General features: G+C 67.6%; 418 protein-coding genes, 4 tRNA genes, 1 other RNA gene and 2 riboswitches (2 of these 425 only partly in view). Of the genes, 217 read left to right on the top strand and 206 right to left on the bottom strand.

Translation table 11 applies throughout. From position 1 onward, the window contains the following. The 13 genes from H3H55_RS14815 to H3H55_RS14755 form a co-directional block, all read left to right on the top strand. Positions 1–506 carry the 3' portion of an SCP2 domain-containing protein gene (locus H3H55_RS14815; RefSeq protein WP_048242745.1) on the top strand. 121 nt of this gene lie to the left of the window's left edge, so the window shows 506 of its 627 coding nt (coding positions 122–627); its start codon lies off the left edge, out of view; it ends in the stop codon at positions 504–506. Between the two features lie 12 nt (positions 507–518). Next, entirely contained in the window at positions 519–2096 is a 1578-nt protein-coding gene (ubiB, locus tag H3H55_RS14810; RefSeq protein WP_129512945.1) for a ubiquinone biosynthesis regulatory protein kinase UbiB, read from the top strand. 17 nt (positions 2097–2113) lie between these two features. After that, on the top strand, positions 2114–2740 hold the full coding sequence (locus H3H55_RS14805; protein WP_193099059.1) for an SAM-dependent methyltransferase: 627 nt from the start codon (positions 2114–2116) through the stop codon (positions 2738–2740). A gap of 95 nt (positions 2741–2835) precedes the next feature. Next, complete coding sequence (locus H3H55_RS14800) at positions 2836–3180, top strand: FmdB family zinc ribbon protein (RefSeq protein ID WP_193099058.1); 345 nt, start codon at positions 2836–2838, stop codon at positions 3178–3180. A gap of 61 nt (positions 3181–3241) precedes the next feature. Further along, positions 3242–3892 (top strand): DUF502 domain-containing protein, encoded by a 651-nt coding sequence (locus tag H3H55_RS14795; protein WP_048242740.1) that lies wholly within the window; start codon positions 3242–3244, stop codon positions 3890–3892. A gap of 67 nt (positions 3893–3959) precedes the next feature. After that, a complete protein-coding gene (gene aspS / locus H3H55_RS14790; protein WP_193099056.1) occupies positions 3960–5762 on the top strand; it encodes an aspartate--tRNA ligase in 1803 nt (600 codons plus the stop codon). 160 nt (positions 5763–5922) lie between these two features. Further along, positions 5923–6417: a dihydroneopterin triphosphate diphosphatase gene (gene nudB, locus H3H55_RS14785; RefSeq protein WP_193099055.1), complete on the top strand. Its 495-nt coding sequence runs from the start codon at positions 5923–5925 to the stop codon at positions 6415–6417. After that, on the top strand, positions 6414–7688 hold the full coding sequence (gene clsB / locus H3H55_RS14780; protein WP_193099053.1) for a cardiolipin synthase ClsB: 1275 nt from the start codon (positions 6414–6416) through the stop codon (positions 7686–7688). The genes nudB and clsB overlap by 4 nt, the downstream gene beginning before the upstream one ends. A gap of 200 nt (positions 7689–7888) precedes the next feature. Beyond that, a complete protein-coding gene (locus H3H55_RS14775) occupies positions 7889–8488 on the top strand; it encodes a TetR/AcrR family transcriptional regulator (protein ID WP_047898994.1) in 600 nt (199 codons plus the stop codon). 58 nt (positions 8489–8546) lie between these two features. Next, positions 8547–10334 carry an acyl-CoA dehydrogenase C-terminal domain-containing protein gene (locus H3H55_RS14770; RefSeq protein ID WP_129512938.1) on the top strand — a complete coding sequence of 596 codons (1788 nt, stop codon included), beginning with the start codon at positions 8547–8549 and terminating at the stop codon, positions 10332–10334. A gap of 113 nt (positions 10335–10447) precedes the next feature. Further along, complete coding sequence (locus H3H55_RS14765; protein WP_193099050.1) at positions 10448–12883, top strand: 3-hydroxyacyl-CoA dehydrogenase/enoyl-CoA hydratase family protein; 2436 nt, start codon at positions 10448–10450, stop codon at positions 12881–12883. A 70-nt stretch (positions 12884–12953) separates the two neighbouring features. Continuing rightward, entirely contained in the window at positions 12954–14153 is a 1200-nt protein-coding gene (locus H3H55_RS14760; protein WP_129512937.1) for an acetyl-CoA C-acyltransferase, read from the top strand. A gap of 91 nt (positions 14154–14244) precedes the next feature. Next, complete coding sequence (locus tag H3H55_RS14755; protein ID WP_193099048.1) at positions 14245–15012, top strand: enoyl-CoA hydratase; 768 nt, start codon at positions 14245–14247, stop codon at positions 15010–15012. A gap of 51 nt (positions 15013–15063) precedes the next feature. Here the strand turns inward: H3H55_RS14755 and fdhD are convergent, their stop codons facing one another. Further along, a complete protein-coding gene (gene fdhD / locus H3H55_RS14750; RefSeq protein ID WP_413463968.1) occupies positions 15064–15918 on the bottom strand; it encodes a formate dehydrogenase accessory sulfurtransferase FdhD in 855 nt (284 codons plus the stop codon). Positions 15919–16033: 115 nt separating this feature from the next. Here fdhD and H3H55_RS14745 point away from each other — a divergent pair, with 115 nt between their 5' ends. After that, positions 16034–16516, top strand: coding sequence for a nitrate reductase associated protein (locus H3H55_RS14745; protein WP_048242731.1), 483 nt, complete (start codon positions 16034–16036; stop codon positions 16514–16516). Positions 16517–16554: 38 nt separating this feature from the next. Here H3H55_RS14745 and H3H55_RS14740 read toward each other — a convergent pair whose 3' ends face one another. Beyond that, positions 16555–16950 carry an acyl-CoA thioesterase gene (locus tag H3H55_RS14740; RefSeq protein WP_048242730.1) on the bottom strand — a complete coding sequence of 132 codons (396 nt, stop codon included), beginning with the start codon at positions 16948–16950 and terminating at the stop codon, positions 16555–16557. 176 nt (positions 16951–17126) lie between these two features. On the opposite strand from H3H55_RS14740, the gene H3H55_RS14735 reads away from it, so the two are divergent. Beyond that, a complete protein-coding gene (locus H3H55_RS14735; RefSeq protein ID WP_193099044.1) occupies positions 17127–18998 on the top strand; it encodes an ABCB family ABC transporter ATP-binding protein/permease in 1872 nt (623 codons plus the stop codon). Between the two features lie 94 nt (positions 18999–19092). Here the strand turns inward: H3H55_RS14735 and murU are convergent, their stop codons facing one another. Continuing rightward, complete coding sequence (murU, locus tag H3H55_RS14730) at positions 19093–19812, bottom strand: N-acetylmuramate alpha-1-phosphate uridylyltransferase MurU (protein WP_193099042.1); 720 nt, start codon at positions 19810–19812, stop codon at positions 19093–19095. Between the two features lie 31 nt (positions 19813–19843). After that, positions 19844–20893, bottom strand: coding sequence for an aminoglycoside phosphotransferase family protein (locus tag H3H55_RS14725; RefSeq protein ID WP_193099040.1), 1050 nt, complete (start codon positions 20891–20893; stop codon positions 19844–19846). Between the two features lie 212 nt (positions 20894–21105). On the opposite strand from H3H55_RS14725, the gene H3H55_RS14720 reads away from it, so the two are divergent. From H3H55_RS14720 to rsmA, 4 genes are read left to right on the top strand one after another with little or no spacing between them, the layout of a single operon-like run. After that, positions 21106–23466: an LPS-assembly protein LptD gene (locus H3H55_RS14720; RefSeq protein ID WP_193099038.1), complete on the top strand. Its 2361-nt coding sequence runs from the start codon at positions 21106–21108 to the stop codon at positions 23464–23466. A gap of 51 nt (positions 23467–23517) precedes the next feature. Beyond that, entirely contained in the window at positions 23518–24876 is a 1359-nt protein-coding gene (locus H3H55_RS14715) for a peptidylprolyl isomerase (protein WP_129512930.1), read from the top strand. Positions 24877–24887: 11 nt separating this feature from the next. After that, positions 24888–25877, top strand: a complete 990-nt coding sequence (gene pdxA / locus H3H55_RS14710) for a 4-hydroxythreonine-4-phosphate dehydrogenase PdxA (RefSeq protein WP_193099036.1) — start codon at positions 24888–24890, stop codon at positions 25875–25877. Positions 25878–25926: 49 nt separating this feature from the next. Continuing rightward, a complete protein-coding gene (gene rsmA, locus H3H55_RS14705) occupies positions 25927–26754 on the top strand; it encodes a 16S rRNA (adenine(1518)-N(6)/adenine(1519)-N(6))-dimethyltransferase RsmA (RefSeq protein ID WP_193099035.1) in 828 nt (275 codons plus the stop codon). A 109-nt stretch (positions 26755–26863) separates the two neighbouring features. Here the strand turns inward: rsmA and H3H55_RS14700 are convergent, their stop codons facing one another. Next, on the bottom strand, positions 26864–27799 hold the full coding sequence (locus H3H55_RS14700) for a DMT family transporter (RefSeq protein WP_193099033.1): 936 nt from the start codon (positions 27797–27799) through the stop codon (positions 26864–26866). Positions 27800–28143: 344 nt separating this feature from the next. Between H3H55_RS14700 and gloA the strand changes: the two genes are divergently transcribed. Continuing rightward, on the top strand, positions 28144–28533 hold the full coding sequence (gloA, locus tag H3H55_RS14695) for a lactoylglutathione lyase (RefSeq protein WP_193099031.1): 390 nt from the start codon (positions 28144–28146) through the stop codon (positions 28531–28533). 107 nt (positions 28534–28640) lie between these two features. Here the strand turns inward: gloA and H3H55_RS14690 are convergent, their stop codons facing one another. Genes H3H55_RS14690 through glyQ form a run of 5 tightly spaced genes read right to left on the bottom strand, consistent with a single transcriptional unit; the run spans position 28641 to position 34083 of the window. Further along, positions 28641–29528: a M48 family metallopeptidase gene (locus H3H55_RS14690; RefSeq protein ID WP_193099029.1), complete on the bottom strand. Its 888-nt coding sequence runs from the start codon at positions 29526–29528 to the stop codon at positions 28641–28643. A 46-nt stretch (positions 29529–29574) separates the two neighbouring features. Then, positions 29575–30339: a lysophospholipid acyltransferase family protein gene (locus H3H55_RS14685; protein WP_129512925.1), complete on the bottom strand. Its 765-nt coding sequence runs from the start codon at positions 30337–30339 to the stop codon at positions 29575–29577. 43 nt (positions 30340–30382) lie between these two features. Beyond that, positions 30383–30946: a D-glycero-beta-D-manno-heptose 1,7-bisphosphate 7-phosphatase gene (gmhB, locus tag H3H55_RS14680; RefSeq protein ID WP_193099028.1), complete on the bottom strand. Its 564-nt coding sequence runs from the start codon at positions 30944–30946 to the stop codon at positions 30383–30385. Positions 30947–30956: 10 nt separating this feature from the next. After that, positions 30957–33056: a glycine--tRNA ligase subunit beta gene (gene glyS / locus H3H55_RS14675; protein ID WP_193099026.1), complete on the bottom strand. Its 2100-nt coding sequence runs from the start codon at positions 33054–33056 to the stop codon at positions 30957–30959. Positions 33057–33078: 22 nt separating this feature from the next. Beyond that, positions 33079–34083, bottom strand: a complete 1005-nt coding sequence (glyQ, locus tag H3H55_RS14670) for a glycine--tRNA ligase subunit alpha (protein ID WP_129512922.1) — start codon at positions 34081–34083, stop codon at positions 33079–33081. 263 nt (positions 34084–34346) lie between these two features. On the opposite strand from glyQ, the gene H3H55_RS14665 reads away from it, so the two are divergent. After that, a complete protein-coding gene (locus tag H3H55_RS14665; RefSeq protein WP_193099024.1) occupies positions 34347–35984 on the top strand; it encodes a hypothetical protein in 1638 nt (545 codons plus the stop codon). Between the two features lie 78 nt (positions 35985–36062). Here H3H55_RS14665 and lnt read toward each other — a convergent pair whose 3' ends face one another. The 8 genes from lnt to H3H55_RS14625 form a co-directional block, all read right to left on the bottom strand. Next, complete coding sequence (lnt, locus tag H3H55_RS14660) at positions 36063–37754, bottom strand: apolipoprotein N-acyltransferase (protein WP_193099022.1); 1692 nt, start codon at positions 37752–37754, stop codon at positions 36063–36065. A 52-nt stretch (positions 37755–37806) separates the two neighbouring features. After that, positions 37807–38694: an HlyC/CorC family transporter gene (locus H3H55_RS14655; protein WP_048242713.1), complete on the bottom strand. Its 888-nt coding sequence runs from the start codon at positions 38692–38694 to the stop codon at positions 37807–37809. Positions 38695–39002: 308 nt separating this feature from the next. Beyond that, positions 39003–39152 carry a hypothetical protein gene (locus tag H3H55_RS14650; protein WP_164991970.1) on the bottom strand — a complete coding sequence of 50 codons (150 nt, stop codon included), beginning with the start codon at positions 39150–39152 and terminating at the stop codon, positions 39003–39005. A gap of 70 nt (positions 39153–39222) precedes the next feature. Further along, positions 39223–39855 carry a gamma-glutamylcyclotransferase gene (locus H3H55_RS14645; RefSeq protein WP_193099020.1) on the bottom strand — a complete coding sequence of 211 codons (633 nt, stop codon included), beginning with the start codon at positions 39853–39855 and terminating at the stop codon, positions 39223–39225. A gap of 12 nt (positions 39856–39867) precedes the next feature. After that, positions 39868–40644 (bottom strand): rRNA maturation RNase YbeY, encoded by a 777-nt coding sequence (ybeY, locus tag H3H55_RS14640; RefSeq protein WP_129512918.1) that lies wholly within the window; start codon positions 40642–40644, stop codon positions 39868–39870. A gap of 143 nt (positions 40645–40787) precedes the next feature. Next, the gene (locus H3H55_RS14635) at positions 40788–41831 is read right to left on the bottom strand and encodes a PhoH family protein (RefSeq protein ID WP_193099019.1); all 1044 of its coding nucleotides are present in this window, start codon (positions 41829–41831) and stop codon (positions 40788–40790) included. Between the two features lie 29 nt (positions 41832–41860). Continuing rightward, positions 41861–43234 carry a tRNA (N6-isopentenyl adenosine(37)-C2)-methylthiotransferase MiaB gene (miaB, locus tag H3H55_RS14630; RefSeq protein WP_193099018.1) on the bottom strand — a complete coding sequence of 458 codons (1374 nt, stop codon included), beginning with the start codon at positions 43232–43234 and terminating at the stop codon, positions 41861–41863. Positions 43235–43448: 214 nt separating this feature from the next. Further along, on the bottom strand, positions 43449–44381 hold the full coding sequence (locus H3H55_RS14625; RefSeq protein WP_129512915.1) for a LysR family transcriptional regulator: 933 nt from the start codon (positions 44379–44381) through the stop codon (positions 43449–43451). 146 nt (positions 44382–44527) lie between these two features. Between H3H55_RS14625 and H3H55_RS14620 the strand changes: the two genes are divergently transcribed. From H3H55_RS14620 to ribB, 3 genes are all read left to right on the top strand, one after another. Then, the gene (locus H3H55_RS14620; RefSeq protein ID WP_193099016.1) at positions 44528–45703 is read left to right on the top strand and encodes an MFS transporter; all 1176 of its coding nucleotides are present in this window, start codon (positions 44528–44530) and stop codon (positions 45701–45703) included. Positions 45704–45898: 195 nt separating this feature from the next. Further along, on the top strand, positions 45899–46582 hold the full coding sequence (locus H3H55_RS14615) for a helix-turn-helix domain-containing protein (RefSeq protein WP_048242705.1): 684 nt from the start codon (positions 45899–45901) through the stop codon (positions 46580–46582). Between the two features lie 186 nt (positions 46583–46768). Continuing rightward, positions 46769–46917: riboswitch (FMN riboswitch) on the top strand. A gap of 118 nt (positions 46918–47035) precedes the next feature. Then, complete coding sequence (gene ribB / locus H3H55_RS14610; protein ID WP_129512913.1) at positions 47036–47746, top strand: 3,4-dihydroxy-2-butanone-4-phosphate synthase; 711 nt, start codon at positions 47036–47038, stop codon at positions 47744–47746. A 91-nt stretch (positions 47747–47837) separates the two neighbouring features. Here the strand turns inward: ribB and H3H55_RS14605 are convergent, their stop codons facing one another. From H3H55_RS14605 to H3H55_RS14585, 5 genes are all read right to left on the bottom strand, one after another. Further along, complete coding sequence (locus tag H3H55_RS14605; protein ID WP_193099014.1) at positions 47838–48524, bottom strand: HAD family hydrolase; 687 nt, start codon at positions 48522–48524, stop codon at positions 47838–47840. A gap of 205 nt (positions 48525–48729) precedes the next feature. Continuing rightward, positions 48730–49716, bottom strand: coding sequence for an inositol 2-dehydrogenase (iolG, locus tag H3H55_RS14600; RefSeq protein ID WP_193099012.1), 987 nt, complete (start codon positions 49714–49716; stop codon positions 48730–48732). A 53-nt stretch (positions 49717–49769) separates the two neighbouring features. Beyond that, positions 49770–50597 (bottom strand): TIM barrel protein, encoded by an 828-nt coding sequence (locus H3H55_RS14595; protein WP_193099010.1) that lies wholly within the window; start codon positions 50595–50597, stop codon positions 49770–49772. Beyond that, the gene (locus H3H55_RS14590; protein ID WP_226800049.1) at positions 50594–51670 is read right to left on the bottom strand and encodes a xylose isomerase; all 1077 of its coding nucleotides are present in this window, start codon (positions 51668–51670) and stop codon (positions 50594–50596) included. The genes H3H55_RS14595 and H3H55_RS14590 overlap by 4 nt, the downstream gene beginning before the upstream one ends. 144 nt (positions 51671–51814) lie before the next feature. Next, complete coding sequence (locus tag H3H55_RS14585) at positions 51815–52879, bottom strand: LacI family DNA-binding transcriptional regulator (RefSeq protein WP_193099008.1); 1065 nt, start codon at positions 52877–52879, stop codon at positions 51815–51817. A 178-nt stretch (positions 52880–53057) separates the two neighbouring features. Between H3H55_RS14585 and H3H55_RS14580 the strand changes: the two genes are divergently transcribed. From H3H55_RS14580 to H3H55_RS14570, 3 genes are read left to right on the top strand one after another with little or no spacing between them, the layout of a single operon-like run. Further along, positions 53058–54140, top strand: a complete 1083-nt coding sequence (locus H3H55_RS14580; protein WP_193099006.1) for a fatty acid desaturase family protein — start codon at positions 53058–53060, stop codon at positions 54138–54140. A 36-nt stretch (positions 54141–54176) separates the two neighbouring features. Then, positions 54177–54485, top strand: a complete 309-nt coding sequence (locus H3H55_RS14575; RefSeq protein ID WP_193099005.1) for a non-heme iron oxygenase ferredoxin subunit — start codon at positions 54177–54179, stop codon at positions 54483–54485. 4 nt (positions 54486–54489) lie between these two features. Next, positions 54490–55740 carry an NAD(P)/FAD-dependent oxidoreductase gene (locus H3H55_RS14570; protein WP_193099003.1) on the top strand — a complete coding sequence of 417 codons (1251 nt, stop codon included), beginning with the start codon at positions 54490–54492 and terminating at the stop codon, positions 55738–55740. Positions 55741–55833: 93 nt separating this feature from the next. Here the strand turns inward: H3H55_RS14570 and H3H55_RS14565 are convergent, their stop codons facing one another. From H3H55_RS14565 to glpD, 3 genes are all read right to left on the bottom strand, one after another. Continuing rightward, complete coding sequence (locus H3H55_RS14565; protein ID WP_048242695.1) at positions 55834–56550, bottom strand: MIP/aquaporin family protein; 717 nt, start codon at positions 56548–56550, stop codon at positions 55834–55836. An 81-nt stretch (positions 56551–56631) separates the two neighbouring features. Continuing rightward, on the bottom strand, positions 56632–58134 hold the full coding sequence (glpK, locus tag H3H55_RS14560) for a glycerol kinase GlpK (RefSeq protein WP_048242694.1): 1503 nt from the start codon (positions 58132–58134) through the stop codon (positions 56632–56634). Positions 58135–58239: 105 nt separating this feature from the next. Next, entirely contained in the window at positions 58240–59763 is a 1524-nt protein-coding gene (glpD, locus tag H3H55_RS14555; protein ID WP_193099001.1) for a glycerol-3-phosphate dehydrogenase, read from the bottom strand. Positions 59764–59925: 162 nt separating this feature from the next. On the opposite strand from glpD, the gene H3H55_RS14550 reads away from it, so the two are divergent. Beyond that, on the top strand, positions 59926–60294 hold the full coding sequence (locus H3H55_RS14550) for a hypothetical protein (RefSeq protein ID WP_193098999.1): 369 nt from the start codon (positions 59926–59928) through the stop codon (positions 60292–60294). Between the two features lie 90 nt (positions 60295–60384). On the opposite strand, the gene H3H55_RS14545 is transcribed toward H3H55_RS14550, so the two are convergent. Both H3H55_RS14545 and H3H55_RS14540 read right to left on the bottom strand, forming a co-directional pair. Next, positions 60385–60582, bottom strand: a complete 198-nt coding sequence (locus H3H55_RS14545; RefSeq protein ID WP_006477892.1) for a hypothetical protein — start codon at positions 60580–60582, stop codon at positions 60385–60387. 302 nt (positions 60583–60884) lie between these two features. Then, positions 60885–61664 carry a DeoR/GlpR family DNA-binding transcription regulator gene (locus H3H55_RS14540; protein WP_006493999.1) on the bottom strand — a complete coding sequence of 260 codons (780 nt, stop codon included), beginning with the start codon at positions 61662–61664 and terminating at the stop codon, positions 60885–60887. A 213-nt stretch (positions 61665–61877) separates the two neighbouring features. Here H3H55_RS14540 and H3H55_RS14535 point away from each other — a divergent pair, with 213 nt between their 5' ends. The 3 genes from H3H55_RS14535 to H3H55_RS14525 all read left to right on the top strand — a co-directional run bounded on the left by H3H55_RS14535 (position 61878) and on the right by H3H55_RS14525 (position 65236). Further along, positions 61878–63518, top strand: coding sequence for a gamma-glutamyltransferase family protein (locus H3H55_RS14535; RefSeq protein WP_193098998.1), 1641 nt, complete (start codon positions 61878–61880; stop codon positions 63516–63518). Positions 63519–63831: 313 nt separating this feature from the next. Next, the gene (locus H3H55_RS14530) at positions 63832–64659 is read left to right on the top strand and encodes a ferritin-like domain-containing protein (protein WP_048242802.1); all 828 of its coding nucleotides are present in this window, start codon (positions 63832–63834) and stop codon (positions 64657–64659) included. A gap of 70 nt (positions 64660–64729) precedes the next feature. After that, positions 64730–65236 (top strand): hypothetical protein, encoded by a 507-nt coding sequence (locus tag H3H55_RS14525; RefSeq protein ID WP_193098996.1) that lies wholly within the window; start codon positions 64730–64732, stop codon positions 65234–65236. On the opposite strand, the gene H3H55_RS14520 is transcribed toward H3H55_RS14525, so the two are convergent. The 3 genes from H3H55_RS14520 to H3H55_RS14510 form a co-directional block, all read right to left on the bottom strand. After that, complete coding sequence (locus tag H3H55_RS14520) at positions 65230–66675, bottom strand: DEAD/DEAH box helicase (RefSeq protein ID WP_048242688.1); 1446 nt, start codon at positions 66673–66675, stop codon at positions 65230–65232. The two genes, H3H55_RS14525 and H3H55_RS14520, sit on opposite strands and share 7 nt — an antisense overlap. Before the next feature lie 127 nt (positions 66676–66802). Beyond that, positions 66803–68101 carry a c-type cytochrome gene (locus tag H3H55_RS14515; protein WP_129512901.1) on the bottom strand — a complete coding sequence of 433 codons (1299 nt, stop codon included), beginning with the start codon at positions 68099–68101 and terminating at the stop codon, positions 66803–66805. Positions 68102–68120: 19 nt separating this feature from the next. Beyond that, entirely contained in the window at positions 68121–68885 is a 765-nt protein-coding gene (locus H3H55_RS14510; RefSeq protein ID WP_069747114.1) for a c-type cytochrome, read from the bottom strand. A gap of 377 nt (positions 68886–69262) precedes the next feature. Between H3H55_RS14510 and H3H55_RS14505 the strand changes: the two genes are divergently transcribed. Further along, on the top strand, positions 69263–70195 hold the full coding sequence (locus H3H55_RS14505) for a CopD family protein (RefSeq protein WP_129512900.1): 933 nt from the start codon (positions 69263–69265) through the stop codon (positions 70193–70195). Positions 70196–70351: 156 nt separating this feature from the next. Here H3H55_RS14505 and dgoD read toward each other — a convergent pair whose 3' ends face one another. After that, positions 70352–71500 (bottom strand): galactonate dehydratase, encoded by a 1149-nt coding sequence (gene dgoD / locus H3H55_RS14500; protein WP_006483258.1) that lies wholly within the window; start codon positions 71498–71500, stop codon positions 70352–70354. A gap of 155 nt (positions 71501–71655) precedes the next feature. On the opposite strand from dgoD, the gene H3H55_RS14495 reads away from it, so the two are divergent. Further along, positions 71656–72339 carry a FadR/GntR family transcriptional regulator gene (locus H3H55_RS14495; protein ID WP_193099500.1) on the top strand — a complete coding sequence of 228 codons (684 nt, stop codon included), beginning with the start codon at positions 71656–71658 and terminating at the stop codon, positions 72337–72339. Positions 72340–72366: 27 nt separating this feature from the next. Here H3H55_RS14495 and H3H55_RS14490 read toward each other — a convergent pair whose 3' ends face one another. Continuing rightward, entirely contained in the window at positions 72367–72612 is a 246-nt protein-coding gene (locus tag H3H55_RS14490) for a DUF1272 domain-containing protein (protein WP_193098994.1), read from the bottom strand. A gap of 147 nt (positions 72613–72759) precedes the next feature. Here H3H55_RS14490 and H3H55_RS14485 point away from each other — a divergent pair, with 147 nt between their 5' ends. Then, complete coding sequence (locus tag H3H55_RS14485; RefSeq protein ID WP_048242801.1) at positions 72760–73107, top strand: GFA family protein; 348 nt, start codon at positions 72760–72762, stop codon at positions 73105–73107. Positions 73108–73141: 34 nt separating this feature from the next. On the opposite strand, the gene H3H55_RS14480 is transcribed toward H3H55_RS14485, so the two are convergent. Then, positions 73142–76249: a transglycosylase domain-containing protein gene (locus H3H55_RS14480; RefSeq protein ID WP_193098992.1), complete on the bottom strand. Its 3108-nt coding sequence runs from the start codon at positions 76247–76249 to the stop codon at positions 73142–73144. Positions 76250–76670: 421 nt separating this feature from the next. On the opposite strand from H3H55_RS14480, the gene H3H55_RS14475 reads away from it, so the two are divergent. After that, positions 76671–77063 carry an MAPEG family protein gene (locus H3H55_RS14475; RefSeq protein WP_193098990.1) on the top strand — a complete coding sequence of 131 codons (393 nt, stop codon included), beginning with the start codon at positions 76671–76673 and terminating at the stop codon, positions 77061–77063. A gap of 85 nt (positions 77064–77148) precedes the next feature. Here the strand turns inward: H3H55_RS14475 and H3H55_RS14470 are convergent, their stop codons facing one another. Next, positions 77149–78102, bottom strand: a complete 954-nt coding sequence (locus H3H55_RS14470; RefSeq protein ID WP_193098988.1) for a LysR family transcriptional regulator — start codon at positions 78100–78102, stop codon at positions 77149–77151. 129 nt (positions 78103–78231) lie between these two features. Between H3H55_RS14470 and H3H55_RS14465 the strand changes: the two genes are divergently transcribed. The 4 genes from H3H55_RS14465 (at position 78232) to H3H55_RS14450 (ending at position 82045) form a co-directional block, all read left to right on the top strand. Then, entirely contained in the window at positions 78232–79410 is a 1179-nt protein-coding gene (locus tag H3H55_RS14465; protein WP_193098986.1) for a M20 aminoacylase family protein, read from the top strand. Between the two features lie 122 nt (positions 79411–79532). Continuing rightward, positions 79533–80312: an ABC transporter substrate-binding protein gene (locus H3H55_RS14460; protein WP_193098984.1), complete on the top strand. Its 780-nt coding sequence runs from the start codon at positions 79533–79535 to the stop codon at positions 80310–80312. Between the two features lie 158 nt (positions 80313–80470). Then, positions 80471–81616, top strand: a complete 1146-nt coding sequence (locus H3H55_RS14455; protein ID WP_193098983.1) for a porin — start codon at positions 80471–80473, stop codon at positions 81614–81616. Between the two features lie 144 nt (positions 81617–81760). Next, entirely contained in the window at positions 81761–82045 is a 285-nt protein-coding gene (locus H3H55_RS14450) for a PAAR domain-containing protein (RefSeq protein ID WP_048242675.1), read from the top strand. Between the two features lie 58 nt (positions 82046–82103). Here the strand turns inward: H3H55_RS14450 and H3H55_RS14445 are convergent, their stop codons facing one another. Continuing rightward, positions 82104–82415: a cupin gene (locus tag H3H55_RS14445; RefSeq protein ID WP_193098982.1), complete on the bottom strand. Its 312-nt coding sequence runs from the start codon at positions 82413–82415 to the stop codon at positions 82104–82106. A 59-nt stretch (positions 82416–82474) separates the two neighbouring features. Beyond that, positions 82475–83158: a DJ-1/PfpI family protein gene (locus tag H3H55_RS14440; protein WP_193098981.1), complete on the bottom strand. Its 684-nt coding sequence runs from the start codon at positions 83156–83158 to the stop codon at positions 82475–82477. A 117-nt stretch (positions 83159–83275) separates the two neighbouring features. On the opposite strand from H3H55_RS14440, the gene H3H55_RS14435 reads away from it, so the two are divergent. Both H3H55_RS14435 and H3H55_RS14430 read left to right on the top strand, forming a co-directional pair. Beyond that, on the top strand, positions 83276–84247 hold the full coding sequence (locus tag H3H55_RS14435) for a GlxA family transcriptional regulator (RefSeq protein WP_193098980.1): 972 nt from the start codon (positions 83276–83278) through the stop codon (positions 84245–84247). A 175-nt stretch (positions 84248–84422) separates the two neighbouring features. Beyond that, complete coding sequence (locus tag H3H55_RS14430; RefSeq protein ID WP_193098979.1) at positions 84423–85397, top strand: LysR family transcriptional regulator; 975 nt, start codon at positions 84423–84425, stop codon at positions 85395–85397. 44 nt (positions 85398–85441) lie between these two features. Here H3H55_RS14430 and H3H55_RS14425 read toward each other — a convergent pair whose 3' ends face one another. From H3H55_RS14425 to H3H55_RS14395, 7 genes are all read right to left on the bottom strand, one after another. After that, positions 85442–85786 (bottom strand): hypothetical protein, encoded by a 345-nt coding sequence (locus tag H3H55_RS14425; protein WP_193098978.1) that lies wholly within the window; start codon positions 85784–85786, stop codon positions 85442–85444. Between the two features lie 303 nt (positions 85787–86089). Continuing rightward, positions 86090–86788 carry an MAE_28990/MAE_18760 family HEPN-like nuclease gene (locus H3H55_RS14420; protein ID WP_193098977.1) on the bottom strand — a complete coding sequence of 233 codons (699 nt, stop codon included), beginning with the start codon at positions 86786–86788 and terminating at the stop codon, positions 86090–86092. A 2-nt stretch (positions 86789–86790) separates the two neighbouring features. Continuing rightward, positions 86791–87846, bottom strand: coding sequence for a DUF262 domain-containing protein (locus tag H3H55_RS14415; protein WP_193098976.1), 1056 nt, complete (start codon positions 87844–87846; stop codon positions 86791–86793). Positions 87847–88112: 266 nt separating this feature from the next. After that, positions 88113–88189, bottom strand: a tRNA-Met gene (locus tag H3H55_RS14410). Positions 88190–88345: 156 nt separating this feature from the next. After that, a complete protein-coding gene (locus H3H55_RS14405) occupies positions 88346–90004 on the bottom strand; it encodes an MFS transporter (protein WP_193098974.1) in 1659 nt (552 codons plus the stop codon). A gap of 226 nt (positions 90005–90230) precedes the next feature. Next, positions 90231–91778, bottom strand: coding sequence for a sensor histidine kinase (locus H3H55_RS14400; protein WP_193098972.1), 1548 nt, complete (start codon positions 91776–91778; stop codon positions 90231–90233). A 17-nt stretch (positions 91779–91795) separates the two neighbouring features. Then, positions 91796–92524, bottom strand: coding sequence for a response regulator transcription factor (locus H3H55_RS14395; protein WP_129512882.1), 729 nt, complete (start codon positions 92522–92524; stop codon positions 91796–91798). Positions 92525–92714: 190 nt separating this feature from the next. Between H3H55_RS14395 and recA the strand changes: the two genes are divergently transcribed. The 9 genes from recA to H3H55_RS14350 all read left to right on the top strand — a co-directional run bounded on the left by recA (position 92715) and on the right by H3H55_RS14350 (position 101848). Continuing rightward, complete coding sequence (recA, locus tag H3H55_RS14390; protein WP_048242666.1) at positions 92715–93785, top strand: recombinase RecA; 1071 nt, start codon at positions 92715–92717, stop codon at positions 93783–93785. Further along, a complete protein-coding gene (gene recX, locus H3H55_RS14385) occupies positions 93785–94642 on the top strand; it encodes a recombination regulator RecX (protein ID WP_193098971.1) in 858 nt (285 codons plus the stop codon). Before recA ends, recX begins: the two co-directional genes overlap by 1 nt. 146 nt (positions 94643–94788) lie before the next feature. Continuing rightward, positions 94789–95397, top strand: a complete 609-nt coding sequence (locus tag H3H55_RS14380) for a DUF2889 domain-containing protein (RefSeq protein WP_193098970.1) — start codon at positions 94789–94791, stop codon at positions 95395–95397. Positions 95398–95465: 68 nt separating this feature from the next. Continuing rightward, complete coding sequence (sucC, locus tag H3H55_RS14375; RefSeq protein ID WP_048242663.1) at positions 95466–96632, top strand: ADP-forming succinate--CoA ligase subunit beta; 1167 nt, start codon at positions 95466–95468, stop codon at positions 96630–96632. Positions 96633–96699: 67 nt separating this feature from the next. Further along, positions 96700–97581: a succinate--CoA ligase subunit alpha gene (gene sucD, locus H3H55_RS14370; protein WP_010090788.1), complete on the top strand. Its 882-nt coding sequence runs from the start codon at positions 96700–96702 to the stop codon at positions 97579–97581. Positions 97582–97738: 157 nt separating this feature from the next. Beyond that, positions 97739–98443: a TerC family protein gene (locus tag H3H55_RS14365; RefSeq protein WP_048242799.1), complete on the top strand. Its 705-nt coding sequence runs from the start codon at positions 97739–97741 to the stop codon at positions 98441–98443. Positions 98444–98540: 97 nt separating this feature from the next. Then, positions 98541–99137 (top strand): pilin, encoded by a 597-nt coding sequence (locus H3H55_RS14360; RefSeq protein WP_193098969.1) that lies wholly within the window; start codon positions 98541–98543, stop codon positions 99135–99137. Positions 99138–99293: 156 nt separating this feature from the next. Further along, positions 99294–101072 carry a PglL family O-oligosaccharyltransferase gene (locus tag H3H55_RS14355; RefSeq protein WP_129512878.1) on the top strand — a complete coding sequence of 593 codons (1779 nt, stop codon included), beginning with the start codon at positions 99294–99296 and terminating at the stop codon, positions 101070–101072. Positions 101073–101497: 425 nt separating this feature from the next. Beyond that, entirely contained in the window at positions 101498–101848 is a 351-nt protein-coding gene (locus tag H3H55_RS14350; RefSeq protein ID WP_193098968.1) for a TonB family protein, read from the top strand. 121 nt (positions 101849–101969) lie between these two features. On the opposite strand, the gene H3H55_RS14345 is transcribed toward H3H55_RS14350, so the two are convergent. The 3 genes from H3H55_RS14345 to moaC all read right to left on the bottom strand — a co-directional run bounded on the left by H3H55_RS14345 (position 101970) and on the right by moaC (position 105385). Further along, on the bottom strand, positions 101970–103172 hold the full coding sequence (locus H3H55_RS14345; RefSeq protein WP_193098967.1) for a hypothetical protein: 1203 nt from the start codon (positions 103170–103172) through the stop codon (positions 101970–101972). 31 nt (positions 103173–103203) lie between these two features. Then, positions 103204–104463 (bottom strand): WD40/YVTN/BNR-like repeat-containing protein, encoded by a 1260-nt coding sequence (locus H3H55_RS14340; protein WP_226800045.1) that lies wholly within the window; start codon positions 104461–104463, stop codon positions 103204–103206. A gap of 433 nt (positions 104464–104896) precedes the next feature. Then, entirely contained in the window at positions 104897–105385 is a 489-nt protein-coding gene (gene moaC, locus H3H55_RS14335) for a cyclic pyranopterin monophosphate synthase MoaC (RefSeq protein ID WP_048242655.1), read from the bottom strand. Positions 105386–105563: 178 nt separating this feature from the next. On the opposite strand from moaC, the gene H3H55_RS14330 reads away from it, so the two are divergent. Then, positions 105564–107258: a M48 family metalloprotease gene (locus H3H55_RS14330; protein ID WP_193098965.1), complete on the top strand. Its 1695-nt coding sequence runs from the start codon at positions 105564–105566 to the stop codon at positions 107256–107258. 39 nt (positions 107259–107297) lie between these two features. On the opposite strand, the gene H3H55_RS14325 is transcribed toward H3H55_RS14330, so the two are convergent. The 6 genes from H3H55_RS14325 to H3H55_RS14300 all read right to left on the bottom strand — a co-directional run bounded on the left by H3H55_RS14325 (position 107298) and on the right by H3H55_RS14300 (position 111858). Further along, complete coding sequence (locus H3H55_RS14325) at positions 107298–107885, bottom strand: DUF2946 family protein (RefSeq protein WP_193098964.1); 588 nt, start codon at positions 107883–107885, stop codon at positions 107298–107300. Next, positions 107878–108915, bottom strand: a complete 1038-nt coding sequence (locus H3H55_RS14320; protein WP_193098963.1) for a hydrolase — start codon at positions 108913–108915, stop codon at positions 107878–107880. Before H3H55_RS14320 ends, H3H55_RS14325 begins: the two co-directional genes overlap by 8 nt. Positions 108916–108949: 34 nt before the next feature. Beyond that, a complete protein-coding gene (locus H3H55_RS14315; protein WP_034178922.1) occupies positions 108950–109396 on the bottom strand; it encodes a nuclear transport factor 2 family protein in 447 nt (148 codons plus the stop codon). A 115-nt stretch (positions 109397–109511) separates the two neighbouring features. Then, positions 109512–110549 carry a lipopolysaccharide heptosyltransferase II gene (gene waaF / locus H3H55_RS14310; protein WP_027785312.1) on the bottom strand — a complete coding sequence of 346 codons (1038 nt, stop codon included), beginning with the start codon at positions 110547–110549 and terminating at the stop codon, positions 109512–109514. 140 nt (positions 110550–110689) lie between these two features. Continuing rightward, positions 110690–110884, bottom strand: coding sequence for a zinc-finger domain-containing protein (locus H3H55_RS14305; RefSeq protein WP_006749970.1), 195 nt, complete (start codon positions 110882–110884; stop codon positions 110690–110692). 50 nt (positions 110885–110934) lie between these two features. Then, complete coding sequence (locus H3H55_RS14300; RefSeq protein ID WP_048242651.1) at positions 110935–111858, bottom strand: branched-chain amino acid transaminase; 924 nt, start codon at positions 111856–111858, stop codon at positions 110935–110937. Between the two features lie 194 nt (positions 111859–112052). Here H3H55_RS14300 and H3H55_RS14295 point away from each other — a divergent pair, with 194 nt between their 5' ends. The 3 genes from H3H55_RS14295 (at position 112053) to H3H55_RS14285 (ending at position 114605) form a co-directional block, all read left to right on the top strand. Next, positions 112053–112808 carry an AzlC family ABC transporter permease gene (locus H3H55_RS14295; protein ID WP_129512870.1) on the top strand — a complete coding sequence of 252 codons (756 nt, stop codon included), beginning with the start codon at positions 112053–112055 and terminating at the stop codon, positions 112806–112808. Next, the gene (locus H3H55_RS14290; RefSeq protein ID WP_059511805.1) at positions 112805–113128 is read left to right on the top strand and encodes an AzlD domain-containing protein; all 324 of its coding nucleotides are present in this window, start codon (positions 112805–112807) and stop codon (positions 113126–113128) included. The genes H3H55_RS14295 and H3H55_RS14290 overlap by 4 nt, the downstream gene beginning before the upstream one ends. 280 nt (positions 113129–113408) lie before the next feature. After that, positions 113409–114605 carry a phosphoglycerate kinase gene (locus H3H55_RS14285; protein WP_193098962.1) on the top strand — a complete coding sequence of 399 codons (1197 nt, stop codon included), beginning with the start codon at positions 113409–113411 and terminating at the stop codon, positions 114603–114605. A gap of 157 nt (positions 114606–114762) precedes the next feature. On the opposite strand, the gene H3H55_RS37560 is transcribed toward H3H55_RS14285, so the two are convergent. Further along, positions 114763–114891 carry a hypothetical protein gene (locus tag H3H55_RS37560; RefSeq protein ID WP_021164118.1) on the bottom strand — a complete coding sequence of 43 codons (129 nt, stop codon included), beginning with the start codon at positions 114889–114891 and terminating at the stop codon, positions 114763–114765. On the opposite strand from H3H55_RS37560, the gene pyk reads away from it, so the two are divergent. From pyk to H3H55_RS14255, 6 genes are all read left to right on the top strand, one after another. After that, positions 114890–116326: a pyruvate kinase gene (gene pyk / locus H3H55_RS14280; protein ID WP_048242793.1), complete on the top strand. Its 1437-nt coding sequence runs from the start codon at positions 114890–114892 to the stop codon at positions 116324–116326. The two genes, H3H55_RS37560 and pyk, sit on opposite strands and share 2 nt — an antisense overlap. Before the next feature lie 328 nt (positions 116327–116654). Further along, positions 116655–117719 carry a class II fructose-bisphosphate aldolase gene (gene fba, locus H3H55_RS14275; protein ID WP_047898922.1) on the top strand — a complete coding sequence of 355 codons (1065 nt, stop codon included), beginning with the start codon at positions 116655–116657 and terminating at the stop codon, positions 117717–117719. 232 nt (positions 117720–117951) lie between these two features. Further along, positions 117952–118842 carry a phosphoribosylaminoimidazolesuccinocarboxamide synthase gene (locus H3H55_RS14270; protein ID WP_048242647.1) on the top strand — a complete coding sequence of 297 codons (891 nt, stop codon included), beginning with the start codon at positions 117952–117954 and terminating at the stop codon, positions 118840–118842. 249 nt (positions 118843–119091) lie between these two features. After that, positions 119092–119613, top strand: coding sequence for a 5-(carboxyamino)imidazole ribonucleotide mutase (gene purE / locus H3H55_RS14265; RefSeq protein WP_031402584.1), 522 nt, complete (start codon positions 119092–119094; stop codon positions 119611–119613). A gap of 79 nt (positions 119614–119692) precedes the next feature. Beyond that, entirely contained in the window at positions 119693–120889 is a 1197-nt protein-coding gene (locus H3H55_RS14260) for a 5-(carboxyamino)imidazole ribonucleotide synthase (RefSeq protein ID WP_193098961.1), read from the top strand. 11 nt (positions 120890–120900) lie between these two features. Continuing rightward, positions 120901–121929 carry an L-threonylcarbamoyladenylate synthase gene (locus tag H3H55_RS14255; protein WP_193098960.1) on the top strand — a complete coding sequence of 343 codons (1029 nt, stop codon included), beginning with the start codon at positions 120901–120903 and terminating at the stop codon, positions 121927–121929. 81 nt (positions 121930–122010) lie between these two features. Here H3H55_RS14255 and H3H55_RS14250 read toward each other — a convergent pair whose 3' ends face one another. The 3 genes from H3H55_RS14250 to dacB all read right to left on the bottom strand — a co-directional run bounded on the left by H3H55_RS14250 (position 122011) and on the right by dacB (position 125975). Continuing rightward, positions 122011–123138 (bottom strand): SGNH/GDSL hydrolase family protein, encoded by a 1128-nt coding sequence (locus tag H3H55_RS14250; RefSeq protein WP_193098959.1) that lies wholly within the window; start codon positions 123136–123138, stop codon positions 122011–122013. A 95-nt stretch (positions 123139–123233) separates the two neighbouring features. Further along, positions 123234–124148 carry a sterol desaturase family protein gene (locus tag H3H55_RS14245; protein ID WP_193098958.1) on the bottom strand — a complete coding sequence of 305 codons (915 nt, stop codon included), beginning with the start codon at positions 124146–124148 and terminating at the stop codon, positions 123234–123236. Between the two features lie 294 nt (positions 124149–124442). After that, positions 124443–125975 (bottom strand): D-alanyl-D-alanine carboxypeptidase/D-alanyl-D-alanine-endopeptidase, encoded by a 1533-nt coding sequence (gene dacB / locus H3H55_RS14240; RefSeq protein WP_129512863.1) that lies wholly within the window; start codon positions 125973–125975, stop codon positions 124443–124445. A 200-nt stretch (positions 125976–126175) separates the two neighbouring features. Here dacB and H3H55_RS14235 point away from each other — a divergent pair, with 200 nt between their 5' ends. The 6 genes from H3H55_RS14235 (at position 126176) to H3H55_RS14210 (ending at position 131558) form a co-directional block, all read left to right on the top strand. Further along, positions 126176–126838 (top strand): response regulator, encoded by a 663-nt coding sequence (locus H3H55_RS14235; RefSeq protein ID WP_041490448.1) that lies wholly within the window; start codon positions 126176–126178, stop codon positions 126836–126838. Positions 126839–126841: 3 nt separating this feature from the next. Next, positions 126842–128188: an ATP-binding protein gene (locus H3H55_RS14230; protein WP_129512862.1), complete on the top strand. Its 1347-nt coding sequence runs from the start codon at positions 126842–126844 to the stop codon at positions 128186–128188. 111 nt (positions 128189–128299) lie between these two features. Further along, entirely contained in the window at positions 128300–129784 is a 1485-nt protein-coding gene (locus H3H55_RS14225) for a DegQ family serine endoprotease (RefSeq protein WP_129512861.1), read from the top strand. Between the two features lie 104 nt (positions 129785–129888). After that, on the top strand, positions 129889–130326 hold the full coding sequence (locus tag H3H55_RS14220) for a carboxypeptidase-like regulatory domain-containing protein (protein ID WP_129512860.1): 438 nt from the start codon (positions 129889–129891) through the stop codon (positions 130324–130326). Between the two features lie 136 nt (positions 130327–130462). Beyond that, a complete protein-coding gene (locus H3H55_RS14215) occupies positions 130463–130822 on the top strand; it encodes a DUF427 domain-containing protein (RefSeq protein ID WP_193098957.1) in 360 nt (119 codons plus the stop codon). A gap of 28 nt (positions 130823–130850) precedes the next feature. After that, positions 130851–131558 (top strand): CoxG family protein, encoded by a 708-nt coding sequence (locus H3H55_RS14210; protein WP_193098956.1) that lies wholly within the window; start codon positions 130851–130853, stop codon positions 131556–131558. Positions 131559–131610: 52 nt separating this feature from the next. Here H3H55_RS14210 and H3H55_RS14205 read toward each other — a convergent pair whose 3' ends face one another. Beyond that, positions 131611–132615 carry a helix-turn-helix domain-containing protein gene (locus tag H3H55_RS14205; RefSeq protein WP_129512858.1) on the bottom strand — a complete coding sequence of 335 codons (1005 nt, stop codon included), beginning with the start codon at positions 132613–132615 and terminating at the stop codon, positions 131611–131613. Between the two features lie 152 nt (positions 132616–132767). Between H3H55_RS14205 and H3H55_RS14200 the strand changes: the two genes are divergently transcribed. Beyond that, entirely contained in the window at positions 132768–133427 is a 660-nt protein-coding gene (locus H3H55_RS14200) for a cysteine hydrolase family protein (protein ID WP_193098955.1), read from the top strand. 67 nt (positions 133428–133494) lie between these two features. Here H3H55_RS14200 and H3H55_RS14195 read toward each other — a convergent pair whose 3' ends face one another. Continuing rightward, positions 133495–134136 (bottom strand): TetR family transcriptional regulator, encoded by a 642-nt coding sequence (locus H3H55_RS14195; protein ID WP_048242628.1) that lies wholly within the window; start codon positions 134134–134136, stop codon positions 133495–133497. 398 nt (positions 134137–134534) lie between these two features. Between H3H55_RS14195 and H3H55_RS14190 the strand changes: the two genes are divergently transcribed. The 4 genes from H3H55_RS14190 to H3H55_RS14175 all read left to right on the top strand — a co-directional run bounded on the left by H3H55_RS14190 (position 134535) and on the right by H3H55_RS14175 (position 141353). Continuing rightward, positions 134535–135812: an efflux RND transporter periplasmic adaptor subunit gene (locus tag H3H55_RS14190; RefSeq protein ID WP_193098954.1), complete on the top strand. Its 1278-nt coding sequence runs from the start codon at positions 134535–134537 to the stop codon at positions 135810–135812. Positions 135813–135827: 15 nt separating this feature from the next. Beyond that, on the top strand, positions 135828–139028 hold the full coding sequence (gene bpeB / locus H3H55_RS14185; protein WP_193098953.1) for an efflux RND transporter permease BpeB: 3201 nt from the start codon (positions 135828–135830) through the stop codon (positions 139026–139028). Next, a complete protein-coding gene (locus tag H3H55_RS14180; RefSeq protein ID WP_193098952.1) occupies positions 139028–140551 on the top strand; it encodes an efflux transporter outer membrane subunit in 1524 nt (507 codons plus the stop codon). The genes bpeB and H3H55_RS14180 overlap by 1 nt, the downstream gene beginning before the upstream one ends. A 238-nt stretch (positions 140552–140789) precedes the next feature. Next, positions 140790–141353 (top strand): chloramphenicol phosphotransferase CPT family protein, encoded by a 564-nt coding sequence (locus tag H3H55_RS14175; protein ID WP_193098951.1) that lies wholly within the window; start codon positions 140790–140792, stop codon positions 141351–141353. Between the two features lie 133 nt (positions 141354–141486). On the opposite strand, the gene H3H55_RS14170 is transcribed toward H3H55_RS14175, so the two are convergent. Then, positions 141487–142863, bottom strand: a complete 1377-nt coding sequence (locus tag H3H55_RS14170) for a nucleobase:cation symporter-2 family protein (RefSeq protein ID WP_193098950.1) — start codon at positions 142861–142863, stop codon at positions 141487–141489. 441 nt (positions 142864–143304) lie between these two features. Between H3H55_RS14170 and H3H55_RS14165 the strand changes: the two genes are divergently transcribed. From H3H55_RS14165 to fghA, 3 genes are all read left to right on the top strand, one after another. Continuing rightward, on the top strand, positions 143305–144741 hold the full coding sequence (locus H3H55_RS14165; protein ID WP_193098949.1) for a xylulokinase: 1437 nt from the start codon (positions 143305–143307) through the stop codon (positions 144739–144741). 272 nt (positions 144742–145013) lie between these two features. Next, a complete protein-coding gene (locus tag H3H55_RS14160) occupies positions 145014–146120 on the top strand; it encodes an S-(hydroxymethyl)glutathione dehydrogenase/class III alcohol dehydrogenase (RefSeq protein ID WP_034178897.1) in 1107 nt (368 codons plus the stop codon). 16 nt (positions 146121–146136) lie between these two features. Then, complete coding sequence (gene fghA / locus H3H55_RS14155) at positions 146137–146985, top strand: S-formylglutathione hydrolase (RefSeq protein ID WP_193098948.1); 849 nt, start codon at positions 146137–146139, stop codon at positions 146983–146985. A 121-nt stretch (positions 146986–147106) separates the two neighbouring features. Here fghA and H3H55_RS14150 read toward each other — a convergent pair whose 3' ends face one another. From H3H55_RS14150 to H3H55_RS14135, 4 genes are read right to left on the bottom strand one after another with little or no spacing between them, the layout of a single operon-like run. Then, positions 147107–147889, bottom strand: a complete 783-nt coding sequence (locus tag H3H55_RS14150) for a metal ABC transporter permease (protein WP_048245231.1) — start codon at positions 147887–147889, stop codon at positions 147107–147109. Further along, the gene (locus tag H3H55_RS14145) at positions 147882–148766 is read right to left on the bottom strand and encodes an ABC transporter ATP-binding protein (RefSeq protein WP_129512850.1); all 885 of its coding nucleotides are present in this window, start codon (positions 148764–148766) and stop codon (positions 147882–147884) included. Before H3H55_RS14145 ends, H3H55_RS14150 begins: the two co-directional genes overlap by 8 nt. A 15-nt stretch (positions 148767–148781) precedes the next feature. Next, positions 148782–149696 carry a metal ABC transporter solute-binding protein gene (locus tag H3H55_RS14140; RefSeq protein ID WP_193098947.1) on the bottom strand — a complete coding sequence of 305 codons (915 nt, stop codon included), beginning with the start codon at positions 149694–149696 and terminating at the stop codon, positions 148782–148784. Between the two features lie 47 nt (positions 149697–149743). Then, positions 149744–150205: a Fur family transcriptional regulator gene (locus tag H3H55_RS14135; protein WP_011546084.1), complete on the bottom strand. Its 462-nt coding sequence runs from the start codon at positions 150203–150205 to the stop codon at positions 149744–149746. A 328-nt stretch (positions 150206–150533) separates the two neighbouring features. Here H3H55_RS14135 and H3H55_RS14130 point away from each other — a divergent pair, with 328 nt between their 5' ends. The 8 genes from H3H55_RS14130 to H3H55_RS14095 all read left to right on the top strand — a co-directional run bounded on the left by H3H55_RS14130 (position 150534) and on the right by H3H55_RS14095 (position 158863). After that, positions 150534–151310 carry an L-iditol 2-dehydrogenase gene (locus H3H55_RS14130; protein WP_193098946.1) on the top strand — a complete coding sequence of 259 codons (777 nt, stop codon included), beginning with the start codon at positions 150534–150536 and terminating at the stop codon, positions 151308–151310. Positions 151311–151404: 94 nt separating this feature from the next. Further along, positions 151405–152361: a sugar kinase gene (locus H3H55_RS14125; protein WP_193098945.1), complete on the top strand. Its 957-nt coding sequence runs from the start codon at positions 151405–151407 to the stop codon at positions 152359–152361. After that, positions 152349–153701, top strand: a complete 1353-nt coding sequence (locus tag H3H55_RS14120) for a D-tagatose-bisphosphate aldolase, class II, non-catalytic subunit (RefSeq protein ID WP_048245226.1) — start codon at positions 152349–152351, stop codon at positions 153699–153701. The genes H3H55_RS14125 and H3H55_RS14120 overlap by 13 nt, the downstream gene beginning before the upstream one ends. Before the next feature lie 61 nt (positions 153702–153762). Further along, positions 153763–155088 carry an ABC transporter substrate-binding protein gene (locus H3H55_RS14115; RefSeq protein ID WP_048245225.1) on the top strand — a complete coding sequence of 442 codons (1326 nt, stop codon included), beginning with the start codon at positions 153763–153765 and terminating at the stop codon, positions 155086–155088. 101 nt (positions 155089–155189) lie between these two features. Further along, a complete protein-coding gene (locus H3H55_RS14110) occupies positions 155190–156137 on the top strand; it encodes a carbohydrate ABC transporter permease (protein WP_048245224.1) in 948 nt (315 codons plus the stop codon). Next, complete coding sequence (locus tag H3H55_RS14105; RefSeq protein ID WP_193098944.1) at positions 156134–156985, top strand: carbohydrate ABC transporter permease; 852 nt, start codon at positions 156134–156136, stop codon at positions 156983–156985. The genes H3H55_RS14110 and H3H55_RS14105 overlap by 4 nt, the downstream gene beginning before the upstream one ends. Continuing rightward, positions 156982–157695, top strand: coding sequence for an HAD family hydrolase (locus H3H55_RS14100; protein WP_193098943.1), 714 nt, complete (start codon positions 156982–156984; stop codon positions 157693–157695). The genes H3H55_RS14105 and H3H55_RS14100 overlap by 4 nt, the downstream gene beginning before the upstream one ends. 58 nt (positions 157696–157753) lie before the next feature. Further along, a complete protein-coding gene (locus tag H3H55_RS14095) occupies positions 157754–158863 on the top strand; it encodes an ABC transporter ATP-binding protein (RefSeq protein ID WP_193098942.1) in 1110 nt (369 codons plus the stop codon). 13 nt (positions 158864–158876) lie between these two features. Here the strand turns inward: H3H55_RS14095 and H3H55_RS14090 are convergent, their stop codons facing one another. Further along, positions 158877–159761 (bottom strand): LysR family transcriptional regulator, encoded by an 885-nt coding sequence (locus H3H55_RS14090; RefSeq protein WP_193098941.1) that lies wholly within the window; start codon positions 159759–159761, stop codon positions 158877–158879. 113 nt (positions 159762–159874) lie between these two features. Between H3H55_RS14090 and H3H55_RS14085 the strand changes: the two genes are divergently transcribed. Beyond that, on the top strand, positions 159875–161098 hold the full coding sequence (locus H3H55_RS14085) for an MFS transporter (RefSeq protein WP_226800043.1): 1224 nt from the start codon (positions 159875–159877) through the stop codon (positions 161096–161098). 15 nt (positions 161099–161113) lie between these two features. On the opposite strand, the gene H3H55_RS14080 is transcribed toward H3H55_RS14085, so the two are convergent. From H3H55_RS14080 to H3H55_RS14065, 4 genes are all read right to left on the bottom strand, one after another. Beyond that, a complete protein-coding gene (locus H3H55_RS14080; protein WP_193098940.1) occupies positions 161114–162127 on the bottom strand; it encodes a sugar-binding transcriptional regulator in 1014 nt (337 codons plus the stop codon). Between the two features lie 64 nt (positions 162128–162191). Beyond that, positions 162192–163673: a xylulokinase gene (gene xylB, locus H3H55_RS14075; RefSeq protein WP_193098939.1), complete on the bottom strand. Its 1482-nt coding sequence runs from the start codon at positions 163671–163673 to the stop codon at positions 162192–162194. Positions 163674–163778: 105 nt separating this feature from the next. Next, positions 163779–165173, bottom strand: a complete 1395-nt coding sequence (gene dalD / locus H3H55_RS14070; RefSeq protein ID WP_193098938.1) for a D-arabinitol 4-dehydrogenase — start codon at positions 165171–165173, stop codon at positions 163779–163781. Between the two features lie 187 nt (positions 165174–165360). Next, entirely contained in the window at positions 165361–166272 is a 912-nt protein-coding gene (locus tag H3H55_RS14065; RefSeq protein WP_048245209.1) for a LysR family transcriptional regulator, read from the bottom strand. A 99-nt stretch (positions 166273–166371) separates the two neighbouring features. On the opposite strand from H3H55_RS14065, the gene mdlC reads away from it, so the two are divergent. The 4 genes from mdlC to H3H55_RS14045 all read left to right on the top strand — a co-directional run bounded on the left by mdlC (position 166372) and on the right by H3H55_RS14045 (position 172005). After that, a complete protein-coding gene (gene mdlC, locus H3H55_RS14060) occupies positions 166372–167979 on the top strand; it encodes a benzoylformate decarboxylase (protein ID WP_193098937.1) in 1608 nt (535 codons plus the stop codon). 30 nt (positions 167980–168009) lie between these two features. Beyond that, positions 168010–169461 carry an aldehyde dehydrogenase gene (locus H3H55_RS14055; protein ID WP_193098936.1) on the top strand — a complete coding sequence of 484 codons (1452 nt, stop codon included), beginning with the start codon at positions 168010–168012 and terminating at the stop codon, positions 169459–169461. A gap of 13 nt (positions 169462–169474) precedes the next feature. After that, positions 169475–170419: a ketopantoate reductase family protein gene (locus H3H55_RS14050; RefSeq protein WP_193098935.1), complete on the top strand. Its 945-nt coding sequence runs from the start codon at positions 169475–169477 to the stop codon at positions 170417–170419. Between the two features lie 179 nt (positions 170420–170598). Then, positions 170599–172005 carry an MFS transporter gene (locus tag H3H55_RS14045; RefSeq protein WP_193098934.1) on the top strand — a complete coding sequence of 469 codons (1407 nt, stop codon included), beginning with the start codon at positions 170599–170601 and terminating at the stop codon, positions 172003–172005. A gap of 21 nt (positions 172006–172026) precedes the next feature. Here H3H55_RS14045 and kynA read toward each other — a convergent pair whose 3' ends face one another. The 3 genes from kynA to kynB all read right to left on the bottom strand — a co-directional run bounded on the left by kynA (position 172027) and on the right by kynB (position 174966). Next, on the bottom strand, positions 172027–172953 hold the full coding sequence (gene kynA, locus H3H55_RS14040) for a tryptophan 2,3-dioxygenase (protein WP_193099498.1): 927 nt from the start codon (positions 172951–172953) through the stop codon (positions 172027–172029). A 92-nt stretch (positions 172954–173045) separates the two neighbouring features. After that, complete coding sequence (kynU, locus tag H3H55_RS14035) at positions 173046–174299, bottom strand: kynureninase (protein ID WP_226800041.1); 1254 nt, start codon at positions 174297–174299, stop codon at positions 173046–173048. Between the two features lie 25 nt (positions 174300–174324). Further along, complete coding sequence (gene kynB, locus H3H55_RS14030) at positions 174325–174966, bottom strand: arylformamidase (RefSeq protein WP_193098933.1); 642 nt, start codon at positions 174964–174966, stop codon at positions 174325–174327. Between the two features lie 130 nt (positions 174967–175096). On the opposite strand from kynB, the gene H3H55_RS14025 reads away from it, so the two are divergent. Then, positions 175097–175597: an Lrp/AsnC family transcriptional regulator gene (locus H3H55_RS14025; RefSeq protein ID WP_006477992.1), complete on the top strand. Its 501-nt coding sequence runs from the start codon at positions 175097–175099 to the stop codon at positions 175595–175597. Here the strand turns inward: H3H55_RS14025 and H3H55_RS14020 are convergent. From H3H55_RS14020 to H3H55_RS14010, 3 genes are all read right to left on the bottom strand, one after another. Next, positions 175584–176093 carry a flavin reductase family protein gene (locus tag H3H55_RS14020; protein WP_129512833.1) on the bottom strand — a complete coding sequence of 170 codons (510 nt, stop codon included), beginning with the start codon at positions 176091–176093 and terminating at the stop codon, positions 175584–175586. The genes H3H55_RS14025 and H3H55_RS14020 overlap by 14 nt on opposite strands. Positions 176094–176415: 322 nt before the next feature. Next, positions 176416–177081 carry a hypothetical protein gene (locus tag H3H55_RS14015; RefSeq protein WP_193098932.1) on the bottom strand — a complete coding sequence of 222 codons (666 nt, stop codon included), beginning with the start codon at positions 177079–177081 and terminating at the stop codon, positions 176416–176418. Continuing rightward, positions 177078–178484 (bottom strand): selenium-binding family protein, encoded by a 1407-nt coding sequence (locus H3H55_RS14010; protein WP_193098931.1) that lies wholly within the window; start codon positions 178482–178484, stop codon positions 177078–177080. Before H3H55_RS14010 ends, H3H55_RS14015 begins: the two co-directional genes overlap by 4 nt. Positions 178485–179064: 580 nt before the next feature. Between H3H55_RS14010 and msrA the strand changes: the two genes are divergently transcribed. Continuing rightward, positions 179065–179625 (top strand): peptide-methionine (S)-S-oxide reductase MsrA, encoded by a 561-nt coding sequence (gene msrA / locus H3H55_RS14005; RefSeq protein WP_041492935.1) that lies wholly within the window; start codon positions 179065–179067, stop codon positions 179623–179625. Between the two features lie 24 nt (positions 179626–179649). Here msrA and H3H55_RS14000 read toward each other — a convergent pair whose 3' ends face one another. From H3H55_RS14000 to pdxH, 3 genes are all read right to left on the bottom strand, one after another. After that, complete coding sequence (locus tag H3H55_RS14000) at positions 179650–180948, bottom strand: DUF72 domain-containing protein (RefSeq protein WP_193098930.1); 1299 nt, start codon at positions 180946–180948, stop codon at positions 179650–179652. Between the two features lie 23 nt (positions 180949–180971). After that, complete coding sequence (locus H3H55_RS13995) at positions 180972–182192, bottom strand: SAM-dependent methyltransferase (RefSeq protein WP_193098929.1); 1221 nt, start codon at positions 182190–182192, stop codon at positions 180972–180974. 121 nt (positions 182193–182313) lie between these two features. After that, on the bottom strand, positions 182314–182958 hold the full coding sequence (pdxH, locus tag H3H55_RS13990) for a pyridoxamine 5'-phosphate oxidase (protein WP_193098928.1): 645 nt from the start codon (positions 182956–182958) through the stop codon (positions 182314–182316). 128 nt (positions 182959–183086) lie between these two features. Between pdxH and tcdA the strand changes: the two genes are divergently transcribed. Next, complete coding sequence (tcdA, locus tag H3H55_RS13985; protein ID WP_193098927.1) at positions 183087–183944, top strand: tRNA cyclic N6-threonylcarbamoyladenosine(37) synthase TcdA; 858 nt, start codon at positions 183087–183089, stop codon at positions 183942–183944. A 101-nt stretch (positions 183945–184045) separates the two neighbouring features. Here tcdA and trxA read toward each other — a convergent pair whose 3' ends face one another. After that, positions 184046–184894 carry a thioredoxin gene (gene trxA / locus H3H55_RS13980; protein WP_193098926.1) on the bottom strand — a complete coding sequence of 283 codons (849 nt, stop codon included), beginning with the start codon at positions 184892–184894 and terminating at the stop codon, positions 184046–184048. A 52-nt stretch (positions 184895–184946) separates the two neighbouring features. Next, positions 184947–185828, bottom strand: coding sequence for a pirin family protein (locus H3H55_RS13975; protein ID WP_193098925.1), 882 nt, complete (start codon positions 185826–185828; stop codon positions 184947–184949). Between the two features lie 157 nt (positions 185829–185985). Between H3H55_RS13975 and H3H55_RS13970 the strand changes: the two genes are divergently transcribed. Continuing rightward, positions 185986–186864: an EamA family transporter gene (locus H3H55_RS13970; protein ID WP_193099496.1), complete on the top strand. Its 879-nt coding sequence runs from the start codon at positions 185986–185988 to the stop codon at positions 186862–186864. 54 nt (positions 186865–186918) lie between these two features. Here H3H55_RS13970 and H3H55_RS13965 read toward each other — a convergent pair whose 3' ends face one another. Further along, positions 186919–188448: an N-acetylmuramoyl-L-alanine amidase gene (locus H3H55_RS13965; RefSeq protein ID WP_129512822.1), complete on the bottom strand. Its 1530-nt coding sequence runs from the start codon at positions 188446–188448 to the stop codon at positions 186919–186921. Further along, positions 188430–188981, bottom strand: a complete 552-nt coding sequence (gene tsaE / locus H3H55_RS13960; protein ID WP_193098924.1) for a tRNA (adenosine(37)-N6)-threonylcarbamoyltransferase complex ATPase subunit type 1 TsaE — start codon at positions 188979–188981, stop codon at positions 188430–188432. Before tsaE ends, H3H55_RS13965 begins: the two co-directional genes overlap by 19 nt. Before the next feature lie 17 nt (positions 188982–188998). Between tsaE and queG the strand changes: the two genes are divergently transcribed. The 3 genes from queG to xerD all read left to right on the top strand — a co-directional run bounded on the left by queG (position 188999) and on the right by xerD (position 191716). Then, on the top strand, positions 188999–190234 hold the full coding sequence (gene queG / locus H3H55_RS13955) for a tRNA epoxyqueuosine(34) reductase QueG (RefSeq protein ID WP_193098923.1): 1236 nt from the start codon (positions 188999–189001) through the stop codon (positions 190232–190234). Positions 190235–190298: 64 nt separating this feature from the next. Further along, the gene (locus H3H55_RS13950) at positions 190299–190766 is read left to right on the top strand and encodes a methylated-DNA--[protein]-cysteine S-methyltransferase (protein ID WP_048245171.1); all 468 of its coding nucleotides are present in this window, start codon (positions 190299–190301) and stop codon (positions 190764–190766) included. Then, on the top strand, positions 190766–191716 hold the full coding sequence (gene xerD / locus H3H55_RS13945) for a site-specific tyrosine recombinase XerD (RefSeq protein WP_193098922.1): 951 nt from the start codon (positions 190766–190768) through the stop codon (positions 191714–191716). Before H3H55_RS13950 ends, xerD begins: the two co-directional genes overlap by 1 nt. A gap of 48 nt (positions 191717–191764) precedes the next feature. Here the strand turns inward: xerD and H3H55_RS13940 are convergent, their stop codons facing one another. After that, entirely contained in the window at positions 191765–193327 is a 1563-nt protein-coding gene (locus H3H55_RS13940; protein ID WP_193098921.1) for a class I adenylate-forming enzyme family protein, read from the bottom strand. A gap of 240 nt (positions 193328–193567) precedes the next feature. Here H3H55_RS13940 and ybaK point away from each other — a divergent pair, with 240 nt between their 5' ends. After that, complete coding sequence (ybaK, locus tag H3H55_RS13935; protein ID WP_048245167.1) at positions 193568–194059, top strand: Cys-tRNA(Pro) deacylase; 492 nt, start codon at positions 193568–193570, stop codon at positions 194057–194059. Between the two features lie 108 nt (positions 194060–194167). Beyond that, entirely contained in the window at positions 194168–194806 is a 639-nt protein-coding gene (gene plsY, locus H3H55_RS13930; protein ID WP_048245165.1) for a glycerol-3-phosphate 1-O-acyltransferase PlsY, read from the top strand. A 72-nt stretch (positions 194807–194878) separates the two neighbouring features. Here plsY and H3H55_RS13925 read toward each other — a convergent pair whose 3' ends face one another. Next, positions 194879–195364: a YajQ family cyclic di-GMP-binding protein gene (locus tag H3H55_RS13925; RefSeq protein ID WP_006762345.1), complete on the bottom strand. Its 486-nt coding sequence runs from the start codon at positions 195362–195364 to the stop codon at positions 194879–194881. Positions 195365–195500: 136 nt separating this feature from the next. Here H3H55_RS13925 and murB point away from each other — a divergent pair, with 136 nt between their 5' ends. The 3 genes from murB (at position 195501) to H3H55_RS13910 (ending at position 198228) form a co-directional block, all read left to right on the top strand. Further along, complete coding sequence (gene murB, locus H3H55_RS13920) at positions 195501–196550, top strand: UDP-N-acetylmuramate dehydrogenase (RefSeq protein ID WP_193098920.1); 1050 nt, start codon at positions 195501–195503, stop codon at positions 196548–196550. Between the two features lie 224 nt (positions 196551–196774). Further along, positions 196775–197149 carry an ArsR/SmtB family transcription factor gene (locus H3H55_RS13915; protein WP_048245161.1) on the top strand — a complete coding sequence of 125 codons (375 nt, stop codon included), beginning with the start codon at positions 196775–196777 and terminating at the stop codon, positions 197147–197149. After that, positions 197146–198228, top strand: a complete 1083-nt coding sequence (locus H3H55_RS13910) for an SRPBCC domain-containing protein (RefSeq protein WP_193098919.1) — start codon at positions 197146–197148, stop codon at positions 198226–198228. Before H3H55_RS13915 ends, H3H55_RS13910 begins: the two co-directional genes overlap by 4 nt. Before the next feature lie 98 nt (positions 198229–198326). Here H3H55_RS13910 and argF read toward each other — a convergent pair whose 3' ends face one another. Beyond that, positions 198327–199256 (bottom strand): ornithine carbamoyltransferase, encoded by a 930-nt coding sequence (argF, locus tag H3H55_RS13905; RefSeq protein WP_193098918.1) that lies wholly within the window; start codon positions 199254–199256, stop codon positions 198327–198329. A 413-nt stretch (positions 199257–199669) separates the two neighbouring features. Here argF and H3H55_RS13900 point away from each other — a divergent pair, with 413 nt between their 5' ends. Beyond that, positions 199670–199990, top strand: coding sequence for a DUF3579 domain-containing protein (locus H3H55_RS13900; protein ID WP_048245154.1), 321 nt, complete (start codon positions 199670–199672; stop codon positions 199988–199990). Between the two features lie 149 nt (positions 199991–200139). Here H3H55_RS13900 and rpsT read toward each other — a convergent pair whose 3' ends face one another. Beyond that, positions 200140–200412, bottom strand: coding sequence for a 30S ribosomal protein S20 (gene rpsT / locus H3H55_RS13895; protein ID WP_047898858.1), 273 nt, complete (start codon positions 200410–200412; stop codon positions 200140–200142). A 246-nt stretch (positions 200413–200658) separates the two neighbouring features. Here rpsT and murJ point away from each other — a divergent pair, with 246 nt between their 5' ends. After that, positions 200659–202266 carry a murein biosynthesis integral membrane protein MurJ gene (murJ, locus tag H3H55_RS13890; RefSeq protein ID WP_319022278.1) on the top strand — a complete coding sequence of 536 codons (1608 nt, stop codon included), beginning with the start codon at positions 200659–200661 and terminating at the stop codon, positions 202264–202266. 8 nt (positions 202267–202274) lie between these two features. Then, positions 202275–203117 carry a SirB1 family protein gene (locus tag H3H55_RS13885; protein ID WP_129512814.1) on the top strand — a complete coding sequence of 281 codons (843 nt, stop codon included), beginning with the start codon at positions 202275–202277 and terminating at the stop codon, positions 203115–203117. Between the two features lie 67 nt (positions 203118–203184). Here H3H55_RS13885 and H3H55_RS13880 read toward each other — a convergent pair whose 3' ends face one another. The 5 genes from H3H55_RS13880 to lpxK all read right to left on the bottom strand — a co-directional run bounded on the left by H3H55_RS13880 (position 203185) and on the right by lpxK (position 207314). Then, the gene (locus H3H55_RS13880) at positions 203185–203943 is read right to left on the bottom strand and encodes an SDR family NAD(P)-dependent oxidoreductase (protein WP_193098917.1); all 759 of its coding nucleotides are present in this window, start codon (positions 203941–203943) and stop codon (positions 203185–203187) included. Positions 203944–204338: 395 nt separating this feature from the next. Continuing rightward, the gene (gene adk, locus H3H55_RS13875) at positions 204339–205001 is read right to left on the bottom strand and encodes an adenylate kinase (RefSeq protein ID WP_193098916.1); all 663 of its coding nucleotides are present in this window, start codon (positions 204999–205001) and stop codon (positions 204339–204341) included. Positions 205002–205209: 208 nt separating this feature from the next. Next, positions 205210–206001 (bottom strand): 3-deoxy-manno-octulosonate cytidylyltransferase, encoded by a 792-nt coding sequence (gene kdsB / locus H3H55_RS13870; protein ID WP_048245146.1) that lies wholly within the window; start codon positions 205999–206001, stop codon positions 205210–205212. Positions 206002–206110: 109 nt separating this feature from the next. Continuing rightward, positions 206111–206305, bottom strand: a complete 195-nt coding sequence (locus H3H55_RS13865) for a Trm112 family protein (protein WP_010090898.1) — start codon at positions 206303–206305, stop codon at positions 206111–206113. After that, the gene (gene lpxK, locus H3H55_RS13860; RefSeq protein WP_193098915.1) at positions 206286–207314 is read right to left on the bottom strand and encodes a tetraacyldisaccharide 4'-kinase; all 1029 of its coding nucleotides are present in this window, start codon (positions 207312–207314) and stop codon (positions 206286–206288) included. Before lpxK ends, H3H55_RS13865 begins: the two co-directional genes overlap by 20 nt. Positions 207315–207598: 284 nt before the next feature. Between lpxK and H3H55_RS13855 the strand changes: the two genes are divergently transcribed. The 3 genes from H3H55_RS13855 (at position 207599) to sodB (ending at position 209952) form a co-directional block, all read left to right on the top strand. Then, a complete protein-coding gene (locus H3H55_RS13855; protein WP_193099509.1) occupies positions 207599–207814 on the top strand; it encodes a hypothetical protein in 216 nt (71 codons plus the stop codon). Then, complete coding sequence (xseA, locus tag H3H55_RS13850) at positions 207765–209147, top strand: exodeoxyribonuclease VII large subunit (RefSeq protein WP_129512809.1); 1383 nt, start codon at positions 207765–207767, stop codon at positions 209145–209147. The genes H3H55_RS13855 and xseA overlap by 50 nt, the downstream gene beginning before the upstream one ends. Before the next feature lie 226 nt (positions 209148–209373). After that, positions 209374–209952: a superoxide dismutase [Fe] gene (sodB, locus tag H3H55_RS13845; protein ID WP_011352986.1), complete on the top strand. Its 579-nt coding sequence runs from the start codon at positions 209374–209376 to the stop codon at positions 209950–209952. A gap of 104 nt (positions 209953–210056) precedes the next feature. Here the strand turns inward: sodB and chrA are convergent, their stop codons facing one another. Together chrA and H3H55_RS13835 are read right to left on the bottom strand one after the other, a co-directional pair. Continuing rightward, a complete protein-coding gene (gene chrA, locus H3H55_RS13840) occupies positions 210057–211268 on the bottom strand; it encodes a chromate efflux transporter (RefSeq protein ID WP_193098914.1) in 1212 nt (403 codons plus the stop codon). An 88-nt stretch (positions 211269–211356) separates the two neighbouring features. Continuing rightward, complete coding sequence (locus H3H55_RS13835; RefSeq protein ID WP_193098913.1) at positions 211357–212064, bottom strand: Crp/Fnr family transcriptional regulator; 708 nt, start codon at positions 212062–212064, stop codon at positions 211357–211359. 81 nt (positions 212065–212145) lie between these two features. On the opposite strand from H3H55_RS13835, the gene H3H55_RS13830 reads away from it, so the two are divergent. The 3 genes from H3H55_RS13830 to H3H55_RS13820 all read left to right on the top strand — a co-directional run bounded on the left by H3H55_RS13830 (position 212146) and on the right by H3H55_RS13820 (position 214424). Further along, positions 212146–212670 carry a DUF962 domain-containing protein gene (locus H3H55_RS13830; protein WP_048245135.1) on the top strand — a complete coding sequence of 175 codons (525 nt, stop codon included), beginning with the start codon at positions 212146–212148 and terminating at the stop codon, positions 212668–212670. Then, positions 212663–213709, top strand: coding sequence for a 2-dehydropantoate 2-reductase (locus H3H55_RS13825; protein ID WP_193098912.1), 1047 nt, complete (start codon positions 212663–212665; stop codon positions 213707–213709). The genes H3H55_RS13830 and H3H55_RS13825 overlap by 8 nt, the downstream gene beginning before the upstream one ends. Positions 213710–213818: 109 nt before the next feature. Beyond that, positions 213819–214424 carry a class I SAM-dependent methyltransferase gene (locus tag H3H55_RS13820; protein ID WP_193098911.1) on the top strand — a complete coding sequence of 202 codons (606 nt, stop codon included), beginning with the start codon at positions 213819–213821 and terminating at the stop codon, positions 214422–214424. A gap of 19 nt (positions 214425–214443) precedes the next feature. Here the strand turns inward: H3H55_RS13820 and H3H55_RS13815 are convergent, their stop codons facing one another. Together H3H55_RS13815 and mdtD are read right to left on the bottom strand one after the other, a co-directional pair. After that, on the bottom strand, positions 214444–215718 hold the full coding sequence (locus H3H55_RS13815) for an EAL domain-containing protein (protein ID WP_129512804.1): 1275 nt from the start codon (positions 215716–215718) through the stop codon (positions 214444–214446). 179 nt (positions 215719–215897) lie between these two features. Beyond that, positions 215898–217334, bottom strand: coding sequence for a multidrug transporter subunit MdtD (gene mdtD / locus H3H55_RS13810; RefSeq protein ID WP_193098910.1), 1437 nt, complete (start codon positions 217332–217334; stop codon positions 215898–215900). A 219-nt stretch (positions 217335–217553) separates the two neighbouring features. Between mdtD and H3H55_RS13805 the strand changes: the two genes are divergently transcribed. Next, positions 217554–217877 carry a DUF2917 domain-containing protein gene (locus H3H55_RS13805; protein WP_193098909.1) on the top strand — a complete coding sequence of 108 codons (324 nt, stop codon included), beginning with the start codon at positions 217554–217556 and terminating at the stop codon, positions 217875–217877. Here H3H55_RS13805 and H3H55_RS13800 read toward each other — a convergent pair. Continuing rightward, complete coding sequence (locus H3H55_RS13800) at positions 217850–219082, bottom strand: citrate/2-methylcitrate synthase (protein ID WP_193098908.1); 1233 nt, start codon at positions 219080–219082, stop codon at positions 217850–217852. The genes H3H55_RS13805 and H3H55_RS13800 overlap by 28 nt on opposite strands. Positions 219083–219222: 140 nt before the next feature. Here H3H55_RS13800 and H3H55_RS13795 point away from each other — a divergent pair, with 140 nt between their 5' ends. Next, a complete protein-coding gene (locus tag H3H55_RS13795; protein WP_193098907.1) occupies positions 219223–220614 on the top strand; it encodes a CoA transferase in 1392 nt (463 codons plus the stop codon). A gap of 21 nt (positions 220615–220635) precedes the next feature. On the opposite strand, the gene H3H55_RS13790 is transcribed toward H3H55_RS13795, so the two are convergent. Beyond that, positions 220636–221382 carry a GntR family transcriptional regulator gene (locus H3H55_RS13790; protein WP_047898842.1) on the bottom strand — a complete coding sequence of 249 codons (747 nt, stop codon included), beginning with the start codon at positions 221380–221382 and terminating at the stop codon, positions 220636–220638. Positions 221383–221548: 166 nt separating this feature from the next. Here H3H55_RS13790 and H3H55_RS13785 point away from each other — a divergent pair, with 166 nt between their 5' ends. Both H3H55_RS13785 and H3H55_RS37745 read left to right on the top strand, forming a co-directional pair. Beyond that, positions 221549–222394, top strand: coding sequence for an aldo/keto reductase (locus tag H3H55_RS13785; RefSeq protein WP_193098906.1), 846 nt, complete (start codon positions 221549–221551; stop codon positions 222392–222394). Positions 222395–222454: 60 nt separating this feature from the next. Continuing rightward, on the top strand, positions 222455–223261 hold the full coding sequence (locus H3H55_RS37745) for a hypothetical protein (RefSeq protein ID WP_193098905.1): 807 nt from the start codon (positions 222455–222457) through the stop codon (positions 223259–223261). Positions 223262–224390: 1129 nt separating this feature from the next. On the opposite strand, the gene H3H55_RS13775 is transcribed toward H3H55_RS37745, so the two are convergent. The 6 genes from H3H55_RS13775 to H3H55_RS13750 form a co-directional block, all read right to left on the bottom strand. After that, positions 224391–225401, bottom strand: coding sequence for a HoxN/HupN/NixA family nickel/cobalt transporter (locus H3H55_RS13775; RefSeq protein ID WP_193098904.1), 1011 nt, complete (start codon positions 225399–225401; stop codon positions 224391–224393). 166 nt (positions 225402–225567) lie between these two features. Next, positions 225568–227679: an elongation factor G gene (gene fusA / locus H3H55_RS13770; RefSeq protein WP_129512797.1), complete on the bottom strand. Its 2112-nt coding sequence runs from the start codon at positions 227677–227679 to the stop codon at positions 225568–225570. Between the two features lie 220 nt (positions 227680–227899). Further along, the gene (locus tag H3H55_RS13765; protein ID WP_129512796.1) at positions 227900–228400 is read right to left on the bottom strand and encodes a DUF192 domain-containing protein; all 501 of its coding nucleotides are present in this window, start codon (positions 228398–228400) and stop codon (positions 227900–227902) included. Positions 228401–228559: 159 nt separating this feature from the next. Beyond that, complete coding sequence (locus tag H3H55_RS13760; RefSeq protein WP_129512795.1) at positions 228560–228778, bottom strand: hypothetical protein; 219 nt, start codon at positions 228776–228778, stop codon at positions 228560–228562. Positions 228779–229058: 280 nt separating this feature from the next. Continuing rightward, entirely contained in the window at positions 229059–229637 is a 579-nt protein-coding gene (locus tag H3H55_RS13755) for a pseudouridine synthase (RefSeq protein WP_193098903.1), read from the bottom strand. A 65-nt stretch (positions 229638–229702) separates the two neighbouring features. Continuing rightward, positions 229703–229915, bottom strand: coding sequence for a hypothetical protein (locus tag H3H55_RS13750; protein WP_034178830.1), 213 nt, complete (start codon positions 229913–229915; stop codon positions 229703–229705). On the opposite strand from H3H55_RS13750, the gene icd reads away from it, so the two are divergent. Together icd and H3H55_RS13740 are read left to right on the top strand one after the other, a co-directional pair. Beyond that, positions 229914–231170, top strand: a complete 1257-nt coding sequence (gene icd, locus H3H55_RS13745; protein ID WP_174390882.1) for an NADP-dependent isocitrate dehydrogenase — start codon at positions 229914–229916, stop codon at positions 231168–231170. The two genes, H3H55_RS13750 and icd, sit on opposite strands and share 2 nt — an antisense overlap. Positions 231171–231449: 279 nt before the next feature. Then, entirely contained in the window at positions 231450–233678 is a 2229-nt protein-coding gene (locus H3H55_RS13740; protein WP_193098902.1) for an NADP-dependent isocitrate dehydrogenase, read from the top strand. Between the two features lie 123 nt (positions 233679–233801). Here the strand turns inward: H3H55_RS13740 and H3H55_RS13735 are convergent, their stop codons facing one another. Beyond that, entirely contained in the window at positions 233802–234026 is a 225-nt protein-coding gene (locus tag H3H55_RS13735; RefSeq protein ID WP_006490888.1) for a hypothetical protein, read from the bottom strand. A gap of 668 nt (positions 234027–234694) precedes the next feature. Here H3H55_RS13735 and H3H55_RS13730 point away from each other — a divergent pair. Continuing rightward, the gene (locus H3H55_RS13730; RefSeq protein WP_193098901.1) at positions 234695–236302 is read left to right on the top strand and encodes a multicopper oxidase family protein; all 1608 of its coding nucleotides are present in this window, start codon (positions 234695–234697) and stop codon (positions 236300–236302) included. A 181-nt stretch (positions 236303–236483) separates the two neighbouring features. Here H3H55_RS13730 and H3H55_RS13725 read toward each other — a convergent pair whose 3' ends face one another. Continuing rightward, positions 236484–236687, bottom strand: a complete 204-nt coding sequence (locus tag H3H55_RS13725; protein WP_006478030.1) for a cold-shock protein — start codon at positions 236685–236687, stop codon at positions 236484–236486. Between the two features lie 87 nt (positions 236688–236774). After that, positions 236775–236942 carry a hypothetical protein gene (locus tag H3H55_RS13720; protein ID WP_164991967.1) on the bottom strand — a complete coding sequence of 56 codons (168 nt, stop codon included), beginning with the start codon at positions 236940–236942 and terminating at the stop codon, positions 236775–236777. 289 nt (positions 236943–237231) lie between these two features. Between H3H55_RS13720 and clpS the strand changes: the two genes are divergently transcribed. From clpS to H3H55_RS13700, 4 genes are all read left to right on the top strand, one after another. Next, on the top strand, positions 237232–237546 hold the full coding sequence (gene clpS / locus H3H55_RS13715; protein WP_006398529.1) for an ATP-dependent Clp protease adapter ClpS: 315 nt from the start codon (positions 237232–237234) through the stop codon (positions 237544–237546). Continuing rightward, the gene (clpA, locus tag H3H55_RS13710; RefSeq protein WP_034178825.1) at positions 237543–239843 is read left to right on the top strand and encodes an ATP-dependent Clp protease ATP-binding subunit ClpA; all 2301 of its coding nucleotides are present in this window, start codon (positions 237543–237545) and stop codon (positions 239841–239843) included. Before clpS ends, clpA begins: the two co-directional genes overlap by 4 nt. A 103-nt stretch (positions 239844–239946) precedes the next feature. Then, positions 239947–241326, top strand: coding sequence for an amino acid permease (locus tag H3H55_RS13705; protein ID WP_193098900.1), 1380 nt, complete (start codon positions 239947–239949; stop codon positions 241324–241326). Between the two features lie 156 nt (positions 241327–241482). Then, positions 241483–242253, top strand: coding sequence for a hypothetical protein (locus H3H55_RS13700; RefSeq protein WP_193098899.1), 771 nt, complete (start codon positions 241483–241485; stop codon positions 242251–242253). Between the two features lie 54 nt (positions 242254–242307). Here H3H55_RS13700 and dut read toward each other — a convergent pair whose 3' ends face one another. The 5 genes from dut to H3H55_RS13675 all read right to left on the bottom strand — a co-directional run bounded on the left by dut (position 242308) and on the right by H3H55_RS13675 (position 248524). Beyond that, positions 242308–242754 (bottom strand): dUTP diphosphatase, encoded by a 447-nt coding sequence (gene dut, locus H3H55_RS13695; protein WP_034178823.1) that lies wholly within the window; start codon positions 242752–242754, stop codon positions 242308–242310. 54 nt (positions 242755–242808) lie between these two features. Next, the gene (gene coaBC / locus H3H55_RS13690; RefSeq protein WP_193098898.1) at positions 242809–244020 is read right to left on the bottom strand and encodes a bifunctional phosphopantothenoylcysteine decarboxylase/phosphopantothenate--cysteine ligase CoaBC; all 1212 of its coding nucleotides are present in this window, start codon (positions 244018–244020) and stop codon (positions 242809–242811) included. Positions 244021–244087: 67 nt separating this feature from the next. Then, positions 244088–244588, bottom strand: a complete 501-nt coding sequence (gene lspA, locus H3H55_RS13685; protein ID WP_193098897.1) for a signal peptidase II — start codon at positions 244586–244588, stop codon at positions 244088–244090. Positions 244589–244590: 2 nt separating this feature from the next. Then, a complete protein-coding gene (gene ileS / locus H3H55_RS13680; RefSeq protein ID WP_129512787.1) occupies positions 244591–247428 on the bottom strand; it encodes an isoleucine--tRNA ligase in 2838 nt (945 codons plus the stop codon). 103 nt (positions 247429–247531) lie between these two features. Further along, on the bottom strand, positions 247532–248524 hold the full coding sequence (locus H3H55_RS13675) for a bifunctional riboflavin kinase/FAD synthetase (protein WP_129512786.1): 993 nt from the start codon (positions 248522–248524) through the stop codon (positions 247532–247534). Between the two features lie 122 nt (positions 248525–248646). On the opposite strand from H3H55_RS13675, the gene purN reads away from it, so the two are divergent. The 6 genes from purN to nadC all read left to right on the top strand — a co-directional run bounded on the left by purN (position 248647) and on the right by nadC (position 255695). Continuing rightward, positions 248647–249309 (top strand): phosphoribosylglycinamide formyltransferase, encoded by a 663-nt coding sequence (purN, locus tag H3H55_RS13670; RefSeq protein WP_193098896.1) that lies wholly within the window; start codon positions 248647–248649, stop codon positions 249307–249309. Beyond that, entirely contained in the window at positions 249306–250568 is a 1263-nt protein-coding gene (locus H3H55_RS13665) for an RsmB/NOP family class I SAM-dependent RNA methyltransferase (protein ID WP_129512784.1), read from the top strand. The genes purN and H3H55_RS13665 overlap by 4 nt, the downstream gene beginning before the upstream one ends. An 18-nt stretch (positions 250569–250586) precedes the next feature. Then, positions 250587–251984: a mechanosensitive ion channel family protein gene (locus H3H55_RS13660; protein WP_193098895.1), complete on the top strand. Its 1398-nt coding sequence runs from the start codon at positions 250587–250589 to the stop codon at positions 251982–251984. 216 nt (positions 251985–252200) lie between these two features. Continuing rightward, positions 252201–253397 (top strand): acyl-CoA desaturase, encoded by a 1197-nt coding sequence (locus H3H55_RS13655; RefSeq protein WP_193098894.1) that lies wholly within the window; start codon positions 252201–252203, stop codon positions 253395–253397. A gap of 211 nt (positions 253398–253608) precedes the next feature. Beyond that, positions 253609–254745, top strand: a complete 1137-nt coding sequence (nadA, locus tag H3H55_RS13650; RefSeq protein WP_193098893.1) for a quinolinate synthase NadA — start codon at positions 253609–253611, stop codon at positions 254743–254745. Further along, entirely contained in the window at positions 254745–255695 is a 951-nt protein-coding gene (gene nadC, locus H3H55_RS13645; protein ID WP_226800037.1) for a carboxylating nicotinate-nucleotide diphosphorylase, read from the top strand. Before nadA ends, nadC begins: the two co-directional genes overlap by 1 nt. A 92-nt stretch (positions 255696–255787) precedes the next feature. Here nadC and nadB read toward each other — a convergent pair whose 3' ends face one another. The 4 genes from nadB to radC all read right to left on the bottom strand — a co-directional run bounded on the left by nadB (position 255788) and on the right by radC (position 258967). Continuing rightward, positions 255788–257374, bottom strand: a complete 1587-nt coding sequence (gene nadB, locus H3H55_RS13640; RefSeq protein WP_129512780.1) for an L-aspartate oxidase — start codon at positions 257372–257374, stop codon at positions 255788–255790. A gap of 160 nt (positions 257375–257534) precedes the next feature. Next, positions 257535–257702, bottom strand: coding sequence for a 50S ribosomal protein L33 (rpmG, locus tag H3H55_RS13635; protein ID WP_006478046.1), 168 nt, complete (start codon positions 257700–257702; stop codon positions 257535–257537). 17 nt (positions 257703–257719) lie between these two features. After that, positions 257720–257953 (bottom strand): 50S ribosomal protein L28, encoded by a 234-nt coding sequence (gene rpmB / locus H3H55_RS13630; protein ID WP_004186391.1) that lies wholly within the window; start codon positions 257951–257953, stop codon positions 257720–257722. A 237-nt stretch (positions 257954–258190) separates the two neighbouring features. Next, positions 258191–258967 carry a RadC family protein gene (gene radC / locus H3H55_RS13625; RefSeq protein WP_193098892.1) on the bottom strand — a complete coding sequence of 259 codons (777 nt, stop codon included), beginning with the start codon at positions 258965–258967 and terminating at the stop codon, positions 258191–258193. Between the two features lie 135 nt (positions 258968–259102). Here radC and H3H55_RS13620 point away from each other — a divergent pair, with 135 nt between their 5' ends. The 8 genes from H3H55_RS13620 (at position 259103) to H3H55_RS13585 (ending at position 266265) form a co-directional block, all read left to right on the top strand. Then, positions 259103–259558 carry an FKBP-type peptidyl-prolyl cis-trans isomerase gene (locus tag H3H55_RS13620; protein ID WP_193098891.1) on the top strand — a complete coding sequence of 152 codons (456 nt, stop codon included), beginning with the start codon at positions 259103–259105 and terminating at the stop codon, positions 259556–259558. A 2-nt stretch (positions 259559–259560) separates the two neighbouring features. Beyond that, the gene (ispH, locus tag H3H55_RS13615; protein ID WP_034178810.1) at positions 259561–260541 is read left to right on the top strand and encodes a 4-hydroxy-3-methylbut-2-enyl diphosphate reductase; all 981 of its coding nucleotides are present in this window, start codon (positions 259561–259563) and stop codon (positions 260539–260541) included. Between the two features lie 203 nt (positions 260542–260744). Further along, the gene (locus tag H3H55_RS13610; RefSeq protein WP_226800035.1) at positions 260745–261437 is read left to right on the top strand and encodes an amino acid-binding protein; all 693 of its coding nucleotides are present in this window, start codon (positions 260745–260747) and stop codon (positions 261435–261437) included. Between the two features lie 211 nt (positions 261438–261648). Next, positions 261649–262599 (top strand): branched-chain amino acid ABC transporter permease, encoded by a 951-nt coding sequence (locus H3H55_RS13605; protein WP_129512779.1) that lies wholly within the window; start codon positions 261649–261651, stop codon positions 262597–262599. 18 nt (positions 262600–262617) lie between these two features. Next, positions 262618–263787: an ABC transporter permease subunit gene (locus H3H55_RS13600; protein ID WP_193098890.1), complete on the top strand. Its 1170-nt coding sequence runs from the start codon at positions 262618–262620 to the stop codon at positions 263785–263787. Between the two features lie 24 nt (positions 263788–263811). Further along, the gene (locus tag H3H55_RS13595) at positions 263812–264588 is read left to right on the top strand and encodes an ABC transporter ATP-binding protein (protein ID WP_048250308.1); all 777 of its coding nucleotides are present in this window, start codon (positions 263812–263814) and stop codon (positions 264586–264588) included. Next, positions 264588–265304: an ABC transporter ATP-binding protein gene (locus tag H3H55_RS13590; RefSeq protein WP_193098889.1), complete on the top strand. Its 717-nt coding sequence runs from the start codon at positions 264588–264590 to the stop codon at positions 265302–265304. The genes H3H55_RS13595 and H3H55_RS13590 overlap by 1 nt, the downstream gene beginning before the upstream one ends. A gap of 289 nt (positions 265305–265593) precedes the next feature. After that, positions 265594–266265 carry a DUF2278 family protein gene (locus tag H3H55_RS13585; protein ID WP_129514692.1) on the top strand — a complete coding sequence of 224 codons (672 nt, stop codon included), beginning with the start codon at positions 265594–265596 and terminating at the stop codon, positions 266263–266265. Between the two features lie 21 nt (positions 266266–266286). Here H3H55_RS13585 and H3H55_RS13580 read toward each other — a convergent pair whose 3' ends face one another. From H3H55_RS13580 to H3H55_RS13570, 3 genes are all read right to left on the bottom strand, one after another. Next, the gene (locus H3H55_RS13580; protein ID WP_193098888.1) at positions 266287–266742 is read right to left on the bottom strand and encodes a GNAT family acetyltransferase; all 456 of its coding nucleotides are present in this window, start codon (positions 266740–266742) and stop codon (positions 266287–266289) included. A gap of 13 nt (positions 266743–266755) precedes the next feature. Then, the gene (locus H3H55_RS13575) at positions 266756–267940 is read right to left on the bottom strand and encodes an acetylornithine transaminase (protein ID WP_193098887.1); all 1185 of its coding nucleotides are present in this window, start codon (positions 267938–267940) and stop codon (positions 266756–266758) included. Between the two features lie 285 nt (positions 267941–268225). Next, a complete protein-coding gene (locus tag H3H55_RS13570; RefSeq protein WP_193098886.1) occupies positions 268226–269257 on the bottom strand; it encodes a CDP-6-deoxy-delta-3,4-glucoseen reductase in 1032 nt (343 codons plus the stop codon). A 107-nt stretch (positions 269258–269364) separates the two neighbouring features. Between H3H55_RS13570 and H3H55_RS13565 the strand changes: the two genes are divergently transcribed. Then, complete coding sequence (locus tag H3H55_RS13565; RefSeq protein ID WP_193098885.1) at positions 269365–270402, top strand: NAD-dependent epimerase/dehydratase family protein; 1038 nt, start codon at positions 269365–269367, stop codon at positions 270400–270402. On the opposite strand, the gene H3H55_RS13560 is transcribed toward H3H55_RS13565, so the two are convergent. Both H3H55_RS13560 and H3H55_RS13555 read right to left on the bottom strand, forming a co-directional pair. Then, the gene (locus tag H3H55_RS13560; protein ID WP_193098884.1) at positions 270385–270573 is read right to left on the bottom strand and encodes a hypothetical protein; all 189 of its coding nucleotides are present in this window, start codon (positions 270571–270573) and stop codon (positions 270385–270387) included. The genes H3H55_RS13565 and H3H55_RS13560 overlap by 18 nt on opposite strands. Before the next feature lie 105 nt (positions 270574–270678). Then, positions 270679–271395 (bottom strand): pseudouridine synthase, encoded by a 717-nt coding sequence (locus H3H55_RS13555; protein ID WP_193098883.1) that lies wholly within the window; start codon positions 271393–271395, stop codon positions 270679–270681. Positions 271396–271506: 111 nt separating this feature from the next. Here H3H55_RS13555 and copC point away from each other — a divergent pair, with 111 nt between their 5' ends. The 4 genes from copC to H3H55_RS13535 all read left to right on the top strand — a co-directional run bounded on the left by copC (position 271507) and on the right by H3H55_RS13535 (position 274512). Beyond that, the gene (gene copC / locus H3H55_RS13550) at positions 271507–271881 is read left to right on the top strand and encodes a copper homeostasis periplasmic binding protein CopC (protein WP_193098882.1); all 375 of its coding nucleotides are present in this window, start codon (positions 271507–271509) and stop codon (positions 271879–271881) included. 65 nt (positions 271882–271946) lie between these two features. Beyond that, complete coding sequence (locus H3H55_RS13545) at positions 271947–272447, top strand: DinB family protein (protein WP_129512771.1); 501 nt, start codon at positions 271947–271949, stop codon at positions 272445–272447. Positions 272448–272627: 180 nt separating this feature from the next. Next, a complete protein-coding gene (locus H3H55_RS13540) occupies positions 272628–273401 on the top strand; it encodes an SDR family oxidoreductase (protein ID WP_129512770.1) in 774 nt (257 codons plus the stop codon). Positions 273402–273576: 175 nt separating this feature from the next. Next, positions 273577–274512: a LysR family transcriptional regulator gene (locus H3H55_RS13535; RefSeq protein ID WP_193098881.1), complete on the top strand. Its 936-nt coding sequence runs from the start codon at positions 273577–273579 to the stop codon at positions 274510–274512. Between the two features lie 39 nt (positions 274513–274551). Here the strand turns inward: H3H55_RS13535 and H3H55_RS13530 are convergent, their stop codons facing one another. Next, the gene (locus tag H3H55_RS13530; RefSeq protein WP_193098880.1) at positions 274552–275448 is read right to left on the bottom strand and encodes a LysR substrate-binding domain-containing protein; all 897 of its coding nucleotides are present in this window, start codon (positions 275446–275448) and stop codon (positions 274552–274554) included. Positions 275449–275553: 105 nt separating this feature from the next. Here H3H55_RS13530 and H3H55_RS13525 point away from each other — a divergent pair, with 105 nt between their 5' ends. Continuing rightward, the gene (locus H3H55_RS13525; RefSeq protein ID WP_193098879.1) at positions 275554–276444 is read left to right on the top strand and encodes an alpha/beta fold hydrolase; all 891 of its coding nucleotides are present in this window, start codon (positions 275554–275556) and stop codon (positions 276442–276444) included. A 16-nt stretch (positions 276445–276460) separates the two neighbouring features. Here H3H55_RS13525 and H3H55_RS13520 read toward each other — a convergent pair whose 3' ends face one another. Together H3H55_RS13520 and H3H55_RS13515 are read right to left on the bottom strand one after the other, a co-directional pair. Then, positions 276461–277360, bottom strand: coding sequence for an SDR family oxidoreductase (locus tag H3H55_RS13520; RefSeq protein WP_193098878.1), 900 nt, complete (start codon positions 277358–277360; stop codon positions 276461–276463). 58 nt (positions 277361–277418) lie between these two features. Further along, the gene (locus tag H3H55_RS13515) at positions 277419–278156 is read right to left on the bottom strand and encodes an SDR family oxidoreductase (RefSeq protein ID WP_193098877.1); all 738 of its coding nucleotides are present in this window, start codon (positions 278154–278156) and stop codon (positions 277419–277421) included. Between the two features lie 117 nt (positions 278157–278273). Between H3H55_RS13515 and H3H55_RS13510 the strand changes: the two genes are divergently transcribed. Further along, positions 278274–279176 (top strand): LysR family transcriptional regulator, encoded by a 903-nt coding sequence (locus H3H55_RS13510; RefSeq protein ID WP_193098876.1) that lies wholly within the window; start codon positions 278274–278276, stop codon positions 279174–279176. Positions 279177–279204: 28 nt separating this feature from the next. Here H3H55_RS13510 and H3H55_RS13505 read toward each other — a convergent pair whose 3' ends face one another. The 4 genes from H3H55_RS13505 to H3H55_RS13490 form a co-directional block, all read right to left on the bottom strand. After that, positions 279205–279372 carry a hypothetical protein gene (locus H3H55_RS13505; RefSeq protein WP_193098875.1) on the bottom strand — a complete coding sequence of 56 codons (168 nt, stop codon included), beginning with the start codon at positions 279370–279372 and terminating at the stop codon, positions 279205–279207. A 144-nt stretch (positions 279373–279516) separates the two neighbouring features. Beyond that, positions 279517–279601: transfer RNA gene (locus H3H55_RS13500), tRNA-Leu, on the bottom strand. Between the two features lie 96 nt (positions 279602–279697). Further along, complete coding sequence (locus tag H3H55_RS13495; protein ID WP_193098874.1) at positions 279698–280855, bottom strand: ABC transporter substrate-binding protein; 1158 nt, start codon at positions 280853–280855, stop codon at positions 279698–279700. A 65-nt stretch (positions 280856–280920) separates the two neighbouring features. Then, positions 280921–281862 (bottom strand): CysB family HTH-type transcriptional regulator, encoded by a 942-nt coding sequence (locus H3H55_RS13490; RefSeq protein WP_034178788.1) that lies wholly within the window; start codon positions 281860–281862, stop codon positions 280921–280923. A gap of 215 nt (positions 281863–282077) precedes the next feature. On the opposite strand from H3H55_RS13490, the gene H3H55_RS13485 reads away from it, so the two are divergent. The 6 genes from H3H55_RS13485 to cobA all read left to right on the top strand — a co-directional run bounded on the left by H3H55_RS13485 (position 282078) and on the right by cobA (position 288283). Then, a complete protein-coding gene (locus H3H55_RS13485; RefSeq protein WP_129512761.1) occupies positions 282078–283757 on the top strand; it encodes a nitrite/sulfite reductase in 1680 nt (559 codons plus the stop codon). A 25-nt stretch (positions 283758–283782) separates the two neighbouring features. Then, positions 283783–284325, top strand: a complete 543-nt coding sequence (locus H3H55_RS13480) for a DUF934 domain-containing protein (protein WP_129512760.1) — start codon at positions 283783–283785, stop codon at positions 284323–284325. After that, positions 284322–285071 carry a phosphoadenylyl-sulfate reductase gene (locus H3H55_RS13475; RefSeq protein ID WP_193098873.1) on the top strand — a complete coding sequence of 250 codons (750 nt, stop codon included), beginning with the start codon at positions 284322–284324 and terminating at the stop codon, positions 285069–285071. Before H3H55_RS13480 ends, H3H55_RS13475 begins: the two co-directional genes overlap by 4 nt. 76 nt (positions 285072–285147) lie before the next feature. Beyond that, positions 285148–286110, top strand: coding sequence for a sulfate adenylyltransferase subunit CysD (gene cysD, locus H3H55_RS13470; RefSeq protein ID WP_048250334.1), 963 nt, complete (start codon positions 285148–285150; stop codon positions 286108–286110). A gap of 22 nt (positions 286111–286132) precedes the next feature. Beyond that, complete coding sequence (locus tag H3H55_RS13465) at positions 286133–287449, top strand: sulfate adenylyltransferase subunit 1 (protein WP_193098872.1); 1317 nt, start codon at positions 286133–286135, stop codon at positions 287447–287449. 84 nt (positions 287450–287533) lie between these two features. Further along, positions 287534–288283 (top strand): uroporphyrinogen-III C-methyltransferase, encoded by a 750-nt coding sequence (gene cobA / locus H3H55_RS13460; RefSeq protein WP_193098871.1) that lies wholly within the window; start codon positions 287534–287536, stop codon positions 288281–288283. Between the two features lie 81 nt (positions 288284–288364). Here the strand turns inward: cobA and H3H55_RS13455 are convergent, their stop codons facing one another. Genes H3H55_RS13455 through lptF form a run of 3 tightly spaced genes read right to left on the bottom strand, consistent with a single transcriptional unit; the run spans position 288365 to position 291019 of the window. Further along, positions 288365–288748 (bottom strand): sirohydrochlorin chelatase, encoded by a 384-nt coding sequence (locus tag H3H55_RS13455; RefSeq protein ID WP_193098870.1) that lies wholly within the window; start codon positions 288746–288748, stop codon positions 288365–288367. Between the two features lie 27 nt (positions 288749–288775). After that, positions 288776–289924 (bottom strand): LPS export ABC transporter permease LptG, encoded by a 1149-nt coding sequence (gene lptG, locus H3H55_RS13450; RefSeq protein ID WP_129512755.1) that lies wholly within the window; start codon positions 289922–289924, stop codon positions 288776–288778. Positions 289925–289927: 3 nt separating this feature from the next. Next, positions 289928–291019: an LPS export ABC transporter permease LptF gene (gene lptF / locus H3H55_RS13445; protein ID WP_193098869.1), complete on the bottom strand. Its 1092-nt coding sequence runs from the start codon at positions 291017–291019 to the stop codon at positions 289928–289930. 122 nt (positions 291020–291141) lie between these two features. Between lptF and H3H55_RS13440 the strand changes: the two genes are divergently transcribed. From H3H55_RS13440 to H3H55_RS13430, 3 genes are read left to right on the top strand one after another with little or no spacing between them, the layout of a single operon-like run. Beyond that, on the top strand, positions 291142–292653 hold the full coding sequence (locus H3H55_RS13440) for a leucyl aminopeptidase (RefSeq protein ID WP_129512753.1): 1512 nt from the start codon (positions 291142–291144) through the stop codon (positions 292651–292653). Positions 292654–292687: 34 nt separating this feature from the next. Continuing rightward, positions 292688–293104 carry a DNA polymerase III subunit chi gene (locus H3H55_RS13435; protein WP_048250341.1) on the top strand — a complete coding sequence of 139 codons (417 nt, stop codon included), beginning with the start codon at positions 292688–292690 and terminating at the stop codon, positions 293102–293104. 25 nt (positions 293105–293129) lie between these two features. Continuing rightward, a complete protein-coding gene (locus H3H55_RS13430) occupies positions 293130–293894 on the top strand; it encodes a DUF2486 family protein (RefSeq protein ID WP_129512751.1) in 765 nt (254 codons plus the stop codon). Between the two features lie 147 nt (positions 293895–294041). On the opposite strand, the gene H3H55_RS13425 is transcribed toward H3H55_RS13430, so the two are convergent. Both H3H55_RS13425 and ilvD read right to left on the bottom strand, forming a co-directional pair. Further along, positions 294042–294368 (bottom strand): c-type cytochrome, encoded by a 327-nt coding sequence (locus H3H55_RS13425; RefSeq protein WP_193098868.1) that lies wholly within the window; start codon positions 294366–294368, stop codon positions 294042–294044. 127 nt (positions 294369–294495) lie between these two features. Continuing rightward, positions 294496–296169, bottom strand: a complete 1674-nt coding sequence (gene ilvD, locus H3H55_RS13420) for a dihydroxy-acid dehydratase (RefSeq protein WP_193098867.1) — start codon at positions 296167–296169, stop codon at positions 294496–294498. 135 nt (positions 296170–296304) lie between these two features. On the opposite strand from ilvD, the gene H3H55_RS13415 reads away from it, so the two are divergent. Next, positions 296305–297219 (top strand): LysR substrate-binding domain-containing protein, encoded by a 915-nt coding sequence (locus H3H55_RS13415; RefSeq protein WP_129512748.1) that lies wholly within the window; start codon positions 296305–296307, stop codon positions 297217–297219. Between the two features lie 89 nt (positions 297220–297308). After that, positions 297309–298199, top strand: coding sequence for a prolipoprotein diacylglyceryl transferase (gene lgt / locus H3H55_RS13410; protein ID WP_048250347.1), 891 nt, complete (start codon positions 297309–297311; stop codon positions 298197–298199). 112 nt (positions 298200–298311) lie between these two features. Here lgt and H3H55_RS13405 read toward each other — a convergent pair whose 3' ends face one another. The 5 genes from H3H55_RS13405 to H3H55_RS13385 all read right to left on the bottom strand — a co-directional run bounded on the left by H3H55_RS13405 (position 298312) and on the right by H3H55_RS13385 (position 300703). Further along, entirely contained in the window at positions 298312–299052 is a 741-nt protein-coding gene (locus H3H55_RS13405; RefSeq protein ID WP_048250348.1) for an SIMPL domain-containing protein, read from the bottom strand. A gap of 194 nt (positions 299053–299246) precedes the next feature. Then, positions 299247–299708, bottom strand: a complete 462-nt coding sequence (locus H3H55_RS13400; RefSeq protein WP_129512745.1) for an EVE domain-containing protein — start codon at positions 299706–299708, stop codon at positions 299247–299249. Between the two features lie 71 nt (positions 299709–299779). Then, positions 299780–299961, bottom strand: a non-coding RNA gene (ssrS, locus tag H3H55_RS13395) — 6S RNA. Between the two features lie 80 nt (positions 299962–300041). After that, positions 300042–300356: a cell division protein ZapA gene (locus tag H3H55_RS13390; protein WP_006478091.1), complete on the bottom strand. Its 315-nt coding sequence runs from the start codon at positions 300354–300356 to the stop codon at positions 300042–300044. Next, positions 300353–300703, bottom strand: a complete 351-nt coding sequence (locus H3H55_RS13385) for an ATPase (protein ID WP_129512744.1) — start codon at positions 300701–300703, stop codon at positions 300353–300355. The genes H3H55_RS13390 and H3H55_RS13385 overlap by 4 nt, the downstream gene beginning before the upstream one ends. 155 nt (positions 300704–300858) lie before the next feature. Further along, positions 300859–301112, top strand: a riboswitch (cobalamin riboswitch). 158 nt (positions 301113–301270) lie between these two features. On the opposite strand from H3H55_RS13385, the gene H3H55_RS13380 reads away from it, so the two are divergent. The 5 genes from H3H55_RS13380 to cobC are packed head-to-tail and all read left to right on the top strand — an operon-like array spanning position 301271 to position 305524. Further along, a complete protein-coding gene (locus H3H55_RS13380) occupies positions 301271–302269 on the top strand; it encodes a FecCD family ABC transporter permease (protein ID WP_193098866.1) in 999 nt (332 codons plus the stop codon). Next, entirely contained in the window at positions 302266–303081 is an 816-nt protein-coding gene (locus tag H3H55_RS13375) for an ABC transporter ATP-binding protein (protein WP_193098865.1), read from the top strand. Before H3H55_RS13380 ends, H3H55_RS13375 begins: the two co-directional genes overlap by 4 nt. Before the next feature lie 52 nt (positions 303082–303133). After that, a complete protein-coding gene (gene cobT, locus H3H55_RS13370; protein ID WP_129512741.1) occupies positions 303134–304189 on the top strand; it encodes a nicotinate-nucleotide--dimethylbenzimidazole phosphoribosyltransferase in 1056 nt (351 codons plus the stop codon). Further along, positions 304179–304955 (top strand): adenosylcobinamide-GDP ribazoletransferase, encoded by a 777-nt coding sequence (locus H3H55_RS13365; RefSeq protein ID WP_193098864.1) that lies wholly within the window; start codon positions 304179–304181, stop codon positions 304953–304955. The genes cobT and H3H55_RS13365 overlap by 11 nt, the downstream gene beginning before the upstream one ends. Continuing rightward, positions 304940–305524: an alpha-ribazole phosphatase gene (cobC, locus tag H3H55_RS13360; RefSeq protein ID WP_193098863.1), complete on the top strand. Its 585-nt coding sequence runs from the start codon at positions 304940–304942 to the stop codon at positions 305522–305524. Before H3H55_RS13365 ends, cobC begins: the two co-directional genes overlap by 16 nt. An 82-nt stretch (positions 305525–305606) precedes the next feature. Here cobC and H3H55_RS13355 read toward each other — a convergent pair whose 3' ends face one another. From H3H55_RS13355 to cobU, 4 genes are read right to left on the bottom strand one after another with little or no spacing between them, the layout of a single operon-like run. After that, the gene (locus H3H55_RS13355; protein WP_193098862.1) at positions 305607–306524 is read right to left on the bottom strand and encodes a cobalamin-binding protein; all 918 of its coding nucleotides are present in this window, start codon (positions 306522–306524) and stop codon (positions 305607–305609) included. Continuing rightward, the gene (gene cobD / locus H3H55_RS13350) at positions 306521–307540 is read right to left on the bottom strand and encodes a threonine-phosphate decarboxylase CobD (RefSeq protein ID WP_193098861.1); all 1020 of its coding nucleotides are present in this window, start codon (positions 307538–307540) and stop codon (positions 306521–306523) included. The genes H3H55_RS13355 and cobD overlap by 4 nt, the downstream gene beginning before the upstream one ends. Then, complete coding sequence (gene cbiB / locus H3H55_RS13345) at positions 307533–308477, bottom strand: adenosylcobinamide-phosphate synthase CbiB (RefSeq protein ID WP_193098860.1); 945 nt, start codon at positions 308475–308477, stop codon at positions 307533–307535. The genes cobD and cbiB overlap by 8 nt, the downstream gene beginning before the upstream one ends. Continuing rightward, on the bottom strand, positions 308471–309025 hold the full coding sequence (gene cobU, locus H3H55_RS13340; RefSeq protein WP_193098859.1) for a bifunctional adenosylcobinamide kinase/adenosylcobinamide-phosphate guanylyltransferase: 555 nt from the start codon (positions 309023–309025) through the stop codon (positions 308471–308473). Before cobU ends, cbiB begins: the two co-directional genes overlap by 7 nt. Positions 309026–309099: 74 nt before the next feature. Here cobU and H3H55_RS13335 point away from each other — a divergent pair, with 74 nt between their 5' ends. The 4 genes from H3H55_RS13335 to H3H55_RS13320 all read left to right on the top strand — a co-directional run bounded on the left by H3H55_RS13335 (position 309100) and on the right by H3H55_RS13320 (position 312191). Further along, a complete protein-coding gene (locus H3H55_RS13335; protein ID WP_193098858.1) occupies positions 309100–310602 on the top strand; it encodes a cobyric acid synthase in 1503 nt (500 codons plus the stop codon). A 94-nt stretch (positions 310603–310696) separates the two neighbouring features. Beyond that, positions 310697–310834, top strand: a complete 138-nt coding sequence (locus H3H55_RS13330; RefSeq protein ID WP_164991965.1) for a hypothetical protein — start codon at positions 310697–310699, stop codon at positions 310832–310834. A 150-nt stretch (positions 310835–310984) separates the two neighbouring features. Then, positions 310985–311398 carry a DoxX family protein gene (locus tag H3H55_RS13325; RefSeq protein WP_193098857.1) on the top strand — a complete coding sequence of 138 codons (414 nt, stop codon included), beginning with the start codon at positions 310985–310987 and terminating at the stop codon, positions 311396–311398. Positions 311399–311522: 124 nt separating this feature from the next. After that, positions 311523–312191 (top strand): ParA family protein, encoded by a 669-nt coding sequence (locus H3H55_RS13320; protein ID WP_129512732.1) that lies wholly within the window; start codon positions 311523–311525, stop codon positions 312189–312191. A gap of 132 nt (positions 312192–312323) precedes the next feature. On the opposite strand, the gene panD is transcribed toward H3H55_RS13320, so the two are convergent. The 4 genes from panD to H3H55_RS13300 all read right to left on the bottom strand — a co-directional run bounded on the left by panD (position 312324) and on the right by H3H55_RS13300 (position 314919). Then, the gene (gene panD / locus H3H55_RS13315; RefSeq protein WP_031398432.1) at positions 312324–312710 is read right to left on the bottom strand and encodes an aspartate 1-decarboxylase; all 387 of its coding nucleotides are present in this window, start codon (positions 312708–312710) and stop codon (positions 312324–312326) included. A 44-nt stretch (positions 312711–312754) separates the two neighbouring features. Beyond that, positions 312755–313594: a pantoate--beta-alanine ligase gene (panC, locus tag H3H55_RS13310; RefSeq protein WP_193098856.1), complete on the bottom strand. Its 840-nt coding sequence runs from the start codon at positions 313592–313594 to the stop codon at positions 312755–312757. Positions 313595–313853: 259 nt separating this feature from the next. After that, complete coding sequence (locus H3H55_RS13305; RefSeq protein ID WP_193098855.1) at positions 313854–314726, bottom strand: segregation and condensation protein A; 873 nt, start codon at positions 314724–314726, stop codon at positions 313854–313856. A gap of 4 nt (positions 314727–314730) precedes the next feature. Then, a complete protein-coding gene (locus tag H3H55_RS13300; protein WP_048250366.1) occupies positions 314731–314919 on the bottom strand; it encodes a DUF3460 family protein in 189 nt (62 codons plus the stop codon). 251 nt (positions 314920–315170) lie between these two features. On the opposite strand from H3H55_RS13300, the gene H3H55_RS13295 reads away from it, so the two are divergent. From H3H55_RS13295 to H3H55_RS13280, 4 genes are all read left to right on the top strand, one after another. Beyond that, positions 315171–316985 (top strand): autotransporter assembly complex protein TamA, encoded by a 1815-nt coding sequence (locus H3H55_RS13295; protein WP_193098854.1) that lies wholly within the window; start codon positions 315171–315173, stop codon positions 316983–316985. A gap of 28 nt (positions 316986–317013) precedes the next feature. Beyond that, the gene (locus tag H3H55_RS13290) at positions 317014–321042 is read left to right on the top strand and encodes a translocation/assembly module TamB domain-containing protein (protein WP_193098853.1); all 4029 of its coding nucleotides are present in this window, start codon (positions 317014–317016) and stop codon (positions 321040–321042) included. Positions 321043–321311: 269 nt separating this feature from the next. Beyond that, positions 321312–322043: a hypothetical protein gene (locus H3H55_RS13285; RefSeq protein WP_226800033.1), complete on the top strand. Its 732-nt coding sequence runs from the start codon at positions 321312–321314 to the stop codon at positions 322041–322043. Beyond that, a complete protein-coding gene (locus H3H55_RS13280; RefSeq protein WP_193098851.1) occupies positions 322040–323056 on the top strand; it encodes a methyltransferase in 1017 nt (338 codons plus the stop codon). Before H3H55_RS13285 ends, H3H55_RS13280 begins: the two co-directional genes overlap by 4 nt. An 80-nt stretch (positions 323057–323136) precedes the next feature. Here H3H55_RS13280 and metG read toward each other — a convergent pair whose 3' ends face one another. The 3 genes from metG to H3H55_RS13265 all read right to left on the bottom strand — a co-directional run bounded on the left by metG (position 323137) and on the right by H3H55_RS13265 (position 326649). Then, positions 323137–325290 carry a methionine--tRNA ligase gene (gene metG, locus H3H55_RS13275; RefSeq protein WP_193098850.1) on the bottom strand — a complete coding sequence of 718 codons (2154 nt, stop codon included), beginning with the start codon at positions 325288–325290 and terminating at the stop codon, positions 323137–323139. Between the two features lie 375 nt (positions 325291–325665). After that, entirely contained in the window at positions 325666–326310 is a 645-nt protein-coding gene (locus H3H55_RS13270) for an OmpA family protein (protein ID WP_129512723.1), read from the bottom strand. 183 nt (positions 326311–326493) lie between these two features. Then, positions 326494–326649 (bottom strand): hypothetical protein, encoded by a 156-nt coding sequence (locus H3H55_RS13265; RefSeq protein WP_164991964.1) that lies wholly within the window; start codon positions 326647–326649, stop codon positions 326494–326496. Between the two features lie 9 nt (positions 326650–326658). On the opposite strand from H3H55_RS13265, the gene apbC reads away from it, so the two are divergent. The 5 genes from apbC (at position 326659) to H3H55_RS13240 (ending at position 332290) form a co-directional block, all read left to right on the top strand. Continuing rightward, the gene (gene apbC, locus H3H55_RS13260; protein ID WP_129512722.1) at positions 326659–327750 is read left to right on the top strand and encodes an iron-sulfur cluster carrier protein ApbC; all 1092 of its coding nucleotides are present in this window, start codon (positions 326659–326661) and stop codon (positions 327748–327750) included. A 133-nt stretch (positions 327751–327883) separates the two neighbouring features. After that, positions 327884–328420, top strand: coding sequence for a superoxide dismutase [Cu-Zn] (gene sodC, locus H3H55_RS13255; RefSeq protein WP_129512721.1), 537 nt, complete (start codon positions 327884–327886; stop codon positions 328418–328420). A 112-nt stretch (positions 328421–328532) separates the two neighbouring features. Further along, a complete protein-coding gene (gene dcd, locus H3H55_RS13250) occupies positions 328533–329102 on the top strand; it encodes a dCTP deaminase (RefSeq protein ID WP_047898759.1) in 570 nt (189 codons plus the stop codon). 81 nt (positions 329103–329183) lie between these two features. Beyond that, complete coding sequence (locus H3H55_RS13245) at positions 329184–331463, top strand: arginine/lysine/ornithine decarboxylase (protein WP_006497175.1); 2280 nt, start codon at positions 329184–329186, stop codon at positions 331461–331463. Beyond that, positions 331463–332290, top strand: coding sequence for a lysozyme inhibitor LprI family protein (locus tag H3H55_RS13240; RefSeq protein WP_193098849.1), 828 nt, complete (start codon positions 331463–331465; stop codon positions 332288–332290). Before H3H55_RS13245 ends, H3H55_RS13240 begins: the two co-directional genes overlap by 1 nt. Positions 332291–332374: 84 nt before the next feature. Here the strand turns inward: H3H55_RS13240 and H3H55_RS13235 are convergent, their stop codons facing one another. The 3 genes from H3H55_RS13235 to H3H55_RS13225 form a co-directional block, all read right to left on the bottom strand. Next, complete coding sequence (locus H3H55_RS13235) at positions 332375–333058, bottom strand: HAD family hydrolase (protein ID WP_193098848.1); 684 nt, start codon at positions 333056–333058, stop codon at positions 332375–332377. 94 nt (positions 333059–333152) lie between these two features. Then, positions 333153–334562: an argininosuccinate lyase gene (gene argH, locus H3H55_RS13230; RefSeq protein ID WP_193098847.1), complete on the bottom strand. Its 1410-nt coding sequence runs from the start codon at positions 334560–334562 to the stop codon at positions 333153–333155. Between the two features lie 139 nt (positions 334563–334701). Beyond that, positions 334702–335511, bottom strand: a complete 810-nt coding sequence (locus tag H3H55_RS13225; RefSeq protein ID WP_129512718.1) for a helix-turn-helix transcriptional regulator — start codon at positions 335509–335511, stop codon at positions 334702–334704. Between the two features lie 206 nt (positions 335512–335717). Here H3H55_RS13225 and H3H55_RS13220 point away from each other — a divergent pair, with 206 nt between their 5' ends. Continuing rightward, on the top strand, positions 335718–336470 hold the full coding sequence (locus tag H3H55_RS13220; RefSeq protein ID WP_193098846.1) for a class I SAM-dependent methyltransferase: 753 nt from the start codon (positions 335718–335720) through the stop codon (positions 336468–336470). Between the two features lie 131 nt (positions 336471–336601). On the opposite strand, the gene ppc is transcribed toward H3H55_RS13220, so the two are convergent. Further along, complete coding sequence (gene ppc, locus H3H55_RS13215; protein ID WP_193098845.1) at positions 336602–339616, bottom strand: phosphoenolpyruvate carboxylase; 3015 nt, start codon at positions 339614–339616, stop codon at positions 336602–336604. Positions 339617–339824: 208 nt separating this feature from the next. Between ppc and hemC the strand changes: the two genes are divergently transcribed. The 3 genes from hemC to H3H55_RS13200 are packed head-to-tail and all read left to right on the top strand — an operon-like array spanning position 339825 to position 343989. Beyond that, positions 339825–340829: a hydroxymethylbilane synthase gene (gene hemC / locus H3H55_RS13210; RefSeq protein ID WP_193098844.1), complete on the top strand. Its 1005-nt coding sequence runs from the start codon at positions 339825–339827 to the stop codon at positions 340827–340829. Next, entirely contained in the window at positions 340829–342799 is a 1971-nt protein-coding gene (hemDX, locus tag H3H55_RS13205; protein ID WP_193098843.1) for a fused uroporphyrinogen-III synthase HemD/membrane protein HemX, read from the top strand. The genes hemC and hemDX overlap by 1 nt, the downstream gene beginning before the upstream one ends. Positions 342800–342801: 2 nt before the next feature. Next, positions 342802–343989, top strand: coding sequence for a heme biosynthesis protein HemY (locus H3H55_RS13200; protein WP_193098842.1), 1188 nt, complete (start codon positions 342802–342804; stop codon positions 343987–343989). A gap of 132 nt (positions 343990–344121) precedes the next feature. Here the strand turns inward: H3H55_RS13200 and H3H55_RS13195 are convergent, their stop codons facing one another. The 4 genes from H3H55_RS13195 to H3H55_RS13180 all read right to left on the bottom strand — a co-directional run bounded on the left by H3H55_RS13195 (position 344122) and on the right by H3H55_RS13180 (position 348246). After that, on the bottom strand, positions 344122–344487 hold the full coding sequence (locus H3H55_RS13195) for a DUF4180 domain-containing protein (protein WP_048249178.1): 366 nt from the start codon (positions 344485–344487) through the stop codon (positions 344122–344124). A gap of 40 nt (positions 344488–344527) precedes the next feature. Then, a complete protein-coding gene (locus tag H3H55_RS13190) occupies positions 344528–345832 on the bottom strand; it encodes an MFS transporter (RefSeq protein ID WP_193098841.1) in 1305 nt (434 codons plus the stop codon). Positions 345833–345962: 130 nt separating this feature from the next. Next, positions 345963–346721, bottom strand: a complete 759-nt coding sequence (locus H3H55_RS13185; RefSeq protein ID WP_129512711.1) for an SDR family oxidoreductase — start codon at positions 346719–346721, stop codon at positions 345963–345965. Between the two features lie 85 nt (positions 346722–346806). Beyond that, positions 346807–348246, bottom strand: a complete 1440-nt coding sequence (locus H3H55_RS13180) for an aldehyde dehydrogenase family protein (RefSeq protein WP_129512710.1) — start codon at positions 348244–348246, stop codon at positions 346807–346809. A 275-nt stretch (positions 348247–348521) separates the two neighbouring features. Here H3H55_RS13180 and ppa point away from each other — a divergent pair, with 275 nt between their 5' ends. Continuing rightward, entirely contained in the window at positions 348522–349049 is a 528-nt protein-coding gene (gene ppa, locus H3H55_RS13175) for an inorganic diphosphatase (RefSeq protein ID WP_193098840.1), read from the top strand. Positions 349050–349104: 55 nt separating this feature from the next. Here the strand turns inward: ppa and H3H55_RS13170 are convergent, their stop codons facing one another. Next, complete coding sequence (locus tag H3H55_RS13170) at positions 349105–349965, bottom strand: GIY-YIG nuclease family protein (protein WP_193098839.1); 861 nt, start codon at positions 349963–349965, stop codon at positions 349105–349107. Between the two features lie 100 nt (positions 349966–350065). Further along, complete coding sequence (locus tag H3H55_RS13165) at positions 350066–351244, bottom strand: GNAT family N-acetyltransferase (RefSeq protein ID WP_193098838.1); 1179 nt, start codon at positions 351242–351244, stop codon at positions 350066–350068. A 108-nt stretch (positions 351245–351352) separates the two neighbouring features. On the opposite strand from H3H55_RS13165, the gene H3H55_RS13160 reads away from it, so the two are divergent. Next, positions 351353–353074 (top strand): NAD+ synthase, encoded by a 1722-nt coding sequence (locus H3H55_RS13160; protein ID WP_193098837.1) that lies wholly within the window; start codon positions 351353–351355, stop codon positions 353072–353074. 83 nt (positions 353075–353157) lie between these two features. Then, a complete protein-coding gene (locus H3H55_RS13155; protein WP_006398637.1) occupies positions 353158–353496 on the top strand; it encodes a P-II family nitrogen regulator in 339 nt (112 codons plus the stop codon). A 143-nt stretch (positions 353497–353639) separates the two neighbouring features. Here H3H55_RS13155 and H3H55_RS13150 read toward each other — a convergent pair whose 3' ends face one another. Beyond that, entirely contained in the window at positions 353640–354716 is a 1077-nt protein-coding gene (locus tag H3H55_RS13150; protein ID WP_193098836.1) for a porin, read from the bottom strand. A 553-nt stretch (positions 354717–355269) separates the two neighbouring features. After that, positions 355270–356196 carry a LysR family transcriptional regulator gene (locus tag H3H55_RS13145; protein WP_193098835.1) on the bottom strand — a complete coding sequence of 309 codons (927 nt, stop codon included), beginning with the start codon at positions 356194–356196 and terminating at the stop codon, positions 355270–355272. Between the two features lie 133 nt (positions 356197–356329). On the opposite strand from H3H55_RS13145, the gene H3H55_RS13140 reads away from it, so the two are divergent. Beyond that, positions 356330–356827 carry a GNAT family N-acetyltransferase gene (locus tag H3H55_RS13140; RefSeq protein WP_193098834.1) on the top strand — a complete coding sequence of 166 codons (498 nt, stop codon included), beginning with the start codon at positions 356330–356332 and terminating at the stop codon, positions 356825–356827. Positions 356828–356879: 52 nt separating this feature from the next. Here the strand turns inward: H3H55_RS13140 and H3H55_RS13135 are convergent, their stop codons facing one another. The 4 genes from H3H55_RS13135 to H3H55_RS13120 all read right to left on the bottom strand — a co-directional run bounded on the left by H3H55_RS13135 (position 356880) and on the right by H3H55_RS13120 (position 360071). Next, entirely contained in the window at positions 356880–357659 is a 780-nt protein-coding gene (locus H3H55_RS13135) for an ABC transporter ATP-binding protein (RefSeq protein WP_129512703.1), read from the bottom strand. An 18-nt stretch (positions 357660–357677) separates the two neighbouring features. Continuing rightward, complete coding sequence (locus H3H55_RS13130; RefSeq protein ID WP_129512702.1) at positions 357678–358391, bottom strand: ABC transporter permease; 714 nt, start codon at positions 358389–358391, stop codon at positions 357678–357680. Beyond that, a complete protein-coding gene (locus H3H55_RS13125) occupies positions 358388–359077 on the bottom strand; it encodes an ABC transporter permease (protein WP_129512701.1) in 690 nt (229 codons plus the stop codon). The genes H3H55_RS13130 and H3H55_RS13125 overlap by 4 nt, the downstream gene beginning before the upstream one ends. Positions 359078–359294: 217 nt before the next feature. Then, positions 359295–360071, bottom strand: coding sequence for an ABC transporter substrate-binding protein (locus H3H55_RS13120; RefSeq protein ID WP_048249409.1), 777 nt, complete (start codon positions 360069–360071; stop codon positions 359295–359297). Positions 360072–360443: 372 nt separating this feature from the next. Here H3H55_RS13120 and H3H55_RS13115 point away from each other — a divergent pair, with 372 nt between their 5' ends. Continuing rightward, complete coding sequence (locus H3H55_RS13115; protein ID WP_193098833.1) at positions 360444–361142, top strand: pirin family protein; 699 nt, start codon at positions 360444–360446, stop codon at positions 361140–361142. Between the two features lie 69 nt (positions 361143–361211). Here H3H55_RS13115 and H3H55_RS13110 read toward each other — a convergent pair whose 3' ends face one another. Next, a complete protein-coding gene (locus H3H55_RS13110; RefSeq protein ID WP_193098832.1) occupies positions 361212–361760 on the bottom strand; it encodes a periplasmic heavy metal sensor in 549 nt (182 codons plus the stop codon). 224 nt (positions 361761–361984) lie between these two features. Between H3H55_RS13110 and H3H55_RS13105 the strand changes: the two genes are divergently transcribed. Together H3H55_RS13105 and H3H55_RS13100 are read left to right on the top strand one after the other, a co-directional pair. Continuing rightward, positions 361985–362710, top strand: coding sequence for a response regulator (locus H3H55_RS13105; protein ID WP_009693256.1), 726 nt, complete (start codon positions 361985–361987; stop codon positions 362708–362710). Next, positions 362694–364010: an ATP-binding protein gene (locus H3H55_RS13100; protein ID WP_193098831.1), complete on the top strand. Its 1317-nt coding sequence runs from the start codon at positions 362694–362696 to the stop codon at positions 364008–364010. The genes H3H55_RS13105 and H3H55_RS13100 overlap by 17 nt, the downstream gene beginning before the upstream one ends. Before the next feature lie 45 nt (positions 364011–364055). Here the strand turns inward: H3H55_RS13100 and H3H55_RS13095 are convergent, their stop codons facing one another. Beyond that, on the bottom strand, positions 364056–364322 hold the full coding sequence (locus H3H55_RS13095; protein ID WP_011545926.1) for a hypothetical protein: 267 nt from the start codon (positions 364320–364322) through the stop codon (positions 364056–364058). 453 nt (positions 364323–364775) lie between these two features. Between H3H55_RS13095 and H3H55_RS13090 the strand changes: the two genes are divergently transcribed. Both H3H55_RS13090 and H3H55_RS13085 read left to right on the top strand, forming a co-directional pair. Continuing rightward, entirely contained in the window at positions 364776–366533 is a 1758-nt protein-coding gene (locus H3H55_RS13090) for an ABC transporter permease (RefSeq protein ID WP_129512698.1), read from the top strand. Between the two features lie 22 nt (positions 366534–366555). Beyond that, complete coding sequence (locus tag H3H55_RS13085) at positions 366556–367893, top strand: AAA-associated domain-containing protein (protein WP_048249194.1); 1338 nt, start codon at positions 366556–366558, stop codon at positions 367891–367893. 58 nt (positions 367894–367951) lie between these two features. Here H3H55_RS13085 and H3H55_RS13080 read toward each other — a convergent pair whose 3' ends face one another. Further along, positions 367952–368446 (bottom strand): hypothetical protein, encoded by a 495-nt coding sequence (locus H3H55_RS13080; protein ID WP_193098830.1) that lies wholly within the window; start codon positions 368444–368446, stop codon positions 367952–367954. Continuing rightward, positions 368443–368994: a hypothetical protein gene (locus H3H55_RS13075; RefSeq protein WP_048249196.1), complete on the bottom strand. Its 552-nt coding sequence runs from the start codon at positions 368992–368994 to the stop codon at positions 368443–368445. The genes H3H55_RS13080 and H3H55_RS13075 overlap by 4 nt, the downstream gene beginning before the upstream one ends. 286 nt (positions 368995–369280) lie before the next feature. On the opposite strand from H3H55_RS13075, the gene H3H55_RS13070 reads away from it, so the two are divergent. The 3 genes from H3H55_RS13070 to H3H55_RS13060 all read left to right on the top strand — a co-directional run bounded on the left by H3H55_RS13070 (position 369281) and on the right by H3H55_RS13060 (position 371624). Further along, the gene (locus H3H55_RS13070) at positions 369281–369478 is read left to right on the top strand and encodes a hypothetical protein (protein WP_193098829.1); all 198 of its coding nucleotides are present in this window, start codon (positions 369281–369283) and stop codon (positions 369476–369478) included. A gap of 138 nt (positions 369479–369616) precedes the next feature. Continuing rightward, positions 369617–371038 carry an alpha,alpha-trehalose-phosphate synthase (UDP-forming) gene (gene otsA, locus H3H55_RS13065; protein WP_193098828.1) on the top strand — a complete coding sequence of 474 codons (1422 nt, stop codon included), beginning with the start codon at positions 369617–369619 and terminating at the stop codon, positions 371036–371038. After that, complete coding sequence (locus H3H55_RS13060; RefSeq protein ID WP_193098827.1) at positions 371031–371624, top strand: AAA family ATPase; 594 nt, start codon at positions 371031–371033, stop codon at positions 371622–371624. The genes otsA and H3H55_RS13060 overlap by 8 nt, the downstream gene beginning before the upstream one ends. Positions 371625–371643: 19 nt before the next feature. Here the strand turns inward: H3H55_RS13060 and H3H55_RS13055 are convergent, their stop codons facing one another. Together H3H55_RS13055 and H3H55_RS13050 are read right to left on the bottom strand one after the other, a co-directional pair. Continuing rightward, positions 371644–373011, bottom strand: coding sequence for an MFS transporter (locus tag H3H55_RS13055; RefSeq protein WP_048249200.1), 1368 nt, complete (start codon positions 373009–373011; stop codon positions 371644–371646). 185 nt (positions 373012–373196) lie between these two features. Beyond that, entirely contained in the window at positions 373197–373577 is a 381-nt protein-coding gene (locus H3H55_RS13050) for a DUF5594 family protein (protein ID WP_193098826.1), read from the bottom strand. Positions 373578–373694: 117 nt separating this feature from the next. Here H3H55_RS13050 and H3H55_RS13045 point away from each other — a divergent pair, with 117 nt between their 5' ends. Continuing rightward, positions 373695–374096: a hypothetical protein gene (locus H3H55_RS13045; RefSeq protein ID WP_129512691.1), complete on the top strand. Its 402-nt coding sequence runs from the start codon at positions 373695–373697 to the stop codon at positions 374094–374096. A 202-nt stretch (positions 374097–374298) separates the two neighbouring features. Here H3H55_RS13045 and H3H55_RS13040 read toward each other — a convergent pair whose 3' ends face one another. Continuing rightward, positions 374299–374616, bottom strand: coding sequence for a hypothetical protein (locus tag H3H55_RS13040; protein WP_193098825.1), 318 nt, complete (start codon positions 374614–374616; stop codon positions 374299–374301). A 143-nt stretch (positions 374617–374759) separates the two neighbouring features. On the opposite strand from H3H55_RS13040, the gene eco reads away from it, so the two are divergent. Continuing rightward, entirely contained in the window at positions 374760–375260 is a 501-nt protein-coding gene (gene eco, locus H3H55_RS13035; protein ID WP_193098824.1) for a serine protease inhibitor ecotin, read from the top strand. A 36-nt stretch (positions 375261–375296) separates the two neighbouring features. Here the strand turns inward: eco and H3H55_RS13030 are convergent, their stop codons facing one another. After that, positions 375297–375911 carry a TetR/AcrR family transcriptional regulator gene (locus tag H3H55_RS13030; RefSeq protein ID WP_048249205.1) on the bottom strand — a complete coding sequence of 205 codons (615 nt, stop codon included), beginning with the start codon at positions 375909–375911 and terminating at the stop codon, positions 375297–375299. 115 nt (positions 375912–376026) lie between these two features. On the opposite strand from H3H55_RS13030, the gene H3H55_RS13025 reads away from it, so the two are divergent. Next, a complete protein-coding gene (locus H3H55_RS13025; protein WP_193098823.1) occupies positions 376027–376767 on the top strand; it encodes an SDR family NAD(P)-dependent oxidoreductase in 741 nt (246 codons plus the stop codon). A gap of 46 nt (positions 376768–376813) precedes the next feature. On the opposite strand, the gene H3H55_RS13020 is transcribed toward H3H55_RS13025, so the two are convergent. Next, positions 376814–377152 (bottom strand): hypothetical protein, encoded by a 339-nt coding sequence (locus H3H55_RS13020; protein WP_193098822.1) that lies wholly within the window; start codon positions 377150–377152, stop codon positions 376814–376816. A 195-nt stretch (positions 377153–377347) separates the two neighbouring features. Beyond that, positions 377348–377424 (bottom strand) — tRNA-Met (locus H3H55_RS13015). 311 nt (positions 377425–377735) lie between these two features. Here H3H55_RS13015 and H3H55_RS13010 point away from each other — a divergent pair. Further along, positions 377736–378986 (top strand): ParA family protein, encoded by a 1251-nt coding sequence (locus H3H55_RS13010; protein ID WP_226800029.1) that lies wholly within the window; start codon positions 377736–377738, stop codon positions 378984–378986. Continuing rightward, positions 378983–379663 (top strand): RelA/SpoT domain-containing protein, encoded by a 681-nt coding sequence (locus tag H3H55_RS13005; RefSeq protein WP_193098821.1) that lies wholly within the window; start codon positions 378983–378985, stop codon positions 379661–379663. Before H3H55_RS13010 ends, H3H55_RS13005 begins: the two co-directional genes overlap by 4 nt. Before the next feature lie 134 nt (positions 379664–379797). Here the strand turns inward: H3H55_RS13005 and H3H55_RS13000 are convergent, their stop codons facing one another. The 3 genes from H3H55_RS13000 to H3H55_RS12990 all read right to left on the bottom strand — a co-directional run bounded on the left by H3H55_RS13000 (position 379798) and on the right by H3H55_RS12990 (position 380868). Beyond that, a complete protein-coding gene (locus H3H55_RS13000) occupies positions 379798–380337 on the bottom strand; it encodes a phage major capsid protein (protein ID WP_226800192.1) in 540 nt (179 codons plus the stop codon). Between the two features lie 140 nt (positions 380338–380477). Continuing rightward, positions 380478–380552 (bottom strand) — tRNA-Arg (locus tag H3H55_RS12995). Positions 380553–380685: 133 nt separating this feature from the next. Beyond that, on the bottom strand, positions 380686–380868 hold the full coding sequence (locus H3H55_RS12990) for a rubredoxin (RefSeq protein WP_034190709.1): 183 nt from the start codon (positions 380866–380868) through the stop codon (positions 380686–380688). Positions 380869–381067: 199 nt separating this feature from the next. Between H3H55_RS12990 and H3H55_RS12985 the strand changes: the two genes are divergently transcribed. From H3H55_RS12985 to H3H55_RS12965, 5 genes are all read left to right on the top strand, one after another. Then, on the top strand, positions 381068–381472 hold the full coding sequence (locus tag H3H55_RS12985) for a DUF4399 domain-containing protein (RefSeq protein ID WP_193098819.1): 405 nt from the start codon (positions 381068–381070) through the stop codon (positions 381470–381472). A gap of 166 nt (positions 381473–381638) precedes the next feature. Continuing rightward, complete coding sequence (locus H3H55_RS12980; protein ID WP_413463962.1) at positions 381639–383624, top strand: ATP-binding cassette domain-containing protein; 1986 nt, start codon at positions 381639–381641, stop codon at positions 383622–383624. Positions 383625–383855: 231 nt separating this feature from the next. After that, entirely contained in the window at positions 383856–385838 is a 1983-nt protein-coding gene (locus H3H55_RS12975) for a DNA topoisomerase IV subunit B (protein WP_129512683.1), read from the top strand. Between the two features lie 81 nt (positions 385839–385919). Then, positions 385920–388241, top strand: a complete 2322-nt coding sequence (gene parC, locus H3H55_RS12970) for a DNA topoisomerase IV subunit A (RefSeq protein ID WP_193098817.1) — start codon at positions 385920–385922, stop codon at positions 388239–388241. 246 nt (positions 388242–388487) lie between these two features. Beyond that, positions 388488–388946, top strand: a complete 459-nt coding sequence (locus H3H55_RS12965; RefSeq protein WP_047898700.1) for a CopD family protein — start codon at positions 388488–388490, stop codon at positions 388944–388946. Positions 388947–388994: 48 nt separating this feature from the next. Here H3H55_RS12965 and H3H55_RS12960 read toward each other — a convergent pair whose 3' ends face one another. Continuing rightward, positions 388995–389879 carry a LysR family transcriptional regulator gene (locus tag H3H55_RS12960; protein ID WP_193098816.1) on the bottom strand — a complete coding sequence of 295 codons (885 nt, stop codon included), beginning with the start codon at positions 389877–389879 and terminating at the stop codon, positions 388995–388997. Positions 389880–389991: 112 nt separating this feature from the next. On the opposite strand from H3H55_RS12960, the gene H3H55_RS12955 reads away from it, so the two are divergent. Then, a complete protein-coding gene (locus tag H3H55_RS12955; protein ID WP_048249421.1) occupies positions 389992–390438 on the top strand; it encodes a multidrug/biocide efflux PACE transporter in 447 nt (148 codons plus the stop codon). Between the two features lie 44 nt (positions 390439–390482). Here the strand turns inward: H3H55_RS12955 and H3H55_RS12950 are convergent, their stop codons facing one another. The 7 genes from H3H55_RS12950 to H3H55_RS12920 form a co-directional block, all read right to left on the bottom strand. Continuing rightward, entirely contained in the window at positions 390483–391691 is a 1209-nt protein-coding gene (locus H3H55_RS12950; RefSeq protein ID WP_129512681.1) for a chromate transporter, read from the bottom strand. A gap of 197 nt (positions 391692–391888) precedes the next feature. Then, positions 391889–394228, bottom strand: a complete 2340-nt coding sequence (locus H3H55_RS12945; protein WP_193098815.1) for an EAL domain-containing protein — start codon at positions 394226–394228, stop codon at positions 391889–391891. A 217-nt stretch (positions 394229–394445) separates the two neighbouring features. Further along, the gene (locus H3H55_RS12940) at positions 394446–395327 is read right to left on the bottom strand and encodes a PhzF family phenazine biosynthesis protein (protein WP_193098814.1); all 882 of its coding nucleotides are present in this window, start codon (positions 395325–395327) and stop codon (positions 394446–394448) included. A gap of 13 nt (positions 395328–395340) precedes the next feature. Beyond that, a complete protein-coding gene (locus H3H55_RS12935; RefSeq protein WP_006478174.1) occupies positions 395341–395799 on the bottom strand; it encodes a RidA family protein in 459 nt (152 codons plus the stop codon). Positions 395800–395841: 42 nt separating this feature from the next. Beyond that, positions 395842–397023 carry a PLP-dependent aminotransferase family protein gene (locus tag H3H55_RS12930; protein ID WP_129512678.1) on the bottom strand — a complete coding sequence of 394 codons (1182 nt, stop codon included), beginning with the start codon at positions 397021–397023 and terminating at the stop codon, positions 395842–395844. A 151-nt stretch (positions 397024–397174) separates the two neighbouring features. Further along, positions 397175–398083, bottom strand: coding sequence for a DMT family transporter (locus tag H3H55_RS12925; RefSeq protein ID WP_193098813.1), 909 nt, complete (start codon positions 398081–398083; stop codon positions 397175–397177). Between the two features lie 51 nt (positions 398084–398134). Next, positions 398135–398827, bottom strand: coding sequence for a VOC family protein (locus H3H55_RS12920; RefSeq protein WP_193098812.1), 693 nt, complete (start codon positions 398825–398827; stop codon positions 398135–398137). A 230-nt stretch (positions 398828–399057) separates the two neighbouring features. Here H3H55_RS12920 and H3H55_RS12915 point away from each other — a divergent pair, with 230 nt between their 5' ends. The 4 genes from H3H55_RS12915 to H3H55_RS12900 all read left to right on the top strand — a co-directional run bounded on the left by H3H55_RS12915 (position 399058) and on the right by H3H55_RS12900 (position 403653). Further along, on the top strand, positions 399058–400515 hold the full coding sequence (locus tag H3H55_RS12915) for a PLP-dependent aminotransferase family protein (RefSeq protein ID WP_193098811.1): 1458 nt from the start codon (positions 399058–399060) through the stop codon (positions 400513–400515). Positions 400516–400673: 158 nt separating this feature from the next. Further along, the gene (gene htpG / locus H3H55_RS12910) at positions 400674–402572 is read left to right on the top strand and encodes a molecular chaperone HtpG (protein ID WP_193098810.1); all 1899 of its coding nucleotides are present in this window, start codon (positions 400674–400676) and stop codon (positions 402570–402572) included. Between the two features lie 8 nt (positions 402573–402580). Further along, positions 402581–403177: a chorismate--pyruvate lyase family protein gene (locus tag H3H55_RS12905; RefSeq protein WP_193099492.1), complete on the top strand. Its 597-nt coding sequence runs from the start codon at positions 402581–402583 to the stop codon at positions 403175–403177. Beyond that, the gene (locus tag H3H55_RS12900) at positions 403177–403653 is read left to right on the top strand and encodes a DNA-deoxyinosine glycosylase (protein WP_193098809.1); all 477 of its coding nucleotides are present in this window, start codon (positions 403177–403179) and stop codon (positions 403651–403653) included. The genes H3H55_RS12905 and H3H55_RS12900 overlap by 1 nt, the downstream gene beginning before the upstream one ends. A 41-nt stretch (positions 403654–403694) precedes the next feature. Here the strand turns inward: H3H55_RS12900 and H3H55_RS12895 are convergent, their stop codons facing one another. From H3H55_RS12895 to H3H55_RS12880, 4 genes are all read right to left on the bottom strand, one after another. Next, positions 403695–403949 carry a hypothetical protein gene (locus tag H3H55_RS12895; RefSeq protein ID WP_193098808.1) on the bottom strand — a complete coding sequence of 85 codons (255 nt, stop codon included), beginning with the start codon at positions 403947–403949 and terminating at the stop codon, positions 403695–403697. Between the two features lie 14 nt (positions 403950–403963). Further along, positions 403964–404272, bottom strand: coding sequence for a type II toxin-antitoxin system RelE/ParE family toxin (locus H3H55_RS12890; protein ID WP_193098807.1), 309 nt, complete (start codon positions 404270–404272; stop codon positions 403964–403966). Beyond that, a complete protein-coding gene (locus tag H3H55_RS12885) occupies positions 404269–404547 on the bottom strand; it encodes a YlcI/YnfO family protein (RefSeq protein ID WP_193098806.1) in 279 nt (92 codons plus the stop codon). The genes H3H55_RS12890 and H3H55_RS12885 overlap by 4 nt, the downstream gene beginning before the upstream one ends. Before the next feature lie 157 nt (positions 404548–404704). Then, positions 404705–405871: a hypothetical protein gene (locus H3H55_RS12880; protein ID WP_319022275.1), complete on the bottom strand. Its 1167-nt coding sequence runs from the start codon at positions 405869–405871 to the stop codon at positions 404705–404707. Positions 405872–406119: 248 nt separating this feature from the next. Between H3H55_RS12880 and H3H55_RS12875 the strand changes: the two genes are divergently transcribed. The 4 genes from H3H55_RS12875 (at position 406120) to H3H55_RS12860 (ending at position 409971) form a co-directional block, all read left to right on the top strand. Next, positions 406120–407037, top strand: a complete 918-nt coding sequence (locus H3H55_RS12875) for a spermidine synthase (protein WP_048249230.1) — start codon at positions 406120–406122, stop codon at positions 407035–407037. 199 nt (positions 407038–407236) lie between these two features. Then, positions 407237–407479: a DUF3311 domain-containing protein gene (locus H3H55_RS12870; RefSeq protein ID WP_129512670.1), complete on the top strand. Its 243-nt coding sequence runs from the start codon at positions 407237–407239 to the stop codon at positions 407477–407479. Then, entirely contained in the window at positions 407476–409026 is a 1551-nt protein-coding gene (mctP, locus tag H3H55_RS12865; protein WP_048249232.1) for a monocarboxylate uptake permease MctP, read from the top strand. The genes H3H55_RS12870 and mctP overlap by 4 nt, the downstream gene beginning before the upstream one ends. Positions 409027–409458: 432 nt before the next feature. Then, positions 409459–409971: a hypothetical protein gene (locus H3H55_RS12860; protein ID WP_193098805.1), complete on the top strand. Its 513-nt coding sequence runs from the start codon at positions 409459–409461 to the stop codon at positions 409969–409971. Positions 409972–410023: 52 nt separating this feature from the next. Here H3H55_RS12860 and H3H55_RS12855 read toward each other — a convergent pair whose 3' ends face one another. From H3H55_RS12855 to H3H55_RS12835, 5 genes are all read right to left on the bottom strand, one after another. After that, on the bottom strand, positions 410024–410476 hold the full coding sequence (locus H3H55_RS12855; protein ID WP_129512668.1) for a VOC family protein: 453 nt from the start codon (positions 410474–410476) through the stop codon (positions 410024–410026). A gap of 241 nt (positions 410477–410717) precedes the next feature. Continuing rightward, the gene (gene tal / locus H3H55_RS12850; protein ID WP_193098804.1) at positions 410718–411671 is read right to left on the bottom strand and encodes a transaldolase; all 954 of its coding nucleotides are present in this window, start codon (positions 411669–411671) and stop codon (positions 410718–410720) included. 168 nt (positions 411672–411839) lie between these two features. Next, positions 411840–413051: a benzoate/H(+) symporter BenE family transporter gene (locus H3H55_RS12845; RefSeq protein WP_193098803.1), complete on the bottom strand. Its 1212-nt coding sequence runs from the start codon at positions 413049–413051 to the stop codon at positions 411840–411842. A 57-nt stretch (positions 413052–413108) separates the two neighbouring features. Beyond that, the gene (locus H3H55_RS12840; protein WP_193098802.1) at positions 413109–414284 is read right to left on the bottom strand and encodes a vWA domain-containing protein; all 1176 of its coding nucleotides are present in this window, start codon (positions 414282–414284) and stop codon (positions 413109–413111) included. 27 nt (positions 414285–414311) lie between these two features. Then, a complete protein-coding gene (locus tag H3H55_RS12835) occupies positions 414312–415154 on the bottom strand; it encodes an AAA family ATPase (protein WP_021158556.1) in 843 nt (280 codons plus the stop codon). A 245-nt stretch (positions 415155–415399) separates the two neighbouring features. Between H3H55_RS12835 and H3H55_RS12830 the strand changes: the two genes are divergently transcribed. Together H3H55_RS12830 and H3H55_RS12825 are read left to right on the top strand one after the other, a co-directional pair. After that, complete coding sequence (locus H3H55_RS12830; RefSeq protein ID WP_048249237.1) at positions 415400–415759, top strand: c-type cytochrome; 360 nt, start codon at positions 415400–415402, stop codon at positions 415757–415759. A 39-nt stretch (positions 415760–415798) separates the two neighbouring features. Next, complete coding sequence (locus tag H3H55_RS12825; protein WP_048249238.1) at positions 415799–416158, top strand: c-type cytochrome; 360 nt, start codon at positions 415799–415801, stop codon at positions 416156–416158. A 72-nt stretch (positions 416159–416230) separates the two neighbouring features. On the opposite strand, the gene H3H55_RS12820 is transcribed toward H3H55_RS12825, so the two are convergent. Beyond that, positions 416231–416698: a DUF1841 family protein gene (locus tag H3H55_RS12820; RefSeq protein WP_319022273.1), complete on the bottom strand. Its 468-nt coding sequence runs from the start codon at positions 416696–416698 to the stop codon at positions 416231–416233. 197 nt (positions 416699–416895) lie between these two features. Between H3H55_RS12820 and H3H55_RS12815 the strand changes: the two genes are divergently transcribed. Continuing rightward, positions 416896–417825, top strand: coding sequence for a DMT family transporter (locus H3H55_RS12815; RefSeq protein WP_193098801.1), 930 nt, complete (start codon positions 416896–416898; stop codon positions 417823–417825). A gap of 75 nt (positions 417826–417900) precedes the next feature. Here the strand turns inward: H3H55_RS12815 and nth are convergent, their stop codons facing one another. Then, a complete protein-coding gene (nth, locus tag H3H55_RS12810; protein WP_193098800.1) occupies positions 417901–418545 on the bottom strand; it encodes an endonuclease III in 645 nt (214 codons plus the stop codon). After that, a complete protein-coding gene (gene rsxB / locus H3H55_RS12805; protein WP_193099490.1) occupies positions 418542–419570 on the bottom strand; it encodes an electron transport complex subunit RsxB in 1029 nt (342 codons plus the stop codon). The genes nth and rsxB overlap by 4 nt, the downstream gene beginning before the upstream one ends. A gap of 155 nt (positions 419571–419725) precedes the next feature. Here rsxB and H3H55_RS12800 point away from each other — a divergent pair, with 155 nt between their 5' ends. Beyond that, positions 419726–420358 (top strand): TetR family transcriptional regulator, encoded by a 633-nt coding sequence (locus H3H55_RS12800; RefSeq protein ID WP_129512661.1) that lies wholly within the window; start codon positions 419726–419728, stop codon positions 420356–420358. A gap of 81 nt (positions 420359–420439) precedes the next feature. Here H3H55_RS12800 and H3H55_RS12795 read toward each other — a convergent pair whose 3' ends face one another. Then, entirely contained in the window at positions 420440–421909 is a 1470-nt protein-coding gene (locus H3H55_RS12795; protein ID WP_193098799.1) for a polyhydroxyalkanoate depolymerase, read from the bottom strand. A 212-nt stretch (positions 421910–422121) separates the two neighbouring features. Continuing rightward, a complete protein-coding gene (locus tag H3H55_RS12790) occupies positions 422122–423951 on the bottom strand; it encodes a glycoside hydrolase family 15 protein (RefSeq protein WP_193098798.1) in 1830 nt (609 codons plus the stop codon). 163 nt (positions 423952–424114) lie between these two features. On the opposite strand from H3H55_RS12790, the gene H3H55_RS12785 reads away from it, so the two are divergent. Beyond that, positions 424115–425359 (top strand): lactonase family protein, encoded by a 1245-nt coding sequence (locus tag H3H55_RS12785; RefSeq protein WP_193098797.1) that lies wholly within the window; start codon positions 424115–424117, stop codon positions 425357–425359. A gap of 82 nt (positions 425360–425441) precedes the next feature. Here the strand turns inward: H3H55_RS12785 and H3H55_RS37670 are convergent, their stop codons facing one another. Both H3H55_RS37670 and H3H55_RS12775 read right to left on the bottom strand, forming a co-directional pair. Beyond that, positions 425442–430007, bottom strand: coding sequence for a DNA translocase FtsK (locus tag H3H55_RS37670; protein WP_193098796.1), 4566 nt, complete (start codon positions 430005–430007; stop codon positions 425442–425444). A 177-nt stretch (positions 430008–430184) separates the two neighbouring features. After that, on the bottom strand, positions 430185–430730 hold the full coding sequence (locus tag H3H55_RS12775) for an META domain-containing protein (protein WP_129512655.1): 546 nt from the start codon (positions 430728–430730) through the stop codon (positions 430185–430187). Between the two features lie 213 nt (positions 430731–430943). Here H3H55_RS12775 and purT point away from each other — a divergent pair, with 213 nt between their 5' ends. From purT to H3H55_RS12755, 4 genes are all read left to right on the top strand, one after another. Beyond that, positions 430944–432158 carry a formate-dependent phosphoribosylglycinamide formyltransferase gene (gene purT, locus H3H55_RS12770; RefSeq protein WP_193098795.1) on the top strand — a complete coding sequence of 405 codons (1215 nt, stop codon included), beginning with the start codon at positions 430944–430946 and terminating at the stop codon, positions 432156–432158. Between the two features lie 18 nt (positions 432159–432176). Further along, entirely contained in the window at positions 432177–432362 is a 186-nt protein-coding gene (locus tag H3H55_RS12765; RefSeq protein WP_193098794.1) for a DUF6726 family protein, read from the top strand. Between the two features lie 80 nt (positions 432363–432442). Then, the gene (locus H3H55_RS12760) at positions 432443–432823 is read left to right on the top strand and encodes an MliC family protein (RefSeq protein ID WP_129512653.1); all 381 of its coding nucleotides are present in this window, start codon (positions 432443–432445) and stop codon (positions 432821–432823) included. Between the two features lie 395 nt (positions 432824–433218). Then, positions 433219–434805 carry a DEAD/DEAH box helicase gene (locus tag H3H55_RS12755; RefSeq protein ID WP_193098793.1) on the top strand — a complete coding sequence of 529 codons (1587 nt, stop codon included), beginning with the start codon at positions 433219–433221 and terminating at the stop codon, positions 434803–434805. A 189-nt stretch (positions 434806–434994) separates the two neighbouring features. Here H3H55_RS12755 and gluQRS read toward each other — a convergent pair whose 3' ends face one another. Both gluQRS and H3H55_RS12745 read right to left on the bottom strand, forming a co-directional pair. Beyond that, entirely contained in the window at positions 434995–435888 is an 894-nt protein-coding gene (gene gluQRS / locus H3H55_RS12750; protein WP_193098792.1) for a tRNA glutamyl-Q(34) synthetase GluQRS, read from the bottom strand. Positions 435889–435910: 22 nt separating this feature from the next. Beyond that, positions 435911–436765 (bottom strand): sulfurtransferase, encoded by an 855-nt coding sequence (locus tag H3H55_RS12745; protein ID WP_193098791.1) that lies wholly within the window; start codon positions 436763–436765, stop codon positions 435911–435913. A gap of 233 nt (positions 436766–436998) precedes the next feature. Here H3H55_RS12745 and dnaE point away from each other — a divergent pair, with 233 nt between their 5' ends. From dnaE to H3H55_RS12730, 3 genes are all read left to right on the top strand, one after another. Further along, entirely contained in the window at positions 436999–440532 is a 3534-nt protein-coding gene (gene dnaE / locus H3H55_RS12740; protein ID WP_193098790.1) for a DNA polymerase III subunit alpha, read from the top strand. Positions 440533–440839: 307 nt separating this feature from the next. Next, positions 440840–441928, top strand: a complete 1089-nt coding sequence (locus H3H55_RS12735; RefSeq protein ID WP_193099489.1) for a glycosyltransferase family 9 protein — start codon at positions 440840–440842, stop codon at positions 441926–441928. A 172-nt stretch (positions 441929–442100) separates the two neighbouring features. Next, positions 442101–443279, top strand: a complete 1179-nt coding sequence (locus H3H55_RS12730) for a glycosyltransferase family 9 protein (RefSeq protein WP_193098789.1) — start codon at positions 442101–442103, stop codon at positions 443277–443279. A 168-nt stretch (positions 443280–443447) separates the two neighbouring features. Here the strand turns inward: H3H55_RS12730 and H3H55_RS12725 are convergent, their stop codons facing one another. From H3H55_RS12725 to H3H55_RS12715, 3 genes are all read right to left on the bottom strand, one after another. Continuing rightward, the gene (locus H3H55_RS12725) at positions 443448–444728 is read right to left on the bottom strand and encodes an O-antigen ligase family protein (protein ID WP_193098788.1); all 1281 of its coding nucleotides are present in this window, start codon (positions 444726–444728) and stop codon (positions 443448–443450) included. Between the two features lie 133 nt (positions 444729–444861). Beyond that, a complete protein-coding gene (locus H3H55_RS12720; protein WP_193098787.1) occupies positions 444862–445704 on the bottom strand; it encodes a glycosyltransferase family 2 protein in 843 nt (280 codons plus the stop codon). A gap of 131 nt (positions 445705–445835) precedes the next feature. Continuing rightward, a complete protein-coding gene (locus H3H55_RS12715) occupies positions 445836–446588 on the bottom strand; it encodes a glycosyltransferase family 2 protein (RefSeq protein WP_193098786.1) in 753 nt (250 codons plus the stop codon). Between the two features lie 225 nt (positions 446589–446813). Between H3H55_RS12715 and msbA the strand changes: the two genes are divergently transcribed. Continuing rightward, positions 446814–448549: the 5' portion of a lipid A export permease/ATP-binding protein MsbA gene (gene msbA / locus H3H55_RS12710; RefSeq protein WP_226800189.1), read on the top strand. Its footprint extends 16 nt past the window's final position; 1736 of the gene's 1752 nt are visible here — the first part of the coding sequence; it begins with the start codon at positions 446814–446816; the stop codon falls past the right edge of the window.

The raw sequence follows: 448549 nt of genomic DNA, 5'->3' as shown, positions 1-448549 counted from the left end.
TCACGCTCACGCTGCTGGTGCAGCCCGACGGTTATCTGTCTGCCGTCGACGCGCAGGATGCGCAACAGGTCGACGTGTCGATCGCGCTCGCGGGCGATACGGTCGCCGCATTCCTGCAGGGCGGCCAGGCGGCCGTGATGAAGCACGTGAAGATCGAGGGCGACGCGGAATTCGCGACGCAGATCGCGAAGCTGGCCGAGCACTTGCGCTGGGAACCTGAAGAAGATCTCGCGAAGCTGGTCGGCGACGCGGCGGCATACCGGATCGCGACGGTCGTGCGCGACGCCGGTGCACGCGCGCGACGCACCGGCCGCAACGTGCTCGATTCCGTCGCCGAATACTGGCTCGACGAGAACCCGCAAGTCGTCCGGCGCGCGTCGCTCGGCGGCTTCGACGCTGAACTGGCGCGCGCACGCGATGCGCTCGCGCGAGTCGAAAAGCGGGTCGAGCGACTCGAACAAAAAATCGGCGCGCGCACGGGTTCCGGCCCGCGCGGCGCGCACTGAGGGCCGCAGGGCATGCGCATTTTCCGTTTCATCAAGATTGTCTACACCGTCATCCGCTTTGGTCTCGACGAAGTGATGCTGTCCCGGATCGACGACCGGCGCGTGAAGCTGCTGCTGCGGATCACGACGATCGGCCGTCGTTATTCCGATCCGCCCGCCGTGCGGCTGCGTCGTGCGCTCGAAAGCCTCGGCCCGATCTTCGTGAAGTTCGGCCAGGTGCTGTCGACGCGCCGCGACCTGCTGTCGGTCGATTTCGCGAACGAACTCGCGAAGCTGCAGGACCAGGTGCCGCCGTTCGATTCGGCGGTCGCGATTGCGATCATCGAGAAGTCGCTTGGCGCGCCGGTCGACGAGCTGTTCGACGAATTCGAGCGCGAGCCGGTCGCGAGCGCGTCGATCGCGCAGGTGCATTTTGCGAAGCTCAAGCAGGGCGTGCACGCGGGCAAGGCCGTCGCCGTCAAGGTGCTGCGCCCGAACATGCTGTCGGTGATCGATTCCGATCTCGCGCTGATGCGCGACATCGCCATCTGGACCGAACGCATGTGGGCCGACGGCCGGCGCCTGAAGCCGCGCGAGGTCGTCGCCGAATTCGACAAGTACCTGCACGACGAGCTCGACCTGATGCGCGAGGCCGCGAACGGCAGCCAGCTGCGCCGCAACTTCGCGGGCCTCGACCTGCTGCTCGTGCCCGAGATGTTCTGGGATTTCTCGACGTCGCAGGTGCTCGTGATGGAGCGCATGACCGGCGTGCCGATCAGCCAGGTCGAGACGCTGCGCACGGCCGGCGTCGACATCAAGAAGCTTGCGCGCGAAGGCGTCGAGATCTTCTTCACGCAGGTGTTCCGCGACGGGTTCTTCCACGCGGACATGCACCCCGGCAACATCCAGGTGAGCCTCGACCCGAACACGTTCGGCCGCTACGTCGCGCTCGATTTCGGGATCGTCGGCGCGCTGTCCGATTTCGACAAGAACTACCTCGCGCAGAACTTCCTCGCGTTCTTCAAGCGTGACTACCACCGCGTCGCGACGCTCCACCTCGAATCGGGCTGGGTGCCGCCCGAGACGCGTGTCGAGGAGCTCGAAAGCGCGATCCGCGCGGTGTGCGAGCCGTATTTCGACCGTGCGTTGAAGGACATCTCGCTCGGCCAGGTGCTGATGCGCCTGTTCTCGACGTCGCGTCGCTTCAACGTCGAGATCCAGCCGCAACTCGTGCTGCTGCAGAAGACGATGCTGAACGTCGAAGGGCTTGGCCGCTCGCTCGACCCCGAGCTCGACCTGTGGAAGACCGCGAAGCCGTACCTCGAACGCTGGATGACCGAGCAGATCGGCCTGCGCGGCTGGTACGAGCGCTTCAAGGTCGAGGCGCCGCAATGGAGCAAGACGCTGCCGCAACTGCCGCGCCTGATCCACCACGCGATGGCGGCGCGCCATGACGCGCCGCGCGCGGCAAGCGAGGACCTGATGCGCCAGATCCTCGTCGAACAGAAGCGGACGAACCGTTTGCTGCAGGCGCTGCTGATTTTCGGCCTCGCCGTCGGCGTCGGCGCCCTCGTCGCGCGCGTGTTGCTCGCGCTCGCGTACGGCTCATGACCGAAAGGAGCAGGGCGATGTCCGATCCGAAGCAACCGAGCGCACCGACGGCCGCCGATTTCGCGACGCGCGACCCCGGCAATGCGTCGTTCTGGGACGAGCGTTTCGAGCGCGGCGTGACGCCGTGGGAATTCGGCGGCGTGCCCGACGGTTTTCGCGTGTTCGCGCACGGGCTCGCGCCGTGCCCGGTGCTGATTCCCGGCTGCGGCAGCGCACAGGAGGCCGGCTGGCTCGCGCAGGCCGGCTGGCCCGTGCGCGCGATCGATTTCGCCGCGCAGGCGGTGGCCACCGCGAAGGCGCAACTCGGCGCGCATGCGGACGTCGTCGAGCAGGCCGATTTCTTCGCGTACCGGCCGCCGTTCGACGTGCAGTGGGTGTACGAGCGCGCGTTCCTGTGTGCGCTGCCGCCGAGCCTGCGCGCCGACTATGCGGCGCGGATGGCCGGGTTGCTGTCCACGGGCGGATTGCTGGCCGGCTATTTCTTCCTGACGGCGAAACCGAAGGGGCCGCCGTTCGGGATCGAGCGTGCCGAACTCGATGCGCTGCTCGCGCCGCACTTCGAGCTGATCGAGGATTTGCCCGTGACCGATTCGCTGGCCGTGTTCGAAGGGCACGAGCGCTGGCTCACGTGGCGCCGCCGCTGATGCGCGGGCGTAGCGGCCGTTGCCGGACCGCGCCGGGGTTTCGGCTATAATTCAAGGTTTTGCAAGCCGTTTCCAGTTTCCGCGGGAAAAATATCATGCCGATCTACGCCTATCGATGCGAAGCGTGTGGTTTCGCGAAGGACGTGCTCCAGAAGATGAGCGACGCGCCGCTGTCGCAGTGCCCGGAATGCGGGAAGGATGCGTTTCGCAAGCAGGTAACTGCCGCGGGCTTCCAGCTGAAGGGCTCGGGTTGGTACGTCACCGATTTCCGTGGCGGTTCGGGTGGCGCCAGCGCGCCGGCGACCGCGTCGGGTGACGCGGCTGCGGCGACGCCCGCCGCGGCGGAACCGGCAGCGGCCGCGCCGGCCACAGCGAGTTCCGAAAGCACGACGACGAGCGCCGCGCCTGCCCCGGCTGCAGCGCCCGCCGCCAGTAGTTGACCGTCGCGGTCCGACCGGGCCGCGACCACCCCGCGCCGCCGGCGCGGTTCATTGACGGCAGATGATGAAAAAGACGACCCTGAAATCGGTGTTTCTGACCGGCCTGCTGGTTCTCGTCCCGCTCGCGATCACGCTGTGGGTGCTCGGTCTCATCATCGGCACGATGGACCAGACGCTGCTCCTGCTGCCCGAATCGTGGCAGCCCGAGCGGATGCTCGGCTTCCACCTGCCGGGGATCGGCGCGGTGCTGACGCTTGCGTTCATCTTCGTCGTCGGTCTGGCCACGCGGAATTTCGTCGGCCAGAAGCTCGTCACGTGGTGGAATGCGGTCGTGCGCCACATCCCGGTCGTGGGGCCGATCTACACGAGCGTCAAGCAGGTATCGGACACGCTGCTGTCGAGCAGCGGCAACGCGTTCCGCAAGGCGCTGCTGATCGAATATCCGCGCCGCGGCTCGTATACGATCGCGTTTCTGACCGGCACGCCCGGCGGCGACGTGCTCAATCATCTGACGGAAGAATACGTGAGCGTGTATATCCCGACGACGCCGAACCCGACGTCGGGCTTCTTCCTGATGCTGCCGAAGAGCGAAGTCATCGAACTCGACATGTCGGTCGATGCCGCGCTGAAGTACATCGTCTCGATGGGCGTCGTGGCGCCCCCGGCGCCGGCTCCGGCGCCCGCCCGCCGCCCCGTCGAGCCGCCGCTGTAAGTAAAGAATCATCGCCCGGGCCGCGCGTTGCGGCGCCCGTTGATCAAACCGAACGAAAGCAAACATCATGTCGATGCGTACTGAATACTGCGGTCTCGTGACCGAACACCTGCTGGGCCAAACCGTGTCGCTGTGCGGCTGGGTGCAGCGCCGCCGCGATCACGGCGGTGTGATCTTCATCGACCTGCGCGATCGTGAAGGCCTCGTGCAGGTGGTGTGCGACCCGGATCGCGCGGAAATGTTCGCGACCGCCGAAGGCGTGCGCAACGAGTTCTGCGTGCAGGTGAAGGGTCTCGTGCGCAACCGTCCGGAAGGCACGGTCAACGCCGGGCTGAAGAGCGGCAAGATCGAAGTGCTGTGCCACGAACTGACCGTGCTGAACGCGTCGGTCACGCCGCCGTTCCAGCTCGACGACGACAACCTGTCGGAAACGACGCGTCTCACGCACCGCGTGCTCGACCTGCGCCGTCCGCAGATGCAGCACAACCTGCGCCTGCGTTACCGCGTTGCCATCGAGGCACGCAAGTACCTCGACGAGCAGGGCTTCATCGACATCGAAACGCCGATGCTGACGAAGAGCACGCCGGAAGGCGCGCGCGACTACCTCGTGCCGTCGCGCGTAAACGCGGGCCAGTTCTTCGCGCTGCCGCAGTCGCCGCAGCTGTTCAAGCAGCTGCTGATGGTCGCGAACTTCGACCGTTACTACCAGATCACCAAGTGCTTCCGCGACGAGGATCTCCGTGCCGACCGTCAGCCGGAATTCACGCAGATCGACTGCGAGACGTCGTTCCTCGGCGAGCAGGAAATCCGTGACCTGTTCGAAGACATGATCCGTCACATCTTCAAGACGACGATCGGCGTCGAACTCGACGCGACGTTCCCGGTCATGCCGTACTCGGAAGCGATGGCGCGTTTCGGTTCGGACAAGCCGGACCTGCGCGTGCAGCTCGAATTCACCGAGCTGACCGACGCGATGAAGGACGTCGACTTCAAGGTGTTCAGCACGCCTGCCAACGCGAAGGACGGCCGTGTCGCGGCGCTGCGCGTGCCGAAGGGCAGCGAGCTGTCGCGTGGCGACATCGACGGCTACACCGAATTCGTGCGTATCTACGGCGCGAAGGGCCTCGCATGGATCAAGGTCAACGAGAAGGCGAAGGGCCGCGACGGCCTGCAGAGCCCGATCGTCAAGAACCTGCATGACGCATCGATCGCGGCCATCCTCGAGCGCACCGGCGCCGAAGACGGCGACATCATCTTCTTCGCGGCCGACCGCGCGAAGGTCGTCAACGACAGCCTCGGCGCGCTGCGCCTGAAGATCGGCCATTCGGAATTCGGCAAGGCGAACGGCCTCGTCCAGGCCGGCTGGAAGCCGCTGTGGGTCATCGACTTCCCGATGTTCGAATACGACGACGAAGATGCACGCTACGTCGCCGCGCATCACCCGTTCACGAGCCCGAAGGACGAGCACCTCGAGTACCTCGAGACCGACCCGGGCCGCTGCCTCGCGAAGGCCTACGACATGGTGCTGAACGGCTGGGAAATCGGCGGTGGCTCGGTGCGTATCTACCAGGAGGAAGTGCAGAGCAAGGTGTTCCGCGCACTGAAGATCGGCGCGGAAGAGGCTCAGCTGAAGTTCGGCTTCCTGCTGGACGCGCTGCAATACGGCGCGCCGCCGCACGGCGGTATCGCATTCGGTCTCGACCGCATCGTCACGATGATGGCCGGCGCCGATTCGATCCGCGACGTGATCGCGTTCCCGAAGACGCAGCGTGCGCAGGATCTGCTCACGCAGGCGCCGAGCCCGGTCGACGAGCGTCAGCTGCGCGAACTGCACATCCGCCTGCGTCAGCCGGAACAGCCGAAGGCGTAACGCGCTTTCGCCACCCCTCGTGTGTGCGGCGACGCGCACACGACGCACATGAAAAAGGCGCTGCGATGCGCCTTTTTCGTTTTTTGCGGTACAGTCGCAGCACTTGCCGCACGTTCGGAGCACATGCCCGGCGCGCGGCCCTGTGCCGCATGAAACAAAGATGACGAAGCCGCCGAAAATCCCCGAATCCGTTCTCGTCGTGATCTACACGCCCGACCTCGATGTGCTGGTGATCAAGCGTGCCGACCAGCCCGATTTCTGGCAATCGGTGACCGGATCGAAGGACACGCTCGACGAGCCGCTCGCGGCCACCGCCGCACGCGAAGTGGCCGAGGAAACCGGCATCTCGATCGGCACGCCGGACGTGCCCGCCACGGCGCTCGCCGACTGGCGTCACCGGATCGAATACACGATCTATCCGCAATACCTGCATCGTTATGCGCCGGGCGTCACGCGCAACACCGAGCACTGGTTCGGGCTGTGCGTGCCGCATCGCGTCGACGTGACGTTGTCGCCGCGCGAGCATGTCGACCATGCATGGCTGCCGTTCCGCGAGGCGGCCGCGCGCTGCTTCTCGCCGTCGAACGCCGAGGCGATCCTGCAATTGCCCGCGCGCGTGGCACTCGCGCGAGCGCCGCACGGCTCGTCCGCATGACTGCGGAGACCCGCAAGCGTTTCGCGCAATTGCGGCAGATGTTCCTGCAGGAACGCGGCTCCGCGTCGCGGCTCGCGTTCACGGCGGGCAACACGGTGCGGCTGTGCGAGGGCGGCGGCGAGTTCTTTGCGGCACTGATCGAACGGATCGATGCCGCCCGCGAGCAGGTGATGCTCGAAACCTACATCTTCTGCGACGACGCGGCCGGCCGCCCGGTGTCGGACGCGCTGATTCGCGCGGCGCAGCGCGGCGTGCGTGTGCGCGTGATCACCGACGGCATCGGCACCGCGCGCCTGCCGCTGTTCGACACGTGGGTCGCGGCCGGCATCGAGCACAGCATCTACAACCGCTTCCTGTTCGGCCGCTTTGGCTTCTCGCGCACGCACCGCAAGCTCGCGGTGATCGATCACGCGGTCGCGTTCTGCGGCGGCATCAACATCGTCGACGACTACGCGCAGGGCAGCGCGACGCTGCCGTTTCCGCGCTGGGATTTCGCGGTCGAGATGGCGGGGCCCGCGGTGTCCGACGTGCGTGCCGCGTTCGAACTGCAGTGGCACCGGATCCGGTTCGGCCACAAGCCGTATGCGCAATACGCGGCCGGGCTGCACGGCGGCGAGGCGTTCCCCGACATGTTCCGGCGCTGGATGCGCAGCCACCGGTGGATCAAGGCCGGCGCGCTGCGGGTCGTGACGGAGCCGAGCGTCGCGTTCGTCGCGCGCGACAACGTCGTGAACCGTCGCGCGATCGAGAAGGCCTATCTCGCGGCGATCGGCCAGGCGCGCCAGCAGATCCTGCTCGCGAATCCGTACTTCATGCCGGGCCGCAAGCTGCGCCGCGCGCTGACGGGCGCGGCGCGGCGCGGCGTCGACGTGCGGATCCTGGTCGGCCGCAAGGAGTTCGCGGCGCTCGATACGGCCGTGCCGTTCCTCTACCATGCGCTGCTGCGCGCGGGCGTGCGCGTGGCCGAATACGACAAGACGATGCTGCACGGCAAGGTGGCCGTGATCGACGACAACTGGGCGACGGTCGGCTCGTCGAATCTGGACGCGCTGAGTCTGATGCTGAACAATGAGGCGAACGTCGTGCTGGTGCGCTACGATGCAGTGACGAACGAACTGCGCGACGCGATCACGGCCGCGTTCACCGACGGCCGGGAGATCGATCCCGCGCGATTTGCCGCGCGCCCGCGCATCGAGCGTCTGCTGAACTGGCTGGCCTATACGACGTATCGTGTCGTGATGAAGGCGCTGACGGTCGGCGGTTACGACTGACGCGGACTAAGCGTTCGCTTCAAAAAATCTGTCCGCACGTTCGTGCGGAAAAGCCGCTCCGGCCTCGCCGGAATCGCGCAAAATAGCGGCTCGGTTAGACACCGGTTTCTAATAATTTCCTTGTTTCGCGAGCGGCCGCACTCAATAATAGTACGGCCGTTCGATTTTATTCGAACCCCCGAACGGTTACAGAAATAGCTATGCGAAAAGGCGAACAGACGCGTGCCGCGATACTTGAAGCTGCTTTGGACCTCGCCAGCCGTGACGGGCTGGAGGGGCTGACGATCGGCCTGCTGGCCGAGCGCATGCAGATGAGCAAGAGCGGTGTGTTCGCGCATTTCGGATCGCGCGAGGACCTGCAGGTCGAGGTTGTCCGCGAGTATCACCATCGTTTCGAAAACGAGGTGTTCTTTCCGAGCCTGCGCGAGTCGCGCGGTCTGCCGCGTCTGCGGGCGATGCTGGCGCGCTGGATCGAGAAGCGCATCCAGGAGGTGACGACTGGGTGCATCTACATCAGCGGCGCAGTGGAGTACGACGACCGGCCGGACAGCCCCGTGCGCGAGCAGTTGATCGCGAGCGTGACAGCCTGGCGTGCCGCGTTGCTGCGCGCCATTTCGCAGGCGATGGAAGAGGGGCATCTGCGCACGGATACCGATCCGGACCTGATGCTCTTCGAGCTGTACAGCTTCACGCTCGGCCTGCATCACGACGCGCGCTTCCTGCATTCGCCGGACGCCGTGCGCCTCACGTGGGCCGCGCTGGAAAAGACGATTGTTTCGTATCAGAGCGAGAGCCGTTAGCGGCGCGTCAACCGCCCGCCAGGAGCTCGAGCCGTTTTGCCCACCTTTGGAGAGAGTCATGGGACAGTACGCCGCGCCGCTGCGCGACATGCAATTCGTGTTGCACGAGCTTCTGAACGTCGAAGCCGAAGTCAAGCAAATGCCCAAGCATGCGGACCTCGACGCCGACACGATCAACCAGGTCCTCGAAGAAGCGGGCAAGTTCTGCTCCGAGGTGCTGTTCCCGCTGAACCAGGTCGGCGACCGCGAAGGCTGCACGTATGAAGGCGACGGCGTCGTGAAGACCCCGACCGGCTTCAAGGAGGCCTACCAGCAATACGTCGAGGCCGGCTGGCCGGCGCTCGGCTGCGATCCGGACTACGGCGGCCAGGGCCTGCCCGCGTTCGTGAACAACGCGCTCTACGAAATGATGAATTCGGCGAACCAGGCATGGACGATGTATCCGGGCCTGTCGCACGGCGCGTACGAATGCCTGCACGCGCACGGCGCGCCGGAACTGCAGAAGGCCTACCTGCCGAAGCTCGTGACGGGCGAATGGACCGGCACGATGTGCCTGACCGAGCCGCATTGCGGCACCGACCTCGGCATCCTGCGCACCAAGGCCGAACCGTACGGCGACGGCTCCTACTCGATCAGCGGCACGAAGATCTTCATCTCGAGCGGCGAACATGACATGGCGGAGAACATCGTCCACCTCGTGCTCGCGCGCCTGCCGGAAGCGCCGCAGGGCACGAAGGGCATTTCGCTGTTCATCGTGCCGAAGTTCATTCCCGACGCAGCGGGCGAGCCGGGCGAGCGCAACGGCATCAAGTGCGGCTCGATCGAGCACAAGATGGGCATCCACGGCAATTCGACCTGCGTGATGAACCTCGACAACGCGAAGGGCTGGATGGTCGGCGAGCCGAACAAGGGCTTGAACGCGATGTTCGTGATGATGAACGCGGCCCGTCTCGGCGTTGGCGCACAAGGCCTCGGCCTCACGGAAGTCGCGTACCAGAACTCGCTCACGTATGCGAAGGAGCGCCTGCAGATGCGCTCGCTGACGGGCCCGAAGGCACCGGACAAGCCGGCCGACCCGATCATCGTGCACCCGGACGTGCGCCGCATGCTGCTCACGCAGAAGGCCTACGCGGAAGGCGCGCGCGCGTTCACGTACTGGTCCGCGCTGCAGATCGACAAGGAGCTGTCGCACGCCGATGAAGCGGTGCGCAAGGAAGCGGCCGACCTCGTCGCGCTGCTCACGCCGATCATCAAGGCGTTCCTGACCGACAACGCGTTCGAGTGCACGAACCACGCGATGCAGATCTACGGCGGCCACGGCTTCATCTCCGAGTGGGGCATGGAGCAGTACGTGCGCGACGCGCGGATCAACATGATCTACGAAGGCACGAACTCGATCCAGTCGCTCGACCTGCTGGGTCGCAAGGTGCTCGGCGACATGGGCGCGAAGCTGAAGAAGTTCGGCAAGCTCGTCACGGAATTCGCGGAAGCCGAAGGCGTGAAGCCGGAAATGGCCGAGTTCATCAACCCGCTCGCCGACATCGGCGACAAGGTGCAGAAGCTGACGATGGAAATCGGCATGAAGGCGATGCAGAACCCCGACGAAGTCGGTGCTGCCGCCGTGCCGTACCTGCGCACCGTCGGCCACCTGGTGTTCTCGTACTTCTGGGCGCGGATGGCACGCCTCGCACTCGACAACGAAGCGTCGGGCGATCCGTTCTACAAGTCGAAGCTCGCGACGGCCCGCTTCTACTTCGCGCGCCTGCTGCCCGAGACGGCATCGACGATCCGCGCCGCGCGCGCCGGTTCGAAGACGCTGATGGAAGTCGACGAATCGCTGTTCTGATGCGAGTCCGGGCGGTGCGCGATGCGCGCCGCCCGAACGCAACGGTTCCTGGTACTCACTTCGCCGTGCAGCCCCCACCCCTCGCGCTGCACGACATAATCCGGAGACATCCCGTGAGCAATTTCCTGATTCGCAAGGTCGCCGTGCTGGGCGCCGGCGTGATGGGCGCGCAGATCGCCGCGCACCTCATCAACGCGCGCGTGCCGGTGCTGCTGTTCGACCTGCCGGCCAAGGAAGGCCCGAAAAACGCGATCGCGCTGAAGGCGATCGAGAACCTGAAGAAGCTGTCGCCCGCGCCGTTCGGCGTGAAGGACGACGCGAAGTACCTCGAGGCAGCCAACTACGAAGACGACATCGCGAAGCTCGCCGAGTGCGACGTGGTGATCGAGGCGATCGCCGAGCGGATGGACTGGAAGCACGACCTGTACAAGAAGGTCGCACCGCACATCGCGCCGAACGCGATCTTCGCGACCAACACGTCGGGCCTGTCGATCACGAAGCTGTCCGAAGGTTTCTCGGACGAGCTGAAGTCGCGCTTCTGCGGCGTGCACTTCTTCAACCCGCCGCGCTACATGCACCTCGTCGAGCTGATCCCGACCGAGCATACGCGTCCGGAAATCCTCGACCAGCTCGAGACGTTCCTGACGAGCATCGTCGGCAAGGGCGTCGTGCGCGCGAAGGACACACCGAACTTCATCGCGAACCGCGTCGGCATCTTCTCGATCCTCGCGGTGATCACCGAGGCCGCGAAGTTCGGCCTGCGCTTCGACGAAGTCGACGATCTGACGGGTAGCCGCCTCGGCCGCGCGAAGTCGGCGACGTTCCGCACCGCGGACGTGGTCGGCCTCGACACGATGGCGCACGTGATCAAGACGATGCAGGACAACCTCGCCGACGATCCGTTCTTCCCGGTCTACCAGACGCCTGCCGTGCTCGCCGAACTGGTGAAGCAGGGCGCACTCGGCCAGAAGACGGGCGGCGGTTTCTACAAGAAGGAAGGCAAGGCGATCAAGGTGCTCGACGCGAAGACGGGCAGCTACGTCGACGCCGGCGCGAAGGCCGACGAAACCGTCGGCCGCATCCTGAAGCGTCCGCCGGCCGAACGGCTGAAGCTGCTGCGCGAGACGGATCATCCGCACGCGCAGTTCCTGTGGTCGATCTTCCGCGACGTGTTCCATTACATCGGCGTGCATCTCGAGTCGATCGCCGACAACGCGCGCGACGTCGACCTCGCGATCCGCTGGGGCTTCGGCTGGAACGAAGGCCCGTTCGAAGGCTGGCAGGCTGCCGGCTGGAAGCAGGTCGCCGAGTGGGTGCAGGAAGACATCGCGGCCGGCAAGGCGCTCGCGAACGTGCCGCTGCCGTCGTGGGTGCTCGAAGGCGCGGTCGCCGAGAAGGGCGGCGTGCATACGGCCGAAGGCTCGTGGGCGCCGGCTGCGCAGCGCTTCGTGCCGCGCTCGGACCTCGCGGTCTACGGCAAGCAGGTCTTCCGTGCGCCGCTGCTCGGCGAAGCGGGTGCCGATCCGAAGTCGTACGGCAAGACACTGTTCGAGACCGACGCGGTGCGCGCATGGGTCGACGACCGTGCGGGCGAAGATGACGTCGTGATCGTGTCGTTCAAGTCGAAGATGAACACGATCGGACCGAGCGTGATCGACGGCCTCGTGCAGGCGATCGAACTCGCGGAGAAGGACTACAAGGGCGTGGTGATCTGGCAGCCGACGTCGCTGAAGCTCGGCACGCCGGGCGGCCCGTTCTCGGCCGGCGCGAACCTCGAAGAGGCGATGCCCGCGTTCATGATGGGCGGCGCGAAGGGCATCGAGCCGTTCGTGAAGAAGTTCCAGGAAGGCATGCTGCGCGTGAAGTACGCGAACGTGCCGGTCGTCGCGGCCGTGTCGGGCATCGCGCTCGGCGGCGGGTGCGAGCTGATGCTGCACAGCGCGAAGCGTGTCGTGCACGTCGAAAGCTACGTCGGTCTCGTCGAAGTGGGCGTCGGCCTCGTGCCGGCGGGCGGCGGCCTGAAGGAAGCGGCGCTGCGCGCGGCGGAAGCCGCAACGGCCGCGAACGCGACCACCGACATCCTGAAGTTCGTGACGAAGTCGTTCGAGAACGCAGCGATGGCGAAGGTGTCGGCATCCGCGCACGACGCACGTGCGATGGGCTACCTGAAGCCGTCCGACACGATCATCTTCAACGTGTTCGAACTGCTCGACACCGCGAAGAAGGAAGCGCGCGCGCTGGCCGCAACCGGCTACCGCGCACCGCTGCGGGCGAAGGACGTGCCGGTCGCGGGCCGCTCGGCCATCGCGACGATCAAGGCATCGCTCGTCAACATGCGTGACGGCCGCTTCATCAGCGACCACGATTACCTGATCGCGAGCCGCATCGCCGAAGCCGTGTGCGGCGGCGACGTCGAAGCCGGCAGCCTCGTCGACGAGCAGTGGCTGCTTGCGCTGGAGCGCCGTGCGTTCGTCGAGCTGCTCGGTACGCAGAAGACGCAGGAACGGATCATGGGCATGTTGCAGACCGGCAAGCCGGTGCGTAACTGAGCGAGCGGACAACTTTGCATGGGACCGAAGCGGGCGCCGAAGCACCCGCTCCGTCCAACAGGAGTTTGAAATGAGCAAACAATTGCAAGACGCATACATCGTCGCCGCCAGCCGCACCCCGATCGGCAAGGCACCGCGCGGTGTGTTCAAGAACACGCGCCCGGACGAGCTGCTGGTCCACGCGATCAAGTCGGCGGTCGCGCAGGTGCCCGGCTTCGACACGAAGCTGATCGAAGACGCGATCATCGGCTGCGCGATTCCGGAAGCCGAACAGGGCCTGAACGTCGCGCGCATGGGCGCGCTGCTCGCGGGCCTGCCGCAGACGGTCGGCGGCGTGACGGTCAACCGCTTCTGCGCGTCGGGCATCACCGCGCTCGCGATGGCGGCCGACCGCATCCGCGTCGGCGAGTCGGATGCGCTGTTCGCGGGCGGCTGCGAATCGATGAGCATGGTGCCGATGATGGGCAACAAGCCGTCGATGTCGCCGCACATCTTCGATCGCAACGAAGATTTCGGCATCGCGTACGGGATGGGCCTGACGGCCGAGCGTGTCGCCGAACAGTGGAAGGTGAGCCGCGAAGACCAGGACGCGTTCTCGGTCGAGTCGCACCGCAAGGCGCTCGCCGCGCAGCAGGCCGGCGAGTTCAACGACGAGATCGCCGCGTACACGCTCACCGAGCGTTTCCCGAACCTGGCAACGGGCGAAGTCGACGTGAAGACGCGCGAGATCGCGCTCGACGAAGGTCCGCGTGCGGATACGTCGATCGAAGGCCTCGCGAAGCTGCGCGCGGTGTTCGCGAACAAGGGTTCGGTCACGGCCGGCAACAGCTCGCAGACGTCGGACGGCGCGGGTGCGCTGCTGGTCGTGTCGGAGAAGGTGCTCAAGGAGTTCAACCTGACGCCGCTCGCGCGCTTCGTGAGCTTCGCGGTGCGCGGCGTGCCGCCGGAAATCATGGGCATCGGCCCGAAGGAAGCGATTCCGGCCGCGCTGAAGGCCGCGGGCCTGAAGCAGGACGATCTCGACTGGATCGAGCTGAACGAGGCGTTCGCCGCGCAATCGCTGGCGGTGATCCGCGATCTCGGCCTCGACCCGTCGAAGGTCAACCCGCTGGGCGGCGCGATCGCACTCGGCCACCCGCTCGGCGCGACCGGCGCGATCCGCGCGGCGACCGTCGTGCACGGCCTGCGCCGCCGCAACCTGAAGTACGGCATGGTCACGATGTGCGTCGGCACCGGCATGGGCGCCGCAGGCATCATCGAACGTCTGTAAGCGGGACGCGACCATAGCGACGACGGTGCGCGGGCCACGAGCTCGCGCACCGTTTTTTCATTCCGGTAGAGGCAAGTCAAAGGAGACGGTTGTGTCCGAAATTCAAGTGGAACGCGCCGAAGGCGTGATGACGATCACGATCGCGCGCCCGGCGAAGAAGAATGCGCTGACGGCGGCGATGTACCAGACGATGGCCGATGCCCTCGCCGACGCGCAGGAAGACAAGGCGGTCCGCGTGATCCTGCTGCGCGGCAGCGACGGCAATTTCAGCGCGGGGAACGATCTCGAGGATTTCCTGAAGGCGCCGCCAAAGGACGAGACCGCATCGGTGTTCCAGTTCCTCGCGCGGATCAGCAGTGCGCAGAAACCGGTCGTCGCTGCGGTGCCGGGCATCGCGGTCGGCGTCGGCGTGACGATGCTGTTGCACTGCGATCTGGTCTACGCGGCCGATACCGCAGTGTTCTCGCTGCCGTTCGCGCAGCTCGGGCTGTGCCCGGAGGCCGCGTCGAGCGTGCTGCTGCCGCGCCTGGCCGGCCATCAGGTCGCCGCGGAGAAGCTGCTGCTCGGCGAGGCGTTCGACGCACTGGAAGCGCACCGGATCGGCATCGTGAACCGCGTGCTGCCGGCTGCCGAGCTCGACGTGTTCGCGGCGAAGCAGGCGGCGAAGCTCGCGGCGCTGCCGGCGTCGTCGCTGCGCGTGACGAAGGCGCTGCTGAAGGATACGGGCGGCGTGGCGACCGCCGCGCGGATGGCCGAGGAGGCGGGGCATTTCTCCGCGATGCTGCGCGCGCCGGAAGCGCGCGAGGCGATGACGGCGTTCTTCGAGAAGCGCAAGCCGGATTTCCGTCAGTTCGACTGACGGAGCAGGCCGCGCCGGTGGTGGCTTACCGGCGCGATCCCGCCCTTGCGATCAGGCCGTGCCGTAGTCGACGTGGCCGGTTTCGCGGCAGAAGCTGACGAGCCGCAAACCGGCCGCCTTCGCGATGTCGATCGCGAGCGACGACGGCGCGGAGATCGTCGCGACCAGCGGGATGCCGACCCGCGCGGCCTTGCGCACGAGCTCGTAGCTCGCGCGGCTCGACAGGAACACGAAGCCGTCGGTCGTGTCGGCGCGCGACAGCACGAGCGAGCCGATCAGCTTGTCCAGCGCGTTGTGGCGGCCGACGTCTTCGAATGCTGTCCGGATCGCGCCTGTTGCGTCGCACCACGCGGCCGCATGCAGGCCGCCCGTGAGTTGCGTGAGTGCCTGGTGGGCCGGCAGCGCATGTGCTGCGCGTGCCAGCGCGTCGGGCGCGAGGCGCGCGAGAAAGCCCGTGTCGGGCACGCGTTCGGGCGCGAGGTCGAGCAAATCGATGCTTTCGATCCCGCACACGCCGCAGCCGGTGCGCCCCGCGAGCGCGCGGCGCCGGTCCTTCAGCGCGGCGAACGCCTGCTGGACGACTTCCAGGTGCACTTCCGCGTGCGGCAGCGGCGCGTCGGTATGCAGGATCACCTCGATGTCCTTGATGTCGCTGCCGCGCGCGACGATCCCTTCCGAGATCGCGAAACCGACCGCGAACGCCTCGAGGTCGCATGGCGTGCACATCATCACCGCATGCGAGATGCCGTTGAAGACGAGTGCGACGGGCCATTCCTGGCCGACGTAGTCGTGCGCGGTTTCGACGGTGCCGCCGCGCGTGCGGCTGACGGACAGTTCGATCGCGCCGCGCGGTTCGGCGCCCGGTTCGTCGCGCGGTTGATCGATCTTGGTCGGATTCACGAGCACTCCCATTGATTCGAAGCACGGCCGGCGACAATCGTGTCCGCCGCCCGCGCGCAGAGGTTCTAAAATACCTCAGGCAGGCCGGCCGCGCCGGCATCCGCCAAGTCAGGTAACGACCATGGGACTCAGCGACGCTCCGTTGCTATTCAATTTCGAACACGATTCGTCGGAAAACTTCACGTACATCCCGATGATCGTGCGTTTCAACCTCGACCGCTTCGGTTTGCGGATTTCGCTCGAGCAATGGCAGCTGCTGCCGCTCGAGGACCGCAAGCTGCTCGCGCGCTTTCCGGCCGACGACGACACCGCGATCGAGCCCAACTTCGATCATGCGCTGTTCGAGATGCTGCGCACGCATGCCGATCTGGAACCGTCATGGTTCCAGCCGGACGAGCGGCCGACCTGGCGCGCCGTCGATACGGTGCCGGAGTCGCTCGTGCAGCAGAGCGCGCTGGCCGGGCTGTCGGCGCCCGCGCTCGCGCAGTGGCAGCGGCTCGCGCCGTTCCAGCGCTACGTGCTGGTGAAGCTGTCGCGCAAGCCGAAGCTGAATCACGATTTCCTGCCCGCGATGCGGGAGTTCGGGCTGACGGCCACGCACTGACGTGGCCGCGTGCCGCGCCGCAGCGCGGCGCTCGCCCGTCAGAGCGGCGGCAGTTGCCGCGGCTTGCGGTCCGGGCCGGTCGCGACGTATGTGAGCGTCGCTTCGGTGACCTTCACGACTTCGCCCATCAGGCGCATGCGCTGCGCGTACACCTCGACGTCGACCGTGATCGACGTGTTGCCGGTGCGCGTGATGGTCGCGTAGAAGCTCAGCAGATCGCCGACGAACACCGGCTGCTTGAACACGAACGAGTTGACCGCGACCGTCGCGACGCGGCCGTTCGCGCGCTGGCTCGCGGGAATCGAGCCGGCGATGTCGACCTGCGACATGATCCAGCCGCCGAACACGTCGCCGTGGACGTTCGCGTCGTGCGGTTGCGGGACGACGCGCAGCGCGGGCTGCATTTGCGGGAGGTCGAGGGTCGAATCGGTCATGGCGGGGGCTTTCATCCTGTAATAAATAGGCCGCCGCGCGCAGGCAGGCCGGCGAGGCCGCCGGCAGCGGCGCGAAGCGGCTTCTGCGACAATACAACGTTCGCAAATTGTACGAGAAAGCGGGCGAGCCGGCCGCCGATGCACGCGTCCGGCGCAGCCGCCGATCCTTCCCCCCCATGCGCCGATTTCCTGCTTCCGGTGAGCCCGCGCCGGCTTCGACCGGGCCCCGCAACGACTGGCAGACCATCCGGTCGCTGCTGCCGTATCTGGCCACCTACAAATGGCGCGTCGCGCTTGCGCTCGGCTGCCTGATCGGTGCGAAGGTCGCCAACCTTGGCGTGCCGGTCGTGATGAAGCGCATCGTCGACCACCTGTCGTCCGTGCAGCAGCTCACCGCGCTCGGCCGCGCCGAACAGTCGGCCGGCATCGTGCTCGCGGGCGGCGTCGGGCTGCTGGTCATCGCGTATGCGCTCGTCCGGCTGTCGACGTCGCTGTTTACCGAACTGCGCGAGATCCTGTTCTCGAAGGTCACCGAGAGCGCGGTGCGCCAGCTCGCGCTGCAGGTGTTCAGGCACCTGCACGGGCTGTCGCTGCGCTTCCATCTCGAACGCCAGACGGGCGGCATGTCGCGCGACATCGAGCGCGGCACGCGCGGCATCCAGCAAGTGATCTCCTATTCGCTGTACAGCATCCTGCCGACGCTCGTCGAGGTCGGGCTCGTGCTCGGTTTCTTCGTGGTCAAGTACGAGGCCTATTACGCGTACGTGACGTTCGCGGCGCTGGCCACGTACATCGTGTTCACCGTGAAGGTCACCAACTGGCGCACCCACTTCCGCCGCACGATGAACGAGCTCGACTCGCGCGCGAACTCGCGGGCGATCGATTCGCTGATCAACTACGAGACGGTGAAGTACTTCGGCAACGAGGAGTGGGAAGCGCAGCGCTACGACGAGAACCTGAAGCGCTACCGGAAGGCCGCGATCCGCTCGCAGAATTCGCTGTCGGTGCTGAACTTCGGCCAGCAGGCGATCATCGGCACGGGGCTCGTGCTGATCCTGTGGCGTGCGACGCAGGGCGTGCTCGCGGGCAAGCTGACGCTCGGCGATCTCGTGCTGATCAACACGTTCATGCTGCAGCTCTACATTCCGCTGAATTTTCTCGGCGTCGTCTATCGCGAGCTGAAGCAGAGCCTTACCGACATGGACCGGATGTTCGGGCTGCTGTCGTCCGCGAAGGAAGTCGCGGACTTGTCCGATGCGCGGCCGCTCGCGGTGGCCGGCGCGCAGGTGCGCTTCGAGCACGTGAACTTCGCGTACGAGCCGGCGCGGCCGATCCTGCACGACGTGACGTTCACGATCGACGCGGGCACGACGACCGCGGTGGTCGGCCACAGCGGCTCCGGGAAGTCGACGCTGTCGCGGCTGCTGTTCCGCTTCTACGATCTCGATCGGCAGGCCGGCGGCGCGATCCGGATCGACGGCCAGGACATCCGCGACGTCACGCAGGACTCGCTGCGCGCATCGATCGGGATCGTGCCGCAGGACACCGTGCTGTTCAACGATTCGATCTACTACAACATCGCGTACGGCCGGCCGACCGCGACCCGCGACGAGGTGGTCGCGGCCGCGCGCGCCGCGCACATCCACGATTTCATCGAAAGCTTGCCGAAGGGTTATGACACGCCGGTCGGCGAGCGCGGGCTGAAGCTGTCGGGTGGCGAGAAGCAGCGCGTCGCGATCGCGCGCACGCTGCTGAAGGATCCACCGATCCTGCTGTTCGACGAGGCGACGTCGGCGCTCGATTCGCGCTCGGAACGCGCGATCCAGCACGAGCTCGACCAGATCGCGCGGCATCGCACGACGCTCGTGATCGCGCACCGGCTGTCGACGGTCGTGCACGCGCAGCAGATCCTGGTGATGGATCACGGGCAGATCGTCGAGCGCGGCACGCACGACGAACTCGTGCGCGCGGACGGGCTGTACGCGCAGATGTGGGCGCTGCAGCAGCAGCGCGCGGCGGCGGGCGGGGAAGAGGCCGAGGCCGCGTAAGCGGCGGGGCTGCGCGCCGTGGCGCGCGGCAGGAAGGCGGCGGTCTGCCGGAAGGATGTGCGGGCGGCGCCGTGCCGGACCGTCCGTCGTTCGGTTAGTCCGCGGCGCGCAGCCGCGCGTCGAGCTCGCCGAGCTGCGCGGGTGTGCCGACGTTCTCCCAGATGCCTTCGTACAGTTCGCCGCTCGCGCGGCCGGCTTCGATCGTCGCGCGGAAGTACGGTGTCAGTGCGCGTCGCGTGCCGGGTGCGAGATCGCGGAACATGCGCGTGTCGTACAGGCCGATGCTGCCGAACGTGACGCGCTCGCCGCCGTCGAGCGACAGGCGCCCGTCGCCACCGAGCACGAAGTCGCCGGACGGATGGAACGGCGGATTCGGCACCATCACGAGATGCATCGCGGGCGCGTCGAGCGCCGACATGCGCGCTGCACGGATGGCGAGCTTGCCGTAATCGAACTCGGCGAACACGTCGCCGGCCACCGCGACGAACACCGTCGACCGCCCGTCGCGCTCCAGCAGCGGCAGTGCCTGCGCAATCCCGCCGGCAGTCTCCAGCGCGTCGCCCTCGGCCGAATACGCAATCCGCACGCCCCAGCGCGAACCGTCGCCGAGCGCGTCCTCGATCCGCTCGCCGAGCCAGGCGTGGTTGATCACGATCGTCTCGATGCCCGCACGCGCGAGCGCTTCGATCTGCCACACGATCAGCGGCTTGCCGCCCGCTTCGAGCAGCGGTTTCGGGCGGGTGTCGGTCAGCGGGCGCATCCGTTCGCCGCGCCCGGCGGCGAAGATCATCGCCGTGGTCAGGGTGTCGCTCATGTTCGGCTGGGTATCGGGTCGATCGGGTCGGTCAGAACGTATAGCCGACGTCGGCCGGCGCATTGCCCTCGAGCGCGTCGAGCAGCTTCGCGAACGGCACGAGCGGGCGGTAGCGCAGCGCGACCTTGCGCGCATACGTAATGAAGCGCGGCAGGTCGTTCAGGTAGTGCGGCTTGCCGTCGCGGTAATTGATGCGTGCGAACAGGCCGAGAACCTTGATGTGGCGCTGCAGGCCCATCCATTCGAGCTGGCGGTAGAACTCGCCGAAATCGGGGTCGACCGGCAGGCCGGCCTTTTTCGCCTTTTCCCAGTAGTACGCGAAGCAGTCGAGTTCGAACTCCTCGTCCCAGCTGATGAACGCGTCGCGCAGCAGCGACACGACGTCGTACGTCAGCGGCCCGTAGACGGCGTCTTGGAAGTCGAGCACACCCGGGTTCGGCTCGCAGACCATCAGGTTGCGCGGCATGAAGTCGCGCAGCATGAAACCCTGCGGCTGTGCGTGCGCGCTGGCGACCAGCAGCGCGAAGGTGCGGTCGAGCGTGCCGCGCATCGCGTCGGTGACGGGCTTGCCGAGGTGGCGGCCGACGTACCACTCGGGCATCAGCTCCATTTCGCGGCGCAGGAACGCCTCGTCGAACGGCGGCAGCACGTCGGGCTTCGACGTGAGCTGGAAGCGGATCAGCGCGTCGAGCGCGTCGCGCATCAGCGGCTTCGCGGCGGCCGGGTTGGCCGGATCGAGCACCGAGATGTACGACGTGCGGCCGAGGTCCGTCACGAGCATGAAGCCCGCGTCGAAATCGTGGGCCAGCACGTCCGGCACGTGATCGCCGGCCGCGGCGAGCAATTGCGCGACCTGGACGAATTCGCGGCACTTCTCGGGCGGCGGCGCGTCGACGGCGATCACCGTGCCGCCGGGGCTCGTGGCCGATGCGACACGGAAATAACGGCGGAAACTGGCGTCCGACGACGCCGGCGCGAGGGTCGACAGGTCGAGGGCGTAGCGCTTGGCGAGCGGGTGCAGCCACGCGGTAAGCGCTTCGAGGCGGGCGTCGGGCTGGGATGCGGCGGATGGGGGCGTCATGAAACTCGGGGGAGGGGAGAACGTCTTGCCATATAATACCCCACGACTTTTTTGACGCGCCCCGCGTCAGCTTCCGCCGTGCAGGCCCGCCGCCTGTCGCGCCGTCCGCCCGATCGCCTCCCCGGTTTGCGCTCAGCCGCAGTCGCGGTGCGACGGCGCGGCCCGCCGTGTGTGAAGGCGCGGTTGACAAGGGGCGATTCGCCAAACGATAGATGCCGCCCAAACCGCTATTCCCGAATGTTTTCCCCGGTGACGGGGCGCCGCGCAAACGGCGGCTCGCGCTCGCGCTCCTGGCCGTGCCCGGCCTCGTGCCGGCCGTGTCGTACGCGCAGCTGTCGGGCGCGGCCGCGCAGCCGCAGCCGCTCGACTCGCCGTGGGATCTGCGTCTCGCACCCCAGCTTGAGGATCATCCGCTGAAGGACGGCGCGAAGCCGGCCGCCTTCGTGATCGCCGACCACACGAGCGGCACGGCCGAGCAGGATCTTGCCGCGAAGGGTTCGGCCGAACTGCGGCGCGGTGAGGCCATCGTGAAGGCCGACGCGATCCACTACGATCAGGATACCGACATGGCCGATGCGTACGGCCAGGTCAGGGTATTCAATTCCGGCACGTCGTTCGTCGGCCCCGAGGCGCATCTGAAGATCGAGGCGAACCAGGGTTTCATGACGGCGCCGAAGTATCACTTCAACATGACGGGCGGGTCGGGCAGCGCGGAGCGCGCCGACATGCTCGACAACGAGCGCTCGGTATTCTTCAACGGCACCTACACCGCGTGCCAGTGCTCGACGAACCCCGCGTGGTACATCAAGGGCAGCCGCTTCGACTTCGATACGGGCGCCGACGAAGGCACCGTGCGCAACAGCGTGCTGTTCTTCCAGGGCGTGCCGATCTTCGCGAGCCCGTGGATGACGTTCCCGCTGTCGGGCGAGCGGCGCAGCGGCCTGCTGCCGCCGACGTTCTCGGTGAACTCGAGCAACGGGTTCGAGCTGACGCTGCCGTATTACTTCAACATCGCGCCGAACCGCGACCTGACGCTCACGCCGCGCATCATCTCGCGGCGCGGCGTGATGACCGAGGCGACGTTCCGCTACCTGTCGCCGTCGTATTCGGGCACGTTTACGGCCAATTACCTGCCGGATGACCGGCTCGCGCACCGCAACCGCTACGCGATCTACTGGCAGCACCAGCAGAACTTCGGCGGCGGTTTCGGCGGCTACGTCTACTACAACAAGGTCTCGGACAACACCTATCCCGAAGATCTCGGTTCGTCGAACCAGTTCATCAACGGGACGCAGACGCTGTACCAGCAGGAAGCGGGCCTCACGTACAACAACGGCCCGTGGTCGGTACTCGCGCGTTACCAGCACTGGCAGACGCTGCCGCAGTCGATCGCGCCGTACAGCCACGAGCCGCAGTTGAACGTGAAGTACACGAAGTACAACGTCGGTGGCTTCGACTACGGCGCGGAAGCCGACTATTCGCGGTTCCGCATCACGACCGCCGATGCGACCCAGGGCGACCGGATCGTCTTCAACCCGTACATCGCGTACGGCGTGTACGGCCCTGGCTACTTCGTCGTGCCGAAGGTCCAGTACCACTTCGCGTCGTACGACCTGAACTACCTGTCGTCGACCACGCCGAACAGCCCGAAGCGCTTCACCGAGTCGATCCCGACCGTGAGCTTCGATACGGGCCTGATCTTCGACCGCTCGGTGCACCTGTTCGGCCAGGACTTCATCCAGACCCTCGAGCCGCGCCTGTACTACGTGTACACACCGTACCGCGACCAGTCGAACGCGCCGCTGTTCGACACTGCGGAATCGGACTTCGGCCTCGCGGAGATCTACCAGCCGAACACGTTCGTCGGCAACGACCGGATCGCCGATGCGAACCGGATCACGGCCGGCCTCACGTCGCGTTTCATCGATCCGCGCACCGGCGACGAGCGTGCGCGTTTCGTGATCGCGCAGCAGTACTACTTCGCCGATCAGCGCGTCACGCTGAATTCCGGCCAGACCGCCGCGCAGGCGCGCCACTCGGACCTGATCGTCGGCGCCTCGCTGAAGCTCGGCTCGGGTTTCATGTCGGAGACGGCGTTCCAGTACAACCAGAACAACAACCAGCTCGCGAAGTCGAGCATCGGTTTCGGTTACAGCCCGGGCGAGCGCCGCGTGATCAACGTCGGCTACCGCTATACGCGCGCGACCCCCACGCTCGACGGCCAGCCGATCAACCAGTTCCTGGTGTCCGCGCAATGGCCGCTCACGCGCCGCCTGTATGCGATCGGCCGCTTCAACTTCGATCTCGCCGGCGATCGCGTGGTCGACGGTCTGCTCGGCTTACAATACGACGCGGATTGCTGGGCGCTCGGGGTCGGCGTGCAGCGGGCTGCGAACGGCATCAATTCGTCGGGACAGCAGAGTTCGTCGACGCGTTTCATGATGCAGCTCACGCTCAAGGGGTTGTCGACCATCGACAACGGCCTCGTGTCCGCATTCCGCGCCGGGGTGGCTGGCTACACGCCGTTACCGTCGCCGCCGCCGCCGATGTCCCGCTTCAGCAACTACGAGTAACGCCGGCTTGTCTGCACCGGTCAGCACGATTTCAATGGAGTTTCAGTGGCAATGAAGAAAAACCTTCGTTTCGCGGCAGTCGTGTCCAGCCTCGCCGCGTCCGCCGTGCTGCTCGCCGCCGCGCCGGCCGCGGCGCAGGCGCTCGGTTCGCAGGGTGCGCAGCTCGCCGACGAAGTCGTCGCGGTCGTCAACAACGACGTGATCACGAGCCGCGAACTCGACCAGCGCGCCGGCCTGATCGCGCGCCGCCTGCAGCAGCAGAACGCGCCGGTGCCGCCTGACGACCAGTTGCGCGCACAGGTGCTGAACCAGATGGTGCTCGAGCGGATCCAGGTGCAGAAGGCCAAGGACGACGGGATCCGCATCGACGACGCGACCGTGCAGTCCACGCTGCAGCGTCTCGCGCAAGCGAACGGGATGACGCTCGACCAGTATCGCGCCCGTCTCGAGGCGCAAGGCGTGCCGTGGAGCATCTTCACGAGCGATGCGCGCACCGAACTGATGCTGTCGAAGCTGCGCGAGCGCGAGGTCGACGGCAAGATCACCGTGTCGGACGCCGAAGTCGCGAACTACATCGCGAGCCAGCGCGGGCCGAACGCGGCTCAGCAGCAGGACCTGCGCTTCCAGCACATCTTCATCAAGGCGCCGACCAACGCGCCGCAGGCCGACATCGACGTCGCGCAGAAGAAGGCCGAAGCGCTGCTGCAGCAGGCGAAGTCGGGCGCCGATTTCGAGCGGCTCGCGAAGAACAATTCGGAAGCGAACGACGCGAAGAAGGGCGGTGATCTCGGCTTCAAGGCGCCGAGCACGCTGCCGGCCGAAGTCGTCGATGCCGCCTCGAAGCTGCGCCCGGGCGAGGTCAACCCGACGCTGATCCGCGTGCCGGACGGCTTCGAGATCGTGCGTCTCGTCGACCGCCGCCAGAGCCAGGGCGCGACGGCCGCGGCGCCGAAGATCGTCCAGACGCACGTGCGCCACATCCTGCTGCGCGTGGGCGAAGGCAAGTCGGAAGGCCAGGCGCGCCAGCAACTGGTCGACATCCGCAAGCAGGTCGAGGCCGGCGGCGATTTCGCGAAGTTCGCGCGTACCTACTCGCAGGACGGTTCGGCGTCGCAGGGCGGCGATCTCGGCTGGATCAGCCCGGGCGAGACCGTGCCGGAATTCGAGCGTGCGATGAACAACCTGCAGGACGGCCAGATCAGCCAGCCGATTCGTACCGAATACGGCTACCACCTGATCCAGGTGCTGAACCGCCGCGACGCGGAAGGCTCGGTGCAGCAGCAGATGGACATCGCGCGTCAGGCGATCGGCCAGCGCAAGGCCGAGCAGGCGTATGCGGACTGGCTGCGCGAGCTGCGCGATTCGTCGTACGTTCAGTACAAGATCGGCGGCGCCGGTCCGGCCAACTGAGCGAGCTTCGGATGACCACGCCCGCGCTGCAGATCGCGATCACGACTGGCGAACCCGCGGGAGTCGGCCCGGAGCTGACCGTGCAGGCGCTGCGTGACGCAGCGCAGCGCTGGCCCGACGCGCATTTCACCGTGCTCGGCGATGCGGCGCTGCTCGACGCGCGTGCGGCAGCCGTGGGCGCCGACCGCACCACGCTTGCCGGTGGCGGGCAGGTGTCGGTCGCGCATTGCGCGCTCGCCGTTCCCGCTCAGGCGGGCAAGCTCGACGCGGCGAACGGCCGGTACGTGCTCGGGCTGCTGGACGCGGCGATCGACGGCGCGCTGGCAGGCCGGTACGACGCGATCGTTACCGCGCCGCTGCAGAAGAGCACGATCAACGATGCGGGCGTGCCGTTCACCGGCCATACCGAATACCTGGCGGAGCGCACGCATACGCAGCGTGTCGTGATGATGCTGGCGGGCACCGGCGACAAGCCGCTGCGCGTCGCGCTCGCGACGACGCACTTGCCGCTGAAGGACGTGTCGGCCGCGCTGACGATCGACGGGCTCGTCGAGACGCTCGCGATCATCGATCGCGACCTGCGGCGCGACTTCGGTCTCGCCGCGCCGCGCATCCTCGTGACGGGCCTCAACCCGCACGCAGGCGAGAACGGTTATCTCGGCCGCGAGGAGATCGACGTGATCTCGCCGGCGCTGGCCCGCGCGCAAGCGCAGGGCATCGATGCGCGCGGCCCGTATCCGGCCGACACGCTGTTCCAGCCGCGCCATCTCGCGGACGCCGATTGCGTGCTCGCGATGTTCCATGACCAGGGTTTGCCCGTGCTGAAGTACGCGACGTTCGGCGAGGGCATCAACGTGACGCTCGGGCTGCCGATCATCCGTACGTCGGTCGATCACGGTACCGCGCTCGATCTGGCCGGCACGGGCCGCGCGGATCCGGGCAGCATGATTGCCGCGCTCGACACGGCCGTCACGATGGCGCGCCATCGCCGCGCCGCCTGACGCGGCCCGGCCTCACCTCATTCGTCGTATTTTTCGCTTTACTCAGTCGATGTCGAACAGCAGACAGCACCAAGGCCACTTCGCGCGCAAGCGCTTCGGGCAGAACTTCCTCGTCGATCACGGCGTGATCGACTCGATCGTGTCGACGATCGGTCCCGCGCGCGGCCAGCGCATGGTCGAGATCGGCCCCGGGCTCGGCGCGCTGACCGGGCCGCTGATCGAGCGCCTCGCGACGCCCGAGGCGCCGCTGCATGCGGTCGAGCTCGACCGCGACCTGATCGGGCGCCTGCAACAGCGCTTCGGCGCGCTGCTCGAGCTGCACGCGGGCGACGCGCTCGCGTTCGACTTCCGGTCGCTCGCGGTGCCCGGCGACAAGCCGTCGCTGCGGATCGTCGGCAACCTGCCGTACAACATTTCCAGCCCGTTGCTGTTTCACCTGATGACGTTCGCCGATGCGGTCATCGACCAGCATTTCATGCTGCAGAACGAAGTCGTCGAACGGATGGTCGCGGAGCCGGGCACGAAGGCGTTTTCGCGGCTGTCGGTGATGCTGCAGTACCGCTACGTGATGGACAAGATGCTCGACGTGCCGCCGGAATCGTTCCAGCCGCCGCCGAAGGTCGATTCGGCGATCGTCCGGATGATTCCGTACGAGCCGCACGAACTGCCCGACGTCGATCCCGTGCTGCTCGGCGAAATCGTCACCGCCGCGTTTTCGCAGCGCCGCAAGATGCTGCGCAATACGCTCGGCGACTACCGCGAGACGATCGATTTCGATGCGCTCGGCTTCGATCTCGCGCGCCGCGCGGAGGACGTGAGCGTGGCCGAATACGTCGGCGTCGCGCAGGCGCTCGCGGCGCTGCGCAAGGCCGGGTAACGCACGCCGCCCGAGCCGGAGCGGAAGTATCGATGAGGCTGCCCGACGGGGCAGCCTTTTTTATTGCATGCGTGCCGTTCGCACGCCGGGGTCGGGCCGCCGCTCGTCGTCACGCCCGCCTGCGCGGCGGCGCGTTGACCAGCGCGATGCCGGTCAGCACGAGCGCGGCCGCGGACATGAAGCGCCAGCCGACCGATTCGCCGAGCAGCAGCACGCCGAACGCGACGCCGAACAGCGGCGACAGGAATGTGAACACGGACAGCCGCGACGCGCTGTAGCGCGTCAGCAGCCAGAACCACGACAGGTAGCTGACGAACGCGACGATCACCGACTGGTACGCGAGGCTCGCCACCGCGACCGGCGTGACGTGCGCGAACGATACCTGGCCGAACAGCGCGGCGAGCGCGACCAGCACGACGGCGGATACCGCGAGCTGGTAGAACAGCGTCTTGCTCGCGCTTGCGCGCGCGAGCGCCGTCGAGCGCACGACGACCGTCGTCGCGGCCCACATCGCACCGCCGAGAATGCCGAGCGCGTCGCCGGCCAGGCCCGCCAGCACGGATGCGCCGGGCGCGCGCGGCTTCAGGAAGCCGTCCGCGAACGCGAGCGCGATGCCGGCGAACGCGAGGCCGACGCCGACCCACTGCGTGCGCTGCAGCCGTTCGCCCGGCGCGAACAGGTGCAGCCCGAGCGCGGTGAAGCACGGTGCCGTGTACAGGAAGATCGCCATGTGCGACGCGCTCGTCAGCGTCAGCCCGAAGAACACGCAGACGAATTCACCGGCGAACAGCGTACCGGCCGCGAGGCCCGCGCGGAACGTGCCGTCCGCCTGGAACAGCGGCGTGCCGCGCGCGCGGGTCCAGCCCCACAGCAGCATCGCGGCGATCACCGAGCGCAGCCCGGCCTGGAACATCGGCGCGATCGCGGCGTTGGTGCTCTTGATCGCGACCTGCTGGAAGCCCCAGATCGCGCACAGCAGCAACATCAGGCCGACGGCGCGCGTGTCGAGCGCGCGGCGCACGGGGGCGGCGGCGAGCGCGGTCATCGGCGCGCCTCGCCGGTCCGGCACGGCGGCCGCGAGGTCGGGTGAGCGGCGCGTCCGGCGCGCTCGAATGGACGGTTTCGCACGGCAGTGTGGCTGAATGAGAGGGTGGTCGCTTTGGCGCGCGGGCCGCATGCCCGCTTTTGGTGCGAAGTGGAGGGATGTTACCCGATCGGCGGGGGAGCAGGGGTGGGCCAGGTTGTGCTGTTCGTCGCTGCGGCGATCGCGCACGCGGATATCGAACCGCAGCGCGGTATCGGTCACTGCCGGCCGGGCGTCCCCGGCGAAGTTCACCCGTCTCTGGTAGAGTTTCCGGTTCTGGAAAGGCCCCCACAGGAGTACAAGACATGCGTTTGCTGCATACGATGCTGCGAGTCGGCGATCTCGACCGCTCGATCAAGTTCTACACCGAATTGCTCGGCATGAAGCTGCTGCGTCGCGAGGATTATCCGGAAGGCAAGTTCACGCTCGCGTTCGTCGGCTACGAAGAAGAAAGCACGGGCACCGTGATCGAGCTGACCCACAACTGGGACACGCCGTCCTACGATCTCGGCAACGGCTTCGGCCACCTGGCGGTGGCGGTGGAGGATGCCTACGCGGCGTGCGAGAAGATCAAGGCGCAAGGCGGCAAGGTCACGCGCGAAGCGGGCCCGATGAAGCACGGCACGACCGTGATCGCGTTCGTCGAGGATCCGGACGGCTACAAGATCGAGTTCATCCAGAAGAAGGCGCACTGAGCGCCGGATGAACGCACCGCGGCGCGCGATGCGCGCGGCGGTGGCGTCAACGGGCGGTGCGGGGTGACCCGCATCGCCCGTTCGCGTTTACGGCAACGCGAAGGGCGTTACAGCGACGGCAGCAGCTCGGGCGGATGATGCTTGAGCGTGTGCCGTGCCTCGCGGAACTCGGGGAAGATCGATTCGACGGTCTGCCAGAAGGCCGGGCTGTGGTTCATCTCGCGCAGGTGCGACAACTCGTGCGCGACGACGTAGTCGATGATCGACATCGGGAAATGGATGAGCCGCCAGTTCAGGCGGATCTTGCCGTCGCTCGAGCAACTGCCCCAGCGCGTCGCGGCCGACGACAGCGCATACATCGAATAGGTGACGCCGAGCATTTCCGCATAGACCGCGAGGCGTTCGCCGAAGATCCGCTTGGCTTCGCCCTGCAGCCAGCCCTGCACGCGATCCTTGATCTGCTGCATGTCGGCCTGCACGGGCAGCGGCAGCGAGAGCCGCAGCGCTTCGGCATCGAACGCGACGGTGCCCGCGCCGAGCGCGATCGTGACCGTCTTGCCGAGATACGGAAGCTGCGCGCCGTCGCGCCAGTCGATCTGCGGCAGCGCGCGCTGCTCGGTGCGCGTCTTCCACTCGGCGAGCTTCGCGAAGATCCAGCGCTGTTTCTCGGAGATCGCGGCCTCGATGTCGGCGAGCGTGACCCAGCGCGGTGCGGTGATCGACAGCCCGCTGCCGTCGATCGTGAAGCCGATCGTGCGGCGTGCCGAGCGCTTCAGGCGGTATTCGAGCACGCGGCTGTCGAGGGCGAACGTGCGCACGCGCGAGCGGTCGGGTGCCGGGCCCGGATCGAGAGGCGCTGCGGGCACCGCTTCGGGCGGCGCCGGCGGTTTGGCGGGCGCCGACGGTGCGGCGGCCGGCCCGTCGAAGAGCGGCAGATCCATCTGGCGATGATCGAGGGCCACGACGGCTGGCCGTGGCCGCGGACGCTGTTTCATCAGTTCGCTTCTTGTTGTCGTATGCAACGGCTGCAATCCGCGGGATTCAGACGCGCGCGGCATCGCGCGTGCCTGCATTGCCCGCCTGGCGATAGGAGTCGGGATCGATGCGGCGCATTTCCGCTTCGATCCATGCTTCGACCTGCGAGTTCAATGCATCGGGCGTCAGCCCCTCGACGGGGATCGGCTTGCCGATCGACACGGTGACGACGCCCGGGAATTTCGTGAACGAGTTGCGCGGCCACACCCGTCCTGCATTGTGCGCGATCGGCACGACGGGCGCGCCGGTTTCGATCGCGAAGCGTGCGCCGCCCGTCTTGTACTTGCCCTGCTTGCCGACCGGCGTGCGCGTGCCTTCGGGGAACATGATCATCCACGCGCCTTCCGACAGGCGCTTCTTGCCCTGGCGGATCACCGAGGTGAACGCGTGCTTGCCTTCCTTGCGGTTGATGTTGACCATGTGCAGCAGCCCGAGCGCCCAGCCGAAGAACGGCACGTACAGCAGCTCGCGCTTGAACACGTAGCAGAGCGGCTTCGGCATCAGCGCCGGAAACGCGAGCGTTTCCCACGCGGACTGATGCTTCGACAGCAGCACGGCCGGGCCGTCGGGCAGGTTGTCCATCCCTTCGATCCGGTAGTGGATGCCGTTCAGCCAGCGCACGACCCACAGCGTCGACTTGCACCAGCCGGCCGCCATCCAGTAGCGCGCGTCGGGGCGCATGAACGGGAACGCGATGAAGCACGCGGTGGCGTACGGCACCGTGTACACGATGAAGTAAATCAGCAGCAGCAGGGAGCGGACGAAGCGCATCGGCGTGAGTCTGGCGTTAGGGAGGATGCGCGCGGCGGCTGCATCACTCGTGTTCGTGTGAAAGGAAATCGAGCGCGAACGCGCGCAGGTCGTCGTGGACCTTCGTGCCGGGCGGCAAATTGCCCGCGGCGTGCGTTTTCTTGCCCTTGCCGGTCAGCACGAGGTGCGGCTGGAAGCCGACCGCGACGCCGGCCTGCAGGTCGCGCAGCGAATCGCCGACGACCGGCGTGTGATCGGGATCGATCTCGAAGCGTTCGGTGATCATCTGCATCATGCCGGGATTCGGCTTGCGGCAGTCGCAGTGATCCTCGGCCGTGTGCGGACAGAAGAACACTGCGTCGATGCGCGCGCCGACCGCGGCCGCCGCGCGATGCATCTTCAGGTGCATCTCGTTGAGCGCGGCCATGTCGAACAGCCCGCGACCGATGCCGGACTGGTTGGTCGCGACCACCACGCGATAGCCTGCGTGGTTGAGCCGGGCGATCGCCTCGAGGCTGCCGGGCAGCGCGATCCATTCGTCGGGCGTCTTGATGAACGCATCCGAATCGACGTTGATCACGCCGTCCCGGTCGAGGACGACGAGCTTTCGGTTGGGGCTGGTCGGCATCGTGCGGCCCTTATGCGGCGAGCTTCGAGATGTCGGCGACGCAGTTCATCTGCTGGTGCAGCGCGGACAGCAGTGCGAGACGGTTCGCTCGCAGCGCGGGATCCTCCGCGTTGACCATCACGTCGTTGAAGAACGTGTCGACCGGCACGCGCAGTGCGGCGAGCGCCGACAGCGCGCCCGTGTACGCACGCGCCTCGAGCTGCGACTGCACGTGCGGCGTCACGGCCGTGAGCTGTTCGTGCAGCGCCTTCTCGGCGGGCTCGACGAGCAGCGCCGGCTGCACCGCGCCGTTCGCGCCGCCTTCCGACTTCTTCAGGATGTTCGAGATCCGCTTGTTCGCGGCCGCGAGCGCTTCGGCTTCCGCGAGGCGCGTGAACTCGCGCACCGCGTCGAGGCGCGCGACGAGATCGTCGACGCGCGTCGGGTTCAGGCTCAGCACCGCGTCGACCTCACCGGCCGAATAACCGCGCTCGCGCAGCAGGCCGCGCAGGCGATCCATGAAGAACGCGAAGATGGCGTCGGTCGATTCGGCCACGCCCGGCACGCCTTCGAAGCGCGCATGGGTCGTGCGCAGCAGCGACACGAGATCGAGCGGCAGCTGCTTCTCGAGCAGCAGGCGCAGCACGCCGAGCGCGTGACGGCGCAGCGCGAACGGATCCTTCTCGCCGGTCGGCGCGAGGCCGATGCCCCAGATGCCGACGATCGTCTCGAGCTTGTCGGCGAGCGCGACGGCGGTCGACACGGGCGTGGTCGGCAGCGCGTCGCCGGAGAAGCGCGGCTGGTAATGCTCGGCGCATGCGAGGGCGACGTCGTCGGCTTCACCGTCGTGGCGCGCGTAGTACGTGCCCATCGTGCCCTGCAGTTCCGGGAACTCGCCGACCATGTCGGTCAGCAGGTCGGCCTTCGCCAGGCGCGCGGCACGCTGCGCGTGCGCGGCGTCGGCGCCGATCGCGGGTGCGATCTCGCCGGCCAGCGCCTCGAGGCGCTCGACGCGCGCGAGCGCCGAACCGAGCTTGTTGTGATACACGACGTTCGCGAGCTGCGGCACGCGGTCGGCGAGCGGCTTCTTCTTGTCCTGCTCGAAGAAGAACTTCGCATCGGCGAGGCGCGGGCGCACGACGCGCTCGTTGCCTTCGATGATCTCGCCCGGCGTCTTGGTCGCGATGTTGGACACGATCAGGAAGCGCGAGCGCAGCTTGCCTTCGACGTCGGTCAGCGCGAAATACTTCTGGTTCGTCTGCATCGTGAGGATCAGGCATTCCTGCGGAACCTGCAGGAATTCGTCCTCGAAGCGGCACGGGTACACGACCGGCCATTCGACCAGCGACGTCACTTCGTCGAGCAGCGATTCGGGCATCACGACCGTGTCGCCGTTCGCGTGTTCGTTCAGCTGCGTGCGGATCGTTTCGCGGCGGTCGACGAAGTGCGCGATCACGCGGCCCTTGTCGCGCAGCGTGTCGGCATAGGTGCTCGCGTGCTGGATCGCGACGAGGCCGTCGGACAGGAAGCGATGGCCGAGCGTGGTGTCGCCGGCGTCGATGCCGAACGCGGTGACGGGCACGATGCGATCGTCATGCAGCACCGTGAGGCGATGCACGGGGCGCACGAACTTCACGTCGGAGCCGTCCGGGCGCTGGTAGGTCATGAACTTCGGGATCGGCAGCTTCGCGAGCGTTTCGTCGAGCACGGCCTGCAGGCCGTCGGCGAGCGTCGCGCCGGCTGCCGAATAGTTGACGAAGAACGCTTCGGCCTTGCCGTCCTGCGCGCGCTCGAGATCGGCGATCGACAGGTTCGGATGGCCGAGCGCCGCGAGCTTCTTCGCGAGCGGGGCCGTCGGCTTGCCTTCCGCGTCGAGCGCGACCGACACGGGCAGGACCTTTTCGCGGACCTGCTTGTCCGGCGCGACGGCGCGCACGTTCTGCACGACGACGGCGAGGCGGCGCGGCGTGGCGTAGCGTTCGAACACGAGTTCGCCTTCGACGAGGTCGCGCGCCGCGAGGCGTTGCGCGAGACCTTCGGCGAATGCGTCGCCGAGGCGCGCGAGGGCCTTCGGCGGCAGCTCTTCGGTCAGCAGTTCGACGAGCAGGGGGGCGGGATGATTGTGCGTCATGTTTGGAATAAATCTCGTCTCGTCAGTCCTGATCGATCTTGCGTTCGACCTTGAGCGGCGGCGCCCATGCCGGTTGCGCGGCGTCCTGGGCGTCGGTGGTGAGGCCCGGCACGCCCGGCGGGTTGCCGAGCATCGGGAAGCCGAGCTTCTCGCGCGAGTCGTAATAAGCCTGTGCGACGAGACGCGACAGCGCGCGGATGCGGCCGATGTATGCCGCGCGTTCGGTCACCGAGATCGCGCCGCGCGCATCGAGCAGGTTGAACGTGTGGCCGGCCTTCAGCACGAGTTCGTACGCGGGCAGCGCGAGCTGCGCGTCGATCATCCGCTTCGCTTCGGCTTCGTAGCTGTTGAAGAACGTGAACAGCAGATCGACGTTCGCGTGCTCGAAGTTGTAGGTCGACTGCTCGACCTCGTTCTGGTGGTAGACGTCGCCATACGACAGGCGGCGCAGCTCGGGGCCGTTCGGGCCTTGCTCTTCCCACTCGGTCCACACGAGGTCGTACACGTTCTCGACCTTCTGCAGGTACATCGCGAGGCGCTCGAGGCCGTACGTGATTTCGCCGAGCACGGGCTTGCATTCGAGGCCGCCGACCTCCTGGAAATACGTGAACTGCGTGACTTCCATCCCGTTGAGCCACACTTCCCAGCCGAGGCCCCACGCGCCGAGCGTCGGGTTTTCCCAGTCGTCCTCGACGAAGCGCACGTCGTTCTGCTTCAGGTCGAAGCCGAGCGCTTCGAGCGAGCCGAGGTACAGGTCGAGGATGTTCTCCGGCGCCGGCTTGAGCACGACCTGGTACTGGTAGTAGTGCTGCAGGCGGTTCGGGTTCTCGCCGTAGCGGCCGTCCTTCGGGCGGCGCGACGGCTGCACGTAGGCGGCGCGCCACGGCTCGGGGCCGACCGCGCGCAGGAACGTGTGGACGTGCGACGTGCCCGCGCCGACTTCCATGTCGATGGGCTGGAGCAGAGCGCAACCCTGCTTGTCCCAGTAGGACTGCAGCGTCAGGATGATTTGCTGAAACGTAAGCATGAAGAGCCTTCGTGGCGCTGGCGCTCCGTTGCGGGCGGCGCTCCGGGCGGGCCCGGAGGGTCGGCTCGCGCGGCGGCGCGGCTTGTTAGTGTGCTGAAACGCGTAATTTTACCGGATCGGCGACCGGATGCGGCCGGAACGCGGCAGAAGACCCCGTCGCGCCTGTTCGGGCCGCACGTTCCGCGCCGCTTCGCGCGGGCGTTAAGATGCGCATATTGCGGCGCGCGGCGCGTGCCGCGCCACCGCTTGCCGATCCCGATTGCATGGACGATTCGACCGACATCCTCATTCCGCTGCTGCCGCCATTCCTCGCGTTGCTCGGGCAGGCCGCCGATGCGCAGGCGCGCGGCGAACGCGCCGCGCACGATCTGTGGCTCGCCGCCGCCGCCCATCTGCATGCGGTCGACGCCGATGCGCTCGCGCAGCTCACGGTGGCGCTCGTCGCGCGGCAGCGCGTGGCCGACGCGCTCGCGCTCGCCGAATGCGCGGCGCGCGTGCGGCCGGGCGCGGCCACGCACTTCAATCACGGCTACGCGCTGCAGATGGCCGGCCGCCACGCGGACGCCATCGCGCCGTACCGCGCCGCGCTGGCGGTCGATGCCGGCTGGCCGTCGCTGCGCAACAACCTCGCGATCGCGCTGCGGCTGTCGGGCGGCGACCGCGCGGAGGAGATCGCACTGCTCGACGCGGCCGTGATTGCCGATCCGCGCGACGTGCAGGCGTGGATCAACCTCGTCGTCGCGCGGATCGCCACGCACGACCTGGACGGCGCGCTCGCGTGCGCCGCGCGGCTCGCGGACCTCGCGCCCGACAACGGGCTCGCGATGAACAACGTCGCGATGGCGATGAAGGAGGCGCAGCGCTGGGACGATGCCGAGCGTTATGCGGTGCGCGCGTGCGAGCTGGCGCCCGACGATGCGTCGTTCCGTTTCAATCTCGCGATCATCCAGCTCGTGCGCGGCAATTACGCGGCCGGCTGGCACGGCCACGAGGCGCGCTGGGACGGCGCGGGCGAGCTGCGCGGCCGCCGGCCGGTGCTGCCGGGCCCGCGCTGGCAGGGCGAGCCGCTCGCGGGCAAGACGCTGCTCGTGTGGGGCGAACAGGGGCTCGGCGACGTGCTGCAGTTCAGCCGCTTCGTCGCGCCGCTCGCCGAGCGCGTGCATCGCGAGGGCGGCCGGCTCGTGTGGAATACGTTCCCGCAGGTCGGCACGCTGATGCAGCGCAGCCTCGGCGCGCATGCGGACGCGTTCGGCGCGGGCGGCGGCGTTGACGTGCTGCCCGCATTCGATTACGAAGTGCCGCTGATCGGCCTGCCGCTGATGCTCGGCATGGAGAACGAAACGCTCGGATCGTCGGTGCCGTACCTGCGGGCCGATCCGCGCGCAAGCGATGCGTGGCGCGCGCGGCTCGCGGGCGACGGCCGGCTGAAGGTCGGGCTCGTGTGGACCGGCAGTGCGGGCCACCAGCGCAATCCGTTCCGGCGCGTCGGGCTCGAGCGTTATGCCGATGCGTTCCGCGGGATCGACGGCGTCGCGTTTCATTCGCTGCAGCCAGGCGCGCACGCGGATGTCGCGGCGGCGCGCGCGGCCGGCTTCGCGATCGAGGACTGGACGGCGGAACTGACGAGCTTCGACGATACGGCCGCATTCATCGGCGCGCTGGATCTGGTGATTACCGTGTGTACGTCGGTTGCGCACCTGTCGGGCGCGCTCGGCGCGCGCACCTGGGTGCTGCTCGACGTGAATCCGCACTGGCCGTGGCTGCTCGAGCGCCGCGACAGCCCGTGGTATCCGACCGCGACGCTGTACCGGCAACGGACGTTCGGCGCGTGGGAACCGGTGATGGAGGACGTGAGCGGCGACCTGCGGAGCCTGGCCGCGCAGCCGGCGCGGCAGGCCTGAGCGGCCGACCGGTTCGCGGTCACGGGGCGCTCCGCGCAGCGGCGGCCTCCACGCAGTGCGCGGCGACCGCCCGCTGCGTCAGGCCTGCTGGTCGTCGCCGTTCTTGCGGCCGTTGCGCCGGCGCAGCCCGGGCCCGAACGTGAAGCCGAACGCGAGCAGCACGAACGACACCGCGAGCACGATGTTGTTGCCGCTCGTCACGTAGGGTGTGAAGCCGCTGGTGCCTTCGATCCGCACGTCGAGCGAGCCGATCGTGAACGGCTTCAGCTGACCGAGCACACGGCCGTGCGCGTCGATCGCGGCCGTCATCCCCGTGTTGGTCGAGCGCAGCATCGGCCGGCCCGTCTCGAGCGAACGCATCCGCGCGATCTGCAGGTGCTGGTCGAGTGCGATCGTGTCGCCGAACCACGCGAGGTTCGTCACGTTGACGAGCACGCCCGGCGGCTGCGGATTGTCGCGGATCGTCGCGGCGATTTCCTCGCCGAACAAGTCCTCATAGCAGATGTCGGCCATCACGGGCTGGTTGTGCACCAGGAACGGCTTCTGCACGGGCGCGCCGCGCGCGAAATCGCCGAGCGGCATCTTCATCAGGTCGACGAACCACCGGAAGCCCCACGGGATGAATTCGCCGAAGGGCACGAGGTGGTGCTTGTCGTAGTGATAGATGTCGCGCGAGTTCGGCGTCACGCCGTACAGGCTGTTCGTATAGTCGACGTAACGACCGTCCTCGGTCACCGACGCGCCGACCGCGCCGAACAGCACGGCCGAGCCCGTCGTGTCGCTGAACTTGCGGATCGCGACGGCGAACGGCTCGGGCAGCTCCTGGATCATCACCGCGATCGCGGTCTCGGGCGTGACGATCAGGTCGGCCGGCTTCTCGATGATCATCTGCTGGTACATCTTGATCGCCGCGTCGATGCCCGCTTCCTCGAACTTGATGTCCTGCTTCACGTTGCCCTGCAGCAGCCGCACGGTGAGCGGCGCGTTCGCGGGCACGGTCCACGTGACCTGCGACAGCCCGAGGCCGGCCGCGACGAGCGCGACGGCGATGCCGGCCGGCGCGGCAATGCGCACGCGCGCGTTGCCGCCGGCGCCGCTTTCATGCGCGTCCGACGGGCGCGCGGCGGCGAGCGCCTGCACGACCAGCGCGGCGAACAGCGCGAGCACCCACGCGATCCCGTACACGCCGACGATCGGCGCGAAGCCCGCGAACGGGCCGTCGACCTGCGGGTAGCCGCTCGCGAGCCACGGAAAGCCGGTGAACAGCGTGCCGCGCAGCCATTCACTGAAAGCCCACGCGCTCGCGAACGCGAATGCGCCGTGCCAGGTCGGCGAGAACGGCCGCGGGTCGGGGTCGCGGCGATGCCACGCATGGCCCGCGCAGAATGACCACAGCCCGGCCGAGAACGCCGGGTACAGCGACAGGTACAGCGAGAACAGCACGAGCGCGCCGCCCGCGAGCGGCGCGGCCATCTCGCCGTACACGTGCATGCTGATGTAGAGCCACCAGATGCCGCTGATGAAGTTGCCGAAGCCGAACGCGCCGCCCGTGAGCGCGGCGCCGCGCCAGCTCGACGTGCGCGTCAGTTGCGCGAAAAACCAGACGAATACGACGAGTTGCAGCCAGCCGCCGTGCGGCGTCGGTGCGAAGCTGAGCGTATTGGCCGCGCCGACGAGCAGCGCGGCCGGGTAGTGCCAGCGCGGCAGCGCGCGGCCGGGCGCCGGCGCGAGAAGGCCGCCAGCCGGGCGGGACGGGATCGGATCGTCCATGTGAAGCGGAAGTGGGCGAGCGGTTGAAGGAAACGCGGCTGGCGCGGGACGCTCAGTCCTCGTGCGAGGTTTCGGCGCGACGGCTGGTGAGCGGGTTGCGGCGCACCAGCAGTACATGAACCTGGCGCGCATCGCCGCGCTGGATCTCGAACACGAGGTTGCCGAGCTGCAGTTTTTCGCCGCGGTGCGGAACGCGTCCGAAATGATGGGTGATCAGGCCGCCGATCGTATCGACCTCGTCGTCGGGGAAATCGGTGCCGAACACGTCGTTGAACTGTTCGATCTCGGTGAGCGCGCGCACGCGGTAGCGGCCGTCCGGCCCCGAGATGATGTTGCCGGCTTCCTCGTCGAAGTCGTATTCGTCCTCGATGTCGCCGACGATCTGTTCGAGCACGTCCTCGATCGTGATCAGCCCCGCGACGCCGCCGTATTCGTCGACAACGATCGCCAGGTGGTTGCGGTTCACGCGGAAGTCGTGCAGCAGCACGTTCAGGCGCTTCGATTCCGGAATGAACACGGCCGGGCGCAGCATCCCGCGCACGTCGAATTCTTCTTCGGCATAGAAGCGCAGCAGATCCTTCGCGAGCAGCACGCCGATGACGTTGTCGCGGTTCTCTTCGTACACGGGGTAGCGCGAGTGCGCCTTCTCGAGGACGAACGGGATGAAATCCTCGGGCTTGTCCGCGATGTTGATCGCGTCCATCTGTGCGCGCGGCACCATGATGTCGCGGGCGCACAGATCGGATACCTGGAACACGCCCTCGATCATCGACAGCGAATCGGCGTCGATCAGGTTGCGTTCGTGGGCGTCCTGGAGGATTTCCAGCAGCTCGCCGCGGGATTCGGGCTCGGGCGAGATGAAGTCGGTCAGGCGCTCGAGCAATGAGCGCTTTTCTTGCGGTTTGTCGGTTGGCTTACGACTGGGATACGAATCGTTCATGGTGGTGCGCCCGGGTCATGCCGGGGCGCGCTGTCACGGAGTAGGCAAGGATACACCAAGGGCGCGACGCGACCGTGTCACACCGGCCGCACGGCCAGGGTGGGCAGCTCGCGCGGGCCCCGCTCGCGGACGGCCGCGCCGGGCGCGACATCGTCCTTGTGTCCATCCTATCTCAGAAAAGGCCGGCGGCGCAGCAGCGGCAAAAAACGGGTGAGGGAAGAGCGGGCCGGTATGACGCGCAAGGGCGCCCGGCCGGCCGAGCGGTGCCGGCGGCATTCTGCCGCATGCGATCGCGTTCGGCGTGCGGCTCAGAACCGCATGCCGGCCGAGCAGCCGCCGGCGGCTCCGCCGTTGCTCGCGGCGCCGCCGCAGCCGAATATTCCGCAGCCGGACAGCGCGACGCTCGCGGCGACGAGCAGCGCGGCGATCTTGCAGCGCGACCAAGGTGACGGTTTCATCGGCAGGGGCCTCGTTCGAATCAGCGGGGAGTGCGGCATCGGGGGGCGGCAAGCCGGGCGGCGCGAGGGGTCACCGGCATCGCGCGAGCAGCCCTTCCAGCGCACGATCGGGGATGCCGCTCGCGCGCAGCGCGTCGACCGTGCGGCTCACGTAGTCGAGCGTCGTGCCGTAGCGGCCGGCCGCGCAGCTGAAGACTTCCTTCACGATGGGATCGGACAGCTTGCCCGTATAGGTCGGCGCATCGCGGCGCATCACGAACGCGAGCGCGTTCACGCGTTCGCCGTTCTCGAGCGAGCACGGCAGCCACGCGGGCCGATACGACCCCATCGGCATTTCGCGCTTCCACAGCGTCTCGAGGTGCGGCTGCGCGGTCGGGCCCGCGAGCCGGAACGCAATGCCCGAGCACGAGCCGCCGCGATCGAGCGCAAGCACGAGGCCCGGACGTTCGGGCGTGCCGCGGTTCACGCGCGACCACAGATAGAGCCCGCGATGGTAGCCGTGCACCTTGCCGCGCACGGCGGCAATGGTCGGCAAGCCCGGGTTCCAGATCAGCGAGCCATAACCGAACAGCCAGAGATCTTGCCGGCCGTCCCAGTCGCGCATCGTGTGCGCGAGCGATGCCGCGAGCTCGTCTTCCGTCAGCAGCCGCCCTTCACCGATCGACGGCGGGTAGGCAGGCGGGAGCATCGCGGCGTTGCGCATCGGGCGACTGACTTACTGATACGGATTCGGGAAGCCCAGCTTCGCGAGGATGTCGACTTCGAGCGCTTCCATTTCGGCCGCGTCCTCGTCGCTCGTCTCGTGGTCGTAGCCCTGCGCGTGCAGCGCGCCGTGCACCAGCAGGTGCGCGTAGTGGGCCGCGAGCGGCTTGCCCTGGTCGTGCGCTTCCTTCTCGACGACCGGGCAGCACAGCACGAGGTCGCCGATCACGGTGCCGTCGGGCGCCGCGTCGTACGCGAAGGTCAGCACGTTGGTCGGGTAGTCCTTGTGGCGGTAGCCGTCGTTCAGCGTGCGGCCTTCCACTTCGCCGACGAAGCGCACGGTGAGCTGCGCGCTGGCGAACAGCGCCGGCTCGATCCATTCGGCGATCAGCTTGCGCTTGGGCAGCGTCTTGCGCACGTCGCTCGTGATCTCGTCGCCATACTGCACGGACAGGTCGAGTTCCAGCTCGAGCAGTTCGTCGTCGGTTTCGTCTTCGCGCGGCGCGGGTTCGGCACCCACGTGCAGCGTCACGCTGTCGTAGTGTTCGGGTTGCAGCGCGAGTTTCGCGCGCATCGCCGGATCGTTGTGCTGAGCGACGATCGCGACGGCCGCGTCGCCCGAGCTGCCCGACAGGTCGAACATCAGGCTGCGACCGTCCGGGAAGTCGATCCGCAGCCCTTGCGCGTTGACGGTCCGGGCCTTGCCCTTCGCATCGAACAGCGAAAGGCGGGGAGATTCGGGCGCGGCGGACTGGGCGCGCCCGGACTTGCGAGAACGGGAGGATTTCATGACGCGTGCGGCGATTGGGACGCGTTGAGGATACACCAAACGGCCGATCGCACCCGAATTCGCGCGGGCGAAAAAAAGCCCGGCGCGCCGTCTGGCGGGCCGGGCCGGGACGCCGGGGGCAGCGCGCGGGCGCCGCCGGCCGGTCAGCCGTCCTGGTGCTGCGCGTGGAACTCGTCGTACGCCTCGACGATGCGCGCGACGAGCGGATGGCGCACGACGTCCGCGCTCGTGAAGCGCGTGAGCGCGATGCCGCGCACGCCGCTGAGCACCTGCTGTGCCTCGACGAGGCCGCTCTTGTGGCCGCGCGGCAGGTCGACCTGGCTCGTGTCGCCGGTCACGACCGCCTTCGAGCCGAAGCCGATCCGCGTGAGGAACATCTTCATCTGCTCGGGCGTGGTGTTCTGCGCTTCGTCGAGGATGATGAACGCGTGGTTCAGCGTGCGGCCGCGCATGTACGCGAGCGGCGCGATCTCGATCATCTGGCGCTCGAACATCTTCGCCGTCTTGTCGAAGCCGAGCAGGTCGTACAGCGCGTCGTACAGCGGCCGCAGGTACGGGTCGACCTTCTGCGCGAGGTCGCCCGGCAGGAAGCCGAGCCGTTCGCCGGCCTCGACGGCCGGGCGCGTCAGCACGATCCGCTTGACCTGGTCGCGCTCGAGCGCGTCGACCGCGCAAGCGACCGCGAGGTAGGTCTTGCCGGTGCCGGCCGGCCCGATGCCGAGCGTCACGTCGTGCGACAGGATCTGCTTCAGGTATTCGCGCTGCGCGGGCGTGCGGCCGCGCAGGTCGGCGCGTCGCGTGTAGAGCTTCGGCCCCTGCTCTTCGAGCGCCTCGTCGTCGAGCTGCACGACCGGCTCGTCGAACGGATGATCGGGGTCGCCGCGGAAGCGCACGTCGAGCGTGGTCTCGCGGCCGTTGCCGGCGGTGTGGCGCACTTCGACCAGCGCGAGCTGGATGTCGTCGACCGACAGCGGATCGCGCGCGCGGTTGTAGAAGTTGTCGAGTGCCGCGAGCGCGAGCTTGGCGCCGCGCCCGCGGATCGTGATCCGGTGGCCGCGTCGCGACAGCGTCACGTCGAGCGCCTGTTCGATCTGCCGCAGGTTTTCGTCGAGCGGGCCGCAGAGATTGGCGAGGCGCGCGTTGTCGTCGCGCGGCGCGATGAATTCCAGGGGTTGGACGGTCTTCAAAGTGGCGTCGGGCTCCGGTGATGCGTCAGTCAGTGGGTGGCCGCGCTCGCGTCGTCGCTGACGAGCACGAGCTCGCCGCGCAGCGAGTGCGGGTACGCATGGTTGATCTTCACGTCGATCATCTGGCCGATCAGGCGCGGGTGCGATGCGAGCGGCGCCGGGAAATTCACGACCCGGTTGTTCTCGGTACGGCCCGCGAGTTCGTTCGGGTCCTTGCGCGACGGGCCCTCGACGAGGATCCGCTCGACCTTTCCGACCATCGACTGGCTGATGCGCGCGACGTTCTCCTCGATGGTCGCCTGCAGATGTTGCAGGCGTTTGAGCTTCACTTCGCGCGGCGTGTCGTCGTGCAGGTTCGCGGCCGGCGTGCCGGGGCGCGGGCTGTAGATGAACGAGAAGCTGGTGTCGTAGCTCATCTCGTGCACGAGCGCCATCATCTTGTCGAAATCGTCCTCGGTCTCGCCGGGGAAACCGACGATCATGTCGGTCGACAGCGACAGGTCGGGGCGGATCGCGCGCAGCTTGCGGATCACCGACTTGTATTCGAGCACCGTGTAGCCGCGCTTCATCGCCATCAGGATGCGGTCGGAGCCGTGCTGGACCGGCAGGTGCAGGTGGCTCACGAGCTTCGGCACCTTCGCGTAGGTGTCGATCAGGCGCTGCGTGAATTCCTTCGGGTGCGACGTCGTATAGCGGATCCGCTCGATGCCGGGGATGTCGGCGACGTATTCGATCAGCGTCGCGAAATCGGCGATCTCGGCCGCACCGGCCGTCAGCGCGCCGCGATAGGCGTTCACGTTCTGGCCGAGCAGCGTGACTTCGCGCACGCCCTGGTCGGCGAGGCCGGCCACTTCGGTCAGCACGTCGTCGAGCGGGCGCGATACCTCGTCGCCGCGCGTGTACGGCACCACGCAGTAGCTGCAGTACTTCGAGCAGCCTTCCATGATCGACACGAACGCGCTCGGCCCCTCGACGCGCGCGGGCGGCAGGTGGTCGAACTTCTCGATCTCGGGGAACGAGATGTCGACCTGCGCGCGGCCGCTCTCGCGGCGCGCGTCGATCATCTGCGGCAGGCGGTGCAGCGTCTGCGGGCCGAACACGAGGTCGACGTACGGCGCGCGCGACACGATCGAGGCGCCTTCCTGGCTCGCGACGCAGCCGCCGACGCCGATCAGCAGGCCGGGCTTCGCTTCCTTCAGCTCGCGCACGCGGCCGAGATCGGAGAACACCTTCTCCTGCGCCTTTTCACGCACCGAGCACGTGTTGAACAGGATGATGTCCGCGTCTTCCGGCGTGTCGGTCTTTTCGAGGCCTTCGGCCGCATTGAGTACGTCCACCATCTTGTCCGAGTCGTACTCGTTCATCTGGCAGCCGAAGGTCTTTACGTAAACTTTCTTGGTCATGGGGGTTCGCCGTTCGCAGTGGTTGACCTGGGGGCGTCGTCAAGGGTGAATCGGGACGGCCGCGCGCGGCACGCAGGTGGCGCGCATCAAGCATGGAAAGCCGTCGGGAAAGCTTTCCATTATAGCTTTTCACGCCGCCCCGGACGGGCGGCCGGTTGCGGGCGCGCGACGCCGAACGTCAGGTTCCGACCCCTGGGCGGCGGCGCGCCGGCCGTCAGCGGCACGCGTTCAGCAGGTCGTCGAGCGCGGCTTCCTCGCGCGCGAAGCGTTCGGCAAGAAAGTCGAGCAGCACGCGCACGCGCGGCGCCATGTAGCGCTTGCTGTGATAGATCGCGTGCAGCGGCGCGTCCTGGTGTCGCCAGTCGGGCAGCAGCACGCGCAGCCGGCCGGCGCGAACGTCGTCGGCGATGTCCCACAGCGATTTCAGCGCGATGCCGTGGCCGCGCAGCGTCCATTCGCGCGTGAGGCCGCCGTCGTTGGTTTCGAATGCGGTCGACACCGGTACCGTGTGGATCTGCACCTCGTCGCCGCGCGTGAAGTGCCAGGTGTTCATCGGCCCGGACGCGATCGTGATCACGTTGCACGGAAAGCGGGCCAGATCGTGCGGATCGGCCGGCATGCCGTGGCGCTCGACGAACGACGGCGCCGCGCACAGCACGCGCCGGTTGGTCGCGAGCCGGCGGGCGATCAGCGCGCCGTCGGGCGGCGCGGCGAAGCGGATTGCGAGGTCGATCTCGTCCTGCCACAGGTTCGACGACGAATCGGACGCCGTCAGCGAGAACGTGACGTCGGGATGGCGCGTCGTGAATTCGTCGAGCCAGTCGAGCAACTGGTTGCGGCCGAAATCGGACGTCGACGACAGCCGCACCTTGCCGCTGACGACGTTGCGGCCTTCCTGCAGCATCGCGTCCGCGTCGTCGAGCGCCTGCAGCGCCTGCCGGCAGCAGTTCAGGTACAGCCGGCCCTCGTCGGTGAGCCGCAACTGCCGCGTCGAGCGCTCAAAGAGCCGCGTGGCGGTCTTCGCCTCGAGCTTCGCGAGGCGCGCGCTCGCGGCGGCCGGCGTCAGATTCAGCTTGCGCCCAGCCGCGGACAGGCTGCCCAGTTCCGCCGCTTCGACGAACAGCCGGATATCGCCCAGTCGATCCATTCGATTTTCCAAAATTATTTGAAAATGGTTCAAACGCCACGCCAATTATCAAATATAGGCGTCTTCGGGACAATGCGCGCACATCCCGCATTTTGTGCGGTGCGGCACCGACCGGGCGCCGCGTCCGCCGCCCTCCGGAGAACGTCATGCCCATTCCGTTACTGGCGCTCGCGATCAGCGCCTTTGCCATCGGCACCACCGAATTCATCATCATGGGCCTGCTGCCCGAAGTCGCGCACGACCTTGCCGTGTCGCTGCCGTCGGCCGGCCTGCTCGTCACCGGTTACGCGCTCGGCGTCGCGGTCGGCGCGCCGCTCCTCGCGGTGCTGACGAGCCGCATGCCGCGCAAGGCCGCGCTGCAGCTGCTGATGGCGATCTTCATCGTCGGCAACGTGCTGTGCGCCACCGCGTCCGGTTACGCGATGCTGATGGTCGCGCGTGTCGTCACGTCGTTCGCGCACGGGTCGTTCTTCGGGATCGGCGCGGTGGTGGCCGCGTCGCTCGTGCCGGTCGACAAGCGCGCGAGCGCGATCGCGCTGATGTTCACGGGGCTCACGCTGTCGAACGTGCTCGGCGTGCCGTTCGGCACCTTCGTCGGTCAGGTGCTCGGCTGGCGCGCGTCGTTCTGGATCGTCGCCGCGCTCGGCGTGCTGGCGCTCGGCGGCGTCGCCGCGCTGGTGCCGAACCGCCACGACAGCGGGCCGGTCGGCCTCGGCCACGAGGTGCGCGTGCTGAAGGAGCCGCAGGTGTGGCTCGCGCTGCTGATGACCGTGCTCGGTTTCGGCGGCGTGTTCGTCGTGTTCACGTACATCGCGCCGATTCTCGAAACCGTGTCGGGCTTCTCGCCGCGCGCGGTCGCGCTGATCCTCGTGCTGTTCGGCGCGGGACTGACGGTCGGTAACACGCTCGGCGGCAAGCTCGCCGACCGCGCGCTGATGCCGTCGCTGATCGCGATCCTCGTCGCGCTGATGGCCGTGATGGCCGTGTTCGCGAAGACGAGCCACCTGCCGGTCGCGGCCGCCGTCACGGTGTTCGTGTGGGGGATCGCCGCGTTCGCGACGGTGCCGCCGCTGCAGGCGCGCGTGGTCGAGAAGGCCGCGAGCGCGCCGCATCTCGCATCGACGCTGAATATCGGCGCATTCAACGTCGGCAACGCGGGCGGCGCGTGGCTCGGCGGCCTCGCGCTGGAGCATGGCTTCGCGCTCGATGCGCTGCCGTGGGTCGCCGTCGCGGTGACGTTCGCGGCACTCGTCGTTACGTGGTTCGCGATGCGGCTCGATGCGCGCGGTCCGGCACGCGGTGCGGCACCGGCACCACAATGAGCGGCGCCATAGCGGCGGGAAAAGGTTCGCGAGGAACGCATTCCTCCGCGATGCTGATAACGGTGTGAAGATAACTTCGTTTGCCCGTGCCAGGCCGGGTGATAGCGTCTCGATACGCGCCATTGCTGGCGCAACCCGATTCCGATCCCGGCTTACCCCATACGCAGGGCCGCGCAGCGGCCCGGAGGCAATGCTATGTCTTCATCCCTGGCGCTCGTGCGCGACGTGTCTTCCTTCGAGTCCGGCAATGCCGCCGACGCGCGGGCATCCGCGTCGCTCGATGTCCTCGAACAGGTCGTCGGCGTGAATCTCGCGCGGTTGCGTGCCGAGCGGCAGCTGTCGCTCGATGCGCTCGCGCGGTTGTCCGGCGTGTCGCGCGCGATGCTCGCGCAGATCGAGTCGGCGCGCAGCGTGCCGTCGATCAAGGTGCTCTGCAAGATCGCCGCGGCGCTGAAGGTGTCGGTCGCCGCGTTCCTGCGCCGCCACGCGGTGAACGGTTTCGAGCATCTGGCGGCCGAGCGCGCGTCGCGCGTGGTCAGCTCGAACGGCCGCTTCTCGGCGCGCGCGCTGTACCCGGAAGGCGAGCCGGCCGCGGCCGAGTTCCACGAACTGCGGATCGCGCCGCTGCATACGGAGCCCGGTGCCCGCCGCGCGCCCGGCACGACCGTCAACCTCGTCGTCAGCGAAGGCACGCTCGAAGTCAGCGTGCATGATCGCCGCCAGTTGCTCGCGACCGGCGACGCGATCGTGTTCGATGCCGACCAGCCGTACAGCCTGCGCAACCCGGGCGACAGCGAGGCACGCGCGTTTCGCGTGACGGTGAGCCCCGAAGTGCCGCCGCGCTGGCTCGTGCCCGATGCGGCGCACGCGGCCGGCTGACCGCGCGGGCCGCACGGAACGGACGCTGTCCCTGCCTCGGGCGGGGTCGCACCCGGGCCGTCGGCCGTTTGGACGATGCCGTTAGACGGAGTCGTCAGTAAGGTTATCGATGTGGTTCGCTGCGCCGCGCGCGCAGCTGTTGTATGCTTGGCCCGCCGGTGATGGGCAGTCCCCATCCGGCAATCAGTGCGTCTTCAGGGCGGGGCGAAATTCCCCACCGGCGGTAGGCTGGCGTAAGCCGGCGAGCCCGCGAGCGCCCGCGCATCCGCGCGGGGTCAGCAGATCTGGTCGAATGCCAGAGCCGACGGTCATAGTCCGGATGAGAGAAGATGTGCAGATAGTCATGTCCGCCAGGGCCGCTTCGCGCTACTTGCGAAGCGGGTTGTCGTTCTGTCTGTTTGCAATGCCCTGAAACGTTTTTCGCCCAAATCGTATTTGCGAGGAGCGTTTCACATGTCCTTGATGTCCGTTTCGTCGGCACCCGCCGACGCCTTTGCCGATCTCCCTTTGCTGGATTCCGAACCGGTGCCGCCGCGCATCGCCGCTGCGCTCGATGCGATGCGCGCGGGCCGCGCGGTCGTGCTGCAGGATGATCACGACCGCGAGAACGAGGCCGACCTGATCGTCGCCGCCGAGCGCATCACGCCCGAGACGATGGCGCTGCTGATCCGCGAGTGCAGCGGCATCGTGTGCCTGTGCCTGACCGACGACACGGTGCGCGCGCTCGAGCTGCCGCCGATGGTGCAGACCAACGAGAGCCGCAACGGCACCGCGTTCACCGTATCGATCGAGGCACGCGAAGGCGTGCATACGGGCGTATCCGCGGCCGACCGCGTGACGACGATCCGCGCGGCGATCGCGGACAACGCGAAGCCGCACGACATCGTGCGTCCGGGCCACGTGTTTCCGTTGCGTGCGCAACCGGGTGGCGTGCTGGCGCGCCGCGGTCACACCGAAGGCACGGTCGACCTGTCGATCCTTGCGGGCCTGAAGCCGGCTGGCGTGCTGTGCGAGCTGATGAATCCGGACGGCACGATGACGCGCGGCGATGATGTCGAGCGTTTCGCGCAACGGCACGGCCTGCCGATGCTGACGATCGCGGAGCTCGTCGAATTCCGCGAGGCGCTGGCTGCCGCGCGCGAGCGCTGCTGCGAACCGGCCTGAGCGTAGGGGAAGCGGGCGCGTTCGCGCGCCCGTGACATCGCGTGCGTGACCTCGCGCACGCCGGATCGGGCCGATCCGGCCCGAATGACGATCAGGACTGCACGTCGCCGAATTCGCCGCGCATGCCGGCTTCGACGAGCGACGGCAGTTCGTCCATCTTGCGCATGATCCGCGTGATGCCCATCGCGCGCAGCGCGTCCGCGTAGTTGTCGGGGATGTGGCTCGCGCCGACGAACGCGATCGTCTTCATCCCCGCCGCGCGCGCGGCATTCAGCCCCGACACGCTGTCCTCGACGACGATGCAGCGCTCCGGCGCGACGCCGAGCGTTTGCGCCGCATGCAGGTAGACGTCGGGGTAGGGCTTCGGCCGCGACACCTGCTCGGAACTGAACACGCGGTCGCCGAAGATCTCGGTGAGCGAGGCGCGCTTCAACGAGTTGCGCACGCGCACGAGCCGGCTGTTCGACACGACGGCCGCCGGCAGGCTGACCTGCAGCAGCGCGTCGCGCACGCCGGTGATCGGCGCGAGCGATTGCGCCAGCGCGATCTCGATGTTGTGCTCGATGGTCTCGATGAAGTTGGCGGGCGTTTCGATCCCGAAGCGGGATTCGAGTCCGGCGAGGAAGCGCGACGTCTGCTGGCCGAACGCGGACTTCGCGGCGGCTTCGAAATCGAGGTTCGGGAACGTGGCGGACAGCGTCTCGAGCAGCACGCGGTCGGCGATGACTTCGCTGTCGACGAGCACGCCGTCGCAGTCACAGATGAGGTGATCGAGCATGATGGTGAAAAAGCGGGTGTCGGCGACGCCGAGCATCTCGCAATGATACGTGCTTTCACGCGCATGCCGAACGGCGTTTCGGCAAATATGCCCGATGCAGCCGGACGGTCGCCGCATTTCGTACAGGTGTGCTGCCGATCGCGCCCGCATGCCGCGGGGCCGTCGTGCGGCGGCGGCCTGCTTGCACGGGCCGCCACCGCTTTTGTCACATCTCGATCACGCGCCCCGTTTTCCACGACGTCATCGCGGCCTCGGCCAGTTCGAGCGCGGCGAGTCCGTCGTCGATCGTCGTCCTGATCGGCGTGCCGTCGCGCAGCGCGTCGACGAAGTGCGCGATCTCGGCCGCGTACGCATGCCGGTAGCGTTCTAGGAAAAACGGCTCCGGCACGTCCGTCGCGATGCCGCCCGCGAGCCACGCGCTCACTTCGGTCGGCCGCACGTTGCCGGCCTGCAGCATCCCGTTGCTGCCGAGCAGCTCGAAGCGCTGGTCGTAGCCGTACGCGGCGCGCCGCGACGTGTTGATCTGGCACAGCAGCCCGCGCCGCGTGCGGATCGTCACGGCGGTCGAATCGATATCGCCGGCATCGAGCACGGCCGGGTCGGTCAGGCAGCTGCCCGTCGCGTGCAGCGTCTGCGCTTCGTCGCCGAGGATCCAGCGGAACACGTCGAAGTCATGGATCAGCATGTCCTTGAAGATGCCGCCCGAGCTGCGGATGTAGTCGGCGGGCGGCGCGCCCGGGTCGCGGCTCGTGACGATCAGCATTTCCGGCGCGCCGATCTCGCCGCGCTCGACGCGCGCCTTCAGCGCGGCAAACGTCGGGTCGAAGCGGCGCTGGAAGCCGAGCATGCAGGTCACGCCGTTGCGCCGGACGACGTCCGCGCATGCGCGCGAGCGCTCGACGCTCAGGTCGACCGGCTTCTCGCAGAACACGGCCTTGCCCGCGTTCGCGGCCGCGACGATCAGGTCCGCATGCGTGTCGGTGCTCGACGCGATCACGACCGCCTGCACGGCCGCATCGCCGAGCGCGCGATCGATGTCGGCGACCTGCGCGCCGTGCGTGTGCGCGAGCGCTTCGGCCGACGGCGCATGGCGGTCGATCACGTAGCGGAGCGTCGCGCCCGGATGGCGGGCGAGATTCGCCGCGTGGATCTTGCCGATTCTTCCGGCGCCGAACAAAGCGAATTCGATCATTCCGTTCTCCTGTTGAGTGGGTTGTTTTCTGTCGGTGCGCACCGTCGCGATGTTCAGCAATCCACCAGTTCGCCGCGCACGTATTCGATGCTCGCCCGCAGCCGGTCTTCGATGTCGTCGGCTTCGGCGATTTCGTTCGCGAACGGCTCGAACGAGAACGCACCACGGTAGCCGCGCGCGAGCAGCTCGCGCAATTGCCGGAGGTTGCCGAGCCGGTCGGCGCCGCCGACCAGCACGCGATGGCCGTCGCGCATCCGGTCGACCGGCAGGTCGTCTTCCTCGACGCCCGAGATGTGTACGAGGCCCGTCAGGTTCGGGAAGAAGATGTCCTCGCCCGACAGGTGATGGTGGAACGTGTCGTGCACGAGCCGGAACACCTGTTCGCCCGCCGCATCGTAGATGCCTTTCACCGCGTCCGACTTGCGGCGCAGCGCGCACTCCTCGAAGCCGAGCGGCTCGATGAAGCCGAGCAGGCCGCGAGCGTCGAGGATCGGCTTCAGCGCTTTCAGCGCCTTCACGAGATCCGCATGGCGCATGTCGGCGCCGCGCGTGTCGTCGCGGCTGTTGGTCGGGCACAGCACCAGCGCGCGTGCGCCGCATTGCGCTGCGTAGTCGGCCAGCGCGGTCGCTTCGTCCGCGCGCTCGACGTTCCATTGCTCGAAGCGCTGCAGCGCGTTGATCGTCAGGATCGTCACGCCGCCGGCTTCGGCCGTCGCGCGCACGGCGGCGGCCGGCGTGCCGTCGGCGATCTCGACGCCGTCCAGATCGTTGCGGATCTCGATCGTGTCGACGCCGAGGCGCCGGCACAGCGCGACATAGCGGTCGAGCGGCAGGCGCGGCGCGCTCATGCGGTTCAGCGAAAAGTGGAATGCTTGCGTCATCGTTCTGTCCTCGTGTCTCGAGTGGGGCTGGGTTCGAATCGGGGGCCGGCGTACACGACGTCGCCCGCCGGCAGGTTCGCCGGCGAAGCGGCGAGCGCATGCCACGTATCGCGCAGCCATTGCGCGCACGCGACGTTGTTGTCGAAGATCGAATAACGCGCGCCGCCGCCGTAGTCGGGAAACGGAATGAACTCGCAGCTGATCTGCTCGAGGCGTGCCGGCCGCGCATGAACCTGCGCTTGCAGCAACTGGCGCAGCGCGGCCTTCCACGTATCGAGCGCCGCCGCGCGCCATTCGCCGTGATAGGCGCCCGGCGCGGGCGCGACGAACGGATACTGGATGCCGCGCCCGGGCCTGCCGTCCGCGCGGCGCATCCAGCGGTTGTCCGGATTGTTCGGAATCACGCTGCGCGCATGCGCATGACGGACCCAGCCGCGCGCGATCCAGTCGGCGTAAATGGCCGCGGGCGATGCGGGGTCGAGCACGACGCGGCCGCTGTCGACCTGCTCGCGAATGCCCGATGCATCGAGTTCGACGCGATTGCCGATCTTGAACAGCAGGTGCGAATGATCGAGCGTGATCCGGAACGGCACACCGGCCTGCTCGACATGCCGTGCGACGCGCGCGATGCGCGTGAAATCCTCGCTCCACATGTCGACGTGCACTTCGAGGCTCGGCAGGCAGCCGGCCGGCTCGCCGCGTTCATAGGCACGCAGGTAGAAATCGGCGACTTCGCGGTCCGACAGCGGATGGCCGTCCGCGTGATGCGCGTACAGCTGGCAGTTGAGCACCGTGCTGCCGAAACGCGCGCCCGCATCGATGATGTCGGCGACGTGCGCGTCGTCGCGGCCCGCGCGCCAGATGCCGCCGATCACGCGAATCGGCAGCGCGTGGCGTTCGGCCAGCGCGAAATACGGCGACAGGTCTTCGTCGCGCGTCGGGTTCTGTTCGACGTAATCGAACACGCCGGCGCCTGCGATCATCCGGAAGCGTTCGGCCGGCGCGGGCACTGGCAGGCCGTCGTGTTCGAGCACGCCGTCGAGGTTCACGCCGATGAGGATCGGTTCAGCCATCGTCTCCTGTCCGTTGTTGTGCTGGGGATGGCCGCCCAATGTACGGATGCGGCGCGCGGGCTGCATGACAAACGTTGACGAAAAATCGCCAATGCGGCGGTCGATTTTTTCGCAACGCGCAGGCGGCGCGCGGCGCGGCGACATTCAGGCCTGCAGGTAGGCGCTGGTTCTCACGTTCGCCGGGCAGAACACGCGGAATTCGACCGGATCGCCGGGCGGCGGCTGTTCGACGATCCCGCACGCATGCAGCACGTGCTGCAGCGCGGAAATCGCCTGGCCGTCCGGATCCTGGTCGATGGCGAGATCCATCGCGCCGGCTTCGATGAAGGATCGGTGTTCGTCGAGCATCTCGTGTCCGATCCAGACCACGCGCCCGGTTGCGCCCGCCTTGCGCAGCGCGGCCTCGATGCCGGCCGAGCCGGCGCCGCTGTTGTAGATCGCGACGATGTCGTCGTGCGCCTGCAGCGCCTTCGTCACCGCGCGGTAGCAGCGGTCGTCCTGGTCGAGCGTCTCGACCGGCTCGCCGTCGCAGCGCAGCGCGGCGAACGCGTCGGCGAGCTGGTCGCGGCAGCCGGCCATCCGGTCGACGTGCGCGCGGTAGCCCATGCGTCCGCCAAGCAGCAGCACGCGGCCGGGGCGCGCCGCCAGGCGGCCGATGTAGTAGCCGGCGGTGCGCCCGGCGCGGTAGTTGTCGATGCCCGCGTAGTGCCTGCGCGCGATGCCGCCGATGTCGGTGACCATCGTGACGACGGTCTCGCCGCGCGCGATCGCGCCGGCCAGCGCGTCGCGTACGCGGGCCGTGTCGCGCGCGGTGACGATCAGCGCCGCGCGCCGGTAGGCGGGCCGTTCGATCAGCGCGGCGGCCCGCTCGTCGTCCGCGGCGGGCAGGATCGTCCGGTGCACGACCACCCGCCGGTCGAGCATCTGCAGCGAGCGCTGCAGTGCCTGTTGCAGCCGCCGGAAGAACGGCGTGTCGGTGTCCGGCAGCAGCACGTCGACGTGGATCAGCCCGTGCCGCGTGTCGGGCAGCTGGCGCGGCACGCCGAGCTGCCGCGCCGCCGCCACCACGCGTTCGCGCGCCTGCGCCGAGACGCTGCCGCGCTCGTTCAGCACACGGTCGACGGTGGTCGTGCTGACGCCGGCGAGCGCCGCGATCTCGTCGAAGCGCGCGGTGCGCTTGCGCCAGCGCGGCCCGGATTCACCTGCCATGGTCGTCTCCATCGTGGTGGTCGCCATCATCGGGTGCGTGGCGTTGCCGGGAACGCTAAAACGATGGCGAAATTTCGTCAACGTTTCGATTGAGCGGGGGCGGCGGGACGCCTAATTTCGGAGATATGCCGAAGCCGCTTGCCGCGCTTCCCACGCACAACGAACCCAGGAGACACGAGTGGCCCATCCGGACGACCAGGCGCACGATCGCAGGGCGGCGCGCCGTCAGGAATACCGACTGATCGGCGGCGCCGGCGAGCGCGCGCACGCGGCGGGGCTCGTCAACGCCGCGTGGTACCGATGCGCGGTGCCGCGGCCGCTGATGAAGCAGCTGATGCAGCGCGGCGACGCGCGCGCGATCCGCGACACGCTGATCTGGTACGCGGCGATCGCGGCCAGCGGCGTGCTCGCGTGGTTCGCTTGGCACGCGCATTCGGCGTGGGCGATTCCCGCATTCTTCGTGTACGGCACGCTCTACTGCAGCCCGGCCGACTCGCGCTGGCACGAATGCGGGCACGGCACCGCGTTCCGCACGCGCTGGATGAACGACGCGCTGTACCAGGTCGCGTCGTTCCAGGTGTTTCGCGGCGCGACGGCATGGCGCTGGAGCCATGCGCGCCATCACACCGATACGCTGGTCGTCGGGCGCGATCCGGAAATCGCCGCGCCGAAGCCGACCGACTGGCTCTCGCTCGTGCTGAACGTCGTCGCGCTGAAGCATGTGGCCGGCGAGCTGCGCAAGATGATCGTTGTCGCGTTCACCGGTCACCTCGACGACGAGGCGCGCACCTACGTGCCCGAATCAGAATGGCCGAAGGTCGCGCGCGAGGCGCGCATCCATCTCGCGGTCTACGCGCTCGTGGTGGGTGCCTCGCTGTACTGGCGCACGATCCTGCCGCTGCTCTACATCGGGCTGCCGAGCCTCTACGGCGCGTGGCTGTACCTGTATTTCGGCCTCACGCAGCACGCGGGCATGCCCGAGAACGTGCTCGATCACCGGCGCAACTGCCGGACCGTGATGATGAATCCGGTGTTCCGCTTCCTGTACTGGAACATGAACTATCACGTCGAGCACCACATGTTCCCGATGGTGCCGTTCCACGCGCTGCCGAAGCTGCACGAGGCCGTGAAGGCCGACATGCCGCCGCCGTACCGCAGCACGCTCGCCGCGTATGCGGAGATCGTGCCGGCGCTCGTCCGGCAGACGCGCGATCCGTCCCATCACGTCGTGCGGCCGGTGCCGGACACGGCGCGCGCGTGACGGACATCGAACCACCCGACAAAGGAGACACGCATCATGACGCAATGGATCGACGCCGGCGCGCTCGACGACATCGACGATGAAGACGTCGCACGCTTCGACCACGCAGGCCGCACGTACGCGATCTACCGGATCGACGGTCACGTCTATGCGAGCGACGGCCTGTGCACGCACGAGCACGTGCATCTCGCCGACGGGCTCGTGATCGATCACGTGATCGAATGCCCGAAGCACAACGGACGCTTCGACGTGCGCGACGGCCGGCCGCTGTCCGCGCCCGCGTGCGAGAAGCTGCGCACGTATCGCGCAAAGGTGGAAGGCGGCCGCATCCTGATCGAGGTGTGACGCGATGACGACCGACCGTGTGATGGCGATCGTCGGCGCGGGCCATGCGGGCGGCCGCGCGGCGCAAGTGCTGCGTGAGTCCGGCTGGCGTGGACGCATCGTGCTGATCGGCGCGGAAGCGCACTTGCCGTACGAGCGGCCGCCGTTGTCGAAGGGCGTGCTGACGGGCGAGCGCAGCGCGGCGCAGTGCCGGTTGCGCGATCCGGCCGCCTGGGCGGCCGACGGCGTCGAGCCGGTCGTCGCGACGGTCGAGCGCATCGATCCGCATGCACGCGAAGTGCGCGTGTCCGGGGGGCGGGTGTTCGGCTACGACGCGCTGCTGCTCGCGACCGGCGGCCGCGCGCGCCGTCTCGCGATTCCGGGCGCGGCGTTAGACGGCGTGTTCGCGCTGCGCACGCTCGACGACGCGGCGGCGCTCGGCCCGCGGCTCGTACCCGGCGCACGGATCGTGCTGATCGGCGGCGGTTTCATCGGTCTCGAAGTCGCGGCGTCGGCGCGACTGCGCGGCTGCCGCGTGACGGTGCTCGACGCGGCACCGCGCCTGCTCGGGCGCGCGGTGCCGGAACCGATCGCGGCGCGCGTGCAGGAACTGCACGAACGGCAGGGCGTGGCGATCCGCGTGAACCGGAAACCCGTTGCGATCGAGCGCGCGGCAGGCGGCGCGCTGACCGTCGTGCTCGACGACGGCGACACGTTGATCGCCGATACGATCGTGGCCGGCGTTGGTATCGAACCGGCCGACGAGCTGGCGCGCGAAGCAGGCCTCGCGGTCGATCGCGGCATCGTCGTGAACGCGCGGCTCGAGACATCGGCGCGCGGCATTCATGCGGCCGGCGACGTCGCGGTGTTTCCGAGCGCGTTGTCGGGGCGGCTCGTCCGGCAGGAGACATGGCATGGCGCCGAGACGCAGGCGCGCGTCGCCGCGCGCAATATGCTCGGTGCCGACGAGCCGTATCGCGAGACGCCATGGTTCTGGTCGGATCAGTACGACGCGCAGTTGCAGGTGGCCGGGGAGCCGGCACTCGGCGAACGGTCGGTCGCGCGCGTGCTCGGCGACGACGCGGAAATCCATTTCCATTTCGACGGCAATGCGCGGCTGGTCGCGGCAAGCGGTTTCGGCCGCGCGTCGGGATTCGTCAAGGAGATGCGCGTGGCGAGAATGCTGGTCGAGCGGAGGATCGACGTGACGCCGGCGGCGGTCGCGGATGCGGGCGTGAAGCTGAAATCGCTGGTGTCGGCCGAAGGCGAGCAGTAGCCGGAGGCGGTGCCGGCGAAGCGGCGGCGATGCGGGAGAGGGGAGATGAAAAACGCGCGGCGATGAACGCCGCGCGTTTCGGTGAAACAGCGATCAGACCGTCGCGTGCAGGTGCAGATACAGCCCGGCCGCCGCGGCGCCGCCCAGCAGCGGGCCGACGACGGGCACCCATGCGTAGCGCCAGTCGCTGTCGCGCTTGCCGGGAATCGGCAGCAGCGCGTGCATGATGCGCGGCGACAGGTCGCGTGCGGGGCTCATCGCATAACCGGTCGGGCCGCCGAGCGAGATGCCGATGCCGAGCACGAGCAGGCCGACGGGCAGCGCGTCGAGTGCGCCGAGGCCGACTTGCGGCGATGCGAGGTACAGCACGCCGAGGATCAGCACGAACGTGCAGATCGCTTCGGTCAGCACGTTGTGCGTGACGCTGCGGATCGCGGGCGCGGTGCAGAACACCGCGAGCTTCAGGTCGGCATCGGCTTCCTTCGCGAAGTGCTGGCGATAGGCGAGCCACACGAGCAGTGCGCCCGCCATCCCGCCGAGCATCTGCGCGAGGATGTAGCCGCCGACCTTCGACCACGCGAACTTGCCCGCGAGCGCGAGACTGATCGTCACGATCGGGTTCAGGTGCGCGCCGCTGAACGACGCGGTCACGTAGACGGCGACGAAGACGGCCATCGCCCAGCCCATCACGATCACGATCAGGTCCGCGCCTTTGCCCTTGGTCTTTGCAAGCAGCACGTTTGCGACCGCGCCGTTGCCGAGCAGCACGAGGATCGCTGTGCCGATGAATTCTGCAATATAAGGTGACATGGTTGTCTCTCGAATGTCACGGCGGACTCGCGCGCTGCGCGGTCCGCCGGTGTTGTTGTATTTCGTATGGAGCGCTGACGGTTACTGCGTGTCGTCGGCCCACGCCTTCGCCGCGCGCACCGCACGCTGCCAGCCGGACATGCAGCGTTCGACCTGCTCCTTCGGCATCGACGGCGAGAAGCGGCGGTCGAGCTGCCACTGGTCGCGCACTTCGTCGAGGTTCTTCCAGTAGCCGATCGCGAGACCCGCGAGATACGCCGCGCCGAGCGCGGTCGTCTCGGTGATCTGCGGACGCACCGCGTCGACGCCGAGCAGGTCGGCCTGGAACTGCATCAGCAGGTTGTTCGCGCTCGCGCCGCCATCGACACGCAGCTCGCCGATGCTGATGCCCGAGTCGGCTTCCATCGCGGCCAGCACGTCGAGCGACTGGTACGCGATCGCATCGAGCGCCGCGCGTGCGAGGTGCGCGGACGTCGTGCCGCGCGTGACGCCGAACACCGAGCCGCGCGCCCGCGCGTTCCAGTGCGGTGCGCCGAGGCCGGCGAACGCGGGTACGAGATAGACGCCGTCGGTGTGCGGCACGCTCGCGGCGAGCGCTTCGATTTCCGCGGCGCTCTTGATGATGCCCATGCCGTCGCGCAGCCACTGCACGACCGCGCCCGCGATGAAGATGCTGCCTTCGAGCGCGTACTGCACGTCGTCGCCGACCTGCCAGGCGATCGTCGTGACGAGGTTGTTCTTCGACTCGATCGGCTTGTTGCCGGTGTTCATCATCAGGAAGCAGCCGGTGCCGTAGGTGTTCTTCACCATGCCCGACGTCGTGCACATCTGGCCGAAGAGGGCGGCCTGCTGGTCGCCGGCGATGCCCGCGAGCGGGATCTTCGACGCGAATACGGTCGTCTTCGTGTAGCCGTAGATTTCCGACGACGCCTTCACCTCCGGCAGCATGCTGCGCGGGATGTCGAGCAGCTCGAGCAGCTCGTTGTCCCACTCGCGCGTATGGATGTTGAACAGCATCGTGCGCGATGCGTTCGTCACGTCGGTCACGTGCAGTTCGTGCTTCGTGAAGTTCCACACGAGCCAGCTGTCGACGGTGCCGAACGCGAGCTTGCCCTGGCGCGCCTTGTCGCGCGCGCCAGGCACGTTGTCGAGGATCCAGCGGATCTTCGTCGCCGAGAAGTACGAGTCGATCGGCAGGCCGGTCTTCGCGCGCACCTTCGCTTCGAGACCCTGCTGCTTCAGCGAGTCGCAGAAGTCGGCCGTGCGGCGATCCTGCCAGACGATCGCGTTGTAGACGGGCTGGCCCGTCTCGCGATCCCAGACGATCGTCGTTTCGCGCTGGTTGGTGATGCCGATCGCCGCGATCGACGTGCCGTTCAGGCCCGTGCGCGTGACGGCTTCAGCGGCGACGCCGGCTTGCGTCGACCAGATTTCCTGAGGGTCGTGCTCGACCCAGCCGGGTTGCGGGTAGATCTGTTCGAATTCCTTCTGGGCGATCGATACGATATTGCCCTGGCGATCGAACAGCATCGCGCGGGAACTCGTGGTGCCCTGGTCAAGCGCGAGGATGTACTGGTCCTGCATGTCTCTCATCTCCATCCGTGGATTGGCTTAGTTGTGATGCGCGCCGCATGTGTAGCGGCGCGTCGGTGAGTCAACGTCGGTAAGACAACTGCAACTGCATTCGGGTCACGCGTGCGGCGCGTGCGCGGCGGCGAACCATGCATCGACCGCGGCCGTCACGGCATCGAGCGAGCCCGGCGTGACGTGCAGGCCGAGCTTCGAGCGGCGCCACAGCACGTCCTGCGCGCAGGTCGCCCATTCGGCGTCGCGCAGGTAGCGCAGTTCGGCGTCGTGGATGCCTGGCGCGATCTCGGCGCCGAGATCGGCGAGCGACTTCGCGCCGTCGACCACGCGCTCCGCGCGCGTGCCGTAGGCGCGCGCATAACGGCGGGCGAGCGCGGCGGGCAGCCACGGATGACGTTTGGCGAACGCGTCGGCGAACGCGTCGAACTTCGCGTTCGCGATGTCGCCGCCCGGCAGTGCGACGCCGGCCGTCCAGGTTTTCGCGTCGCGGCCGAGCGCGCGGCACAGCATGTCGCCGGCTTCTTCCGCGAGCTTGCGGAAGGTCGTGATCTTGCCGCCGAACACCGACAGGAGCGGCGCGCCCGCGCCGTCGTCCAGCTCGAGGCGGTAGTCGCGCGTGACGGCCGATGCGTTCGTCGCGTTCTCGTCTTCCAGCAGCGGGCGCACGCCCGAATAGGTCCAGTGCACGTCGGCCGGCGCGATCTTGCGCTTGAAGTAGCGGTTGATCGAATCGCACAGGTACTGCGTTTCGTCGCGGTCGATCGCGACCTTCGCGGGATCGTTCGTGTATTCGACGTCGGTCGTGCCGATCAGCGTGAAGTCTTGCTCGTACGGAATCGCGAAGATGATCCGCTTGTCCGGGTTCTGGAAGATGTACGCGTGGTCGTGATCGAACAGGCGGCGCGTGATGATGTGGCTGCCCTTCACGAGCCGTACGCTATGATGCGCGCCGCGGCCGAGCGCGCCGTGCAGCACTTCGCCGACCCACGGGCCGGCCGCGTTCGCGATCGCGCGCGCATGCACGACGCGGATCGAACCGTCGGCGTGCTGCAGCCGCGCTTCCCATTCGTCGCCGCGGCGTTCGGCGGACACGAGCTTGGTGCGCGTCAGGATCTCGGCGCCGCGCTCCTTCGCGTCCATGGCGTTCAGCACGACGAGGCGCGCGTCGTCGACCCAGCCGTCCGAATACACGAAGCCGCGCTTGATCGAGTCGATCAGCGGCGCGCCGGCCGCATGGCGGCGCATGTCGATGCCGCGCGAGCCAGGCAGCAGTTCGCGTTTCGCGAGGTGATCGTAGAGGAACAGGCCGATGCGGATCAGCCAGGCTGGCCGCAGGTTCGGCATGTGCGGCATCACGAAGCGCAGCGGCCACATGATGTGCGGTGCCGCGCGCAGCAGCGTCTCGCGCTCCTGCAGCGCCTTGCGCACGAGCCCGAATTCGTTGTACTCGAGATAGCGCAGGCCACCGTGAATCAGCTTCGTGCTGGACGACGACGTGTGCGACGCGAGATCGTCCTGCTCGCAGAGCATGACCGACAGGCCGCGGCCGGCCGCATCGCGCGCGATACCCGCGCCATTGATGCCGCCGCCGACCACGAGCAGATCGAAGCGATTCGGTTGGGTCACCTGCTGTCCTTATCGTCTGAGGGAAATGGGCGAACACGAAATGTTCGAATTCGAAATTTAACGAACGGAATCGAAAAAGTAAAGTTCGAAGAAGCGGGGCCAGTAGCGCGCGACACGATCCCGGACGATACTGGCGGGATCGACCGTTTCACGAGGTGAATCATGCGTATTGGGATGTGGGCCGGCGCGTGCGCCGTCCTTCTGGCCGGGTGCAGCGCCGGCACGCCGCCGCTGGCCGGCAACTGGCGGGCGCCGTCGTTCGCCGATCTGCAGACGTCGTGCGGCGGTACGGCGCGCGACTGGGGCGCGGATGCGCAGCCGGTCTATTCGACGCTGTACGACGCGTACGTGGCGAAACGGTATCGCGGGCTGACCGAAGCGAACTATTGCGCGTTCGTAAACGAACTTTCGACGCACTATGTGGCGCCCGACGCGGCGGCGCGCGCCGGCTGGATCGCGTATTTCAACGGTGCGCGCGCGCAGGCCATCAGCTGGCGGGCGGCGGTCGATCCGACGCTGCGCGGCGGCTGAAGCAGGCCGCGGCGAACTTGGCGGGGGAGGCGGGAGCGACAGCGCGGCCGGGAATCCGGCCGGCGCGGTCAGGTCAGGAACAGCGTGGTTTTACGAATAGCGGTACTTGATGGATCGCAACGCGGCGTCGCCGGTCTCGGTCACGCAGTATTTGCGCCCCGAGCCGAGCCCTTCCAGGCGGACGAGCTGCTGTTCGAGCAGGATGTCCAGTTCATCCCGATCCATGTCGCGCTGGTCGGGCGCGTCCTTCACAAGCAATAGCGTGGCGAATTCATGCGGACTCAGCATCGTTCTCTCCATGGCATCCGGTCTGCCCGCGCGGCCGGCGCAAACGCCGGTGCACGATACCCCGGGGGGTATGGCTTGGGGGGAAAGCTGTATTCGCCGACCCTGAGATTCGCACACGCCTTGGCACGGGCGGATCGGGCGAAGGGGCCGGGGAACTGGAGTCTAGTCGAGCGCGCAGGCAACGACAAATCGTGCCCCGTTAATTTTCCGTTTGACAGCCGGGCCGCTTGCAAGCGGTCCGCTTGCGCCGCCAACTTCTTGATTTCACTTGAAGTTTCGGGTGCGGTGCAACATCGCCACCGTCATTCCGCGACGTACACCTGGGTGCCGGCGGCGGCCACCGTGTCGGCCATTTCGGGCGGCAGCGGCTTGTCGGTGAACAGCGCGTGCACCTGGCTCAGGTGGCCCTGGCGCACCAGCGCGGGACGGCCGACCTTCGAGTGGTCGGTCACGAGGTAGACCGTGCGCGCGTGCTGCATGATGGCCTCGGCGACGCGCACCTCGCGCGTGTCGAAATCGCGCAGCGTGCCGTCGGCCTCGATCGCGGAGGTGCCGATGATCGCGTAGTCGACCTTGAACTGGCGGATGAAGTCGATCGCGAGCTCGCCGACGATGCCCTTGTCCCACGGCCGCACGATGCCGCCGGTGATCAGCACCTCGCAGTCGGGGTAGCCGCTCATCATCGACGCGACGTTCAGGTTGTTCGTGATCACGTGCAGCCCGTGGTGGCGGTTCAGCGCGCGCGCGACTTCCTCGGTCGTCGTGCCGAGGTTGATGAACAGCGATGCCTGATCGGGGATATGCGACGCAGCGAGCGCCGCGATGCGCCGCTTCTCGTCGTGGAACATCCGCTGGCGCGCCGTGTACGACACGTTCTCCGAGCTGGTCGGCAGGCTCGCGCCGCCGTGGTAGCGACGCAGCAGGTTCAGGTCGGCGAGCCAGTTCACGTCGCGGCGGATCGTCTGCGGCGTCACCGCGAAGTGCGCGGCGAGATCGTCGACGGTCACGAAGCCGTCGCGCTGCACCCATTCGAGCAATTCCTGCTGACGCGCGTTGAGGGTGAGGCGGGGATCTCGGGTCATGGCTCGATGGTCGTGTCGTGAGACGGAGCGGCTATTGTAAGGGCGGTAACGGCGTTCGGCCGGCTTGCCGCGCGTGGCCACAGGGTATTCATGCAGAAAATGCATTGATTCATGTGACAAATGAATTTGTACGATTGCGCTGATCGCGCTGCAATGGCGGATTGCCCGCGCTCGCGGGCGCGCACTCATTCAGCTTTCGACGAGGTGGAACCGATGACTGGCTTCAACTGGCACAACCCGTATCCGACGACCCGCATTCCGGTGTTCGCGCGCAACGTCGTGTCGACGTCGCACCCGCTCGCCGCGCAGGCCGGGCTGCGGATGCTGTGGAAGGGCGGCAACGCGGTCGATGCGGCGCTGGCCGCCGCCGCCGCGATCACGGTCGTCGAGCCCGTGTCGTGCGGGCTCGGCGGTGACGCGTTCGCGCTCGTGTGGGACGGCGAGCGGCTGTCCGGGCTGAACGCGTCGGGCGTCGCGCCGTCCGCGTGGAACGTCGACTATTTCCGCAAGCGCCACGGCGAGGATGTGCACGGCTTCGCGAACAAGCCGATGCGCGGCTGGGATACCGTCACGGTACCGGGCGTGATCGCGGGCTGGGAAGCACTGCACGCGAAGTTCGGTTCGCTGCCGTTCGCGGACCTGCTCGAGCCGGCGATCGAGATCGCGGAGCGCGGTTATGCGGTGCCGCCGATCGTCGCGCACAAGTGGGCGGCTGCCGTGCCCGCGCTGCAGGGGCTGGCCGGTTTCGCGGAGACCTTCATGCCGCGCGGCCGTGCGCCGCTTGTCGGCGAACGCGTGTGCCTGCCCGGCCATGCGCAGACGCTGCGCACGCTCGCGAAGGACGGCGCGCGCGCGTTCTACGAGGGCGCGCTGGCCGAGCGCATCGCCGCGTTTTCCCGTGAAGGCGGCGGCGCGCTGACCGAAGCCGACCTGCGTGCGTACCGGCCGGAATGGGTCGAGCCGATCGGCAAGCGCTTCGGCCGCCACACGATTCACGAGATTCCGCCGAACGGGCAGGGCATCGCCGCGCTGATCGCGCTCGGCATCGCCGAGCATGCGGGCCTGACCGAATGGCCGGTCGATTCGGTCGACTCGCAGCATCTGCAGATCGAGGCGATGAAGCTCGCGTTCGCGGACGTCTATCGTTATGTCGCCGATCCGCGCGCGATGGAAGTCACGCCCGAGCAGATGCTCGACGACGCGTACCTTGCCGAACGCGCGAAGCTGATCGATCCCGCGCGCGCGACGCACTTCGGTGCCGGCCGGCCGCATTCGGGCGGCACGATCTACCTGTCGGCGGCCGACGAGCGCGGGATGATGGTGAGCTTCATCCAGTCGAACTACATGGGCTTCGGTTCGGGGCTCGTCGTGCCCGGCACCGGCATTGCGCTGCAGAACCGCGGGCACGGTTTCTCGATGGATCCGGCCTCGCCGAACGTCGTCGCGGGCGGCAAGCGGCCGTTCCACACGATCATCCCGGCGTTCGTCACCGAGGAGGTCGACGGCCGCACCGAGGCCGTGATGAGCTTCGGCGTGATGGGCGGCGACATGCAGCCGCAGGGCCACCTGCAGACCGTCGTGCGGATGCTGGGCTACGGGCAGCAGCCGCAGGCCGCGTGCGATGCGCCGCGCTGGAAGGTCAACCGCGACTTCACGCTCGACGTCGAATCGACGATGAACCGCGCGACGGTCGACGGGCTGGCCGCACGCGGCCACACGATCAAGTCGATCGACGACCCTTACATGGATTTCGGTTCGGGGCAGTTCATCTGGCGTCTCGACCGCGACGATCGCGAGCGCGGCTACGTGGCCGCGAGCGACAGCCGGCGCGACGGTCTGGCGGCCGGTTTCTGACGGTTCGCTTCCATTTCGATGCTCGACGGGCGGCCGCATGGCCGCCCGTTTCGTTGGGTGCGGCCCGTGCCGTCGAGCGGGCGCGACGGGTTCGAAGGACTCGTCTAACGAACGGCAACAGACGTCGCGGAACTGCGCTTGTCCGGTATGGTCAGTGCTCTGGAGCACGAACATCAAAGTCCGGCTAAGATGCCAGGATGGTTCGGCCGGACCAAGTCACTATAAACGCAAGTAAAACGCCGCCTGCTGGACGGTTGGCGCCTGTGCCGAAGGCATGGGCCGGCCCCTGCACGACGACTGGGAGCGCACCACCATGCACACCGAAACGACACATGTGATGCCGTGGCGAATCGAGGACATCGACCTGAACCGGATCGATCGTCAGCGTGCCGCCGCGAACGAAGATCTGCTGCTGCTGCTGTGCGCATCGTCGTTCATCGAAAGCGGCTCGGATCTCTACACGAGCAATCTGAGCGAATTCTTCAACGACGATCCTGAAGTATCGGCGTGGCTCAACAATGCATGGGAGCACGAAGAATTGCAGCATGGCCGCGCGCTGAAGGCGTACATCGCGCACGTGTGGCCCGAGTTCGACTGGGATACCGCGTTCGCGAATTTCTTCGCCGAGTATTCGAAGACCTGCAAGGTCGAGGCATTCGAGAAGACCCGCGCGCTCGAGATGGTCGCGCGCTGCGTCGTCGAGACGGGCACGGCCACGCTCTATCGCGCGATCAACGAATGCTCCGACGAGCCCGTGTTGAAGGAAATCACCGACAATATCCGCACGGACGAAGTGCGTCACTACAAGCACTTCTTCAAGTTCTTCAAGAAGTACAACAAGCTCGAAGGCAATGGCCGGCTTGCGGTGCTCGGCGCGCTGATGCGCCGCGTGATGGAAATCAAGAACGAGGATTCGGAGATCGCGTTGCGCCACGTGTTTGCGGTCCGCTATCCGGATCGCGTCGGCGACAGCCAGTACAACCGCGAGCGCGCCGCGCGCATCAGTACGCTCGTGCGGCGCAACCTGTCGGCCGACATGTGCGTGAAGATGCTGCTCAAGCCGCTCGACCTGCCCGCGAAGATCCAGCCGGGCGTCCACTATCCGCTCACGAAGATCACGCGGCACGTATTCCTGCGCTGATCGCCGCGGCGCGGCCTGTCGGGCGTATGCTGGCGCATCGACATCCGATCCGCACCAGGGCCACGCCACTATGACCGATACCCATCGCCACGCGCTCGAACAATGGACGTTCGACGCGTGGCCGCCGGCCGTCGTCTCGCTGTTCGACGGCACCGCGCTCGAGCGTCATGCCGACATCGCTGCATCCTTGATCGTCGCGACCGACGACGGCCAGTTGCGCACGACGCTGCTCGGCGTCGGCGAGATCTATGCGCACGATGCGCGCACGCTGCTGATCGCGCTATGGCCGCAATCGCGTGCGGCGCGCGCGCTCGCACAACGGCGCGCGGCCGCGTTGACGCTGGTCGCGGACGGTGCGTTCTTTCAGGCGCAATTGAGGCTCGAGCCGCTCGAAGGCGACTTCGGCGGACTGGCCGGATTCGCTGCGACGATCGCGCACGGCGATGCGCAGCGGGTCGGTTATGCGCGTCTCGCGACAGGCGTCACGTTCACGCTGGAAGGGGAGCGCGCCGCGGTGCTCGCACGCTGGCAACGCCAGGTCGAGCACCTGCGGCGCGCGGCCGCGCGGCTTCAGTGACCGCGCTGGCCGCTGCGCGACGAACGATTGCGGTTCGGGTGCGCGGCGTTGCCGCTTGCCGGGCGCGCGCTGTTGCCGCCGCCCGACGGGCGTCCGCCGGTACCGCCGGCGCCGCCTTGCGTGCGCGGCTTCGCGGCCTTCGGCTGCGCCGCTTTCGGTTGCGCGCTGCCTTCGCGTTTCGCGGCCGGCTGGCCTGAGCCGCCTGCGCGCGGCTGGCGATTGCCGCCGCCACCACCGCCACCGCCGCGCGGCTGCTGCTGCCCGCGGCGCTGCTGGATCGGCTCCGGCTTCACGTTCGGATCGGGTTCGAAGCCCGCGATCACTTCCTGCGGAATCTCGCGCTTGATCAGCCGCTCGATGTCGCGCAGCAACTGCTTCTCGTCGACGCACACGAGCGACACGGCTTCGCCGGTCGCGCCCGCGCGGCCCGTGCGGCCGATCCGGTGCACGTAATCCTCGGGCACGTTCGGCAGGTCGAAGTTGACGACGTGCGGCAACTGGTCGATGTCGATCCCGCGTGCGGCGATATCGGTCGCGACGAGCACCTGCAGCGTGCTGTTCTTGAACTCGGCCAGCGCGCGCGTGCGTGCCGACTGGCTCTTGTTGCCGTGGATCGCCATCGCGCTGATGCCGTCCTTCGTCAGCTGCTCGGCGAGACGGTTCGCGCCGTGCTTCGTACGCGTGAACACGAGCACCTGGAACCAGTTGTGTTCGCGGATCAGGTGCGTGAGCAGCTCGCGCTTGCGGTCGCGGTCGACCGGGTGAATCTTCTGCGCGACGCTTTCGGCGGTCGTGTTGCGACGCGCGACTTCGATCAGCGCGGGCGAGTCGAGCAGGCTGTCGGCGAGCGCCTTGATCTCGTCCGAGAAGGTGGCCGAGAACAGCAGGTTCTGGCGCTGCGGCGGCAGCTTCGCGAGCACGCGCTTGATGTCGTGGATGAAGCCCATGTCGAGCATCCGGTCGGCTTCGTCGAGCACGAGGATGTCGAGATCCGACAGGTCGATCGTCTTTTGCTGCATGTGATCGAGCAGACGCCCCGGCGTCGCGACGACGATGTCGACGCCGCGCTTGAGCGCATCGATCTGCGGATTGATGCTGACGCCGCCGAACATCACGGTCGAACGCAGCTTCAGGTACTTGCTGTATGCGCGCACGCTTTCCTCGACCTGGGCGGCGAGTTCGCGCGTCGGCGTGAGGATCAGGGCGCGCACCGCGCGCTTCGCGCCGCGATGCTCGGCGTAGTACGTGTGCAGGCGCTGCAGGATCGGCAGCGTGAAGCCGGCGGTCTTGCCGGTGCCCGTTTGCGCGCCGGCGAGCAGGTCGCCGCCGCCGAGCACGGCGGGGATCGCCTGCTGCTGGATCGGAGTCGGCGACGTGTAGCCGAGCTCGTTGACCGCCTTGACAAGCGGTTCGGCCAGGCCGAGAGATTCGAAAGACATAGATACCACTCTTGAGTTTTATGATCGGCGACACCTCGCGCGGCCCGCGCGGGGACTGGCGTCGCAAAAAGCAAAGGGGCGCGGCTGCGGTTTCCCGCAGCCGCGCCCCGTTTGCGTCACGCGTTATTTAGTCAAGCGGCGCGGAACGCAGGTCACTCACCTGTTGTGGCGAGATCGGCGTACCGTTGTTGCCCCACGACATCCGGATGTACGTTACCACTGCTGCGACTTCCTGGTTCGACAGCGACTGCGCGAACGGCGGCATGCCGTACGGACGCGGGTTCTTGAACGTGCTCGGCGGATAGCCACCATTCAGCACCATGCGGATCGGGTTGACCGCCGATTCCATCATGATCGAGTGGTTGCCCGCGAGCGGCGGGTAGGCCGGCGGCTTGCCCGAGCCCGTTTCGGCGTGGCAGGTCGCGCAGTTGTCCGCGTAAATCTTCTTGCCCTGGTCGAACAGCGCGTTGCCGAACTGCTTCGACGGCTCGTACTGCATGTTCTTCGGCGCTTCAGCCTTCTGCGGGATCGACTTCAGGTACGTCGACATCGCGCGCGTATCTTCGTCGGTCATGTACTGCAGGCTGTTGTGGACCACGTCCGCCATCGGGCCGAACACCGCGCCCTTGTGCGAAACGCCGGCTTGCAGCAGGTCGGACAGCTCCTGCACGTGCCAGTCGCCGAGGCCGAGTTCCTTGTCGTTCGTCAGCGACGGCGCATACCAGTTCTGCAGCGGGATCAGGCCGCCGGCAAACGCCGACGAGCTCACCGGGCCGCCCATCATGTTGATCGACGTGTGGCACATCGAGCAGTGGCCGAGGCCTTCGACGAGGTAGGCACCGCGGTTCCACTCGACCGACTTCGTCGGATCCGGCTTGTACTCGCCTTCCTTGAAGAACAGCGTGCGCCAGCCGATCAGCAGGTTGCGGTTGTTGAACGGGAACTTCAGTTCGTGCGGACGGCTCGGCACCGACACCGGCGCGACCGAGCGCAGGTACGCGTAGATCGCATCCGAATCCGAGCGCGTGACCTTCGTGTAGCTCGCGAACGGGAAGCCCGGGTAGAGCAGGCTGCCGTCCTTCGAGCGACCCGTGTGCATCGCGCGGTAGAAGTCGTCCGACGTCCACTTGCCGATGCCGGCCTGGTCGTCCGGCGTGATGTTCGGCGTGTACATCGTGCCGAACGGCGTCGCCATCGGCAGGCCGCCCGCGAACGACTTGCCGCCGCGCACGGTGTGGCACGCGATACAGTCGCCGACGCGCGCGAGGTATTCGCCCTTCTTGATCAGCGCGGCCTGGTCGGCCGGCGTCGCGGCGACGGCGGATGCGCCGTGCAGCGTGTCGTTGCCCGGCCACAGGACCGGCACGAGGGCGGCGGCCGCGACGATCGCGACGGCCGAGAGTGCAAACAGGGACTTGCGTTTCATTGTGTCTGTCTCCCTTGCCTTATTGCGGTTCGCTGCCGCAGGCGAGCGGAGTCTTCATCGAACGCGCCGGGGCCGGCACGGGGTTGGCGGGCGCCGGTTGCGCGGCGAGCCACGCGGTCACGGCCGTCACGTCTTCGTCGGAAAGTTTCGATGCGATGTCGTGCATGCAGTCGGGTGCCTTGGCGTGGCGGTTGCCCGAGCGCCATGCGCCGAGCTGCGCGCTCAGGTAATCGGCGTGCAGGCCGACGAGGCCGGGGATCGCCGGCTGCATGCCGGTCAGCCCTGCGCCGTGGCAGGCCACGCAGGCCGGCAGCTTGCGGGACGGATCGCCCTGCGTGACGAGCTGCTTGCCGCGTGCGAGCGTCGCGGCCGGCAGCGTCGGCTTCGCCGGCGTCGGGTACGGCGGACGCTCGGCCGAGAAGTGCTCGGCGATTTCGCGCAGGTAGTCGTCGTTCAGGTACGTCAGCAGGTAGTTCATCGGCGGGTACTTGCGCCGACCGTCACGGAAGTTGACGAGCTGGTTGTACAGGTACTCGGCCGGCTTGCCGGCAAGACGCGGGAAGTAGTCGTTGTCCGTGCCCTGGCCGTGAACGCCATGGCATGCAGTACAGCCGCGCACACGCTCGGCCATGGTATCGGGTGCCTTGAGCGGCGCCTGCTGGGCGTGCGCTTGCTCCGTGGGCTTGGTCTGCGCTTGGGCAGCGCTCATAAGGCCCGCTCCGCCGATCAACAGAACGGCGAGCAGCGGACGGAAGAGGCGTCTTGAAGACACACGAGACTCCATGTTTATTCGTCGGGGACCTGTCCGGGCTACGATCGGCTCGGCGCGTGGACGGCAGGACAGCCGGGCTGCTGCGACGCGGCATTCTATCATCGATGGGTAATGACGGCTATTTGGCAAAACGACATCGGTTCCTGTCTGTTCGCGACTTGCGACAATTTGACGCGTATCGCGCCGTGTTTGTGTGAACCGGCGTGCGCTTTCACCATCGAAGACCGTACACTCGCGGGTCGCGCGGCGCCGCCTCCGCCGCAGGTCCAGTCATTTCTCCCGTTTCCGGATTCATCAATGACGTTTTTTACCGTGCCGTTGCCTCCTTCGCACTGTCTCTCCCGTTGCCGTCGCACTGCCGGCCTGCCGTCTGCGGGAGGGTGCGCGCGATGAAGTTCGACAGCTTGTGGATCGGGCAGGTCGCACTCGCGGCGCTGATGGACGCCGCGTTCGCGATGGCGGTCGGCTCGGCGCTGCTCAAGGCGTGGCTCGGCAAGGACGGCGCGCGGCCGATCGTCGCGCCTTCGCATCCCGCGTGGCTGCGCGCGCAACATTCGCTGGTCGCGGCGGCGCTGGCGCTCGTGCTCGCGGACCTCGGCTGGCTGGTCTACGAGGCCGCGACGATGAGCGGCGCGGGGCTCGGCGGCGCGTTCGCCGCGATTCCGACCGTGCTGATGCAGACGCACACGGGTTTCGCGTGGAGCGTCGCGTTCGCGGGCGCCGTGGTGCTCGCGATCGTCGCGCTGGCGAAGCCGGACAGCCCGGCCGCGCACGCGGTGCTGTGGCTCGCGGTGATCGTGGTCGCGGCCGGCAAGGCATCGCTCGGCCATGCGGCCGATACGGGCGCGCTGTCCGCGGCGGTCGGCGTGCAGACGCTGCACCTGCTCGCGACGGCGGTATGGGGCGGCCTCGTGCTCGCGGGCGGGCTCGCGGTGCTGCCGGCGCTCGGTTCGTCGGTCGCGCGCGGTGCGCTGATCCGCATCGGCCAGCATCTTTCGCGTACGTCGATCATCGCGGTCGTATTCGTGCTCGGCACGGGCGCGCTCAATGCGATCCGCGGGCTCGGCGGTTCGCTCGCGCCGCTCGACGGCAGCACCTGGGGGCGCGTGTTGCTGCTGAAGCTGCTGCTCGTCGCGCTCGCGCTCGTGCTCGGCGGCCTGAACCGCTTCTCGGCGCTGCCGCGCCTGCGCCGCACCGCATCGACCGAGGACGCGCACACGTTCCGCAACATCCTGCATCTCGAAGGGCTGACGATGATCGGCGTGTTCGTCGCGGCCGCCGTGCTGTCGTTCAGCGTACCGGGGTTCGCGGCGCTCGGCTGACGACGGGTTCCACGCGGCGCGCGGCGGCGCCGCCGGGGCACGCCCGGCACGTGGCGCCCGTCGCGTCGCGCATGTAAAAACGGCCGCCTGTCGGGCGGCCGTACTCGAATCGATGCGTACCGCGCGGGCCGCAGCCGCGCGCGATGCGCATCGCGCTCACCACTCGGCGACGCTGCCGTCCGCGTGGCGCCACACCGGGTTGCGCCAGCGGTGGCCCGTCTTCGCCATCTCGCGCACCTTCTCCTCGTTGACGTCGATGCCGAGCCCCGGGCCCTGCGGGATCGCGACGAAGCCATCCTCGTAGCGGAACACCTCGGGGTTGCGCAGGTAGTCGAGCAGGTCGTTGCCCTGGTTGTAGTGGATGCCGAGGCTCTGCTCCTGGATGAACGCGTTGTAGCTGACCGCGTCGAGCTGCAGGCACGCGGCGAGCGCGATCGGGCCGAGCGGGCAGTGCAGCGCGAGCGCGACGTCGTAACTCTCCGCGAGCGTCGCGATCTTGCGGCACTCGGTGATGCCGCCGGCGTGCGACGCGTCGGGCTGGATGATGTCCACGTAGCCGCCCGCGAGGATGTGCTTGAAGTCCCAGCGCGAATACAGCCGTTCGCCGAGAGCGATCGGCGTGTTGGTCTGGTTGACGATGTCGCGCAGCGCCTCGGCGTTCTCCGACAGCACCGGCTCCTCGATGAACATCAGCTTGTACGGATCGAGCTCCTTCGCGAGCACCTTTGCCATCGGCTTGTGCACGCGGCCGTGGAAGTCGACGCCGATGCCGACGTGCGGGCCGACCGCGTCACGCACGGCCGCGACGTTCGCGATCACCTGCTCGACCTTGTCGTAGGTGTCGACGATCTGCAGCTCCTCGGAGCCGTTCATCTTCACCGCCTTGAAGCCGCGCTCGACGACCGCGCGCGCATTGTTCGCGACGTCGCTCGGCCGGTCGCCGCCGATCCACGAATACACCTTGATGCGATCGCGCACCTGGCCGCCGAGCAGCGCGTGCACGGGCACGCCGTGATGCTTGCCCTTGATGTCCCACAGCGCCTGGTCGACGCCCGCGATCGCGCTCATCATGATCGGGCCGCCGCGGTAGAAGCCCGCGCGGTACATCACCTGCCAGTGATCCTCGATCAGCAGCGGATCGCGGCCGACGAGGTAGTCGGCCAGCTCCTGCACCGCGGCCTCGACCGTGTGCGCGCGACCTTCGACGACCGGCTCGCCCCAGCCGATGATGCCCTCGTCGGTTTCGATCTTGAGGAACAGCCAGCGCGGCGGGACGACGAAGGTTTCGAGGCGGGTGATTTTCATGACGCGAGTCTCCAGGGTTGACCGGCGCGGGCGCTCGGGCGCGGCGCACGGTCGCGTGCTTTGGCGGTTATCCTAGCGTAGGTCGATAAAAAATAGTATTAATAGCATTATTGTGCAGATAGTGGGCAGCCGGCCCGCGGGCCCAACGGAGAACGATCATTCAACGCGACCTGCATGGACAGACGGCCTTCCGGCTGGCGACGGCGATCCTGCGCGGCGACTATCCGCCCGAATCGCTGCTGCCGCGAGAGCCCGACCTGATGGCGCTGTACGGCGTGAGCCGCACGGTGATGCGCGAGGCGCTGCGCACGCTGACGTCGAAGGGGCTGGTCGAATCGCGGCCGAAGGTCGGCACGCGCGTGCGGCCGCGCCGCGCGTGGAACCTGCTCGACGCCGACCTGCTCGACTGGTACGCGCGCGTCGCGCCGCCGCTCGCGTTCGCGCTGAAGCTGCAGGAGATGCGCGAGATGATCGAGCCGTACGCGGCCGCGCTCGCCGCGCGCGCGCATACGCCGGAAGCATTCGACGCGATCGACGACGCGGCGCGCGCGATGGCCGCCGCGCGCAACGTCGACGAGTGGGTGCGCGCCGACCTGCGCTTTCACCTGAGCGTGCTCGAGGCCGGCGGCAACGAACTGCTGGTGCCGCTCGGCGCACTGATCGATCGCACCCTCGAAGCGCAACTGCTTCTGAATGCGCGCCGCGCGGACGTCTACAACGCGTCGCTTGCCGAGCACACGGCCGTCAGCGACGCGATTCGCGTGCGCGACGAGGACGGCGCGCGCCGCGCGATGGCGACGCTGCTCGCGGTGACGCGCGCGCGGATCGAGATGTCGTGACGGAGAGGGGCGGGCGGTGCGGCGCCGTCAGGCGCTCGCGCAGCCGCCCGGCTTGTGGATGCGCTCCGTCGACGCCGGGTACTTGGCAAGCAGGCTCGCCGACCGGCGCGGGCGCACGACCAGGTCGCCGCCGCAGTTCGGGCAGCGGCCCTTCAGCACGTTGTCGGTACAGCTTGCGCAGAACGTACATTCGAAGGTGCAGATGCGCGCATCCGCCGAATCGGGCGGCAGGTCCTTGTTGCAGCATTCGCAGCCGGGGCGCAGTTCGAGCATGAGTGTCTCCTCGTTTCGAAAAAATCCGGCGCCGGCGCTCGTTGCGCGCGGCGCGGGTGCGCGCTACTGTACCCGCATCGAATCGGCTTGGCCAATGGCGTCCGCCCGGGCGCCGTCGACGCGCGCGAGCCGCACCGGGAGACGACCATGCTTTATCGCGGAAGCTGTCATTGCGGAGACGTGAAGTTCGAGGCGGAAGGCGACCTGCAGGGCGTGATGGCGTGCAATTGCTCGATCTGCCAGCGCAAGGGCGCGCTGATGTGGTTCGTGCCGCGCGACCACATGAAGCTCCTCACGCCCGACGAGAATCTCGCGACCTACCTGTTCAACAAGCACGTGATCCGGCATCGTTTCTGCAAGCGCTGCGGGATCCATCCGTTCGGCGAAGGTGTCCATCCGAACGGCACCGCGATGGCGGCGATCAACGTGCGCTGCCTCGAGGATGTCGATATCGACGCGCTGCCCGTCACGCACTACGACGGCCGCTCGCACTGAGCGGCGCGTCACGGCATGAACCTGCGCGCCGGGCTCAGGACGGCCGCACCGCGGCGGCGCGCGGCGCGGGCATTTCCGCCTGCGGCGCGGGGCCCGCGGTGCGCGTGCCGGCATCGGCCGGGCGTTCGATCAGCGGCGCGAGTGCCGGCGCCATCGAGCGCAGCAACTGCACGGCCATCGCGCTCGTGAAGTCGTAACGCGCCGCATACGGTTCGTGCGCGGTCGCCGTCAGGACCCCGAAGAACCGGTCGCCGATCACGAACACGAACGTGCCGCTGCGGTTCACCTTGCGCGACTCGATCAGCCGCGCGCCGCGCGCGTAGACGTTGAAGCGCTGGTCGCCCGTCCCCGTCTTGCCGTACACCTCGAGCGTCTTGCCGTCGGGCAGCGTGAACCCGCCCGCGAGGCGGCGCGCGGTGCCGTTGAGCACGACGTCGCGCAGCAGCGTGTGCGTCACGTTGACGATCTCGGGCGACAGCATCGGCTGCGGCTGCGCGGTCGCGTGCACGAAGCGGGTTTCGTACGGCGTGTCCTTCGCGAAGTCGAGCCGCGTGATGGTTTCCGTCGGCGCTTTCTGGCCGCCGTTCGCGATCAGGCCGATCAGTTTCGCGAGCGCGTCGGGCTGGTCGCCCGATGCGCCGATCGCGGCCGCGTAGGACGGCGTGACTTCCGCGAACGGGTAACCGAGCGCGCGCCACGCCTTCGTGATCTCCGCGTACGCGCGCAACTCGACCATGCGGCGGATGCGCCGGTCCTGGGTCGCGTGGTAGCGCGTCTTGTACAGCCACGAGTACGTGTAGAAACGCGCATCGCGGCTGTCGCGCTGGACATCGCCGAGCGACGCGCCCGGGTGTGCGCGCAGGTAGTTGAGCGTCCACAGCGCGAGCGGGTGCACGCTCGCGATATAACCGCGATCGTTGAGGTTGAAGCGGTCGATCGCGTACTTCGCGTAGAGCGCGGCGAGGTCGTCGTCGGACAGCGTCGCGGCCGGCGTGCCCTTCAGTTGCGCGCGCATCTGCGCATTGAACCACGAAAGCGACTCGTTCGGCGCGACACTGCGCAGCACGGTCGCGATCTTCGGCGGCGACTTGCGCACGTCGTGCAGCATCAGCGCGAGCGCGTCGTCGGGCGCCTTGCCCGCATAGCGCGTGTAGTAGCGCTTCACGTAGACCTGGCTTTCGCCGTCGACGAACTGCTGCAGGTAATGCTGGCGCTGCTCGGGATCGTTGAGCCACGACGACGACGGGCCGGCCGCCTGCAGCGTCTCGTAGTGGACGATGTCGCGCATCAGCCGCACGAACACGAGGTTGACCGAATGCTCGAACGCCGCGTGCAGCGTCAGGATGCGACCGTTGTCCGACTTTTCGAAGTTCGAGAACACCTGCGCGCCGCCGCCCGTGTAGAACACGTCGGGGCTCGCCGAATACTTGCGTTCGACGGCCGCGTCGAGCATTGCCTGCAGCGAGCGGTCGCGCGTATGCGACAGGTAGTCGAGCGCCCAGTGCGACAGCCCGTCGATCGGGTCGGGCTTCACCCGGGCCAGCTCCGCGTTCGACAGGTTCGCATAACGCGCATGCAGGTCGGAGACGATCTGCAGGTACGTGATCAGCGTACGCAGTTTCGCGGTCGAACCGAGGTTGATGCGGCCGCCGCGATTCACGTCGAACGGCTCGTTCACGCTGTCGGTCTGCACGCGCAACATGTTCGCGCCGTTGCGCCGTTCGTACAGCGTGAAGCTGTACGTGAGGTGCGACGGGTCGTCCTTCGGCGCGAGCATCTCGAAACCGTACAGGCCGGCGGCCTGCGCGCCGTCGCGGGTCGACGCCAGCGCGAGCCGCTGGGCGACGGCCTGCTGCACGCCGTTGTCGAGCGTGCTCGTGGCCTGCAGGTCGAACTGGTCGAGCTGGTACAGGTCGCTGATGCCGAGCGCCGACAGCAGCGACGCGCGCGCGGACGTCACGGCCTTGCGCGACACGAACGACTGCACGTGCGCGGCGGCCGGCGGCGCGCTGCGTTCGATCTGCGCGGCGAGCGCGGCATCGCGCAGCGCGGGCGAGATCACGCCGCCGCTCGACAGCAGCCGCAGGTAGCTGTCGGTCAGCCGCTGCAGCGCCGGATAGCCGCTGTTGAGGAAGTACGACGGCGCGCGCTGCGCGATGATCAGCGACAGCACCTCGCGGAACGTCTTGCCCTGTTCGTCGACGTTGTCGCCGGTCGTCGGCGCCGACAGGATGCGGTTCACGTCGTTGAAGTCGCGCCCGTACCACGCGGTGAGACCGTCGCCGATGCCCGTGATCTCGCCGACGTGCGGCCGTGCGGCGAGCGGCACCGAATTCAGGTAGCGCACGACGATCGTGCGGCGCGCGAGCATCGTCTGCGGGCCGTTCAGGTACGCGCGCACCGATGCGGACGCAATCTGCCGCAGCTTTTCGGGCGGCGTCGCGGTGCGGCCTTCGGGCGAATGGCGGAACTTCTCGATCTGCGTCGCGAGCGTGCTGCCACCCGGGCGCGCCTGGTGACGGTTGACGACGTGCAGCGCCTGGTCGGCGACCGCGCGGCTGAAGCGTCCCCAGTCGATCGCCGGGTTGCGGTTCGGCTGGTTCGCGTCGAGCAGGTAGCGATCCTCGATGAACAGCAGGGAGTCAGCGACCACGCGCGGCACCATGTCGAAGTCGGCGTAGACGCGCTGCGGGAACACGGTCGCGAACAGCGGCGCGCCGGTCGAATCGAACAGCATCAGGCCCGCCTGGTCCTTCTCGTCGTAGGGGAGGAACAACCCGCGATCGCCGAGCGACAGCATCCGCTGCGAATCGCGCGCCTGCTTGCTGACGACGAAACCGCGCGCGAGCAACCGCTCCTGGAACGACGGAATCATCGCGTAGCCGAGGCGCTGGTCGTAAGGGCCGTTCGCGGGGAAGCGGATGTGATCGCTCGGGCCCGTCTCGACCGTGTAGCCGACGTCGCGGGTGAGTTCGGACAGGTAGTGCGCCTGCAGCCGGGACGTTTCGATCTCGGTCTGCACGAGTCGCGCAACGATCGCCGCCGCGATCACCAGCGCGGCGAGCAAAGACCACTTGACCCACGTCCAGACCGATGCGAGACCGGTCACGCGCGGCAGGATACGATTCAGCGGCCGATTCATGGCGGCGTCTCCCTGAAGGCGCGGGCTCCGGCCGCACCCCATTAAGGATTAGTGTAGTCCTCAACGGCGGGCTGCCAAGGGTGGTTCTCTACCGAGATGCGCCGACGCAACGCGCGTGCCTGTGACGCGCCGCAGCCGGCGTTGCAGTGCGGCGGCGCGCGCCGTCGCAGGCTAACGTTTGCGCGTTTCGCGCCGAAGGTTCCGCGCGACAAGGGTGTCGGCGCGCAGGCCCGGGCGGTCGGGCAGGCGGACAATGCACCGGTTTCGTGCGCTGCCGCACGGCGGCAATTCGGGACGGAACCTGTTCCGGAAATCGCGGTTAGCGCACGGCGACGCTACGGGTTTCCGCGATAGTCGCGCGCGCCGGCCGCGGGTAGCATCGCCGGATGTGCGGCGCATTTCCGCTTTCGCCGGGAGTCCCATGCCGATCCATCCCGTCGCGCTGGTTTGCACGGCCATCCTCGGGTTGCTGCTGTTCGGGCTCGGGCTCGTCGTGTCCGTCACGCGCTTTCGGCACACCACCGGATCCGGGTGCGCGTCCGATCCGACGAACGGGTTGCACAAGGTCGTGCGCGCGCACGGCAACACGGCCGAATACGCGCCGTTTCTCGCGGTGCTGTTTCTCTATTTCGGCGCGCACGATCCGTCGCGCGCGATCCTGTCGCTGATCGTCGCGGCGACCGCGTGCCGCTGCCTGCTCGTGATCGGATTGCTCGCGTGGCCGACGATGGCCGCGCCGAATCCCGTGCGTTTTATCGGTGCGCTCGGCACCTATCTGTGCGGCGCCGCGCTGTGCTTCGCGCTGTTCGTCTGATTCAGGTGCGATAGCCGGCCGGGTCCGGCGTGCCGTCCGCAAGCCGCCGCGCCGTCGAATCCACTTGCGCCGTGGAAGCCTTCGTTCAAAGCAGCAGGTCGAGTTGATCGAACAGCCGCCGGTTCTCCGTTGCGGCGGAGCGGCCGCGCTTGCGGATCGTTTGCGACAGGCTGTCGACGAAGCACTGGCTTGCCTGGCTGCGCATCGCGTTGTGCAGGCCGATGACGGCGACGCGGCCGACGTCGAAGCGCTCGGCGAGCTTGAGCGGCTGCGCCCAGTCGCGCATCGCGTCGGTGAGAAGCAGCGGCTCGGGGCAATGGCTGAGCATGTCGTTGCGGCGGACGAGTTCCAGCATCAGCGCACTGGAATGGGCGCAATGGAGGCGGGAACGGTCGATCGCGGCGCCGTGCTGCCAGAAGATGTTGTGCATCGTCTCGTCATAGCTGGTCGCCGTGTAGTTGACCGCCCAGTCCTGCTCGAGCAGGTCGTGAATCGAACGCCGGTTCGCGAGCGGGTGGCCACGCCGCGCCACCACGCACGACTGATACGAGAACAGCGGCTCGTGATCGAATTCCCGGCTCGACACGACCGACGTCAGCGGCACGACCGACAGGTCCAGCGTGCCTTCCCGCAGCCGCGGCAACGCGACGGCCGTCAGGCCCTCGAAGATCTCGAGCTGCACCTTCGGCATCTGCTTGCGGAACAGCGTGATCGCTTCGGTCATGAACGTCAGCATGACAAGCGGCGTGACTGCAATCGTGAGCTTGCCGGTCTGATCGCCGCGCAGCCGCGCGAGCGCGTCGTTCGCGCGTTCGAACTGCCCGATGATCAGCCTTGCATGACCCAGTAGCGTATGCCCGGCGTCGGTGAGGCTGACGCCGCTCGAGCTGCGCGACAGCAGCGTCAGTTTCTGCTCCTGCTCGAGTTCGCGCAGCGCCTTCGTCACCGCGGCCTGCGATACGCCGAGCAGCCTTGCCGCCGCCCGGATGCTGCCCGCGTCGGCGACCGCGACCAATGCATGGATCTGATGATTTTTCATACGATAGGCGCGCCGTGCACCGTGATAACCAATGGTTGTCAATATAACCAAATTGCGGCTTCCGGGGACGAATTGCGCTGCTTATGATCGGCTCCGCCTTGGTTGTCAGACCTACACGGAAGCCTCTTCATGTCCAACCTGTTCAATGAATTCGTGCCGCAAGGCATGCGCGATATCGAACGCGAGATGATCGCGCTGCGTCGGCAGATTCATGCCGATCCGGAGCTGAGCTTCCAGGAATACGCGACGAGCGCACTGGTCGCGGAACGTCTTGCGCAGTGGGGCTACGACGTGCATGGCGGGATCGGCGATACCGGGGTCGTCGGGACGCTCGGCAACGGCGCCGGACGCACGATCGGACTCCGGGCGGACATGGACGCGTTGCCGATCGTCGAGGCAACCGGGTTGCCGTATGCGAGCACGAACCCGGGCGTCATGCATGCCTGCGGTCACGACGGACATACGGCGATGCTCCTCGCCGCCGCGCGGTACCTGGCGCAGAACCGGTGCTTTTCGGGTACCGTGCGCGTGATCTTCCAGCCTGCGGAAGAAAGCGGCGGCGGCGCGCTGCGAATGCTCGAGGAAGGCTTGCTCGAGCGCTTCCCGTGCGATGCCGTATTCGCGATGCACAACATGCCGGGCTTGCCGGCTGGCCAGTTCGGATTCCGAAGCGGCGCCTTCATGGCATCCGCCGATTCGGTCACGATTCGCATCGCCGGTTACGGCGGCCACGGCGCGATCCCGCACAAGACGGTCGACCCGGTTGTCGCGAGCGCGTCGCTCGTCATGGCGCTGCAAACGGTGGTGGCACGCAATGTCGATCCGCTCGAAACGGCCATCGTGACGGTCGGATCGATACACGCCGGCAGTGCGTCCAACATCGTTCCCGACGCCGCCGTCATCGGCCTGTCGGTGCGTGCGCTCGATCCCGGCGTGCGCGACCTGCTGCAAGCGCGGATCACCGCGCTTGCGCACGCTCACGCGGAGGGTTTCGGCGCGCGGGCGGAGGTCGAGTACGAGCGTGGTTATCCGGTGCTGATCAATCACCCCGACGAGACCCGGCTGGCCGAATCCGTCGCTCGCGACTGGCTCGGCGACGGCGGACTCGTCCGCGACATGAAGCCGATCACGAACAGCGAGGATTTCGCGTATGTGCTCGAGCGCTGCCCCGGCTGTTACCTGCTGATCGGCAACGGTGACGGCAAGGGCGGATGCATGGTCCACAACCCGGGTTACGACTTCAACGACGACATCCTGCTGACCGGCGCGAGCTACTGGGTTCGGCTGGTCGAACGCTTCCTGGCGTAACGCGGTCCCGCTTCACCCGGAGCAGACAGGCGCCGTCGCCTGCCTGCCGATCGAACAAACATTGACGGCAACGCGTTCGTGCCACGCGCGAACGTGCTTTCTCATCCTGGCTTGGAGACACCATGAAACGCCTTGTCCGCTCTAGTCTGTTCGCGCTCTGCGCCATTCCGCTGCTCGCTGCCGCGGGTGAACCGCAGACCCTTCGCTTCGGCATCGATCCGACCTATCCGCCGTTCGAATCGAAGCTGCCCGACGGTTCGTTCGTCGGCTTCGACGTTGATCTCGGCAATGCGATCTGCGCGAACCTGCGTATGCGTTGCGTATGGGTGGAGCAGGGCTTCGACGCGATCATTCCCGCGCTGAAGGCGCGCAAGTTCGACGCGATCCTGTCCGCGATGACGGCCACGCCGGCGCGCAGGCAGCAGATCGATTTCACCGACCGTCTCTATTCGGGTGCGCCGCGCCTGATCGCGCGGGCGGGCTCCACGTTGCAGCCGACCGCGGAATCGTTGAAGGGGCGCCGGATCGGCGTTCAGCAAGGGTCGTTGCAGGAGACCTATGCGCGGGTCGAATGGGCGTCGAAGGGCGTGGAGGTCGTGTCGTATCCGGGTACCGACCAGATCTATCAGGACCTCACGACCGGCCGCCTCGACGCATCGTTCCAGGCGGCCGTCCAGGCCGACATGGGGTTCCTGCGCACGCCGCGCGGCAAGGCGTTCGCGTTTGCCGGCGCCGAAGTCAAGGACAAGCGTGCAGCGGGCGAAGGTGTCGCGATCGGTATCCGCAAGGACGACACGCAGCTCGCGGCGAAGATCAATCAGGCGATCGCGTCCATTCGCAAGAGCGGCGAGTACGACAAGCTCGCGCGCAAGTATTTCACGTTCGATATCTACGGCGAGTAAGCGTGACGGCCCGGGTTTCCCGGGCGTCTGACGCGGGACCGACGGATTCGCAATATCCACCGACGCATGCCGGGGACGGCGCACGCGTGCAACGGGCGCGTCGTACGCGCTCGCGGTCGACCGTCCCGCCTGTTCGGCAAATCGGAGGAGACTGAAACATGAAAAAGCAGATGATCGGCCTGTTGCTGGCCGGCGGCGCGGTAACGTCGGCGCTCGCACAAAACAGCGTCACGCTGTACGGATTGATCGACGAAGGCGTGAACTACACGAGCAACGTGAACGGCCACTCGGCGTGGGAAATGTCGAGCGGCGTCGTGCAGGGCAGCCGCTGGGGGATCAAGGGCGGCGAGGATCTCGGCGGCGGGTTCAAGGCCGTGTTCAGGCTCGAGAACGGTTTCGACGTCAACACCGGCCGGCTCAACCAGGGCGGCCGCGAATTCGGCCGGCAGGCGTATGTCGGTCTGTCGAAAGACGGGGTGGGTACGCTGACGTTCGGCCGCCAGTACGACTCGCTGGTCGAATTCCTCGGCCCGTTGACCGCGAACGGCAGTTGGGGCGGCTTCATCTTCGATCACCCGTACGGCAACGACAACACGGACAACTTCTTCCGGCTCGACAACGCGGTGCAGTTCTACAGCGCCGATCTGTCGGGCTTCCAGATGAGCGCGACCTACGCGTTCTCGAACAGCGCGGGCCAGTTTTCGCTGAACAATGCGCAGAGCGTCGGCGCAGGCTATTCGAACGGTCCGTTGACGGTCGGCATCGGATACCTGAACGTCAATCGCGGTGGCGCCAACACGGTCGGCGCGGTGACCACGGACGACGCGGGCTTCCTCGCGGAGCGCCAGCGGGTGTTCGGCGCGGGCATCAACTATCAGCTCGGCAAGGCGATGCTTGGCTTCGTCTACACGCACAGCGACATGAAGAACCCGACGTCGTTCCAGTACATCAGCGGTTCGATCGTGCCCGCGGGACAGGCCGTGTCGCACCTGAAGTTCGACAACTATGAAGTCGCCGCGACGTACCAGGTGACGCCGGCGCTGCTGCTCGGCGCGATGTACTACTACACGCAAGGGTCGCTCGACGCGTCCGCCGGAAAATCCCGGCCGCATTGGCAGACGGTCGGCCTGATGGCGGACTACAACCTGTCGAAGCGGACCGACGTGTATATCCAGGGCAGCTACATGAAGGTGAACGGATCGACGGGGACGGCGCTCGACAATGCCTACAATCCGGCCGCCGACGATTCGTCGTCGAACGACCGTCAACTGATGGCGCGCATCGGGATTCGCCACAAGTTCTGACGGGCGCCGCCGCGGCGACCGGCACGCGGCCGCCGCGCGGGGTGATATGCTCCCGGGACGCCCGCGACCGACGGGCGGATTCCGACTGCCCGCGCGCGGCTCGCTGCCGCGCGGCGCGGCGTTTCCGAGGGAAGAACCGACATCATGAGCCGCAAATTCATTCTGAAGGGCGACACCACCGACCACGGCGGCGTGGTGCTCGAAGGGATCGCCAATTCGTCGTTCGACGGACGCGAGCTCGCCTATCTCGGCGCGCCCGTGTTCTGCGCCGCGTGCAAGTCGCCGGGCGTGATCGTGTCGGACGGCGGCGAGCGGACGATGACCGTGATGGGCAAGGTCGTCGCGCTCGAACACGACCTGTGCCAGTGCCTGTGCACGCCGCAGCCGAAACTGATCGCGTCGCAGGCGACGGGCACCATCACGGGGTGAAACCCGCCGCGCGGATGCGGTTGCCATCCGCGCTGTATCGACGTACGGCCGCCGGCCGTCAGACGCTGCCTTCGGTCTCGATCACGAGGATGCGCGCTTCGCCGAGCGGATGCGCGACGTGCTCGGTGCCGACCGTCGCGTGGAACACGTCGCCCGCTTCGAGCACCGTCGCGTGCTCGACGCCTGCTTCGCGATAGCGCATCTCGACGCGACCGTCGAGCACCGCGAACACTTCCTCGTCGTCGTTCACGTGCCATCGATAGGGCTGGTCGGTCCAGTGCAGGCGGACCGTGACGCCGTTCAGGTTCGCGATGTCGAGCGCGCCCCACGGGCGGTCCGCGGTGAACGTGGCGCTGCGGATGATGTTCATCGATATGTTCTCCTGCGCGAATGCGCGTCGTCTGCCAGCCAGTTTCCCCGTACCCGCATTCAGCGCGACGTCGCGCGCAGCGCCTGCTCGATGATCTGCTTGCGCTTCGCGAAGCCGGCCGCCGACCGCTCGGTGACACGCTTCACGACCGCCGCCGGCGCGGTGTCGGGCGAGCCCGCGTCGAACGGCGGCGCGGGCGCGTATTCGAGCTGCAGCTGGATCGCCTGCGCCTCTTCGTCGCCGGCCAGTTCCGCGGCGATCGTCAGCGCGAAGTCGATGCCGGCCGTCACGCCGCCGCCCGTGATCAGGTTGCCGTCACGCACGACGCGCTCGCGAACGGGCACCGCGCCCAGCGGTTCGAGCAGCGCGTGGAACGCCCAGTGCGTCGTCGCGCGCCGCCCGCGCAGCAGGCCGGCCACACCGAGCAGCAGCGCGCCCGTGCACACCGACGTCACGTAGCGTGCGGTGGCCGCGCGTTGCTGTACGAACGCGATCGTTTCGGCATCGAGCAGCAGGTCGTTGATCCCGATCCCGCCCGGGATGCAGATCACGTCGAGCGGCGGGCAGTCGTCGAAGGTAGTCGTCGGCGCGAGCGCGAGGCCGCTGCTCGACGCGACGGCGTCGCGCGACTTCCAGACCAGATGGACGGCCGCGTCGGGTAGCGACGCGAGCACGTCGTGCGGGCCGGTGAGATCGAGTTGCTGGACGCCCGGAAACACGAGTAAGCCGATATGCATGGTCATGCGAAGACTCCGAGTGGAAGTGGCACACGCCGTTGCCGGCACATGATGGACAGATCGATTCTAGGCGCGTAGTGTTTGGCGAAATTGCCATATCCCCCACGTTTTCAGCCAATCGCCATGCCTGCCGCTCCGCGCTCGATCCTGGTCCTCGCGTTCCCCCGCGCGCAACTGCTCGACGTGTCGGGGCCGCTGCAGGTGTTTGCGTCCGTCAACGAACTCGCGCTGGAGCGCGGGCAGCCCGCGCCGTATGCGCCCCGCGTCGTCGCGGCCGATGCCGGGCCCATCGAGACGTCGTCGGGCCTCGTCGTGATGGCCGAGTCGTTGCGCTCGGCCGCGCGCGCTCCCGATACGCTGATCGTCGCCGGCGGCAAGGGCGTGCACGCGGCATCGCAGGATCCGCGGCTGGTGCGCTGGGTGCGGCAGCAGGCGGAGCGCGCGCGACGCGTCGCGTCGGTCTGCACCGGCGCGTTCCTGCTCGCGGAGGCCGGCCTGCTCGACGGGCGGCGCGCGGTCACGCACTGGGCGCGCTGCGACGAATTCGCGGCGCGTTACCCGAGCGTGCGCGTCGAGTCCGACCCGATCTTCATCCGCGAGGGCGCGCTGTGGACGTCGGCCGGCGTGACGGCCGGCATCGATCTCGCGCTCGCGCTGGTCGAGGAGGATCTCGGGCGGGCGACCGCACTCGACGTCGCTCGCGAACTCGTCGTGTTCCTGAAACGTCCGGGTGGCCAGGCGCAGTTCAGCGCGATGCTGTCGATGCAGCGCACCGACGAGCGGTTCGGCGAGCTGCATGCGTGGATGGCCGAGCACCTGACGGCCGACCTGTCGGTGCCCGCGCTGGCCGAGCGCGTGCGCATGAGCGAGCGCAGCTTCGTGCGCCACTATCGCGCGGGAACCGGCCGCACGCCCGCGCGCGCCGTCGAGCAGATCCGCGTCGAGGCCGCGCAGCGCCTGCTCGGCGAAACGGCATGGCCGGTCAAGCGGATCGCCGCGCGTTGCGGATTCGGTTCGGAGGAGACGCTGCGGCGCAGTTTCGTGCGCGTGCTGGGCGTGTCGCCGCAGGGGTATCGCGAGCGGTTCGTGCGGTGATACACGGGGTTCGGCTCGGGGCCGGAGCGGATATCGTCCGGTACTGAACGGAAATCGATCGCTTTCCAGTGCGAAATGCCGAAACTATTCAGGACGATAGAACAATAGCTGGGGGCTTGTGCCGCGCCCGCTGCGCGCTCTATTCTGTTCCGTTGGCGATTCGAAGGGGGGCAGCATGGACCGAATCCAGGCAATGGAAGTTTTTACTCGCGTGGTCGACGCGAACAGCTTCACACGCGCGGCCGACACGCTCGCGATGCCGCGCGCGTCGGTGACGACCATCATCCAGAATCTCGAGGCGCTGCTCGGCGTGCGCCTGATGCACCGGACGACGCGCCGGCTGTCGCTGACGCCGGAGGGTGCCGCGTACTACGAGCATTGCACGAAGATCATCTCGGAGATCGCGGAAGCCGACGCGAGTTTCCAGGTCGGCAACCGCAAGCCGAGCGGCGTGCTGCGCGTCCACATGCCGAGTTCGCTCGGGCGGCGCGTCGTGTTGCCGTCGCTGTCGATTTTCCGGCAGAGCTATCCGGACATCACGCTCGAACTCGGGCTTTCCGACCGCTATGTGGATCCGGTCGAGGAGGGCATCGACTGCATGATCCGGGTCGGGCCGCTCGAGGATTCGTCGATGGTCGCGCGGCGGATCGGGATGCTCAAACGCGTGACCTGCGCGTCGCCCGACTACCTCGCGCGTCACGGCGAGCCGCACGAGATTGCCGATCTGGCCGAGCATCATGCGGTGAATTTCCGGTCGAGCCACGGCGCGCGAGCGATTCCGTGGGTGTTCATGATCGACGGCAAGCCGTTCGAGGTGCGGATGAACGCGAGCGTGACGGTCAATGATTCCGATGCCTACGTGACGTGCGGGCTCGAAGGGTTCGGGATGATCCAGCCGACGCTGTTCATGGTGCTGCCGAACCTGCTCGACGGATCGCTGGTCGAGGTGCTGCCGGACTGCAATCCGAAGCCGAAGCCGATCTCGATCGTTTATCCGCACAACCGGCATCTGTCGCAGAAGGTGCGCGTGTTCGCCGACTGGATCGCGGAGCTGTTCGAGTCGACGCCGTCGCTGGAGGGCGGGGAGAACTGGCGCGGGCGGGTGCAGGGGAAAGCGGCGGAGGAACGGCGTGGGGCGGTGGCGGCGTAGCCTGGTGCGCTGCGCGTGTGACCGGTTGCACGAGTGGCGGCCAATCAGAACGGCCGTATGCCGATGCGCGGATTCAGGCACGCGTAGATGAGGCTGAAGGCCAGCAGCGCAAACAGCAGCGACGTGACGATGCGGGCGATCGAGCCGATGCGTTCGATCCGGAGGAAGAGGGTGCCGCCGACGAGCATCAGGGCGACGCCCGCGTAGAAGTCGTTGGCGAAATCGCCGAAGTCGCGTTCGACGAGGCTGTCCGCAAAGCTCATGTAGTCGTAGCTCAGCAGGTGGCGCAACTGGTCGGGCGTCGACAGGTTGACGAACGTGCCGGTGACGGGCACGAGCCCGATCAGCGTGAACAGTGCGGCGATGACGATCGTGATGCGTCGTTTCATCGGTCACCAGCTCTCCGGATCCCGGGTCGTCAAAGAAGCGTCCGCTGCGTCGATAGAAGAGTCACTCATGCGGCCACTACGGAACCGGCGCTCCAAGGCTGCAACTGCCGCGGTCGACGTGATTGTGGCGACAATTCAATACCAAAAAAAGAGCCCGTATGTCGATCTTTTTCGCACATATGGCTATCTAGCAAGCGCACGTGCCGGATCGAACCGGGGCAACATTCTCGCATGCGAGAATTTGGACCGACTTCGCCGGTTTTCGCGGAGCCCGAGCATGACGGTCGACTCCGTACTATACGGTTATGCACCTTCCAACAGCCGCGCTTGTGCTGGGGCATTGAGAAAGTCCAGAGAATCGTAATGCTTCTCTAACAGTTCCACGAACAACTCAACGGTCCGCCTCACGGCGTCGAGCCGCAATTCTAAGTCGGTTGAGCGTCCGCGCGCTCCAACCGAAGCTGGCGTCGCTCTACCGTGTGCAACCTGATGGCGCTTCTGCACTACCTCATCAACGTAGAATCGGTCTGCGCCGGTCTTTATCGCGTCGGGTGAAATACCCAGATACGAAAAAATATCACCTATCGTCTCTGTTTCAGAGTTTTGTAAATGAGGTGAAAAGACTGATGTCTCGATACGACACGCGTCGCCGTTATAAATGGCATCAACAAAATCTATTCGCTTCTGCCATCTCTTTTGAGTTTGCGCATCTGCCAAGCCCTTAAAATTAGCATTCATTGCGGTGGGCAAAAAACGCACGGATAAGTCCCAGTTCTTCAATCCGAGAGCGGCGATTGCTCTCAAAAAACTTTCCGTTGCTTCGTTTAAGGACTGTTCCAACGCGCCATACAGGTGCACGTAGAAGAGTCCGCGAAGGATTTTTGTCTCTTCCGAATCTACCGGCGGCAAGTCGGTGGATTCCATGGTTTTGATATGAGAAAGCAATGTGCGAATCTCACGGAACCTTTCGTCTATAGAGACTCGCGGAATTGAGAGTGCCATGATTACAACAGGAAATCTCGTACAAACTCAATGCGCCCGCTTACCATTCGCTTATTATTTGTGCCGGCCGTGGTGAGTTTTTTGAGCTCCTTGTTACTAACAAGACTTCGCAATTTATCAATGTCTGGTGTGGCGTTCGCTTGAATGGCGAGAGCTGTTCCGGCGGAAATTGCCTCAAACAAGTTGGCTGGCGTAATTGTCGATTGGCCGCGCTTTATGCCGTCAGGGAATGCCGTGGCCAATATGTCCAGAACTTTCTTGAACAGACTGATTTTTGAAGCTGGTATAGGTTTTGCGGAATTTTCTTTCATGTAATTGTTCAGAAAACCCTTTACGCTTTTTTCGAAATTTTGGTAATTGTGCAGATATGAAAAATACCTAAGTGCGTATTCTTCAGCGGTACCGTTCTTCGAGTCGCTTTCGCGAATGCGAACGACTTGCTTAAAATTGGGGAGTGCGGCAATTTTTCGCAGTGAGTCGTTAAATGGGCCGCGATAAATGCAGTTCCGTATTTCTTGATCTGTCAAAAGAACGCCGCCAGTATTCAGGCGTTCAAAGAGATCGAAGCGAACGTTCAAGTCGCTCTTATCATTGAGGACGGTAACGCGAATTGGGCGCGTCATGAACATCAGCTGCATTGATTTCGGAAGCTCGGCGTAGGTTAAGTCATTCAATGCGCTGAGCTTTTCTAGATCTATTGCTTTTAACGGTGATTTTCGATTAATTCCGCTCAACAGTTTGGCACTATCGCCGACAAAGTGCGCAATCGTCGACAATCGCTGTACGCCGTCGACAATTTCCCATGTTGCATCGGGATTTGTTGCCATAAACAGACTCGGCACTGGAATGCCAAGGAATATTGACTCTATGAGCTCAGACTCCCTCGGTTCGTCCCAGACGAACTGACGCTGATACTCGGGCGGCACAAAGATGGCGCCCTCAGAAAACATGTCATAGATCTGTCGGATCGTCATGTCATAGCTGTCGAACGACACGAGGCGCCGTTCGCTGTCCAGCTGCTGTTGGAGATCGACGAAGGAACTTGGCTTTTGCGGCATCTGTAGGCAGCTTAACGTTGTTAGGCCGCCTTCACCGGCGAACCTTGAGCGCGGGAGGTTGCCCTCGCGAGCGAGGAAAGCGCGCGGGTCTAACCATAGACCGAACAATACAACGGAGACTAAGTCTTTACTAGGGGCAGATGCGCTGCGCGAGGCTAAGGCAGAGTCTGCGCGTGTAGGGAGGGTGTCCCGAGGAATGCGTTGACACTCGGTTGACAGAGCCGAAATGAAAAAGGGCCCAGCTTGCGCTGGGCCCTTTTCGCATTTGGTGGCGAATCAGGGATTCGAACCCCGGACCTGCGGATTATGATTCCGTCGCTCTAACCGACTGAGCTAATTCGCCGAAGAAATAAATTATGCCGATGAGGCGTTTTGCTGTCAACACCTTTTTTCATCTTGCGTGAAAAAAGGTGCCTCCGGCCCGTGCCGGCCTCGTCGCGGGGCGGGTTGCCGTTAGCCGGAACGTATCCGGAAACCGCCGCCCGCCCGCGCGTCGGCATCAGTCCTGCGCGTAGATGTTCGTGTCCTTCGTCTCCTTGACGAACAGCAGCCCGATCACGAACGTGGCCAGCGCGATTACGATCGGATACCAGAGTCCCGAATAGATGTTGCCCTTCGCCGCGACGATCGCGAACGCGGTTGCCGGCAGGAAGCCGCCGAACCAGCCGTTGCCGATGTGATACGGCAGCGACATCGACGTATAGCGGATCCGCGTCGGGAACATCTCGACCAGCATCGCGGCGATCGGCCCGTAGACCATCGTCACGTAGATCACGAGGATCGTCAGGATCACGATCGTCATCGGCCAGTTGAGCTGCGCGGGATCGGCCTTCGCCGGATAACCCGCCGACTTCAGCGTGGTCGCGAGCGTCTTGTCGAACGCCGCCCCCTTCGCCTTCGCATCGGTTCCCTTGGCGTCGTACGCTTCGACCACGGTGTCGCCCACCTTGATCTGCGCGGTCGTGCCGGCGGGTGCCGCGACGTTCTCGTAGTTCAGGCCCGCCTTCGCGAGCGCGCTCTTCGCGATGTCGCACGAGTCGGTGAACTTCGACGTGCCGACCGGGTTGAACTGGAACGAGCAGGTGGCGGGATCGGCGACGACCGTGATCGGCGCCTTCTGCGTGGCGATCTCGAGCTGCGGGTTCGCGTAGTGCGTGAGCGCCTTGAACAGCGGGAAGTAGGTCAGCGCCGCGATCAGGCAGCCCGCTAGGATGATCGGCTTGCGGCCGATCTTGTCCGACAGCGAACCGAAGAACAGGAAGAACGGCGTGCCGATCAGGAGTGCGATCGCGATCAGGATGTTCGCGCTCGCGCCGTCGACCTTCAGCGTTTGCGTGAGGAAGAACAGCGCGTAGAACTGGCCCGTGTACCACACGACGGCCTGGCCGGCCGTCAGGCCGACGAGCGCGAGGATCACGATCTTCAGGTTCTTCCACTGGCCGAACGCTTCGGTCAGCGGCGCCTTCGACGTCTTGCCTTCCGCCTTGATGCGCAGGAACACCGGCGATTCGTTCAACTGCAGCCGGATCCACACCGACACTGCGAGCAGCGCGATCGATGCGACGAACGGCACGCGCCAGCCCCAGTTGCCGAACGCTTCCTCGCCGATGAAGGTGCGTACGCCAAGGATCACGAGCAGCGACAGGAACAGCCCAAGCGTCGCGGTCGTCTGGATCCACGCAGTGTAGAAGCCGCGGCGGTTCGCCGGCGCATGCTCGGCGACGTAAGTCGCCGCACCGCCGTACTCGCCGCCGAGCGCGAGGCCCTGCAACAGCCGCATCGCGATGAAGAGCACGGGCGCGGCGATGCCGATCGACGCGTAGCCGGGCAGGAAGCCGACCACGAACGTCGAGATACCCATGATCACGATCGTCACGAGGAACGTGTGCTTGCGTCCGACCATGTCGCCGAGCCGGCCGAACACGATCGCGCCGAACGGGCGCACGGCGAAGCCGGCCGCGAAGCCGAGCAGCGTGAAGATGAACGCGGCGGTCGGATTGACGCCGGAGAAGAAGCTCTTGCTGATGTAGGCCGCGAGTGAGCCGGCCAGGTAAAAGTCGTACCACTCGAACACGGTGCCGAGCGACGACGCGAAGATCACCTTCTTCTCTTCGCCCGTCATCGGCGAGTGCGAAATTTGCCCGCCTAACGTTGCCATGAATCGTCTCCAAGTCCCTTGATATAGATGTGCGGCCGCCTTGGGTGGGCGGGCCTGTCGACGATTATTGGCACGGAAACTTACGGCGCACTGACTTGCACACACAAAACGACTGCGCGTTAACCCGCGCCGAATCAGCTGCCATACGTGCCGATTGTGGCGTGAACGTCCGGTAAATCGTCGGTTTCGATGCGGTTCCGGCGCGCCGCGGCGGTGCGTATCAGGGTTAATCCGGGGCGGTTTCGGCCAGCGGCAGGCTGATGCGCACGAGCGTGCCGGCGAGGCGCGGTTCGTGCTGGTAGACGTGATCGTCGAGCGTCAGCGTGCCGCCGTGCTGCGTGGCGATCTCGCGCACGATCGCGAGCCCGAGGCCGCTGCCGTCGCCTTCGCGGCCGAGGATCCGGTAGAAGCGCTCGACGACGCGCTCGCGTTCGGCGGCCGGGATGCCGGGGCCGGTGTCCTCGACTTCGAGATGCACGAACCGCGCCGCCGGGTCGGCGTGCACGCGCACCGTGATGCGGCCGCCTTCCGGCGTGTAGCGGATCGCGTTGTCGACCAGGTTGCCGAGCATCTCGCGCAGCATCACCGGATTGCCGTCGACGTCGAGCGGCGTGTCGTCCGGCGGGCCTTCGTAGCCGAGATCCATCCGTTTCGCGAGCGCGGCCTGCACCCAGTCGCGCACCGTGCGCCGCGCAAGCGCGGCGATCTCGACCGGCTCGAACGTGAGCCCGCTCGCACGGTTCTCGGCGCGCGCGAGCGCAAGCAGTTGCGTGACGAGCCGCGCGGCCTGCTCGGAACTCGTCGCGATCTGCTCGAGCGAGCGCTGCACGTCGGGCGGAACCGGGTGGCGCAGCGCGAACTCGGCCTGCGTGCGCAGGCCCGCGAGCGGCGTCTTCATCTGGTGCGCGGCGTCGGCGATGAAGCGCTTTTGCAGCGCCATGTTCTGTTCGAGCCGCGCGAGCAGGTCGTTGAACGACGTGACGAGCGGCTCGATCTCGGGCGGCGCGCGCTGCGCCTCGACGGGCGACAGGTCGTCGGGCCGCCGCGCGCGGATGTGCGCCTGCAGCGCGTTGAGCGGCGCGAGCCCGCGCGACAGCCCGAACCAGACGAGCAGGATCGCGAGCGGCAGGATCACGAACTGCGGCAGGATCACGCCCTTGATGATGTCGTTCGCGAGCGCGTTGCGCTTGTCGAGCGTTTCGCCGACCTGCACGAGCACGGGCTGCGTGCCGCTCGATTGCGGCAGCTCGACCGTTGTATACGCGACGCGTACGTCGTTGCCGCGCAGCAGGTCGTCGCGAAACACGACGACGCCCGGCGGCGGGCGATCCTCGTCGCGCGGCAGCGGCATGTCGGCTTCGCCCGCGACCAGCTCGCCGCGGGTGCCGAGCACCTGGAAGTAAACGCTGTCGACGTTGTCCGCGCGCAGGAAGTCGCGCGTCTGCTCCGGCAGCGTCAACTCGGCGACGCCGTTCACCGGGTGGATCTGCCGCGCGAGCACGTAGGCGTTGGTCTCGAGCGTACGGTCGAACGGGCTGTTCGCGATCGTCTTCGCGACGAGGTAGGTGACGGCGATGCTCATCGGCCATAACAACAGCAGCGGCGCGAGCATCCAGTCGAGGATTTCGCCGAACAGCGAGCGCGGGCGCGGGGCCTCGGGCGTGTCGGTTTCGTCGGGCGGCGCGAACGGGTTTTCGTAGCGTGAGTCGCGCGCGTCGTCGGCGGCCGACGACGGCGCACCGGTCGGGTGGCGGGAATGGGCCGGCGTGGCCATCGCGGCGACGCCCGGCTTCAGCGCAGCGGCGTGCCGGCCACCGCGGGCTGGGGCGCTGTCGTGCCGGCCGGCGCGGCGGGCGCGGCCTTCTCGAGGCAATAGCCGAGGCCGCGCACGGTCGAGATCCGTACGCCGCTCGGTTCGATCTTCTTGCGCAGCCGGTGCACGTAGACTTCGATCGCGTTGTTGCTGACTTCCTCGCCCCATTCGCACAGATGGTCGACGAGCTGCTCCTTCGACACGAGCCGGCCGATCCGCTGCAGCAGCACCTCGAGCAGGCCGAGTTCGCGCGCGGAGAGATCGAGCACGTGATCGTTCGCATACGCGATGCGGCCGACCTGGTCGAACGCGAGCGAGCCGTGCCGGACGACGGTCGGGCCGCCGCCCGCGCCGCGCCGGGTCAGCGCGCGCACGCGCGCTTCGAGCTCGTTGAGCGCGAACGGCTTGGCCATGTAGTCGTCGGCGCCGAGGTCGAGCCCCTTCACGCGCTCGTCGACGCTGTCGGCGGCGGTCAGGATCAGCACGGGGAGGTTGGAATTGCGGGCGCGCAGGCGCTTGAGCACGTCGAGCCCGGACATTTTAGGCAACCCGAGATCGAGGATCAGCAGGTCGAATGTCTGCATCGACAGCGCCGTATCGGCGTCGACGCCGCTCTTCACGTGGTCGACGGCATAGCCCGATTGGCGGAGTGACCGGGTGAGGCCGTCCGCGAGTATGCTGTCGTCTTCGGCGATGAGAATTCGCATGTTGCTGACCGATGGCCGGCAGGGTGTTCGCGCCGGCGCGGTTGTCTCCGAAGTTATTTGTGTACAACGCAGCCTGCATTGCGGGCTTGCATAAAACACTGTTTTTTTATACAGTGTCTGCATTCGTGGGCGGCGCTTGAAAGCGGGCGCGCCTTTAACAGACGCTGCTCATCATAGCAAAGGACGATTCATGGAAGAAAGCAAGAAAGGCTCCGGGATGACCGCCGAGAAGAGCAAGGCGCTGGCGGCCGCACTCGCGCAGATCGAGAAGCAGTTCGGCAAAGGGTCGATCATGCGCATGGGCGACGGCGAGGCGGCCGAAGACATCCAGGTCGTCTCCACGGGTTCGCTGGGGCTCGACATCGCGCTTGGCGTCGGCGGCCTGCCGCGCGGCCGGGTGGTCGAGATCTACGGCCCGGAATCGTCCGGTAAAACCACGCTCACGCTGCAGGTCATCGCCGAACTGCAGAAGATCGGCGGCACGGCCGCGTTCATCGACGCCGAACACGCGCTCGACGTTCAATATGCGTCGAAGCTCGGCGTGAACGTGCCGGAACTGCTGATCTCGCAGCCGGACACCGGCGAACAGGCACTGGAAATCACCGATGCGCTGGTGCGCTCGGGCTCGGTCGACATGATCGTCATCGACTCGGTCGCGGCGCTCGTGCCGAAGGCCGAAATCGAAGGCGAGATGGGCGATTCGCTGCCGGGCCTGCAGGCTCGCCTGATGTCGCAGGCGCTGCGCAAGCTGACCGGCACGATCAAGCGCACGAACTGCCTGGTGATCTTCATCAACCAGATTCGCATGAAGATCGGCGTGATGTTCGGCAACCCGGAAACCACGACGGGCGGCAACGCGCTGAAGTTCTATGCGTCGGTGCGTCTCGATATCCGCCGGATCGGCTCGATCAAGAAGAACGACGAGGTGATCGGCAACGAAACCCGCGTGAAGGTTGTCAAGAACAAGGTGTCGCCGCCGTTCCGCGAAGCGATCTTCGACATCCTGTATGGCGAGGGCATTTCGCGTCAGGGCGAGATCATCGATCTCGGCGTGCAGGCGAAGATCGTCGACAAGGCGGGCGCCTGGTACAGCTACAACGGCGAGAAGATCGGCCAGGGCAAGGACAACGCGCGTGAATTCCTGCGCGAGAATCCGGAAATCGCACGCGAGATCGAAAACCGCATCCGCGAATCGCTTGGCGTCGTCGCAATGCCTGATGGCGCAAGCAACGAAGCCGAGGCGGTGGACGAAGAAGAGTGATGGTCGCGCGCCGAGGTCAGGCCGGCGAGCCGGAGGAGAGCGACATGCCCGAAACGGCGGGTCGCTCCGGCCGGCGAGCCGGATCCTCGGGCGCCGATCAGCGGGGCGCAGGCAGCCATGCCGCGAACCGCACCGCGACGAGGGCATCCGACGATGCCCTCGTTTCGTTTGAGATTGCCGCGCCGGACGATCCGTTCGACGACGATGAATCGTTCGACGCACACGACCGGCCCCGCCGTCGCGTGTCCGGTGTCAGCTTCCCGGGTGAGCGCGCATCCGACGCGTCCGCGCCCGCCACGGAAGACGTCTATACGCGCAGCAGCCAGCATCCGCGCCGCACGCGCCGTGGGTCCGGCACTTCTTCCGGCGACGATCCGGGCGCGGGGGAGCGCAAGTCGTCGAAGCCGCCGCGTTCGTTGAAAGGCCGCGCACTCGGTTATCTGTCGAGGCGTGAATACAGCCGCACGGAACTCGCGCGCAAGCTCGCGCCGTACGTCGGCGAAGACGAATCCGTCGAGCCGGTGCTCGATGCGCTGGAAAAGGACGGCTGGCTGTCCGACGCACGCTTTGCCGAGAGTCTCGTGAATCGCCGCGCGTCGCGCGTCGGCGTCGCGCGTATCGTCAGCGAACTGAAGCGCCATGCGGTCGGCGACGTCCTCGTCGAGGAGGTGAACGCGCAGCTGCGCGAGACCGAATGGGCCCGTGCGCAGGCGGTCTGGCGCAAGAAATTCGGTGCACTGCCGCAAACGCCGGCAGAGCGTGCGAAGCAGGCACGCTTTCTCGCCGCACGCGGCTTCTCGAGCGCGACCATCGTGAAGTTGCTGAAGGTCGGCGACGATTTCCCGATCGACGACTGACCCGGCCGGTCGCGTGCGCGGCGCGCGATTTTGCTGCAATGCAACCGCTTCCGGACAGGCGGGAATACCCGCCGTCGCGTCAAACTGTCTCAAATACCCAATATGCTAAAATCCATGGGTTTTCCTCTTCGGCCTCAACCTCCAGCATGCCGCTATCCGAGCCCGTGCCCCGTCAGTTGCGACATCAACGCGCAATCCGAGCGGAAGCTTACGAGCGCGGCGACGGCTTGTGGGACATTGAAGCCTGCCTGACCGACCACAAGCCGCGCGATGTCGCGCTTGCGTCGGGCATCCGGCCCCAGGGCCTGCCGATCCACGAACTCTGGCTGCGCGTGACTATCGATCGTGAACTCAATGTCGTCGACGCCGAAGCGTCTTCGGAATGGGTGCCGTATCCCGGTCAGTGTCAATCCGCCCCTCCCGCCTATCGGGCCCTCATCGGGCTCAATCTTTTCCGCCACTTCCGCCGCGATGCGAACCGACTGCTGTCGGGTGTTGCAGGCTGCTCCCATCTCACCGAACTGTGCGCCGTGCTGCCGACGGCAGCGATCCAGGCGTTCGCCGGTGACGTATGGAACGTGCGCGAAGAGGGTGGTGAAGGGCCGGATCACGACGGCGCGCACGACGAACCGCCGTTCCAGCTCGGCCGCTGCCGCGCGCTGCGGTTCGACGGCGAGGTCGTGCGGCAGTTCTACCCGCGCTGGTATGGCGCGGAACGGCCGGGCTCGCCCGTTGACGGCAGCACGAAGGAATGAACGGAAATCATTCGAAGAAGCGTCTTAAGCGACTTTTCATCCAACTCTCAGACTGAAGGGAATCACGCATGAAGATTCACGAGTACCAGGGTAAGGAAATCCTGCGGAAATTCGGAGTCGCGGTACCGCGCGGCAAGCCGGCGTTCTCGGTTGACGAGGCCGTCAAGGTGGCGGAAGAGCTGGGCGGCCCGGTTTGGGTCGTGAAGGCTCAGATTCACGCGGGTGGCCGTGGCAAGGGCGGCGGCGTGAAGGTGGCGAAGTCGATCGAGCAGGTTCGCGAATACGCGAACCAGATCCTCGGCATGCAGCTCGTCACGCACCAGACCGGTCCGGAAGGCCAGAAGGTCAACCGTCTGATGGTCGAAGAAGGCGCCGACATCAAGCAGGAACTGTATGTCAGCCTCGTCGTTGATCGCGTGACGCAAAAGATCGTTCTGATGGGTTCGAGCGAAGGCGGCATGGACATCGAAGAAGTTGCCGAAAAGCACCCGGAACTGATCCACAAGGTCATCGTCGAGCCGTCGACCGGCCTGCTGGACGCCCAGGCTGACGACCTCGCCGCGAAGATCGGCGTGCCGGCTGCCTCGATTCCGCAAGCACGTGCGATCCTGCAAGGCCTGTACAAGGCATTCTGGGAAACCGACGCGTCGCTGGCCGAAATCAACCCGCTGAACGTCTCCGGCGACGGCAAGGTCATCGCACTCGACGCGAAGTTCAACTTCGACTCGAACGCGCTGTTCCGTCATCCGGAAATCGTCGCGTACCGCGATCTGGACGAAGAAGATCCGGCTGAAATCGAAGCGTCGAAGTTCGACCTCGCGTACATCTCGCTCGACGGCAACATCGGCTGTCTCGTGAACGGCGCAGGCCTGGCGATGGCGACGATGGACACCATCAAGCTGTTCGGCGGCGAGCCGGCGAACTTCCTGGACGTCGGCGGTGGCGCGACGACCGAGAAGGTCACGGAAGCGTTCAAGCTGATGCTGAAGAACCCGGACCTGAAGGCGATCCTCGTGAACATCTTCGGCGGCATCATGCGCTGCGACGTGATCGCGGAAGGCGTGATCGCCGGTTCGAAGGCCGTGAACCTGAAGGTGCCGCTCGTCGTGCGCATGAAGGGCACGAACGAGGACCTCGGCAAGAAGATGCTGGCCGACTCGGGCCTGCCGATCATCTCGGCGGACAGCATGGAAGAAGCCGCGCAGAAGGTCGTCGCGGCTGCCGAAGGCAAGTAAGCGCGCTATTGAACACGCATGGCGGCGCGGCTTGCACGCGACGCCAATCGAACAGAGGTCAAAATACATGTCGATTCTGATCAACAAGGACACGAAGGTCATCACGCAGGGCATTACCGGCAAAACCGGTCAGTTCCATACGCGCGCCTGCCGTGAATACGCAAACGGCCGCGAAGCATTCGTCGCGGGCGTGAACCCGAAGAAGGCCGGCGAAGATTTCGAAGGCATTCCGATCTACGCAAGCGTCAAGGAAGCGAAGGCAGAAACCGGCGCGACCGTGTCGGTCATCTACGTTCCGCCGGCAGGCGCAGCTGCTGCGATCTGGGAAGCGGTCGAAGCCGACCTGGATCTCGCGATCTGCATCACGGAAGGCATTCCCGTCCGCGACATGATCGAAGTGAAGGACCGCATGCGTCGCGAAGGCCGCAAGACGCTGCTGCTCGGGCCGAACTGCCCGGGCACGATTACGCCGGACGAACTGAAGATCGGCATCATGCCGGGTCACATCCACCGCAAGGGCCGCATCGGCGTCGTGTCGCGTTCGGGCACGCTGACGTATGAAGCCGTTGCGCAGCTGACGGCACTCGGCCTCGGCCAGTCGTCGGCAGTCGGTATCGGCGGCGACCCGATCAACGGTCTGAAGCACATCGACGTGATGAAGATGTTCAACGACGATCCGGATACGGATGCGGTCGTGATGATCGGCGAAATCGGCGGTCCGGACGAAGCCAACGCCGCTCAGTGGATCAAGGACAACATGAAGAAGCCGGTCGTCGGCTTCATCGCGGGCGTCACGGCGCCCCCGGGCAAGCGCATGGGCCACGCCGGCGCGCTGATCTCGGGCGGTGCGGATACGGCCGAAGCGAAGCTGGAAATCATGGAAGCGTGCGGCATCACCGTCACGCGCAACCCGTCGGAAATGGGCCGTCTGCTGAAGAAGGCGCTGTAATATTTCCACGTGGGTTCGTCCTGCAGAAAACGCCGGCTTTGCCGGCGTTTTTTGTTATGCTCGCGCAATGAATTCGTAAGCACCGGGCATGCGTCGCGCATGTGCCGGCGATGAACCGGGCCGCCCGCCGGGCGGCCAAGCCCTGCACATCTTCCCCATGCTCGAATTCCTCGCGTCGCTGCACTGGGGCGCCGTTCTCCAGATCGTCATCATCGATATCCTGCTCGGCGGCGACAACGCGGTCGTGATCGCGCTCGCCTGCCGCAACCTGCCGGCGAGCCAGCGGCTGCGCGGCGTCGTCTGGGGCACCGCGGGTGCGATCCTGCTGCGCGTCGCGCTGATCACGTTCGCGGTCGCGCTGCTCGACGTGCCGTTCCTGAAGATCGGCGGCGGGCTGCTGTTGCTGTGGATCGGCGTCAAGCTGATGGCGCCGGCCGCCGACGCGCACGACCACATCAAGCCGGCCGACCGGCTGTGGGACGCCGTGAAGACGATCGTGATCGCCGATGCGGTGATGAGCCTCGACAACGTGATTGCCATCGCGGGCGCGTCCGAGCAGGCTGATCCGTCGCATCGGATGGCGCTTGTGATCTTCGGGCTCGTCGTCAGCGTGCCGATCATCGTGTGGGGCAGCACGCTGGTGCTGAAACTGCTCGACCGCTTCCCCATCGTCGTCACGCTCGGCGCCGCGCTGCTCGGCTGGATCGCGGGCGGGCTGATCGTGAACGACCCGGTCGGCGACCGCTGGCCGGTGCTCGATACGGCACCCGCGATCTACGGCGCGAGCATGGCGGGCGCCCTGTTCGTCGTGGCGGCCGGCTACGCGCTCAGGCGGCGCCGCGGCGCACCGCACGCGCACTGACACTGGCCGTCCGGCCGACTGCCGGGTTCGCGGCCCGCTGGCTACGATCGAGACGCCTGCCTTTACCGGCAGGCGTTTTTCGTTTCCGGAGCCTGCCATGTTCGAAGCCTTTTCCGTTTCCCTGTTCCGTCGCGTGGCCGCCGATCTGCGGCGCGCGAACCGGCCGTCGCCGCGCTGGCGGCCGGCCGGCTTCACGCTGATCGAGTTGATGATCGTGCTGGCGATCGTCGGCGTGATCGCGGCCTATGCGATTCCCGCGTACCAGGATTACCTTGCGCGCTCGCGCGTCGGCGAGGGGCTCGCGCTCGCGTCGTCCGCGCGGCTCGCGGTCGCCGACAACGCGGCGAGCGGCGCGAGCCTCGATGGCGGCTACAGTCCGCCGGCCGCGACCCGCAACGTCGAATCTGTTGCGATCGACGGCGAAACCGGCCAGATCACGGTCGCGTTCACCACCCGCGTCGCCGCGGCCGGCACGAATACGCTGGTGCTCGTGCCGTCCGCGCCCGACAAGGCCGACACGCCGACCGCGCGCGTGCCGCTCAAAAAGGGCGCGCTGCAAGCCGGCACGATCGCGTGGGAGTGCTTCGCCGCCGGCAAGGATGCGTCGTCGCTGCCGGCGCCGGGGGCCGGGCCGCTGCCGGGCGACGCCGCGACGCTGCCTGCGAAATACGCACCGGCCGAATGCCGCGCGTAGCGCCGGCGGGGGCGCAGGGCGGCGGCGCGCGCGGCATGCCGGCTACCGCTTCGGCCGGCCGGGGCGGTCGCCCCGCACCGGGTCGCGGCGCGACCGCCCCGCACAGAGGAGGGAAAGTTTTGTATAGTGCGCCGGTTGCTGACATCCGGTTCGCTCATGCCTTCTACTTTTTCCCGTTCGTTGTCGCTCGTTGCGCTGGCTGTCGCCTTGATCGTGCCGTATGCGATCACGAATCACACGTATCCGATCCCGACCTTCTATTCCGAGTTTTCCGCGCTGGTGCTGTATCTGCTGGTGGGGCTGTCGGTCGTGCTGCTCGTGCGCACGGGCCGCCCGGCCGAGCCGTTTGCCGCGCCGGCCGCGTTCGTCGTGCCGCTCGGGTTCGCCGTGGTGCTCATCGCGCAGGTCGCGCTGATCCCGCTCAAGGTGCCGTCGATGAACTGGCTGGCGCTCGGCTATCTCGCCGCCGCGCTGGTTGCGATGCAGGCCGGCTACGCGCTCGCGCGCGACGGGTTGGCCGAAGCCGTTTCGCGGATGATGGCCGGTGCGCTGCTCGTCGGCGGCGTGTTCGCGGTCGGCACCCAGATCGTGCAGATGTTCCACCTCGAGTCGGCTGTGTCGCCGTTCGTCGTGATGTACAACGTCGCGGTCGATCGCCGTCCGTACGGCAACATGGCGCAGGCGAACCATCTGGCCACCTACATCGCGTTCGCGCTCGCGGGCGCGCTGTATCTCGTGCAGACGCGCCGGCTCGCGGTGTGGGCGTGGCTCGCGCTGTCGCTCGTGCTGTCGGTCGGTCTCGCGCTGACGGTGTCGCGCGGGCCGTGGCTGCAGGTCGCGGTGATGGTCGTCGCGGGCTTCTGGATGGCGTGGCTCGAATCGCGCCGCGCGCCGGGCAATACGCGCGCGTGGCTGATTCCGGTCGTGCTCGCGGTCGCGTTCATCGCGGTGAACGTCGCGGTGCGCTGGGCCAACGTGCACTATCACCTGAATCTCGCGGAATCGGCGGCCGACCGGATGCGCGACGCCGGGCAGATCGCGCCGCGCCTCGCGCTGTGGAAGTACGGGCTCGCGATGTTCCGCGAGCATCCGCTGCTCGGCGTCGGCTGGGGCGAGTTCCCGTCGCACCAGTTTGCGCTCGTGCGCACGCTCGGCGGCGTCGAGATCGCGAACAACTCGCACGACATCTTCATCGACCTGCTCGCGAAGTCCGGCCTGATCGGCCTCGGCGTGCTCGTCGTCACGCTCGTGATGTGGTTCGTGCGGGCGCTGCGCGCGCCGCAGTCGAGCATGCGCGTGTTCGGCTTCGCGCTGATCGGCATCCTGCTGATGCATGCGCTCGTCGAGTATCCGCAGCAGTACATGTTCTTCCTGCTGCCGGCGATGTTCGTGATCGGTCTGCTCGACGTGAAGCCGCTGCGTTTCCTGCCGGGCCGCGCGGCATTCGGGCTGTTCGCGGTGCTGTCGTTCGGCGGCGTGCTGGCGGCGGTGCCGGTGCTGCGCGACTACCAGCGTGCGGAAGTGCTGTATTACGGCAGCGATCCGGCCGCGCAGTACCGCGACGCGCCGTCGCTGCTGTTCGGCGCGTGGGGCGACTACGGTGCGGCCACGCTGCTCGCGATCTCGCCGGAAGACTTGCCGGCCAAGCTCGCCGCGCATGAACGCGCGATCGCGCTGCTGCCCGGCGAGACGGTGCTGCGTCGTTATGCGGCGCTGCAGGCGCTGGACGGCCGCGAAGCCGACGCGCTCGATACCGTCGCGCGCCTGCATGTGTTTGCGAAGGAGCTGAAGGACTGGCCGCAACAACTTGCGTCGCTGTACAAGCTGTGCGACCAGCAGCCGGCGCTGAAGGCGTTCAAGGCAGCCGTCGTCGCGAAGTACGGGGAAGTGCCGGCCGATGCGGCCGACGATTCGGACGACGACGATTCGGATTGACGCGCGCAGCGCCGGGACGGGGAATGCCGGCGTTTGCCGCGTCGCGATGCGGCCGGCGCGAACCCGGCCAATCCGGCCCGGTATCGATTACCTCGCGGATTGCGTGGATTCCGGCCGCATGCGTGGCGATTCGCGTCAATCATTGTCAAATCGCCGCCGCTGACCGGGGCGCACGTGCACAATGCGCGAAAGTGCTCGCGTGCCGGCCCGCGTGGAGCACGGGGCCGGCGTGAAGCCGGGCAACATCCCGGTTTTCCGGGAAACCCGCCAAGCAGGATCGCGGCCGAGATCGATCGGCCGCGCGGCCGTAACGGGGCGCCGGTCCGATGGCCGCGGCGCAGTGCGACGCGCGCGAGGCGGCCGGGTGAAATCTTCCGGTGCGCGGCGCGTGCGTCCAGAACAGTGCTGAAGAACGATATTCGACCATGGCTATTCGCTCGACCTACCTGATCCTGCCCGCCGTCGCGATGCAGTTTTCCGGCTGCGCGATGCTGACGTCGTCGCAGGAAAGCAAGCTGACCTGCCACATTCCGCGTGCCGTCTATCCGGACACCGCGAAGCCGCTCACGCGCCCGGCGACCGTGCTCGTGCGCGCGCTGATGACGACGTCCGGCGAAGCGCAGAACGTCACCGTGACGACCAGCAGCCGCAATGCGGCGGCCGATCGCGCGGCCGTCGACGCGATGACGCACGCGACCTGCGTGCAGACCGGCGCAACCGCGAACCCGTTCCTGCTGACCCAACCGTTCGTGTTCGAGCCGCAACGCGGCCAGTGACGCGCGCACGACGCGCGCTGCCTGTGGCTTGCCGTCCGGTTTCGGTGCCGGCCGGCCGCACCGTTTCAGTTAACCGTCGAAAGTCGATACGCGCGGCCGTCGCGGCGCGCGCGCTCGATGCTCAGTGCTGCGGCATCAGGTTCGCGCCGCGGCAGGCCGGCTCGGCCGCATTGCGCAGCCCGAGCATCGTGAACCCGTTGCGCTCCTGGCGAATCAGCGCATAGCGCCGCGCGACGGTTTCCCCGCTCTTGCCCGTCAGATCCAGTTCGACCTGAAAGCGGTCCTTGTTGTCCGAGCAGCCGCGCACGGGGCCGTACGCGAACCCGGTGTCGGGCGCCTTGCTTTCCGTGTTGAACGCTTGGCGGGCTTTCAGCGCGGTCGCGGCGTCGGCGGGATCGCTCCAATCGCGCGCCGGCGCATCGTCCACCTTCAGCCATTCGTCGACGAAATCGCGGCCGTTGAGCGCGACGGGCTGCACGCGTTGCACGGTATCGCCGTCGACGCGGTAGCGGAAAATGCCGGGCCGCGTCATCAAGTCGCTGTCGAGCGAGCCGACCGTCGTGCGCAGCTCGAAGCCGTCGGGGCGTACCTTGAAGCGGAGCGCGTTGTCGTCGAGTACGTAGCCGTGCTCGGTATGGAATAGCGTGCGTTGCGCGGCCGAGCCGTTTGCCGGTGCGACCACGTCCGCACCGAACCGGCTCCAGCGCGACGAGCACCACGGCGTGCCGTGGACGACCGCGACCTGGCCGCCGGGCAGCGCCGAGAACCAGAAGCCGCCGCCGTAGGCGCCGCCGATGTCCTTGTAGTCGTCGGCCTGCCAGCGCAGCACGCGCCGCCAGCCGCCGTTCTCCCATGCGTACGCGGTGAGCAGGTTGTCGTCGCCGCATGCGATGTCGAAGCCGGCGCGCACGAAGAGGAGCGGGCGGGACGTGCCGCCGCGTTCGACGTCGACGTCCGGATTGCGACCGAACGCCGATTCGCCGTTTTTCGGCTGGACGGATTGGGCCGGCACGCCGAGCGCGGCCGCGAGTGTACGTTTCAGTGCAGCCGGTTCGACGTGTTCGTCGCTGCACGCGAGCCGCGCGTCGATCGCGCCGACGAGCGCCTGCTTGTATGCGCGAAGCGCGTCGCGCAGCGGCGGCGAGATATCGACGTTGCCGCCGCCGTCGCCTTGCGGATTGCGGACCTGCTGGACGCGCTGCTGCGCGTCGATTGCCGCGCGCGCGGTGGTGTCGGCGGCGGGGCAGGTGCCTGCGGCGAAGGCGGCGGCCGGCAAGACGGTGACGCACAGCGAGAGCGCGGCGTAATGCAGCGTTTTCATCATCGAGTGGATTCTCAGGTTGTAGCGAGGGGGTTCAGTCTTTTGGAGCGGGGGCGTTCCGCATCGGGAACGACAGCTTCTTTAGTGTCGCACCGAGCAGCGAGTAGAGCGTGTTCGTATCCGGGTCGAAGTACTTGCTGCGATAGATCGTCTCGTCGTCAGTCTGCTTCCAGGTCTCGCCCGCGTCAGTGCTGCTGAACATCCAGGGGACCGGTGGATCATCGATTGCCTGCTTGGGATCGATCGCGTACACGAGCAGCAGGCCATCGCGGCCCACGTCGAGGTCACCCAGAATGAGCTTCTTGTCGAACGTCGCCACTTGCCGGACGTGCTCGGGTTGCGCGTTCATCCATGTGGAAAGTGCGCCGGTCCGGTGTCCGCGATCCCGTGTCGCGTCGATGTCGCTCGCATTGTCGAGGTGCGACAGGACGTAAAGCGCGTAGCGCCCGGCCGTGGCAGGCGTCGACGCGAGCCGGACGACTGTCTGGTTCGGCAGGACCGCATCCGGAACGAACGCCTGCTGGTCCGGGGCGAGTCGATAGATGACGCTGCGGGCGGGTGCGGTCGCCGATCGATCGACATGGTAAGCCACGCGCAGTACGCCGTCCGGGCCAAGGCTCACACCTTTGAACTCGCGCCGGGTTTCACCGGGGACAACCGCGCCCGGCGGTGGCGCGATCCGCTTCCAGGATTCGCCGCCGTTGGATGTGCGTCGGACGGTGGGGCCCCAGCCGATCGCGTAGCCGTGCTGCGCATCTGTGAACAGGAATTGATCGATATTTTCGTGCTCGGGCCATTCGAGTCGCGACCAGTGGTAGCCGCCGTCGAGCGATTTCCAGACTTGGGTTTGCTGCGGGACGAGATCGTCTGCGGTACGCGCAGACGTGTAGCTCATCCAGCTGGCACTGATCAGGTGGATGTTCCCGTCGCGCGAATGCCACCATGCGGTTTGCTGCCCGGGCGCCTGAAAGAAGCGCTGCAGCCCGTGATCGATCGTGCCGCGGAAGAAATTCGCGGTTCGTCGATTCAGCGTTTCTCCCGCATTGTTCATCCATGCTTCGGTGGGTTCGGCGACCATCGGTCTTTTCCACTCGCTGTCGGGCTTCAGCGTAATCACGGGATCGGAAACCGTGAGCGACATGATCGCGCTGCCATCAAGGTAGAAATCCCCGGCACCCACCGGCGGGTCCGGCCACGTGACCTCCGACGAAACGGTTTCCCATCGAGGGCTCGTGCTTTCGTACAGAAAAGCCAGTGCGGCACTGCCGAGCGCGATGGCAGCCAGTCGCTTCAAAGTGGATCGATTTCGCATGGGGACCGACGGAAGTCGACGGAGGAATTCGGGTTGGCGCTCGGCTAGCCTCACGCGACGGCTTTGCCCGATTACCGATCGATTACTGAACCGTGCTGTTGTGTTTGCTCGTGCGGCGGTTCATGTCGCGGGCTGCGTCGCATTCGGGTCGACGCGGCCGACGCCGTGAAAGCGCTTCGCGTGCGACGCCTGCGCCTCCATCCGGACCTGGCCTGCGGATGCCGGTTCATCACGTCGGCGATGATGCCGTCCGCGAACCGGTCCGCCCGGCAATGCGCTTCTTGACGCGTGTGAATTCATCACCAGTGCTCGCTTTTTATTGTGCTGGTTCGCACGCTCTCTCGTGCGGAATTCAGTAATTGTATGAGATAACCGGCTTGATCCTGAATTTGCCGGCTGGCGGCGTCCCGGCCGTTCAACCCGCGACGTCTTCCGCCTTCCAGTCCCCCGACTTCCCGCCGCGCTTTTCGCGCACGCTCACATCGGTGATCACCATCCCGCGATCAACGGCCTTGCACATGTCGTAGACGGTCAGCAGCCCGACCTGCACGGCGGTCAACGCTTCCATCTCGACGCCGGTGCGGCCGAACGTTTCGACCTGCACGACGCAGTGGACGCCCGGCAGCGTGTCGTCGAGTTCGAAGTCGACGGCCACGCGCGTCAGCGCGAGCGGGTGGCACAGCGGAATGAGGTCGGCCGTGCGCTTGGCGCCCTGGATGGCCGCGATGCGCGCGACGCCGAGCACGTCGCCTTTCTTGGCCTTGCCGTCGCGGATCAGCGCGAACGTGGCCGGCAGCATCCGGATCGTGCCGCGCGCGATCGCGATGCGTTGGGTTTCCTGCTTGCCGCCGACGTCGACCATGTGCGCATGGCCGGCGGCATCGAAATGGGTGAGTCCTGACATGTCATGCTCCGTCTCAACGGGCGCCTATCATAGCAGCGGCGTTCGCGTCGCCGGGGGCGCAGATGACGCATGCGCGGCACGAGACAGTCGTCGCGGCGCCGGTACAATGACCCGAATATTCAGACCAAACGCCGCGATGCGCGCCCGGCGCGCGGGACGGCGTCGTTTTCATCCTGCCATGCGTGTCAAACAGTTGCTTGCCGTGTCGCTGTCGGCGGCGCTCGCGCTACCGCCGAGCGGCCATGCGCAGAGCGCGTCCGCGCCGCCGCTCGAGACGGCGACCGGCGGCGCCCGGTCGATTTCCACCGTGCCGTCCGGCATCGCGACCGGCGTTTTCGGCACCTACGGCGGCGCGGAGAGCCGGTTTTCGGACACGGGCGGCGCGTCGGCGCCGGCCGCGAGCCTGCGCGCGCCGCTTCGCGCGCTCGAGCTGCCCGACCTCGGCGACGGCTCCGGCGGTTCGCTGACGCCGCGGGCCGAGCGCCGGCTCGGCGAGCGCGTGATGCGCGAAGTGCGGCGCGATCCCGACTATCTCGACGACTGGCTCGTGCGCGACTACCTGAACGCGATGGCCGCCCGGCTCGCGGCCGCGGCGGCCGCGCGCTTCATCGGCGGCTATACGCCGGACTTCGACCTGTTCCCGGTGCGCGATCCGCAGATCAACGCGTTCTCAATGCCGGGCGGCTTCATCGGGATCAACAGCGGGCTCGTCGTCACGACGCAGACGGAGTCGGAACTCGCATCGGTGGTCGGTCACGAGATGGGGCACGTGCTGCAGCGGCACATCGCACGGATGATCGGCGCGAGCGAGAAGACGGGCTACACGGCGCTCGCGACGATGCTGCTCGGCGTGCTGGCCGGCGTACTCGCGAGAAGCGGCGATCTCGGCAGCGCGATCGCCGTGGGCGGGCAGGCGTACGCGGTGGACAACCAGCTGCGCTTCTCGCGTTCGGCCGAGCGCGAGGCCGATCGCGTCGGCTTCCAGCTGCTGGCGGGCGCGGGCTACGACCCGTACGGGATGCCGGGCTTCTTCGAACGGCTCGACCGCGCGTCGATGGGCGATGCGGGCGTGCCGGCCTATGCGCGCACGCACCCGCTGACCGGCGAGCGGATCGCCGACATGGAGGATCGCGCGCGCCGCGCGCCGTACCGGCAGCCGCGCCAGTCGGCCGAATACGGATTCGTGCGCGCGCGGCTGCGCATCCTGCAGAACCGGGCGCCGACCGACATCGCGGCCGAAGCGCGCCGGATGCAGCTCGAGATCGACGACCGCACGGCGCCGAACGTCGCGGCGAACTGGTACGGCATCGCGCTCGCGAACACGCTGCTCGGCCAGTACGACGCGGCAGACAAGGCGCTCGCGGCGGCACGTGGCGCATACGATGCACGAGAGCGGCGCGAGGATGATCCGGTGACGAGTTCGCCGAGCCTCGACGTGCTGGTCGCCGACATCGCGCGCCGCGCGGGCCGGACCGACGATGCGGTGCGGCTCGCGGCGCTCGCGCAGCGGCGCTGGCCGGCGTCGCACGCGGCGATCGTCGCGCACCTGCAGGCGCTGATCGCCGCGCGCCGTTTCGCCGAAGCGCAGGCGCTCGCCCGCACGCAGGCGAAGGCCGATCCCGAGCAGCCGGACTGGTGGGACTACCTCGCGAAGGCAAGCGACGGCAAGGGCGACGTGCTCGCGCGGCGCCGCGCGCTCGCGGAGAAACTCGCGCTCGATGGCGCATGGCCGTCGGCGATTCGCCAGTTGAAGGAAGCGCGCGATGCGAAGGACGTGTCGTTCTACGAGCAGTCGATCATCGGCGCGCGGCTGCTGGAATTCGAGACGCGCTACAAGGAAGAGCGCGAGGACGACAAGAACGGCCGCGGTTAGCGGCCCGTGCACGGCGAACGCGGGAAGGGCGGCTGCGGGTCAGTTGCCGCCGTCGGCCGCGTCGCGTGCCTGTCGTGCCGGACTCGCAACGTAGCCGAACCGAGCGGGCACGTCCGCGCAGACGATGTGGCCGAGCGGCAGCGCGGGGCCGTCGCGCCAGCGCAGCACCGGCGGCGCGGCGTCGAAATCCGCGTGATCGGCGAACAGCCCGAGGTCGTGGTCGTGCAGCGCCGCGATGCGCGGCGGCGTGCCCGCATCGCGGAACAGCACGCCGCCCCCGTCGTCGAGCCAGGCTTCGTCCGGTTCGAACGGCGCGCCCGTCTGGTCGGTGAGCGTGAGCTGTCCGTCGCGCTCGGCGAGCCGGACGACCCACGGCGTATAGGCGAGCTCGACGTACACGCGCTGCGGCCCGTTCTGGAAGAACCACTGGCCCTTCGCGTCGCATTCGTAGTTACGGCCGATGAACGCGTTCAGCGCCGCATGCCGGATCGGCGAGCCGAGCTCGCCGGCCGCCTGCGCCGCGTCGTCGCGCAGCCGCCATTCGCCGCGCCGGTCGAGCAGCAACCAGCCGGTGCAATGCGGCACGTTCGGCCATTTGGCGAGCGCCTGCCTGACGATGTCATCCATGGTCGACGAATTTCGAGCAATAGCCGAACACCCGCGCCGACAGCCAGTCGAGGCGGCCGGGGAACGGCCCGGTCATGAATCCCGCGTGTCCACCTGCCGCGGGCTGGTCGAGCTCGACGGCCGGCGATACGTCGGCCGGGCCCGGCAGCGCCGACTCGGGCAGGAACGGGTCGTTGCGGGCGTTGAGGATCAGCGTCGGCACGTCGATCGCGGGCAGCAGCGGCCGCGTCGTCGCTTTGGTCCAGTAGTCGTCGGCGTCCGCGAAACCGTGCAGCGGCGCGGTCACGATCTCGTCGAAGTCGCGCATCGTCACGGCCTGCAGCATCGCGTCGCGGTCGAACAGCCCCGGATACTGTTCGAGCTTCGTGAGCGCCTTGCGCTTGAGCGTCTTCAGGAAGCTGCGCGTATAGACCATCGCGAACCCCTGCGACAGCGCGCGGCCGCCCGCGTGCACGTCGAGCGGCGTCGAGATCGCGGCGGCCGCCCGCAGGATCGACGTATCGCTGCGATGCTCGCCGAGCCAGCGCAGCAGCACGTTGCCGCCGAGCGACACGCCGGCCGCGACCAGCGGCCCGCGATGCTGCGCGGCGAGCCGGCGCAGGATCCAGTCGACCTCGGCGCTGTCGGCGAGATGGTAGAAGCGCGGCTGGCGGTTGATCTCGCCGCTGCAACTGCGAAAGTTCGGCACGACGGCGTGCCAGCCCTTCGCGCGCGCGGCGGCCATCATCGCGAGCGCGTAGTGCGAGCCGGAACTGCCTTCGAGGCCGTGGAACAGCACGAACAGCGGCGCATCGGGCGGCGGCGCCGCACTGTCGAGATGGGCGACCCAGTCGAGATCGATGAAGTCGTGGTCGGGCGTTTCCCATCGCTCTCGCCGGTATGCGACAGCCGGACGCCGCGCGAACAGCGCGGGCACGATGGTTTGCGCATGGCTGTTCGGCAGCCAGCGTGGTGCGCGATAGCGCAGTGTGTCGTCGTCCGGGGCAGATGCCCCGGTCAGCGGCGAGGTGGGCGGAGAAGCCGTACTCATGATCGCCCCGCGTATGCGTTGCTTCGTCTTTTCGTCAGTGCAGCGGGCCCTGCCCATGACGGATCTTCGCGGCGAACTGCCCGGCCGCTTGTTCGGGAATCGGGCTCGCGTGGATGTGCGCGATGCGCCACTCGCCACGTTCGTGGATCATCACGTACGTCGCGAAAACCATGTCGGGTTCGGCCGTCAGGTCGGCCTGCTGATGCGCCTCGGCGATCGTATAGACGACCGTGCCGAGGCTGTCGTACACGCGGATGTCAAGCGGTTCGATCGTCACCGGGCGCGTCGCGAGCCGGTTGGCGAGCCCGCTGCGGATCTGGTCGAGGCCGTGCAGATGCTCGCCGTCCGCCCACACGCAGCTGGCGAAATCCTCGTCGATCCACAACGCCAGCAGTGCGTCGAGATTGGCATCCGCGACGGCCTGGTAGTAGGCGTTCAGCGTATCGGCAGCGGCTTCGAAGAGGCGGGCAAAACGTGGCATCGGGGTTATCTCTCGCGCGCGTCGCGCGCCGTATTCAGCACGGCGGCCCGGATGGGGCCGCCGCACACCGGTGAATCGGATTGCCCGGCGCGCCGTGCGACGCTGCCGGTCAGGGTCAGCGCTGCCCGACGAGCATGCCGCGCAAATCGCCGAATACCTGCTCGGGACCGAGTTCGCGCAGGCACTTCAGGTGGCCGAGCGGGCACTCGCGTTCAAAGCAGGGACTGCATTCGAGATGCAGCCATTGTACCTTCGCCAGGTCCGACAGCGGAGGGGTGTGGCGCGGATCGGTCGATCCGTACAGCGCGACGAGCGGCCGGCGCAGCGCGGCGGCGACGTGCATCAGCCCCGAATCGTTGGTGACGACCGCGTTCGCGCGCGCGATCAGGGCGCAGGCCTCGGACAGCGACGTCTGCCCGCACAGATTGCGCACGTTCGGCGCGTGGTCGGCGATCGCCTGCGCGGCCGCGGCGTCCTTCTGCGAGCCGAGCGCGACGATCTGCGTATACGGGAACGACTGGTGCACGATCGTCGCGAGCGACGCGAAGTGCTCGGGCGGCCAGCGCTTGGCCGGGCCGTATTCGGCGCCCGGGCAGAACACGACGAGCGGCTTGCGTGTATCGAGATTGAAACGCGCGGACACGCGCGCCGTCTCGTTCAGGTCGGCGTCGAGGCGCGGCGCGGGCAGCGTCTTCATCGACTCGGGCAGCTTCGCGCCCGGCGCGTACGCGAGCGCCGCGTAGTGGGTGGTCATCGGCGGCCGTTCGCCCGACTTGGTCGGGTTCGCGTGCCGCACGTTCAGCAGCCCGTAGCGGTGCTCGCCCGTGTAGCCGATCCGCAGCGGGATGTTCGCGAGCCACGGGATCACCGCGGACTTCAGCGAATTCGGCAGCACGTACGCCGCGTCGTAGCCGACGTCGCGCAGGTCGCTCGCGAGCTGCCAGCGGCGCAGCAGCTGCAGCTTGCCGTGCGCGAGATCGGTCGCGTAGACATCGTGGATCTCGGGCATCCGCTCGAGCACGGGCGCGACCCACGAGGGTGCGACGGCATCGATCGCGATGCGGGGATGGAGTTTCTTCAGCAGCGCAAAAAGCGGCTGCGCCATCAATGCGTCACCGATCCAATTCGGTGCGATAACCAGCGCTCGACGCATCAGGTCGACTTCCGATGTCGTAATGAAGCACGGCGCGCGGGCGCCGCGTTCGGGTTGCCAGAATGGAGAAGGGCGGCGCGCCGGGCATCCGGCTGCGCCGCCTTGCGAGTCGGCGGGCCCGCGGGCCCGGCCGCCCGGGCTCAGTGGCCCTTGACGACCTCGCCGTCGCGCAGCTTGTAGCGCGTGCCGCAGTACGGGCAGCGTGCCTCGCCGTGAGAGACGTCGATGAAGACGCGCGGGTGCGCGCTCCAGCGCGCCATGGCCGGGTTCGGGCAGTACGCGGGAAGATCCTTGGCCGTCAGCTCGACCAGCGGCATTTCCTTGATTTCACTCATGAGACTTTCTCTTATCACTCTTTTGTGGGGCGGTCGGGGGTGCGGCGCGCTCAGACCTTCGTCAGCCAGTGCGCGTACTTCGCGTTCTTGCCCGTCACGATATCGAAAAACGCCGACTGGAGCTTTTCCGTGACGGGGCCGCGCGCGCCGCTGCCGATCGTACGGTTGTCGAGCTCGCGGATCGGCGTGACTTCAGCGGCGGTGCCGGTGAAGAACGCTTCGTCGGCCGTGTAGACCTCGTCGCGCGTGATGCGCTTCTCGATCACCTCGATGCCGGCGTCCTTCGCGAGCGTGATGATCGTGTCGCGCGTGATGCCGTCGAGGCACGACGACAGGTCGGGCGTGTACAGCTTGCCGTTGTTCACCAGGAAGAAGTTCTCGCCGGAGCCTTCCGACACGTAGCCGTCGACGTCGAGCAGCAGCGCTTCGTCGTAGCCGTCGGCCGTCGCTTCCTGGTTCGCCAGGATCGAGTTCACGTACCAGCCCGACGCCTTCGCGCGCACCATCGACACGTTCACGTGGTGGCGCGTGAACGACGACGTCTTCACGCGGATACCCTTCGCGAGGCCGTCCTCGCCGAGGTACGCGCCCCACGGCCACGCGGCGATCGCGACGTGGATCGTGTTGCCCTTCGCCGACACGCCGAGCTTTTCCGAGCCGACCCAGATGATCGGGCGCAGGTAGCCCGACTCGAGCTTGTTCTCGCGCACGACTTCGAGTTGCGCGGCTTCGAGCGTTTCACGGTCGAACGGCACGTCCATCTGGAAGATCTTCGCCGAATTCAGCAGACGTTTCGTGTGCTCGCGCAGGCGGAAGATCGCCGTGCTGCCGTCGGCCGCCTTGTACGCGCGCACACCCTCGAAGACGCCCATGCCGTAGTGCAGCGTGTGGGTCAGGACGTGGATCTTGGCGTCGCGCCAGTCGATCAGCTTGCCGTCCATCCAGATCTTGCCGTCGCGGTCGGCCATTGACATAGGATTCTCCTGGGATGCGGTTGTGTGCAGCGTTGAGCCGGAAAGACGCTTATTTTAGCGTCATTTGGAGACGATCCGGTCGGTCGGCGCGGGGCCGGCGCTATAATCGCCCGGTACCGATTCCAATAACGATGGGGCGTACCGGCAGGAGGCGCCGGCGTCCCGACGAACCGCCCGCTGCGGCCCGCTTTCCCATGCTCGCTCGATTGTCCGCCACCGACCGCTTCGCGCTGATCCAGGGCGCGCGCGACTATTCCCCGACACTGATGGCGATCCTGTCCTGGGGGCTCGTCACCGGCATCGCGATGAGCAAGTCGGTCATGACGCTCGGGCAGGCGAGCGCGATGTCGCTGCTCGTCTACGCGGGCTCGTCGCAGCTCGCGGTGCTGCCGCTCCTCGCGGCGAAGCTGCCGATCTGGACCGTGCTGCTCACGGCCGCGATGGTCAACACGCGCTTCGTGATCTTCAGCGCCGGGCTTGCTCCCCATTTTTCCTACCTGCCGCTGTGGCGGCGTCTCGCGATCGGCTATTTCAACGGCGACGTGATCTACCTGCTGTTCCAGAAACAGGGCTTCGCATACGGCCAGGTGCCGGGCAAGGAAGCGTATTTCTGGGGAATGGCGCTCGCGAGCTGGGCGTCGTGGCAAGTCTCGTCGCTCGCCGGCATCCTGCTCGCGAGCTTCTTCCCCGCGAGCTGGGGCCTCGAGCTGGCCGGCACGCTCGCGCTGATCCCGATCATGGTGTCGGCGGTCGCGAACCGCTCGACGCTCGCGGCCGTCGCGGTCGCGGGCATCGTGTCGCTCGTCGCGTTCGACCTGCCGTACCGGCTCGCGCTGCCGCTGGCGGTGCTCGCCGCGCTCGCGGCCGGCTGCTCGGCCGATTTCTTCGTCGAACGGGCCGACTGGCGGCGCATCCGCACCGAAACCGTGCACGAAAAGGAGATCGAATGAGCGCGACGGAGATCTGGATCGTCATCGTCGGGATGACGATCGTCACGGCCGTCACGCGCGCGCTGTTCCTGATCGGCGGCGAGCGCACCGTGCTGCCCGAACGCGCGCAGCGTGCGCTGCGCTACGCGCCGGCGGCCGCGCTCGTCGCCGTCGTGCTGCCCGACGTGCTCGAAACGCCGGCCGGGCTGTCGTTCGCGCTGTCCAACCATCCGTTCTACGCGGCGCTCGCCGGCCTCGGCTGGTTTTTGTGGCGGCGCAGCATGCTCGGCACGATCGTCGTCGGGATGCTCGTCTTCACCGTGCTGCGCCTGATCTTCTGATGGGCCGCCGTTCCGGCCGGCCGGGCGCCTGCAGCCCGCATGGGTGCATTGCTGCATTGCGGCAATGTGTCCGTTCCCGCACGCGATCCCAAATAGGCGGAATTCGCCGCCGCACGGGTCAGTCTGCCGGGTGGATCGGCTAGAATGCCCGTTCGAGATTTTTTACCCGTGCGCGTCATGCGAACCGCCAGCCACGGCCGCATCCGGCGCCCTTTCGCGGCAGCCCGCGCACATCCAGCGTGAACCCCCTTTCCCCATCCACTACTTCAATCTGTTCAACATGAGCCAAGTCAAGCGTCTTACCGACCTGATCGCCGCCGGCCAGCTCGCCGGCAAGCGGGTGTTCATCCGCGCCGACCTGAACGTCCCGCAGGACGACCAGGGCAACATCACCGAGGACACCCGCGTGCGCGCGTCCGTGCCGGCCATCCAGGCCGCGCTCGACGCCGGCGCGGCCGTGATGGTCACGTCGCACCTCGGCCGCCCGACCGAAGGCGAATTCAAGCCGGAAGACTCGCTCGCGCCCGTCGCGAAGCGCCTCGCCGAGCTGCTCGGCCGCGACGTGCCGCTCGTCTCGAACTGGGTCGAAAACGGCGTGAACGTCGTGCCGGGCCAGATCGTGCTGCTCGAGAACTGCCGCGTGAACAAGGGCGAGAAGAAGAATTCGGACGAGCTCGCGCAGAAGATGGCGAAGCTCTGCGACGTGTACGTGAACGACGCGTTCGGCACCGCGCACCGCGCGGAAGCGACCACGCACGGGATCGCGAAGTACGCGCCGGTCGCGTGCGCCGGCCCGCTGCTGGCCGCCGAACTCGACGCGCTCGGCAAGGCGCTCGGCAACCCGGCCCGCCCGCTGGTGGCGATCGTCGCCGGCTCGAAGGTGTCGACCAAGCTGACGATCCTGAAGTCGCTGGCCGAGAAGGTCGACCAGTTGATCGTCGGCGGCGGCATCGCGAACACGTTCATGCTCGCGGCCGGTCTGCCGATCGGCAAGTCGCTCGCGGAAACCGACCTCGTCGGCGACGCGAAGGCGATCATCGACGAAGCGCGCAAGCGCGGCGCGTCGGTACCGATCCCGACCGACGTCGTGACGGCCAAGGAATTCTCGCCGACGGCCGTGGCCACGGTGAAGCAGGTCGCCGACATCGAAGCGGACGACATGATCCTCGACATCGGCCCGGATACCGCCAAGGCGCTCGCGAGCCAGCTCGAGAAGGCCGGCACGATCGTGTGGAACGGCCCGGTCGGCGTGTTCGAGTTCGACCAGTTCGGCAACGGCACCAAGACGCTCGCGGAAGCGATCGCCAAGTCTTCCGCGTTCTCGATCGCGGGCGGCGGCGACACGCTCGCGGCCATCGCGAAGTACGGCATCCACGACCAGGTCAGCTACATCTCGACGGGCGGCGGCGCCTTCCTCGAGTTCCTCGAGGGGAAGAAGCTGCCGGCGGTGGAAGTGCTCGAAACGCGGGCGGCCTGAGCGTGGCGGCGCGCGCAGGGGTGACGAAGGCCGCGCGCTCCGCGAAAGCGGAGCAGCCGGCCGGCGCGGGCAAGCGCAAACGCGCGCCCGCGCGGGCGAACACCGCCCCGCGCGCACCGGCGGCCGCCGGCGACGCGGCCGTGCAGCACCACGAAATTCAGAACAAAGCGATGCCGGGCGCAAGCACCGGCACGCCCCCCGGAACGGCCGCCGCTGGGCCCGCCGCTTCCGGCTCTCGCAGCGTTTCACCCAGCGCATCCACCTTGATCCAGATGAGGAGTTTCATGCAGCGCGCCACCAAGATAGTCGCCACGATCGGCCCGGCTTCCAGTTCGCCGGAGATTCTGCTGCAGATGATGCAGGCGGGCCTCGACGTCGTGCGGCTCAATTTTTCGCACGGCACGGCCGACGATCACCGCCAGCGCGCCGAGATGGTGCGCGAGGCTGCCCGCAAGGTCGGCCGCGAGATCGCGATCATGGCCGACCTCCAGGGCCCGAAGATCCGCGTCGGCAAGTTCGAGAACGGCAAGACCACGCTCGTGCCGGGGCAGCCGTTCATCCTCGACGCGGCTTGCGAGCTCGGTAACGACGAGCGCGTCGGCCTCGACTACAAGGAACTGCCGCGCGACCTGCGTCCAGGCGACCTGCTGCTGCTGAACGACGGCCTGATCGTGCTGACCGTCGAGCGCGTGCTCGGCGACGAGATCCACACGACCGTCAAGGTGGGCGGCGAGCTGTCGAACAACAAGGGGATCAACCGCCAGGGCGGCGGCCTGTCGGCGCCCGCGCTGACCGCGAAGGACATGGAAGACATCCGCACCGCGATGTCGCTCGGCGCGGACCTCGTCGCGGTGTCGTTCCCGAAGAACGCGACCGACATGGAAATGGCGCGTCAGCTCGCGAACATCGCGGGTGCGCCGTACGGCATCAAGCCGAAGATGATCGCGAAGATCGAGCGCGCGGAGGCGATCCCGGCGCTGCAGAGCATCCTCGACGCGTCCGACGGCATCATGGTCGCGCGCGGCGACCTCGCGGTGGAAGTGGGCAACGCGGCCGTGCCGGCGCTGCAGAAGCGGATGATCCGGATGGCGCGCGAGTCGAACAAGCTCGTGATCACCGCGACGCAGATGATGGAATCGATGATCTACGCGCCCGTGCCGACCCGCGCGGAAGTGTCGGACGTCGCGAACGCGGTGCTCGACGGCACCGACGCGGTGATGCTGTCGGCCGAGACGGCTGCCGGCAAGTACCCGGTCGTCACGATCGAGACGATGGCGGCCGTGTGCGTCGAGGCGGAAAAGTCGGAGCACGTCGAGCTGGACAAGGATTTCCTCGACCGCACGTTCACGCGCATCGACCAGTCGATCGCGATGGGCGCGCTGTTCACCGCGTACCACCTGGGCGCGAAGGCGATCATCGCGCTGACCGAATCCGGCGCGACCGCGCTGTGGATGTCGCGTCACTACACGCACGTGCCGATCTTCGCGCTGACGCCGCGGGTCGGCAGCGAGCGCACGATGGCGCTGTACCGCAACGTGACGCCGCTGCACGTCGAATTCAACAGCGATCGCGACTCGGCGCTGCAGGCGGCGCTCGAGATCGTCGTCAAGCAGGGTTACGTGCAGCACGGCGACATGGTCGTGCTGACCGTCGGCGAGCCGATGGGGCAGGCGGGCGGCACCAACACGCTGAAGATCGTGCGGGTCGGCGAGCACTATTGAGCGCCGATTGAGCACCTGACCGGCCTGCGGGCCGGCGGGTCGGCGGTCCGGCGATCCGGTCGATCCGATTTGATCGGGCACTGTTTTTCACGCAAAAGCCGCGCGGGGTCCGAAGCCCCGCGCGGCTTTTTTCTCTTTTTTGCCCGAATTGTGCCGTGCGAACGTAACAAATTGCGAGTGGGCGTCACCGGGCGGTCGGAATCGGAGGCGCTTCGCGATAAAATGCGGCTATTCGACGCTCAGCCGCGCCGCGCCACCCCGGTTTGACCGGGAGCGAGCGCCGCGCCGGCGTCAGGGCGCACCGGTTTTCATTCCAAGGAGTTCCACAATGCCTCTCGTATCAATGCGTCAATTGCTGGACCACGCGGCAGAGCACGGTTACGGCCTGCCGGCCTTCAACGTGAACAACCTGGAGCAGGTCCAGGCGATCATGGCTGCGGCGGACCAAGTCGGCGCGCCCGTGATCATGCAGGCATCGGCCGGCGCGCGTAAGTACGCGGGCGAGCCGTTCCTGCGCCACCTGATCGAAGCAGCGGTCGAGTCGTACCCGCACATCCCGGTCGTGATGCACCAGGATCACGGCCAGTCGCCGGCCGTCTGCATGGGCGCGATCCGCAGCGGCTTCACGAGCGTGATGATGGACGGTTCGCTCGAGGCCGACGGCAAGACGGTCGCGTCGTACGAGTACAACGTCGACGTATCGCGCAAGGTTGTCGAGATGGCGCACTCGATCGGCGTGACGGTCGAAGCCGAACTCGGCGTGCTCGGCTCGCTCGAGACGATGAAGGGCGACAAGGAAGACGGCCACGGCGCGGAAGGCACGATGACCCGCGAGCAGCTGCTGACCGATCCGGAGCAGGCCGCCGACTTCGTGAAGCTCACGCAGTGCGATGCGCTCGCGATCGCGATCGGCACGTCGCACGGCGCGTACAAGTTCTCGAAGAAGCCGACGGGCGACATCCTGTCGATCCAGCGCATCAAGGAAATCCACGCACGCATCCCGAACACGCACCTCGTGATGCACGGTTCGTCGTCGGTGCCGCAGGAACTGCTGGCCGAGATCCGCGAATTCGGCGGCGACATGAAGGAAACCTACGGCGTGCCGGTCGAGGAAATCCAGGAAGGCATCAAGCACGGCGTGCGCAAGATCAACATCGACACCGACCTGCGTCTCGCGATCACCGGCGCGATCCGTCGTTACCTGTTCGAGAACCCGGGCAAGTTCGATCCGCGCGACTACCTGAAGCCCGCGCGCGAAGCGGCGAAGCAGGTTTGCGTCGACCGTTACCTCGCGTTCGGCTGCGAAGGCCAGGCCGGCAAGATCAAGCCGGTGTCGCTCGACAAGATCGCCGAGCAGTACAAGTCCGGCGCGCTCGCGCAGGTCGTGCGCTGAGACTGTAGTACGATTGCCCCGCCCGAATCTTCCGCAAGGCAGGGGCGGGCCGCCAGGCCGGATCTGATCCGGCCCCAGGCAGCCGTACCGTCCGGCCGAACGAGGGCCGGCCGGCAGCCGCCCGGGCGCAGTCGCCCGGCCGGTTCGCCGACGTATTGCAAGACCGCCGTTCCCGCCTGCCGCGGGGAACGGCGTTTCCCTTTTTGTTTGGCTCCTTATCTGCGAAAAGACGATGTCTACCCTTTACGAATCCACGCTCCGCTCGCTGCCGCTCCTCGGTCGCGGCAAGGTCCGCGATAACTACGCGGTCGGCAACGACAAGCTCCTGATCGTCACGACCGACCGCCTGTCGGCATTCGACGTGGTGATGGGCGAGCCGATTCCGAACAAGGGCCGCGTGCTGAACCAGATGGCGAACTTCTGGTTCGACAAGCTCGCGCACATCGTGCCGAACCACCTGACGGGCGACGCGCCGGAAGCGGTCGTCGCGGCCGACGAGGTCGAGCAGGTGACGGGCCGCGGCGTGGTCGTCAAGCGCCTCGAGCCGATCATGATCGAGGCGGTCGTGCGCGGCTACCTGGCCGGCAGCGGCTGGAAGGAATACCAGGCGTCGGGCGCCGTGTGCGGCGTGCAGCTGCCGGAAGGCCTGCAGAACGCGCAGAAGCTGCCCGAGCCGATCTTCACGCCGGCCGCGAAGGCCGAGATGGGCGAGCACGACGAGAACATCACGTTCGAGGAAACCGAGCGCCGCATCGGCACCGAGCTGGCCGCGACGATCCGCGACATCTCGATCAAGCTGTACAAGGAAGCGGCCGACTACGCGGCGACGCGCGGCATCATCATCGCCGATACGAAGTTCGAATTCGGCCTCGACAACCACGGCAGGCTGTTCCTGATGGACGAAGTGCTGACGGCCGATTCGTCGCGCTTCTGGCCGGCGGACCAGTACCAGGTCGGCACGAACCCGCCGTCGTTCGACAAGCAGTTCGTGCGCGACTGGCTCGAGGCGCAGCCGTGGGGCAAGACGGCACCGGCGCCGGCGCTGCCGGCCGACGTCGTCGAGAAGACGGCCGCGAAGTACCAGGAAGCGCTCGAGCGCATCACGGGCCAGTCGCTCGCCTGAGCGAGCTTTGCATGGGACCGGAGGCGGCGCTGAAGCGCTAACTCGGGTCGACCGCCGTGGGGCTGGAGTAAGCGCTGAAGCGCCAACTCCAGCCAGCCACGGCATGGGACCGGAGTAAGTGCTGAAGCGCCAACTCTGGTCGACCGCCGTGGGGCTGGAGTAAGCGCTGAAGCGCCAACTCCAGCCAGCCACGGCATGGGACCGGAGTAAGTGCTAAAGCACTAACTCCGGTCGACAGGAAATAACGAAATGAGTGAAGTCCAGACCGCCCACACGCACAGCGCGCCGCTCATCGGCGTGCTGATGGGTTCGAGTTCCGACTGGGACGTGATGAAGCACGCGGTAGCGATCCTGCAGGAATTCGGCGTGCCGTACGAAGCGAAGGTCGTGTCCGCGCACCGGATGCCCGACGAGATGTTCGACTATGCGGAGAAGGCGCGCGAGCGCGGACTGCGCGCGATCATCGCGGGCGCCGGCGGTGCCGCGCACCTGCCCGGCATGCTTGCCGCGAAAACCACGGTGCCGGTGCTCGGCGTGCCGGTTGCAAGCAAGTATCTGAAGGGTGTCGATTCGCTGCACTCGATCGTGCAGATGCCGAAGGGCGTGCCGGTCGCGACGTTCGCGATCGGCGAGGCCGGCGCCGCGAATGCCGCGCTGTTCGCGGTGTCGATCCTGTCTGGCACGTCGGTCGACTACGCGAACCGGCTCGCCGCGTTCCGCGTGCGCCAGAACGAAGCCGCGCACGCAATGGTGCTGCCGCCGCTGGAATGACGGCGCACCGGCGGCCGCGCGTCGCGGCTGCCTGACCTACCACTGCGGCGGGCAGCGCCCGCCGCGACCGACCACTGACATGACCGCAACTCCTGATTCCGTTTCCCCGATCCTGCCCGGCGCGTGGCTGGGCATGGTCGGCGGTGGCCAGCTCGGCCGCATGTTCTGCTTTGCCGCCCAGTCGATGGGCTATCGCGTCGCCGTGCTCGATCCCGATCCGACGAGCCCCGCCGGCGCGGTCGCCGACCGCCACGTGCGCGCAGCCTACGACGACGAAGCCGCGCTCGCCGAACTGGCCGACCTGTGCGAAGCGGTGTCGACGGAGTTCGAGAACGTGCCGGCCGCGAGCCTCGATTTTCTCGCGCGCACGACGTTCGTCGCGCCGGCCGGCCGCTGCGTCGCGGTCGCGCAGGACCGGATCGCGGAGAAGCGTTTCATCGAGGCATCGGGCGTACCCGTCGCGCCGCACGTCGTGATCGAATCGTCGGCGGCGCTTGCCGCGCTCGACGATGCCGCGCTCGATGCGGTGCTGCCGGGCATCCTGAAGACGGCGCGCCTCGGCTATGACGGCAAGGGCCAGGTGCGCGTGAGCACCGCGCAGGAAGCGCGCGACGCGCATGCGGCGCTCGGCGGCGTGCCGTGCGTGCTCGAGAAGCGCCTGCCGCTGAAATACGAAGTGTCGGCGCTGATCGCGCGCGGCGCGGACGGCCGCTCGGCTGCGTTCCCGCTCGCGCAGAACGCGCACCACAACGGCATCCTCGCGCTGACCGTCGTGCCCGCGCCGGCTGCCGATGCCGCGCGCGTCGAAGAGGCGCAGCAGGCGGCCGTGCGGATCGCCGACACGCTCGGCTACGTCGGCGTGCTGTGCGTCGAATTCTTCGTGCTGGAAGACGGCTCGTTCGTCGCGAACGAGATGGCGCCGCGCCCGCACAACTCCGGCCACTACACGGTCGATGCGTGCGCAACGAGCCAGTTCGAGCAGCAGGTGCGCGCGATGACGCGCATGCCGCTCGGCAACCCGCGCCAGCATTCGCCGGCCGCGATGCTGAACATCCTCGGCGACGTGTGGTTCCCGAATGGCGCTGCGGCGGATGCCGTCACGCCGCCGTGGGACACGGTCGCGGCGATGCCGACTGCGCACCTGCACCTGTACGGCAAGGAAGACGCGCGCGTCGGCCGCAAGATGGGCCACGTGAACTTCACGGCCCAGACGCGCGACGAAGCCGTCGCCGCGGCTACCGCGTGCGCGCAGTTGCTGCGCGTGCCGCTCGACTGAGGCGCCAGCCGATGTCCATCGATCTCCCGAAGTCCGTGACGCCCGCGCAGATCGGCGCGGCCGCCGCGCTGCTCGACGCGGGGCAATTGGTCGCGTTTCCGACCGAAACCGTCTACGGGCTCGGCGGCGACGCGGCGAATCCCGAGGCCGTCGCGCGCATCTACGCGGCGAAGGGGCGGCCCGCGAACCATCCGGTGATCGTGCACCTGCCGCCCGGCGGCGATCCGGGCTACTGGGCCGACGCGCTGCCGGCCGATGCGCAGGCGCTGATCGATGCATTCTGGCCGGGCCCGCTGACGCTGATCCTGAAGCGCCATGCGCGCATTCCGGACGCGGTGAGCGGCGGGCAGGATTCGGTCGGGCTGCGTTGCCCGTCGCATCCGGTCGCGCAGGCGCTGCTGGCCGCATTCAGCGCGCGACGCGGCGGGCACGGCGGCGTTGCCGCGCCGTCCGCGAACCGGTTCGGCCATGTGAGCCCGACGACCGCGCAGCATGTGCGTGACGAATTCGGCGACACCGTGCACGTGCTCGACGGCGGTGCTTCCGAGGTCGGCATCGAATCGACGATCCTCGACCTGTCGCGCGGCTTCCCGGCGCTGCTGCGCCCGGGCCACGTGACGCCGCAGCAGATTGCCGACGTGCTCGGCCGCGCGCCGCGGCTGCCGGACGGCAGCGACGCGACCGCGCCGCGCGCGTCGGGCACGCTGAAGGCCCATTACGCGCCGCGCACGCCGCTCGCGCTGCTGCCGTTCGATGCGCTCGAGCCGCTGCTCGCGGCCGCGCAAACCGACGGCGAGCGTGTCGCGCTCGTCGCGCGCGCGTCGCGTGCGGGACGCTGGGCACAGGCCGACGGCGTGCATTTCGTCGCGGCACCGGAAGATCCGCAGGCCTATGCACGCGATCTGTACGGGATGCTGCGGGCGCTCGACCGCGCGCAAGTCGCGCGCATTCTCGTCGAGAAGCTGCCGGAAACCGTCGAATGGATCGCGGTCAACGATCGCCTCGGCCGTGCGGCGGCCGCGTTCGAAGCGCGCGACTGACGAAGTCCGGCGCTTCAGGAATAAAAAACGCCCGACCGGCAAACCGGTCGGGCGTTTTTGTTTGGGCGCGTGGCCGGCTGCTTACTTGCCGACGCCCGTAGCCGCGATCTGCTTCTCCACGAACTGCGAGAACAGCGCGTGCAGGCGCGTCGTCGGGTGGACCGTGTCGGCGAACATGTAGGTCTGGTCGGCGTTGGGCACCGTGTAGGTCTGCGGCGAGCAGAACAGCGACGAGCCGAATGCGGTCGCGTTCGCGACGCCATACTGCGTCGCGGCCTGGACCATCGCCTTCAGGTTGCACGCGGTGTCGGTGTTCGACACGTTGAAGCCGTTCGCCTGATAGTTCGCGAGGATGCCGTCCTGCCACGTGAACGTGTCGAGCAGCGCGTACTTGGTCGTGTCGACCTTGAGTGCCTGCAGCGTGGCGGCGAGCGTGCCGTTGAACAGCATCGACAGTTGCGTGAGGGTCGTCTGCGTGCCGCCCTGGAGGGCGAGCGGCGTGCCGCCGATATCGGGCACGTTCGACACGAACACGTGCGTTGCGCCTGAGGCGACGATCTGCTGCACCAGGCCCGCGAGCTGTTGCGCCGCGGCGCCGATGTTCTGCTGCAGTTGCGTCGGCGTGATGGCGCCTGCCTGCAGGGCCGCGACCTGATAGAAGATGTCGTTCGCGCCGCCGTTCAGCAGCACGATCTGGCCGCCGTTGAAGCTGCCGTGCTGCGTCAGGTACTGCTTGACCTGGTCGGCGATCGGCGTCGTGGTCGCCTGTGCGTAGTCGGGGTTCGGCACGCTTGCGTCCGCATGGCCGATGCCCGGCTGCTGCGTCACGCGCGAGCCGCCCTGCGCATAACCGAGACCGCCGGTGGCCTGCAGCGGGATGCCGAAGCCGCCCTGGTTCGCGGGTTGCAGCGTGTCGCCGTAGTATTGCGCGACGTTCTGCGTCCACACCTGGCCGGGGTTGGTCGTGAAGCGGCCGCCGCCGAAGCCGAGCTTGATCTGTGAGTAGGTGCCGGCGTCGGACAGGCTGTCGCCGAACGACACGATCTGCATCTTCACGCCCGACGGCGGCGTGTTCGATGCACTGCTGTTGTTGTCGTCGCCACCGCCGCAGGCGGCGAGCAGCGCGAGCGCGGCACCGGCGATCGCGACTTGCGCGGTGCGCAGCAGGCGTTGCCGGGTGCGCGACGGGAATTGTTGTTGTGACTGCATCGATCGATCTCCTCGTAGATATGGCCTGATGTGTTTCTCATCTGCCGCGTGCCTGCTCGGTTCCGGGCTGCGCGGCGGCCGTTGGCTAAAACGGTTTATTGTTCACGCGCAGCCGCGAGCGGCACGGTGCGCGGATCCTGGTTCGCGGCCTCGGCGATCTGCGCATGATAAGCGCTCGCCCACTCGGGCGGGCCGAAAATCGCGCGCAGCTTGTTGCGCCATCCGTCGACGCGCAACGCGTCGGCCGCCATCGACCCCCACTCGTGAAACGTCGCGACGAGCGGGTTGTTCGAGCCGAGCCGCTCGACGATCCCGTACTGCGGCGGATCGTCGTGCGTTTCCTCGACATAGCTGCCGAACAGGCGATCCCAGATCACAAGGACGCCTGCGTAATTGCGGTCGATGTAGCGCGGGTTGCGCGCATGGTGCGCGCGGTGGATCGACGGCGTGTTCAGCACGTATTCAAGCCAGCCGAGCTTGCCGATCGCCTGCGTGTGCACGAAGAACTGGAACGCGAGGTTGATCAGCACGATGCCGACGACCTGCTGCGGCGGAAAGCCGGCGAACGCGAGCGGTAGCCAGAACACCCACATGCCCGCGATGGGATACATCAGGCTCTGGCGGAACGCGGTCGAGAAATTCATCCGCTCGGACGAGTGGTGCACGACGTGCGCGGCCCACAGCCAGCGCACGCGATGGCTCGCGCGATGGAACACGTAGTAGAGGAAATCCTGCGCGACGAACAGCACCGCGAACGACAGCCAGCCGTCGTGCCACGTGAACAGGCGATAGTGCTGGTAGCAGTACGCGTAGACGGGGATCACGAACAGCCATGCGATCTTGTCGGCGCCCTGGTGCATCAGCGCGAGTGCCGCATTGCACAGCGTGTCGCGCCACGCATAGACATGGTCCTGCGCACGTGTGCGGGCGAGGTGCCAGGCCTCCCACGCGATGCAGAGCAGGAAGACGGGCGCCAGCGCGAGCAGAAGCAATTCGACGTCGAATCGCATGGGCGTGTCTCCTTCTTTCCCCTGCAAGCCTTGAGGCCGGGCGTATGGCCCGTTGTAGATATCGGTCAGGCCATCAGCCTACGCAAACACCACGCGCTAGGCGAGAGGGGAGCGTAGAGGGTTCCCTCTGAGGACAGGGTTTCTACGGAAGCCGCGCGGCGCGTGGCCGGGCGGTGCGGCCCCGATTGATGGGCATGGTTGGGGACGGAACGGGACGCGTGCGCCGGCCGTGATGCGTGGCGGCCGGCGCACGGGAAGAGGGGCGCGCGCACGAGCGTGCGCGCGGGGGCATCGTCAGTGCGCGCCCGCGTAGATCCATTCGAGCAGCGTGTCGTGCGCGGCGCGCGCGCCTTCCGCGTGATCGTTGTTGATGAAGCTGACGACGATGTAGCTTTGGCCGTCGGCGCCGGCGACGTAGCCGGCGATCGCGCGCACGTCGCGCAGCGTGCCGGTCTTGATGTGCGCGTTGCCGAGCACGCCGGCGTTGGTGAGGCGGTTCTTCATCGTGCCGTCGATGCCGGCGATCGGCAGCGAATCGACAAACGCCTGCGCGACGGGGCTCGCGTTCGCGGCCTGCAGCAGCGCGGCGAGCGACAGCGCGCTCACGTGCTCTTCGCGCGACAGCCCCGAGCCGTTCTCGAGCACGAGGTCGGGCATCGCGATCCCGTTTTTCTGCAGGAACGCCTCGATCGCGCGGCTCGACTGCTCGGGCGTCGCGGGCGGCTTGCCGCTGACCGCGCCGATCGTCAGGAACAGGTTGCGCGCCATCACGTTGTTGCTGAACTTGTTGATGTCGTAGACGATGCTGCCGAGTACCGGGCTGTGATGCACGGCGACGGGCCGCGCGGTGGTCGGCACCTTGCCTTCGCTTACGGGCCCCGTGATCGTGCCGCCGTCCTGCTGCCACAGCGCAAGGAAGCCGCGCGCGAAGAAGGTCGTGTGATCGAGGATCGCGAGGTTGGTCGTGTGCGCGCCGCAGCGCAGCGGATAGTCGCCGGCGAACGACGCGGTCATCATCCCGCCGCCGGCCGTCAAGGTCGGGCGCGCGGCCGCGGCCGCCGCGCTGCACGAGCCCGTGCCTTCGACCAGCTGGTTGTCGATCGACAGGTCCGCGAGCGGCGGCAGCACGTCGACGGCCACCTTGCCGTCGTCGCCCGGCGTGACCGTGAACGACACGGCCTTGAAGGCATACAGCAGCGGATCGGGGCCGACGTTGTACGGCGCGCTCGCGTCGTCGTCGAACGACGGCAGGTCGCGCGTCGACGCCGCGAAATAACTCTTGTCGAGCACGAGGCCGCCGGCCACGCGCTTGATGCCGGCCTTGCGGATCTTGTCGACCAGGTCGATCAGCTCTTCGGGCACGAGCTTCGGATCGCCGGTGCCCTTGATGTACAGGTTGCCCTGCAGCGTACCGTCGGGGTCGACCGTGCCGTCCGTGTACGCGGTCGTGCGCCAGCGGAAGTCGGGGCCGAGGATCGACAGGCCCGAGAAGGTCGTCACGAGTTTCATCGTCGACGCCGGCAGCATCGGCCGGCTCGCATTCCACGCGATCAGCGGTTCCGGATCGCCGACGCGCTCGACCACGACGCTCATCGCCGACGCCGGCACCTTCGCGCGCTGCAGCGCGACCAGCACGGTCGCCGGCAGGCCGGCCGCGCGTGCGGCGGGCGACACGACGGCGGTCTTGCGCGCTTGCTTGTGGGATTTCTTGCCGGCTTGCGCAGCGGGCGCGAAGGCCAGGGCCGTGCAGGTGGCGAGGACGGCGGCTGCACGCAGGCAGACACGGGTGCGGGGGGCGAACCGGGCGGAAAGGGCGAAAATCGGCATGGACGAATACGGGTAGGCAGGGGCTCGGGCGGCGCGCGTGTCGCGCGCAAGCGCACATTGTAGAGAAACTGGGCAAATGCCCGCTGAAATCGCGTCTCGTGCGGCAGGGTGGCATCACTTTGTTGCGCACATGCCGCGCACGCGATTCGCGGCGCTACAATGGTCGGCGTGTTTCACCCGACCCATGGATGCCTGTCCCGATGCGGATTCTGCTTGTCGAAGACGACCGAATGATTGCCGAGGGCGTGCGCAAGGCGCTGCGCTCGGACGGCTTTGCGGTCGACTGGGTGCAGGACGGCGACGCGGCGCTCACGGCGCTCGGCGGCGAGACGTACGACCTGCTGCTGCTCGATCTCGGCCTGCCGAAGCGCGACGGCATCGACGTGTTGCGCACGCTGCGCGCCCGCGGGCTGTCGCTGCCCGTGCTGATCGTCACCGCGCGCGACGCGGTCGCCGATCGCGTGAAGGGGCTCGACGCAGGCGCCGACGATTACCTCGTCAAGCCGTTCGACCTCGACGAGCTGGGCGCGCGGATGCGCGCGCTGATCCGCCGCCAGGCCGGGCGCAGCGAGTCGCTGATCCGCCACGGCGCGCTGACGCTCGATCCCGCGTCGCACCAGGTGACGCTCGACGGTGCGCCGGTCGCGCTGTCCGCGCGCGAGTTCGCGCTGCTCGAGGCGCTGCTCGCGCGGCCCGGCGCGGTGCTGTCGAAGAGCCAGCTCGAGGAGAAGATGTACGGCTGGGGCGAGGAGATCGGCAGCAACACGGTCGAGGTCTACATCCACGCGCTGCGCAAGAAACTCGGCTCGGACCTGATCCGCAACGTGCGCGGGCTCGGCTACATGGTCGTCAAGGAAAGCTGACGCGTGAGGTCGATTCGTCATCAATTGCTGATCTGGCTGCTCGCGATCGTCGTCGCGGGCGTGGGCATCGCGGGCTGGCTCATCTATCGGCAGGCGCTCGCCGAGGCGAACGAGCTGTTCGACTACCAGCTGCAGGAAATCGCCGCGGCGCTGCCGTCCGAGCCGTTCTCGCAGGTGTTCGGCTCGCGGACCAACGGCGACGAAGGCATCGTGATCCAGATCTGGAACCGCAACGGCGTGCTGATGTACTTTTCGCATCCGCGCGCGCCGATCGCGCCGCGCGCGGAGCTCGGCTTCTCGACCGAACGTACCGACCGCGGCGAATGGCGCGTGTACGGCGCGATCGTCGGCGACAACGTCGTGCAGCTCGCGCAGCCGCTGTCGGTGCGCAACCGGCTCGCCGCGAACGTCGCGCTGCGCACGCTGTGGCCGCTGATCGTGCTGCTGCCGTTCCTCGGCGCGGCCGTGTGGGTGATCGTCGGGCGCGGGCTCGCGCCGCTCGGCCGCGTGACGCGCGCGGTCGAGGCGCGTCGGCCCGAGGCGCTCGATCCGCTGCCCGACGGCCGCCTGCCGCTCGAGGTGCAGCCGCTCGTGCGCGCGCTGAACGGGCTGCTCGCGCGCCTCGCGGCGGCGCTCGATACGCAGAAGGCGTTCGTCGCCGACGCCGCGCACGAGTTGCGCACGCCGCTCGCGGCCGTGCAGATCCAGGCGCAGCTCGTCGCCCGCGCGAAGGACGACGCGTCGCGTCGCGAGGCGGTTGCGGATCTCCAGGACGGCGTCACACGCGCGACACGGCTTGCCGAGCAGTTGCTCGCGCTCGCCCGCGCCGAACCCGATGGCGCGACGATGCGCGAACCGGTCGACCTGCAGTCGCTGCTCGCCGAATGCGTGGCCGCGCATGCGCCGCTCGCGCAGCGGCGCCATATCGATCTCGGCTTCGAGGAGACGCGTGCGGCGAGTGTCGTCGCGGACATCGGCGCGCTGCGCGTGATGTTCGGCAACCTGCTCGACAACGCGGTGAAGTACACGCCGGACGGCGGCCGCATCGACGTGTCGCTGACCGCCGACGCGGCCGGTCGCGCGTGCGTGCAGATTGGCGACAGCGGGCCCGGCATCCCGGCCGACGAGCGCGAGCGCGTGTTCGACCGCTTCTACCGCGACAGCTCCGCGCGGGCGCGTACCGACTTGTCGGGCAGCGGGCTCGGGCTGGCGATCGTCAAGCGCGTGGCGGCGCAGCAGGGCGCGACGGTGTCGCTCGGTGACGCGGCCGCGGGCGGCCTGCTCGTCAGCGTCGTGTTCCGCGCCGCCGAGATGCCGGCCCAGGCGCCGCGCGAGCCGGAATCTGCCTGAAGAACAGCGCCGGGCGGGCCTCGCGGCCCGCTTAAGCCCCACTTAAGGCTGATTAAGCCTCCTTTAAGTCAGGGTCGTTACGCTGCGTCCTAACAAAGAGGAGGTCCTACGATGAATACCCGATTCCTTGCGCGCGGCGCCGTCGCGGTCGCCGTCGCGGCCGCCCTGTCGGCAGGTTATGTCGCCGGCACCCGCCGCGCCGATCCGCAGATCATCACGCCCGCACAGGCGGCCGCGCTGATGCCGGCCGAAGCGGCCGCCAAGACCGGCATCCCCGATTTCTCCGGGCTCGTCGAGACCTACGGCCCGGCGGTCGTGAACATCAGCGCGAAGCACGTCGTGAAGCAGGTGTCGCGGCGCGTGCCGCAGCCGCAACTGCCGATCGACCCGAGCGACCCGTTCTACCAGTTCTTCAAGCATTTCTACGGCCAGGTGCCGGGCATGGGCGGTGACGCGCAGCCGGACGACCAGCCGAGCGCGAGCCTCGGTTCGGGCTTCGTCATCAGCTCCGACGGGTACATCCTCACCAATGCGCACGTGATCGACGGCGCGAACGTCGTCACGGTCAAGCTGACCGACAAGCGCGAATACAAGGCGAAGGTCGTCGGCTCGGACAAGCAGTCCGACGTCGCGGTGCTGAAGATCGACGCGAGCGGCCTGCCGACCGTGAAGATCGGTGATCCGGCCCAGAGCAAGGTCGGCCAGTGGGTCGTTGCGATCGGTTCGCCTTACGGCTTCGACAACACGGTCACGTCGGGCATCATCAGCGCGAAGTCGCGCGCGCTGCCGGACGAGAACTACACGCCGTTCATCCAGACCGACGTGCCGGTGAACCCGGGCAACTCGGGTGGCCCGCTGTTCAACCTGCAGGGCGAGGTGATCGGCATCAACTCGATGATCTACTCGCAGACGGGCGGCTTCCAGGGCCTGTCGTTCGCGATCCCGATCAACGAGGCGATCAAGGTGAAGGACGAGCTCGTGAAGACGGGCCACGTGAGCCGCGGCCGCCTCGGCGTCGCCGTGCAGGGGCTGAACCAGACGCTCGCGAGTTCGTTCGGGCTGCAGAAGCCGGACGGCGCGCTCGTCAGCTCGGTCGATCCGAACGGCCCGGCCGCGAAGGCGGGCTTGCAGCCGGGCGACGTGATCCTGTCGGTCAACGGTTCGCCGGTCGCCGATTCGACGTCGCTGCCCGCGCAGATCGCGAACCTGAAGCCGGGTTCGAAGGCCGATCTGCAGGTCTGGCGCGACAAGTCGAAGAAGTCGATCAGCGTGACGCTCGGCGCGATGGCCGATGCGAAACTCGCGTCGAATGACGGCGGGCCCGTCGAGCAGGGGCGCCTGGGCGTCGCGGTGCGGCCGCTGTCGCCGCAGGAGCGCAGTGCCGACAACCTGTCGCACGGGCTGATCGTGCAGCAGGCCGGTGGCCCGGCAGCCAACGCGGGCATCCAGCCCGGCGACGTGATCCTGGCGGTCAACGGCCGCCCGGTCACGAGCCCCGAGCAGCTGCGCGATGCGGTCAAGGGCGCGGGCAACAGTCTGGCTCTGCTGATCCAGCGCGATAATGCACAGATCTTCGTGCCGGTCGACCTGAGCTGACCGGCCACGGCCGACGGCCGGCCTGGCCGGCCGCGGCGGGCGCCGCCGCCGTTCGATCGCATGACGCGGCGCCCTGTATGTGTTCCGACCCCAAGGAGAGAGCCATGCAATATCTACGCAACGTGTCCCGATTTGCCGTCGCCGCGGCGTTGGCCGCCGGCCTCGCAGCCGGTGCGACCGGCGCGTACGCGCAGTCGGACGGCTTGCCCGCCGCGCGCCAGCAGGGCGACGTCACCTTCGTGTCCGGCGGCGTCGGGCAGGACGAATCGACGGCGTTTCAGCGCAACGAGCCGAAGTGGCCACTGGCCCTGCGCTTCACCGGCAAGGGCGGCGAGTTCCTGGCCGACGTCCATGTGCTGATCGTCGACGGCAAGGGCGCCGAAGTGCTGAAAACCGACGCGCGCGGGCCGTACATGCTCGTGAAGGTGCCACCGGGGCGCTATACGGTGCATGCGTCGTACCAGGGCAACGACGAATCGCGCGCCGTCACCGTCGGCGCGAAGGGCGGCGCGAAAACCGCGTTCCAGTGGAGCGCGCAGTAGCCCGCCGCACGCGGCCCCGGCCCGGGTCGCGCAATCGGACGAAGATTCGCCCATAATGAAAGCCACGGCATGCGTGCCGTGGCTTTTTTCGTTTCCTGCCACCGGCCTGCCTGCCGGGCTGCCCGAAGGAGAAACGATGTCCGATGCCGCCGACCCTCGCCTTGAAATCGTGCCGAACCGTCATCGCGTGCGCGTGATCCATCGCGGTATCACGTATGCCGATTCGCACGGCGTGCTGACCGTGCGCGTGACGGGGCTGCCGGACACCCATTACCTGCCGCGCCACGACGTCAACATGCGCAGGCTCGTGAAGTCGGGTGTGACGACCGCCTGCCCGTTCAGGGGGGAGGCCGTGCATTTCGACTTGCAGACGGAAGACGGCGTGATCGAGAACGCCGCGTGGAGTTTCGAAGAACCGAAGGAGGCGGCCGCCGCGCTTGCGCACTACGTCGCCTTCGATGTCGCACGGATCGACAGTCTCGTCGAGACGTCCTGATGCGGCGCGTGTTCATCGGGGAGGCATCATGGAACTGAACGACACGTTACGCGTACCGCTCGCGCTGCCTGTCGTGCGGGAGGCCTTCGAGGATCTCGCATTGCTGCGGGCGAGCTTCGACCATTGCGAATCGTTCGTGAGGCTCGCGCACGACGAGTTCGCGCTGACGATCACGGTGCCGCTCGGCCCGCTACGCGCCCGCTACGACGTGCGTGCGCATGCGGCCGGCGAGCAGGGCGACGCGGAAGGGCAGCCGCGCCGCGTGATCAACTTCAAGGCGCGGGCCGACGGCCTCGGCGCGCTGCGCGGCCAGGTCGAACTCGTGCTGATGCCGGATGACGACGAGAACGCCACGTGCATCGAGTACGTGGTCTGGGCGACCGCGAGCGGGCCGCTCGCCGAACTGCCGGGGCGGCAGATCGACAATGCGCTGCGCGAATGGACCGACGATTTCTTCCGCGAGTTCTGCGCGGTCGTGCAGGCCAAGCATGGACTCGCGCCGAATCGCGCGCGCTCGGCCGCGCACCGGCGCCAGCACGTGTTCTTGCGGCCGGCGTCGCTGGTGGCCGCGACGAAGCGTTCGCTGCCGCCGCACCTCGGCGGCGCGCTGACCGGGCGTGCCGCCAGCGCGCTTCCGCATCGCGGTTCCGGCACGGTGCCCGTCTGGGCCTGGGCGGCGATGATCGTGTTCGTCGCGTTGCTGCTTTACGCGGCACGCTGGATCAACGGCGGCTAAGCGGCCGCGCGTCGCTGTTCCGCTTCACGGCCCGCCGCCCGCGCGGCGGGCGTTACCGCCCCGCATCGGCACCGGCTCCGGCGCCGCGAAATTCCCTTCGATACGCAGACGGCGAGGTGCCGAGCGTGCCCGCGAAATGCTGGCGCAGCGACACGCTCGACCCGTAACCGGCCGCCTGCGCGATCGCGTCGATCGATTGCCCGGTGGTTTCCAGCAGATGCTGCGCGCGCGCGAGCCGCTCGGCCTGCAGCCACGCGGTGACGGTCGTGCCCGTGGCCTGGCGGAAGTGGCGCGTGAACGTGCGCCGGCTCATCAGCACGCGTTCGGCGAGCGAATCGACGCTGTGCGCGGCATCGAGGTGCGCGCGCACCCAGTCGAGCAGGCCCGCGAGCCGCGCATCGCGCGGGTGCGCGGCGACCGGCTGCGGCACGTACTGGGCCTGCCCGCCCTGACGGTGCGGCGGGATCACGAGGCGGCGCGCGATCTGGTTCGCGGCGTCCGAGCCGAAGCGCTGCCGCACGACGTGCAGGCAACAGTCGAGCCCCGCGGCCGTGCCGGCCGACGTCATCAGGTTGCCGTCGTCCACGTACAGCACGTCGGGGTCGAGCTTCACGCGCGGAAAGCGTTCGGCGAAATCGTCGGCCCAGGCCCAGTGCGTGGTAGCCGGGCGGCCGTCAAGCAGGCCGGCCGCGGCGAGCACGTAAGCGCCGAGGCACAGCCCGACGAGCTGCGCGCCGCGCGCCGCGACCGCGCGGACGGCGTCGAGCAGCACGTCGGGCGGCGCTTCGTCCGGGTCGCGCCAGGCCGGCACGATGACGATGTCGGCATCGTCGAGCCCGTCGAGGCCGTACGGTGCGGTGATCGTGAAGCCGCCCGTCGTCGACAGCGGGCCGCGCTCGGCCGAGCACACGCGGAACTCGAACGCGGGCGATGTGGCCGCGTCGCGCTCCTTGCCGAACACGACGGACGGCACCGACAGGTGGAACGGGCTGATGCCGTCGTAGGCGATCACGGCGACGATGGTCGGAACGGGCGGGGCGGGTGACGCTGCGGTCATGACGGGCTCCGGAATGGTGATGGCCCGATTCTATCGAAGAATGACTATCGGGCCACTATCTGCAGGAATGATGCGGCCCGACAATGCATCGCATCGCGCCGTTGGCCGTCCCGCTCCGGGGCGGGGCCGCGCCCCTGGGCCAGGAGCCTGCCATGTCGAACACCGTCCCGCATTCCGCTTCCCGTTCCGTCGCCGATCCGGTTTCCCGTCGTGCGCTGATCGTGATCGACGTCCAGAACGAATATGTAACGGGCAATCTGCCGATCGAATATCCGCCGCTCGACGTGTCGCTCGCGAACATCGGCCGCGCGATCGATGCCGCACATGCGGCCAGTGTGCCCGTGATCGTCGTCCAGCACGTGGCGCCGGCCGGCGCGCCGATCTTCGCGCCCGGCACCGACGGCGTCGCGCTGCACGCGGTCGTCGCGAGCCGGCCGTACGCGCACCTGATCGAGAAGACGCAGGCGAGTTCGTTTGCCGGCACCGATCTCGCCGCATGGCTCGATGCGCACGGGATCGACACGCTCGCGGTGGCCGGCTACATGACGCACAACTGCAATGCGTCGACGGTTTATCACGCGGCGCACGCGGGGCTGACGGTCGAGTACCTGGACGACGCGACGGGCGCGTTGCCCTACGAGAACGAAGCGGGCGCGGCGAGCGCCGAAGAGATTCACCGTGCGTACACGGTGGTGTTCCAGTCGAATTTCGCGGCCGTGATGTCGACCGACGCGTGGATCGCGGGACTGGCCGGCGCGCCGATGTCGAAGCCCGATTCGGTGGCCGCGTCGAACCGGCGTGCCCGCGCGTAGCGCGCGAAGGCGGCCTGAACCGGCGGGACAGACGGGGGCGGGCAGCGCGTCGCGGCGGCGGCCGCGGTCAGTCGCCTTCCTTCAGCATCGCCGGGCTCAGGCGCAGCATGTCGAAGCAGCCGTCGACGAGCTTTTCCGCATGCTGCTCGGCGTCGATCTCGTCGGGCAGCATCAGCATGTCGCGCACGAAACCGCTGACGAGCGTGTGCAGCATCAGCGTCGCGCGCCAGGTGTCGAGCCGCTCGGGCAGCAGCTTGAGCCGCACGGCCCCCGCGAGATCGGCATCGATCGCGTGCAGCGCCTCGCTCATCCCGGCGCGATTGCGCTGCAACAGCGGCTCCATGTCCGCGACGTACTCGCACTTCATGAACAGGACGCTGAACACGCGCCGCAACTGCGGGTCGCGCTGCACGCCGAGCAGGCACCAGATCAGGATCTTGCGGATCTTCTCGAGCGGATTGCCGCCCGGCGCGTCCAGCGGCATCCGCTTCAGCTCGTCGATCGGCAGAAACACGCGGTCGAACATCGCATCGAACAGTTCGCTCTTGTTCGCGAAATGCCAGTAGATCGCGCCGCGCGTCACGCCGGCGTGCTGGGCGATGTCCGCGAGCGACGTGTGCGATACGCCTTTCTCGAAGAACACGTGTTCGGCGGCGTCGAGAATGCGATTGCGCGTCTCGAGCGCCTCCTCCTTGGTACGTCTGACCATGTGCAGGCCTGATTGGATCGATCGTTGGTAAATTTAGGGTCCGCAACCCTCGTCGCCGTCGTGGAGACGGGCTATGCTTGCGACTGGTAACAATCCGTAAGACTGGACAGTCGGCGCGACACAAACGGGCTTTTTACATACATTCGTGAATGTATATACAATACCACCCTACGATCGAATGACCCAAGTGGCAATCAGTTAATATCCCACTCTGCTGATTCCCGCCCTAGTACCAGTCCGCAGTTCGCGGCATCCCGTCGGCATGGAGGTCTCGTGCCGACGTGCTGTATCCAGCAGTCCAGTAATTCAGGTGTTCGATCTGCGCCGCGAGGCGCATCCGTGTTGCGCTCCCGCCGGGTGCTGCACTTATTCCATTGGCTATACACAGAGGTCGCTCCATGCGCGTCGAACGGGTTCCATACCGCTTGATCACTGTCGCGGCAGCCGCGGTTTTCCTGGCTGCATGCGGAAAAAAAGAATCGGCACCGCCGCCGCAAACGCCGGAAGTCGGCGTCGTCACCGTCCAGCCGCAATCCGTTCCGGTCTTCACCGAACTGCCGGGCCGTACGAGCGCGTTCCTCGTCGCGCAGGTGCGCGCACGGGTCGACGGTATCGTGCTGCGCCGTGAATTCACCGAAGGCACGGACGTCAAGGCCGGCCAGCGCCTCTACAAGATCGATCCGGCACCGTACGTCGCCGCGCTGAACAGCGCGAAGGCGACGCTGGCGAAGGCGCAGGCGAACCTCGTGACGCAGAACGCACTGGTCGCGCGCTACAAGGTGCTGGTGGCGGCGAACGCGGTCAGCAAGCAGGACTACGACAACGCGGTGGCCACGCAAGGCCAGGCCGCGGCGGACGTCGCGGCCGGCAAGGCAGCGGTCGACACCGCGCAGATCAACCTCGGCTACACGGACGTGGTCTCGCCGATCACCGGCCGTGTCGGCATCTCGCAGGTGACGCCGGGCGCATACGTGCAGGCGAGCCAGGCGACGCTGATGTCGACGGTGCAGCAGCTCGACCCGGTGTACGTCGACCTCACGCAGTCGAGCCTCGAAGGGCTGAAGCTGCGCCAGGACGTGCAGAGCGGGCGTCTGAAGACGACCGGCCCGGGCGCCGCGAAGGTGTCGCTGGTGCTGGAAGACGGCAAGACCTATGCGGAGCCGGGCAAGCTGCAGTTCTCGGACGTGACGGTCGACCAGACCACCGGCTCGGTGACGATCCGGGCGGTCTTCCCGAACCCGGGCAAGGTGCTGCTGCCGGGGATGTTCGTGCGCGCACGGATCGAGGAAGGCGTGAACGAGAACGCGTTCCTGGTGCCGCAGATCGGCGTTACGCATGACCAGAAGGGCCAGGCGATCGCGATGGTGGTGAACGCCAGCAACAAGGTCGAGCCGCGTCCGCTGAAGACCACCGGCATGCAGGGTCAGAACTGGATCGTCGAAGGCGGTCTGGAAGCGGGCGATCACGTGATCGTGCAGGGCGTCGACAAGGTGCGCCCGGGCGCGACCGTGAAGTCGGTACCCGCGCAGATCGCACCGGCGGCCGATGCCGCATCGGGCGCTGCCGCCGCCTCCGCCGCGCCGGCTGCCGCCGGTTCCGGCGCCGCTGCCGCTTCCGGTGCCGCCGCATCGGGCGCCGCGCCGGCGAGTGCTGCCGCTGCTTCGAGCGCGCAATAACAGGGAGCCTGTTTCATGGCAAAGTTTTTTATCGATCGCCCGATCTTCGCGTGGGTGATCGCCATCATCCTGATGCTGGCCGGGGTTGCGGCGATCTTCACGCTGCCGATCTCGCAGTATCCGACGATCGCGCCGCCATCGATCCAGATTACCGCGAACTATCCGGGCGCTTCCGCGAAGACGGTGGAAGACACGGTGACGCAGGTGATCGAGCAGCAGATGAGCGGTCTCGACAACTTCCTGTACATGTCGTCGACGAGTGACGACTCGGGTAACGCAACGATCACGCTGACGTTCGCGCCGGGCACCAACGCCGACATCGCACAGGTCCAGGTGCAGAACAAGCTGTCGCTCGCGACGCCGGTTCTGCCGCAGGTCGTGCAGCAGCTCGGTCTGTCGGTGACGAAGTCGAGCAGCAGCTTCCTGCTGGTGCTCGCCTTCAACTCCGAAGACGGCAGCATGAACAAGTACGACCTCGCGAACTTCGTGGCGTCGCACGTGAAGGATCCGATCAGCCGCTTGAACGGCGTCGGTACCGTCACGCTGTTCGGCTCGCAGTACGCGATGCGGATCTGGCTCGACCCGAACCGCCTGACGAACTACGGCCTGACGCCGGTCGACGTGTCGTCGGCGATCACCGCACAGAACGTGCAGATCGCGGGCGGCCAGATCGGCGGCACGCCGGCCACGCCGGGCACCGTGCTGCAGGCGACGATCACCGAATCGACGCTGCTGCAGACGCCCGAGCAGTTCGGCAACATCCTGCTGAAGGTCAACCAGGACGGCTCGCAGGTTCGCCTGAAGGACGTCGCGCAGATCGGTCTCGGCGGCGAAAACTACAACTTCGACACGAAGTACAACGGTCAGCCGACCGCGGCACTCGGTATCCAGCTCGCGACCAACGCGAACGCGCTCGCGACCGCGAAGGCCGTGCGCGCGAAGATCGATGAGCTGGCGCCGTTCTTCCCGCATGGCCTCGTCGTGAAGTATCCGTACGACACGACGCCGTTCGTGAAGCTGTCGATCGAGGAAGTGGTCAAGACGCTGCTCGAAGGTATCGTGCTCGTGTTCCTCGTGATGTATCTGTTCCTGCAGAACCTGCGGGCGACGATCATCCCGACGATCGCGGTGCCGGTCGTGCTGCTCGGCACGTTCGCGATCATGTCGCTGGTGGGCTTCTCGATCAACACGCTGTCGATGTTCGGCCTCGTGCTCGCGATCGGCCTGCTGGTCGACGATGCGATCGTCGTGGTGGAGAACGTCGAGCGCGTGATGGCGGAAGAGGGCCTGTCACCGAAGGAAGCGACCAAGAAGGCGATGGGCCAGATCACCGGCGCACTCGTCGGCGTGGCGCTGGTGCTGTCGGCGGTGTTCGTGCCGGTGGCATTCTCGGGCGGTTCGGTCGGCGCGATCTATCGCCAGTTCTCGCTGACGATCGTGTCGGCGATGGTGCTGTCGGTGCTCGTCGCGTTGATTCTGACGCCGGCGCTGTGCGCGACGATCCTGAAGCCGATCCCGCAAGGGCATCACGAAGAGAAGAAGGGTTTCTTCGGCTGGTTCAACCGCACGTTCAACAATAGCCGCGACAAGTACCACGTCGGCGTGCACCACGTGATCAAGCGCTCGGGCCGCTGGCTCATCATCTATCTGGTCGTGATCGTCGCGGTCGGCCTGCTGTTCGTGCGCCTGCCGAAGTCGTTCCTGCCCGATGAAGACCAGGGCCTGATGTTCGTGATCGTGCAGACGCCGTCGGGCTCGACGCAGGAAACGACCGCGAAGACCCTCGCGAACATTTCCGACTACCTGCTGAAGGACGAGAAGGAAATCGTCGAATCGGCGTTCACGGTCAACGGCTTCAGCTTCGCGGGTCGCGGCCAGAACTCCGGTCTCGTGTTCGTTCGCCTGAAGGACTACTCGCAGCGTCAGCATGCGAACCAGAAGGTGCAGGCGCTGATCGGCCGGATGTTCGGGCGCTACGCGGGCTACAAGGACGCGCTGGTGATCCCGTTCAACCCGCCGTCGATTCCGGAACTCGGGACGGCCGCCGGCTTCGACTTCGAGCTGACGGACAACGCCGGTCTCGGTCACGATGCGCTGATGGCCGCGCGTAACCAGCTGCTCGGGATGGCCTCGAAGGATCCGACGCTGCAGGGCGTGCGCCCGAACGGCCTGAACGACACGCCGCAGTACAAGGTCGACATCGACCGCGAGAAGGCGAATGCGCTCGGCGTGACGGCGGATGCGATCGACCAGACGTTCTCGATCGCGTGGGCGTCGAAGTACGTGAACAACTTCCTCGACGTCGACGGCCGGATCAAGAAGGTCTATGTGCAGGCCGATGCGCCGTTCCGGATGACGCCGGAAGACATGAACATCTGGTACGTGCGCAACGGGTCGGGCGGGATGGTGCCGTTCAGCTCGTTCGCGACCGGTCACTGGACGTACGGTTCGCCGAAGCTCGAGCGCTACAACGGTGTGTCGGCGATGGAAATCCAGGGTCAGGCCGCACCGGGCAAGTCGACCGGTCAGGCGATGACCGCGATGGAAGGGCTCGCGAAGAAGCTGCCGGTCGGTATCGGCTATTCGTGGACCGGCCTGTCGTTCCAGGAAATCCAGTCCGGCTCGCAGGCGCCGATCCTGTATGCGATCTCGATCCTCGTCGTGTTCCTGTGTCTCGCGGCGCTGTATGAAAGCTGGTCGATCCCGTTCTCGGTGATCATGGTCGTGCCGCTCGGCGTGATCGGTGCGCTGCTCGCGGCGACGATGCGCGGTCTGGAAAACGACGTGTTCTTCCAGGTCGGCCTGCTGACTACCGTGGGCTTGTCCGCGAAGAACGCGATTCTGATCGTCGAATTCGCGCGCGAGTTGCAGGTGACGGAGAAGATGGGGCCGATCGAGGCCGCGCTGGAAGCGGCGCGTCTGCGGCTGCGTCCTATCCTGATGACGTCGCTCGCGTTCATTCTCGGCGTGATGCCGCTCGCGATCAGCAACGGCGCGGGTTCCGCGAGCCAGCACGCGATCGGCACGGGCGTGATCGGCGGGATGATCACGGCGACCTTCCTCGCGATCTTCATGATCCCGATGTTCTTCGTGAAGATCCGCGCGATCTTCAGCGGCGAGAAGGAAGACGTCGACGAGGCGCTGCGCCTGGCTCAGGAGCACTCGCACCACGAAGAGAAGCCGGCCAACGGCGACCAAGGCAACAAGGGACAGTGATGATGCAAAAACACGCTTTGACTGCAATCGCGGTCGCGCTCTTTGCCACGGGCTGCACGATGGCGCCGCATTACACGCGGCCCGACGCACCCGTCGCACAGGCGTTCCCGGCCGGCGGCGTCTACGCGACGCAGCCGGGTGCTGCCGGCGCGCGCAGCGCGAACGGCCAGGCGGCGACTGCCATCGGCTGGCGCGAATTCTTCGTCGATCCGCGTCTGCAGCGGCTGATCGAGATCGCGCTGAAGAACAACCGCGACCTGCGCGTGTCGGTGCTGAACATCGAGGCGGCGCGTGCGCAGTACCAGATCACTCGCGCGGGCCTGTTCCCGACGCTCGATGCGACGGGCACGGGCAACATCCAGCGTGTTCCGGCTGGTGTGTCGACGACGCAGCAGTCGCTGATCACGCGCACCTACAACGTCGGCTTGTCCGCGTCGTGGGAGCTTGATCTGTTCGGCCGCGTGCAGAGCCTGAAGGACCAGGCGCTCGCGCAGTACCTGTCGACCGCGTATGCGCGGCAGGCGTCGGAAATCTCGCTGGTGTCGCAGGTGGCTGATCAATACCTGACGGTGCTGTCGACCGACGATCTGCTGAAGGTCACGGAGAACACGCTGAAGTCCGCGCAGGCGTCGTACGACCTGACGAAGCTGCAGTTCGACAACGGTACGGGCTCCGAACTCGACCTGCGTCAGGCGCAGACGGTCGTCGAGACGGCGCTCGCGAACCAGCAGGCTCAGGCACGCGCACGCGCGCAGGCCGTGAACGCGCTGGTGCTGCTGATCGGCGAGCCGCTACCGGACGATCTGCCGCCGGGCATGCCGCTGGATTCGCAGAACCTGCTGACGGACGTGCCGGCCGGGTTGCCGTCGGATCTGCTGACGCGTCGTCCTGACGTGATGCAGGCCGAGCAGACGCTGCTGGCCGCGAACGCGAACATCGGCGCGGCACGCGCGGCGTTCTTCCCGAAGATCTCGCTGACGGCCGCGTTCGGCACCGCGAGCCCGACGCTGGGCGGCCTGTTCAAGGCCGGCACGGCGGCGTGGTCGTTCGCGCCGAACATTGCACTGCCGATCTTCGAGGGCGGGCAGAACATCGCGAACCTCGATCTCGCGCACGTGCAGAAGCGCATCGAGATCGCGAACTACGAGAAGGCGATTCAATCGGCGTTCCGCGAAGTGTCGGACGGGCTGGCCGCACGCGGCACGTACGACCAGCAGATCGCGGCGCTGGAACGCAACGAGTACGCGCAGCAGCGTCGTTTCGACCTGTCGGACCTGCGTTACAAGAACGGCGTCGACAGCTACCTGTCGGTGCTGACCGCGCAGACGGACCTGTACTCGGCGCAGCAGTCGCTGATCAGCGCGCGTCTGGCGCGCTGGACGAACCTGGTCGACCTGTACCGTGCATTGGGCGGCGGGTGGATCCAGCGGGCTGGCGAAACGCCGCGTGCGCCGGATACGCCGGTCGACTACGACAAGGCGGCCGCCCCGGCGCCCGCGTCGGCAGCGGCGACGAACGGGTAAGCGCGAAGCAGGGCGGGAGCGGGCAGCCGCTCCTGTTTGCCGAACCGGCTATACAGCGGAAACGAAAACGCCACGGACGAAAGTCCGTGGCGTTTTTTTTGCGAGCGCCGACGCGCCGGTCGATACATTTCATCGCATCGGCTTCCCGGCAAACATGCCCGGTGCGGCGGGTCGGGTCACGCAGTTCGTTCCGCGATACCGATCGGCGTTGTTCAGGGCACGCAGGTACACTCGCCGCATGAAAACGACTCGAATCATCCTGCTCAACGGCGTGGGAAGCTCAGGCAAGACGTCTCTCGCGCATGCGCTCCAGGCCATGCTGGACATCCCGTTCCTGCATGTCCAGATGGATGCGTTTCTCGGCATGCTGCCCGCGCGTTACCTGAACGATGCGGACGGATTCGTTTTTTCGTCATTCATCGAAGACGGCAAGGATGTCGTATCGATACGTAGCGGGCCGGTTGCCCGGCGAGCGATGCAGGGGATGCGACACGCGATCGTCGCGCTGGCGAACCAGGGAAACCATCTGATTGTCGACGACGTGCTGCTGGGCGACGAGAAAGCGGAATATGCCCATTTGCTGGCGCCGTTCACGGTCAGCATGGTTGGCGTCCACTGTCCGCTGGAGGTTCTCGAGGAAAGGGAGCGGCAACGAGGCGACCGTGTTGCCGGGCTGGCACGCTGGCAGTACGACAGGGTGCACGCTGGCGTCACGTATGACGTGACGGTCGACACCAGCAAGGCCACGCCGGAAGCCTGCGCGCGCGAGGTCGCGTCGGCGCTGGCGCTGCACGGGAGCTGATGCCCGGTTTCTCCCGGGACACCCGCCCGCGGCAGGCAGGCGCCGTTGCCACGAGGGTCCCGCCAAGCAAAACGCCACGGCATGCCGTGGCGTTTTTCGTTACCGTGTTGCGCCGTTTTCCGGCGCGGAGCGATCAGTGGTGCACGTCGGCCGGGCGGCCGTCGAAGTCGTGTCCGGCACGGCGAATGTCGCAACGCGCGTCCTTCTCGCCCTTCACGCCGTTGAACACGATGTTCAGGATCACGGACGTTACCGATGCCAGCAGGATGCCGCTGTGCAGGATCGGTGCGAGCGCCGGCGGCAGCTTCGAGAAGAAGTGCGGCGACACGACCGGCACGAGGCCCATGCCGACGCTCACGGCGACGATGAACAGGTTATGGGAGTTGTTCACGAAGTCGACCTTCGACAGCACCTTGATGCCGTTCGCCGCCACCATCCCGAACATCACGATGCCTGCGCCGCCGAGCACGAACGGCGGCACCGACGCGACGACCTGCGCCATCTTCGGGAACAGGCCGAGCAGCACGAGGATCACGCCGCCCGTCGCACACACGTAACGGCTCTTCACGCCCGTCACGCCGATCAGGCCGACGTTCTGCGAGAACGACGTGTGCGGGAACGAGTTGAAGATGCCGCCGATCAGCGTGCCGAGGCCGTCGACGCGCAGGCCGCGCACGAGCTGCTGCTGGTTGACCGGACGATCGACCATGTCGCCGACCGCGAGGAACATGCCGGTCGATTCGATGAACGTGACGAACATCACGGTGACCATCGTCGCGATCGACAGCGGGTCGAAGTGCGGCCAGCCGAAGTGGAACGGCATCACGAAGCCGACCCACGGCGCGAGCGACACGCCTTCCGTGTTCACGCGGCCGATCACGAACGCGATCACGAAGCCGGCGACGATGCCCAGCAGCACCGAGATGTTCGCGATGAAGCCGCGGCCGAACTTGTTGATCAGCAGGATCAGCGTCAACACGAGCAGCGACAGGCCGAGATAGACGGGGCTGCCGTATTCGGGGTTGCCGACGCCGCCGGCTGCCCAGTTGATGCCGACTTCCATCAGCGACAGACCGATCACCGCAATCACGGTGCCGACCACCACCGGTGGGAAGAACCGCAACAGCTTGCCGATCATCGGCGCCAGCACGATGCCGATGATGCCGGCCGCGATGGTCGAACCGAAGATGTCGAGAATGCCGAGGCCGGGGTTCGTGCCGATCGCGATCATCGGGCCGACTGCCGCGAACGTGCAGCCCATGATGACGGGCAGGCGGATCCCGAAGATCCACAGGCCCAGCGTCTGGATCAGCGTCGCGATGCCGCACGAAAACAGATCGGCGCTGATCAGGAACGCGATCTGGTCTTTCGGCAGCTTGAGCGCGCCGCCAACGATAAGCGGTACGGCGACAGCGCCGGCGTACATGACGAGGACGTGCTGCAGGCCAAGCGTTACCAGCTTGCCGGTCGGCAGCACTTCATCGCACGGATGGACCGTGTTCGATTGCATCTGTCTCACTCCATGATCTTGTTTTCGGGGTGATACGAAGTTATGCGGAATGAATCCCCGCAACAAGAGCACTGGGTACTATTCCGTTCTTTGCTGGTTCGATATGCCATTTCGGCATGGAACAGGGGGTCGATCATCGGGAAACTGCCGTAGGAGTGAGGTTCCCCGGATTTATAGCCCTTCAAAATAGCGCGGGCCCCCGTGTCAAATATAGGTCGCTTTATGGTGTGTATCGCGCGGCTCGCATAGTGGCAAAAAGGGGTGTCGAAAAATCGTGCCGGGTTAACCCGCGAACGGCCGCTTTTGCACGCAAGGTGCAGCCCGGTGACACCCCGCTGCCGACAGTGCTTTCGGCGCGTCATCGCGGCGGCAAAAATCGGGTCGTGTATCGCGATCCCGTTATCATCGACATCCGTTCATTCGAATTCATCTTCACGCGTCATGCGCCTGCTCGGAATCGACCTCGGCACCGGCTCCGTCAAACTCGTCACGCTCGATGCCGACGGCATCGAGCGCGCGGTCGCGAGCGAACCTTATGCGTTGTCGTCGCCGCAGCCCGGCTGGGCCGAGATCGCGCCCGACGCATGGTGGCAGGCGCTGGTGCGCGCGGCCGCGCGGTTGCCGGCCGGCGAGCGCGAGCAGGTCGCGGCGATCGGGTTCTCGGGCCAGATGCATGGCGTCGTGCTGGTCGACGCGGACGGGCAGCCGGTGCGGCCTGCGATGCTGTGGCCCGACACGCGCGCGGTGAGCGAAGCGGATGCGGCCGACTGGCGCGATGCTCCGAATCCCGTCGCACCGGGCATGGCAGGCCCGCTGTTGCGCTGGCTGGCCGCGCACGAACCCGCTGCGCTGCGCGCCGCGCGCTGGGCCGTGCAGCCGAAGGACTGGCTGCGCGTCGCACTAGGCGGCGACGTCGCGGCCGATCCGAGCGACGCATGTGCGACCGCGCTTGCGACGCCCGACGGTGCATGGGATACGTCGTTGATCGACGCTCTCGGCTTGCCTGCCGACCGGTTCGCGCCGGTCCGTGCGTCGAGCGCACGTTGCGGCGTGCTCGGTGCGCGCGCGGCCGCGGCGCTCGGCCTGCCGGCCGGCGTGCCGCTTGCGACGGGCGCGGCCGACACGGCGTGCGCGGCGCTCGGCAGTGGGCTTGCCACGGCCGGCGACGCGCTGCTGACGACGGGCAGCGGCGGCCAGATCGTCGTGCTCGCCGATGCGCTGCCGCCCGCGCGGCGCGGGCTGCATCGCTATCGCACGGCGGCCGGCGGCGGTTATTACACGATGGCCGCGATGCAGAACGTCGGGCTCGCGCTCGAAACCGTGCGCGGCTGGCTCGGTTATCCGGACTGGGCGCACGCGTACGACGATGCGTTCGCGCAACCGGCGTCCGAACGGCTGTGCTTCCTGCCGTACCTGACGGGCGAGCGTTCGCCGTGGATGAACCCCGATGCGCGCGGCGGCTGGCTCGGCCTCGGGCTCGGCGATACGCGCGGTGCGATGATGCGTGCCGCGTTCGAAGGCGTCGCGTTCGCGTTGCGTGCGGGGCTCGATGCGATCCGCGACGCCGATCGCGGCGACCCGGTGACGACGCTGCGTCTCGCCGGCGGCGGCTCGGTCGATCCGCGCTGGCGCCAGTTGCTCGCCGATGCGCTCGGCGCGTCGCTTCACGCGATCGATTGCCCGAACGCCGCGACGCGCGGCGCCGCGCTGCTCGCGGGCGTTGCGATCGGTCACTGGCGGGAAGCGGCGTTGCACGCGCTGGCACCGAGCGCGTCGCCGGTCGCCGCGCCGCGCGACGATCGCTTGCTGGCCGCGCGTTACGCGCGCTTCATCGATCTGTACGCGCGTACGGATGCATGGTTCACGACGGGCGTTTAAACTCGAACACTTGTTCATTTGCGTCAGCGATGACGCATCGTGGCAAGCCGGCGACCGTTTCCCGCACGCGGTGCGCGTCGGGACCGGCCATCATGGCGAGCACGAGATTCTTGCGCCGTGGCGCGCGCGATGCCGCGCGGCACGGCTTCCACAGCTTTGCATGGGCCCGGCGCAAAGCATGGGACCGGAGCGTGCCGAAGCACCGGCTCCGGTCGACACCCGTGCCGAAGCGCCAACCCGGTTCGACTTAACAGACAGACAGGAGTGACACGATGAAGACGAAAGCCGCGATTGCATGGAAGGCGGGCGCGCCGCTGACGATCGAGGAAGTCGATCTCGAAGGGCCGCGCGCAGGCGAAGTGCTGATCGAAGTGAAGGCAACCGGCATCTGCCACACCGACTACTACACGCTGTCGGGTGCCGATCCGGAAGGCATCTTCCCGGCGATCCTCGGCCACGAAGGCGCGGGCGTGGTGGTCGACGTCGGCCCCGGCGTCGGCACCGTGAGGAAGGGCGACCACGTGATTCCGCTGTACACGCCGGAATGCCGCGAGTGCAAGTTCTGCCTGTCGCGCAAGACCAACCTGTGCCAGAAGATCCGCGCGACGCAGGGCAAGGGCCTGATGCCCGACGCGACGTCGCGCTTCTCGCTCGACGGCAAGCCGCTGTTCCACTACATGGGCACGTCGACGTTCTCGAACTACATCGTGGTGCCGGAGATCGCGGTCGCGAAGGTGCGCGAGGACGCGCCGTTCGACAAGATCTGCTACATCGGCTGCGGCGTGACGACGGGCGTCGGCGCGGTCGTCTACTCGGCGAAGGTCGAGGCGGGCGCGAACGTCGTCGTGTTCGGCCTGGGCGGGATCGGCCTGAACGTGATCCAGGGCGCGAAGATGGTCGGCGCGGACAAGATCATCGGCGTCGACATCAACCCGAAGCGCGTCGAGCTCGCGAAGAAGTTCGGGATGACGCACTTCATCAACCCGAACGAAGTCGAGAACGTCGTCGACCACATCGTGCAGCTGACCGACGGCGGCGCGGACTACTCGTTCGAATGCGTGGGCAACGTGAAGCTGATGCGCCAGGCGCTCGAGTGCACGCACAAGGGCTGGGGCCAGTCGTTCATCATCGGCGTGGCGGCAGCCGGCGAGGAAATCAGCACGCGTCCGTTCCAGCTGGTGACGGGCCGCGAATGGAAGGGCTCCGCGTTCGGCGGCGCGCGCGGCCGTACCGACGTGCCGAAGATCGTCGACTGGTACATGGAAGGCAAGATCAACATCGACGACCTGATCACGCACACGCTGCCGCTCGAGCGGATCAACGAAGGTTTCGACCTGATGAAGCAGGGCGAGTCGATCCGCTCGGTCGTGCTGTACTGACCGGGAGCGCATCGCCATGCTCGAACTCGTTTCCTCGCATGCGTGCCACGGCGGCGAGCAGCGCTTCTACCGTCACGATTCGGCGGCGATCGGCCTGCCGATGAAGTTCTCGGTGTACCTGCCGCCGCAGGCCGCGCAGGGCCGCGTGCCGGCGCTGTTCTATCTCGCGGGGCTCACGTGCACCGACGAGACGTTCGCGATCAAGGCGGGCGCGCAGCAGTACGCGGCGCAGCACGGCATCGCGCTCGTGATGCCCGATACGAGCCCGCGCGGCGCGGGCGTGCCGGGCGAGACCGACGCGTGGGATTTCGGCGTCGGCGCGGGTTTCTACGTCGATGCGACCGAAGCGCCGTGGTCCGCGCACTACCGGATGGAGTCGTACGTGACGGGCGAGCTGCGCGAGCTCGTCGCGGCCGAACTGCCGATCGACGGCGCGCGGCTCGGGATCTTCGGCCACTCGATGGGCGGGCACGGTGCGCTGACGCTCGCGTTGCGCCATCCGGGCCTGTACCGGTCGGTGTCGGCGTTCGCGCCGATCGCCGCGCCGACGCGCTGCCCGTGGGGCGAGAAGGCGTTCTCGGGCTACCTCGGCGCCGATCGCGACGCGTGGAAGCAGCACGACGCGAGCGAACTCGTCGCGCGCGCCGATGCGCCGAAGTTCGCGGACGGCATCCTGGTCGATCAAGGCCTCGCCGACCAGTTCCTCGCGAACCAGCTGAACCCCGACGTGTTCGAAGCCGCCTGTGCGAAGGCCGGCCAGCCGCTGACGCTGCGCCGTCATCCGGGCTACGACCACGGGTACTACTTCATCTCGACGTTCATCGCCGATCACATCGCGCATCACGCGCGCGTGCTTGCGCGGTGAGCGGAGCGGGAATCAGGTAGGTAACGCACGCAGCGGCATCGCTGTACGCGATCGCCGCGGTGCATAAAAAAACGCCGGCGCTGCCCTCGGGCACGCCGGCGTTTTTCATTGGCACCGGGAATCAGTTGCGCCGCAACAGGCTCGCGCCGTACACGAGCGCGGACAGCGCGGTGATCCAGAAGCTCGTCGGCCAGTCGGTGTGATACGCGAGCACGATACCGGCCCATGCTTCGAACAGCGCGAACAGCGCGGCGAGCAGCACGCCCGTCGACAGCCGCGTCGACACGTTCTGCGCGGCCGCGGCCGGCCCGACCAGCAGTGTGAACACGAGCAGCACGCCGACGATCTGCGTCGCGGCGGCCACCGCGAGCGCGCACACCGCGAGGAACAGCATCGACACCGTGCGCAGCGACACGCCCTTGGCTTCGGCCAGTTCGGGCTGCAGCGACGCGAACAGCAGCGGCCGTGCGATCAGCGCGAGCGCGATGAGGCTCACCGCGCCGATGCCCGCGAGCACCGCGAGCGTGTCGTGGCTGACCGCGAGCACGTTGCCGAACAGCAGCGCGGTGACCTGCGTCGCGAACGACGTATAGAAATGCAGGAACAGCAGGCCGAAGCCGAGCGCGCCCGACAGGATCACGCCGATCGCGACGTCGCGGCCCGCGAGCTTCTCGCCGAGCGCGCCCATCCCGATCCCGGCCGCGAGCGTGAAGCCGACCATCCCCCAGATCGGCGAGATGCCGAGCAGCACCGCGCCCGTCGCGCCGGTGAAGCCGACGTGCGACAGCGCGTGGCCGGCGAAGGTCTGCCCGCGCAGCACCAGGAAGTAGCCGACGATGCCCGCGAGCACCGCGACGATGCCCGACGCCGCGAAGGCGTTGATCATGAAGTCGTATTCAAACATCGTGCGAATGCCCGGGATGGGCGTGTCCGTGGTGGTGATGGCCGCCGCCGCCGCCATGCGAGTGGCCGTCGTCGTCTTCGTGTTCGTGGTCGTGCTTCTCGATCTCGACGTCGCCCGACATCACGAAGATCTTGCCGTTCACGCGCATCACGTCGATCGGCGACCCGTAGAGCCGCGACAGCACCGGCTTCGTGATCACCTCGTCGACGGTGCCGAGCGCCGCGACGCCGTTGCCGAGATACAGCACGCGGTCGAGCGCGTTCAGCAGCGGATTCAGTTCGTGCGCGGAGAACAGCACGGTGATGCCGAGCTCGCGCTGCACATTGCGCACGAGTTCGACGACACCGCGCTGGTGGTTCGGATCGAGGCTGATCAGCGGTTCGTCGAGCAGCAGCAGCTTCGGGCTGCCGAGCAGGCATTGCGCGAGCAGCAGGCGCTGCCGCTCGCCGCCCGACAGCTCCGACAGCGGCCGGCGCGCGAGCGTTGGGGCGCCGACGAGGTCGAGCACGCGGTCGACCTCGCGTCGCGCCGCCGCGTTCGTGTGCGGCAACCCCCAGCGGTGGCCGTCGGCGGCCATCGCGACGAAGTCGTAGCCGCGCATCCGGCGGTTCGCGAGGCCGCTCCGGATCTGCGGCATGTAGCCGATCGACGCGTTGCCGCGCACGACCGGCACGCCGCCGACGGACAGCGTGCCGCTGGAGATGGGCACGAGGCCCAGCACCGCGCGCATCAGCGTCGTCTTGCCGGCGCCGTTCGGCCCGAGCACGCCGACGAATTCACCGGGTTCGATCGAGAAGCTGACGTCGCGCAGGATCGTGCGTCCGCCCAGTTCGAGCGTGACGCGATCGACTGCGAGTGCGTGAGGAGTGGCGGTCATCGTGTTGCGGTCGTGTTATTTCTTGCCGGCCGAAAGCGCGCTGGCGAGTGCATCGAGCTGGCTGGCCATCCATTGCTGGAAGGTCTTGCCGGCCGGCTGCGTCTCGGTGACGCTGACGCTCGGCACGCCGCCGTCGCGTGCGATCTTCAGCATCCGCTTGGTCATCGGTTCTTCGGCCTGGCTGTTGTAGATCAGTACGCGCACCTGCTTCTTGCGCAGGTCGTTCTCGAACGCGGCGACGTCCTGTGCGCTCGCTTCGGTGTTGTTCATCGTCGCGAGCTGGAAGCGCTGGTTGCGCATGTCGAGGCCGATCGCGTCGGACATATAGCCGAACACGGGCTCGGTGGCCGTCACCGGCACGCCCTTGTACTGCGCGCGCAGCGCGGCGACCTTGTCGTCGACGGGCTTCAGCGACGCGACGAACTTCTGCAGGTTCGCATCGTATTCGGCCTTGTTCGCCGGGTCGGCACGGCCGAGCTCGGTGGCGATCGCACGGGCGGCGGCCGGCATCGTCGCCGGGTCGTACCACAGGTGCGGGTTGTCGCCGGCCTTCTTGCCGACGAGATCGGCGACGACGATCGTCGCGCGCTTCGCCTGCTTCGACGCGCCGAGCAGCTTGCCCATCCACGGATCGTAGTCGGCGCCGTTGTAGATCACGACCTGCGCGCGCTGGAGCGCGCGGGCCGTTTTCGGGCTCGCTTCGAACAGGTGCGGATCCTGGTCGGGATTGCTCAGGATGCTCGTCACCGCGACGTGGTGGCCGCCGATCTGCGACACGACATCGCCGTAGAAATTCTCGGCGGCGACGACGTTGACGGTCGCGGCCTGCGCGAATGCCGGCGCCGCAAGCGACAGCGCGGCGGCAGCGGCGGCGAGCCAGCGGACAGGCGACAGCGCACACCGCGGCGCGCGCTTCAAGGCAATGGACATGGAACTCCTCGTTGGAAGGGGCGGCGCATGCGCCGCGCGATTCGGCGTCAGCGTTGCGCGGGCTTGCGCTTGCAGTGGCCGCACAGGCCGCTCAATTCGACGACCTGGTGGTGGACTTCGAACCCGTGCGCGGGCTCGCTCGCGGACAACTGCTTCGCGAGGTCGCCGCCGGGAATCTCGACGGTGTCGCCGCACGAATCGCAGATCAGGAACTGGCCTTCGTGCGGCACGCCGATCTCGCAGCACGCGAAAAACGCGTTCTTCGATTCGATCCGGTGGATGAAGCCGTGCTCGACGAGGAAATCCAGCGCGCGATAGACGGTCGTGGGCGGCACGCGGCCGCGCTGCGGCTCGAGCTCGGCGAGCAGGTCGTATGCGCCGATCGGGCGCTGCGCGGCCAGCACGCGTTCGTAGACCTGGCGGCGCAGCGGCGTCCACGCGAGCCCGTGCTCGGCGGCGAATGCGTCGGCCCGGGACAGCCGGGCGTCAATGGACGATGAGGTAGCCATGGCGTGAAGCAGGCAATAAAACGGAGTACCGCGATGATATAACGTATCGTCGCGCCGTGCAGCGCGAATTCCCTTTCCCGTCCTCGCTCCGTCCCCTTCATCGCTTTCCCGGCCGCACCGCACCGCGCGCGCCGCGCCTTGCCGGGCGCGCGCGACGGGCTGTCGCCCTGCGCCGTTGTGCCGCAGCGCATCATAGAAAGCCGCCACGTCGCCTTGACAGCGCGAATCGCGTATCCGATCATTCGATCACTAACAGAGCAATTGATCGGTCAGCGGGCGTTCGCTCACTTCGCGGCCGTCGCACAGCAGAACGAACCGGAGACAACCAGTGAGACTGGAACACAAGGTCGCGATCCTGACGGGCGCCGCAAGCGGCATCGGCGAGGCGGTCGCGCAACGCTATCTGGACGAAGGCGCGCGCTGCGTGCTCGTCGACCTGAAGCCGGCGGGCGGCTCGCTCGCACGGCTCATCGAGGCGAACCCCGGCCGCGCGGTGGCCGTCACCGCGGACGTCACGCGCCGCGACGATATCGAGCGGATCGTCACGACCGCGGTCGAGCGCTTCGGCGGCATCGACATCCTGTTCAACAACGCGGCGCTGTTCGACATGCGCCCGATCCTCGACGAATCGTGGGACGTGTTCGACCGGCTGTTCGCGGTCAACGTGAAAGGGCTGTTCTTCCTGATGCAGGCCGTCGCGCAGCGGATGGTCGAGCAAGGGCGCGGCGGCAAGATCGTCAACATGTCGTCGCAGGCCGGCCGTCGTGGCGAGTCACTCGTTTCGCACTACTGCGCGACCAAGGCCGCGGTGATCAGCTATACGCAATCGGCCGCGCTCGCGCTCGCGCCGCACCGGATCAACGTAAACGGCATCGCGCCGGGCGTCGTCGACACGCCGATGTGGGAGCAGGTCGATGCGCTGTTCGCGCGCTACGAGAACCGGCCGCTCGGCGAGAAGAAGCGGCTCGTCGGCGAAGCCGTGCCGCTCGGCCGCATGGGCGTGCCGGGCGACCTGACGGGTGCTGCGCTGTTCCTCGCATCGGCCGACGCCGACTACATCACCGCCCAGACGCTGAACGTCGACGGCGGCAACTGGATGAGCTGACCATGGCGCCGCTCGCACGCGCAACCTGCCGGCCGGCCCTCGACGGGGCGGCTCGCCCGCCCGGCGCGGCCGCCGTCGAACGAGGACACGCCTGATGGCCGCGATCGTTGTTGCCGGCGAACTGCTGGCCGAATTCGTCGCCGCCGAGCGCGGCCAGGACTTCGACACGCCGGGCCTGTTCGCCGGACCGTTCCCGAGCGGCGCGCCCGCGATCTTTGCCGATCAGGCCGCCCGGCTCGGCGCACGCGTCGCGTATGCGGGCTGTGTCGGTCGCGACGCGTTCGGCGACGCGATCGTCGCGCGGCTCGAACGCGACGGCGTCGATGTCGCGCGCATCCGCCGCGTCGCGCGCCCGACGGGCACCGCGTTCGTCGCGTATCGCGACGACGGCTCGCGCAGCTTCGTCTTCAGTCTTGCCACCAGCGCGGCCGCGTGCGTCGATGCGTCCGACGTCGATACGGCGATGTTCGACGGCTGCCGCTACTTCCACGTGATGGGCTCGTCGCTGACGAGCGAATCGGCGATCGCGGCGGTGCATCGCGGCGTGATCGAGGCCGCGCGCGCCGGCGCGAAGGTGTCGTTCGATCCGAACGTGCGGCCCGAAATGCTGAGCTTTCGTCCGATGCGCGCGGCGCTCGACGAGATGCTCGCCGCCTGCCACCTGTTCCTGCCGAGCGAGGCCGACCTGCCGTTCTTCTGCGGGCCGCAGCCGGCCGAGCGTGCGATCGCGGGCCTGCTCGCGACGCATCCGCTGCTCGAGCGTGTCGTGTTGAAGCGCGGCGCGGCAGGCAGCGTTGCGTTCGACCGTGCGAACCGCGTCGAGGCGCCGGCCTTTCCGGTCGACGAGATCGACCCGACCGGCGCCGGCGACTGTTTCGGCGGCACGCTGGTCGCGAGCCTCGTCGCGGGCGTGCCGATCGACGTCGCGCTGCGCCGCGCGAACGCGGCCGGTGCGATCGCGGTCACGCGGCGCGGCCCGATGGAGGGCAATAGCAGCGCGGCCGAGATCGACCGTTTCCTGACCGAACGAGGTATCGCATGTCCGGCCTGACGACCCTCGCCGAACGCACGCGCACCGCGCACGCCGATGCCGTGCTGCGGATGATCTTCGACGCGAACCGCGCGGACGCGCAGCGCGGCATCTATTCGATCTGCAGCGCGCACCGGCTCGTGCTGGAGGCGGCTTGCGAAGCCGCACGCGCGGACGGCTCGCCGCTGCTGATCGAGGCGACCTGCAACCAGGTGAACCATCTCGGCGGCTACACGGGCATGACGCCCGCCGATTTCCGCCGCGACGTCGACGCGATCGCCGAGCGCTGCGGGCTGCCGCCGTCGGCGCTCGTGCTCGGCGGCGATCATCTCGGCCCGAACCCGTGGCGGCATCGCCGCGCGGCCGACGCGATGCGCGAGGCCGGCGCGATGGTCGCCGCGTATGTCGAGGCCGGCTTCGAAAAGATTCACCTCGATGCGAGCATGGCCTGCGCGGACGATCCGGCGCGGCTCGACGACCGCACGATCGCCGCGCGCGCGGCCGAGCTGTGCCGCGCGGCGGAAGACGCGGCGGCGCGCGCCGGCGTCGCGCCCGTCTACGTGATCGGCACCGAGGTGCCGACGCCGGGCGGTGAAGTCGGCGGCCATGACGGCGAGGCGGCGATCGCCCGGATCGCGGTCACGCGCAGCGACAGCATCGACGCGACGCTCGACGCGCACCGCCGCGCGTTCGCGGCGGCCGGGCTCGACGACGCGTGGACGCGTGTCGTCGCGATCGTCGCGCAGCCGGGCGTCGACTTCGACGATCGCCACGTGCTCGACTACGACAGCGCCAAGGCAGCGTCACTCGGCGCGAGTATCCTGCATACACCGCGTCTCGTGTTCGAAGCGCATTCGACCGATTACCAGACCGAGGGTGCGCTCGCCGCGCTCGTGCGCGATCACTTCGCGGTGTTGAAGGTCGGCCCGGCGCTGACATTCGCGTTGCGCGAGGCGCTGTTCGCGTTGACGTTCATCGAGGATGCGCTGATCGACGACGTCGCGCAGCGCTCGCGGTTGCGCGACGTCGTCGACGCCGCGATGCGCGCGCAGCCCGAGCACTGGGCGCCGTACTACCGCGGCGACGAGACCGAGCAGCGGCTAGCGCGCCAGTTCAGCTACAGCGACCGGATTCGCTACTACTGGCTGCAGCCGGCCGTCGCGGCCGCGGTCGAGCAACTGTTCGGCAACCTCGCGCGGCAGCCGGTGCCCGAGACGCTCGTCGCGCAGTGGCTGCCGGATGTCTACGCGGCGTGCCGCGCGGGCGGGCTCGCGAAGGAGCCGCGCGCATGGGTGCGCCACCGGATACGCGACGTGATTGCGCACTATGCGCGCGCGTGCGGAATGCAGCGGCCGGCATGACGGGCCGCGAAGGAAACGACGCAAGACCGACGATACTTCGAACAATCACAGGAGACATGCCATGCAACGAAAGATGCTCGACGCCGCCGCACGCTGCTTCGCCGGAGCCGCGCTCGCGACGGCCGCCTGCGCCGCGTCCGCCGGCACGCTGACGATCGCGACGCTGAACAACCCCGACATGATCGAGCTGAAGAAGCTGTCGCCGGCGTTCGAGAAAGCGAACCCCGACATCAAGCTGAACTGGGTGATCCTCGAGGAGAACGTGCTGCGCCAGCGCGCGACGACCGACATCACGACCGGCAGCGGCCAGTTCGACGTGATGGCGATCGGCACCTACGAGACGCCGCAGTGGGGCAAGCGCGGCTGGCTCGCGCCGATCACGGGCCTGCCCGCCGACTACGACCTCAACGACATCGTGAAGACCGCGCGCGACAGCCTGTCGTACAACGGCCAGCTGTATGCGCTGCCGTTTTACGTCGAAAGCTCGATGACGTTCTACCGCAAGGACCTGTTCGCGGCGAAGGGGCTGAAGATGCCCGACCAGCCGACCTACGACCAGATCGCCGAGTTCGCGGACAAGCTCACCGACAAGGCGAAGGGCACCTACGGGATCTGCCTGCGCGGCAAGGCCGGCTGGGGCGAGAACATGGCGTTCGTGTCGACGGTCGTGAACACGTTCGGCGGGCGCTGGTTCGATGAGAACTGGAACGCGCAGCTCACGTCGCCCGAATGGAAGAAGGCGATCACGTTCTACGTGAACCTGCTGAAGAAGGACGGCCCGCCGGGAGCGAGCTCGAACGGCTTCAACGAGAACCTGACGCTGACCGCGTCGGGCAAGTGCGCGATGTGGATCGACGCGACGGTCGCGGCCGGGATGCTCTATAACAAGCAGCAGTCGCAGGTGGCCGACAAGATCGGCTTCGCGCCCGCGCCGGTCGCCGTCACGCCGAAGGGTTCGCACTGGCTGTGGGCGTGGGCGCTGGCCGTGCCGAAGACCTCGAAGCAGCAGGATGCCGCGCGCAAGTTCATCGCGTGGGCGACGTCGAAGCAGTACATCGAGATGGCCGGCAAGGACGAGGGCTGGGCGTCGGTGCCGCCGGGCACGCGTGCGTCGACCTATCAGCGCCCCGAGTACAAGGCCGCCGCGCCGTTCTCGGACTTCGTGCTGAAGGCGATCGAGACGGCCGACCCGACCGATCCGTCGCTGAAGAAGGTGCCGTACACGGGCGTGCAGTACGTCGGGATTCCTGAATTCCAGTCGTTCGGCACGGTGGTGGGCCAGTCGATCGCGGGTGCGGTTGCCGGCCAGATGACGGTCGACCAGGCGCTGGCCGCCGGGCAGGCCGCCGCCGACCGCGCGGTCCGGCAGGCCGGCTACAAGAAGTAACGCGGCCCCGCGCCGTGTGCCGTCGGGCACGGTGCGGGTCGCCCATGCTGAAAGGCGGGCAGGCCGTTCGCGCCCGCGCATCAACCGGAGGGACTCCGATCATGCGTCACCTACGTCTTCCCCTGAGTCACGCGCCGTCGGTCGGCGACGCGTCGTCGCCGCCGGGCGCGCCGCGCCGCGCGCGCGGCGGCGCGAGCTGGCTCGTGTCGCCGTCCGTCGCGGTGCTGCTGCTGTGGATGTCGATTCCGCTCGCGATGACGATCTGGTATTCGTTCTCGCGCTACAACCTGCTGAACCCGGACGTGAAGGGTTTCGCGGGCCTCGACAACTACCGCTTCCTCGCGACCGATCCGTCGTTCCTGCCCGCGATCTGGCACACGCTCGTGCTGATCGGCGCGGTGCTCGCGATCACGGTGGTCGGCGGCGTGCTGATGTCCGTGCTGTTCGACCGCAAGTTCTACGGGCAGGGCGTCGCACGCCTGCTGGCGATCGCGCCGTTCTTCGTGATGCCGACGGTGTCCGCGCTGATCTGGAAGAACATGATCCTGCACCCGGTCTACGGGCTCGTCGCGACCGCGATGCGCGCGCTCGGGATGACGCCGATCGACTGGTTCGCCGATTACCCGCTCACCGCCGTGATCATCATCGTCGCGTGGCAATGGCTGCCGTTCGCGTTCCTGATCCTGTTCACCGCGATCCAGTCGCTCGACCAGGAGCAGAAGGAAGCCGCGCGCATCGACGGCGCGGGGCCGATCGCGATGTTCTTCTACATCACGCTGCCGCACCTGAAGCGTGCGATCGCGGTGGTCGTGATGATGGAGACGATCTTCCTGCTGTCGATCTTCGCGGAGATCTACACGACGACCGGCGGCGGCCCCGGCGACGCGACCACCAACCTGTCGTACCTGATCTACGCGCTCGGCCTGCAGCAGTTCGACGTGGGCCTCGCATCCGCCGGCGGCATCATCGCCGTGGTGGTCGCGAACGTCGTGTCGTTCTTCCTCGTGCGGATGCTCGCGCGCAACCTGAAGGGAGAGTACGAGAAATGAGCGACCTGACCTTCGAAGGCCGGCGCGTGCCGGTCGTGTTCGACCTGGTGCGGCGCGCGCTGCCCGGCACGCTCGCGTGGCTGATCGCGCTGCTGCTGTTCTTCCCGATCTTCTGGATGGCGATCACCGCGTTCAAGACCGAGCAGCAGGCGTATGCGTCGACGCTGTTCTTCATCCCGACGCTCGACAGCTTCCGCGAGGTGTTCGCGCGCAGCAACTACTTCGCGTTCGCATGGAATTCGGTGCTGATCTCGGCGGGCGTCACGGTGATCTCGCTGCTGTTCGCGGTGCCGGCCGCGTACGCGATGGCGTTCTTCCCGAACCACCGCACGCAGAAGGTGCTGCTGTGGATGCTGTCGACGAAGATGATGCCGTCGGTCGGCGTGCTCGTGCCGATCTACCTGCTGTGGAAGAACGCGGGGCTGCTCGACACGGTGTCGGGCCTCGTGATCGTCTACACGCTGATCAACCTGCCGATCGCGGTGTGGATGACCTTCACGTACTTCAACGAGATCCCGAAGGACATCCTCGAAGCCGGGCGCATCGATGGCGCATCGACGTGGCAGGAGATCGTCTACCTGCTGATGCCGATGGCGCTGCCGGGGCTCGCGTCCACCGCGCTGCTGCTGGTGATCCTGTCGTGGAACGAAGCGTTCTGGAGCATCAACCTGTCGAGCTCGAACGCGGCGCCGCTGACCGTGTTCATCGCGTCGTACTCGAGCCCCGAGGGGTTGTTCTGGGCGAAGTTGTCCGCCGCTTCGTTGCTTGCGGTCGCGCCGATCCTGATCGTCGGCTGGCTGTCGCAGAAGCAGCTGGTGCGCGGGCTCACGTTCGGGGCGGTCAAATGAGCGCGGCCGGCGAAGGTGCTACCGGTCAAGGTGCGAACGTGCTGATCTGCGATTGCGACGGCGTGCTGATCGACAGCGAGGCGGTCGCCGCCGACGTGATCGTGCGCGAACTCGATGCGCGCTGGCCGGGCGTCGATGCGCGGCCGGCCGTGATGCCGCTGCTCGGGCTGCGCATCGAACGCGTGCTGGCCGGCGCGGGTGACGCCGTCGGCCGCACGCTGTCGGCCGACGATGTCGACGCGATCCGCCGCGCGGTCGAGGCGGCGGCCGTCAACGCGCCGATGGTCGAAGGCATCGATGCGGCGCTGGCCGCGATCGACCTGACGACGGCCTGCGCGAGCAACAGCTACCGCACGTATGTCGAGGCGGCGCTCGCGCGCACGGGCCTCGCGCGCTTCTTCGGCGACCGGCTGTTCTGCGCGGATTCCGTCGCGCGGCCGAAGCCGGCGCCGGACGTGTATCTCGCGGCCGCGCGCACGCTCGGCGTGGCACCCGCGCAGTGCCTCGTCGTCGAGGACAGCGTGACAGGCATCACCGCGGCGGCCGCGGCCGGCATGACCGTGCTCGGCTTCGTCGGCGGCGGGCATGCGTCGGCCGCGCAGATCGACGCGCTGCGCGGCATCGGCGCGCGTCACGTATTCGACGACATGCACGAGCTGCCCGGCTACGTCGCGCGCTGGCAGGCGACGGGCGCGGTGCTGCCGAACTAGAGCAAGTTACGCGCCGCATGCGTGCATGCGGCGCATCACGAACGAACGGAGACAGATCATGGCAAGCGTGCTCCTGCGCAACATCGCGAAGCGCTACGACGAAACCGAAGTACTGCGTAACGTGAACCTCGACATCGCCGACGGCGAATTCGTCGTGTTCGTCGGCCCGAGCGGCTGCGGCAAATCCACGCTGATGCGGATGATCGCCGGCCTCGAGGATATTTCGAGCGGCGACCTGCTGATCGACGGCGCGAAGGTCAACGACGTGCCGAGCGCGAAGCGCGGCATCGCGATGGTGTTCCAGTCGTATGCGCTGTACCCGCACATGACGCTGTACGACAACATGGCGTTCGGCCTCAAGCTCGCGGGCGCGAAGAAGCCCGAGATCGACCAGGCGGTGAAGAACGCGGCGAAGATCCTGCACATCGATCACCTGCTCGACCGCAAGCCGAAGCAGCTGTCGGGCGGCCAGCGGCAGCGCGTCGCGATCGGTCGCGCGATCACGCGCAAGCCGAAGGTATTCCTGTTCGACGAGCCGCTGTCGAACCTCGATGCCGCGCTGCGCGTGAAGATGCGGCTGGAGTTCGCGCGGCTGCACGACGAGCTGAAGACGACGATGATCTACGTGACGCACGACCAGGTCGAGGCGATGACGCTCGCCGACAAGATCGTCGTGCTGTCGGGCGGCGCGGTGCAACAGGTCGGCACGCCGAACGAGCTGTATCACGCGCCGGCGAACCAGTTCGTCGCGGGCTTCATCGGTTCGCCGAAGATGAACTTCCTGACAGGCACGGTCGAATCGGTCGATGCGGGCGGCGTGCTCGTGCGCTTCGACAGCGGCGAGACGCAGCGCGTGGCGGTCGAAGCGGCGGGGCTGCAGCGCGGCGCGGCGGTGACCGTCGGCGTGCGGCCCGAGCATCTGTTGGTCGAGGCCGTGGCCACGGGTGTCGCCGCACGGACGATGGCCGTCGAGTCGCTCGGCGATGCCGCGTATCTGTATGCGGAGTCGGCGGTCGCGCCGGACGGCCTGATCGCGCGGATTCCGCCGCTCGATACGTATCGCACCGGCGACGCACTGCACGTGCATGCGCAGGCCGAGCACTGTCACCTGTTCGACGAGCAAGGGCAGGCGTTGCGGCGGCTCGGCGTGCACGCGAAGGCGGCGTGACGGCCGGCTGCGGTCAGAGGTGCAGGTGCGCGGCCATGTAATCGACGAACGCGCGCAGCTTCGGCGTCGGATGGCGGCCTGACGGCCACAGCGCATAGAGCGGCGTGCGGCTCGCGACGTGTTCGTCGAGCACCGCGCGCAGCGTGCCGCCATCGAGCGCGCCGCGCACGAAGAATTCGGGCAGGCACGCGATGCCGAGCCCGCGCAGCGCGAAGCACAGGCGCGTTTCCGCGCTGTTGCTGACCATCGATACGGGCACGTCGGGCGGCGTGCCCGAGCGCGGCACGCGCAGCGGCCAGGTTTCGAGCTTGCCGCTGCTCGGGAAGCGGTAATGCAGGCAGCGGTGGCGCGCGAGATCGGCCGGCGTGTGCGGCGTGCCGTGCCGGTCGAGATAGTCGGGCGACGCGACGAGGTGCTGGCGGAAATGGCCGAGCAGCCGCGACGACAGCCGCGAATCCGACGGCTGGCCGGTGCGCAGCACCGCGTCGAAACCTTCTTCGACGACGTCGACGAGCCGGTCGCTGAAATCGATATCGAGTTCGATCTCCGGATACGCGGCCATGAAGTCGGCGAGCACCGGCAGCAGCAGCGTGCCGATCGTCGGCAGGCTCACGCGCAAACGCCCGCGCGGCGCTTCGGCGCTGTACTTCAGTTCCTGCTCGGCCGCGTCGATCTCGGCGATCACGCGCCGGCACCGTTCGAGAAAGCGCGTGCCTTCGGCGGTCAGCGTGATGCTGCGCGTGCTGCGGTGAAACAGCCGCACGTTCAGGCGCGCCTCGAGCCGCGCGATGCGCTTGCCGATCGCCGATGCCGACAGCCCGAGCGCGCGGCCGGCCGCGACGAAACTGCGCGTTTCCGCGACCTGCACGAACACGACGAAGCCGCCCAGATTTTCCATGCAAGATCCCGATTGCGGACATCGACGTCCGGATTGTCCGGAACTCTAACCCGGTTTTTCTTCTCGCGTCGGCTCCTTACGATGGGCGTTCCTTCACTGTTCGAGGTCACGCCATGTCATCCCAGCCTGTCACCGCGTCCCGCGCCGAATCGGACGCCGCGCTCGATCGCGCGCCCGCCGACGAGCGCCTGCCGGTCGCGAACCTGCTGGCGCTCGCGACGGCCGCCTTCATCACGATCCTTACCGAGGCATTGCCGGCCGGCCTGCTGCCGCTGATGAGCGTCGACCTGCGCGTGCCCGCCGCGCTGATCGGCCAGCTCGTGACCGTGTATGCACTCGGCTCGATCGTCGCGGCGATTCCGCTCGTCGCCGCGACGCGCGCGATGCGCCGGCGCCGCTTGCTGCTCATGGCGCTGGCCGGCTTCGTCGTGTCGAATGCGCTGACCGCCGCGTCGCCGTACTACGCGCTCACGCTCGTCGCACGCTTCGTCGCGGGCATGTCGGCCGGGCTGCTGTGGGCGTTGCTGGCCGGTTATGCGAGCCGGATGGTCGACGCGTCGCTGCGCGGCCGCGCGATCGCGGTCGCGATGCTCGGCGCGCCGGTCGCGATGTCGATCGGCATTCCTGCCGGCACCGCGCTGGGCGCGGCGCTCGGCTGGCGCGTCGCGTTCGCGTTGATCACGCTCGCGGCGCTCGCGCTGATCGGCTGGATCCGCTTGCGCTTGCCCGATTACCCGGGGCAGCAGGCCGGCGCGCGCGAACCGGTGCTCGGCGTGATGACGCTGCCGGGCGTGCGGCCGGTCCTGATCGTGATGTTCGCGTACGTGCTCGCGCACAACATGCTGTACACGTACGTCGCGCCGTTTCTCGCGGGCGTGCGGATGGGTGCGCAGGTCGATGTGGTGCTGTTCGTGTTCGGCATCGCGTCGCTGGTCGGCATCGCGCTGACGGGCGCGTGGATCGGCGCCGCGCAACGGCGTCTGACGCTCGCCAGCATCGCGCTGTTCGCGCTCGCGGCGGTGATGCTCGGCGTCGGATCGGGGATGACGATCGTCTATGCGGGCGTCGCGTTGTGGGGGCTCGCGTTCGGCGGCGCGCCGACGCTGTTCCAGACGGCCACCGCGAACGCGGCGGGGGACGCGGCCGACGTCGCGCAGTCGATGCTCGTGACGGTGTGGAACCTCGCGATCGCCGGGGGCGGCATCGCGGGCGGGATGCTGCTCGGCGCCACCGGCGCCGGTGCGATTCCGTGGGTGCTCGTCGCGCTGCTGGCGGCCGCGTGGGTCGGCGCGTGGCGCGCGCGCTGGCATGCGTTTCCGGCGCCGCGCGCGGCCTGAGCGCCCGGCTGCGGGTCAGTCCGCCTTCGCGTCGAGCGCGGCGCGCGCGCAGGTTTCGTCGGTGACGAGCCCCGACATCCAGCGGCCGCGCAATGCGGCGATCACCGCGTCGCGTTTTTTCGGGCCGCCCGCGAACGCGATGGTCGGGCGCTTCGGCGGCGTGGCGAGCGACACGCTGGTCACGCGCGCGCTGGTCGACACGTCGATCAGCTTGCCCTGCGCGTCGATCGGCATGCCGAGCAGTTCGGCCACCGCGCCGAGCGCGGTCATCTCGTCGCGCTCCTGTTCGGTGATGAAGCCGTCTTCGTAGAGCGGGCAGTGCGGGCCGATGTTGCCGATCCCGACGAACGCGACGTCGGCCTTGCCCGACAGCGCCTCGACGATCCGGTACAGCCGGTGGTTGCACCACTGCGCGCGCTCGGTCGCGCTGTCGGCGAACAGCGGCGCGGGCAGCAGGAAGTGCTTGCTGCCGGTTTTCTCGGAGATGTACTGCGCGACGTCGTAGCGGTTCGACGATCCGTCGGCCGCGATCGCGCCGACCATCGACACGAGCCGGTGCTGCGGGCGCTCGATCTGCGCGATCTGCGCGACCGCGGCCTTCAGCGTCCGGCCGCTGCTGACGGCGATCACCATCGGCCGCGTCTCGCCCAGGTAGCGCTCCATCACCTGCGCGCCGGCGACCGCGAGCTTGCGGTCGATCGCGTCGGGTGCATCCGCATCGACGGGCACGACCTCGCACATCGCGAGGCCGTAGCGCTTCGACAGCTGCGCGCCGAGATCGAGACAGTCGGCGAGCTGGTGGTCGACGCGCACGCGGATCAGGTTCTTCTCGACCGCGAACGCGACGAGGCGCTGCGCGACGGGGCGCGACACCTGCAGCTTTTCGGCGATTTCGTTCTGCGTGTCGCCCGCGACGTAGTAGAGCCACGCGGCACGCGTGGCGAGATCGAGTTTTTCTGAGGACTTGGACACGATAGCGATTCGGTTCGGAGCTGGGGGGCCGCCCGCGGGCCGGCCGGCGGGCCGCATGACGGCATTCACTGTACCGCATGTCGCGCGCGCGGCCGGCGGCCGGTGCGCGCGACCGCGGCGCTTACGCGAGCCGCGTGCGCGACGGTTCGTACAGCGGCCGCACGTGACGGTACAGCGTGCGGAATGCGTCGAGGCGTTCGCACAGTTGCGCATGGCGCGCGGCGTCCGGGGCGTATTCGGCACGCACGGGCGGCTTGGTCAGCACCGTATGCGGATCGCCGCCGACGGCCAGCCAGCCGAGCCGCGCGGCGCCGAGCGCCGCACCGGTTTCGCCGCCGCCGATCTGGCGCGTGCGCACGTTCAGCGCGTCGGCGATCAGCTGCGCCCAGAACGCACTGCGCGCGCCGCCGCCGATCAGCGACAGCTGGTCGGTTTCGATGCCGGCCGCATGCAGCGCGTCGAAGCCGTCGGCGAGGCCGAGCGTCACGCCTTCGAGCACCGCGTAGCCGAGATGCGCGCGCTCGGTCGCGTGCGTCATCCCGAAGAACACGCCCTGCGCATACGGATCGTTGTGCGGCGTGCGCTCGCCGGACAGGTAGGGAAGGAACAGCGGCGCTGTCGCGAGCGCGTCGGCGTCGAGCGCCGCGACTTCGGCGAGCAGCGCGGGCTCGTCGGTGCCCGTCAGCTTGCAGACCCAGCGCAGGCAGCTCGCGGCCGACAGCACGACGCTCATCAATTGCCATCGATCGGGAATCGCATGGCAGAACGCATGCACGGCCGACGCGGGATTCGGCATGAAGCGGTCGCCGACCACGCTCAGCACCCCCGACGTGCCGAGCGACACGAAGCCGTCGCCCGCGTGGATCGCGCCGATGCCGAGCGCGCTGGTCGCGTTGTCGCCGCCGCCGCCCGCCACCACGACGGCCTCCGACAGCCCGAGTTCGCGTGCGATGTCGGCGCGCAGCGTGCCCGACGGTGCATTGCCCTCGACGATGCGGGGCATCTGGTCGCGCGTCATTCCGCACGCGGCGAGCAGCGTGTTGGACCAGTCGCGGCGCGCGACGTCGAGCCACAGCGTGCCGGCCGCGTCCGATGGGTCCGATACCTTCGCGCCGGTCAGCCGGAACCGCAGATAGTCCTTCGGCATCAGCACGCACGCGGTGGCCGCGAATACGTCGGGTTCGTGTTTCGCGACCCACAGCAGTTTCGGCGCGGTGAAGCCCGGCATCGCGAGATTGCCGGCGAGTGCGTGGAGATCGGGTGCGCGTTCGGTGAGCAGCGCGCATTCGTCGGCGCTGCGCATGTCGTTCCACAGGATCGCGGGGCGCAGCACGCGGTCGTCGCGGCCGAGCAGCACGGCGCCGTGCATCTGGCCCGACAGGCCGATGCCGCGCACTTGCGCGAACGCTTGCGGATGCCGTTCGCGCAGCGCCGCGAGCGCGGCGAGCGTGCCTTGCCACCAGTCGTCCGGATGCTGTTCGGCCCAGCGCGGATGCGGCCGCGACACGGTGAACGGCGAGCCGGCGGTGCCGACGACCGCGCCGTCCGGGGCGAGCAGCAGCACCTTCACTTCCGAGGTGCCGAGGTCGATGCCGAGATACATGAGCGATCCGTTCCGTCAGAGAGGAGCCGCTACTTTAGCCGTGCTGCCCGGCATGTGCCAAGCAGGTTCGCCCGGCCCGTGCGGCCGGGCGCCGGCTGCCGCGCGTCAGCGCGGCGCGAGCCACGCGTCGACCCGCGCGAGCCCGGCGCGCAGCGCCTCGTACAGCGCCGCGTTGCCGGCGAGCGAGCCCCACAGCGGGCGGCTCGCGCACAGCGCGACGACCGGGTCGTCGGCGTCGACGATCGCCCGCGCGGCGCTTTCGTCCATCACGCCGTCCTGGTACGCGTACGGCAGCGTGCCGCGCGCCCAGCGTTCGAGAAAGCGCAGGAACAGCGCGGGCAGCACGGCGGTGGCGACCGGCGCCGCGCCGCGCGCGAACGATTCGACGAGCGTCGGCGCGATGAAGCCGGGGATCTTCGAGAAGCCGTCGGCCGCGACGCGCTGGTTCGTGTCGAGCACGTATGGATTGCCGAAGCGTTCGAGCACGACGTCGCGGTAGCGCGCGAGATCGAGCGGGCTCGGGGTGAGGCAGGGGATCACGTCCTGCGTCACGTAGTCGTGCGCGAAGCGGCGGATCGCCGCGTCGTGCGTGCCTTCGTGGATATACGTGTGGCCCGCGAGCGTGCCGGCCCACGCGATGCAGCTGTGCGTCGCGTTGAGGATGCGGATCTTCGCTTCCTCGTACGGGTGCACGTCGTCGACGAGTTCCGCGCCGGCCAGCTCCCAGCGCGGCCGGCCGGCCGCGAAGCGGTCCTCGATCACCCACTGGATGAACGATTCGCCCATCACCGGGCACGCGTCGTCGATGCCGGTGGCCGCCAGCACGCGCTCGCGCACGTCGGCGGTCGGGCGCGGCGTGATGCGGTCGACCATCGCGCTCGGCGTGGCGACGTTCGCGTCGAACCATGCGAGCAGGTCGGCCTGCCCGCGCCGCTCGAGGAATTCGCGCATCCCCGCGCGAAAGCGCGCGCCGTTGTTGCGCAGGTTGTCGCAGCTCTGCAGCGTCAGCGGGCCCGCGCCGCGCGTCATGCGTTCGGCGAGCAGCGCCGCGAGCGCGCCGTACAGCGTCGTGCGCGCGCCCTGCAGGTCGGCCGCGAGATCGGCGTTCGCGATGTCGAGCCGGTTGTGTTCGTCGAGGTAGTAGCCGCCTTCGGTGACGGTGAACGACACGATCCGGCAGGCCGGATCGGCGCCGGCGTCGATCAGCGCGGCGAGGTCGATCGACCACGGCAGCACGCGCGTGATCGCGCGGATCGTCTCGTACGCGCGCTCGCCTTGCGGCGTGACGGTTTCGAGCGTGTATTCGCTGTGCTGCGCGGCCAGCGCGTCCATCGTCGCGCGCATGTCGTCGCGGATGTTGCCGACGGTCAGCGACCAGCGTTCGTCGGCCGGCACGGCCGCGTTCACGCGATGCAGATACCACGCCTGGTGCGCGCGGTGAAACGAGCCCGCGCCGATGTGCAGCAGCACGGGCGCGCGGGCGGAGGACGATTCGCTCATCCGGTGTCTCCTGTTCGTGCCAGTCTTTCCTGTTGACTAGATCATTTGCTCGTCATGTGAGCGAATGATCGTATTCGGGCGGGCGAAAGTCAAGGCGGGGAAACGGCATTTCGATGGTGCGCTGCGGCGGCGCGCGGGCAGGGCGGGCGGGAAGAGGCGGGAGCGGGCGGCCGGCCGGGAAACGCCGTCAGCGGCCTTCGCGGGTGAGCGCGACGAGTTCGTCGAGCAGCTTGCCGGCCGGCCCCGGCAGGATCCCGTGGCGGCGCCGGAACGCGGTGAGCGTGCGCACCGCGACGACCTCGCGCACGGGCAGCGTGTCGATCGTGCCGGCGCGCTGCTCGGCGCCATACATCGGCTCGGCCATCCAGCTCAGGAAACCCGCGTGAGCGACAAGGCTCTTCAGCGTCGTGACCGAGCGCGTCTCGACCGCGATGTCGGGCAGCGCGAGCCCGTGCGCGTCGAAGGTCGCGCGCATGTGGTCGAACGGCGCGGTGCCGCGCGGCGGAATCGCCCAGCGCGCATCCAGCGTATCGGCGAGCGTCGGCGCGCGGCCGAGCGCGCGCAGCGGATGGTGCGGCGCCGCAACAATATGGCTGCGATCTTCCCAGCGGCACTCGGGAATCGCGACGATCTCGTCGGTGTCGGGCCCATGCGCGGACAGCGCGAGATCGATCTCGTGCTTGTTCAGCCCTTCGGCGAGCCGGTCCCACACGCCTTCGATGATCTCGACGCGCAGGTTCGGCCAGCGGTCGAGCACGCGGCCGACCGCGACCGGCAGCACGAGGCTCGCGATGCTGCCCACCGCGCCGACCTTGATCGTGCCCTTCGCGAACCCGCGCATCGCATCGAGCTCCTCGCGCGCGTGCTCGGCCTCGTGCTGCAGCAGCGTCGCGTGCGGCAGCAGCGCGTCGCCGAACGCGGTGAGCTGCACGCCCTTCGAATGGCGCTCGAACAGCGGCGCGCCGACCTGGTCCTCGAGCCGCTTCAGGATCCGGCTCAGCGCCGGTTGCGTCACATGCAGCGCGTCGGCCGCGCGGCCGAGGCTGCCGCACGCGACGATCGTCGTGAAGGCGCGCAATTGTCGGAGATCGAAAGTCATGCCGGAATGTAATGGCTTATCGCAAAAAATACAGTATCCGAGAATGGCTTGCACTTCGATACTGTGGAAACCGCCAAGCCATCGAGGAGTCACCCGAGCATGTCCGGCCATCCGCCCCCATCCGCCGCACCCGTCACCGTTCGCGATGCGGTCATCGACCTGCTTCGCCAGTTCGGCATCGACCGCGTGTTCGGCAATCCCGGTTCGACCGAACTGCCGATGTTCCGCGATTTCCCGGCCGATTTCCGCTACGTGCTCGGCCTGCACGAGGCCGTCGTGGTCGGGATGGCCGACGGCCATGCGCAGGCCACCGGCAATGCAGCGGTTGTCAACCTGCATTCCGCGGCGGGTGTCGGCAACGCGATGGGCAATCTTTTCACCGCGTTCAAGAACCGCACGCCGCTGATCGTCACCGCGGGCCAGCAGGCGCGCGCGATCCTGCCGTTCGATCCGTTCCTGGGCGCGACGCAGGCCGCCGAGCTGCCGAAGCCGTACGTGAAATGGAGCATCGAGCCGGCGCGCGCGCAGGACGTGCCGGCCGCGATCGCGCGCGCATACCGCATCGCGATGCAGGAGCCGCGCGGCCCGGTGTTCGTGTCGATCCCGGTCGACGACTGGGACCAGCCGGCCGAGCTGCTGCCGCGGCGCGACGTCAGCAGCGTCGTGCGGCCCGATCCCGACGCGCTCGCGCGGCTCGGCGATGCGCTCGACGCTGCGCGTCGTCCCGCGCTCGTGGTCGGTGCGGCCGTCGATCGTGCGGGCGCGTGGGACGACGTCGTGCGGCTCGCCGAGCGGCACCGGGCGCGCGTGTACGTCGCGCCGATGTCGGGGCGCTGCAGCTTCCCCGAGGACCATCCGCTGTTCGGCGGCTTCCTGCCGGCGATCCGCGAGAAGATCGTCGCGCGGCTCGACGGGCACGACCTCGTTTTCGCGTTCGGCGCGCCCGCGTTCACCTATCACATCGAAGGCTTCGGCCCGCACGTGCCGCCGGGTGCGGCGCTCGTGCAGCTCGTCGACGATCCGGGCGTCGCCGCGTGGACGCCGTCGGGCGACGCGGTCGTCGGCAACCTGCGGCTCGCGGCGCGGGACCTGCTGGCGCGCCCGGCGCCGCCCGAGCGGCCGATGCCCGCGCCGCGGCCGTCGCGCGTGCGCGTCGACGCGCCGGCCGCCGGCGAGCGCATGTCGGCCGCGTTCGCGCTGCAGACGCTCGCCGACGTGCGCGACGCGCACGACATCGTCGTGGAGGAAGCGCCGAGCGCGCGACCCGTGATGCAGGAATACCTGCCGTTCACGCGCAGCGGCACGTTCTACACGATGGACAGCGGCGGGCTCGGTTACGGGATGCCGGCTGCCGTCGGCGTCGCGCTCGCGCAGCCGGGCCGGCGCGTGATCGGGCTGATCGGCGACGGTTCGAGCCTGTATTCGATCCAGGCGTTGTGGAGCGCCGCGCAACTGAAGCTGCCGATCACGTTCGTGATCCTGAACAACCGGCGCTACGCGGCGCTGCAGGATTTTGCGCCGGTGTTCGGCTTCGGCCCCGGCGACCCGGTGCAGGGCACCGATCTGCCCGACCTGAATTTCGTCGCGCTCGCCGAAGGGATGGGCTGCCGCGGCGTGCGCGTCGCCGACGCGGCGCGCCTGCGCGACACGCTGACCGACGCGCTGCAGGCCACGACGCCGGTCGTCGTCGAAGTCGAGATTGCCTGACGCGCGGCGCGCGTCCTTTGCGGAGAATCCATGCAAACCGTATCGATGCTGATCGGCGGCGAACGCCGCCATTCGTCCAGCGGCGCAACCTTCGTGCGCCGCAACCCGCTCGACGGCGAAATCGCGTCCGTAGCGCCCGCGTGCACCGTCGACGATGCGCGCGCGGCGGCCGACGCGGCGGCCCGCGCGTTTCCCGAATGGGTCGCGCTTGGGCCCGGTGCGCGCCGCGCGCTGCTGCTGAAGGCGGCCGCCGCGCTCGAAGCGAAGCACGAGCAGTTCGTCGCCGCGATGGCGGCGGAGACGGGTGCGTCCGCGCTGTGGGCCGGCTTCAACGTGCACCTTGCCGCGAGCGGGCTCGTCGAGGCCGCGTCGCTGACCACGCAGATCGGCGGCGAGCTGATTCCGTCCGACGTGCCCGGCTCGCTCGCGATGGGCGTGCGGCAGCCGGCCGGCGTCGTGCTCGGCATCGCACCGTGGAACGCGCCGGTGATCCTCGCGACGCGCGCGCTCGCGCTGCCGCTCGCGTGCGGCAACACGGTCGTGCTGAAGGGTTCGGAGCTGTGCCCCGTCACGCACGGGCTGATCGTCGAGGCGCTGCAGGAGGCAGGATTGCCGCCGGGCGTCGTCAATTTCGTGACGAACGCGCCTGAGGACGCGGGCGCCATCGTCGATGCGTTGATTGCGCATCCAGCCGTGCGCCGCGTGAATTTCACGGGCTCGACGCGCGTCGGGCGGATCGTCGCCGAAGCATGCGCGCGCCACCTGAAGCCGTCGGTGCTGGAGCTCGGCGGCAAGGCGCCGTTCGTCGTGCTCGACGATGCGGATATCGACGAGGCGGTCGCGGCGGCCGCATTCGGCGCGTTCGCGAATTCCGGGCAGATCTGCATGTCGACCGAGCGGATCATCGTCGACGCGTCGATCGCCGATACGTTCGTCGCGAAGCTCGCCGCCAAGGCCGCAGCGCTGCCGCTCGGCGATCCTCGCAACGGGCCCGTCGTGCTCGGCTCGTTGATCGACATGAAGGCTGTCGAGCGCTGCAACGCACTGATCGACGACGCGCTCGCGCACGGCGCGACACTGCGGTGCGGCGGCAAGGCCGACAGCACGCTGTTCCCGGCGACGCTGCTCGACCACGTGACGCCGGCGATGCGCCTCTACGCGGAAGAGTCGTTCGGCCCGGTGAAGGGCATCGTGCGCGTCGACGGCGAGGCGGCGGCGATCCGCTGCGCGAACGACAACGCGTTCGGGCTGTCGTCGGCCGTGTTCAGCCGCAATGTCGCGCGTGCGATGCGCGTCGCGGCACGGATCGAATCGGGCATCTGCCACGTGAACGGCCCGACCGTGCACGACGAGGCGCAGATGCCGTTCGGCGGCGTGAAGGACAGCGGCTTCGGCCACTTCGGCGGCAAGGCCGGCATCGCGGCGTTCACGGACCTGCGCTGGATCACCGTGCAGACGGCGCCACGCCACTATCCGTTCTGACGAGGCCATGACGATGAGGATCGCGATTCTGGGCGCGGGCGCGATGGGCTCGCTGTTCGGCGGGCTGCTGGCCGAAAGCGGCGAGGCCGTCACATTGATCGACGTGAACGATGCGCATCTCGATGCGATCCGCCGCGACGGGCTGCGCATCGACGACGATCGCGGCGAACGGCGCATCCGCGATTTGCAGGCCGTGCGGCCGGACGCCGCGAATGCGGCCGCGGCCGCGTCGGCCGACACACCGTTCGACCTGCTGATCGTTTTCACGAAATCGCTGCATACGCGCAGCGCGCTCGACGGCGTGCGCGCGTTGCTGACGCCGCGCACCTGCGTGCTGACGCTGCAGAACGGGCTCGGCAACGTCGAGACGCTGAATGCGTTCGTGCCGCTCGAGCGGATCCTGGTCGGCGTGACGACGTGGCCGGCCGATGCCGCGGGGCCCGCGCACGTTCGCTCGCACGGCGCGGGCACGATCCGCATGATGACGGCCGACGGCGCGGCCCGCCCGTTCGCGACGGCGGTGGCTGACGCGCTGTCGCGTGCGGGGCTCGCGTGCACGCTCGATGCCGACGTGTGGGCTGCGATCTGGGAGAAGGTGGCGTTCAACGCGGCCCTCAACACGCTGTGCGCGGTGACCGGCTGCACGGTCGACCAGCTCGGCAACCATCACGACGGGCCGCGGCTCGCGCTCGCGATCGCGGCCGAGACGGCCGCCGTCGCGCGCGCGAAGGGCATCGCGGTCGACGGCGAACGCATCGCACGCAACGTCGAGCATGCGATCCACGAACATCGCGGCCATCGCCCGTCGATGCTGCAGGACGTGCTCGCGGGCCGCCGCACGGAAATCGACGCGATCAGCGGCAAGGTCGTCGCGTCCGCGCGCGAAGCGGGTGTCGCGGTGCCGCACGCCGAGACGCTGCTCGCGCTCGTCCGGCTGATCGACGCACGGGTGAACTGAGCATCAGGCCGGCGGCCGGCTTGCGCCGCATAACGATACGAGCGCGCCGGGCATGTACCACGGCGCCGGATCTGGGTCCGTTCGCATCGGACAGGAGACACCATGAAAGTTATCGACTGCCGCCGTTCCGCCGCACGCAGCGCGTGCATGTTGCCGCTGCGCGGCGCCGGGAGCCCCGCATGAGCGCGCCGCACGCACTGGACGGAGGACAGCCGCCGTCGGTCGACATCGGCACCACCCTCGACGACGGGCCGTTCACGACGATGCAGCGTTGCGTCGTGCTGCTCGCCGCGCTCGCGATCGTGCTCGACGGTTTCGACGGCCAGTTGATCGGCTTTGCGATTCCCGTGCTGATCCGCGAATGGGGCATCACGCGCGGCGCGTTCGCGCCGGCCGTGGCGGCCGGGCTGATCGGGATGGGCATCGGCAGCGCGTGCGCGGGCATCGTCGCGGATCGTTTCGGCCGCCGCCAGGCCGTGATCGGCAGCGTGTTCCTGTTCGGCATCGCGACCTGCGCGATCGGCTTCGCGCCCGATGTCACCGCGATCGCGATACTGCGTTTCTTTGCAGGGCTCGGCATCGGCGGTGCGCTGCCGACGGCCACGACGATGACGGCCGAATACACGCCTGCGCGGCGCCGCACGATGATGGTGACGGCGACGATCGTCTGCGTGCCGCTCGGCGGCATGCTGGCCGGCCTGTTCGCGCACGAGGTGTTGCCGCGCTACGGCTGGCGCGGGCTGTTCTTCGCGGGCGGCGCGCTGCCGCTCGTGCTCGGCTTCGTGCTCGTGCGCGCGCTGCCCGAATCGCCGCGTTATCTCGCACGGCGCCCCGCGCGCTGGCCGGAGCTCGGCGCGCTGCTCGCGCGGATGCAGCGGCCGGTCGCGCCGGGCACCGTGTTTACCGATATGAAGGACGCACGCGTGCCCGGTGGACGCAGTGGCTTCGGCGCGCTGTTCGCGAGCGGCCAGGCGCGCGACACGATCGCGCTGTGGTGCGCGTTCTTCATGTGTCTGCTCGCCGTGTATGCGGCGTTCAGCTGGCTGCCGACGATGCTCGCGGCGAGCGGGCTGAGCGTGTCGGTCGCGGGCGCGGGGCTCACCGCGTACAACCTCGGCGGCGTGATCGGCGCGCTGCTGTGTGCGTGGGCGATCGCGCATGCCGGGTCGCGCTGGCCGCTCGCGCTGTGCAGCATCGGCGGCGCGGCGAGCGCGGTGTGGCTGATGGGCGTCGATGCGAGCCGTCACACAGGCTGGCTGATCGTCGGGCTCGGCCTGCACGGGCTGTTCGTCAACGCGGTGCAGTCGACGATGTATGCGCTCTGCGCGTACATCTACCCGACGGCGGTGCGCGCAACGGGCACCGCGAGCGCGCTCGCGTTCGGCCGGCTCGGCGCGATCCTCAGCGCGTTCGCGGGCGCGATCGTGATCACGACGGGCGGCGCAAGCGCGTACCTGACGATGCTGGCCGCCGCGATGGGCGTGGTGTGCGTCGCGCTGCTCGCGGTGCGGCGGCATATTCCGCGGCTGTCGCGCGCGCAGTCGATGCCGCGCGAAGGAGAGGAGCTGGCCCGCACATCGTCGTGACGTGCGGGCGCATCACGTGCGTTACAGCGTGGTGCGCACGTGCCAGAGCTCGGGGAACAGCACGACGTCGAGCATCTTGCGCAGATACGGCGCGCCGCTGGTGCCGCCCGTGCCCTGCTTGAAGCCGATGATGCGCTCGACGGTCGTCACGTGACGGAAGCGCCACTGGCGGAACGCGTCCTCGAGATCGACCAGTTCCTCGGCCATCTCGTACAGCTCCCAGTGCTGCTGCGGGTGACGGTACACCTCGAGCCACGCGGCCTCGACCGTTTCGTCGTGCCGCGTCGGCTGCGTCCAGTCGCGCTCGAGCCGCTCTGGCGCGATCGGGAAACCGCGCCGCGCGAGCAGGCGCACGACCTCGTCGTAGAACGACGGCGCCTCGAGCGTCGCGCGCACCTGTTCGAGGATGTCGGGCCGGTGCGCATGCGGCTGCAGCATCTGTTCGTTCTTGTTGCCGAGCAGGAATTCGAGCTGGCGATACTGATATGACTGGAAGCCCGACGACTGCCCGAGATACGGCCGCATCGCCGAATACTCGGACGGCGTCATCGTCGACAGCACGCTCCACGCCTGCACGAGCTGCTCGAGGATGCGCGACACGCGCGCGAGCATCTTGAATGCGGGCGGCAACGCGTCGGTGCGCACTGCATCGAGCGCGCCGCGCAGCTCGAACAGCGCGAGCTTCATCCACAGCTCGCTCGTCTGATGCTGGATGATGAACAGCATCTCGTTGTGATCGGGCGACAGCGGATGCTGCGCATCGAGGATCGCATTCAGCGACAGGTAGTCGCCGTAGCTCATCGACTTCGAGAAATCGAGCTGCGCGTTGTGCCAGCCGGCTTGGCCCGAGGTTTCGCCCGGCACGTGCGGCGCTTCGTGTGCGGCTTGCGCGGGGCGTGCGCCCGAGAACGGGCAGCCCGCCGGCGTGTCGTCGCCGGGCGGCTGCATATGACCAGAATTCACGACTTTCTCCAGGATTGAATGACGGGGGCGCGGCGCGTCATCCGCACGTCAGTGCGGCGCGCGCCGGGCAGAGCCGGTCAGGTCACCGCGCCGCGCTCGGCGAACTCGGGCGCCTTCCACGCTTCGGTGGCCAGGATGTCGCGCAGCGTCTCGACGGCATCCCACACGTCGGCGAAGCGCGTATAGAGCGGCGTGAAGCCGAAGCGCAGCACGTACGGCTCGCGGTAGTCGCCGATCACGCCGCGCGCGATCAGCGCCTGCATCACCTCGTAGCCGTGCGGATGCTCGAAGCTCGCCTGCGAGCCGCGCTGGTGATGCGAGCGCGGCGTGACGAGCTTCAGCGACAGGCCTGCACAGCGCGACTCGACGAGCGCGATGAACGCATCGGTCAGCGCGAGCGACTTGCGGCGGATCGTGTGCATGTCGGTCTGCAGGAACACGTCGAGCCCGCATTCGACCATCGACATCGACACGATCGGCTGCGTGCCGCACAGGAAGCGCGCGATGCCCGGATCGGGCGCGAAGCCCGGCTGCATCGCGAACGGCGCGCGGTGGCCCCACCAGCCGGACAGCGGCTGCGAGAAATGCGCGTGATGGCGCTGCGGCACCCACACGAACGCGGGCGAACCGGGGCCGCCGTTCAGGTACTTGTACGTGCAGCCGACCGCGCCGTCCGCGCGCGCGCCGTTCAGGTCGACCGGCACCGCGCCGGCCGAGTGCGCGAGATCCCACAGCATCAGCGCGCCCGCGTCGTGCACGAGCTGCGTGACGGCCGGCATGTCGTGCATGTAGCCGGTGCGGTAGTTCACGTGCGTGATCATCGCGACGGCCGTGTCCGCGCCGAGCGCATCGGGCAGGTCGGCCGGATCGTCGATCAGGCGCAGTTCGTAGTCGCCGCCGAGCTGTTCGATCAGCCCCTGCGCGATATACAGGTCGGTCGGGAAGTTCGAGCGTTCCGACACGATCACGCGGCGCTCGGGCGCGCGCTCGGCCTGGTGGCGCACCATCGCCGACAGCAGCTTGAACAGGTTGATCGAGATGGTGTCGGTCACGACCGTTTCGCCGGCTGCGCCGCCGATCAGCGTCGCGAGCTTGTCGCCGAGCCGGCGCGGCAGCGCGAACCAGCCGGCCGTGTTCCAGCTGCGGATCAGGCCTTCGCCCCATTCGGCGCCGATCACCTGCTGCGCGCGGGCGGCCGATTCGCGCGGCTGCGCGCCGAGCGAATTGCCGTCGAGGTAGATCACGCCTTCGGGCAGGGCGAACTGGTCGCGCAGCGGGGCGAGCGGGTCGTCGCGGTCGAGCGCGAGCGCGTCTTCACGGGTCTTGATCATGATGTGGGGTCGTAGGTCGGGGTAATCAGGAGGAACGCACGGGCAGCGCGCGCAGCACCGCGCGCACCGGGCTCGCGTCGAGCGTCGTGAACTTCAGCGGCAGCGCGATCAGTTCGTAGTCGCCGGGCGGCACGTCGTCGAGCACGATGCCTTCGAGGATCGCCATCCGGTGCGCACGCACGCGATGATGCGCGTCCATCGTCTTCGATTCCTGCGGGTCGAGCGACGGCGTATCGATGCCGATCAGCTTCACGCCGCGCGCGGCGAGCAGGTCGATCGTGTCGGGCGCGACGGCGCAGAAACCGGGGTCCCATTGCGCGACCGGCGCTTGCACACAGGTGCGCAGCAGCACGCGTGGCGGCACACCGTCGAGCGCGGCCGCGATGTCGGCCGGCTGCACGACGGGCGACGCGCCGATGCAATGGATCACGCGGCACGGGCCGAGGTAGGTGTCGAGCGGCACGGCGCCGATCGGCGCGCCGTCGGCGTCGTAGTGCAGCGGCGCGTCGCAGTGCGCGCCCGTGTGGGGCGACAGCGTCAGGCGCGCGACGTTGACCGGCGAGCCGGCCTCCATCCGCCACACGCGTTCGACGGAAACTGGCGTATCGCCCGGCCACACGGGAGTGGCGGGGCTGACAGGCGGAGAGATGTCCCAGAGTGTGTCCATGGCATGACGAAGCGGTGAGTCGATGCTTCGAATGATAGGTGGACGCTCGCAGAAAGTGCTTGCGAAATAAACATGGACAATCCGCCGGATTGGCAGATAATTCGACTCAGAGGGAAAACGGGGACCAAAAATGCACGCGATCACGCTCGATGCCACCGACTGCCGGATTCTGGCGGTACTGCAGGAGGAGGGCAGAATCAGCAATCTCGACCTGGCGGAACGGATTTCGCTTTCGCCATCCGCCTGCCTGCGCCGCATGCGCCTGCTCGAGGAGCAGGGCGTGATCGAGCACTACCGCGCGTGCCTGAGCCGCGAGAAGCTCGGCTTCGAGCTCGAGGCATTCGTGCAGGTATCGATGCGCAACGAGGAAAACCAGTGGCACGAGCGCTTCGCGGAAGCGCTGCGCGAATGGCCGGAGGTGGTCGGCGCGTTCGTCGTCACGGGCGAGAGCCACTATCTGCTGCGCGTGCTCGCGCACAACCTCAAGCACTATTCGGATTTCGTGCTGAACCGGCTCTACAAGGCGCCGGGCGTGATGGACATCCGCTCGAACATCGTGCTGCAGACGCTGAAGGATGAAGCCGGCGCGCCGGTCGGGCTGGCGCGCACGGGCGCGATCAAAGCCGTGTAAGGCCGTGGAAGCCGCCGCCGTGGAACACGAGCGGCGGTGTCGTATCCGATGCGGCCCGCACGCCGCAGCGTTCCACTTCGCCGACGAAGATCACGTGATCGCCTTCGTCATAGCGGCTGCGGTTGTGGCACTCGAACCACGCGAGTGCGCCGTCGAGCACGGGCATCCCCGAGTTGCCGGCCGCATGCGCGATCCCTTCGAAGCGATCGCCCTTGTAGGTCGAGAAGCGCTTGCACAGGTCGAGCTGCGATGCCGCGAGCACGTTCACCACGTAATGGCTGTTGCCGCGGAATACGGGCGTCGACGCCGATTTGTGCGCGAGGCTCCACAGCACCAGCGGCGGATCGAGCGATACCGAGTTGAACGAGCTGGCGGTGATGCCGATCAGCTGCCCGGACGGTGCGCGCGTCGTGATCACCGTCACGCCCGTCGCGAACTGGCCGAGCGCCTGGCGGAAGGCGGCCGTGTCGAAATCCGGCGGGTTGGCGCGGGTCATCGGGCGGCCATCCGGAACGAAACGGGCGGGCGCGGCGCGACGCGGGTGCGGCAGGCGCGGCGGACGGAAGGCGACAAGGCAGTCGATTGGGAAGTGGTGCGCATGGCCCGATTTTAGCGGAATCGGGGCCGCCGGGCCCGGCCAGGCGGCGCATTGCAGGTCCAGGGTGGCGTAGCGAACACTGCGGCGCGATACCGCGTTCGCGACGGCGGGCGGATCGGCACGGCCGTCCTGACGCGTTTTCGTGCCATGCTGTCGGCCCCTCCATCTGCGTGTCCGCTCATCCGCCGATTCGCCGTGCCAGTCATCGAGCCCGCCCGCGCTATCGTGCCGCCGCGAACCCGAGCGACAGCGCGCCCGTCACGATCAGGCTCGATGCCCACACAGCATCGAGATTGAACCAGCTCCGCGACACGAACTTCAGCCCGAGATAGCGGTACACGAGCCACGCGAGCCCGCCGCCGGCGGCGATCATCGCGGCCGCATGCACGGCCGCGACGACGAGCGCCATCCCGAGATGCGCATCGACGAGCGTGGCCGCCGCCCGGTGGCCGGCGTCCCTGTCGAGCCCGCAGAGCCCGAGGTAGATCGGCACCAGCATCAGCCCCGCGCCGTGCGCGAGCGCGACCGCGAACGACCACAGGCCGAGCCGCGCGGGCGGGATCCGTGCGAGCGCACGCGGATGCCGGCGCCGGATCAGCAGCACGGCGCCGAAGCCGATCACGAGCGCGCTCGCGCCGATCCGGATCGCCGACTGCCACGCGAGCAGCGCGGCGAGCAGCCCGAACGGCAGCATCACCGCGAATACCGCGAGTACATGGCCGAGCGCGAGATAGCCGAGCGCCGCGACGAGCGCGCCGCGGCGGCGCGTCATCAGCGCGTTCGACACCGCGAGCGGCCAGCCCATCGCGGGGTTGAGCCCGTGATAGATGCCGCTCGCGAGCACGGCCGCCCACAGCGCGAACTGGGCGTGAAGACCGGTGTTCAACGCTTGACCGACGGATAGCAGAACGAGTCGGTCGAGCAGTCGCCGCCTTCGAGCCGGATCTGGTGCGCGCGATAGCCGTCGGGGAACTCGACCCAGTAGTCGTCCGCGAGCGTCAGCCCACCTTCCGGCCCCACGTGCGCGAGCACTTGCGCGCCCGGCACGCCGTCCGGATAGAACTGGTCGTCCCACGTCGAATAGAGCGAGTTGGTCCAGTACACGCGCCGTCCGTCGCGGCTGATCTCGACCATCTGCGGGCCGCCCGCGAACGTACGGCCGTTCGTGTGCGGCGCGCGTCGCACGATCCCGCCGATCCGCACCGACCCTACGAGCACCGGGTTGTGCGGGTCCGACACGTCGTACTGGCGCATCTCGCCGGTGCCCCAGCACGACACGTAGAGGAAGCGGTCGTCGAGCGACAGGTCGATGTCGGTCACGAGCGGCGGCACCGCGCCGAACGCTTTCAGGAGCGGCGGCAGTTCGTCGGCCGCGGCCGGCTCGGGCGGGATCGTCGCCGTCTTCTTCACGTGGAATTTGCCGTCCTCGCGCCACCAGGTCCAGATCGAGCCTTCGAGAGTCGTCGTGTCGACCACGACGCCGACGAACCCGTATTCGCGCGCCGGGTCGTGCGCGGGCCGTACCTCGAGCGCCATCTGGTGATGCGCGCCCAGATCGATCGTCTGCACGTTGCGCCGCGCGCGCAGGTCCCAGAAATGCAGCCGGTGCCCGTATTTGTTCGCGAGCAGGTCCTCGGGCACGATGCCGTTCTCGAATTGCGGCGGCAACGCCCATTCGCTCGACACCATGTAGTCGCGCGGCAGGTTCCACCAGAAGTCGTAATGCTTGTCCTGCGGGCCGCGGTCGATCTCCCAGCGGCCGAGCACGTCGAAGGTTTCGCAATCCATGATGAAGATGCCGGGCGCGCCGGCGGTGCCGTCCTTGCCCGCGCCGCCGAGCGTGCTCACGTAGATGCCCTCGGGGCCGCAGTGAACGGTGTGCGGCCGCGAATAACCGGTCTTCGCGAAGATCTCGTCGGGCTCGATGATCTTGTGGATACGTGCCTGCGTCGGGTGCGGCTTCGTGTCGATCACGTAGATGCGCGACGAGCGCAGGCCGGGGATGATCAGGAAGCGGCGTTCGAGGAACGCATGGCCGGTCAGCGGCGACAGCGAAGACGAACACGCATTCCAGCCGAAGTGGTGAAACTCGTCGCCGGTGTTCGGCATCGTCACCGTATGCACGATCTTTCCGTAGGTCGACGAGCCGGGCTTCACGTCGATCACGGCGAGTGCGTCGGGTCTGGAAAAATCGGGGCTCAGCAACAACGTATAGGCAAATTCTTCCGCCGGCGCCTGCATCGCAAGCTCCGGCGAAGCGTGAAACGTCGGGTCAGGCCGCATGCTCATGGTAATGCCCTCTCAGTGGTATCGGATCATGAACGCACGGCCGTACGATGCGGGCGTGCGGGTCGGGGTTGCCGCGCGGCGCGAATCACGCCGGCGGGAGCGATCGGCAGGCGGATGCGCGCGTCGATGACACGCGCGGCGCCGTGCATCAGATCGTGAAAGCGGATAAAGGCGGTGTGCCGGATCGCCGCGCGCGGGGCGGGACGGATGCACGGCAAGGGGATGGCACAGTCGAAGCGGTGGCCCGCGACGCGGCGACGGCCGGGCGAGTGACGCGGGCGATGTCTGTTAACACATGCATATCGATGTTCCGGCAGATGATGTTTGCATCAGGGTCGGGCACGCATCGGGCGCTTTGCGCGAGGCGGCGGGTTTGCCGCCGCGCACGCGTGGCTAAGTGTAGACGAGAAAGCGGGCGGCGGGTCGCGCGCGGCACCTGGGCAATCTGCCAGGTTCGCGTGCGAGTGAGATACTTGCCGAGGTGCCGCGTCGTCCCGCCTAAAGGACGGGCAGCGGCGAGACGGACCGGTGGCGCCGGTGCATGCAGGCCGGCCGCCGTCATCAACGAGGGTTTGATTTCATGGTGAACGAGATGCTTGAAACCGCGACGTTGGGAGGCGGGTGTTTCTGGTGCACGGAGGCCGTGTTTCTCGACGTCGACGGCGTGACGGCCGTCCAGTCGGGCTACGCGGGCGGCCATACGCGCAATCCCGGCTATCGCGACATCTGCGAAGGCGACACGGGTCACGCGGAAGTCGTCAACGTGACGTTCGATCCGGCGCGCATCGGTTATCGCGAGATTCTCGAGATCTTCTTCGCGACGCACGATCCGACCCAGCTGAACCGGCAGGGCAACGACGTCGGCACGCAATACCGGTCGGTCGTGTTCACGCATTCGGACGCGCAGCGCGACACCGCGCTCGACGTGATCCGCGAGCTGGAACGCGAGCAGGTGTTCGGGCAGCCGATCGTCACGCAGGTCGTGCCGCTCGACGGCAACTACTGGCCGGCCGAGGACTATCACCAGAACTATTACGCGCGCAATCCGGGGCAGGGCTACTGCTCGGTCGTGATCGGGCCGAAGCTCGCGAAATTCCGGCAGAAGTTCTCGCACCGGCTGAAGTCGCTGCGCGGCGCGTGAGCATTTGAACGGCAGGAACCGGCGTTACGCCGCCTCGTTGCGCCACTGCGCGCACGCGGCGGCGATCTCGCGCGCGAGCGCGATGCACGACAGCGGCGCGGAGCCTTCCGCCTTGTTGTTGATCGTGATGATCACCGGCTGCCCGGCCAGCGCATAACGCGCGGCCAGTTCGGCGAGCGCCGAGCGCGTGGCCGGATCCTCGTCGACGAGCTTGTCGAACGGTTCGTACTTCGCTTTCGCCTGTTCGTACTTGAAGCCGCCGTGCAGGCTCCAGCGCACGATCAGCGGGCCCGGCGCGTCGCCGTCGAGCAGCGCGAGCGCGGCGGCCTGGCGCAGCGGGTCGGGCATCCGCGCGTGCAGGCCGACGCAGTAGCGCACGCCGAGTGACGCGAGCGCGCGGATGAAACGCGGCGTGAGCAGGCTCGCATCGCGGATCTCGATTGCGTAGCGCGGGCCATCGGCTTCCGGCGACAGCGGCGGCAGCGCCGCGAAGAACGCGGCCAGCCGGTCGATCAGCGCGGCCGGTTCGGCGAGTAGCTGGTCGGGCAGCGGCGAAAACTGAAATACGAGCACACCGGCTTTCCGGCCGAGCCCTTCGATGCATGGCTGGACGAATTCGCGGGTGGCGAGCTGCGCGTCGAGGAAGGTCGGGTTTGGCCCCGACGGCTCGCCGCGTCGACCGCGCACGACCGCGTCGGTCACCGAGGCCGGCGCCTTCACGACGAAGCGGAAGTCGTCGGGCACCTGCTGCGCGTAGCGCAGGTAGTCGGCGACGGACAGCGGGCCGTAGAACGACCGGTCGAGGCTCACGCTTTTCAGCAGCGGGTGCGCGCCGTACGCTTCGAGCCCTTCGCGCGACAGCTTTGTCTGCGCGAAATCGCCGTCGTAGACGATGCCGTTCCAGCCGGGGAAGTACCACGACGACGTGCCGAGCCGCACGTTCGGCGGCAGGCCGGCCGCTGCGTCGGCGACGTCCGCCGCGATCGGCGCGGGCGGCACGCCGCGCTGGCGCTTGCTTTTCTTCGGCGGCGCTGCGGGCGGGGACGGTTCGTCCCACAGCAGCCCGGAGGACGCGGGCGGTGCTTCGTCGGCAGGGCGGGAGGTTGCGCGGGCGGGCGGCGCCGGCCGCGCATCGTCAGGCGTGCCTGACGTCACGGGTTCATCGGCGTCGGCAGGGAGGTCGTCTTTTGCGGGCGGCGACGCGCGAGCAGCGTCGGGCGGCACGCCGAACAGGTCGAATTGCCCGTCGGCGTGCGACCCGTCCGTGTCGTCGCGTTGCTGTCGTTCCGGTGGCGCCTTGCGCCGCGTCCTGCCGTCACCCATGCATGCCCAGCGTGAAGCGCCGCCTAGCGCGGCAGCGCGTGTTCGTACATATAGCGCCGCGACCACGGCAGCGTTTTCGCGCTGCGTCCGGCCTTGCGGCACACGATCTGGAAGATCGACACGTCGTCGTGCTCGAACGCATACGCGCAGCCGGCGAGATACACGCGCCAGATGCGGAATTTTTCGTCGTCGACGAGTTGTCGCGCTTCTTCGGCCTTCGCCTCGAAATTCTCCGTCCAGATCTCGAGCGTGCGCGCATAGTGCCGCCGCAGGCTTTCGACGTCAACCGCTTCCAGGCCGCCGCGCTGCGCCGCTTCGAGCGCGAGGCTGATGTGCGGCAGCTCGCCGTCCGGGAACACGTAGCGGTCGATGAACTCGCCGCCGCCGAGTGCCGTCTCGCCGCTTTCCGCGTCGGTCGACGTGATCCCGTGGTTCATCGCGATGCCGTCGTCGGCGAGCAGGTCATGGACCCGCGAGAAATAGAGCGGCAGGTTCTTGCGGCCGACGTGCTCGAACATCCCGACGCTCGTGATGCGGTCGAACTGGCCGTCGATCTCGCGGTAATCCTGCAGCCGGATCTCGATCTTGTCCTCCAGCCCAGCGGCCTTCACGCGTGCGGTCGCGAGATCGAACTGGTTCTGCGACAGCGTCACGCCGAGACACGTCGCGCCGAATTTCTGCGCGGCGCGCAGCACGAGCGCGCCCCAGCCGCAGCCGATGTCGAGCAGGCGCTGGCCGGGCTCGAGCTGGATCTTCGTCAGGATGTGGTCGATCTTCTTGGCCTGCGCGGTCGCGAGATCCTCGTCGCCGTTCTCGAAGTACGCGCACGAGTACACCATGTTCTCGTCGAGCCACAGCCGGTAGAACTCGTTCGAGACGTCGTAGTGGTACTGGATCGCCTTCCTGTCGGTGTTTTTCGTGTGAGTGAAGTAGCGCTTCACGCGCGCGAGCTTGCTCGCGCTCGTCACCGTGCTGCGCGCGAGCGAGTAGCCGATGTTGATGATGTCCGACAGCTTGCCCTCGATGTCGATCTTGCCCTTCACGTACGCCTCGCCGAGATTGTCGAGGCTCGGTTCGAGCAAGAGCGGCAACGCCGACGCGCTGTTCACCTTCAGCGTGACCTGCGGCGCGCTGAAGGTGCCGAAATCGAGTTGTTCGCCGTTCCACAGCACGAGCCGCGCCGGTATGTTCGCTTTCGCCCGTACTTCGTCCGCCCACTGTGCCAGCTTCTTTTCCCAGAACATTTGGATTCTCCGTTTGTTCGTTGAATCGAATACAGCCAAGTATCTTGACCGGCGTCCGCCGCTTGCGAAGCGGGCGCCCGGATGCAACACGAGACACGACCGGCGTGCGCCGGCGCCGCGCTTACGGCGACAGGCGCGAGATCGTCCAGCCCGCCGACGCGTCGGCGTCGCGCGTGTAGAGCAGACGGTCGTGCAGCCGCGACGGGCGCCCCTGCCAGAACTCGATCGCGTCGGGCACGAGGCGATAGCCGCCCCAGTGCGGCGGGCGCGGCGGGGCATCGCCGTAGCGTTCGCTGACGGCCTTTTCGCGCGCTTCGAGCGTCGCGCGGCTGTCGATCACGGCGCTCTGCTCGGACGCCCATGCGCCGATGCGCGAGCCGAGCGGGCGCGACGCGAAATAGCGGTCGCTTTCCTCGGCGCTGGTTTTCTCGATCCGGCCTTCGATGCGCACCTGGCGCTCGAGTTCGATCCAGTAGAACAGCAGCGCGGCTTGCGGATGCGCGGCGAGATCGCGCCCCTTGCGGCTTTCGTAATTGGTGAAAAAGACGAACCCGCGTTCGTCGACGCCCTTGATGAGCACGATCCGGGCCGACGGCCGGCCGTCGTCGCCGACGGTCGCGAGTGTCATCGTGTTCGGCTCGGGCAATTTGGCGGCGAGCGCCTCCTTGAACCAGCGGTCGAACTGGGCGAAGGGGTCGGGGGCGGCATCGGCTTCGTCGAGCGAAGCACGTGAATAGTTGATGCGGAGATCAGCGAGAGTCGTCATGTTATGCAAACGCTTCAATCTGGGGCCAGTATAGCGAACGCGCGAGAAACGTGCGTGCACAGTGGCGCGTGCGAGCGAGGAGTTCAGGCAAAATAGAGGGCTGCACGACTTACGTTTTCCTTGCTGCCATGTCTGCCGCCGATACTGCCCCGCCCAGTTCTTCTGATGTTACCCCGACCTCGACAATCCAGCTTGACGTGGATCGCGAGCGGCGCTTTGGCGGCGTCGCGCGCCTGTACGGCGCGCCGGCGGCCGCCGCTTTCGAGCGTGCGCATGTCGCGGTGATCGGGATCGGCGGCGTCGGGTCGTGGGTCGCCGAGGCGCTCGCACGCAGTGCGATCGGCACACTGACCCTGATCGATCTCGACAACGTCGCCGAAAGCAATACGAACCGGCAGATCCACGCGCTCGACGGCAATTACGGCAAGCCGAAGGTCGACGCGATGGCCGAGCGGATCGCGCTGATCGATCCCGCGTGCCGCGTGAACCGGATCGAGGATTTCGCGGAACCCGACAACTTCGACGCGCTGCTCGGCGGCGGCTTCGACTACGTGATCGACGCGATCGACAGCGTGCGCACGAAGGTCGCGCTGATCGCATGGTGCGTCGAGAAACGGCAGCCGCTCGTCACGGTCGGCGGCGCGGGCGGGCAACTCGACCCGACGCGCATCCGGATCGACGATCTCGCGCTGACGATCCAGGATCCGCTGCTGTCGAAGGTGCGTGCGCAGTTGCGCAAGCAGCATGGCTTTCCGCGCGGGCCGAAGGCGCGTTTCAAGGTCAGCGCCGTGTATTCGGACGAGCCGCTGATCTATCCGGAAGCGGCCGCATGCGACCTCGAGGACGGCGCCGAGCCGTCCACGGCAGCGCACGTCGCGGGGCTCAACTGCGCGGGATTCGGGTCGAGCGTGTGCGTGACCGCGAGCTTCGGCTTCGCGGCCGCCGCGCATGCGTTGCGCGCGATCGCCGCGCAGGCCGCTGGCTGATTCGCGAATCGCGAGTATCGAAGGAGGGCGCGGCGCGGGCCATGCGCCGCAAGCGATGCGGCCGGACCGTAAGGCCCGGCCGGTCGCGTGTCAGTTGAACGTCAGTTGAGCGCCATGCTCAGCCTGCGCCGCCACCCGGCGACGAGGTCGGGGCGATCGCCGGCCAGTTCGAACACCGAGATCATCGTGCGGCGGCCCAGATCGTCGCCGTACGCGCGGTCGCGCGTCACGATTTCCAGCAACTGTTCCAGCGCGCCTTCATATGCACGCCGCGCGATCAGGCTCTGCGCGAGGTCGAAGCGCGCGTCGAGGTCGCCCGGGTTCGCCGCGATGCGTGCCTCGAGCGCGTCGGTCGGCGGCAGGTCGGCCGTTGCTTCGAGCGCGTCGAAACGGGTCTTGATCGCCTGGTAGCGCGGATCGCCGCCCTGCACGGTCTGCGGCGACAGGCGTTCGGTCTCGGCGCGAGCGGCGTCGACCTGGTTGCTCGCGAGCAGCAGTTCGATCAGGTCGAGGCGCGCGTCGTCGAAGCCGGGGTTCAGCGCGAGCGCCGCTTCGAGGTGCGTGAGCGCGTCGTCGTAACGCTCCTCGGCCATCGCGTATTGCGCCGCGCGCCGTTCGGCTTCCTCGGGCGCCGGCAGCAGCCGGTCGAGGAACGCGCGCAACTGGCCTTCGGGCAGCACGCCGACGAACTGGTCGACCGGGCGCCCGTCGGCGAACGCGATCACGTGCGGAATGCTGCGCGTCTGGAAGTGCGCGGCGAGTTCCTGGTTCTCGTCGACGTTGACCTTCACGAGCTTCCAGCGGCCTTCGTAGTCGCCTTCGAGCTTTTCCAGCAGCGGGCCGAGCGTCTTGCAGGGGCCGCACCACGGCGCCCAGAAGTCGACCAGCACGGGCATGTCCAGCGACGCCTCGATGACGTCTTTCTCGAATGTGGCAAGCGTGGTGTCCATGTCGTTCTCTTTCGTTCGAATGTGGTCAGGATGGGGGCGGCGCGCCGTTTTTTCAACGCGGCTTCGATTCGGGCAGCGGAATCCACTCGGTCTCGCCCGGCACCTTGCCCATTTCCTGGCGCGTCCAGGCGTCCTTCGCGCGCGCGATCGCGTCGCGGCTGCTCGCGACGAAATTCCATTCGATGAAGCGCTCGCCGTCGATCTTGTCGCCGCCGAGCAGCATCGCGCGCGCGCCGCCGGCGCTCGTCAGCGTGACCGTCGCGCCCGGCGCCAGTACGGCCATCTGTTCGGCCGGAACCGGCGTGCCGTCGATCGCGAGATCGCCGTCGACCACGTAGACCGCGCGCTCCTCGTGCGACGCGTCGAGTTCGATGCGGCCGCCGGCCGCGAATTCGGCCGCGACATACAGTGTGCGCGAGAACGTCGTGACCGGCGAGCGCAGCCCGAATGCGTCGCCGGCGATCACCGTCAGCGCCACGCCGTCTTCGTCGCGCTTCGGCAGCGTATCGGCCGCATGGTGCTCGAACGAAGGCTCGACGGTTTCGTGCGCGCGCGGCAGCGCAACCCAGGTCTGGATCCCGTGCACGGTGTGGCCGCTGGCGCGCAGCGCGTCGGGCGTGCGTTCGGAGTGGACGATCCCGCGGCCGGCCGTCATCCAGTTCACGTCGCCCGGCACGATTTCCTGCCGCGAGCCGAGGCTGTCGCGGTGCAGGATCGCGCCGTCGAACAGGTAGGTCACGGTGGCGAGCCCGATATGCGGATGCGGGCGCACGTCGAGCCCGGTGCCGGCGGGCAGCGTGGCGGGCCCCATGTGATCGAAGAAGATGAACGGGCCGACGAGGCGCGCGGCGAGCGCGGGCAGCGTGCGGCGCACCTGCAGGTTGCCGATGTCGCGCACGTGCGGCTTCAGCAGGGCTTTGATCGGATCGTTCATGGCGGGTCCTGTGGGGGCGGCGGCGGTGATGCCGGTCATTGTAATAGCCGCCCGCCGGCGATTCCATTCGCGCCGCGCGGGTATCGGGCCGGGGGGCGAAACCCGGTAGACTGACCGGCTGCAAAACAATGATTCGACAATCGAGGAGGCTCCGATGATGGCCCCGAAGGACTTGCTGCTCGCGCTGGTCGTGATCCTGGCGTGGGGCGTGAACTTCGTCGTGATCAAGGTCGGCCTGCACGGCATGCCGCCGATGCTGCTCGGCGCGCTGCGCTTCACGCTCGCGGCCGTGCCCGCGGTGTTCTTCGTGCGCCGGCCGCAGATTTCGTGGCGCCTGCTGGTGCTGTACGGCGCGACGATCCAGCTCGGCCAGTTCGTGTTCCTGTTCACCGGCATGTACGTCGGCATGCCGGCCGGCCTCGCGTCGCTCGTGCTGCAGTCGCAGGCATTCTTCACGCTCGTGTTCGCGATGCTGTTCCTCGGCGAGCGGCTGCACGTGCAGAACCTGATCGGGCTCGCGATCGCCGCGGGCGGCCTCGTCGTGATCGCGGCGCAGGGCGGCCATGCGATGACGCTCGCGGGCTTTCTGCTGACGATCTGCTCGGCCGCGATGTGGGCGTTCGGCAACATCGTCACGAAGAAGGTCGGCCGTGCGAACCTCGTGTCGCTCGTCGTGTGGGCGAGCCTCGTGCCGCCCGTGCCGTTCTTCCTGCTGTCGCTGTGGTTCGAAGGGCCGCAGCGGATCGCGACCGCGCTCGCCGGCCTGAACGGCGCTTCGATCTTCGCGGTCGTCTATCTCGCGTTCGTCGCGACGCTGCTCGGCTACGGGCTGTGGAGCCGCCTGCTGTCGCGCTACCCGGCCGCGCAGGTTGCGCAGTTCTCGCTGCTGGTGCCGATCGTCGGGCTCGCGTCGTCGGCGCTGCTGCTCGACGAGCATCTGACGCGCACGCAGTTGATCGGCACGGCGCTCGTGATGGGCGGGCTCGCGGTGAACGTGTTCGGCGGGAAACTGATGCGCCGCTTCGCGGCGTCGTGACGCGCCGGCACGCGCTGCGTGCCGGCGGCAGGGAAGGGACGGCCAGGGAAGGCGTCAGGCCATCCGGTTCTTCGCGAGCGGCGGATTCGCGGCGAAATAGCGCTTGATGCCGCGGAAGATCGCGTCGGCCATCTGGTCGCGATAGCTGTCGTCGTTGAGCCGGGTCTCTTCTTCCGGGTTGCTGATGAACGCGGTCTCGACGAGGATCGATGGAATGTCGGGCGCCTTCAGCACCGCGAACCCGGCCTGCTCGACCGAGCCCTTGTGCAGCTTGTTGATGCCGCCGACTTCCTTCAGCACGTAGTTGCCGTAGCGCAGCGAATCGCGGATCTGCGCGGTCGTCGACATGTCGAACAGCGCGCGGTTCACGGCCGCGTCCGCCGTCTTGATGTTGATGCCGCCGATCAGGTCGGACGAATTCTCCTTGTTGGCCATCCAGCGCGCCGCGGCGCTCGTCGCGCCGTGATCGGACAGCGCGAACACCGACGAGCCGCGTGCGGAAGGTGTCGTGAACGCATCCGCGTGAATCGACACGAACAGGTCGGCACCCACGCGGCGCGCCTTCTGCACGCGCACGTTCAGCGGCACGAAGAAGTCGGCGTCGCGCGTCATCATCGCGCGCATGTTCGGCGCACCGTCGATCTTCGCGCGCAGCTTCTTCGCGATGTCGAGCGCGATGTGCTTCTCGTACGTGCCGCCGCCGCCGATCGCGCCCGGATCCTCGCCGCCGTGGCCCGGATCGATCGCGACCGTCAGCAGGCGGACGGTGCCGCCCTTGCCGGATTTCGGCGCGGTGAACTTGTAGGTGTCGCCGTCGTCGTCGCTGTCGTCGCGGCGCGCGATGACGGGCGGCGGCTTGACGGCCGGTTTCGCGGGCGTCGCGGGCGCGCCGGCGGCGGGCGGGGTGTGCGGCGTGGCCGGCGTGTTCTGCGCGAAGCGCTGGAAGAACGCGTCGCTGTTGTCGCCGGCGGCGCTCGGCGGCGGCGTGGCCGGCCCGTTCAGCGCGGTCGGCGGCTGCATCTGCTGCGCGCGCGCCGTGTCGTTGAGCGCCTGCTCCTTGCGTTCCGTCTGCGCGATCAGGTCGGTCAGCGGATCGGGCGCGACGGCCGGATACAGGTCGAACACGAGCCGGTACTTGTAGGTGCCGACCGGCGGCAGCGTGAACACCTGCGGCTTCACCGAGCCTTTCAGGTCGAACACCATCCGCACGACGTGCGGCTGATACTGGCCGACGCGCACCGACTGGATCTGCGGATCGTTCGGCGCGATCTTCGACACGAGGTCGCGCAACGCCTGGTCGAGATCGAGACCGCTCAGGTCGACGACGAGACGGTCGGGACCCTGCAGCAGCTGTTGGCTATTCTGCAGCGGCTGGTCGGATTCGATCGTGACGCGCGTGTAATCGCGTGCGGGCCACACGCGCACGCCGAGCACCGACGACGCGTGCGCGAGCCGCGGCGCGACGAGACCGAGCACCAGCGTCGACGCGCCCGCGCGCAGGATCTGGCGGCGCCGCCAGTTGTGCGTCGCGGTGGCCGCCGATTCGATCGAGCGGAACGGTTTGATCAACATCTTTCGAGACATGCCTTTCCTGAAGCGCTATACGCCCGGACGGTGAGGGCACGGCCGTCGCCATCCACGTCGAGCGAGAAGACCAGATCGGGTACGCCGAGCAGCGCGCCCGCCTGTTGCGGCCATTCGACGAGGCAGATCGCGCTGGAATTGAAATACTCGCGAAAGCCTGCGTCGGACCATTCGGCCGGATCATTGAATCGATACAGATCGAAGTGATAGACCTCGAGTTCCCCATCGCCGCGTTCGAGCGCGTACGGCTCGACGAGCGTATAGGTCGGGCTGCGCACGCGTCCCGGGTGGCCGAGGCCGCGCAAGATCGCGCGCACGAGGGTCGTCTTGCCCGCGCCGAGATCGCCGACCAGCTGGATCTGCAGCCCGTCGAACGCGTGTGCGCGGGTGAGATCGACGCGCGCCGCGTCGAGCGCGTGCGCGAAACGGGTGCCGAAGGCCTCGGTCGCCGCTTCGTCGGCGAGTGCGATCACGCGCTCCGCGAACGGGGCAGGCAGCGTGGTGGCATGAGGCGTATGGGACGTGGCTGGCATTCTCGTAAAATAGTGCGATGAACCGATTACCGGAACTCGCCGCATCCGACACGCCTTCGACTCAAGCCGAAGGCGCGGCGCCGTGCGCGCTCGATGATGCGGCGTTGACTGCGCTCGCCGCTCGCATCAGGGCGTGGGGGCGCGAATTGGGTTTCGGGGCGATCGGCATCAGCGATACCGATCTCTCGGATGCCGAAGCAGGCCTCGCCGCCTGGCTGGAAGCCGGATACCACGGCGAAATGGATTATATGGCGAAACATGGGATGAAACGCGCGCGGCCGGCCGAACTTGTGGCCGGTACGCGACGCGTGATTTCCGTGCGGCTCGCCTATCTGCCGGCCGAAACGCTCGCCGCCGCCGCACCCGACGGCGAGCCGGGCGCGCTCGTGCCGCACGACTGGCGCGCGCGCGAACGGGCGCGGCTCGACGATCCGCAGGCGGCCGTCGTGTCGATCTATGCGCGCGGCCGCGACTATCACAAGGTGCTGCGCAACCGGCTGCAGACGCTCGCGGAGCGCATCGAGCACGAGATCGGCGCGTTCGGTTATCGCGTGTTCACCGATTCGGCGCCCGTGCTCGAGGTCGAGCTCGCGCAGAAGGCCGGCGTCGGCTGGCGCGGCAAGCACACGCTGCTGCTGCAGCGCGATGCCGGCTCGCTGTTCTTCCTCGGCGAGATCTACGTCGACATTCCGCTGCCGACCGATGCACACACGTCGCCCGACACCGCGCCCGAGACGCCCGGCGCGCATTGCGGCAGCTGCACGCGCTGCATCGACGCATGCCCGACCGGCGCGATCGTCGAGCCGTACCGCGTCGATGCGCGCCGCTGCATCTCGTACCTGACGATCGAACTGAAAGGCAGCATCCCCGAGCCGCTGCGGCCGATGATCGGCAATCGCGTGTACGGCTGCGACGACTGCCAGCTCGTGTGCCCGTGGAACAAGTTCGCACAGGCCGCACCGGTCGCCGATTTCGACGTGCGGCACGGCCTCGACCGTGCGACGCTCGTCGAGCTGTTCGCGTGGGACGCCGATGCGTTCGACACGCGGATGCAGGGCAGCGCGATCCGGCGCATCGGCTACGAAAGCTGGCTGCGCAATCTCGCGGTCGGGCTCGGCAACGCACTGCGCGCGGACGCGGATCGGCTTGCGCCGAAGGCGCGCGACGCGATCGTTGCCGCGCTACGCGCGCGGGCCGACGATCCGTCGCCGGTCGTGCGCGAGCATGTCGAATGGGCGCTGCGTGCCGCGTGAAGGCGGCGTAAAGTGTCGTCGGCGCGCGGCGGTACCGTGCGCATCCATCGGTCAGGAGAGGGCCATGTTCAATGCAGTCATCGACGCGCCGTTCGGCAAGGTCGGCATCCGCACGGACGCCGCGGTGGTGCGCGAGATCGTTTATCTGCCCGAGTCGGTGAAGTCGGTCGATCCGGATTCGCCGCTCGCGAAGCGCGCGGTCAAGCAGATCGAACGTTATTTCGAGCGTGCGTCGGCGCGCTTCGACCTGCCGCTCGCCGAAGTCGGCAGCGCGTTCCAGCATCGCGTGTGGAACGTGATCAGCGATATTCCACCGGGCACGGTGCTGACCTACGGCCAGGTCGCGAAGCGGATCGGCAGCGCGCCGCGCGCGGTCGGCCAGGCGTGCGGCGCGAACTACTTTCCGCTCGTGATCCCGTGCCATCGCGTCGTCGCGGCGGGCGGCCTCGGCGGCTTCGCGAACCACGACGACAACGGCTATTACCAGAAAGTGAAGCGCTGGCTGCTGGCGCACGAGGGCGTGCCGTACTGATGAGTGAACCGCTGATTTCCACCGAAGCCGACGGCGCTGCCGCGGCCGCATCACCCGCACTGCTCGCGAGCCGCGCGTCGATCGACGTGTTCTGCGATGCGCTGTGGCTCGAGCACGGGCTCTCGCGCAACACGCTCGACGCGTACCGGCGCGATCTGGTGCTGTTTTCCCAATGGCTGGCCGCGACCCACGATGCGCCGCTCGATTCGGCCGACGAGGCGATGGTGACGGGCTACATCGCGGCGCGCAGCGACGGCAAGGCGACGTCGTCGAACCGGCGGCTGTCGGTGTTCCGTCGCTATTACGGCTGGGCCGTGCGCGAGCATCGCGCGAGCGCCGACCCGACGCTGCGGATCACGTCCGCGAAACAGGCGGCGCGGTTTCCGTCGACGCTGTCGGAAGCGCAGGTCGAGGCGCTGCTCGGCGCGCCCGACATCGGCACGCCGCTCGGCCTGCGCGATCGCACGATGCTCGAACTGATGTATGCGAGCGGGCTGCGCGTGAGCGAGCTCGTGACGCTGAAGACCGTCGAGGTCGGCCTCAACGAGGGTGTCGTGCGCGTGATGGGTAAGGGCTCGAAGGAGCGGCTCGTGCCGTTCGGCGAAGTCGCGCACGGCTGGATCGAGCGCTACCTGCGCGACGCGCGGCCGGCGCTGCTCGGTGCGCGCGCGGCCGATGCGCTGTTCGTGACCGCACGCGGCGACGGGATGACGCGCCAGCAGTTCTGGAACATCATCAAGCGCCACGCACAGCACGCCGACGTGCGCGCGCACCTGTCGCCGCACACGCTGCGGCATGCGTTCGCGACGCACCTGCTGAATCACGGCGCCGACCTGCGCGTCGTGCAGCTGCTGCTCGGCCACAGCGACATCTCGACCACGCAGATCTACACGCACGTCGCGCGCGAACGGCTGAAGACGCTGCACGCGCAACACCACCCGCGCGGTTAGCGCGAATCCGGCACGGCATGGCGCTGCGTTGCGCCGTGCCGGCCGGCGTCAGGCCAGCTCGCGCAGCTTGTGCTTCAGCACCTTGCCCGTCGACGCGGCCGGCAGCGCATCGAGCACGCGAATTCGCGCAGGGCGTTTGTAAGGCGCGAGCCGCTCCGCGCACCATGCGTGCAACGCGGCTTCGTCCGTCGCCGCGCCGGGCACCAGCTCGACGAACGCGAGCACTTCCTCGTTGCCCTCGACCGCGCGGCCGATGACAGCCGCCTGCACGACGTCCGGATGCGCGTTCAGCACCTGTTCGACTTCGACCGGATACACGTTGAAGCCCGACCGGATGATCAGTTCCTTGCTGCGGCCCGCGATCGTCACCGCGCCGTCCGCCTCCTGCCGCGCGAGATCGCCGGTGCTCAGCCAGCCGTCCGGCGAGACGGCGGCGCGCGTCGCGTCCGCGTTGCGGTAGTAGCCGAGCATCACGTTCGGCCCGCGCACGCGGATCTCGCCGACTTCGCCCGGCGGCACGTCGGTGCCGTCCGGCGCGACGATCCGCATCTCCACGCCCGGAATCGGCACGCCGACCGAGCTGTCGGCGCGCGGCGCATCGAGCGGCGTCTGCGTGATCGTCGGGCTGCTTTCGGTCATCCCGTAGCCGTTGTGCAGCGGCACGCCGTACAGGTGCTCGACGCGCGCCTTCAGGTTCGCGTCGAGCGGCGAGCCGCCCGAATAGGCGAAGCGCAGGCGCGGCGCGTGCCATGCGTGGCCGTGCGTGTGCAGGTGTTCGAGCAGCTTCGCGTGCATCGCGGGCACGCCCTGGAAGATCGTGACGCCTTCGTCGGCGAGCGCGACGCGCACGGCTTCCGGCGAGAAGCGCGGGGCGAGCCGCAGCGTCGCGCCTGCGTACAGGCTGCCGAGGCAGACCGATGCGAGCCCGTACACGTGCGACACGGGCAGCACCGTGTAGACGACGTCGTCCGGCGACACGCGGCGCAGCGTGCTCGACGTCGCCGCGATGAACAGCAGGTTGCGGTGCGACAGCATCACGCCTTTCGGCGCGCCCGTCGTGCCGGTCGTATAGATCAGCGCCGCGCATTGTGCGGCGCCGTCGGCCGCCACCGCTTCGCACGGTGCGCTTGCGTCGACGTGATACGACCACGCGCCGATGTCGACCGGCAGCGCGCCGGCGGGCGTCGCGCCGTGCCGTGCCGCATGCGCGCGCGCGTCGGGCGAGGTGTCCGTCGCGAACGCGATCAGCTTCGGACGCGCGTGCGCGGCGATCGCGTCGAGTTCGCCGGCCGACAGCCGCGCGTTCGACACGAGCGCCCACGCGTCGAGGCGGGCGACCGCGAACAGCAGCACGATCTGCGCGACGCAGTTTTCCGCGACGATCATCACGCGGTCGCCGCCTTGCACGCCGACGCCCGCGAGCAGCGCGGCCGCCGCGTCGACGGCCCGCGACAGCTCGCCGTACGACAGGCGCCGCGCGTCCTCGATCAGCGCCGGGTGCGCGCTCGCCTGCGCGGCCCAGCGCGCGGGCACGTCGGCGATGCGGCTCGGCAGCGCGGCGAGCAGCGCATCGACGTCGAGCGGCTCGGAGGAACGGATGGACGAGGGCATGGCGTCTCCAGAAAAGGGGCGGGCGGCGGCGTGACGATGTTTGCGAACGATCGTGCCATGACGACGCGCGCGCCACAATCGGCCAATCGGGCAATAGCGCTTCGCGATGTCCGCAATGATGATGGGCGGGATCGTTGCGACGATGCCGCGGGCCGCCCGGCGGAAAACGGGCCGCGAGTATACCGCCGGCGCCGGCGCGCCATCGCGCGAGCGCCGGTCGTTCACCATTAGAATGCCGCCATGAGCAAATCCAGACACGTGTCCGAAACCCCCGCGACCCAGCTGTTGCGCCGCCACGGCGTCGCGTTCGGCGAGCATCCGTACGAATACGTCGAGCACGGCGGCACCGGCGAATCGGCGCGCCAGCTCGGCGTCGACGAGCACAGCGTCGTGAAGACGCTCGTGATGGAAGACGAACACGCGAAGCCGCTGATCGTGCTGATGCACGGCGACCGCACCGTGTCGACGAAGAACCTCGCGCGGCAGATCGGCGCGAAGCGCGTCGAGCCGTGCAAGCCCGACGTCGCGAACCGCCATTCGGGCTATCTCGTCGGCGGCACGTCGCCGTTCGGCACGCGCAAGACGATGCCCGTCTACGTCGAGGCGACGATCCTCGAACTGCCGACGATCTACCTGAACGGCGGGCGTCGCGGTTATCTCGTCAGCCTCGAGCCGGCGGTGCTCACGTCGCTGCTCGGCGCGCAGCCCGTGCAGTGCGCGAGCGTCGACTGAGGGTTTCACCTTCGTGGCAGGCCGTGCTCGTTCGGTAGAATGGGCGCCGTTTCGGCTTGCCGCACATAGCCTTCCCTTTACCGATACGTTGAAAGAAGAGTCCTCCGCATGCAGATCCTGCTCGCCGCCCTCGTTGCCTACCTGATCGGTTCGGTGTCGTTCGCCGTCGTCGTCAGCGGGGCGATGGGCCTGGCCGACCCGCGTTCGTACGGGTCGAAGAATCCCGGCGCGACCAACGTGCTGCGCAGCGGCAACAAAAAGGCCGCGATCCTGACGCTCGTCGGCGACGCGTTCAAGGGCTGGATCGCCGTCTGGCTCGCGCGGCACTTCGGCCTGCCCGACGTCGCGGTCGCATGGGTGGCGATCGCCGTGTTCCTCGGCCACCTGTATCCGGTGTTCTTCCGCTTCCAGGGCGGCAAGGGCGTCGCGACCGCGGCCGGCGTGCTGCTCGCCGTGCACCCGGTGCTCGGGCTCGCGACCGCGCTGACCTGGCTGATCGTCGCGTTCTTCTCCCGCTATTCGTCGCTCGCCGCGCTGGCGGCGGCCGTGTTCGCGCCGGTGTTCGACGTGTTCCTGTTCGGCACGGGCCACAACCCGGTTGCGTGGGCCGTGCTCGCGATGAGCGTGCTGCTCATCTGGCGTCACCGCGGCAATATTTCGAAGCTGCTCGCGGGGCAGGAGAGCCGGATCGGCGACAAGAAGAAGGCGGCCGCGGACGGCGGCGCGCAGGACGGCGGGAAAGCCTGACGCAGCGGCGGTTGCCGCGTGCCGGGCGCGCCGCGTGTGCGGGGCCCGGCGTGATGACGGATCGGTGGCCGATCAGTCGCGGAAGTTGTTGAAGTCGAGCGGCGTATCGGTCACATCCTTGCGCAGCATCGCGATCACGCTCTGCAGATCGTCGCGCTTCGTGCCCGCCACGCGCACGGCGTCGCCCTGGATGCTCGCCTGCACCTTGATCTTGCTGTCCTTCACGAGCCGCACGATCTTCTTCGCGAGATCGCCCGTCACGCCTTTCTTCACGGTGACGATCTGCTTGACCTTGTCGCCGCCGATCTTCTCGACCTTGCCGTAGTCGAGGAAGCGCACGTCGACGTTGCGCTTGGCCAGCTTGTTGATCAGCACGTCCTTGACCTGGCCGAGCTTGAAATCGTCGTCGGCGAACAGCGTCAGCTCGCGCTCCTTCTGCTCGACGCGCGCGTCGGAGCCCTTGAAGTCGAAGCGCGTCGAAATTTCCTTGTTCGACTGCTCGATGGCGTTCTTCACTTCGATCATGTTCGCTTCGGAAACGACGTCGAACGATGGCATGGTTTTCTCCCTTGAGATGCGGGCACCCGGCTCGCGCGCGGGCACTCGCTATAATTGCGGACTGTTTGCCATTTTACCGATGCCCCTCCGTTTGCCCAAGGCCGGCCATGCGCCGCTCGGGCGGACGTGACCGCGAATGCCGATGCCCCCTGACGATTCCGCCCTGTCGCTGCTTCCCGACCATCCGCTTGCCGCACACAACACGTTCGGCATCGCCGCGACGGCGCGCTTTGCCGCGCGCATCACGCACGCGTCGCAGTTCGAGGCGCTGCATCGCGACGCGCGCGTCGCGAGCCTGCCGCGGCTCGTGCTCGGCGGCGGCAGCAATGTCGTGTTCACGCGCGATTTCGACGGTGTCGTGCTGCTCGACGAGATCGCGGGCCGCCGCGTCGTGCGCGAGGACGACGACGCGTGGTACGTCGAGGCCGGCGGCGGCGAGAACTGGCACGCATTCGTCGCGTGGACGCTCGAGCACGGGATGCCGGGCCTCGAGAACCTCGCGCTGATCCCGGGCACCGTCGGCGCCGCGCCGATCCAGAACATCGGCGCGTACGGCCTCGAGATGAAGGCGTATTTCGACTCGCTGGTCGCGGTCGAACTGGCGACGGGGCACAGCGAGCGCTTCGACGCCGCGCGCTGTGCGTTCGGCTATCGCGACAGTTTCTTCAAGCGGGAAGGGCGCGGCCGGTACGCGATCGTGTCCGTGACGTTCCGGTTGCCCAGGCAATGGACGCCGCGGCTCGGCTACGCGGACGTCACGCGCGAGCTCGACGCGCGCGGTATCGCGCCCGATGCGGCGACGCCGCGCGACGTGTTCGACGCGGTCGTCGCGATCCGCCGCGCGAAGCTGCCCGATCCGCTCGTGCTTGGCAACGCGGGCAGTTTTTTCAAGAATCCGGTGATCGATGCCGCGCAGTTCGATGCGCTGCGCACCCGCGCGCCCGAGGTCGTGTCGTATCCGCAGCCGGACGGGCAGGTCAAGCTTGCCGCCGGCTGGCTGATCGACCGCTGCGGCTGGAAGGGGCGTGCGCTGGGCGCGGCGGCCGTGCATGACCGCCAGGCGCTCGTGCTCGTCAATCGCGGCGGCGCGACCGGCGCCGACGTGCTCGCGCTCGCACAGGCGATCCAGCACGACGTGTTCGCGAAATTTGGCGTCGAGCTGGAGCCGGAGCCGGTCTGCCTGTAAGCCGGGCCAGGACACCCGCGTAACGGAACCGTGCCGGCTGTTGCCGGTTCCACACGGCGAATCGTCCGTTTTTCTCGAAGTACACCGTCATGTCCCGCATCGCGCCGCACCGCTCGGCGGCGATGCGCGCGTCGTTTCGTCCCGTCGCCCGTCCATCCACGCCGCCACGCCGCCGCTCCCATCATCCCCTTGACTCTCATTTAACCTTAAAGTTAAATGAGATCATGCATTCCACATCCGATCCCCTGTCCGCGGTGTTCGCTGCGCTGGCCGACCCTACCCGGCGCGCGATCCTGGTGCGGCTGGCCGAGGGCGCGGCGCCCGTCGGCGAACTGGCCCGGCCGTTCGACATGTCGGCGCCGGCGATTTCGAAGCACCTTCGCGTGCTGTCGGAGGCCGGGTTGATCGAGCGGGAAGTCAATGCGCGCTGGCGAATCTGCCGGTTGCGTGCGGACGGGATGCGCGATGCGCACGGGTGGCTCGAAGCCTATCGGCAATATTGGGAAGAGAGCCTCGATCGACTGACGGCGTTCGTCGAACAATCGTGCGCGGGCGGCACGGCCGGCGACGACGCCCCACCTCGGCGGGAGAAGTCATGAGTCAGGCAGCGACGTTTCATCTCGAATTGAACCGGTTCATCCGCGCGCCGCGCGAACGTGTTTTCGACGCGTTCACGAACGAAACCGCGCTGGCGACCTGGCATTGTCCGCGCGGGATGGGCGTGATCGAAGCAAGCGCCGACGCGCGGGTCGGCGGCAAGTACCGCATCGTGATGGGTGGGCGCGACGGTTCGCGCCACATCGCGGGCGGCGAATACCAGAAGGTCGATCGCGTCGACTTTCTGGCGTACACGTGGGCCTGGGAGGCCGGGGCGATGCCGGCCGACCTGAAGACGCTGATCGAGGTCACGTTCACCGACCAGGACGGCGGGACGCATCTGCACATGCGCCACAGCGGCTTTCCGAGCGAGGCCGAGCGCGATTCGCACATGGGCGGGTGGCAATCGGTGTTCAACCGGCTCAACGATCTGCTGGACCCGGAGGGCAGCGCGGGTACCGTCGTCGTGATCGGCGATCCGCGCAGCAGCTATTGCCGGACCGTGCGGATGGCGCTCGCGGAAAAGGGCGTCGCGTACACGTTGCAACCGCTGCCGCCGCATTCGCCGGAAGTGCTCGCGCATAACCCGTTCGGGCTCATCCCGGCATTCTGCGACGGTCCGATCGAGTTCTACGAAACGCGTGCGATCCTCGGCTATATCGACGAAGCGTTCGACGGCCCGAGCCTGCTGCCCCGGTGGGGCGCCACCGCGCATGCGCGCGGCGAGCAATGGATCAGCGTGATCAACTGCTATGCATACGACGCGATGGTGCGCCGCTACGTGCTGCAGTACGTGTTCCCGAAAGGCGAGAATGGCCAGCCTGATCGCGCGGTGATCGACGCGGCGCTGCCTGAAATCGACAAGCATCTGCAGGTGTTCGACGCCGCGTACGGCGGTCGCGATTACCTGGCCGGCAGCGAGTTGTCGATGGCGGATCTGTTCCTGGCGCCGATCCTGGCGTACGTGGGCATGTTCCCCGAAGGGGCGGAATTACTGCGGAAATACTCGAACGTCACGCGTGCGCAGGCGGTGATGCGTGAGCGGCCAAGCTTCGCCGCGACGCAGCCGGCGCCGGGCTGATGGGGGCATCGCCATGAGCGCGCCTGCCGCGCAGGTGGCGAGAAAATAAAAAGCGCCGGCTGTGCCGGCGCTTGTCGCTTGCGGCGAGGCCGCGCGTGTCAGTGCTTCAGCCGGCCGAGCAGCAGGAACTCCATCAGCGCCTTCTGCACGTGCAGGCGGTTTTCCGCCTCGTCCCACACGACGCTCTGCGGGCCGTCGATCACGCCGGCCGTCACTTCCTCGCCGCGGTGCGCGGGCAGGCAGTGCATGAACAGCGCGTCCGGGTTCGCGTGGCCCATCATTTCCTCATCGACGCACCAGTCGGCGAATGCCTGCTTGCGTGCCTCGTTCTCGGCCTCGAAGCCCATGCTCGTCCACACGTCAGTCGTCACGAGATCGGCACCCTTGCACGCTTCGTTCGGGTCGTCGCATACCTCGTAGAACGGCGCGCTGTCGGGCGCCACCAGCTTCATGTCGAGCGTGTAGCCGGGCGGCGTCGACAGGCGCAGCTTGAAGCCGAGGATCTGCGCGGCTTCGATCCACGTATAGAGCATGTTGTTCGCGTCGCCGACCCACGCGACGGTCTTGCCGGCGATCGGGCCGCGGTGCTCGTAGTACGTGAAGATGTCGGCGAGCACCTGGCACGGGTGGTATTCGTTGGTCAGGCCGTTGATCACCGGCACGCGGGAGTTGTCCGCGAAGCGCTGGATGATCTCCTGCTCGAACGTACGGATCATGATGATGTCGACCATCCGCGAGATCACCTGCGCGGAATCCTCGACCGGCTCGCCGCGGCCGAGCTGCGTGTCGCGGGTGCTCATGAACACGGCGTGGCCGCCGAGCTGGAAGATCCCGGCTTCGAACGACAGGCGCGTGCGCGTCGAGTTCTTCTCGAAGATCATCGCGAGCGTGCGGTCGTGCAGCGGGTGATAGGTCTCGTAGTTCTTGAACTTGCGCTTCAGGATACCCGTGCGTTCGAGCACGTACTCGTAGTCTTCCAGCGAGAAATCCTTGAACTGCAGGTAGTGACGAATGGTTTTGGCGGTCATGAAGCGAGATACGGCGGGTTTCACCCGGCAGCGAGGCCGGACGGCGCCACCGTCGGGTGTGGATAACTCAAAGCAGCATAAAGGATTTTCCGTGCTTTGACGAGCCACGGAGAGAAACGGGGCGCGATCTCGTCGCGCCGTCGGCAGCACGGGAAGCGGGGCCTCGGAACGACGCGCGATGGCGCGCTGCGGTATAATCCAAAAGTTTTCTCCAGCCCGGCAGGCAAGCCTCATCGCGCTCTGCCGGACACAAGCCGTGCGCTGCACAAATCCGGTGCAGTACACCGGCGGCGCGCTCCGACGCCCCGTTTTCGGGATATCGGATGGCTTGTGCCGCCGTTCATTCCAGCTTTGTGTTCGCGTATCCAGGCGCCGTCGCCTGGGCATCGCCGGGCCGTCACTTGGGTAACCACATGGCTGAAACCCCTCCGACCGAATTTTTCATCCAGGGCATCACGAAAGACGGGAAAAAGTTTCGCCCGAGCGACTGGTCGGAACGTCTGGCCGGTGTGATGGCCTGCTTCGGGCCGGGGGCGAGCGGGCCGAATGCGCGTCTCAAGTATTCGCTGTACGTGCGCCCGACGATGCTCGGCGACCTGAAGTGCGTGATCCTCGATTCCCGGCTGCGCGACATCGAGCCGATGGCTTTCGATTTCGTGCTGAATTTCGCGAAGGACAACAACCTCGTCGTCACCGAGGCGTGTGAACTGCCGGACTACAGCGCGAAGAAATGATGCCGACGGGCGAGGGCGCCTGCTGCGCCCGCCCTGGCTGTCGTCGGCCGGCGAGATGTCCGGACGACAGACGACAAAAAAGCCCGCCTAGGCGGGCTTTTTTGCGATCGCAGGAAACAGGAGCGCCCGCGTGGGCGGGCGCACCGGAGTTACGCTGCTGCCTGCAGGCCCTTGACGGCTGCGGCCAGGCGGCTCTTGCTGCGAGCGGCCTTGTTCTTGTGAACGATCTTCTTGTCGGCGATCGTGTCGATCGTCTTCACGGCAGCCTTGAACAGATCGGCAGCCTTTGCGTGGTCGCCGGCTTCAACAGCCTTGCGAACCGACTTGATCGCGGTACGGAATTTCGAGCGCAGCGCCGAGTTGTGCGAGTTTGCCTTCGCGGCCTGGCGGGCGCGCTTGCGTGCTTGTGCGGAGTTAGCCATGACGGTTCCTTATCCTGTCCTGTTTCCAGAGCTTGGAGCCTGACGGCCAAGCGCTGCTTTTCGATCCGTCCCCTGAGAACGATTGCCCAGGGGCGCATAAAAAAACGGTGAGTTTAACCGAGGCCGGGACATGAAAACGGCAGTTGCCGTGCATGTACGAGCCCAGAAACCGGCGATTATAGCAACAAAATCAAGCGAGTGGCAAGCTTGAAGTGATTCCCGTCGGAAGGGACGCCGGCGGCGTGCGTGCTTTTCGGCTTCGGTCCGTGCCGGGCCACGCAACGTCCGTATAATAAGCGCCCCATGAATCTATTCCGAGCCCTGCTGACGGTCAGCGGCTTCACGCTGCTGTCGCGCGTGACCGGACTGGCCCGCGAGACGCTGATCGCCCGTGCGTTCGGTGCCAGTCAATACACCGACGCGTTCTACGTCGCCTTCCGTATCCCGAACCTGCTGCGCCGCCTGTCCGCCGAGGGCGCGTTCTCGCAGGCGTTCGTGCCGATCCTCGCCGAGTTCAAGAACCAGCAGGGGCACGATGCCACGAAGGCGCTCGTCGACGCGATGTCGACCGTGCTTGCGTGGGCGCTTGCCGTGCTGTCGGTCCTCGGGATCTTCGGCGCGTCGTGGGTCGTGTTCGCGGTCGCGTCCGGCCTGCACACCGACGGGCAGGCGTTCCCGCTCGCGGTCACGATGACGCGGATCATGTTCCCCTACATCGTGTTCATTTCGCTGACGACGCTCGCGTCCGGCGTGCTGAACACGTACAAGAGCTTCTCGCTGCCCGCGTTCGCGCCGGTGCTGCTCAACGTCGCGTTCATCGGCGCGGCCGTGTTCGTCGCGCCGCACCTGAAGGTGCCGGTATACGCGCTTGCGTGGGCCGTCATCGTCGGCGGCGTGCTGCAGTTCCTCGTGCAACTGCCGGGCCTGAAGAAGATCGACATGGTGCCGCTGATCGGCCTGAACCCGCTGCGCGCGCTGCGTCACCCCGGCGTGAAGCGCGTGCTCGCGAAGATGGTGCCCGCGACGTTCGCGGTGTCGGTCGCGCAGCTGTCGCTGATCATCAACACCAACATCGCGTCGCGGCTCGGGCAGGGCGCCGTGTCGTGGATCAACTACGCCGACCGCCTGATGGAATTTCCGACGGCGCTGCTCGGCGTCGCGCTTGGCACGATCCTGCTGCCGAGCCTGTCGAAGGCGCACGTCGACGCCGATTCGCACGAGTATTCGGCGCTGCTCGACTGGGGGCTGCGCGTCACGTTCCTGCTCGCGGCGCCGAGCGCGCTCGCGTTGTTCTTCTTCGCGACGCCGCTCACCGCGACCCTGTTCAACTACGGCAAGTTCGACGCGCATACCGTCACGATGGTCGCGCGCGCGCTCGCGACCTACGGGATCGGCCTCGTCGGCATCATCCTGATCAAGATCCTCGCGCCGGGCTTCTATGCGAAGCAGGACATCAAGACGCCCGTGAAGATCGCGATCGGCGTGCTGATCGTCACGCAGATCTCGAACTACGTGTTCGTGCCGCTGATCGGCCACGCGGGCCTCACGCTGAGCATCGGCGTCGGCGCGTGCCTGAACTCGCTGCTGCTGTTCATCGGGCTGCGCAAGCGCGGCATCTACCAGCCGTCGCCGGGCTGGCTGCGCTTCTTCGTGCAGCTGATCGGTGCGACGCTCGTGCTCGCGGGCCTGATGCACTGGTTCTCGATCGCCTTCGACTGGACCGGGATGCGCGCGCAGCCGCTCGATCGCATCGCGCTGATGGCCGCGTGCCTCGTGCTGTTCGCTGCACTATATTTCGGTATGTTGTGGGTGATGGGCTTCAAATACGCTTACTTCAGAAGGCGCGCCAAGTGACGACCGCTATGACCCGCGTCCTCGACTACTTCAGCACGCTCGTGGCGGACGACGACAGCCTGCCCGTCACGGAAACCGCGCTGTCGCTGGCGCAGGACGCGTATCCCGACCTCGACCTGCAGGGCACGCTGGCCGAACTCGACATGCTGGCGGCACGGCTGAGCCGGCGGCTCGCCGACGATGCGGACCTGAAGGGCCGTGTCGCCGCGCTGAACGACTTCTTCTTCCGCGAGCTGGGCTTCGCGTGCAATCACAACGACTACTACGACCCCGATAACAGCCACCTGAACGCGGTGCTGAAGCGGCGGCGCGGGATCCCGATCTCGCTGTCGGTGCTGTATCTGGAGCTCGCCGAACAGATCGGCGTGCCGGCGCGCGGCGTGTCGTTCCCCGGTCACTTCCTGCTGCGCGTGACGCTGCCGGACGGTGACCTGATCATTGATCCGACCAATGGCCATTCGCTGTCCGAAGCCGAGATGGTCGAGATGCTCGAGCCGTACGTCGCACGCGCGGCCGGTGCGGTCGACAGCGCGTTGCGCGCGCTGCTGCAGCCCGCGACGAGCCGCGAGATCATTGCGCGGATGCTGCGCAACCTGAAGACGATCTATCTGCAGACGGAACGCTGGCAGCGGCTGCTCGCGGTGCAGCAGCGCCTCGTGATCCTGTTGCCCGAGCAGCTCGACGAGGTGCGCGATCGCGGTTTCGCGTATGCGCGGCTCGACTACCTGCGCCCCGCGCTCGAGGATCTCGAGCAGTATCTCGGCGAGCGGCCGGATGCGGACGACGCGACCGTCGTCGAGTCGCAGGTCACCGAACTGCGGCAGCGGATGCAGCGCGACGGCGAGGACTGAGCCGGCGCGCGACTGCCGGAGCCTCGAATCAAAAACGCCCGCATCGCGGGCGTTTTTTCATCGGCGCTTACTTCGGCTGCATCCGGATCGCGCCGTCGAGGCGGATCACCTCGCCGTTGAGCATCGGATTCTCGACGATCTGCCGCACCAGCATCGCGTATTCGGCCGGTTTGCCGAGCCGCGGCGGGAACGGCACCATCGCGCCGAGCGCGTCCTGCACGTCCTGCGGCATGCCGAGCAGCATCGGCGTTTCGAACAGGCCGGGCGCGATCGTCATCACGCGGATGCCGCTGCGCGACAGGTCGCGCGCGATCGGCAGCGTCATGCCCGCGACACCGGCCTTCGAGGCCGCGTACGCGGCCTGGCCGATCTGCCCGTCGAACGCGGCGACCGACGCGGTGCTGACGATCACGCCGCGCTCGCCTTCCGCCGTCGGTGCGGTTGCGGCCATCGCGGCGGCCGCGAGCCGGATCATGTTGAACGTGCCGACGAGGTTCACGTTGATCGTTTTCGCGAACACGTCGAGCGGATGCGCGCCGTCCTTGCCGACCGTTTTCGCGGCGGGCGCGATGCCCGCGCAGTTCACGAGGCCGCGCAGCGTGCCCGCACGCGTCGCCGCGTCGACGGCCGCCTGCGCGTCGGCCTCGCTCGAGACGTCGCAGCGCACGAACTCACCGCCCAGCTCGGTCGCGAGCGCGACGCCCGCCGCTTCGTTCAGGTCGGCGAGCACGACCTTGCCGCCTGCCTGCGCGAGCATCCGGGCCGTTCCGGCGCCGAGGCCCGATGCACCACCCGTGATCAGAAAGACGTTGCCGCGAATCTCCATGACTGCCTCCTTTGTCGACCGCCCTTAGCGCTTTAGCGCTTAGGGAGGTCCCATGCAAAGCGTCGACCGCCCTTAGCGCTTTAGCGCTTAGGGAGGGAGTCGACCGCCCTTAGCGCTTAGGGAGGTCCCATGCAAAGCGTCGACCGCCCTTAGCGCTTTAGCGCTTAGGGAGGTCCCATGCAAAGCGTCGACCGCCCTTAGCGCTTTAGCGCTTAGGGAGGTCCCATGCAAAGCGTCGACCGCCCTTAGCGCTTTAGCGCTTAGGGAGGTCCCATGCAAAGCGGTGGTTCCGTTCGATGCCGGGCACACCCGTTCGACCGATTGTACGGGGCGCCGTCGCGCGGCCGAAAAAAAGCCGCCCGGAAAGGGCGGCTTGCGGATGCGCGATGCGCTGCTTACTTCAGCGCGTCAAACGCGCGCTCGCGGATTTCCTCGACGCTGCCGAGGCCCGAGATCTTGCGATACTGCGGGGCCTTCAGGCCGTTTTCCTCGCCGCGCTGCGCCCAGTCGCCGTAGTACTTGATCAGCGGCTTGGTCTGCGCTTCGTACACTTCGAGACGCTTCTTGACGGTTTCTTCCTTGTCGTCGTCGCGCTGGATCAGCGGTTCGCCCGTCACGTCGTCCTGGCCCTCGACCTTCGGCGGGTTGAACTTGACGTGGTACGTGCGGCCCGATGCCGGGTGCGTGCGGCGGCCGCTCATGCGCTCGATGATTTCCGAGAACGGGACGTCGATCTCGAGCACGTAGTCGATCGCGACGCCGGCTTCCTTCATCGCGTCAGCCTGCGCGATCGTGCGCGGGAAGCCGTCGAACAGGTAGCCGTTCGCGCAATCGGATTCCTTCAGGCGCTCCTTGACGAGGCCGATGATCAGGTCATCCGTCACGAGCTTGCCTTCATCCATGAAGCGCTTCGCTTCGATGCCGAGCGGCGTGCCGGCCTTCACGGCCGCGCGCAGCATGTCGCCCGTCGAGATTTGCGGGATGCCGAACTTTTCCTTGATGAAGTTTGCCTGGGTGCCCTTTCCCGCGCCGGGTGCACCCAACAGGATCAAACGCATGGTGATATCTCCAAGTATGTAGATTCGTGTGGCGAGCTTCGAAGGCGTCGGCGACAGTGTGCGCGGGGCTTGCCTGGCGCGCGGCGGGCTGGTCTGATGCGGCGCGTCGGCTTTGGCGACGCGCGGCTGCCGGCAGGGCCGCGGGCGGGGTCAAGCGAGAACGCGCTGGTCACGGACGGCTCGCACAATCGCCTGATTATGCCACGGGTTATTTTGAACCCGGCTGAAAAAGGGCCTGCACGCGCGCGAGATCGGCCGGCGTGTCGATTCCGGCTTCGGGCGCTTGCTCGGTGATCAGCACTGCGATGCGCTCGCCATGCCAGATCGCGCGCAGCTGTTCGAGTTGCTCGGCCTGTTCGATCGGCGCCTGCGCGAGCGTCGGATACGTGCGCAGGAAACGCGCGCGATACGCATAGAGGCCGATGTGCCGGTAGACCGGAAACGCAGGGGCCGGCATGGCCGCGACGTCGGGCCAGTGCGGCTGGTACGCGTCGCGGCTCCACGGAATCGGCGCGCGCGAGAAGTACAGCGCGACGCTCTGCGCGTCGAGCGCGACCTTCACGACGTTCGGGTTGAACACGTCGGCCGCGGCGTGAATCGGGTGGGCGGCGGTCGCGATCGCGCACGCCGGATGCGCGGCCAGGTGCGACGCTACGTCGCGCACCAGCACGGGGTCGATCAGCGGCTCGTCGCCCTGTACGTTGACGACGACGGTGTCGTCGCTCCACCCGAACGTCGCCGCGACTTCCGCGAGCCGGTCGGTGCCGGACGGATGGTCGGCGCGCGTCAGCACCGCTTCGAAACCGTGATCGCGCGCAGCGTCGAGCACGCTCTGCGCGTCGGACGCGACCAGCACCTGCTGCGCGCCCGCTTCGCGCGCGCGCTCGGCGACGCGTACGACCATCGGCTTGCCGCCGAGATCGGCGAGCGGCTTGTTCGGGAGCCGCGTCGACGCGAGCCGGGCGGGAATGACGGCGATGAAGGGTTGCGGGTGAGTCATCGGGGGAGCGGTGAGAAGGTCGGGGCGGGCGGCGCGTCGGGAGCCGGCGCCCGGCGGGGTTCGGCGAGCCGGCCGCGGGTGGGCCGCGGCCGGGGCGTCGTCGGGCGGCTTAGCGGCCGGCCGGGTCGACCGGCGTGCCTTCGACGGTCTGGCGTGCTTCGTCGACGAGCATCACGGGGATGCCGTCGCGGATCGGGTACGCGAGCTTGTCCGCGTTGCAGATCAGCTCCTGCGCGGCACGGTCATAGTGGAGCGGGCCTTTGCAGATAGGGCACACAAGGATTTCAAGCAGGCGAGCGTCCACGGAGTTTCTCCACAACGAGGGCAATGAGGCGAGGGTCGAGCGCGGCTTCGACGGGGACCACCCACAGTCGAGCGTCGCGCCAGGAAGCGCCCAATTTTACTGCATCCTTCTCGGTGATCAGGATCGCGTCGACGGCGTCGTCGACGAACGGATTGTCGGCGAACGCGTAGTGGTCGGGCAGCGCACGGGTTGCCGGCGCGAGACCGGCCGCGCGCAGCGTCGCGAAGAAGCGTTCCGGCGCGCCGATGCCGGCCGCCGCGAGCACGCGTTCGTGCGCGAACTGCGACAGCGGGCGGCGCAGCGCGGGCTGGTCGAGGTGCCACGCGGCGCCCGGCGTGAGCGCGAGCGAGTAGGTGTCGGGCCATGGCGGCAGCGCGCCGCTGTACGGATCGTTGACGAGCGTCGCGTCGCGGTGCCGCGACAGCGGCTCGCGCAGCGGCCCGGCCGGCAGCAGGAAGCCGTTGCCGCCGAGCCGGTGGTCGAACACGACGAGCTCGACCGTGCGTGCGAGGCGGTAGTGCTGGAGGCCGTCGTCGCTGACGATCACGTCGACGTCCGGATGCGCGGCGCGCAGCGCCTGCGCGGCCGCGACGCGATCGGGGCATACCCAGACGGGCGCGCCGGTGCGGCGCGCGATCAGCAGCGGTTCGTCGCCGGCCGCGCTCGCGCGCGACGCGGGTGTGACGGCGGTCGGCACCGTCACGTTCGCGCCGTAGCCGCGCGACACGACACCCGGCGTGAAGCCGGCCGCGCGCAACGCGTCGACGAGCGCGATCACGGTCGGCGTCTTGCCGGTGCCGCCGACGGTCACGTTGCCGACCACGACGACGGGCACACCGACGTCGACCGGCTTTTTCCAGCCCTGCGCATACGCGGTGCGCCGCAGCGCCGCGCACAGGCCGAACACGCACGCGAACGGCGTGAGCGCCCACGCGAGCGCGCCGCGCCGCTGCCATTCGCGTGTCAGGCGCGCTTCGAGCCGGGCGAGCGGGCCGCCGGGCGCGCTCATCGGGCCGGGCGCGGCGCGTGGTGCGCCGCGGCGTGGGACGGATTCGTCAAGGCGGATTCTCCGTTGGGCGGCGCATGCCGCGGGGTCTGCGGAAGGCGGCACTCTAGCGCGCCGCAGGCGGACGCGGCAAGCGCGACCGGCCGACGCAGCCTGCGGGGCCGGATCGCGGCGGCCTGTGGACAACTCTGTGAAAAACTCCCCGGTCGATCGCCTCAAACGCCCGCCGGGCGGGCCTCGAATCGGATGTGAATGATTTCGAAAGGTTTAAAAATCTATAAAAATCAATGTGTTATGACGAATTGTCTGGATTTTTAGGCGGTTTCAAAGCGTTTGAGCCGGATCGTTGCCAGAATGTGGACACCTTCCGCGCGTCGCGGCGAATGCGGCCGGCGCTGGACGTCGCGCGCGTGTCGGACTATCGTGTCGCCGCCAGCATTCATCCGACCGCCCATGCCTTCCGACTCTCCTTTTTCCGCACCCGGCGCGACGCGCGGCGGTGACGAAGTGATTCCCGTTTCGGCGCTCAATCGCGCGATTTCGACGATGCTCGAGCGTTCGTTTCCGCTGCTGTGGATATCGGGCGAAGTGTCGAATTTCACGCGTGCCGCGAGCGGCCACTGGTATTTCTCGATCAAGGACCAGCAGGCGCAGATGCGCTGCGTGATGTTCCGCGGCCGTGCGCAATACGCGGAATTTACGCCGCGCGAAGGCGACCGGATCGAGGTGCGCGCGGTCGTCACGATGTACGAGCCGCGCGGCGAAGTGCAGCTCAACGTCGAGGCCGTGCGGCGCACCGGGCAGGGGCGCCTGTACGAGGCGTTCCTGCGGCTGAAGGCGCAACTCGAGGGCGAGGGGCTCTTCGCGCCCGAGCGCAAGCGGCCGCTGCCGGCCCACCCGCGCGCGATCGGCATCGTCACGTCGCTGCAGGCCGCCGCGCTGCGCGACGTGCTGACCACGCTCGCGCGCCGCGCGCCGCATATTCCGGTGATCGTCTATCCGGCGCCCGTGCAGGGCGCCGGTTCCGCCGAAAAGCTCGTCGCGGCCGTCCAGGCCGCGAATGCGCGGCGCGAGGTCGACGTGCTGCTGGTCTGCCGCGGCGGCGGTTCGATCGAGGATCTGTGGTCGTTCAACGACGAAGCGCTGGCGCGCGCGATCGCGGCGAGCGAGCTGCCGGTCGTCAGCGGCGTCGGGCACGAAACCGATTTCACGATCGCGGATTTCGCGGCCGACCTGCGCGCGCCCACGCCGACCGGCGCGGCCGAACTCGCGAGCCCGCAGCGCGCGCTGCTGCTGCGCGAGGTCGACGAGCGTCAGCGTGCGCTCGCGCGCGGCATCGAACGCATGCTCGAACAGCGCGCGCAGCAGCTCGACTGGCTCGCGCGCCGGCTCGTGAGCCCGGCCGAGCGGCTGCAGCGGCAGCGCACGCATGTCGAGCAGCTCGCGGTGCGGCTCGCGTCGGCGGCCTCGCGGCCGGTGCGCGACGCGCGCGCGCGGTTTGCGCTCGCGCAGTTGCGCTGGCAGCGCGCGCGGCCCGATCCGTCGCAGGCGCGCCAGGCGCTCGCGGGGCTGTCGCAGCGTCTCGCGGTTGCGTTGCAGCGCCGTCACGAACGCGACACGGCACGTGTGTCAGCCTGTGCGGCACGGCTCGAGGTGCTGAGCCCGCAGCGCACGCTCGAACGCGGTTATGCGGCGCTCATCGACGCGCAGACCGGCCGCGCGGTGCGCGCGCCGAGCGCGCTGAAGCCGCAGCGCCGCCTGACCGTGCATCTGGCCGAAGGCTCGGCCGACGTGTCGCTCGCCGACGTGCAGCCGCGCTTGACCGATACGATCTGAGCGGGCCGGCGTAAGCGAAACGCAGGTCCCGCAGCGCACGCGCGACGCACGGGAACGGATGCCGCGCATCGTCGGTTCGTCCGGCCGGACGATGCGCAAACATCGCTTTTCCGCATACCGCGGATAAATGGCCCGTGAGTTTGCGGGGTTATTCGTCCTCGCCTACAATCGGACGCTCGGCAGCATTCAACACAAGCCCCCCTACATACTCAACGAAGGAATCGCCATGGCTCATACGCTCCCGCCGCTCCCGTACGCTGAAGACGCACTCGCGCCGACCATCTCGCTCGAGACGATCCAGTACCACTACGGCAAGCATCATCAGGCTTATGTGACGAACCTGAACAATCTGATCCCGGGCACGGAATTCGAGAACCTGTCGCTGGAAGAGATCGTCAAGAAGTCGTCGGGCGGCATCTTCAACAACGCCGCGCAAATCTGGAACCACACGTTCTTCTGGAACAGCCTGTCGCCGAACGGCGGCGGCGCACCGACGGGCGCGCTGGGCGACGCGATCAACGCGAAGTGGGGCTCGTACGACGCATTCAAGGAAGCGTTCACGAAGGCTGCGGTCGGCACGTTCGGTTCGGGCTGGGCATGGCTCGTGAAGAAGGCGGACGGTTCGCTCGACATCGTGTCGACGAGCAACGCCGCCACGCCGCTGACGACCGCCGACAAGGCGCTGCTGACGATCGACGTGTGGGAACACGCGTACTACATCGACTACCGCAACGCACGTCCGAAGTTCGTCGAAGCGTTCTGGAACATCGTGAACTGGGACTTCGCAGCGAAGAACTTCGCGTAAGGTCCGGCACCTGCGCGCCGCCATGGCGCGCGGTACCCAGAAAAAGCCCTCGAAACGAGGGCTTTTTTGTTTTTGTCCGGCACGATCGTGGCGTTCCTGCCGGATCAGGCGACCAGGCCGAGCACCCAGCCGAGCGTCGCGCTCGCGATCACGACGGCCCACGGTGGCACGCGCCAGAACGACAGCGCGACGAACGCGACGAGCGCCGCGGCCAGGTCGCGCGGCGACATGATCGTGTCGGTCCAGACCGGGTGATAGAGCGCGGCGAGCAGCAGCCCGACGACGGCCGCGTTCACGCCCGCGAGCGCAGCCTGCATGCGTGTGCTTCCGCGCAGGCGTTCCCAGAACGGCGCCGTACCGGCAACGAGCAGGAACGACGGCGCGAAGATCGAGACGAGCGCGATCGTGCCGCCGAGCCAGCCGTTCGGCGCGTCGCGCAGCGAAGCGCCGAGGAATGCCGCGAACGTGAACAGCGGCCCCGGTACGGCCTGTGCGAGCCCGTAACCGGCGAGGAACGCCGAATCGTCGACCCAGCCGGGCGCGACCACGGCCGCCTGCAGCAGCGGCAGCACCACGTGCCCGCCGCCGAACACGAGCGCGCCCGTGCGGAAGAACGCCTCGACGACGGCGAGCGTATCCGAGCGGAGCGCACGGGCCGCGAACGGCAGCGCGACGAGCAGCGTCGCGAACAGCGCAAGCCACAACACGCCCGCACGGCGCGACACGTGCAGCGGCAACGGATCGTGGGCGTCGCGTGCCGGTTGCGGCAGCAGCACGAAGCCGACCGCACCGGCCGTGCCGATCACCGCGACCTGTGTCCATGAGGCCGGCGCAAGCAGCGCGACGCACGCCGCCGCGGCCATCAGCGTGACGCGGCGCGCATCCGGGCACAGCGTGCGCGCCATGCCCCAGACCGCTTGCGCGATCACGGCGACCGACACGATGCGCAGCCCGTGCAGCGCGCCGGCTTCGATCGGTGCGCCTGTCGCATGAACGCCGAGCGCGAACAGGATCATCAGCAGCGCCGACGGCATCGTGAAGCCGAGCCACGCGGCGAGCATCCCTGCATAGCCGGCGCGCGCGAGCCCGATCGCCATTCCGACCTGACTGCTCGCAGGCCCCGGCAGAAACTGGCATAACCCGACGAGATCCGCATACGTGCGTTCGGTGAGCCAGCCGCGCCGCGTGACGAATTCGGCGCGAAAGTAGCCGAGATGCGCGACCGGGCCGCCGAACGACGTGAGGCCGAGCCGCAGGAACGCGACGAACACGGGCCAGGGGTCACGGGAGGGGGCGGGGAGGGTCGACGTGTTCAAGACGGCGTGCGGGATGGACGGAACGAGCCGCCACGATAGCGCAACGCGGCGACGGCGGGGGTGTCTCGGTGCGGCCGCTGCGTGGCGTTCAGTGCGAACCGTCGCCCAGCCCGCTCGCGCGGCGCAGCGCGTCGACGTCGACGAGCTCGATTTCCCCGACATGCAAGCGCACGACGCCGTCGGCCTGCAGTGCCTTCAGCAACTGGTTGGTGGTCTGCCGCGTCAGCGACAGCATCGACGCGAGGGTTTCCTGCGACAGCCGGACGCGCGTGCGCCCGGCGCTGATGCCGCCGTAGCCGTCGGCGATCATCAGCAGGCGGGCGGCGAGCCGCTGCGCGGCCGGCATCACGCTCATCGCTTCGACGGTCAGGAAGCTCAGGCGCAGCTTTTGCGCCATCAGCAGCGCGAATTGCCGCCAGTGTTGCGGCGTCGCGTCGAGAATCGCAAGCAGCGCGGCCTGCGGAACGTGCAGCAGCAGCGCATCGTCGAGCGCGATCGCGTCGTGCGTGCGCGGCTGGCCGTCGAACAGCGCGATCTCGCCGAACCAGGTGACCGGCTCGGCCACCGTCAGCAGCGCTTCCTTGCCCTGCGGGTCGACCGCACCTATCGTGAGTGAACCGGCCAGTACCGCGTACAGCCCGCACGGCGGGTCGCCGCGCCGGAACAGCGCGTGGCCGGCCGGCAGGCGGCGCAGCGCCGCACCGGCGAGCAGGTCCGCGCGCAACGCGGGCGGCAGCGCGGCGAACCACGGGTTCGCTTCGATCTGCGGCAGGTAGGGGGCGAGCGACGAGGGCATGGGCACGCGATGTCGGGTAGCTGACAGAGGTTCTCGGACGTGACGCGCATCATAGCGCTCAACGACCGACCAGGAGACGCCATGAAGACGCTCGAAGACCACCTTTCCCAGTATGCGGCCTACCATCGCGACGCGCGCAACATCGCGACGCATCTGGTCGGGATCCCGATGATCGTGTTCGCGGTCGAGGTGCTGCTGTCGCGGCCGGCGATCGGGATGCTGGCCGGCGTCGCGCTGTCGCCGGCGCTGCTGCTTGCCGTCGCGTTCGCGGCGTTCTACCTGCGTCTCGACCTGCGGTTCGGGATCGTGATGACCGCGCTGTTCGCGCTCGGCCTGTGGGCCGCGCAGGCGCTCGCATTGCTGCCGACCGCGCAATGGCTCGCGATCGGCATCGGCGCGTTCGTCGTTGGCTGGATCGTGCAGTTCGTCGGGCACTGGTTCGAAGGGCGCAAGCCTGCGTTCGTCGACGACCTGGTCGGCCTGATGGTCGGGCCGCTGTTCGTCGTCGCCGAAGTCGCGTTCTTCGCGGGGCTGCGCGGCGACGTGCGCCGCGAAGTCGAGCGGCGGGCCGGCCCCGTGCACGGCGGCGCGCACTCGCATGTCTGACGCGCCGGTCTGCGTGTTCGGCGCGGGCGCCGTCGGTTGTTATCTCGGCGGCCGGCTCGCGGCGGCCGGCGCGAACGTCACGCTCGTCGGCCGCGCGCGGATTGGCGACGCGATTCATTTGCACGGGCTCACGCTGACCGACCAGCGCGGCTATCGTGCGACGCTCGCGCCGGCCGATGTTGCGTTCTCGACCGATCCGGCGGCCGCGGCTACCGCGCGGCTCGTGCTCGTCGCGGTGAAGTCGGCCGCGACGCGCGATGCCGCGGCGCAGCTCGCCGGCGTGCTGCGGCCCGGCACGGTCGTCATCAGTTTCCAGAACGGCCTGCACAACGCCGACGTGCTGCGCGACGCGCTGCCGCAAGCGACCGTGCTGGCCGGCATGGTGCCGTTCAACGTGATCGAGCGCGAGCCCGGCGCATTCCACCAGGGTTCGGCCGGTGCGCTCGCGGCCGACGCGTCGCCCGCGCTGCAACCGTTCGCCGGCGCATTCGCGCGCGCCGGGCTGCCGCTCGCGCTGCATCGCGACATGCCGGCCGTGCAGTGGGCGAAGCTGCTGCTCAACCTGAACAACGCGGTCAATGCGCTCGCGAACCTGCCGCTGCGCGACGAACTCGCGCAACGCGCGTACCGGCGCTGCGTCGCGCTCGCGCAGCGCGAAGCGCTGCACTGGCTGGCGCATGCCGCGATCCGGCCCGCGCGGCTGACGCCGTTGCCGGCCGCGTGGATCCCGGCCGTGCTCGAGCTTCCCGATGCCGCGTTTCGCTTGCTTGGCGGCCGGATGCTCGCGATCGATCCGCTCGCGCGTTCGTCGATGTCCGACGATCTCGCGGCGCGCCGTGCGACGGAAGTCGAGTGGATCAACGGCGAGGTCGTGCGGCTGGCCGCACGCTTCGGTGCGCAGGCGCCCGTCAATGCGCGGCTGTGCGCGCTAGTCCACGACGCGGAAAGCGCCGCGGCGCGCCCGGCCTGGCGCGGCGATGCGCTGTGGGCCGAGTTGACTGCGCAGACGCCGCGCACGGGCGACGTGCGGGCCGCATAGCGGCGGGATTGACTCGCCGTCGCGCGGGTCGGGCGGCGCGACGTCACTTCAGCCGCGCAACGGCTAAGATGCGAGGTGCGCCATACGACGCCTATGCGGAGCAATCACCATGGTGGATCGCCCGACTCTCGACGCCTACGATGCCCATGCCGCGCAATACGCGCAGGACTGGCTCGACCAGGCCGCACCCGACGACATGTACGCGCTGCTCGAACAGCATTTCTCGCCCGGACCGACCGCCGACGTCGGCTGCGGAGCGGGGCGCGACACGGCGTGGCTCGCTTCGCGCGGCTTCGACGTGCGCGGCTACGACGCGAGCGCCGCGCTGCTCGACGAGGCGCGGCGGCACCATCCGGACCTGACTTTCGAACTGGCCGCGCTGCCGGCGCTGGCCGGCGTGCCGTCCGGCGCGTTTCGCAACGTGCTGTGCGAAACGGTCGTCATGCACCTCGAACAGGCTGACGCGTCGGCCGCCGCCGCGCGGCTGGCCGATCTGCTGATGCCGGGCGGCACGTTGTACCTGAGCTGGCGGGTGGCCGGAAACGGCGTGTTGCGCGACGAGCGCGGCCGCCTCTATACGCCGCTTGACTCGGCGCGGATGCATGCGGCGCTCGGCGCCGGCATGCGCGTGATCGACGAGCATGAGGTCGTCAGCGCTTCGTCCGGCAAGCGCGTGCACCGGCTGATCGTGCGCAAGGTGGCCGGCGCCGCGTGAATGCGGCGCGCCGGCGCGTTCATTCGCGGTTGAGCGCCGCTTCCCAGTTGATGTCGACGCAGAGTACCTGCATGCCGGTCGCGACGGGTGCCGCGATCGACGCGGTCACGCACAGGTGCGCCTCGTTGATCGACAGGTAGGGCGACGTCAGGTGCACGCGGCCCGGCGCGCGCATCGCGTCGATGAAGTACGGGCGGCGCTCCCAGCTCGCCCCCTCGGAATGCAGCAGCGGCCGGAAGCGCTTGGCGCGCTGCGAGACGCTGCCGCGTGCCAGCACGTTGTCGCCGATCTGGCGGCCCGACGCGTCGAGCAGGAAGCAGCGCGCGGTTTCGGGCAGCCCGAGCACGGCGGCGGCCGCATCGGTGAGCGGCGCGCCTGCGCTGAGCTTCTGGCTCGCTTCCTCGAGCGCGGCGACGTACGGCGCGAGCCGTTCGGCCTGGGTGCGCTCGCGCTGCGCGACGCGCAGCCGCAGCGCGGCCGACAGCGTATCCATGCAGCCCGCGGCGGCCTGCGGCTGCACGGGGTCGACGCTCGGCCCCGCGAAATACTGGCCCTGCACGAAGTCGACGTCGCACTCGAGCGCGATCAACGCATCGCGCTCGGTCGCGAGCCCGCCCATCAGCACGAGCTGGCCGGATTCGTGCAGCAGCGACACGAGTCCCGGCAGCACGCGTTCAAGATGCGAGTGCTCACTCGCTTGTGCGAGGATGCCGCGATCGAGCGTGACGATGTCGGGATGCAGGTGCCACACGCGGTCGATGTTCGAATGTTTCGCGCCGAAGCCGACGAGCGCGATCAGGAAACCGGCCTTGCGCAGCCCGTCGACGATCGCCGCGTAGCGCGGCGTCTCGCCCCCCGCCTGTTCCGGCACCTCGAGCACCACGCGGTGCGGCGGCAGCCCGAGCGCCTTCAGGTTCGCGAGCAGCGCGTCGCCGTAGACGGTATCCATCAGCGCGGCCGGATGCAGGCTCAGGAAGAGCCATTCGTCGTGGCTGTCGAACGCATGGAAGTTGCCGAGATGCAGCGATTCGGCGAGCCGGCCGAGCTCGAGCAGGTCGCCGCGCCGTGCCGCCTGCGTGAACACCTCGTGCGAGGCCACCTGGCGGCTTTCCTCGTCGTGCGCGCGCAGCGATGCGTGATAGCCGATCGCGCGGCGGTGCGACACGGAAAAAACGGGCTGGAACACGCTGAACACCGTGTAGCTGCCGTACAGCACGGTGCGCCGGTTCCCGTCGTCGCCGGCGACGGGGCGGGGCGGCTGAAAGCCGGGGGGATCGATGTCGATCATGCTCATGATGTCGGCCGAAGGAAGACTGCCAGTTTACCTAGAGAATAGGCGAGCAAGAAGCATGCACGACATCGTGCCCCGTGCGGCAGCCCGTCGCGGCCGCCACGCGGCGCACGGCGGGTGCATCGCAGGGGCCTGTTGCACCGTCATGGTGCGCACCGTCCCGGTTCGGCGCGCGCCGCGCGTCACGCGCGTTCGGAGGGGTCGGTCTTGCGCGCGGTGCCGCGGATCTCGGGCGCGAGCTGCGCGAAGATCCACGCGGATGCGGCCGTGATGATCCCGACGCAGATGAACGTCGCATGGAACGCGGGCAGCGTGTTGCTCGGCGTCACGGTGCGCAGCATGCCGGTGAACGTCGCGAGCAGCGCGCCCGCGACCGTGACGCCGAGGCTCATCGACAGCATCTGCACGAGCGAGAACAGGCTGTTGCCGCTGCTCGCGCCGCCGGTGCCGAGATCCTTCAGCGTCAGCGTGTTCATCGCGGTGAACTGCATCGAGTTGAAGCCGCCGAACAGCGCGAGATGCACGACCTTCACCCAGACGGGCACCGTGTCGCGCATCAGCGCGAAACTCGCCATCATCACCCCGACCATGATCGTGTTCGCGAGCAGCACCTTGCGGTAGCCGTGCTGCGTGATCAGGCGCGTGATGATCCGCTTCGAGAACATCCCGGCCGCCGCCACCGGCAGCATCATCAGCCCGGCCTCGAACGCCGAGTAGCCGAGGCTCACCTGCAGCAGCAGCGGGATCAGGTACGGCATCGCGCCGCTGCCGATCCGCGCGAACAGGTTGCCGAGCAGCCCGACGCTGAACGTGTGGATCCTGAACAGTTCGAGCGAGAAGATCGGCTGCGGCGCGCGCACCGCATACAGCCCGTACGCGACGAAGCATGCGAGGCTCAGGATCAGCAGCACGAGTACGGCCGCGTGCTGCATCCCGAGATCGGCGAGCCCGTCGAGCGACAGCGAGATCGCGATCATGCCGATCGTCAGCAGCAGATAACCCTTCAGGTCGAAGCGGCCGACGGCCGGGTTGCGGGAATCGGGCATCGAATAGAAGGTCGCGATGCAGCCCGCGACGCCGACCGGCACGTTGATCAGGAAGATCCAGTGCCACGACGCAATCTTCACGAGCCAGCCGCCGAGCGTCGGCCCGATCAGCGGGCCGATCAGGCCGGGGATCGCGACGAACGACAGCGCGGACAGGTAGCGTTCGGCTGGAAAGGTACGCAGCACCGCGAGCCGCCCGACCGGCAGCAGCATCGCGCCGCCGACCCCCTGCACGACGCGGAACGCGACGAGCTGCGTCAGCGTATGCGCGTTCGCGCACAGCAGCGAGCCGAGCGAGAACACCAGGATCGCGCTGAAGAACACGCGCCGCGTGCCGAACGTGTCGGCGAGCCAGCCCGACACCGGGATCATCACCGCCATCGTCAGCGAGTACGCGATCACGACCGACTGCATCCGCAGCGGCGATTCGCCGAGGCTCGCGGCCATCGACGGCAGCGCCGTGTTGACGATGGTCGAATCGAGCGTCTGCATGAAGAAGCCCGTCGCAACGAGCCAGAGCATCACGGTGAGGTTCTTTTCGCCGGGGGCGACGGCGGGCGGGCGTTGGAACATGTAGGCGGGCGGTGGCGCGGGACAGCCGACATTGTAGGGAAAGCCGCCGTGCCGTGCAGGTTCGGCGCGGGGTGCGGCACCCGGCCCGCCGGCCGGCGGATGCCCGTCCGTCCACTGACCAGTACAGTTCAGTCGAAAGTGTCTGCAGGCGTATCTGTCCGTGTGCTGCCACTGTCCGAAATACTGGTGCCATCGAACCCGTGCGACCAGGAGGCTGCCATGCGTGAACTGCGACTTTACGTGATCGAAGGCGACGAGCCGGCCGGGCGGTGGCGGATCGTCGATCGCACCGCACTGCAGGTGGCCGAGGGCGAAGCATGGGTGACGATCGAGGGCCGGCCCGACGATCACTGGCTCGGCGTCGGCGATTCGCTGACGTTCATGCCCGGCATGCGCGTGTGGGTCAGCGCGGGGCCGCACGGCGCGACGTTCGCGTTCGGTCCGCTCGCGGTGCCGGCCACGCGAGCCGCGCAGGCGTGGTGGCGGCCGCTCGTCGCGTGGCGCGACGGCCGCCGTCACGCGGCCGCGTCGCTGCCGACGTAGCGGGCGCGGGGCCGGATCAGCTTCCCGTCCGCGTACTGCTCGAGCGCGTGTGCGATCCAGCCGGCCGTGCGGCCGGCCGCGAACAGCGTGAACGCCGCGCCGTCCGGCAGCGCGAGCGTACGCTCCAGCACCGCGAGCGCGAAATCTATCGCCGGCCGCAGGCCCGTCGCCGCTTCGACGCGTGAGGCGAGCGCGCGTGCCGCTTGCAGAGCGGGGCGGTCGGGAGCCGCGGCGTGCAGCGCGTCCAGCAGCGCCACTGCGCGCGGGTCGCCGTCGGGATAGAGCGGGTGCGCGAAGCCGGACAGTGCCGTGCGCCCGCCGTCCGCACGTTCGTCGTGCGCAAGCCGCAGCGCGAGGTAGCGGTCGAGGTCGGCGGCGCGGGCCGCTTCGTCGAGCAGTGTGCCCGCGCGGAACGTCTCGCCGCCGTGGCGCGGCCCCGACAGCGCCGCGAGTCCGCCCGCGATCGCGCCGAACAGGTGCGTGCCGGTCGATGCGATGCAGCGCACCGCAAAGGTCGACGGATTCAGTTCGTGATCGGCGCACAGCACGAGCGCACGGCGCAGCAAGTCGACTTCGGCACGCCGGCGCACGCGCCACGCGGTGGCCAGCTGCCGGTGCACGGGCGTGTCGCCCGGTGCGATGCCGGCGAGCGCGGCCGTGGCGACACGCAGCAGCAGCGTGGCCGAATCGAGCTGCGCGTCGCGCCCCTGCGCCCACAGGCGCGGCAGCGATGCGGCCGCCGCGGGCAGCAGCACCAGCGTGCGTTCGAGCGGCGCGAGATGCGCCCAGCGGCGCGCCCAGTCGTCCCACTGCGCGGCGTCGAAACCGGTCGACGCGAGCGACGCGGCGGCAAGCCGTGCGGGCGGACAGTCCCAGAGCCTCGCAGCCGTTTCTTCGAGTGTCGCATCGTCGGCAAGCGCGATCGCATCGGCGCCGCGGTAGCGCAGGCGGCCGTCGGCGATCTGCGTGATGCGCGATTCGAGCACCGGCACGCCCCAGTCGAGCGAACGCTCGGCGACGCCGCCCGCGCGTTTCGCGTCGGCGCGGCGGCGCGCGAGCAGGCGCACCTCCTCCGCGTCGTAGCAGCGGCGCTTGGTCGTGCCGTCGGGCAGCGAGCGCAGCAGGCCGCGGCTCACATACGCATAAAGGGTGCTCACACTGATACCGAGGATGCCGGAGGCTTCCTGCGCGCTGAGGGAGGTCATGCCGATCGCTCCTGTCGGAGCGCATGAAGGGCGGCTCCGCTACAACTATTCGTTATGTATTGATTCGCGCAATCAAGATTGATCGCGCCTGTCGCGAATTCTAGACTCGATTTCGTCTCCACTACCGCACGCATCCCGCCATGACACCCGAACTCGCATTGACGCATCTGTGGCAACTCGCACACGGCGACCCCGACGCGCTCGCTCGCGCGACCGTGACGGGGCAGGACCCGACACTACCGTCGACGTTCCACGTCGGCACGCTCGCTGCCGCGACGATCGCGGCAGCCGGGCTCGCGGCGGCCGAATGCCATCGGCTTCGCACGGGCGTCGCGCAATCCGTCGACGTATCGGTGCGCGACGCGCTGGTCGCGTTCCGCAGCGAACGTTACCTGCGTGTGGACGACGGCCCGCCGCCGGAGCTGCGCCATCCGGTGACGGGCTTCTTCGAGACGGGCGACGGGCGCTGGATTCAACTGCACGCGAACTTCCCGCATCACCTGCACGGGATCCTCGACGTGCTCGGCTGCGGCGCGCAGCCGGCCGACGTCGCTGCGGCGATCCGCACGTGGGACGGCACGGCGCTCGATACCGCGCTGGCCGAAGCCGGCCTGTGCGCGGCATTGATCAGAACCCCTGAAGAATGGGCGGCGCACGAACAGGCGCGTGCCATCGCGTCACTGCCGTTGTTCGAGATCGAGCGGATCGGCGACGCGCCGGTCGAGCCGATCGGCCGCGGCAAAGCCGGCCAGCCGCTCGCCGGCGTGCGCGTGCTCGATCTCACGCGCATCATCGCGGGGCCGGTCGCGGGCCGCACGCTGGCGTCGCACGGCGCGCAGACGCTGCTCGTCAACGGCCCGCACCTGCCGAACATCGCGCCGCTCGTGATCGACAACGGGCGTGGCAAGCGTTCGACGTGGATCGACCTGCGCGATGCGGCGGGTGTCGATACGCTGCACGCGCTCGCGCGCGACGCGGATGTATTCCTGCAGTCGTACCGGCCCGGCGCGCTCGCGGCGCGTGGTTTCGCGCCGCAGACGCTGGCGCAACTGCGGCCCGGCATCGTGTGCGTGTCGGTGTCCGCGTACGGGCACGCGGGGCCGTGGGCGAAGCGGCGTGGCTTCGACAGCCTCGTGCAGTCGGCGAGCGGGATCGCGTGGCAGGAGCAGCAGGCCGCGCATGCGGACGGGCCGCGCCATCTGCCGTGCCAGGCGCTCGATCATGCGACGGGCTATCTCGCGGCGTTCGGCGCGATGATCGCGCTCGCGCGCCGGGCACGCGAAGGGGGCAGTTGGCATGTGCGGCTGTCGCTCGCACAGACGGGGCGCTGGCTGCAGTCGTTCGGTGCGGTGCCGGACGGCCTGCATGCGCCCGATCTCGCGGCCGCCGACGTGCGCGACCGGATCGACCGCACGGCGTCGCCGTTCGGCATGATCGACGCGGTGCGGCCGGCCGAGCGGTTGTCGGCGACGCCGCCGTCGTTTGCGTGCCCGCCCGTGCCGCTCGGCACCGACGAGGCGCGCTGGCTGTGAGCGCCGGCGGCGCGGTGGGCGTTACTTGCGCAGCTCGACGACGAAGTCGTAGTAGTCGTTGCGGCAGTACGTATCGGTCAGTTCGATCGCGCGCTGGTCCGACGTATAGCCGATCCGCGTGATCAGCAGCAGCGCGTCGTGTGGCGCGATGCCCATCTGTTCGGCGATCTCGTCGGTCGCGTTGACCGCGCGGAAATGCTGGAGCGCGCGCACGATCGGCGTGCCGCGCGCTTCGAGATAGCTGTACAGCGAACCGCCGATGGCCTGCGGATCGGGAATCAGCGTGGCGGGGAACGTCGAGTTCTCGACGGCCATCACGATGCCGTCGGCGAGGCGCAGGCGTTTCAGGCGTGTAACCGATGCGGCGGGCGACAGCCCGAGCTGGATGACCTCGTCGCGGTTCGCGGGCTGGATCTCGCGCGCAATCCACTGCGAGCTCGGCTTGAAGCCGCGGCGTTCGAGCATTTCGCTGAAGCTCGACAGCCGCGACAGCGGATCCTCGTAGCGCGGCTGGATGAAGTTGCCCGCGCCCTGCGTGCGGCGGATCAAGCCTTGCTCGACCAGCAGCGCGATCGCCTTGCGCGCGGTGATGCGCGACACGCCGAGCGCGTCGGACAACACGCGTTCCGAAGGCAGCGCCTCGCCAGCCGTCCAGCGGTTGTCGTGGATCGCGTCACCGAGCTTGCGGGCGAGCTGCAGGTAGAGCGGCGTGTCGTTGTCGGGGTCGGGGCGCAGGTCCTGCCAGCGGTCGTCCGTGGGTGACTTCATGGGGTGGGTATCGATCAGGTTGCGGCCATTCTAAGTCATCATGCGGCGCCGTTATAGCCGGTTTTTGCCGTGCAATAGGTGGCCGCGGTGCCGATTGACTACACTGATGCGTCGTATTCCATGCTTCGGCCGCAGTACGCGGCCACGAATCCGCAACGAGGAACGCATGACAGACACGATCGCCACGGTCGTCCTGCCGGACGGCGAGACGATTCCGAAGCTCGGCCAGGGCACCTGGGAAATGGGCGAGCGGCCGGCCCGCCGCGCGGACGAGATCGCTGCGCTGCGCGAGGGCGTCGAACTCGGGATGACGTTGGTCGACACCGCCGAAATGTACGGCGACGGCGCGACCGAGACGCTCGTTGGCGAGGCGCTCGCGGGTTTGCGCGACGACGTGTTCCTCGTCAGCAAGGTCTATCCGCACCATGCGAGCCGGCGCGGTGTCGTCGCTGCGTGCGACGCGAGCCTCAAGCGGCTGCGTACCGATCGCCTCGACCTGTACCTGCTGCACTGGCGCGGCTCGGTGCCGCTCGCGGAGACGGTCGAAGGCTTCGAGACGTTGCGGCGCGCGGGCAAGATCCGTCACTGGGGCGTCAGCAACTTCGATACGGCCGACATGGCCGAACTCGTCGATGAGGCGGGCGGCGATGCATGCGCGACCAACCAGATCCTCTACAACATCGCGCGGCGCGGACCGGAATTCGACCTGCTGCCGTGGCTTGCCGAACACCGGATGCCGGCGATGGCGTACAGCCCGGTCGATCACGGGCGGCTGCCGAAGCGCTCGCCGCTCGACGAGATCGCGCGGCAGCGCGGCGTGTCGGTGATGCGCGTCGCGCTGGCGTGGGTGCTTGCGCAACCGGGTGTCTTCGCGATCCCGAAGGCGTCGCGAATCGAACATGTGCGCGACAACCGCGCCGCGCTCGATTTCGTGTTGAGCGATGATGAGCGCGCGCAGCTTGACGCGTACTTCCGTCCGCCGCGCAGCAAGCGCGCGCTCGAGATGCTCTGATCGCTCGCGGCCTGGCAACGCGCCAGGTCAGTGGTTGCCTCCGGACGATCCGCTGTTGCCGTGGCCGCCGCCATTGCCGTGGCCAGCGCCGTTGCCATTGCCTACACCGTTGGCACCGCCATTGCCGGCGCCGCCACTGCCGTTGCCATTGCCGTTGCCACCGCCGTTTCCGTGGCCGCCGTTGCCGCCGGCACCACTGCCGTTACCGTGACCGCCGTTGCTGTTGCCACCGCTGTCACCGTGGCCATTACCGTCACCTTTGCCTTGGCTGCCGGCGTTGCCGTGGCCATTGCCATCACCGTCGCCATGGCTGCCGGCGTTGCCGTGGCCATTGCCATCACCGTTGCCATGGCTGCCGCCGTTGCCGTGGCCGCTGCCATCACCGTCGCCGTGGCTGCCGCCGTTACCGTGGCCGTTGCCATCGCCGTCGCCATGGCTGCCGCCGTTACCGCGACCGTTGCCGTCACCGTTGCCATGGCTGCCGCCGTTACCGTGGCCGTTGCCATCACCGTCGCCGTGGCTACCGCCGTTACCGTGGCCGTTACCATCGCCGTTGCCATGGCTGCCGCCGTTACCGTGGCCGTTGCCATCACCGTCGCCATGACTGCCGCCGTTGCCGTGGCCGTTGCCATCACCGTCGCCGTGGCTGCCGCCGTTGCCGTGGCCGTTGCCATCACCGTCGCCGTGGCTGCCGCCGTTGCCGTGGCCGTTGCCATCACCGTCGCCGTGACCACCGCCATTGCCGTGACCACCACCATCACCGTCGCCGCCGTGGCCACCATGTCCGCCATGGCCTCCGCTGCCCGAGGTACTGCCACCCGAAGTGCCGCCACCCGAGGTACCGCCGCCCGAGGTACCGCCGCCTGAAGTGCCACCGCCCGAAGTGCCGCCGCCCGAAGTGCCGCCACCCGAGGTACCGCCACCCGAAGTACCGCCACCCGAAGTACCGCCGCCCGAAGTGCCGCCACCCGAAGTGCCGCCACCCGAAGTGCCGCCACCCGAAGTACCGCCACCCGAAGTACCGCCACCCGAAGTACCGCCGCCCGAAGTGCCGCCACCCGAGGTACCGCCACCCGAGGTACCGCCGCCCGAAGTGCCGCCACCGGAAGTACCACCGCCTGAAGTGCCGCCGCCCGAAGTGCCGCCATCGGAAGTACCGCCGCCCGAAGTGCCGCCACCCGAAGTACCGCCACCCGAAGTACCGCCACCCGAAGTACCGCCGCCCGAAGTGCCGCCACCCGAAGTACCGCCACCGGAAGTGCCGCCGCCTGAAGTACCACCACCGGAGCCACCGTTCCCTCCGCGGCTCGTGCCGCTGGTATCGCCGGACGTTGCGCCGGTCGATCCGCCGACGCCAGCAGGTCCGACAGCACCGTTCCCGCTGTTTCCGCCGCTGCCGTTGCCATTGCTGTTGCCGCTGCCGTTACCCGTCCCGCCACCACTGCCGCTCGCACCGGCTCCGTTACCGCCGCCACCACCGCCCGCATAGACGTGCGCCGCGCACGCAGCCGGATTGGCGGCGCACGACGAAGCGTCTTCGACCACCTGCATGATGGCGTCCGCGCTGGTGTCCGCATTGGCTGCGGCGTCAGGCGCCGCGTCTTGCGCGATGGCATACGAGCAGCAGCACGCGAACGCGGCTGCGGCCATCAAGGTCGCGCGATAGCACCGTCCCGCCGCGCGGAACGGCTGTCTTGTCTTGAGCATCATGGCCTCCCCATGCGCGCGATGCCTCGTAGCCGCGCGGCTAACTACGTGTGGTGCAGGGGGCCAGCAAAGATTCGTTGTCCTGTTGGCGGCCGATTGCCCTCGGACTGGCGCGTGAAGCCAGCCGCGAACGCGGATCGGCACGCGGGCCCGCCGTGCGAATCCCTATCTGCGAGATTCGTGCCACCGGCCGCTTATGCCCGTGGCGCAAGGCGAGCGCATGCCCGCGACGGCGCATGCAACGTCGTCGCGGGTGTTTTGTTTCCGAATTGAAACGTCTGAACGATGCTCAGCGTGCGGGCGCGTCGGCCGCGCGTTGCCAGCGGTGGAACAGGATCGATGCGATCCAGCAGACGAGAAACAGCGCGACGATGCCGTAGCCGATCGAGCCGAAGCGTTCGCCGAGTGCGTCGAGCGCGTCGCGCACGGGGCCCGTCAGCGCCAGCTTGTCGGCCAGCAGGCCGGCTGCCTCGATCCCGCCGATCGCAAGCGCGACGGCCGCCGACACGAACGTGATGCTCGCGTTGTAGAGCAGCTTGCGCTGCGGATCGTCCATCGCCCAGCCGTACGCGTGAATCATCAGCACGTTGTCGGTCGAGTCGATCAGCGTCATGCCGGCGGTGAACAACGCGGGAAACAGCATGACCGTATACACCGGCAGCCCCTGGCTCGCCTGCGCGGCGGCAATCGCGAGCAGGCCGATTTCGGTTGCAGTATCGAAACCGAGGCCGAACAGCACGCCGACCGGATACATGTGCCAGCTCTTCGACACGAACCGGAACAGCGGGCGCAGCAGCCGCGACACGAGTCCGGCCGGGCGATGCGCATGCGCGTCGTCGTGCGCGTGCGCCGGCGCGCCGCGATAGCGCCGCCATACGTCGCGCAGGATCATCAGGTTCACGCACGCGAGCACGAGCAGGAAGGTCGCCGACACCGCGGTGCCGATCGTGCCGCCGATCTCGCGGAACGCATCGAACCGGTCGCGCAACGCGAACGCGGTCAGCGCGATGCCGAGTGTCGCGGCGATCACGATCGTCGAATGGCCGAGCGAGAAGAACAGGCCGACGCTCACCGGACGCTGGCCGTCCTGCATCAGCTTGCGCGTCGCGACGTCGATCGCGGCGATGTGGTCGGCGTCGACGGCGTGACGCAGCCCGAGCCCGTATGCGATGGCCGCGGTGCCGAGCAGCAGCGGATGGTCGTGCAGCACCGCGAGCGCCCACAGCCAGACGGCGACGTTCGCGGCGATCAGGCCGGCATAGAGGGTCAGCAGGCGGCGCAGGGCAGGGGTGGACGGCATCGGGACGGTTCCATCTGACGAATCGCGAGGCATTGTGGCATGCGAAAAAAACGCCTGGCATGCCGATCAAAAATGCCGCGCGTGGCCCGCATCGATCCGTCCGGAGGACGAAAAAAAGCCCGTCCGGAACCGGACGGGCCTGTGGCTGGGCGCGAACGCCCGGCGCTTACTTCGTCTTCGCGTTGATCACGCCTTCCGATACGTTGGCCGGCGTTTCCGCGTAGTGCTTGAACTCCATCGAGTAGGTCGCGCGGCCCTGCGTCGCCGAACGCAGCGACGTCGAATAACCGAACATCTCGGCGAGCGGCACTTCGGCGCGCACGAGCTTGCCGCCGCCGCCCGCGATGTCTTCCATCCCCTGCACGATGCCGCGCCGGCTGGACAGGTCGCCCATCACGTTGCCCATGAAATCCTCGGGCGTCTCGACCTCGACGGCCATCATCGGCTCGAGCAGCACGGGCTTCGCGCGGCGCATCGCTTCCTTGAACGCCATCGAGCCGGCCATCCGGAACGCGTTTTCGTTCGAGTCGACGTCGTGGTACGAACCGAACGTCAGGTGCACCTTCACGTCGACGACCGGGTAGCCCGCGAGCACGCCGCTCTTCAGCGTTTCGGTGATGCCCTTGTCGACGGCCGGGATGAATTCGCGCGGAATCACGCCGCCCTTGATCTCGTCGAGGAACTCGTAGCCCTTGCCCGGATTCGGCTCGAGCGTGATCACCGCGTGCCCGTACTGGCCACGGCCGCCCGACTGCTTGACGAACTTGCCGTCGACATCGGCCGCCGTCGTGCGCACCGTCTCGCGATACGCGACCTGCGGCTTGCCGACCGTCGCTTCCACGCCGAATTCACGCTTCATCCGGTCGACCAGGATTTCGAGGTGAAGCTCGCCCATCCCCGAAATGATGGTCTGGCCGGACTCTTCGTCGGTCTGCACGCGGAACGACGGATCTTCCTGGGCGAGGCGGTTCAGCGCGAGGCCCATCTTCTCCTGGTCGGCCTTCGTCTTCGGCTCGACGGCCTGCGAGATCACCGGCTCCGGGAATTCCATCTTCTCGAGGATGATCGGCTTGGCCGGATCGCACAGCGTGTCGCCCGTCGTCGCTTCCTTCAGGCCCACGGCCGCCGCGATGTCGCCCGCGCGCACTTCCTTGATTTCCTTGCGCTCGTTCGCATGCATCTGCAGGATCCGGCCGAGCCGTTCCTTCTTGTCCTTCGTCGCGTTGAGCACCGTGTCGCCCGATTCGACGACACCCGAATACACGCGGAAGAAGATCAGCTGGCCGACGAACGGGTCGGTCATGATCTTGAACGCGAGCGACGAGAACGGCTCGTCGTCGCTCGGATGACGTTCCGCCGGCTTTTCCGGGTCGTGGAAGTCGTGGCCGAGGATCGCGGGCACGTCGACCGGCGACGGCAGGTAGTCGATCACCGCGTCGAGCATCGCCTGCACGCCCTTGTTCTTGAACGCGCTGCCGCACAGCATCGGCACGATCTCGTTGGCGACCGTGCGCTTGCGCAGCGCGGCCTTGATCTCGTCCTCGGTCAGCGATTCGTGGTCGTGCAGGTACTTCTCGAGCAGTTCCTCGCTGGCTTCCGCCGCGGCCTCGACCATCTTCTCGCGCCATTCATGCGCGAGCTCGACGAGGTTCGCGGGGATCTCCTCGTACGCGAACTTCACGCCCTGGCTTTCGTCGTCCCACACGATCGCCTTCATCTTCACGAGATCGACGACACCCTGGAAATGATCTTCCGCGCCGATCGGAATCTGGATCGGCACGGCGACGCCCTTCAGGCGCTCGCCGATCTGCCGCTGCACGCGGAAGAAGTCGGCGCCGACGCGGTCCATCTTGTTGACGAACGCGATGCGCGGCACCTTGTACTTGTTCGCCTGGCGCCACACGGTTTCGGACTGCGGCTGCACGCCGCCGACCGAGTCGTACACCATGCACGCGCCATCGAGCACGCGCATCGAGCGTTCGACCTCGATCGTGAAGTCGACGTGCCCGGGGGTGTCGATGATGTTGATCCGGTGTTCCGGATAGTTGCCGGCCATGCCCTTCCAGAAGGCCGTGGTGGCGGCCGACGTGATCGTGATGCCGCGTTCCTGCTCCTGCTCCATCCAGTCCATCGTGGCCGCGCCGTCGTGCACTTCCCCGATCTTGTGGCTCACGCCGGTGTAAAACAGGATGCGCTCGGTAGTCGTGGTTTTGCCGGCATCGATGTGAGCGCTGATCCCGATATTGCGATAGCGCTCGATGGGGGTTTTGCGGGGCACGTGAACCTCCTGGTGGTTCGGATCGTAAGCGGGACGGCTGGGCCGGCCCGGGCTTGAACAAGCGAGACTTAAAGCATAGCGCTTGCGCGTGGCTTTTGCAGATGCGGCCAGCGCCGGCGGAATCAAGGCGGGCGCCGCCGCGAAGGGGCGAAAAAAAAGCCGGCGCGCAACGGGCGGCCGGCTTCGGTCGGTGCGCGGCGCAAGGCCGCGGCAATCGCCGTTACTGGGCGTTCGGCAGGCCGTCGAGCTTCATGCCGGGCTTGATGCCCTTCGCCGCGAACCAGCCCTTGCTCATTTCGAGCGCATAAACACCGTTGTTGCGCGGGCAGTGGTTGTCGGTCGTCTCCGCCCGCATCTCGTCGATGTCGGTGATCGTGCCGTCCGCGCGAATGAACGCGATCGACAGCGGGATCAGCGTGTTCTTCATCCAGAAGCAGTGCACGGCATTCTCGTTGAATACGAACAGCATGCCTTCGTTCGGCGCGAGCTGCGAACGGTACATCAGCCCCTGTTCGCGGTCGGCGTCGTTCGCGGCGACGGCCGCGTCGATCACATACATGCCGGCGCGCAGCTTCACGCGCGGAAACTCGCTCGGCTGCTTGGCGCCCGGCGGCATCTGCGCGCTGGCGGCCTGCATGCCGAGCGCGAGGACGGCCAGCGCGGCGGGAAACACGGCGGCACGCGCAAGGCGGCCGAGCGACGAACGCAGGGAGAATTGCACAGCAAGGCTCCTATCTGGAAAACGAGACCCGCATGGTACGCGAAGCACGCGGGCGGGCACAAAAAGAAAAAGGCAGATCGCCTTGCGGTGACCTGCCTTTCAACGCCGTAAGAACGGCAAGACTGCGTGTTCTTGACTGCGTTATTACAACTAGCTTGCTTAGTTCGAAGCAGCTGCCGGGGCTTCGGCTTCGCTTGCAGCCTTCTTCGAAGCGTGGTGCTTCTTAGCTGCGTGGTGCTTCTTGTGCGTTGCCTTCTTAGCCGGTGCCGAAGCAGCTTCTGCCGGAGCAGCAGCAGCCGGAGCGGCCGGAGCCGAAGCTTGTGCGAAAGCAGCCGTTGCGAAGAGACCAGCGACCAGAGCGGCGATCAGTTTGTTCATGTTGTGTTCCTCAGCTTTAGTTAATTAACCAAATGACCCGGCATAGGAGTCATGACGTCTAACGGTGCCATCCACCTTTCGGTTGACAGACGCTCCAAGAAATTTCTCTTTGCGCTGCGGGCGCCGAATCGTATTCGAAGAAAACGTCGCTTTCGTGACGCAAACACGGGTTCGGCTGCCAATGCCGGATAGCTAAGGTTGGCATCTGCGTGGTTTAACGCGCGATCTTCGCAGGCGGTTGACGAAAAAGATGACGAAAAAATCGCGCGTCCCGAATCCGTCATCCGGCGTGCGCGAAACCGTCCCACGGCGCGCGCGGCGGCAGCGCGATTGTTTCGCCCGGTGCAATACCGAGCGCAAATATATCGAGTGAGCCGATGCCGACGCGCACCAGACGCAACGTCGGGAAGCCGACGGCCGCCGTCATCCGGCGCACCTGCCGATTCTTGCCTTCGGTGATCGCGAGCTCGATCCACGTCGTCGGGATCGCGGCGCGGTAGCGGATCGGCGGGTTGCGCGGCCACAGCGTGTCGGGCGGTTCGATGAATTCGGCGCGGCACGGACGCGTCACGTAGTCGCCGAGATCGACGCCGCGCGCGAGCGCCTTCAGGTCGGCGGGGCCGGGCGCGCCCTCGACCTGCGCCCAGTAGCGCTTGACGAGCTTGTGGCGCGGTTCCGCGATGCGCGCCTGCAGCGCGCCGTCGTCGGTGAGCAGCAGCAGCCCCTCGCTGTCCGCGTCCAGGCGGCCGGCCGCATAGACGCCGGGCGTTTTGACCCAGTCGCCGAGCGACGGCCGCGTCTCGTGCGCGGAAAACTGGCAAATCGTGCCGAACGGCTTGTTGAGGGCGATCAGGTTCATGGCAGGGCGGCCGCCCGGCGCGCCGCGGGAAGCGGGGTGGGCGGTCTATGGCAAATGGCGGAATCTTAATGCATAATACGGAACGGCAAGTCCTCTGTCTTATATAAGACATAAGTGAGGTCTTGATACGCAGTGCCGCGCTTCATGCCGAAGTGCCCGGTTGGGGCGCTAGAATAGCGGCTCGCTGTTGCCGTCACGGGGTGGCCATGCCGCGCCCCCGCCGCGCGCGCAGCTTCGACCAGCATCACCTGCTCAGCCACGTCACTGGAGTCGATCATGCCGTATCAGCACATCAAGGTTCCGGAAGGCGGTGACAAGATCACCGTTAACAAGGACTTCTCGCTCAACGTTTCCGATCAGCCGATCATTCCCTATATCGAAGGCGACGGTACGGGCTTCGATATCACGCCGGTCATGATCAAGGTCGTCGATGCGGCGGTCGCGCATGCCTACAAGGGCCAGCGCAAGATCCACTGGATGGAGATTTTCGCGGGCGAGAAGGCGACGAAGGTGTACGGTCCGGACGTGTGGCTCCCGGACGAAACGCTGCAGGTGCTGAAGGAATACGTGGTGTCGATCAAGGGGCCGCTCACGACCCCGGTCGGTGGCGGCATCCGTTCGCTGAACGTCGCGCTGCGCCAGGAACTCGATCTCTACGTGTGCCTGCGCCCGGTCCAGTACTTCAAGGGCGTGCCGTCGCCGGTGCGCGAGCCGCAGAAGATCGACATGGTGATCTTCCGCGAGAACTCGGAAGACATCTACGCGGGCATCGAATGGGCCGCGGGCTCCGAGCAGGCGAAGAAGGTGATCAAGTTCCTGCAGGACGAGATGGGCGTGAAGAAGATCCGCTTCCCGGAAACCTCGGGGATCGGCGTCAAGCCCGTGTCGACCGAAGGCACCGAGCGTCTCGTGCGCAAGGCGATCCAGTACGCGATCGACAACGATCGCAAGTCGGTCACGCTGGTGCACAAGGGCAACATCATGAAGTTCACGGAAGGCCTGTTCCGTGACGCCGGTTACGCGCTCGCGCAGAAGGAATTCGGCGGCGAGCTGATCGACGGCGGCCCGTGGATGCGCGTGAAGAACCCGAGGACGGGCAACGAGATCGTGATCAAGGATTCGATCGCCGACGCGTTCCTGCAGCAGATCCTGCTGCGTCCGGCCGAATACGACGTGATCGCGACGCTGAACCTGAACGGCGACTACATCTCCGACGCGCTGGCCGCGCAGGTCGGCGGCATCGGGATCGCGCCGGGCGCGAACCTGTCGGATTCGGTCGCGATGTTCGAGGCGACGCACGGCACCGCGCCGAAGTACGCGGGCAAGGATTACGTGAACCCCGGTTCCGAGATCCTGTCGGCGGAAATGATGCTGCGCCATCTCGGCTGGACGGAAGCGGCCGACACGATCATCGCCGCGATGGAGAAGTCGATCCTGCAGAAGCGCGTCACGTATGACTTCGCGCGCCTGATGGAAGGCGCGACGCAGGTGTCGTGTTCGGGCTTCGGCGAAGTGCTGATCGAGAACATGTAAGCCCCTTGCGGGGTGGGCCGGCGCGGTTCCGGCCGCCCCGGCGCCTACTGCCGGCGCCGGGGCGTTTCGTGGATGGCAGGTTAGTTGGCAGGGCGGTCCGGCATGCGGGCCGCGGCGCCGCGATGCGGCCCGGATGCCCTGCAAGGTAGAACATGACGGCCCTCGCAACACCACCGCCCGGCTGAGCCGGCGCGCCCCTTTCGCGACCGACCCGGTCGCTCCCCGCCGGTTACCGCCGGCGCTCCTCAGTCACAATTTTCACGTAGCAACGCATCGACCATGTCCACTTCGCCCAAGATCATCTACACCCTCACCGACGAAGCGCCCGCGCTCGCGACCTATTCGCTGCTGCCGATCGTCAAGGCCTTCACGCGCTCGTCCGGCGTCGCCGTCGAAACGCGCGACATCTCGCTCGCCGGCCGCATCATCGCGGCATTCGCAGACGTCCTGCCGTCGGAGCAGAAGGGTTCCGACGATCTGGCCGAACTGGGCCAGCTCACGCTGAAGCCGGAAGCGAACATCATCAAGCTGCCGAACATCAGCGCATCGGTGCCGCAGCTCAAGGCCGCGATCGCCGAACTGCAGGCGCAGGGCTTCCAGCTGCCGGCCTATCCGGAAGATCCGTCGACGGACGAAGAGAAGGCCGTCAAGGCCCGCTACGACAAGATCAAGGGCAGCGCGGTGAACCCGGTGCTGCGCGAAGGCAACTCGGACCGCCGCGCGCCGCTGTCGGTCAAGAACTACGCACGCAAGCATCCGCACAAGATGGGCGCCTGGAAGGCGACCTCGAAGGCGCACGTCGCGCACATGAGCGAAGGCGATTTCTACGGCAGCGAGAAGTCGGCGCTGATCGCCGATGCCGGCAGCGTGAAGATCGAACTCACGACGGCCGACGGCGTGAAGAAGGTCCTGAAGGAAAAGACGGCCGTGAAGGCCGGTGAAATCATCGATGCATCGGTGATGAGCCGCAACGCGCTGCGCAGCTTCATCGAAGCGCAGATCGCCGACGCGAAGGCGCAGGACGTGCTGTTCTCGGTGCACCTGAAGGCGACCATGATGAAGGTCTCCGATCCGATCCTGTTCGGCCATTTCGTGTCGGTGTTCTACCGCGACGCGCTCGCGAAGCACGCGGACGTGCTGGCGCAGGCCGGTTTCAACCCGAACAACGGGATCGGCGACCTGTACGCGCGCCTGAAGGACCTGCCGGCCGACACGCGCGAAGCGATCGAAGCCGACATCAAGGCCGAATACGCCGTGCGCCCGCGCCTCGCGATGGTCAACTCGGACAAGGGCATCACGAACCTGCACGTGCCGAGCGACGTGATCGTCGACGCGTCGATGCCGGCGATGATTCGCGATTCGGGCGGCATGTGGGGCCCGGACGGCGCACTGTACGACGCGAAGGCCGTGATTCCGGACCGCTGCTACGCGGGTGTGTACCAGGCCGTGATCGAGGACTGCAAGCAGCACGGCGCATTCGATCCGGTCACGATGGGCAGCGTGCCGAACGTCGGCCTGATGGCGCAGGCGGCCGAAGAATACGGTTCGCACGACAAGACCTTCCAGATCCCGGCGGACGGCGTCGTGCGCGTCACCGACGAAGCCGGCAACGTGCTGCTCGAGCACGCGGTCGAGTCGGGCGACATCTGGCGCATGTGCCAGACGAAGGACGCGCCGGTGCAGGACTGGGTCAAGCTCGCGGTGAACCGCGCCCGCGCGACCGGCGCACCGGCCGTGTTCTGGCTCGACCCGGCGCGCGCGCACGATGCGCAGATCATCGCGAAGGTCGAACGCTACCTGAAGGATCACGACACCAACGGTCTCGACATCCGCGTGCTGACGCCGGTCGACGCGACGCGTTTCTCGCTCGAGCGCATCCGCGCGGGCAAGGACACGATCTCGGTTACCGGCAACGTGCTGCGCGACTACCTGACCGACCTGTTCCCGATCATGGAACTCGGCACCAGCGCGAAGATGCTGTCGATCGTGCCGCTGATGGCTGGCGGCGGGATGTTCGAAACGGGTGCGGGCGGCTCCGCGCCGAAGCACGTGCAGCAGTTCGTCGAGGAAGGTTTCCTGCGCTGGGATTCGCTCGGTGAATTCCTCGCGCTGGCCGCGTCGCTCGAACATCTCGGCCACGCTTACCAGAACCCGAAGGCGGTCGTGCTCGCGAAGACGCTCGACCAGGCGACCGGCAAGTTCCTGGACGAGAACAAGTCGCCGGCGCGCAAGGTCGGCGGCCTCGACAACCGCGGCAGCCACTTCTACCTGTGCCTGTACTGGGCGCAGGCGCTCGCCGAGCAGACCGAGGACGCCGCGCTGAAGGCGCAGTTCGAAGGCGTGGCGAAGGCGCTGTCCGACAGCGAAGCGCGCATCCTCGAGGAACTGGCGTCCGCGCAAGGCAAGGCGCAGGCGATCGGTGGCTACTATCGTCCGAACGTCGACCTGACGAGCCAGGCGATGCGCCCGAGCGCGACGCTGAACGGCATCGTCGACGCGGTCGCGTGACGCGGGCCGCGCAAGCGCGCGGGCCAATGCGTGAGTCGGCGCGGCGGGTTTTGCCGTCTGCCGCCCGACACAAAAGAAAAACGCCCCGGACGCCCGGGGCGTTTTTCGTTGCTGGCTTGCCATTCAGACGTGGACGATTTCCCACTCGGCGATTTCGTGCGGCACTTCGAGCGTCGCCGTGTCCAGTTCGGACAGTTGCTCGCAGTCGCCGCGGGAGATGTGGTCGGCCGCCACTTCGGGGCACGAGAACGCGCCGAGCAGGGCATTGCCGAACGTCGCTTCCCAGCCACCGTTACCCGGCAGGATGTAGAACGACCCGAGCGCTGAACCAAAGCGAAATCCCTTCATTTCCGTTCTCCCTTTCTGATCACAAGCGATTCTGTTGTGCCGCCCGCCGGCTCGGCCGGCTGTGGCCCGACTGGCTGCTTGCGCCGGGTTCCGTATCGAACGTCGTGGCGAAGCGTCAGTGCATGGAACAAAGTCTACGTCCGCGACCCGATCGGATGGTGCGCGTAGAGCGGCTTCTCGAAACAAAAAAATTTATTTAAAAACATGATCTTATTTTGGTCGTTTTGTATTGCGGAACGATTTTTGGCATCGCGAAACAGGAAATTTGTGCCCTGCACCACGAATTTTTACAACGCAGAGACTTGTTCCACATCGTGAAATATTGACGGGTTCGCGGATAGATGGCGTGCGGGACGCCGATGCGGGGCCGGACGGTAGGCGCCGGGCGATCGGTGGGATGCCGCAAAGGGAATGGATAAGTCAGGGTTGAACCGGCCGGCGAAGGGCAAGGCAGCGCTACTTGGAGATGGCGGTCGATGCGTGTCGGATCCGGCTGGCCACGCCGCGCCCTGCGGCGTATCGCCGCCCGGCCGACGGCGCTTTTCGGTATGGGCCTGCGGTTATGATGACGCGGGCATCAGGTTTTGCGTCGCGCATCGGCGTTTCAGCCGGCCGGCGCGGGCGTCGCGGCGGTCGCGCGACGCAGCATGGATAACGAGGAACGATTGATGATACGGAGAACCTTCCTGTCGCGCGCGATCGGTGTCGCGGCCGCATCGCTGTTCGCGCGCGCCGCGTCGGCGCAGCACGCCGGTCATGCGGGCATGGCCGGCATGGACCAGATGGACGACATGCCCGGGATGTCGGGCATGTCAGGCATGTCGGGTCACGGGCAGCACGGCAAGCCCGCGCCGGCCGCGCTCGCGGCAGCCGACGCGCTGCCGGCCGGTGCGCCGCTCGCGACGTTGCGCACGCTCGTGAACGAAAGTCGCGAGCCCGGCACGTTCCGGGCCACGCTGGTGGCGCAGCCCGTGGCGCGCCCGCTGCTGCGCGGTGCGCGGCCGACCACGTTCTGGCAGTTCGGTGCGGGTACGCAGGGGCCCGTCGTCGGTCCGCTGATCGATGTGCGCGAGGGCGACACGGTCGAGATCCGGTTCGTGAACAAGCTGCCGCAGCCGTCGACGATCCACTGGCACGGCCTGCCGGTACCGCCCGACCAGGACGGCAACCCGTCCGATCCCGTCGCGCCCGGCGCGTCGCATGTGTACCGTTTCACGCTGCCGAAGGGGAGCGCCGGCACCTACTGGTACCACCCGCATCCGCACATGATGACGGCCGAGCAGGTCTTTCGCGGGCTGGCCGGCCCGTTCATCGTGCGTGCCGCCGACGATCCGCTCGCGGGCTGGCCCGAACGCAACCTGTTCGTGTCGGACCTGAAGCTCGCACGTGACGGCACGATCGCGCCGAACGACATGATGGACTGGATGAACGGCCGCGAAGGCCAGTTCGTGCTGGTCAACGGCGCGCGCCGGCCGCGGATCGACGTCGCGGGCGACGAACGCTGGCGCGTGTGGAACGCATGCAGCGCGCGCTACCTGCGCGTCGCGTTCGACGACGGCCGCCCGTTCGAGCACGCGGGTACCGACGGCGGGCTGTTCGACGCGCCGCGCCGCGTCACGTCGCTGCTGATCGCGCCGGGCGAGCGTGCGGAGTTGCTGGTGCGCGCCGGCGATCGCGCGTCGCGCGCGGTGCTGCAGGCGGCCGAATACGATCGTCGCAAGATGGCGATGTCGCATGACGACGGTCACGGCAGCCTGCCGCCCGATCCGGCGCTGGCGCTGGCCGATGTCGCGTTCGCGCCGGCCGCGGCGCGCGCGCTGCCGGCGACGCTGCGCGCGGTGCCGCCGCTGGGCGAACCGGTCGCGCACAAGGAGGTCGCGTTCGGCGAAGAGATGGATATGGACGCGATGATGAAAAGCGCGGCGCACGGCCGCCCGGCGGGCATGCGCTTCACGATCAACGGCGAGACCTACGCGCCGCACCGCGCGACGCTGACGAGCCGCCGTGGCGACGTCGAGCGCTGGGAGATCCGCAATGCCACCGACATGGATCACCCGTTCCACCTGCACGGCACGCAGTTCCAGGTGATCGAGCGTGCGTCGGGCGGCTCGCGTACGAGCGAACCGTTCCGCGCATGGCGCGATACCGTGAACGTGCGCAGCGGCGAAACCGTGTCGATGCTCGTCACGCAAGACATTCCCGGCGAGCGCATGTTTCATTGCCATATTCTCGAACACGAGGATCTCGGCATGATGGGCACGCTGAAGGTCGTGTAACGAAATGGTGAAAGTGTTTCACGAGCCGGACTGCTATCCGATCTGCGTGCGTGACAAGACAATGCGCGTTTGATTATCGGGATTGAACGAAAAGGCCGGCCAATCGATTATCGATTGGCCGGCCTGAAAAAAAGAAACCCGGCGCAATGCGCCGGGTTTCTTCGTCCGATATCCGATGCCTTTATGCGGCCTGGATGTTCGACGCTTGCTTGCCCTTCGGTCCTTGAACGACGTCAAAGCTCACCTTCTGGCCTTCCTTCAACGTCTTGAAGCCATTCATGGTGATAGCCGAGAAGTGCGCAAACAGATCCTCACCGCCCTCGTCGGGAGTGATGAAACCGAAGCCCTTCGCGTCGTTGAACCACTTAACGATACCAGTTGCCATACCTACTTCCCCTGTCACACAGTCGCTGCTACTTACCACGAGCACGCTCGAAAAGCTAAACGACCGGAAAATGCAGCCGTTCCCCCCTCACAAGCTCACCTCGGCCTCTTTCATTTCGCCAACTGGCAATTTGAAAAAAGTGCCAGCTTGATTGTTGGCGCTCTTTATTGGAGTGTCAAGAGGAATTTTTAGACGTATAGAGGGCCGTTGTAAAGAACCCATTTTCAGGGTTTTTCCGGCTTTGCTTTGCAGCATGCGGCCAAGCACGAGGACTTGAAAAGCCGCATAATCGGCTCATATACCAGGCTCGAGTGACACGCGTTCGAGTCGTCCCGGCTTGTGGGATACTGGATGCGGATACGACGTTCCGGTGCGATTCCCCCTGACGGTTCGTGTTCCGCGCCACGCGTGAAAGCCGGCACCGCAGCCGGCTTTCGTATGGCGCGAAGACGATCGCGTGTTCCGGGATACCGGGGAGGGCGCCGGCCGGTCGGTCGGGTAATGGCAGGATTGCGGGCCTGTCCGAGTTGTTTAGAATGGGTGTATGGCGATTATCCCGGACAAGCAGGACAGTACCGTCCTGGAACGCAAGCAGCAGAAGCTCAAGCCGCCTTCGATGTACAAGGTGGTGCTGCTGAACGACGACTTCACGCCGATGGAATTCGTCGTGATGGTGGTCCAGGAGTATTTCAAGAAGGATCGCGAGACGGCCACGCAGATCATGCTGAAGGTCCATCGCGAAGGGCGAGGAGTTTGTGGGGTCTATACGCGGGACATCGCGTCGACCAAGGTTGAGCAAGTCGTTACCCATGCGCGGCAGGCCGGGCATCCGCTGCAGTGCGTGATGGAGGAAGCATGATTGCCCAGGAATTGGAAGTCAGCCTGCACATGGCGTTCATGGAAGCACGCCAGGCGCGCCATGAGTTCATTACGGTCGAGCATCTGCTGCTGGCCCTGCTGGATAATCCGACGGCAGCCGAGGTGTTGCGCGCGTGCGCGGCGAACATCGAGGACCTGCGTCAGAACCTGCGCAATTTCATCCACGACAACACACCTACCGTCCCGGGCACCGACGATGTCGATACCCAGCCGACGCTCGGTTTCCAGCGCGTGATCCAGCGCGCGATCATGCACGTCCAGTCGACGTCGAACGGCAAGAAGGAAGTCACCGGCGCGAACGTGCTGGTCGCGATCTTCGGCGAGAAGGATTCGCACGCGGTGTATTACCTGCAGCAGCAGGGCGTCACGCGCCTCGACGTCGTGAACTTCATTTCGCACGGTATCGCGAAGACGAACAGCGGCGAAGCCGCGAAGTCGACCGACGCGAACGCGGAAAGCGAAGACGCGAATGCGCAGAAGGAAACGCCGCTCGCGCAGTTCACGCAGAACCTGAACCAGATGGCGAAGGACGGCCGCATCGATCCGCTGATCGGTCGCGAGCCCGAGGTCGAGCGCGTCGTGCAGGTCCTGTGCCGCCGCCGCAAGAACAATCCGCTGCTCGTCGGCGAGGCCGGCGTCGGCAAGACCGCGATCGCGGAAGGGCTCGCCTATCGCATCACGCGCGGCGAAGTGCCCGATATCCTCGCGAATGCGCAGGTCTACTCGCTCGACATGGGCGCGTTGCTCGCCGGCACCAAGTATCGCGGCGATTTCGAGCAGCGTCTGAAGACGGTGCTGAAGGAGCTCAAGGAGCGTCCGCACGCGATCCTGTTCATCGACGAAATCCACACGCTGATCGGCGCGGGCGCCGCGTCGGGCGGCACGCTCGATGCGTCGAACCTGCTGAAGCCGGCGCTGTCGTCGGGCACGCTCAAGTGCATCGGCGCGACCACGTTCACCGAGTATCGCGGCATCTTCGAGAAGGATGCGGCGCTGTCGCGGCGCTTCCAGAAGGTCGACGTGAGCGAGCCGACCGTCGAGCAGACGGTCGCGATCCTGCGCGGGCTGAAGTCACGCTTCGAGGAACACCACGGCGTCAAGTATTCGTCGGGTGCGCTGTCGGCCGCGGCTGAACTGTCGGCGCGCTTCATCACCGACCGTCACCTGCCGGACAAGGCGATCGACGTGATCGACGAAGCCGGCGCCGCGCAGCGCATCCTGCCGAAGTCGAAGCAGAAGAAGACGATCGGCAAGAGCGAGATCGAGGAAATCATCTCGAAGATCGCGCGTGTGCCGCCGCAGAGCGTGTCGCAGGACGATCGCAGCAAGCTGCAGACGCTCGACCGCGACCTGAAGAGTGTCGTGTTCGGCCAGGATCCGGCGATCGACGCGCTGGCGGCATCGATCAAGATGGCGCGCGCGGGCCTCGGCAAGATGGACAAGCCGATCGGCGCGTTCCTGTTCTCCGGCCCGACGGGCGTCGGCAAGACCGAAGTGGCGCGCCAGCTCGCGTTCACGCTCGGCATTGAGCTGATCCGCTTCGACATGTCGGAGTACATGGAGCGTCACGCGGTGAGCCGCCTGATCGGCGCGCCGCCGGGCTACGTCGGGTTCGACCAGGGCGGGCTGCTGACCGAAGCCGTCACGAAGAAGCCGCATTGCGTGCTGCTGCTCGACGAAATCGAGAAAGCGCATCCGGACATCTACAACGTGCTGCTGCAGGTGATGGACCACGGCACGCTGACGGACAACAACGGCCGCAAGGCGGATTTCCGCAACGTCATCATCATCATGACGACGAACGCGGGCGCCGAGTCGATGCAGAAGGCGACGATCGGCTTCACGACGCGCCGCGAAACGGGCGACGAGATGACCGACATCAAGCGCCTGTTCACGCCGGAGTTTCGCAACCGCCTGGATTCGATCATCAGCTTCCGCTCGCTCGATGAGGAAATCATCATGCGCGTGGTCGACAAGTTCCTGATCCAGCTCGAGGAACAGCTGCACGAGAAGAAGGTCGACGCGCTCTTCACCGACGCGTTGCGCAAGCATCTCGCGAAGCACGGCTTCGACCCGCTGATGGGCGCGCGGCCGATGCAGCGGCTGATCCAGGACACGATCCGTCGCGCGCTGGCCGACGAACTGCTGTTCGGCAAGCTCGTCAACGGTGGTCACGTGACGGTCGACGTCGACGAAAACGACAAGGTGCAGTTGTCGTTCGACAAGCTGGCGAATCCGCCGCACAAGCCGAACGAAGAGACGGTCGAAGTCGAGTAAGCGATAATTCGTTGTTCATGCGAACGGCGCGGGAAGTTCTCCGCGCCGTTTCGTTTTATCCGGCGCCGGCGGCGCAATGGTGGTGCAGGGGAGTGGTAACGCAGTGACACAACAACAACGATCGTTCGACAGCATCGTCGCGCGAGAACAAGGGTTGCGCCACGCGCTGACGTCGGGGCAGATGGCGATGATCGCGATCGGCGGCGCGATCGGCACGGGGTTGTTCCTCGGCAGCGGGTTCGCGATCGGGCTCGCCGGCCCGAGCGTGCTGGTCTCGTATGCGATCGGCGCGCTGATCGCGCTGCTGCTGATGGGCGCGCTCGCGGAAATGACCGTCGCGCATCCGACGGCCGGCTCGTTCGGCGCGTATGCCGAGCACTACGTCGGCCCGCTCGCGGGTTTTCTCGTGCGCTATGCGTACTGGTTCGCGGTCGTGTTCGCGATCGGCACCGAGATCAGCGCGATCGCCGTGTTCATGAAGTACTGGTTTCCGGCCGTGCCAGGCTGGTATTGGGTGATCGGCTTTTCCGCGTTGCTGATCGCCGTGAACCTCGCGAGCGTCACGCTGTACGGCTCGGTCGAATATGCGTTCTCGCTGCTGAAGATCGCCGCGATCGTCGTGTTCATCGTGCTCGGCGCCTACCTCGTGTGGTCGGCGCCGGCCGCGTCGGGCATCGGTTTCGCGAACTACACCGCGCACGGCGGCTTCATGCCGAAGGGGCCGTGGGGCACCTGGGTCGCGGTGATCGTCGCGATCTTCAGCTACATGAGCATCGAGGCCGTCGCGATCGCGGCCGGCGAGGCGCGCGATCCGCAGCACGCGGTCACGCGCGCGTTCCGTTCGACGGTGTTCCGGCTCGTGTTGTTCTACCTGCTGACGCTGTCGCTGATGCTCGCGATCGTCCCGTGGACGCAGGCCGGCACCGACGAAAGCCCGTTCGTGAAGGTGATGGCCGCGACGCACGTGCCGTACGCGGCCGGCGTGATCAACTTCGTGCTGCTGATCGCGGCGCTGTCGGCGATGAACAGCCAGCTCTACGTGACGACGCGGATGATGTTCAGCCTGTCGCGCGCGCGGCTCGCGCCCGCGGCGTTCGGCCGGCTCGGCACGAACGGCGTGCCGCGTGCGGCGCTGTGGATCTCGACGAGCGGCGTCGCGGTGGCGGCCGTGCTGGTCGCGCTGGCGCCCGACACGGCGTTCACCGTGATGATGGCGATCGCGATGTTCGGCGCGCTGTTCACGTGGCTGATGATCTTCGTCACGCACCTGCGCTTCCGTGCGCGGTATCGCGGCCCTGCGCTCGCGTTCCGGATGTGGGGGCACCCGTTCGGCAGCCTGCTCGGTGCGGGGCTCGTCGCGGCAATCCTGTTCACGACCGCGTTCACGCGCGAATTCCGGATGACGATGGTGGTCGGCGTCGTGTTCGTCGTGCTGCTGACGCTTGCGTATGCGCTGCACTACCGGCACGAACACGCACGCTGACGGCGCCAGCGCGGCCGCCCACGGCCGCGCTTGCCGGCTACCCCATTCCTCATATTCGCTAAGGTTCCGTTAAGCCGGCGGCGACTAACATTCGATCCTGTCTGCAAGGCGGGCCGGCACGCGTCGGCCTGCCGCTATCCTGCAAAAGGGGTTCGAATGAACAAACTTCCCGAAATCACGCTTGCGTTCTGGATCATGAAGATCTGCGCGACGACACTCGGTGAAACCGGCGGCGACCTGCTGTCGATGACGCTGAACGTCGGTTACGCGGTGAGCTCGATCCTGCTGTTCGGCTTCTTCCTCGTGACGCTCGGCGCGCAGCTCAAGACGACGCGCTATCGCCCGGCGATCTACTGGGCCGTGATCGTTGCGACCAGCACGGCCGGCACGACGATGTCCGACTTCATGGACCGTACGCTCGGCCTCGGTTATGCCGCTGGCTCGTCGATCCTCGTTGCGATCCTGCTGGCCATCTTCGCGGTCTGGCGGCTCAGCGGCGAATCGCTGTCGGTCGACCTGATTCGCACGCGCAAGGTCGAGTTGCTGTACTGGATCGCGATCCTGTTCTCGAACACGCTCGGCACCGCGCTCGGCGACTTCCTCGCGGACAGCTCGGGGCTCGGTTTCGGCGGCGGCGCGCTGCTGATCGGCGGGCTGCTGGCGGTGATCGTGCTCGCGCACTACTTCACGCGAATCTCGGGCGTGCTGCTGTTCTGGGCCGCGTTCGTGCTTACGCGCCCGTTCGGCGCGACGGTCGGCGACCTGCTGACGAAGCCGATCGCCAAGGGCGGTCTCGCGCTCGGTACGGTTGGCTCGTCGGCCGTGCTGCTCGGCGTGCTGGTCGCTCTGGTGATCTATGCAAGCATCGCGCAGGCGCGGCAACGCGAACTGGCACCGGCGCGGATCGCGCAGCCGGTCAGCGAATGACGGTGAAAGGAACAGGAAAAAGGGGCCGCGAGGCCCCTTTTTTTGCTGTGTCGCTCAGTGGCGGCCGGTGCTGCCGAAGCCGCCTGCGCCGCGATCGCTTTCGGCGAAGTCGTCGACGATGTTGAACTGCGCCTGCACGACCGGCACGATCACGAGCTGCGCGAGACGCTCGAACGGGTTCAGCACGAACTCGGTCTGGCCGCGGTTCCACGTCGAGATCATCAACTGGCCCTGGTAGTCGGAGTCGATCAGGCCGACGAGGTTGCCGAGCACGATGCCGTGCTTGTGGCCGAGGCCCGAGCGCGGCAGGATCAGCGCCGCATAACCGGGGTCGGCGAGGTGGATCGCGAGGCCCGTCGGCACGAGCGTCGTTTCGCCCGGTTGCAGCGTCACCGGCGCGTCGAGGCAGGCGCGCAGGTCGAGGCCCGCGCTGCCGGTGGTCGCGTAGGCGGGCAGGTAGTCGCGCATGCGCGCGTCGAGAATCTTCAGGTCGAGTTTCATGCGGTCGTCGAATCGGTCGGGAAGGGCGCGGCGGCGACGCCGCCGCGCGGGAGATCAGATCAGGCGATTATCGGGCAGGCGCTTCGCGATTTCCGCGACGAGCACATGCGCGAGTTCGTCCTTCGGTGCGCGCGGTAGGCGCGTGAGGCCGGCGGCTTCGAATAGCACGACTTCGTTGTCGTCGCGGCCGAACGTCAGCGGGCCGAGATTGCCGACGAGCAGCGGCACGTTCTTGCGTTTGCGCTTCTCGTCGCCGTGCACGTCGAGGTCGCCGCTTTCGGCCGCGAACCCGACGCAGAACGGCGGATCGGGCAGTGCCGCGACCGACGCGAGGATGTCGGGGTTCTCGACGAACGCGAGCGCCGGCATCTTGCGGTCGGCCGTCTTCTTCATCTTGTGCTCGGCCGGCTGGTCGACGCGCCAGTCGGCGACCGCGGCCACCGCGATGAAGATGTCGGCATCGGCGACGGCATGCATCACCGCGTCGTACATCTGCTGCGCGGTCTGCACGTCCTGGCGGTAGACGCCCCACGGCGTGTCGAGCGCCACCGGCCCCGCGACCAGATGCACGTCGGCGCCGGCCTGCTGCGCGGCGCGCGCGAGCGCGAAGCCCATCTTGCCGCTCGAGCGGTTCGTGAGGCCGCGCACGGGGTCGAGCGGTTCGAACGTCGGGCCGGCCGTGATCAGCACGCGCCGGTGCGCGAGCACCTTCGGCGCGAAGTGCGCGACGATCGCTTCATAGATCGCCTCGGGCTCGAGCATGCGGCCGTCGCCGACTTCGCCGCACGCCTGCGCGCCCGAATCCGGGCCGAGCACCGACACGCCGTCCGCGCGCAGTTGCGCGGCGTTGCGCTGGGTAGCCGGGTTTTGCCACATCTGGCGGTTCATCGCGGGGACGACGAGCAGCGGACAGTCGCGCGCGACGCACAGCGTCGACAGCAGATCGTCCGCGAACCCGTGCGCGAGCTTTGCGAGGAAGTCCGTCGACGCGGGCGCGATCACGATCGCGTCGGCTTCGCGCGACAGGTCGATGTGCGCCATGTTGTTGTCGATGCGCGCGTCCCACTGGCTCGTGAAGACGGGCCGGCCCGACAGCGCCTGCATCGTGACGGGCGTGATGAACTGGGCGGCGGCTTCCGTCATCACGACCTGCACGGTCGCGCCGGCTTTGGTCAGCAGCCGCGTGAGTTCGGCGATCTTGTAGCAGGCGATGCCGCCCGTCAGGCCGAGAACGAGGTGTTTTCCTGCGAGTTCTGCGTGTGCCAACTCAGGCCTCCAAGGTTCAAACGGGACGGCCGGCGCGAGGCCGGCCGTCGACGCCGAGTATGCGCGCTTAGCGCGAGCCGCGCACGCGACGCAGTTCGTCGTAGATCAGCAGCACCGCGCCGATTGTGATCGCGGAATCGGCGAGGTTGAACGCCGGGAAATGCCAGGCGCCGAGGTGGAAATCGAGGAAGTCGATCACGTGACCGTAGACGAGCCGGTCGATCACGTTGCCGAGCGCACCGCCGAGGATCAGCGCAAGCGATACGCTGAACAGCCGCTGGTGGCCGTGGCGCTTCAGCAGGAAGCAGATCACGAGCGTCGCGCCGATCCCGAGCGCGGTGAACGCCCAGCGCTGCCAGCCGCTCGCGGTCGACAGGAAGCCGAACGCGGCGCCGCGGTTGTACACCAGCACGAGGTTGAAGAACGACGTGAGCGCATGCTGCGCGCCATACGCGAACGTCTTCAGGATTGCGATCTTCGACAACTGATCGAACAGGATCACGATCAGCGAAATGCCGAGCCAGGGCGCAAGCGCGCCGCTGGCCGGTTTCGACAAGGTTTTCGCCATAGTTAAGCAGCGCTCCGGATTTCGCCGTTTTCAAACAGGTTCGAGAAGCAGCGGCCGCACAGCGTCGGATGATCGGCGTGCGCGCCGACATCCTCGCGGTAGTGCCAGCAGCGTTCGCACTTCTGGTACTTCGATGCGGCCACGTCGACGCTTTCCTGCGCTTCGTCGTCGACCTTGACGACGGTTGCGGCCGACGTGATCAGCACGAACTTCAGGTCTTCACCGAGGCTCGTGAGCGCGTCGTAGCGCGCGCCGCTCGCGTGCACGGCCACTTCGGCCTGCAGCGACGAACCGATGCGGTTCGCGGTGCGTGCTTCCTCGAGCGCCTTCGTCACGTTGCCGCGCACGTCACGCAGCAGCGCCCACTTCTCGATCAGCGCGGCCGAGCCGGCAACTTCCGGGTACGCGTAATACGTTTCCGTGAAGATCGTTTCGCCGGCCGGCTGGAACACCTTCCATGCTTCTTCCGCCGTGAACGACAGGAACGGCGCGAGCACGCGCAGCAGGCCGTGCGTCAGGTGGTACAGCGCCGTCTGCGCGGAGCGGCGTGCGCGCGAATCGGCCGCGCTGGTGTACAGGCGGTCCTTCAGCACGTCGAGGTAGAAGCCGCCGAGATCTTCCGAGCAGTACGTCTGCAGTTTCGCGACGACCGGGTGGAATTCGTACTTCTCGTAATGGCCGAGCAGTTCCGTCTGCAGTTGCGCCGAGAACGCGACCGCATAACGGTCGATCTCGAGCCATTCGTCGACGGGCACCGCGTGCTGCGCGAAGTCGAAATCCGACAGGTTCGCGAGCAGGAAGCGCAGCGTGTTGCGGATGCGGCGATAGCCTTCCGTCACGCGCTTCAGGATTTCCTCGGAGATCGCGAGTTCGCCCGAATAGTCGGTCGACGCGATCCACAGGCGGATGATTTCCGCGCCGAGGCGGTTCGCGACTTCATGCGGGTCGATGCCGTTACCGAGCGACTTGCTCATCTTGCGGCCTTCGCCGTCGACCGTGAAGCCGTGCGTGAGCAGGCCCTTGTACGGCGCGCGGCCGTCGATCATCGACGCGGTCAGCAGCGACGAGTGGAACCAGCCGCGATGCTGGTCCGAACCTTCGAGGTACAGGTCCGCCGGGAACTGCAGCTGATCCTTGTGCGAGCCGCGCAGCACGTGCCAGTGCGTCGTGCCCGAGTCGAACCACACGTCGAGCGTGTCGCGGTTCTTTTCGTACAGGTTCGCGTCGTCGCCGAGCAGCTCGCGCGGATCGAGCGTCTGCCATGCCTCGATGCCCGACTGCTCGACGCGCTTCGCGACTTCCTCGAGCAGTTCGAGCGTGCGCGGATGCAGTTCGCCGGTTTCCTTGTGCACGAAGAACGCCATCGGCACGCCCCATTGGCGTTGGCGCGACAGCGTCCAGTCGGGACGGTTCGCGATCATGCTGAACAGGCGCTGCTTGCCCCACGACGGGTAGAACGCGGTCGCGTCGATGCCTTCGAGCGCGGTTTCGCGCAGCGTCTTGCTGCCGTCGCGCGGCGTCACGTCCATGCCGGCGAACCACTGCGACGTCGCGCGGTAGATGATCGGCGTCTTGTGGCGCCAGCAGTGCATGTAGCTGTGCGTGTACTTCTCGCTGCGCAGCAGCGAGCCGGCCGCGTTCAGCGCTTCGACGATCTTCGGGTTCGCATCCCAGATCGACAGGCCGCCGAACAGCGGCAGCGATTCGATATAACGACCGTCGCCCATCACCGGGTTGATGAAGTCGGAATCGGTCATCCCGTGCGCCTTGCAGGACATGAAGTCCTCGATGCCGTACGCGGGCGACGAGTGCACGACGCCGGTACCGGTGTCGGTCGTCACGTAGTCGCCGAGGTAGACGGGCGCGGTGCGCTTGTAGCCGGGGTGGGCCGATGCGAGCGGGTGGTGGAAACGCAGGTTCGCGAGCTTCACGCCGGGCGCGGTCGCGACGACGCGGCCGGTCAGCTTGAATTCTTCCATGCACGCGGCGACGCGCTCTTCCGCGATGATCAGCAGCCCGCGCTCGGTGTCGACCAGCGCGTAGACGATTTCCGGATGAAGGTTCAGCGCCTGGTTCGCCGGGATCGTCCACGGCGTGGTGGTCCAGATCACGATGCCGCCTTCGGCGCGCGGCAGCGCCGGCAGGCCGAACGCCTGCGCGGTCTTTTCCGGTTCCGCGAACGCGAACATCACGTCGATCGTCGGGTCGGTGCGGTCCTTGTACTCGACTTCCGCTTCCGCGAGCGCCGAGCCGCAGTCGAAGCACCAGTTCACCGGCTTCAGCCCGCGATACACATAACCCTTCTCGATGATCTTGCCGAGCGCGCGGAGCTCTTCCGCCTCGTTGACGAAGTTCATCGTCTTGTACGGGTTGGCCCAGTCGCCGAGCACGCCAAGGCGCTTGAAGCCGACCTTCTGTTTCTCGATCTGCTCGGTCGCGTACGCGCGCGCCTTGCTCATCACTTCGGCCGCCGGCAGCGACTTGCCGAACTGCTTCTCGATCTGGATCTCGATCGGCATCCCGTGGCAGTCCCAGCCCGGCACGTACGGCGCGTCGAAGCCGGCCATGTTGCGCGACTTGACGACGATGTCCTTCAGGATCTTGTTGACGGCGTGGCCGAGGTGGATGTCGCCGTTCGCATACGGGGGGCCGTCGTGCAGGATGAACTTCGGCCGGCCCTTGCTGGCCGCGCGGATCTTGTCGTAGAGGCCGCGCTCTTCCCATTCCTTGACCCACTGCGGCTCGCGCTTGGGCAGGTCGCCGCGCATCGGGAACGGCGTGTCGAGCAGGTTGACCGGATACTTGGCCTGCGGTTTCGAATCGGCTTTCTTGTTGCTCATGATGGGATCGCTATCAAATCGGGAGACGCGCGAGCGTCGTGAATCGGGGATGCGCGCGAGTGAGCGGCGCGAGGGTGCGGCGCGCGGGGCGCCGCCGTCCGGATCAGCTAATTCGGTCGGTTGCCGACGTCGCGAAGCCCGTCGCGCGGCTGCCCGGCGCACGGTCGCGCTCGACGAAATACGCGCGCGCATTCGCGACGTCCAGTGCGATCGCGCGTGACAGCGCCTCGAGATCGTCGAACTTCGCCTCGTCGCGCAGCTTCTTCAGGAATTCGACGCGGATGAGCTTGCCGTACGCATCGCCGTGCCAGTCGAGCAGGTGGACTTCGAGCAGTACGCGGCCCGAATCGTCGACGGTCGGGCGCAGGCCGAGGCTCGCGACGCCCGGCAGCGGGTCGGGACCGAGGCCGTGCACCTGCACGACGAAGATGCCCGCGAGTGCCGGCCGCTTGTGCGCGATCGGCAGGTTCAGCGTCGGGAAGCCGAGGTCGCGGCCGAGCTTGAGCCCGTGCGCGACGTGCCCGCTGATCGCATAACCGTGGCCGAGCGCCTGCGCGGCGCCGTCGAGATCGCCCGCTGCGAGCGCGGTGCGCACGCCCGAGCTCGAGATGCGCGTGCCGTCGCTGCCGGCCACCGTGCCCATCTGCTCGACCTCGAAGCCGTGCTGCTCGCCGGCCGCCTTCAGCGTGTCGAAGGTGCCCGCGCGCTTCGCGCCGTAGCAGAAATCGTCGCCGACCATCATCCAGCGCGTGTGCAGCCCGCCGACGAGCGTGCGCTCGACGAACGCTTCGGGCGACTGGCTGGCGAACGTGTGGTTGAAGTGCTCGACGACGACGCGGTCGACACCGTGTTCACGCAGCGCCTCGAGCTTGTCGCGCAGCATCGCGATGCGCGGCGGCGCGCCGGCCGGGTTGAAGAATTCGCGCGGGTGCGGCTCGAAAGTCATCACGCACACGGGCAGGCCGCGCGCGTCCGCTGCCGCGCGCACGCGCGCGAGCAGGGCCTGGTGGCCGCGATGGACACCGTCGAAGTTGCCGATCGTCAGCGCGCACGGGGCGCGGCTCTCGGCGTTGGGCAGGCCGCGGAAGACTTTCACGATAGCGGATGCAGCGTCGGGGAATGGGCGGTGGGATGCCGCAAAGCAGAAGATTATAAACGTTCGGGCGGGCCGGCGGCCGAGAAGGCGGGAAACGCGGGGGCGAATGGTAAAATTCGCGGATGAAAAAACTCGTGATCCTGATTTCCGGTCGCGGCAGCAACATGGAGGCCATTGTCCGCGCGTGCGCGCAGGAACGCTGGCCGGCCGAGGTTGCCGCCGTGATCGCCAACCGGCCCGATGCGGCCGGCCTGGCTTTTGCCGCGTCGCACGGGGTGGCGACCGCGGTGGTCGACCACCGTTCTTTCGACGGCCGCGACAGCTTCGACGCGGCGCTTGCCGCGGAGATCGACCGTTTCGCACCCGATCTCGTCGTCCTCGCGGGCTTCATGCGCATCCTCACGCCGGCATTCGTCAGACGATATGAAGGTCGGCTGTTGAATGTCCACCCGTCGCTGCTGCCGAGCTTCAAGGGCATTCACACGCACCAGCAGGCGCTCGACGCGGGCGTCGCGCTGCACGGCGTGACCGTTCACTTCGTGATTCCCGAACTCGACAGCGGCGCGATCGTCGCGCAGGGCGCGGTGCCCGTGCGCGCGGGCGACGACGCGGCCGCGCTGGCGCAGCGCGTGCTGACGGTCGAGCACGTGTTGTATCCGCGCGCGGTGCGCTGGTTCGTCGAGGGGCGCTTGCGCCTCGAGAACGGCCGTGCCGTCGTGGCGCCGGAAGAAGCACGCTGGATTTTCGCGGATCAACCGCATACCGAAACGAGTGAGGGTGTATGAAGCTGCACGGATTCCTGATTGGCCAGACCGAGACCTTGCTGGCCGAGGTGCTGAAGTTCGCCGGCCCCGCCGACGCGACGACGAGCCGGTTCTTCCGCGCGCACCCGAAGCTCGGGCATGCCGAGCGCGGCGTGATCGCCGAGGCGGTCTTCGCAGTGCTGCGCCGCAAGATGGAGTTTTCGCACCTGGCCGAGAGCGGCACGGGCACGCCCGCGCGGCGTCTCACGCTGCTCGGCCTGATGCAGACGGCCGGCCGTAACGCGCTGAGGCCGTTTTTGTCCGACACCGAGTCCGCGTGGCTCGAGCACGTGTCGAAGATCGATCCGGCGAGCCTGCCGGTGCGCGTCCGCACGAACCTGCCCGACTGGATCCACCAGGCGCTGTCGGCCCGATTCGACGCCGAGGAACTCGCGCAGCTCGCCGCCGCGCTGAACTACCCGGCGCCGCTCGACCTGCGTGCCAACGCGCAGAAGGCGACCCGCGACCAGGTGATCGACGCGCTGCGCGCGAACGGTATCGATGCGGGCGCGATGCCGTTCGCGCCGTTCGGCGTGCGCGTCGTCGGCAAGCCGGCGCTGACGCGCCTGAAGCTGTTCGAGGAAGGCCAGATCGAGGTGCAGGACGAAGGCAGCCAGCTGCTGTGCTCGCTCGTCGCGCCGCGCCGTGGCGAGATGGTCGTCGATTTCTGCGCGGGCGCCGGCGGCAAGACGCTCGCGCTGGGCGCGATGATGCGCTCGACCGGGCGCCTCTACGCGTTCGACGTGTCGGAAAAGCGCCTCGCGAAGCTGAAGCCGCGCCTCGCGCGCAGCGGGCTGTCGAACGTGAACCCGGTGCTGATCGACAGCGAGCATGACGCGAAGATCAAGCGGCTCGCCGGCAAGATCGACCGCGTGCTGGTCGACGCGCCGTGCAGCGGCCTCGGCACGCTGCGCCGCAATCCGGACCTGAAGTGGCGCCAGTCGCGCACCGCGATCGACGAGCTGACGCCGAAGCAGGCGTCGATCCTCGCGAGCGCCGCGCGTCTCGTGAAGAAGGGCGGCCGGCTCGTCTACGCGACCTGCAGCGTGCTCGACGCCGAGAACGAGCGCATCGTCGAACAGTTCCTGGCCGACCATCCCGAGTTCGTGCTGGTGCCGGCGCAGAAGGTGCTGGCCGACCAGCGCATCGAGATCGAGACCGGCGACTACCTGTCGCTGTGGCCGCATCGTCACGCGACCGACGGCTTCTTCGCCGCGGTGCTTGAACGCCGCGCGCAGTAACGACAGGCCGGACGGACGATGGAGAATCTGCAAAGCCGCCTGCTGTCGCACCGGCTGGCGTCGGTGATTCGCGATTTCCACCAGCCGGTGATGATCTGGCAGGCGGCGATCCTCGTCGGCGCGCTGTGTTTCGCATGGGTGGCCGCGCGCTTCGTGCACGGCCGGATCGATGCGCGCCGCCGGGCGGCCGGACGTGCGCCCGGCGCGGGCGCGCAAAGCCTGAAGCGCGCGTTGTTCCCGTTGTTCGGGGGCGTCTTCGCGGGCGTCGCGCAGCTCGCGTTCGACCCGTTCATGTCGACGTCGCTGCTGTCGCTCGCCCTGGTGCCGTTGTTCGGCATCGGGCTGATCTACGTGCTGTTCTTCTTCGCACGGCGCGTGTTCGCGCGCGATGGCCACACGCATGCGTGGCTGTCGATCGTCGAGAAGATCGTGTCGACCGTCGTGTGGGCCGCGATGGTGCTGACCGTGCTCGGCATCCAGCGCGACGTGCTCGGCTGGCTCGACAGCGTGCAGTTCCGCGTCGCCAATGCGCACCTGACGCTGCTGTCGCTGATCTCCGGCGCGCTGTGGGTCTGCGTGACGCTGATGGTCGCGATGTGGCTCGGCTCGGTGCTCGAGGATCGCCTCACGCGTGCGAGCACGCTCGATGCGAACCTGAAGGTCGTGCTGTCGCGGGTCGGTCGCGCGCTGCTCGTGTTCGCGGCGATCCTGATCGGGCTGTCGCTCGTCGGCATCGACGTGACGGTGCTCGGCGTGTTCGGCGGCGCGGTGGGCGTCGGCCTCGGCTTCGGGCTGCAGAAGATCGCGAGCAACTACGTGTCGGGCTTCATCATCCTGCTCGACCGCTCGCTGCGGCTCGGCGATGCGATCAGCGTCGGCGGGCTGCAGGGCGTCGTCACGCAGATCCGCACGCGCTACACGGTCGTGCGCGGCCTCGACGGCAACGAGACGCTGATCCCGAACGAGAAGCTGATCACCGACGTCGTGCAGAACCAGTCGTCGTACCTGACGCGCGGTTATGCGAAGGTCGCGGTGCAGGTCGCGTACACGAGCGATGTCGAGCACGCGCTCGCGTTGCTTGCCGATGCCGCGAAGGGCGTGCCGCGCGTGCTGGCCGAGCCCGCGCCGACCCCGTATCTGGTGAGCTTCGGCGCGGACGGGATCGACCTCGAGCTCGGCTTCTGGATCGAGGATTCGGCGAAAGGCACGTCGGGCGTGCGTTCGACCGTGAACCGCAACATCTGGCGGCTGTTCAGCGAGCACGGGATCTCGATTCCGTTTCCGCAGCGCGAAGTGCGCGTCGTCGGGTTGCCGGACGGCTTTCCCGCGGCGGGTGCAGTGGCCCCGCAGGATCCGGCGGCCGGCGCTCCGGTGGCCGGCAACGGCGTGGCGGACGGGCGCGCGCCGGCCGCGTAGACGCGCAACCGTACCGACCCCGCGGTCGGAACCGGATCGCGGGCCTTTCCAAGTCCGCCTCTGGACTGCCTTTGTTGCGTCAGGGCAAGAAAATATTCATTTTTTACAAAGACTTGGAACGGTTGAAGTAAAATTCAGGTCTATACGCGGTATGCTTTCATTTTTCTGACGCCTGCGCGAGCCGGCGTCGCACTCATCTCATCACAGGTAACTGCCTTGTTGAATTCCCTGCTCGATTTTCTTTCCCACGGGCTCCTGCATTTCTCGTGGTGGCAGGTCGCGCTGTTCGCGCTTGCCGTCACGCACGTCACGATCATCGGCGTGACGGTCTACCTGCACCGCTGCCAGGCGCACCGCGCGCTGGAGCTGCATCCGATCGCGAGCCACTTCTTCCGCCTCTGGCTGTGGATGACGACCGGCATGCTGACGGGCCAATGGGCCGCGATTCACCGCAAGCACCACGCGAAGTGCGAGACCGAGGAAGATCCGCACAGCCCGCAGACGCGCGGCATCTGGAAGGTGTTCCTCGAAGGCGCCGAGCTGTATCGCGCGGAAGCGAAGAATGAAGAGACGATGCGCAAGTTCGGCCACGGCACGCCGAGCGACTGGATCGAACGCAATGTCTATTCGAAGTACCCGATCCTCGGCATCAGCATCATGATGGTGATCGACGTCGCGCTGTTCGGCGTGCTCGGTCTGACCGTGTGGGCCGTGCAGATGGTCTGGATTCCGTTCTGGGCGGCGGGCGTCGTCAACGGCTTCGGTCACTTCTGGGGTTATCGCAACTTCAACTCGGCCGACGCGAGCACGAACCTGTTCCCGTGGGGCATCGTGATCGGCGGCGAAGAACTGCACAACAACCACCACACGTTCGCGACGTCGGCGAAGCTGTCGAACAAGTGGTACGAGTTCGACATCGGCTGGATGTACATCCGCATCATGTCGGCGTTCGGTCTCGCGAAAGTGAAGAAGGTCGCACCGACGCCGCGCCTGAACAAGCCGAAGACGGTGCTCGACCAGGAAACGCTGCAGGCCGTGCTGTCGAACCGCTACGAAGTGATGGCGCGCTACGGCAAGGCTGTGAAGCGTGCATACGCCCAGGAGCTCGCGCACCTGAAGGAACTCGGCTCGAGCGAGAAGTACCAGCTGATGCGCGGCGCGCGCAAGTGGTTCCACAAGGACGCCGACGGCCTCGACGAGCCGCAGAAGAAGCTGCTGCCGGAGATCTTCGCGAACAGCCAGAAGCTGCACACGTACTTCCAGTTGCGCCAGGATCTCGCCGCAATCTGGGATCGCTCGACCGCGTCGCGCGAACAGCTTCTCGCGCAATTGCAGGATTGGTGCCATCGCGCAGAACAAAGCGGCATCAAGGCGCTGCAGGAATTCGCGACACGCCTGCGTCGCTACGCCTGATTCGAAATCGATTAGAATCTAAGGACGTCACAAACCCCGCGTTGGCGGGGTTTTTTCATTTGAGCCGGCGGTTTTCGAGGTGGCCGTCGGCAGGGTTGAGCTTTGCATGGATCCGGAGTCAGTGCTGAAGCGCTCACGTCGGTCGACCGCGAAGCATTGGGCGGGGGAGCAAGTGCTGGAGCACCCACTCCCGCCGACAGGAGATATGGAGATGCAATCGACGATCAAACCCGTCGAGTACGACCGTCCGATCGCGGCAGGCGCGGTCTGCGGTGTCGGACAGGCATGGGCAAAAGTACCCGATACGCCGTCCCCCGAGGAGCGCGCCGCGCTGAAGGCGCGCATCAAGGCGTTGCTCGTGCGTGAAAAGGCCGTGCTGGTCGCGCACTACTACGTGGATGCCGAATTGCAGGAGCTGGCCGACGAAACGGGCGGCTGCGTTGCCGATTCGCTCGAAATGGCCCGTTTCGGCCGCGATCACGACGCGCAGACGCTGGTCGTCGCCGGCGTGCGCTTCATGGGCGAAACCGCGAAGATCCTGAGTCCGAACAAGCGGATCCTGATGCCCGATCTCGACGCGACCTGTTCGCTCGACCTCGGCTGTCCGGTCGACGAATTCTCGGCGTTTTGCGATGCGCATCCCGACCGCACCGTGGTGGTCTACGCGAACACCAGCGCAGCCGTGAAGGCGCGCGCGGACTGGATGGTCACGTCGTCGATCGGCCTCGAGATCGTTGCCGACCTGCACGCGCGCGGCGAGAAGATCATCTGGGCACCCGATCGCCATCTCGGCAGCTATATTCAGAAGAAAACCGGCGCGGACATGCTGCTGTGGCAGGGTTCGTGCCTCGTGCACGACGAATTCAAGGGTATCGAGCTCGATCTGCTGCGCGCCGAATATCCGGACGCGAAGGTGCTCGTCCATCCCGAATCGCCGGAAAATGTCGTCGCGCAGGCCGATGTCGTCGGCTCGACCACGCAACTGATCGACGCGGCCGTCAAGTTCGACGCGACGCATTTCATCGTCGCGACCGATCTCGGCATCCTGCACAAGATGCAGCTCGCAGCGCCCGGCAAGACGTTCATCGCGGCGCCGACGGCCGGCAACAGCGCGACCTGCAAGAGCTGCGCGCACTGCCCGTGGATGGCGATGAACGGTCTTGCGAACCTTGCCGACGTGCTCGAACGCGGTCACAACGAGATCTTCGTCGATCCCGCGATCGGCGAGCGCGCGCGTCTGCCGATCGACCGGATGCTCGATTTCGCGGCCGCGCAGAAAAAGCGCGTGCAGGCGAGCGGCGATCTGCAGCGCGACCAGCAACTGTTCGCGAACGTGGGGGCGGCGTAATGGACGGCCCGCACGCTCACATTCGTTCGCTGGCCGCTGAGGGAGCGGCTGCCGTCCTTGAGGGCGGCACGACGAGCGCGGTATCCCCGCTGTTCGACATCGTCCGCGACCAATACGGCGCGGCATTCGAGGACGCGATCGCGCGCAATGTAGCCGATGCGATCGCGGAAGACGTCGGCATCGGCGACCAGACCGGGCGGCTCGTGCCGGCCGGCGGGCGTCGCCGCGCGCGCATCATCGTGCGCGAGGAAGCCGTGCTGTGCGGCGTGCCGTGGTTCGAGGCCGTGATCGGCCGGATCGATCCGGCGATCGTCGTGCAATGGCGCTATCGGGAAGGCGACCGGATGATGCCCGATTCGACCGTCTGCGAACTCGAGGGGCCGGCGCGCGCGCTGCTGACGGCCGAACGCAACGGGCTGAACTTCCTGCAGCTGCTGTCGGGCGTCGCGACCGCGACGCGCCGTTACGTCGATCGCGTCGAAGGCACGCGCGCGAAGATCCTCGATACGCGCAAGACGCTGCCGGGCCTGCGGCTCGCGCAGAAGTACGCGGTGCGCGTCGGCGGCGGCGAGAACCAGCGCCTCGCGCTGTACGACGGCATCCTGATCAAGGAGAACCACATCGCAGCGGCGGGCGGTGTCGGCGAGGCGCTCGACGCGGCGTTCGCGCTGCAGTCGGGCGTGCCCGTGCAGGTCGAGGTCGAGACGCTTGCGCAACTCGACACGGCGCTTGCGCATCGCGCGCAGTCGGTGCTGCTCGACAACTTCACGCTCGACATGATGCGTGAAGCCGTGCGCGTGACGGATGGCAAGGCCGTGCTCGAAGTGTCCGGCGGCGTCAACTTCGATACGGTGCGCGCGTTCGCGGAGACGGGCGTCGATCGCATCTCGATCGGCGCGCTGACGAAGGACGTGCGCGCGACGGACTATTCGATGCGGATCGTCGACTGACCGAGCGTTAAACGATCAGACAAAAAAGCCGTTGGCGCGCAAACGCCAACGGCTTTTTTCTTGTGCGGCCACAGCCGGGAAGGGCGTGCCGCTCAGCGACGCGCGCGCGGCGTGAGCACGCTCGGCAGCGCCTTCGGCAGCGTGTGCGGCCAGTCGCGGCTGTAGTGCAATCCGCGGCTTTCGCGGCGCGAGTGCGCGCTCTTCACGATCAGCGTCGCGACGTCGACGAGATTGCGCAGTTCGAGCAGGTCGCGCGTCACGCGGAAGTTCGCGTAGTACTCGTGGATCTCGTCGCGCAGCAGCGACAGCCGGTGCTTGGCGCGTTCGAGGCGCTTGTCGGTACGCACGATGCCGACGTAGTTCCACATCAGGCGGCGCAACTCGTCCCAGTTGTGCGCGACGACGACTTCCTCGTCCGCATCCGACACACGGCTTTCGTCCCACGCGGGCAGCGTGGCCGGCGTTTCGGTATCGAAGCCGGCCGCCTCGATCGCCTCGGCCGCCGCACGGCCGATCACGAGACATTCGAGCAGCGAGTTGCTCGCGAGCCGGTTCGCGCCGTGCAGCCCCGTGTACGACGTTTCGCCGACCGCATAAAGGCCCGCGAGATCGGTGCGCCCGGCCAGGTCGGTCACGACGCCGCCGCACGTGTAGTGCGCGGCCGGCACGACGGGAATCGGCTGCTTCGCGATGTCGATGCCGAATTCGAGGCAGCGCGCGTGGATCGTCGGGAAGTGTTCGCGCAGGAACGCTTCCGGCTGATGGCTGATGTCGAGATACACGCAGTCGATCCCGCGCTTCTTGATCTCGAAGTCGATCGCGCGCGCGACGATGTCGCGCGGCGCAAGCTCGGCGCGCGCATCGTGCGCGGGCATGAAGCGCGTACCGTCCGGCAGCTTCAGCAGGCCGCCTTCGCCGCGCACGGCCTCGGAAATCAGGAACGATTTCGCATACGGATGGAACAGGCAGGTCGGGTGGAACTGGATGAATTCCATGTTCGACACGCGGCAGCCCGCGCGCCACGCCATCGCGATGCCGTCGCCGGTCGCCGTGTCGGGGTTCGTCGTGTACAGGTAGACCTTGCCGGCGCCGCCCGTCGCGAGCACCGTATGCGGCGCCTCGATCGTGATCGTGCGGTCGTTGTCGACGTCGAGTGCATACAGGCCGTGACAGCGGCGGCCAGGCAGGCCGAGCCGGTCCGACGTGATCAGGTCGATCGCGTGGTGGTTTTCGAAGAACGTGATGTTCGGATGCTGGCGCGCGCGCTCCGACAGCGTCGCGAGCACCGCATGGCCGGTCGCGTCGGCCGCGTGGATGATCCGGCGGTGACTGTGGCCGCCTTCGCGCGTCAGATGGAAACCGAGCTCGGCCGCGTCGTCCTTCGTGAACGGCACGCCTTGCGAGATCAGCCATTCGATCGCTTCGCGGCCGTGTTCGACGATGTAGCGCGTCGCGCCTTCGTCGCACAGGCCGCCGCCGGCGACCAGCGTGTCGTCGACGTGGTTCTCGATGCTGTCCGCCGAATCGAGGACGGCCGCGATGCCGCCCTGCGCGTTATCGCTTGCGCCCTCCATCATCGAACGTTTCGCGATCAGCGCGACACGTCGCGTGCTGGCCAGATTGAGTGCGACCGACAGCCCTGCCAGGCCGCTGCCGACGATCGCCACGTCGAATTTCATGCTGCATCTCCATCATTACGCTTTTGATCTTGTGCGTTCCGGCGGCCGTGGCCGCGGAAAGGGGAGAGCATACCGCGTCGGGCTCGAGCGTGCGCGCAAAACAAAAAGCCCCGCATGTGCGGGGCTTTTCTTTCGCCGTCAGGCTGGCAGAAACCGGAGATTACTTGATCTTGGTTTCTTTGTATTCCACATGCTTGCGGACGACGGGATCGAACTTCTTGATCGCCATCTTTTCCGGCATGTTGCGCTTGTTCTTCGTGGTCGTGTAGAAGTGACCCGTGCCAGCGGTCGACTCGAGCTTGATCTTGTCGCGTGCGCCTTTTGCCATGATTGTGCTCCTTGGGCTTAGGCTTCGCCGCGTGCGCGCAGGTCAGCGAGCACGGAATCGATGCCGTTCTTGTCGATCAGGCGCAGGCCGGCGTTCGAGACGCGCAGGCGCACCCAGCGGTTTTCGCTCTCCACCCAGAACCGGCGGTTTTGCAGGTTCGGCAGGAAGCGACGCTTGGTCTTGTTGTTGGCGTGGGAAACGTTGTTGCCGCTCATCGGCGCTTTCCCAGTTACTTGGCATACGCGTGCCATGAGAGCACTCCTAATACGCTAAATTCGGGGTTCGATCGCCGGTGAAGGTTCCATCGCACCGCCACGTGATCCATGGCTGCACTCAGAACGCCGTAGCCCTTACAGACAAGGCCCTTCGATGGCTAGAACTGGTTGGAAAAAATACAGACGGCGATTCTAGCAGAAAAAGTTCAGGAAAATCAAACCTAATTTCGAATCGTCGTTGCGGCGCCCTGGGACGGGCCGCCGCGCCACAGTCTACAGCCAACCGGCACGCGCGAACGAAAAAGTGTCGCTGGTGCCGACGACGACGTGATCGAGCAACTGCACGTCGACGAGCTGCAGCGCGTCGCGCAGCGAGCGGGTCAGGCGGCGGTCTTCCGCGCTCGGCTGCACCGCGCCCGACGGGTGGTTGTGCGCGACGATCAGCGCCGCGGCGTTCTGCTTCAGCGCGCGGCGCACGATTTCGCGCGGGTAGACGGCCATGCGCGTCAGCGAGCCGCGCGCGCTTTCTTCCGTATCGATGAGGCCGTGACGGGCATCGAGATACAACGTGACGAACACTTCATACGGGCGCGTGCCGATCATGAGCCGCAAAAAATCCTCGACCGCGCCCGGAGAGCCGATCTGCATCCGTTCGGGCGCCTTTTCGGCAAGCGCGCGCCGCACGAGTTCGGTCACCGCGATCAGCCGCGCCGATCGCGCAACGCCGATGCCGGGATGCGTTTCGAATTCGTCGGGATCGGCATCGAGCATCCGGCGCAGCGAGTCGCCGAACCGTTCGAGCAGCGCGCGGGCGCTGACGAACACGTCGTGCCCGCCGCCGCCCGTGCCGAGCACCAGCGCGATCAATTCGGCGTCCGTCAACGCAGCCGGCCCGCGCTCCAGCAGCCGTTCGCGCGGCAGATGGGGCTGCCAGTTCGGCGGGCGGCGCTTGCGCGGCCCGCCAGCACGGTTGCGGCGGGCCGGATCGGCCGGCGCATCGGCGGTGTCGCGGCATTCGGCCGGCGGCAGGATGGGGCAGGGTGACAGCATGGTCGAAACTCCATTGGCGGCGGGCGGTGTGCGTGGCGTCGTCGCACTTTCCGCCTTGCGCGCTCAGGTGACTTACAATATTGGCTTTGCGCCGGGCCTTTCGGCCGTTTCGGGCGCCGACTGAACGAGTAATTCATGAGCCTCATCGATCTATCCGAAGTGAAGCCCGGTTCCCACGTCACGTTGCATTACCGGCTGGCACTGGCCGACGGCGCCGACATCGTCAACACCTTCTCCGACAAGCCGGCCACGCTGTTGATGGGCGCGGGGCAACTGGCGCCCTCGCTGGAACAGATTCTGATGGGGCTCCGGGTCGGCGACCACTCGACTTTTCAGCTAACGCCCGAACAGGCGTTCGGTCCCCGTAATCCCGACATGCTCCAGCGCGTGACGCTGTCGACGCTGCGCGAGAACGGGATGGTCGGCGACGATTTCACGCCGGGCGAGCTGATCGAGTTCAATGCGCCGGACGGTGGCCGGTACGCGGGGGTGCTGAAGGAAGTCAGCGAGACCTCCGCGCTGTTCGACTTCAATCATCCGCTCGCGGGCCAGGCGCTCACGTTCGAAGTGAAAATCATCGGAATCCTGTAATCATGAGTACCACCGACACGCTGTCCGGGCAGACCGTTGCCGCCGATGCCGAAATCCTGCTGGCCCAGCCGCGCGGTTTCTGCGCAGGCGTCGACCGCGCGATCGAGATCGTCGAGCGCGCGATCGCGATGCACGGTGCGCCGATCTATGTTCGCCACGAGATCGTCCACAACAAGTACGTGGTCGAGGATCTGAAGAAGAAAGGCGCGATCTTCGTCGAGGAACTCGAGGAAGTGCCGGCCGGCAACACCGTGATCTTCAGTGCGCACGGCGTGTCGAAGGCCGTGCGCGACGAGGCCGACGTGCGCGGGCTGCGCATTTACGACGCAACCTGCCCGCTCGTCACGAAGGTGCACGTCGAGGTGGCGAAGATGCGCCAGGACGGCGTCGACATCGTCATGATCGGGCACAAGGGCCATCCTGAGGTCGAAGGCACGATGGGGCAGGTCGAGCGCGGCATGCATCTCGTCGAGAGCGTCGAAGACGTGCAGAAGCTCGAGCTCGCCGATCCCGAGCGCATCGCGCTCGTCACGCAGACGACGCTGTCCGTCGACGATGCGGCCGAGATCATCGCGGCGCTGAAGGCGAAATATCCGAAGATCCGCGAGCCGAAGAAGCAGGACATCTGCTACGCGACGCAGAACCGCCAGGACGCGGTGAAGTTCATGGCGCCGCAGTGCGATGTCGTGATCGTCGTCGGGAGTCCGAACAGCTCGAATTCGAGTCGCTTGCGCGAAGTGGCCGAGAAGCGCGGCGTGGACGCGTACATGGTCGATGCGCCGGACCAGATCGATCCGGCATGGGTCGCCGGCAAGCGTCGGATCGGCGTGACGGCCGGCGCGTCGGCGCCTGAAGTGCTCGCTCAGGCCGTGATCGCGCGGCTGCGCGAGCTCGGCGTGCGCAATGTCCGCGCGCTCGACGGCATCGAGGAAAACGTGTCGTTTCCGCTGCCGCGCGGGTTGAACCTGCCGCCCGCCGCCTGATTGCCGCATCGCACCCGCGGAACACCAAAGCGCGCCTCCGGGCGCGCTTTTTTTTGCGTATAGAAATTGTAATTGCAACCGTAATTCATAATCGCGGTGCAACCCGGTTGCTCTCGCCGTTCCGGACCGTCTCTCAAAATTGGTTGCAATGCAGGAAAACCCCATCGAATCAGGATTATTGGCGGCCTATAAATGGAGTTACAATGCGCCCGTTTTCAGGTCTGAATGGCTTTGAAATCGGTTTTTGGCAAGGCGCGGGAGACCATTCAATGCATGTGAAGTTGGCTTACGCCGTGTCCGTCGCCGCACCGGTTGCAATGATTGCCGGTCGCAGCAAAAAGAGCGACGACGAGGCGGGTAGGGAGGCAGCGGTGCTCGCGTCACCGCCGGTCAGCGGCGTGCGCGTCGCCGGAACCGGTCGTGCGTTGCCATCGGCATGCCGTATCGCGCAATTGGGCAAGGACAAGGAAAACGGGGCACGTTTGACGATCGACGAAATCAACGCGCTTGGCCTGACGGCCGGTCCGGCAGCGGGCATGCAGGTTGCGTCGCGGCGGGCCACCGGTCACGGCGATGCCGGCAACGTGCGGATGTCGCCGGCCCCCCTTCATTTCGAATCGACGAAACAGCATGCCGCCGCGACCGACCGTGTCGCGGCGCGCGATCTGGTTCGTGTGACGGATTCCGCTGCAGCTCCGACGAAAGTCGGGCGCAACCTTCGCGACGCCTTGCCGGGCGACGCGGCGCGGAACCTGATTTGCCCGGGTGCGATGCCTGCATCGCTCGGGATGGAAAAAGGCACGGGCGCCGGGCAACCGGACGCCGGCCGTTTCAGCATGCTGTCGTACGACTTCAAGGAGGCCACGAACACCGTCCTCGATGTCGTGACGATTTAGCGACGGGACTCATGACGGCACCGGGACAGTGCGGTGCCGTTTTTGTATCCGCTCCGGCGGCAGGTCCGGCCGTACAGGCCGGGCGGCGCGCGCCGGGACGATCCACCCTTACCGGTATCGACTAGTACTCGCAGTGTCGCCGAGAAGGCGCGATTCCTCGCTTACCCGCGGGGCGCAACGTCCTCCGGCAGCACGGGCCAAGGAGCTTTAAATGGATATTTTCGTCCAGCAGGTTCTCAACGGACTGGTGCTCGGCAGTGTGTACGCCATCATCGCGTTGGGTTACACGATGGTGTACGGCATTCTCGGCATCATCAACTTCGCGCACGGCGACGTGCTGATGATTGGCGCGATGGTCGCCCTGTCAGCCATTACCGTGCTGCAGAACCATTTCCCCGGACTCGGCAACGTCGCGACGCTGGCGATCGGCCTGGGTATCGCCGCGATCGTCTGTGCGTTCGTCGGCTTCACGATCGAGCGGGTCGCCTACCGGCCGCTGCGCCGCGCGCCGCGCCTCGCGCCGCTGATCACCGCGATCGGCGTGTCGATCCTGCTGCAGACCGCCGCGATGATCATCTGGTCGCGCAACCCGCTGCCGTTCCCGCAATTGCTGCCGACCGATCCGATCAACGTGATCAAGGCCACCGACACGACGCCCGGCGCCGTGATCTCGGTGACTGAAATCGTGATCATCGCGGTGGCGTTCATCGTGATGGGCGGCTTGCTGCTGCTCGTGCACAAGACCAAGCTCGGCCGCGCGATGCGCGCGATCGCCGAAAGCCCGAACACCGCGAGCCTGATGGGCGTGAACCCGAACTTCGTGATTTCCGCGACGTTCATGATCGGCTCCGCGCTCGCCGCGCTGGCCGGCGTGATGATCGCGTCCGAATACGGCAACGTGCACTTCTACATGGGCTTCATTCCCGGCATGAAGGCGTTCACCGCCGCGGTGCTGGGCGGGATCGGCAACCTCGGTGGCGCAATGGTCGGCGGCGTGCTGCTCGGCCTGATCGAGCAGCTCGGTGCCGGCTACATCGGCAACCTCACGGGCGGCGTATTCGGCAGTAACTACCAGGACGTGTTCGCCTTCATCGTGCTGATCATCGTGCTGGTGTTTCGTCCGTCGGGCCTGCTGGGCGAACGTGTCGCGGATCGCGCGTAACGGAAGGGAGCAAACAACATGACATCCATTCAACCGATCGAATCCTCGACGTCGCTCGTCGAGGAGCGCAACACCACCAAGACCGTCATCATCGGCATCCTGACCGCTGCGTTCGTGATCGCCGCGCCGATCATCATCGGCTCGGCCGGCGGCAACTACTGGGTCCGCGTGCTCGACTTCGCGATGCTGTACGTGATGCTCGCGCTCGGCCTGAACGTCGTGGTCGGCTTCGCCGGCCTGCTCGACCTGGGCTACATCGCGTTCTACGCGGTGGGCGCGTACACGGCGGCATTGCTGAGCTCGCCGCACCTGACGTCGCAGTTCGAGTGGATCGCGAACCTGGCGCCCGGCGGATTGCACATCCCGTTCCTGATCATCGTGCCGATCGCGATGGCGCTGGCGGCGACCTTCGGGATCCTGCTCGGCGCGCCGACGCTGCGACTGCGCGGCGACTACCTGGCGATCGTCACGCTCGGCTTCGGCGAAATCGTCCGGATCTTCATGAACAACCTCGACCGTCCGGTGAACATCACCAACGGCCCGAAGGGGATCACGGGCATCGATCCGGTGCATGTCGGCGGCTTCAACCTGTCGCAGACACACTCGCTGTTCGGCCTCCAGCTGCCGTCGGTCTACATGTACTACTACCTGTTCGTGCTGTGCTCGCTGCTGGTGATCTGGACGTGTACGCGTCTGCAGCACTCGCGCATCGGCCGCGCATGGGCGGCGATCCGCGAGGACGAGATCGCGGCCAAGGCGATGGGCATCAACACCCGTAACGTGAAGTTGCTCGCGTTCGCGATGGGCGCGTCGTTCGGCGGCCTGTCGGGCGCGATGTTCGGTTCGTTCCAGGGCTTCGTGTCGCCCGAGTCGTTCACGTTCTGGGAATCGATCGTCGTGCTGGCCTGCGTGGTGCTCGGCGGCATGGGCCATATCCCGGGCGTGATCTTGGGTGCGGTGCTGCTCGCGATCTTCCCGGAATTCCTGCGCTCGACGATGAGCCCGCTGCAGCATGCGCTGTTCGGTCATGACATCGTCGATACGGAGGTGATCCGTCAGGCGCTGTACGGTCTCGCGATGGTGATCATCATGCTGTATCGCTCGGAAGGCCTGTGGCCCGCGCCGAAGCATGAGGACAAGATCGCGAAACTGGCGAAGCGCGCCAGCAAGAAGCCGGTGCGCGCCTAACCTACGGACACAGGGGATATACACATGAGCGACAAGCAAATCCGACTGTCCGTGCAGGGCGTGAACAAGCGCTTCGGCGGCCTGCAGGCACTTTCCGACGTCGGCCTGCAGATCAAGGAAGGCGAGATCTACGGCCTGATCGGCCCGAACGGCGCCGGCAAGACGACGTTCTTCAACGTGATCACGGGCCTGTACACGCCGGATTCCGGCGATTTCAAGCTCGACGGCCAGAACTACACGCCGACGGCGGTGCACCAGGTGGCGAAGGCCGGCATTGCGCGCACCTTCCAGAACATCCGCCTGTTCGGCGGGATGACGGCCCTCGAGAACGTGATGGTGGGCCGCCACGTGCGCACCAAGCACGGTCTGCTCGGCGCGGTGTTCCAGACGCCGGCCGAACGCCAGGAGGAGCGCGAGATCAAGGAACGCGCGATCGAGCTGCTCGAATACGTCGGCGTGCTGCAGTACGCCGACTACACGTCGCGCAACCTGTCGTACGGCCACCAGCGCCGTCTCGAGATCGCACGCGCACTGGCGACCGACCCGAAGCTGCTCGCGCTCGACGAGCCGGCGGCCGGGATGAACGCGACCGAGAAGGTCGAACTCACGCGCCTGCTCGACAAGATCCGCTCGGACGGCCGCACGATTCTGCTGATCGAGCACGACGTGAAGCTCGTGATGCACTTGTGCAACCGGATGACGGTGCTCGATTACGGCAAGGTGATCGCCGAGGGTCTGCCGCAGGACGTGCAGAAGAATCCGAAGGTGATTGAGGCATATCTCGGCGCAGGGGTGCACTGATGGCAGCGGCAATGTTGAAAATCAAGGGCTTGCAGGTCAACTACGGCGGCATCCAGGCCGTCAAGGGCGTTGACATGGAGGTCCGTCAGGGCGAGCTCGTGACGCTGATCGGCGCGAACGGTGCAGGCAAGACCACGACGATGAAGGCGATCACGGGTCTCAAGCCGTATTCGGCGGGCGACATCGAGTACGACGGCAAGTCGATCAAGGGCGTGCCGTCGCATGAACTGCTCAAGCGCGGCCTCGCGATGGTGCCGGAAGGCCGCGGGATCTTCGCGCGGATGTCGATCATCGAGAACATGCAGATGGGCGCGTACCTGCGCAACGACAACGACCAGATCAAGAAGGACGTCGACCGCATGTTCGGCTTCTTCCCGCGCCTGAAGGAACGGGCGACGCAGCTGGCGGGCACGCTGTCGGGCGGCGAGCAGCAGATGCTGGCGATGTCGCGCGCGATCCTGTCGAAGCCGAAGCTGCTGCTGCTCGACGAGCCGTCGATGGGGCTGTCGCCGATCATGGTCGAGAAGATCTTCGAAGTGGTGCGCGAGATCTCGAAGGAGGGCATCACGGTGCTGCTGGTCGAACAGAACGCGCGCCTCGCACTGCAGGCGGCCGACCGCGGCTACGTGATGGACTCGGGCGTGGTCACGATGGAAGGCGATGCGAAGCAGATGCTCGACGATCCGAAGGTGCGTGCCGCGTATCTGGGCGAATGAGCGAGTGAATGAGCGGGCCCGGTGACGTGTAGCGGCAGGTGCCGCGCGCGCCGCACCAGGGCTTTCGAAAGGCTGTCACGGAATGCCGTGACAGCCTTTTTTTTCGTGTTCGGCGATTCGGGTCGAACTGTGCGCGCGGAGGCGACTCCATTCGACAGTTGCGCCGTGCATGCGGCGCGGGAAACGATGGGGGCGGCCGTACGATGCCGGCGCCCGATGCCGGTCGCCCTCAAACCGACACGCGGGCCGCCTACCATCGACGGCCCATCGGCACACGGAGAACACACGCATGAGTCTGGATTACGGTTTCGTGAAGGCGAAGGTGACGTCGGTGGCGCAGTTGAAGGGCTCGCCGCACGGCAGCGAGATTCAGTATCACATCCACCTGACGCTGGCGCTGCCGGCCGGCGACTGGGATGTCGCGATCAACGTCGGCACCAGCGATGCGGACGACCTGTTGAACTACAAGCTCGTCTACGATTTCCACCATCCCGTCACGCAGACGCTCGCGGCCGCGGCCGAAGGCTACACCGACCTCACGGGACAGACCGCGCTGCCGGCGCTCGACTACCTGCGCAGCGACATCCTGAACGAGACGGGTGCGTGGCGCGCGAGTGCGGTGATGGACGGCACCGAGAACCCGGAGCCGATCCCGTCGTTGCTGCGGCTCGTGAGCACCGCGCAGTCGCAGGGCCTCGACGTCGTCGTGTTCGGCCGCACCTATGCGGAAGGCAACGGGATCCACGACACCCACATGAACCAGGGCTCGACGGGCCCGAACTACCTGCATCGCGCGGGCGACGACCATAACGACCACAACGACGTATGGCAGGACGGCGCGCTGATCGTGCGCGTGAGCGATACGCAGTGGGCCGCGTATTTCGCGGCGTTCGAACAGCAGGCGGTGCCGACCGACGCGCTCGGCAATCCGCTGCCGGGCGCGGGGCCGATCACGCGCTGATACGGGCCGCCGGCGGCTACGTCACGCGGCCGGCAGCGTCTTGCCGAACGAGATGCGCTCCTCGACGCGATAACCGAGTGCCGCATAGAAGCGGCACGCATCGTCGTTGCCGGGCAGCACCTGCAGGTTGATCTTCAGGCAGCCGCGCGCGGTGAGCGCGCTTTCCGCGTGCGCGATCAGCGCGCGGCCGACGCCGAGCCGCCGCGCGTCGTTCGCGACGCCGAACGAATAGAGCCAGCCGCGATGGCCGTCGAAACCCGCCATCAGCGTGCCGACGACGCGCGCGCCGCTGGTCGCGACGAAGAACAGCTCGGGCTGCGTCGCAAGCTTCAGCTCGATCGATCGCAGCGGATCGCGATGCGGCGGTGCGTCGGCTTCTTCGTACTGCGGGAACGCGTCGCGCCATACCGTGAGCACGGCATCGGTGTCGGCGCGTTCGAACGGGCGGATAGCGACAGCGTCGGCGGCGGCATCCATCGTGGCGGTCTCCTTAGAGCGTGTCGAGGATCGACCGCAGCATCGCCATCATCTGGTCGATCTCTTCGGTCGTCACGTTCAGTGCGGGCATGAAGCGCAGCAGGTTCGGCCGCGCGGCGTTCAGCAGCAGGCCGTCGGGCTGCATGTCGCGCGCCTTCTCGACGATCTGCGGGCCGATGTCCTTGCCGAGCAGCAGCGCGCGCAGCAGGCCTTCGCCGCGTTCGCCCTCGAAGCCGCGCTCCTCCGACAGTTCGAGCAGCTTGCGCTTCAGGTATTCGCCGCGGGCGCGCACGCCTTCGAGGAAGCCGGGTGCGACGAGCTGCGAGATCACCGAATAACCGGCCGCCGTCATCAGCGGGTTGCCGTTGTACGTGCCGCCCTGGTCGCCGGCCTCGAACACCGCGACCTCCGCCTTCGACAGCAGCGCCGCGAGCGGCACGCCGCTGCCGATGCCCTTGCCGAGCGTCATGACGTCCGGCTCGATGTCGGCGAGTTCGTACGCGAACAGCGTGCCCGCGCGGCCGCAGCCGCTCTGCACTTCGTCGACGATCAGCAGCAGGTTGTGCTGCTTGGTCAGCGCGCGCAGCTCGCGCATGAATTCGGGCGTCGCCGGAATCACGCCGCCTTCGCCCTGGATCGGTTCGAGCATCACGGCGACGGTCTTGTCGGTGATCAGCTTCTCGACCGAGTTGATGTTGTTCAGCTCGGCCTTCGGGAAACCCGGCACCTGCGGCGCGTAGATCGTGTCCCAGCCCGGCTTGCCGCTGGCCGACATCGTCGCGAGCGTGCGGCCGTGGAAGCTGTGGTCGAACGTGATGATCTCGTACGCGCCGTTGCGGAACTTGCGGCCCCACTTGCGCGCGAGCTTGATCGCGCCTTCGTTCGCCTCGGCGCCGCTGTTCGTGAAGAACACCTTGTCGAACACGCTGTGCTGCGTGAGCAGGCCCGCGAGCTTGGCCATCGGTTCGTTGTAGAACGCCGGCGACGGGTTCAGCAGCGTTTCCGCCTGCTTCTTCAGCGCTTCGACGACGCCGTCGTTGCAGTGGCCGAGGCTGTTGACGGCCCAGCCCTGGATGAAGTCCAGATAGCGCTTGCCCGTGTGATCGTAGAGCCACGAACCCTTGCCGTGCGTAAACACGATGTCGGGGCGGTTCGTGATGTACATCAGCGAGTCGATCGGATAATCGTTCAGGGGCATGGCAGCAGACTCCAGCGGACGTTGAAAGGGAAACGGGCAATAAAAAAGCCACGGAAGGCCGTGGCTGGTGGGTCGAACAGCTTGTGCGTAACCGGTGAAGCGGAATGGTGTTACGCGCGAGTCCGTGACGAGCCTGCGGCATCCGGGCGGAGCGGCGAGCGGCGACGTCGAAGAGCGGACAGGAAGCGGTTCATGTGCGCAAGCATAAGGCATCGCGCGCCTCACTGTAAACCGCTGCGATGCCACGGATGTGACATCGCGGCGCGGGACGCGGGCGCGCGGTACTCAGACCGGGTGGGCGAGATCGGCGGCGCTCGTGAACGAGTCCGCGAAGAACTCGTCGGCCGGCAGCGCGTGGTGCTGCGTGAAGTCGCGCTGTGCGGATTCGACCATCACCGGCGCGCCGCAGGCGTACACCTGGTGGCCCGACAGATCGGGCAGGTCCTCGATCACGGCACGATGGACGAAGCCCGTGCGGCCGGTCCACTGGTCGCCGCTATCCGGCTCGGAGAGCACCGGCACGTACTTGAAGTTCGGGATCTCGCGCGCCCACTGCTCGGCGAGCTCGCCGAGGTAGATGTCCTTCTTGCGACGGGCACCCCAGTAGAGCGTCATCGGGCGCGTGATGCCCGTGTGCTTCACGTGCTCGATGATCGCCTTGATCGGCGCGAAGCCGGTGCCCGACGCGAGCAGCACGATCGGCTTGTCGGAATCCTCGCGCAGGAAGAACGTGCCGAGCGGGCCTTCGAAGCGCAGGATGTCGCGCTCCTTCATCGGGCCGAACACGTGATCGGTGAACTTGCCGCCCGGCATGTGGCGGATGTGCAGCTCGATCGGGCCTTCCTCGTGCGGCGCGTTCGCCATCGAGTAGCTGCGGCGCGAGCCGTCCTTCAGGATGAACTCGACGTACTGGCCCGCGAGATACTGCAGGCGTTCGTTGGCCGGCAACTGCAGCTTCACGACCATCACGTCGTCGGCCTTGCGTTCGAGCGCGGCGATCCGGCACGGCAGCTTCTTCACCTGCACGCCGTCGACGCCGGCGATCTCGCGCACGTCGATCTCGAGATCGCATTGCGCCTTCGAGCAGCACAGCAGCGCGAGGCCGCGCGTGCGCTCGTCGTTGGACAGCGCCGACGCGGCGTGCGGGCCCTGTTCGATCTGGCCCGACACGATCTGGCCTTTGCAGGAGCCGCATGCGCCGTTCTTGCAGCCGTACGGCAGATGGACGTTCTGGCGCAGCGCGGCCGCCAGCACGGTTTCGTCCGACTCGACCTGGAATTGCCGGCCGCTTTGCTTGAGAGTGACGTTGAATGCCATAGAACCAAACTAGAACAAAATGTGGGGACCGTGCATGTCGAGCACGGCAGCTACAATGCAAACCCGTTGCGCGTCGCGCAACGGTGGCTACTGATTTCGCAACCAACATGATCGCGACACGAATCCTGCGCAGGCCGCGCGCACTGATCGTCGGCTGCGGCGACGTCGGCATGCGCTGCGTCGCGCAATGGCGCGACACGCGCCGCAACCTGCGGATCTTCGCGCTGACGAGCCACCCGGCCCGCCGCGACGAACTGCGCGCCGTGGGCGCGACGCCGATCGTCGGCGATCTCGACCGCCCGGCGACGCTCGGCCGTCTCGCGGGTCTTGCCCGCACGATCCTGCATCTCGCGCCGCCGCAGTCCGATGGCCGCGACGACCGGCGCACGCGTGCGCTGATTGCCGCAACGACCGTGCCCGCTCGACGGCCAGCGGTGCCGCCGGCACCGGCGGTCGGCCGGCTCCGAACGCTGCGCGCCGCTGCCCGACAGGCCGGCGCGCCCGTTCGGGCAGCGCGTATTGTACCCGACGGCCTTCGTGCGCCGAGGCTCGTCTACGCCAGTACGACCGGCGTATACGGCGACTGCGGCGGCGCGCGCATCGACGAAACGCACCCACTGCGCCCCGCGAATCCGCGCGCGTTCCGGCGCGTGTCGGCCGAGCGGCAACTGCGTGCGGCGACCGCGCGCGGCGTGATGTCCGCACGCATCGTGCGCATTCCCGGCATCTACGCGGCGAACCGTCTGCCGATCGCGCGGCTCGAGCGCGGCACGCCGGCGCTCGAGGCGGCCGACGACGTCTACACGAACCACATCCACGCGGACGATCTCGCGGCGATCCTGCGCCGCGCGGCCGAGCGCGGCAGGCCGGCGCGCGCCGTGCATGCGTCGGACGACAGCGAACTGCGGATGGGGGAGTATTTCGACCGGGTCGCGCAGGCGCTGGGCCTGCCGAAGCCGCCGCGCGTCAGCCGCGCGGACGCCGAACGCCAGCTCGAACCGACGCTGCTGTCATTCATGCGCGAGTCGCGGCGCTTGTCCAACGCACGGCTCAAGGCCGAATTGTGCGTGACGTTGCGATATCCGACCGTAGACGATTTCCTTCAAACGCTCACGCCGGGCAGCGCGTCAGGTCAGCGCCGGTAACGCCTCGATCAGCAGGAAGCACAGCAGCGCGCCGATCAGCGCGCCAATCAGATTCGGATGATATTTGTGCTTCATGTGCATCGCGGCCAGCAGGCCGCCGATCACGATGACACCGACGATCGCGAACGCGATCGTCACGTACGACAGTTCAAAAGAATGGTTGATGTTCATGATGTCTCCCCTGCATCGCTGCTCGTACAGCTTGTGATTCGAGTATAGCGGGGGATCGTGCGGCGGAGATGCGGCCGGACTCCGAACGGTCGTGCGGATTTTCCCTTACAGGGTTTTGACGGGATTGCGCAGCGCTGAAAGGTCAGTGTCATCGAGCCAGCGCCACGCGCCCGGTTCGAGGTCGCCCGGTAGCGTGAAGCCGCCGACGCTTTCGCGGTGCAGCAGCTCGACGCGGTTGCTCGCCGCCGCGACCATGCGTTTCACTTGGTGATATTTGCCCTCGAGGACGGTCAGCGCGAGCGCGTGGGTGTCGCGTGCGTCGGCGGCGACCGCCGCGATCGGCTTCGGCTCGCCGTGGAGCTGCACGCCGGTGCGCAGCGCGTGCAGCTGCGCGTCGTCGAGCGGGTGGCGTACGGTCGCCACGTAGGTCTTCGGCACCTTGCGTTTCGGCGACGTATACGCGTGCACGAACTGGCCGTCGTCGGACAGCAGCAGCAGGCCCGTCGTGTCCTGGTCGAGACGCCCGACGCACTGCACGCCGCGCGCGACGAGCGGCGCGGGCAGCAGGCTGAACACGCTTGAGTGGTGCTGCGGATCGCGCGAACACTCGTAACCGGCCGGCTTGTTGAGCGCGAGATACGCGTGCGTGTGGAACGGCCATGCCGTATCGTCGACCTCGAATACGAGGCCGTCGGTATCGAACGGGGCGTCGGGGTCGGTCGCGCTGGCGCCCGCGACGGCGACGCGGCCCGCTTCGATCAGGCCGCGGCACTGGCGGCGCGAGCCGAAGCCCTGGGTGTAGAGAATGCTTTCGAGATCCATAGCGCGCGCATTCTATCAAGCCGCGCGCGACCGGCATGAACGCGCCTGCGCTGGTAAGCTGCCGGAACGCCGCGCGGGGCGCGGTGCCCCTTCATTCTTCACGGAAAGTCCATGTCTTTCGATTCGTTCCCGTTCGGCCGCAAGGCTGCCGCCGTCGTCCTTGCCGCGACCGTTTCGTCGGCCGCGTTCGCGCATGCGCATGTCGCCAAGAGCGATCCGGCGGCGGGCGCGGCGGTGGCTGCCGCACCGGCCGCCGTCACGATCGACTTCACCGAGCCGCTGGAGCCGGCGTTCAGCTCGATCGTCGTCGTCGACGGCGACGGCAAGACGGTGTCGGACGGCAAGACACGCATCGACGCGTCGAACCGCAAGCGGATGACGGTGCCGCTCACGGCGGTCGGCACGGGCGCCTATACGGTGAAATGGGTGGCCGTCGCCACCGACGGACACCGCACGCAGGGCGCGTATGGCTTCAGCGTGAAGTAACGCAACGGCGGCGGCAGGCCCGTGCCAGGGCTGCGGCTGCCCTTATCCGACAGGGAGTTTCCCGCATGAATCCGACGACGCTCGACGCACTCGCCGATTTTCCCCGTCTGCTCGAAGCCCATTTCGCCGCCGTGCCCGACGGCTACGCGCGATGGACGCCCGACGACTGGGCCGGGATTCCGAGCGAGCACTTCTCGCCGCTCGGGCAGCTCTGCCACGTGCGCGACATCGAGATCGACGGTTATCACGTGCGGCTGCGGCGGATGCTCGATGAGGATCGGCCGCTGCTCGTGTCGATCGACGGCGACGCGCTCGCGATCGAGCGCCGCTACAACGACGCGTATGCATCCGACGTGCTCGCGGCGATCCGCGAAGCGCGACGCGAAACGCTGGACCTCCTGTCGCGCCTCACGCCCGAACAGTTCGCGCGCACCGGCGAGTTCGACGGCTACGGATCGCTGACCGTGCGCGGGCTCGTCCATTACCTGTGCAGCCACGACCAGCAGCATCTGGCCGGCATGCAGTGGCTGCTCGGCAAGATCGACGCGGCGCTGTACGCGCGCTGAACCGCGCCGGCAGCCACACCATCCGAAGCGAATTTCGGCGCCGTTGTCGGTGCGGCAACCCACATTGCACCGTTCCGATTGGATCGTTTTTCTGGATAATCCATCCAGCCGCGACCGGCTGACCGGCGCGTCGCGCGTGCCTACACTCTTAGCTTCGTTCAACGAAAAAAGGAGTCAACCGTGGCAACTCACACGCTCGCAGACAAGGTCGTCCTGATCGCAGGCGGCGCAAAGAATCTTGGCGGCCTGATCGCGCGGGACCTGGCGAGCCACGGCGCGAAGGCGGTGGCGATTCACTACAACAGCGCGGCGTCGCAGGCGCAGGCCGAGGAGACGGCCGCCGCGGTGCGCGCGGCCGGCGCCGACGCCGCGACGTTCCAGGCCGACCTGACGACGGCCGCCGCGGTCGAGAAGCTGTTCGACGACGCGAAGCAGCGCTTCGGCAAGATCGACATCGCGATCAACACGGTCGGCAAGGTGCTGAAGAAACCGTTCACCGAGATCAGCGAGGCCGAATACGACGAGATGTTCGCGGTCAACAGCAAGTCGGCGTTCTTCTTCATCAAGGAAGCGGGGCGGCACCTCGAGGATCACGGCAAGCTCGTCACGCTCGTGACGTCGCTGCTCGGCGCGTTCACGCCGTTCTATGCGGCGTACGAAGGGTCGAAGGCGCCGGTCGAGCATTTCACGCGCGCGGCGTCGAAGGAATACGGCGCACGCGGGATCTCGGTGACGGCCGTCGGGCCGGGCCCGATGGACACGCCGTTCTTCTATCCGGCCGAAGGCGCCGATGCGGTCGCGTATCACAAGACGGCGGCCGCGCTGTCGCCGTTCAGCAAGACGGGCCTGACCGACATCGAGGACGTCGTGCCGTTCATCCGCCATCTCGTGACCGACGGCTGGTGGATCACCGGCCAGACGATCCTGATCAACGGCGGTTACACGACCAAGTAAGCGCCCACGCAGGCGGCCGTCGCGGGCGCGTGGCGCACCGCAATGGCTCGTTTGCGTGGACAATGGACGGGCGCGCAGCCGCGAGGCCGCGCGCCCGTTTTCTCTGTGCCGCCGGCCCCCACCGCGATGCGCGACGGGCGCCGGCGCCGGTCGTCCGAACCCATGTTCCCCGCCGATGGACAAGCTGGATCAGGTCAGAATCTTCCTGCAGGTTGCCGAGATGGGCAGCTTCATCAAGGCCGCGCATGCGCTCGACGTGCCGCGCGCGACCGTGTCGGCCGCCGTCCAGCAGCTCGAGACGGGGCTCGGCACGCGCCTCCTGCACCGCACGACGCGTCAGGTGCAGCTGACCGCCGACGGCGCGCTGCTGCTCGAACGCGGCCGGCGCCTGCTCGCGGAGGCCGACGAACTCGACCGCCTGTTCCGCCGCCGCGACCGCGACGTGATCGGGCGGTTGAACGTCGACGTGCCGAGCCGGATCGCGCGCCGCGTGATCGCGCCCGCGCTGCCGTCGCTGTTTCGCCGCCACCCGAAGCTGCAACTGTCGCTCGGCTCGACGGACCGCTCGATCGACCTGGTCCAGGAGGGCGTCGACTGCGCGATCCGCGTCGGGCGGCTGGCGGACAGCAGCCTCGTCGTGCGGCCGCTCGGGCAGTTCACGCTGATCAACTGCGCGAGCCCCGACTACCTGCGCGAATACGGCGTGCCCGAGCATCCGGAGGCGCTCGCGCATGGGCACTGGGCGATCGGCTATGCGTCGCCGACGACGGGGCGCGAACTCGGGTGGGAATACTGTGCGGACGGCGGGCAGCACACGCTGACGCTGCCGAGCCGCGTGATCGTCAACAACGCCGAAACCTATATCGCCGGCTGCATCGCCGGAATGGGGCTGATCCAGATTCCGCGCTTCGACGTCGCGCATCTGCTGGACAGTGGCGCGCTCGTCGACGTGATGCCCGCTTACCGCGCCGCGCCGATGGACGTGTCGGCCGTGTATCCGCACCGGCGCCACCGGTCGCGCCGGCTCAATGCGTTCATCGAGTGGTTCGGGGCGCTGATGGCGGACGCGTTGGCGGGGACCGGAGCAGGGGCGGGCGCGGAGGGCGACTGACCGGGCCGCCGGTTTGCGTGATGCGCCGCCGCGCTTGTTTCAGTCGGGCAGCGCCGCGAATTGCCGGCCGCGCCCCGTTTCCCGCACCGCATCGATCAACGCCGCGCCGGCGCCGTCCGGTTTCGCCGCGAACGCGTAGAAGCGCGCGGCCGGCAGCGCGGGCAGCCCGTCCTGCGATCCGCACACACGCAGCCCGTCGCGCAGCTGGCTGCGCGCCAGCGCGGTGACCGCGAAGCCCGCGAGTGCGGCCGACACGCAGCCTGCCATGCTGCTGCTCTCGAACAGCACGCGGAACGGCCGCAGCGCGGCGGCGAGCGCCGCGACGGCGGCCTCCCGATAGACGCAAGGTTCCGGAAACAGCGCGAGCGGCACCTCGCCGCCGGCGTCGAGTGGGCGATCCGCGGCGAACGCCCACACGAGCGGTTCTTCCCACAGCAGTTCACCCGGCGCGTCGACCTGCCGGCACTGCTTGCCGAATACGACATCGAGCCGGCCGAGCGTCTGCTCGCGCAGCAGCGCGGCGGTGATCCCGACCTTCAGCTCGATCGCCGTACGCGGGTAGCGGTCACGGAACGTGCGCAGCACCTGCGGCAGCCACGCCCCCGCGAAATCCTCCGATGCGCCGACGCGCAGCCGCCCGTGCGCCGGCGCGCCGCGCAGCCTCGCGCGCACTTCGCGCTCCATGTCGACGATGTTGCGCGCGTACACGTACAGCGTGTCGCCGGCCGGCGTGAGCGCGATACGGCGCGTCGTGCGCGCGAGCAGCACGGTGCCGGCCGCCTGTTCGAGGCGTTTGATGTGGCCGCTGACGGCGGACGGCGTCAGCGCGAGGCGCTCCGCGGCCGGCGCGAACCCGCGGCTGTCGACGACTTCGAGGAAGGTGCGCAGCAGCGCGATGTCGAGCGAGGTCGACGCGGGATCGGTCAGCGGTTCCATCGGTCAATTCAACGCAAGATTTGAAGAATGAATCATGATACTCCGTGAATCGTGATGAAAGGCCGGCCTACCATCGTGCAACAGGTTGACCCCACGGAGAGCACGATGCCTACCTATGCGCATGCGACGACCGCGTCGCTCGATATCGCCTATCTCGAATGGAACCCACGCGGCACACGCGTGGCCATGCTGCTGCACGGCTGGCCGGACAGCCCGGTCGGCTGGGCGCACGTGGCCGCGGCGCTTGCCGAACGCGGCTACCGCGTGCTCGCGCCCGCGCTGCGCGGCTTTGCGCCGACGCGCTTTCGCGACGCATCCACGCCTCGCAGCGGCCAGCTCGCGGCGCTCGGGCGCGACCTGCTCGAATTCGTCGATGTGCTAGGCGTCGAGCGGCCCGTACTGGTCGGGCACGACTGGGGCGCCCGCGCGGTCGCGAACGCCTGTGGGCTGCGCGAGGGTGTCGCATCGCATCTCGTGATGCTGTCGGTCGGGTACGGTACCAACGATCCCGGTCAACCGCTGTCGCTGCAGCAGGCGCGCAACTACTGGTATCACTGGTTCATGGCCACGCCGCGCGGCGAACAGGCGCTGCGCGACGATCGCCGCGCGTTCGCCCGCCTGATGTGGGACACGTGGTCGCCGCCCGGCTGGTATCGCGACAGCGATTTCGATGCGGCCGCTGCCGCGTTTGACGGGCCCGACTGGATCGACGTCGTGCTGCATTCGTACCGGCATCGCTGGGGTTTCGTGCCGGGTGCGCCGGCCTATGCCGACGACGACGCGCGGCTGAATCCGTCGCCCGTGCTGTCGGTGCCGACGCTCGTGCTGCACGGCGGCGCGGATGCCGTCAACCACCCGGACAGCTCGGCCGGGCGCGAACGGTACTTTGCGGGGCGCTACGCGCGGCAGGTGCTGGACGGCGTCGGGCATTTTCCGCAGTACGAGGCGTCGGCGACGGTTGCGGACGCGATCCTCGGGTTCTGCGAGCGCGACTGACGCGCGCGGCGGCGGCTCAACCGCCGACGCGGGGCGCGAGCAGGTCGTCGAGGTCGATGTTCCGGAACATCTCGCGGCGGATCCGATCGCCGACGCGGAACACTTCCTCCGCGCCGTCCTGCGACGGATCGACGAACACGCGATACGGGCGCTTGCCGGCCGGCGCGGCGACGAGATCGGCAATCGCCGTCGCGACCGTGCCGGCGTCGGCGTCCGCGGGTTCGAGCGCGGCGAGCCCCTGCAGCGCTTGATCGGCGACGCCCGCGTAGGGCCCGCTATCGTAGGCCGCCTGCACGGCGGCATCGGCCGGCTTGCCCGCGTGCACGAAGTGGTTCGTGCCCCGGGTGAATGCGCCCGGCACGACGATCGACGTTTCGATGCCCCAGCGCGCAAGTTCGGCCGCATAGGACACCGCGAGCGAATCCATCGCGGCCTTCGCGGCGAAGTAGGGTGCGAGGAACGGCGGGGTGCCGCCGCGCGCCGACGAGGACGATACCCAGACGAGCAGGCCGCGGCCCTGGCGGCGCAGGTGCGGCAGCGCCGCGCGGTTCACGCGCTGGGTCGACACGACGTTGATGTCGTACAGCTGCGCCAGTTGTTCGGGCGTGAACGCTTCGGCCGGGCCGAACACCATGTGGCCGGCGTTGTGGACGATGATGTCGACGCGGCCGTTGTCCGCGATCACGCGGTCGATCGCGGCGTCGACGGACGCGTCGTCGCCGACGTCGAGCTCGACGGTGCGGAGGTCGACGCCGTGTTCCTGCGCATAGGCCGCGATCGCGGCGGCGCGCGGCGCGTTGCGGCCGGCGCTTTCGCGCATCGACGCGTAGACCGTGTGGCCGGCGCGGGCGAGTGCCTGGGCCGTCAGCAGGCCGAAGCCGCTGGACGCGCCCGTGACGAGAATGACTTCCTTCATGATCGATCTCCGGTAACAGGGGGACGGGCCGCGGCTGGTTGCCCTTTCACGCGGTCCGTCAGCACATGCCGCCGTTGGCGCGCAGGATCTGGCCGTTGACCCACGCGCCGTCGGGGCCGGCGAGGAAGGCGACGACGCCGGCGATGTCCGCGGGCTGGCCGAGCCGCTCCAGCGGATTCATTTTCGCCATCCGGTCGACGAGCTCGGGGCTCTTGCCGTGCAGGAACAGCTCGGTCGCGACCGGCCCCGGCGCGACGGCGTTCACGCTGATGCCGCGGCCGCGCATCTCCTGGGCGAGGACCTGCGTCAGGCCCTCGACGGCCGCCTTGGTCGCGATGTACACGCCGTAGGTCGGCAGGCGCATGCCGATCACGCTCGACGACAGGTTGACGATGCGGCCGCCGTCGCGCAGGCGCTTCGCCGCCTCGCGGCTGACGTTGAACGTGCCCTTCAGGTTGATCGCGACGGTCTGGTCGAAGGACGCGTCGTCGACGTCCGCGATCGCGGCGAGCTTCATGACGCCCGCACTGTTGACGACCACGTCGACGCGACCGAACGCGCGCTCGGCCGCGTCGAACAGCGCGGCGGTCGCCGCCGGGTCGGCGACGTCCGCCTGCACCGCGATGGCCTCGCCGCCGCCGGCGACGATCGCGTCGACCACTTCCTGAGCGGGGCCGGCGCTGCCGGCATAGTTGACGACGACCCTGAAACCGTCCCGCGCGAGACGGCGGGCGATTTCCGCGCCGATACCGCGCGACGACCCGGTGACGAGGGCGACCTGTTCCGATGTGCTCATGTCCTGCTCCTTGATTCGTGAGTGCCGTGCGAGCCGGCGACAGGACTAATGTAGGCGCCCTCGATTGATAAAAATAATGAATAATGATCAGATCAAGAATGACTGAAAGTATGTCTCATGGCATTCGACAGCAGACTCCTGAGCGGTATCGGCGTGCTCTCGGCGGTGATCGAGGCCGGCACCTTCGCGCGCGCGGGCGAGGCGATGGGGTTGACGCAGCCGGCCGTGAGCCGCGCCGTCGCGCGGCTGGAAGAGCGCGTCGGCATCCGGATCTTCAACCGGACGGCGCGCGCGATCACGTTGACCGACGAAGGGCGGCGCTTTTACGAGGCGGTCGCGCCGCTGCTGGCCGGCATCGAGGAGGCGGCGGTCGACGCCGGCCGTTCCAGGGCGCGCGTCCGGGGGCGGCTGCGGGTCAACGTGGACGGCACTTTCGGCCACGCCGTGCTGGCCCCGCGGATGGCGGAATTTCTCGACCGCTTCCCGGAACTGTCCGTCGAAATCAGCGTGCGCGACCGGATGGGCGATCTCGTCGCCGACGGCTTCGACGTGGCGGTGCGTTTCGGTATTCCGGAGCCGTCGTCATACCGTGCGCGGCTGCTGCTCGAGACGCGTGTGCTCACCTGTGCGTCGGCGGCCTATGTCGCGCGTCATGGCGAACCGCGGCATCCGCAGGATCTCGCGGACGGGCACCGTTGCGTGCTGATCCGAGATCCGGTCACGGGGCGGCCGTTCGAATGGGTGTTCCAGCGCGGCAACGAGGTGGTGCCGTTCGAGGCCGGCGGCCGGCTGATGGTCAACGACACGGGCGCGCTGCTCGGCGCGTGCCTTGGCGGCGCGGGCGTCGCGCAGCTGCTGGAACTCTACGCGCGGGACATCCTCGCCGACGGGCGGCTGGTGCAGTTGCTGCCGGAATGGGCGGACGAGACGTTCCCGCTCTATGCGTATCACCACGCATCGAACCTCGTGTCCGCGAAGGTGCGGGTGTTTCTCGACTTCGTCCGCGAACTGATGGCCTGAGTCCGCACCGCGAAGGGCGGCCGTCGGGTCATTCGGTGCGATGGGGGACGTTGTCCGGGAACGGATAGGGCGCATGCGGCCCCGGCCAGTCGGGCACCGGCGGCGCGCTCAGTACGTCGCATCCGCCCAGCATCAGCGACAGAACCGCGGCAAGCACGCGGCGGCAGATCGGGCGTGAAATCGTGCGCATGGACATGGGCGGCCTCCGTGCTCGGCATCCCTGATGCTTGGACCGGCTGGCGAGACACGTGTTGCGGCGGGCGCGGCGAAAAACAAAAAACCCGCGAAGCGATGAGCTTGCGCGGGTTTCGAGCGGGCAGCGCATGACGCTGCGAAATACTGGTGCCCAGGGCCGGAATCGAACCGGCACGCCTTGCGGCGGGGGATTTTGAGTCCCCTGCGTCTACCAATTTCACCACCTGGGCTTGTTCGTGGCCGCGCAGGTGTTCGTGCGCGGCGAAACGCGGATTATGGCTGAAATCCCCGCACCGGGCAAGCCACCCGCTTGCCGGCCTGGCCGGTCACTGGCTCAGGTAGACGAACCGGCCCTGTTTCACGATCCCCATCACGCTTGCGCGTTGATCGAGCCCCACATGATCCTTGTCGCTCGTGTTGACGACGCCGTTCGGCACGACGAGTTCGTGCGCGCGTTCGAGCTCGCGCCGCAGCGCCGCGCGGAACGCGGGCGTGCCGGGCTGCGCGGTCTTCAGCGCGCGGCCGACCGCGTCGGCGAGGCGCGGGTAGACGCCCGCCGCATCACCCGCGAACTGCGTGACCGTGCCGGCCCCGTACTTCGCCTCGTACGCGTCGACGAACGCAAGCGCGGCCTTGCGGGCCGGATGATCGGCCGGCAGCGTGCGCGCGACGACCACCGGCTGGGTCGGGAACAGCGTCCCGTCGACGTCCTTGCCGCCGAGCTTGATGAATTCCGGCGTCGCGATTCCGTGTGTCTGGTAGATCGGGCCCTTGTAGCCGCGTTCGATCAGCGTGCGTTGCGGCAGCACGGCCGGCGTGCCCGAGCCCGCGATCAGGATCGCGTCGGGCTTCGCCGCGATCAGCTTCAGTGCCTGGCCCGTGACGCTCGCGTCGGTGCGGTTGAAGCGCTCGGTCGCGACGACGCGGATCTTGCGCAGGTCCGCGAAGCGCGTGAACTCGTTCAGCCAGCTGTCGCCGTAGCTGTCCGCGAAGCCGATGAAGCCGACCGTCTTCACGCCGCGATTCGACATGGTGCGCGTCATCACGTCGGCCATCGCGCTGTCGCTCTGCGCCATCTTGAACGCCCAGGTTCGCGCGCCTTCCTGCGGCTCGACGATCGCGCCGGAGCCGACCAGCGTGATCATCGGCGTCTGCCCGGCGGCCACCGCGTCGAGCGCCGCGAGCGCGGCCGGCGTGATGTTCGGCCCGACCACGACGTCGACGTGATCCTCGTCGACGAGCTTGCGGATGTTGCGCACGGCCGTGCCCGGATCGGATGCATCGTCGAGCACCGTCACCTGCACGGGCTGCCCGGCGATCGTCTTCGGCCACATCAGGATCGCGTTCTTGCTCGTGATGCCGATCACGGCGGCCGGGCCGGTCGACGACAGGTCGACGCCGACCTTCAGGTCGGCATGCGCGGCCGCGCAGGCCAGCACGAGGGCGGCGCCGGCGGCGCGGCGCAGCAGGGCGGGAAGCGTCATGCGGGAACCTCCGTCAGGCAGCAAAAAGGGGCGCGATATGCGCCCCCGGTGTTTATACACGCTGCTCAAAGCTCGTACGATTCGGATTCGCCCTTGAGCGCCTGCTCGATCAGCTTGCGGTTCAGCGTCGGCGACAGCAGTTCGACGAGCGTATACACATAGCTGCGCAGGTAGGCGCCCTGCTTGAGCGCGACGCGCGTCACGTTGCTGCCGAACAGGTGGCCGACCGGGATCAGCCGCAGGTTGCGGTCGCGCTCGGGGTTGAACGCGATGTCGGCCATGATCCCGACGCCGAGGCCGAGCTCGACATAGGTCTTGATCACGTCGGCGTCGATCGCCTCGAGAACGATGTCCGGCGACAGCCCGCGCAGCGCGAACGCCTGGTTGATCTTCTTGCGGCCCGCGAACGCGTCGTCGTACGTGATCAGCGGGTACTGCGCGAGATCGTCGAGCGACGGCGGCTTGCGTTCGAGCAGCGGATGATCGGCCGGCACGACGGCCGCGTGATGCCACTGGAAGCAGGGCAGCGACACGAGCTCCTTGTAGTCGGAGATCGCCTCGGTCGCGATCGCGAGATCGGCCTGGTCGTGGATCACCATCTCGGCGACCTGCGTCGGGCTGCCCTGCAGGATCGACAGGTGCACCTTCGGGAAGCGCTTCTTGAATTCGGCGATCGCGGCCGGCAACGAGTAGCGGGCCTGCGTGTGGGTGGCCGCGATGGTCAGGTTGCCCTGATCCTGCGCGGCATAATCTTTCCCGACCCTTTTAAGGCTTTCAACCTCCTGCAGGATCCGCTCGACCGACGCGAGGATGATCCTGCCCGGCTCGGTGAGCGAGCGCACGCGCTTGCCGTGCCGCGTGAAGATCTCCACGCCCAGCTCGTCCTCGAGCTCGATGATCGCCTTCGAAACCCCCGGTTGCGACGTGTAGAGCGCCTTGGCGGCCTCGGTGAGGTTGAAATTCTGCCGGACGGCCTCGCGCACGAAGCGAAATTGGTGCAGGTTCATTTATAACCCTTCCGCATATCAACAGAATTTTTTAGTCGTTTGAAATATAAGGCGAGTTTATTACGATTCACCGGAGTTTTTCAAATATGGATATCTGTTTTCGTCATTAGCAATCCAGCCGGCAGCGGATGGGGGCGGTGACGGCAGAACGGAGATTCGGGCGCGACGTGGCTAGGACGTCGCGCGGTCACCACGAAAACCCCTGGGGTCCCCGAATGTATCAGTACGACCAATACGACCAGACGATCGTCGACGAGCGTGTCGCGCAGTACCGCGATCAGGTGCGCCGCCGCCTGTCGGGCGAGCTGAGCGAAGACGAGTTCCGTCCGCTGCGTCTGCAGAACGGCCTGTACATGCAGCGCCACGCGTACATGCACCGCATCGCGATTCCGTACGGCAACCTGCGCAGCGACCAGCTCCGGATGCTGGCGCGCATCGCCCGCGAACACGACCGCGGCTACGGCCACTTCTCGACCCGCTCGAACATCCAGTTCAACTGGATCGAGCTCGAAGACACGCCCGAGATCCTCGCGAAGCTCGCGTCGGTGCAGATGCACGGCATCCAGACCTCGGGCAACTGCATCCGCAACATCACGGCCGACCAGTTCGCCGGCGTTGCGCAGGACGAGGAGATCGATCCGCGTCCGTGGTCGGAAATCCTGCGCCAGTGGTCGACGTTCCATCCCGAATTCGCATGGCTGCCGCGCAAGTTCAAGATCGCGGTGTCGGGCTCGAAGGACGACCGCGCGGCCGTGCAGATCCACGACCTCGGCGTGTACCTGAAGAAGAACGCGCAGGGCGAAGTGGTCGCGAGCATCCTCGCGGGCGGCGGCCTCGGCCGTACGCCGATCGTCGGCGCGGTGATCAAGGAAGACCTGCCGTGGCAGCACCTGCTCACCTACTGCGAAGCCGTGCTGCGCGTGTACAACCGCTTCGGCCGCCGCGACAACCTGTATAAGGCGCGCATCAAGATCCTCGTGAAGGCGCTGTCGCCCGCGAAGTTCGCGCAGCAGGTCGAGGAAGAGTGGCAGCACCTGAAGGACGGCCCGTCGACGCTCACGCAGGCGGAAGTCGACCGCGTGTCGCAGTATTTCAAGCCGCCCGTCTACGAGAAGCTGGCCGACACCGACGCATCGTTCGAACAGCACCTGCTCGAGAACAAGGCGTTCGCGCGCTGGGTCGAGCGCAACGTCGCGCCGCACAAGGTGCCCGGCTATGCAGCCGTCACGCTGTCGCTGAAGGATCACCGTGTGGCGCCGGGCGACGCGACCGACCAGCAGATGGAGCTGGTCGCCGACTGGGCCGACGCTTATTCGTTCGGCGAGCTGCGCGTGTCGCACGAGCAGAACCTGATTCTCGCGAACGTGAAGAAGCGCGACCTGTTCGCGGTGTGGGAAAAGGCGAAGGCGGCCAGTTTCGCGACGCCGAACATCGGCCTGCTGACCGACATCATCGCGTGCCCGGGCGGCGATTTCTGCTCGCTCGCGAACGCGAAGTCGATCCCGATCGCGCTGGCGATCCAGCAGCGTTTCGACGATCTCGACTATGTGTACGACCTCGGCGACCTGTCGCTGAATATTTCCGGTTGCATGAACTCGTGCGGTCACCACCACGTCGGCAACATCGGCATCCTCGGCGTCGACAAGGACGGTGCCGAGTGGTACCAGGTGTCGCTCGGCGGCGAGCAGGGCACGGGCCGCAACGGCGCGCGCCTCGGCCGCGTGATCGGGCCGTCGTTCTCGGCGGAAGAAGTGCCGGACGTGATCGCGAAGCTGATCGACACGTTCGTCGATGCGCGCATCGACGGCGAGCGCTTCGTCGACACGTACGACCGCATCGGCATCGCACCGTTCAAGGAGCGCGTGTATGCGGCGCGCCAGGCAGTGAACGCCTAACCAACCGGGTAGAAGGAATTTGCAGATGGCTTCGATTATCAAGAACCGCGCAGTGATCGACGATGCATGGCAGGTCGTGCGCGCGGCGGAAGACGGTGCGCTGCCCGCGGTCGACGCGTTGCCGGCCGGCAAGGTGCTGGTGCCGTTCGCGTTGTGGCAGGCCGAGCGCGCGGCGCTCGTCGCCGCCAAGACGCAGGACGAACTCGGCGTGTGGCTCGCGCCGGACAGCGAGCCGGCCGATCTCGTGGCCGATTTCGGTGCGATTTCGCTGATCGCCGTCGATTTCCCGCGCTTCGCGGACGGCCGTGGCTACAGCATCGGCCGCCTGCTGCGCGAGCGCTACGGCTGGAAGGGCGAGCTGCGTTCGATCGGCGACGTGCTGCGCGACCAGCTGCTGTACATGTCGCGTTGCGGTTTCGACGCATTCGCGGTGCGCGCCGACAAGGACATCCACGACGCGCTGAATGCATTCACGGAATTCACGCAGCGTTACCAGGGTGCGTTCGACGAGCCGGTGCCGCTGTTCCGCCGCCGCGCCGCCGCGGCCGACGCGAAGGTGGGCGCATGAGTACCGCGACCGCCACCGCGCTGACGCCGGAACTCGCCGCGAAGGTCGAGCGCCTCGACGCGCTGCTCGCGCAGATCGGCGCCCGTCACGAGAAGGTGAAGTTCGCGAGCAGCCTCGCGGCGGAAGACATGCTGCTCACGCACGCGATCCTGTCGAAGGGCGCGTCGATCGGCATCTTCTCGCTGAACACGGGCCGGCTGCACGCGGAAACGCTGGGCATGATCGACCGCGTGCGCGAGCGCTACGGCTACGAGATCGAGCAGTTCCATCCGCAGCAGGACGCGGTCGATCAGTACGTCGCCGAGCACGGCCTGAACGCGTTCTACGAGAGCGTCGAGCTGCGCAAGTCGTGCTGCCACATCCGCAAGGTCGAGCCGCTGAACCGTGCGCTGGCCGAGGTCGACGCGTGGGTCACGGGCCAGCGTCGCGAGCAGTCGGTCACGCGTGCGGAGCTGCACGAGGAAGAGCAGGACGAAGCGCGCGGGATCGCGAAGTACAATCCGCTCGCCGACTGGACCGAAGCCGACGTCTGGGAGTACCTCGGAGCGTTTGACGTGCCGGTGAACCCGCTGCATGCGCGCGGCTACCCGAGCATCGGCTGCGAGCCGTGTACGCGCGCGATCCGCCCTGGCGAGGACAGCCGCGCGGGCCGCTGGTGGTGGGAATCGCGCGACACGAAGGAATGCGGCCTGCACATCACGATCACGCCGATTCCCGCGACCGCCGAAGCCGGCGCCGCGCACTGAATACCTTACAAAAAGCTGAATCTTGGGCCGCCTGCGACAGCGGGCGGCACGAACCCAGAAGAGAAGGACTGAAATCATGAGCACGACGCTCGAGCAATCCGCCTTTGCCCCGCCCACCGGTGCCGACAGCCGCATGGGCCACCTCGACTGGCTCGAAGCCGAGTCGATCCACATCCTGCGCGAACTGGTCGCCGAATGCAGCAAGCCGGCGCTGTTGTTCTCGGGCGGCAAGGATTCGGTCGTCGTGCTGCACCTCGCACTGAAGGCGTTCGGCCTCGGCGCGAACCGCAAGACGACGCTGCCGTTCCCGCTCGTGCACATCGACACGGGTCACAACTACGACGAAGTGATCGACTTCCGCGACCGCCGCGCGCAAGAGCTCGGCGCCGAGCTGGTGGTTGGCCACGTCGAGGATTCGATCAAGCGCGGCACCGTCGTGCTGCGCCGCGAGACCGATTCGCGCAACGCCGCGCAGGCCGTCACGCTGCTCGAGACGATCGAGCAATACGGCTACACCGCGATGATCGGCGGCGCACGCCGCGACGAAGAGAAGGCGCGCGCGAAGGAACGCATCTTCTCGTTCCGCGACGAATTCGGCCAGTGGGATCCGAAGGCGCAGCGCCCAGAACTGTGGAGCCTGTACAACGCACGCCTGCACAAGGGCGAGCACCTGCGCGTGTTCCCGATCTCGAACTGGACGGAACTCGACGTGTGGCAGTACATCGCGCGCGAGAATCTCGAACTGCCGTCGATCTATTACGCACACGAGCGCGAGATCGTGCGCCGCAACGGGCTGCTGGTGCCCGTCACGCCGCTCACGCCGATGCGCGAGGGCGAGACGAGCGAGCTCGCGCAGGTGCGCTTCCGCACGGTCGGCGACATCAGCTGCACGTGCCCGGTCGAGAGCGACGCGGACGACCTCGAGAAGATCATCGCCGAGACGGCGGTGACCGAGATCACCGAGCGCGGCGCGACCCGGATGGACGACCAGGCGTCGGAAGCCGCGATGGAAACGCGCAAGAAGCAAGGTTATTTCTGAAGCACACGAGGACATTCACATCATGAGCATCATCGAAAATACCGAAGACCTCGGCGTGTTGCGCTTCATCACCGCGGGCAGCGTCGACGACGGCAAGAGCACGCTGATCGGCCGCCTGCTGTACGACAGCAAGGCCGTGCTGTCCGACCAGCTGTCCGCGCTGTCGCGCGCGAAGAACAAGCGCACGGTCGGCGACGAGCTCGACCTTGCGCTGCTGACCGACGGCCTCGAGGCCGAGCGCGAGCAGGGCATCACGATCGACGTCGCGTACCGCTACTTCGCGACCGCGAAACGCAAGTTCATCATCGCCGACACGCCGGGCCACGAGCAGTACACGCGCAACATGGTGACGGGCGCGTCGACCGCGCACGCGGCGATCGTCCTGATCGATGCGACGCGCATCACGGTCGAGAACGGCATCGTGCAACTGCTGCCGCAAACCAAGCGCCACAGCGCGATCGTGAAGCTGCTCGGCCTGCAGCACGTGATCGTCGCGATCAACAAGATGGACCTCGTCGACTACAGCGAAGCGCGCTTCAACGAGATCCGCGACGCGTACGTCGCGCTCGCGAAGCAGCTCAACCTCACCGACGTGCGCTTCGTGCCGGTGTCGGCGCTGAAGGGCGACAACATCGTTGGCGCGAGCGAGCGTATGCCGTGGTACGCGGGCGAGCCGCTCCTCGACGTGCTCGAGTCGCTGCCGGTCGAGACGCAGGCGCATGACGCACTGCGCTTCCCGGTGCAATGGGTCGCGCGCCAGGACGGCAGCTCGGCCGACGATTTCCGCGGCTACATGGGCCGTATCGAGTCGGGCGAGGTGAAGGTCGGCGACGAGATCATCGTGCTGCCGTCGAACCGCACCGCAACGGTCGCCGAGATCGTCGCGCCGGTGCCGGGCGGTACCGCGTCCGTCGCGCACGCGTTCGCGGGCCAGACGGTGACGATCCGTCTCGAGGAAGATGTCGACGTGTCGCGCGGCGACATGTTCGTCACGACCGCCGAACCCGTCGAGCCGGCCAAGAAGCTCGAGGCCGACCTGTGCTGGTTCGACGAAACGCCGCTGTCGCCGCAGCGCAAGTACCTGCTGAAGCAGACCACCAGCACGGTGTTCGCGAAGATCGGCGCGGTCAAGCAGGTGCTCGACGTGCATACGCTGTCGCATGCGACCGACCGTCACGAGCTGAAGATGAACGACATCGGCCGCGTCGCGCTGACGCTGCAGAAGCCGATCGTCTGCGACACCTACGACGCGCATCCTGGCACGGGCGCGTTCGTGCTGATCGACGAGGCGACGCACCACACAGTCGCCGCCGGCATGATCCGGGCGTTTTCGGCGTAATCGGCAAACCGCGCGGCGCACCGCGCCGCCCCACGGCGGCGCGGGCCGGCCGCCGTCGTCCGCAGGACAAGCGAAGTGACAATCATGGGCAAGGTGTATCTGATCGGAGCAGGGCCGGGCGCGGCCGACCTCATCACGGTGCGCGGCGCGCGGCTGCTCGCGCAGGCCGATGTCGTGCTGCACGACGCGCTCGTCGAGCCCGCGATGCTCGACTACGCGCCGAACGCGCGCCGGATCGCGGTCGGCAAGCGCTGCGGGCAGCGCTCGACCGCGCAGCACTTCATCAACAAGCAGATCGTCGACGCGGCGCGCGAGCACGCGTGCGTCGTGCGGCTGAAGGGCGGCGACCCGATGCTGTTCGGCCGCGCGGAAGAGGAAATGCGCGCGCTCGAGGCGGCCGGCATCGACTACGAGGTCGTGCCGGGCATCACCGCGGCGCTGGCCGGCGCGGCGACGCTGAAGCGCTCGCTGACGTTGCGCGGTGTGTCGCGCAGCGTCGCCTTCGCGACGCACAGCCGAGCGCCGGGCAGCGACGAGATCCGCGAAGCCGCGCGCGCCGATTCGATCGTCTACTACATGGGCCGCGACAGCGCGCCCGGCATCGCGCAGGAACTGATCGACGCCGGCCGTGCGCCGGCGACGCCCGTGGCGATCGTCGAGGCGTGCAGCACCGCGCGCGAGCGCTCGCTGACGCTGACGCTCGCGCAGATGGCGGCGGGCGACGCGCAGGCGTGGCTCGATCCCGCGGAACCGAGCCTGCTGATGATCGGCGACGCGTTCGCCGAGCGCGCACGGCAGGCGAACACGGGCGATCCGTTGCGGGATGCCGCCTGAGCGGGATTCCGCCGCAGTCCGAAATGAAAAAAGCGCTGGCAGAAGCCAGCGCTTTTTCTTTGTGTGCCTTGAACGCGCTGCTTACGCGCCGCCGCCGATCTGGTCGACGCAATAACGTGCGATCGCGTCGAGCACGCCGTCGTCTTCGCCGACGGCCGTTGCACAGCGGATCTCGACGCCCGGATGCGCGGCGCGGCATGCATCGACGAGCTGCGGCAGGTCGCGGCGGACATGGCCGCCCTGGCCGAAGAACACCGGCACCACGGTGATGTGCGTGCAGCCGGCCGCGACCTGCGCGGCGACGGCCTCGCTGAGCGACGGCGTCATCAGTTCGAGAAACGCGAGCGACACGTGCGCGGCAGGGGAGCCGGCCGCGCGCAGCCGCGCGGCGAGCCGCTCGAACGGCTCGGCCCAGCGCGGGTCGCGGGCGCCGTGGCCGAACAGGACGATGCCGTGCGAACTCATGTCGAAACCTCCGTCATGACGCGGCACTCAGTGCCGGTCGACCCACTTGAGCGCGAACAGGCCGAGCGCGAGATAGATGAGGCCCGGTGTCGCGGCTGTCAGCGGCGCGGGCCACGTGTTCAGCGTGCCGATGTGCGAGAACAGCGTATTGAGCAGCTGGAAGCTCATGCCGAGCATGATGCCGCCGAATACCTTCACGCCGACCACGCCCGCACGCGTGTGCAGGTACGCGAACGGCAGCGACAGCACGAGCATCACGAACACCGCGAACGGATACAGCAGCTTGCGCCACAGCGCGATGTCGTAGCGCTGCGTGTCCTGCTGGTTTTCACGCAAGTGCTGGATGTAGCGGAACAGGTTGATGATCGACATGCGCTCCGGCGACACGAGCAGCACCGACAGGATCTGCGGCGTCAGGTCCGAACGCAGCCGGTATTCGGGCAGCGAAACCTGCTGCGACCGGTAGACGGGGTTCAGCGCGTCGGGCGGCTGGCCGCTGATCGGCTTGATCGGCGTCAGTTCGGTCTCGGTGACGCCCGTCAGCAGCCAGTGGCCGGGCGGCTCGTAGCGGCCCGTCTTCGCGATCCGCACGTTCTGCAGCTGGAATTTCGAGTCGAACTCGTAGATGCGCACGTTGCTGATCGTCGAGTCGGGCGACAGGCTGCCGACGTTGACGAAGCGCGTGACCTGCTCGCCGTTTTCGCGGGCCGCGAGCGTGTCCTTCACCCACACGCCCGACTGGAAGTTCGACGACACCGACGCGCCGAGTGCCTGCAGCCGCACGCGTTCGGACAGCTGGTCGGCGTACGGGCCGACGAATTCGCCGATCAGGTAGGTGATGATCACGAGCGGTATGCCGATCTTCAGCAGCGAGCGCAACGCCTGGTTGGTCGCGAGGCCCGACACGCGGAAGATCGTGAATTCCGAGTTCGCGGCCATCTGCGCGAACACGTAGATCGCGCTGATCAGCGCGGCGACCGGGATGATCTCGTAGAAGCGCGACGGGGTCTGCAGCGCGACGCGCAGCACCGCGTAACCGAACTTGTAGTTGCCGTGCCCGACCGAGTTCAGTTCGCTGATCAGGTCGAAGAAGAAGAACAGGCCCGAGAACGCGAACAGGATGAAGACGAACGTGACGTAGATCTGTCGCGCGAAGTATTTTTCATAGAGCCGCATCGATCATGCTCCCGAGCGGCCGAACAGCGCGCGTGTAAACAGCGGACGATTGCGCACGCGCAACCAGAAGATGACGGCGACGATCACAGCGACGAGCGCATGCAGGCCGATCAGGCCGACGCCGAACGACATCTTGCCCTGCTCGATCTGCGCCTGCACGACGTTCAGCAGGTTCGAGTACGTGAGGTAGATCAGCACGGCCATCACGAGGTTGATCGTGCGGCTGCGGCGCGGGTTCTGGTACGCGAGCGGGATGCCGAGCACCATCAGGTTGAGCGCGATCAGCGGCAGCCCCGCGCGCCACGCGAATTCCGCGAGGTTGTCGCGCGTCGGGTTACGCAGCAGGTCGAGCGTCGGCGTGCTGTTGGTGGTCGGCACGTTGACGACGGGCGTGCTGGTGATCTTCACGCCGTAGCGCTCGAACTCCATGATCTTGAAGTTCGGCTGGCCGGGCGTGCCGTCGTAGCGGCGGCCGTTTTCCAGGACGACGAAACGGTTGCCGTCCCGCGTTTCCGTGTGACCCGTCTGCGACACGACGACGTTGACCTTGCCGTTCTCGGTCGACGTGACGAACACGTTCTGCACCTTGCTCTGGTCGGGCGTCATCTTCTCGATGAAGAACACGCGGTGGTTCGTGGCCGACTCGCGGAACTGGCCCGGCGCGAGCAGCGAGATCTCGTCGCGCTGCTGGAAGCGTGCCTTGATCATCTTGCTCTGCTGGTTCGACCACGGCCAGCCGACGAATGCGAAGAAGGCGATCAGCAGGATGATCGGCGTGGCGAACACGCCGATCGGCTTGATGAGGCGCGTGAGGCTCACGCCCGACGCGAGCCACACCACCATTTCGGAGTCCCGGTACCACCGGGTCAGCACGAACAGGATCGACACGAACAACGTGACGACGAGCATCACGGCGAGGTAGCCGATCACGGTCAGGCCGATCAGCACGAGCACGTCCCGCGGATCGATTTCACCGGACGCGGCATAGCCGACGATGCGGATCATCATCGTCGTGAGCATGATCGTGAGCAGCACCATGAACACGGCGCCAGCCGTATACGCAAGCTCGCGCTGGAGGGAGCGTTCGAAGATCATTCTTGATGAGAAGAGGGCGGGAGGCTGCGCACGCGTGGTGGAGCGCTCGCGCCGCCACGGGAAAAATAGCGGATAATTGCGGCTTTCATCCTTAGCCCAGATTTTATCCGAGGACAAGCGCGATGGACTTTAGCATAAAAGGCTGTGATTGGAGCAAAGGCGAGGCCAAGGGGTTCCTGACCGGGAAATCCGACTGCATCGTGCTCGGCATCTTCGAGGCGCAAACGCTTTCCGGCGCGGCGCTCGACATCGACACGGCCACCAAGGGGCTGATCTCGCGCGTGGTGAAAGCCGGCGACATGGACGGCAAGCGCGGCAAGACGCTGTTCCTGCACGAAGTATCGGGCATCGGCGCGTCGCGCGTGCTGCTCGTTGGTCTCGGCAAGCAGGATGCGTTCAACCAGAAAGCCTATAACGACGCGGTCACGGCCGCCTGGCGCGCGCTGCTGGCGACCAAGGTCGTCCAGGTCACGTTCACGCTCGCGCAACTGCCGGTCGACGAGCGCAGCTCCGACTGGGGCGTGCGCGCGGCCATTCTGGCGCTGCGCAACGAGACCTATCGCTTCACGCAGATGAAGAGCAAGCCGGAGCCGGTGTCGCACACGCTCAAGCGTGTCGTGTTCAGCGTCGATCCGTCCGACGAAAAGGCCGCGAAGGTCGCGGTCAAGCAGGCCGTCGCGCTCGCGAACGGGATGGATCTCACCCGCGACCTCGGCAACCTGCCCGGCAACGTCTGCACGCCGACCTATCTCGGCAACACCGCGAAGAAGATCGCGAAGGATTGGGGCCTGAAGGCGGAAGTCCTCGGGCTCAAGCAGATCCAGGCGCTGAAGATGGGCTCGTTCCTGTCGGTCGCGCGCGCGTCGGTCGAGCCGCCGCAGTTCATCGTGCTGCACTACCAGGGCGCCGCCGCGAAGGCCGCGCCGGTCGTGCTGGTCGGCAAGGGCATCACGTTCGATACGGGCGGCATCTCGCTGAAGCCGGGCGAGGGCATGGACGAGATGAAGTACGACATGTGCGGCGCCGGTTCCGTGCTCGGCACGATCCGTGCGGTCGCCGAGATGGGCCTGAAGATCAACGTCGTCGCGATCGTGCCGACCTGCGAGAACATGCCGGGCGGCAACGCGACGAAGCCGGGCGACGTCGTCACCAGCATGAAGGGCCTGACGATCGAAGTGCTGAACACCGACGCCGAAGGCCGCCTGATCCTGTGCGACGCGCTCACGTATGCCGAGCGCTTCAAGCCGGCCGCCGTGATCGACGTCGCGACGCTGACGGGCGCGTGCGTGATCGCGCTCGGCGGTCACAACAGCGGCCTGTTCTCGAAGGACGACGCGCTCGCGGGCGAACTGCTCGACGCGTCGCGCGAGGCGAACGACCCGGCGTGGCGCATGCCGCTCGACGACGAGTACCAGGACCAGCTGAAGTCGAACTTCGCGGACATCGCGAACATCGGCGGGCGCCCGGCGGGCGCCGTGACGGCCGCGTGCTTCCTGTCGCGCTTCACCGACAGCTATCCGTGGGCTCACCTCGACATCGCGGGCACCGCGTGGAAGGGTGGTGCCGCGAAGGGTGCGACGGGCCGTCCGGTGCCGCTGCTCGCGCAGTTCCTGATCGACCGCGCCGGCCAGTGATGGCTGAGCGAACGACGATGCGGGTACGCGGGCAATGACGCGGATCGATTTCCACTCGAACGTCGGCGATTCGCTCGCGTACGCGTGCCGGCTGCTGCGCAAGGCCTACCAGGCCGGGCAGCCGGTCGTCGTGCTCGCCGAGCCCGCGCGCCTGCGCGCGCTCGACGAGCGGCTCTGGACGTTCTCGCCGCTCGATTTCATCCCGCATTGCGGCGTCGACAGCGAGCATGCGGCCGGGACGCCGATCGTGCTGGCTGCCGATCTCGACAAAGCGCCGCATCATCACGTGCTGCTGAACCTCGGCGCGGCCGTGCCCGCGCAGTTCGCCCGCTTCGAGCGCCTGCTCGAAGTGGTCGGCAACGCGCCGGACGAGCTCGCCGCGGGCCGCGACCGCTACCGGTTCTACCGCGACCGCGGATACGCGCTGAACAACTACAAGCAGGGCAGCTAGCCGCAACCGTCGACGGAGTGTTCCCGTGACACAAGCCGATTCATCCTCGATCCCGACCCTCACCGACGTGCTGGTGCCGGGCAAGCCGGTGCCGGCGCGTTCGCCCGCGCCCGAGCCTGACGTGCCGCAACCGCCCGACAGCGCGGCGATTCCGATGCTGACCGACGTGATTGCGTCGGGCACCGCGAGCGCGGCGTCGGCCGATTCAGCGAAAACTGAAGCCGACCCCGAATTCGTCGTGATCGAACCCGTGCCGACACTGTACGTGCCGACGGTCGAGCTGCCGGGCGATGTGGCCGAGGGTGCGGCTGCCGCGGGCGAGACCGATGCGCCGGCCGAACCCGGCGCCGCGGAGCATGTGGTCGCTGAAGAGGCGGCGGTGATGAGCGCGCCGCTGCGGTCGTCGCTGGCCGGCGACGAGGTGCCGCAGCACGCATTCGCCGCGGTTGCGCGCGAAGCGGCCGGGCTGGTGCCTGAAACAGCCATGCCGCACGCAGTCGTACCGGCCGCAGCGACGCAGCCGGACATGCACGCGGGCGCGGGGCTGACGCCGGAAGATGCGCAGCATATCGCCGAGCGCCTGCGCAATCGCCTGACGAACTATCTGACCGGCGCAGGGCGCGAGGCCATCGAGGCCCGCTGTCGCGACGCGCTGCATGAGCATTCGGCCTGGCTCGTCGGCCAGATCACGCGCGAGGTGGCGCTGGCGCTGGAAACCGAGGTCATGGACTGGGTGCGCGACGCGGTCGACGAAGAGATCGCGCGCCGTCGCACCGGTCATTCCGGCTGAACGCGCGGCCGTTCCGACGAAAAATAGGGTGCGGTTCCGGCAAGTGCCGGCGAGGCTGCCGGTGAGGAACCGGTCAGCCGGTGCGGGCCCGCCCGTCTGTGCCTGCGGAGCCCTGGACGGCGGTTATCCCCGTTCGGGGCACCCGGTTCAGCGCAGCGACAGCACCCATTGCGCGAGCGTATGGGCTTCGGCGTTCGTCAACTGCGTATTGGCGGGCATCGGCACGTTGCCCCAGACGCCGACGCTGCCTTTCACGATCGATTGGGCCAGGTAATCGACGGCGTCGCCGCGCGCCGCATACTTGCCGGCGATGTCGCGGAACGACGGGCCCATCAGCGGCTTGTCGACCGCGTGGCAAGCCATGCAGTTCTTGCGCTGCGCCAGCGCGAGCCCGTCGGCCTGGTCGGCGCGCGCCGCCGCCGCGCTGCCGGTCAGCAGCGTCACGAGCAGGGCGCGCAATATCGTCTGTTTCATGCGGTTCTCCGCCGGCGGGGACGGCCGGCTTCATGGTCCGCGCATTATAAGAGCAAAGGGAAAGCCCGTTTTGGGCGTTCCCCCGGCGGCCCTGTTTATTGGGGGCGCATGTTGCGGCGAACCCGCGTCAACCCGTGACGGCGCCCTTGTTCGCCGGCCGGGCGAGGGCCGCGAATTTCGCGAGCACGCCGCGCGTGTAGCGTGGCGCCGGCTGTCGCCACGCGGCGCGGCGGCGCGCGAGCTCCGCATCGTCGACGTTCACCTGCAGCAGCAGCCGGTGCGCATCGATCGTGATCGAGTCGCCTTCCTGCACGAGCGCGATCGTGCCGCCGACGAACGCCTCGGGCGCGACGTGGCCGACCACCATGCCCCAGGTGCCGCCCGAGAAGCGGCCGTCCGTGATGAAGCCGACCGATTCGCCGAGCCCCTTGCCGATGATCGCGGACGTCGGCGCGAGCATTTCCGGCATGCCGGGGCCGCCTTGCGGGCCGAGGTAGCGCAGCACGAGTATGTCGCCCGCGCGGATCCGGTCGCCGAGGATCGCGTCCATCGCGCTCTGCTCGTCGTCGAACACGCGTGCCGGGCCCGTGATCACCGGGTTCTTCAGGCCGGAGATCTTCGCGACCGCGCCGTCTTCCGCGAGATTGCCTTTCAGAATCGCAAGATGGCCTTCCTTGTACAGCGCGCGGTCGATCGGGAAGATCACGTCCTGGTCGGCGCGCGGCACGCTCGGCACGTCCTTCAGTTCGTCGGCGATCGTGCGGCCGGTGATCGTCATGCAGTCGCCGTGCAGCAGCCCCGCATCGAGCAGGATCTTCAGCACCTGCGGAATCCCGCCGGCCTGGTGCAGGTCGGTCGCGACGTACCGGCCCGACGGTTTCAGGTCGCAGATCACGGGCACGCGCTTGCGGATGCGCTCGAAATCGTCGATCGTCCAGTCGACCTCGGCCGCGTGCGCGATCGCCAGATAGTGCAGCACCGCGTTGGTCGAGCCGCCCGTCGCCATGATCACCGACACCGCGTTCTCGATCGACGCCTTCGTGATGATGTCGCGCGGCTTCAGGTCGCGCTTCACCGCCTCGACGAGCACGCGCGCCGATTCGGCGGCCGAGTCGACTTTCTCCTGGTCCGGGTTCGCCATCGTCGACGAGTACAGCAGCGACATCCCGAGCGCCTCGAACGACGAACTCATCGTGTTCGCGGTGTACATGCCGCCGCACGAACCCGACGTCGGGCACGCGTTCTGCTCGACGCCTTCGAAATCCTCCTGCGACATCCGGCCCGCGGTGAATTCGCCGACGGCCTCGAACGACGACACGATCGTCAGGTCCTGGCCTTTCCAGTGGCCGGGGCGGATCGTGCCGCCGTACACGTAGATGCCCGGCACGTTCAGCCGCGCGAGCGCGATCATGCCGCCCGGCATGTTCTTGTCGCAGCCGCCGACGACGACCACGCCGTCCATCCATTGACCCTGCACGCAGGTCTCGATGCAGTCGGCGATCACCTCGCGCGACACGAGCGAGTACTTCATGCCTTCGGTGCCCATCGACATACCGTCCGAAATCGTCGGCGTGCCGAAGATCTGGGGGTTCGCGCCGGACGCCTTCACGGCCGCGACGGCCGCGTCCGACAGGCGCTGCAAGCCGGAATTGCATGGCGTGATGGTGGAGTGGCCGTTCGCGATGCCGACCATCGGCTTGTCGAAATCGTCCTTCTGGTAGCCGAGTGCGTAATACATCGAGCGGTTCGGCGAACGGGCCACGCCTTGCGTGATGTGCTTCGAGCGACGGTTGTACGGCATGGGGGACTCCATCGTTGTCTGGGTGACGCCCGGGAGCGGCGCACCGGTTCGGATGAAACAAGAATGGAGTTTCCGGATTGGGATGTCCAGTATATTATTTGTCCCTTATTAAGTTGTTCTCCGAATGAGTGCAGCATGGCCGATCCGACACCCGACCTGCGCCAGTGGCGCTATTTCGCGACCGTTGCCGACGAGCGCCATTTCGGCCGCGCGGCCGAGCGTCTGTCGATGACGCAACCGCCGCTGTCGCAGGCGATCCGGGCGCTCGAGGATGCGCTCGGCGTCGCGCTGTTCGTCCGCACCAAGCGGTCGGTGGCGCTGACGGCGGTCGGCGCGGCGCTGTTGCCTGACGTGCACCGCCTGCTTGCTTCGGCCGATGCGCTGCCGCCGCTCGCGCGGCGGCTCGCGCGCGGCGAGGCCGGCTCGCTGTCGCTCGCGTTCGTGTCGACCGCCGATTACGGGCTGCTGCCGTCGCTGCTGCGCGCATTCGGCGCGCGCTATCCGCAGGTGCGCCTGCAGCTCGCCGAGGCGACGAGCGACGTGCAGATCGACGAACTCGTCGCCGGCCGCATCGACGCGGGGCTCGTCATTCCGCCCGTGCCGCCGCGTCACGCGGTCGGGCTGTCGTACCTGCCCGTCGTGCGCGAGCCGCTGGTGGTTGCGATGCCGGCCGCGGCGTCCGATGCGCCGGAAGACGAACCCGTGCATCTTTCCGATGTCGCCGCGTTGCCGCTTGTGATCTTTCCGCGTCGTTTGGCGCCCGGCTTTTATGACATCATTACGGGCTGCTACGGCGCGGCGGGCGAAACGCCACGCATCGGCCAGGAGGCGATCCAGATGCAGACGATCGTCAGCCTCGTGTCGGCCGGCATGGGCGTCGCACTGGTGCCGCAATCGCTGCGTAACCTGCGGCGCACCGGCGTGGTCTATCGGCCGCTCGCCGGTCGCGCGCCGGTCGTCGAGACGGGCCTCGTGTGGCGCACCGGCGACGTGAGCCCCGTGCTCGCCGCCTTCATCGACGTCGTGCGCGCGCAGGGTCTTGCCGCGTGACGTGAACGATGGCGCGCCGGTGCCGTCCAAAGCGCGGTGCCGCGCGTTCGCGACAGCCGTACCGTATTCGAAAACTTCTTCGCTAACCCATGATCATTCACCCGAATTTCGACCCCGTTGCGATCCATCTCGGGCCGCTGGCCGTGCGCTGGTACGGCCTCATGTATCTCGTCGGCTTCATCGCGGCGATCGTCGTCGGCCGGGTCCGCCTGAAGCTGCCGCACGTCGCGGCGCAGGGCTGGACCGCGAAGGACATCGACGACATGATGTTCTACGGCGTGCTCGGCACCGTGCTCGGCGGCCGGCTCGGTTATGTGCTGTTCTACAAGGCCGATTTCTACTTCTCGCATCCGCTCGACGTATTCAAGGTGTGGGAAGGCGGCATGTCGTTCCATGGTGGCTTCCTCGGCGTGACGCTCGCGATGGTGCTGTTCGCGTGGCAGCGCAAGCGCCACTGGCTGCAGGTCACCGATTTCGTCGCGCCGATGGTGCCGACGGGGCTCGCGGCCGGGCGGCTCGGCAACTTCATCAACGGCGAGTTGTGGGGCCGCGTGACCGATCCGACGGCGCCGTGGGCGATGCTGTTCCCGGGCGCGATGCGCGACGACGCGGCATGGCTGCCGAAGCATCCGGCACTCGTCGAGAAGTGGCATCTCGCCGACGTGTTCATGCAATACCAGATGCTGCCGCGCCATCCTTCGCAGCTCTATGAAATCGCGCTCGAAGGCATCGTGCTGTTCTTCGCGCTGTTCTTCTTCTCGCGCAAGTCGCGGCCGATGGGCGCCGTGTCCGCGCTGTTCCTGATCGGCTACGGCCTCGCACGCTTCACGGTCGAGTTCGCGCGCGAGCCCGACGACTTCCTCGGCCTGCTTGCGCTCGGCCTGTCGATGGGGCAGTGGCTGTCGCTGCCGATGATCCTCGCGGGCGTTGCGCTGATGGTCTGGGCGTATCGCCGTCGCGCGGCGCATGCCGCTGCGTGATGCGTATCGATGCACGCGCGAGCGGCGCGTGCATCGGCACCATACCGCATGCCAATGAAAAACGCCGGCCCGAGGGCCGGCGTTTTCGTTTCCAGCAACTGCGTGGTGCGCGTTACTTCATCTGCACGGAGCCGTTGACGGTGACCGACACGGTGGCCTTGCCGCCTTCGACTGCGATCGGCGCGCTCATCTTCGCGCTGTCCATCGGCGCTGCGGCCATCGCCATCATGCGCGGGTACGGCTGCACGTTGCGGCCGCTGCCGACATTCACGTCGCGAATCGTATAGCTGCTGTAGCCGAATGCCTTCGCGGCTTCGTCCGCGCGGGCGCGGAACGACTTGATCGCTTCGGTCGTGAGCTTCTGCTCGGCCGTGCGCTGCGCTTCGGGCGACAGCGAGAACTCGACGTTCGCGACCTGCATCAGGTTCGACAACTGGCCCGCAAGCTTCGACGCCGCAGCGAAATCGCGCGATTCGAGCGCGACCTCGGTACGGCCGCGCCATGCGGAAATCTTCCCGTCGCGATCGGTGCTCGGATACACGGAGAATGCACCCGTGTGCGCGGTGACGCCCGATACGCCCTTCGCCTGCGACAGTGCCGCGTCGGCGCGCTGGTTCAGCGCGGACGTCAGGCTGCCCGGGTCCTTTGCCTGCTGCTCGTAGAACAGCGTGATGTGGATGATGTCCTGCGGCACGTCGGCACTGGCCTGCGACGAAAGCGACAGCACGCCTGCCGGCTCCGGAAAGTGCGGGTTCGCCGTTTGTGCATGCGCGGCGGGCGACGCGAGCGTCAGCGCGACGGGAATGGCGGCGGCGAGGGCGAGCGACAGCGCGAGTGCGGATTTCTTGGTCATTGTTGGACTCCTTGTGCGAGGGCGCGCAGGCGGATCACGCGTGCGCGACGCGGGCGTACCGCGCGACAAAAAAAACAACAGCCGGCCCGATCGGCCGACAGCGGTTGCTTAGGCCGCGCGAAACCAGCGCGAGTTCCGTGACGGCGACGTGTACTGACCAGATTTGACGTTTGGCGGGCGGCTACTGCGCGCGCCTACTTCATCAGCTTTTCGGTGATGAACCGCCATTCGGCGCGCGTGACGGGCGTGATCGACAGCCGGTTGCCGCGGGCGAGCACGCGCATGTCGGCGAGCTCGTCGTGTTCGCGCAGCGCGGCGAGCGGCACGAGCGCCGATTTTTTCACGTAGCGCACGTCGACGAGCAGCCAGCGTGGCGCTTCCTGCGTCGACTTCGGGTCGTAATAGGGGCTTTTCGGATCGAACTGCGTGGGATCGGGGTAGGGCGTCGACGACACTTCGGCGAGGCCCGCGATGCCCGGCTCGGGGCAGCTCGAGTGATAGAACAGCACGCCATCGCCGATCTTCATCGTGTCGCGCATGAAATTGCGCGCCTGATAGTTGCGCACGCCAGTCCACGGCAGCGAGCGCTGCGGTGCGTGGGCGAGATCGTCGATGCTTGCTTCGTCCGGTTCGGACTTCATCAGCCAGTATTGCATGGATCGTGATCGACGCAGAAAAAGGCTGCTACAAAAGGAAACGGCACCGGGACGTGCCCGATGCCGTTGGATAGGCCCCCGCCTTGGCCGCTAGGCCGGCATCCTGAACCTGAGGTTCAGAATTGGTCGCAGTTAGCAGCACTTCGGGTACATCAGACAGAGTGACGCGCGCGCCCGTGCTACAAATTTCCGCAACCGTGCACATGGCATTGGTTCAAGGAATATATGACCTTGGCGAACCAGGCAGGGAAGCTGACTGAACTGTATTTCGATGCGCCAATTTGACCACCGTTGATCGCCGAGATCAAGGGGAATCGACGTATCGATCAAACCTTACTGCGTCTCGTGCTGTGCGAGCACCGCGCCGAGCTGTTCGTTCATCTGGTGCATTGTACGACGGATTTCCTCCGCCGGAAATGCTTCACCGTGCCGCACGCTCGTTTGCAGCCGCAGCAATTCCGATGCGAGCGACAGCGCGGCCATGACGGCGATGCGATCGGTGCCGCGTACCGAGCTGTTCGAGCGGATTTTCGACATTTCGGCGTCGACGCGCGCGACTGCCTCGAGCAGCGCCGCTTCGGTCTCGGCCGAACAGGCGAGCCGATAGGGCTGACCGAGAATCGAGACTTCGATCTGCTTGGTGCTCATGCATGTTCTCCGTGGCTGGCCGCGTCATCGCCTTCCGTACGCGCCTGCGCATCCAGCAGGTCGAGCTGGTTGTCGGCTTGCTCCGCGTTTTTCGAGCGCGGCAGCTTTTCGAGAATCGCGTTCAGTTTCACCTGGGCGTCGTCGATCTTTGCCGACAACGTGTCGCGCTCGGCTGCGAGCGCATTGCGTTCGTCGCGCAGTTGCGCGAGTTCCGCGCGGACCGTGTCCGCTTCCGCGCGCAATTGCGCGACCTGCTCCTCGAGCGCGAGCCGTTCCGAGTGATAGCGCTTGTTCAGCGAGATCAGACGGCCAATATTTTGAGATAAGGTTTCGAGTTCGTTGAGCATTTGCTGCGTCCTCTAAAGACCCAGCATTTTAGCGCGGAATAACGTGCAATCCGACATCTGTAACGTTTCCAGTCGTAACACCCCTGCTTCTTGCCGCGAATAGGTGCGTCTTTTTGCATTCCCGGACGCTTCCTTGACGCTCGCGCGACCCGCTCCTAAACTGGCGCCGCCTCGGTGCTCGCGCGTGAACGCGCGGTTAAACGGGAAGCAGGGCGCGGGCTCCGCCAGGAAGCCGCCAACCTGCGCTGCCCCCGCAACGGTAAGCGGCCGCGTCCGGTGACGCAGGCCGGCTCGGGCGCGTTCCGCGTGAAGGTTTCGCGCACGGGCGCGGGCCACTGCGCGTCATCGCGCGGGAAGGCGAGCCGGTACGCCGCCAGCCCGGATACCGGCCGAGACGGGAAGCCCGCACGGGCTTCGTGACGCGCGGCCCGCGGGGAAGCGGGGCGCGCAACGCTTCACGGAATTCTCTTCGATGCTGACCCCAATCGTCCGCGCGACGCTTCTGTCATGCCCGGCCGGCAGCCGCCGGCGGATGCGCCGCGCGTCATGCGCGCGGCCGTGTGCGGCATGAGCGCCGCACGCGCTGCCGCGATCTGGGCCACGCTGGCCGCCGTGGTCGCGTTGCTGTTCATCGCGTCGCTGTCGATCGGCAGCGTGCCGATGTCGCCGTGGCAGGCGCTCGCGTCGCTCGTGCCGCACGGCGGCGATGCGCTGTTCGCCGACATCGTCCGTACGTTGCGCCTGCCGCGTGCGCTCGCGGGTTTCGCGTGCGGCGCGCTGCTCGCGCTTGCCGGTGCGCTGCTGCAGGTGCTGCTGCGCAATCCGCTTGCGGAACCGTACGTGCTCGGCGTGTCCGGCGGCGCGGCCGGTTTCGCGCTCGTCGCGATGATCGCGGGCGGCGCGTGGTGGCTCGTCGACGCGTCGGCGTTCGCCGGCTCGCTCGTGTCGGTCGCGCTCGTGCTCGGTCTCGCGCGCCGCGAACTGTGGCGCAGCGACTCGCGCGACGCGTCGCCGCGGCTGCTGCTCACGGGCGTCGTGATCGCGGCGGGGTGGGGGGCGCTCGTCACGCTGCTGCTGTCGCTCGCGCCCGATGCGCGGCTGCGCGGCATCATCTTCTGGCTGACGGGCGACCTGAACGGCGTGACGGCGCCATGGTTCGCGTGGGCTGCGTTGCTGCTGAGCGCATGCGTCGCGCTGCCTGCCGCGCCGCAACTGAACGTGCTGCTGCGCGGCGACGCGACCGCGCTTGCGCTCGGCGTGCCCGTCGCGCGCCTGCGCGTGCGGATCTATCTCGTCGCGTCGCTGGCCGCTGCGGCCGCGGTGACGACGGCCGGCACGATCGGCTTCGTCGGCCTCGTCGTGCCGCACGCGCTGCGGCTCGCGTTCGGCAACGACCAGCGGATGCTGCTGCCGGCCGCGATGCTCGCGGGCGGCGGCGGCGTGATGGCGGCCGACCTGCTCGCGCGCACTGCGATCGCGCCCGCGCAACTGCCGGTCGGCGTGATGACCGCGTTGATCGGCGTGCCGGTGTTCCTGTGGATGTTGCTGAGGAGACCGATGCGATGACGCATGCCGCATTGCACGCCGGCGGCGGCGACCTGACCTGCGCGACCGTCGACCTGACGCTGAAGGCTGGCGCGCGCACGCTGCTCGACGGACTCGCGCAGGCGTTCCGCCCCGGCGAGATCTGGTGTATCGCGGGCCCGAACGGTGCGGGCAAGACGACGCTGCTCGCGACGCTCGCGGGGCTGCAGCCGCCGGCCGGCGGGCATGTCGAGATCGATGGCCGGCCACTCGCCGCGTGGCCGCCCGCGCAACTCGCGCAGCGCCGCGCGCTGATGCCGCAGCAATTGCACGACGCGTTCAGCGCGACCGTGTTCGACACGGTGCTGCTCAACCGTTTTCCGTATCTCGGCGGCTGGGGCTGGGAGCGCGACGGCGACCGTGCGGCTGTGCGCGAGGCGCTCGCGACGTTCGACCTGACCGCGCTTGCGTCGCGCGACGTGTTGTCGCTGTCGGGCGGCGAGCGGCAGCGGGTCGCATTGGCCGCGACGCTGTGCCAGGATGCGCCGCTGATGCTGCTCGACGAGCCGCTTGCGCATCTCGACCTGCATCACCAGATCGATTGCCTGACCGCGCTGGCCGCATGGCTCGACGCAGGCCCGCGCACGGTGCTGTTTTCGTGCCACGACCTGAATCTCGCGCGGCGTTTCGCGACGCATGCGCTGTTGCTCGACGGTCGCGGCCACGCGTGGGCGGGCCCCGTGCACGATGTGCTGACGCCCGAACGCGCGAGCGACGCGTTCGGTTATCCGCTCGTGCTGATCCGCGAGAACGGCCGCGACGCGCTGCTGCCGGCGTGGCCCGAGCGACAATGACGTTTCCTTTCCCGATGCGCGGCGCAGGCCGCACCCACGACACGGCTCTTCGATGACGAATTCGACCCACTTCCCGCCCGCGATCGCGCCGCTCGACGAAACGCTGCGCAAGCGCCTGCAGCATGTGATCGACCACAAGACCAAGCCTCCCGGCAGCCTTGGCCAGCTCGAGGCGATCGCACTGCAGATCGGCCTGATCCAGCGCACCGAGCGGCCGGTCGTGCAGCGCCCCGTGATGATCGTGTTCGCCGGCGATCACGGGATCGCGGCCGAGGGCGTCAGTCCTTATCCGCAAGCGGTGACCGCGCAGATGGTCGCGAACTTCCTGGCCGGCGGTGCGGCGATCAACGCGTTTTCGGGCGTCGCGCAGAGCACGCTCGAGATCGTCGATGCGGGCGTGGCGTCGCCGCTGCCGCTGTCCGACCGGCTGGTGTCGCTGCCGGTCGCGCGCGGCACGCGCAACTTCGCGGCGGAGCCGGCGATGACGCACGACGAGGCGATGACGGCGCTCGCGGCCGGTGCGGCGCGGGTACGCTTGCATGCATCGCTCGGCACGAACGTGATCGGCTTCGGTGAGATGGGGATCGCCAACACGTCGTCGGCCGCGTGCCTGATGAGCCGCCTGCTCAGCGTGCCGATCGACGCATGCGTCGGGCGCGGCACGGGCCTCGACGACCAGGGTCTCGCGCACAAGCGCGCGGTGCTGGGCCGCGCGCTCGTCAAACACTCGCACGCGATCGCGCCGCTCGACGTGCTCGCGACGTTCGGCGGCTTCGAGATCGCGATGATGACGGGCGCGTATCTCGCGGCCGCGAGCGAGCGGATGACGATTCTCGTCGATGGCTTCATTGCGACGGCCGCGCTGCTCGTCGCCGAGCGTATCGTGCCCGGCGTGCGCGATTACTGCGTGTTCTCGCATACGTCGCACGAGGCCGGGCACCGGCGCATGCTCGAGCATTTCGGCGCGAAGCCGCTGCTCGCGCTCGACCTGCGGCTCGGCGAGGGCACGGGTGCGGCGCTCGCGCTGCCGCTCGTGCGCGCGGCGGCGGCGTTCCTCAGCGAAATGGCGAGCTTCGAGTCCGCCGGCGTCGACAATCGTGACGCCTGAGCGCGCGCGCGGCGTGCGGGCCGAACTGCGCTACTTCTTGGTCGCGCTCGGCTATTTCACGCGCGTGCCCGTGCCGCGCGCGATCGGTTATGCGGCGGGCGATCTCGACCAGGCCGCACGCTATTTCCCGCTCGTCGGTGCATGTGTCGGCGCGTGGGGCGCGCTTGTCTATCTCGCCGCGCTGCGCGTGCTGCCCGCGTCGATCGCGGTCGGGCTGTCGATGGCCGCGACGCTGCTCGCGACCGGCGCCTTCCACGAAGACGGCCTCGCCGACAGTTGCGATGCGTTCGGTGGTGGTTATACGCGCGACGACGTGCTGCGCATCATGCACGACTCGCGGATCGGCACGTTCGGCGCGGTCGCGCTCGTGATCGCGCTCGGCCTGAAATGGCAGGCGCTCGCGGCCATGCCGCCGCTGCGTGCCGCCTGGACGATGATCGCCGCGCATGCGGCGAGCCGCGCGGCGGCCGTGAGCCTGCTGATGTCGCTCGACTATGTGCGGCCCGAAGGCAAGGCGAAGCCGGTCGCGCAGCGGATGGGCGTACGTGCGGCGTGCATCGCGGCAGTGTTCGGGCTGCCGTGGCTGTTCTGGCCCGACTGGCGTGCCGGCATCGCGGCAGGCGTCGCGCTCGTGCTCGTGCGCGCATGGGCCGCCCGCTACTTCGTGAAGCGGATCGGCGGTTATACGGGCGACTGTCTCGGCTTCGCGCAGCAACTGAGCGAACTGGCGATCTATCTGGTGGTGCTCGGATGGACGTCGTCCTGATTCGTCATCCGGCCGTCGGCGTCGAGCCGGGCGTCTGTTACGGCCGCAGCGACGTGCCGCTCGCCGCACCGGCCGACGCCGGCGCGCATGCCGTGCTCGCGCATCTGTCCGCGCTCGGCGCGCCGTCGCCGGAACGGATCTGGACGAGCCCGCTGACGCGATGCGCGTCGGTCGCCGAGCGGCTCGCGCAGCGATTCGACGTGCCGGTGTCGAGCGACGCGGGCTGGCAGGAAATGGATTTCGGCGCGTGGGAAATGCAGCGCTGGGACGATATCGACCGCGCGGCGCTCGATGCGTGGGCGGCCGACCTGATGCATGCACGCGCACATGGCGGCGAAAGCGTCGCGCGGTTCGCCGCGCGTGTCGCACGGCGGGCCGATGCGGTTGCGCAGTTCGACGGGCCGCAATGGGTGGTCACGCATGCGGGGGTGATCCGCGCATTCGCGTCGCATGTGTTGCGTGTGCCGCTCGCGACGCTGCTGTCGCGGCCGGTGCCGACGGGCGGTGTCGTCTGGCTGCGCAAGGACGACGCGGCGCGCGCGTGGGACGTCGTGCACTGGGACGAATAGGCGTGCCCAGGCCGGCATGTGAACGGCATCCGGCCGCTAGTGTCTCCCGCGCGCCGGAATACCGCGCACGTAGGGCCTGAAATCAGTTCGCCGGCCGCCGCGCACGCGCGGCGTCAAGATCCTCGCACAGCGCGGCCGCACCCTGCGCGATCCGTGGCGACGGCCGCGTCAGCAGATCGCCGTCGATCGCGAACAGGTTGTTGCGCGCCACGGCCGTCAGCGCGGGCCACGCGCGCCAGCGCGCCAGGCTCGGCAGCGGGTCGTCCGAGTGCGTCGCACCGGCGCTCGTCGTCACGATCGCTTCCGGATTCGCCGCGAGCACGGCCTCGTCGGTGACGGTCGGCGCGAGCGGCTTGAGCGACGCGAACACGTTGCGGCCACCGCACAGCGCAATCACGTCGTTGATCAGGTGCGCGCCGTTGAGCGTCATCAGCGGCCGGTCCCAGACCTGGAAGAACAGCGTGACGGGCGCGCGTGCCGCATAGCGTGCGCGCAGCGCGGCGATGTCGCGCGCAAAGCCGGCCGCGGCCGCATCGGCTGTCGGCTGCGTGCCGAGCAGCATGCCGAGCCGGTGCAGCGACGACGATACGTCGTCGAGATGCTTCGGTTCACTGAAGAACAACGGGATGTGCAGCGCGCGCAGCGCGTCGGTCTGCCGTTCGGCGTTGCCGTGCCGCCAGACGACGATCAGGTCGGGCTTCAGCGCGGCGATACGCTCGAGGTCGAGCGCCTTGTTGTCGCCGACGCGCGGCACGGCTTGCGCGGTGGGCGGATAGTCGCTGTAGGTGACGGTGCCGACGAGCTTCGCGCCGCCGCCGGCCGCGTAGACCAGTTCGGTCGCGTGCGGCGCGAGGCTGATCACGCGCTGCGCGGGCGCGGGCAACGTGACGGTATTGCCGGCGTCGTCGCGCGTCGTGACGTCGGCGTGGACGAGCGGCGCGTGAGCGAGCGCGGCCAGCGTCGCGAGCGGCGCCAGCCGGCGGAACAGGCGCGGGTTCATGCGGATTCCTGCAGCAGCGTCGGCACGCAGTGCGCGAGCGTGTCGCCGAGGCGCTGCCATTCGGCGTCGCTGCCCGGCAGGCCGACGCGCACGCTCGACGGGGTCGCGAAGTGCCGCGTCCAGATCCCGCGTGCCGCGAGTGCCGCATGCAGCGCCGCGGCGCGCGGGTCGTCGGTCCAGCAGAAGAGCGGCGTCGCGCGAACCGCGAAACCGTGCGCGCGCAGCAGCGTGGCCAGCCGCTCGCCGCCGGCCGCGAGCCGCTCGCGGGCGGCCGCCTGCCAGGCGCGATCGGCGAACGCCGCGGCGACCGCGTGGCGCGCGGGTCCGCTGACCGTCCACGCGCCGAGCATGTCGCGCAGCGCGACGATCCGTTCGGGGCACGCGAGCACGAAACCCGCGCGGATGCCGGCGAGACCGAAGAACTTGCCGACCGAGCGCAGCACAACGAGCCCCGCGCGATCGACCTGCGGCGCGAGCGATTGCGTCGCGCCCGTATCGGCGAACGCCTCGTCGACGATCAGCGTGCCGCCGCGCGCCGCCAGCTGCGCATGCCAGCCCAGCAGGCGCTCGGCCGGCACGAATTCGGCGGTCGGATTATTCGGATTCCCGACGATGACGTGACGCAGCGTCGTGGGCAGCGTGTCGGTGTCGATGTCGAGCGGGACGACGCGATGGCCGTGACGCGCGAATGCAGGGGCGTATTCGCCGTACGCGAGGGCCGCGACGCCGGCGTCGCCGGTCGGCAGCAACGCGGGCAATGCGCGGATCGCGGCCTGGCTGCCGGCGACCGGCAGCACGTGCGCGGGATCCGGCGCGTGGTAATACCGCGCGGCGCAGGCCGCGAGGCCGTCGCCGTCGTCGGGCAGCCGGCGCCATGCGTCGGCCGGGACGGGCGGCACCGGATAACCGACCGGATTGATACCGGTCGACAGGTCGAGCCACGCGTCGTACGGAATGCCGTGGCGGCGTGCGGCTTCATGCAGATTGCCGCCGTGCACGATGCGTGTATCAGACATGATGGGTGGCCATGACGAGTGCGCCGCTCGCGACCAGCAGCGCGAGCCACAGTGCGAGCGTGCGCGTGACGAGCGATAGCGCGGCGATGACGTGGACGGCGGTTGCCGTTGCGCCGGTGCCGAGCACCGGGCGATCCTCGATTTCGCCGTGATAGACGGCCGGGCCGCCGAGCTGCACATTCAGGCTGCCGGCTCCCGCGGCCATCACGGGGCCCGCGTTCGGGCTGTCCCAGTGGCGCGCCTGCGTGCGCCAGCAGCGCCATGCGGCGGCCGTGTCGCCGAGCAGCGCGTAGCTCGCGGCCGTGAGACGCGCGGGAATCCAGTTCAGCGCGTCGTCGAGGCGCGCGGCGGCCCAGCCGAAGGTGAGGAAGCGCGGCGTGCGGTAGCCCCACATCGCGTCGAGTGTGTTCGCGAGCCGGAACAGCAGCGCGCCGGGGCCACCCGCGACGACGAACCAGAAGAGTGCGCCGAAGATCGCGTCGTTGCCGTTCTCGAGCGCCGATTCGACGGCCGCGCGCGACAACGCGCCTTCGTCCGCATCGCTCGTATCGCGCGACACGATGCGCGCGGTCAGCGTGCGGGCCGCATCGAGATCGCGCCGCAGGAGGGCTGCCGCGATCGGCGCGACATGGTCGGCGAGGCTCTTCGCGCCGAGCGCGAACCACAGCAGCGCGACGTGCAGCGCGGCGGCGAGCGGCCACGGCAGCACGGTCACGAGCCATGCCGCGACGGCCACCGGCGGCACCACGGCTGCGGCCCACGCGGCGACACCGACCACGCGGCCGCGTCGACCCGTGTTCAGCGCGCCTTCGATGCGCGCGGCGAGCCGGCCGAACGCGACGAGCGGATGCCAGCCGGCGGGTTCGCCGATCGCGCGGTCGACGATCGCGGCCGCGACCGCGAGCATCGCGACGACGGGCAGCGACAGCATCAGCATGACGACGCCCCCGTCTTGAGGTCGAGCGGCAGTCCGGCGACGAGCAGCGTCACGCGCGTCGCGAGCGCGGCGATGCGCTGGTTCAGGCGCCCGAGTTCGTCGACGTAGCGGCGCGTGACCGACCCGAGCGGCACGACGCCGAGCCCGATCTCGTTGCTGACGACGATCACCTGCGCGCGCGCGCCGCGCAACGCGTGCTCGAGCCGCTCGACCTGCGCCGCGTACTGCGCGTCGTCGAGCGGTTCGCCGTCGGCCGGGCACAGCAGGTTGGTGAGCCACAGCGTCAGGCAGTCGACGAGCAGGCACGCGCGCGGATCGTCGAGCCGTGCGAGCGTGCCGGCGAGGTCGACGGGTGCCTCGGCGAAACCCCAGTCGGCCGGCCGGCGCGCACGATGGTGCGCGATGCGCTGCGCGAATTCGGCGTCGGCGGCGAGCGCGGTCGCGATGTAGGTGACGGGGCGGCCGCTGTCGGCCGCGAGCCGCTCGGCATGCGCGCTCTTGCCCGAGCGCGCGCCGCCGAGGACGAAGGTGAGGTCGTGCGGAATCATCGCGTGATTGTAACGGCGCGGGCGTACCGGCGCGGGCGATAATGCGGCCTTTGCTTCGCGACGACCTTTACACGATGAATGCACCCGAGCCGCGGCCGCGCGGTACGCTGATGATCCAGGGCACGACGTCCGACGCGGGCAAGAGCACGCTCGTCGCGGGCCTGTGCCGGCTGGCGCGCCGTGCCGGCGCGCGCGTGGCGCCGTTCAAGCCGCAGAACATGGCGCTCAACAGCGCGGTGACGGCCGACGGCGGCGAGATCGGCCGCGCGCAGGCGCTGCAGGCACTGGCCGCCGGCGTCGAGCCGCATACGGATTTCAACCCCGTACTGCTGAAACCGACGAGCGACCGGGGCGCGCAGGTGATCATTCACGGCAAGGCGCGCGTGAACCTCAACGCGCGTGCGTATCACGACTACAAGCCGGTCGCGTTCGACGCGGTGCTCGAGTCGTACGCACGCCTGCGCGCCGGTTACGACACGGTGATCGTCGAGGGCGCCGGCAGCCCGGCCGAGATCAACCTGCGCGACGGCGACATCGCGAACATGGGTTTTGCCGAACGCGTCGACTGCCCGGTCGTGCTCGTCGCCGACATCGACCGCGGCGGCGTGTTCGCGCACCTGGTCGGCACGCTCGCGTGCCTGTCGGACAGCGAGCACGCACGCGTGCGCGGCTTCGTGATCAACCGCTTTCGCGGTGATTTCAAGCTGCTCGAACCGGGGCTCGACTGGCTGCGCGCGCAAACCGGCAAGCCCGTGTTCGGCGTGCTCCCGTACCTGCACGGGCTGTTGCTCGACGCCGAGGACATGCTGCCCGCGCAGGCGCGCAGCGCCGCCGCACGCGGCGACGCCGGCGTGCTGCGCGTCGTCGTGCCCGCGCTGCCGCGCATCAGCAACCACACCGATTTCGATCCGCTGCGCGCGCATCCGCAGGTCGAGTTCACGTACTGGAAGAGCGGCCCCGTGCCGGACGCCGACCTGCTGATCCTGCCCGGGTCGAAGAGCGTGCAGCGCGACCTCGCATGGCTGCGCGACGCGGGCTGGGACGCGCTGATCCGTCGCCACCTGCGCTATGGCGGCAAGGTGATCGGCATCTGCGGCGGGATGCAGATGCTCGGCCGCACGCTCGACGATCCGCTTGGCCTCGAAGGCGCGCCCGGCAGCGTGCCGGGGCTCGGGCTGTTCGATTTCGATACGACGCTGCAGCCCCACAAGACGCTGAAGAACGTGACGGGGCATCTCGCGCTGCCGGGCGGGGCCGCCGTGCGCGGCTACGAGATCCACATGGGCGACACGCGCGGGCCCGCGCTGGCGGCGCCCGCGCTGGCGCTGGCTACCGGCGACGCACCGGGCGGCACGCGCCCGGACGGCGCGGTTTCCGCCGACGGCCAGATCCTCGCGACCTACGTGCACGGGCTGTTCGACTCGCCCGACGCGTGCGCGGCGCTGCTCGCATGGGCCGGGCTCGACGGTGCGGAACGCATCGACTACCCGGCGCTGCGCGAGGCGTCGCTCGAGCGGCTTGCCGATACGTTCGCTGAACATCTCGACCTCGACGCGCTGTACGCGGAATTCCGCTGACGCGCCAGTCGGGGCCGGATGCAACAGGCCTCGCATTTTCCGCCGGATCGCGTACAACACAGGTGGGCGGTGGTTCGTCCGGAGGAGTGCGACGATGAAGGTTCGGTGGTGGTGGAGCGTGCTGCTGGCGGCGCTGCTGGGCGCGTCGGCCTATGCGCACGCGTGCGATTCGTACAGCGCGGGCGGCAGCCCGTCCGGCGCTGATTCGTCTCAAGGCAAAAGCGGTTACTGAGGTTCGCATCGGGGCATGATCGGTCATGCCCTTTTTTATGACCTGATTCGTTCCATTTGAGAATCAGTTAAAGCGGATTGGCGTGTTTATCGGCGAAATAGATTCGAATAGAGTGCGATCCATTCTCATCCACTCACGAAGGAATCCGCCATGAACCCCCATCGCCTGAACGATTTCGGCGCGACGCTGCTGCGTGTCGCGCTCGGCGTGCTGTACCTCGCGCACGTCGCGCAGAAGGTGTTTGTCTTCACGCTGCCCGGCACCGCGCAGTTTTTCGCGTCGATCGGCCTGCCGGGCTGGCTCGCATACCTGACGACCTTCGTCGAACTGGCGGGCGGCCTGGCGCTGCTTGCGGGGTTCCGCGTGCGTGTCGCCGCGCTCGTGCTGCTGCCGTTCATGCTCGGCGCGACCGCCGCGCATCTGCCGAACGGCTGGGGCTTTTCGTCGCCGCACGGCGGCTGGGAATATCCGGCGTTCTGGGCCGTCACGCTTGCCGTGCAGGCGCTGCTGGGCGGCGGCGCATTCGCGATCGGCGCGCGGGAGGCCGCGGCTCAGCGCGCGTAAGCGGCGCGCTGCGGCGCAACCCGTTCCGGTGACCCCCTGTTTGCCGATATCATCGCTCCCTGTATCCGCAATCGAGCGGCGCCTGCCATGCGGCGGGCGCCGCGTGGCTTTTTCGGGGGAATTCATGACGGTGATCGTGGTGGCGAATCCGAAGGGCGGCGTGGGGAAGAGCACGCTGTCCACCAATCTTGCCGGCTATTTCGCGGCGCAGGGCGCGTGGGTCGCGCTCGCCGATCTGGACCGGCAGCAGTCCGCGCATGCGTGGCTCGACCTGCGGCCGGCCGGCTTGCCGGCGATCGAGGCGTGGGACCTCGATCCGGACGCGCCGTCGAAGCCGCCGCGCGGCCTCGAATATGCGGTGATCGATACGCCGGCCGGCCTGCACGGCAACCGGCTCAACGTTGCGCTGCAACTGGCTGACAAGGTGATCGTGCCGCTGCAGCCGTCGATGTTCGATATTCTCGCGACCCAGCAGTTTCTGGAGCGCCTCGCCGAAGAGAAGGCCGTGCGCAAGGGCAGCGTCGAGGTCGGGATCGTCGGGATGCGGGTCGATGCGCGCACGCGCTCGTCCGACCAGTTGCACCGGTTCGTCGAAGGGCTCGGCCTGCCGGTGCTCGGCTACGTGCGCGACACGCAGAACTACGTGCAGATCGCCGCGCACGGCCTCACGCTGTGGGACGTCGCGAAGAGCCGCGTCGACAAGGATCTCGAACAGTGGCGGCCGATCGTCGAATGGGCGGAACGCCGCGCGCCGAAGGCAGAGAAGGTCGCCAAGGCCGCCAAGGCTTCCTGAGCGCGCGGCCGTCGGGCCGGCGCGACCCAATGAGAAAGGGCCTGATCCTGTGCGGCACGGGATCAGGCCCTTCGACTGCAAGCGGCGCAGCCGCTTCCGCCTGCGCACATGGCACGCAGGCGGCCCATCGCGTTACGTCCAGTTCTGCGTCGGCACGTGATCGCGGTGGCCCTTGATCTTGTTGCCGTCGTCGATGAACACGAGCTTCGGCTTCCAGCCGGCCTGCAGTTCGGCTTCGTCGACCATCGCGAACGCCGCGATGATCACGAGGTCGCCGAGCTGCGCGCGGCGCGCGGCCGAGCCGTTCAGCGAAATCATCCCGCTGCCGCGCTCGCCCTTGATCGCGTACGTCGAGAAGCGCTCGCCGTTGTTGATGTTCCAGATGTCGATCCGTTCGTTTTCGACGATGTTCGATGCTTCGAGCAGGTCTTCGTCGATCGCGCACGAACCTTCGTAGTGCAGCTCGCAGTGCGTGACTGCCGCGCGGTGGATCTTCGATTTGAGCATGTGGCGCTGCATGGTGTCTCCGTGATGCGTCGTGAGAGGCGCGGGCGGGCGGCCCGTCAGATTTCGAGGTTGTCGATGAGGCGCGTCGCGCCCAGCTTCGCGGCCGCGACCACGACGAGCGGCTCGCCGGCTTCGAGTTCGGCGGCGCTTGGCGCGATCAGGTTCGCGCGGCGGCGGATCGACAGGTAGTCGGGCGCCCAGCCGCGATCGGCCAGGTGCGTGCGTGCCTGTTGTTCGAGCTTGCCGAGGTCGCGCTCGCCGGCGAGCAGGCTTTCGCGCATGCGCTGCAGCGTCTTCGCGAGCTCGGGCGCCTCCCGGCGCTCGTCGGCCGACAGGTAGCGGTTGCGCGACGACAGCGCGAGGCCATCCTCGTCGCGCACGGTTTCGGCGGCGATGATGTCGACCGGCAGCGCGAGCTGCTGGCACATGCGGCGCACGATCATCAGCTGCTGGTAGTCCTTCTTGCCGAACACGGCGACGCGCGGTTGCACGCACGCCATCAGTTTCGACACGACCGTGCACACGCCGGTGAAGAAGCCGGGCCGGAATTCGCCCTCGAGGATCCCGCCGAGATCGTCCGGCGGCAGCACGCGGTATTCCTGCGGTTCCGGGTACATGTCGCGCTCGGTCGGCGCGAACAGCACGTAGACGTTTTCCTTCTGCAGCTTCTCGATATCGTCCTGGAGCGTGCGCGGATACTTGTCGAAATCCTCGTTCGGGCCGAATTGCAGCCGGTTGACGAAGATGCTCGCCACGACCGGGTCGCCGTGCTGGCGCGCGAGGCGCATCAGCGACAGGTGCCCTTCGTGCAGGTTGCCCATCGTCGGCACGAACGCCGTGCGGTTCTGTCCGCGCAGCTGGTCGCGCAGTTCCTGGATCGAGCTGATGACTTTCATGATCGGGTAGCGGGTTCCTCGCGCATGCGCGCGTTGGCGCCGCGGCAGCGGCGTCGGGGTCGAAGCGGAGAACGCCGGCGCGCGGGCGGCGCATCGGGCGTCGGCGGATTGTAGAGGATTTGGCCGCCAAACGCATCGAAAAAAGTACGATCGTTCACTTTTTAATCGGGCGTGCCGGAACCGGGCGCACGGCCACCCGCCGCGGCGAAGCGGCGGGTGTCGGCATGCATCGGGAAAACCGGAAGGGCGGGTGCGGGCCTTACGCGGGCAGGTACGCGAGGCGCACGTAGATCGGCGCGAACGGCTCGGCCTGGGTGATCTCGAGGAGCGATTCGCGCGCGAGTTCGAGCATCGCGATGAAATTCACGACGACGACCGGCACGCCGCGCGACGTGTCGAACAGGTCGGCGAACTCCATGAAGCGCGCATTCTGCAGCCGGCGCAGGATCAGGCTCATGTGTTCGCGCACCGACAGCTCCTCGCGGGAGATCTTGTGGTGCTGGACGAGCTTCGCGCGCTTGAGCACGTCGGCCCACGCGCCGCGCAGGTCGTCCGAATTCACGTCGGGGAAGCGCGGCGTGACGCTCTGCTCGATGTAGACCTCGGCGCGCAGGAAATCGCGGCCGAGCTGCGGCAGCTGGTCGAGACGCTGCGCGGCGAGCTTCATCTGCTCGTATTCGAGCAGGCGGCGCACGAGTTCGGCGCGCGGATCCTCGGCTTCCTCGCCGCTGTCGGCCTTCTTGACCGGCAGCAGCATCCGCGACTTGATCTCGATCAGCATCGCGGCCATCAGCAGGTACTCGGCCGCCAGCTCGAGGTTCGTCGTGCGGATCTGGTCGACATAACCCAGATATTGCGCGGTGACCTGCGCCATCGGGATGTCGAGCACGTTGAAGTTCTGCTTGCGGATCAGGTAGAGCAGCAGGTCGAGCGGGCCTTCGAACGTCTCGAGGAAGATCTCGAGCGCATCGGGCGGGATGTAGAGATCCTGCGGCAGCTTGAAGAGCGGCTCGCCGTACAGGCGAGCGAACGCCGCGACGCCGTCGACCGTGTCGGGCGTCGAATCGGCGCCCGCGGGCGCGGCGACCGCGTCGTCCTGCCGGGCGGCGCTGGCCTCGTCGGCGGCGCTCACGTCGTCAGAAGTTCTGGTAGTAGACGTACGACGTTTGCTTCACGCCCGATTCCTGCTGGTCGGCGCGCTCTTCGAGGTCGATCGGCTGCTTGTCCCACAGCAGGGAACGGCCCTTGCGCTGCTCTTCCTCGAGCGTCGGCTTCTGCTGCTTGAGCTGGTTCAGGAACTGCGTGACGTCGGACTGGTACGGCATGGCTGGATTTTCCGTTTCAGGCGGCGCACGATGCGCCGGATTCGCAATGGCGGGATTTTACCGCATCGCGGGGAACAGCCGGCGCCAATCGCGCGTCGAATCCGCGGGCCGGCGCTTGCGGTGCGGCGGGCGGGCCGTGCGCGCGCCGTTGCGCGCAAGCGTCAAAGCGGCGCCCGTGCGGGCATGGCTGCTGCCCTGTGGTCAAATACGGGGTTTCCACGAAACCGTGACAACCGAGGGCGAGGTCATATTTGGCGGGGCAGTCGAACCAGCAAGCACACACGGCACATGACACCGGCGCGCGCACGGAACGCAACCGCGCCGGCGCCGCGGCCCGCGTCGCGCGGGTAACCTTCGCGGGTTGCGTCGCCGCGTTTTTCGCGCTGCCGGCCCTCGCGAAGTACGACGTCGACATCGACGCGCCGCGTTCGGTCCGCAAGCTGCTCAAGTCGCATCTCGATATCGCGCGCTTCGCGAAGCGCGACGACATCAGCGACGACCAGTTCGACTTCCTCGTGACCGCCACGCCGCAACAGGTGCGCGACCTGACCGCGACGGCCGGTTATTTCTCGCCGGTCGTGCGCACCGACGTGCGCACGCGCAACGGCAAGCGCGACGTGCGCATCGCGGTCGATCCGGGGCCGCAGACCGTCGTGTCGACGGTCGACCTGACGTTCAAGGGGCCCATCGACACCGAGGATCCGAAGCAGGAGGCCGCGACCCGTTTCGCGTTCTCGATGAAGCCCGGCGACCCGTTCACGCAGTCCGACTGGGACGGCGCGAAGGGCGCGGCGCTCAAGCAACTGCAGTCGCGTCGTTATCTCGGCGCGAAGATCGCGTCGTCCGAGGCGCGCATCGACCCGCGCACGCGGCGCGCGACGCTCGCGGTCACGTTCGACAGCGGCGCGACGTTTACGATCGGCAAGGTCGACGTCGACGGCGTGCGCCGTTATCCGGAGAAGATCGTCACGAACGTCAATCCGCTGTCGGAAGGCGAGATCTACGACGTGCAGCGGATCACCGAACTGCAGCGGCAGTTGCAGAACACGCCGTACTACGCGAGCGTCGCGATCGACGTCGGCGACGATACGGCGAAGCCCGCGCTCACGCCCGTGCACGTGAAGGTCAGCGAGTTCCCGTACAACAACATCCGCGGCGGTGTCGGCTTCGCAACCGATACCGGGCCGCATGTGCAGGGCTCCTATACGTATCTCGACACGTTCGGCGCCGCGTGGCCGCTGACCGTGTCGGGCCGGCTCGACCAGATCCAGCAATACGGGCAGGTCCAGCTGTCGATGCCGCCGGGCGAGAAGGGCTGGACCAACAGCGTGCTCGCGTCCTATACGAATACCAACGTGTCGGACACGCGCATCTACAGCGCGCGGGTCGGCGCGCAGCGCACGCGCACCGGGCAGTTCATCGACTATTCGTATTCGCTGATGTTCTACCAGGACCGGCTCGACCAGAACGGCGCGGGGCCGACCACGAGCCACGCGCTCGTGCCGCAGTGGGCATGGACGCGCCGCAACGTCGACGATCCGCTGTTTCCGCGTTCGGGCAACCTGATCCACGCGGAGGCCGGCTTCGCGGTCAAGGGCGCGCTGACCGACCAGACCTTCATCCGCGGTTACGCGCGCGGCCAGCAATACCTGCCGATCGGCAAGCGCGACCTGTTCGTGTTCCGCGCGGAGCTCGGCGGCGTGTTCACGAGCGGCAGCTCGTCCGGCGTGCCGGCGTCGCTGCTGTTTCGCGCGGGCGGCTCGAACTCGGTGCGCGGCTACGGTTACCAGAGCATCGGCAACAGCGTCGACGGCTCCGTGCTGCCGACCAAGTACCTGGTGACGGGCACCGCCGAATACCAGCACTGGTTCAACCGCGACTGGGGCGCCGCGACGTTCTTCGACATCGGCACCGCGACCGATGCGTGGGGCGAGAAGGTGTTCTACCCGGGCGTCGGCATCGGCGCGCGCTGGCGCAGCCCCGTCGGCCCGATCAACGTCGACGTCGCATACGGGTTGCGCAACCATAGCGTGCGCCCGTACCTGACGCTCGGCATCGCTTTCTGACCGTACCGCTTCATCGACGACCAACCGCATGACGAAGGACCCGAACGACACGCTGCCGCCTCACGATCCGGACTCGCCCGACGGCGCGCCCGACACGCCGCCGCATGCGCCGCGCCGCGGGCGCGCGGTGCGCGTCGTCGCGTGGACGCTCGCGACGGTCGTGTTGCTCGTCGTGCTGGCGGCCGGGCTCGTGCTGGCCGCGGTGACGACCGAGCGCGGCACGCGGCTTGCTTGGCAGGCGGCCGAGCGCGTGCTCGGTGCGCGGCTCGCGGGCACGCTCGAAGGCGGCTCGCTTGCGACCGGCGTGCGGTTGCGCGGGTTCGCGTGGACGAGCCCCGACGGCACCGGCACCGAAATCCGCATCGACCGGCTCGACGGCCGCTGGGCACTGACCCGCGCGCCGTGGCGGCTGTCCATCGCCTATCTGCGTGCCGGCACGATCGACGTGCGGATCGCGCCGGGGCCGTCGACGCCGAGCACGACGCCGCAGGACCTGAGCCTGCCGCTGCAATTGCGGATCGACGACCTGCGTGTCGATCACCTCGCGATCCACGACGGCGGTTCGACGACGCAGCTCGACCACCTCGCGCTGAACGGCCGCAGCGACGGCCGTCACCATGAACTCGTGCTCGACGGCGTCGATACGCCGTTCGGCGCGCTGACCGCCCGTGCGAAGCTCGACGGCGTGAAGCCGTTCGCGCTGACCGGCGAAGCGACCTACGCGGGCAAGCTGTCCGACGAGCCGGTCGACGCGCGGGCCCGCGTGTCGGGCTCGCTCGAGGCGCTCGTCGCCGACGTCGATGCGAGCGGGATGAAGCTGAACGGGCGCGCGCACGTCGAGGCCGCGCCGTTCGGCACGGTGCCGCTCACGCGCGCGTCGCTCGCATTCGATCACGTGAACCCGCAGGCGCTCGCGCCCGGCGCGCCGGCCGCCGATCTCGCGGTGCGCGCGGAACTCGCGCCCGTCACGGCACCGGCCGGCACCGCGCCCGCGAAGGGGTTCGCGGTGACGGGCCCGGTGTCGATCGTCAACGCGAAGCCCGGCACGCTCGGCGACCACCTGCTGCCGGTGATCGACGCGCGCGCGACCGTGCATCTCGACGCGCACGCGCAGCGGATCGACGATCTCGCGCTGAAACTGATCCGCGACGGCAGCGTGACGGGCAGCGGCACGCTGACGGGCGGCAAGGGCCGCTTCGACCTGAAGACCGCGAACCTCGACCTGAACGCGTTCGTCGCCGAGCTGCGGCCGATGCGCCTGGGCGGCCCGCTCGGCGTGACGCTCGCGGGTGACGTGACGACCGTCGATTTCAACCTGAACGACCCGAAGCTCGCGCTCGGCGCGCGCGCGAAGGTCGCGCTGACGCCGCAGCAGACCGTGCTGACCGACGCGCGCGTGACCGCGGGCAAGGGCCGTATCGACCTGACCGGCGTGTTCCGCCACGACGCGCATTCGAGCTACGACGCGAAGGCGACGCTGACGGCATTCGATCCGCTGCTGCTCGCCGCGATGAGCGCGCCGAAGGCCGGCGGCAAGGCGGCCAAGGCGCCGGCCACGCGCGGCGAGACGCGCGTGTCGGGCACGCTGACCGCATCGGGCGCGTTTGCGCCGCAGGTGTCGACGAAGGCGACCTTCAAGCTCGGCGACAGCCTGTACGACGGCGTGCCGCTGACCGGCGCCGGCGTCGTGCAGCTCGCCGGCTCGCGGATCCTGCCGAGCAACGCGAACCTGTCGATCGCGGGCAACCACGTCGACCTGCGCGGCAGCTTCGGCGCGCCCGGCGACCGGCTGCGCTTCGTCGTCGACGCGCCGCAACTCGACCGGCTCGGCTTCGGCGTGGAAGGGCTCGTGCAGGCGCAGGGCGACCTGACCGGCAGCTTCGCGCACCCGAACGTGACGGGCACCTACAAGGCCGAGCACGTCGTCGTCGGATCGAACCGGATCGGCGCCGCGCAGGGCCGCGCGGATATCCGCGACGGTGCGCACGGCGCGCTCGTGTTCACGGCCGACGCAAGCGACATCGCGCTCGGCTCGCTGAAGCTGAAATCGCTGCGCGCGAACCTCGACGGCACGCGTGCGAAACATACGCTCGACGCATCGGCGCTCGGGATCGCCGGCGGGCGCGTGATCGACGTGACGCTCGCGGCAAACGGCGGCGTGGTCGAGAACCGCGACGGCATGCGCTGGGACGGCACCGTCACGCGTCTCGCGAACCGCGGCACGCCAGCCATCGCGCTGCAGGCGCCGCTTACCGTGTCGGCCGGCGCCGGCCGCGTGACGCTCGGCGCGACGCGGCTCACGCTCGAAGGCGCGGCGATCGACCTGAAGTCGTTCGTGTTCGATCACGGCCAGATGCGCTCGGCGGGTTCCGTGAGCGGCGCGTCGGTCGCGCGTTTCCTCGAGGTCCGCCAGGAGCTGACGGGCCAGCGACCGCCGCTGCGGACCGACGTCGTGCTCGACGCCGACTGGGATTTCTCGCTCGGCGCGAACGCGACGGGCTACGTGCAGGTGAAGCGCCGCGGCGGCGACGTGACGATCGAGAGCGGGCGCGGCATCGCGTCGCTCGGGCTGACCGACCTGTCCGCGCGCGCGAGCTTCGCGCCCGGCAACCGGCTCAACGTGACGGCGCTCGCGAAGGCGAACCGGATCGGCACGCTCGATGCCAATGTCACGGTGCCGTTCGCGTTGCGCGACGGCGTGTTCGGCGTCGTCGACGATGGTCCGCTGGCGGGCCGCATCGACGCCGACATCCCGGCGCTGAAGACGACCGGCAACCTGTTCGGGCCGAGTTACCTGCTCGGCGGGCGCGCGGCGCTGAAGCTGACGGTCGCCGGCACGCCGGCGAAGCCGAACCTGTCGGGGATGCTGACGGGCGACGACCTGTCCGCGACGCTCGTCGACCAGGGCGTCCAGCTGAAGGACGGCATCGTGCGCGTGAAGCTCGCGGAGAACCTCGTCGAATTCCAGCAGGTCGAGTTCCACGGCGGCGACGGCACGCTGCGCGTGCTCGGCCGCGTGCGCCTCGACGGCGAGGCGCCCGACCTGACCGCGAGCATCGTCGCGGACAAGCTCGAACTGTTCGCGGCGCCGGATCGCAAGCTGTCGCTGTCGGGCAAGGCGACGGTCGCGAACGACGGGCCGCGCGGCGCGCTGTCGATCGACGGCAAGTTCGTCGTCGACCGCGCGCTGTTCGATCTGCCCGAGGACTCGGCGCCGCGCCTGTCCGACGATGTCGTGATCGTGCAGCCGGACGGCACGGTGCGCGGCGACACGCCGACGGGCACCGCGGTCGCGAAGCCGCAGGCGGCCGCGGACAAGCCGGCACCGTCACTCGCGCCGCGCGCGAACATCGACATCGGCCTCGGCAACGACTTCCGCTTCAAGGGCCATGGCGCGGATCTCGGGTTGCGCGGCACGATCACCGTGATGAGCGCGCCGGGCGTGCCGCTGCGCGCGGTCGGCAATGTACGCGTGACCGAAGGATCGACGTACACGTCGTTCGGCCGCAAGCTCGCGATCGAGAACGGCTTCTTCACGTTCAACGGCCCGGTGTCGAACCCGGGCGTCAACATCCTTGCGATGCGGCGCAACCAGGAGGTCGAGGCCGGCGTGCAGGTGACGGGCACGATCCAGTCGCTGACGGTCAAGCTGGTGTCCGAGCCGAACGTCACGGACAACGAGAAGCTGTCGTGGCTGCTGTTCGGGCACGGCACCGACCAGGGCAACAACGTCGGCCAGCAGGGTGCGATGACGGCGGCGCTCGGGCTGCTCGGCAGCGTGACCGGCAAGCGCGTCGCGCAGACCTTCGGTCTCGACGAAGTATCGATCGGCCGCAGCGAAGTCGGCCTGACCGATCCGCAGGTCGTGCTGGTGTCGAAGGCGATCAACGAGCGTTTCGTGCTCGGCTTCGAGCAGGGCCTGCAGTCGGCGAGCAACGCGTTCAAGGCGACGATCAACCTGTCGCGTTTCTGGTCGGTGTCCGCGTACGGCGGCACGTTCCAGGGCGTCGACCTGAACTACACGCGGCGCTTCGACCGCTGGTTCGGGCAACGGTGACGGCGGGCGCGGGCGGCGCCCATGCCGTTCCCGCGCCGATTGTTTCAGCTGCGTGCGGTTTGAGCGCGCTTTCTTGACATTCGATCAATTCCTTCTAGATTGATCTCGTTCGCGCGACCTGCGCGGAGCCGATGTGCGACGCAATGCGGGTTGGCGTTTCGATTTCGTCAACGATACGCGATGGGCACGGGGCGATACGATCGGCGGGCGCGGCAGCCTCCGCCCGTTGCGTCACGCCTGCGTCGATGGCGTCACGCAGGAGCACGCCGATGGAAGCGGTACTGGCCCACGTGAGGCGGAACAGGCGCGACTACGAGAATCTTCCGTTGTTCGACCGGTTGCGAAACGATCGCCTGCCGCCGCTCGTGCGACTCGAATTCATGCGCGGCTTTGCGTTCTTCGTGATGGCGTTCGGCGACCTGAATCGCTACGTGCTGCGCGTGGAACCGCCGGCCGATGCGCACCAGGCTCGCGTGAACGCGCATACGCGCGAGGACGACCATCACTGGCCGTGGTTTCTCGAGGATGTCGAGACGCTCGGCTGGAACGATGCGACGACGACGACCGATGCGCTGCGCATGCTGTGGAGCGAGCGAACCTGTCGCAGCCGCCTGCTGATGTACGAGCTGTGCGCGATCGTCGCCGACGCGGACGGTGTCGAGCGCCTTGCCGTCGTCGAAGCGATCGAGGAGACCGGCAACGTGCTGTTCGCGCTCACGACGCGCGTGGCCGGGCAGGTACGCGCGCAGACGGGACGCGAGCTGCGTTACCTCGGTGCGTTTCATTTCGCGCTCGAGTCGGGCCATCTGCAGAACGGCGAGCACGCGGAACTCGTATCGATCGCGCTGGACAGCGACCGCCGCACGCGCTGCATCGCGCTCGTCGATCGCGTGTTTCGCGCCTTCACCGCGTGGACGCACGAAGCCGCGCGGCAGATCGATGTGGCGGCTGTCAGGCCCGATGCCGTGCAGGCCGTGCAGGCCGTGCGGAGCATGTCATGAGCGCCGAGCCGCCGCGTCACGACGACCGCGCCGCGTACGATATCGCGCGCGGTCTGTTCGTCGGGCCCGCGATGCTGATCGCGCATCGGCTCGGCCTCTTTCGCCGTCTCGGTGACGGACCGGCGACCGTTGCGGCACTCGGCGACGCGCTCGGGCTCGCGCGTCGGCCGACCGAGGCGCTGGCGAATCTCGCGGTCGCGCTGGGCTTCGCGCGGCGCGAAGCCGATCGTTATGCGCTGACGTCGCTGGGCGAGGACCTGCTGCTCGAACGGAGTCCGACGTACTTCGGCGCCTTCTGGGATCTGATGTACGACAACGCCGATACGTTTTCGGTGGCGGGGCTCGAGGCCGCGTTGCGGCGCGACGCGCCGCGCGCGTATGGCGACGCGGACATCTTCCGCTCCCATGAGCAGCAAACCGAACTCGGCATGCGCTTCATGCGCGCGATGGAGAGCCTGAGCGCATCGCATGCGCCGGTGTGGCCGACGCGCATCGATCTCGGCGCGCATCGGCACATGCTCGACATCGGCGGCGGTTCCGGCGCGCACATCAAGGGCGCGCTGGCGGCGTGGCCCGCGTTGCGCGCGACGCTGTTCGATCTGCCGACGGGGTGCGAACTGGCCGCGCAGTTCGTTGGCGGGCCGCAATGGCAGGGGCGTGTCGCGCTGCATGCGGGCGACATGTGGCGCGACCCGTTTCCCGACGCCGACCTGCATTTTTATTCGAACATCTTTCACGACTGGCCGGCCGAGCGTAATGCGTTTCTCGCGCGCAAGAGTTTCGACGCCATGCCGCCGGGCGGGCGCATCGTGCTGCACGAGGTGCTCTATCGTGACGACAAGAGCGGGCCGCTCGCCGCGCCCGCATACAGCCTGATGATGCTCGGGTGGACACAGGGCGAGCAGTACTCGGCGCGCGAACTCGAAGCGCTGCTCGCGGATGCGGGTTTCTTTTCGATCGGGACCGTGCCGAGTTTTGGCGATTACAGCCTCGTCACGGGCCTGAAGCCGTGACGATGTGCGTGAGGCGACGCGCATGAAAAAAGCCCCGCACGCATCGTGCGGGGCTTTGCGCAGGCGGCGGTGCGCTCGCGTTACTTCACACGCATGCCGGGCTTCGCGCCGCTGTGCGGCTCGAGGATGTAGAGGCCCGGCTCGGCCTTCTCGTCGGTGGCCGATGCAGCGAGCACCATCCCTTCCGACAGGCCGAACTTCATCTTGCGCGGCGCGAGGTTCGCGACCATCACCGTCAGCTTGCCGACGAGCTGCTCGGGCTGGTACGCGGACTTGATGCCCGAGAACACGTTGCGGGTCTTTTCCTCGCCGACGTCGAGCGTGAGCTGCAGCAGCTTGTCCGAGCCTTCGACGGCCTGGCACGCGACGATCTTCGCGATGCGCAGGTCGATCTTCGCGAAATCATCGATCGAGATGGGAGCGTCGTCGGCGCCGTTCACGACGGCCGGCTTCGCGTTCGCCTTGGCGTTCTTCGCGTCCTTCGCGGCGCCCGCGCTCGCAGCAGCCGCACCGGTTGCCTCGGCCTGCAGCGAATCGCGGTTCGCTGCGAGCAGCGCTTCGATCTGCTTCGCGTCGACGCGCGTCATCAGGTGCTGGTACGCCTTGATCGGCTGTTCCGACGACAGCGGGTTCGCCGCATCGGCCCACACGAGCGGCGCGATCCCGAAGAACGCCTCGACCGATTCGGCGACGCGCGGCATCACCGGCTTCAGCGCGAGCGACAGCAGGCGGAACGCCTCGAGGCTTACGCTGCAGGTTTCGTGCAGCGCGACCGCATTGGCGGGATCCTTTGCGAGATCCCACGGCTTCGCGCCGTCGACGTACGCATTCACTTCGTCCGCGAGCTCCATCGTGTGGCGCAGCGCGCGGCCGTATTCGCGTGCTTCATAGTTCGCGGCGATCTGCGGGATGGCATCGCGCAGCTTCGCGACGAGCGGATGGTTCATCGCGCTGTCCTGCACGCGGCCGTCGAAGCGCTTGATCAGGAAGCCCGCCGCGCGGCTCGCGATGTTCACGTACTTGCCGACGAGGTCGCTGTTCACGCGCGCCTGGAAGTCGTCGAGGTTCAGGTCGAGATCTTCCATCGTCGCGTTCAGCTTCGCCGCGAAGTAGTAGCGCAGCCATTCGGGGTTCAGGCCCGTGTCGATGTAGCTCTGCGCGGTGATGAACGTGCCGCGCGACTTCGACATCTTCGCGCCGTCGACCGTCAGGAAGCCGTGCGCGAACACGTTGGTCGGCGTGCGGTGGCCCGAGAACTCGAGCATCGCAGGCCAGAACAGCGTGTGGAAGTACAGGATGTCCTTGCCGATGAAGTGATACTGCTCGGTCTTCGAGCCCGGGCGGATCCATGCATCGAAGTCGATGCCGTTGCGATCGCACAGGTTCTTGAAGCTCGCGTAGTAACCGACCGGCGCGTCGAGCCACACGTAGAAATACTTGCCGGGCGCGCCCGGGATCTCGAAGCCGAAGTACGGCGCGTCACGCGAGATGTCCCAGTCGGCGAGCTTGGCCTCGCCGGCCTCGCCGAGCCATTCGCGCATCTTGTTGGTCGCTTCGGGCTGCGCGAGGCCGCTGACCCATTCGCGCAGGAACGACTCGCAGCGCGGGTCGGACAGGCGGAAGAAGTAGTGCTTCGACTTCTTGCGCACCGGCGTCGCGCCCGACACGACCGAATACGGGTTCAGCAGTTCGGTCGGCAGGTAGGTCGAGCCGCACACTTCGCAGTTGTCGCCGTACTGGTCCTTCGCGTGGCACTTCGGGCACTCGCCCTTGATGAAACGGTCCGGCAGGAACATTTCCTTGACCGGGTCGTACGCCTGCTCGATTTCACGCTCGGCGATCAGGCCGGCTTCCTGCAACGCGAGGTAGATCTTCTCGCTCAGCACGCGGTTCTCGTCCGAATCGGTCGAGTAGAAGTTGTCGAACGACACGCCGAAGCTGTCGAAGTCGCGCTTGTGCTCGGTCCACACGCGGTCGATCAGCTGCTTCGGCGTCAGGCCTTCCTTCTCCGCGCGCAGCATGATAGGCGTGCCGTGCGTATCGTCGGCGCCGATGTAGTAGACCTCATGGCCGTGCATTCGCAGCGCCCGCACCCAGATGTCGGTCTGGATGTACTCGACCAGGTGGCCGATGTGGATCTGCCCGTTGGCATAGGGCAGTGCGGACGTAACGAGGATCTGGCGGCTGCCTTGCGGCGCCGCAGCCTGCACGGAAGTGAGGTCGGATGCGGACATAGGGTCTGTAGAGGAACAGCGGAAAAACGACGGGAAAGTGCGATTCTAGCAGGGGCGCGGGCCAGCGAGGCCGGCAGGCGCCGCGACCGGGCGCCCGAAGGGATGGGGCCGCTTGAACGGCGTGCCCGACGGTAATGTGTTGCGATGCAGCACGAATTTCGCGGGCAAAAAAAACCGGGGCGGATACGGCCCCGGAGCAACAACGACAAGAGGAGAATGGTGACGCGCCGGCAACACCAGCCGCGTACCGTAAATACTGACCACGGGCTGCGACGGAAGTTCGAAATTTTTTTCGATTTGTTACCGGCCCCGGCGGACGCCTTGTCCGGCGGGGCTGCGCGAGCGGCGTGCCCGCGCGTTCTCCTCGCCGTGCGCTTACTGCGCCTGCGCTGCGCGCAGGTAGATTTCGACGCGACGGTTCTGTGCGCGGCCGGCTTCGGTCGCGTTGTCCGCGATCGGGTTCGATGCGCCCATGCCTTGCGCCGACAGACGGCCGCCGTTGACGCCGCGCTGCGCGAGTGCGTTCACGACGCTTTGCGCGCGGTTCTGCGACAACGTCTGGTTCAGCTGTGCCGAGCCCGTGCTGTCCGTGTAGCCGACGATCGATGCCGTCACTTGCGGGTTCTGGTTCAGCGTCGTCGCCAGGTCGTTCAGCAGCGGCGTGAAGGCCGGCGTGATCGCGTACTGGTTCGTCGCGAACGTCACCGCGCTCGGCACGTTCAGCTTCAGCGAGCCGTCCGGCTGCTCGGTCACCTGCGTGCCCGTCTGGGCTGCCGACGGCGCGAGCTTGTTCTTGATCGCTTGCCAGTTGTAGCCCGTCACGCCGCCGACCAGTGCGCCGACGCCCGCGCCGATCGCCGCGCCCTTGCCGCCGCCCGCCAGCGCGCCGATGCCTGCGCCCAGCGCCGCACCCGTGCCGGTACCGACGGCCGTGTTGGTGCCTTGCGGCGATGCGCAGCCGGCCAGCACTGCACCGGCCAGAGCGAAGACGGACAGGCGAGTCGCGATTTTCATGTTCATCTTGGATTCCTCTCTTGGTTGAACGAGTCGACAACGACAACAACAGTTACGGCTCCCCGCGCGGGCCGCCCGGAAAAGACGGGCCGGCCCGCGCTCGCGGCAGCCGCCGAGGCGGCCGCTTGCCCTGTCCGTCAGCGTGGCTGTTCGGACAGCGTGACGCGTCAGCCTCTACAATATAGGCGGTTAGTGGCCGATTTGGCCCCATAGCATGCCGCAGGCGAAGATTGCGCCGGGTCGCGCGTTCGCGCAATGGCGTGCAACAGATTCTTTCACTTTTCCCGATTTTCGCAGCGTAATTTGATATTTTTTGACGTTTGCGCGCGAGAAAAACGTTTTCATGGAGTTTCGATGAGCATTGACCGGGCACAAGTCGACGCCGCGCTGGCGGCAGTCGTCGACCCCAATACCGGCCGCCCGTATGCGGCGAGCAAGGGCGTGCGCAACGTCGCGATCGACGGCGACGTCGTGGCGCTCGACGTGGTGCTCGGCTACCCGGCGCGCAGCCAGCACGACGACGTGCGCGCGCGCATCGTCGCGGCGCTTCAGGCCGTGCCCGGCGTGCGCGACGCACGCGTCGCCGTGTCGCAGGAGATCGTTGCGCACACGGTGCAGCGCGGCGTGAAGCTGCTGCCGAACGTGAAGAACATCGTCGCGGTTGCGTCGGGCAAGGGCGGCGTCGGCAAGAGCACGACGGCCGTGAACCTCGCGCTCGCGCTCGCCGCGGAAGGCGCGTCGGTCGGCATCCTCGATGCCGACATCTACGGCCCGTCGCTGCCGACGATGCTCGGCATTCACGGCCAGCGTCCCGAGTCGCCCGACAACCAGTCGATGAACCCGCTCGTCGGCCACGGGCTGCAGGCGAATTCGATCGGCTTCCTGATCGAGGAAGACAACCCGATGGTGTGGCGCGGCCCGATGGCGACCTCCGCGCTCGAGCAGCTGCTGCGCCAGACCAACTGGCGCGAGCTCGACTACCTGATCGTCGACATGCCGCCCGGCACGGGCGACATCCAGCTCACGCTCGCGCAGCGCGTGCCCGTCACTGGCGCGGTGATCGTCACGACGCCGCAGGACATCGCGCTGCTCGACGCGAAGAAGGGCTTGAAGATGTTCGAGAAGGTCGGGATTCCGATCCTCGGCATCGTCGAGAACATGAGCATCCACATCTGCTCGAACTGCGGCCACGAGGAGCACATCTTCGGCGCCGGCGGGGCCGAGCGGATGGCCAAGGACTACGATGTGACCGTGCTCGGCAGCCTGCCGCTCGACATCGCGATCCGCGAGCGGGCCGACAGCGGCACGCCGACGGTCGCGGCCGAGCCGGACGGCGCGTTGGCACGTCGTTACCGCGATATCGCGCGCGGGGTCGCGCTGGCGATTGCCGAGCGCGCGCGCGACATGACGTCGAAGTTCCCGACGATCGTTGTTCAAAATACGTAAAACCCTTGCGGGGCGGGGCCTCAGGCTGTTTACGGCGCCGCGAGGCGCGGTATCATGGCGACTTTGCCCGGGTCCCTTTACCCGCCCGGCGCGGCCGTCGTATCAAACGGCCGTCAGCCGGCATGAGGATCGAATGAAACAACGACATCACGGCGTGCGCGCCGGCCGCGCGCGGCGCGCGCTGCTGGCCGCCGCCGCGCTGGGCCTGCTGGCCGGCTGTACCTCCTTTTCCTCGTCGCACGAAAAACGGGCCGACGCACAACTGCAGCCGACGGTCGGCTCGCAGGCGCGCGGCGCGGTGACGTTCGTCGAGCGCCCGGACGGCGTCCAGGTCACCTACAACCTGGTCGGCCTGCCGCCGAACAGCGATCATGCGCTGCAGGTGCACGAGCGCGGCGACTGCAACGCGGGCGACGGCTCGAGCGCCGGCCCGGTGTTCGCGCCGGCCGCCGACCGCCTGCGCGCGGGTGCCCGCGTCGCCGGCGATCTCGGCAACATCCATGCGGATGCGAACGGCGTCGCGGCCGGCTTCATCGTCGCTCCCGATCTGGCCCTCGATGGCGTGCGCTCGGCGATGAACCGCGCGGCGCTGGTGCACCGCGACTCGAGCGATCCCGCGTTTCCGCAGCACGGCGCGGGGCCCGCGCTCGCTTGCGGCGTGATCCGTTGACGGCTGCCGCGTGCGCCGCGCGATGATCGCGTAAAATGTCCGCCTTTCCCGGCCGCCGACCTGAACCGGCGGCCTTCGTTTCCCGTCACGCAGCGTTTCCTGGCGCCCCGATATGAGTATCAAGTCCGACAAATGGATTCGGCGCATGGCCGAAGAGCACAAGATGATCGAGCCGTTCATGCCCGATCAGGTTCGCGAGTCCGCGGACGGCCGCCGGATCGTCAGCTACGGCACGTCGAGCTACGGCTACGACATCCGCTGCGCGGACGAATTCAAGATCTTCACGAACATCAACTCGACGATCGTCGATCCGAAGAACTTCGACGAGGGTTCGTTTGTCGATTTCAAGGGCGACGTGTGCATCATCCCGCCGAACTCGTTCGCGCTGGCCCGCACCGTCGAATATTTCCGCATCCCGCGCACCGTGCTGACCGTCTGCCTCGGCAAGTCGACCTATGCGCGTTGCGGGATCATCGTCAACGTGACGCCGTTCGAACCCGAGTGGGAAGGCTACGTCACGCTGGAATTCTCGAATACCACGCCGTTGCCCGCGAAGATCTACGCGAACGAAGGCGTCGCCCAGGTGCTCTTCTTCGAGAGCGACGAAGTGTGCGACGTGTCGTATGCCGATCGCGGCGGCAAGTATCAGGGTCAGCGCGGTGTCACGCTGCCGAAAACCTGATCTGGTTGCATAACGTCTCACCAGTTTCCGGGTGACCGCTGCGCGTGACGCGCCGCGGTCGTTCTTTTTGGAGAATCGCCCATGAAGTTTCGTTTTCCCGTCGTCATCATCGACGAAGATTTCCGCTCCGAGAACATCTCGGGCTCCGGCATCCGGGCGTTGGCCGAAGCGATCGAGAAGGAGGGCGTCGAAGTCCTCGGCCTCACGAGCTACGGCGATCTGACGTCGTTCGCGCAGCAGTCGAGCCGCGCGTCGTGCTTCATCCTGTCGATCGACGACGACGAACTCATGCTCGGCGAAACCGGCCCGGACGGCGAGCTGCCGGAACTCGCGACCGCGATCATCGAGCTGCGCGCGTTCGTCACCGAAGTGCGCCGCCGCAACGCGGACATCCCGATCTTCCTGTACGGCGAGACGCGCACGTCGCGCCATCTGCCGAACGACATCCTGCGCGAACTGCACGGCTTCATCCACATGTTCGAGGACACGCCGGAGTTCGTCGCGCGCCACATCATCCGCGAGGCGAAGGTCTATCTCGACTCGCTCGCGCCGCCGTTCTTCAAGGAACTCGTCAAGTACGCGGACGAAGGCTCGTACTCGTGGCACTGCCCGGGCCACTCGGGCGGCGTCGCGTTCCTGAAGAACCCGCTCGGCCAGATGTTCCACCAGTTCTTCGGCGAGAACATGCTGCGCGCGGACGTCTGCAACGCGGTGGACGAACTCGGCCAGCTGCTCGACCACACGGGCCCGGTTGCCGCGTCCGAGCGCAATGCGGCGCGCATCTTCAGCGCCGACCACCTGTTCTTCGTGACCAACGGCACGTCGACGTCGAACAAGATCGTCTGGCACGCGACGGTCGCGCCGGGCGACATCGTGCTGGTCGACCGCAATTGCCACAAGTCGATCCTGCACGCGATCACGATGACGGGCGCGATTCCCGTGTTCCTCACGCCGACGCGCAACCATTTCGGCATCATCGGGCCGATCCCGCGCGACGAATTCAAGCCGGAGAACATCCGCAAGAAGATCGAGGCGAACCCGTTCGCGCGCGAGGCGCTGCGCGAGAACCCGGACATGAAGCCGCGGATCCTGACGATCACGCAGAGCACGTACGACGGCGTCGTCTACAACGTCGAGATGATCAAGGACCTGCTCGGCGACCTGCTCGACACGCTGCACTTCGACGAAGCGTGGCTGCCGCATGCGACGTTCCACGACTTCTACCGCGACATGCACGCGATCGGCGACGGCCGTCCGCGCACGGGCGCGCTCGTGTTCGCGACGCACTCGACGCACAAGCTGCTCGCCGGCATCTCGCAGGCGTCGCAGATCGTCGTGCAGGATTCGGAGAACCGCACGTTCGACAAGCACCGCTTCAACGAGGCGTACCTGATGCACACGTCGACGAGCCCGCAGTACGCGATCATCGCGTCGTGCGACGTCGCGGCGGCGATGATGGAGCCGCCGGGCGGCACCGCGCTCGTCGAGGAATCGATCGCCGAGGCGATCGATTTCCGTCGCGCGATGCGCAAGGTCGACGCCGAATACGGCGACGACTGGTTCTTCAGCGTGTGGGGCCCGGACAACCTGTCGGAAGAGGGCATCGGTTCGCGCGAAGACTGGATGCTGAAGCCGAACGACCACTGGCACGGCTTCGGCCCGCTCGCGGAAGGCTTCAACATGCTCGACCCGATCAAGGCGACGATCATCACGCCGGGGCTCGACGTCGACGGCGAGTTCGGCGAGACGGGCATCCCGGCCGCGATCGTCACGAAGTACCTGGCCGAGCACGGGATCATCGTCGAGAAGACCGGCCTGTACTCGTTCTTCATCATGTTCACGATCGGCATCACGAAGGGCCGCTGGAACTCGATGGTGACCGAGCTGCAGCAGTTCAAGGACGACTACGACAACAACCAGCCGCTGTGGCGCGTGCTGCCGGAATTCGTCGCGCAGCATCCGCGCTACGAGCGGGTCGGCCTGCGCGACCTGTGCACGCAGATCCACGACGTGTACCGCGCGAACGACATCGCGCGCCTGACGACGGAGATGTACCTGTCGGACATGGAACCGGCGATGAAGCCGTCGGACGCATTCGCGAAGCTCGCGCACCGCAAGATCGACCGCGTGCCGCTCGACGAGCTCGAAGGCCGCGTGACGAGCATCCTGCTGACGCCGTACCCACCGGGCATCCCGCTGCTGATTCCGGGCGAGCGCTTCAACAAGACGATCGTGAACTACCTGCGGTTCGCGCGCGACTTCAACGAGCGTTTCCCGGGCTTCCACACCGACATCCACGGCCTCGTCGCGGAAGAGGTGAACGGCCGCGTCGAGTACTTCGTCGACTGCGTGCGCGACTGATGGCGACGCACGGACGATTCCGGGCGATGTGCGCGGCGCTGGCCGCGCTCGTCGTCTGGGCGGCAGGGTTGGCTGGGCCGGGTGTCGCGCACGCGGAAGTCGCCGCGGCCGACCCGATCGACGTCGCGATGCGGCAATGCCTCGCGCGGCGCGACCGTTCGTCGACGGCCGGCCAGATCCAGTGCATGGGCGAAGCGCAGCAGCAGTGGCAGGCAGTGATGGACGGCGCTTATCAGCGCCTGTTGAAGGATGCACCGGCCGACGCGAAGCGCGGCTGGCAGGACAGCCAGCGTCATTGGCTTACGTGGCGCAAGGATGAAGTGCATTTGCTGAAGGCCGTGTACGACACGACGCGCGGCACCGCGTACGCGATGTCGAGCGCCGACCTGCAGCTGCAGCCCGTGCGCGACCGCGCGCTTGCGCTGCGCGGCGCAGCCGATCGCTATGCGCCGCTGCCCGCCGCCGTACCGGTCGCGACCAGCGGCGTGCAGGGCGGCGCGAGCGCGGCCCAGGACGCGCCTCAGAGCGCGGCCAAGCCGAATGGCAAGCCGGCGAACGCGCCGCGCGACCCGGCCGTGCGCCGCGTGCGGCCGTGCGAACAGGATGCCGCGTGCGAACACGCGCTGTTCGACCTGAACCGCTATTACCAGAAGCTGCGCCGCAAGATGCCCGCGCATTCGGCCGCGACGCTCGTGCGCGCGCAGCGTGCGTGGATCGCGTTCCGCGATGCGACCGCGCCGCTCGTCGGCGAGGACGGGCGCGTCGACCTGATCGGCGCGCGCATCGCGACGATGAAGCGGCTGTCGGAGACGGCCGGCAACAAATAAAGGCCGTCGCGACGCCGGTCGTTGGGCGACAACAAAACGGGCACCCTAGGGTGTCCGTTTGCATCTGGCTTGGCGGCGTGCGGCCTACGCAGGCTGTTGCGTGCCGTGCCGGCCGAACCACGACGGCACGAGCGCGACCGCATCGTCGAGTGACGCGAGCACGTGCAGGCTCAGCGCGACGATTTCAGGCGTCGGCGCCTTCAGGTCGGGCACGGTGACGACCGACGCGCCGGCACCCGCAGCCGACTGCGCGCCGAAATCGCTGTCCTCGAACGCGACGCACGCGTGCGCCGGCACGCCGAGGCGTTCGGCCGCGAGCCGGTAGACGGCCGGGTCGGGCTTGCCGCGCGCGACTTCGTCGCCGCCCGCGATTGCGCGAAAGAACGGCAGCACGCCGACCGCGTCGAGCCGCGTGCGGATCACGTCGCACGCGGACGACGACGCGACCGCGCACGGAATGCCCGCCTGCGCGAGCGTGTCGAGCAGCGCGAACGCGCCGGGCTTCAGCGGAAACTTCGGATGCGGTTCGGGCGCCGCGAGTTGTTCGCGCACGCGGGTGCGCACGGCGTCGAACGTATCGGGGTTGCCGATCAGCCGCGCCAGGATGACCTGGCCTTCGGCGAACGAGCGGCCGACGATCTGCAGGTAGTCGGTGGCGGTCAGCACGACACCGTGCGCATTCGACACGTCGATCCACGTGTTCATGATGGTCCGCTCGGAATCGACGAGCAGGCCGTCCATGTCGAAGAGCGCGGCGGAAAAGGTCATCGGCGGCATCCGGGAAGCAGGGAAGGCGAGGGGCGGCGCGATGGCCGCCCGAATGAAAAACGGACGCCGAGGGCGTCCGTCCGGAACAGCGGGCTTACTGGCCGAGCGCGGCGCGGGCCGCCTTGACCGCCGCGCGCACCTGGTCGGGTGCGGTGCCGCCCGGGTGGTTGCGGCTGGCGACCGAACCCTCGAGCGTCAGGTAGCCGAACACGTCGTCGCCGATCAGGTGCGCGACGTTCGGCAGTTCCTGCTTCATCTCGTCGAGCGTCAGTTCGGCCAGGTCGATGCCGCGGTCGTCGCAGATCTTCACCGCGTGCGCGACGGCTTCGTGCGCGTCGCGGAACGGCAGGCCGCGCTTCACGAGGTAGTCGGCGAGGTCGGTGGCGGTCGAGAAGCCCTGCAGCGCGGCCGCGCGCATCGCGTCCGGCTTCACGGTGATGCCCGCGACCATTTCGGCGAAGATCCGCAGCGTGTCGGCGATCGTGTCGACCGTGTCGAACAGCGGTTCCTTGTCTTCCTGGTTGTCCTTGTTGTACGCGAGCGGCTGGCCCTTCATCAGCGTGAGGAGCGCCATCAGGTGGCCGTTCACGCGGCCCGTCTTGCCGCGCGCGAGCTCGGGCACGTCCGGGTTCTTCTTCTGCGGCATGATCGAGCTGCCGGTGCAGAAGCGGTCGGCGATGTCGATGAAGCCGACGCGCGGGCTCATCCACAGCACGAGTTCTTCGGAGAAGCGCGACACGTGCGTCATCACGAGCGCGGATGCCGCGGTGAATTCGATCGCGAAGTCGCGATCGGATACCGCGTCGAGCGAGTTCGCGCAGATGCCGTCGAAGCCGAGCGTCTTCGCGACCGCATGACGGTCGATCGGGTAGCTGGTGCCCGCAAGCGCGGCCGCGCCGAGCGGCAGGCGGTTCACGCGGGTGCGGCAGTCGCGCATGCGCTCGGCGTCGCGCGAGAACATCTCGACGTACGCGAGCAGGTGGTGGCCGAACGTGACGGGCTGCGCGACCTGCAGGTGCGTGAAGCCCGGCATGATCGTGTCGGCGTTCTGTTCCGCGAGGTCGAGCAGCGCGCCGCGCAGGTCGTTCAGCAGGCCGCCGATGCGGTCGATCTCGCCGCGCAGCCACAGGCGGATGTCGGTCGCAACCTGGTCGTTGCGCGAGCGGCCCGTGTGCAGGCGCTTGCCGGCATCGCCGATCAGCGCGGTCAGGCGCGCCTCGATGTTCAGGTGGACGTCTTCGAGGTCGAGCTGCCATTCGAATTCGCCGCGCTCGATCTCGCCCTTGATCTGCGCCATCCCGCGTTCGATTGCCGCCAGGTCGTCGGCGCTGATGATCTTCTGCGCGGCGAGCATGTTCGCGTGCGCGAGCGAGCCGGCGATGTCGACGAGCGCAAGGCGCTTGTCGAAAAACACCGACGACGTGTAGCGCTTGACCAGCTCCGACATCGGTTCCGAGAAGCGGGCCGACCAGGCCTCGCCCTTTTTGTGCAGTTGGGACGTCATGGCGATTCTTCGAAGGGGAGTTGGGCGGCGTGCGCCGCCGAGGGAATCCCGCGATTCTAACATTCGCGGGCCTGCCCGCCGACGCGCGCAGCCGTTCGCGGCGGCCCGCCGGCCGTTGCCCCGGCGTGGCCCGGCCCGTTCAGTCGCGCACGAGCACGACCAGCTTCAGGTCCTCGCGGTGCGCGGGCTTCAGCGTGATCTGCTGGTACACGAGGCGGCCGTCGGCCGGATGGTCGAATTCGCGCAGGCCGCCTTCGCGCTCGAACACGTCCTGCGACGCCCAGTACTGCGCGAACGCATCGCTGCCGGCGGTCAGCGCGTCGATCAGCGCGCGCGTCGGCGCATCGGCCAGGTGACGGATCGAATCGGCGCGGAATTCGGCCGCGAGCCGCCGCGCGCGGGTTTCCCAGTCGACGATCAGCGTGCGCGCGGCCGGCGACATGAACGTGAAGCGCAGCAGGTTGCGGTCGTGCTCGCCGTCGAGCCAGCCGGAAAACAGCGCGGCGGCCGGCGCGTTCCACGCGAGCGCGTTCCATTGCCGGTCGAGCACGTACGCGGGCGTCGCGATCGCCGCGACGGTCGCGGCGAGCGTCGGCGGCAGGTCGCCGCCCGCGACGTCGGGCTCGGCCGGGTCGCGCTGCGCGGCCAGCTCGAACAGGTACGCGCGCTCGGCCTTCGACAGTTGCAGCGCGACGGCGATCCGCGCGAGTGCGTCGGCCGACGCCGACACGGGGCGGCCCTGTTCGATCCACGTGTACCAGGTCGGGCTGACGCCGCACAGTTGCGCGACTTCCTCGCGCCGCAGCCCCGGCGTGCGGCGGCGCGGGCCGGGCGGCAGGCCGACGGCCTGCGGCGACAGCCGCTCGCGATGGGCACGGATGAATTCGCCGAGCGCGCGGGCGGGCGTGGCGTCGAGCGGCGGGACGGGGGCGGAGGACGGGTGGTTCATGCGGAAACGGCGAAGTGGAAGCGAGGACGCGGCAATAGACAGGTGTATCGAATACCAGAATAACTGCTTAACTTGTACTGGTACAAACGCAGGCCTATTGTAGCGGCTCGCGCGCTGACAGGCAGCGGGCGTCCCACAAAACGCGTGCATGGGGCTGGAGCGGCGCTGAAGCGCTCACTCCGGTCGACCGCACAAAGGAGCGAACGATGAAACACCACGACCAGGTCGCCGACGCATTCGGCACGACGGCCGCCGCCTATCTGACGAGCACGGTCCACGCGACGGGGGCCGATCTGCAGACGCTCGCCGACGCGGTGCGCGCGACGCCCGATGCCGCAGTGCTCGACCTCGGCTGCGGTGCCGGTCATGCGAGCTTCGCGGTCGCGCCGCACGTGCGCGACGTGGTCGCATACGATCTCGCCGCGCCGATGCTCGCGACCGTCGACGCGGCCGCACGCGAGCGCGGGCTCGCGAACATTCGCACGCAACAGGGCCCGGCCGAACGGCTGCCGTTCGACACCGCGACGTTCGACTGGGTCGTGAGCCGGATGAGCGCGCACCACTGGCACGACATGCGCGCGGCGCTCGCCGAGGTGCGCCGCGTGCTGAAACCGGGCGGCCGAGTGCTGATGATCGACATCGCGGGCAACGATCATCCGTTGCTCGACACGTACCTGCAGGCCGCGGAAGTGCTGCGCGACGCATCGCACGTGCGCGATTACCGCGCCGACGAGTGGCTCGCGATGTTCCGCGATGCGGGCTTCGACGCACAGGTGCACAGCCGCTGGCGGTTGCCGATCGATTTCGACACGTGGGTCGAGCGCATCCGCACGCCGGCCGACAGCGTCGCCGGCATTCGCGCGCTGTGGGCGCATGCGCCAGACGAGGTGCGCGGCTATTACGCGGTGCAGCCCGACGGTTCGTTCGAGCACGACGCGCTGCTGATCGACGCGCGCTGACCGCGCGGCGCGGCTCGCCGGCGCGTTTCGCCGTCCGATGAAAAAAGCCGCGATACGCACCGTGGGCACGGTGGCGTATCGCGGCTTTCGCGATGCCGGCCGGCGCGGAACGGGCCCGCGCCGGATGCGGATCAGCCCGTGTTGCGCAGGCCGGCCGCGATCCCGTTGATCGTCAGGTGAATCCCGCGGCGCAGCCGCGCGTTCGTGTCGCCCGCGCGGTGACGCTTGATCAGCTCGACCTGCAGGTGATTCAGCGGATCGAGATACGGGAAGCGGTTCGTGATCGAGCGCGCGAGCAGCGGGTTGGTCGCGAGACGGCCTTCGTGTCCCGTGATTTCCGCCAGGGCCTGCGACGTGCGCTCCCATTCCGCGACGATCCGCTCGAACACGTGCTTGCGCAGCTTGCGGTCGGCGACGAGTTGCGCGTAGCGCGACGCGACCGCGAGATCGGTCTTCGCGAGCACCATGTCCATGTTCGACAGCAGGTTCGCGAAGAACGGCCAGGTCTTGTTCATCTTCTTCAGCAGCGCGACGCGCTTGGTGCGCTCGGTGTCGTCCGGCGCGCCGTCGAGATACGCGCTCACCGCGCTGCCGAAGCCGTACCAGCCGGTCAGCAGCAGCCGGCACTGGCCCCACGAGAAGCCCCACGGAATCGCGCGCAGATCCTCGATCTTGCGCTGCTTCGGATCCTGCAGCTTGCGCGAGGCCGGACGGCTGCCGATGTTCAGCTCGGCGATCTCGGTGATCGGCGTCGACGAGAAGAAGTAGTCGGTGAAGCCGGGCGTTTCGTAGACGAGCGCTCGGTACGCGGCCATCGCCGAGTCGGACAGCGTCTGCATCGCGGCCTCGAACGCGGGCAGTTGCGCGGGGGCGTTCGATTGCGGCAGCAGCGATGCCTCGAGCGTCGCGGCGACGACCGTCTCGAGGTTGCGCCGGCCGATCTCCGGGTTCGCGAACTTGCTCGCGATCACCTCGCCCTGTTCGGTCAGGCGGATCTGGCCGTTCACGGTGCCCGGCGGTTGCGACAGGATCGCCTGGTAGGTCGGGCCGCCGCCGCGGCCGACCGTGCCGCCGCGGCCGTGGAACAGCCGCAGCGTGATCTTGCGGTCGCGGAACAGGTCGACGAGCGCGAGTTCCGCACGGTACAGCTCCCAGTTCGACGTGAGGAAACCGCCGTCCTTGTTGCTGTCCGAGTAGCCGAGCATCACTTCCTGCTCGGCGCCCTGGTGCGCGATCAGCGCATCGATGCCCGGCAGCGCGAAGTATTCGCGCATGATGCGCGACGCGTCGCGCAGGTCGGGGATCGTCTCGAACAGCGGGATCACCATCAGGCTGTTCTTCGCATGGCTGCCCGGTACGCCGAGCGTGCCTTCGAGCAGCCCCGTCTCCTTCTGCAGCAGCAGCACCTCGACGAGGTCGCTGACGGTTTCCGTATGCGAAATGATGTAGTTGCGCACGGCGCGTGCGCCGAATTGCGCGCGCACGTCGCGCGCCTTCTCGAACACGCCGAGCTCGCTCTGCGCGAGCGCCGAGTATTCGATGTACGGCGAGCGCAGCGGACGCGGATCGGCGAGCGCGGCGAGCAGCACGCGCAGCTTGTCTTCCTCGGCGAGCGCCGCGTAGTCGGCCTCGACGCCCGCGCGTGCGAACAGCTCGGCGACCACGGCTTCATGGATGTCGGAGCTCTGGCGCAGGTCGATGCTCGCGAGATGGAAGCCGAACACTTCGGCCGCGCGCACGAGCGGCGCGAGGCGCGGCGCGGCGAGCGACGTGCCGTGGTGTTCGTCGAGCGACGCGGTCAGCACCTTCAGGTCGGCGACGAACGCTTCGGAATCCGCATACGGGATCGCGCGCACGGGCGGCGCGCCGCGGCCCGCGCTGCGCACGGGCACGGTGCCTTCGCCCACGCGCACGCGCGCGCTCGCGGCGAGCCGCGTGTAGATGCCGATCAGCGCGCGGCGATACGGTTCGTCGACACGGTGCGGCGACTGGTCGGGCGATGCCGCCGCGAGCGCCTTCACGGCGTCGTTCGCGCCGACGAGCAGGTTCGACACCGAAAGCTCGGCGCCCAGCTTGTGCACCTGTTCCAGATAGTGTTCGAGGATCACCGCGGCCTGGCGGTTGATCGCTTCGTCGAGCGTCGGCGCAGTCACGTTCGGGTTGCCGTCGCGATCGCCGCCGATCCAGCTGCCCATCTGGAAGAACGCGGGCACCCGCGCGGACAGGCCGTGCTCGGCGAGCGCGGCCTCGATGTCGCCGTACAGCGCCGGCAGCTCGTCGAGGAAGGTTGCGCGGTAGTACGACAGCGCGTTCTCGATCTCGTCGCCGACCGTCAGGCGCGCGTCGCGCAGCATGCGGGTCTGCCACAGCGCGGTCACGCGCGCGCGCAGCATCGATTCGTTGTACTGGCGCTCGCGCGTGGTCAGCTCCTGGTCGCGCTCGGCGAGCAGGCGCGCGATGTCGTGCTGTGCGTCGAGGATGCTCTTGCGCTGCACTTCGGTCGGGTGCGCGGTCAGCACCGGCACGATCAGCGCATCGTCGAAGAAGCGCTGCAGCAGGCGCTTCGACGCGTTGCCGGTCGTCTTCAGCTGCTCGAGCGCGTACGCGACGGTGCCGGGCTGCGGCGCGGAGCCGGCCAGCGCGTGGATGCGGCGGCGGCGGTTGTGGTGGCGGTCTTCCGCGATGTTCGCGAGATGCGAGAAATAGCTGAACGCGCGCACGACGCTCACCGTCTGCTCCGGCGTCAGCTTGCGCAGTTTCTTCTCGAGCGTCTGCGCGGCTTCGCTGTCGTCCTCGCGGCGGAACTTGACCGCGGTCTGGCGGATCGTCTCGACGACGTCGAACACGGTGTCGCCTTCCTGCTCGCGCACGACGTCGCCGAGCAGGCGGCCGAGGAAGCGGATGTCCTCGAACAGCGGGCCATCCTTGTCCTCGCGCGTGCGCGTGCCGGACTTCGGCGCGCCGGCCGTGCGGGCAGCGGGGCCGGCGGTTTTCGGCGCGCGTTTTGTCTGACGTATCGGGTCTTTCGGTTTCGTTGCCGTTTTCGCACGGCCGTTCGCGGCGGTGGCGACAGTGCCCGTCGGGGCGTCGGAGGAGGACTGGGCAGCATTGCGGCGCGCCGTACGCGCCGATCCGGAAGACTTCACGATGGGTTTCCTTGGGAAAGCTCGAGTCAAAAGGAACTGCGAAAACTGCGGGAACTGCGGTCAAGCAACCAGCTACGTGCGGCACATCCGCACATCGGCGCCGCGACCCGCGCAGGGGCCGGTCGGGCGCAGGCTCCGAGCCCGGGCGGGCCGGGGCGTGCGTGCTACCATTGTTCGATCTTCAATCCCGTCCTTCGATGTTCCAGCAATGAATTCCGAGACCCTTGCGGCCGGGCCGCAACAGGCACAGCCGCCCGCGACGTTGACGATTGCTTCGCGCGAGAGCCGCCTGGCGATGTGGCAAGCCGAACATGTGCGTGATGCGCTGCGCAAATTATATCCAGCTTGTGACGTGAAAATCCTCGGGATGACGACCCGGGGCGATCAGATTCTCGATCGCACGCTGTCGAAGGTCGGCGGCAAGGGCCTGTTCGTGAAGGAACTGGAGAGCGCGCTGGCCGACGGCCGCGCCGATCTCGCCGTGCATTCGCTGAAGGATGTGCCAATGGCGCTGCCCGACGGCTTCTCGCTTGCCGCGATCATGGAGCGCGAGGATCCGCGCGACGCGTTCGTGTCGAACGACTACGCGTCGCTCGACGCGCTGCCGGCCGGCGCGGTCGTCGGCACGTCGAGCCTGCGTCGCGAGGCGATGCTGCGCTCGCGCTATCCGCACCTCGACGTGCTGCCGCTGCGCGGCAACCTCGACACACGCCTCTCGAAACTCGACCGCGGCGACTACGCGGCGATCATCCTCGCGGCCGCCGGCCTGAAGCGCCTCGGCCTCGAAGCGCGGATCCGCGCGCTGCTCGACGTCGAGGCGAGCCCGCCCGCGGCCGGCCAGGGCGCGCTCGGCATCGAGATCGCGGCGCACCGCGACGACGTCGCGGCCTGGCTCGCACCGCTGCACGACCGGCAGACCGCGCTCGCGGTCGAGGCCGAGCGGATGGTGTCGCGCGCGCTCGGCGGCAGCTGCGAGGTGCCGCTCGCCGCGCACGCGGTGTGGCGAGCGGGCGAACTGTACCTGACGGGCCGCGTGTCGACGACCGACGGCAAGCGCGTGCTGACGGCCGAGGAGTGCGGTGCGGTCGTGACCGTCGCCGATGCGCTCGCGCTCGGCCGCGCGGTGTCCGACGATCTCGAGGCGCAAGGTGCGCTCGACATCGTCCGCGCACTGCTCGCCGCCGGCTCGCCGGCCGGCAAGGGCGACGCCTGATGGCGGGCGGCGCGCGCGCGTTCACCGCCGTCCTGACGCGCCCGGACGGCCAGTCGGACACGCTCGCCGCGCAACTGGCCGACGCCGGTTGCGACGTGCTCGAATTCCCGCTGATCGACATTGCGCCGGTCGACGATCCGGCGCCGCTCGACACCGCGTTCGCGGCGCTTGCCGACTACGCGCTCGTGATTTTCGTGTCGCCGAACGCGATCGACCGCGCGCTCGCGCAGTACGGTGCGATCTGGCCGAACGCGCTGCCGGTCGGCGTGGTCGGGCCCGGCAGCGTCGCGGCGCTCGAGCGTCACGGCATCGCGGCGCCCGCGCACCGCGTGATCGCGCCGCAGGCGCCGGCCGACGGCGGCGTGCCCCATTACGATTCGGAAAGCCTGTTCGCGTGCATCGAGGCTGCATTCGGCGGCGCGCAGGCGCTGGCAGGCAAGCGCGTGCTGATCGTGCGCGGCGACGGCGGGCGCGAATGGCTCGCCGACCGGCTGCGCGACGCCGGCGCGGACGTGACGCTCGTTGCCGCGTACCGGCGCGTCGTGCCCGAGCCGCGCGTCGGCGCATGGGAGCGCGTGCATGCGCTGCTCGACGGCGCACCGCATGCGTGGCTCGTCACGAGCTCGGAAGGCGTGCGCAACCTGCACGAACTCGCGCGGGCGCACCTGAACGATGCCGAGATCGATGCGCTGAAGCATGCGCCGCTCGTGACACCGCACCCGCGCATCGAGCAGACCGCGCGTACATTGGGTTTTGATAGGATTACGCTGACCGGCGCGGGCGATGAGCGCATCGTCCGCGCGTTTCGAACGATGGCCGCCGAGGCCGTCCAACCGGCGACAGCCGCACCGGTGACTAAACGCATGACAGATACCAACGATTCCAAAAGCGTCGCTTCCCAGCCGGCCGCTGCATCCGCACCGCCGTCTCGCCCCCCGTACATGGCGTCCGAACCGCCCGCGCGCCGCGGCGGTAGCGCGCTGCTGTGGTTCGTCGTCGTCGTGCTCGGCTGTGCGGCGGGTGTCGGCGGTTATGCGCTGAACCGCAAGATCGACCGGCTCGACGGCTCGTTCGTCACGCGCCAGAAGGCGCTCGACGCGCAGACGGCCGAAACGCGCATGAAGACCGAGCAGGCGCTCGCGAGCACGCATCAGGTCGACACGCAGCTCGCGCAGCTCGACGGCAAGCTTGCCGACGCGCAGAGCGCGCAGCAGGCGCTGCAGCAGCAATACCAGGACCTGTCGCGCAACCGCGATGCGTGGATGCTCGAGGAAGTCGACCAGATGCTGTCGAGCGCGAGCCAGCAGCTTCAACTGACGGGCAACACGCAACTCGCGCTGATCGCGCTGCAGAACGCCGACGCGCGTCTCGCGACGTCGCAGAGCGCGCAGGCCGTCACGGTGCGCAAGGCGCTCGCGCTGGACATCGAGAAGCTGAAGGCCGCGCCGGCGGCTGATCTCACCGGCCTCGCGATCAAGCTCGACGATGCGATCGGCAAGATCGACGCGCTGCCGCTGTCCGGCGAGGCGATCGTGCCGCACGAGGCGCCGAAGGCCGCGCCGGTCGACGCCGCGGCGTCGGCCGTGGCCGGCGAGCCGCGCTGGAAGGTGTGGTGGCACGACTTCTCGGCCGGTCTCGGCCAGCAGCTGAAGGGCCTCGTGCAGGTGCGCCGGATCGACAACGCGGACGCGATGCTCGCGTCGCCCGACCAGGGCTACTTCGTGCGCGAGAACGTGAAGCTGCGCCTGCTCACCGCGCGGCTGTCGCTGCTCGCACGCAACGACAGCGCGATGAAGGCCGACCTGCACGCCGCGCAGGCGTCGCTCGGGAAGTATTTCGATCAGGCATCGAAGGACACGCAGACCGTCGAGGATCTGCTCAAGCAGGTTGACGGCGCATCGCTGACGGTCGCGGTGCCGAACCTGAACACGAGCCTGAACGCCGTTCAGCAGTTCAAGAGCCGGGGGTAACGATGACGCTTCGAGGAATCGTCTGGCTCGCGGTCCTGTTCGCGATCGCCGCGGCGCTCGCCACCGTCGGGCATTTCGACGCGGGGCAGGTGCTGCTCGTCTATCCGCCGTACCGGGTCGACGTGTCGCTGAACCTGTTCGTGATCGCCATCGTCGTGCTGTTCATCGTCATGTATGCGCTGCTGCGCATCGTGCGCAACATCTGGCGCATGCCGCAGCGGGTCGCCGCGTATCGTGTGCGTTCGCGCAACGAGAAGGCGCAGGCGTCGTTGCGCGATGCAATCGCGAACCTGTATGCGGGTCGTTTCTCGCGCGCGGAAAAGGCCGCGCGTGAGGCGCTGTCGGTCGACGCGAACCTGGGTGCGGCGAGCCTCGTCGCGGCCACCGCCGCGCACCGGATGCACGAGTACACGCGCCGCGACGACTGGCTGTCGAAGGTCGACGCGCCCGAGTGGCAGGATGCACGGCTGCTCGCCGCGGCCGACATGCGCGCGGATGCGCGCGATGCCGACGGCGCGCTCGCCGCGCTGGCCGACTTGCAGGCGGGTGGCAAACGCATCCATGCGCAGCAGGTTGCGCTGCGCGCACAGCAGCAGTTGAAGAACTGGGCCGAAGTGCTGAAGCTCGCGAAGGCGCTCGAGAAACGCGAGGCGCTGCATCCGGCCGCGGCCGTGCGGCTGCGCCAGCAGGCCGCGGAAAACCTGCTGCGCGAACGCCGGCACGATCCGGACGCGCTGCTTGAGGTGTGGCAGTCGCTGTCGCCGGTCGAGCGCCAGTCGCCGCGTCTTGCCGATCTCGCGGCCGACCTGCTGGTGCCGCTCGAGCGTCGCAACGAAGCGCGCCGCATCGTCGAGGAAGCGCTTGCGCACAACTGGGACGCGCGCCTGCTGCGTCGTTACCCGGACACGGCCGGCGCCGATGCGCTGCCGCTGATCCAGAAGGCCGAAGGCTGGAAGAAGGATCACCCGGAAGATGCCGACCTGCTGTTCGCGCTCGGCCGCCTCTGCCAGCAGCAGCAACTGTGGGGCAAGGCGCAATCGTTCCTCGAAGCGGCGCTGAAGCTGGCCGACAACGAGGCGCTGAAGGTGCGTGCGCACCGCGCGCTCGCACGCCTGTTCGAGCATCTCGGCGAAACCGACAAGGCCGCGAAGCACTACCGCGAAAGCGCGCTCGCGATCACCGTGGTCTGACGCGGGCGGGCGGCTGCTTGCCGCTCCGCGAAAAAAGCCCCGAACGCCATCCGGCCTTCGGGGCTTTTTTATCCTGCTGCCGGCGGTCAGCCGGCATCGAGAGATGGATGCGATACGCGGCGTGCAGTATCGCTACGCGTCGAGCTTGCGCAAAAGGTCGTCTTCGGACGCGACGAACCACACCGACCGCCCGCGATTGGATTCGCGCACGAGGGCGTGGAACGCTTCGCTGCGTGCGACCCAGCGGTCGATGTCGCCGATCACGCCGAGTCGCAAGCCGTAGTTGACGAATTTCTGCAGCATCGCGCCCGCGAGCCCGCTTTCGAGCCGGTAGAAATCGTCGTGCAGCGCGTCGGCGGGGACCGCGATCCAGTCGACTTCATGTTCGTGCGCGAGCGCGACGAGGTCCAGCGCATCGCTTTCCCGCTGCAAGACCTGGGCGGACGTATCCCGGACCAGCACGCGGGTGCCGGCTGCTTCGATGATTCGGTGGTGCATGCCTGTTGGCTCCGTCGAGATGATCATTAGGTGCGGTGCGTCACTTGTCCACGAGCTGCTTCGGCACCGACAGCGCGAGCAGCCCGCCAAGCACGAGGAATCCCGCGAGCATATACATGCCCGCGTCGTTGGCGCCCGTCGCCTGCTTGAGCCAGCCCATCAGGTAGGGGCTCAGGAAACCCGCGAGGTTGCCGATCGAGTTGATCATCGCGATGCCGGCCGCGGCGGCCGCACCGCCGAGGAACGCGGTCGGCAGGCTCCAGAACAGCGGCAGCGTGGTCAGGATGCCGATCGTCGCGAGCGTGAGGCCGAGCATCGCGAGCGCGGTCTGGTGCGCCCAGATCACCGACAGCACGAGCCCGACCGCGCCGATCGCGGCGGGAATCGCGAGGTGCCAGCGGCGTTCGCGGTGCTTGTCCGCGCTGCGCGCGATCAGGATCATCGCGACCACCGCGGCCGCATACGGAATCGCCGACAGCAGGCCGATCGCGACCGTGTCGGTGACGCCCGTCGCCTTGATGATGGTCGGCAGCCAGAAGCCGACGCCGTAGAGCCCCATCACGAACGAGAAGTAGATGAGCGCCATCAGCAACACGCGCGGGCTGGCCAGCACGGCGCCGAGCGGCAGGTCCTGCTTTGTCGCTTCTTCCGCGTCGACGTTGCGTGCGAGCAGTGCTTTTTCCTCGTCAGTCAGCCAGTTCGCTTTCGCGATCCGGTCGTCGAGCTTGAGGAACACGACGACGCCGACGAGCACCGACGGGATGCCTTCGAGCAGGAACAGCCATTGCCAGCCGTGCCACCCGCTGATGCCGTCGAACGCCTTCAGGATGAAGCCCGAGAGCGGCCCGCCGATCACGCCGGACAGCGCGACGGCCGTCATGAAGAAGGTCGTCATCCGGCCGCGCCGGTGCGCGGGATACCAGTAGGTGAGGTAGAGGATCACGCCGGGGAAGAAACCCGCTTCGGCGACGCCGAGCAGGAAGCGCATCACATAGAACATCGTGGGCGTCGTGACGAACATCGTCAGGATCGAGATCACGCCCCACGTCGCCATGATCCGCGCGATCCACAGGCGCGCGCCGACCTTGTGCAGGATGATGTTGCTCGGCACCTCGAACAGGAAATAGCCGAAGAAGAAGATCCCGGCACCGAGCCCGTAGACGGTGTCGCTCAGGTTCAGGTCGCTCGCCATCTGCAGCTTCGCGAACCCGACGTTCACGCGGTCGAGATACGCGACCACGTAGCACAGCAGCAGGAGCGGCGTGAGCCGCCACGACACCTTGCGGTAGGTTGCTTCCTCGAATGCGCCGGACGAACCCGGCAGCGACTGCGTCGATGTTGCCATGTTGTCTCCTGTCTATTTATGGTTGGCCGGAGCCGGCGCATCGGCGCCCGATCCGGTTTCGTGCGAAGCAATGCGTGGATGGGGTGCCGGCCGGTGAATCCCGGCGCGACGCGCGAACAGCCGGGTGACACTAGATGCAGCGCCCGCCGTCGACCTCGAGGCAGACGCCCGTGATGAATTCGGCCTCGTCGGATGCCAGGTAAAGCGCTGCGTTGGCGATGTCCTGTGGCGTCGAGAAGCGGCCGAGCGGGATCGTCGCGAGGAAGCGGCGGCGGTTGTCGGGCGTGTCCTCGCAGCCCATGAACTCGGTCATCAGCGCCGTTTCTCCGAGCACGGGATTGATGCAGTTCACGCGGATGCGGTCGGCGCCGAGCTCGGCCGCGAGCGACTTGCTCGCGGTGATCATCGCGCCCTTCGTGCTGTTGTACCAGACGAGGCCCGGGCGCGGCCGCACGCCGGCCGTCGACGCGACGTTCACGAACACGCCGCCGCCCTGTTCGCGGAAGTACGGAACGAAGGTCTGCACGCACCAGAACAGGCTCTTCATGTTGACGGCGTACACGCGGTCGAATTCGGCTTCCGTGACGTCGAGCACCGGCTTGTTGCGGTGCGTGGTGCCCGCGTTGTTCACGACGATCTGCACCGAATGGAAATCGTCGAGCGCGGCCTGCAGCAGCGCGCGCCAGTCGTCGTCCTTCGACACGTCGCCGGCCACCGCGATCGCCTTGCCGCCCGCGAGCGCGATCTCGCTCGCGACGCGCTCGGCCGCCGCGCCGTTCAGGTCGTTGACGACGACGTTCGCGCCTTCGCGCGCGTAGGTCTTCGCGATGCCTTCGCCGAAACCCGAGCCGCCGCCCGTGACGATGGCCGTCTTGCCGCTCAACCGCATGGTGTGTCTCCTGTGCTGGTGATGAGAGTCGTCGTGTATCGACAGGCGGCCGACCGCTGCCGGCCGCGTTTCGCGTGCCGTGCGTTCAGCCGTGCCGGATCGCGATCGTCTTCAGCGCCGTGAAACCGTACAGCGCCTCGAAGCCTTTCTCGCGGCCATGGCCCGAGTGGCCGACGCCGCCGAACGGCAGTTCGACGCCGCCGCCCGCGCCGTAGTTGTTGATGAACACCTGGCCCGCGCGCAGGCGCCGCGCGAGCCGCATCTGACGTGCGCCGTCGCGCGTCCAGATGCCTGCGACGAGGCCGTACGGCGTGCCGTTCGCGAGCGCGACGGCTTCGTCTTCGTCGACGAAACGCATCGCGGCGAGCACCGGGCCGAACACTTCCTCCTGCGCGAGCCGGTGCGACGGCGGCACGTCGCGCAACAGCGCGGGCGCCTGGTAGAAGCCGCTTTCGGGCGCGTCGGCGACGACCTGCCCATGCGCGGCCATCGGAATGCCGTCGTGCTGCGCGTCGGACAGGAAATCCCACACGCGCTGCTGCTGTTTCGCGTTGATCAGCGGGCCGCAGTCGAGATCGGCGCGGCTCGGGCCGACGCGCAGCCCGTTGAACGCGGTGGCGAGCCGTTCGACGAGCGGCTCGTAGACCGCGCGCTCGATCAGCACGCGGCTGCCGGCCGAGCAGGTCTGCCCGCCGTTCTGCACGATCGCCGATACGAGCACCGGCAGCGCCGCTTCGAGATCGGCATCGGCGAACACGATCTGCGGCGACTTGCCGCCGAGTTCGAGCGTGACGGGCACGTGGTTCTCGGCCGCCATTTGCGTGACCAGTTTGCCGGTGGCCGGCGAGCCCGTAAACGAGATGTGGTCGATGCCCGGATGGCGCGCGAGCGCGGCGCCGGCTTCATGACCGTAGCCGGTGACGATGTTGAGCGCGCCGGCCGGCAGCCCGGCCTCGGCGGCCAGCTCGGCGACGCGCAGCACCGACAGGCACGCATCCTCGGCCGGCTTGACGACGCACGCGTTGCCGGCCGCGAGCGCCGCGCCGACGCTGCGCCCGAAGATCTGCATCGGGTAGTTCCACGGCACGATGTGACCGGTGACGCCGTGCGGCTCGCGCACCGTCAGCACCGTGTAGCCGGCCTGATAGGGAAGGGTTTCGCCGTGCAGCTTGTCGGCCGCGCCCGCGTAGAACTCGAAGTAGCGCGCGAGCGCGGCCGCGTCGGCGCGCGCCTGCTTCAGTGGCTTGCCGGTGTCGCGCGCCTCGATCGCCGCGAGTTCCTCCAGCGAATCGGTCACGCGCGCCGACAGCCGCATCAGCACGCGGCCACGCTCGGCGGCGCTCGCGGCGCCCCATGCGCCCGCGAATGCGTCGCGGGCCGCGGCGACCGCGCGCTCGATGTCGGGCGCGGTGCCGCGCGCGATCGTCGCGAACGGCTGACCGTCGGACGGATCGACGACCGCGATCGTTTCCAGTTGCGCGGGCAACGTCCATTCGCCTGCGATGAAGTGCTTAGCTTCTTCCATGCCTGCTCCTGTCGACCTGAGTTAGCGCTTCAGCGCTTACTCGGGTCCCATGCTTCGCGGTCGACCGGCGCCGGCGCGTCAGCGCCGCCGCCGATTCCATACAACGCCGCCTGTCGTTCGACGGCCGGACATCCGGAACCGATTATCGCGCCGATCGTCACCCGGATGCCACCGGTCGATTGGCTATAATGGCGCATTCCCTTGGGGGACGCCCGCGGCGCTGCATCGGTCGCGGCGCCCTGTCCCGAATTCCCATCGACCTACAGAGAGCGCTCATGAGCTTCAATCATGTTCCGGCCGGCAAGGACCTGCCGCAAGATTTCAACGTGATCATCGAGATTCCCGCCCAAAGCGATCCGGTGAAGTATGAGGCGGACAAGGAGCTGGGTCTCCTCGTCGTCGACCGCTTCATCGGCACGGGCATGCGCTATCCGGTGAACTACGGCTACATCCCGCAGACGCTGTCGGGCGACGGCGATCCGGTCGACGTGCTGGTGATCACGCCGTTCCCGCTGCTGGCCGGCTCGATCGTGCGTTCGCGCGTGCTGGGCATGCTGCAGATGACCGACGAGTCGGGCGTCGACGCGAAGCTGGTCGCGGTGCCGCACGACAAGGTCTGCCCGATGACGGCGAGCCTGAAGTCGATCGACGACGTGCCCGAGTACCTGAAGGACCAGATCAAGCACTTCTTCGAGCAATACAAGGCGCTCGAGAAGGGCAAGTGGGTGAAGGTCGAAGGCTGGGCCGGCATCGAAGCGGCGCACAAGGAAATCACCGACGGCGCAGCGAACTACAAGAAGTAAGCAGCATGCCGGCCCGACGGCCGGTTCGTGCGAAACGCAAACCGCGCGTGTCTCCTCAGGAGGCCGCGCGGTTTTGTTTTGCGCGCGCGGTTTTCTTGCGCGCGGAAGTGGAAGCGGGCGGGGCGGTAGTGGTTGGCGTGTCCTTTGCACCCTGCGTGCGTTTGACGCGGCGAGGGGCAACGGAGACCGCGGTGGCTTCGGCGGCTTTCCTGGCCGATGGACGACGGCGGGCCGGTGCGGAAGCGTCGTTGTCGCGCCCGTTCGCGACGGACTTTTCGGCAACGGCCGGTGCTTTCTTTTTCGACGCAGGGGATGCGGACGGCTTGTCTTTTTTTGCCGGCGTGCTGCGCGACGCGGTCTTTTTCGCGACCGCATCGCCGTCGGTCTTTGCGCGTTTCGCGACCGGCGCGGCTTTGGCCGCCTTGGGCGCTTTGTCGGCTTGTTTGGTTTTCGCGGTCTTCGGGGTCTTTGCGGTTTTGGCGGCTTTCTTGGCGTTGCCGGTCTTCTCGCTCTTCCCGGCCGCCTTTTCCGTTTCCGCCGTCGTCGTCGCGTTGTCGACGTTCTCAGCCTTTGCTTTCGCCTTCTTCCGCCCACGCGTGCCCGCCTGCAAACCCGCTGCTTCGCCGCTCTCGTCGAGCGTCACCACGACCGGCAGCACCGATTCCAGCGTACGCAACCCGGCCGCCAGCTCACGCTTCTGCACGGGCGTGAGCCGCTTCACCCAGTATTCGGCGCGCGACGCGCTCGACCGGTCGGGCAGCGGAAACGACGCGAGCACCGTGCGCGGCTTGCGCGAGCGCGTGTAGCGCGCGCCCTTGCCGGCGGCGTGCTCGTCGAAGCGCGCGGCAACGTCGGTCGTGATGCCCGTGTAGACGCTGTCGTCGGCGCATTCGATCAGATACAGAAACCAGGACATGGCAGGGCGGCGGGATGCGAAGCCGCCAGTGTCTCAGAAAAAGCGTGCGTCAACGCCACCGGCGCCGTCTCCGTTGCGGAAGCGGCGCGGCATGCCGCCACTACTCGGTGCCGCGCCGGAACGGATCATGTTCACGCAATTCGTCGACGTACGCGTGGATATGCTCGGTCTCGCGCTCGAGAAAGCGCGCGACCGCGTCCGAGAACGCCGGGTGCGCGAGCCAGTGCGCGGAGTGCGTGACGGTCGGCAGGAAACCGCGCGCGAGCTTGTGCTCGCCCTGCGCGCCGCCTTCGAACGTGTCGAGCCCGGCCTCGATGCAGAATTCGAGCAACTGGTAGTAGGCCGTTTCGAAATGCAGGCAGGGCACGTGCTCGATCGCCCCCCAGTAGCGGCCGTACAGCGTGCCGCCGCCATGCTCGCCGCGCCGGTAGACGGCGAGCGCGCTCGCGATCGGCTTTCCGTCGGCTTCCGCGATCACGAGCAGCAGGTTCTCGGGCATCGACGCGCCGATCGCGCGGAAGAAGTCGAGGTTCAGGTACGGGCTCGAAAAGTGCTCGCGATAGGTCTGCCGGTAGCAGCGCGAGAAGAAGCGCCAGTCGGCATCGGTGATCCGGTCGCCGGTGAGCCGCCGGAACGTCACACCCGCGTCGTGCACCTTGCGCCGTTCCGCGCGGATATTCTTGCGCTTCTTCTGCTCGAGCGTGGCGAGGAAATCGTCGAAGTGGCGGTAGCCGTCGTTGATCCAGTGGAACTGCACGCCTTCACGCAGCATCATCCCCATCGATTCGAGGAGCCGTGCTTCGTCGCCGGTGGGGAACAGCACGTGCAGCGACGACACGTCGCTCTGCTCGGCGAACGCGAGCAGCGTGGCCGCGAGCCGGCGGCGCGCGTCGTCGTCGGCCGCGAGCAGGCGCGTGCCCTGCACGGGCGTGAACGGCACCGCGCACAGCAGCTTCGGGTAGTAGGGCAGGTCGTTGCGCTGGTACGCGTCGGCCCACGCCCAGTCGAACACGTATTCGCCGTACGAATGCTGCTTCGCGTAGACGGGCGCGGCGGCCGCGAGGCGGCCCGTGCGTGCGTCGGTCAGCGTGACGAAGTGCGGCGACCAGCCGGTGTCGTCGACCGCGCAGCGCGCGACGTGCAGCGCGTCGAGGAATTCGTGGCGCAGGAACGGCGTCGGCTGCGCGTCGCGCGCGAGCAGCGCGTTCCATTCGTCGGCCGGCACCTCCGCGGGGGACGACAGGATGCCCGTGCGATAATCGATGCGTTCGTGTTTCAAGCGTGAATCCGTACGTTGGATGTTGCCGGACGCGTGCCGCCGTGGCCCGTGTCCGGGACGATTTCGTCAGCCGTTCAGGGCGCGCCGCCGGGCTGCGCCGATCCCGTCATGAAGACCCGACTCGCTCTCGCCCAGATCAACGTCACCGTCGGCGATTTCGCCGGCAACGTCGCACGGATCGTCGCGGCCGCGCGCGCCGCGCACAACGATGGTGCGCAGCTGATGGTCGCGCCGGAACTCGCGCTGTCCGGCTATCCGCCGGAAGACCTGCTGCTGCGGCCCGCGTTCTACGCGGCGGCGGCCGCCGCGCTCGACGCGCTCGCCGATGCGCTGAAGGCGTTCGACGGGCTCGCGGTGCTGGTCGGCCATCCGTTGCGCGGCGCGGGCGGCGATCCGCCGGGCGACGCTTCGCGCGCGCCAGCCGTCGATGGTAATGCAAACCGCCCGATCGAGCGCGGCGTGCCGCCGACCGACACCTTCAACGCGGTGTCGCTGATCGTCGGCGGCGAGATCGCCGGCACCTACCGCAAGCAGGATCTGCCCAACGCCGAGGTGTTCGACGAGAAGCGCTATTTCGCGACCGACGCCGAGCCGCTCGTGTTCGAGCTGAACGGCGTGAAATACGGCGTGATCATCTGCGAGGACGCGTGGCATGCATCGGCCGCGCAGATCGCGAAAGCGGCCGGCGCGCAGGTGCTGCTGATCCCGAACGGCTCGCCGTACCACATGAACAAGGAAGCGGTGCGCATCGACATCCTGCGCGCGCGGATCCGCGAGACCGGGCTGCCGATGGTGTACGTGAACCTCGTCGGCGGCCAGGACGAGCTCGTGTTCGACGGCGGCTCGTTCGTGCTCGACGCGCAGGGCGCGCTCGTCGCGAAGATGCCGCAGTTCGACGAAGGGCACGCGATTGTCGAATTCGACGGCGCGCGGCCGTTGCCCGGTGCGATCGCGCGCGAGCTGTCGACGGATGCGCAGGTGTACCGCGCGCTCGTCACGGGTGTGCGCGACTACATCGGCAAGAACGGTTTTCCCGGCGCGCTGATCGGGCTGTCGGGCGGCGTCGATTCGGCGCTGGTGCTGGCCGTCGCGTGCGATGCGCTTGGGCCCGAGCGCGTGCGCGCGGTGATGATGCCGTCGCGCTTCACGGCCGACATCTCGACCACCGACGCGGCGGAGATGGCGCGGCGCGTCGGCGTGCGCTATGACGAGATCGCGATCGCGCCGATGTTCGACGCGTTCCGCGCGTCGCTCGCGGGCGAGTTCGCGGGCCGTGCGGAAGACGCGACCGAGGAGAATATCCAGGCGCGCATCCGCGGCACGCTGCTGATGGCGCTGTCGAACAAGTTCGGTTCGATCGTGCTGACGACCGGCAACAAGAGCGAGATGGCGGTCGGCTACTGCACGCTGTACGGCGACATGGCCGGCGGTTTCGCGGTGATCAAGGACATCGCGAAGACGCTCGTGTACCGGCTCTGCCGCTATCGCAACGAAACGGCCGACTACACGCTGCGCGACGTGATTCCAGAGCGGATCCTGACGCGCGCGCCGTCGGCCGAGCTGCGCGAGAACCAGACCGACCAGGACAGCCTGCCGCCGTACGACGTGCTCGACGCGATCATGCGGATGTACATGGAAGAAGACCGGCCGCTCGCCGAGATCGTCGCGGCCGGTTATGCGCAAGCCGACGTCGAACGCGTGACGCGGCTCATCAAGATCAACGAATACAAGCGCCGTCAGGCGCCGATCGGCATTCGCGTCACGCATCGCGCATTCGGGCGCGACTGGCGCTACCCGATCACGTCACGTTTTACCGAGCGTCTCGATTGAGCCGTGTAGAGCCGTACGCGGCTCGCAGGCTTACAATCGGGATCGCGATTTTTCATCCATACGAGCATTGGGGGACAACCACCATGAAACGCATCACCGCCATCATCAAGCCGTTCAAGCTGGACGAAGTCCGCGAAGCGCTCGCCGAAGTGGGTCTCACGGGCCTGACCGTGACGGAAGTGAAGGGCTTCGGCCGCCAGAAGGGGCATACCGAGCTGTATCGCGGCGCCGAGTATGTCGTCGACTTCCTGCCGAAGATGAAGATCGAGGTCGTTGTCGCGGAAGCGCAGGTCGACCAGGTGATCGACGCGGTGATCGGCGCGGCGCGCACCGGCAAGATCGGCGACGGCAAGATCTTCGTGTCGGACGTCGAGCGCGTGATCCGCATCCGCACCGGCGAAGAGAACGAAGCGGCCGTCTGAGCGCCGCATTCGGCAGCGGGCCCTGAGCACCAAGCCCGCCCGCCAATAAAAAACGGTGCGATACCCGGTTGGGTACCGCACCGATACGCGCCTCTCGCAGCAGCGTGGAAAGTGTTGTCGAATCGTTGTCCGGCAGCGCCCGATCAGAACAGGTGCTGGATGCCGGCGTAGACGCCGGTCTGGCTGCCGCCCGGATGCGGGTTGCCCGTCGACACGGCCGTGCCTGCGCCGTTCGCGTTCAGGCCGAAGTTGGCCGACGAGCTGTTGCGCACCGTCGCAGCCTGCAGGTCGAACAGCGTGCGCTTCGAGATGTTGTACGAGCCGCCGATCGTGTAGATGTTCGCGTTGCCGCCGCCATGGTTCGCGTTCACGTGATACACGGCTGCGATCAGCGCCGCTGCCGGCGTTGCCTGCCACGTCACGCCGCCCCAGACCTGCTGGGTGCCGGTCACGCCGGCGTTCACTGCCGGGCCGCCGCTGCCGTCCGCGCGCGATGCCTGGTAGGCAGCCTGCACCTTGAACTGACCGAGGAACACGTTCACGCCCGCGAAGTATTCACGCGAGTAGTTGAACACGTCCGAGAAGCGGCCGTTGCTGTCGCGCGTTTCGTCGTAGATGCCGCGCAACTGGAACAGCGAGTTCGTATAGGTGACCTGCGCGCCGGCTGCACGACCCGGCTGGCCGGCCGTCGTGTTGCCGTTGAAGCTGGTCGAGTTCGAGAACGCGAACTGGCCGTAGAAGTCGAGGCCGTAGAACTGCGGCGACTGGTACGACACGTTGTTGCTGGTCTTGTTCCAGTTGCGGCCGCGGACGAGCGATGCGGTCGACCAGGCCGACTGGCCGAACGGGTCGAAGTCCCACACGCCGTTGGCGATCGCGAGCTCACGACCCAACAGCAGCGTACCGTAGCGGTCGTTCGAGATGCCGACCGTCGCAAAACGATCCCAGATCGAGCCGCTGAAGCCGCCCGTCATCGTGTTGAACGCGCCTTCGAGGTGGAACAGGACCTTGTTGCCGCCACCGATATCTTCGCTACCCTTCAAGCCCCACAGGCTGGTGCCCCAGTCGCCGCTTTCCGCGCGCACTTGGTGGCCGTTCTGCAGGCCGTTCAAGTACTCGATGCCGGCATCCAGACGGCCATACAGCGTGACGCTGCTCTGCGCGTGCGCCGTCACTACCCCAGCAGCCATCAGCGCGGCCGCGACCAAAGCTTTCTTCATCGTCTCCTCCATACCCTGTCAAAAAGTCAACCCAGAACTGCACGAGATGCCCGGAGCGACGAGCGCCGGGCAAAAGCGGGATAACCAGGGAGACCTCGTGCAGGGCCGGTAAGCGCAGCACGCGGGCAAGCGGACGGAAATGCCGTTGAGCGGTCCCGCGCACGGCCGGATCGGCCTGCGGGGTCTCCTTGTAGTGTCGTGAAGCTAAACTACATTTCACGAACTTCGTTTTGCTACTTTGGTTACTAATTTAGCAAAAATACAATTTTGTGGCGACGGAAATCGTTGTTTGACTAACACCTGTCGCCAAATTGCCATGCAACACAGTGCGCAACAGGTGCGGCTAGGGTTCGCAACTACCGGAAAACCCTTGTCCCATAAGGGAGACACGAATTTTTCGAGCATGGGTCAAGGATTGCCACTATTGACGTTGCAAAAGCGTGGGCGTAAGCGCGAAAGATGCGAAATTGGTAAGTAATTCGTAATGAATCGGCGGCCGGCTGCGGCCGCTTTCCAAGGCCCGCAACGCCCGTCCTGCAACGCGCGCCGGGTTTCAGCCGGGGCCCGGCCGTGCGTCGAGCAGCTGCGCGCGAATCCAGCGGTGCGCGTCGGTGCGCGCATGCTTCGCGTGCGAGTAGACCTTCACCGTGTAGCGCGGAATCTCGAACGGCGCGGGGAAGATGCGGATCGGCGCCGCGTGCCGCAGCGCCTGCGCGGCACGGTTCGGCACGGTCATCAGGAGTGCGGATTCAGCGATCACGAACGGTGCGGCGAGCACGGTCGGCAGCTGCACGGCGACCTGCCGGGCGAGGCCGAGCCGGTCGAGCACGTAGTCGACGACGCCGCGCGACTCGTTCCATGGCGTGACGACCACGTGGCGTGCCGCCAGGTACTGGTCGAGCGTCAGTCGCCTGCGGATGTCCGGATGCGCGGCGCTCGCGATCACGACGTAGTCGTCGGAGAACCAGTCGAAATCCTCGATCCCCGGCGCGTCGGCTGCCGATTCCTCGTGGTAGCCGAGCGCGAAATCGATGCGGCCGGCCGCGAGCTCGTCGACGGAAATCTTCCGGTCGGAATGGACGACGCGAATCCGCAGCCGCGGCGCGACGTGCTGGATGCGCGCAACGAACGCCGGCAGCACGGCGAACGCCGTGTAGTCGGTCGCGGCGAACACGAACGTGCGGTCGCTTTGCGCGGGATCGAAGCGCCGCGCGCGGGCGAGCCCCTTCGACATCGCGTCGAGCGCGTCGCCGGCCCACGTGGCGATATCGTCGGCGCGCACGGTCGGTTGCATCTCGTTGCCGAGCCGCACGAACAGCGCATCGCCGATCGCGTCGCGCAGCCGCGCAAGCGCGTGGCTCAGCGCGGACGGGCTCATTGCGAGCTCGTGCGCGGCCGCGGCGACCGACCGGTGGCGGTACAGCGCGTCAAACACGAGCAGCAGGTTCAGGTCGAGACGGCGCAGGTCGGGATGCATCATGTTCAGGTCTGGATGAAGAAACTGCACTTCCTGCAGGCACCGCATGAACGTAGCATGACGGTCTGATTGGCGCCAGCGCGGTTGCGCGGCGGCGCCTGCCGTTTCGAATCCGGGCCGAAGGAGGGCTCAACCCGTGCAAATCGACATCCGTTCCACCACCGTCGCCGACGTGCCGCTGATCCTGCGTTTCATTACCGAGCTGGCCGTCTACGAGAAGGCGGAGCATGAAGTGGTCGCGACGCCCGCGTCGCTCGAGCGCAGCCTGTTCGGCGAGGGATCGCCGGCCCGTGCGCTGGTGTGCGAGGTCGACGGCGAGCCGGCCGGCTTCGCCGTGTATTTCTTCTCGTATTCGACCTGGCTCGCCCGGCAGGGGCTGTATCTCGAGGATCTGTACATGTTGCCGCGCTTTCGCGGCGCGGGTGCCGGGCTGCGGCTGTTGAAAGCGCTCGCGCGGATCGCGGTCGAGTCGGGCTGCGGGCGGTTCGAATGGAGCGTGCTCGACTGGAACGAGCCGGCGATCCGTTTCTACGAGAGCGTCGGCGCGGCGCCGCAGAGCGAATGGGTGCGTTACCGGCTCGCGGGCGACGCGTTGCGTGCATTCGCCGACAGCGCACCGGTGAGCGCCGCGTAAACGCAAAACGGGCGCCGCGGGGCGCCCGTTCGCACGTCGTGCGTGTCGTGCGTTACTTGAGGCTGCCCGACAGGAACCCGCGCAGGCGTTCGCTCTTCGGATTGGCAAATACCTCGGCCGGCACGCCTTCTTCCTCGACGCGCCCCTGGTGCAGGAACATCACGTGGTTCGACACGTTGCGCGCGAAACCCATCTCGTGCGTGACGACGATCATCGTGCGGCCTTCCTCGGCGAGCTTCTGCATCACCTTCAGCACTTCGCCCACGAGTTCCGGGTCGAGTGCCGACGTCGGCTCGTCGAACAGCATCACGTCCGGATGCATCGCGAGCGCGCGCGCAATTGCCACGCGCTGCTGCTGGCCGCCCGACAGGTGCGACGGATACTGCTTCTCGACGCGCGGAGCGAGGCCGACTTTCTCGAGATACTCGCGCGCGCGATCCTCGGCTTCCTTCTTCGGGATGCCGAGCACGTTCACGGGCGCTTCCATCACGTTCTCGATCACGTTCATGTGCGACCAGAGGTTGAAGTGCTGGAACACCATCGAGAGCTTGGTGCGCACGCGCTGAAGCTGTTTCGGATCGGCCGCGCGCAGCGCGCCGGTCTTGTCCGCTTTCGTGTGCACTTCCTCGCCGTCGACGACGATGCGGCCGGCATTCGGCTGCTCGAGGAAGTTGATACAACGCAGCATCGTGCTCTTGCCGGAGCCGGACGAACCGATCACGCTGATCACGTCGCCCGAGTTCGCCTTCAGCGACACGCCCTTGAGCACCTCGTTGTCGCCGTACCGCTTGTGCAGATCGTCGACGAAAAGCTTTTGAGTCTGGGAATTCATCAATAGTCCTGCGAAAACTTACTTGCCTTGCGGGCGCAGATACGCGAGCCAGCGGCGCTCGGCCTGGCGGAACAGCCACACGAGCGTGAACGAGATCACGAGGTAGAGCAGGGCGGCGATGCCGAACGCGTGGAACGACATGTAGGTCGCCGAGTTCACGTCGCGGGCGATCTTCAGGATGTCCGGCACGGTCGCGGTGAAGGCCACCGTCGTCGCGTGCAGCATCAGGATCACTTCGTTGCTGTACAGCGGCAGCGCGCGGCGCAGCGCCGACGGCAGGATCACGCGGCGATACATCGTGAACGGCGTCATCCCGTACGCGCGCGCGGCTTCGATCTCGCCGTACGACGTTGCCTTGATCGCGCCCGCGAAGATCTCGGTGGTGTACGCGCAGGTGTTCAGCGTGAACGCGAGCAGCGTGCAGTGCATCCCGTCGCGGAAGAACGCATCGAGCAGCGGCGTGCCGCGCACGACCTGCAGGCTGTAGAGGCCCGTGTAGCAGAGCAGCAGCTGCACGTAGAGCGGCGTGCCGCGGAATACGTACGTGTAGAGCCACACGGCGCTCGACAGCCACTTCCGCTTCGACACGCGTGCGACCGCGAGCGGCACCGACAGGCAGAAGCCGAGGCCGATCGACACGACGAGCAGCCACAGCGTGATCGCGACGCCGGTGATGCGGTAGCCGTCGGTGAAGAGATAGTTGCGCCAGTATTCTTGGATGAGTTCGATCATAGGTCAGCCTTGCGGACACCGGTCGAGTAGCGCTTTTCGAGCCACATCAGCACGAAGTTCGAGATCGTCGTGATGGCGAGGTAGACCGCTCCCGCGATCAGCGTGAAGAAGAAGAACCGCAGCGTGCCCTTGCCGGCGTCCTGCGATGCCTTCACGACGTCGGCCAGGCCGATGATCGACACGAGCGCGGTCGACTTCACGAGCACCTGCCAGTTGTTGCCGATGCCCGGCAGCGCGAAGCGCATCATCTGCGGGAACATGATCCGCGTGAACACCTGCCAGTTCGTCATCCCGTATGCGCTGCCGGCCTCGAGCTGGCCGCGCGGCACCGACAGGAACGCGCCGCGGAACGTCTCGGTGAAGTACGCGCCGTAGATGAAGCCGAGCACGAGCACGCCCGCGAGGAACGGGTCGATGTCGATCTGGTCCCAGCCGAGCGCGTCGGTCGCCATGTTCAGCCAGATCTGCAGGCTGTAGAACAGCAGCAGCATCAGCACGAGGTCGGGCACGCCGCGGATCAGCGTCGTGTAGACGGTGCCGATGCCGTGCGTCACGCGGTTGCGCGACAGCTTCGCGCCCGCGCCGAGCAGACCCAGCAGGAACGACAGCGCAAGCGAAAGCACCGCCAGTTTGACGGTTTGCCAGGTGCCTGCGAGGATCAGCGGGCCGTAACCTTGTAGAAACATATGTGGTCCTTGACGGCGCACGCGGTGCGCCGCGAAAGACGCGCCCGCCAAGCTGCGCGGAACGCCCCGTGCGTATCATGACCGTCCGCCCCGGCAACGATGCCGGGCCAGCCCGTCGCGCGAGCGGCGGGCAAGGGGGCGGGCGGCGCGTGGTTGACTGCTGTTACTGCCCGGACGCGGGGCCGCCCCCGCATCCGTTGCTTCTCAAGGTCGGCGCTCAGCGGGCCGAATAGACGCTGAACGAGAAATACTTGTGCGACAGCCGGTCGTACGTGCCGTCCTTGTGCATGTCGGCCAGCGCCTGGTTGATCTTGAGCTTCAGGTCCGTATCGTCCTTGCGCACGCCGATCGCGGTGCCGTCGCCGATCGTCTTCGGATCCTTCACTTCCGGCCCGGCGAACGCGAAACCCTTGCCGCGCGGCGTGCGCAGGAAGCCGTAGTCGGCCTGCAGCTCATCCTGCAGCGTCGCGTCGAGACGGCCCGAGCCGAGATCGGCATAGACCTGGTCCTGGTTCTGGTAAGGAATGATCGTCACGCCCTGCGGTTCCCAGTACGCCTTCGCGTAGGTTTCCTGCGTCGAGCCCTGCTCGACGCCGACGCGCTTGCCCTTCAGCGACGCGACCGTCGGCAGCAGCGGCGAGCCGGTCTTCGCGATCATCCGCGCCGGTGCGTCGTACACCTTGTCGGAGAAGTCGATCTGCTCGCGGCGCTTGTCCGTGACGGTCAGCGACGACACGATGACGTCGTACTTCTTCGCCTTCAGCGCCGGGATGATCCCGTCGAGGTCCTGCGCCACCCACACGCATTTCACGTTGATCCGCTTGCAGATCTCCTTGGTGAGATCGACGTCGAAACCGACGATCTCGCCGCTCGGTGCGGTCGACTCGAACGGCGGGTAGCTGGCATCGACGCCGATCCGCACGGTCTTCCACTCCTTCGCGAAGGCGCTGCCCGCCACGAGGGCGAGGGCGGCGCACAGGGCGGCCTTCTTCATTTCCATCCTTCTGTTGCTGACTTTCCGGGGCGCGCGCGGCCGGTCGGACCGGGCACCGCGGCGTATTCTAGACGGCCAAAATTCGCCGATCGGCGCTCTGGCGATGGCGGCCGCCGAAAGGGCGATCGCCAAAAGGGCGGTATTTTACCCGAACGCGATACCCGGAAAACGGCAATCCGGCGCGATCGACCGATTCTTCGACTCTTCGATTCGGCTGTTGCGGCAATCGTGGTATTCGCAACGAGTATTACGGTAATTGGGCGCGCGGGTGCAACGATGCGGTGCGCCGGTGGCGGATTGTGGCGCCATCGGCGTCCCCCTACAGTGGAGGTAAACCCGCAAAGAGAACCCGCCTCCCGGAGTGTCCGCCCCATGTTCCAGATCCGCCGCGCCGAAGACCGCTGCCACACGCGCCACGGCTGGCTCGAGTCGCGTCACAGCTTTGCGCCCGCCGGCCGTGCGGCGAACGCGCATCCGCCGGTCGGCGCGCTGCACGTGCTGAGCGAGGACCTGATCGCGCCGACGCGCGGCTTCGGAATGCAGCCGCGCCGCGACGTGGAGATCGTCACCTATGTGCTGGACGGCACGCTCGCGCACCGCGACAGCCTTGGCTGCGGCGCGATCGTCCGGGCCGGCGGCATCCAGCGGTTGAGCGCCGGCACGGGGCTCATGCACAGCGAAACCAATGCATCGCGCGACCGGCCGCTGCATCTGCTGCAGATCTGGCTGCAGCCGGCTGAACGGGGCGGGCGGCCCGGCTATGAGGAACGGCGCTTCGCCGACGACGAGAAACGCGGCCGGCTGCGGCTGGTCGCGGCGCCGGACGGCGGCGACGGTGCGCTGTCGATGCGTGCGGACGCTCGCATTTTCGCGGGGCTGATCGACGGTGGCGAGGCGGCGGCGTTCGACCTGCCGGCCGGGCGCAGCGCCTATGTGCACGTGGTGCGCGGCGACGTCGAGGTCAATGGCCACGCGCTGGCCGCCGGCGACGGCGCGCGGATCGGCGGCGTGGACGCGGTTGCGTTCGCGCGCGGCCGTGCGGCCGAGGTGCTGCTGTTCGACGTCGCCTGAAATAAAAAAAGGGACGCGAGCACCCGCCCACGTCCCCTTCGGCGCCGCTCCGGGGAGCGGCCCGCCGGCTTACTGCGCCGGCGCCGACGCGGCCTTGGCCGCGCGATGCTGTTCCCAGCGTTCCTTCATCTTCTCGTGACGCTGTTCCATCTTCGCGAACTGCTGCTTGAGCGCCGTGCTGACCGTGGTCTTCTGCTGGTCGTTCAGCCCGTTGTAGAACGCGAGCCAGGCGGTGGACGTCTGCTCGCGCAGTTGCGCGTTCTGCTGCTCGGCCTGCTGGCGTGCGGCGTGCATCGCGTTCAGGTCGAGAATCGGCTGGTTCTGCTGCGCCTTGAACTGTTCGCCCATCTGCTCGTGGCTCTTGCGCATCGCTTCACGGTTCTGCTTCATCGTGTTGATGGCCGTCTGCCATTGCTGTTCCTGCGACGCGTTGAGCTTCAGCTGGTCGTGCAGCTTCATGATCACGCCGAACGGGCCGCCATCGTGCCCGTGCATCTGGTGGGCGCCGGGGCCGCCCGGCGGCGGCATGTCGTTGGGCTGCGCGGCATGCGCGGTGCCGAATGCGAGAGCGAGCACAGTGGCGGCCGCGATGGCCACGCGGGAAGTCTTCTTATACATTTCAGAAACTCCTTGTATCCAAAGGGTCCGGCGATGCGGTATTTGGAAATCCGCGTACCGCATCCGGTAAGACGGAGGTTAGCGATGCAGGCCCCGGTCGGTGTTACGCGGGGAGGTGGCCCGGTTACGGTGCATTACAGTTCCCTTGCGCGGTAACCCGCAGTAACCCTTTCGTCCCTTTGTTTCGTTCTTTGACCCCGCCCTCGCGCGGTAAACTTCAAGCCATGACTACCCAGATCCTCATCGTCGACGACGACCAAGAACTCCGAGACCTGCTGCGCGACTATCTCGTGCGCCAGGGGATGGAAGTGTCCGTGCTGCACGACGCGGCGACGCTCGAGAAACGCCTCGAGCGCGAGCGCCCCGACCTGATCGTGCTGGACCTGATGATGCCGGGCGTGGACGGCCTGACCGCGCTGCGCCAGTTGCGCGCGGCCGGCGACGACATTCCCGTGATCATGCTGACCGCGCGGGCGGACGACGTCGACCGGATCGTCGGGCTCGAGCTCGGCGCGGACGATTACCTCGGCAAGCCGTTCAACCCGCGCGAGTTGCTCGCGCGCGTGCAGGCCGTGCTGCGCCGCCGCCGCGCGACCCCGTCGGCGGCCGCGCCCGAACAGCGCGAACCGTTTGCGTTCGGCCGCTTCGTGCTCGACTTCCAGGCGCGCACGCTGTCGGTCGACGGCAAGCCGGCCACGCTGTCGAGCAGCGAATTCGCGCTGCTGAAGATCTTCGTGAACCATGCGCTGCGCACGCTCACGCGCGAGCGGCTGCTCGAGCTGCTGCACGGGCCCGAGTACGACGGCACCGACCGCGGCATCGACGTCCAGGTGTGGCGCCTGCGCCGCATCCTCGAAACGGATCCGTCGACGCCACGCTTCATCCAGACGGTGCGCGGGCGCGGCTACGTATTCGTGCCCGACGGCGAGGCCCATGCGCAAACCCATTGATTCACTGTTCGGGCGGCTGGCGCTGCTCGTCGTCGGTGTGCTGCTCCTGTCGCACTTCGCGTGGTTTTTCGCGATGCGGCTCGAGCGCAACCAGATGCAGACGCGTTACGCGGTCGAAGAGGCCGCGTTCCTGGTCGATGCGGTGCGCCAGCACGTCGAGCGCACGCCCGACCAGCCTTTGCCGTCCCGCGTGCGGCTCGTGACGCCGGACAGCGCCGACGTGCCGAAGAACGACGTGTCGAACCTGCCGGCGGCGCTCAAGCGGTTCCGCGACGACGTGAGCGAGCGGATGCCGCCCGGCACGCGCGTCGAGATCGGCGCGCCCGGCCATCCGCCCGTGCTGTGGGTCAAGGAGCCGGCCGACCGCAACTGGATCGTGGTGCCCGTGCAGCCGCTGCGGCCGCCGCGCTCGCTGGACCGGATGCTGCTGTGGCTCGGCACGATCTTCTCGGCCGGCGTGATCGCCGCGCTGTTCGCGGCCTGGCAGCTGCAGCAGCCGTTGCGCTCGCTGGCGCGCGCGGTCGCGCGCTTCGGCCGCGGGCAGCCGGTGCCGCCGCTGCGCGAGCGCGGTCCGCGCGAGCTGCGCCAGCTCACGCATGGTTTCAACCAGATGGTGGAACAGGTGTCGCAGGCCGAGAGCGACCGCGCGGTGATGCTGGCGGGCGTCGCGCACGACCTGCGCACACCGCTGGCGCGGATGCGGCTGCGTGCGGAAATGATGGACGACGCGCGGCTGCGCGACGGTGTCGTGCGCGACGTCGACTCGATGTCGCACATCGTCGACCAGTTTCTGGTGTTTGCGCACGGCGGCTCGGACCGCAGCGAGCCGGTGCCGGTCGACCAGGCATGCGAGCGGATCGCGCGCAGCTATCGTGCGGTCGCGCCGAACGCGCCGACGGTCCAGACGCGGCTCGACGCCGATCCGGGCTTCCGGCTGCCGACGGCGACGCTCGACCGGATCCTGTCGAACCTGCTGGACAACGCGCATGCGTACGGCGCGCCGCCCGTGCTGGTCGAGACGGAGCGCACGCCGACCGGCTATGTGCTGTCGGTCAGCGACAGCGGCGGCGGGATTGCGCCGCGCGACCTCGCGGCCGCCACCCGGCCGTTCGTGCGGCTCGACCCGGCCCGTGGCGGCAACGGCCACAGCGGGCTCGGGCTCGCGATCGTCGAGCGGCTCGTGCTCAGGCTGGGCGGGGCGTGCGACATCGGCAACCGCCCGGAAGGCGGCCTGCGCGTCGCGATGACGTTCCCGTTCGAGGTCGTGCCGAAGGACGAACCCCACGCACAGGCTGCGTAAGGGTTGCATGCGGCGCCTGCCCGGCCGGGCGGGCGCCGCGCGGCATCATTCGCCGAACAGCGTGCCGAGCGTCTCGGCCGCGTTGCTGTCGATCGTGTTGTAGGTCACGGTGGTGGCCTCGAAGATGTACACGGTCGTATATCGGCCGAGGCGCTCCAGGATTTCCTCCTGCAGCGATTCCGGCACGACGTTCATGTTCAGGTACCACGCAGTCGACGACAGCCGCGTCTGGAACGATCCATACTCCTGCATCAGTTCGTAGAACGCGTCGGCATCCTGATCGCGGCAGACGATCACCAAGTTTCCTGCCATTCCCTTCCTCCCGCTCGTCGATCGATCCCCAAGGGGCTAGCCCCGATCATACCCGCTTCGCCGTTTCCGGCTGCTGACGCCCGACACGGTTTGCGCCCACGTGCGGCAGGCGGGTTCACGGCCGGGCCGGATCACGGCATAATTCGGGCCTGCATGCCGGCCGAAGGACTGCGGCCGGGCTGCTCCTACCGCGCACCCGCCGTCCGCCCGCGCGCCGGGCACGATCCGTGCGCCGGCTGGCCGTCCCCGGACGGTTGTACCTGAAATACAGGTTGGTGTAGTGTCGTGCCGTCGCGGGCCGACTCGACCGGGACCGCGCGGGAAGCAGCTTGCACGCACGGCGCATCGCGCCTGCGCGAGATCGTCAGTCAATCGAATTACCGCGCCCGTGCGCTTTGCCATGAATCAACATCGACTGCCGGCTTCGTTCGGCCTTACCGGGGAGGGCGCCTGATGGACGTCGGATTCTTCAATCCGAACCGGACCGCCAACGCGTCCGCATGGCGCGTTTTGCCGAACCGGTGGGACTTCATCGCGTTTCCGCTGATCATCTGCCTGCTGGCGATGGCAATCGTCGGTTTCCACGAAACGATGGCGCCGATCGGTGTCCTGCAGACGCAGAAGATCTCGCTCGACCCGTCGAACCTGCCCGAATATGCGTTGCGCACCACGCTGCGGATGCTCGCCGCGATGGTCGCGTCGCTCGTGTTCACGCTCGTCTACGGCACGCTCGCGGCCAAGAGCCGCCGCGCGGGCATGGTGCTGATCCCGATCCTCGACATCCTGCAGTCGGTGCCGGTGCTCGGCTTCATCTCGTTTACGGTCACGTTCTTCCTCGCGCTGTTCCCGAGCCGCGTGCTCGGCGCCGAGCTCGCGGCGATCTTCGCGATCTTCACGAGCCAGGCGTGGAACATGACGTTCAGCTTCTACCAGTCGCTGCGCACGGTGCCGCGCGATCTCGACGAGGTGTCGCGGAGCTTCCACCTGACGTCCTGGCAGCGCTTCTGGAAGCTCGAGGTGCCGTTCTCGATGCCTGGCCTGATCTGGAACATGATGATGTCGATGTCGGGCGGCTGGTTCTTCGTCGTCGCATCGGAAGCCATCACCGTCGGCAACCAGACCATCACGCTGCCGGGGATCGGTGCATATCTCGCGCAGGCGATCTCGGACAAGAACCTCGGCGCGATCGGCTGGGTGATCGTCACGATGACGGTCGTGATCCTCGCGTACGACCAGTTCCTGTTCCGCCCGCTCGTCGCGTGGGCCGACAAATTCCGGATGGAGAACACGAGCTCGGGCAACGCGCCGGAGTCGTGGCTGCTCGATCTCGTGCGCCGCACGCGCCTGATCCATCAGCTGCTCGTGCCGGCCGGCTGGTTCTTCGCGAAGGCCGCGCGGATTCCGCTGCGCCTGCCGCTGTCGGGCGCGATGCGCTTCGCGCTGCCGCGCGTCGAGAAGAAGGCGTCGCGCACCGTCGACATCGCGTGGGCGATCCTCGTGCTGATCGGCACGGCCTATATCGTGTGGCGCGTCGTCACCTTCGTGTCGTCCGGCGTGACGATGGCCGAGGTCGGCCATGTGTTCGTGCTCGGGCTCATCACGCTGCTGCGCGTGGTCGTGCTGATCGCGATCGCGTCGGTGATCTGGGTGCCGATCGGCGTGTGGGTCGGGCTGCGCCCGAGGCTGGCCGAGAAGCTGCAGCCGCTCGCGCAGTTCCTCGCCGCGTTCCCGGCCAACCTGCTGTTTCCGGTGTTCGTGATCGTGATCGCGCGCTTCCACCTGAACGCCGATATCTGGCTGTCGCCGCTGATCGTGCTCGGCACGCAGTGGTATATCCTGTTCAACGTGATCGCCGGTGCAACGTCCTACCCGAACGACTATCGCGAAGCGGCGACGAATTTCCGCATCCGTGGCTGGCAGTGGTGGCGGCAGGCGATCCTGCCCGGCATCTTCCCGTACTACGTGACCGGCGCGATCACCGCATCGGGCGGCGCATGGAACGCGAGCATCGTGTCGGAAGCCGTGCAGTGGGGCAACACCAAGATCGAGGCGCACGGCCTCGGCGCCTACATCGCACAGACGACCGCCGCCGGCGATTTTCCGAAGATCATCCTGGGCATCGCCGTGATGTCCCTGTTCGTCACCCTGTTCAACCGCCTGCTGTGGCGCCCGCTGTATGCCTTTGCCGAAGCGAAGCTGCGGCTCGACTGAGACCGATTGAGAGCGAAACGCGATGCACAATCCGAATGCTGTAAACGCCCCCATCCAGACGTCCCAGCCACCGCGCCTCGGCGAGGAAATCCTGCGCGTCGATCACGTCTGCCGCGGCTTCAACAAGACGCAAGGCGAGCTGCTCGTGCTCGACGACGCGAACCTGTCGCTGCGCGAAGGCGAGATCGTCGGGCTGCTCGGCCGTTCCGGCTCGGGCAAATCCACGCTGCTGCGGATCATCGCCGGCCTGATCGAGCCGACTGGCGGTGAAGTGAGCTATCTCGGCAAGCCGCTGAGCGGCCCGGCCGAAGGCGTCGCGATGGTGTTCCAGACCTTCGCGCTGTTCCCGTGGCTCACCGTGCTGCAGAACGTGGAAGCCGGCCTCGAGGCGCTCGGCGTCGGCGCACGCGAGCGGCGCGAGCGTGCGCTCGCGGCCATCGACCTGATCGGTCTCGACGGTTTCGAAAACGCGTATCCGCGCGAGCTGTCGGGCGGCATGCGCCAGCGCGTGGGCTTTGCACGCGCGCTGGTCGTCGATCCGACGATCCTGCTGATGGACGAACCGTTCTCGGCGCTGGACGTGCTGACGGCCGAGACGCTGCGTACCGACCTGCTCGACCTGTGGACGCAGGGCCGGATGCCGATCAAGTCGGTGCTGATCGTCACGCACAACATCGAGGAAGCCGTGTTCATGTGCGACCGGATCCTCGTGCTGTCGTCGAATCCGGGCCGCGTGATCGCCGAGATCAAGGTGCCGTTCAAGCACCCGCGCAACCGGCTCGACCCGGCGTTCCGCAAGCTGGTCGACGACATCTACGCGAAGATGACCGCGCGCCAGACCAACGAAGCGACGAAGAAGGGGCTCGAACTCGGCAGCTGGCTGCCGCAGGTGTCGACCAACCTGATGGCCGGCCTGATCGAAACGCTTGCGATGGCGCCGTACCACGGCCGCGCCGACATGCCGGAAATCGCGCGCACGCTGCACCTCGAGGTCGACGACCTGTTCCCGATCGCCGAAGTGCTGCAGTACCTCGGTTTCGCGGACGTGCGGGAAGGCGACGTGTTCCTGACGCCGCCGGGGCGCGTGTTCGCGGAATTCGGCACGCAGGAGCGCAAGCTGATGTTCGCGGATCACCTGCTGAAGCACGTGCCGCTCGCCGCGCGGATCAAGAAGGTGCTGAACGAGCGCCCGGGGCACCGCGCGCCGCGCGTGCGCTTCGAGCAGGAGCTGGAGGATTCGCTGTCGGACGGCGCGGCCGAGGAAACGCTCGACGCGGTGATCGACTGGGGCCGTTACGGCGAGATCTTCTCGTACAACGACCAGACCGAGATCTTCAGCCTCGAGGACGTCGAGTCCTGATCGACATGCCGGGCCGCGAGGCCCGGCATCCGCGCGCGATGCGCGGTGCAGCGCGCCGTTACTGCAGGTTGCCCCAGCGGTCCACGGCCGGTTCGGCCGACGCCCACTTCCAGTGCATGCCTTGCTGGCATGCATTCGCGAAATACCAGTCGGCCTTGTCGCCGTCCTTCACCGAGAACGCGAATTCCTTGCACAGCGCGAGCGCCGACGAATACGCGCGCGTGACGCGCACTTCGCCTTCGCCGTTTTCCAGCGGCAGCGTGTTCTTCACCTTCCACGGCTTCACTTCGCCGACGGCCAGGCCGCCGGCCACCTTCGCGATCGCGTCCTGCTGGTTCTGATGGAGCTGCTTCATCGTGCGGTTGACGGCCTCGTCGGTCGCGGCCTGCACGGCAATCCCGACGCCGACGCCAACCGCCGGGTTCGCGGTAACGAGGCCCGTCGCCGCGCCGGCAAGCGCGCCGCTCGCCGCGCCGACCGACCCGCAGCCCGACAGCGAAACCGCCGCCGCGCACAGCGCGCCGATCGCCGCGATACGGATCGCGACGCTCATTGCAGCGCGCCCCAGCGTTCGGTCGCGGGTTCGGCCGATGCCCATTTCCACACGGGGCCGTCGCGGCAGATCGTGGCGACGTAGAACGCCGCTTGCGCGGCCTTGTCGGGCTTCGCGGGCGTGTCGACCGCGAACACGATTTCCTTGCAGTCGAGCGGGCCGATGCTGATCATCCGGCTGACCGTCACACGACCCTGCTCGTCGTCCTCGATCGGGAACGAGTGGTGCGTCGACCACGGCGCGACCCCGCCGACGTCGAGCGGGCCGGCCGCCTTCGCGATCTGTTCCTGCGTGTAGCGGTGCGCGACGCGCTGCGAGTACTGGACGCCCGCCCGTGCGCCGGCGACGGCGCCGAGGCCGATGCCCGTCGCGACGGCGGCGTTGTTGGTGACCTTGGAAGCGATCGCGGCGCCTGCGATACCGGCGCCGGCTGTCGCGCCTTCGCTGTACAGCGAGTTACAGCCGGACAACAGTGCGGCCGTGGCGATCGCGGCCAGCACGACGCGCGCCGGCATGGCCCGGCGCGTCGATTCGAAACGAATGTTCATCCCTGAGTAAAAGTCCTGTCTGGGTGAGCGGCGACGCATGCGCGCCTCCATGCCGCGTCATTGTTTCGCAATTGTCATAGGAAAAATGCAAAGCTTTGACAAATCGCCGAACGGCTTGTCGCGCGGGCGCGCGGCGCTATTCTCGGGCAGATGGCTGACGAAGGGTCGAAACGTTACAAATTGAAGGCAATTGTTACCTTGGCGTGCGAGGAACCGACCTAGACTGTTTTGTTATGGAATGTTTCTACGACGGCCTCGAGCCGCGCCGAATATGAGACACCCAGCCATGCGCCGTTCTAAACGGTTGTCACCCCGGTCGCCCGACGCGGAGGCCGACCGTGCGCGTCCGCAGACCGACGCGCCAACCGCACCGCCTGCCGGCGCGCCCGGCGAGTCGCCGTCCGACGGCGATCACAACCAGGGCGGCGCCCGCCCGGAAGGGCTCGACTATCAACGCGACCTGGGTCAGGAGCAGGACGCTTGATCCCGTCGTCGTCGCATTCCGCTGTCGCATTTCACTGCATTTCTCAGATCTGAATCGCCGCGCGGCTGCCTTCGGGCCGCTGCATCAGCGTTGGCGCACGCCGCGCGCCAGTCAATCGAATCGAGGAGGGGAAGCCGGATGAGCAGATTGATCGTGGTATCGAACCGGGTCGCCGCCGGAGAGGACACGCGCCCCAGCGCGGGCGGCCTCGCCGTCGGCGTGATGGACGCGCTGAAGGAAACCGGCGGCGTCTGGTTCGGCTGGAATGGCGAGATCGTCGGTGCGCCCGACGCCGAACCCGCGATCCAGCGGGACGATAACGTCACGTACGCGACGGTCGGGCTGACCCGGCGCGATTACGACCAGTACTACCGCGGTTTCTCGAACGCGACGCTGTGGCCGGTGTTCCATTACCGCGGCGATCTCGCACGCTTCGACCGGCAGGAATACGCGGGTTATCTGCGCGTGAACGCGATGCTCGCGAAGCAGCTCGCCGCGCTGCTGCGGCCCGACGACCTGATCTGGGTGCACGACTACCACCTGCTGCCGTTCGCGCATTACCTGCGCGAACTCGGCGTGAAGAACCCGATCGGCTTCTTCCTGCACATCCCGTTTCCGTCGCCGGACATGCTGCGCCTCGTGCCGCCGCACGAGGAACTCGTGAAGTTCATGTGCGCGTACGACGTCGCGGGCTTCCAGACCGAGACCGACAAGCAGGCGTTCACCGACTACATCGAGCGGCGCGGGATCGGTGCGGCGAGCGACGACGGGATGCTGCATGCGCATGGCCGCGTCGTGAAGGTTGCCGCCTATCCGATCGGCGTGCATCCGGACGCGATCGCGCAGGTGGCCGTCCAGTACGGCACGCGCAAGCCGGTGAAGATGCTGCGCGAGGCGCTCGACGGCCGCAAGCTCGTGATGAGCGTCGACCGCCTCGATTATTCGAAGGGGCTCGTCGAGCGCTTCCAGTCGTTCGAGCGGATGCTCGCGAACGCGCCGGGCTGGCAGGGGCGCGTGTCGCTCGTGCAGATCGCGCCGCCGACCCGCTCCGACGTGAAGACCTACCAGGACATTCGCGAAACGCTCGAAGGCGAGGCCGGCCGCATCAACGGCCGCTTTTCGCAACTCGACTGGACGCCGATCCAGTACCTGAACCGCAAGTACGAACGCAACCTGCTGATGGCGTTCTTCAGGATGTCGCAGGTGGGCTTCGTGACGCCGCTGCGCGACGGGATGAATCTGGTCGCGAAGGAGTATGTCGCGTCGCAGGATCCGGCCGATCCGGGCGTGCTCGTGCTGTCGGAGTTCGCGGGTGCGGCGGCCGAGCTGACCGGCGCGCTGCTCGTCAATCCATACGACCTGTCGCAGATGGCCGAGGCGCTCGAACGCGCGCTGTCGATGCCGCTCGCGGAACGGCAGGCGCGTCACGAGGAGAACCTCGCGCGGCTGCGCGAGAACGACCTGTCGGTCTGGCGCGATACGTTCGTCGCCGACTTGCGCAGTGTCGCGGCGGCCGCGTCGGTCACGCGGCGTGCGGGCAGGCGGGCTGCGCATGTGTGAGTCCGCGCAGCGGGCCGGTGCCGGGGACGAAGCGACCGACGACGCAACCGGCCGTTTCTTCGTCGTGACGGGCGGCCCGGGTTCGGGAAAGAGTACGTTGCTCGATGCGCTCGAGCGTGCCGGTTTCGCGCGCTCGCAGGAGGCTGGGCGAGGCGTGATCCGCGACCAGATGGCCGTCGACGGCCACGCGCTGCCGTGGCGCGATCCGGCCGCGTTTGCCGAGCTGATGCTGAGTTGGGAGATGCGTTCGTACCATCTCGCGCGGCAGGCGCGCGGGCCGGTGTTCTTCGACCGCGGCGTGCCGGATGTGGTCGGCTACCTGCGCTTGACGGGGCTGGCGGTGCCCGCGCACGCGGAAGCCGCGGCCCGCCGTTTCCGCTATCACCGGCGCGTGTTCATCGCGCCGCCGTGGCCCGAGATCTATGCGCAGGACACCGAGCGCCGGCAGGATTTCGCGGAAGCCGTGCGCACCTATGACGCGATGGTCGAGTGCTACACGTCATACGGCTATCGGCTGATCGAGTTGCCGTGCGTGAACGTGAAGGCGCGCGTGCGCTTCGTGATGGACGCGCTCGACGCCGCATGACGTGCGGCGCACGGCAGTATCAGGTTGCCGCGTCCGGCCGCGGCGATGTGATGCGCAGCATGCTCACGACCGCGGCCACCGCTGCGAATGCCGTGGCGACATAAAGCGCGATCGTCGGCCCGCGATCGGGCGCGAGCCCGAAAATCAGCGCGACGAGCGCGGCGCCCAGCGTCTGGCCGGTCAGCCGCGCGGTGCTCAGCATGCCGCCGGCGCCGCCGCTGCGCTCGCGCGGCGCGGACGACAGCATCGCGCGGTTGTTCGGCGACTGGAACAGCCCGAAGCCCGCGCCGCACAGCGCCATGCGCCACACGATGTCGACGGTGCCCGGGTGTGCGCCGATCGTCGCGAGCGACAGCAGCCCGGCCGCGAACAGCGCGAGCCCGATCCCGCCGAGGATGCCGGCCGAATAGCGGTCCGACAGCACGCCCGCGAGCGGCGCGGCAAACACGATCACGAGCGGCCATGGCGTCATGTAGAGGCCCGTCTCGACCTGCGAGAAGCCGAGCGAGTTCTGCAGCCAGAACGGCAGCGCGACGAACGCGAGCATCTGCGACGTGAACGATGCCATCGACGTATAGATCGACAGCGCGAACATCGGGATGCGCATCAGGTCGACCGGCAGCAGCGGGGCCGGCTGCGACAGCTGGCGCTTCACGAAGAAATAACCGACGACGAACGCGATGCCCAGCTCGGCCGCGACGTACGCATGGCCTTCGCCGTGGCCGAGCCCGTCGACCGCCGTGATCAGCAGGCCGAACACGCACGCATTCATCAGCGCGCTCGGGAAATCGTACGGCGCGTCGTGCAACGGGTTGGCCGGCAGCGCGCGCAGGCTGCCGAGTACCGCGGCGATGCCGATCGGCACGTTGACCGCGAACAGCCACGGCCACGACGCGAACGACAGGATCGCGGACGCGACCGTCGGCCCGATCGCCGACGACAGCGCGACCACCATCGCGTTGATCGACAGTCCGCGCCCGAGCATCGACGACGGGTAGATCATTCGCACGAGCGCCGCGTTGACGCTCATGATGCCGGCCGCGCCGAACCCCTGGATCACGCGCATCACGGCCAGCATCGGCAGCGAGCCGGCGAGCGCGCAACCGAGCGACGCCGCGGTGAACAGCGCGAGCCCGGCGATGTAGATGCGGCGATAGCCGATGCGCTCGCCGAGCGACGCGAGCGGCAGCAGCGTGATCGTGACCGCGAGCTGGTACGCGTTGACGATCCAGATCGATGCGGCGTCGGACGCGTGCAGGTCGCGCGCGATCGTCGGCAGCGCGACGTTCGCGATGGCGCCGTCGAGCACGGCAAGCGTGATGCCCAGGGCGACGCAGACGATCGCCCAGTAGCGTTGCGGAAGCGGCAGGCCGGTATCGGCGTTCATGGCGGGAACGAAAGCGTGGTTGTCCGCGCGCCCGGTTGCCGGTTGCGTGCGCAACCATGCGGAAGGGTGGAGGCGGCGATGAACGGCCCGGCCGGCGCGGCTGCGCCGGGACGGGGCCGGTCGAGTGTATCACCGGGCCGAATTGCGCGACGCCGGCACGCCCGGCTGCCGGCCGGCACGGACACTCAGCCTTCGAAGTCGAGGCCGCCGAGCCGCACGAGCGAGTCGGCCTGCGTGCGCGACGCGAGATCGATGTCGCGCGCACTCTGCCACGCGCCCAGCTTTTTCGGCAGCGCGGCCAGGTAGTGCTCGAAGCGCTGCGGGCCGTCCGGCTCCATCAGCCGCTCGATTTCGTCGGTGTCCCAGGTCAGCTCGAGATTCAGCGGATGCACGAAGCCGCTCACGTGCTCGTGCGGCGCGCTGCGGATCTGCACGCGCGTCGGGTGCCCGTGCCCGCCGTACGGGACGACATCGGTCAGTACGTGATCGGCGAAGAAGGCGGCGATGGCCTGCGCGATGCGCGGCGCGAATTCGGTATCGAAACGGCGGGCGGTTTCGGGCTGCATGAAGGCGTCTCCTGTGTGCCGAAAATCGTAGCACGGCGACGCCGCGTTTCGGCGTGCGTGACACGCGTAATGGCGCGTTACCACTTGCTGCATCTATTACGGCCGCGTGCCGCCACAATGCATCGCATCCAGTACCACTTCGCGTGGGAGTCCATCATGAAAAAGATTGCCGCAGTGTGTGTTCTCGCCGGTTCGCTCGCCGTGGCGGGCCCGGCGTCCGCGCATGGCCACGACGGCGGCGCCGTCATCGGCGCATTGATCGGCGGCGCGGTGCTGGGCGCGATCGTGACGTCCGCGATGAATCCGCCCGTCGCGTATCAGGCGCCCGCATACCAGGCACCGGCCTATCAGCCGCCGACGTACTATCAGGCGCCCGCGTACCAGCAGCCCGCCTATCCGACCTACCAGCAGGCGCAGTACCAGGACGACGGCCCGAACTATTGCTACGACCGCTACCAGCGCGCGTATGTGTGCGGTGCGCCGGTGTCGGGCGGCTACGCGCAACCGGCCGGGTGGTAAGCGGGCGAGCGCGCGACGCGTGAGCGGGTTCGGTGCCGGACACCCGGCACCAATCGGAGTTCGCTTCGCCTGACCGGACAACAAAAGGCCCTCGCTTCGTGCGAGGGCCTGTTGTCGTTTGCGCGGCCGTCCGTTCGTTCGTCTGCGTGACGCATCGGCTGTCGGCGGGCCGTGCGTGGATACAAACGGTTGCAATTGCACGTCAGTGGCGATGACCGCCGCCACCGTCACCGCGACCGCCGCCATCGTTCCAGTCGCCGCCGCGTCCGCCGCCGTGCCACCCGTTGCCGCCGCGATTGCCGCGATCGCCGTCCCAGTGGTGGTAGTCGCGCCGGCCGCGATCCCAGTCGCGTCCGCCGCCACCACCCCAGATGTTGACCGTGCCGTACACGGGCGACGGGCCGTACGCGTAGCCCGGGCTGGAATAGTAGGGCTGCCCGTAGCCGTATCCGCCGTCGGGAGCGACGACGCAGCCGGCCAGCAGGGTCGCGACGCCGGCGGCGGTGATGAGCTTCAGCATGGTGTTCTCCGTTGGTTCCCCTATAAGTACCGCGCAAGAGGATTGCCGGCTGTTCGGAATTGTGTCGCCAAATTACAGCGCCGTAAGGTCCTGATGCGAAAGTGTTAACATCCGGGGCTCATTTGTTTTTCAGGAGCACATCGATGAAATTCGCGATCCGGGCCGTGCTGGCCGCCTTCTGCGTAACGACTGCCGCAGCGTATGCGGCCGGGCCGGCGTCAGCGCCCGCCGTGCCGGCCGAGTCGATCAAGATGTTTCCGCAAGCAGCGACCGGCCAGCAGCGCGTCGTGATCGCGCTGCCCGCGCTCGAGAACGAAGGCGATGCGCGTGTCGAGCTGATGATCGGCAAGACGCTGCAGACCGACTGCAACCAGCAGTGGTTCGGTGGCGAGCTGACCGCCGAGGATGTGAAGGGGTGGGGTTATACGTACTACCAGCTCACCGACGTGAAGGGTCCCGCGTCGACGCTGATGGCGTGCCCGGGCCAGGCGCCGCAGCAACGCTTCGTGCAGGTGCGCGGTGACGGCCAGCTGCTGCGCTACAACAGCCGCCTGCCGCTCGTCGTCTATGTGCCTGAGGGCTTCGAGGTGCGCTATCGCGTGTGGCACGCGTCGAAGGACGTGCAGCACGCAGCGAAGCAGTAACGTGCGGGCTCGGCCGCGCGCGGCGGTGTCTGGCTGCTACGCGCCGCTTGCGCCGACGAGCGCAGGCCACGCGGCCAGCGCGGCCTGCGCGATGGCCTCCAGATCGCGACGGTTCGCGCCGTCGCGCGCCTGAATCGACATTCCCTGCTGAACCGTCACGTAGTACCGCGCGATCGCGTCGAGGTTCGCGTGCGCCGCGATCTCGCCGGTTGCGACGCCTTGCCGGAGGCGTTCCCGCAGTGCGTCGACCGTGCGCTCGCGCATCGCGATCAGCGTTTGCCGGACGGTATCGGAACGCTCGGCCGGATGCAGCGCCGATAGCACGATCAGGCAGCCGGCCGGCTTCGAGCGCCGCGTGAACACGCGCGCGGTATCCATCAGGTAGTTCCGCACGGCGTCGTGCGCGCTGCCGGCCTGTTCGACACCATCCCAGATTTCCCGTCCCTCCGTGGCGCGGTAGTGCTCGAGCGCCTGCCGGAACAACGTTTCCTTGCTGCCGAATGCCGCATACAGGCTCGGTGACGCAATGCCCATCGCGGCCGTCAGGTCCGCCATCGACGCACCCTCGTAGCCGAGGCGCCAGAACACCTCCATCGCGCGATCCAGCGCCGCTTCCTTGTCGAAGCTTCTCGGTCGGCCCCGTTCAGCCATGGCGTCCAATCCTTCGTCGATATCTGTATCGATCGATAAAATAAATCAATTGACTGTGCCGCGCAACTTGTCACATTCTGTGTCGATCGTTACATAAATGAGGAAAGGAACGAACATGAATCGACTTCAGGGCAAGCGCGCACTCATCACGGGCGGCAGCCGCGGCATCGGCGCGGCCATTGCGAAACGGCTGGCGGCCGATGGTGCGGACGTCGCGATCACTTACGAAAAATCGGCCGAGCGGGCGCAGTCCGTGGTTGCCGGCATCGAGGCGCTGGGCCGTCGCGCGGTTGCGATCCAGGCCGATAGCGCCGATCCGGTTGCCGTGCGCGACGCGGTCGATCGTGCCGCAGAGGCGTTCGGCGGTCTCGACATCCTGGTCAACAACGCGGGGATTTTCCGCGCCGGGACGCTGGAAACGATGACGCTCGACGATATCGACGCGACGCTGAACGTAAACGTGCGTGCGGTGATCGTCGCGTCGCAGGCGGCGGCGCGGCATCTCGGGGAGGGCGGGCGCATCGTGTCGACCGGCAGTTGCCTCGCGACGCGCGTGCCCGATGCGGGGATGAGCCTCTATGCGGCGAGCAAGGCCGCGCTGATCGGCTGGACGCAGGGGCTCGCGCGCGATCTCGGTTCTCGCGGCATCACGGTCAATATCGTGCATCCGGGATCGACGGATACCGACATGAATCCGGCTGACGGCGACCATGCAAGTGCGCAGCGTTCGCGGATGGCGATCCCGCAGTACGGCAAGGCAGATGACGTGGCGGCGCTCGTGGCGTTCGTCGTCGGACCGGAAGGGCGGTCGATCAACGGGACCGGGTTGACGATCGATGGCGGCGCGAATGCGTGATCGCCGATGCCCGGCAGCGTGATGCGGCCGGGCGGCGTGACGTGCGTTATCGGCAGCCGAGCTGTTGATGCGCGGCTTCGAGGTCGGCCCGCTTGTCGTAAGCGCGCAGTTCGTTGCGCGGTTTGCCGTCCGGACCGAACCCGCGCACGACCTTCTGGCCGCGGTCGGGGGTATGCGTCACCGCATCGATGCCGGCGGCCAGTTCCCTGCAGCGTTCGTTGGGCGACGCGTGTTCCGTGCGCGGTGCGGCTGCGCCGGTGACGTTGGCGATGCCGGGGCTGACATAGCGCTGCTTGGCGGGCGCGGTGCCGGTATCTGTATCAGCGGCGTTCGCCGTGCCCGTCAGGGCCGAAAGCGCGGCCAGTGCCGCGATCGCTCGAATCATTGTCGGAATCCATATGCTGACGAAGGTTCGGAATTCTACGCAATGTGCGGCGCTGGTTCGGGGTGATCGGGTGAGGTGCGATTGTGTGTCGCATGTTGTAGCTGGTGTCACGCGCTTTTCGTCGGCGACGGTGCACGCGCGCAGGGCCCCAAACAGCAAAAAGCCCGCTTGCTTTCGCAGAGCGGGCTTCGGTATTGGTTGCGGGGGTAGGATTTGAACCTACGACCTTCGGGTTATGAGCCCGACGAGCTGCCAGACTGCTCCACCCCGCGGCGCGAAGTGTATCTCGCATCGCTGCGCAGAGTCAATCAATCCGTGATTCGTTTTGAACAGGGCGAGAGGCTCGCCGGGTTCGACGGCTTGATTGTGGATGTCTGCGTTGGATGCTTGTGCTTTCTGATCTGCTTCGACGCCAAGCGTTTGTCGCTACCGTCGGGCATATCTGATCGTGGGGAAGTATGGCAAGCCACGGAGAATTTCTGGTCCCCGACAGAATTCACGTCTGCTTGAAGTGAAAGGGATGGGGGCGGGAGGTAATAAAAAGCCTCCTGACGATTGTGATCAAGAGGAGCAGCGACGCTCGATGCAGTTGCCACTCGAGCTGCTGTCGTCAGTGACCATCGCGCTTCGTCCGGCGGTAATAAGGGCGCCCTTTTTGCAGCTTGGACTGTACAATTTACCAATTCAGTCCTCGTGCACCGACGGCTGTGGCGGCGCACTGCGATTTTCCTTGGCGAGATCTATGAAAACAATATCCGTCTTCAACAACAAGGGTGGGGTGGGTAAGACCACCTTGACCTTTCATTTGGCTCATGCTTTCTCTGAGCTTGGTTTGCGCACGCTCCTGATTGACTTGGATCCTCAATGTAATTTGACGATCTTGAGCATGGACGCGGAAGAGTTGCATCGCATATGGCAGGAAGAAGATCCGTTTATTGAAGACTTCGAGGCGGCCAAGAACGCAATGTCTGCGACTGATTTTAAAGGGATTAGTTCTGCGCCGCGATCTGTTCACTTTATTTTGAAGCCGACGGAAGACGGTGTTTCAGATTTGGACGATGTTAGTCCTCCGTGGAATCTTGCGCCGTCCTTGGATCTGATTCCCGGCCGTCTGACGATGCACATGTATGAGGACCGACTCGCCAATCGATTTCCACAAGCGTACCAAGGTGATCCTCTTGCTATCCGGACATTGACGAAATTTCGAAGTGTCGCAGAATCTTATGCGCAGCGATACAAGTACGATATTGTGATTTTCGATACTTCACCAAGCTTGGGTATGCTGAACAAGGTTATTATTTCGACTACGGATGGTCTTGTAATTCCTTGTATGCCTGATATGTTCTCGCTTTATGGAATCAGAAACATTGGAAATTCGCTTCGTGCTTGGAAGGGTCAATTTGACTCTCTCTATACCCTTTTATCGAAGGAGAAGCGACGTCAGTTTCCTGATGAATATGTTCGCCTTCTTGGGTACACGATCTATAATTCAAAGAAATATTCTAGTCGGAACAAATGGGATCTTGCTACTGCTCACTATAATTATGCAACTCAAATCCCACCGACGATCAGAGAATATATCAGCGAACAAGTGCTTGGGCACTTGACCGACGAGCAGTTGGACGAACCGATTGGTGGAACGTCCGTCATGCATACGCACAATACACTGCCGAATATGGCGCAGAAATATCACGTTCCGATGTGGAAGGTTCCGTCGTGCAAGACTTTGGAAACCGATGATATTTCGACGATTTTTGGAAATCGGACGACGTACGAGGCTACCAAGGAAAAGTACGTTGGGTTTGCAGCGGATCTGTTGGAGAGGATGAAATGAGTGAAGTCATCCTGGATGACGAAGTCTTTTCTCCAATTCTTGATCGATATAAGAGTGATTTCGGTGATTTGGATATGTGGCGCCGTCACATTGTTGACTTCTTTAGTCTGCATCCGAAGGCGGCAACTCATGTTCATTCCGTAAAATCTCGCCTTAAAGACCCTGACCATCTTCGGGAAAAAATTTCAAGAAAATGGAATCCGAGTAATCCCATAACGCCGGATAATCTGCTTTCGAGAATCACGGATCTCGTTGGAGTTCGTGTGCTGCTATTGCATCAGCAAAAATTTGAAGCAATCAAGCAGGCGATAGATTTTAGATTGTCGAAGCGGGAGTGGTTCTTGGTAGAACCACCGAAGGCATATACGTGGGATCCTGAGGCGAAAGGATTTTTCGAATCACTCGGATACGAGGTGCACGCCAAGGATAGCTTCTATACAAGTGTTCACTACGTTGTTCGACAGTATGAGGAGTCTCCGATTTGCTGTGAAATTCAAGTTCGGACGCTTTTCGAGGAAATCTGGGGGGAGGTGGATCATACGATTAATTACCCCGAGAAAACCGATAGTGCTAGTTGTCGTGACCAGATTCTTGTTTTGGCGAAGCTTATTGGTGCTGGGAGTAGGTTGGTCGATTCAATCTTCGCATCTCACGAAACGGCACGCGTTGGGTCGTAGTCAAAGGCGATTTAATAACGAAAATCGAGATGCCCCTTCGGGGGCGGGCAACACACCTATAACATCTCAATTTTCCATTTAACAAAATCAGCAATGCTGGAACCCTTTGCGGACAAGACTCCAGGCGTGATTTGTTAAATTGACATCGTTTGAAAGGCGAGAAATTTTTTGGGTGTGAGGGGACGTGCGGTCTGGGCAGAAAATGAGGCCGAGACTCGTGATAGCCCCAGCCCATTCGGCATCCTTGCTGCTGTTTGGTTTACGCCTTCGCGACTGCGCTCGTCACGCCTTCGATGATGGTGATCGCCCTGCGGGTAGTTCACAGTCAGGTCAGCGTGAGCGTGACACAGGAAGCCGATTTCACCCGTCTTCGCGTATGCGTCGCGCAGCACTCCGATGTTCAGGCTCTCGCGTATGACGAACTGCATCGTGCTGAAGTTGCCGACGAAGGCTCGGCTGTTCGCCTTGCCCGTACCGAGATTGGCCGGCACGCCGTTCGTTGCCATCTGGCGCACACCAGACTGCAGTGATGGGGCGGCCAGCGACCGGCCCTTCGTGTCGGCCAGCACCGCGAGTCCGACCAGCGTGCGTGGTGTTGATGGCCGTCGTGGGGGAGGGCGTCTTACTTTCGAGCTGCGTTTGGTATGCGTGGTACACGGCCAGCCGGCTGGCATAGCAGAGGTGCGCCGGCGTGCTTGATCTTCGTTATCGCGTGTCGCGGCCATGCAGGCCAAGCGGTACCGAACAGGCGCTTCTCATTGCCATCGGCGCGGTAGCTGATCGTAGGGAAGTGGGTGAAGCCATGGAGAATTTCTGGTCCCCCCGACAGGAATCGAACCTGTATCTAGCGCTTAGGAGGCGCTTGTTCTATCCATTGAACTACGGGGAGAGCCATATCCGATTGATCGCGCGAAAAATCGCGAACCGGACGGCGATGTGGACAGCGCGCAGAGTATAACAAACGCGTGGCGCATCGGCGGGCGGAATGCGCGCCGACGCGCTTGTCGTGCGGTCAGCCGCGATCAGAAATCGACGACGACGAAATCTTCCTTGCCCACGTCGCACAGCGGGCACCGCCAGTCGGCGGGAATGTCGGCGAAACGGGTGCCGGCTGCGATGCCCTCGTCGGGCAGCCCTTCCGCTTCGTTGTAGACCCACCCGCAAATCAGGCAGACCCAGCTTTGGTATTCGGTGACTTCACTCATGTGGTGCTCGGGATATTGGAAACTCGGTGATGCCGTCCGCAGCCTCGCCGGCGGACGAAAGGCGCAATGGTACCGGAATTTCGCCGAACGCCTGCGCAACGTCGTTTTAAACGTACGCATCGCGAACAAGGCAACCGAAACACGCATGCCGTGTGTGCGGTGTATGCTTCCCGGGCTGTCCAATCATAAGGAGAATGCGATGCTGAACAGAAAGTGGATCGCGGGTGCGATGTGCGTGGCGGCGATGGCCGTGTCGACGGTCGCGCGGGCCGAGGCGCGCGTGTTTTTCGTCGAGCCGGCGGACGGCGCGACGGTGTCGAACCCGGTGCACGTGAAGTTCGGTCTGGAAGGCATGGAGCTTCGGCCGGCCGGCGACATGACGCCGAACACCGGCCATCACCACTTGCTGATCGACGGCCGGCCGATCCCGAAGGGCGACGTGATTCCCGCGAGCGAACGTTCACTGCACTTCGGCAAGGCACAGACCGAAACCGACATCAAGCTGCCGCCGGGCCAGCACACGCTGACGCTGCAGCTCGGCGACGGCGCACATCGGTCGTACGGCCCCGAACTGAGCCAGACCATCAGCGTCAACGTCAAATAAGCGGTCACACCCGCGCGGGCGTCCCGGCCATCCCTGCAACGGGGATGTGCCCACCCGCTGCCGGGTGTCTGCGACCCGCGCGCGGCGGCCGCCCACCGGCCGTCGCGGCCGGTCTTGCGGCATTATCCATCCGGCCATGCCGGTGGCGGCGTCCGCGACCGGTACAATGGGCGCTTCCGATTCCTCTCTCCGCCGTCTCCCCATGTCGCTCTACTCCATTACCGGCGCGCAGCTCGCGTTCGGTCACGTCGCGTTGCTCGATCACGCGGATTTCTCGCTGGAAGCAGGCGAGCGCGTCGGCCTGATCGGCCGCAACGGCGCGGGCAAGTCGTCGCTGCTGAAGATCGTCGCTGACCTTGCGAAGCCCGACGACGGGCTGGTCACGCGCCAGCAGGAACTCGTGACCGTCTATGTGCCGCAGGAGCCCGAATTCGAGCCGGGCGCGACGGTATTCGACGCGGTCGCGTCGGGGCTCGCGCACACGCGCGAACTGCTCGAGGAATACGATTCAATCGCGCACCGCCTCGCGGATACGCCCGAAGGCGCCGAGCACGATGCGCTGCTCGCGCGGATGAATGCGCTGCAGTCGTCGCTCGACGCGCACGACGCGTGGAGCTGGCGTACGCGCGTGTCGATGACGCTCGCGCAGATCGGTCTGACGGACGGCGATGCGAGCGTCGACGCGCTGTCGGGCGGGATGCAGAAGCGCGTCGCGCTGGCGCGTGCGCTGGTGTTGCAGCCCGACGTGCTGCTGCTCGACGAACCGACCAACCACCTCGACTTCGACGGCATCCGCTGGCTGGAAGAATTGCTCGTCGCGCAGCGCGCGGGCCTGCTGTTCATTACCCACGATCGAGCGTTCCTCGACCGCGTCGCGACGCGCATCGTCGAGCTCGATCGCGGCCGGCTGCTGTCGTACCCGGGCAATTTCTCCGCGTACCAGACGCGCAAGGCGCAGCAGCTCGAGGTCGAGCGCGTGGAGAACGACAAGTTCGACAAGCTGCTCGCGCAGGAAGAAGTGTGGATCCGCAAGGGCGTCGAAGCGCGCCGCACGCGCAGCGTCGGCCGTATCGCGCGGCTCGAGCAGATGCGTCACGAGCGCGCGGAGCGCCGCAACTCGCAGGGCAACGTGAGGCTCGACGTCGCGCAGGGCGAGAAGTCCGGCAAGATCGTCGCGGAACTGACCGACGTGACGAAGCGCTACGGCGGCCGCACGATCGTCGACTGCTTCTCGACAACCGTGATGCGCGGCGACAAGATCGGCTTCGTCGGTCCGAACGGCGCGGGCAAGACCACGCTGCTCAAGCTGATTCTCGGCGAACTGAAGCCCGACGAAGGCACGGTGCGCACCGGCACGAACCTGCAGGTCGCGTATTTCGACCAGATGCGTGCACAGCTCGACCAGGAGAAGAGCCTCGCGGATACCATCAGCCCCGGCAGCGAATGGGTCGAGATCGGCGGCGTGCGCAAGCACGTGATGAGCTATCTCGGCGATTTCCTGTTCGCGCCGGAACGCGCACGCTCGCCGGTGAAGTCGCTGTCGGGCGGCGAGCGCAACCGGCTGCTGCTGGCACGCCTGTTCGCGCGCCCGGCCAACGTGCTGGTGCTCGACGAACCGACCAACGACCTCGACATCCCGACGCTCGAACTGCTCGAAGAGCTGCTGGCCGACTACGACGGCACGGTGCTGCTCGTCAGCCACGATCGCGCGTTCCTCGACAACGTCGCGACGTCGGTGATCGCGGCAGAAGGAGACGGCAAGTGGCGCGAGTATGTCGGCGGCTTCTCCGACTGGCAGATCCAGAGCGAGCGCTCGCAGCAACTCGCGCAGCAGGAAGCCGCGAAGCGCGCGGTCAAGGACGCGGCGCCCGTGAAGGAAGAGCCGGCGAAGAGCGCCGCGGGCCGCAACGCGCAGCGCACGGTGAAGCTGTCGTTCAACGAGCAGCGCGAACTGGATTCGCTGCCGGAGAAGATCGCCTCGCTCGAAGAGGAGCAGAAGACGATCAATGCACAGCTCGAGGACGGTTCGATTTTTGCGAAGGATCCGCAGGAAGGCACGCGCCTGACCGAGCGGTTCGCGGCGATCGACGACGAATTGCTCGAGGCGCTCGAACGGTGGGAAACGCTCGAGGCGAAGCGCAAGCCGGCGTGACGCGTCGCGCGGCCGGCGGCCGTGCACCAATCTCGCGATTGGCGCGCCACGCGGAACCAGTAGAATACCGCGCGTCCCGGGCCGCGCAGCGCATGCCGCGCGCCCGCTTTCGGAGCAGTCCAAGCACATCGTTGTTTCGATTCGCTTTTTTACGGAACTCAACGTTTTGTCCACGACGTTATCCACACGAGGTGTGGACAACGTCCCGATGAATGACGAAATTCAGCGCCTATGTCAACGAAGAAACCCAGCGCGGCCTATAGCGAAGCATCGATCAAGGTGCTCAAGGGTCTCGAGCCGGTCAAGCAGCGGCCCGGCATGTACACCCGTACCGAGAATCCGCTTCACATCATCCAGGAAGTCATCGACAACGCGTCCGACGAGGCGCTCGGCGGTTACGGCAAGCAGATCGTCGTCACGCTGCACGCCGACCAGTCGGTATCGGTCGACGACGACGGCCGCGGCATCCCGTTCGGCATGCATCCCGAGGAAGGCGTGCCGGTCGTCGAGATCGTGTTCACGCGCCTGCATGCGGGCGGTAAGTTCGACAAGGCCGCGGGCGGCGCCTACACGTTCTCGGGCGGCCTGCACGGCGTCGGCGTGTCGGTGACGAATGCGCTTGCGACGCGCCTCGACGTGACGGTCTGGCGCGAAGGCAAGATCGCCGAGCTCGGCTTCGCCGACGGCGATGTGGTGAAGCCGCTCACGACGCAAGGCGCGGGCCGCGGCGAGAAGAAATCCGGCACGCGCGTGCAGGTCTGGCCGAATCCGAAGTATTTCGATTCGCCGAACCTGCCGCTCGGCGAGCTGCAGCGCCTGCTGCGCTCGAAGGCCGTGCTGCTGCCGGGCGTCGAGGTCGTGCTCGTCAACGAAAAGACGGGCGAGCGCCAGACGTGGAAATACGAGGACGGCCTGCGCGGCTACCTGCTCGACGAAATGAACGGCAGCGAACTGCTGATCCCGTTGTTCGAGGGCGAGCGTTTCGCCGATTCGCGCTCGGGCGACGATACCTTCGCCGAAGGCGAGGGCGCGTCGTGGGTCGTCGCATGGAGCGAGGAAGGCTCGCTCGTGCGCGAGTCGTACGTGAACCTGATCCCGACGCCGGCCGGCGGCACGCACGAGTCGGGCCTGCGCGACGGCCTGTATCAGGCCGTGAAGAGCTTCGTCGAACTGCACAACCTGCAGCCGAAGGGCGTGAAGCTGCTCGCGGAAGACGTGTTCGCCCGCGTGTCGTTCGTGCTGTCCGCGAAGGTGCTCGATCCGCAGTTCCAGGGGCAGATCAAGGAACGCCTGAACAGCCGCGACGCGGTGAAGCTCGTGTCGTCGTTCTCGCGCCCCGCGCTCGAACTGTGGCTGAACCAGCACGTCGAGCACGGCAAGAAGCTTGCCGAACTCGTGATCAAGCAGGCGCAGGCGCGCACGCGCGCAGGCCAGAAAGTCGAGAAGCGCAAGAGCTCGGGCGTCGCGGTGCTGCCCGGCAAGCTGACCGACTGCGAGACCGAGGACATCGCGCGCAACGAACTGTTCCTCGTCGAGGGCGACTCGGCGGGCGGCTCCGCGAAGATGGGCCGCGACAAGGAATACCAGGCGATCCTGCCGCTGCGCGGCAAGGTGCTGAACACGTGGGAAACCGAGCGCGACCGGCTGTTCGCGAACAACGAGGTGCACGACATCTCGGTCGCGATCGGCGTCGATCCGCACAGCCCGGACGACAGCGTCGACCTGTCGAACCTGCGCTACGGCAAGATCTGCATCCTGTCGGACGCGGACGTCGATGGCTCGCACATCCAGGTGCTGCTGCTCACGCTGTTCTTCAAGCATTTCCCGCAACTGATCGAGCGCGGCCACGTGTGCGTCGCACGTCCGCCGCTGTTCCGCGTCGACGCGCCGGCGCGCGGCAAGAAGGCCGCGCAGAAGCTCTACGCGCTCGACGACGGCGAACTGGAAGCGATCCTCGACAAGCTGCGCAAGGACGGCGTGCGGGAGACCCAATGGAGCATCAGCCGCTTCAAGGGTCTCGGCGAAATGAGCGCCGAGCAGCTGTGGGACACGACGATGAACCCCGACACGCGTCGCCTGATGCCCGTGAAGCTCGGCGAGCTCGACTACGAGGCGACCGTCGCGCGGATGACGATGTTGATGGGCAAGGGCGAGGCAGCCGCGCGGCGCGGCTGGCTCGAGGAAAAGGGCAACGACGTCGAAGCGGATATCTAGGCTTGACTCGATAAGCGCCCCGAGCGCGGCCGGGCAGGATGCCCGGCCCGGCCTTACGCCACTTACGAATACGGAATTCAGATGGACGACAATACTTCCGATCTCTTCGCCGCGCCCGACGCACCGGATGCCGAAGCGCTGACGCTCGGCAACTACGCGGAGCAGGCGTATCTCAGCTACGCGGTCAGCGTCGTGAAGAGCCGCGCGCTGCCCGACGTGTGCGACGGCCAGAAGCCGGTGCAGCGCCGGATTCTCTACGCGATGAACGAAATGGGCCTCGGCCCGGACGCGAAGCCGGTGAAGTCGGCGCGCGTCGTCGGCGACGTGCTCGGTAAATACCACCCGCACGGCGACCAGTCAGCATACGACGCGCTCGTGCGTCTCGCGCAGGATTTCTCGCTGCGTTACCCGCTGATCGACGGGCAGGGCAACTTCGGCTCGCGCGACGGCGACGGCGCGGCGGCAATGCGTTACACCGAAGCGCGCCTCACGCCGATCGCGAAGCTGCTGCTCGACGAGATCGACCAGGGCACGGTCGACTTCATGCCGAACTACGACGGCTCGTTCGAGGAACCGAAGACGCTGCCGAGCCGCATGCCGTTCGTGCTGCTGAACGGCGCGTCGGGTATCGCGGTCGGCCTCGCGACGGAGATCCCGTCGCACAACCTGCGCGAAGTCGCGGCCGCGGCGGTGTCGTTGATCCGCAATCCGAAGCTCACGCACGCGGAGCTGATGAACCTGATCCCGGGCCCGGATTTCCCGGGCGGCGGGCAGATCATCTCGAGCGACACGGAAATCGCGGCGGCCTACGAAACGGGCCGCGGCAGCCTGAAGGTGCGCGCGCGCTGGAAGATCGAGGATCTCGCGCGCGGCCAGTGGCAATTGGTCGTCACCGAGCTGCCGCCGAGCACGTCGGGCCAGAAGGTGCTCGAGGAAATCGAGGAGCTGACCAACCCGAAGCTCAAGCTCGGCAAGAAGACGCTGACGCCGGAACAGCTCAACACGAAGAAGGCGATGCTCGACCTGCTCGACGCGGTGCGCGACGAGTCGGGCAAGGAAGCGGCGGTGCGGCTCGTGTTCGAGCCGAAGTCGCGCACGATCGACCAGACGGAATTCGTGAACACGCTGCTCGCGTACACGAGCCTCGAATCGAACGCGACGCTGAACCTCGTGATGATCGGCGCCGACGGCCGGCCGGGCCAGAAGGGGCTGCTGACGATCCTCGACGAGTGGGTGAAGTTCCGCCAGCTGACGATGACGCGGCGCACGCGCCACCGTCTCGGCAAGGTCGACGACCGCATCCACATCCTCGAAGGGCGGATGATCGTCTTCCTGAACATCGACGAGGTGATCCGCATCATCCGCGAATCGGACGAGCCGAAGGCCGCGCTGATGAGCGCGTTCGGCCTCTCCGACCGGCAGGCCGAGGACATCCTTGAAATCCGGCTGCGCCAGCTCGCGCGACTCGAGAAGATCAAGATCGAGAAGGAACTCGAAGCGTTGCGCGACGAGAAGGCGAAGCTCGAGGAACTGCTCGCGAACGAAAGCGCGATGAAGCGGCTGATGATCAAGGAGATCGAGGCCGATGCGAAGCAGTACGGCGACGAGCGCCGCACGCTGATCCAGCAGGAAAAGCGCGCGACGTTCGAGGCGAAGGTGGTCGACGAGCCGGTGACGGTCGTCGTGTCGCAGAAGGGCTGGGTGCGTGCGCTGAAGGGCCACGGGCTCGACCCGGCCGGCTTCACGTTCAAGGCCGGCGATCACCTGTACGCGGCGTTCCAGTGCCGCACGCCGGACCGGCTGATCGCATGGGGCAGCAGCGGCCGCGTGTACTCGGTCGACGTGTCGGTGCTGCCGGGCGGGCGCGGTGACGGTGTGCCGGTCACGTCGCTGATCGAGCTCGAATCGGGCTCGCACCTGATGCACTACTACGCGGCGCCGGCCGACCAGCAGTTGTTGCTCGCGTCGAGCAACGGCTTCGGCTTCCTCGCGAAGGTCGGCGACATGGTGAGCCGCGTGAAGGCCGGCAAGGCGTTCATGACGATCGATACGGGCGCGGTGCCGCTCGCGCCGATGCCCGTGCTGCCGAACGCGACGCAGATCGCGTGCCTGTCGAGCGGCGGGCGGTTGCTGGTGTTCGGGATGGACGAGATGAAGACGCTGTCCGGCGGCGGTCGCGGTGTGATCCTGATGGCGCTCGACGACAAGGAAACGCTCGTGCAGGCGCTCGCGATCGATCCGGCGGGTGTCGTGCTGATCGGCACCGGCCGCGGCGGCAAGGCGGCGGACGACACGCTGTCGTACGCGGGGCTTGCGCCGCACATCGGCAAGCGCGCACGCAAGGGCCGCGCGCCGGATACGAAGCTCAAGGTCGTCAGCGAGCTGCGTCCGCTGCTCGGCTGACGCCGGGCACGAACGTCCGGTTCGGCCGCGATCGAAGGCCGCACGTCCGCTTCGGCGGGCCTGCGGCCTTTTCTTTTGGCCTCGGGATTCGGGTAAGCAAGCGTGACGCCGTCACGCGGAACTTGCAAAATATTGTGAAATCCCGTTCGGGGTCTGAACCGCATGGCGCCAAGCGGGTCGAACGATGTTCGATGCCGCGTGCGACGCGGCCGTTCGCCGCACCCAACCCATCACAGGATTGCCCTCATGTCCCACGCTGTTGCCGTCGCGCTGTTTCTTCATCTGCTGGCCGTCGCCGTGTGGGTGGGCGGGATGGTCTTCGCGAACTTTTGCCTGCGGCCGGCGCTGTCCGACCTGTCGCCGCAGCTTCGGCTGCCGCTGATCGAAGGCGTGTTCGGCCGCTTCTTCAACTGGGTGGCGGGTTCGGTGATCGTGATCCTGCTGTCCGGCGGCTTCCTGCTCGTGGAATTCGGCGGCGCGCACGCGACGTGGTCGCTGCATGCGATGGCCGGGCTTGGCGTCGTGATGATGCTGATCTTCGGGCACATCCGCTTCGCGCTGTTCCCGCGCATCCGCCGTGCGGTGCAGGCGCAGAACTGGCCGGACGGTGCGCGCGCGGTGAACGCGGTGCGCCTGCTCGTCGTCGTGAACCTCGTGCTCGGTGTCGTCACGGTCGGCGCGGCCGTGCTGTCGCGCGGCTTCTGATCTTCCGGCGCCGCCAGGCGCCGGCCGCGGGCGCAGCAGCATGCGCCGCTACGCGGCCAGCATCGCGTCGAGCAGCCATGAGCCGGCCGGGCCGAGCGGCCGGTTGCGCGACCAGACGGCATCGACTCGAACGCGGCGCGGCCAGCCGCGCGCGCGCAGTTCGCACAGGCGATCGCGCGCGAAGTGCTCGACCATCCAGCGCGGCAACTCGGCCCAACCGAACCCCAGCACGGCCATCTCCAGCAGCATCAGGTAGCTCGGCGCCAGCCAGTGCTGCGTGCCGACGACGATCCGGTCGTCGGTGCCGCGGCCTTCCGTTTTCACATAGGTGTTGAGGCGCAGTTCGCGCACGTCGCGCAGCGCGGCGTGCGGCACTTCCGTCTCGCCGTACGCCGCGAGCGCGTGCGTGCGGCCGACGAACAGCCCGATTTCCGATTCCTCCGCCACCGTCGCCGCGCCGATATCGGCCGGGTAGGTCGCGCGCGCGGCCATCAGCCCGAGCTGAGCACGGCCTTGCTGGATCAGGTCGAGCACGTCCTCGTGCTCGGCGATCTGGCATTCGAGCTCGAGCGCCGGAAAGCGCCGCTCGAGCGCCATCAAGGTTTCCTCGTAGCGCTTCGATTGGTACGTATCGGACACGACGAGCGTCAGCCGCGCTTCTTCGCCGCCAGCAAGCCGCGCGGCCGTGCGGTCGATCGCCGCGCCGGCCTCGAGCGCGCGCTGCACCTGCGGCAGCAGCGCGCGCCCGGCGTCGGTCAGCGTCGGCGCGCGTGTCGATCGATCGAACAACTGCACGCCGAGATCGATCTCGAGGTTCGCGATCGCCTCGGACACGGTCGACTGGCGCTTGCCGAGCTTGCGCGCGGCCGCCGTGAACGAGCCGAGCAGCGCGGCTTCGGCGAACGCGAGCAGGGCTTCGGGGGCGTGGCGCATGCGCGCTCCTGGTGGTGTTGTATCGGTAAAACCGATGATATCAAACTGGATTCATACGGTTGCGCCGATCAGAATGGTCGACATGAATGAAGGACACGAATCGGAGGGAATCATGAAACAGATGAACAAAACGGTGACGGAACGGCTGCTGCATGCGCTGACGTTCGAGCTGGTCGCGATCGCGCTGTGCGCGCCGATCGGCGCGTGGCTGCTCGACATGCCGGTGTCGCACGTCGGCGTGCTGACGGTGATGGTGTCGTTGATCGCGATGGCCTGGAACATGGCCTTCAATACGCTGTTCGATCGCTTCGAGCGGCGCGCGGGACTGTCGCGCACGCTCGGCATGCGGATCGCGCACGCGGGCCTGTTCGAGCTGGGTCTCGTCGCGATGGTGGTGCCGGTGGCCGCGTGGTGGCTGAACGTGAGCCTCGTCGAGGCGCTGCTGCTCGACCTCGGCATCGTGCTGTTCTTCCTGCCCTACACGTTCTGCTTCAACCTCGCGTACGACGCGCTGCGCGCCCGCTGGATGGCACGTCGGGTCGCGGTACAGGCGGGTTGAGGTTGGTTGATGCCGGTTGAGCCAGGTGGGGCGGCGGCCGCTCTTCAGCGCGCGGCGGCCCACAGCCACACGCCGCAGGCAACCGCGACCGCGCCGTAGACGGCATAAACGGGCACCTTGAAGCGCGCGAAGCACAGCGTCGCGAACGCACCCGTCAGCCAGTAAATCGGGTCGGCCGGCTCGCGATGCAGGATCTTCACGACGGCGACGACGAGAAAGCCCGTCGTCGCCGCGCGCAGCAGGCGCATCCCGTGTTCGAAGCGCGAATGGCGCTTGAGCCGGAACAGGTGGTTTTGCGCAAACACGACGAGGCAGCCCGACGGAATGAACAGTGCGGCCGTGGCGAGCAGCGCACCGGCCCAGCCGTCGGTCAGGTAGCCGAGAAACGGCACGACATTGAGCAGCGGCCCCGGCGCCACGGGCGACAAAGCGAACGCAAGCGTGAAGTCGTGATCCGAGATGCCGGTGGCCGGCGTGACGAACAGCGTCTTGAGCACGGGCAGCGCGGAAAAGCCGCCGCCGAACAATGTCATGCCGGCGCCCGCGAGGCGCGGCCACAGCAACTGCGCCTGGTAATCGCCGGGCAGCGGGACCGCGAACAGTGTGACGAGTACGCCGAGCAGCACGAGCAGGTTGCGGTCGCGGGTCGACAGCGTGAAGTCGACCGCGTCGCGTTGCGGCGGCCCCGTCAGCCAGCCCGCTGCAAACGCGGCGAAAAGAATCCCGACGAAAGCGGCCGGACTATGCGCGAAAGCGAGAAGAATCGTCGATAGCGCGGCGATCACCTGTTCCAGCCGGGTGCGCGCGAGCGAGCGCAACTGCCTGACCCACGTGACGCCGATCAGCGCGGCGAGCACCATCCCGAAGTGATTGATCAGGATCGGATCGGCCAGCGAGCGCACGAGCGGCGTGCGATAGAACATCGCGAACAGCGTCATCAGTATGGAGAATGGCAGCACGCTCGCGATACCGGCGACCCATGCGCCGGCGCGGCCGTGCAGCGTCTGGCCGACCTGCACCGCGACATTGCAGCCGACGGGGCCCGGCACGAGCCAGGCGAGCGCGACGAGATCGCCGAACACGTGCGGCTCGATGCGCTGCAGCCGTTCCACGTAGTGGCGTTCGAGCTGCGCCATCATCGAAAGCCCGCCCCACGAGACCGCCGAAATGCCGGCGACGACCTTGAACAAGGTCCACAGGGAGGCCTGTGCCTGTTCGATAGGAGCAGTCGCTTCGACTTCTACGGTTGTCATGGTGGTGCTGTCGGCGCAGGGCCTGATCTCTCATGTGTGGACATGCCGGCGGCCCGCCGACACGTTGGCCCTCCCGATTGTCCGCCGCGCACGATGACACTGCCATGCGCGAAAACGCTAGTTAATGGACTAAACAATCGGATCGGAAAACGAAACAATTGCGGCGGCGCGCAACGCGCGTTGCGGCCGCGATGCGCTCAGGCGCCGGTGCTGCCGGTGGCGCGATGTGCGATGACGTTCGGATGGTCGCCGCGCACGCCGAAGCGCGCGATCAGCGCGGGAATCGCGTCGGCCGGCACCGGGCGCGAGAACAGGAAGCCCTGCGCCTCGATCTCGCCGAGCGCGGACAGCCAGGTGATCTGCTCTTCGGTTTCCGTGCCTTCGACGACGACGGTCAGGCCGAGCGAGCGCGCGAGATGCACGATCGACGACACCATCACGCACACGCTGCGATCGTTCGGGATTGCCTGCACGAACGAGCGGTCCACCTTCAGCGTGTCGACGGAGAAGCGGTGCAGGTATGACAGCGACGAATAGCCGGTGCCGAAATCGTCGAGCGCGATCCGGATACCGAGCTTCTTCAGCGCGACGATCTTCTCGGACACGAGTTCCGGGTATTCCATCATCGCGGTTTCGGTGATCTCGAGTTCGAGCCGGTTCGCGTCGATGCCGGTTTCCTGCAGCGTGCGCGAGATCGTCTCGATCAGGTCGCCGCGCCAGAACTGCACGGGCGAGATGTTGACCGCGAGCGTCAGCGTGTCGTGGCCGTCGTCGCGCCAGCGCGCGATCTGCTCGCACGCGGTGCGGATCACGAAGTCGCCGATCGGCACGATCAGGCCCGTCGATTCGGCGATCGAAATGAATTCGTTCGCGGAGATGATCCCGTGCTCGGGGTGATCCCAGCGCGCGAGCGCCTCGAAGCCGGTGATGTAGCGGTGCGTGAGGTCGATCTTCGGCTGGTACGCGAGGAACAGCTGCCCCTCGGCGAGCGCGACGCGCAATTGCTGTTCCCAGCGCATCAGGTGGTCGGCACGGTGCGACAGGTGCGGCGCATAGAACTGGTAGCAGTTCTTGCCGGCGTCCTTCGCGCTGTACATCGCGAGGTCGGCCTTCTTCAGCAGGTCGATCTCGCTTTCGTTCGCCACGCTGTGCAGCGCGATGCCGATGCTCGCATGCAGCACGAACGAACTGCCGCGCACGTCGAAGGGTTCGCCGAACATCCGGATGATCGCTTCCGCGAGCCGCACCGCGCGCCGCTCGACGTCGTCGCCCTTCATCACGACGACGAACTCGTCGCCGCCGATGCGCGCGAGCGAGCCTTCGTCGCCGACCGCATCGGACAGGCGCGACGCGGTCATCTGCAGCACGATGTCGCCGGCGTTGTGGCCGAGCGTGTCGTTGACGGTCTTGAAGTTGTCGAGATCGATGAACAGCAGGCCGAGCCGCGACAGGCTCGTGGGCATCGACACGTCGTTGCGCAGCCCGCGCAGCGTCGCATAGCGGTTCGCGAGGCCGGTGAGCAGGTCGTACTCCGCGAGCTGCGTCATCTCGCGCTCGCGGCCGAGCAGCTTGCCGATCAGGCCCGTCGCGACGCCGAAGAACGCGAGCATCGCGAGCGTGATGAAGCTCGTCATCAGCAGGTAGACGTTGCGCGTGTGGTAGTAGTCCGCGAACTCTTCCGATTGCGACAGCCCGACCATTACCGCGAGCGGGTAGCCGTCGAGGTGGCGGTACGACACGATGCGCGTCACGCCGTCGATCGGGTCGATGATCGTGCCCGTCACGCGCTCGGCGATCGGGTAAACACCCGAGGCCGAAAACGCGCCCGGCGCGTTGCTGACCGAGCCCGTGCGCCGCGCGAGCACCGTGCCCGTGTCGGACACCACCGCGATCACGCCTTCCTTGCCGATCGCCGCGTTGTTGTAGAAGTCGTTCGTGAAGTAGCTCGGGTCTTCCGACACGACGACGATGCCCGCGAAGCTGCCGTCAGGGTTGTTCAGGCGCCGTGTCATCTGCAGCGTCCAGTGGCTCGAGACGCGGCCGAGCACGGGTTTGCTGATGAAGAGGCGGTCGTCGTTGTTCGCGAGGTGAACCTTGAAGTGCTCGCGATCGGACAGGTTGATCGGCTGCGGATGGAGTTCGGCCGTGTTCGCGAACAGGATGCCTTTCGCGTTGACGAGCGACACCTGGATCAGCGTGTCGCTCGGTACGACGCCTTTTTCGACGGCGCTCGCGAGGTTGAAGCGCGCGGGCGACTTCTCGAACTCGAACTTCACGAAGCGGGTGATCTGGTCGACCTGGTGGATCGCCTTGACCGTGTGCTGCTCGAGCGCGGACGACAGGATCGCCGCGGACGCCGCGGCCTCCTTGTACGCGCTGTCCTTCTCCACCGACAGGCGCGCGATGATCACGGCCCACAGCAGCGCGAGCGCCAGCATCCCGAGCAGCGGGATCGCGAACAGCGCACGCCGGCGCGATTTGCGCGGCGCGCGTAGCGGCCGGGTCGGCGGCGTGTGGTTGGACCGGGCGGAGCTCATCGAAGAGGGTGGCGTCCTGCTCGCGTGCGCCATCCTTCGGGATGGCGGGCTATGGTTGGAGTCGCCCCGGCGTCTGTTCGTTCGCGGGATGCGCAACCAGCGACAGACCTCCGAAACGACGGATTAGGCCCGATATTACTGGCTGGAAGGTTTTTGCGATAGTTGGGCGAATCGTAGGGGCGCCGGACGGGCCGGCGCCATCGCACATCGCGAAATGTCAGACGGGTGACCGGAAAGTGCCGTCGACGACCGTGACGGCGTGGCCGCCGATCCACGTGGTGCCGTCTTCGTCGTAGCTGACGAAGATGCGGCCGTCGCGGTCGATCGCCGTGCCCTGGCGGGCCGTGTAAGACGGGCCCGGGCGGCGCGCCTGGCGCGTCAGCAGCCCGGCCAGCGCGGCGTTCGCGCTGCCCGTGACGGGATCTTCGCCGACGCCGAACTTGCCGCCCGTCATCAGGCAGCGGATTTCGAACGTCGCGGGGCCGCCTTCGGCATGCGGCGCGTAGGCCGCGAGGCCGTCCGCGCCGTAGCGGTGCGTGATCGCCTCCAGCGCGGCCGGATCGGGAGACAGGCCGATACAGGCGTCGGCCGACGTCAGCCGCACGACGAGCCACGGCGCGCCGTTGTCGACCGCGCACGGCTCGGCATCCAGATCGATCGCGTCGCTGCGCAGCGCGGCGGCCAGCGCCGCGTAGTCCGAACGGTCGAGCGGCGTGACGCGGGCCGGCGGCGCGGCGAACGCCCAGCCGTCGGCCTGCTCGCGCAGCGCGACCCGTCCGACCCCGCATTGCTGGATCAGCCGGCCCGGCGTGCGCGGCCGGGCGCCGCTTTCCAGGAACGCGTGCGCGGTGCCGAGCGTCGGGTGGCCGGCGAACGGCAGTTCGCCGCCCGGCGTGAAGATCCGGACGCGATAGTCGGCCTCCGGATCGGTCGGCGTGCAGACGAACGTCGTTTCCGACAGGTTGGTCCAGCGGGCGATCGCGAGCATGTCGTCGTCGCCGAGCGAATCGGCGTCGAAGATCACGGCGAGCGGGTTGCCCTTGAACGGCACCGACGTGAACACGTCGACCTGCTTGAAACGGACGAGGCGGCCGGGCATCGCGCTGCGCCTGTTACGCGACTTCGGCGATCAGTTCGATCTCGACGCACGCGCCGAGCGGGATCTGCGCGACGCCGAAGGCCGAACGCGCGTGCTTGCCCGCGTCGCCGAACACTTCGGCGATCAGTTCCGACGCGCCGTTCGTCACGACGTGCTGTTCGGTGAAGTCGAGCGTCGAGTTGACGAGGCTCATCAGCTTGACGATGCGCGTGACCTTGTTCAGGTCGCCCGTGTGTGCGTGCAGCGTCGCGAGCAGGTCGATCGCGATCGAGCGCGCGGCCGCCTTGCCGTCTTCCGTCTGCAGATCCGCGCCGAGCTTGCCGGCCCAGACCTTGCCGTCCTTCTTCGCGATGTGGCCCGACAGGTAGACCGTGTTGCCGCTTTGCGCGCTCATCACGTAGGCGGCGGCCGGTGCGCCGGCGGTCGGGAGCTCGATGCCGAGCGACTTCAGTTTGTCGTAGACGTTAGCCATGTGTTCGATTCCTCGTAGAGAGTCGTGACAGGAAAAAGGGGATCAGAGGCGTTCGCGCAGCAGCTTGCCGAGCCGCGCGACACCTTCCTCGATCTTCTCGGGCGGCACCGTCACGAACGACAGGCGCAGCGTGTTCTGCTGCGCGTCGTCCGCGAAGAACGGCGCGCCCGGCACGAAGGCGACGTGGTTGTCGACGGCCGCGGCGAGCAGCTTCATGCTGTCGATCTGCGCGGGCAGGTTCACCCAGATGAACATCCCGCCTTCCGGGCGGTTCCACGTGACGCCTTCCGGCATGTGGCGCGCGAGCGACGCGAGCATCGCGTCGCATTGCGCGCTGTACAGCTCGCGGATCGTCGGGATGTGTTCGTCGAGGAAACCGTCCTTGATCACTTCGTGCGCGATGCGCTGCGTGAGCGTCGGCGTGTGCAGGTCGGTGGCCTGCTTGGCCTGCACGAGCTTGAAGTGGAGTTCCTCGGGCGCAATGATGTAGCCGATCCGCAGGCCCGGTGCGAGCACCTTCGAGAACGTGCCGAGGTGCACGACGTGGTCGGGCGCCATCGACAGCATCGTCGGCAGCGGTTCGCCGCGGTAGTTCAGCGCGCCGTACGGATCGTCTTCCAGCACCGGGAACGGGCTCGTCTGCGCGAACGCGGCGAGCGCGCGGCGGCGCTCGACGGGCAGGCGGCGGCCGGTCGGGTTCTGGAAGTTCGGCTGCGCGTACAGCAGGCGCGCGCCTTGCGTGAGTTCGGGCGTGAGGCCTTCCGGCAGCAGGCCTTGCTCGTCGGTTGGCACCTGCACGTAGCGCGGCTCGTACAGCGAGAACGATTGCAGCGCGCCGAGGTAGGTCGGGGTTTCGACGAGGATCGGGCTGCCCGGGTCGACGAGCGCCTTGCCGAGCAGGTCGAGCGCCTGCTGCGAGCCGGTCGTGATCAGCACTTGCGACACGCGCACGCTGTAGCGCTCGGCGATCCATTCGCGCAGCGGCAGGTAGCCTTCGGTCGCGCTGTACTGGAGCGCGGCGGCCGGCGCGTCGCGCAGCACGCGGTCGGCGGCGTCGCGCATGCGCTCGGCCGGGAACGTCGAGGGAGCGGGCAGGCCGCCGGCGAACGAGATGACCTCGGGGCGCTCCGTGACCTTCAGGATCTCGCGGATCGCAGAGCTCGTCAGCTTGCGGGCGCGTTCGGAAAGTTGCCAGTGCGGCGGATGCAGGTCGCTCGGATTCATAGTCTCCTCGTTCGGATATCGTGGTCAGTCAAGAAAGGTCGTTCGGGCCGATCGCCTCGACGCTGCCGGGTGGGCAGGCGCGAGCGCGGGCGAGCCTTCGCGGCCGGGTGGGCAAACCGATCAGGCAAAACAGCCATTATGGCGCACCTGTTCAGCCGGCGCGAGCCGGTCGCGCGGCGGTGGCGACCGCCGAGCGGCGCCCGAGCACCACGGTGGCGATCACGGCGGCCGCGAACAGCCACGTCGTCGACGTCACCGTTTCGCCGAACAGCAGCGCGGAAAATGCGATCGTGAAGAAAATCTGCAGCAGCTGCACCTGGCCGACGCGCGCGATGCCGCCCATGGCGAGCCCCGCATACCACGCGAAAAAGCCGATGAATTGCGAAAAGAGGGTCACGTAGCCGAACGCGAGCCACGTGCGCAGCGCGAGCGGGCCCGGATGCGCGACATGCTGCATCCACGCGAGCCAGCCGACCGGCAGCACGAGGAACGGCGCGGACACGACGAGCGCCCAGCAGATCACCTGCCAGCCGCCGATCTGGCGCGCGAGGCGCGCGCCTTCCGCATAACCGAGCGCGCCGATGCCGACCGCGACGAGCATCAGCGCATCGCCGGCCTGCACGGTGCCGCCGCCGTCGCGCAGCGCGAACGCGATCACGAGCGCGCTGCCCGCCACCGCGCTGGCCCAGAATGCCTTCGACGGCCGCTCGTGCGACAGCCAGGCGGCGTACAGCGCGACGAACAGCGGCTGCAGCCCGTTGACGACCGCGCCGTGCGACGCGGGCACCGATTTCATCGCCCATGCGGAGAACACCGGATACGCGATGATCACGCCGGCCGACGTGATCGCGAGGCTTTTCAGTTGCGCGCGGGTCGGCAGCGCCTCGCGGCGCCACCACAGCAGCAGCCCGGCCGGCACCGAGGCGGCGAGCGCGCGGCCGAGCCCGTTGAGCAGCGGATTGAGTTCGGACACGACGATACGCGTCATCGGCAGCGTCAGGCTGAAAATCATCACGCCGATCAGGCCGAGCAGCATGCCCCGGGTTTCGCGCGAATTCATGTCGTGGGTGTCTCCGTCTTGCAGGGTGGTTGTAATCGAGGGGCGGGGTGTTCAGCGCAGCGTGCGCGCGCCTTGCGGCGTGTCGAATTCGGCGACCAGCGCGGGCGGGCCGTCGTCGGTTTCGAGGTCGAGCAGATGCGCGGCGCCGAGCCAGTCGAGCTGCTCGCGGATCGCGTCCGCACGCGGGTGGGTGCCCTTGAGCGACTTCAGCGCGACGCCGTCGTGCGGCAGTGATTCAGCTGGGTGGCGCGGGCTGTCCCACTGGATCAGCGACGGCACGAGGCCGTCGCCCGAACCCTGCCACGCGGGAAACGCGCCGTCGTCGGGCACCGTGAGGCCCCAGGTCAGGTCGCCGCGCCGCATCGGGACGACGGGCGGGATGCGGGCCGGGTACTGGCTCTGCCACAGCGCGAGCTGGCGCGGGCGGTCGACGCGCGCGACCCAGTGCGCGAGGAACGGGCCCTGCGCGAGCCGCGCGTGCATCGCCGGATCGTCGAGCCCGAACAGCCGCGCGCGCGGCGGCGTATCGGTATCTTCCGGGGCGGCCGCATCGGGGTCGATCGCGATCACTTCCAGGTAGAGCCCGCCCCACGCGCCGAACAATGCATTGTGGGTCCGCATCAACGGGTGCCGGCCGCCGCCGGCCGGTTCGATGCCGAGCGCGTCGGCGACATGGCGTACGCCGTCGTCGAGCGTGCGCGCGGCGATCACGAGATGGTCGAGTGTCAGGGAGCGGGCTGGCATGAACGTCGGTCGGGAAGCGAAAGTGTCATGGTGGGCGGGTGATGCGCCGGGCGGTTGCCGAACCGGCCGGCGCACGAGCCGCGACGCAGGCCGGCCGGCGCGGCGCCAGGTGCGGCGGGGCCGGAACGGCGGCCGCACGGTCGCCATTCCGGTCAACTGTAATCGTCGATACCGGCACAGTAACGGTACAATCGGCGCGATAGCCTTCGGTACAGTTGGAGCTGCCGCCCATGTCAACCGTTCCACTCGCCCAGATTCCCGTGCCGCACGACACGGCCACGCTTACGCTCGTCGACCAGCTTGTCCAGTGGGCACGGCGGCGCATCGACGAACGCGTGTTCCGTCCCGGCATGCGGATGCCGTCGATCCGCAAGCTCGCGCTCGACAAGAGCGTGTCGCGCTTCACCGTCGTCGAGGCGTACGAGCGCCTCGTCGCGCAGGGTTACCTCGACTCGCGGCGCGGGTCGGGCTTCTACGTGCGCGAGCGCACGGCCGGCCCGCAGCCGACCGACAAGGTGGCGCGCGTGTCCGAGGCCGCGCCCGTGCACAACACGATCGACGTCGTCTGGCTGCTGCGCAACATGCTGCACACCGTCAGCCCGGAAAAGGGGCCCGGTCTCGGCTACCTGCCGGGCCGCTGGCTCGACGGCGAGCTGATCACCGGCGCGCTGCGCGCGCTCGGGCGCCAGTCCGGCGCGCAGATGCTCGGCTTCGGCACCGCGCAGGGTTTCCTGCCGCTGCGCCAGCAGCTGCAGACGCGCCTGGCCGAGGTCGAGATCGGCGCGACGCCCGACCAGCTCGTGCTGGTATCGGGAATCACGCAGGCAATCGACCTGATCTCGCGGATCTACGTGCGGCCCGGCGACGCGGTGATCGTCGGCGATCCGGCCTGGTTCCAGATGTTCGGCCGCTTCGCGTCGCAGGGCGCGCAGCTCATCGGGATGCCTTACACGCCCGACGGCCCCGATCTCGACGCGCTCGAGACGCTCGTGCAGATGTGGCGGCCGAAGATGCTCGTGATCAACTCGGTGCTGCAGAACCCGACCGGCACGTCGCTGTCGGCCGCGCAGGCGTTCCGGATCCTGAAGCTCGCGGAGGCGTACGACTTCCTCGTCGTCGAGGACGACGTGTACGGCGACCTGTGCCCGCCGAGCTATCCGGCGACGCGCCTCGCGAGCCTCGACCAGTTGAAGCGCGTGATCTACCTCGGCAGCTATTCGAAGACGCTCGCGGCGAACCTGCGGGTCGGCTACGTCGCGTGCGCGCCGGAGATCGCGAAGGCGATCACCGACCAGAAGATGCTGGTCGGGATGACGACGCCCGAACTCAACGAGCGCGTCCTTTACAAGATCCTGACCGAGGGGCATTACCGGCGCCACGTCGAGCGGCTGCGCGCGCGGCTCGACGGCGTGCGCGACAAGACCGCGCGGATGCTCGAGCGCACGGGGCTCGGGCTGTTCACGATGCCGGCGGCCGGGATGTTCCTGTGGGCCGACACCGGCGTCGATTCGGACGCGCTCGCGGCCGCCGCGCACGAACAGGGGTTCCTGCTGACGCCCGGTAGCCTGTTTTCGCCGCAGCAGTCGTCGTCGACGTGGACGCGCTTCAACGTCGCGAACTGCGGCGATCCGGCGCTGCCGGGGTTTCTCGCGCGCTATATCGACTCGGCCGTGCGGCGCGCGTCGTGACGCGGCGCGGCATGCCGGCCCTTGAAATCGCGCGCGCGGTCCCCAGATACGCGCGCAAACCGCTTGCGCCAGGCGGTCGTCCGTCCCGGGCTGGCCGGCATCGCGCGCCGGGCGCCTGCGCCACACCATTCAAGTTCAAGTAAGAGGAAACAGCATCCATGGCACACGAAACGATGAGCTTTCAGGCAGAGGTCAAGCAACTCCTCCACCTGATGATTCATTCGCTCTACAGCAACAAGGAAATCTTCCTGCGCGAACTGGTGTCGAACGCGTCCGACGCGGCCGACAAGCTGCGCTTCGAGGGGCTCGCGGACAACGCGCTGTACGAGAACGATCCGAACCTGCGCATCCGCATCGGCTACGACAAGGCCGCGCGCACGATCACGATCGACGACAACGGTATCGGCATGAGCCGTGACGAGGCGATCGCGAACCTCGGCACGATCGCGCGTTCGGGCACCAAGGAATTCTTCACGAAACTGTCCGGCGACCAGCAGAAGGATGCGGCGCTGATCGGCCAGTTCGGCGTCGGCTTCTACTCGGGCTTCATCGTTGCGGACAGGATCACCGTCGAGACGCGCCGCGCGGGCCTGCCGGCGAACGAAGCCGTGCGCTGGGAAAGCGCGGGCGAGGGCGATTTCACGATCGACGCGATCGAGCGCGCGCAGCGCGGCACGACGATCACGCTGCACCTGCGCGAAGGCGAGGACGAGCTGCTGTCGTCGCACCGCCTGCAGTCGATCGTCCAGAAGTACTCCGATCACATCGCGCTGCCGATCCTGATGCAGAAGGAAGAATGGGATCAGGAAAACGGCGAGATGGTCCTGAAGGACGAGGACGAGACCGTCAACCAGGCAAGTGCGCTGTGGACGCGTTCGAAGAGCGACGTCACCGACGAGCAGTACACGCAGTTCTACCAGCACATCGCGCACGACCACCAGGATCCGCTCACGTGGACGCACAACCGCGTCGAGGGTCGCAGCGAATACACGCAACTGCTGTTCGTGCCGGCGCACGCGCCGTTCGACATGTGGAACCGCGACTATCGCGGCGGCCTGAAGCTGTACGTGAAGCGCGTGTTCATCATGGACGATGCCGAGCAGCTGCTGCCGCAATACCTGCGCTTCGTGAAGGGGGTCGTCGATTCGGCCGACCTGCCGCTGAACGTGTCGCGCGAGATCCTGCAGGAAAGCCGTGACGTGAAGGCGATCCGCGAAGGTGTGACGAAGCGCGCGCTGTCGATGCTCGAGGAGCTCGCGAACGCGGAAGAGGATGCCGGCAAGGAGAAGTACAAGACGTTCTGGGGCGCGTTCGGCCAGGTGCTGAAGGAAGGCCTCGGCGAGGATCACGCGAACCGCGAGCGCATCGCGAAGCTGCTGCGCTTCGCGTCGACGCATGGCGACACCGACGCGCAGGACGTGTCGCTTGCCGACTACGTGTCGCGCATGAAGCCCGAGCAGAGCAAGATCTACTACGTGACGGCCGACGCATGGCAGGCCGCGAAGAACAGCCCGCATCTCGAGGTGTTCCGCAAGAAGGGCGTCGAAGTGCTGCTGCTGACCGACCGCGTCGACGAATGGATGCTGTCGTTCCTGCAGGAGTTCGACGGCAAGCCGCTCGCGAGCGTCGCGCGCGGCGACCTCGATCTCGGCGAGCTGAACGACGAAGAGAAGAAGGCGCAGGAGCAAGCGGGCGAAGCGATCAAGCCGGTCGTCGACAAGATGAAGGAAGCGCTCGGCGACAGGGTGAAGGAAGTGCGCGTCACGTTCCGCCTGACCGATTCGCCGTCGTGCCTCGTCGCGGACGACAACGACATGAGCGGCTACCTGCAGCGGATGCTGAAGGCGGCCGGCCAGAACGCGCCGGCGATGCAGCCGATCCTCGAGATCAATCCCGAGCACGCGCTCGTGAAGCAGTTGAAGGCCGACAGTGCCGATTTCGGCGACTGGTGCCATCTGCTGTTCGATCAGGCGCTGCTGGCCGAGGGCGGCATGCTCGACGATCCGGCGAGCTTCGTGAAGCGGACCAACGCGCTGCTGCTGTCGCGCGCCGCGTGAACGCACGTCTGCGATTCGACGGCGGGCAGGCTGGCTGGCGCGAGACGCCGCGGCCTGGCTGCACGCTCGACCAGCGCGACTGGCTGACGCGCGGCGGATCGCTGACCGCGCATCTCGCGCGGCTCGGCCGCGTGAACGTGCACGTGACGCGGGAGGCCGTCGACTGCCCGTGGTTCGACGAGCCCGATGCGGTCGCCAGTGCGCCGCGCGCGCCGATGTGGGTGCGCGAGGTGATCCTGTCGGTCGACGGTACGCCGTACGTCGCCGCGCACAGCATCGCGCCGCTCCCCGCCAGCAAGGGCGTGTGGCAGGCGATGCGGCGGCTGCGCACGCGGCCGCTGGCGGAGTTGCTGTACAGCGATCCGCAGGTCGAGCGCTCGGCGCTCGTCAGCCGGCGCGTGATCGCCGGCCATCCGCTGTACGCGCTCGCGACTCATGCGCTGCAGGGCGCGCGAGCACCGCACGCGTTCGTCGCGCGGCGCTCGGTGTTCCAGCGTCACGGCAAACCGCTGATGGTCACCGAATGCATGCTGCCGGCGCTGTGGCGTCATCTCGACGCGCACGGCGACGGGGCGCGCGCGGGCAGTCCGGGCGGAGGTGCGTGATGCTGCAGGGTTTCGGGCCGGTGGTCGGGCCGAATACGCATACGATGATCCTCGGCAGCTTTCCGGGCGAGGCGTCGCTCGACGCCGCGCAGTATTACGCGCATCCGCGCAACCAGTTCTGGCGGCTGCTCGGCACGGTGCTCGGCGAGCTTCAATTGCACGAGCTGGCTTATGAGGCGCGGCTCGAACGTGTGCTGGTTCATGGAATCGGCATCTGGGACGTGCTTGCCGCGTGCCATCGCGAAGGCAGCCTCGATTCGGCGATCCGCAACGCGGAGCCGAACGATTTCGACTCGTTGAGGGAACATGCGCCGTTGCTGAAGCGCGTGTGTTTCAATGGCAAGACGGCGGGGCGGTTTGCCGACGTGATCGGCAGGGCAGGGTATGAAACGCTCGTGCTGCCGTCGTCGAGCCCGGCGAATGCGATGCTGTCGTTCGAGCAGAAGCTGGTGCAGTGGCGGGGGATTCGTTCCTGACGCCGGCATGAGCGCCGGGGAGGGGGCATCGCGCCCGACGCTCAATCGTCCTTGCCCCACCTCCAGCCGGGCTTCTCGCCCTTGATCCAGCACACGGCAGTCAGCAGCGCGATCAACACCACAATGCACGCGCCGTACGCGAACGGTGACTGGTGCGGCGGCAGCAGCCACGCGCTCGCGACGACTCCGATCACGAACAGCAGCAGTACGCCCCAACCCTGCCACGCGACCGGTAAACCCCAGCCCCAACCGTAGCGTTTCGCCGGAAACCAGATCTTCTTGTCGTTCGGAGGCATGGGATCCCTCGTCGTCAGTGGTAGTCGCTTTCTCTCTGGTGACGCACCGCGAGAATCGTCACAGTCTGGCTGTCATCGATCTCGAATAATGCGACATAGCCCGATGCACCGAACGGAATGATCAGTTCACGGAGAAACGGCATCGAAGGATGGACTTTACGGCAGGTGAACGGTGACGATTCGAGCGTGGCAATTCCGGAAGCAATGGCCGCCAATGCGCGTTCAGCTCGTTCGACCTCCGAATCGTCGCGATCGACGACGAATTCATAAAGCCGGTCCAAATCATCCGATGCCTCGAGCGTGAAGCGAACCGTATACGTCATCGAGCGTGCCGCTTCCTGTCACGCAGCGTATCGAGCCGTCGACCAAGTCGTTCCAGGACCTCTGACGAAGATACATATTCGCCGGTCCGGCGAGCCTCATCGCGCGACGCAATGCCGCGCGCGATGAATTCGCTTTGGAGGCGACGGCGTTCGACGCCTTCTCGGATCGATTGCTCGACGAAGCTGGACAGCGTCTCGCCATCCTGAAGGACGCTCTCGGCTGCGTCGCGCAGTTCCGGCTCGACGCGAACGGACGGAAAAGTAGCAGTTTTCATCATGCCCTCGAATGCATCGCAATTGCGATGCATTATCTCGTACGTTCACGTCGGGTGCAAGTCGGCTGAACGGCAAAGTGATGTGGCGTGCGCTCGCTCGTCCGGCCACCACCCCGCGTCAGTCTCTCGCTACCTTATTCCCGAATGCGCCGATTCGTCAGAACGTAATCGCAGCCTTCACCGACTGGACGGCGGCGCTGTTCAGCACGATGTAGAAGTTCTGAGGTGAGGTGCTGTTACCGACCGCAAGCGTCGTGCCGTCACGATTCAAGGTTCCCGCGTCGATCTGCCCGTTGTTCTGATAGAAGACCCGGTATCCGGTCGTTGGCTGATTGAGTGCCGAGTTGGCCACCCATGCGCGGACACCCGCGAGCGTGACGATTTGTCCATCGCTCAGGTTGTAGGTCTTGTTGTCCCCGGCGCTTGTGTGCGGGAAGAACGCTTCCAGTGTCGACGCCGTCGTACTGCACGGCGTGACGTTCGGTCCGGTCGTCGATGGTGCGGTGCAGTCGCCGGTGAGTACTGTATCGCCGACCATCTGTCGCGTCACCTTCATGTAGGCAGCGCCCGATTGCCAGGTCGCCTGCTTGTTGTAAAGCGATGCGCCGTTGATCGTGTTCGTGATGACACCGAGCGCACTGCCGCTGAACAACTCGGATGGGGAGCTTGCGATCGTGCCGGACAGCGGCACGACCGTGTAGTTCGTGCCGAGGAGCGTCACCGCAACAGTGTGGCCGTCGGCGGCGAGTTCCGTGAACTGGATGTTTGCGCCGCTGTAACTGACCTGCTCCTGCATGCTCGACACGACTGCGCCGTTGACGAGATAACGCTGAGCGACGGGCGTGGGTACCGGCAGCGACGGATCGACCGACGACAGACCGAGCGTGAGCAGTTGCGTGCCGCCGGACGGACTCTGCGCAAGGCTTTGATCTTGCGTATAGAAATAGCTGCCGGGATTGACGCTCACGGCGCCGCTGCTCGAAGTGGAAATGGCAAGCTGTGCGTGCGGGTAATGCAACCCGCCGTTGGCGGCCAACACGAAGCTTTCATAATTCTGCTGCGCGGTGCTGAGGTTGCTGGCTGGTGTGCCCGATGCGCTACCGTCGTCGCTGCCGCCGCCGCATGCGCCGAGCAGCAGGGTTCCGGTCAGCGCGGCGGTGTAACCGACACGTGCCAGGCGTTCTTTTTGTGTCATGGGGTCTCTCGTTTTTGTTAGTGTTCCGTAAGACATGTCGCGCCGCGGCGGGCGGCCGACGCCGGAGCTTAGCGTGTCGGGAGCAACTTGGCGAGTGACGTCGGGGCCGTTTGACGCGGGCAGGGTCACGCATCGATTACCGCGTATTTCAAGCGGGCGCCGGCGGGGTCGAGCGTGTTCGAAACGACTGCCGCATGCGAGGCAATCAGCCGGACCGCAAGGATCCCACGCTGCACGTTCGGTCAACCTGCTTCTGGCGCGGCGACGCAACGGCCATCGCGGTGAAACGGCGGACACGAGGCCATCCGCACGGCTCGCCCCCCCACCAATGCTATCCTCTCGTCCGCTCATCCAGCATCACCCAGCGAGATTCAATCATGACCCGACTGATCAAGCGCGCGTCCGCCGAGGCACGTGCGTTCAAGAATGGCAAGGCGTCCGCCTACAACGGCTCCGAAAAACTCCACCCGCCGCGCGTGAAGCGCCGCCCGGAAATCGACGAACACGACGACGTGCCGGTGCTCGAAGCACCGCGCAAGCCGCGCTTCGCGCCCGTCACGTTCTCCGAAGAGGGCGGCGTGCGCTTCCTGCACTTCGGTACCGAATGGGTGCAGGGCGCGATGCGGATCTCGAAGCCGCTGCATATCGAGCTCGAATACGCGCAGCAGATGATGGCGTGGCTGCTGTTCCTCGAAACGCCCGAGCGGATCGTCCAGCTCGGGCTCGGCACCGGCGCGCTGACCAAGTTCTCGCACCGCTTCCTGCCGCACGCGAAGGTCGAGGCCGTCGAGCTGAACCCGGCCGTGATCGTTGCCGCGCGCACGATGTTCGCGCTGCCGCCCGACGACGCGCGCCTTGCCGTGCACGAAGCCGACGCATGGGATTTCGTCAACGACCCGGCCAACCGCGGCACGACGGGCGCGATCCAGGTCGACCTGTACGATGCGACCGCGCGCGGCCCCGTGCTCGACAGCGTCGCGTTCTACCGCGCGGTGCGCGGCTGCCTCGCCGATGCGGGCATCGCGACGATCAACCTGTTCGGCGATCATCCGAGCTTCGTGCGCAACATGAAGCACCTGAACGCGGCGTTCGATCACCGTGTGATCGCGCTGCCCGAAGTGCACGACGGCAACCGGATCGCGATCGCGTTCTCGGGCCCCGCGCTCGACGTGCCGTTCGCGCAGCTCGACGCGCGCGCGAAGCTGATCGAGGACACGCTGAAGCTGCCCGCGCGCAAGTGGGTGAAAGCTTTGAAAGAAACGACCGGCGCACGCGACACCGCGTTCGCGATCTGACGCTTCATGCACCGGCGACATGCCGGTGCAACCGCGTGACAAGGGGCGGATCACCTCGGGTTCGCCCCCGCTTGACCGCGTGCCCGCGGCTCCTATACTGGCGCGAAGCCAGGGGGGCCGCAGCTTACCCGTTTTGCCGCTCCTCTCGCTGCCGTACCCGCTCAACAAGATCGATAACCGGGAAAGATGAGGAGACGTCATGGCTCACGATGCCGACGCCAACCGGGCCGCCAAGCGCTGGCTCTGGCTGCTGGTACTGCCGCTGATCGCGATGGTCTGGGTGCCGTCGTACAGCAAGATCGAACCGCAATGGTTGGGTTTTCCGTTTTTCTACTGGTACCAGCTGCTTTGGGTCTTCATTAGCGCGGTGATTACCGCGTTCGTGTATTTCAAGACCAAGAACGCGTGGAAGGCGAGCGGTCCGCAAGGAGGTGCGCAATGAATCTCGGCGCCACCTTCGTCTTCGTCCTGCTGTTCATCGGTGTCACGATCATCGGTTTCCTGGCCGCGAACTGGCGTCGCGGCGATCTCGCCCATCTCGACGAATGGGGCCTCGGCGGACGCCGCTTCGGCACGATCGTCACGTGGTTCCTGCTCGGCGGCGACCTCTACACGGCGTACACGTTCGTCGCGGTGCCCGCGCTCGTGTTCGGCGCCGGCGCGATGGGCTTCTTCGCGCTGCCGTACACGATCCTGATCTATCCGTTCGCGTTCGTCGTGTTCCCGAAGCTGTGGAGCATCGCGAAGCGGCACGGCTACGTGACGGCCGCCGACTTCGTCAACGCGCGCTACGGCAGCCGGATGCTCGCGCTCGCGATCGCGGTGACGGGCATCCTCGCGACGATGCCGTACATCGCGCTGCAGCTCGTCGGCATCGAAGTGGTGATCGGCGCGCTCGGTTTCGACACGACCGGTTTCGTCGGCGACCTGCCGCTGATCATCGCATTCGCGATCCTCGCCGCGTACACGTACACGTCGGGGCTGCGCGCGCCCGCGATGATCGCGATCGTGAAGGACGTCCTGATCTACATCACGATCGCCGCGGCGGTCGTCGTGATCCCCGCGAAGCTCGGCGGCTTCGGCCATATCTTCGCGAGCGTGCCGCCCGCGAAGCTGCTGCTGAAGGCGCCGGACGCGATGAGCCTGAACGGCTACAGCGCGTACGCGACACTCGCGATCGGCTCGGCACTCGCGCTGTTCCTGTATCCGCACTCGGTCACGGCGATCCTGTCGTCGTCGTCGGGCAACTCGATCCGCCGCAACATGGCGATGCTGCCCGCGTACTCGTTCGTGCTCGGCCTGCTCGCGCTGCTCGGCTACATGGCGCTCGCGTCCGGCGTGAAGGACATGCCGCAGTACGCGCCGTACTTCAAGGCGTTCGGTCCGAACTTCGCGGTGCCCGCGCTGTTCCTCGAGTATTTCCCGTCGTGGTTCGTCGGCGTCGCGTTCGCGGCGATCGGCATCGGCGCGCTGGTGCCGGCGGCAATCATGTCGATCGCGGCCGCGAACCTGTACACGCGCAACATCCACCGCGAGTTCGTGAACCGCAACATGTCGCACGAGCAGGAGACGCACGTCGCGAAGCTCGTGTCGCTGATCGTGAAGGTCGGCGCGGTCGCGTTCATCCTCGGGCTGCCGTTGACCTACGCGATCCAGCTGCAGCTGCTCGGCGGGATCTGGATCATCCAGACGCTGCCGGCGATCGTGCTCGGCCTGTACACGCGCGTGCTCGACCATCGCGGGCTGCTGGTCGGCTGGGCGGCCGGCATCGTGTGCGGCACGTGGATGGCGATCTCGCTGAAGCTCGCGAGCTCGATCTTCACGATCCACCTGTTCGGCCTCGCCATTCCCGGCTACGCGGCCGTGTGGTCGCTGATCGTGAACCTGGTGGTGTCGGTGGTGGTGAGCGTGCTGGTGCGCGTGATGGGCATGGCGCATGCGGAGGATCGCACGCGGCCGGAGGACTATCTCGACGTCGTCGAGAGCTGATCGCCGCCGTTTCTGTTGCAGTTTCGACACGACGCCCGCGACGCAAGTCGCGGGCGTTTTGCATGGTGCGCCGCGAAAGCCCCGTGCGGCGGCGCACCCGTTTACGCGGATCTTCAAGTGATTCTAGGGTGGTCGCGCCGTGGCGAAAATCGGTGAAAGACCGATTGGGAGGCGCGCTGCCGGGTTGCCAATAATGCGTCCCGCCCGGCCTGTGCCGGGTGATTCGATCTCGACACGATTCGATTATATGAGGGATGCAATGATGAAGATTTGGTTGTTGGTGCTCGGCATGTGCTGCGTCGCGCTCGCCGGTTGCGTGAACGCGTACTACCGATGAGGCGCGGCATGAGAGTCCTGTTGATGTGGGCGCTCGTCGCGCCGATCCTGCTCGCCGGCTGCGCGAACATGTACTACCGTTGACGGCGGGTCGCGATGAAAACGATATTGCCGGCCGCCGTGCTGTGTGCGGCGCTGGCCGGCTGCATTTCGGTGTACGGCCCCGGGCAGCGATACGCGGCGCGCGATGCGCCGCCGGCGCAACACGACACGGCCGACGGTGCGCACGGCGCCGACGATGCATCGCGCATCGTGATCGGCAATCGCAAGTATGACGAAGTGTGGGCGGCGGTCGCACAGTTCTATGCGGACCACAAGCTCGCGGCGCGCGTCAGCGATCGCGACGCGGGGCTCGTTGCCGCCGCGTATGCCGATTATCCGAACGCGGGCAACTTTCTGGACTGTTCCGAACTGAAGCAGACGTCGAACGTGACGCACACGCTGAAAGTCGTCACGCGCATCGACGAGGCGACGCAAGGCGTGAGCGTGTCGATCGACGTCGCGGGCATGGCCGGCGTGGTCGCGGCCGGCAAGCAGAAGGGGGCGCGTGTCGCGTGCCGCTCGAACGGCACGCTGGAACAGGCGCTGGCGGAGGTGCTGCGCAAGTAGCGGGCCTGCCCGGATCGTCGCGACCGCACGATCCGGGCGGCATGCGTGCGCGTTACTGCCCCGCGCGCTTCGCGAGATCCTCGCGTTGCGACAGGTCTTCGACGTTGACCATCCAGTGCACGCCGAAACGGTCCTTCGTCATCCCGAAGCCGAGCGCCCAGAACGTCTTGCCGAACGGCATCGTTACTTCGCCGCCGTCGGCGAGCGCATTGAACAGCTTCTGGCCTTCCTCGACCGTCGCCGGGTTCAGCGACAGCGAATAACCGGCGTGCGTGCCACCCGGCTGGCTGCAGTCGCCGTCCGAGCACATGATCATCGAGTCGCCGATCGTGAAGCTCGCATGCATCACCTTGTCGGCCATCTCGGGCGTGATTGCGTGTTCGGGGTTCGGCGGCGCATCCTTGAAGTGCATCTTGAACATCGTCTTCGCACCGAGTGCCTTTTCGTAGAACTGAAGGGCTTCGTCGGCGCGACCGTAGAACGTCAGGTACGGTTGAACTTGCATCGTTGTCTCCTGTGATGGGCCGGTCCCGCGCGTCGGCGCGGGTTCGGGGTCGTGCAAGATTGACTGGGAAAGGGCACGTCGAGAGGCGGCCGGCGCACCCGTGACGTGGATTGTAGTGCGCGAGATTGACGATGGAGTGAAAAATAAAAACGGCCGCGAACATGACGTTCGCGGCCGTGTGCGGTGCGCTTGCTGACGGCTGTTGTCAGTGCTGCTGACAGCCGCTGACGCGCGGCACGCTTCAGCGCAGCCCGTCGATCAGCTTCTCGAGCTTGACCGCATCGGCGGCAAATACGCGAATGCCTTCGGCGAGCTTTTCGGTGGCCATCGCGTCGTCGTTCAACTGGAAGCGGAACGCGGCCTCGTCGATCGCAACGCGCTCGGACGGCTTGTCCTGCATTGCTTCCGGCGACAGTTTGCGCGCGACCGTCTCGTTGCTGTCCTGCAGCTTCTGCAGCAAGTCGGGACTGATCGTCAGCAGGTCGCAGCCGGCCAGCTCGGTGATCTGGCTGGTCGTGCGGAAGCTGGCACCCATCACTTCGGTGTGGTAGCCGAACGTCTTGTAGTACGCGTAGATGCGGCGCACCGACTGCACGCCCGGATCGTTCGCGCCGCCGTCCGTCGCTTCATTCCATTCCGCGCCGGCCTGCTTCTTGTACCAGTCGTAGATGCGGCCGACGAACGGCGAGATCAGCTGCGCGCCGGCTTCCGCGCACGCGGCGGCCTGCACGAGCGAGAAAAGCAGGGTCATGTTGCACTTGATCCCTTCCTTCTGCAGCACCTCGGCCGCGCGGATGCCTTCCCACGTCGACGCGAGCTTGATCAGGATGCGATCGCGGCCGATGCCGGCTGCTTCGTACAGCTTGATCAGTTCGAGCCCCTTGTCGATCGAGCGCTGCGTGTCGAACGACAGGCGCGCGTCGACCTCGGTCGACACGCGGCCCGGGATCAGCTTCAGGATCTCGGTGCCGAACGCGATCAGCAGGCGGTCGATGATGAAGTCGGTGCTTTCGTTGCGATGATCGCGGACGGTTTTCTCGAGGATCGGCTTGTACGCATCCTTCTGGACGGCCTTCAGGATCAGCGACGGGTTCGTGGTCGCGTCCTGCGGCTTGTATTGCGCAAGCTGCTGGAAGTCGCCCGTGTCGGCGACGACGGTCGTGTACTGCTTCAGCTGGTCGAGTGCGGTAGTCATGGCGATTCGGAAGAAGGGCGCGGGGCGCCGGGTTCTCACGGGCCGCGCGAGCGCGGCGGCGAAGCGAAGCGGCGCCGGGCGCCGCTTTCGATCCATCATTTTAGGCCCGATTCGTGTCGAGCACGTTTTGGCGTGCCCGGCGGCCGCCACGGCGGGCGGCGAGCCGCGTCACGCGGGACGCCGCGCGTTCAGGATCACCTGCGTGACGATGCCCGCGACGAGCCCCCAGAACGCCGAGCCGATCGACAGCAGCGTGAGGCCCGACGCGGTGACCATGAACGTGACGAGCGCGGCTTCGCGCTGCTTCACGTCCTGCATCGCGTTCGCGAGCCCGCTCATGATCGAGCCGAACAGCGCGAGCGCGGCGACCGACACGACGAGTGCCTTCGGCAGCGCCGCGAACAGCGCGGCGATCGTCGCGCCGAAGATGCCGGCGACCAGGTAGAACGTGCCGCACCACACGGCGGCCGTGTAGCGCTTCGCGTGATCCTCGTGCGCTTCGGGGCCGGTGCAGATCGCGGCCGTGATCGCCGCGAGGTTCACGCCGTGCGAGCCGAACGGCGCGAGCAGCAGCGATGCGAGGCCGGTCGTCGCGATCAGCGGCGACGACGGTGTCGCGTAGCCGTCCGCGCGCAGCACCGCAATGCCCGGCACGTTCTGCGACGCCATCGCGACGACGAACAGCGGAATGCCGATGCTGACGATCGACGCGATCGAGAACGCCGGCATCGTGAACACGGGTTTCGCGAGCGCGATGTGGAACCGGCTGAAATCGAGCAGGCCGAGGCCGCCGGCCACCGCCGTGCCGACGATCAGCGTTGTCACGATCGCATAACGCGGCGCGAGCCGCTTGACGATCAGGTAGGTGAAGAACATCGCGAGCACGAGCGCGGTCTGGAACTGCGCGGCGCGGAAGATCTCGATGCCGATCTCGAACAGGATGCCCGCGAGCAGCGCGGCGGCGATGCCGGCCGGGATCTTGCGCATCAGCGTGTCGAACAGGCCGCTCACGCCGACGGCCGTCAGGAGCAGCGCGCACACGACGAATGCGCCGATCGCCTCGGGGTAGGGCACGCCGGGCAGCGACGCGATCAGCAGCGCGGCGCCGGGCGTCGACCATGCGACGACGACGGGTGCGCGAAAGCGCAGCGACAGGCCGATCGTCGTCAGCGCCATGCCGATCGACAGCGCCCAGATCCACGACGAGATCTGCGCATCGGTGAGGTGTGCGGCGCGGCCGGCCTGGAACATCAGCACGAGCGAGCTCGTGTAACCGGTCATCATCGCGACGAAGCCGGCGACGAGCGCGGAGACGGAAGTGTCGGCGAAAAAGCGGCGGCCGCCGGCGCGGCCAGCGCTCGCGGTGGGCGAAGGGTTCATGCTATCTCCGGGGGGAGGCCGCTCGGACGCGGCCTTCGTGTCTGCTGGTGGGTTGCGTTATTTGCTGAGTGCGCGCATCGCGGTTTCGAGGCCCGCGAGCGTGAGCGGATACATGCGATGGCCGAGCAGGTCGCGGATGACCGCGACCGACTGCCGGTATTCCCATAGCCGCTCGGGCTCGGGGTTCAGCCATGCATGATGGGGGAACTGGTCGGCGAGGCGGCGCAGCCACACGGCGCCGGCTTCCGGGTTGTTGTATTCGACCGAGCCGCCGGGCTGCAGCACTTCGTACGGGCTCATCGTCGCGTCGCCGACGAAGATCAGCTTGTAGTCGGGCGTGAACTTGTGCAGCACGTCCCACGTCGCGGTGCGTTCCGAGTGGCGGCGGCGGTTGTTCTTCCACAGGTGGTCGTACACGCAGTTGTGGAAGTAGAAGAATTCCAGGTGCTTGAATTCGGCCTTCGCGGCCGAGAACAGCTCTTCGGTGCGCTTGATGTGGTCGTCCATCGAGCCACCGACGTCGAGCAGCATCAGCACCTTCACGTTGTTGTGGCGCTCGGGCACCATCCGCAGGTCGAGCCAGCCCGCGTTCGCGGCCGTGCTGCGGATCGTGCCGGGCAGGTCGAGTTCCTCGGCCGCGCCTTCGCGCGCGAAGCGGCGCAGCCGTCGCAGCGCGACCTTGATGTTGCGCGTGCCGATCTCGACGGAATCGTCGTAGTCGCGGTATGCGCGTGCTTCCCATACCTTCACCGCGGTGCGGTTGCCGTTCGACGGGCCGCCGATGCGCACGCCTTCCGGGTTGAAGCCGCCGTGCCCGAACGGCGACGTGCCGCCGGTGCCGATCCACTTGTTGCCGCCTTCGTGGCGTTCCTTCTGCTCGTCGAGCAGTGCCTTCAAACGCTCCATCAGCTTGTCGAGCCCGCCCATCGCTTCGATCTGCGCCTTTTCCTCCGGCGACAGCTCGCGCTCGAGGCGCTTCTCGAGCCAGTCGAGCGGAATGTCGAACGCTTCGGACGGCAGCGCGGACACGCCGTGGAAATACGCGCCGAACGCCTGGTCGAACTTGTCGAAGTACTGCTCGTCCTTGACGAGCGTCATCCGCGCGAGGAAGTAGAACGCGTCGATCGACGGCGAGATCAGCCCGGCCTTCAGCGATTCGAGCAGCGTCAGGTATTCCTTCACCGAGACGGGCAGCTTGGCTGCGCGCAGCGCGTAGAAGAAATTGAGCAGCATGGCCGGGCCTTCGCGGGTGGGGGAGGATTACCGGTTGTGCCGGTTCATGTAGACGAGCCGTTCGAGCAGGCTCAGGTCCTGCTCGTTCTTCAGCAGCGCGCCCGCGAGCGGCGGCACGATCTGCTTCGCGTCCGCGCCGCGCAGCGCGTCGGCCGGGATGTTCTCGGCGAGCAGCAGCTTCAGCCAGTCGAGCAGCTCGGACGTCGACGGCTTCTTCTTCAGGCCCGACACGCCGCGCAATTCGAAGAAACTCTCGAGCGCCGCGCGCAGCAGCTCCTCGCGGATGTCCGGGAAGTGGACCGCGACGATCTTCTGCATCGTCGACGGGTCGGGGAACTGGATGTAGTGGAAGAAGCAGCGGCGCAGGAACGCGTCGGGCAGTTCCTTCTCGTTGTTCGACGTGATGATGACGAGCGGGCGGTGCTTCGCGCGGACCGTCTCGCGCGTCTCGTACACGTGGAATTCCATCCGGTCGAGCTCGCGCAGCAGGTCGTTCGGGAATTCGATGTCGGCCTTGTCGATCTCGTCGATCAGCAGCACGCTCGGGTGCTCGGCATCGAATGCCTGCCACAGCACGCCCTTGACGATGTAATTCGAGATATCCTTCACACGCTCGTCACCGAGCTGCGAGTCGCGCAGCCGCGAGACGGCGTCGTATTCGTACAGGCCCTGTTGTGCCTTCGTCGTCGACTTGATGTGCCACTGCAGCAGCGGCATGTCGAGCGCGGCGGCCACTTCCTCGGCGAGCATGGTCTTGCCGGTGCCGGGCTCGCCCTTGATCAGCAGCGGGCGTTGCAGCGTCAGCGCGGCATTGACCGCGAGCTTCAGATCGTCGGTGGCGACGTAGTGCGAGGACCCTTCGAAACGCATGGCGGCGCTCTTCTTCATCGGGAAAAAAACCCAGTATAAGTCAGAAGGGCTGTCCGGTTGGGCCGTGCCCGCGTATCGTTGCAGGGCTGTGGCGGGGCGAACCGGGGCGTCTTATGGACGCGTTCCCCGCCGACGCGGTACAATCTGGCCGTTTTTTTTGGCCTGCGTGGCGATCCGATAAGCAATACGGCGCGGGCCGTTGCCGCTTTGGCGCCAGTTTCCCCTCAAGCTAGGTTACAAGAGCTATGAACAAATTCGTCGGCAAACACGTCGTTGTCGCAGCGCTCGTGGCGCTCGCGGGCAGCGCGCAGGCGGCCGGTGTGGTCGGCAACCCGAAGGACGGGGCGAGCAAGGTCGCCATGTGCATCGGCTGCCACGGCATCCAGGACTACCGCACGGCTTACCCGGAGGTCTACCGGGTGCCCGTCCTCGGCGGCCAGAACCAGCAATACCTCGAGAACGCGCTGAAGGCCTACCGCAAGAAGGATCGTCACTTCCCGTCGATGAATGCGGTCGCCGGTTCGCTGACGGACCAGGACATCGCGGATCTGGCGGCCTACTACGCCGCCCAGAAGGCCGACTCGAAGGACAATCCCTACAAGTAAGCGCGCGCCGCCGATCTCGCCGGCGGGACAGGAGCATTCATGAACAACGCATTCAAGACGGCGGCGGTTGCACTGGCGGCCGGCCTCGCGATCGGTACCGCGCACGCGGCGGACGCCACGAAGGGCAAGGAACTGGTCGAATCGCACAACTGCGCCGCCTGCCACGGCGCGCAGATGAACAAGCCGATCAACGCCGAATATCCGCGCCTCGCCGGCCAGCATGCCGACTACCTCGTGTGGGCGATGCGCCAGTACCAGATGGGCCTGACGAACCCGCTGCTCGGTCGCAACAACGCGATCATGCAGGCGCAGGTGCAGAGCCTGTCGGTCAGCGACATGAAGGACATCGCGTCCTACATCGAATCGCTGAAAGAGACCGACCTCGTATTCAAGAAGTAAGCGCGACGGGCCCAGCCGGCCCGCGCAGCAAAAATACCCCGCCTCGGCGGGGTATTTTTTTGTCCGCGGCGCTCAGTCGCGCGACGCGCGGCGCAGGATGCGCTGCAGGTACGCGTCGGTATCGGGCGGCGTGTTGGTGCGCTGCGCTTCCCAGATCGTCTCGCCGAGGCATTCCATGATCGCGTGCTGCGCATCGTGGGTCGAGTCGAGCTTCGCCGCCAGCTTGTCGTGCGCGGCGCGGATGCCGGGCGGCTGGTCGATCGACAACTGCTCGCTGATCGCGAGGTGCATCGACAGGTGCAGGAACGGGTTCGTGCGACCTTCCTCGGGCGTGTAGTTGCGCGCGGCCGCGCCGTCGGCATCGTCGAGTTCGGCGTGGTATTCGGGATGCTCGACGATCCAGTCGGCTGCGATCGCTTCCAGCGGCGTCAGGATCTCGCCCGCGCGCTGCTTGCGCCAGGTCTCGGTGAAAAAGCGACGCACTTCGTCGCGGCTTGGATTGAACATGGTGGGGGAACGTCGTGATTCGGGCGGCGTCATGCCGCGTCGCGCATTGTACGCCGGGTCGGCGGACGGTGCTGGAGGCGGCCTGCGGCGGTTTGGGCTTGCGCGACGGGGGCGGGCTGCGGCTACCCCGTGCCGGATCGGCGAACGGGTAAGCGCGGGCTAGGCTCGTGGCCGTCGCACCGCTACACTCCGACGATTCCCGTTACCGTGCCGTTCCCGCCCGTCCCGTCATGACCGTCACCGCCCGCTCATCGTCCGCCGCCCTGCGGGGCACGCTCTACGTCGCGCTGTCCGCCGCCGCGTTCGGCGCGATGGCGATCTTCGGCCGCTACGCGTATGCGGCCGGAGTCGACGTGCTCGGGCTGCTGATCGTGCGCTTCGCGATCGGCGGTGCGGTGCTCGCCGCGATCGCGCGGCACCGCGGCGTCGCGTGGCCGCGCGGGCGTGCACTCGCGCCGCTGGTGGCGATGGGCGCGCTTGGCTACGTCGGGCAGTCGTTCTGTTATTTCAGCGCGCTGCAGCACGCGCAGGCGAGCCTCGTGGCGTTGCTGCTGTACCTGTATCCGGCCTTCGTCACGCTGCTGGCCGCGTGGTGGCTCGGCGAGCGTCTCACGCGCGCGAAGGCCGTCGCGCTCGTGCTGTGCGTCGCGGGCTCGGCGCTGATGGTCGGCGGCGGGCACGGCGAGCCGCTCGGGATCGCGCTCGCGCTGGCCGCCGCGGTGATCTATTCGCTGTACATCGTCGGCGGCACCAAGGCGACGCGCGGCGTCGATCCGCTCGCGACCACCGCGATCATCTGCCTGTCGGCGACCGCGACGCTGGTGGCGATCGCCGTCGTGCGGACCGCGGCGTTCGGCGCGCCGCCGCGCTGGCCCGCGACGGCCGGCGGCTGGGCGTCGATGCTCGCCATTGCGCTCGTGTCGACGGTCGCGGCGATGCTTGCGTTCTTCGCCGGGCTCGAGCGGCTCGGGGCCGCGCGCACGTCGATGCTGTCGACGCTCGAACCGGTCGTGACGGTCGCGCTCGCGGCGCTGCTGTTCGGTGAAGCGCTGTCGCCGCTGCAGTGGGCGGGCGGCGTCGCGATCCTCGCGGCGGTGCTGGCGCTCGTGCGCGCGGGCGGCGCCGCGGCCGACGATGCCACCGCGACGTCCAACGCGTAGTCGGGGAGGGGAGCGGGGAGCCTGCAGGCCGGGCTCCGTCGGACAGGCTTCGCGCGTTTCAGCCGTGCCTGATGCTTACTCGTTGGGCGGCGGCGTCTTCGGCCTGAATTCGCACAGCGGCTCGATCGCGCAGTGCCAGCATTCGGGCTTGCGGGCCTTGCACACATAGCGCCCGTGCAGGATCAGCCAGTGATGCGCGTCCTGCAGGAATTCCTTCGGCGTGAACTTCTCGAGCGCGGCCTCGACGGCGCGCACGTCCTTGCCCGGCGCGAGCCCCGTGCGATTCGCGACCCGGAAGATATGCGTGTCGACCGCGATCGTCGGCTGGCCGAACGCGGTGTTCAGCACGACGTTCGCGGTCTTGCGGCCGACGCCCGGCAGGCTTTCGAGCGCTTCGCGATCGGCCGGCACCTCGCCGTCGTACTGGTCGAGCAGGATCCGGCACGTCGCGACCACGTTCTTCGCCTTGGTGCGGTAAAGACCGATCGTCTTGATGTACTCGGTAACGCCTTCCTCACCCAGCGCGACGATTTGTCGCGGGGTGTTCGCGATCGGAAACATCTTCCGCATCGCCTTGTTGACAGATACGTCGGTCGCCTGCGCGGACAGCATCACAGCGATCAGCAGCTCGAACGGCGTCGTGTATTCGAGCTCGGTGGTCGGATGCGGATTGAGGCTCTGCAGCGTTTCGTAGATCGCGCGTCGTTTGCTGGCGTTCATGGAGTGTTCTGGTCGGGCGGCGCGGACGGGCCGCCTTGGTCGTCGTTGCCTGCGTCGCTGTCGTTGCCGTTGCCACCCGTCGCCGCGGCTTCGGCGTCGCGCTGCGCCTGTTGCTCGGCGACTCGTTTGCGGCGGGCCTCGGCCGCGTCGATCTGCGCCTGGACGGCCGCGCTCACGCCTTCGGTGTTCTTCGGCCCGGCACCCTGCCCGGAGAGTTCTTCCTTCTTCTTGCGCGCGCGTTCGAGCGCGGCGGCGATGATCGCGCGTTTCTTCGCATCGGCGTCATCGGCGGCCGGTGCGGTGGCCGGCGTGCCGGGCTGCGGATCGGGCTGCGTCCCGGGTGGCGTGTCGGGTTGCTCCGCTGCGGGCTTCGCGGCACTGGCCGCGCGGCGTGCGGCGGCGCGCGCTTCGGCGGCCTCGCGTTCGCGGCGCTGGCGGGCGAGCCGCAGGTCATGGTGTTCGCGCGCGGCATCCGCCTGCTGCTGCGACCACGCGTCCCAGCCCGTGCGATCGCCGGTCACGGGCAGCATCGCGATGCAGTCGACGGGGCAGGGCGGCACGCACAGGTCACAGCCCGTGCACAGCGACTCGATGATCGTGTGCATCTGCTTCGGTGCGCCGACGATCGCATCGACCGGGCATGCCTGCATGCACAGCGTGCAGCCGATGCACAGGCTTTCATCGATGAATGCGACGGCGCGCGGATGCTCGCTGCCGTTGACGGGGTTCAGCGGAATCACCGGCTTGCCGAGCAGGCCCGCGAGGCGTGCGATGCCTTCGGCGCCGCCGGGCGGACACTGGTTGTAGTTCGCGTCGCCGGCGGCGATCGCCTCGGCGTACGGACGGCAGCCGTTATAGCCGCACTTCGTGCATTGCGTCTGGGGAAGCAGATCTTCGATGCGATCCGCAAGTGTTTTGGAGTCGGTCACGGTGACAACGGGCGCAGCGGCGCCGAATGGCTCTCGGCCGCGTCGGGCGCGGCCGGAAAGGTTTGCCAAAGCTCGATTATCGCCGATTTCCCGCATTGCGCTGGACGCCGTCTGTGCGCATAATCGAACCGCTTTTTTGCAGGGGCTCAGCAGGAGGGCGGCCGCACGCGGCGCGCCCGTTCCAGGGCGGCCGGCGCCGAGGCAGTGCGGGTGCCGGTCCGGATCACGCGGCTCACATAGCAAAACGCCACATGAATCAGCCAAAAATCAAAAGAGATCCTGAAGGTACGCGTCGCCGCATCCTGATGGCGGCAGCCGAAGAGTTCGCGAGTGGCGGGTTGTTCGGTGCGCGCGTCGATCAGATCGCGCGCCGGGCCGAAACCAACGAGCGCATGCTCTATTACTACTTCGGCAGCAAGGAGCAGCTGTTTACGGCCGTGCTCGAACACGCGTTCTCCGCGCTGACCGAGGCCGAGCGCGTGCTCGATCTCGACGGCGTCGCGCCGGTCGAAGCGGTCACGCGGCTCGCGCATTTCGTTTGGGACTACTACCGCGACCATCCGGAACTGCTCAGGCTCATCAACAACGAGAACCTGCACGAAGCGCGCTACCTGCACAAGTCGACGCGGATCCGCGAGATGATGTCGCCGATCGTCGCGAAGCTCGGCAACGTGCTGACGCGCGGCCAGAAGGCCGGGCTGTTTCGCACCGACGTCGATCCGCTGCGCTTCTACGTGACGCTGTCGGGGCTCGGCTACTACATCGTGTCGAACCGCTTCACGCTCGCCGCGACGCTCGGCCGCGACTTCACCGACACCGACGAGCGCGCGGAGATGGTCCGGATGAACACCGAGGTATTGCTCGCGTATCTGCTGCGACGCTGATGCGCTGACTCGCGGCCGCCGGATGCAAAAACGCCGCCGTGCGCAGGCAACGGCGGCGTTTTTTCGTCGGAACGCGACGCGTCAGGCGGCCTTGCGCGCGCGAACGGCTTTGGCGCGCGGGCTGCTGCTTGCGCGTTTCGCGGCCGGTGCGGCCTTGGCGGGAGCGGCGGCCGTGGCCGGTGCCTTCGTGCGCGTGCGCTTCGCCGCGGTGGTGCGCGATTCGGCCGGCGTGACGACGGTCGGCACGGCGGCGAGCGTCGTGGCCGCCGGCGCATCCGGACGATCCTTCGTCGCGCCCTGCTTCGGTTCCGGCGCATGCTCGCGGATGAAGTCGCGCAGCTGCGGATAGATGATCGTGCGCCAGCGGCGGCCCGAGAAGATCCCGTAGTGACCGCACTTCTCGGCGGTCAGGCTGCGGCGCTGGTCTTGCGGGATGCCCGTGCACAGCTCGTGCGCGACGTGCGTCTGGCCGCTGCCCGAGATGTCGTCGAGTTCGCCCTCGATCGTCATCAGCGCGGTCTGCTGGATGTCCTGCGGACGCACGCGTTCGCCTGCGACATCCCACGTGCCCTCGGCCAGCCGGAATTCCTGGAACACGACGCGAATCGTTTCGAGGTAATACTCGGCAGCCATGTCGAGCACCGCGTTGTACTCGTCGTAGAAGCGGCGGTGCGCCTCGGCGTCGTCCTCGTCGCCGCGCAGCAGGCTCTGGTAGAAATCCCAGTGCGATTGCGCGTGCCGTTCCGGGTTCATCGCGACGAAGCCCGTGTGCTGCAGGAAGCCCGGATACACCTGGCGGCCTTCGCCCGGATAGTTCGCGGGCACCGTATGGATCACGTTGTTCTCGAACCACGCGGTCGAGTGCTGCGTCGCGAGCGAGTTCACCGACGTCGGGCTGCGGCGCGCGTCGATCGGGCCGCCCATCATCGTCATCGTGAGCGGCGTTTCCTCGCCGCGGCTCGCCATCAGCGAAATCGCCGCGAGCACCGGCACCGTCGGCTGGCACACCGAGATCACGTGCAGGTTGCGCGCGCCGATGTGGCGGATGAATTCCTGGATGTATGCGATGTAGTCGTGCAGGTGGAACGGGCCGGTCTCGACCGGCACCATCCGCGCGTCGATCCAGTCGGTGATGTAGACCTTGTGATCCTGCAGCAGCGTGCGCACGGTGTCGCGCAGCAGCGTCGAGTGGTGGCCCGACAGCGGCGCGCAGACCAGCACGACCGGCTCGTCCTTCAACTGCGTGACGGCGTCGGCGTCGTCCGAATAGCGCTTGAAACGCAGCAGCCTGCAGAACGGTTTCTCGACGATCGTTTGCTCGACGATCGGGATGTTGTGGCCGTCCTTGACGATCTGATGAATGTTGAATTCGGGCTTCTCGTAATCCTTGCCGAGCCGGTACATCAGTTCGTAGGCGGCAGCCATCCGCGTCGCGCCGGGCATCAGCGAGAACGGGCTGGACGGATTAGCGAACGATTTGGAGGCGGCCTGGGCCCAAGCCGTGAGCGGGCTCAGCATGGCCCGCTGGAATTCATGCAGTTGGTAAAGCATGCAGACTACTCCCGCGTGGGGGACGGTGCGCAAGGGCGGCGTGGGGCGTCGCGGCGTGCCGTGGGGGTCAGCGGCCGGCCATGTTGCACTGCAGCCGGACAATCGCGTCGATCATATCGGACAACGATGGGTGGTGCAATGCAACATTTCCCCGATTTTTCATCAAAATTTTGCGATTTGACGTTCTCTGAAGAAGCCGCTCGCGCCCCCGTTCAGCGCCCCGTGGCCATCGCCGGCGCGGGCTGGCCGGCCGCGCGCGCCATCGCGTCCTCGTGGTGCATCAGGTTCATCGCGGTATGCACGAGCGCCACGTGCGAGAACGCCTGCGGGAAGTTGCCGACGAGCCGCCCGGCGACCGGGTCGTATTCCTCCGCGAGCAGCCCGAGGTCGTTCGACAGCGACAGCAGCCGGCTGAACAGGCGGTGCGCGTCGTCGATCCGGCCGAGCAGCGCGTAATTGTCGACCAGCCAGAAGCTGCATGCGATAAACGTGCCTTCGCCGGGCGGCAGGCCGTCGTCGTAGTCGGTCGTGCGGTAGCGCATCACGAGGCCGTCGTGCAGCAATTCCCGCTCGATCGCGTCGACCGTGCCGACGATGCGCGGGTCTTCCGGCGGCAGGAAGCCGAGCAGCGGCATCAGCAGCACGCTCGCGTCGAGTTCGTCGCTGCCGTAGCTTTGCGCAAACGCCTGCTTGCCCTCATGCCATGCGTTGTCGCATACGTCGGCGTGGATCTGCTCGCGCAGCGTGCGCCAGCGGTCGAGCGAGCCGGGCAGCCGGAACATCTCCGCGGACTTGATCGCGCGGTCGAACGCGACCCACGCCATCACCTTCGAGAACGTGAAATGGCGGCGCCCGCCGCGCGTTTCCCAGATGCCCTCGTCGGGTTCCCGCCAGATCTTCTCGAGATGGTCGAGCAGCGCACACTGCACGGACCAGACCGTGTCGTCGGCCTGCAGTCCGCCCACGCGCGCGAGGTGCAGCGCGGCCATCACCTCGCCGAACACGTCGAGCTGGAGCTGGTTCGCGGCGCCGTTGCCGATGCGTACCGGCTTCGAATCCTGATAGCCGGGCAGCCAGTCGAGCTCCATTTCCGGCAGCCGGCGTTCGCCGGCGATCCCGTACATGATCTGGATCTGCTCGGGCGAACCGGCCATCACGCGGCCGAGCCACGTGCGCCACGCGCGCGCCTCGTCGTAGTGGCCGCCGCGCATCAGCGCGAGCAGCGTGATCGTCGCGTCGCGCAGCCAGCAATAGCGGTAGTCCCAGTTGCGGTTGCCGCCGATCTTCTCGGGCAGCGACGTGGTCGGCGCTGCGACGATCCCGCCGGTCGGCTCGTACGCGAGCGCCTTCAGCGTGATCAGCGACCGGCGCACGGCGGGCGCGTAGCGGCCCTGCACCTGGCAGCGGCCCGACCATTCGAGCCAGTAGTTCTCGGTGCGCGCGAGCATCGACAGCGGATCGCGCGCGGGCGGCAGCCGCAGGTGCGACGCCGCATAGCTGAGCGAGAAGGGCACGCGCTCGTCGGCGCTCACGGTGAATTCCGCGAGCGTATGGAGGTTTTTACCGGCGAGCGGCACCGGCGTGCGCAGCACGACGGTATCGGGGCCGGCAATCGCCTTCATGCCGTCCTCGCGGGTCAGTTGCGTGACCCACGGGACCGAGAAGCCGTAATCGAAACGCAGCACGAGTTCCATGCGCATCTTCATCGTGCCGTGGCGGCCGACGACGATCCGCACGAGTTCGGACCAGCCGTTGCCGGGCGGCATGAAGTCGATCACGGTGACGGCGCCGTCGGCGCTTTCGTAATCGGTTTCGAGAATCAGCGTGTCGCCGCGATAGCGGCGGGTCGTGTGCGTGATCGCGGCGTCGGCGGCCGGCGCGAGCAGCCAGCGGCCGTGCTCGGGCGTGCCGACGAGCGCCGCGAAGCAGGCGCCCGAATCGAAGCGGGGCCAGCACAGCCAGTCGACGGAGCCGTCTTTCGCGATCAGCGCGGCGGTGTGGCCGTCGCCGACGAGGGCGTAGTCTTCGATCAGGGCGGGCATGGGCAGGCGATCCTTGGTTTCGAGTTCACAATGCGGACGGCGGCGGCCGAACTTCACGTGCCGGCACCCCGCCCCGTATACTCGGCCGGGCGGCGGAGCGCAGGTACGGCAGGCGTTTCGTCCTATCTCAACACTTGAAGCGACTCGATGCAAGGAGGATTCAATGCCCAACCGTTTACGCGAGCATGACGCACGCGCTTCGACACGAGGGTTCCCGCTTAGGCTCGCTCACTGGATGAAAGGTTTCGCGATCGTGCTCTCCCTGTCCGCGACCCACGCATTTGCGCAGCAATCGCCCGCCGCGGCCGACGGCGTCTACAACCTGCTCGTCGGCACCTATACGGGCGGCGGCAGCGACGGGATCTATGTTTACCGCTTCGATACGAAAACCGGCAGCGTCGCGCCCGTGTCGTCGGCGAAGACCGTGAATCCGTCGTACCTGTTGCCGAGCCGCGACGGTCGCACTGTCTACGCGGTCAACGAGCTTCCCGGCGACGACGGACCGGCGACGCAGCGCGGCGGCGTCAGCGCATTCCGCTTCGACGCGAAGACGGGCGCGCTGACCTTCATCGACCGCGTGTCGTCGGAAGGGAACGATCCTTGCTATCTCGCGCTGTCGCCGGACGGCAAATACCTCGTGACGGCCAATTACTCGGTCGCGGCGGATCCGGGCGGCAGCTTCGCGGTGTTTCCGCTGCGCGACGACGGCGCGGTCGGCCAGGCCGTGCTGACCGTGCACCATGAAGGCACGGGCCCCGTGAAGGGCCGTCAGGACGGCGCGCACGTGCACTCGACGGTGTTTTCGCCGGATGGCCGTTATCTGTTCGTGCAGGATCTCGGCGCGGACAAGATCTACGGCTACCGCTACACGGTGGACGGCAGCCGCGGCCTGATCGGCCCGACCGACACGCGCTACACGCCGGTGAAGGCCGGCTCGGGCCCGCGTCACATGGTATTCGGCGCCGACGGCCGGTTCGCGTACGTGACGAGCGAGCTCAACGCGTCGGTCGAGGTGTTCGGTTACCACGACGGCAAGCTGACGCCGGTCGAGACCGTGCCGATGACGGCGCCCGGCTTCAAGGGCAAGGTCGGCGGCGGCGCGATTCACCTGTCGCCGGACGGCCGCTTTCTGTACGTGAGCAACCGCGGCGACGCGAACGACCTCGTGATCTACGCGGTGAACAAATCCGATGGCCGGCTGAAGAACGTCGGCCGCCAGTCGAGCCTCGGCAAGACGCCGCGCGAGTTCCTGATCGATCCGACCGGCAAGTGGCTGATCGTCGGCAACCAGGACAGCGACACGTTCTACGTGTTCAGCCGCGATGTCGAAACGGGGCAGCTCGGCGCGAATCCGCAGAAGGTCGCGGTCGGCAAGCCGGTCGACTTCAAGCTGGTGCCGGTGCAGTAAATGAAAAAGGGCGCTGCCGATGCAGCGCCCTTCGTGTTCCGGGGCAGCCGATTGTGCGGGGTGTCCGCGCCGGCCGCCGTGCTCAGTCGGCCGCGGCCGGGACGAGCACCTCGCGGCTGCCGTTGATGCCCATCGCCGATACGAGCCCAGCCGCTTCCATCTGCTCGACGAGACGCGCGGCGCGGTTGTAGCCGATGCGCAACTGCCGCTGCACCGACGAAATCGACGCGCGCCGCGTGCGGACGACGAACGCGACGGCTTCGTCGTACAGCGGATCGGCTTCCGCGTCCGGCGCTTCGCCGAACAGGTCCTGCGTCGCGCCGTCGGCGGCCGGGCCCTCGAGGATCCCTTCCTCGTACTGCGGCTCGCCGAACTGCTTGAGGTACTCGACGATCCGGTGCACTTCCTCGTCGGCGACGAACGCGCCGTGCACGCGCTGCGGATAACCCGTGCCCGGCGGCAGGAACAGCATGTCGCCCATCCCGAGCAGCGATTCGGCACCCATCTGGTCGAGGATCGTGCGCGAGTCGATCTTCGACGACACCTGGAATGCGACGCGCGTCGGGATGTTCGCCTTGATGAGGCCGGTGATCACATCGACGGATGGACGCTGCGTCGCGAGAATCAGGTGGATGCCGGCCGCGCGCGCCTTCTGCGCGAGGCGCGCGATCAGCTCCTCGATCTTCTTGCCGGCGACCATCATCAGGTCGGCCAGCTCGTCGATCACGACCACGATCAGCGGCAGCGTCGACAGCGGTTCCGGATCGTCGGGTGTCAGCGAGAACGGGTTGCCGATCTTCTTTTCCTTCGCTTCCGCGTCGCGGATCTTCTGGTTGAAGCCGGCAAGGTTGCGCACGCCGACGGCCGACATCAGCCGGTAACGCTTCTCCATTTCGCCGACGCACCAGTTCAGCGCGTTCGCCGCGAGCTTCATGTCGGTGACGACCGGCGCGAGCAGGTGCGGGATGCCTTCGTAGACCGACAGTTCCAGCATCTTCGGGTCGATCATGATCAGCCGCACGTCCTCGGGCGTCGCCTTGTACAGCAGCGACAGGATCATCGCGTTGATCGCGACCGACTTGCCCGAGCCCGTCGTGCCCGCGACGAGCATGTGCGGCGCCTTCGCGAGATCGGTGACGACCGGACGGCCCGTGATGTCCTTGCCCATCGCGATCGTCAGTTGCGACGGTGAATGCTGATACTCGCGCGAGGCAAGAATTTCCGACAGGCGGATCATCTGCCGTTTCGCGTTGGGCAATTCGAGGCCCATGCAGGTCTTGCCGGGAATCGTCTCGACGACGCGGACCGACGTGAGGCCGAGGCCGCGCGACAGATCCTTCATCAGGCCGACGATCTGGCTGCCGCGCACGCCGAGCGCGGGTTCGATCTCGAAGCGCGTGATCACGGGGCCAGCCGATGCGCCGACGACCGTCACCGGGACCTTGAATTCCTGCAGCCGCTGTTCGATTACCTGCGCCGTCTGGGCGAGGTGTTCCTCGGTGATCATTTCGACGTCGTCGGACGCGGGCTCGAGCAGGTCGAGCGTCGGCAGTTCGACGTTGAATGCCACCGGCGCGTGGAATTCGAACGCGTTCGGGCGCGGCTGGCGCACCGGGGTGTCGGGGGCGGCTGCGGCTGGCTCGGCCGGTTCGGTTGCGTCGGTGGCGGTTGCGTAGGCTGGCGGGGCAACGGGAATCGCCGGCGTGGGCAGGCCCGCTCCGGGGATGGTTACCGGCGGCTGCGAGGCTGTGATCGGTGCGGCAGCCGGTGTTGCGGAGACATTCGACACGGACCAGCTCGCCGGCGATGCGGCGGGGGCGGGCGGCGTTACGAACGTCGGGGTTGCGATTGCCGCAGGCGCGGAAGCGATCGACGAAGCTTGCGTCGAGGTTGTTGCGCCGATGGGCGTCGGCGATCCGACTGCGGGGACAGGCGAGCTGGTGACCGAGGGAGCGGAAGTCGCCGGGGCCGTGCTCGTTGGGGCAACTGCGCCGGTTGGCGTTGCCGTCACGACGGAAACGGCAGGCGGCACGGGCAGGCTGGTTGCCGGCTGCGGTGCGAATGCGCTGGATGTGCCGGCTGCGTTGAATGCCGTGCCGGTCGACGAGGTTGCCGTGTTGATCGGAAGTGTCGACACCGGCGCGGAAGGTTGTGCCGCGATCGAGCCGGACGTGAAATTCACGGGCGTCGCGGTAGCGGTTGCCTGTGTTGCAGCCGGTGCGGGCTCGTTAGCGGTCGAACCGACTGCCGAAGCCGAAGCGCCGGTCATCGACGGTGCGACGGCGGGTGCAACGGTTGAGGCAGGCGTCGATGCGCGGGCGAACGAACCGTAAGTCAATCCCGTGACACCGGCCGGCGCCGCCGACGCGACGGATGCAACGGTCGATGCCGATGCGGCTGGCTGCGAAAGCGAAGCGGATGCCGTGCCGGTCACGCCGACCGATGAACCCGCAGCGGTGACAGGTGCAATGCTCGATGCGGACGCGGGTACCTGCGCAGTCGAACCATGGGCGGTGCCGACGAGCGGCGACGCAGCTGCGGCCGAAGTCATCGGTGCTGCGGCAAACGGTTGAACTGCCGACGATTTCGGCAATTCCGCGGAGACGGTCGTATTGGTCGCCGCAGGTTGCACCGTCGGCGGAGTCGACGGCGTCCGCGCCCAATCCGTCGCGGGCGTGGCGCCTGGTGCGATCGCGGACAGCGGTGCCGCCGGTTCCGTCGCGACCGGTTTGGCCGCTGGCGCTGCTGCACTCGATGCAGCCAGTGCCGACACTGCCGCAAGCGGCATGGTCTCGGAAATTGCGTGCGCCGACGTTGCGGCGATCGACGAAGAGGGGAGGGCAGCGAACGGCGCGATGCCCCCGGCCGGTTTTACGTCGGTGTGCGCATCGGCGGTGCCCTGCGGCACACGGGCCGATGCGGGGCGATCGATGGCAGGAGCCGGTTGCGCGTCGTACTCGTCGTCGGAATCGACCGACGCAGCCGGGTCGCTTGCGGCGATATCGTGAAGCGCTCCACCGTCCGGTTGCGCGGAGGCGGCATGGGCAGGCTCCGATTCGGTTGCGCGCGTCGTCGACGCGGCGAGTTCGTTCCCGGTCGATACGTCGAATGCGGAAACCGACGTGCTGTCGAGGTCTTCCCACGGAGCGAGGTCGACGGGCGCATCCAGCGACGGCGCGGGCGCGGTCCCGAATGCCTGCGCGGCGGGTGCCTCGCCGACGTGTGGGATCGGGTGGTCGGCGTGATGTGCCGACGAGGCCTCGTCAATGCCGGGGCTCGACAGCGTGCGCGGTGCGGCGTCGTCGAGCGCCGTGGCGCCCCAGTCGGCAATCGACACGTGGATAGCGGGTTCTGCCGGCATGAACGCGTCCAGCACGATCGGCGCGCTGTCGTCATACGCCGGTGCGGCATCGTGTTCGACCGGCGTACCGGCGTCATGGGCCGCGATGTCGTGCGTTGCCGCGGCAAACCCGTTCGACACGGCTGCCGATGCCGGCGCGGCAATGCTGCCCGCAGCCGTCGCCACACCGGCCGCGGTTGCGGCTGCGGCAGCCGCATCGGCCGCCTGCGCACCGCCCAGCGTGGCCCATTGCGCAGTGCTGGCCTCGATCGAACGCAACGTGTCGTGAACGCTCGGCGCCGGCGTGATCGGCGCCGCGGGCTTTTCCGTCCATGCATAGAGCGGCGCACGCGCCGGTGTTTGCGGCGACGGGCGGCGGCGCGCCGTGTCCGGCGGCAGGCCGGTCGCGGCCGTTCCAGTGACCGGGCGCACGGGCGGGCGGGGCGGCGGCGCGCTGGCCGGCCGCGGTGTGACCGTGGCACGCGGTGTAGCCTGCTTCAACGCAGCGGTGGCCGGTCGCGCGGCGGTCGGCCGCGGCCGGACGGGTTCGAAGCCGACGGGAAGCGGGGCCGGATCGGGGCGCGGCACGTGCGTGTTCGCCGCCGCGCGCGCGAGGCTGGCGGTGCTGCCGGTCGTGGGCGGCGGCATCGCGCTGGCCGGGATCGGCGCGGGCGGTGTCGGCACGCGCTGGGTCGCGGTCGGCTTCAGCCAGCCCGACGGCGCGACGGGTTCCGCGAGCGGACGCGCGGGTGTCTTGCTGCGCGGCTTCGGCCGCGCCTGCGGGTCGGGTTTCCACAGCGTCGGGCGCGAATACCGGCCGTTCTGGCGCGGCGCCATCGAGTTGACGGTATGCGCGGTGGTCGGCTGCACGATGTCGTCATCGCGATGCAGCGCGCTGCGCGGCAGGTCGGCGATGCCGCGCGCGTCGTCGTCGCCGCCGTCGCGCGACAGCTTGACGCCGAACGACGTGTCGACCCACGCGGAGAACTGCCGCCAGCCGATGCCGGTCAGCCAGGGCAGCCCGGCCAGGAACAGCACGACCATCGCGACCGGCGTGCCGATCGGGCCGAGCACGTGTGCGAAGCCGGCCGAGAACGCATGGCCGAGCGCATCCGTGTCGGGGCCCGACAGCGGGCTCGTCAGCGTGCAGCTTGCAACGAACACCGCGGCGAAGCCGAGCCACAGGCGGATCGAACCGCGGCCGACGAGCCCGCCGCCGCCGGGCAGCATCGCCTGCACGAGACGCCAGAAGAGAAGGAGGAACCAGACGGCGGAGATGCCGAACCAGCCGAAGACAACCGTGTGCATGCTTTGAAACAGGAGTGGGGAGGGGCGCGCGGGGCGCGACCCGCCGAGTTTAACCGGCCGGCGAACAAGACTCTAACGCGGCATGAATTCGATTCACGCCGCGCGACGCGTGTGCGCGGCACACGCGCGTGGCGCGCAACGCGAAGGCGGTCGGTCGGCCTTCGCGCGCGCCGTGCATCAAGGGCTCCGGTGCGTGAAGGTCAGCGTGGCGCCGGCATCGGTCACGATCTGCAGCTGCTGCGGCTCGCGCATCTGCACGCCGGTCTTTGCGACGTGGGCGAGTGCGTCGAGGTACGCGTGTTCGAGCTGGCCGCCGAGCGTATTCGGGCAGGCCATCCGCGTGCCGGCGAGCGGCCCGAAGCTCAGCAGGCCGTTCTTGATCGCGTAGGTGCCCATGTAGCGGTTGCAGCCCGAGAACCCGCTGGCGTTCCGGATGCCCGATTCGGTCGACAGCGCGAGCTTGATCGGTTCGCCGTTGTCGCCGTGCGGGATCGTGCGTTGCGTGCCGTCGGCGTTCACCCAACTGGTGAGTTCCCAGCTCGTATCGTCGAGCAGCTGGACGGCGGCCGGGTTGTACGGGTCGGGCGCGGGGGCGGCGGAATCGGGATGGGTCGGCATCGCGCAGGCGGCGAGAAGCGTGGCAAGCGTCAACGCGCACAGCGGCGCGCGCAACGGGCGAAGCAGGCCGGTGCGTGCGCGTGCGGCTGCGGACAGGTGGGACATGAGCCTCGTTCCTCATCGGATTCTGATCAAGGCGTAAGAGTAACGCACCCGCGCCACGGCAGGCGAGCCGACACTTCACACGTGAAAACGTTCGCGGCCCACCCGCGAGCCGTTCGAGGCCGGCCATCGACGCGGCCAAACGCGCCAAACCGGCGCCGTGGCGCGTGTTAACATCGATGCCGTTTTCGTCCTCCACCAGAAGCGGGAAATCACATGCAGATCGGTCAGCGGCTCGGTACGCCGCTTTCACCCTCGGCCACGCGCGTCATGCTGCTCGGCGCCGGCGAACTCGGCAAGGAAGTCATCATCGCGTTGCAGCGGCTCGGCGTCGAAGTCGTTGCGGTCGACCGCTATCCGGACGCGCCGGGCCACCAGGTCGCGCATCGCGCGCACGTGATCGACATGACGGACGCCGCCGCGCTACGGGCGCTCGTCGAGACCGAGCGGCCGCACCTGATCGTGCCCGAGATCGAGGCGATCGCGACCGACGCGCTCGCGGCGATCGAGGCGGCCGGCCTCGCAGAAGTGATCCCGACCGCGCGCGCGACGCAGCTCACGATGAATCGCGAAGGGATTCGCCGGCTCGCGGCCGAGGAGCTCGGCCTGCCGACGTCGCCGTATGCGTTCGCGGATTCGTTCGAAGCGTTCAGCGCGGCCGTCGTGAAGATCGGCATGCCGTGCGTCGTGAAGCCCGTGATGTCGTCGTCGGGCAAGGGGCAGTCGGTCGTGAAGACCGAAGCCGACGTGAAGTCTGCATGGGACTACGCGATGGCGGGCGGGCGCGTGAACCACGGCCGCGTGATCGTCGAGGGCTTCATCGATTTCGAATACGAGATCACGCAGCTGACCGTGCGCGCGATCGACCCGGCGACGCTCGGCACGCGCACCTACTTCTGCGAGCCGGTCGGCCACGTGCAGGTCGCGGGCGACTATGTCGAGTCGTGGCAGCCGCAGCCGATGAGCGCGGTGGCGCTCGAGAAGTCGCGCGAGATCGCACACAAGGTCACCGAGGCGCTCGGCGGGCGCGGATTGTTCGGCGTCGAGCTGTTCGTGCGCGGCGACGACGTGTGGTTCTCCGAGGTGAGCCCGCGGCCGCACGATACGGGCCTCGTCACGCTCGCATCACAGCGCCAGTCGGAATTCGAGCTGCACGCGCGCGCGATTCTCGGGCTGCCGGTCGATCCGGCGCTCGGTACGCCGGCCGCGTCGGCCGTGATCTACGGCGGGCTCGACGAGCGCGGGATCGCGTTCGAAGGCGTGCGTGACGCGCTCGCGGTGCCGGGCGCGGACCTGCGCCTGTTCGGCAAACCGGAAAGTTTTGCGAAGCGGCGCATGGGTGTCGCGCTGGCCACCGGCGCGACCGTCGACGAAGCCCGCGAACGCGCGAAGCGCGCCGCCGCGGCCGTCCGGCCCGTGTCGGCCCGTTGACGGAACAAGGAGAGGACGATGGTGCCGATGTGGCTGCGTATCGGAAAACTGGGTGTCGTACTGGCGCTGGCCGCGAGTCTCGCGGGTTGCGGCGTCGCGGCCGCGCCGTGCCGGGTCGCATCGGCCGGGCTCAAGATCGTGCCGCTCGTCGGCCATCTCGCGGCCGCGCCGACCGACGCGTGTGCTGACGTCATCGATCCCTGACAGCGCGACCCGACGCGACACCGACAATAACCGCGCGCCCTGTGAAGGCGCGTTTCCACCCGTCTCGTGAGAGGACCTGCATGATTCGTCAAACCCTCGCCGCGCTCGCGCTTGCCGGCACCGCCGTTTCGGTCGCGCATGCCGCGCAACTGACCGTCGAGGAAATCGACGCCGATTCGCGCCAGATGACCGTCTACCAGTGCGCGAACCAGAAGCAACCCGTGCGCGTGTCGTACTGGCTTGCCGGCAACGGCCAGAGCTTCGCGCTCGTGCCGGTCAACGGGCGGCAGATGCTGTTCGTCGATACCGTGTCGGCGTCGGGCGCGCGCTACCAGGCTGGCCGTTATACGTGGTGGACGAAGGGCAAGGAAGCGACGCTGCGCGACGAGATCGCCGACCAGAACGCGCCGCCGCTGCTCGGCGACTGCGTACAGGTCGAGAAGAAAAAGAAGAAGGGCTGAACGCCGGGCACGATCGCGAATCTTGCACCGACGGTGCTTGCCGGCGGCCGGCTGCCGGATCTGAAGCCCGGCATCCGGGCCGGCAGCGGACGTCCGGGCAAGATTAATTGGCGATCGGACCCCGGATATCACTCCTTGGTCGAACGGGATAGCCTGACCGGGCCGGCCGTCGACCGCGCGGGGCCTTGCCGGCCGCCGCGCGAACCACCGTTGCGGCCGTTCGCGGCGTTGTCACGGACAGATGGCCGCGCAGTGCTACAATACGCCCCTTTCCGCCGGCATTCGCGCCGAACGGAGTCCGCACGGCCTGATGCCCGGTGTTCGAATTGAGCCGGTCCCAAGCGCCAGAGCGGCGCCGCGCGGCGCGCCGCGGCTCCGTCTACTTCCGAATTGTGATGAGCGCAGGCCCGGCTGGCCTGACGCACGATGTCCCCGCCGCGCCTTTTGAGCGAAACGCCACCATGTCCGATTCTGTCGCCAAGCCCGTCGACGCAAACTTCGATCAATTCGGCCTTGCCGCCGATATCCTGAAAGCCATTGCGGAGCAGGGTTATACGACGCCGACGCCGATCCAGGCGCAGGCCATTCCGGTCGTGCTCGCCGGCCGCGACGTCATGGGCGCCGCGCAAACGGGTACCGGCAAGACCGCGAGCTTCTCGCTGCCGATCATTCAGCGCCTGCTGCCGCAGGCCAGCACGAGTGCGTCACCCGCGCGCCACCCGGTGCGCGCGCTGATCCTCACCCCGACCCGCGAACTTGCCGACCAGGTCGCCGCGAACGTGCACGCCTATGCGAAGCACACGCCGCTGCGCAGCGCGGTCGTGTTCGGCGGCGTCGACATGAACCCGCAGATGGCCGAACTGCGCCGCGGCGTCGAGGTCCTGATCGCGACGCCGGGCCGCCTGCTCGACCACGTGCAGCAGAAGACGGCGAATCTGGGCCAGGTGCAGATCCTCGTGCTCGACGAAGCCGACCGGATGCTCGACATGGGCTTCCTGCCCGATCTGCAGCGCATCCTGAACCTGCTGCCGAAGGAGCGCCAGACGCTGCTGTTCTCGGCCACCTTCTCGCCGGAAATCAAGAAGCTCGCGTCGACCTACCTGCGCAACCCGCAGACGATCGAGGTCGCACGCAGCAACTCGACGAACGCGAACGTCACGCAGATCGTCTACGACGTCGCGGAAGGCGACAAGCAGGCGGCCGTCGTGCAGTTGCTGCGCGATCGCGGGCTCAAGCAGGTGATCGTGTTCTGCAACAGCAAGATCGGCGCGAGCCGGCTCGCGCGCAATCTGGAACGCGACGGCGTGGTCGCATCGGCGATCCACGGCGACAAGACGCAGATCGAACGGATGCAGGCGCTCGACGCATTCAAGCGCGGCGAAATCGAGGCGCTCGTCGCGACCGACGTGGCCGCGCGCGGCCTCGACATCGTCGAGCTGCCGGCCGTGATCAACTTCGACCTGCCGTTCAGTGCCGAAGACTACGTGCACCGGATCGGCCGTACGGGCCGCGCGGGTGCGACCGGCGACGCGCTGTCGCTGTGCAGCCCGAACGAGCGCAAGCAGCTCGCCGATATCGAGAAGCTGATCAAGCGTCCGCTCGAAGTGCAGACGCTCGCGCTCGACAAGCCGGCACGCCAGCGTCACGACGACCGCGGCAGCGAGCGCGGTGGTGAGCGCGGCGGCGACCGTAGCGGCGATCGCAACAGCGAGCGCGGTGGCGAACGCGGTGGCCGGCGCGAGCGCGACGAGCATCGCGGTGCGTCGGGGCACCGGTCGGCCGGTTCTTCCGAGCGTGGCAGCCGTCCCCGTCGTCATGAAGCGCCGGTCGACGATTTCTTCCTGAAGCCGTATGAGCCGTCGGCGCAGGCGAAGCAGGCGGACGAAGTGCAACACGCGCACCAGCCCGAGAAGAAGGGGCCGAAGCGCCAGGTTGCCGCGCTGCTCGGCGGGTTCGGGATGCCGCGCAAGCCGTCGGCGTAAGTTCGGCGAGACTGGCGAGGCAGCGCGCGAGCGCTGCCGGAGAAGCGGGTGCATGCGATGAGCATGTGCCCGTTTTTCATTGGGGCCGTGGTTTTGTGAGGGATCGGGAAAGGGCGCGGGGTGCCGGCGAGCGATGCAACCGGTACGCGAGCGGCCATCGATCGCCGCGAAATCGGCTCGGAGCGAGCGTTAGCCGGCCAACGGCCCGAAGCGCCGCGCCCACGCAGCCGTCGCGGCCGCGTAGAACGCATCCAGCGTCGTGCCCGCCAGCGCGCCATCGGGCGCGAGGCCCAGATGCGCGGCCGCGGCCTGCAGCGCCGGCAGCGGATCGTCGCGTTCGAGCGCGGTGGCGCCCGTCTGCTTGCTGAGCTTCTCGCCGTTTGCATCGACGACGACAGGCACGTGCAGATACCGCGGCGTCGGTACGCCGAGGCTGTGTTGCAGATGGATCTGGCGCGCGGTCGAATCGAGCAGGTCGGCGCCGCGCACGATGTGCGTGATGCGCGCGTCGGCATCGTCGACGACGACCGCGAGCTGATAGGCCCATTGCCCGTCCGCGCGCTTCAGCACGAAATCGCCGACGTCGGTCGCGAGGTTCTGCGATTGCGTGTGCTGCCAGCGGTCGTCGAACGTGACGATCGCATCGTCGCCGTCCGGCACGCGCAGCCGCCACGCGCGCGCGGGCTTGCCGTGCAGGCCGGTGCGGCAGGTGCCGGGATACGCGAGTGTCGTGTGGCGCTCGTGCGCGGCGCGCAGCGAATCGGCGATTTCCTTGCGCGTGCAGCCGCACGGATAGACGAGCCCCGCCGCGACCAGCCGCTCGAGCGCGACCGTGTACGCGGCATCGCGCGTGCTTTGCCAGACGGGCGGTTCGTCGGGCGTCATGCCGAAATGCGCGAGCGTCGCGAGGATGTCGTCGGCAGCCCCCGGCACCGTGCGCGGACCGTCGAGGTCCTCGATGCGCACGAGCCATGCGCCGCCGTGCGCGCGTGCATCGAGCCAGCTCGCGAGCGCGCCGACCAGCGAGCCGAAGTGCAGCGGACCGGTGGGCGACGGCGCGAAGCGGCCGCGATAGCCGTTCATCGGAACTCGGCGCGCCGTGCGGTTACGCGGCGCTGGCTGCCTGCGCGCAGGCCGGGCACGACTTGCCGGGCACGTAGCTCGGCGATTGTTGCGCATCCGGCGTGACGACCGCGCGGCACGCGAAGCACGTGACGTTCTCGGTGGGCTGGAGTTGCGGGTTCAGCGCGGTGCGATAGTCGAACACGAAGCAGTCGCCGTGATAGTGCGCGCCGCCAACTTCCTCGAAGTACTTCAGGATCCCGCCTTCGAGCTGATACACGTTGTCGATGCCGATTTCCTTCATGTGGATCGCGGCCTTCTCGCAGCGGATGCCGCCGGTGCAGAACGAGACGACCGTCTTGCCTTCGAGATCGGCGCGGTTCGCGTCGATCACTTCCGGGAATTCGCTGAACTTGTCGATCCGGTAGTCGAGCGCGTCGTCGAACGTGCCGACGTCGACCTCGAACGCGTTGCGCGTGTCGAGCATCACGACCGGGCGGCCCGCGTCGTCGTGGCCGCGGTCGAGCCATGCCTTCAGCGTGCGTGCGTCGACGAACGGCGCGCGGCCGAGTTCCGGCTTGATCGCCGGCTTCTTCATCGTGATGATCTCGCGCTTCAGGCGCACGAGCATGCGGCGGAACGGCTGCGAGTCGGACAGGCTTTCCTTGAACTGCAGCGTCGCGAACTTGCCTTCGAACAGCGGATCGTGGCGGATGTACGCGATGAACGCGTCGGCGGCTTCGCGCGTGCCGGCGATGAACAGGTTGATGCCTTCCGGCGCGAGCAGGATCGTGCCGCGCAGGCCGAGTTCGTTGCAGCGGGCGGTGACGAGCGGGCGCCATTGTTCGGTCGCGTCGAGCGACACGAAGTGGTAGGCGGCGAGGTTGACGATGGTCATGATGGTCCGACGGGAAAACGGCCGCGGCCGTGCGGCGGGCGCACGGCGGCCCGCAAAAAAGGGTGCGAAGCCGGGGCGGAGATTCGAAAAACCGTATTATCCCGCAAACCGCGCGCGCATCGGCATCCGGCCGTTTGGCGGGTGACGCGACGCGTCGTCGCGCGTATCGGCCGAACGGCCGGCGCGGGGATTTTTTGGGCAGCCTGTGCGGCGGGGCGGCTACAATAACGCCCATGTCAGATCCTCGCTTCGTCCATCTCCGCGTTCACTCCGAATTCTCGATTGCCGACGGCATCGTGCGTCTCGACGACATCGTCAAGGCGGCGGCCGCCGACGGCCAGGGCGCGCTCGCGCTCACCGATCTCGGCAACGCATTCGGTCTCGTCCGTTTCTACCAGGAAGCCCGCGGCAAGGGCATCAAGCCGATCGCCGGCTGCGACGTCTGGATCGCCAATCCGGACGATCGCGACAAGCCGTCGCGGCTGCTGCTGCTCGTGAAGGACAAGGTCGGCTACCTGAATCTCTGCGAGCTGCTGTCGAAGGCATGGCTCACGAACCAGTATCGCGGCCGCGCGGAACTCGACGCGAGCTGGCTCGACGGCGAGCTTGCGCAGGGGCTGCTCGCGCTGTCGGGCGCGCAGCAGGGCGATATCGGGCTCGCGCTCGCGGCAGGCAACGACGAAGCCGCGCGCCGTCACGCCGAGCGCTGGGCGAAGGTGTTTCCGGGCGGCTTCTACATCGAGCTGCAGCGTTACGGCCAGCCGGGCGCCGAGGCGTATATCCAGCAGGTCGCGACGCTCGCTGCGTCGCTGCAGCTGCCGGTCGTCGCGACGCACCCGACGCAGTTCATGACCGACGACGATTTCACCGCGCACGAGGCGCGCGTGTGCATCTCGGAAGGCGACATGCTCGCGAACCCGCGTCGCCAGAAGCGTTTCACGACCGACCAGTATTTCCGCACGCAGGACGACATGGCCGCGCTGTTCGCCGACCTGCCGTCCGCGGTCGCGAACACGGTCGAGATCGCGAAGCGCTGCAACCTGAAGCTCGAGCTCGGCAAGCCGAAACTGCCGCTGTTCCCGACGCCGGACGGCATGTCGCTCGACGACTACCTGGTCCAGCTGTCGAAGGAAGGGCTCGAGACGCGGCTCGCGCAGTTGTATCCGGCCGAAGCCGAACGCGACGCGCAGCGCGAGACGTACTACAAGCGCCTCGAATTCGAGTGCGGGACCATCACGAAGATGGGCTTTCCAGGCTACTTCCTGATCGTTGCGGACTTCATCAACTGGGCGAAGAACAACGGCGTGCCGGTCGGCCCGGGCCGCGGCTCGGGCGCCGGTTCGCTGGTCGCGTACGCGCTCGGCATTACCGACCTCGATCCGCTGCGCTACAACCTGCTGTTCGAGCGCTTCCTGAACCCGGAACGCGTGTCGATGCCCGACTTCGACATCGACTTCTGCCAGCACGGCCGCGATCGCGTGATCCAGTACGTGAAGGAGAAATACGGCGCGGACGCCGTGTCGCAGATCGCCACCTTCGGCACGATGGCCGCGAAGGCGGCCGTGCGCGACATCGGCCGCGTGCTCGACCTCGGCTACATGTTCACCGATGGCATCGCGAAGCTGATCCCGTTCAAGCCGGGCAAGCACGTGACGATCGCCGACGCGATGAAGGAAGAGCCGCAGCTGCAGGAGCGCTACGACCACGAGGACGAAGTCCACCAGCTGCTCGATCTCGCGCAGCGCGTCGAAGGGCTCACGCGTAACGTCGGGATGCACGCGGGCGGCGTGCTGATCGCGCCCGGCAAGCTGACCGATTTCTGTCCGCTGTACACGCAGGGCGATGACGGCGGCGTCGTCAGCCAGTACGACAAGGACGACGTCGAAGCCGTCGGCCTCGTGAAGTTCGACTTTCTGGGTCTCACGACGCTGACGATCCTCGACTGGGCCGAGCGCTACATTCGCCGCCTCGATCCGTCGAAGGCCGACTGGTCGCTCGCACAGGTGCCGCTCGACGACGCCGCGTCGTTCCAGATCCTGAAGAAGGCCAACACGGTCGCGGTGTTCCAGCTGGAAAGCCGCGGGATGCAGGGCATGCTGAAGGACGCGCAGCCCGACCGCTTCGAGGACATCATCGCGCTCGTGTCGTTGTACCGTCCGGGCCCGATGGACCTGATCCCGAGCTTCTGCGCACGGAAGCACGGCCGCGAGAAGGTCGACTATCCGGATCCGCGCGTCGAACCCGTCCTGAAAGAGACCTACGGCATCATGGTCTATCAGGAGCAGGTGATGCAGATGGCGCAGATCATCGGCGGCTACTCGCTCGGCGGCGCGGACTTGCTGCGTCGCGCGATGGGCAAGAAGAAGCCCGAGGAGATGGCCAAGCACCGCGAGATCTTCGCCGAGGGTGCGGCGACGAACGGCCTCACGCGCGAGAAGTCCGACGAGATCTTCGACTTGATGGAGAAGTTCGCGGGCTACGGCTTCAACAAGTCGCACGCGGCCGCGTACGCACTGCTCGCGTATCACACCGCGTGGCTGAAGGCGCACCATCCGGCCGAATTCATGGCGGCCAACATGACGCTCGCGATGGACGACACCGACAAGGTGAAGATCCTGTTCGACGACTGCGCCGTGAACAACCTCGCCGTGCTGCCGCCGGACATCAACCAGTCGCATTACCGGTTCGAACCCGTCGCCGAAGCCGACGGCAAGCGCTCGCGCACGATCCGCTACGGCCTCGGCGCCGTGAAGGGCAGCGGCCAGAACGCGATCGAGGAAATCCTGCGTGCCCGCGAGGAAAAGGCCTTCACCGACCTGTTCGACTTCTGCGAGCGGATCGACCGGCGCGTCGTCAATCGCCGCACGGTCGAGGCGCTGATCCGCGCCGGCGCGTTCGATTCGCTGAACCCGAACCGCGCGCAGTTGCTCGCGTCGGTGCCGCTCGCGATGGAAGCGGCCGACCAGGCCGAGGCGAACGCGATGCAGGCCGGCCTGTTCGACATGGGCGCCGAATCGCCGCACGCGCATGCGCTCGTCGACGAGCCCGCGTGGGACGACAAGCGCCGCCTGCAGGAAGAAAAGGGCGCGCTCGGCTTCTACCTGTCCGGCCACCTGTTCGACGCGTATCGCGACGAGGTGCGCCGTTTCGTGCGGCAAAAGGTCGGCGACCTGAAGGAAGGGCGCGACAAGCTGGTCGCGGGCATCATCGCGTCGCTGCGCACGCAGATGACCCAGCGCGGCAAGATGCTGATCGCGCTGCTCGACGACGGCTCGGGCCAGTGCGAGATCACGATCTTCAACGAACAGTTCGAGGCGAACAAGGCGCTGTTCAAGGAAGACGAACTGCTGATCGTGCAGGGGCAGGCGCGTAACGACGCATTCACCGGCGGCATCCGTTTCACGACCGACACGGTGATGGATCTCGAACGCGCGCGCAGCCGTTATGCGCAGGCCGTGCGGCTGACGATGAACGGCAACGCCGACGCGGCCGAGCTGCGCCGCGTGCTCGAGCCGCACGTGTCGAAGGACGATCCGGCGGCCGCGAACGCGGTCGAGGCGCCCGCGCCGCGCGGTGGCGGGCGCGATGGCGGCCGGCGCCCGCAGGCGCCGCTGCCGAACGGGCTCGCGGTCCAGATCCACTACAGCAACGCGCGGGCACAGGGCGAAATGCGTCTCGGCGACGCGTGGCGCGTGAAGCCGAGCGACGTGCTGCTCGCGGAACTGCGCGCGGCGTTCGGCGGCAGCATCGTCGAAATCACGTACTGATCGCGCCCTCACCGAGCGGCTGTCGCGATACGCGGCCCGTCGCATCGCCATCGTGCGGTGCGGCGGGCCGTTTTCACGTCTGCGGGTAATCGGGTCTTGGGGCTGCCGTCCGGACGCTATACAATCCGGCGCTAGCCGCACGGTCGCGGCGCCGGCCGCGGTTCATCCGGCGGGCGGCGCCGGTATTGCGCGCATAAACGGGGGCGGATCGGTGCAGCGCGCGGCAGCCTGCACCAAGCCGTCCCGGAACCGGATGCCGTGGAACGGCCCGTCGCGACGATAAAAGACTGACAGTCACCACATGACCATGGCCAATGGGAACCCGACGCAGCGGATCCTCGTGATCCGGATTGATTTTCTGGGCGACATGCTGTGCACGACGGCGTTCCTCGGCGCGCTGAAGGAGCGTTGGCCCGGCGCGGAACTGCATGTGGTCGCGAACCGCTACAACGCGGCCGCGCTGGCCGGAAACCCGGACGTGCACAAGATCCACACCTACGTGTACAGCCGCCAGTGCGAACGCAACGACCGTCCCGGGCGGATGCGCGCGCTCGTCGACCGGCTGCGGCTCGTCCGTCGCTTGCGTCGCCTGCGGTTCGACCTCGTGGTCGTGCCGAACGGCGGCATGCATCGCAGCAGCATGCAGTTCGCGCGCCAGCTCGGCGCGAAGGATTGCCGCTGGCACGATGCCGAAACCGAATTCGACGATCGCAAGCCCGAGCACGTCGCGCAGCGGCCCATGTGTCATGAAGCGCTGTCGGGTTTCCGGCTCGTGCCCGAACTCGGCCGCGCCGATCTCGACCGCCTGGAACTGTCGGTTCATCCCGATCGCACGCTGCAGGATGCGTGGTATCGCCTGCTCGGCGAGCGCACGAAGCCACGCGTCGGGCTGTTCGTGTCGAACAAGGCGGTCGAGCGCCGCTGGCCTGCGGACCGCTGGCGCGACCTCGGCGAGCGGCTTGCGCCGTTCGCCGACGTGATCGTGTTCCGCGACCCGGCCGTTCGCGATGCCGCCGAGGACGATGCGTGGCGCGATGTGAGCGCGCGGCATGTCGCGCCGTCGTCGGTCGCCGAACTGGTGGCCGCGGCGAGCCTGCTCGACACGATCGTGTCGGCCGACAGCGCACCCGTGCATCTCGCGTCGGCACTCGGCGTACCCGTCGCCGCCCTGTTCGAAGACCGTCCCGAGAAATACCTGCGCTGGCATCCGCTTGGCGTGCCGCACGTGATCCTGCGAGCCGGCACGACCGTCGACGCGATCGATGTCGACGCGGTCGAGCGCGCAGTGCGTCATCTGCTGACGCAGGCCGGCCATCGCGACGAGCCGGTGGCCGACACGGGTCGTACGCGTTCCGCGGCGGCTGCGGCGCCCGCGATCATGACGATCGCTTCGTAGCGCCGGAAGAGCCCTGCGCACAGCCACAGCGCCGGCGCGCGGGCACGTGCCGCACGGCGTGCCGCCGGCGGGGCCTCATCAGGGCAACGGCACGACCGGTTCGCCATGCCGCGCCGGCTGCGGCAAAATCCTGTACATTGCCAGCCTTGTTCAGCCAGCCAGACCGATCGCCGTGGCCCTGTTTTCCTCTGCCCGCCCGCCCAGAACCATCCTCGTTGCCGCGCCGCGCCGTATCGGCGACGTGCTGCTGACGACGCCGCTCGTGCGCTCGCTGAAGGCCCGCTGGCCGGATGCGCAGATCGACATGCTGGTGTTTCGCGGCACCGAGGGCGTGCTCGAGCACAATCCGGACGTGCGGCGCGTGATCGTCGTCGCGCAGCGCGCGGGAATCCGCGAGCGGCTGCGCGATGCGCTGTCGATGTGGCGTCGTTACGATCTCGCATGCGCGGCACTGAGCTCCGACCGGCCGCGTTTCTATAGCTGGTTCGCGGGCCGCAAGCGGGTCGGCCTCGTCGATCCCGACCGCGTCACGTGGCTGACGCGGATGATGCTGAACGGGATCGCGATCAATCACCACGAATCCGCGCATACGGTCGTCAGTACGCTCGCACTCGCGCCCGTGATCGGCATCGAACCGGTGTCCGAGGTCGTCGCGCCCGGCATCGGCGACGATCCCGCGCGGCGCGCGCGCTTCGACGCGTGGCTCGCGGAGTCGCCGGCGATCCGCGACGGCAAGCCGCTGGTCGTCCTGCATCCGTATCCGATGTTCCGTTACAAGCAATGGCGGCTCGACGGGTGGGTCGAGATGATCGGCTGGCTGCGCGAGCACGGCTTCGCGGTCGCGCTGTCTGGCGGCCCGGCCGACGGCGAGCGTGCGTATGCGGAGCAGGTCGCGGCCGAAGCGGGCGGCGACGTGCTGAACCTGGTCGGCCGCCTCACGTTCGGCGAAAGCGCGGAGCTCGTGCGGCGCGCGCGGCTCTTCATCGGGCCCGACACCGGCGCGACGCACGTCGCGGCCGCGACCGGTACCGACACGATCGCGCTGTTCGGCCCGTCCGACCCCGTGCGCTGGGGGCCGTGGCCGCAGCACTGGCCCGCGACCGAGAATCCGTGGCCGCTGCGCGGCTCGGGGCGGCACGGGAACGTGTGGCTGCTGCAGGGGGAGGGCGATTGCGTGCCGTGCCGGCACGAGGGCTGCGAGCGCAAGGTCGACAGCCACAGCGACTGCCTCGACCATCTCGGCGCGCAGCGCGTGAAAGCCGCGGCGGCCGAGATGCTCGGGCTGACTCCGCCGGGCACGGCCGAAACCGTCGTCGACACGTCGCGACTGCATCGCGCCGGATCCGACTGACGGCCGACACCACTGACCACCGACGCGCGAAAACCGCGCGTTTTTTCTTCGTTCGCAGGGGGCTGGTTTCGCGACGAGCCGTGCGGCTCGCTCGCTTTGACGGCGGCGAAGGCGGAGGCGCTCCACTGCCGCCGAAGCCGGCGGCAGCAGAGCGTATGCCGTTGCGTGTTATGCGCTGCGCCGGATCGCCGACGTCTCGCGCGGCAGCGCCTCGCTGCGTGCGCCGCAACCGAGCAGGATGCCGGCCAGCAGCACGATCAGGTGGCCTTCGGCGAAATCGAGCAGCAGCGAATTCGCGAGACTGCCGATCGCGAAGATCGCGAGCCAGGCGAGCAGCAAATGCTGCGAGCGCGGATCGAGCGTGCGGCTGCCGCGCGCGATCTGCACGATCAGGTTGATGAACAGCAGCACGCCGAGCGAGCCGAGCTGCACGGCCATCAGCAGGTATTCATTGTGCGGGTTCGACGTGAGCTGGCCCTCGGCCGCCGTCTTGCCGGCCGTGAGCCTCTCGAATTCGGATTCGAGGCCGCCCGCGCCGTAGCCGATCACGGGGCGCTGGCGATACAGCTCGAGCCCCTTCTTGTACCACTCGAGGCGCAGCCCGGTCGACGTGGCCGCGTCGCTCTGCCGGTATTGCTGCACTTCCGTCACGACCTTCGTGAGGCGGCCGTTGTGAATCGTGCACGCGGCGACCACGAGCGCGACACCGCACAGGACGAGCACGCCGGCGGCGAGCCCCGCGCGCAGCGCCGATTGCCGGCGCAGCAGCAACACGAAACGCACGGCGACGACGAGGATCAGCAGCAGCGCGATGACCTGGCCCGTGCGCCCCTGCAGCATCACGAACACATTGACGAGCGACCACGCGGCGACGCCCGCATACGCAATGCGGGACAGCGTCGAGCGGGCCGCCAGCGCGAGATCGGCTGCCTGGTAGAACAGCAGCGCGCCGAACATGCCGGCGGCGATGTGGTTCTTGAACACCCAGGCGCGCGACAGCGGCAGTTCGGTCGCGTGCGCGGGCCCGATCGAGGTCAGCCCGAGATAGTTGGTCGTCGACAACAGCAGGATCACGCACAGCGTGCCGAACCAGCAGCGCCGCACGATCGGCGCCCAGTTCGAATGACGGAACGCGAGCACGGCGAATGGCAGCAGCAGCAACTTGTCGTACTTGGCGACCCAGTTCCACGCCTTGTTGTGCGGCGCGACCGTGTACGTGACGCTGACGGCCAGCGCGGCAAGGATCAGCAGCGCCGCGAGCGAAGCCGGGTCGGTGACGAACGAGCGCAGGTCGCGCCAGAATTCGGGGGAGATCACGAGCGCGGCGGCGAACAGCCCGCAGAAGACGTTGGTCAGCGCGGTCGAGACGGGCACCATGCAGAGCGCGGCGACGGCGAATGCGCGGGCGGCGGTCAGGCGCCGCGAGGCGGGAGCGGAAAACGAAAGCATCGGAACCTGTCGAATGAACGAATGCGGCTTGCGGGCATCGTGCTGCGCGCCGCGCGTCCCGGCGGGAGACCCGGGACGAACGGCGCAGTATACGCGAAGCAGGGGGTGTTTCCGTGCAGTTTTCGGGGCTCGATCAGCTGAAGGCGCGCTTGATCCGCGAGCGCAGCAGCGCGCGTTTCAGGCGCCCTTCGACAGCCGGCGTATCGAGCGTGACGCGCGGGCCGGCCGGCTCGCCGCGATGCAGGTAGTAGCGGTCGAACGTCGCCTGGGTCATGCCCCATTTGTTGAGAAACTGGCGGCGGCCGTCGTTCTTGACGATCTTGCCCGTGCTCTTCTGCTGGAAGTGGTACACGAGGCTGTCGCCGACGCCGATGAAGATCCGGCAGCCGGCGTCCCAGCATTTCATCGAGAAGTCGTTGTCGCTGCTCATGCCCGGCGACAGCTCGCTGCTGTAGCCGCCGATGCGGTTCCACCAGTCGCGGTGCACGAGCGTCGGCGGCCAGGTCGAGCCGAGCCAGTCGGCGCGCGCGAGCCGCGGGGTGGCGTCGACGAGGCCTGCCGCGTCGAATTGCTCGGCGTCGCGGCCGAAATTGCTGACGACGACGCACGGGTTGCGCGTGTCGACCGGCTCGACCATCGTGCCCGACAGCATGAAGAGGTCGGTCGGCATCTGTTCGATGCGGCGCACGAGCGCCGCGTCCCAGCCGGGGCAGCAGTACATGTCGTCGTTCATGTAGACAACGTAGTCGCGCGTCGCGCGCGCGGCGGCCAGGTTCACCGCATGGCAGATGCCGATGTTGGTCGGCGACGCGGTGTGCTCGATGCCTTCGCTGCGCACCCAGTCGAGCGTGCCGTCCGAGCCGTCGTTCACGTGCACGATGATCTGGTGGTCGTACGCGGAGTGGCGGCGCAGGCTGTCGACGACGAGCTTGAGGTACGGCAGGTTGTTCCAGGTCGGAATGATGATGGAGAACATGGCGGTCGGATTCGGTGGTCGTCGTGGCGGGCGGCGCGCGGCGCGGCGTCTCGGGCGGGCACGCGCGGCGCGGGCAGCCCGGTATTGTAACGCCGGGCCGGCCGCGTGCCGGCGGCACGCGGGGCGGGCGTTCAGCGCGTCGGTTCGTGCCCGAGCTTCAGGAAGCGGTAATACACGGTTTCCGCGTTGAACACGGCGATCATGAAGCCTGCGCGGCCGTCGAGGAACCCGCGTCGCAGCACGTAGGTGCGCACGAACGCCCAGGCGCCGCGCGCGAGCGCCTTGCCGAAGCCGCCGCGCTGGCCGGCCGCGCGGCGCTGGCGCGCGCCGGCCGTCGAATACGCGTCGAGCTTGCGCACGACGGTTTCGAAATCCTCGTACGAGTAGTGCATCAGCTTGCCGGGCAGGCGCTGCGCGGCGGTATCGAACACGAGGCGCTCGTGCACGAGATCGTCCGAGAAACGCGCCGCACCGCGCCGGAACAGGCGCGGCACCCAGTCCGGATACCAGCCGCTGTGATGGATCCACTGGCCGCAGAAGCTCGACAGCCGGTCGAGCGCATAGACCTGCGCGGCCGGTGCGCGGATCGCATCGCGGATCGACTGCGCGAGCGCCGGGCTGACGACCTCGTCGGTATCGATCGACAGGATCCAGTCGGTGCCGAGCGCGTCGAGCGCGCGGTTCTTCTGCGGGCCGAAGCCCGGCCAGTCGCGCTCGACGATCACGCGCGCGCCGTGCGCCTGCGCGATCGCGACGGTGTCGTCGGTGCTGCCGCCGTCGATGACGACGACATCGTCGGCGAACGACAGCGCATCGAGGCACTGCGCGAGCCGCGCGGACGCGTTGAGGGCGATGAGGGCGACGCCGAGGGAGGGTTCAGCCATGAAATCGTCGGAAAGGCGGAGAAAACGGTGAGCGGCAGTATACCCGCGGCCTGGCTGCGGGCCCCATCGGCCATGGCCGTGCCGGCGGGGGCGGTGCGGCTATAATGTTGGGCCCTTTGAGGCACCCGCCCGACAGGGGCGAAATCCCGGGCGGTCACGCGCCGGGTGCCGCATCGCGGCTCAAGAAGGATTGCCTTGGAAACCCAGAACACTCTTCGCAAACCGATGGACGGCACCGGCACCTCGCCGGTCACGGTTCTCAAGCGCCTGTGGCCGTACATCCGGCCGCTGATCGGCATCGTGGTGCTCGCCGTGATGACGATGGGCGTCGTCGCGGCCACCGAGGCCGGCATTCCGGCGCTGCTCAAGCCGCTCCTCGACCACGGCTTTGGCGCGCACGGCAGCGACAACGCGAAATGGTACGTGCCGATCGCGGTGATCGGCCTCGCGCTCGTGCGCGGCGTATCGCAGTACGCATCGAATTACCTGCTCAACTACGTGTCGAACCGCATCCTGCTGCAACTGCGGCTCGAGATGTTCCAGCGGATGCTCCACACGAGCGCGTCGTTCTTCCAGCGCGAGACCGCGAGCACGGTGATCAACGCGATCGTGTTCGAGGTCAACCAGATCCTGTCGGTGCTGACCAGCGTGATGGTCACGCTCGTGCGCGATTCGCTGACCGTGATCTTCCTGCTCGGCTACCTGTTCTACCTGAACTGGCGGCTCACGCTGATCGTCGCGGTGATCCTGCCGGGCATCGGCTGGCTCGTCAGCAAGATCAACCGCCGCCTGCGCCGCCTGAACCGCGAGCACCAGACGCTGACCAACGAGCTGTCGTACATCGTCGAGGAGACGGTCGCCGGCTACAAGGTCGTCAAGGTGCATAACGGCGAGACGTACGAGATGGACCGCTTCACCGCGATGAGCAAGCGCCTGCGCGGCTACGCGATGCGCATGACGATCTCGGGCGGCCTCGCGCAGCCGCTCACGCAGTTCCTCGCGTCGATCGCGCTCGCGGTCGTGATCACGATCGCGGTCGTGCAGTCGACGAACGACCAGACGACGGTCGGCGGCTTCGTCGCGTTCGTCACGTCGATGCTGCTGGTGATCTCGCCGCTCAAGCACCTGATCGATGTCAACCAGCCGCTGCAGCGCGGGATGACCGCCGCCGAGCTGATCTTCGGGCTGATCGACGAGCCGTCCGAGCCGCAGGGCGGCGGCCGGCCGCTGCCGCAGGCGCGCGGCGAGATCGAGTTTCGCGGCGTGACGTTCGACTACGGCGCGGCCGAGCGGCCGACGCTCGACCGCATCTCGTTCAAGGTCGCGCCGGGCGAGATGATCGCGCTCGCCGGCCCGTCCGGCAGCGGCAAGACGACGCTCGTGAACCTGCTGCCGCGCTTCTTCGACCCGACCGGCGGTGCGATCCTGGTCGACGGCGTGCCGGTTGCCGACTACGACCTCCACGCGCTGCGCGGCCAGATGGCGATGGTCAGCCAGGACGTCGTGCTGTTCAACGACACGATCGCCGCGAACGTCGCGTACGGGCAGACGCCCGACCGCGCGCGCGTGCAGGCCGCGCTCGAGGCCGCGAACCTCGCCGATGCGGTCGCCGCGATGCCCGACGGGCTCGACACGCTCGTCGGCGGCAACGGGATGCGGCTGTCCGGCGGCCAGCGTCAGCGGCTCGCGATCGCGCGTGCGATCTACAAGGACGCGCCGATCCTGATCCTCGACGAGGCGACGTCGGCGCTCGATTCGGAATCGGAACGCCACGTGCAGGCCGCGCTCGAACGGCTGATGGAAGGCCGCACGACGCTCGTGATCGCGCACCGGCTGTCGACGATCGAGCGCGCGGATCGCATCCTCGTGCTCGAGGCCGGCAAGATCGTCGAAGAGGGCAGTCACGACGAACTGCTGCGCCACGGCGGCCTGTACGCGCACCTGCACCGGATCCAGTACCA

This window comes from Burkholderia sp. Z1 (assembly GCF_014893795.1).
Taxonomy (GTDB): Bacteria; Pseudomonadota; Gammaproteobacteria; order Burkholderiales; family Burkholderiaceae; genus Burkholderia; species Burkholderia theae.
The sequence above is the reverse complement of the archived record's forward strand: the minus strand, read 5'-3'. Positions and strand labels throughout refer to the sequence as shown.

Bases quoted from the DNA above. Each gene is read 5' to 3' on its own strand.
- H3H55_RS14605 (WP_193099014.1), bottom strand. From the start codon at position 48,524: ATGCTCGATCACCTCATCTGTGACTGCGACGGCGTGCTCGTCGACAGC.
- H3H55_RS14365 (WP_048242799.1), top strand. From the start codon at position 97,739: ATGCTCGAATTCCTCGCGTCGCTGCACTGGGGCGCCGTTCTCCAGATC.
- H3H55_RS14425 (WP_193098978.1), bottom strand. From the start codon at position 85,786: ATGAAACGACGCATCACGATCGTCATCGCCGCACTGTTCACGCTGATC.
- H3H55_RS13375 (WP_193098865.1), top strand. From the start codon at position 302,266: ATGACGCATGCCGCATTGCACGCCGGCGGCGGCGACCTGACCTGCGCG.
- H3H55_RS14520 (WP_048242688.1), bottom strand. From the start codon at position 66,675: ATGTCTTTCGAATCTCTCGGCCTGGCCGAACCGCTTGTCAAGGCGGTC.
- H3H55_RS14565 (WP_048242695.1), bottom strand. From the start codon at position 56,550: ATGTCACCTTATATTGCAGAATTCATCGGCACAGCGATCCTCGTGCTG.
- H3H55_RS12845 (WP_193098803.1), bottom strand. From the start codon at position 413,051: ATGAACCCTTCGCCCACCGCGAGCGCTGGCCGCGCCGGCGGCCGCCGC.
- H3H55_RS14125 (WP_193098945.1), top strand. From the start codon at position 151,405: ATGGCCGCGATCGTTGTTGCCGGCGAACTGCTGGCCGAATTCGTCGCC.
- H3H55_RS14250 (WP_193098959.1), bottom strand. From the start codon at position 123,138: ATGCAGTCACAACAACAATTCCCGTCGCGCACCCGGCAACGCCTGCTG.
- H3H55_RS13495 (WP_193098874.1), bottom strand. From the start codon at position 280,855: ATGACGCTTCCCGCCCTGCTGCGCCGCGCCGCCGGCGCCGCCCTCGTG.
- H3H55_RS13570 (WP_193098886.1), bottom strand. From the start codon at position 269,257: ATGGCATTCAACGTCACTCTCAAGCAAAGCGGCCGGCAATTCCAGGTC.
- lptF (WP_193098869.1), bottom strand. From the start codon at position 291,019: ATGATCTTCGAACGCTCCCTCCAGCGCGAGCTTGCGTATACGGCTGGC.
- H3H55_RS13195 (WP_048249178.1), bottom strand. From the start codon at position 344,487: ATGCACCACCGAATCATCGAAGCAGCCGGCACCCGCGTGCTGGTCCGG.
- tsaE (WP_193098924.1), bottom strand. From the start codon at position 188,981: ATGCCAGCCACGTCCCATACGCCTCATGCCACCACGCTGCCTGCCCCG.
- H3H55_RS14795 (WP_048242740.1), top strand. From the start codon at position 3,242: ATGATGAAAAAGACGACCCTGAAATCGGTGTTTCTGACCGGCCTGCTG.
- H3H55_RS13145 (WP_193098835.1), bottom strand. From the start codon at position 356,196: ATGATGCATCCCGACCTGCGCCGTCTCGACCTGAACCTGCTGCTCGTG.
- H3H55_RS14200 (WP_193098955.1), top strand. From the start codon at position 132,768: ATGTCGAACACCGTCCCGCATTCCGCTTCCCGTTCCGTCGCCGATCCG.
- H3H55_RS14320 (WP_193098963.1), bottom strand. From the start codon at position 108,915: ATGAGTACGGCTTCTCCGCCCACCTCGCCGCTGACCGGGGCATCTGCC.
- H3H55_RS13085 (WP_048249194.1), top strand. From the start codon at position 366,556: ATGCACAATCCGAATGCTGTAAACGCCCCCATCCAGACGTCCCAGCCA.
- ubiB (WP_129512945.1), top strand. From the start codon at position 519: ATGCGCATTTTCCGTTTCATCAAGATTGTCTACACCGTCATCCGCTTT.
- H3H55_RS13280 (WP_193098851.1), top strand. From the start codon at position 322,040: ATGAGCGCCGAGCCGCCGCGTCACGACGACCGCGCCGCGTACGATATC.
- H3H55_RS13805 (WP_193098909.1), top strand. From the start codon at position 217,554: ATGCGTGAACTGCGACTTTACGTGATCGAAGGCGACGAGCCGGCCGGG.
- H3H55_RS14305 (WP_006749970.1), bottom strand. From the start codon at position 110,884: ATGAGTGAAATCAAGGAAATGCCGCTGGTCGAGCTGACGGCCAAGGAT.
- H3H55_RS13750 (WP_034178830.1), bottom strand. From the start codon at position 229,915: ATGATCGACTCCAGTGACGTGGCTGAGCAGGTGATGCTGGTCGAAGCT.
- adk (WP_193098916.1), bottom strand. From the start codon at position 205,001: ATGCGTTTGATCCTGTTGGGTGCACCCGGCGCGGGAAAGGGCACCCAG.
- H3H55_RS14235 (WP_041490448.1), top strand. From the start codon at position 126,176: ATGCGGATTCTGCTTGTCGAAGACGACCGAATGATTGCCGAGGGCGTG.
- H3H55_RS12775 (WP_129512655.1), bottom strand. From the start codon at position 430,730: ATGTCCCACCTGTCCGCAGCCGCACGCGCACGCACCGGCCTGCTTCGC.
- H3H55_RS14295 (WP_129512870.1), top strand. From the start codon at position 112,053: ATGCTCGCTCGATTGTCCGCCACCGACCGCTTCGCGCTGATCCAGGGC.
- plsY (WP_048245165.1), top strand. From the start codon at position 194,168: ATGCAGATCCTGCTCGCCGCCCTCGTTGCCTACCTGATCGGTTCGGTG.
- H3H55_RS13855 (WP_193099509.1), top strand. From the start codon at position 207,599: ATGTGTTATGACGAATTGTCTGGATTTTTAGGCGGTTTCAAAGCGTTT.
- H3H55_RS13170 (WP_193098839.1), bottom strand. From the start codon at position 349,965: ATGTCCTGGTTTCTGTATCTGATCGAATGCGCCGACGACAGCGTCTAC.
- cysD (WP_048250334.1), top strand. From the start codon at position 285,148: ATGAGCACGACGCTCGAGCAATCCGCCTTTGCCCCGCCCACCGGTGCC.
- H3H55_RS13150 (WP_193098836.1), bottom strand. From the start codon at position 354,716: ATGAAGAAAGCTTTGGTCGCGGCCGCGCTGATGGCTGCTGGGGTAGTG.
- H3H55_RS13475 (WP_193098873.1), top strand. From the start codon at position 284,322: ATGAGTACCGCGACCGCCACCGCGCTGACGCCGGAACTCGCCGCGAAG.
- H3H55_RS12930 (WP_129512678.1), bottom strand. From the start codon at position 397,023: ATGAATCCGAGCGACCTGCATCCGCCGCACTGGCAACTTTCCGAACGC.
- eco (WP_193098824.1), top strand. From the start codon at position 374,760: ATGAAATTCGCGATCCGGGCCGTGCTGGCCGCCTTCTGCGTAACGACT.
- H3H55_RS12945 (WP_193098815.1), bottom strand. From the start codon at position 394,228: ATGAGCTCCGCCCGGTCCAACCACACGCCGCCGACCCGGCCGCTACGC.
- H3H55_RS13050 (WP_193098826.1), bottom strand. From the start codon at position 373,577: ATGCAGCCCGAAACCGCCCGCCGTTTCGATACCGAATTCGCGCCGCGC.
- H3H55_RS13880 (WP_193098917.1), bottom strand. From the start codon at position 203,943: ATGGAGATTCGCGGCAACGTCTTTCTGATCACGGGTGGTGCATCGGGC.
- H3H55_RS13020 (WP_193098822.1), bottom strand. From the start codon at position 377,152: ATGATTCGAGCGATCGCGGCACTGGCCGCGCTTTCGGCCCTGACGGGC.
- H3H55_RS14445 (WP_193098982.1), bottom strand. From the start codon at position 82,415: ATGAACATCATCCGCAGCGCCACGTTCACCGCGGACCGCCCGTGGGGC.
- fba (WP_047898922.1), top strand. From the start codon at position 116,655: ATGCCTCTCGTATCAATGCGTCAATTGCTGGACCACGCGGCAGAGCAC.
- ppa (WP_193098840.1), top strand. From the start codon at position 348,522: ATGAGCTTCAATCATGTTCCGGCCGGCAAGGACCTGCCGCAAGATTTC.
- H3H55_RS12840 (WP_193098802.1), bottom strand. From the start codon at position 414,284: ATGCTGCTCAATTTCTTCTACGCGCTGCGCGCAGCCAAGCTGCCCGTC.
- H3H55_RS13240 (WP_193098849.1), top strand. From the start codon at position 331,463: ATGGCGACGCACGGACGATTCCGGGCGATGTGCGCGGCGCTGGCCGCG.
- sodC (WP_129512721.1), top strand. From the start codon at position 327,884: ATGAAACAACGACATCACGGCGTGCGCGCCGGCCGCGCGCGGCGCGCG.
- H3H55_RS14420 (WP_193098977.1), bottom strand. From the start codon at position 86,788: ATGGCACTCTCAATTCCGCGAGTCTCTATAGACGAAAGGTTCCGTGAG.
- H3H55_RS12875 (WP_048249230.1), top strand. From the start codon at position 406,120: ATGACCCGACTGATCAAGCGCGCGTCCGCCGAGGCACGTGCGTTCAAG.
- H3H55_RS14625 (WP_129512915.1), bottom strand. From the start codon at position 44,381: ATGGATCGACTGGGCGATATCCGGCTGTTCGTCGAAGCGGCGGAACTG.
- H3H55_RS13300 (WP_048250366.1), bottom strand. From the start codon at position 314,919: ATGCCGTACCAGTCCGACGTCACGCAGTTCCTGAACCAGCTCAAGCAG.
- gluQRS (WP_193098792.1), bottom strand. From the start codon at position 435,888: ATGAACGGCTATCGCGGCCGCTTCGCGCCGTCGCCCACCGGTCCGCTG.
- dcd (WP_047898759.1), top strand. From the start codon at position 328,533: ATGAGTATCAAGTCCGACAAATGGATTCGGCGCATGGCCGAAGAGCAC.
- H3H55_RS12745 (WP_193098791.1), bottom strand. From the start codon at position 436,765: ATGACCATCGTCAACCTCGCCGCCTACCACTTCGTGTCGCTCGACGCG.
- panD (WP_031398432.1), bottom strand. From the start codon at position 312,710: ATGCAGCGCCACATGCTCAAATCGAAGATCCACCGCGCGGCAGTCACG.
- H3H55_RS13580 (WP_193098888.1), bottom strand. From the start codon at position 266,742: ATGGATGCCGCCGCCGACGCTGTCGCTATCCGCCCGTTCGAACGCGCC.
- H3H55_RS12895 (WP_193098808.1), bottom strand. From the start codon at position 403,949: ATGCCTCCGAACGACAAGAAGATCTGGTTTCCGGCGAAACGCTACGGT.
- H3H55_RS12720 (WP_193098787.1), bottom strand. From the start codon at position 445,704: ATGTTCTCCATCATCATTCCGACCTGGAACAACCTGCCGTACCTCAAG.
- H3H55_RS13285 (WP_226800033.1), top strand. From the start codon at position 321,312: ATGGAAGCGGTACTGGCCCACGTGAGGCGGAACAGGCGCGACTACGAG.
- H3H55_RS12735 (WP_193099489.1), top strand. From the start codon at position 440,840: ATGGCCAATGGGAACCCGACGCAGCGGATCCTCGTGATCCGGATTGAT.
- H3H55_RS14195 (WP_048242628.1), bottom strand. From the start codon at position 134,136: ATGGTCAGACGTACCAAGGAGGAGGCGCTCGAGACGCGCAATCGCATT.
- H3H55_RS12920 (WP_193098812.1), bottom strand. From the start codon at position 398,827: ATGCCAGCCCGCTCCCTGACACTCGACCATCTCGTGATCGCCGCGCGC.
- H3H55_RS12825 (WP_048249238.1), top strand. From the start codon at position 415,799: ATGAACAACGCATTCAAGACGGCGGCGGTTGCACTGGCGGCCGGCCTC.
- dacB (WP_129512863.1), bottom strand. From the start codon at position 125,975: ATGCCGATTTTCGCCCTTTCCGCCCGGTTCGCCCCCCGCACCCGTGTC.
- H3H55_RS14770 (WP_129512938.1), top strand. From the start codon at position 8,547: ATGGGACAGTACGCCGCGCCGCTGCGCGACATGCAATTCGTGTTGCAC.
- H3H55_RS14470 (WP_193098988.1), bottom strand. From the start codon at position 78,102: ATGAAAAATCATCAGATCCATGCATTGGTCGCGGTCGCCGACGCGGGC.
- H3H55_RS13565 (WP_193098885.1), top strand. From the start codon at position 269,365: ATGATCGCGACACGAATCCTGCGCAGGCCGCGCGCACTGATCGTCGGC.
- mdtD (WP_193098910.1), bottom strand. From the start codon at position 217,334: ATGTTCCAACGCCCGCCCGCCGTCGCCCCCGGCGAAAAGAACCTCACC.
- H3H55_RS14080 (WP_193098940.1), bottom strand. From the start codon at position 162,127: ATGCGGCCCGCCGGCCGGCCCGCGGGCGGCCCCCCAGCTCCGAACCGA.
- H3H55_RS14620 (WP_193099016.1), top strand. From the start codon at position 44,528: ATGCCCATTCCGTTACTGGCGCTCGCGATCAGCGCCTTTGCCATCGGC.
- H3H55_RS13600 (WP_193098890.1), top strand. From the start codon at position 262,618: ATGACATCCATTCAACCGATCGAATCCTCGACGTCGCTCGTCGAGGAG.
- H3H55_RS14210 (WP_193098956.1), top strand. From the start codon at position 130,851: ATGGAACTGAACGACACGTTACGCGTACCGCTCGCGCTGCCTGTCGTG.
- H3H55_RS14530 (WP_048242802.1), top strand. From the start codon at position 63,832: ATGCACACCGAAACGACACATGTGATGCCGTGGCGAATCGAGGACATC.
- H3H55_RS13925 (WP_006762345.1), bottom strand. From the start codon at position 195,364: ATGCCATCGTTCGACGTCGTTTCCGAAGCGAACATGATCGAAGTGAAG.
- H3H55_RS13000 (WP_226800192.1), bottom strand. From the start codon at position 380,337: ATGCCAGCCGGCTGGCCGTGTACCACGCATACCAAACGCAGCTCGAAA.
- H3H55_RS13965 (WP_129512822.1), bottom strand. From the start codon at position 188,448: ATGTCTCGAAAGATGTTGATCAAACCGTTCCGCTCGATCGAATCGGCG.
- H3H55_RS13730 (WP_193098901.1), top strand. From the start codon at position 234,695: ATGATACGGAGAACCTTCCTGTCGCGCGCGATCGGTGTCGCGGCCGCA.
- H3H55_RS13820 (WP_193098911.1), top strand. From the start codon at position 213,819: ATGGTGGATCGCCCGACTCTCGACGCCTACGATGCCCATGCCGCGCAA.
- H3H55_RS13485 (WP_129512761.1), top strand. From the start codon at position 282,078: ATGTATCAGTACGACCAATACGACCAGACGATCGTCGACGAGCGTGTC.
- H3H55_RS12950 (WP_129512681.1), bottom strand. From the start codon at position 391,691: ATGACAACCGTAGAAGTCGAAGCGACTGCTCCTATCGAACAGGCACAG.
- H3H55_RS14225 (WP_129512861.1), top strand. From the start codon at position 128,300: ATGAATACCCGATTCCTTGCGCGCGGCGCCGTCGCGGTCGCCGTCGCG.
- H3H55_RS13155 (WP_006398637.1), top strand. From the start codon at position 353,158: ATGAAACGCATCACCGCCATCATCAAGCCGTTCAAGCTGGACGAAGTC.
- H3H55_RS14525 (WP_193098996.1), top strand. From the start codon at position 64,730: ATGACCGATACCCATCGCCACGCGCTCGAACAATGGACGTTCGACGCG.
- H3H55_RS13435 (WP_048250341.1), top strand. From the start codon at position 292,688: ATGACGCGGATCGATTTCCACTCGAACGTCGGCGATTCGCTCGCGTAC.
- H3H55_RS14175 (WP_193098951.1), top strand. From the start codon at position 140,790: ATGAAAACGACTCGAATCATCCTGCTCAACGGCGTGGGAAGCTCAGGC.
- H3H55_RS14170 (WP_193098950.1), bottom strand. From the start codon at position 142,863: ATGCAATCGAACACGGTCCATCCGTGCGATGAAGTGCTGCCGACCGGC.
- H3H55_RS12975 (WP_129512683.1), top strand. From the start codon at position 383,856: ATGTCAACGAAGAAACCCAGCGCGGCCTATAGCGAAGCATCGATCAAG.
- H3H55_RS14110 (WP_048245224.1), top strand. From the start codon at position 155,190: ATGCGTCACCTACGTCTTCCCCTGAGTCACGCGCCGTCGGTCGGCGAC.
- H3H55_RS14220 (WP_129512860.1), top strand. From the start codon at position 129,889: ATGCAATATCTACGCAACGTGTCCCGATTTGCCGTCGCCGCGGCGTTG.
- gmhB (WP_193099028.1), bottom strand. From the start codon at position 30,946: ATGCCGACCAGCCCCAACCGAAAGCTCGTCGTCCTCGACCGGGACGGC.
- H3H55_RS13185 (WP_129512711.1), bottom strand. From the start codon at position 346,721: ATGCGGTTGAGCGGCAAGACGGCCATCGTCACGGGCGGCGGCTCGGGT.
- H3H55_RS14490 (WP_193098994.1), bottom strand. From the start codon at position 72,612: ATGCTCGAACTGCGCCCCGGCTGCGAATGCTGCAACAAGGACCTGCCG.
- miaB (WP_193099018.1), bottom strand. From the start codon at position 43,234: ATGACCAAGAAAGTTTACGTAAAGACCTTCGGCTGCCAGATGAACGAG.
- H3H55_RS12835 (WP_021158556.1), bottom strand. From the start codon at position 415,154: ATGCGTTTCGAAGGGTCCTCGCACTACGTCGCCACCGACGATCTGAAG.
- H3H55_RS13910 (WP_193098919.1), top strand. From the start codon at position 197,146: ATGAGTCAGGCAGCGACGTTTCATCTCGAATTGAACCGGTTCATCCGC.
- dut (WP_034178823.1), bottom strand. From the start codon at position 242,754: ATGAAACTCGACCTGAAGATTCTCGACGCGCGCATGCGCGACTACCTG.
- lspA (WP_193098897.1), bottom strand. From the start codon at position 244,588: ATGGCGAAAACCTTGTCGAAACCGGCCAGCGGCGCGCTTGCGCCCTGG.
- H3H55_RS12860 (WP_193098805.1), top strand. From the start codon at position 409,459: ATGAAAACGATATTGCCGGCCGCCGTGCTGTGTGCGGCGCTGGCCGGC.
- H3H55_RS12985 (WP_193098819.1), top strand. From the start codon at position 381,068: ATGCTGAACAGAAAGTGGATCGCGGGTGCGATGTGCGTGGCGGCGATG.
- H3H55_RS14050 (WP_193098935.1), top strand. From the start codon at position 169,475: ATGAGGATCGCGATTCTGGGCGCGGGCGCGATGGGCTCGCTGTTCGGC.
- H3H55_RS13530 (WP_193098880.1), bottom strand. From the start codon at position 275,448: ATGGAACCGCTGACCGATCCCGCGTCGACCTCGCTCGACATCGCGCTG.
- H3H55_RS12830 (WP_048249237.1), top strand. From the start codon at position 415,400: ATGAACAAATTCGTCGGCAAACACGTCGTTGTCGCAGCGCTCGTGGCG.
- H3H55_RS14165 (WP_193098949.1), top strand. From the start codon at position 143,305: ATGCGCCTGCTCGGAATCGACCTCGGCACCGGCTCCGTCAAACTCGTC.
- H3H55_RS13080 (WP_193098830.1), bottom strand. From the start codon at position 368,446: ATGAGCGTCGCGATCCGTATCGCGGCGATCGGCGCGCTGTGCGCGGCG.
- H3H55_RS14690 (WP_193099029.1), bottom strand. From the start codon at position 29,528: ATGAAACAGCGTCCGCGGCCACGGCCAGCCGTCGTGGCCCTCGATCAT.
- H3H55_RS13555 (WP_193098883.1), bottom strand. From the start codon at position 271,395: ATGGATCTCGAAAGCATTCTCTACACCCAGGGCTTCGGCTCGCGCCGC.
- H3H55_RS14190 (WP_193098954.1), top strand. From the start codon at position 134,535: ATGCGCGTCGAACGGGTTCCATACCGCTTGATCACTGTCGCGGCAGCC.
- H3H55_RS13815 (WP_129512804.1), bottom strand. From the start codon at position 215,718: ATGAGCATGATCGACATCGATCCCCCCGGCTTTCAGCCGCCCCGCCCC.
- H3H55_RS14570 (WP_193099003.1), top strand. From the start codon at position 54,490: ATGACGACCGACCGTGTGATGGCGATCGTCGGCGCGGGCCATGCGGGC.
- xerD (WP_193098922.1), top strand. From the start codon at position 190,766: ATGAGTGAACCGCTGATTTCCACCGAAGCCGACGGCGCTGCCGCGGCC.
- H3H55_RS14725 (WP_193099040.1), bottom strand. From the start codon at position 20,893: ATGACGCCCCCATCCGCCGCATCCCAGCCCGACGCCCGCCTCGAAGCG.
- H3H55_RS12960 (WP_193098816.1), bottom strand. From the start codon at position 389,879: ATGCGCCACGCCCCCGAAGCCCTGCTCGCGTTCGCCGAAGCCGCGCTG.
- H3H55_RS14485 (WP_048242801.1), top strand. From the start codon at position 72,760: ATGCTTTATCGCGGAAGCTGTCATTGCGGAGACGTGAAGTTCGAGGCG.
- purT (WP_193098795.1), top strand. From the start codon at position 430,944: ATGCAGATCGGTCAGCGGCTCGGTACGCCGCTTTCACCCTCGGCCACG.
- H3H55_RS14085 (WP_226800043.1), top strand. From the start codon at position 159,875: ATGTCATCCCAGCCTGTCACCGCGTCCCGCGCCGAATCGGACGCCGCG.
- H3H55_RS13610 (WP_226800035.1), top strand. From the start codon at position 260,745: ATGCGCCCGTTTTCAGGTCTGAATGGCTTTGAAATCGGTTTTTGGCAA.
- H3H55_RS14655 (WP_048242713.1), bottom strand. From the start codon at position 38,694: ATGAACGATTCGTATCCCAGTCGTAAGCCAACCGACAAACCGCAAGAA.
- dalD (WP_193098938.1), bottom strand. From the start codon at position 165,173: ATGAGCGAATCGTCCTCCGCCCGCGCGCCCGTGCTGCTGCACATCGGC.
- H3H55_RS14145 (WP_129512850.1), bottom strand. From the start codon at position 148,766: ATGACCGCCACTCCTCACGCACTCGCAGTCGATCGCGTCACGCTCGAA.
- H3H55_RS13775 (WP_193098904.1), bottom strand. From the start codon at position 225,401: ATGCCGTCCACCCCTGCCCTGCGCCGCCTGCTGACCCTCTATGCCGGC.
- aspS (WP_193099056.1), top strand. From the start codon at position 3,960: ATGTCGATGCGTACTGAATACTGCGGTCTCGTGACCGAACACCTGCTG.
- H3H55_RS12785 (WP_193098797.1), top strand. From the start codon at position 424,115: ATGCCCAACCGTTTACGCGAGCATGACGCACGCGCTTCGACACGAGGG.
- H3H55_RS13455 (WP_193098870.1), bottom strand. From the start codon at position 288,748: ATGAGTTCGCACGGCATCGTCCTGTTCGGCCACGGCGCCCGCGACCCG.
- H3H55_RS13660 (WP_193098895.1), top strand. From the start codon at position 250,587: ATGGAGAATCTGCAAAGCCGCCTGCTGTCGCACCGGCTGGCGTCGGTG.
- cobC (WP_193098863.1), top strand. From the start codon at position 304,940: ATGGACGTCGTCCTGATTCGTCATCCGGCCGTCGGCGTCGAGCCGGGC.
- H3H55_RS14505 (WP_129512900.1), top strand. From the start codon at position 69,263: ATGAAGTTCGACAGCTTGTGGATCGGGCAGGTCGCACTCGCGGCGCTG.
- H3H55_RS13010 (WP_226800029.1), top strand. From the start codon at position 377,736: ATGCAGTTGCCACTCGAGCTGCTGTCGTCAGTGACCATCGCGCTTCGT.
- H3H55_RS14685 (WP_129512925.1), bottom strand. From the start codon at position 30,339: ATGCGCTTCGTCCGCTCCCTGCTGCTGCTGATTTACTTCATCGTGTAC.
- sucD (WP_010090788.1), top strand. From the start codon at position 96,700: ATGTCGATTCTGATCAACAAGGACACGAAGGTCATCACGCAGGGCATT.
- H3H55_RS13525 (WP_193098879.1), top strand. From the start codon at position 275,554: ATGCCTACCTATGCGCATGCGACGACCGCGTCGCTCGATATCGCCTAT.
- lpxK (WP_193098915.1), bottom strand. From the start codon at position 207,314: ATGAGCGCGCCCGGCGGCCCGCTCGCCCGGCTCGAAGCGCGCCTGACA.
- pdxH (WP_193098928.1), bottom strand. From the start codon at position 182,958: ATGACGACTCTCGCTGATCTCCGCATCAACTATTCACGTGCTTCGCTC.
- H3H55_RS14045 (WP_193098934.1), top strand. From the start codon at position 170,599: ATGAGCGCGCCGCACGCACTGGACGGAGGACAGCCGCCGTCGGTCGAC.
- recA (WP_048242666.1), top strand. From the start codon at position 92,715: ATGGAAGAAAGCAAGAAAGGCTCCGGGATGACCGCCGAGAAGAGCAAG.
- xylB (WP_193098939.1), bottom strand. From the start codon at position 163,673: ATGTATCTCGGCATCGACCTCGGCACCTCGGAAGTGAAGGTGCTGCTG.
- H3H55_RS12755 (WP_193098793.1), top strand. From the start codon at position 433,219: ATGAGCGCAGGCCCGGCTGGCCTGACGCACGATGTCCCCGCCGCGCCT.
- sodB (WP_011352986.1), top strand. From the start codon at position 209,374: ATGGCTCATACGCTCCCGCCGCTCCCGTACGCTGAAGACGCACTCGCG.
- kynB (WP_193098933.1), bottom strand. From the start codon at position 174,966: ATGGACACACTCTGGGACATCTCTCCGCCTGTCAGCCCCGCCACTCCC.
- H3H55_RS13320 (WP_129512732.1), top strand. From the start codon at position 311,523: ATGACGGTGATCGTGGTGGCGAATCCGAAGGGCGGCGTGGGGAAGAGC.
- H3H55_RS13465 (WP_193098872.1), top strand. From the start codon at position 286,133: ATGAGCATCATCGAAAATACCGAAGACCTCGGCGTGTTGCGCTTCATC.
- nudB (WP_193099055.1), top strand. From the start codon at position 5,923: ATGACGAAGCCGCCGAAAATCCCCGAATCCGTTCTCGTCGTGATCTAC.
- H3H55_RS13590 (WP_193098889.1), top strand. From the start codon at position 264,588: ATGGCAGCGGCAATGTTGAAAATCAAGGGCTTGCAGGTCAACTACGGC.
- H3H55_RS14345 (WP_193098967.1), bottom strand. From the start codon at position 103,172: ATGATGAAAACGCTGCATTACGCCGCGCTCTCGCTGTGCGTCACCGTC.
- H3H55_RS14615 (WP_048242705.1), top strand. From the start codon at position 45,899: ATGTCTTCATCCCTGGCGCTCGTGCGCGACGTGTCTTCCTTCGAGTCC.
- H3H55_RS14545 (WP_006477892.1), bottom strand. From the start codon at position 60,582: ATGCTGAGTCCGCATGAATTCGCCACGCTATTGCTTGTGAAGGACGCG.
- H3H55_RS13595 (WP_048250308.1), top strand. From the start codon at position 263,812: ATGAGCGACAAGCAAATCCGACTGTCCGTGCAGGGCGTGAACAAGCGC.
- H3H55_RS12760 (WP_129512653.1), top strand. From the start codon at position 432,443: ATGATTCGTCAAACCCTCGCCGCGCTCGCGCTTGCCGGCACCGCCGTT.
- lptG (WP_129512755.1), bottom strand. From the start codon at position 289,924: ATGCGGCTCTATGAAAAATACTTCGCGCGACAGATCTACGTCACGTTC.
- H3H55_RS14115 (WP_048245225.1), top strand. From the start codon at position 153,763: ATGCAACGAAAGATGCTCGACGCCGCCGCACGCTGCTTCGCCGGAGCC.
- H3H55_RS14540 (WP_006493999.1), bottom strand. From the start codon at position 61,664: ATGACCCGAGATCCCCGCCTCACCCTCAACGCGCGTCAGCAGGAATTG.
- H3H55_RS14440 (WP_193098981.1), bottom strand. From the start codon at position 83,158: ATGACCATGCATATCGGCTTACTCGTGTTTCCGGGCGTCCAGCAACTC.
- H3H55_RS13120 (WP_048249409.1), bottom strand. From the start codon at position 360,071: ATGAAGAAGGCCGCCCTGTGCGCCGCCCTCGCCCTCGTGGCGGGCAGC.
- clpA (WP_034178825.1), top strand. From the start codon at position 237,543: ATGATTGCCCAGGAATTGGAAGTCAGCCTGCACATGGCGTTCATGGAA.
- H3H55_RS13270 (WP_129512723.1), bottom strand. From the start codon at position 326,310: ATGAACATGAAAATCGCGACTCGCCTGTCCGTCTTCGCTCTGGCCGGT.
- queG (WP_193098923.1), top strand. From the start codon at position 188,999: ATGAACCGATTACCGGAACTCGCCGCATCCGACACGCCTTCGACTCAA.
- moaC (WP_048242655.1), bottom strand. From the start codon at position 105,385: ATGTCAGGACTCACCCATTTCGATGCCGCCGGCCATGCGCACATGGTC.
- H3H55_RS14460 (WP_193098984.1), top strand. From the start codon at position 79,533: ATGAAACGCCTTGTCCGCTCTAGTCTGTTCGCGCTCTGCGCCATTCCG.
- H3H55_RS13070 (WP_193098829.1), top strand. From the start codon at position 369,281: ATGCGCCGTTCTAAACGGTTGTCACCCCGGTCGCCCGACGCGGAGGCC.
- H3H55_RS13005 (WP_193098821.1), top strand. From the start codon at position 378,983: ATGAGTGAAGTCATCCTGGATGACGAAGTCTTTTCTCCAATTCTTGAT.
- H3H55_RS13245 (WP_006497175.1), top strand. From the start codon at position 329,184: ATGAAGTTTCGTTTTCCCGTCGTCATCATCGACGAAGATTTCCGCTCC.
- mctP (WP_048249232.1), top strand. From the start codon at position 407,476: ATGAATCTCGGCGCCACCTTCGTCTTCGTCCTGCTGTTCATCGGTGTC.
- H3H55_RS13060 (WP_193098827.1), top strand. From the start codon at position 371,031: ATGTGTGAGTCCGCGCAGCGGGCCGGTGCCGGGGACGAAGCGACCGAC.
- H3H55_RS14140 (WP_193098947.1), bottom strand. From the start codon at position 149,696: ATGTCCATTGCCTTGAAGCGCGCGCCGCGGTGTGCGCTGTCGCCTGTC.
- H3H55_RS13025 (WP_193098823.1), top strand. From the start codon at position 376,027: ATGAATCGACTTCAGGGCAAGCGCGCACTCATCACGGGCGGCAGCCGC.
- H3H55_RS13515 (WP_193098877.1), bottom strand. From the start codon at position 278,156: ATGAGCACATCGGAACAGGTCGCCCTCGTCACCGGGTCGTCGCGCGGT.
- H3H55_RS14760 (WP_129512937.1), top strand. From the start codon at position 12,954: ATGAGCAAACAATTGCAAGACGCATACATCGTCGCCGCCAGCCGCACC.
- H3H55_RS12790 (WP_193098798.1), bottom strand. From the start codon at position 423,951: ATGCCCGCCCTGATCGAAGACTACGCCCTCGTCGGCGACGGCCACACC.
- H3H55_RS13995 (WP_193098929.1), bottom strand. From the start codon at position 182,192: ATGTTCTGGGAAAAGAAGCTGGCACAGTGGGCGGACGAAGTACGGGCG.
- H3H55_RS14285 (WP_193098962.1), top strand. From the start codon at position 113,409: ATGAGCCAAGTCAAGCGTCTTACCGACCTGATCGCCGCCGGCCAGCTC.
- H3H55_RS13045 (WP_129512691.1), top strand. From the start codon at position 373,695: ATGCATCGCATCCAGTACCACTTCGCGTGGGAGTCCATCATGAAAAAG.
- waaF (WP_027785312.1), bottom strand. From the start codon at position 110,549: ATGCGTCGAGCGCTGGTTATCGCACCGAATTGGATCGGTGACGCATTG.
- purE (WP_031402584.1), top strand. From the start codon at position 119,092: ATGAGTGAAGTCCAGACCGCCCACACGCACAGCGCGCCGCTCATCGGC.
- H3H55_RS12955 (WP_048249421.1), top strand. From the start codon at position 389,992: ATGAAACAGATGAACAAAACGGTGACGGAACGGCTGCTGCATGCGCTG.
- H3H55_RS14515 (WP_129512901.1), bottom strand. From the start codon at position 68,101: ATGAAACGCAAGTCCCTGTTTGCACTCTCGGCCGTCGCGATCGTCGCG.
- pyk (WP_048242793.1), top strand. From the start codon at position 114,890: ATGCAGCGCGCCACCAAGATAGTCGCCACGATCGGCCCGGCTTCCAGT.
- H3H55_RS12870 (WP_129512670.1), top strand. From the start codon at position 407,237: ATGGCTCACGATGCCGACGCCAACCGGGCCGCCAAGCGCTGGCTCTGG.
- H3H55_RS14180 (WP_193098952.1), top strand. From the start codon at position 139,028: ATGATGCAAAAACACGCTTTGACTGCAATCGCGGTCGCGCTCTTTGCC.
- H3H55_RS13970 (WP_193099496.1), top strand. From the start codon at position 185,986: ATGGCCCCGAAGGACTTGCTGCTCGCGCTGGTCGTGATCCTGGCGTGG.
- fghA (WP_193098948.1), top strand. From the start codon at position 146,137: ATGCTCGAACTCGTTTCCTCGCATGCGTGCCACGGCGGCGAGCAGCGC.
- H3H55_RS13100 (WP_193098831.1), top strand. From the start codon at position 362,694: ATGCGCAAACCCATTGATTCACTGTTCGGGCGGCTGGCGCTGCTCGTC.
- H3H55_RS13030 (WP_048249205.1), bottom strand. From the start codon at position 375,911: ATGGCTGAACGGGGCCGACCGAGAAGCTTCGACAAGGAAGCGGCGCTG.
- lnt (WP_193099022.1), bottom strand. From the start codon at position 37,754: ATGGACGATCCGATCCCGTCCCGCCCGGCTGGCGGCCTTCTCGCGCCG.
- H3H55_RS13535 (WP_193098881.1), top strand. From the start codon at position 273,577: ATGGACAAGCTGGATCAGGTCAGAATCTTCCTGCAGGTTGCCGAGATG.
- H3H55_RS14590 (WP_226800049.1), bottom strand. From the start codon at position 51,670: ATGGCTGAACCGATCCTCATCGGCGTGAACCTCGACGGCGTGCTCGAA.
- H3H55_RS14430 (WP_193098979.1), top strand. From the start codon at position 84,423: ATGGACCGAATCCAGGCAATGGAAGTTTTTACTCGCGTGGTCGACGCG.
- cobA (WP_193098871.1), top strand. From the start codon at position 287,534: ATGGGCAAGGTGTATCTGATCGGAGCAGGGCCGGGCGCGGCCGACCTC.
- H3H55_RS13835 (WP_193098913.1), bottom strand. From the start codon at position 212,064: ATGCCCTCGTCGCTCGCCCCCTACCTGCCGCAGATCGAAGCGAACCCG.
- lgt (WP_048250347.1), top strand. From the start codon at position 297,309: ATGATCATTCACCCGAATTTCGACCCCGTTGCGATCCATCTCGGGCCG.
- H3H55_RS14800 (WP_193099058.1), top strand. From the start codon at position 2,836: ATGCCGATCTACGCCTATCGATGCGAAGCGTGTGGTTTCGCGAAGGAC.
- H3H55_RS12940 (WP_193098814.1), bottom strand. From the start codon at position 395,327: ATGCCCGGCCGCCTCGTCCGTTTCAAGCAGGTCGACGTGTTCACGTCG.
- H3H55_RS13040 (WP_193098825.1), bottom strand. From the start codon at position 374,616: ATGCTGAAGCTCATCACCGCCGCCGGCGTCGCGACCCTGCTGGCCGGC.
- H3H55_RS13075 (WP_048249196.1), bottom strand. From the start codon at position 368,994: ATGAACATTCGTTTCGAATCGACGCGCCGGGCCATGCCGGCGCGCGTC.
- H3H55_RS14645 (WP_193099020.1), bottom strand. From the start codon at position 39,855: ATGCGCAACGCCGCGATGCTCCCGCCTGCCTACCCGCCGTCGATCGGT.
- H3H55_RS12885 (WP_193098806.1), bottom strand. From the start codon at position 404,547: ATGAAAACTGCTACTTTTCCGTCCGTTCGCGTCGAGCCGGAACTGCGC.
- metG (WP_193098850.1), bottom strand. From the start codon at position 325,290: ATGTCCGCATCCGACCTCACTTCCGTGCAGGCTGCGGCGCCGCAAGGC.
- icd (WP_174390882.1), top strand. From the start codon at position 229,914: ATGCCGTATCAGCACATCAAGGTTCCGGAAGGCGGTGACAAGATCACC.
- H3H55_RS14255 (WP_193098960.1), top strand. From the start codon at position 120,901: ATGTCCATCGATCTCCCGAAGTCCGTGACGCCCGCGCAGATCGGCGCG.
- ybeY (WP_129512918.1), bottom strand. From the start codon at position 40,644: ATGAAATCCTCCCGTTCTCGCAAGTCCGGGCGCGCCCAGTCCGCCGCG.
- H3H55_RS14535 (WP_193098998.1), top strand. From the start codon at position 61,878: ATGACTGGCTTCAACTGGCACAACCCGTATCCGACGACCCGCATTCCG.
- H3H55_RS13325 (WP_193098857.1), top strand. From the start codon at position 310,985: ATGAACCCCCATCGCCTGAACGATTTCGGCGCGACGCTGCTGCGTGTC.
- murU (WP_193099042.1), bottom strand. From the start codon at position 19,812: ATGAGCGACACCCTGACCACGGCGATGATCTTCGCCGCCGGGCGCGGC.
- H3H55_RS13110 (WP_193098832.1), bottom strand. From the start codon at position 361,760: ATGTATAAGAAGACTTCCCGCGTGGCCATCGCGGCCGCCACTGTGCTC.
- H3H55_RS13390 (WP_006478091.1), bottom strand. From the start codon at position 300,356: ATGAGCACCAAGCAGATCGAAGTCTCGATTCTCGGTCAGCCCTATCGG.
- H3H55_RS14550 (WP_193098999.1), top strand. From the start codon at position 59,926: ATGCGTATTGGGATGTGGGCCGGCGCGTGCGCCGTCCTTCTGGCCGGG.
- H3H55_RS13405 (WP_048250348.1), bottom strand. From the start codon at position 299,052: ATGACCAAGAAATCCGCACTCGCGCTGTCGCTCGCCCTCGCCGCCGCC.
- recX (WP_193098971.1), top strand. From the start codon at position 93,785: ATGGTCGCGCGCCGAGGTCAGGCCGGCGAGCCGGAGGAGAGCGACATG.
- H3H55_RS14350 (WP_193098968.1), top strand. From the start codon at position 101,498: ATGGCTATTCGCTCGACCTACCTGATCCTGCCCGCCGTCGCGATGCAG.
- glyQ (WP_129512922.1), bottom strand. From the start codon at position 34,083: ATGCTTACGTTTCAGCAAATCATCCTGACGCTGCAGTCCTACTGGGAC.
- H3H55_RS14435 (WP_193098980.1), top strand. From the start codon at position 83,276: ATGCCTGCCGCTCCGCGCTCGATCCTGGTCCTCGCGTTCCCCCGCGCG.
- dnaE (WP_193098790.1), top strand. From the start codon at position 436,999: ATGTCAGATCCTCGCTTCGTCCATCTCCGCGTTCACTCCGAATTCTCG.
- cbiB (WP_193098860.1), bottom strand. From the start codon at position 308,477: ATGCTGATGCTGTCGCTGCCCGTCGTCGCGATGCTCGCGGTCGCGGCC.
- nadC (WP_226800037.1), top strand. From the start codon at position 254,745: ATGGACGGCCCGCACGCTCACATTCGTTCGCTGGCCGCTGAGGGAGCG.
- H3H55_RS13560 (WP_193098884.1), bottom strand. From the start codon at position 270,573: ATGAACATCAACCATTCTTTTGAACTGTCGTACGTGACGATCGCGTTC.
- xseA (WP_129512809.1), top strand. From the start codon at position 207,765: ATGCCTTCCGACTCTCCTTTTTCCGCACCCGGCGCGACGCGCGGCGGT.
- cobU (WP_193098859.1), bottom strand. From the start codon at position 309,025: ATGATTCCGCACGACCTCACCTTCGTCCTCGGCGGCGCGCGCTCGGGC.
- H3H55_RS13585 (WP_129514692.1), top strand. From the start codon at position 265,594: ATGAGTCTGGATTACGGTTTCGTGAAGGCGAAGGTGACGTCGGTGGCG.
- H3H55_RS12925 (WP_193098813.1), bottom strand. From the start codon at position 398,083: ATGAATTCGCGCGAAACCCGGGGCATGCTGCTCGGCCTGATCGGCGTG.
- H3H55_RS13510 (WP_193098876.1), top strand. From the start codon at position 278,274: ATGGCATTCGACAGCAGACTCCTGAGCGGTATCGGCGTGCTCTCGGCG.
- hemDX (WP_193098843.1), top strand. From the start codon at position 340,829: ATGGCGGGCGGCGCGCGCGCGTTCACCGCCGTCCTGACGCGCCCGGAC.
- H3H55_RS14575 (WP_193099005.1), top strand. From the start codon at position 54,177: ATGACGCAATGGATCGACGCCGGCGCGCTCGACGACATCGACGATGAA.
- gloA (WP_193099031.1), top strand. From the start codon at position 28,144: ATGCGTTTGCTGCATACGATGCTGCGAGTCGGCGATCTCGACCGCTCG.
- H3H55_RS14595 (WP_193099010.1), bottom strand. From the start codon at position 50,597: ATGACGCAAGCATTCCACTTTTCGCTGAACCGCATGAGCGCGCCGCGC.
- H3H55_RS13505 (WP_193098875.1), bottom strand. From the start codon at position 279,372: ATGTCCATGCGCACGATTTCACGCCCGATCTGCCGCCGCGTGCTTGCC.
- H3H55_RS14065 (WP_048245209.1), bottom strand. From the start codon at position 166,272: ATGACTTTCGATCTCCGACAATTGCGCGCCTTCACGACGATCGTCGCG.
- H3H55_RS13225 (WP_129512718.1), bottom strand. From the start codon at position 335,511: ATGAACCACCCGTCCTCCGCCCCCGTCCCGCCGCTCGACGCCACGCCC.
- H3H55_RS13180 (WP_129512710.1), bottom strand. From the start codon at position 348,246: ATGGAAGAAGCTAAGCACTTCATCGCAGGCGAATGGACGTTGCCCGCG.
- H3H55_RS13830 (WP_048245135.1), top strand. From the start codon at position 212,146: ATGAAGACGCTCGAAGACCACCTTTCCCAGTATGCGGCCTACCATCGC.
- H3H55_RS12935 (WP_006478174.1), bottom strand. From the start codon at position 395,799: ATGGCTAACGTCTACGACAAACTGAAGTCGCTCGGCATCGAGCTCCCG.
- H3H55_RS14160 (WP_034178897.1), top strand. From the start codon at position 145,014: ATGAAGACGAAAGCCGCGATTGCATGGAAGGCGGGCGCGCCGCTGACG.
- H3H55_RS14720 (WP_193099038.1), top strand. From the start codon at position 21,106: ATGCCGCCCAAACCGCTATTCCCGAATGTTTTCCCCGGTGACGGGGCG.
- H3H55_RS13795 (WP_193098907.1), top strand. From the start codon at position 219,223: ATGACACCCGAACTCGCATTGACGCATCTGTGGCAACTCGCACACGGC.
- sucC (WP_048242663.1), top strand. From the start codon at position 95,466: ATGAAGATTCACGAGTACCAGGGTAAGGAAATCCTGCGGAAATTCGGA.
- H3H55_RS13235 (WP_193098848.1), bottom strand. From the start codon at position 333,058: ATGACCTTTTCCGCCGCGCTCTTCGACATGGACGGCCTGCTCGTCGAT.
- H3H55_RS14095 (WP_193098942.1), top strand. From the start codon at position 157,754: ATGGCAAGCGTGCTCCTGCGCAACATCGCGAAGCGCTACGACGAAACC.
- H3H55_RS13825 (WP_193098912.1), top strand. From the start codon at position 212,663: ATGTCTGACGCGCCGGTCTGCGTGTTCGGCGCGGGCGCCGTCGGTTGT.
- H3H55_RS14450 (WP_048242675.1), top strand. From the start codon at position 81,761: ATGAGCCGCAAATTCATTCTGAAGGGCGACACCACCGACCACGGCGGC.
- H3H55_RS13755 (WP_193098903.1), bottom strand. From the start codon at position 229,637: ATGAACCTGATCGCCCTCAACAAGCCGTTCGGCACGATTTGCCAGTTT.
- H3H55_RS13355 (WP_193098862.1), bottom strand. From the start codon at position 306,524: ATGAACCCGCGCCTGTTCCGCCGGCTGGCGCCGCTCGCGACGCTGGCC.
- rpsT (WP_047898858.1), bottom strand. From the start codon at position 200,412: ATGGCTAACTCCGCACAAGCACGCAAGCGCGCCCGCCAGGCCGCGAAG.
- H3H55_RS14360 (WP_193098969.1), top strand. From the start codon at position 98,541: ATGTTCGAAGCCTTTTCCGTTTCCCTGTTCCGTCGCGTGGCCGCCGAT.
- H3H55_RS13160 (WP_193098837.1), top strand. From the start codon at position 351,353: ATGAAGACCCGACTCGCTCTCGCCCAGATCAACGTCACCGTCGGCGAT.
- otsA (WP_193098828.1), top strand. From the start codon at position 369,617: ATGAGCAGATTGATCGTGGTATCGAACCGGGTCGCCGCCGGAGAGGAC.
- msrA (WP_041492935.1), top strand. From the start codon at position 179,065: ATGGTGAACGAGATGCTTGAAACCGCGACGTTGGGAGGCGGGTGTTTC.
- H3H55_RS14775 (WP_047898994.1), top strand. From the start codon at position 7,889: ATGCGAAAAGGCGAACAGACGCGTGCCGCGATACTTGAAGCTGCTTTG.
- H3H55_RS13265 (WP_164991964.1), bottom strand. From the start codon at position 326,649: ATGAAAACGTTTTTCTCGCGCGCAAACGTCAAAAAATATCAAATTACG.
- H3H55_RS12915 (WP_193098811.1), top strand. From the start codon at position 399,058: ATGTCAACCGTTCCACTCGCCCAGATTCCCGTGCCGCACGACACGGCC.
- rsxB (WP_193099490.1), bottom strand. From the start codon at position 419,570: ATGCGGGAAATCGGCGATAATCGAGCTTTGGCAAACCTTTCCGGCCGC.
- H3H55_RS14400 (WP_193098972.1), bottom strand. From the start codon at position 91,778: ATGGCCACGCCGGCCCATTCCCGCCACCCGACCGGTGCGCCGTCGTCG.
- H3H55_RS12820 (WP_319022273.1), bottom strand. From the start codon at position 416,698: ATGACGCCGCCCGAATCACGACGTTCCCCCACCATGTTCAATCCAAGC.
- mdlC (WP_193098937.1), top strand. From the start codon at position 166,372: ATGTCCGGCCATCCGCCCCCATCCGCCGCACCCGTCACCGTTCGCGAT.
- H3H55_RS14135 (WP_011546084.1), bottom strand. From the start codon at position 150,205: ATGGCTACCTCATCGTCCATTGACGCCCGGCTGTCCCGGGCCGACGCA.
- H3H55_RS13545 (WP_129512771.1), top strand. From the start codon at position 271,947: ATGAATCCGACGACGCTCGACGCACTCGCCGATTTTCCCCGTCTGCTC.
- H3H55_RS37560 (WP_021164118.1), bottom strand. From the start codon at position 114,891: ATGAAACTCCTCATCTGGATCAAGGTGGATGCGCTGGGTGAAACGCTG.
- clsB (WP_193099053.1), top strand. From the start codon at position 6,414: ATGACTGCGGAGACCCGCAAGCGTTTCGCGCAATTGCGGCAGATGTTC.
- H3H55_RS13940 (WP_193098921.1), bottom strand. From the start codon at position 193,327: ATGCCCTCGTCCATCCGTTCCTCCGAGCCGCTCGACGTCGATGCGCTG.
- H3H55_RS14315 (WP_034178922.1), bottom strand. From the start codon at position 109,396: ATGCCACGTTTTGCCCGCCTCTTCGAAGCCGCTGCCGATACGCTGAAC.
- H3H55_RS13335 (WP_193098858.1), top strand. From the start codon at position 309,100: ATGAATGCACCCGAGCCGCGGCCGCGCGGTACGCTGATGATCCAGGGC.
- H3H55_RS14475 (WP_193098990.1), top strand. From the start codon at position 76,671: ATGCCGATCCATCCCGTCGCGCTGGTTTGCACGGCCATCCTCGGGTTG.
- H3H55_RS14055 (WP_193098936.1), top strand. From the start codon at position 168,010: ATGCAAACCGTATCGATGCTGATCGGCGGCGAACGCCGCCATTCGTCC.
- H3H55_RS14120 (WP_048245226.1), top strand. From the start codon at position 152,349: ATGTCCGGCCTGACGACCCTCGCCGAACGCACGCGCACCGCGCACGCC.
- H3H55_RS12800 (WP_129512661.1), top strand. From the start codon at position 419,726: ATGAATCAGCCAAAAATCAAAAGAGATCCTGAAGGTACGCGTCGCCGC.
- ribB (WP_129512913.1), top strand. From the start codon at position 47,036: ATGTCCTTGATGTCCGTTTCGTCGGCACCCGCCGACGCCTTTGCCGAT.
- tal (WP_193098804.1), bottom strand. From the start codon at position 411,671: ATGACTACCGCACTCGACCAGCTGAAGCAGTACACGACCGTCGTCGCC.
- H3H55_RS14300 (WP_048242651.1), bottom strand. From the start codon at position 111,858: ATGTCAATGGCCGACCGCGACGGCAAGATCTGGATGGACGGCAAGCTG.
- panC (WP_193098856.1), bottom strand. From the start codon at position 313,594: ATGAAAGTCATCAGCTCGATCCAGGAACTGCGCGACCAGCTGCGCGGA.
- H3H55_RS14700 (WP_193099033.1), bottom strand. From the start codon at position 27,799: ATGACCGCGCTCGCCGCCGCCCCCGTGCGCCGCGCGCTCGACACGCGC.
- H3H55_RS14355 (WP_129512878.1), top strand. From the start codon at position 99,294: ATGCCTTCTACTTTTTCCCGTTCGTTGTCGCTCGTTGCGCTGGCTGTC.
- nadA (WP_193098893.1), top strand. From the start codon at position 253,609: ATGCAATCGACGATCAAACCCGTCGAGTACGACCGTCCGATCGCGGCA.
- pdxA (WP_193099036.1), top strand. From the start codon at position 24,888: ATGACCACGCCCGCGCTGCAGATCGCGATCACGACTGGCGAACCCGCG.
- H3H55_RS13130 (WP_129512702.1), bottom strand. From the start codon at position 358,391: ATGATCGAACTCATCCAAGAATACTGGCGCAACTATCTCTTCACCGAC.
- glpK (WP_048242694.1), bottom strand. From the start codon at position 58,134: ATGCAGGACCAGTACATCCTCGCGCTTGACCAGGGCACCACGAGTTCC.
- H3H55_RS14715 (WP_129512930.1), top strand. From the start codon at position 23,518: ATGAAGAAAAACCTTCGTTTCGCGGCAGTCGTGTCCAGCCTCGCCGCG.
- H3H55_RS14585 (WP_193099008.1), bottom strand. From the start codon at position 52,879: ATGGCAGGTGAATCCGGGCCGCGCTGGCGCAAGCGCACCGCGCGCTTC.
- rpmG (WP_006478046.1), bottom strand. From the start codon at position 257,702: ATGGCAAAAGGCGCACGCGACAAGATCAAGCTCGAGTCGACCGCTGGC.
- H3H55_RS13095 (WP_011545926.1), bottom strand. From the start codon at position 364,322: ATGGCAGGAAACTTGGTGATCGTCTGCCGCGATCAGGATGCCGACGCG.
- H3H55_RS13620 (WP_193098891.1), top strand. From the start codon at position 259,103: ATGAGCCTCATCGATCTATCCGAAGTGAAGCCCGGTTCCCACGTCACG.
- H3H55_RS13135 (WP_129512703.1), bottom strand. From the start codon at position 357,659: ATGAATTCCCAGACTCAAAAGCTTTTCGTCGACGATCTGCACAAGCGG.
- H3H55_RS13480 (WP_129512760.1), top strand. From the start codon at position 283,783: ATGGCTTCGATTATCAAGAACCGCGCAGTGATCGACGATGCATGGCAG.
- rpmB (WP_004186391.1), bottom strand. From the start codon at position 257,953: ATGGCACGCGTATGCCAAGTAACTGGGAAAGCGCCGATGAGCGGCAAC.
- H3H55_RS13665 (WP_129512784.1), top strand. From the start codon at position 249,306: ATGAAGCTGCACGGATTCCTGATTGGCCAGACCGAGACCTTGCTGGCC.
- H3H55_RS12900 (WP_193098809.1), top strand. From the start codon at position 403,177: ATGCTGCAGGGTTTCGGGCCGGTGGTCGGGCCGAATACGCATACGATG.
- H3H55_RS14395 (WP_129512882.1), bottom strand. From the start codon at position 92,524: ATGCGAATTCTCATCGCCGAAGACGACAGCATACTCGCGGACGGCCTC.
- H3H55_RS14270 (WP_048242647.1), top strand. From the start codon at position 117,952: ATGTCTACCCTTTACGAATCCACGCTCCGCTCGCTGCCGCTCCTCGGT.
- H3H55_RS13090 (WP_129512698.1), top strand. From the start codon at position 364,776: ATGGACGTCGGATTCTTCAATCCGAACCGGACCGCCAACGCGTCCGCA.
- iolG (WP_193099012.1), bottom strand. From the start codon at position 49,716: ATGATCGAATTCGCTTTGTTCGGCGCCGGAAGAATCGGCAAGATCCAC.
- H3H55_RS14735 (WP_193099044.1), top strand. From the start codon at position 17,127: ATGCGCCGATTTCCTGCTTCCGGTGAGCCCGCGCCGGCTTCGACCGGG.
- H3H55_RS12715 (WP_193098786.1), bottom strand. From the start codon at position 446,588: ATGGCTGAACCCTCCCTCGGCGTCGCCCTCATCGCCCTCAACGCGTCC.
- H3H55_RS13055 (WP_048249200.1), bottom strand. From the start codon at position 373,011: ATGAACGCCGATACCGGCCTGCCGCTTCCGCAACGCTACTGGGCGATC.
- H3H55_RS14405 (WP_193098974.1), bottom strand. From the start codon at position 90,004: ATGGCAACGTTAGGCGGGCAAATTTCGCACTCGCCGATGACGGGCGAA.
- H3H55_RS13605 (WP_129512779.1), top strand. From the start codon at position 261,649: ATGGATATTTTCGTCCAGCAGGTTCTCAACGGACTGGTGCTCGGCAGT.
- kynU (WP_226800041.1), bottom strand. From the start codon at position 174,299: ATGATCAAGACCCGTGAAGACGCGCTCGCGCTCGACCGCGACGACCCG.
- H3H55_RS37670 (WP_193098796.1), bottom strand. From the start codon at position 430,007: ATGCACACGGTTGTCTTCGGCTGGTTCGGCATCTCCGCCGTCTGGTTC.
- H3H55_RS13735 (WP_006490888.1), bottom strand. From the start codon at position 234,026: ATGAAGGGATTTCGCTTTGGTTCAGCGCTCGGGTCGTTCTACATCCTG.
- radC (WP_193098892.1), bottom strand. From the start codon at position 258,967: ATGCTGTCACCCTGCCCCATCCTGCCGCCGGCCGAATGCCGCGACACC.
- purN (WP_193098896.1), top strand. From the start codon at position 248,647: ATGAAAAAACTCGTGATCCTGATTTCCGGTCGCGGCAGCAACATGGAG.
- H3H55_RS13400 (WP_129512745.1), bottom strand. From the start codon at position 299,708: ATGCAATACTGGCTGATGAAGTCCGAACCGGACGAAGCAAGCATCGAC.
- H3H55_RS13115 (WP_193098833.1), top strand. From the start codon at position 360,444: ATGTTCCAGATCCGCCGCGCCGAAGACCGCTGCCACACGCGCCACGGC.
- H3H55_RS14665 (WP_193099024.1), top strand. From the start codon at position 34,347: ATGGACGATTCGACCGACATCCTCATTCCGCTGCTGCCGCCATTCCTC.
- H3H55_RS13785 (WP_193098906.1), top strand. From the start codon at position 221,549: ATGACAGACACGATCGCCACGGTCGTCCTGCCGGACGGCGAGACGATT.
- H3H55_RS14480 (WP_193098992.1), bottom strand. From the start codon at position 76,249: ATGAATCGGCCGCTGAATCGTATCCTGCCGCGCGTGACCGGTCTCGCA.
- H3H55_RS13885 (WP_129512814.1), top strand. From the start codon at position 202,275: ATGACCCGCGTCCTCGACTACTTCAGCACGCTCGTGGCGGACGACGAC.
- H3H55_RS14205 (WP_129512858.1), bottom strand. From the start codon at position 132,615: ATGACCGCAGCGTCACCCGCCCCGCCCGTTCCGACCATCGTCGCCGTG.
- ybaK (WP_048245167.1), top strand. From the start codon at position 193,568: ATGAGCAAATCCAGACACGTGTCCGAAACCCCCGCGACCCAGCTGTTG.
- H3H55_RS14330 (WP_193098965.1), top strand. From the start codon at position 105,564: ATGCGTGTCAAACAGTTGCTTGCCGTGTCGCTGTCGGCGGCGCTCGCG.
- H3H55_RS13740 (WP_193098902.1), top strand. From the start codon at position 231,450: ATGTCCACTTCGCCCAAGATCATCTACACCCTCACCGACGAAGCGCCC.
- H3H55_RS13760 (WP_129512795.1), bottom strand. From the start codon at position 228,778: ATGAACAAACTGATCGCCGCTCTGGTCGCTGGTCTCTTCGCAACGGCT.
- H3H55_RS13725 (WP_006478030.1), bottom strand. From the start codon at position 236,687: ATGGCAACTGGTATCGTTAAGTGGTTCAACGACGCGAAGGGCTTCGGT.
- H3H55_RS13490 (WP_034178788.1), bottom strand. From the start codon at position 281,862: ATGAACCTGCACCAATTTCGCTTCGTGCGCGAGGCCGTCCGGCAGAAT.
- nadB (WP_129512780.1), bottom strand. From the start codon at position 257,374: ATGAAATTCGACGTGGCGATCGTCGGCAGCGGCCTGGCAGGGCTGTCG.
- H3H55_RS13720 (WP_164991967.1), bottom strand. From the start codon at position 236,942: ATGCTGCAAAGCAAAGCCGGAAAAACCCTGAAAATGGGTTCTTTACAA.
- copC (WP_193098882.1), top strand. From the start codon at position 271,507: ATGTCTTTCGATTCGTTCCCGTTCGGCCGCAAGGCTGCCGCCGTCGTC.
- H3H55_RS13575 (WP_193098887.1), bottom strand. From the start codon at position 267,940: ATGCCCCTGAACGATTATCCGATCGACTCGCTGATGTACATCACGAAC.
- H3H55_RS14150 (WP_048245231.1), bottom strand. From the start codon at position 147,889: ATGTTTGAATACGACTTCATGATCAACGCCTTCGCGGCGTCGGGCATC.
- H3H55_RS14380 (WP_193098970.1), top strand. From the start codon at position 94,789: ATGCCGCTATCCGAGCCCGTGCCCCGTCAGTTGCGACATCAACGCGCA.
- glyS (WP_193099026.1), bottom strand. From the start codon at position 33,056: ATGACGCACAATCATCCCGCCCCCCTGCTCGTCGAACTGCTGACCGAA.
- argF (WP_193098918.1), bottom strand. From the start codon at position 199,256: ATGACCGCCAAAACCATTCGTCACTACCTGCAGTTCAAGGATTTCTCG.
- H3H55_RS13290 (WP_193098853.1), top strand. From the start codon at position 317,014: ATGACGAAGGACCCGAACGACACGCTGCCGCCTCACGATCCGGACTCG.
- H3H55_RS13425 (WP_193098868.1), bottom strand. From the start codon at position 294,368: ATGAAACAGACGATATTGCGCGCCCTGCTCGTGACGCTGCTGACCGGC.
- H3H55_RS13415 (WP_129512748.1), top strand. From the start codon at position 296,305: ATGGCCGATCCGACACCCGACCTGCGCCAGTGGCGCTATTTCGCGACC.
- H3H55_RS14325 (WP_193098964.1), bottom strand. From the start codon at position 107,885: ATGGATGACATCGTCAGGCAGGCGCTCGCCAAATGGCCGAACGTGCCG.
- kdsB (WP_048245146.1), bottom strand. From the start codon at position 206,001: ATGACTCACCCGCAACCCTTCATCGCCGTCATTCCCGCCCGGCTCGCG.
- H3H55_RS14415 (WP_193098976.1), bottom strand. From the start codon at position 87,846: ATGCCGCAAAAGCCAAGTTCCTTCGTCGATCTCCAACAGCAGCTGGAC.
- H3H55_RS13950 (WP_048245171.1), top strand. From the start codon at position 190,299: ATGTTCAATGCAGTCATCGACGCGCCGTTCGGCAAGGTCGGCATCCGC.
- H3H55_RS13200 (WP_193098842.1), top strand. From the start codon at position 342,802: ATGACGCTTCGAGGAATCGTCTGGCTCGCGGTCCTGTTCGCGATCGCC.
- cobD (WP_193098861.1), bottom strand. From the start codon at position 307,540: ATGTCTGATACACGCATCGTGCACGGCGGCAATCTGCATGAAGCCGCA.
- H3H55_RS13915 (WP_048245161.1), top strand. From the start codon at position 196,775: ATGCATTCCACATCCGATCCCCTGTCCGCGGTGTTCGCTGCGCTGGCC.
- parC (WP_193098817.1), top strand. From the start codon at position 385,920: ATGGACGACAATACTTCCGATCTCTTCGCCGCGCCCGACGCACCGGAT.
- H3H55_RS14805 (WP_193099059.1), top strand. From the start codon at position 2,114: ATGTCCGATCCGAAGCAACCGAGCGCACCGACGGCCGCCGATTTCGCG.
- htpG (WP_193098810.1), top strand. From the start codon at position 400,674: ATGGCACACGAAACGATGAGCTTTCAGGCAGAGGTCAAGCAACTCCTC.
- H3H55_RS13190 (WP_193098841.1), bottom strand. From the start codon at position 345,832: ATGGCAACATCGACGCAGTCGCTGCCGGGTTCGTCCGGCGCATTCGAG.
- murB (WP_193098920.1), top strand. From the start codon at position 195,501: ATGCCGATGCCCCCTGACGATTCCGCCCTGTCGCTGCTTCCCGACCAT.
- H3H55_RS13125 (WP_129512701.1), bottom strand. From the start codon at position 359,077: ATGTTTCTACAAGGTTACGGCCCGCTGATCCTCGCAGGCACCTGGCAA.
- ispH (WP_034178810.1), top strand. From the start codon at position 259,561: ATGAGTACCACCGACACGCTGTCCGGGCAGACCGTTGCCGCCGATGCC.
- H3H55_RS14465 (WP_193098986.1), top strand. From the start codon at position 78,232: ATGTCCAACCTGTTCAATGAATTCGTGCCGCAAGGCATGCGCGATATC.
- H3H55_RS12890 (WP_193098807.1), bottom strand. From the start codon at position 404,272: ATGACGTATACGGTTCGCTTCACGCTCGAGGCATCGGATGATTTGGAC.
- clpS (WP_006398529.1), top strand. From the start codon at position 237,232: ATGGCGATTATCCCGGACAAGCAGGACAGTACCGTCCTGGAACGCAAG.
- tcdA (WP_193098927.1), top strand. From the start codon at position 183,087: ATGTCTGCCGCCGATACTGCCCCGCCCAGTTCTTCTGATGTTACCCCG.
- apbC (WP_129512722.1), top strand. From the start codon at position 326,659: ATGAGCATTGACCGGGCACAAGTCGACGCCGCGCTGGCGGCAGTCGTC.
- H3H55_RS13385 (WP_129512744.1), bottom strand. From the start codon at position 300,703: ATGCTCAACGAACTCGAAACCTTATCTCAAAATATTGGCCGTCTGATC.
- H3H55_RS14290 (WP_059511805.1), top strand. From the start codon at position 112,805: ATGAGCGCGACGGAGATCTGGATCGTCATCGTCGGGATGACGATCGTC.
- kynA (WP_193099498.1), bottom strand. From the start codon at position 172,953: ATGCAGCCGCCCGGCGACGACACGCCGGCGGGCTGCCCGTTCTCGGGC.
- cobT (WP_129512741.1), top strand. From the start codon at position 303,134: ATGACGAATTCGACCCACTTCCCGCCCGCGATCGCGCCGCTCGACGAA.
- H3H55_RS14455 (WP_193098983.1), top strand. From the start codon at position 80,471: ATGAAAAAGCAGATGATCGGCCTGTTGCTGGCCGGCGGCGCGGTAACG.
- H3H55_RS14510 (WP_069747114.1), bottom strand. From the start codon at position 68,885: ATGGAGTCTCGTGTGTCTTCAAGACGCCTCTTCCGTCCGCTGCTCGCC.
- H3H55_RS14000 (WP_193098930.1), bottom strand. From the start codon at position 180,948: ATGGGTGACGGCAGGACGCGGCGCAAGGCGCCACCGGAACGACAGCAA.
- trxA (WP_193098926.1), bottom strand. From the start codon at position 184,894: ATGGACACCACGCTTGCCACATTCGAGAAAGACGTCATCGAGGCGTCG.
- H3H55_RS14020 (WP_129512833.1), bottom strand. From the start codon at position 176,093: ATGACCCGCGCCAACCCGCCGGATTTCGACACGGCCGCCTTCCGCCAG.
- H3H55_RS13900 (WP_048245154.1), top strand. From the start codon at position 199,670: ATGGCTGAAACCCCTCCGACCGAATTTTTCATCCAGGGCATCACGAAA.
- H3H55_RS14105 (WP_193098944.1), top strand. From the start codon at position 156,134: ATGAGCGACCTGACCTTCGAAGGCCGGCGCGTGCCGGTCGTGTTCGAC.
- H3H55_RS12855 (WP_129512668.1), bottom strand. From the start codon at position 410,476: ATGCAAGTTCAACCGTACCTGACGTTCTACGGTCGCGCCGACGAAGCC.
- H3H55_RS13380 (WP_193098866.1), top strand. From the start codon at position 301,271: ATGAGCGCCGCACGCGCTGCCGCGATCTGGGCCACGCTGGCCGCCGTG.
- H3H55_RS14010 (WP_193098931.1), bottom strand. From the start codon at position 178,484: ATGAGCATGCGGCCTGACCCGACGTTTCACGCTTCGCCGGAGCTTGCG.
- H3H55_RS14090 (WP_193098941.1), bottom strand. From the start codon at position 159,761: ATGGAAAATCTGGGCGGCTTCGTCGTGTTCGTGCAGGTCGCGGAAACG.
- H3H55_RS13790 (WP_047898842.1), bottom strand. From the start codon at position 221,382: ATGAAGTCACCCACGGACGACCGCTGGCAGGACCTGCGCCCCGACCCC.
- H3H55_RS12795 (WP_193098799.1), bottom strand. From the start codon at position 421,909: ATGCTTTACCAACTGCATGAATTCCAGCGGGCCATGCTGAGCCCGCTC.
- H3H55_RS14260 (WP_193098961.1), top strand. From the start codon at position 119,693: ATGACCGCAACTCCTGATTCCGTTTCCCCGATCCTGCCCGGCGCGTGG.
- H3H55_RS12990 (WP_034190709.1), bottom strand. From the start codon at position 380,868: ATGAGTGAAGTCACCGAATACCAAAGCTGGGTCTGCCTGATTTGCGGG.
- H3H55_RS13220 (WP_193098846.1), top strand. From the start codon at position 335,718: ATGAAACACCACGACCAGGTCGCCGACGCATTCGGCACGACGGCCGCC.
- H3H55_RS13700 (WP_193098899.1), top strand. From the start codon at position 241,483: ATGAACAAACTTCCCGAAATCACGCTTGCGTTCTGGATCATGAAGATC.
- H3H55_RS12765 (WP_193098794.1), top strand. From the start codon at position 432,177: ATGGTGCCGATGTGGCTGCGTATCGGAAAACTGGGTGTCGTACTGGCG.
- rsmA (WP_193099035.1), top strand. From the start codon at position 25,927: ATGTCGAACAGCAGACAGCACCAAGGCCACTTCGCGCGCAAGCGCTTC.
- H3H55_RS14745 (WP_048242731.1), top strand. From the start codon at position 16,034: ATGGGACTCAGCGACGCTCCGTTGCTATTCAATTTCGAACACGATTCG.
- H3H55_RS12815 (WP_193098801.1), top strand. From the start codon at position 416,896: ATGACCGTCACCGCCCGCTCATCGTCCGCCGCCCTGCGGGGCACGCTC.
- H3H55_RS14100 (WP_193098943.1), top strand. From the start codon at position 156,982: ATGAGCGCGGCCGGCGAAGGTGCTACCGGTCAAGGTGCGAACGTGCTG.
- H3H55_RS14025 (WP_006477992.1), top strand. From the start codon at position 175,097: ATGCACGCGATCACGCTCGATGCCACCGACTGCCGGATTCTGGCGGTA.
- H3H55_RS13105 (WP_009693256.1), top strand. From the start codon at position 361,985: ATGACTACCCAGATCCTCATCGTCGACGACGACCAAGAACTCCGAGAC.
- H3H55_RS12965 (WP_047898700.1), top strand. From the start codon at position 388,488: ATGTCCCACGCTGTTGCCGTCGCGCTGTTTCTTCATCTGCTGGCCGTC.
- H3H55_RS12725 (WP_193098788.1), bottom strand. From the start codon at position 444,728: ATGCTTTCGTTTTCCGCTCCCGCCTCGCGGCGCCTGACCGCCGCCCGC.
- H3H55_RS13975 (WP_193098925.1), bottom strand. From the start codon at position 185,828: ATGAACGATCCGATCAAAGCCCTGCTGAAGCCGCACGTGCGCGACATC.
- hemC (WP_193098844.1), top strand. From the start codon at position 339,825: ATGAATTCCGAGACCCTTGCGGCCGGGCCGCAACAGGCACAGCCGCCC.
- bpeB (WP_193098953.1), top strand. From the start codon at position 135,828: ATGGCAAAGTTTTTTATCGATCGCCCGATCTTCGCGTGGGTGATCGCC.
- H3H55_RS14245 (WP_193098958.1), bottom strand. From the start codon at position 124,148: ATGCGATTCGACGTCGAATTGCTTCTGCTCGCGCTGGCGCCCGTCTTC.
- argH (WP_193098847.1), bottom strand. From the start codon at position 334,562: ATGACGTCCCAACTGCACAAAAAGGGCGAGGCCTGGTCGGCCCGCTTC.
- H3H55_RS13440 (WP_129512753.1), top strand. From the start codon at position 291,142: ATGGACTTTAGCATAAAAGGCTGTGATTGGAGCAAAGGCGAGGCCAAG.
- H3H55_RS14740 (WP_048242730.1), bottom strand. From the start codon at position 16,950: ATGACCGATTCGACCCTCGACCTCCCGCAAATGCAGCCCGCGCTGCGC.
- ilvD (WP_193098867.1), bottom strand. From the start codon at position 296,169: ATGCCGTACAACCGTCGCTCGAAGCACATCACGCAAGGCGTGGCCCGT.
- ileS (WP_129512787.1), bottom strand. From the start codon at position 247,428: ATGAGCAACAAGAAAGCCGATTCGAAACCGCAGGCCAAGTATCCGGTC.
- H3H55_RS14650 (WP_164991970.1), bottom strand. From the start codon at position 39,152: ATGAAACCGTCACCTTGGTCGCGCTGCAAGATCGCCGCGCTGCTCGTC.
- H3H55_RS13800 (WP_193098908.1), bottom strand. From the start codon at position 219,082: ATGACCTCCCTCAGCGCGCAGGAAGCCTCCGGCATCCTCGGTATCAGT.
- dgoD (WP_006483258.1), bottom strand. From the start codon at position 71,500: ATGAAAATCACCCGCCTCGAAACCTTCGTCGTCCCGCCGCGCTGGCTG.
- nth (WP_193098800.1), bottom strand. From the start codon at position 418,545: ATGAACGCCAGCAAACGACGCGCGATCTACGAAACGCTGCAGAGCCTC.
- H3H55_RS14215 (WP_193098957.1), top strand. From the start codon at position 130,463: ATGTCCGATGCCGCCGACCCTCGCCTTGAAATCGTGCCGAACCGTCAT.
- H3H55_RS12980 (WP_413463962.1), top strand. From the start codon at position 381,639: ATGGGCGCTTCCGATTCCTCTCTCCGCCGTCTCCCCATGTCGCTCTAC.
- H3H55_RS13330 (WP_164991965.1), top strand. From the start codon at position 310,697: ATGAAGGTTCGGTGGTGGTGGAGCGTGCTGCTGGCGGCGCTGCTGGGC.
- H3H55_RS13520 (WP_193098878.1), bottom strand. From the start codon at position 277,360: ATGAAGGAAGTCATTCTCGTCACGGGCGCGTCCAGCGGCTTCGGCCTG.